Annotated in this window: 445 protein-coding genes, 12 tRNA genes and 6 pseudogenes (2 of these 463 cut by a window edge); 204 read left to right on the plus strand and 259 right to left on the minus strand. The window is 50.2% G+C overall.

Annotation, left to right across the window (positions count from 1 at the left end; genetic code table 11):
- Positions 1–428: the 3' portion of a lipid-binding SYLF domain-containing protein gene (locus G9C99_RS01010; RefSeq protein WP_166415595.1), read on the plus strand. 130 nt of this gene lie to the left of the window's left edge; 428 of the gene's 558 nt are visible here — the last part of the coding sequence; its start codon lies off the left edge, out of view; it ends in the stop codon at positions 426–428.
- 43 nt (positions 429–471) lie between these two features.
- Here G9C99_RS01010 and G9C99_RS01015 read toward each other — a convergent pair whose 3' ends face one another.
- Positions 472–1,347 (minus strand): NAD(P)-dependent oxidoreductase, encoded by an 876-nt coding sequence (locus tag G9C99_RS01015; RefSeq protein WP_166415596.1) that lies wholly within the window; start codon positions 1,345–1,347, stop codon positions 472–474.
- 95 nt (positions 1,348–1,442) lie between these two features.
- Here G9C99_RS01015 and G9C99_RS01020 point away from each other — a divergent pair, with 95 nt between their 5' ends.
- Positions 1,443–3,902: a penicillin acylase family protein gene (locus G9C99_RS01020; protein ID WP_166415597.1), complete on the plus strand. Its 2,460-nt coding sequence runs from the start codon at positions 1,443–1,445 to the stop codon at positions 3,900–3,902.
- Positions 3,903–3,914: 12 nt separating this feature from the next.
- Here G9C99_RS01020 and hflX read toward each other — a convergent pair whose 3' ends face one another.
- The 9 genes from hflX to dusB form a co-directional block, all read right to left on the minus strand.
- The gene (hflX, locus tag G9C99_RS01025; protein WP_331459970.1) at positions 3,915–5,186 is read right to left on the minus strand and encodes a GTPase HflX; all 1,272 of its coding nucleotides are present in this window, start codon (positions 5,184–5,186) and stop codon (positions 3,915–3,917) included.
- A 9-nt stretch (positions 5,187–5,195) separates the two neighbouring features.
- Complete coding sequence (hfq, locus tag G9C99_RS01030; protein ID WP_166415598.1) at positions 5,196–5,429, minus strand: RNA chaperone Hfq; 234 nt, start codon at positions 5,427–5,429, stop codon at positions 5,196–5,198.
- A gap of 160 nt (positions 5,430–5,589) precedes the next feature.
- The gene (locus G9C99_RS01035; protein WP_231703938.1) at positions 5,590–7,047 is read right to left on the minus strand and encodes a TrkH family potassium uptake protein; all 1,458 of its coding nucleotides are present in this window, start codon (positions 7,045–7,047) and stop codon (positions 5,590–5,592) included.
- Between the two features lie 66 nt (positions 7,048–7,113).
- Positions 7,114–8,490, minus strand: coding sequence for a Trk system potassium transporter TrkA (gene trkA, locus G9C99_RS01040; RefSeq protein ID WP_166415600.1), 1,377 nt, complete (start codon positions 8,488–8,490; stop codon positions 7,114–7,116).
- Between the two features lie 57 nt (positions 8,491–8,547).
- The gene (gene ntrX / locus G9C99_RS01045) at positions 8,548–9,954 is read right to left on the minus strand and encodes a nitrogen assimilation response regulator NtrX (protein ID WP_166415601.1); all 1,407 of its coding nucleotides are present in this window, start codon (positions 9,952–9,954) and stop codon (positions 8,548–8,550) included.
- Positions 9,955–9,965: 11 nt separating this feature from the next.
- Positions 9,966–12,167, minus strand: a complete 2,202-nt coding sequence (locus tag G9C99_RS01050; protein WP_166416272.1) for a sensor histidine kinase NtrY-like — start codon at positions 12,165–12,167, stop codon at positions 9,966–9,968.
- 124 nt (positions 12,168–12,291) lie between these two features.
- Complete coding sequence (locus G9C99_RS01055; RefSeq protein ID WP_166415602.1) at positions 12,292–13,668, minus strand: response regulator; 1,377 nt, start codon at positions 13,666–13,668, stop codon at positions 12,292–12,294.
- 9 nt (positions 13,669–13,677) lie between these two features.
- Positions 13,678–14,748 (minus strand): two-component system sensor histidine kinase NtrB, encoded by a 1,071-nt coding sequence (locus G9C99_RS01060; protein ID WP_166415603.1) that lies wholly within the window; start codon positions 14,746–14,748, stop codon positions 13,678–13,680.
- Positions 14,745–15,719 carry a tRNA dihydrouridine synthase DusB gene (gene dusB / locus G9C99_RS01065; protein ID WP_166415604.1) on the minus strand — a complete coding sequence of 325 codons (975 nt, stop codon included), beginning with the start codon at positions 15,717–15,719 and terminating at the stop codon, positions 14,745–14,747. Before dusB ends, G9C99_RS01060 begins: the two co-directional genes overlap by 4 nt.
- A 194-nt stretch (positions 15,720–15,913) precedes the next feature.
- Between dusB and G9C99_RS01070 the strand changes: the two genes are divergently transcribed.
- The 4 genes from G9C99_RS01070 to G9C99_RS01085 all read left to right on the plus strand — a co-directional run bounded on the left by G9C99_RS01070 (position 15,914) and on the right by G9C99_RS01085 (position 19,349).
- Positions 15,914–17,050: a bifunctional 2-C-methyl-D-erythritol 4-phosphate cytidylyltransferase/2-C-methyl-D-erythritol 2,4-cyclodiphosphate synthase gene (locus G9C99_RS01070; protein ID WP_166415605.1), complete on the plus strand. Its 1,137-nt coding sequence runs from the start codon at positions 15,914–15,916 to the stop codon at positions 17,048–17,050.
- The gene (locus tag G9C99_RS01075; protein ID WP_166415606.1) at positions 17,047–17,544 is read left to right on the plus strand and encodes a phosphatidylglycerophosphatase A family protein; all 498 of its coding nucleotides are present in this window, start codon (positions 17,047–17,049) and stop codon (positions 17,542–17,544) included. Before G9C99_RS01070 ends, G9C99_RS01075 begins: the two co-directional genes overlap by 4 nt.
- Complete coding sequence (locus tag G9C99_RS01080; RefSeq protein WP_166415607.1) at positions 17,541–18,008, plus strand: CinA family protein; 468 nt, start codon at positions 17,541–17,543, stop codon at positions 18,006–18,008. The genes G9C99_RS01075 and G9C99_RS01080 overlap by 4 nt, the downstream gene beginning before the upstream one ends.
- A 159-nt stretch (positions 18,009–18,167) precedes the next feature.
- Positions 18,168–19,349 carry an ammonium transporter gene (locus tag G9C99_RS01085; protein WP_166415608.1) on the plus strand — a complete coding sequence of 394 codons (1,182 nt, stop codon included), beginning with the start codon at positions 18,168–18,170 and terminating at the stop codon, positions 19,347–19,349.
- Positions 19,350–19,401: 52 nt separating this feature from the next.
- On the opposite strand, the gene G9C99_RS01090 is transcribed toward G9C99_RS01085, so the two are convergent.
- Complete coding sequence (locus tag G9C99_RS01090) at positions 19,402–19,845, minus strand: type II toxin-antitoxin system RatA family toxin (RefSeq protein WP_166415609.1); 444 nt, start codon at positions 19,843–19,845, stop codon at positions 19,402–19,404.
- A gap of 160 nt (positions 19,846–20,005) precedes the next feature.
- On the opposite strand from G9C99_RS01090, the gene hpt reads away from it, so the two are divergent.
- Entirely contained in the window at positions 20,006–20,542 is a 537-nt protein-coding gene (hpt, locus tag G9C99_RS01095; RefSeq protein WP_166415610.1) for a hypoxanthine phosphoribosyltransferase, read from the plus strand.
- Positions 20,543–20,811: 269 nt separating this feature from the next.
- Here the strand turns inward: hpt and lipA are convergent, their stop codons facing one another.
- The gene (gene lipA, locus G9C99_RS01105) at positions 20,812–21,765 is read right to left on the minus strand and encodes a lipoyl synthase (protein ID WP_166415612.1); all 954 of its coding nucleotides are present in this window, start codon (positions 21,763–21,765) and stop codon (positions 20,812–20,814) included.
- A 200-nt stretch (positions 21,766–21,965) separates the two neighbouring features.
- On the opposite strand from lipA, the gene G9C99_RS01110 reads away from it, so the two are divergent.
- Positions 21,966–22,511, plus strand: coding sequence for a peroxiredoxin (locus G9C99_RS01110; protein ID WP_166415613.1), 546 nt, complete (start codon positions 21,966–21,968; stop codon positions 22,509–22,511).
- A 226-nt stretch (positions 22,512–22,737) separates the two neighbouring features.
- Here the strand turns inward: G9C99_RS01110 and G9C99_RS01115 are convergent, their stop codons facing one another.
- Positions 22,738–23,877: a DUF6456 domain-containing protein gene (locus tag G9C99_RS01115; RefSeq protein WP_166415614.1), complete on the minus strand. Its 1,140-nt coding sequence runs from the start codon at positions 23,875–23,877 to the stop codon at positions 22,738–22,740.
- A 207-nt stretch (positions 23,878–24,084) separates the two neighbouring features.
- On the opposite strand from G9C99_RS01115, the gene G9C99_RS01120 reads away from it, so the two are divergent.
- Positions 24,085–24,378, plus strand: a complete 294-nt coding sequence (locus G9C99_RS01120) for a DUF6477 family protein (RefSeq protein WP_166415615.1) — start codon at positions 24,085–24,087, stop codon at positions 24,376–24,378.
- On the opposite strand, the gene G9C99_RS01125 is transcribed toward G9C99_RS01120, so the two are convergent.
- Entirely contained in the window at positions 24,375–25,916 is a 1,542-nt protein-coding gene (locus G9C99_RS01125) for a trimethylamine methyltransferase family protein (RefSeq protein WP_166415616.1), read from the minus strand. The two genes, G9C99_RS01120 and G9C99_RS01125, sit on opposite strands and share 4 nt — an antisense overlap.
- A 114-nt stretch (positions 25,917–26,030) precedes the next feature.
- On the opposite strand from G9C99_RS01125, the gene G9C99_RS01130 reads away from it, so the two are divergent.
- The 9 genes from G9C99_RS01130 (at position 26,031) to G9C99_RS01170 (ending at position 34,614) form a co-directional block, all read left to right on the plus strand.
- Complete coding sequence (locus tag G9C99_RS01130; RefSeq protein ID WP_166415617.1) at positions 26,031–26,507, plus strand: NUDIX hydrolase; 477 nt, start codon at positions 26,031–26,033, stop codon at positions 26,505–26,507.
- Positions 26,508–26,544: 37 nt separating this feature from the next.
- Positions 26,545–28,107 carry a glutamine-hydrolyzing GMP synthase gene (gene guaA / locus G9C99_RS01135; protein ID WP_166415618.1) on the plus strand — a complete coding sequence of 521 codons (1,563 nt, stop codon included), beginning with the start codon at positions 26,545–26,547 and terminating at the stop codon, positions 28,105–28,107.
- A 66-nt stretch (positions 28,108–28,173) separates the two neighbouring features.
- Entirely contained in the window at positions 28,174–29,058 is an 885-nt protein-coding gene (locus G9C99_RS01140; RefSeq protein WP_166415619.1) for a DMT family transporter, read from the plus strand.
- Positions 29,059–29,181: 123 nt separating this feature from the next.
- On the plus strand, positions 29,182–30,321 hold the full coding sequence (locus G9C99_RS01145) for an OmpP1/FadL family transporter (protein WP_166415620.1): 1,140 nt from the start codon (positions 29,182–29,184) through the stop codon (positions 30,319–30,321).
- A 111-nt stretch (positions 30,322–30,432) separates the two neighbouring features.
- Positions 30,433–31,296, plus strand: coding sequence for an ATPase (locus G9C99_RS01150; protein WP_166415621.1), 864 nt, complete (start codon positions 30,433–30,435; stop codon positions 31,294–31,296).
- A gap of 39 nt (positions 31,297–31,335) precedes the next feature.
- The gene (metA, locus tag G9C99_RS01155) at positions 31,336–32,256 is read left to right on the plus strand and encodes a homoserine O-acetyltransferase MetA (protein WP_166415622.1); all 921 of its coding nucleotides are present in this window, start codon (positions 31,336–31,338) and stop codon (positions 32,254–32,256) included.
- Between the two features lie 55 nt (positions 32,257–32,311).
- The gene (gene ppk2 / locus G9C99_RS01160; protein WP_166415623.1) at positions 32,312–33,181 is read left to right on the plus strand and encodes a polyphosphate kinase 2; all 870 of its coding nucleotides are present in this window, start codon (positions 32,312–32,314) and stop codon (positions 33,179–33,181) included.
- Positions 33,174–33,791 carry a TetR/AcrR family transcriptional regulator gene (locus tag G9C99_RS01165; protein WP_166415624.1) on the plus strand — a complete coding sequence of 206 codons (618 nt, stop codon included), beginning with the start codon at positions 33,174–33,176 and terminating at the stop codon, positions 33,789–33,791. The genes ppk2 and G9C99_RS01165 overlap by 8 nt, the downstream gene beginning before the upstream one ends.
- Before the next feature lie 34 nt (positions 33,792–33,825).
- On the plus strand, positions 33,826–34,614 hold the full coding sequence (locus tag G9C99_RS01170) for an SDR family NAD(P)-dependent oxidoreductase (protein WP_166415625.1): 789 nt from the start codon (positions 33,826–33,828) through the stop codon (positions 34,612–34,614).
- 79 nt (positions 34,615–34,693) lie between these two features.
- On the opposite strand, the gene G9C99_RS01175 is transcribed toward G9C99_RS01170, so the two are convergent.
- The 5 genes from G9C99_RS01175 to G9C99_RS18565 form a co-directional block, all read right to left on the minus strand.
- Complete coding sequence (locus G9C99_RS01175; RefSeq protein WP_166415626.1) at positions 34,694–36,010, minus strand: alginate O-acetyltransferase AlgX-related protein; 1,317 nt, start codon at positions 36,008–36,010, stop codon at positions 34,694–34,696.
- On the minus strand, positions 36,007–37,026 hold the full coding sequence (locus G9C99_RS01180) for an alginate O-acetyltransferase AlgX-related protein (protein WP_166415627.1): 1,020 nt from the start codon (positions 37,024–37,026) through the stop codon (positions 36,007–36,009). The genes G9C99_RS01175 and G9C99_RS01180 overlap by 4 nt, the downstream gene beginning before the upstream one ends.
- Before the next feature lie 11 nt (positions 37,027–37,037).
- Positions 37,038–38,432, minus strand: coding sequence for an MBOAT family O-acyltransferase (locus G9C99_RS01185; RefSeq protein WP_166415628.1), 1,395 nt, complete (start codon positions 38,430–38,432; stop codon positions 37,038–37,040).
- A 6-nt stretch (positions 38,433–38,438) separates the two neighbouring features.
- Complete coding sequence (locus G9C99_RS01190; protein WP_166415629.1) at positions 38,439–39,038, minus strand: hypothetical protein; 600 nt, start codon at positions 39,036–39,038, stop codon at positions 38,439–38,441.
- Between the two features lie 149 nt (positions 39,039–39,187).
- Positions 39,188–40,585, minus strand: coding sequence for an endo alpha-1,4 polygalactosaminidase (locus G9C99_RS18565; protein ID WP_269434808.1), 1,398 nt, complete (start codon positions 40,583–40,585; stop codon positions 39,188–39,190).
- A gap of 167 nt (positions 40,586–40,752) precedes the next feature.
- Here G9C99_RS18565 and G9C99_RS01200 point away from each other — a divergent pair, with 167 nt between their 5' ends.
- The 4 genes from G9C99_RS01200 (at position 40,753) to G9C99_RS01215 (ending at position 44,445) form a co-directional block, all read left to right on the plus strand.
- Positions 40,753–41,700, plus strand: a complete 948-nt coding sequence (locus G9C99_RS01200; RefSeq protein WP_166415630.1) for a DMT family transporter — start codon at positions 40,753–40,755, stop codon at positions 41,698–41,700.
- Positions 41,701–41,810: 110 nt separating this feature from the next.
- Positions 41,811–42,872 carry a DUF418 domain-containing protein gene (locus G9C99_RS01205; RefSeq protein WP_166415631.1) on the plus strand — a complete coding sequence of 354 codons (1,062 nt, stop codon included), beginning with the start codon at positions 41,811–41,813 and terminating at the stop codon, positions 42,870–42,872.
- Between the two features lie 115 nt (positions 42,873–42,987).
- Positions 42,988–43,812, plus strand: a complete 825-nt coding sequence (locus G9C99_RS01210; RefSeq protein WP_331459954.1) for an AraC family transcriptional regulator — start codon at positions 42,988–42,990, stop codon at positions 43,810–43,812.
- Between the two features lie 99 nt (positions 43,813–43,911).
- Positions 43,912–44,445 carry a YbhB/YbcL family Raf kinase inhibitor-like protein gene (locus G9C99_RS01215; RefSeq protein WP_166415632.1) on the plus strand — a complete coding sequence of 178 codons (534 nt, stop codon included), beginning with the start codon at positions 43,912–43,914 and terminating at the stop codon, positions 44,443–44,445.
- A gap of 423 nt (positions 44,446–44,868) precedes the next feature.
- Here G9C99_RS01215 and G9C99_RS01220 read toward each other — a convergent pair whose 3' ends face one another.
- Positions 44,869–45,636 carry a calcium-binding protein gene (locus tag G9C99_RS01220; RefSeq protein WP_166415633.1) on the minus strand — a complete coding sequence of 256 codons (768 nt, stop codon included), beginning with the start codon at positions 45,634–45,636 and terminating at the stop codon, positions 44,869–44,871.
- Positions 45,637–46,249: 613 nt separating this feature from the next.
- On the opposite strand from G9C99_RS01220, the gene G9C99_RS01225 reads away from it, so the two are divergent.
- A complete protein-coding gene (locus G9C99_RS01225; RefSeq protein WP_166415634.1) occupies positions 46,250–49,261 on the plus strand; it encodes an aminotransferase class III-fold pyridoxal phosphate-dependent enzyme in 3,012 nt (1,003 codons plus the stop codon).
- A gap of 58 nt (positions 49,262–49,319) precedes the next feature.
- On the opposite strand, the gene phoB is transcribed toward G9C99_RS01225, so the two are convergent.
- The 7 genes from phoB to G9C99_RS01260 form a co-directional block, all read right to left on the minus strand.
- A complete protein-coding gene (gene phoB / locus G9C99_RS01230; protein ID WP_166415635.1) occupies positions 49,320–50,009 on the minus strand; it encodes a phosphate regulon transcriptional regulator PhoB in 690 nt (229 codons plus the stop codon).
- A complete protein-coding gene (gene phoU, locus G9C99_RS01235) occupies positions 50,009–50,731 on the minus strand; it encodes a phosphate signaling complex protein PhoU (protein WP_166415636.1) in 723 nt (240 codons plus the stop codon). Before phoU ends, phoB begins: the two co-directional genes overlap by 1 nt.
- An 11-nt stretch (positions 50,732–50,742) precedes the next feature.
- Entirely contained in the window at positions 50,743–51,540 is a 798-nt protein-coding gene (gene pstB / locus G9C99_RS01240) for a phosphate ABC transporter ATP-binding protein PstB (RefSeq protein ID WP_166415637.1), read from the minus strand.
- A 13-nt stretch (positions 51,541–51,553) separates the two neighbouring features.
- Positions 51,554–52,888, minus strand: coding sequence for a phosphate ABC transporter permease PstA (gene pstA, locus G9C99_RS01245; protein ID WP_166415638.1), 1,335 nt, complete (start codon positions 52,886–52,888; stop codon positions 51,554–51,556).
- Positions 52,885–54,120 (minus strand): phosphate ABC transporter permease subunit PstC, encoded by a 1,236-nt coding sequence (pstC, locus tag G9C99_RS01250; protein WP_166415639.1) that lies wholly within the window; start codon positions 54,118–54,120, stop codon positions 52,885–52,887. The genes pstA and pstC overlap by 4 nt, the downstream gene beginning before the upstream one ends.
- Positions 54,121–54,180: 60 nt before the next feature.
- On the minus strand, positions 54,181–55,224 hold the full coding sequence (locus G9C99_RS01255; RefSeq protein ID WP_166415640.1) for a substrate-binding domain-containing protein: 1,044 nt from the start codon (positions 55,222–55,224) through the stop codon (positions 54,181–54,183).
- A 132-nt stretch (positions 55,225–55,356) separates the two neighbouring features.
- Positions 55,357–56,376: an ATP-binding protein gene (locus G9C99_RS01260; RefSeq protein WP_166415641.1), complete on the minus strand. Its 1,020-nt coding sequence runs from the start codon at positions 56,374–56,376 to the stop codon at positions 55,357–55,359.
- Between the two features lie 207 nt (positions 56,377–56,583).
- Between G9C99_RS01260 and G9C99_RS01265 the strand changes: the two genes are divergently transcribed.
- Positions 56,584–56,979, plus strand: coding sequence for a hypothetical protein (locus tag G9C99_RS01265; RefSeq protein ID WP_166415642.1), 396 nt, complete (start codon positions 56,584–56,586; stop codon positions 56,977–56,979).
- Here the strand turns inward: G9C99_RS01265 and aroB are convergent.
- Entirely contained in the window at positions 56,976–58,097 is a 1,122-nt protein-coding gene (aroB, locus tag G9C99_RS01270; RefSeq protein WP_166415643.1) for a 3-dehydroquinate synthase, read from the minus strand. The two genes, G9C99_RS01265 and aroB, sit on opposite strands and share 4 nt — an antisense overlap.
- A complete protein-coding gene (locus tag G9C99_RS01275) occupies positions 58,094–58,642 on the minus strand; it encodes a shikimate kinase (protein ID WP_166415644.1) in 549 nt (182 codons plus the stop codon). Before G9C99_RS01275 ends, aroB begins: the two co-directional genes overlap by 4 nt.
- 131 nt (positions 58,643–58,773) lie before the next feature.
- On the opposite strand from G9C99_RS01275, the gene G9C99_RS18570 reads away from it, so the two are divergent.
- From G9C99_RS18570 to G9C99_RS01285, 3 genes are read left to right on the plus strand one after another with little or no spacing between them, the layout of a single operon-like run.
- The gene (locus G9C99_RS18570; RefSeq protein WP_269434809.1) at positions 58,774–58,908 is read left to right on the plus strand and encodes a hypothetical protein; all 135 of its coding nucleotides are present in this window, start codon (positions 58,774–58,776) and stop codon (positions 58,906–58,908) included.
- A complete protein-coding gene (locus tag G9C99_RS01280) occupies positions 58,895–60,421 on the plus strand; it encodes a hypothetical protein (protein ID WP_166415645.1) in 1,527 nt (508 codons plus the stop codon). The genes G9C99_RS18570 and G9C99_RS01280 overlap by 14 nt, the downstream gene beginning before the upstream one ends.
- Position 60,422: 1 nt before the next feature.
- Positions 60,423–61,349, plus strand: coding sequence for a tyrosine recombinase (locus G9C99_RS01285; RefSeq protein ID WP_166415646.1), 927 nt, complete (start codon positions 60,423–60,425; stop codon positions 61,347–61,349).
- On the opposite strand, the gene G9C99_RS01290 is transcribed toward G9C99_RS01285, so the two are convergent.
- The 3 genes from G9C99_RS01290 to cysS form a co-directional block, all read right to left on the minus strand.
- Positions 61,350–62,123: a squalene/phytoene synthase family protein gene (locus G9C99_RS01290; protein ID WP_166415647.1), complete on the minus strand. Its 774-nt coding sequence runs from the start codon at positions 62,121–62,123 to the stop codon at positions 61,350–61,352.
- Positions 62,120–63,739, minus strand: a complete 1,620-nt coding sequence (gene cimA, locus G9C99_RS01295; protein WP_166415648.1) for a citramalate synthase — start codon at positions 63,737–63,739, stop codon at positions 62,120–62,122. Before cimA ends, G9C99_RS01290 begins: the two co-directional genes overlap by 4 nt.
- Positions 63,740–63,838: 99 nt before the next feature.
- On the minus strand, positions 63,839–65,371 hold the full coding sequence (gene cysS / locus G9C99_RS01300; RefSeq protein WP_166415649.1) for a cysteine--tRNA ligase: 1,533 nt from the start codon (positions 65,369–65,371) through the stop codon (positions 63,839–63,841).
- Positions 65,372–65,458: 87 nt separating this feature from the next.
- On the opposite strand from cysS, the gene G9C99_RS01305 reads away from it, so the two are divergent.
- From G9C99_RS01305 to G9C99_RS01325, 5 genes are all read left to right on the plus strand, one after another.
- Positions 65,459–65,920 carry an MmcQ/YjbR family DNA-binding protein gene (locus G9C99_RS01305; protein WP_331459956.1) on the plus strand — a complete coding sequence of 154 codons (462 nt, stop codon included), beginning with the start codon at positions 65,459–65,461 and terminating at the stop codon, positions 65,918–65,920.
- A 101-nt stretch (positions 65,921–66,021) separates the two neighbouring features.
- Positions 66,022–67,194: a pyridoxal phosphate-dependent aminotransferase gene (locus G9C99_RS01310; protein WP_166415650.1), complete on the plus strand. Its 1,173-nt coding sequence runs from the start codon at positions 66,022–66,024 to the stop codon at positions 67,192–67,194.
- Positions 67,195–67,298: 104 nt separating this feature from the next.
- Positions 67,299–68,150: a TPM domain-containing protein gene (locus tag G9C99_RS01315; RefSeq protein WP_166415651.1), complete on the plus strand. Its 852-nt coding sequence runs from the start codon at positions 67,299–67,301 to the stop codon at positions 68,148–68,150.
- 223 nt (positions 68,151–68,373) lie between these two features.
- Positions 68,374–69,912: a trimethylamine methyltransferase family protein gene (locus tag G9C99_RS01320; RefSeq protein ID WP_166415652.1), complete on the plus strand. Its 1,539-nt coding sequence runs from the start codon at positions 68,374–68,376 to the stop codon at positions 69,910–69,912.
- Between the two features lie 95 nt (positions 69,913–70,007).
- On the plus strand, positions 70,008–70,607 hold the full coding sequence (locus G9C99_RS01325) for a nucleotidyltransferase family protein (protein WP_166415653.1): 600 nt from the start codon (positions 70,008–70,010) through the stop codon (positions 70,605–70,607).
- On the opposite strand, the gene G9C99_RS01330 is transcribed toward G9C99_RS01325, so the two are convergent.
- From G9C99_RS01330 to iscR, 15 genes are all read right to left on the minus strand, one after another.
- The gene (locus tag G9C99_RS01330; protein WP_166415654.1) at positions 70,604–71,566 is read right to left on the minus strand and encodes an ATP-binding cassette domain-containing protein; all 963 of its coding nucleotides are present in this window, start codon (positions 71,564–71,566) and stop codon (positions 70,604–70,606) included. The genes G9C99_RS01325 and G9C99_RS01330 overlap by 4 nt on opposite strands.
- Positions 71,563–72,228: a molybdate ABC transporter permease subunit gene (gene modB, locus G9C99_RS01335; protein ID WP_166415655.1), complete on the minus strand. Its 666-nt coding sequence runs from the start codon at positions 72,226–72,228 to the stop codon at positions 71,563–71,565. The genes G9C99_RS01330 and modB overlap by 4 nt, the downstream gene beginning before the upstream one ends.
- A complete protein-coding gene (modA, locus tag G9C99_RS01340; protein ID WP_166415656.1) occupies positions 72,225–72,953 on the minus strand; it encodes a molybdate ABC transporter substrate-binding protein in 729 nt (242 codons plus the stop codon). The genes modB and modA overlap by 4 nt, the downstream gene beginning before the upstream one ends.
- A 155-nt stretch (positions 72,954–73,108) precedes the next feature.
- Positions 73,109–73,185 (minus strand) — tRNA-Arg (locus G9C99_RS01345).
- 87 nt (positions 73,186–73,272) lie between these two features.
- The gene (locus G9C99_RS01350) at positions 73,273–75,009 is read right to left on the minus strand and encodes a cobalamin-dependent protein (protein ID WP_166415657.1); all 1,737 of its coding nucleotides are present in this window, start codon (positions 75,007–75,009) and stop codon (positions 73,273–73,275) included.
- Positions 75,010–75,026: 17 nt separating this feature from the next.
- A complete protein-coding gene (locus G9C99_RS01355) occupies positions 75,027–76,247 on the minus strand; it encodes a cysteine desulfurase (protein WP_166415658.1) in 1,221 nt (406 codons plus the stop codon).
- Positions 76,248–76,249: 2 nt separating this feature from the next.
- A complete protein-coding gene (locus G9C99_RS01360; RefSeq protein ID WP_166415659.1) occupies positions 76,250–76,837 on the minus strand; it encodes a hypothetical protein in 588 nt (195 codons plus the stop codon).
- Between the two features lie 19 nt (positions 76,838–76,856).
- On the minus strand, positions 76,857–77,345 hold the full coding sequence (locus G9C99_RS01365; RefSeq protein WP_166415660.1) for a YIP1 family protein: 489 nt from the start codon (positions 77,343–77,345) through the stop codon (positions 76,857–76,859).
- 1 nt (position 77,346) lies between these two features.
- Positions 77,347–78,636 carry a Fe-S cluster assembly protein SufD gene (sufD, locus tag G9C99_RS01370; RefSeq protein WP_166415661.1) on the minus strand — a complete coding sequence of 430 codons (1,290 nt, stop codon included), beginning with the start codon at positions 78,634–78,636 and terminating at the stop codon, positions 77,347–77,349.
- On the minus strand, positions 78,636–79,388 hold the full coding sequence (gene sufC, locus G9C99_RS01375) for a Fe-S cluster assembly ATPase SufC (protein WP_166415662.1): 753 nt from the start codon (positions 79,386–79,388) through the stop codon (positions 78,636–78,638). Before sufC ends, sufD begins: the two co-directional genes overlap by 1 nt.
- Positions 79,381–79,707, minus strand: coding sequence for a hypothetical protein (locus G9C99_RS01380; protein WP_166415663.1), 327 nt, complete (start codon positions 79,705–79,707; stop codon positions 79,381–79,383). Before G9C99_RS01380 ends, sufC begins: the two co-directional genes overlap by 8 nt.
- A 187-nt stretch (positions 79,708–79,894) precedes the next feature.
- Complete coding sequence (locus G9C99_RS01385; RefSeq protein ID WP_166415664.1) at positions 79,895–80,209, minus strand: heavy metal-binding domain-containing protein; 315 nt, start codon at positions 80,207–80,209, stop codon at positions 79,895–79,897.
- Between the two features lie 10 nt (positions 80,210–80,219).
- Positions 80,220–81,743 (minus strand): Fe-S cluster assembly protein SufB, encoded by a 1,524-nt coding sequence (gene sufB / locus G9C99_RS01390; protein WP_166416276.1) that lies wholly within the window; start codon positions 81,741–81,743, stop codon positions 80,220–80,222.
- A 41-nt stretch (positions 81,744–81,784) separates the two neighbouring features.
- Positions 81,785–82,828: a cysteine desulfurase family protein gene (locus tag G9C99_RS01395; RefSeq protein ID WP_166415665.1), complete on the minus strand. Its 1,044-nt coding sequence runs from the start codon at positions 82,826–82,828 to the stop codon at positions 81,785–81,787.
- Positions 82,825–83,286, minus strand: a complete 462-nt coding sequence (iscR, locus tag G9C99_RS01400) for a Fe-S cluster assembly transcriptional regulator IscR (protein ID WP_166415666.1) — start codon at positions 83,284–83,286, stop codon at positions 82,825–82,827. The genes G9C99_RS01395 and iscR overlap by 4 nt, the downstream gene beginning before the upstream one ends.
- A gap of 147 nt (positions 83,287–83,433) precedes the next feature.
- On the opposite strand from iscR, the gene G9C99_RS01405 reads away from it, so the two are divergent.
- From G9C99_RS01405 to G9C99_RS01415, 3 genes are read left to right on the plus strand one after another with little or no spacing between them, the layout of a single operon-like run.
- Positions 83,434–84,087 carry an alpha/beta hydrolase gene (locus G9C99_RS01405; RefSeq protein ID WP_166415667.1) on the plus strand — a complete coding sequence of 218 codons (654 nt, stop codon included), beginning with the start codon at positions 83,434–83,436 and terminating at the stop codon, positions 84,085–84,087.
- 5 nt (positions 84,088–84,092) lie between these two features.
- A complete protein-coding gene (locus G9C99_RS01410) occupies positions 84,093–84,344 on the plus strand; it encodes a hypothetical protein (protein WP_166415668.1) in 252 nt (83 codons plus the stop codon).
- The gene (locus G9C99_RS01415) at positions 84,341–84,919 is read left to right on the plus strand and encodes an HD domain-containing protein (RefSeq protein WP_166415669.1); all 579 of its coding nucleotides are present in this window, start codon (positions 84,341–84,343) and stop codon (positions 84,917–84,919) included. The genes G9C99_RS01410 and G9C99_RS01415 overlap by 4 nt, the downstream gene beginning before the upstream one ends.
- On the opposite strand, the gene G9C99_RS01420 is transcribed toward G9C99_RS01415, so the two are convergent.
- Positions 84,916–85,236 carry a DUF2834 domain-containing protein gene (locus tag G9C99_RS01420; RefSeq protein WP_166415670.1) on the minus strand — a complete coding sequence of 107 codons (321 nt, stop codon included), beginning with the start codon at positions 85,234–85,236 and terminating at the stop codon, positions 84,916–84,918. The genes G9C99_RS01415 and G9C99_RS01420 overlap by 4 nt on opposite strands.
- 238 nt (positions 85,237–85,474) lie before the next feature.
- On the opposite strand from G9C99_RS01420, the gene G9C99_RS01425 reads away from it, so the two are divergent.
- A complete protein-coding gene (locus G9C99_RS01425; protein WP_166415671.1) occupies positions 85,475–86,689 on the plus strand; it encodes an NADP-dependent isocitrate dehydrogenase in 1,215 nt (404 codons plus the stop codon).
- A gap of 40 nt (positions 86,690–86,729) precedes the next feature.
- On the opposite strand, the gene G9C99_RS01430 is transcribed toward G9C99_RS01425, so the two are convergent.
- Both G9C99_RS01430 and G9C99_RS01435 read right to left on the minus strand, forming a co-directional pair.
- On the minus strand, positions 86,730–87,503 hold the full coding sequence (locus G9C99_RS01430; protein WP_166415672.1) for a class II glutamine amidotransferase: 774 nt from the start codon (positions 87,501–87,503) through the stop codon (positions 86,730–86,732).
- 5 nt (positions 87,504–87,508) lie between these two features.
- Positions 87,509–87,712: a DUF6356 family protein gene (locus tag G9C99_RS01435; RefSeq protein ID WP_166415673.1), complete on the minus strand. Its 204-nt coding sequence runs from the start codon at positions 87,710–87,712 to the stop codon at positions 87,509–87,511.
- A gap of 117 nt (positions 87,713–87,829) precedes the next feature.
- Between G9C99_RS01435 and G9C99_RS01440 the strand changes: the two genes are divergently transcribed.
- The 3 genes from G9C99_RS01440 (at position 87,830) to typA (ending at position 90,603) form a co-directional block, all read left to right on the plus strand.
- Positions 87,830–88,288, plus strand: a complete 459-nt coding sequence (locus G9C99_RS01440; protein WP_166415674.1) for an Lrp/AsnC family transcriptional regulator — start codon at positions 87,830–87,832, stop codon at positions 88,286–88,288.
- 6 nt (positions 88,289–88,294) lie between these two features.
- A complete protein-coding gene (locus G9C99_RS01445) occupies positions 88,295–88,630 on the plus strand; it encodes a DMT family transporter (RefSeq protein ID WP_166415675.1) in 336 nt (111 codons plus the stop codon).
- 152 nt (positions 88,631–88,782) lie between these two features.
- Complete coding sequence (gene typA, locus G9C99_RS01450) at positions 88,783–90,603, plus strand: translational GTPase TypA (RefSeq protein ID WP_166415676.1); 1,821 nt, start codon at positions 88,783–88,785, stop codon at positions 90,601–90,603.
- Between the two features lie 82 nt (positions 90,604–90,685).
- On the opposite strand, the gene G9C99_RS01455 is transcribed toward typA, so the two are convergent.
- The 5 genes from G9C99_RS01455 to recA all read right to left on the minus strand — a co-directional run bounded on the left by G9C99_RS01455 (position 90,686) and on the right by recA (position 95,831).
- Positions 90,686–91,162: an MOSC domain-containing protein gene (locus G9C99_RS01455; protein WP_166415677.1), complete on the minus strand. Its 477-nt coding sequence runs from the start codon at positions 91,160–91,162 to the stop codon at positions 90,686–90,688.
- Entirely contained in the window at positions 91,159–91,446 is a 288-nt protein-coding gene (locus G9C99_RS01460; RefSeq protein ID WP_166415678.1) for a DUF1330 domain-containing protein, read from the minus strand. The genes G9C99_RS01455 and G9C99_RS01460 overlap by 4 nt, the downstream gene beginning before the upstream one ends.
- Positions 91,443–94,109, minus strand: a complete 2,667-nt coding sequence (gene alaS, locus G9C99_RS01465) for an alanine--tRNA ligase (RefSeq protein WP_166415679.1) — start codon at positions 94,107–94,109, stop codon at positions 91,443–91,445. The genes G9C99_RS01460 and alaS overlap by 4 nt, the downstream gene beginning before the upstream one ends.
- A 74-nt stretch (positions 94,110–94,183) precedes the next feature.
- Complete coding sequence (locus tag G9C99_RS01470) at positions 94,184–94,774, minus strand: hypothetical protein (protein ID WP_331459957.1); 591 nt, start codon at positions 94,772–94,774, stop codon at positions 94,184–94,186.
- Positions 94,764–95,831 (minus strand): recombinase RecA, encoded by a 1,068-nt coding sequence (gene recA, locus G9C99_RS01475; protein WP_166415680.1) that lies wholly within the window; start codon positions 95,829–95,831, stop codon positions 94,764–94,766. The genes G9C99_RS01470 and recA overlap by 11 nt, the downstream gene beginning before the upstream one ends.
- A gap of 290 nt (positions 95,832–96,121) precedes the next feature.
- Here recA and G9C99_RS01480 point away from each other — a divergent pair, with 290 nt between their 5' ends.
- From G9C99_RS01480 to G9C99_RS01495, 4 genes are all read left to right on the plus strand, one after another.
- On the plus strand, positions 96,122–96,736 hold the full coding sequence (locus G9C99_RS01480; protein WP_166415681.1) for a gamma-glutamyl kinase: 615 nt from the start codon (positions 96,122–96,124) through the stop codon (positions 96,734–96,736).
- 82 nt (positions 96,737–96,818) lie between these two features.
- Entirely contained in the window at positions 96,819–98,273 is a 1,455-nt protein-coding gene (gene guaB / locus G9C99_RS01485) for an IMP dehydrogenase (protein WP_166415682.1), read from the plus strand.
- Positions 98,274–98,324: 51 nt separating this feature from the next.
- A complete protein-coding gene (locus G9C99_RS01490) occupies positions 98,325–99,494 on the plus strand; it encodes an RsmB/NOP family class I SAM-dependent RNA methyltransferase (RefSeq protein WP_166415683.1) in 1,170 nt (389 codons plus the stop codon).
- Between the two features lie 235 nt (positions 99,495–99,729).
- The gene (locus G9C99_RS01495) at positions 99,730–102,018 is read left to right on the plus strand and encodes a PAS domain-containing hybrid sensor histidine kinase/response regulator (protein WP_231703939.1); all 2,289 of its coding nucleotides are present in this window, start codon (positions 99,730–99,732) and stop codon (positions 102,016–102,018) included.
- Between the two features lie 42 nt (positions 102,019–102,060).
- On the opposite strand, the gene G9C99_RS01500 is transcribed toward G9C99_RS01495, so the two are convergent.
- Both G9C99_RS01500 and G9C99_RS01505 read right to left on the minus strand, forming a co-directional pair.
- Entirely contained in the window at positions 102,061–104,511 is a 2,451-nt protein-coding gene (locus G9C99_RS01500) for a GcvT family protein (RefSeq protein ID WP_166415684.1), read from the minus strand.
- A gap of 34 nt (positions 104,512–104,545) precedes the next feature.
- Positions 104,546–106,066: a trimethylamine methyltransferase family protein gene (locus G9C99_RS01505; RefSeq protein ID WP_166415685.1), complete on the minus strand. Its 1,521-nt coding sequence runs from the start codon at positions 106,064–106,066 to the stop codon at positions 104,546–104,548.
- 93 nt (positions 106,067–106,159) lie between these two features.
- Between G9C99_RS01505 and G9C99_RS01510 the strand changes: the two genes are divergently transcribed.
- Positions 106,160–107,077 (plus strand): LysR substrate-binding domain-containing protein, encoded by a 918-nt coding sequence (locus G9C99_RS01510; protein ID WP_166415686.1) that lies wholly within the window; start codon positions 106,160–106,162, stop codon positions 107,075–107,077.
- Positions 107,078–107,166: 89 nt separating this feature from the next.
- Here G9C99_RS01510 and rpsI read toward each other — a convergent pair whose 3' ends face one another.
- The 3 genes from rpsI to G9C99_RS01525 all read right to left on the minus strand — a co-directional run bounded on the left by rpsI (position 107,167) and on the right by G9C99_RS01525 (position 109,686).
- Positions 107,167–107,655, minus strand: coding sequence for a 30S ribosomal protein S9 (rpsI, locus tag G9C99_RS01515; RefSeq protein WP_166415687.1), 489 nt, complete (start codon positions 107,653–107,655; stop codon positions 107,167–107,169).
- A gap of 2 nt (positions 107,656–107,657) precedes the next feature.
- Positions 107,658–108,119, minus strand: coding sequence for a 50S ribosomal protein L13 (rplM, locus tag G9C99_RS01520; RefSeq protein ID WP_166415688.1), 462 nt, complete (start codon positions 108,117–108,119; stop codon positions 107,658–107,660).
- A gap of 160 nt (positions 108,120–108,279) precedes the next feature.
- The gene (locus G9C99_RS01525) at positions 108,280–109,686 is read right to left on the minus strand and encodes an aminotransferase-like domain-containing protein (RefSeq protein ID WP_166415689.1); all 1,407 of its coding nucleotides are present in this window, start codon (positions 109,684–109,686) and stop codon (positions 108,280–108,282) included.
- Positions 109,687–109,781: 95 nt separating this feature from the next.
- On the opposite strand from G9C99_RS01525, the gene G9C99_RS01530 reads away from it, so the two are divergent.
- Positions 109,782–110,012 carry a DUF1127 domain-containing protein gene (locus G9C99_RS01530; protein WP_166415690.1) on the plus strand — a complete coding sequence of 77 codons (231 nt, stop codon included), beginning with the start codon at positions 109,782–109,784 and terminating at the stop codon, positions 110,010–110,012.
- Here the strand turns inward: G9C99_RS01530 and G9C99_RS01535 are convergent.
- Positions 110,009–110,482: a PaaI family thioesterase gene (locus G9C99_RS01535; RefSeq protein ID WP_166415691.1), complete on the minus strand. Its 474-nt coding sequence runs from the start codon at positions 110,480–110,482 to the stop codon at positions 110,009–110,011. The two genes, G9C99_RS01530 and G9C99_RS01535, sit on opposite strands and share 4 nt — an antisense overlap.
- Positions 110,483–110,539: 57 nt before the next feature.
- On the opposite strand from G9C99_RS01535, the gene G9C99_RS01540 reads away from it, so the two are divergent.
- Positions 110,540–111,328 (plus strand): enoyl-CoA hydratase, encoded by a 789-nt coding sequence (locus tag G9C99_RS01540; RefSeq protein WP_166415692.1) that lies wholly within the window; start codon positions 110,540–110,542, stop codon positions 111,326–111,328.
- A gap of 31 nt (positions 111,329–111,359) precedes the next feature.
- Here G9C99_RS01540 and G9C99_RS01545 read toward each other — a convergent pair whose 3' ends face one another.
- From G9C99_RS01545 to G9C99_RS01555, 3 genes are all read right to left on the minus strand, one after another.
- Entirely contained in the window at positions 111,360–112,838 is a 1,479-nt protein-coding gene (locus tag G9C99_RS01545; protein WP_166415693.1) for a carboxypeptidase M32, read from the minus strand.
- A gap of 3 nt (positions 112,839–112,841) precedes the next feature.
- Positions 112,842–113,984 carry a heme A synthase gene (gene ctaA, locus G9C99_RS01550; protein WP_166415694.1) on the minus strand — a complete coding sequence of 381 codons (1,143 nt, stop codon included), beginning with the start codon at positions 113,982–113,984 and terminating at the stop codon, positions 112,842–112,844.
- A gap of 63 nt (positions 113,985–114,047) precedes the next feature.
- The gene (locus G9C99_RS01555) at positions 114,048–114,809 is read right to left on the minus strand and encodes an RNA methyltransferase (RefSeq protein WP_166415695.1); all 762 of its coding nucleotides are present in this window, start codon (positions 114,807–114,809) and stop codon (positions 114,048–114,050) included.
- Positions 114,810–115,022: 213 nt separating this feature from the next.
- Between G9C99_RS01555 and G9C99_RS01560 the strand changes: the two genes are divergently transcribed.
- On the plus strand, positions 115,023–115,658 hold the full coding sequence (locus G9C99_RS01560) for a thiamine phosphate synthase (RefSeq protein WP_166415696.1): 636 nt from the start codon (positions 115,023–115,025) through the stop codon (positions 115,656–115,658).
- 31 nt (positions 115,659–115,689) lie between these two features.
- Here the strand turns inward: G9C99_RS01560 and G9C99_RS01565 are convergent, their stop codons facing one another.
- From G9C99_RS01565 to G9C99_RS01575, 3 genes are all read right to left on the minus strand, one after another.
- Positions 115,690–116,517 (minus strand): lysophospholipid acyltransferase family protein, encoded by an 828-nt coding sequence (locus G9C99_RS01565; protein WP_166415697.1) that lies wholly within the window; start codon positions 116,515–116,517, stop codon positions 115,690–115,692.
- A complete protein-coding gene (locus G9C99_RS01570) occupies positions 116,514–117,293 on the minus strand; it encodes a GNAT family N-acetyltransferase (RefSeq protein WP_166415698.1) in 780 nt (259 codons plus the stop codon). The genes G9C99_RS01565 and G9C99_RS01570 overlap by 4 nt, the downstream gene beginning before the upstream one ends.
- 136 nt (positions 117,294–117,429) lie before the next feature.
- Positions 117,430–117,609: a DUF3553 domain-containing protein gene (locus G9C99_RS01575; protein WP_166415699.1), complete on the minus strand. Its 180-nt coding sequence runs from the start codon at positions 117,607–117,609 to the stop codon at positions 117,430–117,432.
- Positions 117,610–117,638: 29 nt separating this feature from the next.
- Between G9C99_RS01575 and G9C99_RS01580 the strand changes: the two genes are divergently transcribed.
- The 3 genes from G9C99_RS01580 to G9C99_RS01590 all read left to right on the plus strand — a co-directional run bounded on the left by G9C99_RS01580 (position 117,639) and on the right by G9C99_RS01590 (position 119,793).
- The gene (locus tag G9C99_RS01580) at positions 117,639–118,238 is read left to right on the plus strand and encodes a histidine phosphotransferase family protein (RefSeq protein WP_166415700.1); all 600 of its coding nucleotides are present in this window, start codon (positions 117,639–117,641) and stop codon (positions 118,236–118,238) included.
- 287 nt (positions 118,239–118,525) lie between these two features.
- Positions 118,526–119,029 carry a hypothetical protein gene (locus tag G9C99_RS01585; RefSeq protein ID WP_166415701.1) on the plus strand — a complete coding sequence of 168 codons (504 nt, stop codon included), beginning with the start codon at positions 118,526–118,528 and terminating at the stop codon, positions 119,027–119,029.
- A gap of 377 nt (positions 119,030–119,406) precedes the next feature.
- Positions 119,407–119,793 (plus strand): hypothetical protein, encoded by a 387-nt coding sequence (locus G9C99_RS01590; RefSeq protein WP_166415702.1) that lies wholly within the window; start codon positions 119,407–119,409, stop codon positions 119,791–119,793.
- A gap of 83 nt (positions 119,794–119,876) precedes the next feature.
- Here the strand turns inward: G9C99_RS01590 and G9C99_RS01595 are convergent, their stop codons facing one another.
- The 10 genes from G9C99_RS01595 to G9C99_RS01640 form a co-directional block, all read right to left on the minus strand.
- On the minus strand, positions 119,877–120,224 hold the full coding sequence (locus G9C99_RS01595) for a DUF6010 family protein (RefSeq protein WP_166415703.1): 348 nt from the start codon (positions 120,222–120,224) through the stop codon (positions 119,877–119,879).
- Positions 120,225–120,699: 475 nt separating this feature from the next.
- On the minus strand, positions 120,700–121,038 hold the full coding sequence (locus tag G9C99_RS01600) for a hypothetical protein (RefSeq protein WP_166415704.1): 339 nt from the start codon (positions 121,036–121,038) through the stop codon (positions 120,700–120,702).
- A 38-nt stretch (positions 121,039–121,076) separates the two neighbouring features.
- Complete coding sequence (locus G9C99_RS01605; protein WP_166415705.1) at positions 121,077–122,225, minus strand: hypothetical protein; 1,149 nt, start codon at positions 122,223–122,225, stop codon at positions 121,077–121,079.
- A 125-nt stretch (positions 122,226–122,350) separates the two neighbouring features.
- Complete coding sequence (locus G9C99_RS01610; RefSeq protein WP_166415706.1) at positions 122,351–123,607, minus strand: glutamate-5-semialdehyde dehydrogenase; 1,257 nt, start codon at positions 123,605–123,607, stop codon at positions 122,351–122,353.
- A gap of 33 nt (positions 123,608–123,640) precedes the next feature.
- Positions 123,641–124,747, minus strand: a complete 1,107-nt coding sequence (gene proB / locus G9C99_RS01615; RefSeq protein WP_166415707.1) for a glutamate 5-kinase — start codon at positions 124,745–124,747, stop codon at positions 123,641–123,643.
- Positions 124,735–125,772, minus strand: a complete 1,038-nt coding sequence (gene obgE / locus G9C99_RS01620) for a GTPase ObgE (RefSeq protein ID WP_166415708.1) — start codon at positions 125,770–125,772, stop codon at positions 124,735–124,737. Before obgE ends, proB begins: the two co-directional genes overlap by 13 nt.
- Positions 125,759–126,295, minus strand: coding sequence for a GNAT family N-acetyltransferase (locus G9C99_RS01625; protein WP_166415709.1), 537 nt, complete (start codon positions 126,293–126,295; stop codon positions 125,759–125,761). The genes obgE and G9C99_RS01625 overlap by 14 nt, the downstream gene beginning before the upstream one ends.
- Before the next feature lie 9 nt (positions 126,296–126,304).
- Entirely contained in the window at positions 126,305–126,844 is a 540-nt protein-coding gene (locus G9C99_RS01630; RefSeq protein WP_166415710.1) for a GNAT family N-acetyltransferase, read from the minus strand.
- Between the two features lie 261 nt (positions 126,845–127,105).
- Positions 127,106–127,375 carry a 50S ribosomal protein L27 gene (rpmA, locus tag G9C99_RS01635; protein WP_166415711.1) on the minus strand — a complete coding sequence of 90 codons (270 nt, stop codon included), beginning with the start codon at positions 127,373–127,375 and terminating at the stop codon, positions 127,106–127,108.
- Positions 127,376–127,386: 11 nt separating this feature from the next.
- Positions 127,387–128,013, minus strand: a complete 627-nt coding sequence (locus G9C99_RS01640; RefSeq protein ID WP_166415712.1) for a 50S ribosomal protein L21 — start codon at positions 128,011–128,013, stop codon at positions 127,387–127,389.
- 245 nt (positions 128,014–128,258) lie between these two features.
- Here G9C99_RS01640 and G9C99_RS01645 point away from each other — a divergent pair, with 245 nt between their 5' ends.
- On the plus strand, positions 128,259–130,442 hold the full coding sequence (locus tag G9C99_RS01645) for a tetratricopeptide repeat-containing sulfotransferase family protein (protein WP_205859810.1): 2,184 nt from the start codon (positions 128,259–128,261) through the stop codon (positions 130,440–130,442).
- On the opposite strand, the gene G9C99_RS01650 is transcribed toward G9C99_RS01645, so the two are convergent.
- The 6 genes from G9C99_RS01650 to G9C99_RS01675 all read right to left on the minus strand — a co-directional run bounded on the left by G9C99_RS01650 (position 130,443) and on the right by G9C99_RS01675 (position 134,935).
- On the minus strand, positions 130,443–131,246 hold the full coding sequence (locus tag G9C99_RS01650; RefSeq protein WP_166415714.1) for a substrate-binding domain-containing protein: 804 nt from the start codon (positions 131,244–131,246) through the stop codon (positions 130,443–130,445). It lies immediately after the preceding gene.
- Positions 131,247–131,261: 15 nt separating this feature from the next.
- The gene (locus tag G9C99_RS01655) at positions 131,262–132,020 is read right to left on the minus strand and encodes an ATP-binding cassette domain-containing protein (protein ID WP_166415715.1); all 759 of its coding nucleotides are present in this window, start codon (positions 132,018–132,020) and stop codon (positions 131,262–131,264) included.
- On the minus strand, positions 132,013–132,720 hold the full coding sequence (locus tag G9C99_RS01660) for an ABC transporter permease (protein ID WP_166415716.1): 708 nt from the start codon (positions 132,718–132,720) through the stop codon (positions 132,013–132,015). Before G9C99_RS01660 ends, G9C99_RS01655 begins: the two co-directional genes overlap by 8 nt.
- Positions 132,721–132,890: 170 nt before the next feature.
- Positions 132,891–133,412 (minus strand): gamma carbonic anhydrase family protein, encoded by a 522-nt coding sequence (locus G9C99_RS01665; RefSeq protein ID WP_166415717.1) that lies wholly within the window; start codon positions 133,410–133,412, stop codon positions 132,891–132,893.
- A complete protein-coding gene (gene gmk / locus G9C99_RS01670; RefSeq protein ID WP_166415718.1) occupies positions 133,409–134,053 on the minus strand; it encodes a guanylate kinase in 645 nt (214 codons plus the stop codon). The genes G9C99_RS01665 and gmk overlap by 4 nt, the downstream gene beginning before the upstream one ends.
- Positions 134,054–134,056: 3 nt before the next feature.
- Entirely contained in the window at positions 134,057–134,935 is an 879-nt protein-coding gene (locus G9C99_RS01675; protein WP_231703940.1) for a YicC/YloC family endoribonuclease, read from the minus strand.
- A 153-nt stretch (positions 134,936–135,088) separates the two neighbouring features.
- Here G9C99_RS01675 and G9C99_RS01680 point away from each other — a divergent pair, with 153 nt between their 5' ends.
- Positions 135,089–135,751, plus strand: coding sequence for a PAS domain-containing protein (locus tag G9C99_RS01680; protein WP_166415720.1), 663 nt, complete (start codon positions 135,089–135,091; stop codon positions 135,749–135,751).
- A gap of 1 nt (position 135,752) precedes the next feature.
- Here the strand turns inward: G9C99_RS01680 and G9C99_RS01685 are convergent, their stop codons facing one another.
- The gene (locus G9C99_RS01685) at positions 135,753–137,123 is read right to left on the minus strand and encodes a class II 3-deoxy-7-phosphoheptulonate synthase (RefSeq protein ID WP_166415721.1); all 1,371 of its coding nucleotides are present in this window, start codon (positions 137,121–137,123) and stop codon (positions 135,753–135,755) included.
- 182 nt (positions 137,124–137,305) lie between these two features.
- On the opposite strand from G9C99_RS01685, the gene G9C99_RS01690 reads away from it, so the two are divergent.
- The 7 genes from G9C99_RS01690 to G9C99_RS01720 all read left to right on the plus strand — a co-directional run bounded on the left by G9C99_RS01690 (position 137,306) and on the right by G9C99_RS01720 (position 144,517).
- Complete coding sequence (locus tag G9C99_RS01690; protein ID WP_166415722.1) at positions 137,306–138,310, plus strand: GlxA family transcriptional regulator; 1,005 nt, start codon at positions 137,306–137,308, stop codon at positions 138,308–138,310.
- Between the two features lie 242 nt (positions 138,311–138,552).
- A complete protein-coding gene (locus G9C99_RS01695; RefSeq protein WP_166415723.1) occupies positions 138,553–139,737 on the plus strand; it encodes an ABC transporter substrate-binding protein in 1,185 nt (394 codons plus the stop codon).
- A 97-nt stretch (positions 139,738–139,834) separates the two neighbouring features.
- Complete coding sequence (locus G9C99_RS01700; protein ID WP_166415724.1) at positions 139,835–140,623, plus strand: ABC transporter ATP-binding protein; 789 nt, start codon at positions 139,835–139,837, stop codon at positions 140,621–140,623.
- The gene (locus G9C99_RS01705; RefSeq protein WP_166415725.1) at positions 140,620–141,333 is read left to right on the plus strand and encodes an ABC transporter ATP-binding protein; all 714 of its coding nucleotides are present in this window, start codon (positions 140,620–140,622) and stop codon (positions 141,331–141,333) included. The genes G9C99_RS01700 and G9C99_RS01705 overlap by 4 nt, the downstream gene beginning before the upstream one ends.
- 3 nt (positions 141,334–141,336) lie before the next feature.
- Positions 141,337–142,347, plus strand: coding sequence for a branched-chain amino acid ABC transporter permease (locus G9C99_RS01710; protein WP_166415726.1), 1,011 nt, complete (start codon positions 141,337–141,339; stop codon positions 142,345–142,347).
- Positions 142,344–143,648 (plus strand): branched-chain amino acid ABC transporter permease, encoded by a 1,305-nt coding sequence (locus tag G9C99_RS01715; RefSeq protein ID WP_166415727.1) that lies wholly within the window; start codon positions 142,344–142,346, stop codon positions 143,646–143,648. The genes G9C99_RS01710 and G9C99_RS01715 overlap by 4 nt, the downstream gene beginning before the upstream one ends.
- Before the next feature lie 113 nt (positions 143,649–143,761).
- The gene (locus tag G9C99_RS01720) at positions 143,762–144,517 is read left to right on the plus strand and encodes an SDR family NAD(P)-dependent oxidoreductase (RefSeq protein WP_166415728.1); all 756 of its coding nucleotides are present in this window, start codon (positions 143,762–143,764) and stop codon (positions 144,515–144,517) included.
- A gap of 10 nt (positions 144,518–144,527) precedes the next feature.
- On the opposite strand, the gene G9C99_RS01725 is transcribed toward G9C99_RS01720, so the two are convergent.
- The 3 genes from G9C99_RS01725 to G9C99_RS01735 all read right to left on the minus strand — a co-directional run bounded on the left by G9C99_RS01725 (position 144,528) and on the right by G9C99_RS01735 (position 147,665).
- Entirely contained in the window at positions 144,528–146,339 is a 1,812-nt protein-coding gene (locus G9C99_RS01725) for an ABC-F family ATP-binding cassette domain-containing protein (RefSeq protein ID WP_166415729.1), read from the minus strand.
- A 38-nt stretch (positions 146,340–146,377) separates the two neighbouring features.
- Positions 146,378–147,109, minus strand: coding sequence for a GNAT family N-acetyltransferase (locus tag G9C99_RS01730; RefSeq protein ID WP_166415730.1), 732 nt, complete (start codon positions 147,107–147,109; stop codon positions 146,378–146,380).
- 100 nt (positions 147,110–147,209) lie between these two features.
- Positions 147,210–147,665, minus strand: coding sequence for an outer membrane protein assembly factor BamE (locus tag G9C99_RS01735; RefSeq protein WP_166415731.1), 456 nt, complete (start codon positions 147,663–147,665; stop codon positions 147,210–147,212).
- Positions 147,666–147,752: 87 nt separating this feature from the next.
- Here G9C99_RS01735 and G9C99_RS01740 point away from each other — a divergent pair, with 87 nt between their 5' ends.
- From G9C99_RS01740 to G9C99_RS01775, 8 genes are all read left to right on the plus strand, one after another.
- Complete coding sequence (locus tag G9C99_RS01740; RefSeq protein WP_166415732.1) at positions 147,753–148,310, plus strand: YceD family protein; 558 nt, start codon at positions 147,753–147,755, stop codon at positions 148,308–148,310.
- Between the two features lie 162 nt (positions 148,311–148,472).
- Entirely contained in the window at positions 148,473–148,682 is a 210-nt protein-coding gene (gene rpmF / locus G9C99_RS01745; RefSeq protein WP_166415733.1) for a 50S ribosomal protein L32, read from the plus strand.
- A 23-nt stretch (positions 148,683–148,705) separates the two neighbouring features.
- Positions 148,706–149,815, plus strand: coding sequence for a phosphate acyltransferase PlsX (gene plsX, locus G9C99_RS01750; RefSeq protein WP_166415734.1), 1,110 nt, complete (start codon positions 148,706–148,708; stop codon positions 149,813–149,815).
- The gene (locus tag G9C99_RS01755; RefSeq protein ID WP_166415735.1) at positions 149,812–150,783 is read left to right on the plus strand and encodes a beta-ketoacyl-ACP synthase III; all 972 of its coding nucleotides are present in this window, start codon (positions 149,812–149,814) and stop codon (positions 150,781–150,783) included. Before plsX ends, G9C99_RS01755 begins: the two co-directional genes overlap by 4 nt.
- 90 nt (positions 150,784–150,873) lie before the next feature.
- Positions 150,874–151,176 (plus strand): integration host factor subunit alpha, encoded by a 303-nt coding sequence (gene ihfA / locus G9C99_RS01760; RefSeq protein WP_166415736.1) that lies wholly within the window; start codon positions 150,874–150,876, stop codon positions 151,174–151,176.
- 18 nt (positions 151,177–151,194) lie between these two features.
- The gene (locus G9C99_RS18380; RefSeq protein ID WP_231703941.1) at positions 151,195–152,187 is read left to right on the plus strand and encodes a MerR family transcriptional regulator; all 993 of its coding nucleotides are present in this window, start codon (positions 151,195–151,197) and stop codon (positions 152,185–152,187) included.
- A 62-nt stretch (positions 152,188–152,249) separates the two neighbouring features.
- A tRNA-Pro gene (locus G9C99_RS01770) sits at positions 152,250–152,326 on the plus strand.
- A 79-nt stretch (positions 152,327–152,405) separates the two neighbouring features.
- The gene (locus G9C99_RS01775) at positions 152,406–153,482 is read left to right on the plus strand and encodes a 2'-deoxycytidine 5'-triphosphate deaminase (protein WP_166416279.1); all 1,077 of its coding nucleotides are present in this window, start codon (positions 152,406–152,408) and stop codon (positions 153,480–153,482) included.
- Between the two features lie 3 nt (positions 153,483–153,485).
- Here G9C99_RS01775 and G9C99_RS01780 read toward each other — a convergent pair whose 3' ends face one another.
- Positions 153,486–154,016: an Lrp/AsnC family transcriptional regulator gene (locus G9C99_RS01780; RefSeq protein ID WP_166415737.1), complete on the minus strand. Its 531-nt coding sequence runs from the start codon at positions 154,014–154,016 to the stop codon at positions 153,486–153,488.
- Between the two features lie 70 nt (positions 154,017–154,086).
- Between G9C99_RS01780 and G9C99_RS01785 the strand changes: the two genes are divergently transcribed.
- Complete coding sequence (locus G9C99_RS01785) at positions 154,087–155,241, plus strand: MFS transporter (protein ID WP_166415738.1); 1,155 nt, start codon at positions 154,087–154,089, stop codon at positions 155,239–155,241.
- Here G9C99_RS01785 and G9C99_RS01790 read toward each other — a convergent pair.
- The 7 genes from G9C99_RS01790 to G9C99_RS01820 form a co-directional block, all read right to left on the minus strand.
- On the minus strand, positions 155,238–155,447 hold the full coding sequence (locus tag G9C99_RS01790) for a hypothetical protein (protein ID WP_166415739.1): 210 nt from the start codon (positions 155,445–155,447) through the stop codon (positions 155,238–155,240). The genes G9C99_RS01785 and G9C99_RS01790 overlap by 4 nt on opposite strands.
- Before the next feature lie 12 nt (positions 155,448–155,459).
- The gene (gene scpB, locus G9C99_RS01795; protein ID WP_205859811.1) at positions 155,460–156,122 is read right to left on the minus strand and encodes an SMC-Scp complex subunit ScpB; all 663 of its coding nucleotides are present in this window, start codon (positions 156,120–156,122) and stop codon (positions 155,460–155,462) included.
- Entirely contained in the window at positions 156,115–156,915 is an 801-nt protein-coding gene (locus G9C99_RS01800; protein WP_166415741.1) for a segregation and condensation protein A, read from the minus strand. The genes scpB and G9C99_RS01800 overlap by 8 nt, the downstream gene beginning before the upstream one ends.
- Before the next feature lie 12 nt (positions 156,916–156,927).
- Positions 156,928–157,923 (minus strand): beta-N-acetylhexosaminidase, encoded by a 996-nt coding sequence (gene nagZ / locus G9C99_RS01805; protein WP_166415742.1) that lies wholly within the window; start codon positions 157,921–157,923, stop codon positions 156,928–156,930.
- Positions 157,923–158,870 (minus strand): SPOR domain-containing protein, encoded by a 948-nt coding sequence (locus G9C99_RS01810; RefSeq protein WP_166415743.1) that lies wholly within the window; start codon positions 158,868–158,870, stop codon positions 157,923–157,925. Before G9C99_RS01810 ends, nagZ begins: the two co-directional genes overlap by 1 nt.
- A gap of 77 nt (positions 158,871–158,947) precedes the next feature.
- Complete coding sequence (gene argS / locus G9C99_RS01815) at positions 158,948–160,693, minus strand: arginine--tRNA ligase (protein ID WP_166415744.1); 1,746 nt, start codon at positions 160,691–160,693, stop codon at positions 158,948–158,950.
- Between the two features lie 75 nt (positions 160,694–160,768).
- Entirely contained in the window at positions 160,769–161,923 is a 1,155-nt protein-coding gene (locus G9C99_RS01820) for a deoxyguanosinetriphosphate triphosphohydrolase (protein WP_166415745.1), read from the minus strand.
- An 88-nt stretch (positions 161,924–162,011) separates the two neighbouring features.
- Here G9C99_RS01820 and G9C99_RS01825 point away from each other — a divergent pair, with 88 nt between their 5' ends.
- The gene (locus tag G9C99_RS01825; RefSeq protein WP_166416280.1) at positions 162,012–162,338 is read left to right on the plus strand and encodes a HesB/IscA family protein; all 327 of its coding nucleotides are present in this window, start codon (positions 162,012–162,014) and stop codon (positions 162,336–162,338) included.
- A 153-nt stretch (positions 162,339–162,491) separates the two neighbouring features.
- Here the strand turns inward: G9C99_RS01825 and G9C99_RS01830 are convergent, their stop codons facing one another.
- A complete protein-coding gene (locus G9C99_RS01830; protein WP_166415746.1) occupies positions 162,492–163,415 on the minus strand; it encodes a DMT family transporter in 924 nt (307 codons plus the stop codon).
- Positions 163,416–163,574: 159 nt separating this feature from the next.
- Between G9C99_RS01830 and xth the strand changes: the two genes are divergently transcribed.
- Positions 163,575–164,381, plus strand: a complete 807-nt coding sequence (gene xth, locus G9C99_RS01835) for an exodeoxyribonuclease III (RefSeq protein ID WP_166415747.1) — start codon at positions 163,575–163,577, stop codon at positions 164,379–164,381.
- Here the strand turns inward: xth and G9C99_RS01840 are convergent.
- Positions 164,378–165,571: an FAD-dependent monooxygenase gene (locus tag G9C99_RS01840; RefSeq protein ID WP_231703942.1), complete on the minus strand. Its 1,194-nt coding sequence runs from the start codon at positions 165,569–165,571 to the stop codon at positions 164,378–164,380. The two genes, xth and G9C99_RS01840, sit on opposite strands and share 4 nt — an antisense overlap.
- Before the next feature lie 78 nt (positions 165,572–165,649).
- On the minus strand, positions 165,650–166,075 hold the full coding sequence (gene dksA / locus G9C99_RS01845; protein ID WP_166415748.1) for an RNA polymerase-binding protein DksA: 426 nt from the start codon (positions 166,073–166,075) through the stop codon (positions 165,650–165,652).
- Positions 166,076–166,346: 271 nt separating this feature from the next.
- On the opposite strand from dksA, the gene G9C99_RS01850 reads away from it, so the two are divergent.
- Genes G9C99_RS01850 through G9C99_RS01875 form a run of 6 tightly spaced genes read left to right on the plus strand, consistent with a single transcriptional unit; the run spans position 166,347 to position 171,088 of the window.
- Positions 166,347–167,186, plus strand: a complete 840-nt coding sequence (locus tag G9C99_RS01850; protein ID WP_166415749.1) for an AAA family ATPase — start codon at positions 166,347–166,349, stop codon at positions 167,184–167,186.
- Between the two features lie 12 nt (positions 167,187–167,198).
- Positions 167,199–167,642: a GNAT family N-acetyltransferase gene (locus tag G9C99_RS01855; RefSeq protein WP_166415750.1), complete on the plus strand. Its 444-nt coding sequence runs from the start codon at positions 167,199–167,201 to the stop codon at positions 167,640–167,642.
- Positions 167,639–169,012: a DUF2927 domain-containing protein gene (locus tag G9C99_RS01860; RefSeq protein ID WP_166415751.1), complete on the plus strand. Its 1,374-nt coding sequence runs from the start codon at positions 167,639–167,641 to the stop codon at positions 169,010–169,012. The genes G9C99_RS01855 and G9C99_RS01860 overlap by 4 nt, the downstream gene beginning before the upstream one ends.
- A 1-nt stretch (position 169,013) precedes the next feature.
- On the plus strand, positions 169,014–169,178 hold the full coding sequence (locus G9C99_RS01865) for a hypothetical protein (RefSeq protein ID WP_166415752.1): 165 nt from the start codon (positions 169,014–169,016) through the stop codon (positions 169,176–169,178).
- 2 nt (positions 169,179–169,180) lie between these two features.
- Positions 169,181–170,365: a vWA domain-containing protein gene (locus tag G9C99_RS01870; RefSeq protein WP_166415753.1), complete on the plus strand. Its 1,185-nt coding sequence runs from the start codon at positions 169,181–169,183 to the stop codon at positions 170,363–170,365.
- Positions 170,366–170,404: 39 nt separating this feature from the next.
- Positions 170,405–171,088 (plus strand): M48 family metalloprotease, encoded by a 684-nt coding sequence (locus G9C99_RS01875; protein ID WP_166415754.1) that lies wholly within the window; start codon positions 170,405–170,407, stop codon positions 171,086–171,088.
- Here the strand turns inward: G9C99_RS01875 and G9C99_RS01880 are convergent.
- The 5 genes from G9C99_RS01880 to G9C99_RS01900 form a co-directional block, all read right to left on the minus strand.
- The gene (locus G9C99_RS01880; protein WP_166415755.1) at positions 171,085–171,630 is read right to left on the minus strand and encodes an RSP_2648 family PIN domain-containing protein; all 546 of its coding nucleotides are present in this window, start codon (positions 171,628–171,630) and stop codon (positions 171,085–171,087) included. The two genes, G9C99_RS01875 and G9C99_RS01880, sit on opposite strands and share 4 nt — an antisense overlap.
- Positions 171,630–172,829, minus strand: coding sequence for an RSP_2647 family RNA methyltransferase (locus G9C99_RS01885; protein WP_166415756.1), 1,200 nt, complete (start codon positions 172,827–172,829; stop codon positions 171,630–171,632). The genes G9C99_RS01880 and G9C99_RS01885 overlap by 1 nt, the downstream gene beginning before the upstream one ends.
- Before the next feature lie 46 nt (positions 172,830–172,875).
- Positions 172,876–173,529 carry a DUF6778 family protein gene (locus tag G9C99_RS01890; RefSeq protein WP_166415757.1) on the minus strand — a complete coding sequence of 218 codons (654 nt, stop codon included), beginning with the start codon at positions 173,527–173,529 and terminating at the stop codon, positions 172,876–172,878.
- 289 nt (positions 173,530–173,818) lie between these two features.
- Positions 173,819–174,097, minus strand: coding sequence for a hypothetical protein (locus G9C99_RS01895; protein WP_166415758.1), 279 nt, complete (start codon positions 174,095–174,097; stop codon positions 173,819–173,821).
- Positions 174,075–176,900 carry a [protein-PII] uridylyltransferase family protein gene (locus tag G9C99_RS01900; protein ID WP_166415759.1) on the minus strand — a complete coding sequence of 942 codons (2,826 nt, stop codon included), beginning with the start codon at positions 176,898–176,900 and terminating at the stop codon, positions 174,075–174,077. The genes G9C99_RS01895 and G9C99_RS01900 overlap by 23 nt, the downstream gene beginning before the upstream one ends.
- Before the next feature lie 627 nt (positions 176,901–177,527).
- On the opposite strand from G9C99_RS01900, the gene G9C99_RS01905 reads away from it, so the two are divergent.
- The 4 genes from G9C99_RS01905 (at position 177,528) to G9C99_RS01920 (ending at position 179,773) form a co-directional block, all read left to right on the plus strand.
- Complete coding sequence (locus G9C99_RS01905) at positions 177,528–177,944, plus strand: DUF2852 domain-containing protein (RefSeq protein WP_166415760.1); 417 nt, start codon at positions 177,528–177,530, stop codon at positions 177,942–177,944.
- Positions 177,945–177,996: 52 nt separating this feature from the next.
- On the plus strand, positions 177,997–178,449 hold the full coding sequence (locus G9C99_RS01910) for an RDD family protein (protein ID WP_166415761.1): 453 nt from the start codon (positions 177,997–177,999) through the stop codon (positions 178,447–178,449).
- 93 nt (positions 178,450–178,542) lie between these two features.
- Positions 178,543–179,376 carry an arginyltransferase gene (locus G9C99_RS01915; RefSeq protein WP_166415762.1) on the plus strand — a complete coding sequence of 278 codons (834 nt, stop codon included), beginning with the start codon at positions 178,543–178,545 and terminating at the stop codon, positions 179,374–179,376.
- Between the two features lie 4 nt (positions 179,377–179,380).
- The gene (locus tag G9C99_RS01920) at positions 179,381–179,773 is read left to right on the plus strand and encodes a VOC family protein (protein WP_166415763.1); all 393 of its coding nucleotides are present in this window, start codon (positions 179,381–179,383) and stop codon (positions 179,771–179,773) included.
- 89 nt (positions 179,774–179,862) lie between these two features.
- On the opposite strand, the gene G9C99_RS01925 is transcribed toward G9C99_RS01920, so the two are convergent.
- From G9C99_RS01925 to G9C99_RS01935, 3 genes are all read right to left on the minus strand, one after another.
- Complete coding sequence (locus G9C99_RS01925; RefSeq protein ID WP_166415764.1) at positions 179,863–182,217, minus strand: TRAP transporter large permease; 2,355 nt, start codon at positions 182,215–182,217, stop codon at positions 179,863–179,865.
- A gap of 14 nt (positions 182,218–182,231) precedes the next feature.
- Complete coding sequence (locus G9C99_RS01930; RefSeq protein WP_166415765.1) at positions 182,232–183,122, minus strand: TRAP transporter small permease subunit; 891 nt, start codon at positions 183,120–183,122, stop codon at positions 182,232–182,234.
- 99 nt (positions 183,123–183,221) lie between these two features.
- Positions 183,222–184,304 (minus strand): TRAP transporter substrate-binding protein, encoded by a 1,083-nt coding sequence (locus tag G9C99_RS01935; RefSeq protein ID WP_166415766.1) that lies wholly within the window; start codon positions 184,302–184,304, stop codon positions 183,222–183,224.
- Positions 184,305–184,326: 22 nt separating this feature from the next.
- Between G9C99_RS01935 and G9C99_RS01940 the strand changes: the two genes are divergently transcribed.
- The 5 genes from G9C99_RS01940 to ilvN all read left to right on the plus strand — a co-directional run bounded on the left by G9C99_RS01940 (position 184,327) and on the right by ilvN (position 189,798).
- Entirely contained in the window at positions 184,327–185,952 is a 1,626-nt protein-coding gene (locus G9C99_RS01940) for a cache domain-containing protein (RefSeq protein WP_166415767.1), read from the plus strand.
- Positions 185,949–186,596, plus strand: coding sequence for a response regulator transcription factor (locus tag G9C99_RS01945; protein WP_166415768.1), 648 nt, complete (start codon positions 185,949–185,951; stop codon positions 186,594–186,596). The genes G9C99_RS01940 and G9C99_RS01945 overlap by 4 nt, the downstream gene beginning before the upstream one ends.
- 328 nt (positions 186,597–186,924) lie before the next feature.
- Entirely contained in the window at positions 186,925–188,679 is a 1,755-nt protein-coding gene (locus tag G9C99_RS01950; RefSeq protein WP_166415769.1) for an acetolactate synthase 3 large subunit, read from the plus strand.
- Between the two features lie 8 nt (positions 188,680–188,687).
- Positions 188,688–189,236, plus strand: a complete 549-nt coding sequence (locus G9C99_RS01955; protein WP_166415770.1) for a hypothetical protein — start codon at positions 188,688–188,690, stop codon at positions 189,234–189,236.
- Between the two features lies 1 nt (position 189,237).
- Entirely contained in the window at positions 189,238–189,798 is a 561-nt protein-coding gene (gene ilvN, locus G9C99_RS01960; RefSeq protein ID WP_166415771.1) for an acetolactate synthase small subunit, read from the plus strand.
- A gap of 83 nt (positions 189,799–189,881) precedes the next feature.
- Here the strand turns inward: ilvN and G9C99_RS01965 are convergent, their stop codons facing one another.
- Entirely contained in the window at positions 189,882–190,124 is a 243-nt protein-coding gene (locus tag G9C99_RS01965) for an EF-hand domain-containing protein (protein ID WP_166415772.1), read from the minus strand.
- 332 nt (positions 190,125–190,456) lie between these two features.
- On the opposite strand from G9C99_RS01965, the gene G9C99_RS01970 reads away from it, so the two are divergent.
- The gene (locus G9C99_RS01970) at positions 190,457–191,620 is read left to right on the plus strand and encodes an aromatic ring-hydroxylating oxygenase subunit alpha (protein ID WP_166415773.1); all 1,164 of its coding nucleotides are present in this window, start codon (positions 190,457–190,459) and stop codon (positions 191,618–191,620) included.
- Complete coding sequence (locus G9C99_RS01975) at positions 191,617–191,841, plus strand: hypothetical protein (protein ID WP_166415422.1); 225 nt, start codon at positions 191,617–191,619, stop codon at positions 191,839–191,841. The genes G9C99_RS01970 and G9C99_RS01975 overlap by 4 nt, the downstream gene beginning before the upstream one ends.
- A 45-nt stretch (positions 191,842–191,886) precedes the next feature.
- Here G9C99_RS01975 and G9C99_RS01980 read toward each other — a convergent pair whose 3' ends face one another.
- Complete coding sequence (locus G9C99_RS01980) at positions 191,887–192,489, minus strand: acyl-homoserine-lactone synthase (protein WP_166415774.1); 603 nt, start codon at positions 192,487–192,489, stop codon at positions 191,887–191,889.
- A 112-nt stretch (positions 192,490–192,601) separates the two neighbouring features.
- The gene (locus G9C99_RS01985) at positions 192,602–193,210 is read right to left on the minus strand and encodes a helix-turn-helix transcriptional regulator (RefSeq protein WP_166415775.1); all 609 of its coding nucleotides are present in this window, start codon (positions 193,208–193,210) and stop codon (positions 192,602–192,604) included.
- A gap of 141 nt (positions 193,211–193,351) precedes the next feature.
- Here G9C99_RS01985 and G9C99_RS01990 point away from each other — a divergent pair, with 141 nt between their 5' ends.
- Both G9C99_RS01990 and fosX read left to right on the plus strand, forming a co-directional pair.
- Positions 193,352–193,837, plus strand: coding sequence for an autoinducer binding domain-containing protein (locus tag G9C99_RS01990; protein ID WP_166415776.1), 486 nt, complete (start codon positions 193,352–193,354; stop codon positions 193,835–193,837).
- Positions 193,838–194,236 carry a FosX/FosE/FosI family fosfomycin resistance hydrolase gene (fosX, locus tag G9C99_RS01995; RefSeq protein WP_166415777.1) on the plus strand — a complete coding sequence of 133 codons (399 nt, stop codon included), beginning with the start codon at positions 193,838–193,840 and terminating at the stop codon, positions 194,234–194,236.
- 27 nt (positions 194,237–194,263) lie between these two features.
- Here the strand turns inward: fosX and G9C99_RS02000 are convergent, their stop codons facing one another.
- Both G9C99_RS02000 and G9C99_RS02005 read right to left on the minus strand, forming a co-directional pair.
- Positions 194,264–194,899 carry a DUF7003 family protein gene (locus G9C99_RS02000; RefSeq protein ID WP_166415778.1) on the minus strand — a complete coding sequence of 212 codons (636 nt, stop codon included), beginning with the start codon at positions 194,897–194,899 and terminating at the stop codon, positions 194,264–194,266.
- 364 nt (positions 194,900–195,263) lie between these two features.
- A complete protein-coding gene (locus G9C99_RS02005; RefSeq protein ID WP_166415779.1) occupies positions 195,264–195,722 on the minus strand; it encodes a tRNA (cytidine(34)-2'-O)-methyltransferase in 459 nt (152 codons plus the stop codon).
- A gap of 421 nt (positions 195,723–196,143) precedes the next feature.
- Here G9C99_RS02005 and G9C99_RS02010 point away from each other — a divergent pair, with 421 nt between their 5' ends.
- Together G9C99_RS02010 and G9C99_RS02015 are read left to right on the plus strand one after the other, a co-directional pair.
- Positions 196,144–196,701: a sigma-70 family RNA polymerase sigma factor gene (locus G9C99_RS02010; protein ID WP_331459959.1), complete on the plus strand. Its 558-nt coding sequence runs from the start codon at positions 196,144–196,146 to the stop codon at positions 196,699–196,701.
- A gap of 2 nt (positions 196,702–196,703) precedes the next feature.
- A complete protein-coding gene (locus G9C99_RS02015) occupies positions 196,704–197,339 on the plus strand; it encodes a ChrR family anti-sigma-E factor (RefSeq protein ID WP_166415780.1) in 636 nt (211 codons plus the stop codon).
- On the opposite strand, the gene G9C99_RS02020 is transcribed toward G9C99_RS02015, so the two are convergent.
- Together G9C99_RS02020 and G9C99_RS02025 are read right to left on the minus strand one after the other, a co-directional pair.
- On the minus strand, positions 197,340–198,065 hold the full coding sequence (locus G9C99_RS02020; protein WP_166415781.1) for an SDR family NAD(P)-dependent oxidoreductase: 726 nt from the start codon (positions 198,063–198,065) through the stop codon (positions 197,340–197,342). It abuts the gene before it with no gap.
- Positions 198,062–198,835, minus strand: coding sequence for a DUF1365 domain-containing protein (locus tag G9C99_RS02025; protein ID WP_166415782.1), 774 nt, complete (start codon positions 198,833–198,835; stop codon positions 198,062–198,064). Before G9C99_RS02025 ends, G9C99_RS02020 begins: the two co-directional genes overlap by 4 nt.
- Before the next feature lie 114 nt (positions 198,836–198,949).
- Between G9C99_RS02025 and G9C99_RS02030 the strand changes: the two genes are divergently transcribed.
- The 9 genes from G9C99_RS02030 to G9C99_RS18670 all read left to right on the plus strand — a co-directional run bounded on the left by G9C99_RS02030 (position 198,950) and on the right by G9C99_RS18670 (position 207,383).
- On the plus strand, positions 198,950–200,290 hold the full coding sequence (locus G9C99_RS02030; protein WP_166415783.1) for an NAD(P)/FAD-dependent oxidoreductase: 1,341 nt from the start codon (positions 198,950–198,952) through the stop codon (positions 200,288–200,290).
- Positions 200,229–201,389, plus strand: a complete 1,161-nt coding sequence (locus tag G9C99_RS02035; RefSeq protein ID WP_166415784.1) for an SAM-dependent methyltransferase — start codon at positions 200,229–200,231, stop codon at positions 201,387–201,389. The genes G9C99_RS02030 and G9C99_RS02035 overlap by 62 nt, the downstream gene beginning before the upstream one ends.
- Positions 201,379–201,861 carry a hypothetical protein gene (locus tag G9C99_RS02040; protein WP_166415785.1) on the plus strand — a complete coding sequence of 161 codons (483 nt, stop codon included), beginning with the start codon at positions 201,379–201,381 and terminating at the stop codon, positions 201,859–201,861. The genes G9C99_RS02035 and G9C99_RS02040 overlap by 11 nt, the downstream gene beginning before the upstream one ends.
- Positions 201,861–203,081, plus strand: a complete 1,221-nt coding sequence (locus G9C99_RS02045; protein ID WP_166415786.1) for an MFS transporter — start codon at positions 201,861–201,863, stop codon at positions 203,079–203,081. Before G9C99_RS02040 ends, G9C99_RS02045 begins: the two co-directional genes overlap by 1 nt.
- Positions 203,078–203,635, plus strand: coding sequence for a DUF3833 domain-containing protein (locus G9C99_RS02050; RefSeq protein ID WP_166415787.1), 558 nt, complete (start codon positions 203,078–203,080; stop codon positions 203,633–203,635). Before G9C99_RS02045 ends, G9C99_RS02050 begins: the two co-directional genes overlap by 4 nt.
- Before the next feature lie 203 nt (positions 203,636–203,838).
- Entirely contained in the window at positions 203,839–205,344 is a 1,506-nt protein-coding gene (locus G9C99_RS02055; RefSeq protein WP_166415788.1) for a DUF4153 domain-containing protein, read from the plus strand.
- Positions 205,345–205,365: 21 nt separating this feature from the next.
- On the plus strand, positions 205,366–206,040 hold the full coding sequence (locus tag G9C99_RS02060; protein ID WP_166415789.1) for a response regulator transcription factor: 675 nt from the start codon (positions 205,366–205,368) through the stop codon (positions 206,038–206,040).
- The gene (locus G9C99_RS02065; protein WP_166415790.1) at positions 206,037–206,999 is read left to right on the plus strand and encodes a sensor histidine kinase; all 963 of its coding nucleotides are present in this window, start codon (positions 206,037–206,039) and stop codon (positions 206,997–206,999) included. Before G9C99_RS02060 ends, G9C99_RS02065 begins: the two co-directional genes overlap by 4 nt.
- 240 nt (positions 207,000–207,239) lie before the next feature.
- Entirely contained in the window at positions 207,240–207,383 is a 144-nt protein-coding gene (locus G9C99_RS18670; RefSeq protein ID WP_407925999.1) for a DUF6990 domain-containing protein, read from the plus strand.
- 156 nt (positions 207,384–207,539) lie between these two features.
- On the opposite strand, the pseudogene G9C99_RS18385 reads toward G9C99_RS18670, so the two are convergent.
- The 13 genes and pseudogenes from G9C99_RS18385 to G9C99_RS02135 form a co-directional block, all read right to left on the minus strand.
- Positions 207,540–207,686, minus strand: a pseudogene (locus G9C99_RS18385) (IS3 family transposase); the annotation flags it as partial.
- Between the two features lie 59 nt (positions 207,687–207,745).
- Positions 207,746–208,138 carry a hypothetical protein gene (locus tag G9C99_RS02070; RefSeq protein ID WP_205859812.1) on the minus strand — a complete coding sequence of 131 codons (393 nt, stop codon included), beginning with the start codon at positions 208,136–208,138 and terminating at the stop codon, positions 207,746–207,748.
- A 359-nt stretch (positions 208,139–208,497) separates the two neighbouring features.
- Entirely contained in the window at positions 208,498–208,674 is a 177-nt protein-coding gene (locus G9C99_RS02075) for a hypothetical protein (protein ID WP_166415792.1), read from the minus strand.
- Entirely contained in the window at positions 208,662–209,603 is a 942-nt protein-coding gene (locus G9C99_RS02080) for a site-specific integrase (protein WP_166415793.1), read from the minus strand. Before G9C99_RS02080 ends, G9C99_RS02075 begins: the two co-directional genes overlap by 13 nt.
- A gap of 17 nt (positions 209,604–209,620) precedes the next feature.
- The gene (locus tag G9C99_RS02085; RefSeq protein ID WP_166415794.1) at positions 209,621–210,496 is read right to left on the minus strand and encodes a hypothetical protein; all 876 of its coding nucleotides are present in this window, start codon (positions 210,494–210,496) and stop codon (positions 209,621–209,623) included.
- 136 nt (positions 210,497–210,632) lie between these two features.
- A tRNA-Asn gene (locus tag G9C99_RS02090) sits at positions 210,633–210,707 on the minus strand.
- Positions 210,708–210,959: 252 nt separating this feature from the next.
- Complete coding sequence (queF, locus tag G9C99_RS02095; RefSeq protein WP_166415795.1) at positions 210,960–211,424, minus strand: preQ(1) synthase; 465 nt, start codon at positions 211,422–211,424, stop codon at positions 210,960–210,962.
- Positions 211,425–211,438: 14 nt separating this feature from the next.
- A pseudogene (queE, locus tag G9C99_RS02100) lies at positions 211,439–212,140 on the minus strand (7-carboxy-7-deazaguanine synthase QueE).
- 3 nt (positions 212,141–212,143) lie between these two features.
- Positions 212,144–212,497 (minus strand): 6-carboxytetrahydropterin synthase QueD, encoded by a 354-nt coding sequence (queD, locus tag G9C99_RS02105; protein WP_166415796.1) that lies wholly within the window; start codon positions 212,495–212,497, stop codon positions 212,144–212,146.
- Positions 212,497–213,199, minus strand: a pseudogene (gene queC / locus G9C99_RS02110) (7-cyano-7-deazaguanine synthase QueC). Before queC ends, queD begins: the two are co-directional and overlap by 1 nt.
- 29 nt (positions 213,200–213,228) lie before the next feature.
- A pseudogene (locus tag G9C99_RS18675) lies at positions 213,229–213,796 on the minus strand (DDE-type integrase/transposase/recombinase); the annotation flags it as partial.
- Positions 213,797–214,103: 307 nt separating this feature from the next.
- Complete coding sequence (locus G9C99_RS02130) at positions 214,104–214,445, minus strand: hypothetical protein (protein ID WP_166415798.1); 342 nt, start codon at positions 214,443–214,445, stop codon at positions 214,104–214,106.
- Positions 214,446–214,828: 383 nt separating this feature from the next.
- A complete protein-coding gene (locus G9C99_RS02135) occupies positions 214,829–218,494 on the minus strand; it encodes a vitamin B12-dependent ribonucleotide reductase (RefSeq protein WP_166415799.1) in 3,666 nt (1,221 codons plus the stop codon).
- Positions 218,495–219,201: 707 nt separating this feature from the next.
- Between G9C99_RS02135 and G9C99_RS02140 the strand changes: the two genes are divergently transcribed.
- Complete coding sequence (locus tag G9C99_RS02140; RefSeq protein ID WP_166415800.1) at positions 219,202–220,485, plus strand: HlyC/CorC family transporter; 1,284 nt, start codon at positions 219,202–219,204, stop codon at positions 220,483–220,485.
- On the opposite strand, the gene G9C99_RS02145 is transcribed toward G9C99_RS02140, so the two are convergent.
- Positions 220,482–222,029 (minus strand): helicase HerA-like domain-containing protein, encoded by a 1,548-nt coding sequence (locus G9C99_RS02145; RefSeq protein WP_168713233.1) that lies wholly within the window; start codon positions 222,027–222,029, stop codon positions 220,482–220,484. The genes G9C99_RS02140 and G9C99_RS02145 overlap by 4 nt on opposite strands.
- A gap of 403 nt (positions 222,030–222,432) precedes the next feature.
- On the opposite strand from G9C99_RS02145, the gene G9C99_RS02150 reads away from it, so the two are divergent.
- Positions 222,433–223,056: an invasion associated locus B family protein gene (locus G9C99_RS02150; RefSeq protein ID WP_166415802.1), complete on the plus strand. Its 624-nt coding sequence runs from the start codon at positions 222,433–222,435 to the stop codon at positions 223,054–223,056.
- A 51-nt stretch (positions 223,057–223,107) separates the two neighbouring features.
- On the opposite strand, the gene G9C99_RS02155 is transcribed toward G9C99_RS02150, so the two are convergent.
- Genes G9C99_RS02155 through G9C99_RS02170 form a run of 4 tightly spaced genes read right to left on the minus strand, consistent with a single transcriptional unit; the run spans position 223,108 to position 227,372 of the window.
- Positions 223,108–224,322 carry a beta-ketoacyl-[acyl-carrier-protein] synthase family protein gene (locus G9C99_RS02155; RefSeq protein WP_166416283.1) on the minus strand — a complete coding sequence of 405 codons (1,215 nt, stop codon included), beginning with the start codon at positions 224,320–224,322 and terminating at the stop codon, positions 223,108–223,110.
- Positions 224,322–224,585, minus strand: a complete 264-nt coding sequence (locus tag G9C99_RS02160) for an acyl carrier protein (RefSeq protein ID WP_166415803.1) — start codon at positions 224,583–224,585, stop codon at positions 224,322–224,324. Before G9C99_RS02160 ends, G9C99_RS02155 begins: the two co-directional genes overlap by 1 nt.
- Positions 224,586–224,620: 35 nt before the next feature.
- Positions 224,621–225,706, minus strand: coding sequence for a UDP-3-O-(3-hydroxymyristoyl)glucosamine N-acyltransferase (gene lpxD, locus G9C99_RS02165; protein WP_166415804.1), 1,086 nt, complete (start codon positions 225,704–225,706; stop codon positions 224,621–224,623).
- Positions 225,707–225,752: 46 nt separating this feature from the next.
- Complete coding sequence (locus G9C99_RS02170; RefSeq protein WP_166415805.1) at positions 225,753–227,372, minus strand: L,D-transpeptidase family protein; 1,620 nt, start codon at positions 227,370–227,372, stop codon at positions 225,753–225,755.
- A gap of 314 nt (positions 227,373–227,686) precedes the next feature.
- Between G9C99_RS02170 and G9C99_RS02175 the strand changes: the two genes are divergently transcribed.
- Entirely contained in the window at positions 227,687–228,256 is a 570-nt protein-coding gene (locus G9C99_RS02175; protein WP_166415806.1) for a YcbK family protein, read from the plus strand.
- A gap of 297 nt (positions 228,257–228,553) precedes the next feature.
- Here G9C99_RS02175 and G9C99_RS02180 read toward each other — a convergent pair whose 3' ends face one another.
- The 3 genes from G9C99_RS02180 to pdxH form a co-directional block, all read right to left on the minus strand.
- Positions 228,554–229,033 carry a DUF192 domain-containing protein gene (locus tag G9C99_RS02180; protein ID WP_166415807.1) on the minus strand — a complete coding sequence of 160 codons (480 nt, stop codon included), beginning with the start codon at positions 229,031–229,033 and terminating at the stop codon, positions 228,554–228,556.
- The gene (locus G9C99_RS02185) at positions 229,030–229,566 is read right to left on the minus strand and encodes a cold-shock protein (protein WP_166415808.1); all 537 of its coding nucleotides are present in this window, start codon (positions 229,564–229,566) and stop codon (positions 229,030–229,032) included. The genes G9C99_RS02180 and G9C99_RS02185 overlap by 4 nt, the downstream gene beginning before the upstream one ends.
- Before the next feature lie 128 nt (positions 229,567–229,694).
- Positions 229,695–230,300: a pyridoxamine 5'-phosphate oxidase gene (gene pdxH / locus G9C99_RS02190; protein ID WP_166415809.1), complete on the minus strand. Its 606-nt coding sequence runs from the start codon at positions 230,298–230,300 to the stop codon at positions 229,695–229,697.
- 159 nt (positions 230,301–230,459) lie between these two features.
- Between pdxH and fabI the strand changes: the two genes are divergently transcribed.
- The 5 genes from fabI (at position 230,460) to trpE (ending at position 236,532) form a co-directional block, all read left to right on the plus strand.
- Entirely contained in the window at positions 230,460–231,278 is an 819-nt protein-coding gene (gene fabI / locus G9C99_RS02195) for an enoyl-ACP reductase FabI (protein ID WP_166415810.1), read from the plus strand.
- Between the two features lie 31 nt (positions 231,279–231,309).
- The gene (gpt, locus tag G9C99_RS02200; RefSeq protein WP_166415811.1) at positions 231,310–231,813 is read left to right on the plus strand and encodes a xanthine phosphoribosyltransferase; all 504 of its coding nucleotides are present in this window, start codon (positions 231,310–231,312) and stop codon (positions 231,811–231,813) included.
- A 113-nt stretch (positions 231,814–231,926) separates the two neighbouring features.
- Positions 231,927–233,105 carry an aminotransferase gene (locus G9C99_RS02205; protein WP_166415812.1) on the plus strand — a complete coding sequence of 393 codons (1,179 nt, stop codon included), beginning with the start codon at positions 231,927–231,929 and terminating at the stop codon, positions 233,103–233,105.
- A 59-nt stretch (positions 233,106–233,164) separates the two neighbouring features.
- Positions 233,165–235,009: a peptidylprolyl isomerase gene (locus tag G9C99_RS02210; RefSeq protein WP_166415813.1), complete on the plus strand. Its 1,845-nt coding sequence runs from the start codon at positions 233,165–233,167 to the stop codon at positions 235,007–235,009.
- An 11-nt stretch (positions 235,010–235,020) separates the two neighbouring features.
- Positions 235,021–236,532 carry an anthranilate synthase component I gene (trpE, locus tag G9C99_RS02215; RefSeq protein WP_166415814.1) on the plus strand — a complete coding sequence of 504 codons (1,512 nt, stop codon included), beginning with the start codon at positions 235,021–235,023 and terminating at the stop codon, positions 236,530–236,532.
- A 74-nt stretch (positions 236,533–236,606) separates the two neighbouring features.
- Here trpE and G9C99_RS18630 read toward each other — a convergent pair whose 3' ends face one another.
- Positions 236,607–237,866 carry a divergent polysaccharide deacetylase family protein gene (locus G9C99_RS18630; protein ID WP_166415815.1) on the minus strand — a complete coding sequence of 420 codons (1,260 nt, stop codon included), beginning with the start codon at positions 237,864–237,866 and terminating at the stop codon, positions 236,607–236,609.
- 108 nt (positions 237,867–237,974) lie between these two features.
- Between G9C99_RS18630 and G9C99_RS02225 the strand changes: the two genes are divergently transcribed.
- The 8 genes from G9C99_RS02225 to lexA all read left to right on the plus strand — a co-directional run bounded on the left by G9C99_RS02225 (position 237,975) and on the right by lexA (position 244,345).
- Positions 237,975–238,556 carry an anthranilate synthase component II gene (locus tag G9C99_RS02225; RefSeq protein WP_166415816.1) on the plus strand — a complete coding sequence of 194 codons (582 nt, stop codon included), beginning with the start codon at positions 237,975–237,977 and terminating at the stop codon, positions 238,554–238,556.
- The gene (gene trpD / locus G9C99_RS02230) at positions 238,553–239,572 is read left to right on the plus strand and encodes an anthranilate phosphoribosyltransferase (RefSeq protein WP_166415817.1); all 1,020 of its coding nucleotides are present in this window, start codon (positions 238,553–238,555) and stop codon (positions 239,570–239,572) included. Before G9C99_RS02225 ends, trpD begins: the two co-directional genes overlap by 4 nt.
- Positions 239,572–240,240, plus strand: coding sequence for a uracil-DNA glycosylase (locus tag G9C99_RS02235; RefSeq protein WP_166415818.1), 669 nt, complete (start codon positions 239,572–239,574; stop codon positions 240,238–240,240). The genes trpD and G9C99_RS02235 overlap by 1 nt, the downstream gene beginning before the upstream one ends.
- Positions 240,237–241,058: an indole-3-glycerol phosphate synthase TrpC gene (gene trpC / locus G9C99_RS02240; protein ID WP_166415819.1), complete on the plus strand. Its 822-nt coding sequence runs from the start codon at positions 240,237–240,239 to the stop codon at positions 241,056–241,058. Before G9C99_RS02235 ends, trpC begins: the two co-directional genes overlap by 4 nt.
- Positions 241,058–241,534 carry a cyclic pyranopterin monophosphate synthase MoaC gene (moaC, locus tag G9C99_RS02245; protein ID WP_166415820.1) on the plus strand — a complete coding sequence of 159 codons (477 nt, stop codon included), beginning with the start codon at positions 241,058–241,060 and terminating at the stop codon, positions 241,532–241,534. Before trpC ends, moaC begins: the two co-directional genes overlap by 1 nt.
- Positions 241,535–242,425, plus strand: a complete 891-nt coding sequence (locus tag G9C99_RS02250) for a GIY-YIG nuclease family protein (protein WP_166415821.1) — start codon at positions 241,535–241,537, stop codon at positions 242,423–242,425.
- Entirely contained in the window at positions 242,422–243,594 is a 1,173-nt protein-coding gene (locus G9C99_RS02255; RefSeq protein ID WP_166415822.1) for a molybdopterin molybdotransferase MoeA, read from the plus strand. The genes G9C99_RS02250 and G9C99_RS02255 overlap by 4 nt, the downstream gene beginning before the upstream one ends.
- 85 nt (positions 243,595–243,679) lie before the next feature.
- Entirely contained in the window at positions 243,680–244,345 is a 666-nt protein-coding gene (lexA, locus tag G9C99_RS02260) for a transcriptional repressor LexA (protein ID WP_166415823.1), read from the plus strand.
- Here lexA and G9C99_RS02265 read toward each other — a convergent pair.
- A complete protein-coding gene (locus G9C99_RS02265) occupies positions 244,339–246,399 on the minus strand; it encodes a ComEC/Rec2 family competence protein (protein ID WP_166415824.1) in 2,061 nt (686 codons plus the stop codon). The genes lexA and G9C99_RS02265 overlap by 7 nt on opposite strands.
- Before the next feature lie 50 nt (positions 246,400–246,449).
- Between G9C99_RS02265 and gltX the strand changes: the two genes are divergently transcribed.
- Positions 246,450–247,856 (plus strand): glutamate--tRNA ligase, encoded by a 1,407-nt coding sequence (gene gltX, locus G9C99_RS02270; RefSeq protein ID WP_166415825.1) that lies wholly within the window; start codon positions 246,450–246,452, stop codon positions 247,854–247,856.
- A gap of 71 nt (positions 247,857–247,927) precedes the next feature.
- On the plus strand, positions 247,928–249,223 hold the full coding sequence (locus G9C99_RS02275; RefSeq protein ID WP_166415826.1) for a citrate synthase: 1,296 nt from the start codon (positions 247,928–247,930) through the stop codon (positions 249,221–249,223).
- Positions 249,224–249,314: 91 nt separating this feature from the next.
- Here G9C99_RS02275 and G9C99_RS02280 read toward each other — a convergent pair whose 3' ends face one another.
- From G9C99_RS02280 to G9C99_RS02295, 4 genes are read right to left on the minus strand one after another with little or no spacing between them, the layout of a single operon-like run.
- Complete coding sequence (locus G9C99_RS02280; RefSeq protein ID WP_166415827.1) at positions 249,315–250,376, minus strand: 2Fe-2S iron-sulfur cluster-binding protein; 1,062 nt, start codon at positions 250,374–250,376, stop codon at positions 249,315–249,317.
- Positions 250,377–250,378: 2 nt separating this feature from the next.
- The gene (locus G9C99_RS02285; protein ID WP_231703944.1) at positions 250,379–251,518 is read right to left on the minus strand and encodes an aromatic ring-hydroxylating oxygenase subunit alpha; all 1,140 of its coding nucleotides are present in this window, start codon (positions 251,516–251,518) and stop codon (positions 250,379–250,381) included.
- A 5-nt stretch (positions 251,519–251,523) separates the two neighbouring features.
- Entirely contained in the window at positions 251,524–251,790 is a 267-nt protein-coding gene (locus G9C99_RS02290; RefSeq protein ID WP_166415828.1) for a hypothetical protein, read from the minus strand.
- Between the two features lie 2 nt (positions 251,791–251,792).
- Positions 251,793–252,251: a TetR/AcrR family transcriptional regulator gene (locus G9C99_RS02295; RefSeq protein ID WP_231703945.1), complete on the minus strand. Its 459-nt coding sequence runs from the start codon at positions 252,249–252,251 to the stop codon at positions 251,793–251,795.
- Positions 252,252–252,698: 447 nt separating this feature from the next.
- On the opposite strand from G9C99_RS02295, the gene G9C99_RS02300 reads away from it, so the two are divergent.
- On the plus strand, positions 252,699–254,678 hold the full coding sequence (locus G9C99_RS02300) for a calcium-binding protein (RefSeq protein ID WP_166415830.1): 1,980 nt from the start codon (positions 252,699–252,701) through the stop codon (positions 254,676–254,678).
- Positions 254,679–254,731: 53 nt separating this feature from the next.
- Here G9C99_RS02300 and G9C99_RS02305 read toward each other — a convergent pair whose 3' ends face one another.
- The 9 genes from G9C99_RS02305 to G9C99_RS02345 form a co-directional block, all read right to left on the minus strand.
- Positions 254,732–255,508, minus strand: coding sequence for an enoyl-CoA hydratase-related protein (locus G9C99_RS02305; protein ID WP_166415831.1), 777 nt, complete (start codon positions 255,506–255,508; stop codon positions 254,732–254,734).
- A 68-nt stretch (positions 255,509–255,576) separates the two neighbouring features.
- Positions 255,577–256,023: a cytochrome c-type biogenesis protein gene (locus G9C99_RS02310; protein WP_166415832.1), complete on the minus strand. Its 447-nt coding sequence runs from the start codon at positions 256,021–256,023 to the stop codon at positions 255,577–255,579.
- 3 nt (positions 256,024–256,026) lie between these two features.
- Positions 256,027–258,000 carry a heme lyase CcmF/NrfE family subunit gene (locus G9C99_RS02315; RefSeq protein ID WP_166415833.1) on the minus strand — a complete coding sequence of 658 codons (1,974 nt, stop codon included), beginning with the start codon at positions 257,998–258,000 and terminating at the stop codon, positions 256,027–256,029.
- A gap of 83 nt (positions 258,001–258,083) precedes the next feature.
- Positions 258,084–258,641, minus strand: a complete 558-nt coding sequence (locus G9C99_RS02320) for a holin family protein (protein ID WP_166415834.1) — start codon at positions 258,639–258,641, stop codon at positions 258,084–258,086.
- The gene (locus G9C99_RS02325; protein WP_166415835.1) at positions 258,632–259,243 is read right to left on the minus strand and encodes a holin-associated N-acetylmuramidase; all 612 of its coding nucleotides are present in this window, start codon (positions 259,241–259,243) and stop codon (positions 258,632–258,634) included. The genes G9C99_RS02320 and G9C99_RS02325 overlap by 10 nt, the downstream gene beginning before the upstream one ends.
- A gap of 48 nt (positions 259,244–259,291) precedes the next feature.
- Positions 259,292–259,762 carry a cytochrome c maturation protein CcmE gene (gene ccmE / locus G9C99_RS02330; RefSeq protein WP_166415836.1) on the minus strand — a complete coding sequence of 157 codons (471 nt, stop codon included), beginning with the start codon at positions 259,760–259,762 and terminating at the stop codon, positions 259,292–259,294.
- A gap of 4 nt (positions 259,763–259,766) precedes the next feature.
- Positions 259,767–260,795: an N-acetyl-gamma-glutamyl-phosphate reductase gene (gene argC, locus G9C99_RS02335; protein WP_166415837.1), complete on the minus strand. Its 1,029-nt coding sequence runs from the start codon at positions 260,793–260,795 to the stop codon at positions 259,767–259,769.
- Between the two features lie 82 nt (positions 260,796–260,877).
- A complete protein-coding gene (locus G9C99_RS02340) occupies positions 260,878–261,690 on the minus strand; it encodes a glutamate racemase (RefSeq protein WP_166415838.1) in 813 nt (270 codons plus the stop codon).
- Between the two features lie 115 nt (positions 261,691–261,805).
- Complete coding sequence (locus G9C99_RS02345) at positions 261,806–265,207, minus strand: indolepyruvate ferredoxin oxidoreductase family protein (protein ID WP_166415839.1); 3,402 nt, start codon at positions 265,205–265,207, stop codon at positions 261,806–261,808.
- A gap of 157 nt (positions 265,208–265,364) precedes the next feature.
- Between G9C99_RS02345 and G9C99_RS02350 the strand changes: the two genes are divergently transcribed.
- From G9C99_RS02350 to grxD, 4 genes are all read left to right on the plus strand, one after another.
- Positions 265,365–266,270, plus strand: coding sequence for a LysR family transcriptional regulator (locus G9C99_RS02350; RefSeq protein WP_166415840.1), 906 nt, complete (start codon positions 265,365–265,367; stop codon positions 266,268–266,270).
- Between the two features lie 372 nt (positions 266,271–266,642).
- Positions 266,643–268,808: a phosphoribosylformylglycinamidine synthase subunit PurL gene (gene purL, locus G9C99_RS02355; RefSeq protein ID WP_166415841.1), complete on the plus strand. Its 2,166-nt coding sequence runs from the start codon at positions 266,643–266,645 to the stop codon at positions 268,806–268,808.
- Positions 268,809–269,057: 249 nt separating this feature from the next.
- On the plus strand, positions 269,058–269,294 hold the full coding sequence (locus G9C99_RS02360) for a BolA/IbaG family iron-sulfur metabolism protein (RefSeq protein ID WP_166415842.1): 237 nt from the start codon (positions 269,058–269,060) through the stop codon (positions 269,292–269,294).
- Between the two features lie 33 nt (positions 269,295–269,327).
- Positions 269,328–269,690, plus strand: a complete 363-nt coding sequence (gene grxD / locus G9C99_RS02365; RefSeq protein ID WP_166415843.1) for a Grx4 family monothiol glutaredoxin — start codon at positions 269,328–269,330, stop codon at positions 269,688–269,690.
- Positions 269,691–269,873: 183 nt separating this feature from the next.
- On the opposite strand, the gene G9C99_RS02370 is transcribed toward grxD, so the two are convergent.
- A complete protein-coding gene (locus G9C99_RS02370) occupies positions 269,874–270,281 on the minus strand; it encodes a cell division protein ZapA (RefSeq protein WP_166415844.1) in 408 nt (135 codons plus the stop codon).
- The gene (locus tag G9C99_RS02375) at positions 270,281–270,778 is read right to left on the minus strand and encodes a hypothetical protein (protein WP_166415845.1); all 498 of its coding nucleotides are present in this window, start codon (positions 270,776–270,778) and stop codon (positions 270,281–270,283) included. The genes G9C99_RS02370 and G9C99_RS02375 overlap by 1 nt, the downstream gene beginning before the upstream one ends.
- Before the next feature lie 263 nt (positions 270,779–271,041).
- Here G9C99_RS02375 and tkt point away from each other — a divergent pair, with 263 nt between their 5' ends.
- Complete coding sequence (gene tkt, locus G9C99_RS02380) at positions 271,042–273,057, plus strand: transketolase (RefSeq protein ID WP_166416285.1); 2,016 nt, start codon at positions 271,042–271,044, stop codon at positions 273,055–273,057.
- A 213-nt stretch (positions 273,058–273,270) separates the two neighbouring features.
- The gene (gap, locus tag G9C99_RS02385; protein ID WP_166415846.1) at positions 273,271–274,269 is read left to right on the plus strand and encodes a type I glyceraldehyde-3-phosphate dehydrogenase; all 999 of its coding nucleotides are present in this window, start codon (positions 273,271–273,273) and stop codon (positions 274,267–274,269) included.
- Positions 274,270–274,452: 183 nt separating this feature from the next.
- On the opposite strand, the gene coaD is transcribed toward gap, so the two are convergent.
- The 3 genes from coaD to G9C99_RS02400 all read right to left on the minus strand — a co-directional run bounded on the left by coaD (position 274,453) and on the right by G9C99_RS02400 (position 276,430).
- Complete coding sequence (gene coaD / locus G9C99_RS02390) at positions 274,453–274,953, minus strand: pantetheine-phosphate adenylyltransferase (protein WP_166415847.1); 501 nt, start codon at positions 274,951–274,953, stop codon at positions 274,453–274,455.
- 86 nt (positions 274,954–275,039) lie between these two features.
- A complete protein-coding gene (locus G9C99_RS02395; protein WP_166415848.1) occupies positions 275,040–275,474 on the minus strand; it encodes a CBS domain-containing protein in 435 nt (144 codons plus the stop codon).
- 65 nt (positions 275,475–275,539) lie between these two features.
- The gene (locus G9C99_RS02400) at positions 275,540–276,430 is read right to left on the minus strand and encodes a LysR family transcriptional regulator (RefSeq protein ID WP_166415849.1); all 891 of its coding nucleotides are present in this window, start codon (positions 276,428–276,430) and stop codon (positions 275,540–275,542) included.
- A gap of 98 nt (positions 276,431–276,528) precedes the next feature.
- Here G9C99_RS02400 and G9C99_RS02405 point away from each other — a divergent pair, with 98 nt between their 5' ends.
- Positions 276,529–278,028 carry a CoA-acylating methylmalonate-semialdehyde dehydrogenase gene (locus G9C99_RS02405; RefSeq protein WP_166415850.1) on the plus strand — a complete coding sequence of 500 codons (1,500 nt, stop codon included), beginning with the start codon at positions 276,529–276,531 and terminating at the stop codon, positions 278,026–278,028.
- A gap of 42 nt (positions 278,029–278,070) precedes the next feature.
- Here G9C99_RS02405 and G9C99_RS02410 read toward each other — a convergent pair whose 3' ends face one another.
- Complete coding sequence (locus tag G9C99_RS02410) at positions 278,071–278,934, minus strand: hypothetical protein (RefSeq protein ID WP_166415851.1); 864 nt, start codon at positions 278,932–278,934, stop codon at positions 278,071–278,073.
- A 139-nt stretch (positions 278,935–279,073) separates the two neighbouring features.
- On the opposite strand from G9C99_RS02410, the gene G9C99_RS02415 reads away from it, so the two are divergent.
- Together G9C99_RS02415 and G9C99_RS02420 are read left to right on the plus strand one after the other, a co-directional pair.
- Entirely contained in the window at positions 279,074–280,201 is a 1,128-nt protein-coding gene (locus G9C99_RS02415; protein ID WP_166415852.1) for a carboxylate-amine ligase, read from the plus strand.
- An 87-nt stretch (positions 280,202–280,288) separates the two neighbouring features.
- Positions 280,289–282,538, plus strand: a complete 2,250-nt coding sequence (locus G9C99_RS02420; protein ID WP_166415853.1) for a PAS domain-containing hybrid sensor histidine kinase/response regulator — start codon at positions 280,289–280,291, stop codon at positions 282,536–282,538.
- Here the strand turns inward: G9C99_RS02420 and G9C99_RS02425 are convergent.
- The 5 genes from G9C99_RS02425 to G9C99_RS02445 form a co-directional block, all read right to left on the minus strand.
- Positions 282,505–285,237, minus strand: a complete 2,733-nt coding sequence (locus tag G9C99_RS02425; protein ID WP_166415854.1) for a Hint domain-containing protein — start codon at positions 285,235–285,237, stop codon at positions 282,505–282,507. The genes G9C99_RS02420 and G9C99_RS02425 overlap by 34 nt on opposite strands.
- 158 nt (positions 285,238–285,395) lie before the next feature.
- Positions 285,396–285,472, minus strand: a tRNA-Asp gene (locus G9C99_RS02430).
- Positions 285,473–285,509: 37 nt separating this feature from the next.
- Positions 285,510–285,586 (minus strand) — tRNA-Asp (locus G9C99_RS02435).
- A 163-nt stretch (positions 285,587–285,749) separates the two neighbouring features.
- A complete protein-coding gene (locus tag G9C99_RS02440; protein WP_166415855.1) occupies positions 285,750–286,904 on the minus strand; it encodes an amidohydrolase in 1,155 nt (384 codons plus the stop codon).
- A 263-nt stretch (positions 286,905–287,167) separates the two neighbouring features.
- Positions 287,168–289,429, minus strand: coding sequence for a YobI family P-loop NTPase (locus tag G9C99_RS02445; protein ID WP_166415856.1), 2,262 nt, complete (start codon positions 289,427–289,429; stop codon positions 287,168–287,170).
- A 214-nt stretch (positions 289,430–289,643) separates the two neighbouring features.
- Here G9C99_RS02445 and G9C99_RS02450 point away from each other — a divergent pair, with 214 nt between their 5' ends.
- Positions 289,644–290,273 carry a recombinase family protein gene (locus G9C99_RS02450; protein WP_166415857.1) on the plus strand — a complete coding sequence of 210 codons (630 nt, stop codon included), beginning with the start codon at positions 289,644–289,646 and terminating at the stop codon, positions 290,271–290,273.
- A 26-nt stretch (positions 290,274–290,299) separates the two neighbouring features.
- Here G9C99_RS02450 and G9C99_RS02455 read toward each other — a convergent pair whose 3' ends face one another.
- Positions 290,300–290,566 carry a helix-turn-helix domain-containing protein gene (locus G9C99_RS02455; protein ID WP_166415858.1) on the minus strand — a complete coding sequence of 89 codons (267 nt, stop codon included), beginning with the start codon at positions 290,564–290,566 and terminating at the stop codon, positions 290,300–290,302.
- Positions 290,567–290,706: 140 nt separating this feature from the next.
- Here G9C99_RS02455 and G9C99_RS02460 point away from each other — a divergent pair, with 140 nt between their 5' ends.
- Positions 290,707–291,021 (plus strand): hypothetical protein, encoded by a 315-nt coding sequence (locus tag G9C99_RS02460; protein WP_205859814.1) that lies wholly within the window; start codon positions 290,707–290,709, stop codon positions 291,019–291,021.
- A gap of 12 nt (positions 291,022–291,033) precedes the next feature.
- Positions 291,034–291,315: a hypothetical protein gene (locus tag G9C99_RS02465; RefSeq protein WP_166415860.1), complete on the plus strand. Its 282-nt coding sequence runs from the start codon at positions 291,034–291,036 to the stop codon at positions 291,313–291,315.
- Positions 291,316–291,880: 565 nt separating this feature from the next.
- Here the strand turns inward: G9C99_RS02465 and G9C99_RS02470 are convergent.
- The 4 genes from G9C99_RS02470 to lon all read right to left on the minus strand — a co-directional run bounded on the left by G9C99_RS02470 (position 291,881) and on the right by lon (position 299,236).
- Positions 291,881–295,711: an SIR2 family protein gene (locus G9C99_RS02470; RefSeq protein ID WP_166415861.1), complete on the minus strand. Its 3,831-nt coding sequence runs from the start codon at positions 295,709–295,711 to the stop codon at positions 291,881–291,883.
- 418 nt (positions 295,712–296,129) lie between these two features.
- Positions 296,130–296,205, minus strand: a tRNA-Val gene (locus G9C99_RS02475).
- Positions 296,206–296,223: 18 nt separating this feature from the next.
- Positions 296,224–296,655 (minus strand): HU family DNA-binding protein, encoded by a 432-nt coding sequence (locus G9C99_RS02480; RefSeq protein WP_166415862.1) that lies wholly within the window; start codon positions 296,653–296,655, stop codon positions 296,224–296,226.
- A gap of 172 nt (positions 296,656–296,827) precedes the next feature.
- A complete protein-coding gene (lon, locus tag G9C99_RS02485) occupies positions 296,828–299,236 on the minus strand; it encodes an endopeptidase La (protein ID WP_166415863.1) in 2,409 nt (802 codons plus the stop codon).
- A 321-nt stretch (positions 299,237–299,557) separates the two neighbouring features.
- Between lon and G9C99_RS02490 the strand changes: the two genes are divergently transcribed.
- Positions 299,558–301,162, plus strand: coding sequence for a sulfatase-like hydrolase/transferase (locus G9C99_RS02490; RefSeq protein ID WP_166415864.1), 1,605 nt, complete (start codon positions 299,558–299,560; stop codon positions 301,160–301,162).
- Here G9C99_RS02490 and tgt read toward each other — a convergent pair.
- On the minus strand, positions 301,138–302,265 hold the full coding sequence (gene tgt / locus G9C99_RS02495) for a tRNA guanosine(34) transglycosylase Tgt (protein WP_166415865.1): 1,128 nt from the start codon (positions 302,263–302,265) through the stop codon (positions 301,138–301,140). The two genes, G9C99_RS02490 and tgt, sit on opposite strands and share 25 nt — an antisense overlap.
- 128 nt (positions 302,266–302,393) lie before the next feature.
- Positions 302,394–303,188 carry a hypothetical protein gene (locus G9C99_RS02500; RefSeq protein ID WP_166415866.1) on the minus strand — a complete coding sequence of 265 codons (795 nt, stop codon included), beginning with the start codon at positions 303,186–303,188 and terminating at the stop codon, positions 302,394–302,396.
- A 242-nt stretch (positions 303,189–303,430) separates the two neighbouring features.
- Here G9C99_RS02500 and infC point away from each other — a divergent pair, with 242 nt between their 5' ends.
- Complete coding sequence (infC, locus tag G9C99_RS02505) at positions 303,431–303,925, plus strand: translation initiation factor IF-3 (protein ID WP_331459960.1); 495 nt, start codon at positions 303,431–303,433, stop codon at positions 303,923–303,925.
- Positions 303,926–304,005: 80 nt separating this feature from the next.
- On the opposite strand, the gene G9C99_RS02510 is transcribed toward infC, so the two are convergent.
- The 8 genes from G9C99_RS02510 to G9C99_RS02545 form a co-directional block, all read right to left on the minus strand.
- Positions 304,006–304,398, minus strand: coding sequence for a hypothetical protein (locus G9C99_RS02510; RefSeq protein WP_231703946.1), 393 nt, complete (start codon positions 304,396–304,398; stop codon positions 304,006–304,008).
- Between the two features lie 18 nt (positions 304,399–304,416).
- The gene (locus tag G9C99_RS02515; RefSeq protein ID WP_166415867.1) at positions 304,417–305,202 is read right to left on the minus strand and encodes an FAD binding domain-containing protein; all 786 of its coding nucleotides are present in this window, start codon (positions 305,200–305,202) and stop codon (positions 304,417–304,419) included.
- A 13-nt stretch (positions 305,203–305,215) separates the two neighbouring features.
- A complete protein-coding gene (locus G9C99_RS02520; RefSeq protein ID WP_166415868.1) occupies positions 305,216–307,579 on the minus strand; it encodes a xanthine dehydrogenase family protein molybdopterin-binding subunit in 2,364 nt (787 codons plus the stop codon).
- A 90-nt stretch (positions 307,580–307,669) separates the two neighbouring features.
- Positions 307,670–308,152 carry a (2Fe-2S)-binding protein gene (locus G9C99_RS02525; protein WP_166415869.1) on the minus strand — a complete coding sequence of 161 codons (483 nt, stop codon included), beginning with the start codon at positions 308,150–308,152 and terminating at the stop codon, positions 307,670–307,672.
- Between the two features lie 156 nt (positions 308,153–308,308).
- On the minus strand, positions 308,309–309,304 hold the full coding sequence (locus tag G9C99_RS02530; protein ID WP_166415870.1) for an XdhC family protein: 996 nt from the start codon (positions 309,302–309,304) through the stop codon (positions 308,309–308,311).
- Positions 309,305–309,772, minus strand: a complete 468-nt coding sequence (locus G9C99_RS02535) for a DUF1203 domain-containing protein (protein ID WP_166415871.1) — start codon at positions 309,770–309,772, stop codon at positions 309,305–309,307.
- A 77-nt stretch (positions 309,773–309,849) separates the two neighbouring features.
- On the minus strand, positions 309,850–311,100 hold the full coding sequence (locus G9C99_RS02540; RefSeq protein WP_166416288.1) for a vWA domain-containing protein: 1,251 nt from the start codon (positions 311,098–311,100) through the stop codon (positions 309,850–309,852).
- On the minus strand, positions 311,093–311,995 hold the full coding sequence (locus tag G9C99_RS02545; RefSeq protein ID WP_166415872.1) for an AAA family ATPase: 903 nt from the start codon (positions 311,993–311,995) through the stop codon (positions 311,093–311,095). The genes G9C99_RS02540 and G9C99_RS02545 overlap by 8 nt, the downstream gene beginning before the upstream one ends.
- 287 nt (positions 311,996–312,282) lie before the next feature.
- On the opposite strand from G9C99_RS02545, the gene G9C99_RS02550 reads away from it, so the two are divergent.
- Complete coding sequence (locus G9C99_RS02550; protein ID WP_166415873.1) at positions 312,283–313,218, plus strand: phosphoadenosine phosphosulfate reductase; 936 nt, start codon at positions 312,283–312,285, stop codon at positions 313,216–313,218.
- Positions 313,219–313,286: 68 nt separating this feature from the next.
- Here the strand turns inward: G9C99_RS02550 and G9C99_RS02555 are convergent, their stop codons facing one another.
- On the minus strand, positions 313,287–313,502 hold the full coding sequence (locus tag G9C99_RS02555) for a DUF1127 domain-containing protein (RefSeq protein ID WP_231703947.1): 216 nt from the start codon (positions 313,500–313,502) through the stop codon (positions 313,287–313,289).
- A gap of 222 nt (positions 313,503–313,724) precedes the next feature.
- On the opposite strand from G9C99_RS02555, the gene pyrC reads away from it, so the two are divergent.
- From pyrC to G9C99_RS02585, 6 genes are all read left to right on the plus strand, one after another.
- Complete coding sequence (pyrC, locus tag G9C99_RS02560) at positions 313,725–314,765, plus strand: dihydroorotase (RefSeq protein ID WP_166415875.1); 1,041 nt, start codon at positions 313,725–313,727, stop codon at positions 314,763–314,765.
- Between the two features lie 57 nt (positions 314,766–314,822).
- On the plus strand, positions 314,823–315,503 hold the full coding sequence (locus G9C99_RS02565; protein WP_166415876.1) for an orotate phosphoribosyltransferase: 681 nt from the start codon (positions 314,823–314,825) through the stop codon (positions 315,501–315,503).
- A 181-nt stretch (positions 315,504–315,684) separates the two neighbouring features.
- Complete coding sequence (locus G9C99_RS02570) at positions 315,685–317,178, plus strand: replicative DNA helicase (protein ID WP_166415877.1); 1,494 nt, start codon at positions 315,685–315,687, stop codon at positions 317,176–317,178.
- A 146-nt stretch (positions 317,179–317,324) separates the two neighbouring features.
- Entirely contained in the window at positions 317,325–318,113 is a 789-nt protein-coding gene (gene surE, locus G9C99_RS02575) for a 5'/3'-nucleotidase SurE (RefSeq protein WP_166415878.1), read from the plus strand.
- Positions 318,110–318,748, plus strand: a complete 639-nt coding sequence (locus G9C99_RS02580) for a protein-L-isoaspartate(D-aspartate) O-methyltransferase (protein WP_166415879.1) — start codon at positions 318,110–318,112, stop codon at positions 318,746–318,748. Before surE ends, G9C99_RS02580 begins: the two co-directional genes overlap by 4 nt.
- A 53-nt stretch (positions 318,749–318,801) precedes the next feature.
- The gene (locus tag G9C99_RS02585) at positions 318,802–319,977 is read left to right on the plus strand and encodes a LysM peptidoglycan-binding domain-containing protein (RefSeq protein WP_231703948.1); all 1,176 of its coding nucleotides are present in this window, start codon (positions 318,802–318,804) and stop codon (positions 319,975–319,977) included.
- A 57-nt stretch (positions 319,978–320,034) separates the two neighbouring features.
- Here G9C99_RS02585 and G9C99_RS02590 read toward each other — a convergent pair whose 3' ends face one another.
- The 7 genes from G9C99_RS02590 to G9C99_RS02620 form a co-directional block, all read right to left on the minus strand.
- Entirely contained in the window at positions 320,035–320,877 is an 843-nt protein-coding gene (locus G9C99_RS02590; protein WP_166415880.1) for an ATP-binding protein, read from the minus strand.
- A complete protein-coding gene (gene tatC, locus G9C99_RS02595; RefSeq protein ID WP_166415881.1) occupies positions 320,874–321,725 on the minus strand; it encodes a twin-arginine translocase subunit TatC in 852 nt (283 codons plus the stop codon). Before tatC ends, G9C99_RS02590 begins: the two co-directional genes overlap by 4 nt.
- The gene (gene tatB, locus G9C99_RS02600; RefSeq protein ID WP_166415882.1) at positions 321,722–322,237 is read right to left on the minus strand and encodes a Sec-independent protein translocase protein TatB; all 516 of its coding nucleotides are present in this window, start codon (positions 322,235–322,237) and stop codon (positions 321,722–321,724) included. The genes tatC and tatB overlap by 4 nt, the downstream gene beginning before the upstream one ends.
- Before the next feature lie 21 nt (positions 322,238–322,258).
- The gene (locus G9C99_RS02605) at positions 322,259–322,474 is read right to left on the minus strand and encodes a twin-arginine translocase TatA/TatE family subunit (RefSeq protein WP_166415883.1); all 216 of its coding nucleotides are present in this window, start codon (positions 322,472–322,474) and stop codon (positions 322,259–322,261) included.
- A 163-nt stretch (positions 322,475–322,637) separates the two neighbouring features.
- The gene (locus G9C99_RS02610; RefSeq protein ID WP_166416290.1) at positions 322,638–323,711 is read right to left on the minus strand and encodes an ABC transporter ATP-binding protein; all 1,074 of its coding nucleotides are present in this window, start codon (positions 323,709–323,711) and stop codon (positions 322,638–322,640) included.
- 103 nt (positions 323,712–323,814) lie between these two features.
- Positions 323,815–324,942, minus strand: coding sequence for a DNA alkylation repair protein (locus G9C99_RS02615; RefSeq protein ID WP_166415884.1), 1,128 nt, complete (start codon positions 324,940–324,942; stop codon positions 323,815–323,817).
- Positions 324,942–325,721, minus strand: coding sequence for an SDR family oxidoreductase (locus G9C99_RS02620; RefSeq protein ID WP_166415885.1), 780 nt, complete (start codon positions 325,719–325,721; stop codon positions 324,942–324,944). The genes G9C99_RS02615 and G9C99_RS02620 overlap by 1 nt, the downstream gene beginning before the upstream one ends.
- 254 nt (positions 325,722–325,975) lie before the next feature.
- Between G9C99_RS02620 and G9C99_RS02625 the strand changes: the two genes are divergently transcribed.
- The 3 genes from G9C99_RS02625 (at position 325,976) to G9C99_RS02635 (ending at position 330,435) form a co-directional block, all read left to right on the plus strand.
- A complete protein-coding gene (locus G9C99_RS02625) occupies positions 325,976–327,088 on the plus strand; it encodes a Hint domain-containing protein (RefSeq protein WP_166415886.1) in 1,113 nt (370 codons plus the stop codon).
- Positions 327,089–327,186: 98 nt separating this feature from the next.
- Positions 327,187–328,794, plus strand: coding sequence for a peptide chain release factor 3 (locus tag G9C99_RS02630; RefSeq protein WP_166415887.1), 1,608 nt, complete (start codon positions 327,187–327,189; stop codon positions 328,792–328,794).
- 213 nt (positions 328,795–329,007) lie between these two features.
- The gene (locus tag G9C99_RS02635; RefSeq protein ID WP_166415888.1) at positions 329,008–330,435 is read left to right on the plus strand and encodes a DEAD/DEAH box helicase; all 1,428 of its coding nucleotides are present in this window, start codon (positions 329,008–329,010) and stop codon (positions 330,433–330,435) included.
- Positions 330,436–330,505: 70 nt separating this feature from the next.
- Here G9C99_RS02635 and G9C99_RS02640 read toward each other — a convergent pair whose 3' ends face one another.
- From G9C99_RS02640 to G9C99_RS02790, 31 genes are all read right to left on the minus strand, one after another.
- Positions 330,506–332,173, minus strand: a complete 1,668-nt coding sequence (locus G9C99_RS02640) for a ribonuclease J (RefSeq protein WP_166415889.1) — start codon at positions 332,171–332,173, stop codon at positions 330,506–330,508.
- Complete coding sequence (locus tag G9C99_RS02645; protein ID WP_166415890.1) at positions 332,170–332,949, minus strand: type III pantothenate kinase; 780 nt, start codon at positions 332,947–332,949, stop codon at positions 332,170–332,172. Before G9C99_RS02645 ends, G9C99_RS02640 begins: the two co-directional genes overlap by 4 nt.
- 10 nt (positions 332,950–332,959) lie before the next feature.
- Positions 332,960–333,718: a biotin--[acetyl-CoA-carboxylase] ligase gene (locus G9C99_RS02650; RefSeq protein ID WP_166415891.1), complete on the minus strand. Its 759-nt coding sequence runs from the start codon at positions 333,716–333,718 to the stop codon at positions 332,960–332,962.
- Complete coding sequence (nuoN, locus tag G9C99_RS02655; RefSeq protein ID WP_166415892.1) at positions 333,708–335,147, minus strand: NADH-quinone oxidoreductase subunit NuoN; 1,440 nt, start codon at positions 335,145–335,147, stop codon at positions 333,708–333,710. Before nuoN ends, G9C99_RS02650 begins: the two co-directional genes overlap by 11 nt.
- Positions 335,148–335,157: 10 nt before the next feature.
- Positions 335,158–336,711 carry an NADH-quinone oxidoreductase subunit M gene (locus tag G9C99_RS02660; protein ID WP_166415893.1) on the minus strand — a complete coding sequence of 518 codons (1,554 nt, stop codon included), beginning with the start codon at positions 336,709–336,711 and terminating at the stop codon, positions 335,158–335,160.
- A gap of 1 nt (position 336,712) precedes the next feature.
- Complete coding sequence (gene nuoL, locus G9C99_RS02665; protein ID WP_166415894.1) at positions 336,713–338,860, minus strand: NADH-quinone oxidoreductase subunit L; 2,148 nt, start codon at positions 338,858–338,860, stop codon at positions 336,713–336,715.
- A 6-nt stretch (positions 338,861–338,866) separates the two neighbouring features.
- A complete protein-coding gene (gene nuoK, locus G9C99_RS02670; protein WP_166415895.1) occupies positions 338,867–339,172 on the minus strand; it encodes an NADH-quinone oxidoreductase subunit NuoK in 306 nt (101 codons plus the stop codon).
- A gap of 108 nt (positions 339,173–339,280) precedes the next feature.
- The gene (locus G9C99_RS02675) at positions 339,281–339,895 is read right to left on the minus strand and encodes an NADH-quinone oxidoreductase subunit J (protein ID WP_166415896.1); all 615 of its coding nucleotides are present in this window, start codon (positions 339,893–339,895) and stop codon (positions 339,281–339,283) included.
- On the minus strand, positions 339,892–340,299 hold the full coding sequence (locus G9C99_RS02680) for a carboxymuconolactone decarboxylase family protein (protein ID WP_166415897.1): 408 nt from the start codon (positions 340,297–340,299) through the stop codon (positions 339,892–339,894). Before G9C99_RS02680 ends, G9C99_RS02675 begins: the two co-directional genes overlap by 4 nt.
- Positions 340,296–340,787 carry an NADH-quinone oxidoreductase subunit NuoI gene (gene nuoI, locus G9C99_RS02685; protein WP_168713234.1) on the minus strand — a complete coding sequence of 164 codons (492 nt, stop codon included), beginning with the start codon at positions 340,785–340,787 and terminating at the stop codon, positions 340,296–340,298. Before nuoI ends, G9C99_RS02680 begins: the two co-directional genes overlap by 4 nt.
- 2 nt (positions 340,788–340,789) lie before the next feature.
- On the minus strand, positions 340,790–341,863 hold the full coding sequence (gene nuoH / locus G9C99_RS02690; protein ID WP_166415898.1) for an NADH-quinone oxidoreductase subunit NuoH: 1,074 nt from the start codon (positions 341,861–341,863) through the stop codon (positions 340,790–340,792).
- A 5-nt stretch (positions 341,864–341,868) separates the two neighbouring features.
- The gene (locus G9C99_RS02695; protein WP_168713235.1) at positions 341,869–342,276 is read right to left on the minus strand and encodes a hypothetical protein; all 408 of its coding nucleotides are present in this window, start codon (positions 342,274–342,276) and stop codon (positions 341,869–341,871) included.
- Positions 342,276–344,294, minus strand: coding sequence for an NADH-quinone oxidoreductase subunit NuoG (gene nuoG, locus G9C99_RS02700; protein ID WP_166415899.1), 2,019 nt, complete (start codon positions 344,292–344,294; stop codon positions 342,276–342,278). Before nuoG ends, G9C99_RS02695 begins: the two co-directional genes overlap by 1 nt.
- Before the next feature lie 3 nt (positions 344,295–344,297).
- Positions 344,298–344,702 (minus strand): DUF5333 domain-containing protein, encoded by a 405-nt coding sequence (locus tag G9C99_RS02705; RefSeq protein WP_166415900.1) that lies wholly within the window; start codon positions 344,700–344,702, stop codon positions 344,298–344,300.
- A complete protein-coding gene (gene nuoF, locus G9C99_RS02710) occupies positions 344,699–345,997 on the minus strand; it encodes an NADH-quinone oxidoreductase subunit NuoF (protein ID WP_166415901.1) in 1,299 nt (432 codons plus the stop codon). The genes G9C99_RS02705 and nuoF overlap by 4 nt, the downstream gene beginning before the upstream one ends.
- 41 nt (positions 345,998–346,038) lie before the next feature.
- Entirely contained in the window at positions 346,039–346,263 is a 225-nt protein-coding gene (locus tag G9C99_RS02715; protein ID WP_166415902.1) for a DUF5337 domain-containing protein, read from the minus strand.
- Between the two features lie 186 nt (positions 346,264–346,449).
- Positions 346,450–347,556 (minus strand): NADH-quinone oxidoreductase subunit NuoE, encoded by a 1,107-nt coding sequence (gene nuoE, locus G9C99_RS02720; protein ID WP_166415903.1) that lies wholly within the window; start codon positions 347,554–347,556, stop codon positions 346,450–346,452.
- Complete coding sequence (locus G9C99_RS02725) at positions 347,556–348,767, minus strand: NADH-quinone oxidoreductase subunit D (RefSeq protein WP_166415904.1); 1,212 nt, start codon at positions 348,765–348,767, stop codon at positions 347,556–347,558. The genes nuoE and G9C99_RS02725 overlap by 1 nt, the downstream gene beginning before the upstream one ends.
- A gap of 5 nt (positions 348,768–348,772) precedes the next feature.
- Positions 348,773–349,633: a sulfotransferase gene (locus tag G9C99_RS02730; RefSeq protein WP_166415905.1), complete on the minus strand. Its 861-nt coding sequence runs from the start codon at positions 349,631–349,633 to the stop codon at positions 348,773–348,775.
- Positions 349,634–349,636: 3 nt separating this feature from the next.
- On the minus strand, positions 349,637–350,245 hold the full coding sequence (locus tag G9C99_RS02735) for an NADH-quinone oxidoreductase subunit C (protein WP_166415906.1): 609 nt from the start codon (positions 350,243–350,245) through the stop codon (positions 349,637–349,639).
- A gap of 8 nt (positions 350,246–350,253) precedes the next feature.
- Positions 350,254–350,787 carry a NuoB/complex I 20 kDa subunit family protein gene (locus tag G9C99_RS02740; protein WP_205859815.1) on the minus strand — a complete coding sequence of 178 codons (534 nt, stop codon included), beginning with the start codon at positions 350,785–350,787 and terminating at the stop codon, positions 350,254–350,256.
- Positions 350,778–351,143: an NADH-quinone oxidoreductase subunit A gene (locus G9C99_RS02745; protein ID WP_166415907.1), complete on the minus strand. Its 366-nt coding sequence runs from the start codon at positions 351,141–351,143 to the stop codon at positions 350,778–350,780. The genes G9C99_RS02740 and G9C99_RS02745 overlap by 10 nt, the downstream gene beginning before the upstream one ends.
- Before the next feature lie 252 nt (positions 351,144–351,395).
- The gene (locus tag G9C99_RS02750; protein ID WP_166415908.1) at positions 351,396–352,181 is read right to left on the minus strand and encodes a crotonase/enoyl-CoA hydratase family protein; all 786 of its coding nucleotides are present in this window, start codon (positions 352,179–352,181) and stop codon (positions 351,396–351,398) included.
- 15 nt (positions 352,182–352,196) lie between these two features.
- Positions 352,197–353,051 carry a hydroxymethylglutaryl-CoA lyase gene (locus G9C99_RS02755; RefSeq protein ID WP_166415909.1) on the minus strand — a complete coding sequence of 285 codons (855 nt, stop codon included), beginning with the start codon at positions 353,049–353,051 and terminating at the stop codon, positions 352,197–352,199.
- On the minus strand, positions 353,044–353,706 hold the full coding sequence (locus tag G9C99_RS02760; protein ID WP_166415910.1) for a glutathione S-transferase family protein: 663 nt from the start codon (positions 353,704–353,706) through the stop codon (positions 353,044–353,046). Before G9C99_RS02760 ends, G9C99_RS02755 begins: the two co-directional genes overlap by 8 nt.
- Positions 353,703–355,643 (minus strand): acetyl-CoA carboxylase biotin carboxylase subunit, encoded by a 1,941-nt coding sequence (locus G9C99_RS02765; protein WP_166415911.1) that lies wholly within the window; start codon positions 355,641–355,643, stop codon positions 353,703–353,705. The genes G9C99_RS02760 and G9C99_RS02765 overlap by 4 nt, the downstream gene beginning before the upstream one ends.
- 13 nt (positions 355,644–355,656) lie before the next feature.
- On the minus strand, positions 355,657–356,634 hold the full coding sequence (locus tag G9C99_RS02770; protein ID WP_166415912.1) for an NAD(P)H-dependent flavin oxidoreductase: 978 nt from the start codon (positions 356,632–356,634) through the stop codon (positions 355,657–355,659).
- 177 nt (positions 356,635–356,811) lie between these two features.
- Complete coding sequence (locus G9C99_RS02775) at positions 356,812–358,416, minus strand: carboxyl transferase domain-containing protein (protein ID WP_166415913.1); 1,605 nt, start codon at positions 358,414–358,416, stop codon at positions 356,812–356,814.
- A 64-nt stretch (positions 358,417–358,480) separates the two neighbouring features.
- Entirely contained in the window at positions 358,481–359,644 is a 1,164-nt protein-coding gene (locus G9C99_RS02780; RefSeq protein WP_166415914.1) for an isovaleryl-CoA dehydrogenase, read from the minus strand.
- 151 nt (positions 359,645–359,795) lie between these two features.
- The gene (locus G9C99_RS02785) at positions 359,796–361,001 is read right to left on the minus strand and encodes a DegT/DnrJ/EryC1/StrS family aminotransferase (protein ID WP_166415915.1); all 1,206 of its coding nucleotides are present in this window, start codon (positions 360,999–361,001) and stop codon (positions 359,796–359,798) included.
- 11 nt (positions 361,002–361,012) lie between these two features.
- A complete protein-coding gene (locus G9C99_RS02790; protein ID WP_166415916.1) occupies positions 361,013–361,681 on the minus strand; it encodes an HAD-IA family hydrolase in 669 nt (222 codons plus the stop codon).
- A gap of 123 nt (positions 361,682–361,804) precedes the next feature.
- Here G9C99_RS02790 and glmU point away from each other — a divergent pair, with 123 nt between their 5' ends.
- The 11 genes from glmU to G9C99_RS02845 all read left to right on the plus strand — a co-directional run bounded on the left by glmU (position 361,805) and on the right by G9C99_RS02845 (position 372,193).
- On the plus strand, positions 361,805–363,157 hold the full coding sequence (gene glmU, locus G9C99_RS02795; protein ID WP_166415917.1) for a bifunctional UDP-N-acetylglucosamine diphosphorylase/glucosamine-1-phosphate N-acetyltransferase GlmU: 1,353 nt from the start codon (positions 361,805–361,807) through the stop codon (positions 363,155–363,157).
- A 2-nt stretch (positions 363,158–363,159) separates the two neighbouring features.
- Entirely contained in the window at positions 363,160–364,983 is a 1,824-nt protein-coding gene (gene glmS, locus G9C99_RS02800; protein WP_166415918.1) for a glutamine--fructose-6-phosphate transaminase (isomerizing), read from the plus strand.
- Positions 364,980–365,654 carry a DNA alkylation repair protein gene (locus G9C99_RS02805; protein ID WP_166415919.1) on the plus strand — a complete coding sequence of 225 codons (675 nt, stop codon included), beginning with the start codon at positions 364,980–364,982 and terminating at the stop codon, positions 365,652–365,654. Before glmS ends, G9C99_RS02805 begins: the two co-directional genes overlap by 4 nt.
- A 124-nt stretch (positions 365,655–365,778) precedes the next feature.
- Positions 365,779–367,065, plus strand: a complete 1,287-nt coding sequence (locus G9C99_RS02810; RefSeq protein WP_166415920.1) for a homoserine dehydrogenase — start codon at positions 365,779–365,781, stop codon at positions 367,063–367,065.
- 86 nt (positions 367,066–367,151) lie between these two features.
- A complete protein-coding gene (gene glpX / locus G9C99_RS02815) occupies positions 367,152–368,117 on the plus strand; it encodes a class II fructose-bisphosphatase (RefSeq protein WP_166415921.1) in 966 nt (321 codons plus the stop codon).
- Between the two features lie 9 nt (positions 368,118–368,126).
- A complete protein-coding gene (locus G9C99_RS02820; RefSeq protein WP_166415922.1) occupies positions 368,127–368,696 on the plus strand; it encodes a cysteine hydrolase family protein in 570 nt (189 codons plus the stop codon).
- Positions 368,689–370,437, plus strand: a complete 1,749-nt coding sequence (gene recJ / locus G9C99_RS02825) for a single-stranded-DNA-specific exonuclease RecJ (RefSeq protein ID WP_166415923.1) — start codon at positions 368,689–368,691, stop codon at positions 370,435–370,437. The genes G9C99_RS02820 and recJ overlap by 8 nt, the downstream gene beginning before the upstream one ends.
- Positions 370,438–370,517: 80 nt before the next feature.
- Positions 370,518–370,592: transfer RNA gene (locus G9C99_RS02830), tRNA-Glu, on the plus strand.
- A gap of 158 nt (positions 370,593–370,750) precedes the next feature.
- Positions 370,751–370,825: transfer RNA gene (locus G9C99_RS02835), tRNA-Glu, on the plus strand.
- Positions 370,826–370,832: 7 nt separating this feature from the next.
- Positions 370,833–370,909, plus strand: a tRNA-Met gene (locus tag G9C99_RS02840).
- A gap of 765 nt (positions 370,910–371,674) precedes the next feature.
- A complete protein-coding gene (locus G9C99_RS02845; protein ID WP_166415924.1) occupies positions 371,675–372,193 on the plus strand; it encodes a hypothetical protein in 519 nt (172 codons plus the stop codon).
- A 36-nt stretch (positions 372,194–372,229) separates the two neighbouring features.
- On the opposite strand, the gene G9C99_RS02850 is transcribed toward G9C99_RS02845, so the two are convergent.
- Positions 372,230–373,117, minus strand: a complete 888-nt coding sequence (locus tag G9C99_RS02850; protein ID WP_166415925.1) for a LysR family transcriptional regulator — start codon at positions 373,115–373,117, stop codon at positions 372,230–372,232.
- 108 nt (positions 373,118–373,225) lie between these two features.
- Between G9C99_RS02850 and G9C99_RS02855 the strand changes: the two genes are divergently transcribed.
- The 3 genes from G9C99_RS02855 to G9C99_RS02865 all read left to right on the plus strand — a co-directional run bounded on the left by G9C99_RS02855 (position 373,226) and on the right by G9C99_RS02865 (position 379,225).
- On the plus strand, positions 373,226–374,119 hold the full coding sequence (locus tag G9C99_RS02855) for a phytanoyl-CoA dioxygenase family protein (RefSeq protein WP_166415926.1): 894 nt from the start codon (positions 373,226–373,228) through the stop codon (positions 374,117–374,119).
- Positions 374,116–374,736, plus strand: coding sequence for an HD domain-containing protein (locus G9C99_RS02860; RefSeq protein WP_231703949.1), 621 nt, complete (start codon positions 374,116–374,118; stop codon positions 374,734–374,736). Before G9C99_RS02855 ends, G9C99_RS02860 begins: the two co-directional genes overlap by 4 nt.
- A gap of 406 nt (positions 374,737–375,142) precedes the next feature.
- Positions 375,143–379,225 (plus strand): beta strand repeat-containing protein, encoded by a 4,083-nt coding sequence (locus G9C99_RS02865; RefSeq protein WP_166415927.1) that lies wholly within the window; start codon positions 375,143–375,145, stop codon positions 379,223–379,225.
- A gap of 102 nt (positions 379,226–379,327) precedes the next feature.
- Here the strand turns inward: G9C99_RS02865 and G9C99_RS18315 are convergent, their stop codons facing one another.
- Entirely contained in the window at positions 379,328–379,627 is a 300-nt protein-coding gene (locus G9C99_RS18315; RefSeq protein WP_166415928.1) for a YrhK family protein, read from the minus strand.
- A 299-nt stretch (positions 379,628–379,926) separates the two neighbouring features.
- Here G9C99_RS18315 and G9C99_RS02875 point away from each other — a divergent pair, with 299 nt between their 5' ends.
- The 4 genes from G9C99_RS02875 (at position 379,927) to G9C99_RS02890 (ending at position 383,110) form a co-directional block, all read left to right on the plus strand.
- Positions 379,927–380,349 (plus strand): Fur family transcriptional regulator, encoded by a 423-nt coding sequence (locus G9C99_RS02875; RefSeq protein WP_166415929.1) that lies wholly within the window; start codon positions 379,927–379,929, stop codon positions 380,347–380,349.
- 26 nt (positions 380,350–380,375) lie between these two features.
- Positions 380,376–381,260, plus strand: coding sequence for a DMT family transporter (locus G9C99_RS02880; RefSeq protein ID WP_166415930.1), 885 nt, complete (start codon positions 380,376–380,378; stop codon positions 381,258–381,260).
- A gap of 105 nt (positions 381,261–381,365) precedes the next feature.
- Positions 381,366–382,640, plus strand: a complete 1,275-nt coding sequence (gene eno / locus G9C99_RS02885) for a phosphopyruvate hydratase (RefSeq protein WP_166415931.1) — start codon at positions 381,366–381,368, stop codon at positions 382,638–382,640.
- A 47-nt stretch (positions 382,641–382,687) separates the two neighbouring features.
- Positions 382,688–383,110 carry a cupin domain-containing protein gene (locus tag G9C99_RS02890; RefSeq protein ID WP_166415932.1) on the plus strand — a complete coding sequence of 141 codons (423 nt, stop codon included), beginning with the start codon at positions 382,688–382,690 and terminating at the stop codon, positions 383,108–383,110.
- Here G9C99_RS02890 and G9C99_RS02895 read toward each other — a convergent pair whose 3' ends face one another.
- The 7 genes from G9C99_RS02895 to fabD all read right to left on the minus strand — a co-directional run bounded on the left by G9C99_RS02895 (position 383,111) and on the right by fabD (position 389,593).
- Positions 383,111–383,692 (minus strand): DUF4329 domain-containing protein, encoded by a 582-nt coding sequence (locus G9C99_RS02895; protein ID WP_166415933.1) that lies wholly within the window; start codon positions 383,690–383,692, stop codon positions 383,111–383,113.
- Between the two features lie 94 nt (positions 383,693–383,786).
- Positions 383,787–384,941, minus strand: coding sequence for an endolytic transglycosylase MltG (mltG, locus tag G9C99_RS02900; protein WP_166415934.1), 1,155 nt, complete (start codon positions 384,939–384,941; stop codon positions 383,787–383,789).
- Positions 384,941–386,203, minus strand: a complete 1,263-nt coding sequence (gene fabF, locus G9C99_RS02905) for a beta-ketoacyl-ACP synthase II (protein WP_166415935.1) — start codon at positions 386,201–386,203, stop codon at positions 384,941–384,943. The genes mltG and fabF overlap by 1 nt, the downstream gene beginning before the upstream one ends.
- Positions 386,204–386,492: 289 nt before the next feature.
- A complete protein-coding gene (locus G9C99_RS02910) occupies positions 386,493–387,236 on the minus strand; it encodes a 1-(5-phosphoribosyl)-5-[(5-phosphoribosylamino)methylideneamino]imidazole-4-carboxamide isomerase (protein WP_166415936.1) in 744 nt (247 codons plus the stop codon).
- A gap of 192 nt (positions 387,237–387,428) precedes the next feature.
- On the minus strand, positions 387,429–387,662 hold the full coding sequence (locus G9C99_RS02915) for an acyl carrier protein (protein WP_166415937.1): 234 nt from the start codon (positions 387,660–387,662) through the stop codon (positions 387,429–387,431).
- 200 nt (positions 387,663–387,862) lie between these two features.
- Positions 387,863–388,600 (minus strand): 3-oxoacyl-[acyl-carrier-protein] reductase, encoded by a 738-nt coding sequence (gene fabG / locus G9C99_RS02920; protein ID WP_166415938.1) that lies wholly within the window; start codon positions 388,598–388,600, stop codon positions 387,863–387,865.
- A 54-nt stretch (positions 388,601–388,654) separates the two neighbouring features.
- A complete protein-coding gene (fabD, locus tag G9C99_RS02925; protein WP_166415939.1) occupies positions 388,655–389,593 on the minus strand; it encodes an ACP S-malonyltransferase in 939 nt (312 codons plus the stop codon).
- Positions 389,594–389,765: 172 nt separating this feature from the next.
- On the opposite strand from fabD, the gene G9C99_RS02930 reads away from it, so the two are divergent.
- Both G9C99_RS02930 and G9C99_RS02935 read left to right on the plus strand, forming a co-directional pair.
- Positions 389,766–390,971, plus strand: coding sequence for a cytochrome b/b6 domain-containing protein (locus G9C99_RS02930; protein ID WP_166415940.1), 1,206 nt, complete (start codon positions 389,766–389,768; stop codon positions 390,969–390,971).
- A 98-nt stretch (positions 390,972–391,069) separates the two neighbouring features.
- On the plus strand, positions 391,070–391,288 hold the full coding sequence (locus G9C99_RS02935; protein WP_166415941.1) for a DUF6500 family protein: 219 nt from the start codon (positions 391,070–391,072) through the stop codon (positions 391,286–391,288).
- A 53-nt stretch (positions 391,289–391,341) separates the two neighbouring features.
- On the opposite strand, the gene G9C99_RS02940 is transcribed toward G9C99_RS02935, so the two are convergent.
- Both G9C99_RS02940 and G9C99_RS02945 read right to left on the minus strand, forming a co-directional pair.
- The gene (locus G9C99_RS02940; protein ID WP_205859816.1) at positions 391,342–391,926 is read right to left on the minus strand and encodes a YceI family protein; all 585 of its coding nucleotides are present in this window, start codon (positions 391,924–391,926) and stop codon (positions 391,342–391,344) included.
- A gap of 149 nt (positions 391,927–392,075) precedes the next feature.
- Positions 392,076–392,636 (minus strand): hypothetical protein, encoded by a 561-nt coding sequence (locus G9C99_RS02945; RefSeq protein WP_166415942.1) that lies wholly within the window; start codon positions 392,634–392,636, stop codon positions 392,076–392,078.
- A 226-nt stretch (positions 392,637–392,862) separates the two neighbouring features.
- Between G9C99_RS02945 and rpsF the strand changes: the two genes are divergently transcribed.
- The 4 genes from rpsF to G9C99_RS02965 all read left to right on the plus strand — a co-directional run bounded on the left by rpsF (position 392,863) and on the right by G9C99_RS02965 (position 395,186).
- On the plus strand, positions 392,863–393,216 hold the full coding sequence (gene rpsF, locus G9C99_RS02950; protein WP_166415943.1) for a 30S ribosomal protein S6: 354 nt from the start codon (positions 392,863–392,865) through the stop codon (positions 393,214–393,216).
- A 26-nt stretch (positions 393,217–393,242) separates the two neighbouring features.
- Positions 393,243–393,470 (plus strand): 30S ribosomal protein S18, encoded by a 228-nt coding sequence (rpsR, locus tag G9C99_RS02955; RefSeq protein ID WP_166415944.1) that lies wholly within the window; start codon positions 393,243–393,245, stop codon positions 393,468–393,470.
- Between the two features lie 11 nt (positions 393,471–393,481).
- Positions 393,482–394,084 (plus strand): 50S ribosomal protein L9, encoded by a 603-nt coding sequence (gene rplI / locus G9C99_RS02960; protein WP_166415945.1) that lies wholly within the window; start codon positions 393,482–393,484, stop codon positions 394,082–394,084.
- Positions 394,085–394,241: 157 nt separating this feature from the next.
- The gene (locus tag G9C99_RS02965; RefSeq protein ID WP_166415946.1) at positions 394,242–395,186 is read left to right on the plus strand and encodes an ADP-ribosylglycohydrolase family protein; all 945 of its coding nucleotides are present in this window, start codon (positions 394,242–394,244) and stop codon (positions 395,184–395,186) included.
- A 49-nt stretch (positions 395,187–395,235) separates the two neighbouring features.
- Here G9C99_RS02965 and tig read toward each other — a convergent pair whose 3' ends face one another.
- Positions 395,236–396,567: a trigger factor gene (tig, locus tag G9C99_RS02970; protein WP_166415947.1), complete on the minus strand. Its 1,332-nt coding sequence runs from the start codon at positions 396,565–396,567 to the stop codon at positions 395,236–395,238.
- A gap of 197 nt (positions 396,568–396,764) precedes the next feature.
- Positions 396,765–397,037, minus strand: coding sequence for a twin-arginine translocation signal domain-containing protein (locus G9C99_RS02975; RefSeq protein ID WP_166415948.1), 273 nt, complete (start codon positions 397,035–397,037; stop codon positions 396,765–396,767).
- Positions 397,038–397,517: 480 nt separating this feature from the next.
- Here G9C99_RS02975 and G9C99_RS18680 point away from each other — a divergent pair.
- Positions 397,518–397,895 (plus strand): annotated as a pseudogene (locus tag G9C99_RS18680) (cupin domain-containing protein); the annotation flags it as partial.
- Positions 397,896–398,498: 603 nt separating this feature from the next.
- Here the strand turns inward: G9C99_RS18680 and G9C99_RS02985 are convergent.
- The 4 genes from G9C99_RS02985 to lipB form a co-directional block, all read right to left on the minus strand.
- On the minus strand, positions 398,499–399,020 hold the full coding sequence (locus tag G9C99_RS02985; protein ID WP_166415950.1) for a DUF2244 domain-containing protein: 522 nt from the start codon (positions 399,018–399,020) through the stop codon (positions 398,499–398,501).
- Complete coding sequence (locus G9C99_RS02990) at positions 399,020–400,690, minus strand: cytochrome c oxidase subunit I (protein ID WP_166415951.1); 1,671 nt, start codon at positions 400,688–400,690, stop codon at positions 399,020–399,022. The genes G9C99_RS02985 and G9C99_RS02990 overlap by 1 nt, the downstream gene beginning before the upstream one ends.
- A 140-nt stretch (positions 400,691–400,830) precedes the next feature.
- Positions 400,831–401,292, minus strand: coding sequence for a c-type cytochrome (locus G9C99_RS02995; protein ID WP_205859817.1), 462 nt, complete (start codon positions 401,290–401,292; stop codon positions 400,831–400,833).
- A 118-nt stretch (positions 401,293–401,410) separates the two neighbouring features.
- The gene (lipB, locus tag G9C99_RS03000; protein ID WP_269434814.1) at positions 401,411–402,073 is read right to left on the minus strand and encodes a lipoyl(octanoyl) transferase LipB; all 663 of its coding nucleotides are present in this window, start codon (positions 402,071–402,073) and stop codon (positions 401,411–401,413) included.
- Between the two features lie 239 nt (positions 402,074–402,312).
- Here lipB and G9C99_RS03005 point away from each other — a divergent pair.
- Positions 402,313–402,399, plus strand: a tRNA-Leu gene (locus G9C99_RS03005).
- Between the two features lie 544 nt (positions 402,400–402,943).
- Here G9C99_RS03005 and G9C99_RS18685 read toward each other — a convergent pair.
- Positions 402,944–403,222, minus strand: a pseudogene (locus G9C99_RS18685) (recombinase zinc beta ribbon domain-containing protein); the annotation flags it as partial.
- A 320-nt stretch (positions 403,223–403,542) separates the two neighbouring features.
- Between G9C99_RS18685 and G9C99_RS03015 the strand changes: the two are divergent.
- The 3 genes from G9C99_RS03015 to G9C99_RS03025 all read left to right on the plus strand — a co-directional run bounded on the left by G9C99_RS03015 (position 403,543) and on the right by G9C99_RS03025 (position 407,005).
- On the plus strand, positions 403,543–404,457 hold the full coding sequence (locus G9C99_RS03015; protein ID WP_166415953.1) for a hypothetical protein: 915 nt from the start codon (positions 403,543–403,545) through the stop codon (positions 404,455–404,457).
- A gap of 392 nt (positions 404,458–404,849) precedes the next feature.
- Positions 404,850–406,049 carry a hypothetical protein gene (locus G9C99_RS03020; protein WP_166415954.1) on the plus strand — a complete coding sequence of 400 codons (1,200 nt, stop codon included), beginning with the start codon at positions 404,850–404,852 and terminating at the stop codon, positions 406,047–406,049.
- 2 nt (positions 406,050–406,051) lie between these two features.
- Positions 406,052–407,005 (plus strand): phage exclusion protein Lit family protein, encoded by a 954-nt coding sequence (locus G9C99_RS03025; protein ID WP_166415955.1) that lies wholly within the window; start codon positions 406,052–406,054, stop codon positions 407,003–407,005.
- Between the two features lie 562 nt (positions 407,006–407,567).
- Here the strand turns inward: G9C99_RS03025 and G9C99_RS03030 are convergent.
- Positions 407,568–407,843 (minus strand): hypothetical protein, encoded by a 276-nt coding sequence (locus G9C99_RS03030; protein WP_166415956.1) that lies wholly within the window; start codon positions 407,841–407,843, stop codon positions 407,568–407,570.
- A gap of 192 nt (positions 407,844–408,035) precedes the next feature.
- Here G9C99_RS03030 and G9C99_RS03035 point away from each other — a divergent pair, with 192 nt between their 5' ends.
- Entirely contained in the window at positions 408,036–408,614 is a 579-nt protein-coding gene (locus G9C99_RS03035; protein WP_231703950.1) for a recombinase family protein, read from the plus strand.
- A 133-nt stretch (positions 408,615–408,747) separates the two neighbouring features.
- Positions 408,748–409,260, plus strand: coding sequence for a type IV secretory system conjugative DNA transfer family protein (locus G9C99_RS03040; protein ID WP_166415957.1), 513 nt, complete (start codon positions 408,748–408,750; stop codon positions 409,258–409,260).
- Between the two features lie 171 nt (positions 409,261–409,431).
- On the opposite strand, the gene G9C99_RS03045 is transcribed toward G9C99_RS03040, so the two are convergent.
- Positions 409,432–409,518, minus strand: a tRNA-Leu gene (locus G9C99_RS03045).
- Between the two features lie 180 nt (positions 409,519–409,698).
- Here G9C99_RS03045 and G9C99_RS03050 point away from each other — a divergent pair.
- On the plus strand, positions 409,699–410,679 hold the full coding sequence (locus G9C99_RS03050; RefSeq protein WP_231703951.1) for an isopenicillin N synthase family dioxygenase: 981 nt from the start codon (positions 409,699–409,701) through the stop codon (positions 410,677–410,679).
- Between the two features lie 14 nt (positions 410,680–410,693).
- On the opposite strand, the gene G9C99_RS03055 is transcribed toward G9C99_RS03050, so the two are convergent.
- On the minus strand, positions 410,694–411,233 hold the full coding sequence (locus G9C99_RS03055; protein ID WP_166415959.1) for a tetratricopeptide repeat protein: 540 nt from the start codon (positions 411,231–411,233) through the stop codon (positions 410,694–410,696).
- 147 nt (positions 411,234–411,380) lie between these two features.
- On the opposite strand from G9C99_RS03055, the gene G9C99_RS03060 reads away from it, so the two are divergent.
- Positions 411,381–412,121, plus strand: a complete 741-nt coding sequence (locus G9C99_RS03060) for a rhomboid family intramembrane serine protease (RefSeq protein WP_166415960.1) — start codon at positions 411,381–411,383, stop codon at positions 412,119–412,121.
- 49 nt (positions 412,122–412,170) lie between these two features.
- Here G9C99_RS03060 and G9C99_RS03065 read toward each other — a convergent pair whose 3' ends face one another.
- Entirely contained in the window at positions 412,171–412,959 is a 789-nt protein-coding gene (locus G9C99_RS03065) for an inositol monophosphatase family protein (RefSeq protein ID WP_166415961.1), read from the minus strand.
- Positions 412,960–413,055: 96 nt separating this feature from the next.
- Positions 413,056–413,961 carry a LysR family transcriptional regulator gene (locus G9C99_RS03070; RefSeq protein WP_166415962.1) on the minus strand — a complete coding sequence of 302 codons (906 nt, stop codon included), beginning with the start codon at positions 413,959–413,961 and terminating at the stop codon, positions 413,056–413,058.
- Positions 413,962–414,053: 92 nt separating this feature from the next.
- Here G9C99_RS03070 and metF point away from each other — a divergent pair, with 92 nt between their 5' ends.
- A complete protein-coding gene (metF, locus tag G9C99_RS03075) occupies positions 414,054–414,920 on the plus strand; it encodes a methylenetetrahydrofolate reductase [NAD(P)H] (RefSeq protein ID WP_166415963.1) in 867 nt (288 codons plus the stop codon).
- Positions 414,921–414,984: 64 nt separating this feature from the next.
- Positions 414,985–415,464 carry a PaaI family thioesterase gene (locus G9C99_RS03080; RefSeq protein ID WP_205859825.1) on the plus strand — a complete coding sequence of 160 codons (480 nt, stop codon included), beginning with the start codon at positions 414,985–414,987 and terminating at the stop codon, positions 415,462–415,464.
- A 3-nt stretch (positions 415,465–415,467) separates the two neighbouring features.
- On the opposite strand, the gene G9C99_RS03085 is transcribed toward G9C99_RS03080, so the two are convergent.
- Positions 415,468–416,553, minus strand: coding sequence for a DUF2235 domain-containing protein (locus G9C99_RS03085; protein ID WP_166415965.1), 1,086 nt, complete (start codon positions 416,551–416,553; stop codon positions 415,468–415,470).
- Positions 416,540–418,834: a xanthine dehydrogenase family protein molybdopterin-binding subunit gene (locus G9C99_RS03090; RefSeq protein ID WP_166415966.1), complete on the minus strand. Its 2,295-nt coding sequence runs from the start codon at positions 418,832–418,834 to the stop codon at positions 416,540–416,542. The genes G9C99_RS03085 and G9C99_RS03090 overlap by 14 nt, the downstream gene beginning before the upstream one ends.
- Before the next feature lie 241 nt (positions 418,835–419,075).
- Here G9C99_RS03090 and G9C99_RS03095 point away from each other — a divergent pair, with 241 nt between their 5' ends.
- From G9C99_RS03095 to G9C99_RS03120, 6 genes are all read left to right on the plus strand, one after another.
- Positions 419,076–419,468, plus strand: coding sequence for a COG4315 family predicted lipoprotein (locus G9C99_RS03095; RefSeq protein WP_166415967.1), 393 nt, complete (start codon positions 419,076–419,078; stop codon positions 419,466–419,468).
- A gap of 49 nt (positions 419,469–419,517) precedes the next feature.
- Positions 419,518–420,018 (plus strand): RNA polymerase sigma factor, encoded by a 501-nt coding sequence (locus G9C99_RS03100; RefSeq protein WP_166415968.1) that lies wholly within the window; start codon positions 419,518–419,520, stop codon positions 420,016–420,018.
- On the plus strand, positions 420,015–420,746 hold the full coding sequence (locus tag G9C99_RS03105) for an anti-sigma factor family protein (protein ID WP_166415969.1): 732 nt from the start codon (positions 420,015–420,017) through the stop codon (positions 420,744–420,746). Before G9C99_RS03100 ends, G9C99_RS03105 begins: the two co-directional genes overlap by 4 nt.
- A 640-nt stretch (positions 420,747–421,386) precedes the next feature.
- The gene (locus G9C99_RS03110; RefSeq protein WP_166415970.1) at positions 421,387–424,401 is read left to right on the plus strand and encodes a valine--tRNA ligase; all 3,015 of its coding nucleotides are present in this window, start codon (positions 421,387–421,389) and stop codon (positions 424,399–424,401) included.
- Positions 424,402–424,476: 75 nt separating this feature from the next.
- Complete coding sequence (locus G9C99_RS03115) at positions 424,477–424,788, plus strand: hypothetical protein (RefSeq protein WP_166415971.1); 312 nt, start codon at positions 424,477–424,479, stop codon at positions 424,786–424,788.
- A 54-nt stretch (positions 424,789–424,842) separates the two neighbouring features.
- On the plus strand, positions 424,843–426,030 hold the full coding sequence (locus G9C99_RS03120; protein WP_166415972.1) for an MFS transporter: 1,188 nt from the start codon (positions 424,843–424,845) through the stop codon (positions 426,028–426,030).
- Here G9C99_RS03120 and G9C99_RS03125 read toward each other — a convergent pair.
- Positions 426,027–426,185, minus strand: a complete 159-nt coding sequence (locus G9C99_RS03125) for a Tat pathway signal protein (protein ID WP_166415973.1) — start codon at positions 426,183–426,185, stop codon at positions 426,027–426,029. The genes G9C99_RS03120 and G9C99_RS03125 overlap by 4 nt on opposite strands.
- A 97-nt stretch (positions 426,186–426,282) precedes the next feature.
- Here G9C99_RS03125 and G9C99_RS03130 point away from each other — a divergent pair, with 97 nt between their 5' ends.
- Positions 426,283–427,389, plus strand: a complete 1,107-nt coding sequence (locus G9C99_RS03130; protein ID WP_166415974.1) for a pyridoxal phosphate-dependent aminotransferase — start codon at positions 426,283–426,285, stop codon at positions 427,387–427,389.
- Here G9C99_RS03130 and G9C99_RS03135 read toward each other — a convergent pair.
- Positions 427,293–428,585, minus strand: coding sequence for a pyridoxal-phosphate-dependent aminotransferase family protein (locus G9C99_RS03135; protein ID WP_166415975.1), 1,293 nt, complete (start codon positions 428,583–428,585; stop codon positions 427,293–427,295). The two genes, G9C99_RS03130 and G9C99_RS03135, sit on opposite strands and share 97 nt — an antisense overlap.
- Positions 428,586–428,714: 129 nt before the next feature.
- Between G9C99_RS03135 and G9C99_RS03140 the strand changes: the two genes are divergently transcribed.
- The 4 genes from G9C99_RS03140 (at position 428,715) to G9C99_RS03155 (ending at position 432,473) form a co-directional block, all read left to right on the plus strand.
- The gene (locus G9C99_RS03140) at positions 428,715–430,469 is read left to right on the plus strand and encodes an ABC transporter ATP-binding protein (RefSeq protein WP_331459961.1); all 1,755 of its coding nucleotides are present in this window, start codon (positions 428,715–428,717) and stop codon (positions 430,467–430,469) included.
- 179 nt (positions 430,470–430,648) lie between these two features.
- Positions 430,649–431,128: a GNAT family N-acetyltransferase gene (locus G9C99_RS03145; RefSeq protein ID WP_166415976.1), complete on the plus strand. Its 480-nt coding sequence runs from the start codon at positions 430,649–430,651 to the stop codon at positions 431,126–431,128.
- 37 nt (positions 431,129–431,165) lie between these two features.
- Positions 431,166–431,915 (plus strand): CAF17-like 4Fe-4S cluster assembly/insertion protein YgfZ, encoded by a 750-nt coding sequence (gene ygfZ, locus G9C99_RS03150; RefSeq protein WP_166415977.1) that lies wholly within the window; start codon positions 431,166–431,168, stop codon positions 431,913–431,915.
- A gap of 39 nt (positions 431,916–431,954) precedes the next feature.
- Positions 431,955–432,473: a DUF4329 domain-containing protein gene (locus G9C99_RS03155; protein ID WP_231703952.1), complete on the plus strand. Its 519-nt coding sequence runs from the start codon at positions 431,955–431,957 to the stop codon at positions 432,471–432,473.
- A 46-nt stretch (positions 432,474–432,519) separates the two neighbouring features.
- On the opposite strand, the gene efp is transcribed toward G9C99_RS03155, so the two are convergent.
- The gene (gene efp / locus G9C99_RS03160; protein WP_166415978.1) at positions 432,520–433,083 is read right to left on the minus strand and encodes an elongation factor P; all 564 of its coding nucleotides are present in this window, start codon (positions 433,081–433,083) and stop codon (positions 432,520–432,522) included.
- Positions 433,084–433,296: 213 nt separating this feature from the next.
- Between efp and G9C99_RS03165 the strand changes: the two genes are divergently transcribed.
- Entirely contained in the window at positions 433,297–433,608 is a 312-nt protein-coding gene (locus G9C99_RS03165; protein ID WP_166415979.1) for a DUF6280 family protein, read from the plus strand.
- Between the two features lie 53 nt (positions 433,609–433,661).
- Here G9C99_RS03165 and G9C99_RS03170 read toward each other — a convergent pair whose 3' ends face one another.
- A complete protein-coding gene (locus G9C99_RS03170) occupies positions 433,662–434,246 on the minus strand; it encodes a cobalamin biosynthesis protein CobQ (RefSeq protein WP_166415980.1) in 585 nt (194 codons plus the stop codon).
- 58 nt (positions 434,247–434,304) lie between these two features.
- On the opposite strand from G9C99_RS03170, the gene G9C99_RS03175 reads away from it, so the two are divergent.
- Entirely contained in the window at positions 434,305–435,756 is a 1,452-nt protein-coding gene (locus G9C99_RS03175; RefSeq protein ID WP_166415981.1) for a cobyric acid synthase, read from the plus strand.
- A 14-nt stretch (positions 435,757–435,770) separates the two neighbouring features.
- Here the strand turns inward: G9C99_RS03175 and G9C99_RS18395 are convergent, their stop codons facing one another.
- From G9C99_RS18395 to G9C99_RS03190, 3 genes are all read right to left on the minus strand, one after another.
- Positions 435,771–436,724, minus strand: coding sequence for a hypothetical protein (locus G9C99_RS18395; RefSeq protein ID WP_231703953.1), 954 nt, complete (start codon positions 436,722–436,724; stop codon positions 435,771–435,773).
- A 104-nt stretch (positions 436,725–436,828) separates the two neighbouring features.
- Positions 436,829–438,202, minus strand: coding sequence for a TolC family outer membrane protein (locus G9C99_RS03185; RefSeq protein ID WP_166415982.1), 1,374 nt, complete (start codon positions 438,200–438,202; stop codon positions 436,829–436,831).
- A 51-nt stretch (positions 438,203–438,253) separates the two neighbouring features.
- Positions 438,254–438,907 (minus strand): protein-L-isoaspartate O-methyltransferase family protein, encoded by a 654-nt coding sequence (locus G9C99_RS03190; RefSeq protein WP_166415983.1) that lies wholly within the window; start codon positions 438,905–438,907, stop codon positions 438,254–438,256.
- 350 nt (positions 438,908–439,257) lie between these two features.
- On the opposite strand from G9C99_RS03190, the gene G9C99_RS03195 reads away from it, so the two are divergent.
- Positions 439,258–440,610 carry an MmgE/PrpD family protein gene (locus G9C99_RS03195; protein ID WP_166415984.1) on the plus strand — a complete coding sequence of 451 codons (1,353 nt, stop codon included), beginning with the start codon at positions 439,258–439,260 and terminating at the stop codon, positions 440,608–440,610.
- 25 nt (positions 440,611–440,635) lie between these two features.
- On the opposite strand, the gene G9C99_RS03200 is transcribed toward G9C99_RS03195, so the two are convergent.
- The 6 genes from G9C99_RS03200 to G9C99_RS03225 all read right to left on the minus strand — a co-directional run bounded on the left by G9C99_RS03200 (position 440,636) and on the right by G9C99_RS03225 (position 443,667).
- Positions 440,636–440,965 (minus strand): TIGR01244 family sulfur transferase, encoded by a 330-nt coding sequence (locus G9C99_RS03200; protein ID WP_166415985.1) that lies wholly within the window; start codon positions 440,963–440,965, stop codon positions 440,636–440,638.
- A gap of 8 nt (positions 440,966–440,973) precedes the next feature.
- Positions 440,974–441,858 (minus strand): MBL fold metallo-hydrolase, encoded by an 885-nt coding sequence (locus G9C99_RS03205; RefSeq protein WP_166415986.1) that lies wholly within the window; start codon positions 441,856–441,858, stop codon positions 440,974–440,976.
- A gap of 10 nt (positions 441,859–441,868) precedes the next feature.
- Positions 441,869–442,285, minus strand: a complete 417-nt coding sequence (locus G9C99_RS03210; protein ID WP_166415987.1) for a DUF6691 family protein — start codon at positions 442,283–442,285, stop codon at positions 441,869–441,871.
- Positions 442,285–442,737: a YeeE/YedE family protein gene (locus G9C99_RS03215; protein ID WP_166415988.1), complete on the minus strand. Its 453-nt coding sequence runs from the start codon at positions 442,735–442,737 to the stop codon at positions 442,285–442,287. Before G9C99_RS03215 ends, G9C99_RS03210 begins: the two co-directional genes overlap by 1 nt.
- Positions 442,725–442,922, minus strand: a complete 198-nt coding sequence (locus tag G9C99_RS03220; RefSeq protein ID WP_166415989.1) for a YgaP family membrane protein — start codon at positions 442,920–442,922, stop codon at positions 442,725–442,727. The genes G9C99_RS03215 and G9C99_RS03220 overlap by 13 nt, the downstream gene beginning before the upstream one ends.
- Before the next feature lie 88 nt (positions 442,923–443,010).
- Positions 443,011–443,667 carry a Crp/Fnr family transcriptional regulator gene (locus G9C99_RS03225; protein ID WP_166415990.1) on the minus strand — a complete coding sequence of 219 codons (657 nt, stop codon included), beginning with the start codon at positions 443,665–443,667 and terminating at the stop codon, positions 443,011–443,013.
- Positions 443,668–443,795: 128 nt separating this feature from the next.
- Here G9C99_RS03225 and G9C99_RS03230 point away from each other — a divergent pair, with 128 nt between their 5' ends.
- Positions 443,796–444,278: a flavin reductase family protein gene (locus tag G9C99_RS03230; protein WP_166415991.1), complete on the plus strand. Its 483-nt coding sequence runs from the start codon at positions 443,796–443,798 to the stop codon at positions 444,276–444,278.
- Between the two features lies 1 nt (position 444,279).
- Here the strand turns inward: G9C99_RS03230 and uvrB are convergent, their stop codons facing one another.
- Positions 444,280–446,457, minus strand: a complete 2,178-nt coding sequence (gene uvrB / locus G9C99_RS03235; protein WP_166415992.1) for an excinuclease ABC subunit UvrB — start codon at positions 446,455–446,457, stop codon at positions 444,280–444,282.
- 370 nt (positions 446,458–446,827) lie between these two features.
- Here uvrB and G9C99_RS03240 point away from each other — a divergent pair, with 370 nt between their 5' ends.
- Positions 446,828–447,139 (plus strand): ETC complex I subunit, encoded by a 312-nt coding sequence (locus tag G9C99_RS03240; RefSeq protein WP_166415993.1) that lies wholly within the window; start codon positions 446,828–446,830, stop codon positions 447,137–447,139.
- 61 nt (positions 447,140–447,200) lie between these two features.
- A tRNA-Arg gene (locus tag G9C99_RS03245) sits at positions 447,201–447,277 on the plus strand.
- Positions 447,278–447,482: 205 nt separating this feature from the next.
- On the opposite strand, the gene G9C99_RS03250 is transcribed toward G9C99_RS03245, so the two are convergent.
- Positions 447,483–447,929: a winged helix-turn-helix transcriptional regulator gene (locus G9C99_RS03250; RefSeq protein ID WP_166415994.1), complete on the minus strand. Its 447-nt coding sequence runs from the start codon at positions 447,927–447,929 to the stop codon at positions 447,483–447,485.
- 56 nt (positions 447,930–447,985) lie between these two features.
- On the opposite strand from G9C99_RS03250, the gene G9C99_RS03255 reads away from it, so the two are divergent.
- Positions 447,986–448,870: an SDR family oxidoreductase gene (locus tag G9C99_RS03255; protein ID WP_166415995.1), complete on the plus strand. Its 885-nt coding sequence runs from the start codon at positions 447,986–447,988 to the stop codon at positions 448,868–448,870.
- A gap of 228 nt (positions 448,871–449,098) precedes the next feature.
- Here the strand turns inward: G9C99_RS03255 and G9C99_RS03260 are convergent, their stop codons facing one another.
- The gene (locus G9C99_RS03260; RefSeq protein ID WP_166415996.1) at positions 449,099–449,968 is read right to left on the minus strand and encodes a LysR family transcriptional regulator; all 870 of its coding nucleotides are present in this window, start codon (positions 449,966–449,968) and stop codon (positions 449,099–449,101) included.
- Positions 449,969–450,072: 104 nt separating this feature from the next.
- Between G9C99_RS03260 and G9C99_RS03265 the strand changes: the two genes are divergently transcribed.
- From G9C99_RS03265 to G9C99_RS03275, 3 genes are read left to right on the plus strand one after another with little or no spacing between them, the layout of a single operon-like run.
- Positions 450,073–450,798, plus strand: a complete 726-nt coding sequence (locus G9C99_RS03265; protein ID WP_166415997.1) for a hypothetical protein — start codon at positions 450,073–450,075, stop codon at positions 450,796–450,798.
- Positions 450,799–450,820: 22 nt separating this feature from the next.
- Positions 450,821–451,420, plus strand: coding sequence for a short chain dehydrogenase (locus G9C99_RS03270; protein WP_166415998.1), 600 nt, complete (start codon positions 450,821–450,823; stop codon positions 451,418–451,420).
- Between the two features lie 21 nt (positions 451,421–451,441).
- Positions 451,442–452,002 (plus strand): hypothetical protein, encoded by a 561-nt coding sequence (locus tag G9C99_RS03275; RefSeq protein WP_166415999.1) that lies wholly within the window; start codon positions 451,442–451,444, stop codon positions 452,000–452,002.
- Between the two features lie 43 nt (positions 452,003–452,045).
- Here G9C99_RS03275 and G9C99_RS03280 read toward each other — a convergent pair whose 3' ends face one another.
- From G9C99_RS03280 to G9C99_RS03290, 3 genes are all read right to left on the minus strand, one after another.
- Positions 452,046–452,234 (minus strand): hypothetical protein, encoded by a 189-nt coding sequence (locus G9C99_RS03280; RefSeq protein ID WP_205859818.1) that lies wholly within the window; start codon positions 452,232–452,234, stop codon positions 452,046–452,048.
- Positions 452,235–452,779: 545 nt separating this feature from the next.
- Positions 452,780–454,027 carry a M24 family metallopeptidase gene (locus G9C99_RS03285; RefSeq protein ID WP_166416001.1) on the minus strand — a complete coding sequence of 416 codons (1,248 nt, stop codon included), beginning with the start codon at positions 454,025–454,027 and terminating at the stop codon, positions 452,780–452,782.
- Entirely contained in the window at positions 454,024–454,809 is a 786-nt protein-coding gene (locus G9C99_RS03290) for a HalD/BesD family halogenase (protein WP_166416002.1), read from the minus strand. The genes G9C99_RS03285 and G9C99_RS03290 overlap by 4 nt, the downstream gene beginning before the upstream one ends.
- Positions 454,810–454,914: 105 nt before the next feature.
- Here G9C99_RS03290 and G9C99_RS03295 point away from each other — a divergent pair, with 105 nt between their 5' ends.
- Positions 454,915–455,787, plus strand: coding sequence for a LysR substrate-binding domain-containing protein (locus tag G9C99_RS03295; RefSeq protein WP_166416003.1), 873 nt, complete (start codon positions 454,915–454,917; stop codon positions 455,785–455,787).
- Positions 455,788–456,037: 250 nt separating this feature from the next.
- On the opposite strand, the gene G9C99_RS03300 is transcribed toward G9C99_RS03295, so the two are convergent.
- Positions 456,038–457,522, minus strand: coding sequence for an aminotransferase-like domain-containing protein (locus G9C99_RS03300; RefSeq protein WP_166416004.1), 1,485 nt, complete (start codon positions 457,520–457,522; stop codon positions 456,038–456,040).
- A gap of 600 nt (positions 457,523–458,122) precedes the next feature.
- Here G9C99_RS03300 and G9C99_RS03305 point away from each other — a divergent pair.
- From G9C99_RS03305 to G9C99_RS03320, 4 genes are all read left to right on the plus strand, one after another.
- On the plus strand, positions 458,123–458,644 hold the full coding sequence (locus tag G9C99_RS03305; protein ID WP_231703977.1) for a TRAP transporter small permease subunit: 522 nt from the start codon (positions 458,123–458,125) through the stop codon (positions 458,642–458,644).
- Between the two features lie 67 nt (positions 458,645–458,711).
- Positions 458,712–459,761 (plus strand): TRAP transporter substrate-binding protein, encoded by a 1,050-nt coding sequence (locus G9C99_RS03310; RefSeq protein WP_166416006.1) that lies wholly within the window; start codon positions 458,712–458,714, stop codon positions 459,759–459,761.
- A 153-nt stretch (positions 459,762–459,914) separates the two neighbouring features.
- Positions 459,915–461,222: a TRAP transporter large permease gene (locus tag G9C99_RS03315; protein ID WP_166416007.1), complete on the plus strand. Its 1,308-nt coding sequence runs from the start codon at positions 459,915–459,917 to the stop codon at positions 461,220–461,222.
- A 12-nt stretch (positions 461,223–461,234) separates the two neighbouring features.
- On the plus strand, positions 461,235–461,373 hold the start of the coding sequence (locus tag G9C99_RS03320; protein ID WP_166416008.1) for a universal stress protein. It continues 266 nt past the right edge of the window; only the first 139 of its 405 coding nucleotides appear in the window; its start codon is at positions 461,235–461,237; its stop codon lies off the right edge, out of view.

A 461,373-nucleotide genomic window follows, 5' to 3' on the forward strand; every position in this document is an offset into this window, starting at 1 on the left:
AAATGTATGCCGATTATCCAGGCACGCGCGAACTGCGTGAAAAAGCATCAGGCATGTTGGTTATGCCCTTGGTCACTGAGGCCGGGTTTGGCATTGGTGGATCATATGGTCGTGGGGCCCTGATGATCAATGATGCGGTGGTTGATTACTATTCCGCAGCGGCAGCCAGTTTTGGGCTACAAATCGGTGCGCAGCAATATTCACATGTGTTGTTCTTTATGACACCAGAGGCATTATCTGAATTCCGTCACTCAGATGGTTGGTCTGCTGGTGGGGATGTTGAATACGCAATCAGTGACCAGGGCGGCAACCTCAGTGCGGATACCGTAACTGCACTTGATCCCGTGATCGCTGTAATCTTTGGTCAGGCTGGTCTGCACGTTGGGGCCACCTTAGAAGGCACCAAATACACACGTATTCTTCCATAAACCATGAGCCTGCGGCGCACGATACGCCGCCGCAGGCATAGCTTTATTCCTCGGCGGCGCGCAAACGACGGATAAGGCTACAGGTGTCAAAGCGCCCACCGCCCTGTTTTTGCACATCCTTATAAAACTGATCGACCAAAGCCGTCATGGGCAAAGACGTTCCATTTTTGTCGGCTTCTTCCATACAGATTTTCAGATCCTTGCGCATCCAATCGACCGCAAATCCAAAATCAAAGGCATCGTCTTTCATTGCCTGATGGCGGTTAACCATTTGCCAGCTCCCGGCTGCGCCATGCTGGATAACATCAACCACATCCGAAATATCAAGACCGGATTTTTCTGCAAAATGAAGCGCTTCGGACAGCCCCTGAACAACGCCAGCAATACAAATTTGGTTGACCATCTTGGTCAGCTGTCCCTTACCGCTTTCGCCAAGCCGGCGGCAAATTTTGGAATAAGGCTGCATGATGGGTTCAACACGCGCATAATCGGCCTCATCACCGCCACACATCACCGACAGCAAGCCATTTTCAGCGCCAGCTTGTCCGCCAGAAATCGGCGCGTCCACATAGCCTAGCCCCATGCTTTTCGCTGTTTCATATAGCTCTTTGGTGACAGTTGCAGAAACCGTTGTGTGATCAACAAAAATCGCACCCTTCTGCATTCCGGCAAATGCGCCGTCTTCCCCCAAACATACGCTGCGCAAATCGTCATCATTACCAACGCAAGCAAAGATAACGTCTTTCCCAACCGCTGCTTCGCGGGGTGTTGGAGCTGACGCGCCATTATATTCAGCCACCCAAGCCTGCGCCTTGGCGCTGCTGCGATTGTAGACCGTTACGTCATGCTCCGCCTTAACCAAATAACCGGCCATCGGATATCCCATGACACCCATTCCCAAAAACGCAACTTTTGCCATGTGATTACTCCATCGAATTGCAAAGCCTCAAGCAACACCGTAATGAAGGGGGCAGAGTTGCGCGTCAACAGATGCGATGCACACGAGGGATAAAAATGGTTCTGGTTTTTCGTTGGTCGATGCGTCTGTTTGGGGCCGTTTTGGCCTTGGCCGTTCTTGCGGTTTTGGGAACCTATTATTTGGCCAGTCGGTCGCTCCCGACATATGAGGCGTCCTATGATATACCGGGGGTAAGCGCCCCTGTGGAAATCATTCGCACCAATGCCGCTATTCCACATGTGTTGGCACAAAACGATCAGGATGCTTTTTTCGGACTGGGTTTTGCCCATGCCCAAGATCGCATTTGGCAAATGTCCATTTTGCGCCGCACAGCACAGGGGCGTTTATCTGAGGTCTTTGGCAGTCGCACCGTTACGGTAGACACGCTGATGCGACGGCTGGATTTTTACAATCTGGCCCGCCAATCTGTCGCGGCCCAAGATCCAGAAACCATCGCAATTCTTGAGGCTTATTCAGCCGGGGTCAACGCGTGGATCAACCAGATCAACGAAGGCGCTTTGGGTCGTGGCGCACCAGAGTTTTTCCTATTTTCAAATCCTCTAACCGCGTGGCAGCCCGCCGACTCTATCGCATTGATAAAGCTAATGGCGCTCAGATTGTCCCCGCACCTAGAGGATGAAGTTTTGCGCGCGCGTCTGTCATTGGTTCTATCAAATGATCAGCTACGCGATATTTTACCAAATGCGCCGGGCAGTAGCATTGCTGAACTGCCACCTTATGCGTCGCTTGTGCCGGGGGTATCCCCAACCTATGCCGCGCTTGACACTGATGATTTCCTATCGCCTTTCCCGCGACGCGGTATGGCCGGGGCGTCCAATGCTTGGGCAGCTTTACCATCGCGCTCTGCTGGAGGTGGCACATTGTTAGCCAACGATCCCCATCTTGGGCTGTCGGCCCCTTCCACTTGGTATTTGGCGCGCCTGCAATTGGAACAAGGTGGCGTTATCGGCGCAACCATTCCCGGCATACCCATGGTCCTGTCTGGAAGGTCAGAGCAATTAGGCTGGGGCATCACAGCGTCATATTTGGATGACTTGGATGTCTATATCGAAGAAGTGAACCCGCAAAACCTGAACGAATACCGCACACCAAGCGGGTTCAAACCCTTTATGTCGGAAGATACGATAATTAATGTGCGCGACGGCGATCCGATCACTGTCACATTGCAATGGACAGAGAACGGTCCGGTTTTGCCGCCTTTGCTTTATGATTTAGGAACAATCACCCCCCGTGGCAGCGTCACATCGATTGCATGGACTGCGTTATCCCCCAACGACACGACCATCAGTGCAGCTTTGCAAATGATGCGCGCCGAAACCGTTTCTGAAGCAATGGAAGCCGGGGAACGCTTTATCGCGCCATCACTGAATGTGACATTGGCCGACGGACAAGACATCGCGCTTGTGACTTTTGGTGCGATGCCACGCCGTTCGTCGCGTCACCAAAGCCAAGGCCGTTTTCCAAGCCTTGGAGCATTGCCCGAAAACAGATGGCGGGGGCGGTTTGATTTTGCCACCAATCCTCAGTTTGTGTCGCCTGATGGCGGTCTTCTGGGCAACACCAATAACAAAATCATCGATCGCCCCTTCCCTCGTCACATGTCGTTTACTTGGGGCGATACACAACGGGTGCAGCGCTGGCAGCATCTCATGCAAAGCCGCGACGTTCATACCCGCGATAGTTTCATTGAGGCACAGCGCGACACAGTCAGCCCAACGGCACGTGCACTCCTACCATTGGTCGCCGCGGATTTGTGGTTTACCGGTGACGCCGCTGCTGAAGGCACCCAAGCACGATCTCGCCAACGCGCATTAACTTTGCTTGCCGAATGGAACGGTGAAATGGGCGAACACCTACCGGAACCTTTGATTTATTCCGCTTGGATGCGTGCGCTTCAACACCGGCTTATTCAGGATGAACTGGGGCCATTGGCCGAAGAGTTCACCCATGTTGATCCAATTTTTATTGAACGGGTTTTTCGCAATGTTGGCGGGGCTGCACGGTGGTGTGATGTCATTCAATCTGCGCCAAGCGAAACCTGCACTGTGGTTGCGCAGCAGGCATTGGATGATGCTTTGATCTGGATTAGCGAACGTTACGGCAGCCGGTTGGAATCCTTACGCTGGGGCGACGCCCACGAAGCCCAACAGGACCACGATGTTCTGGGGGATGTTCCAGTTCTAAACTGGTTTGTGAACATCCGCCAATCGACCAGCGGTGGTGATAACACAATGATGCGCGGTGTAACTTCTGGTGAAGGGGTTGATCCTTTCGCCAATGTGCACGCCGCCGGGTATCGCGGTGTTTATGATTTTGCGGATCCTGATAGTTCCGTATTCATCATCTCCACAGGACAATCGGGACACCCGTTATCGCGTTACTATGATGATTTGGGGGAACTATGGCGCCGGGGGGAATATATCCCAATGTCGCTTGACCCGGATCTCGCACGGGCGGCGGCGGCTGGCACAACATGGTTGCAGCCAGCCCCTTAAGGTATCGATGGATTAAACGTCGCGGTAGGCTTTGGCCTGTCGCGCTGTCCACAGAACGGTGATGTCAAAACCGGTTTCTGTTTGGGTTTCGGACTGCACCAATTCCTGCTGAAACAACCAGGCGCGCTTGCGCCCCTCACTAAAGGTCAAAGAAAGCGTCACTTCGGTTTTCGGATCGGTCAGCGCCTCGGACACTGCATCCAGCAGCTCCGCCAAACCTTCGCCGGTCACAGCCGAGAGCGCATGCACGTCATCGCGGCGCTCATCAGCGTTTAGGGCTGCATTGCGGCCTTCTTCATCCAATAGGTCAATCTTATTCCAAGCCTCAAGCCGAACCGCATCTTCGCCCACGCCCAATTCTTCTAGAATGGTATCAACGTCGCGTCCTTGCTGATCGGATTCTGGGTGGCTGATATCGCGTACATGCAGGATCAGATCTGCAGCCAGAACCTCTTCGAGTGTTGCACGGAAGGATGCAACCAGCTGCGTCGGTAGATCCGAAATAAACCCAACGGTATCAGACAGGATGATGTCTTTGCCTGATGGCAAAGTCACAGCACGCATTGTTGGGTCAAGCGTGGCAAACAACATATCCTTGGCAAAAACATCCGCGCCGGTCAGGTGATTGAACAGCGTTGATTTCCCGGCATTGGTATAGCCCACGAACGCAACAATCGGATAAGGCACCTTTGCACGCGCTGAACGATGCAATTCACGTGTTTTTACGACTTTTGCCAATTGGCGTTTCAGACTGTTGATTTGTTCATCAATGGCACGGCGGTCAGCCTCGATCTGGGTTTCACCCGGACCACCAACAAACCCCAAACCGCCCCTTTGACGTTCAAGGTGTGTCCAAGCCCGTACCAGACGCGTGCGCTGATAACTAAGCGCAGCCATATCCACCTGAATAACGCCTTCGCGTGTGCGCGCGCGATCGGAGAAGATTTCAAGGATCAGACCCGTACGGTCTAAAATCTTTACGTGCCATTCTTTTTCGAGATTACGCTGCTGTACGGGCGTCAGCGGACCATCCACAAGAACGAGTTCAACCTCATTATCGTGAAAAATGGTTTTTAGCTCTTCGATCTTACCGGTGCCGAACAGATACCCCGCCCGCATTTTTGGCAGTGGAACAGAGGTTTGGCCAACAATTTCAAGACCAGGCAGAGCTTCGGCCAGCGCAACAGCCTCGTCGAGAGCGTTCTGCGCCCCCCGACGATTGCGGTTGGAATGAATATCGGGGTGCAGCACCCAAGATCGTGTCGGGTGCTCGCCGCGTTCAATAGTCAAAGCTTATTCTTCACCGTCATAAAGGCTGATCGGCTGACCCGGCATTATGGTCGAAATCGCGTGCTTATATACCAATTGCGATTGTCCGTCGCGGCGGAGCAGCACACAAAAGTTATCAAACCAAGTAATAACGCCCTGCAGTTTCACGCCGTTGATCAAAAAGATTGTCACTGGTATTTTTGTTTTGCGTACGTGATTTAAAAACGCATCCTGCAAATTTTGTTTATCGGCAGCCATTGGTCTTTTCGCCTTTTTTCTATTCTGCCCCGCAACCGCAGGTCATAATTTCCCTCATTTAGGGGAGTATGGAACGGGAAAAGAGGATATTCCAGCCAAAAAAGCGTTTTATCACGTTTTCTTTGAATGCTTTGGCTTGCTTAGATATAATTTGTTTACTTTACGAACGCCAGAAACCTGGGTTTAGCAAAGCAATAATCGCCAATGTTTCCAAGCGTCCAAGCACCATTGCTGCCGCGACGATGAATTTAGAAGAGGTGCTGAGACCACTATAAAGGACTTCGCCGTTGGAAACGGCTTCGGCTAAAGGTCCAGTCGTTGAAAGCGACGATATGGTCATCACAAGCGAATCTTCGAAGTTCAACCCAGTCAATGAAAGCGCGACTGCAACAACACAGATCGAAATCGCGAACAGCATGAAAAACACCCAGGCCATCTGCGCGCCCTTTCCACGCAGATGCCGCGCCGCTTCGCCGGCACCACCAACAGACGACGGGTGAATCACCTTTTCGATTTCACGCATCCCGTGTTTATAGAGCGCAAAAACACGCAGCAATTTCACCCCGCCTGCCGTAGTCGCAACGCCCCCGCCTATTAGGGCTACCCCCATCAAAATTAATCCAGGTGTCTGCAACCCTGACCAGCTTCTTGCTTCGGCCCAATGATCAGAGAGAAAACCAGTTGTTGTCAGAAAGGATAAAACGGTAAAGGCGCTCCCCCATAAAACCCGAATAGCTGCAGAAACATTTTCGACTTCGTTTACTTCGATAGCCCCAACCCAGTGACGTAGAAACAAAAGGCATGGCAAACCAATAGCGCAGATTAATCCCATACGAAATTCGGGATCACGCCCCAACCGTTCTAAGGAATCTGATTGCGTTTCTGGGGCAAATGTCAGCCGTGAAATAGCAAAGAATAAAAAGATGAAAATTAGCAATTCAGCAAATATACCGCCACCGGCGTTCTGAATTCCCCCAACAGGTGAAATGCCGCTTGTGGAAATGGTAGACATAGCATGGCAGAGCGCCTCAAACGGGGTTGAACCAGCTAGAATGAGACAGATCCAAAGTACAAAGGTTAATCCAACATAGATGGGCAGTAATCTGGAAAAATGCATCAAAACCCGCTGGCCCGGGGTGATGGTATTCTCGGCATATACGTGATGGGCGCTTGTTGCTGAAATGCGGCGGCGCGCCGTGATTTCAAAGCCCCCAATATTAAGCGGAGCAAAGATGGCGATTGCCGCCACCCACATTAATAAACCACCCATCCACCCGACCGTCGCGCGCCACATATGCACGGTCTGCGACAAACGTTCTGGTTCGTCAAACAACGTGGCGCCCGTCGTTGTGATACTCGACACCATTTCAAAATACGCATTGATAAAAGTGGTATTGCCAATGGCTTCGTAAGTCGGAACAGCAAGCATTACGGGTAAAACAGTGAACGCCCCCAACAACGCAAGCAGGTGACTGCGGATCACGTTTTTATCCATATTTGCAGAGGTCGCGATACCCAAAATTGTAGTCAAAAACAAAAACAATACGCCGCCGTAGAAAAACACTCTTGAGGCATGGTCTTCGTCGGCAAAATAGCCATACAGCGCAGGGATAAACATCGCGCAAGCGCTTAGTCCCATCAAAGACACAAAAAGCGGCAGAGAGAGAAGGCGCGCAAGCATGGGTTAGAAGAATTCGATTGTGACTTGCAGAAGGCTTTCCAATTCTGGAACATCTTTCGCCATTGCAAACAGAACGATTACGTCACCTTCTTCGATCCGGGTTCCACCGCGTGGACGCACCACCTCTGTTCCCTTTTGTATGGCGCCTAACAGCACACCTTCTGGAAAATCGATGTCACGCACGGATTTCCCGGCAATTTTTGAAGTTGAAAGCACTTGTGCTTCGATCACCTCTGCCTCTGCATCACCGATGGAATAAACTTGGCGCACGCGCCCGTGTCGGATATGGCGCAAAATCGAACTAACCGTTGTCGCACGGGGATTAATATAAGCGTCAACATTCAAAGGATGCATCAAAGGCACCATTGTCGGGTCATTGACCAAACAAATCGACATGGCGCATCCTGCGGATTTCGCGCGCGCAGAAGCCAACAAGTTGGTTTTATCGTCGTCGGTCACAGCCAAAATAGCGTCAGCGCGGGCGATGTTGGCCTCGGTTAACACCTCTGAATCCAGACCATCCCCATGCAAAACAATGGTGCGTTCCAACGCGTCAGCCGCCCGTTCGGCGCAAGGGCGATTACGTTCGATGACTTTTGCGCGAATGCGTTCGGCGCGCTTTTCCAGCGCTTGAGCGACCGCAAGCCCAACATTTCCCGCCCCGACAACGACAACGCGTTCTTGTTTTTTGGATGTTTTACCAAAAACCTCTAGCGTGCGGGCTACGTCTTGTACGTTGGTAAAAACATAAACCTCATCCCCGGCGAATAACTGATCCCCCGGTTCTGGTGCGAACAAAGATCCTTCGCGTCGTACACCAACGACAACAGCGCTGAGCGTAGAAAAAAGATCTGTCAATTGGCGCAGCGGCGTATTTAGAACCGGGCAATCATCCTCCAACATAAGCCCCAAAAGTTGCGACTTATCTTCTAAGAACAGCTCCGTTTCAAAAGCCGAAGGTGCGGATAAGCGGCGCAGCGCAGCCTCTGCCACTTCGCGCTCCGGGCTAATCACCACATCAATCGGCATGTGGTCACGACGATAAAGATCCGAATAAATCGCATCCAGATAACTCTGGGATCTGAGGCGCGCAATTTTACGCGGCACGGCAAAAACAGAGTGCGCGATTTGGCACGTTACCATGTTCACTTCGTCAGAGTGGGTCGCAGCAATAATCATATCTGCATCACGCGCACCAGCGCGGGTCAAAATGTCGGGATAAGACGCAAACCCGGAGATCCCTTGAACATCAAGGGATTCCGTAGCGCGTTGTACCAGTTCAGGGTTGCTGTCGACCACCGTGACATCGTTCTTCTCACCCGCCAAGTGACGCGCAATTTGCCAGCCCACCTGCCCAGCACCACAAATGATTACCTTCATCGGGTATCCTTTTTGTCCCTACACCCCTTGAATGGCAGGAAGCTCCGGCCGGGTCAATCAGTCCTGTTCGACCTCATCCACATGCGCAACCCGCCCGCCTGCTTTGGCTGTTGTTACCACATTCAACGATTTTAGCTTCCGGTGCAGTGCTGAACGTTCCATACCAACAAAATGCGCGGTGCGGCTGATATTCCCGCCAAATCGGTTGATTTGGGTCATCAGATATTCACGCTCAAACATTTCACGTGCTTCGCGCAGCGGTAGTGTCGCCAAAGACCCTGACAGTATGACACGTCCTTCGTCTGGTGCTGCTTCGTCTTGTTGAGGCAACTCATTTACCTCAATCGGGCCGCTGTCTTTGCCCAAAATCAAAGCGCGTTCAATTACGTTCTTTAACTGGCGAACATTTCCGGGCCAATGCATAGTTTGCAACAGTGCGTGCGCTTCATCAGACAAAGCACGCAGTGGTAATCCTTGGTCTTTGTTAAAGCTCTCAATGAAGAACTGCGCAATTTCCGGAATATCTTCACGGCGTTCTTCGAGTGACGGAACCGCAATCGGCACAACGTTTAAGCGATGATAAAGCTCTTGGCGGAAATTTCCGGCTTCAATTTCGGCTTCTAAATCTTTGTTTGTACTGGATATCACACGAATATCCACATTAACGAGATCGCCACCACCGACACGTTGGAATTTCTGATCTACCAATACACGCAAGATTTTTGACTGCGTCACCGTTGGCATGTCAGAGATTTCGTCAAAATACAAAACCCCGCCGTCGGCCTGTTCCAACAAGCCCATTTCGACGCCTTTGGCCTCAGATATCCGACCAAACAGGACTTCTTCCATGCGCTCTGGTTCAATAGAGGCGGCGCTTACAGTGATAAAGGGTGCGTTGGCGCGGTTCGAATTGGTGTGAATGTATCGGGCTGCTACGTCTTTCCCGGACCCAGCTGGTCCAGTAAGCATCACACGACCATTGGATTTCGTCACCTTATCAAGGTTAGATTTCATCACCTTAATCGCCGAACTTGATCCAACCATTTCAGTTGGACCGTCTTCTTTGCGGCGCAACGCAGAATTTTCGCGGCGCAAACGCGACGTTTCCATCGCGCGGCGGATCACCACCAAAAGCTGATCAATGTTGAATGGCTTTTCAATGAAATCGTAGGCCCCTTGCTTAATTGCAGCGACAGCAATTTCGATGTTGCCGTGTCCTGAGATGATCACGATCGGAACATCAGGATAATCGCGTTTGACAGTTTTCAGGATATCAATCCCATCCATGTCGCTGTCTTTTAGCCAAATATCCAACACCATGAGCGCAGGCTGTTCAGCTTGCACTTCTTTCATGCAGTCATCGGAATTCCCAGCCAGGCGAGTGGTATAGCCTTCGTCTTGTAAAATATCCGCGACCAGTTCTCGAATGTCACGTTCATCATCCACGATCAAAATATCAGACATACTACCCTCACTTATTCTTTTTCTTCTTGGATTGTAACATTTGGCAGACGGATAATCATCATTGCTCCAACCCTTGCGTTTTCAGTAAATGGCTCTGCGTCTTCCAGCAGGAAGGCGCCACCGTGTTCTTCGACAATTTTTTTCACAATCGGAAGGCCCAAGCCTGTGCCCTCTGAACGTGTTGTGACATAGGGTTCCAGCAGTTTTGCTCGATCCGCGGGCAAACCAATCCCATTGTCACAAATACGGATCTCCGCATCATTTTCGTCCATCTGCAATGAAACCCGTACCTCGGGTTGGTAACCCGCTTCACCTTTCAAGGTTTCAGTCGCTTCGCCCGCGTTTTTGATCAAGTTGGTCAAAGCCTGCGAAATCATCGTCGCATCGACCTCTGCTGAAAAAACGCTATCAGGGATATCGGACGTTAGTATTACATCGCTTTGCCCAACGTCCTGCAATAGGACGACATCACGCAAAAGCTGCGCAAGATCATGGGTCCGGCGTTCAGGCTCAGGCATACGCGCAAATTTTGAAAACTCATCAACGATCCGCCGCAAATCACCAGTTTGGCGCACGATCACATCGGTATACTGTTCCAATACCGCAGCATCGTCGCCAACTTTGGGCGCGAATTTACGCTTAAGGCGCTCTGCGGAGAGTTGAATAGGCGTGAGTGGGTTTTTGATTTCATGCGCAATGCGTTGCGCCACATCCCCCCAAGCAGCCATGCGCTGTGCTGAAACAAGATCTGTCACATCATCAAAAGCCACAACATAACCTTCTAACACGCCATCTTCGTTGCGCCGGGTCGACATACGCACGAGTAGGTTTTCAAGCTTACCCGCCCGCACCAATTTGATTTCTTCTTGGGCGACATTGCGACTGCCTTCGCATAACTTATCAAACAAAGCGCCAAATTCTGGCACGGCTAAGCCAATCTGAAGACGGCGGTTTTCATCAGGTAAGTCGAGCAAACGTTCAGCCGAACGGTTCACGAACGTTACCGTGCCTTCGGCGTCCAAACCGACAACCCCTGCAGTGATTGACGATAACACTGAATCAAACTGACGACGACGTAATTCGATCTGATCCGTGTTTTCCAAAAGTGCATCGCGCTGCCCCTTTAGTTGACGGGTCATCTGATTAAACAGGCGACCTAGCATAGCGATTTCATCGTCACCGTCTTCTTCGACCACCTGAACGTCTAGATCACCAGAGCCAACCATCTGCGCCGCGCCAGCCAAACGTCCAACAGGGCGCGCAAGCCGTTCGGCGAACCAAAGACCTAACCAGATCGCCGCAAGCACCAAAATCACCGCAAACCCGAGATACAGAAGACCAAACTCAAACAACATGCGCCCTCTGTCGCTTTCGAGTTGGTTATAAAGCGCAACAGTTTCCTGCGTATCGTCGAGCAGGTTTAAAATTTCTCCATCCACATCACGGGTCACATAGAGAAAACGATCATTAAAGGTGCTCAGCATAATCAAAGCGCGAAATTCGTTGATAGGCCAATCTTCAATAACAACTGTTTCGCCTTCGATCGCGCGATCAAAACTATCCGCAGAGGGCATTTCAAAATCAAACAGATACGATCGTTCGCCACGGGCGCGTATATTGCCGCTGCCATCAATGATAAAAGCTTCGCGCAGACCACGTTGGACCAAGCCCTGCCCCGTTTCCAAAACTTGTCTTAGCTCACCATCTGGGATGATGAAATTAGCGGACTGCGCAAGGTTAACGTAATCCGCCAAAGCTGCGGCATCTGCTGTCAAAGCAATGGATTGTTCTGTTTTATAGGCTTCAGCGGCAGCAAGTGAAGAACCAACAACCTGACGCACACGGTCAGAAAACCATCCTTCTAGCCCGACATTCACAGTCAGCATCGCAAAGACCGCAACCAGAACCGTTGGGATCAACGCAACAAAGGTAAATACGCCTGTCAATCTCAGGTGAAGCCGCGATCCAGCCGAACGCACGCGCCGTGCCGCAATCATCCGCGCGATACGCTGCAAGACCAACGCCGCAACAAGCAAAACATAAACGAAATCGGCTAAAAGAACGAGCCGCAGCGCATTCGTGTTATTTGCAGGCCGGAAAGGACCGAGGACCATAAATGTGGCAATCGCCAAAATTGGCCCCAAAAGAACCAACCCAAGCGTCGACATATTCTGCAATCGTCTCAGCCGCCGAAGCCGCACGAGCCGATCCATTGTCGTTTTTCCAATCAGGTGCGCCACACACCGATTCCATCAAAATTCAGTCGCATTTTGCGAAATACCGCTTTTTATACTTGTTCCCGGACTGAAACATTCCGGTCACTCTTTTGTTGCGGTTTTACATCAATTTGCGGCGGCGTGTCACCCTAATATCGAGTTCTGTTAGTTTCTTACGCAATGTATTGCGGTTGATCCCCAAAAGATCGGCACATTTAGCCTGATTGCCACCGACGGAATCCATAGCCAATTCGATCAAAGGCAGCTCAACTTCGCGTAAAACCCGTTGATATAGCCCACTTGGCGGTATTTCATCGCCGTGCAAATCAAAATATCGCTTTAAATGACGTTCAACAGATTGCGACAGGCGTTCGTTTTGCGGTGCAAATTGGACGGCCTCGGTTGGCGAAACTATGCCGATAAGGGTTTGCACGTCTTCAGATGTTATCGTGTTTTCTGCACTTGTAACCAGAAGCCGACGCATAACGTTCTCCAGTTGCCGCACATTTCCTGGCCACGCAAATTGCACCAATGCACCTATGGCGTCGTCAGAAAGAGACCGCTCAGCCAATCCTTCTGCTGCCCCGCGTTCTAGGAAATGTTGTGACAAGAGGCTGATATCCTCGACGCGATCCCGTAATGGGGGAATATCGATTACCACGCCAGACAATCGGTAATAGAGATCATCGCGAAACGACCCTTCGGAGAGACAATTGATCAAATTCGCCTGACTGGTCGCTATAATACGGGGGCCATTCGCCGGGATACCATCGATAAACCGAACCAAACGCGCCTGCGCCTCTAGGTTAAATGCGCCAACTTCATCGAACAACAGCGATCCGTTGCCCGCTTTTTCCAACAATCCCTGTCCAGAGACGCTATCGGAAAAATCATCTGGTCCAACACGCGAAAGAGGCGCAGCTCGACGCTCGCTAAACTCATGGATGGCTTGCGCAACCAAAGTTTTGCCCGTCCCGCTTTCGCCCCCAACCAAGACTGGCAGATCAGCGTTCATAATACGCGCAACCAACCTGTAAAGCGCTTGCATCTCTTTGCTGCTGCCTACCAACGGCAAATCCTGTGTTTCAGCCACAAATTCCGAATGCACTGCGGGTGAAGGCGCTTGAAGCGTTTGTTTTTGCTGAAGCCCCTTGCTACATCGAGTCATAAGCTCTGGCAGATCAAAGGGTTTGGGCAGATAATCAAAAGCATCGCCAGCCTCAGCCCTGATTGCGGTTGTAATCGTGTTCTGCGCAGAAATGATAATCACCGGCAAACTTGGCCGTAAGGTTGTGATTTTTGGAAGTGCCTCAAGCCCGTTGCCGTCGGGCATAACAACATCAGAAATAACAAGATCACCGCGGCCCTCTTCGACCCAACGCATCAATGTTGCCATTGATCCTGTTGCGTGCACTTTGGCACCTGCGCGGGTCAATGCTTGGGTCAGAACAGTGCGGATTGTACGATCATCATCCGCAACTAAAACAGTGCCATCCATCGTATTCTCCTACGTTTGCGCCAAAGGAAGCGATACACGAAACACCGTGCGCCCGGGTTTCGTGTCCAGACTCATTAATCCGCCATGATCAGCGATTATTTTACTGACCAGAGCCAAGCCAAGCCCGGTTCCATTTTCCCGCCCGGATACAAACGGATCAAAAATATGATCGCGCATGTCTTCGGGAACGCCGGGACCGTTATCAATAATATCGACCTGCAATGGAACGGACCGGGTTGATCCATCTTTGTTGCGCAATCGAAGCCCGTGGTCATAGCTCGTTCGAATGCAGATTTCCCCATTTTCGCGAACGCCAACGGCCTCAGCCGCGTTTTTGAGAAGATTAAGAAACACCTGCAACATCTGATCAGGATCGACCTGCGCGTCAGGTAAAGATGGATCATAGTCATCCACCAATTTCAGAGAGGCACCAAACCCGACGCTCGCGGAGCGGCGCGCGCGATCAAGAAGATTATGCAAATTGACGGGCTGTTTGTGCGGCGGTAGCAAGTTTCCAAATTGTTCCACTTGCTCAAGCAAAGACACGATACGGCGGCTTTCTTCAACGATCAATTTGGTGAGTTCTTGATCCTCGGCCGACAACCCCATCGACAATAACTGCGCAGCCCCGGTAATCCCCGCAAGCGGATTCTTGATTTCATGTGCAAGCATTTCCGCCATGCCAATCGCACTGCGCGCTGCTTTGTTACTGTTTTGCTGTTGCCCTACACGCCCAACCATATCGTTGGGATGAATCGTCAATAAAAGGGTGTTTTTTGTATCATCCAACACCCCCACTTGAACCTGACAAAGATAAGGCACGCCTGAAACAAGAACATTCATTTCATTCATCAAAACGGGTGCTTGCGATTGGCGACAACGATCAAATGCATCTTTCAATGTATTTGGTGCGTTTTCCAGAATGATTGCCGAATGCGTTGGTTTTCCAATCAACGACTTTCTGGATCGGTTCAGAAAACTTTCAGTCGCTGGATTGATCTCTTTGATCGAATCCAGCTGATCAATCAGCAGCGTCGGCATTGGCAGTGTCCGCCAGAGGGTTTCAGCGTCAATGCTCATCCTGAATGATCCTCAAGCGCATCTTTTAGCAGCACCAACACTTGTTCAGGTGAGCGCTCTGTTAACACGGCTTTGCGAAGCGTTGGTTCAGTTTTGGCGTGATCCATATACCACCCCAAATGTTTACGCGCGGTTTTGGCTCCTAGCTCTGATCCATAAAACTTTAACATCTCTTCGTAGTGATCAGAAACCATTGATACAAATTCATGTGATCGCGGTATGTTCGGTTTAGCGCCGCCATAAAGATCTGCCGCAACTTCGGCCAATTTCCACGGCGCTCCTTGCGCGCCGCGACCGATCATAATGCCGTCTGCACCGGATAGGGTCAAAGCCTCGCGCGCGGTATTGCTATCCACAATATCACCATTGGCCACCACGGGGATTTCAACGGCGTCTTTCACCTGCTGGATCGCAGCCCAATCTGCGCGGCCTTTGTAGAATTGACACCGGGTGCGACCATGAATGGTGATCATCTGAATACCGGCACTCTCAGCCCGTTTTGCTAGAATAGGCGCATTCAACAGCGCATCATCCCATCCCAGACGCGTTTTCAAGGTCACAGGTAAATCAACCGCAGCAACGACGGCCTCAATCAACGTCAAAGCATGATCCAGATCGCGCAACAAAGCAGAACCAGAATACCCGTTCACGACCTTTTTTGCCGGGCACCCCATATTGATATCAATGACGCGTGCGCCGTTGGCTTCGACCTGACGGGCGGCTTCACCCATCCAATAGGCATCACGTCCGGCGATCTGAACAGACGTATTCGCTGCGTCAAACCCCAATTCGGCCTTCGCGCGTACGCCGGGTTTAGATTGCACCATTTCCTGACTGGCCACCATTTCGCTGACCACCAACCCTGCCCCAAAACGCGAGACGAGATTGCGAAAAGGCAAATCTGTAATCCCAGCTAAAGGCGCGAGTAAAACTGGTGGGTTCAACGTGATATCAGAAATCTGTAAGGCCAAACGCCTAATCCTTGTGCAACTTTCTTTGCGTTTTTTAGGTTTAAGGGGGAAATCCCTATGTGGCAAACAGTGATAGCCCAATTTAACGGATGTTTTTTCACTGCTCAATTTTTAGGCATTCATAGCAAAGGCGAGAGTCTATTGTCAGCAAAGTTCAGAGCGTTTAGGAAAAGCACAACAAACCAGAGGTATTCATGACAGTCACAGCAATCATTGTGGCAGCGGGGCGCGGCACACGTGCGGGCGGCGATATTCCAAAGCAATATCAAAAATTGCGTGGGATCCCTGTATTGCAGCGTACCATTTCCCAGTTCCAAACTCACAATGATATTTCCAATATTGTCATTGTCATGAACCCAGACGATCAAGCGCTCTTTGATCTGAATATCTCGGTTGAAAATGTGACGTGTGTTGCGGGTGGTGCCACACGCGGGGCGTCGGTGCTTGCGGGTTTAAACGCTGCGCCATCTAGCACGCAAAAGGTCCTTATTCATGATGGCGCAAGGCCTTTAATTTCACATGCCGTCATTGATCGTGTGTTGGATGCGTTAAATGACGCACCTGGTGCTGCACCTGCCCTCCCGGTTACAGATGCATTATGGCGTGCGTCAGATGGCTTTGTGACGTCTCCACAATCCCGCGACGGGCTATGGCGCGCACAAACGCCACAGGGTTTTGATCTGGCCGCCATTCGCGACGCCCACCTTAAACATGACGGATCAGCCGCCGATGACGTCGAAGTCGCCTTGCAAGCTGGCATGCCTGTCCGCATTGTTGAAGGGGATGACTTAAACCTTAAACTCACCCATGCAGCGGATTTTGCGCGCGCCGAAAAAATGATGGAACACACTATGGATATTCGCCTAGGCAATGGCTTTGATGTACACGCCTTCACCGAGGGGGATCACGTCATTTTATGTGGTGTTGAAATTCCCCACGACAAAGCGTTGCTAGGCCATTCTGATGCCGATGTGGGTATGCATGCGGTGACTGACGCAATTTACGGCGCCTTGGCAGATGGCGATATTGGTCAACATTTCCCCCCGTCTGATCCTCAATGGAAAGGGGCGGCAAGCCATATTTTTCTAACACACGCCTGTCAGCGCGCGCGCGATGCGGGATTTGGTATCAGCAACGTTGACTGCACCCTCATTTGTGAGCAACCAAAGATCGGGCCGCATTCTGAAAAGATGCGTGTAGAAATGGCCCGTTTAATGGGGATGGATTTAGATCGTGTGAGCGTAAAAGCCACCACATCGGAACGGCTTGGCTTTACGGGCCGCAAAGAAGGGATCGCAGCACTTGCCACCGCGACATTGGTGAAACTATGAACCTTCCCCATATCATCGCCACTTTTTTTCATGTGGGACATTTACGCCCTGCGCCCGGCACTTGGGGGTCATTGGCCGCCCTGCCCGCGGCATATATTTTAAACTTGATCGGCGGTTTTAATCTGCTCGCAATCGCAACGGTTGTCGTCTTTTTTGCAGGCTGGTGGGCAACCGTTCAGGACACCAAAGGTAAATCTGACCACGACCCTTCTGAAATCGTCATTGATGAAGTTGTCGGTATGTGGATTGCGCTCTGGCCGGTTGCGATTGGGGCGTCACATGCAGGTGTTGATATGTTGGCATTATATCCTGGCTGGATTGTCGGATTTGCGGCGTTTCGCCTATTTGACATCACAAAACCCGGGCCTGTTGGTTGGGCGGATCGTCAGCACACCGCGCTGGGCGTTATGCTAGATGATGTGATTGCAGGAATTATGGCCGCGTTTGCCGTTGGTCTTGGCGCGTGGTTCTCGCACGGAGTATTGGGCGGATGACCCTTGCGCTCACCTTGCTTAACCTTGCGAAGGAACGCGGTGCAATCATCGCAACCGCCGAAAGCTGCACCGGCGGAATGGTAAGTGCTGCGATCACTGATATCGCAGGATCGTCAGCCATATTTGACCGAGGCTTTGTCACATATACCAATGACGCAAAAATCGAAATGCTCGGCGTTACGCGACACAGCCTAGATGAATTTGGTGCTGTTTCCGAACAAGTCGCTGGTGAAATGGCATCGGGGGCAGTTCAACAATCTCGCGCAACTGTCGCTGTTTCGATCACAGGTATTGCAGGCCCCGGTGGCAGCGATTTTAAACCCGAAGGGCGAGTCTGCTTTGGAATTAGCACTGGAAACCAAGTACGCACGGAAACTAAAGAGTTCGGTCCCTTGGGGCGCGATAATGTTCGCAAAGCCGCGCGCGATTACGCTTTGACTTTATTGATCCAACAGCTTTCCTGAACAGCGTTATTTTCACCCAATGCAGGATTTTACTGCTCAAATTCTACGCAGTTTAATAATCAGGCCCAATAATTCAGCCTATTCCAGCTGAGTTTCTTTCATTTCTCTTCGGTTCGGCATCCTTTGCCCTTGAAACCATCTCAACCGAGGGGAAAAGAAATGGTCGGAGCCGATACCGCGTGGATCATGGTCGCCACAGCACTTGTTCTATTTATGACATTACCGGGCCTTGCGCTGTTTTACGGCGGGTTGGTCCGGTCGCGTAATGTTCTCAGCGTGTTTATGCAATGCTATTCCATTGCCTGTTTAATGAGCATCCTCTGGCTCGCCGTTGGTTATACGATCGCTTTTGGCGGCGGTGACAGCCCCTACTGGGGTGGCTTGGGCAAGGCGTTTCTTTCCGGCATAGACGCCGATAGCCTGTCCGGAACATTGCCCGAAGTCTTGTTCTTTGCGTTTCAAATGACCTTTGCTATCATTACGCCTGCACTGATTGTCGGGGCTTATGTAGAACGGATCAGTTTTGGATTTGTATTAACATTTTCAGGACTTTGGATGCTGTTGTGTTATGCCCCTGTAGTAAACTGGATTTGGGGTGGTGGCTTTTTAGCCGATGGCGGAATTTTTGGTGACACTGGTGTCAAAGATTTTGCCGGCGGAATTGTTGTGCATGAAACGGCCGGCATTGCCGCACTTATGATTGCGATATTCCTTGGTCCGCGTAAAAATCGTACAACCCCGCCGCATTCTCCCGGTTTTGTTATGATCGGCGCTGGAATGCTATGGGTCGGTTGGTTTGGCTTTAATGGTGGCTCGCAACTCGCTGCTGATGGTGGTGCCGCTATGGCCATTACGGTCACGCATATTTCTGCTGCGACAGCGTCGTTAACGTGGGCTTTGTGGGAGAAAATCAAATATGGCAAGGCGTCGTTGGTGGGCCTTGTGACAGGAACCATTGCGGGCCTTGCATCGATTACACCCGCCTCGGGTTTTGTGGACCCCATGCAGGCCATGATGATCGGTGCCGTGGCCGGTATTCTATGTCAGGAAAGCGTAACCTTTATCCGAAATAAACTGAATATTGACGATACGTTAGATGTGTTTGCAGTACATGGCGTTGGAGGGATTTTCGGCACTATCATGATCGCAGTCTTTGGTCTGGGAAGTTGGGCCGCGCAGTTAGGCGGGTTGGCAATTGTTGGGGTATTTACAATTGTCGTGACCTATATCGTGATCCGCGTCACGATGGTGATCACCCCAATTCGGGTCGATCTTGAAAGCGAAGTGAACGGTCTTGATCTCAGTTCGCATGGTGAGCGCGCTTACGATATGACGTCTTAATGAGCGTCTCTTTCGAATAATAACATGTACCCCTGCGCATCAAGCGCGGGGGTTATCCGTAAAGAACCTGCGCGCGTTGTTCAAAAGCTTTAACAATGCGGTTCATGGCCTCATTAAAAACAACGCCAATCAGCTTTTGTAGAATTGCATTTTTGAATTCGAAATCAACGAAGAATTCGACCTCTACGCCGCCGTCTATATCTTTGAATTGCCAATAGGATTTCAAAAACTTAAACGGGCCATCCAAATATTCAGTGTCAATGCGCATCGTCTCAGGATTAAGGACAACACGGCTGCCAAAACGTTCCCGAAACACTTTAAACGAAATAACCAAATCGGCAGTTAAAACGGTCTGCTGATCACGCGGAACAGATGACCTGATACGCGCAGCTGAACACCACGGCAGGAATTCAGGATAACGCGCGACATCGCCCACCAGATCATACATCTGTTGCGCTGAATACGGCAGAACCCGTGTTTCGCCATGTGTCGGCATCGAACAACCCCTCATTCTCTGGGAAGGTCATGTGTGCCAATTCGTACCAAAAATCAAGAGCCGATCCATTCGCTTTTCTGTTATCCCACCGTAATTCGCACTATCAATCACGCGGTGACTTGGCTAATTTGCCAATGGCTTAGCAAGACCGGAGAAAGCAATGCCTAATCGACCACATGTCATTGATCAGATGATTTCAGCAAAATCTATTGCCGCGCGGATTGAAGAATTATCCCATGAAATTGAGGCAGAATTCGCTGATACGGATAAGTTGGTTGTGGTTGGATTGCTGCGCGGATCATTCGTTTTTATCGCTGATCTGGTGCGCGAATTGGACCTACCGGTTGAGGTCGATTTTTTAGAAGCATCCTCGTACGGAGATAGCATGGAAAGCTCTAGAGAAGTCCGTATTATGAAGGACTTACGCGGTGAAATTAATGGTCGCGATGTGCTGCTCGTTGAGGATATTGTAGACACGGGTTTCACCCTTAAACACGTGGTGAAATTGCTGAAATCTCGGGAGCCAAAAAAGATGCGCACGATCGCGTTGTTGGATAAACCGACCCGTCGTGAAGTCGAAGTGAAAGCCGACTGGACAGGTTTCACCATCCCGGATGAATTTGTTGTGGGTTATGGTATTGATTTTGCGCAAAGAAATCGCAATCTACCGTTCATTGGCAAAGTCCGTTTCACATGATTAGTTTTCGCTGGTTATTGCGCGCTAAACAATGGGCCAAGAACCCGCCAAGCGAAGATAAAGTAAAATTTGTCTTCGCAATCATAGGCTTGTGCTTACTTCTTGCGGGGTATGATTACTTCTTTGGTTGGCCAGAGGCACTGACCCCAAATGGGGATGCACGCGGCCGGGTCCGTTTTCCAACCCAGTAAATACGACGTATGATTTATGTGCACAAAGCGTATGACAATCGTATGGCTCCTATGCATACGATTGTCGGATTTTGGATGTTAGCCGCGGGCCAATTTGGCCAAACGCGCATCGCGCAATTGGGCGAAATCATCACCTGCGTGGTAACTGGATCGCGTCAGTGGCGTCGCAGATACCATCAAGAATCCTTTGCCATAGGCGGCGGTTTCATAGGCTTTGAATTCATCCGGCGTAACAAAACGATCAATCGCGTGGTGTTTCACGGTCGGTTGCAAATATTGGCCGATAGTGAGGAAATCAATGTCGGCGGCGCGCATGTCTTCCATCACCTGAAGCACAGATTGGCGGTTTTCGCCAAGCCCAACCATGATCCCGGATTTGGTGAACATCGACGGATCCAACTCTTTGACCCGCTGCAACAGACGCAGGGAATGAAAATAGCGCGCGCCGGGGCGCACTTCGGGATATAGACCCGGAACGGTTTCTAGGTTGTGATTAAACACATCAGGTTTGGCGGCGACGACGACCTCTAGCGCGCTGTCATCACAGCGGATGAAATCGGGCGTCAGAATTTCGATTGTGGTTTTAGGCGATTGGCGGCGCACGGCGCGGATGGTTTGTGCGAAATGTTCAGCACCGCCATCTTTGATGTCGTCGCGATCTACCGATGTGATCACCACATGATTGAGGCCAAGTTTTTTCACCGCATCCGCAACGCGGCCCGGTTCAAAAATATCGAGGTCTTCGGGTGGCTTACCGGTGGCGATGTTGCAGAAGGTACAGGCGCGTGTGCAGACTTCGCCCATGATCATCATTGTGGCGTGGCCCTGCGACCAGCATTCACCGACGTTCGGGCAACCTGCCTCTTCGCAGACGGTGGTTAACTTATTGTCGCGCATGATTTTATGGGTTTCAGCGTAGCCCTCACCACCCGGAGCCTTCACACGAATCCAGCTGGGCTTTTTCAACGGCGCATTGTCTTTGCGGTGGGCTTTCTCTGGGTGACGTTCGGCCGGGATTTTAAGATCACGCATCGCGATTTTCCTTCTCAGTTGATCAAGTTATAACCAAGCCTGTGCAGAGTTACCAGATGCGACCTAACAGCATAAAAATTCGTCTAAGTTAACCCTGCGACAGTGAGGTGATTGATCCGAAATTAGAATCGTTATAAGGCTGCCGCAGGCACCCCTATTTGGGCGAACTCATTTCATACTTTCACCGAAGGATAGACACCATGCAAGCTGGTATCAAACTGCCAACCGTGACGTTCAAAACACGTGTACGCGACGAGTCAATCGAAGGCCCAAACCCATTCCGTTGGGAAGACAAAACAACTGCTGACTACTTTGGCGGCAAACGTGTTGTTCTGTTTTCGCTCCCAGGCGCATTTACACCGACCTGTTCAACATACCAATTGCCAGGTTACGAAAACGGCTTTGCTGATTTCCAAGCTGAAGGCGTTGATGCAATTTACTGCATGTCCGTGAACGACAGCTTTGTCATGAACAAATGGGCCGAAGCACAAGGCGTTTCCAACGTTGATGTGATCCCTGATGGCTCAGGCGAATTCACCCGCAAAGTTGGCATGCTGGTTGCAAAAGACAACCTCGGCTTTGGTGATCGTTCATGGCGTTATGCTGCTGTTGTAAAAGACGGCGTTGTCGAAGCATGGTTCGAAGAGCCAGGCCGCGAAGACAACCACGGCGACGATCCATATGGCGAATCTTCCCCTGAGACTGTTTTGGCATGGCTCAAAGCAAACTCAGAAGCTGCTGCATAAATTTTGTAAGTTAGTCTTATGAAAAGGCCCGCTTTTGGCGGGCCTTTTTCGTTTAGTAGTAGGTTTCATTTGAACGTAATAATAAGCCCGTTTCAAAAAACAACATTATCTTAAGCAGATTGTTTGGGAAATTCCGGGTGAGCTTATTAACCCTACACTTTTTGGTAAATAAGCTATTGAGAAAATGAAAAGGCGCTACGAATATACAGCGCCCTTTTGTGTTTCATTAACCAATCATCGGACCGTATTTTCCGTGGGTTTGTTCATAATGGAGCTTAAGGCGTTGCAGGGCAATACGCAGAACAATTTTACCTGAACGCGCAGACCAGCCCATGCGTTTTTCTGCAGCCTCAATACCCTCAAGGTAACAGCAGCACCGTAGGGCGACGTCGCCCAAACCCGGGCCAAGATCTGCCAGCGCTTTGGAAACACGATCACGGGCGGCTGATGGGCCTTCGCCGATGCGATTATCACCGCTGATGCCACCACGGCCACCGCCACCTGTCAGGAACTTTTCCCAATTCTGAGACACACGTGGACCCATTTGCGCAAGTTCAAAATCTTCGCGCAGACGTTCGCCTGCAGACACCAAATCATCCGTAAGAAACGGCTGACCTGTTTTGTCTTTGCGCCGCGCCAACCCCGCGAGTGGCGACTCAGCGAGGTTATAGCGAATAGTACGCGGGCGTTCAGATTCACCTTCAGTGATGTCACGTGTACCCCATTCGCGGTGCTGATCCCCAAACATCGCCTGAGAATCGTGAAACCCGGATTTTGCAGCTTCTTGTTCGCTAAGCATCCGTTTTAATGCAGCAATTCCAGCTGGAGTGACTTCGTACTGGGTTATTTTTCCTGATTTGGAACATTTGATCCAATCCTGAAGCGCCATTGCTTGGGCAATTTCAGTATCGATAACGGCTGTGCGAGTGCTTTTGCCCCCCGGCAGCTCCCGCAATACAACAGCTTTTTCCATCTCTTTTGCGACGATCAAAACAGCGCCTGTTTCGGTCAGGCGGCGCAGGGCACGTTTGGCTTCACGCTCCATGCGGGCATCGAGTGGCTTAAGGGTGGATTTACGAACATGTGCATTCATTTGTGGCATTTCCTTTTGCGTAGCAGAGCAATTTTTCTGGAAATGTTCACGACCGAGTTGACGCAGCGCCGAATCAACCAAAGGGTCGTCTCGGCGGTTCTCATAACGCCGGATTTGGCGTAGGATAGTTGATGCATGACATCCGACTTTACGCGCGACGGCGCGGATCGACATGCCGCTTTCAGTGTGCAAAAGATAGCGTTCAGCCTCTTCTGGCACCCAGTACGGCAGGCCTTTTGAACTATCGTTCGTATGCCCTGTAGCTTTGTCCATTACTGTGTCCCCTTCACTTAGAAACAGCCACACATTCAGCATCAACCCTGAGTTGCATTGGTTACTCTATCGTTAATATTTCCCGATACTTACATCATTGTTTCTATTTCCTAAACAATACTCAAAGCGCCGTTCGTAGGTTGTTGAAGACTCGCAACACCTCCTAAAGTTGAGTCATGCTGAGCAAAATTCGAAAGGAAACCTGACATGACCGATTTGATGAGCCTGCTTGAAACACTTCGCCGCCCTAGCCTTTTGATCCGTGCTGCGCGCCACGGACTTGATCATTATTGCCGTGATCGCGATTTGTTGCGCATCATGAAATCAGGTGCGATGCCATCCCCTGGTCAGGCTGTCGCGACCCTGATGTCAGAAGAGCGCGGTTATGAGGAAAAACGCAAAACGGGCGACGCCTCATATAGCGTCGCCCGTCATGTGGAAGTTCTGATCGCCCTAATGGCAGAGGCCCGCGTTATGCGTACCCGCCGCTCACAGGCTTAAATGAATGCATCCGGCATAGAAGCTTTTTTCTTGGCAACAAATTCTGCCAATGCTTCTTCGACTGCCGGATCAATGGCCGGTTTCTGATAGTCACCGAGCAATTTCGCAACGCGTTCAGAGGCGAGGGTTTGGGTGTCACGTGCACCTTCTTCTTGCCAAGTCTCAAACGGTTTGTAGTCCAACAGTTCGGTGCGCCAGAAGGCTTCCTTAAAGTTCGCCTGCGTGTGTTCACAACCTAAGAAGTGACCGCCCGGGCCAACTTCGCGTAGCGCACCCATAGCTTGACCGTTTTCGGACATGTCAACGCCAGCAGCCAAACGGTGCAGAACGCCCAATTGGTCCGCATCCATGACGAATTTCTCAAACGAGGACACAAGCCCACCTTCGAGCCAACCACATGAGTGCAACATGAAGTTCACACCACCCAGCAGCGCTGCGTTGTGGGTATGAGCGGTTTCATATGCCGCCTGCGCATCTGGTAGCTTTGAACCACAAAGGCCACCACCGGAACGGAACGGAAGCCCCAAACGACGTGCCAATTGGCCTGCTCCGTTCAGAATTTGCGTGGCTTCTGGTGTACCAAATGTTGGCGCACCTGAGTTCATGTCAATTGAGGTCACAAACGCACCAAAGATTACGGGTGCGCCTTTGCGTACAAGTTGGCTATAGGCGATACCTGCAAGAACTTCAGCCAGAACCTGGGTCAAAGTACCTGCGACAGAAACAGGCGCCATTGCGCCACCGACGATGAACGGCGAAATGATACAACCTTGGTTGTTTTTCGCGTAGACATCCAACGCGCCAACCATGATCGGGTCAAACGTCAACGGAGAGTTGATGTTGATCAGAGAGGTTGTAACGGTGTTTTCCTGAACAAAATCTTTGCCAAACAACACACCACACATATCAACGGTATCTTGGGCGCGGCTTGGTTCGGTCACAGACCCCATGAACGGTTTGTCTGACAACGTCATGTGCGCGTACAACATATCAAGGTGACGTTTGTTCACGGGCACATCAGTTGGTTCGCAAACGGTGCCGCCTGAGTGATGCAACCATTTGGACATATAGCCCAGTTTCACGAATTTATTGAAATCGTCCATTGTTGCGTAACGGCGACCACCATCAGCATCACGCACAAAGGGAGGGCCATAAACAGGCGCACAAACGAGTGACTTGCCGCCGATGACGACGTTTTTCTCAGGATTGCGCGCATGCTGGGTATACTCGCTAGGTGCGGTTTTGATCAGTTCACGGCATAGACCTCGAGGGATACGCACACGTTCACCATCAATGTCTGCACCCGCTTCGCGCCACATCTCTAGGGCCTCTGGGCATTCAACAAAGTTGACGCCGATTTCAGCCAATACGGTTTCAGCGTTCTCTTCAATAATTTGAAGCGCTTCTTCGTTTAGGATTTCGAGGTTTGGAATATTGCGTTCGATATACTTTGCAGTTTCGATATGAACAGCAGTGCGTTGCGCGCGACGGGCAGCACCACCGCCCCCACGTGCACGACGAGATCCAGCTTCAGCCATTGTATTTGTCTCCGTAACTGACTCAATTGAGTTTCGCTGACAAGCATAGCCAAGAAATCCGCCTTTCGTCCGATGATAGCGGCGATTGTGGGGTGAAAACGACATTGGTATACAATGGTACGTCGCATTTTGAGAGATTCTATTGTGGAAATGAACCCAGTTTGGCGCCCAAAGCAGCGCATCCGCCCATTGGTTATCGGCGTTATTCGTCGGGCAACTGCACTTTTAGTGGCTGAGGTCACAAATGACGATGGCACCACAAAGGGATGGCGGCCGTTGGGGGGCGGTGTGGAGTTTGGAGAAACACGCCAAGCCGCATTACGTCGCGAATTTACCGAAGAGCTGAGTAGTGATCTCACTGATATTGAAGAGATTGCGACACTTGATAACATTTTCATGCACAACGGCGCACAGGGGCATGAGATTATTGCTGTTTATGAGGCTAAGCTCACCAAATTAAATTTATACGAGACATCAAAATTTTACGGTAACGAAGCTGGCGCATCATTTTTATGCCGCTGGATTGAAATTGAAGAATTTGCCAATGGAGGTGAAACCTTATTCCCTGAAGGGCTGCTTTTGCATCTCTAGGCTTGCATGATTGCGCACTTCGTTTTATTGCGCGCCTATGACCCAAGCATCCCATGACCGCCTCCTCATCATAGACTTTGGCTCTCAGGTCACGCAGCTGATTGCGCGCCGCCTGCGGGAGCTCTCTGTTTATTGCGAAATTCACCCTTATCAGAATGTGGATGAAGCCTTTTTGGCTGACTTTGCGCCAAAGGCTGTGATCCTATCTGGTGGCCCCGACAGCGTCACTCGCGAAGGATCGCCACGCGCACCACAAAGCCTGTTTGAAATGGGTCTACCTGTTTTAGGCATTTGTTATGGTCAGCAGACCATGATGCAGCAATTGGGTGGCTTGGTTGAAACCGGCCATGGCACTGCTGAATTTGGTCGCGCCTATGTCACGCCAAAAGTCGCGCAGCTGGATATTCTAGACGGTTGGTTCTCTGATGGGGACGAACAAGTCTGGATGAGCCACGGCGACCACGTATCCAAAATAGCACCGGGATTTGAGGTTTACGGCACCTCCCCCAATGCGCCATTTGCGATCACCGCTGATCCGTCGCGCCATTTCTATGCTGTGCAATTTCACCCTGAAGTTCACCACACGCCAAACGGCGCGAAGCTTTATGAAAACTTTGTGCGTCTGGCTGGGTTCACCGGTGATTGGACGATGGATGCTTACCGCGAACAGGCAATCGCGGCGATCCGAGCACAGGTTGGTGATAAACAAGTTATCTGTGGTTTGTCCGGTGGCGTTGACAGCTCTGTTACGGCTGTGTTGTTGCACGAAGCCATCGGCGATCAGCTGACCTGCGTTTTTGTCGATCACGGTCTGCTGCGCAAAGGTGAGGCCGAAGAGGTCGTCACCATGTTCCGCGACAACTACAACATGCAGTTCATTCATGCTGATGAACAAGAGCTGTTCTTGGGTGAGCTTGAGGGACAGTCTGATCCTGAAACCAAGCGCAAGATCATCGGTAAGCTGTTCATCGACGTGTTCCAAAAACACGCCAATTCCATCGATGGTGCTGAGTTCTTGGCGCAGGGCACTTTGTATCCGGATGTTATCGAAAGCGTTAGCTTTTCAGGTGGACCATCTGTGACCATCAAAAGCCACCACAATGTTGGCGGTTTGCCTGAAAAAATGGGCCTGAAACTGGTCGAACCTCTGCGCGAGTTGTTCAAAGACGAAGTGCGCGCGCTGGGCGTTGAGCTGGGTCTTCCGACGTCGTTCATCGGTCGCCATCCGTTCCCTGGACCTGGGCTTGCTATTCGTTGTCCTGGTGAAATTACCCGCGAAAAACTGGATATTCTGCGCGAAGCAGATGCCGTTTATATCGATCAGATCCGTAAACACGGGTTGTACGATGATATTTGGCAGGCGTTTGTCGCGATTTTGCCTGTGCGCACCGTCGGTGTGATGGGTGATGGGCGGACTTATGATTTTGCCTGTGCTTTGCGCGCTGTAACATCCGTTGATGGCATGACTGCGGATTATTATCCGTTTACCCATGAATTCCTCGGTGAAACCGCCACACGGATCATCAACGAAGTCAAAGGCATCAACCGCTGTACATATGACATCACATCCAAACCGCCCGGAACAATCGAGTGGGAATAAAAACCTTCAACGCCGGCTCTTTTGGGTCGGCGTTTTGCATTCTACCTAACCCAAATGAACGCGCACATGACATCTGTTGAGCAATCCCTTCCCCAAACAAATTATATCCTGCGTGCCGCCGCTTGGATGAGCGGTGCAGTATTTTCTTTTACTGCAATGGCAATTGCTGGGCGCGCTCTTTCGGGTGACTATGATACCTTTGAAATTATGACATATCGATCCATTGTAGGGGTGGTATTGGTTGTTTCTTTGGGGTGGTACTCCGGAACACTTAAGTCGATTTCAACCAATCACTTCAAACTGCAATTGATGCGAAATATCGTCCATTTTACCGGACAGAATTTGTGGTTTTTCGCCCTACCCCTAATTCCATTGGCGCAACTGTTTGCACTTGAATTCACAACACCGATTTGGGTCATTGTTATGGCTGTGGTGTTTTTAGGGGAAAGGTTAACCCTGACCCGACTTATGGCAACCACGCTTGGCTTTATCGGTGTGCTCATGGTCGCCAAACCCGGCGTTGCGACAATTGATATTGGATTGATCACAGCCGCGTTGGCTGCAGTCGGTTTTGCTGCAACAGCAATATTCACCAAAATGCTGACGCAACGCACGGATATGATCAATATTTTGTTTTATTTAACGGTAACGCAAGTGGTATTTGGGTTTATCACCGCAGGGTATGACGGCGATATGGCTCCTCCAACATTGGCCGCTCTTCCGTGGTTAACTTTGGTCGGGTGTGCAGGATTGTTTGCACATTTTTGCATGACACGCGCTTTGGCCATAGCGCCCGCGTCGGTTGTTACACCTTTTGATTTTGCACGGCTCCCCATCATCGCCGTCATCGGTATGATGTTTTACAACGAACCTCTTGATCTACTTGCCTTGATCGGCGCTGCTGTTGTATTCGCTGCAAACTATATAAACATCAAAGGTGAAGGCCGATAAACACGTATTTCGTGTATTTGTGATCACACATTCGCTCTGACGTGGCGTCAGGAATTGACGGATGAGCGAACTGTTGCCACCATTCAAGGTATAAAAAGAATAAAGAACTTCAGGGATGAGAAGATGAACAAAGCTTATACAGCCGCCGCTGTACTTGCGTTTACGGGCGGTATCGCCAACGCAGGTGGCGTAGATCGTTCTGGTCAGAGCATCAGCGCATTATTCGAAGATGGGAACTATGTTGAACTTTCGTTTGGCAGCGTTAATCCGACTGTATCCGGTGTCGTAACAGGAACGGCGTTGAGTTCTGGCGACATGGCCGCCAGCTATCAGCAATTTGGCTCAGCTCTGAAATTCCAAATAAATGATCGCTTTAGTTTTGCGGTGATTGCAGACCAACCTTTCGGCGCTGATGTGTCGTATCCGGCCTCGGCTTATCCGCTAGGCGCCGGAACAGGTGCGCAAGCTGCCTTAGAAAGCTTTGCAATAACCGGGGTTGCGCGCTACGCATTGTCAGATCGCATTAGCGTTCATGGTGGTTTACGTTATCAAAACTTATCCGCTGAGGTCGCTATCCCAGCAATCGCGAATTACACCGCAACGGGTGAACGCGACTATGGTGTTGGTTATTTGGTCGGCGCAACCTACGAAATTCCCGATATCGCTTTGCGGGTCTCGCTGACCTACAATTCCTCAATCGAACATAATCTAAGCACGAGAGAAACATCCCTTGCTGCGCCAGGAGGCTTAAGCAGCAATACGCAAATCGATGCCCCTGAATCAGTAAATCTCGATTTTCAGACAGGGATTGCACAAAACACGTTGTTGTTTGGTTCGGTGCGCTGGGTGAACTGGTCAGAATTTGACATTTCACCGGGTCACTATACAGCGATTACGACCAATGCAGGGAATCCAACGGGAAGCCAATTGGTCTCATACGCTGATGATACGATTACTTACACTTTGGGTGTTGGGCGTAAATTCAACGAAAACTGGTCAGGGTCTTTGGCAATTGCATACGAAGACCAAGTTGGTGGGTTTGCTTCGAATTTGGGGCCAACCGATGGTAAGCTAGGCCTGACTTTGGGCGCACGTTACACCTATGAAAACATCACCGTTTCCGCTGGGATAAATTACACCGAAATCGGCGACGCAAATACAGTCCTTGCGCGTCATCCCGGCACGGGTGCCGTGCTTGCCACCTCTGACTTCAGCGACAATTATGCGATTGGTGCTGGGTTCCGTATCGGCTTTCATTTCTAAACCAACCAATGGACAGATTTCAAACGCCCTGCCTTCGTGCGGGGCGTTTTTGGTTTGACCCTGTGCGTGGTGCTGTTTACTCACAGATGAACGCAGGGATCGAGGCAACTGATGTATTACAATAATGCACAAGAGTGGCGGAACGCACCGTCAAAACGGGTCATGTTATTTGCAATGTCTGGACTGGGAAAAACACATGTTTCCAATATCTTGCGTGAAACAGGTGATTGGTTTCACTACTCGGTCGATTACCGTATCGGTACGCGCTATATGGGTGAACACATCGTAGATAATTTCAAACGCGAAGCGATGAAAACCCCGTTTTTGGCAGATTTGCTCCGGTCAGATTCTATTTACATTGCGTCGAACATCACTTTCGACAATCTATCGCCTCTGTCGACGTATCTGGGAAAACCCGGAAATGCCGATATGGGGGGCGTACCATTTGATGAATATATACGCCGTCAGGCCCAACATAAAGTTGCTGAGCTCGCGTCTTTGACGGACACAGGTCATTTTGCCGAACGCGCCCAAGATATTTATGGCTATGACCATTTTGTCTGCGACAGTGGCGGTTCAATCTGCGAAGTTGTCGACCCCGACGATAAAAATGACCCTGTGTTAAAGCATCTATCGGAAAACGTTCTAATGGTGTGGATCGAAGGGTCTGATGCTCATACCCAAGAATTGGTGCGCCGTTTTGATAAAGCGCCCAAGCCAATGTATTATCAACCAGAGTTCCTAATCCCGAAGTGGAAAGAATATCTGTCTGATAACAATCTCGTAGAAGAAAACGTGAATCCGAACGCTTTTGTCAGATGGGCCTATTCGCAGGCGTTGGCGCATCGTCAACCTCGATACAAAGCAATGGCTGACAATTGGGGCATCACCGTCAAAGCCGAAGACGTCGCCAAGGTCAAAACACACGAAGATTTCACTGACTTGATCGCAGTTGCCCTTGAGGCCCGCGCCTAGTCCGCCTATCTATTTCAGTCTGACAAAGGAGTTTCAGACATGCCTATCAAAATCCCATCCAGCCTCCCTGCCTATCAAGTTTTGGCAAATGAGGGCGTGATGGTGATGGGCGAAGGGCGCGCGGCCAATCAGGATATCCGGCCTTTGCAAATTGGGCTTCTCAACTTGATGCCCAAAAAGATACAGACTGAAACCCAATTTGCCCGATTGATTGGCGCTACACCTTTGCAGATCGAATTGACGTTGATCCGCATGTCTGAGCACGAAACAAAAAACACCGCTGCAGCGCATATGGAAACGTTTTATCACGCGTTTCAGGATGTAAAACATCGCAAATTCGATGGTCTGATCATCACGGGTGCCCCAATCGAACATCTCCCGTTCGCCAATGTGACCTATTGGGACGAATTGCGCGAAGTAATGGATTGGACCCAAACCAACGTGCATTCGACCTTTGGCGTTTGCTGGGGTGGTATGGCTATGATCAACCATTTCCACGGTGTTAAAAAGCACATGCTGGATCACAAAGCGTTTGGATGTTTCCGACATCAAAACCTTGTGCCCAATTCCCCGTTCTTACGCGGGTTTTCGGATGAATTTGTTATCCCGGTTAGCCGTTGGACAGAAATGCGTCAAAACGAAATCGACGCGCACCCTGACTTGATCACGCTTTTGGGGTCTGACGAAGTTGGCCCCTGTTTGGTGCAAGATCCAAAGCGGCGTGCGCTTTATATCTTCAATCATTTTGAATATGATTCCGGTACGTTGAAAGAAGAGTACGATCGCGATGTAGCCTCGGGCAATTATATCAATGTGCCCGACAACTATTATCCCAATGATGACCCCACGCAGGCGCCCCAAAATCGCTGGCGCAGCCATGCGCATTTGCTCTATGGGAACTGGATCAATGAAATCTATCAAAGCACACATTTTGATATTTCTCAGATTGGTCAGGCCTAACATTTGCGCCCGCATGGTTTGAGCGTCATAGTCAAAGAACAAGATGGAGGAATTCATGCATCTGCCCTTTGATGGTGCGATAAGTGCCTATTTTGACAATGACGCCCCTGATGATGTGCGCGACGCAATTCAAGCCGGAGGAAAGAAAGATGTTCTTTCCTCCACTTACCCCTATGACACGCAGATGAAGCGCAGCGATTATGACGTTCAAATGGCTGCTTTGCAGATTGAATTGGTAAAATTGCAATCCTGGGTTAAAGAAACAGGTGCGCGCGTTTGCATTGTGTTCGAAGGGCGCGATGCAGCCGGAAAAGGCGGAACAATCAAACGGTTGCGTCAAAACCTTAACCCTCGTGTCGCTAAGATCGTCGCGCTGTCAAAACCCACTGACCGCGAACAAAGCCAATGGTATTTCCAGCGCTATATCGAACATCTTCCTGCTGGTGGTGAAATCACCCTTTTTGATCGCAGCTGGTACAACCGCGGCGTCGTCGAAAAGGTTTTTGGATTTTGCTCAGACACGCAACGTGATCAGTTTTTCAAACAGCTACCGGAGTTCGAAGATATGCTGGTGAATGAAGGCATTCACTTTGTAAAACTTTGGCTGAATGTAGGACGTGCAGAACAATTGCGTCGTTTTTTGTCCCGCGAAAAAGATCCATTGAAACAATGGAAACTCAGCTGGATCGACGTTGAAGGGTTAAAGCGTTGGGACGCATATAGCGATGCCATTCGTGAAACATTAACGCTGTCGCACACGAAAGACGCTGCGTGGACCGTTGTGCGTTCTGACGATAAGCGCCGCGCACGTTTAAGCGCCCTGCGCGCTGTCCTTCAGGGCATTGACTATACTGGTAAAGACGTTTCCGTCACTGGTGCGCCAGATCCGAAAATATGCGGAGGTCCCGATATCTGGGATGCGTAAACGCGGCTATCATCATGGTAATCTTAAACAGGCCTTGATCGAGGCCGCATTGGGTCTGATCGAAGAAAAAGGTCCAACCGGATTTACCTTGTCAGAGGCTGCAAAGCGCGCTGGCGTGACGCCAGCCGCTGTTTACCGCCATTTTGAAGGCCGTGAAGACCTCATCGCTGAGGCCGCGCGCCTTGGCTATGAAATATTTGCCGACGTGATGGAACACGCCTTCGAAAGCGGGCAACCCTCAGCACTTGCATCGTTTGAAGCAACGGGTCGGGCCTACCTTGCGTTTGCACGTAAATTTCCCGGCCATTATGTCGCGATGTTCGAAAGCGGCATTTCCCCCAATCGCACCCCGGAATTGGCGTTAGCCGCGGGGCGTGCAAAGGCTGTGCAAGAACGCGCCGCAGTTGCGCTTTCTCAACATATCCCACCTGAAAAGCGCCCCCCCGCCAGCATGTTCAGCGCCCATATTTGGGCCATGAGCCACGGTGTGGTTGAACTGTTTGCACGAGGTGCACCCGGAACCAAAAGTCCCTTCCCGCCCGAAGATTTACTAGAGACTGGGATCGGAATTTATTTGCGTGGTATGGGACTCATTGAACCCGATAAATAACGTCGGCCACGCATGTTAAGAAAGGTGACACTCCATGAGCAGATTTTTGGGTCAAACGGTGCTTATCACAGGCGGAAACTCTGGTATCGGTTTTGCCATTGCGCAACGTTTTGCTCAGGAAGGTGCCAATCTGATATTGCTCGGGCGTGATACAAAAAAAGGCACAATTGCTACCGAAAAAATCAATGCTCTTGGTTCGGAGTGCCAATTTATCCAATGTGATCTTAGCCAAGAAGACAATATCAAAGAGGTCATAGAACGTATTCCGAGCCTTGATGTGCTTGTTAACAATGCAGGTTTAGGTACCCGCCGGACCGAAGTTGATCATGACAACTCCCCCTCGGAGCGCTGGCACACTTGGCGTGGGGCAAATTTAGATTCGACATACTTGATGTCCGCCTTTTGTTTGCCACTGCTCAAAAAAAATGCTGGAAGCATCGTCAATATTTCGTCCACGGCAGCCATCCATGGAAATTGGGGGCTTTATGGCGTCGCCAAAGCTGGGGTTGAAGCATTAACCCGATCATTTGCATGCGAAGCCTCTCCGGTCCGGGTGAATGGTGTAAGCCCAGGTTGGGTGTTAACCGAAGCAACTGCCCACGCTGCAGGCAAAGATACCGACGCATGGGATATACCTCCATCACTTTTGAACAGGATGGGAACTGGTGCCGAAATTGCGTCCGTAGTTGCATTTCTAGCATCAGCAGATGCGTCCTTTATAACAGGGCAAACATTAGTTGTTGATGGCGGATTAACGATCACAGATTATCCATCGCGCGCTATGTTGGAAAAAGTCGGTTCGAACCTGTTTTCTCAAGACTAGTGTCTGGTTTACGTCATCTAAGCGACATGCAAGATGTTGAGACCAAGGTGTTTCACAGATTGCATTTTCCTTTCGTCGATTAATGTAGATAACGCATAAAATTGATTTCGACGTTGCTTACATCAACGCTCGTATCAAAGCGGAACCTAATTTTTTCTGGCATCCCGTCGTCTACATCATGAATATCAACCCACCAATCCTCAAATTGACCACGGGCCGCCATTGAATTCTTGCGGCGAAGTTGAATGGTATGTTTTTGCCCATCTGGGAAGTATAAGTCGATCTTAAGCCAACGTGCCTCAGGTGTGTTCAATCGAACATGAAGCAAATTACTGTTGGAAACGCTGCTATCCAAAAACAGAGTAAGACTATCCTCAATGACATCTAACCTGTGCTGAGAAAGTAAGGCGCTATCGTTGGCCCGCATAGCCCCAAGGAGTTGGCGCAATGCACTGGCTTGTGGAACTTCGGTATAGGGAAACTCCCAAATGACCAAATCGGGACGCTCTACTTCGAAACCACCAGAGAGAGCGAACGCCTCAAGTGGCCCAATAAGCCCTCCCCCAGAAACAGATTCATTTATCAGCTCGATCCCTAGGGCAGAGGAAAATGCATCGGCAACCTGATATTGATCGCGACGGTAGCGATCACTGAAACTGGTCCCAAAAAGCAGTGCAAATTGGGTGTTACGCGTCGAGCCTAACAAGTTGGAATCGCTTTGCTCCGTCAAAACCGTATAATTGAACTGCGGAGTTGCTTCTGAAACAGCACGATAGCCGCAGGTCGCATCAACAATATCACTCAATGATCCTCGTTCTTGGAACATTTCAGAGCTTGCAATATCAACAAGATCAAAAGTTGCCTGCATCCCCAGAGCATTCGCCAAAGCCAGTGCGCTACGTGCTGCACCTGTATTGGTCCAGTGTGAATCACGTTGAAAATAGAAAGGCGTTGGGGATTCAGCTGTCGCAACGGCCATTAAATCCGGAACCACCGCCCCACCTTGCCGAAGCTGCGTCAGAAAGTCAGAAAATGACTGGCGTGCATCATCGACATTATACTGACCGATTGATCCAAGCGTCAGGTCAACAATGTCTTGGCCAGCAACAACCGCGCGCGGCGGTGCAACCAAGATCGCCAATGGAATATCGCGACGCGCAAACTCACCAATCACGTCCTCCATTAACGCGTCTGCCTCTGCTTTCATTTGAAAATCTTCATCAAGCTGATCAGATGTAAATATCCAACCGGCGCCGGTATGGCTAAAAATCGGTGCCAATCTTTGGTATCGGCGCTCTAATTGACTTTCATGCATTAACGCATCGCAGTAAGGTGTGCTGGCCGCTGGCGAAGCGACCAACGCAGTTGCAACAATCGCTACAGAAAGGCGTTTCATTCCGTTTCCTCCATGTTGATATAACGTTCAGGAATTTCCCAAATCACAAGTTCAGGCCGCGTTTCTACAGTCGGTAGTGAATTCAGAAATTGGCGCATGGGTAGGAAAGGCCCCTCGCCCTCCATCGCATAATTGATCAAATCTAGGTTCAGTTCTTGACGAAGGAACCCAGAAAAATTGAATTCTTCGCGCGCTGAGAAACTTGTTCCCACCAATGCAACTGGCACATTTACATCGCCAAATAGGCTCCCGCCGCCAGTAGTGCTATTCGTAACCGATAAGGTAATGAATTCGGCAAGTGGCCCCGCCAATGAACGTAGTGGTCCTGTGTCAATGAACGCCAAAAGGTCACCATCAAACAGAGTTTCCTCAGCAATTGTCGTTTCAAACCTCTGAGTGCCCGTTAAATCCAAAGCCTCTGAAATTTCTCGCGCTGAAAGCATCGCTCCAAATGGGCTCCAGTGGGTATCAGTGCGCATAAAGGTTTCATCTGTGGCACGACCTAACAGGAGCGTCTGCTCCAAATCGATCCAAACGAAACCATGGCGTTCGAGTAAAAACTGTAATCTTTCGTATCGTGTTTCAAGAGCGGTCATTCTCGGATGAAATATCCTATCCGAATAAATTCTCGCTTTGTCAGGAACAATCACGGGTATCAATCGAATGTTAAAAGCACTTAACGTCCGAGATACTTCGACTAGTTCAGTTTCAAACAAACTGCTATCGGGCGACACAAACTCTTCTGAAGTAAATAACCACCCATCTTGACCCTCAACGACCCGCGCGCCGGTTTGGCCCAAAATACGATATTTAAAGGCATTCCACGCATAAACCGCCCGGTCTCGTAATGGTAGATTATGCAGGAATTCGTTTTCGATATTCCGTTGATATTGCCCGTCCCAGATCGTTTTATTGTATAATCTCAAATCCGTACGCGCCAACCCCATCGCGCCAGCACATACGACCAACACTGCAATCATCACGATGTTTATTATCTGTAATTTACCATGCAACATGATCGTAGCTCCTAAAACTGAAAATATAGAAATGGAGAATACGTTCGCGCCATCAGCACCACCGTACAAAGCCCAAAAAGAACGAAAGAGGCGAAGGTAGGAGCATTGCCCCACACCACAAATTTAGCTTTGGGAATGCAAACCAATAAGATCGAAACCAATAGCATTATGAATTCGAGCGGTTGATTAAAGTGAACAGTTTCAGCACTAAGTGCGATGCCGTTTAGCCCGATCATACCAACATACATGCCAATCGCGTCCGACACCGAAGGCGCCCGAAACATCACCCACCCAAGTAAAACCACAAGCGTTGTAAATGGCCAGCCAATGTAACGTGGCCAAATACGCATCACTTCACCTTGAATGCGTCGTGTCCTCCATCGTTCTATTGCTAGGAAAAAGCCATGCCAACTGCCCCACAGAACAAACGTCCAGTTTGCCCCATGCCACAATCCCCCTAAAACCATCGTTATCAATAAGTTGCGATATGTTTTTAAGGTACCCTTCCTATTTCCTCCTAAAGGCACATAAAGATAATCACGTAACCAGTTGGATAAGCTGATGTGCCAGCGCCGCCAGAACTCTGTAATCGATTGGCTGACATAGGGTGCATTGAAGTTTTCGACAAATCGAAACCCAATCATCAACCCCAATCCAACGGCCATAGCCGAATATCCGGCAAAATCAAAAAACAACTGCATTGAATATGCCAGCGCACCCAGCCAAGCTTCTGTCAGGGTTGGGTGAGATAGCGCAAACATGCGATCTGCCAATGGTGCAATGCTGTCCGCTACCAACAATTTCATGGCCAATCCGGTTACAAAACGATGCAAACCGCTGGAAAACTTCTCAATACTGTGCCTGCGATTAGAAAACTGCGCCGATAGATCTTTATAGCGTAGAACAGGGCCAGCAATCAGTTGTGGGAACAAAGCGGTAAACGCTAAAAAGTCCACCAAATTCCGCGCTGGCGGCGCGTCTTCGCGGGCGACATCGATTATGTAGCTAATTGATTGAAAAGTTAAAAATGAAATGCCAATGGGCAGAATAATCTGCATGGCCGGCGACGAGTATCCGCCAAAAGCGGCAAACGCTGGCGCCAAATTTTCGATCACGAAATAGGTATATTTAAAATATGCTAAGACCGCTAAGTCTAGGCTCACTCCGGCCCATACTGCCCATTTTCGGTGCTTGGTTTCATGACACGCAAGCGACAACCATGCAGCTACATAGCTGATAAGAGATATCCCCACGACCACCAATAGATATCCAAATTTCCACCAACCGTAAAAGGCATAGCTGGCGATCAAAATTAGCAACGATCGATAACGGGCAGGCACGAGATAATAGCTGGTTAGAAACAACGGGAGGAATGCAAACAGAAAAATAGCTGATGAAAATACCATATCTCGTTATTCCAACTCAACGACGGGGCCGAAAGTATTTGGGATCAGATAAACCCCGTCATTTTCCGCAATAAATGTAATGTTTTGCCCTCGTCGTAAGGCAATTTCAAAGTCTTCAGACCTATTATGCGTATGTATCTGCAACGTTGCTGCAACCGGATTGACCGCCCTGATCCCGGCGCTTAACGCCGCTGTGGCGCCGATCACAACTGGCCCTCCTCCTGACACACGCAGTGACGCATCTCCGTTTCCTGCGTTGAGCAAAACAATATAAACTTTTGAAACTCTATCTCTTTGGGGCTCTGCAATAATGCTGATAGAACTGTTGTCTTCGGGGTTTGCCACTATACTGTAGTATCCCCCCGGCTCTACTTCCGCGATGTTTGCAGCTGAGAGCGCGACATAAGCGTACGCTGGTAAATTGCGCTCGCCTAAGAATAGACCCCAGAAGGGCTTGGACCAAGGGGCATCATCACCTATCCAACGCACGAAAACCGCGTCCGAAGGCGGAGGCCTATCGTATAAACCAGTATCATCAGCAATTGCAGAAACTGAGCTAAAACAAAGAGTAAAACTCAAAAGTAACCCTGCTTTTATTGCTTTCATGTCCTCGCTCCTTTGCCAAGAGGATTGCATGAGGAAAGCAAGTTTTAGTACGGCGCTTACGGCTAGGTTTTTGTACAGAAGGATACGTCAGCACATACCTTTTGGTCGATCGAACCGCTGAAGTGGCACAGAACATGACAGTTTTTCGCTTAAAAAATGAAATCCTGCAATGACAGTTCATGTATATCCGTGTTTTCTAATATTATGAGCGGATACTCAGGAATAAGTGAATTTTCACTCGGCACTGCATGAACCTCTACATCTGCACCATTTTGAAAAAATTCAAATGACAAGCTATCAGTTGAAAAGTCCCCGAAACAAGAAATGCGGGTAACTCCCACCCCGTTCAAATCGAAATAAGACAGTCCCGCCAATTCCATAAGTCCGTGAATATCGAGGCGATCAACACCAATTTCAAAATCCGAAATCGTGTTGGAAGCGGATAAATCTGCCAATATAAAAATATCAGCGCCGAGGCCTCCAATCAATTGATTGATGCCCAACCCACCGTTCAGAACATCTGCGCCGGCCCCTCCTGTTAAGGTATCGTTGCCGCCCCCGCCGCTTATAGTGTCATCACCGCCCAAGCCTTCAATTGTATTTGGCCCATCACCACCCGAAATAACGTCGTCACCCACCGTTCCTGTTGGCGGCGCTTCGTGAATAGAGTCATATGCATCATCTGCAGTAATAAGCCCAAAAAATCCATTTTGTTCGACGAATTCATAGAATGCGGATTGCTCAGCGCTGGTGAATGTCCCCCTAGTTTCAACCGCCAAAAAATCGATCTCGGAATCCATGGCAAAATTTGCTAAAGCCTGAAGCCACGCCGTAGATGAATTACTACCCGCATCGAATTGATTTTCCATGAGAAATGCATCAACGTGATTGAGGAACTCAAGGTAATCTTCTGTTTCAATTCCACCCGATGAATCCGAGCCCAAGTAGGCCCCCCCGTTAATTGAAATATAAACATCCGGATTAACGGCTTCTACTGCCGCGGATATTTCATTCACAAAGGCGATCATATCATCCGCAGCCTGGCTAAAGCTGTACTCAGGATCATTCGCCGCGGCCTCATAAAACCGCCCGACATCATCGAGGAAAAGGCCGTTATAACCAAAGCCGCCTTGATCGCTGGGCGTTACCATCTCTAGGGCTTGCTCAATGACGAGACTGCGCCATGCTTCGTCCGTATAGTCAACAATATAACCGAAATCATCTGCGATCCCGTGGTTACCCGTCAGCCAGCTGGGGGGATCGCCATCGATATTAATTGGGCCGATGTCAGCGTTATTCGGGTCAATAGGGTCGACCCAATTGTCGTTCCAATAGGTACGATAATGGTCGGTAACTGCGACGTTTAGATAGGCAACGACCGTACGACCCTGTTGTTGGAATGTAGCAATCTGCGATTTGCTCAGCGAGGATTCGACCGCAATACTGCCGATTCCGGATTCAACAATCAACAAATCAAAGGGAGTCGCAGCAGTGTCCGTGTAATTGACACCCTCTAACTGTAAATGAAAATTGGAAATCTCAGGCATAAAAAACTCATAAATATTAGGTATAACAAAATCATCTAAACCATATGAAATGATCGAATTTAATTCAACACCCGTGCAAACAGGCAAATTGGCCCCAGCCATCCCAATTCTTTCGCCCGTGTCGCATTCAGGATGGACGCGCATTTTCTGATGTATTTATGTGAAGCATGACCAACGTAAGCACCTCTCACCCAGCCATTGATCGTACCCTTGTTGGTGTTGCCCTAATGTTGGGATTTTGTTTGACCGCCCCCTTGTTGGATGTGGCCGCAAAGTTGGCATCGGAAAGCATCCCGGTCGGACAAATTACAACTGCACGCTTTATCGTACAATGCGCTATTATGGCTCCGTTTATCTGGAGTATGGGCCTGTCTTTAAGAGTTGCACGCGTGGAATGGTCTGCCCTTGTGTTTCGCGCAGTACTTTTGCTTATCTCGACCTTTTGTTTCATTGCAGCAATCCGCGTTATGCCGCTTGCTGATGCGTTGGCGATTGTGTTTGTAGCCCCATTCATCGTTCTGCTCGTCGGCAAGTTTTACCTCGGCGAAGATGTGGGTGCCCGCCGTGTCGGGGCGGCGCTCGTCGGGTTTGTAGGTGTCTTATTTGTGATCCAACCAAGCTTTGTTGCCTTTGGCTCAGCGGCGTTGTTCCCTCTGGGTACGGCGGTCGGATTTGCATTCTATATACTTATCACTCGGGGCTTGTCGCGCCGAATGCATCCCGTGACGTTGCAATTTTATACAGGCCTTATTGCGAGTGTGCTTTGCCTGCCTGTCATCCTATTGGCCCAAGGTTCGGGATCTGAACTGTTTGACCCAGTCTGGCCGGTTGGCGTAAACTGGTTGTGGTTGTTGGGCGTAGGTTTCTTCGCCACATTGAGCCATATGATGATGACCTATGCATTGTCGCAGGCCCCGTCTGCCACGTTGGCCCCGTTGCAGTATTTGGAATTGCCGGTGGCGACACTATTCGGGTATCTGGTTTTCCACGATTTTCCCAACTCTCTAGCTTTGACTGGCATAGCCATCATCATCGGAGCGGGCCTTTACATGATACACCGCGAAAGGGTAACGGCCAGACAGCTCGTCACTGAACGGGCGGCTCCTCCCACCTGAGGTGATGGGCGTGTCAGTGCCAAGGACACTCCTATAACGATGCGCTCATAATGCCATTTGCAACAGATTAAGAACTTCACGAATAGATTTCGAGATAGGCGACTTTAATAATGACTGAGACACATGAAACCCCAAAGAGCATTCGCTTAGAGGGTTTAGACGTTGCCCGTTACTTTGCTTTTGTTGGGATGGTGATCGTCAACTTTAAAATCGCAATGGGCGCAGAGAATGGCGGCGGACTACTCAGTTTTCTAACCACAGCGTTAGAGGGGCGCGCTGCTGCTACCTTTGTCGTTCTGGCAGGGATCGGATTGGGATTAGCCGGGCAACGCGGGCTGAATAACACGATTTTCGTAACGATCAAACGCGCGGTATTTGTGTTGGTGGTCGGCTTACTCAATATGACGGTCTTTGACGCAGACATTTTGCATTATTATGCTTTTTATTTTTTGTTTGGGGTGCCTTTGTTGGCAATGAACCGCAAGGGGTTGTTTGGTGTATTAATTGGTCTCAACCTCGCCTTCGTTTTCATGATCCTGACATTAAACTATGATGCGGGTTGGAATTGGGAGAACTACACCTATTCAGATTTCTGGACCCCAGTTGGTTTTATCCGAAACTTGTTTTTCAATGGCTGGCATCCCGTCATCCCCTGGCTCGGCTTCCTAACGTTCGGTATCATACTAAGTCGTGTTTCACTGGGCGAGCGCGCAACTCAGGTCAAATTGATCATTGGTGGTGCAACAATGGTTGCTCTGGCAGAAGGGATAAGCATGTTGCTTAAAGACGCCCTGCTCCCGAATGATCCAGAGCTTATGGCTTTGGTGACAACCGGTCCTGTTCCTCCCATGCCGCTTTACACACTAGCAGGCCTTGGAGTTTCTTGCGTCGTTGTGGGATTTTGTTTGCTGATTTCGCAACACCTCAAACCTAATGGTATTCTGCACATACTGGTTCCTGCTGGACGGCAAACCCTAACCCTCTATATCGCGCACATATTCGTTGGAATGGGCACGCTCGAAGCCCTAGGCATGCTCGGACATCAGACCGTTGGAAAAGCGCTGATGGCGTCTTTGTTGTTTTGTCTGCTCGCAACTGTATATGCGTTGATCTGGGCGCGTTGGTTCAAGCGCGGCCCTATTGAGATGGTCATGCGTAAGCTTGCAGGATAGTCCTATGATCCGTTGATGTTCTCCTCGAACAACTTCCAACGTCGCGAAAAGGTGGGCTAGAACTTATGCCCGGTTCGATTTAGTTTTCAATGCCATTGAGTAAAGAGGAACTAAAGTGCATCCAATTCAGCGCAATATGGGAATGTCACCTCAAGAGGTGGACAGCGTTTCCATTTTTCCGATTTCACAGGCAACAGCAGCGACATTTTCGGATCTCTATTTTCGATTGACGTTTTTCTTCTTCATTCAGAAAGGCAGCAAGCGTGTTCTCACCTCATCTCAGGGTGAAATGACCGGAGAAGAAGGTGATTTAATGATATTTCCCCCTGGCTCGATGGTAACGTTGGAAAACCGACCTGTATTAGACGACAGCTATCGCGCATTGGGTGTCTGCTTCCCTCATGATCTTATCAATGCGGTATATGCAGATTTACCCCCCCCAACGAAGACTGCCTCAGGCATTCAGGTCGTACGCGCAACAACCCAACACCCAGCTAATATTCTAGAATTGATCCAAAACACTTTGGACAATGACACATTGCCTGAAGCGATCCGTCAGCATCGCCTATTAGAGCCACTGATTTGGCTACGTGCGCACGGAATACTCCTTCCTAGATTTGTGCAAGATCACCCCATCAGCAAGGTGCGTGAATTGATTGAAACAGATCTCAGTTACCAGTGGACGGCAGCCGAAGTAGCAGAACAATTTGGGATGAGCGAAGCAACGATGCGCCGTTGGCTGTCTAAGTCAGGCCAAGGGCTGTCCAAAATTTTGTTACACACCCGGTTAGAACATGGGCTAAGCCTGTTACAAACAACGGACGTGCAAATTTCTCAAATCGCCTTGGATTGCGGGTTCAAAACTCCTTCTCATTTTTCGGATTCTTTCAAGAAAAGGTTCGAAATTCGACCAAAAGATATCCGTTCAGCCACAGTTTGATCGTTATTCGACATTTGTTGAGTGGCAGTTGGAAGCAGGCGTGAGTGAAATTGATTAAATGTAAATCACCGTCACAGAGAACCTCGAAAGGTATGAAACATGCTCCGCAGCTCCCTCTTCTCTACTTTGTTATATGCAGGATTAACTGCAACACCCGCGATTGCCGACACATTCCAACTCTCCAGCCCCGACATTATTGAAGGTCAGCAACTTGCCACTCAACACGTTTTCAAAGGCTTTGGTTGCGAAGGAGGCAATATCGCGCCATCGCTTTCATGGACAGGTGCCCCTGAGGGTACAGAAAGCTTTGCGATCACGGTTTACGACCCAGATGCGCCAACTGGATCGGGTTGGTGGCATTGGTTTGCCTTCGATATCCCATCAGATGTCACCGAGTTTCCCTCCGAAGCAATGCTCAGCGACACAGTTGTGGAGTTGAAGAACGATTATGGCACCGTAGGCTTTGGCGGTGCGTGCCCTCCTGCTGGCGAGGTTCACCGGTATGAATTCACCGTGTATGCTCTTGGCTCGACACTCAACATTGACGAAACGGTAAGCAATGCGTTGGCTGGCTTTATGGTCAGAGCCAACAGTCTCGCCTCATCAACAATCACTGCCGTGTATAATCGTTAAAGCACTGCGCCTCAGTCATCGCTGGGGCGTATCATTCTTAATCATAAATCAGAGAATAATCCTGCTAAACATTGCATTACTGCTGCAACGGGCGTTGACAGTGAAACCTCAAACGTCGTTGTTCAATGGCAAGTGGTGTTGTCGGTTTTCCGTTCCAGCCAAACAAACCATCCTCGCACTATTCAAAGACAGGCCAATTGATGACCTGTCTTTTTAGTGTACGCCTAAACTACAGAATGAATTCGTTTAATTCTGCTTGGCTGTCCGCAGTGGTCAACACAAGTGCGGCTTCTTTTTATGTCAAGAGTTTATGAAGTCATCATATGAGTAAACGCTTCCATCTGCGAAAACGAATTCCTCTATGTGTTCGCCCATATATGCGATACGTAGTTCGCCTGATTGAGAACCATTGTCCCATTGCATTCAAAGAGCAACCTGATTACCAAGGTTGGATATCTGGGAATAATCGGCCGTTGCGAAAGTAAAATCATCGACATTTAAATCCGCAAACACAACGCGATCCATTGTTCCGGAATGGAGGGATTCCGTGTGGTGCCCGATATATACCAATCCGTGGTCGGTGGCGTATTGATAGGTATCGTTTCCGCTTTGGCCATTGAGAACTTGTAATCCGTTTGAACTCAATCCAGCATCTAAGACATCGTGACCGCCACCACCATGGATGGTGTCGTTTCCCCCTCCATCTGCGATAGTGTCATCGAAAATCGATCCAAGAAGGGTGTCAGCGCTGTTTGTGCCTGCAAAATCTGTATCAATGGTTACCATCAAGTGTTCGTAGCTATCGAGCGTGAATGTAGTTCCGTTGTTTACTGGACCTAAATTTGATACCTCGAGAAGGGCATCAGGTTCGTTGTAGGGCTGAAAGCCCGTTTCCGAACCAAACTCTCCATTTGTAGACCCTGTTACAACTCCCAACTGCGCAATTTCTACATTTCCAGCCATGCCACCCAAGTTATAGACATAGTTAAGTTTTTCTAAGGTGAGCGACGAAAGAAACACTACAACTGCACCGTCTCCAGCAAAGGTGTGAACGTCAATTTTTGAGTTTGAACCCGAAACATCTAGTTGCTTTTTCCCGATCAGATTATCCTTCATGAGTTCAAAAAAACGGCCTGCAATGGTAAGATTATTTTCGCCACCAGCGTACAATGGGGTTACTTGATATTGCATTGCTCAGATTTGCATTGAATCTGTGCCGAGCTCCAGAAATTCAGAAAATATTTCGAACATCGCCTCAGTTTGCTTTAACCCAAAATAGGCGTCGAAATTATGCTCGACATTCCATTCACTGATTTGCAGATCCAGAGAGCGGTCTGAAGTAGCGTCGTTCCACACATCATAAAGGTCGCCCGTAAGCGAGGTGAGGGAGGCAATATCAGAATAGTCTAATGTTTCAGGGGTTTGGCCCTACGTCCCAAAATAGAAATGGCCAACAACCGTATCAACTGCGTCGAGCCCACCGTTCAGAACGAATTCATTAAGAACAGCATGGTTTCACCTCTTAACAACGACTCTCCTTTTTGGAGAGTATAAATAAATAATTAACCATAAAATTGTGAAAATGCATCTTAAATTCGTGCTGCAAAGGAGCCATTTTTTCATTGGATCTATGCGTTCTCAAAGATCACCATTGGCGCGGCATGATGACGAGATTGCTCCGCGCCAGAACGTCTCCGTAAATTACTTTTCAGAACAACCCCAAAACAATTATCACAGGAAACCGAGTCGACATAAATTCTGGGCGCTGTAAGTTTGCAGCAAACCACGAAGGGGACAATCTGCGATGACAACACATTGGAAAAAGATGCTTCAAACACACTGGGGTATTTCCGCGGATTTATCGCAACTCGATGGTGAATATGATTTAAATATTCTCGCCCAAAGCGCGGACCAAGCTTACATTCTTAAGGTGATGCGCCCCGATTGCGATGCGAGCTTTATCGATCTGCAAATTCAGGCCTTTGACCATATAGAAAATACCGGCCAACAAATTGCGATGCCCGCGGTTATTCCTGCCCTCAACGGTGAACGGATGTGCGAAGTCAAGGATGAGGCCGGCGCAACACGCCTTCTCTGGGTGCTGGAAAAATGTCCGGGGAAAACCTACGCCCATTTCGCCCCAAAATCCAATGCACTGATCCACGACCTAGGGCAGCAACTTGGTAAAATGGACGCGGCGCTTTGTTCTTTTGATCACCCATCATTGGAACGTGATTTTAAATGGAACCTTACTCAGGCCAATTGGATCGACGGGCATATTGAGGCGGTTCAAGATGCACATCGTCAAACACTGATTTCTGAAATATCGGCCGAGTTTGCACATATCCGCCCGACCCTTTGTGAACTGCCAACGCAAGCCCTTCACAATGATGTGAATGATTACAATATTCTCGCAACGGGTGGACCCAATACGCCGGAAAAAATCAGCGGGCTAATTGATCTTGGGGATATGTGTAAAGCCCCCCGAATTTGCGATCTCGCCATCGCGGCGGCATATATCGTCTTAGATCACCCACAGCCAGAACAGGCGTTGGCTGCTTTGGTCAGCGGGTATCACGACACCAACCCACTGAGCCCCTTAGAAATTGATTTATTGTGGCCTTTGCTGCGCGCACGCCTTGCTGTGAGTGTCGTGAATTCGACATTGATGGCGATTGAAAACCCGAATGACCCTTACATTGTGATTTCCCAAGGCCCTGCTTGGCGGTTCTTGGAAAACACTCAGATTCACCCAGGTCTTTTGAAAGCCAGACTGCGCGCGGTGTGCGGATTGCCCGTTACAGATGAAGCCCCCGAAATCATGGCGTTTTTAGAAGAAAATCGCGGTCATTTTGCAAATATCATGTTCGAAGATGTTCGAAATGCACCTATGGGGTCGCTCTCGGTCGAAAATTCGACTTGGCCACAAAACCCATTTCATATGCCACTCAAAGAAGCGGCCCGCGTCGGCGCAGAGTTTGAAGACAATGGGAAAATTTGGCTCGGCTATTATAGCGAGCCCCGTTTGATTTATGCGGAACCCGCCTTTCGCAAAGGCCCTTGGCTGGCTTCGGATCGACGAACGGTGCATCTCGCGATTGATGCATTTGCCCCGGCAGGCCGACCGCTTTATGCACCAATGGATGCAACGGTTCATGTGGTTGAAAACCGTCGTGGGCACCTTGATTACGGTGGTGTGGTCATCCTGAGCCATGAAACACCACAGGGTCATACATTTTACACGCTCTACGGACATTTGAACCCCGAAGTTTGTAAAACACTTACGCCAGGTCAAAGCATTAAAAAAGGCGACGCATTTTGCAGATTAGGCGATCCAACACAAAACGGTGGTTGGGCACCGCATGTTCATTTCCAACTCGCCCTTACCACAGACGGCATGGGCGAAGATTGGCCCGGTGTCTCTGACCCTGATGAAATGTATCTCTGGGGGGCGATTTGCCCGAACCCGGCCGCTTTGATGAACTTGCCTGACGAAAAGGCGCATTACCATCCAACGGATAAAGAACAGATCCTTGAGAGACGTCAAAAACATTTCTCTAAGAACCTCAAACTGACTTACGATGACCCGGTTATGTTTGTTCGTGGTTGGAAACATCATCTCTTTGATGAATGGGGTCGGCCATATTTAGACGCATATAACAATGTACCGCATGTCGGTCACGCCCATCCTAGAATTCAGGCTGTTGCCGCGGATCAGCTCAAACGTATGAACTCAAACACGCGCTATCTTCATAAAGCGCAAACCGAGTTTGCAGAGAAAATCCTGTCCAAGCTCCCTGCCCCGTTTGAAGTCTGTTTCTTTGTAAATTCCGGCACTGAAGCAAACGAACTCGCGCTGCGTTTGGCCCGTGCGCATACTGGGGCCAAGGCGATGATCACACCGAACCACGGCTATCATGGCAACACAACCGGCGCGATTGACATCTCTGCCTATAAATTCAATGCGCCGGGCGGTGTTGGACAGCCGGATTGGGTCAAATTGGTCGAGGTCGCAGATGAATACAGAGGCTCATTTAAGCGCTCCGATCCTGATCGCGCGGAAAAATATGCGGACCTTGTAGATGCGGCCATCGTGAAGATTCACAGCAAAAACGAAAAGCTTGCAGGCTTTATTGCCGAAACCTTCCCCTCCGTTGGTGGGCAAATCATTCCGCCTCAGGGGTATTTAGCATCTGTATATGAAAAAATACGCGAGGCTGGCGGCATCTGTATAGCGGATGAGGTGCAAACAGGTTTAGGCCGTTTGGGGGACTACTATTTTGCGTTTGAGCATCAGAATGCTATCCCTGATATTGTTGTTTTAGGAAAACCAATAGGCAACGGGCATCCTCTCGGCGTGCTGGTGACCAGCCGTGAAATTGCCGACAGTTTTGCGCAGGGACCCGAGTATTTTTCAACCTTCGGAGGCTCGACCCTATCGTGCCGCATCGGGAAAGAAGTTCTAGATATTGTTGATGATGAAGGCCTGCAGAAAAATTCAAAAATAATGGGCGACCGACTACTGAGCGGTTTACGGGCTTTGCAGAAAAAACATGCCTGCATTGGTGACGTACGCGGAATGGGGTTGTTTGTCGGTGTCGAATTGATTTCAAATTCAAAGACTCAAAACGAAGGCACCGAAATTGCAAGCTATGTGAAAAACCGTATGCGCGAAAACCGGATACTGATGGGCACCGAAGGCCCAAAGGACAATATCCTAAAAATTCGCCCACCGCTCACAATAGCCGCCGATGATGTCGATATGATTTTGGCAATTATGGATCAAACGCTTTCGGAGATCGAAATAGATCAGTAAAAGCAAAAAACCGCCCCGATATACTCAAAATATCGGGGCGGTTTATGTCTTAGTGATATTAACCTAACGCATATCCGGCGCCCCGCACGGTTCTAAGTGGGTCTGTCCCACCAACCGTTGCCAGCGCTTTGCGCAAGCGCCCGATGTGAACATCGACTGTGCGGGTATCAACGTATATATCACGTCCCCACACCCGATCCAGAAGTTGCTCTCGTGACCAGACACGACCGGGTTTTTCCATAAACGTCGCTAGCAGGCGAAATTCAGTTGGGCCCAACTTCAATGGTTGTTTATCGCGGAACACTTTGTGGGTTTCTGAATCCAAAGTTATATCTTCGTATTCCAGAATTTGCCCAATCGTCGAAGGCCGTACCCGTCGTAACTGTGTTTTCACCCGCGCCATAAGTTCAGCAACCGAATAGGGTTTTATCACGTAATCGTCTGCACCAGTTTCGAGCCCACGCACACGATCTATTTCTTCAGATCGAGCCGAAAGCATAATCACGGGAACATTACGGGTTTCAACTTTGGTTTTCAGGCGGCGGCAAACCTCAATCCCCGAAACATTTGGCAACATCCAATCCAGCATGATGACGTCAGGCATTTCTTCTTCAACGAGAAGCAAGCCTTCTTCACCATTTTCTGCCTTTAAAACGCGGTACCCCTCAGCTTGGAGGTTATAAGCAAGTACTTCACGTTGTGCGAGCTCGTCTTCAACAACTAGAACAACGGGCTGTTCCAAAGACATTACTCATCCCCTTCCAAAATTGGGTTTTTTAAATAATCACCGGTCGCCTTAGGTCGGCTATCCTCGGGCAATTCACCCGTCACCAAATAAATGACCTGCTCGGCAATCGCAGTGACATGATCGCCCATGCGTTCGATATTTTTGGCGATGAAATGCAGGTGCATACAACTGGTGATGTTGCGCGGGTCTTCCATCATAAAGGTCAGGAATTCGCGGAACAGTGCGTTGTACATTTGATCAATATCTTGATCGCGTTGGCGCACATCTTCGGCCAGCTCAACGTTGCGCTGAATATAGGCATCCAACACATCCTTGAGCATAAGTTCGACTTCTTTTGCCATGCGACGGATCGCGCTTGGCGTGCCTTCAACAACAGGCATTTGCACCAAAACCGAGGTCCGTTTGGCAAGGTTTTTAGAATAATCGCCAATGCGTTCAAGATTACCAGAGATTTTAATAACGGTTAAAACAGTCCGCAGATCGGCGCCCATTGGTGCGCGCAATGCCAACAGACGCGCGGCTTCTTGGTTCACGTCTTCTTCTAGAGCATCAATTTGTTTGTCCCGTGCACGGACATCTTCAGCGAGTTCAAGGTCACGCGTTTCTAGGGATTTTGCGCTGTCCAGAATGGCCGCTTCGACCATCCCACCCATTTTCATGATAAGAGCTTGAATTCCTTCAAGGTCGCGATCAAAGGCAGAAGCAATATGTTGGTCTTGCATGATATCCTCGTTCAGCCGATCCGGCCAGTAATATAGCTTTCGGTACGCGGGTCTTGTGGGTTTGTGAAAATTTGTCCGGTTTCACCGTTTTCCACCAAATTCCCTAGGTGGAAAAAGGCTGTCTTTTGGCTGACACGCGCAGCTTGCTGCATAGAGTGCGTCACGATCACAACCGAATAATTCTTACGCAATTCGTCAATCAGTTCTTCGACTTGGGCCGTTGCAATCGGATCCAACGCAGAGCAAGGCTCATCCATCAAGAGAACTTCAGGCGCCGTCGCAATGGCACGTGCAATGCACAAACGCTGTTGCTGTCCACCAGACAATCCAGTTCCGGGGGCGTGCAAGCGGTCTTTGACTTCATTCCAAATCGCACCACGACGCAGCGATTTTTCGACGATTTCATCGAGCTCAGCTTTGTTGCGGGCCAATCCGTGAATACGTGGACCGTAAGCCACATTGTCATAGATCGACTTTGGAAATGGGTTCGGTTTTTGGAACACCATCCCCACTTTGGCACGCAACTGTACCGGGTCAACTTTGGTGTTATAAATATCTTCGCCATCCAAAAGAATATCACCAGAAACACGGCATACATCGATGGTGTCGTTCATCCGGTTGAGACATCTCAAGAAGGTCGACTTACCACACCCTGAAGGTCCAATAAATGCAGTGACGGTTTTGTCTTTTATCTCGACATTAACGTCTTTGATCGCATGCGTATCACCGTAATGAACTTGCACATTCTTAGCGGAAATCTTGATGTCTAGCGTATCCACGCTTCTCTCCATCACTCTCATATCATTCATTTTATCACCTTTCTTACCAGCGGCGCTCGAAACGACGACGCAGATAGATTGCGATACCGTTCATTATGACTAGGAAAACCAACAACACAATAATCGCACCTGAGGCCCGTTCAACGAAAGCCGGATCAGAGCGCTGTGTCCAATTAAACACCTGAACAGGCAGGGCCGTCGCGGGTTCACCAAACAACCCGCTTTCGGGTGTAAAGGCTGCCGGATATTCTTTGACAAAGGCCACCATGCCGATCAACAGCAAAGGCGCTGTTTCGCCCAATGCTTGTGCTAGACCGATAATTGTGCCCGTCAAAATCCCGGGCGCGGCCAAAGGCAGAACATGGTGGAACACTGCTTGCATTTTAGAGGCCCCGACCCCCAATGCAGCATCGCGAATTGAGGGTGGCACCGCCTTCAGCGCCGCCCGTGTGGAAATAATGATTGTCGGCAATGTCATAAGCGTCAGAACCAAACCACCAACAATAGGTGCTGATTGCGGCAAACCTGCAAAATTGATGAAGATCGCGAGGCCAAGAATACCAAACACAATAGATGGCACGGCCGCAAGGTTCGAGATATTAACTTCGATAACGTCGGTCCAACGGTTCTTGGGTGCGAACTCTTCTAAGTAGATAGAGGCCGCAACACCGATCGGTAGTGCGAGGCACAGCACCACAATCATCATGTAAAGAGAGCCAAGCATCGCCACACCCAGACCAGCGGATTCAGGTCGTTGCCCTGAGGCATCAGGTTCGGTCAAGAACCCAAAGTTAAATCGCGTTTCCAGAATACCATCCTCAAGGAAGGCATCCGCGAGCTGCAATTGTTCTGGGCTTACATTTCCATCAAGTTCGGCGATTTCAGCAGTTATGCGTCCCTTATAATACCCATCAATCCGGCCATTCACGAGAAATTCCATCGTGACAGTTCCGTCGACGCTATCAGGATTAGCCAGAACATAATCGCGCAAAGCGGCTGGGGCCGATTTTGAAATAATACCGCCCATGTCTTTTGCGCTTAGATCAACGTCAAAACCAATCGCTTCAGCATGTGCAACAACTGCATTGCGGATCAAAGGCGCATAACCAAAGGTCGAAACGGATGCCATTTCTTCTGGGTCGCGATTACCTTCTTTATCAAGCTTATCTGCCGGCAACGCAATTTCCAGCGTGATAAACGTCTGGCGAAAAGAGCCCGCACCATTGCCAACGATGGACACCACCAAAGCAATAAGCGCCAGAATGCCTACAGAAATTGCGAGAATACCATAGAGCTTAAACCGTTTTTCCGCACCGTTACGACGGCGTGTGTGTGCATCGGTTTTGTAGAGGGAGGATTTGTTCAAAGTATCGGTCATTCGTATTGTTCCCGGTATTTACGCACCACATAAAGCGCAAGCACATTGAGGCCGAGTGTGAAGACAAAAAGCGTAAGACCAAGTGCAAAAGCAACAAGCGTCTCTGGCGCAGAAAAGTCGGTATCGCCGGTAAGCTGGCTGACAATTTTTACTGTGACAGTCGTCATGGCCTCGAACGGGTTGATAACTTCACCAACCCCTGAACCGAGCTGCGCAGCAGATGCCCCCGCCCCTAATACTACAATCATAGTTTCGCCAATGGCCCGTGAGGCTGCCAGCAAGATCGCGCCAACGATCCCAGGTAACGCAGCTGGAACCACAACTTGACGAATGGTTTCGGATTTAGTTGCGCCCAGGCCATAAGATCCATCGCGCATCGCCTGCGGCACAGCGTTGATGATGTCATCAGACAGCGACGACACAAATGGGATCAGCATAATCCCCATAACAAGCCCTGCGGTCATAACAGACGACCCACTATCGCCAAGCCCGGACGGTTGCGCGATCCAGTCTCGCAGCAATGGGCCGACGGTGACCAAGGCAAATAAACCATAAACGATTGTTGGAATGCCCGCCAAAATTTCGATCAAAGGCTTCGCAATAGAACGTGTCTTTGGTCCCGCATATTCAGACATGTATATAGCGGCAAACAAGCCGATCGGCACAGCCACCACCAATGCGACAAAACTGATATACAGCGTGCCCCAAAGCAGCGGTAAAATGCCCAGATCAGACCCACCTCTGAAATCAGGTGACCAGACAATATTAAAAAAGAAATCTTTCAATGCGTACTGATCAAAGAAGTTCAGAGTTTCCAACAGCATGGACATCACGATGCCAACCGTTGTCAAAATCGCAATAGAAGCGGCCGCAATCAGCAATACCATGACCCAACGCTCAGTCAAATTACGCGCACGTACATCGGGTTGCGCTTTGGATACGGCCCAAAGGCCACCAATAACGCCAATTATCAGCATGCCGTAGCCAATGAAATCTGGCGCAATCAGCGCGCTTTCTGGATTTTCGGCAAAGCGCTGTATCAGCAACCCAAAAAGCATGAATGCCGTTGCGGGAACAAAAACGCTAAATGCGGCGTTCCAGCCATAAAATCCAGGAAGAGAATGCATATTGCGCGAGTCATTGCCCGCCGCGCGCATCACGCGTTTTTGCGACACCCAAAAACCGAGGGCTGCAATCGCGATCAAAGTCACCAGAGAAAAGAAAAGTGTCATTTGTCGGCCTAGACTATTCCAAGGAAAGCTGGGGTGCCCAAAAGCGCCCCAGCAATTGGTTTACATGTTGTCGCCGTTTGCGACTGCGTCTTGGGTCTCTGCAAGCTCTGGATCGGACACGAGGCCATATTCAGCCAACGGGCCATCTGGGCCTGCGATTTCGTCAGATACGAAGAACGAAGCGTATTCCTGAAGACCTGGGATCACGCCAATGTGGTCCGCTTTGATGTAGAAGAACAAAGGACGTGATACTGGGTATTCACCCGTTGCAATGCTTTCAGTTGACGGAACAACATCAGACATTGATGCAACCTGAAGGCGGCTTGTGTTATTTTCGTAGAATGCGAGACCAAACACGCCGATGCCTGCTGGGTTGCTTTCGATACGCGCGAGCGTTTCCGTGTAATCACCATCGATATCTACGGTACGGCCGTCTGTGCGCAATGCGATACACGCGCGTTCAGCTGCTTTTTTGCGATCTTTCGCGGTTTCGCCTTCAGCATGTTCTAAGAAGTAGTCAAAGTCACCGACAGCTTCGCAGCCAGCAAGGATAACATTGTCTTCGAAAACTTCGCGTGTGCCGTGCTTTGTACCCGGGATGAACGCTTGGATATCTTGATCTGGTAGATCAGCATTCACTTCGTTCCAGTTTGACACGGTGTTCTCAACAACTGCGCCGTCGATAACACGCGTGTCGGACAGCGCCATGTACCAGTCAGCTGGTGTAAATTCAAAAGCGTTGCCGTTGATGTCGGATGCAAAAACGATCCCATCATAACCGATGCGAACCTCAATAATGTTGTCCACACCGTTTTCAGCGCATGTTTCGCGTTCGCTGTCTTTGATCGGACGCGAAGCGTTTGCAATATCGATGGTGCCTTCGCCAACACCTTCACAAAAGTTTTTAAGGCCAGCAGAAGAGCCGCCCGATTCAACAACCGGAGTTGGGAAATCAAAGTTTTCGCCAAAGGCTTCTGCTACGATAGAAGCATAAGGAAGAACGGTTGATGATCCAGCGACCTGAATTTGGTCACGGGCGTTTGCAGCGGTTGCTGTTACGGCTGCAACAGCGAGAGTTGATACGGTCAATTTCACAAAAGACATTTTTTGCTCCTAATTGGATCGCGGCCTATCTGTTAGGCCTCGGCGCCGTGCTAATGCGCTTTGACAATGCTTTTGTGACAGGTGTGTAACGCTTTTATGACAAGCAGTTATTTTTAACGAATTGTTAGAAAATTAACTGGATGGCAAAAGAACTGAAAATGTACTTCCGACCCCTAACTCACTGTTAATTTTCAAAAAACCACGATGCCGGCTGACGATGTGCTTTACAATCGCCAAACCTAAACCGGTTCCGCCCATTTCGCGAGACCGATGACTATCTACACGATAAAAGCGTTCCGTTAGCCGAGGTAGATGCGCACGATCAATACCAGCGCCCTGATCTATTACATCAACACGCACCCCGCGATCACGAAGTTTTGCATGTCGCGAGACATCTGAGATCATGACTCTAACCGTCTTGTCGCGCCCACCATATTTTACTGCATTTTCTATGAGGTTGGTGAAGACTTGCTGTAATTGATCTCTATCCGCTTTGACCATCGGAGAGGAACATTGAACCCCCATTTCGATCTGCACATTTCGGCTATCCGACATAGGACGCAGAGCCTCAATCGCAGAACGCGTAAGATTCTCGATATTCACATCCTCGGTGGGTCGCATACGCTCTTCACCTTCGACGCGCGAAAGCGAAAGAAGATCCTGAACCAAACGATTCATGCGCAGCGCTTCTTTCTCCATAATCTCGAGGAAACGGTCACGCGCAGTCGAATCGTTCTTAGCCGCCCCACGCAATGTTTCGACAAAACCCAACAATGCGGTAAGCGGAGTTCTGAGTTCATGACTGACGTTTGCAACAAAATCTTTGCGCATTTGCCCTGCCGTTTCCAGTGAAGAAATGTCTTCAATACTGACAACCAACCCGCTTTCAGCACTCGGCGTAGCTGTCACTTTATAACTGGTTTCATCCGCTTGAAAGTGGCTATTTTCGCAGGTTCTGTTGCTAATTGCCTTTTCAACGGTCTTAAGCAATGCAGGTTGACGCATCGCTGAAACATAGTTGCGGCCTCTTAACCGCTGCCCCAACAGTTCTTCGGCTGCAGGGTTGATTTCAATAACAATTCCATTTTGATCGATGACGATAATAGGGCTTGGAATGGCAAGTAAGACGTCAGACAGTACCGGAGAAGACATTAGGGGTTCTCTTTGTGTTGCTCTCCTGCGATGATTTTTTTTGGCATGTTGACAAAAAGCTTTCAATCGAAGGTAGAATTCCTATAATTACGTCAGGTTGTAGCGTTCGAGTTTCACAAGTTTGTGTCACGTAAAAGTTTCATTGGAAAGAGCGATGCGCCAAAGCGACGAAAACACCATTATCTCCCGCAGACGAGGCCCCGCTAAATGAATTCAATTGGGGAATGCCAAAATGTACTGTCTCGGCGCATTATCGTCGTAGGTGATTTAGACAGTTGGAGAGCACAGGGTCGCGATCTTCCACAAGCCGATGAAATGAGATTCGCAGAATTTTCTGATATCAGTTCGTTTTTTCTAGCCCGCCATAAACCAGATGTCATTCTGGCGCCGCTATGCGCCAGAGGGTTTGACGCGCTTGAACTTACCAACCGATTGGCGAGTGAAGGATATCAAGGCGGGCTTAGATTCCTGGCGCCAGATATACCCGTGCCAGAAATTATATTAATGGAACTATCGCGTCTTGCACCTGATATCGAAATTAAACTGATCGAAATATCAAAGCTTCAGTCAATCGTTACCGAAACTGAGATGCAGACCACTTAGCAAACTCGTTTTTCTTTCAAACCATCCGTCAACACATCGCGAACGACCTGAAGGTCAACATCAGAAGTCACAAATGCGTCACCGATGGCACGGGCCATAATGAAGTTTAACTTTCCGTTCACAACCTTTTTGTCTTGCCCCATTAGTTCAATAAGAGCATCGGCATCAGGCAATGCACCTTCGATATCTTTGATATCTGTTTTCATACCCATGTCTTTGAGGTGCGCACGTACGCGGCTCGGGCTTTCCTGACTGCACAACCCCAGACGGGAGGAAACTTCAAACGCCAGCGCACAGCCGATGGCGACCCCTTCACCATGCAATAATCGGTCTGAGTACCCTGTGACAGCTTCCAACGCGTGGCAAAACGTATGCCCTAAATTCAAAAGCGCGCGATCACCCTGCTCTGTTTCATCGCGTGCAACAATATCGGCCTTCATCTGACAGGAACGGCGCACGGCTTCGATCCGTGTTTCGGCATCTCCGGACGCCAACTTCGGCCCGTTTTTTTCGAGCCACTCAAAAAAAGACACATCCCCAAGCATGCCGTATTTTACGACCTCGCCATAACCCGCCAAGAAATCACGCTGCGTGAGGGTCCCCAACAAAGAAATATCAGCGAGAACCAAAGTTGGCTGATGAAAAGCCCCAATAAGGTTTTTCCCTTGGGGGGCGTTGATCCCCGTTTTGCCACCAACTGAGCTATCGACTTGCGCCAGAAGCGATGTGGGGATTTGAATAAATCTTACACCGCGCCGCAAAACAGCGGCCGCAAACCCCGTGATGTCACCAATCACTCCGCCACCAAAGGCAATGACGACATCATTACGCTCGACTTGAGATTCAAGGAGCCATTCAACAGTCTTACTAAATTGAGGCCAAGATTTGGTGGCCTCCCCTGCAGGTAGAACCAGCGACACCATTTCGATACCGGCCTGGGCCAATCCGTCGCGCAACGTATTTAGGTGTATTGCCGCGACGTTTTCATCGGTCACAACCGCAACCTTTGGCCGTTTCAAAAAAGGTGCGATCTCCGCACCAGCTTGTTCAATCAACCCTGAACCAATGCGAATATCATAGGAACGTTCACCGAGCGCTACGCGTAGTGTTTCTGTCATATGGTTGTCTCCAACACCTCTGGTTTGGCCTGAAGCGCGGCAATCACCGCATCCGCCATATCTTCGATTGAGTATTCAGGTTTTGCATCTACAACAAGTGCGGCATTTTCGTAAATTGGAACACGTTGATTGTATATATCTGTCAATGTTTGCAGGGGATTATCGGTTTGCAACAAGGGTCGTGTGTTCTTATGGCGTACACGTTGCCACAGTAGATCCAAGTCCACGCGCAACCACAAAGCCATACCCTTTTCCTCAATAATCTCTCGATTTTTGTCGGACATGAACGCACCGCCTCCGGTCGATAGAATACCGCGTTCCTCTTCCAAAAGTCGCGTAATAACCTGACGCTCCTTTTCACGGAAAAACGGTTCACCATCGCGTTCAAATATCTCAGGAATATTCATGTTAGCAGCACGAACAATTTCTTCATCAGAATCTAGAAAAGGCACATCAAGTTTCGCAGCGACAGCTTTTCCAACAGCGGTTTTTCCCGCGCCCATCATCCCAACGAGCACTACAGTTTTTTTCAATAGCAAAGCCATACCGGCACAGTCCCGCGCATTTCTCAGTTTTCTTCACCTCAATGGCGTGAACTTAAGCAAAAGGCTATATATATAATTTAAAAGGCGGTAGAAACCGCATGGCAGGCAGGCAATGATAGGGGAACAAACCGATGGGGCGAATTATAAAAGCCGTTATTTTTCTGGTTGTTATCGGATTTCTTGGTGTAACCACTTATGCGTATCTTGGGGATATGTCCCCTGAACAAGTTGAAGTACGCGAAAGTGTGACCCTTGATTTTAACTAAAAGCTACATTTCCGGGCCGGTGTTGGCCGCCATTATGTCTAGTGCTGCTTTTGCTCAGGACCCAATGAGCGCAATCAATTGGTTGTCGCAATCCGTCGCATCTGAAGCAGAACGACCTCTCGAACAAGATATTGCCAACAATGCCACTGTAGAAACCATCACATCCCAGCCACTTGATGCCCCGGATTTAGATTCTATCGGACTCTTGTCGACTTCTGTAACGGGCCTTCCGGGCAGTTTATGGGTCAACAGCGAACCAGAAGAGATTGCGCGCCTTATTCGCACGTTTCCTCAGCAGGCCCTTCCCGCGTTAACCGAACAACTTAGAACGTTATTGCTGGCACAAACAGATCCTGTGCCAAATGGCCAAGGACAATTGTTGCTTGCTAGAATTGACGCGCTTTTGGCTTTGGGCGCGCTCGAAGATGCTTTGGCATTATTAGAGCACGCAAATCCAACCACGAACACCGCGCTTTTTCGCCGCTGGTTTGACGTAACTCTTCTGCTTGGCCTTGAGGATCGATCATGCCAAGCCCTACGGGAAAACGGTGACATTGCACCATCGTTTCAAGCACGAATTTTTTGCTTGGCTCGAAACGGAGATTGGGATGCAGCCGCGCTTACTTTGAATTCCGCTGATGCCTTGGGTTATGTCGAAGACGCAGATGCCGAACTGATTTCTCGGTTTCTTGATCCTGAAGGCTTTGAAGGCGCACCAGTTCTTACTCCTCCTCAACATCCGACACCGCTTGTTTATCGTATGTTCGAGGCCATCGGCGAGCCAATTCCCACACAGAACCTACCGCTTGCGTTCTCACACGCTGCGTTGCGTCCGAATATTGGCTGGAAGCCTCGTGTAGAAGCCGCAGAACGTTTGGTGCGCGTAGGCTCTATTCCCGCCAATCAAATTTTGGGCATATACTCTGAACGTAGCCCGGCGGCCTCTGGTTCGATTTGGTCTCGGGTTTCTGCCATTCAACGCTTTGATGCCGCTTTACAATCAGACGATCGCGCCGAAATTTCGCGTACCCTTCCTCTCGTTTGGCGTGAAATGAGCCGCGTCAACCTTCAGCGACCGTTTGCTGAGCTATATCAGGAGCAACTCGAAGGTCGTGACCTAAGTGCGCCTGCTACAGCGGCCTATATTCATCTTGCTCTCTACTCCAACAACTATGAATTGGTCGCGAAGACACAAACGCCACTCCATGGTGATGACGCGTTCCTTATGCAAATCGCGCAGGGGAATTTTGAAACAGCCAACGCCCAAACATCTGTGGAACGCGCGATAGTAGATGGGTTTTCAAATCAAGATTTCTCAGACCCCGACTTTGATATCCTGCTGTCTGAGAACCGAATTGGTGAGGCAATTCTAATCAGCCTGACCAATTTTGCTGCCGGCTCCGAAGGTGATTTAGAACGCCTTTCCACAGGAATAAACGGTTTAATGCGGCTTGGTTTGGAAGATACAGCGCGCCAGGCGTCGTTGCAGTTTTTACTTGTTCAGGATTTGTGACATGCCCAAACATTGGATATCTGCATTTCTTGAAGCTGCCGCGGCTGAACTGAACGCATCTGCCAATACTCAAGAAGCCTATGGGCGGGACCTGCTTAATTTCCATGATTGGTTGGCTGAGAAAAACGTCACATTCTCAGCGGCATCAACCACAGATATCGAAGCTTACCTTGTTTCGTGTGATGCGGAGGGATTGGCGCAATCAACCCGTGCGCGGCGGCTTTCGTCAATAAAACAATTGTATCGCTTTGCCTATGAAGAAGGGTTTCGCACAGATAACCCTGCCCTCAAAATTCGCGGTCCAGGAAAGGTTAAATCGCTTCCTCAAACGCTAAGTGAACAGGAAGTAGATGATCTACTGAGCGCAGCTGCAGAAATCGGGCGCGACAAAATAATGCGTTCGCGTAACACCTGCTTGATGGAGCTGTTATACGCTACTGGCCTACGTGTGAGCGAGCTGGTTTCACTCCCTGTTGCTGCCGTTCGCGGAAATCCGGATATGATTTTGGTACAGGGTAAAGGCGGCAAAGAACGCATGGTTCCGTTGAACCCTTCGGCAAAGTCCGCTCTGGTAAACTGGGTGCATGAACGTGATAGGATTGAGGAAGAGAAAACCGCAAATGGCGCGATCGCCTCACCATTTTTATTCCCATCCCGTGGAAAACTAGGTCATATCACCCGACAAAGCTTTTTTCTTTTGGTCAAAGAGTTTGCGCTTCATGCAGGAATTCCAAACGCGAAGGTCACACCGCACACTCTGCGCCACGCCTTTGCGACACATCTATTGGCCAGAGGTGCGGATCTGCGTTCTATTCAAACGCTACTTGGCCACGCAGATTTATCAACGACAGAAATATACACCCACGTGTTAGAAGAACGCCTACGTGAACTGGTTCTAAAACACCATCCTTTGACGAAAAACGAATAATTACAAATACTTGCCACGCAAGGTAAGTTGCATCAAACGAAACTTTTGCGCGAACTCAGACTGACCCAAACTGCCCTGCGATACACGATCTGGTTCTTTCAAAACTTGTTTCAATATAGCAGGCGCACACCAACCTGAACGCAACACCGCTGCTACATCTGCGCTAAACCGGCGCTTGGAGCCATGTGAAAGCCGATTCAATGCATCGCGCGCTAGGTCTTGAACACCTTCGGGACGACCATCCAATAGCGGGATGCGTTTGCGGGCAACTAAATCAGGAATAGCCACCAACCAATTTGCAACGCCACTCGCATATGCAACCGCACGAATGGCAACTTCATCAGTATCATGTGCACCAAGCGCTTTTGCTGCTGTCCACATCAAATGCCCGCTGGTTTGATCAATATGCTGGTCGAACGCCGCTTGGTCATTAAAAGGATCTTTGTATATATTCCAACGTCTTGCGAGAATCATTTCATCTAGGACATCAGCATTTATATCGTATTGGTTAATGACTTTAGCCAGCGGCGCGGCCACCTCATGTGCCCGAGGAGGCTTTCCCGCACAGATTTCTTCGACGGTGTCCCGCCAGAATTGCAAGCGCATCTCAGCTATCATCGCCTCTTCGGACATCCAAGGTGCCCGTGCAATTTCACAATTAAAGGCATAGAGCGGGAACAGAACTTCTCGCGCCACGATGCTTCCTGTCATGGCTGAAGCAAATCGGAGCGGATCTGAAGATGCCACCAATTCCGCGCAGGCTTGTAGTGTCATTGGTTGGCCCGATCGCGAATAAGTTTCCAGTTGATCGCATCAAGCAGTGCATCAAATGACGCATCAACGATATTGGCGGAAACACCTACCGTTGACCATCTTTGTCCATTGCCGTCTTCGCTATCGACAATAACCCGTGTCACAGCATCTGTACCGCCATTGGTGATCCGTACCTTAAAATCAACCAATTTCATGTCATCAATGTAGTGCTGATATGGGCCTAAATCTTTCGAAAGCGCCTTGGACAGAGCATTCACAGGACCGCTGTCAGTGCCGAATTCATCAACACTGTCTGAAACGGACATGACTTTTTCGCCGCCAACTTTTACAACGACCACGGCCTCTGACAGGCTAACCATTTCATTTTTCTTGTTTTTTCGACGTTCAATCGTGACACGGTATCGTTTCACTTCAAAGAAATCTGGCAACTGCCCCAATTCTTTGCGCGCGAGCAATTCAAAGGACGCCTGCGCCGTATCATAAGAATAACCCTGTCCTTCGCGTTCTTTGATCTTTTCCAGAATACGCGCGAGTGCCGGATCGCCTTTTTCCACCGTTAACCCAGCATCGGTTAGACGCGAAATAAGGTTTGAGCTTCCGGCCTGATTTGACATCGGAATTTGGCGCGCATTTCCAACGACTTCGGGATCGATATGTTCGTAGGTGCGCGGGTCTTTCAAAATTGCAGAAGCGTGCAGCCCAGATTTATGAACGAAAGCCGACGATCCGACATAGGGCGCGGATTTATCCGGCACCCGATTTAAAATATCGTCGAGCTTACGAGACGCGCGGGTAATCAATTTCAACGCATCATCGGAAACCCCAATTTCCAAAGTATCTTTGTAAGGAGACTTCAAAAGAAACGTAGGAATAAGCGTGATAAGATCTGCATTGCCGCATCGTTCACCCAGACCATTGAGCGTGCCTTGCACCTGACGCGCACCTGCATCCACCGCTGCCAGCGTATTGGCGACGGCATTGCCCGTATCATTGTGGGTATGAATACCGAGATGACTGCCGGGAATTCCGCTGTCGATCACGGCTTTGGTTATGTCTGACACTTCCGCCGGAAGCGCGCCGCCGTTGGTGTCACATAGAACAATCCAACGCGCACCCGCATCATATGCGGCGTGCAAACATTGCAGCGCGTAGTCTGGGTTTTCTTTATAGCCATCGAAAAAATGTTCAGCATCCAGAAGGGCTTCGCGGCCCTTGTTCACCAATAGGGTGATTGAATCGCGGATGCTCTCAAGGTTATCTTCTAACGAAATGCCAAGTGCGGTTGTGACGTGAAAATCATGGGTTTTACCCACCAGACACACCGCAGGCGTCCCAGCATTAACCACTCCCGCAAGGACATCATCATTTTCAGCAGACCGCCCGGCCCGCTTTGTCATGCCAAAGGCGGTAAACGTGGCATTGGTTTTCGGTGCTGTCGCAAAAAAAGCGGTATCCGTTGGATTGGCACCGGGCCATCCGCCCTCGATGTAATCAAGCCCTAAGTCGTCCAAAGTACGGGCGATGGTGACTTTATCCTCAAAGGAAAATTGCACCCCTTGGGTTTGTTGGCCGTCCCGAAGGGTGGTGTCAAAGAGGTATAGGCGTTCTTTGGTCATGTTATTTGCTCGCTCTTTGCAGCTGGCAGGTCTGGCCGAAAGCTTGATAGCGTCCGACGCTTTCCGTGGGTAGGAGCCGTTTCTTAAAAACGTCAGCACTCACAGGAGAGGTTCCAATTTTTCCATAGAAACAGGTTTGGGAGCTTTTACTTGCGCCCCATTTTTGGTGGCTTCAAGCATCAAACCAAGTGACAAAATTTCATCTCGAAGTTCGTCGGCCAGATTATATTGACCTTGCGTTCTAAGTTCCCACCATTTCCTTCCAACGCGAAAAAGCACACCCTTCTCGATCTCGGATATTCCGACCCAACCAAAAACTCCGATATTGGGACCAGTTTCATTCGTCCCCAGTAGATCCTTTTCATCTGTTTCAATGAAAAACCATAAAGCTTCGCTCTTGGCAGGATTAAAGCCCAGTAAAACCAAAGCTCCATGTAGCCGTTCCAACAGCGGCTTTACTTTCTCTGGAAAGTTTCTTTTTGAACGCGCTTCTTTTGCAAGATCATGTAAGTGATGTAGAGCCAAGGAGCCATTTATATCGTCGGCCAATGCCGAAACAAATTCATCTGCAACGATACCTGACCGAGTTTCATCCTCCCAATAGGTACGTCCCAAATCGGCCAAAAGGCGATAATAATTACTTAAGTGTTTGGTTGCTTGATCCGCCTTGAGTTCTGTCCAATTCATTGGCTTACGATAGTGCGTTTGTAAAAACACGTATCGAATAACCTCACCCGTAGTTCCTTGATCCAACAAGTCGCGCACGGTGAAGAAATTGCCGAGTGATTTCGACATTTTCTTTCCTTCGACCTGTAGCATTTCATTGTGCAGCCAGTATTGAGCAAAGGTATCTTCGCCGTGGGCACAGCAGCTTTGGGCGATTTCGTTTTCGTGGTGTGGGAACTGTAGATCGTTACCACCTCCATGAATATCAAAGGTTTCGCCAAGCAATTCAAAGGCCATTGCAGAACATTCGATGTGCCAGCCTGGACGCCCCTTACCCCATGGGCTATCCCAACCGGGGGTATTTTCATCTGACGGTTTCCACAGGACAAAATCCATCGGGTTGCGTTTGTAGGGGGCCACTTCGACCCGTGCACCGGCGATCATATCATCCACGGAACGCCCCGAAAGTGCGCCGTATTTTTTATAGCTGTCCACCGCAAACAAAACATGCCCTTCGGCGGCGTATGCGTGGCCTTTGTCGATCAAATCCTGGGACATGGCGATCATCTGTTCAATATACTGGGTCGCGCGGGGCATATGGTCGGGTTCGCGTGCACCAAGCTCTTCCATATCTTCGAGATACCATTTGATGGTTTCGTCTGAACGCGCGGCGATCAACTCTTCCATTGTGCCTTCTGCGCCGGCGTCTTTGCGGGCTTTGGCCGTTGCGTTGATTTTATCGTCAACATCCGTGAAATTGCGAACATAGGTGACGTGATCTTCGCCATAGACATGACGCAAAAGCCTATTCAACACGTCAAAAACCACCACCGGGCGGGCATTGCCAAGGTGTGCACGATCATAAACCGTAGGGCCACAGACATACATCCGCACATTGTCTGAGTTAATCGGAGTAAAGACCTCTTTTTTACGGGTCTTTGAATTGTGTAGCTTGATCTCGACCATGGCTTCCTCGCGCGCGTAATCCCGCGGCGGGCTTATCAAGTTACATCATGAAATGAAACACAAAGAACGGCCCGCCTGACAATGTCAGTGGGTAATACAGCAAATAATAATGGTGTGCGTTACGTTCATGGCGCGACTATAGCCCATTTTTTGACGTTGCCAAGACTTGAAATCAAATCTGCCCCGCGTAAACCTACATCCATGAGTAGAGATTTTGTAAACCAAATTTGTGCGACCTTCCCCAACGCTGAGGTAAACGACCCATGGGGTGGTGGGCATGATGCATGGAAAATAGGCGAAAAGATGTTTGCCTGCATCGGTTCAGTGGGCAACGGCGTTTCTGTGAAATGCGCAGATGTTGAAACGGCGCAAATGCTAATTGAATGTGGTCAAGCGGTCCGCGCGCCCTATTTTCACAAAAGCTGGATTCGGATTCCGTTTGAGACGTTAGATGATGACTTTTTAAAACAGCGGCTAGAAATTTCCTATTCTCTTGTCCGTGCAGGCTTAACCAAGAAACTTCAAGCCACTTTAGGGGTTTGGCCTTAAACAGCTTCTTTTGGTTTTCACCAAGCAGACGATTGACAAAGCTATCCCGCCGTGGTCGCGTGCGCTTCAAACAAGCGGTGCGAACTAGAGGAGATAGCAGCGTGAAGGTATCAAACAGGATTCAAGGTCTGACAGGTGGTGGCGACGACGGGTGGGGCGTTTTTTACAAAGCGCGCGCGTTAAAGGCCGCCGGCGAACCTATTCTAGAACTGACCATCGGCGAACATGATATTCGCACAGACGCAACGATTTTAGCCGCGATGAATGATGCTGCCGCAGGAGGTCATACAGGCTATGCTATGGTTCCGGGCGTACAAAAACTACGGGAAACTGTTGCAAAGCGGGTCCAGACCCAATCTGGCGTTAAAACCGGTCCTGAAAATGTAATGATCACCCCAGGGGGGCAATCCGCCCTATTTGCATCCCATCACGCGGTATGTGACGAAGGCGATAAAGCGCTTTATATTGATCCTTATTATGCCACCTACCCCGGCACGTTACGTGGAATTGGCGCAATCCCCGTCGCCGTTCAGGCACATGCCGAAGATTCCTTTCAACCCAAAGCCGAAGAAATTGCAAAGCTGGCAAAGGGTGCAAAATCCTTACTGATCAACTCCCCCAATAATCCCACAGGCGTTGTCTATAGCCGTGAGACCCTTCAGGGCATTGCCGATACATGCATCGCAAATGATCTATGGTTGATATCGGATGAGGTCTACGACACCCAAGTTTGGGAGGGCGAACATATTTCGCCGCGTAGCTTACCAGATTTGGCCGAACGCACACTTGTTGTCGGATCTATGTCCAAATCACATGCGATGACAGGCAGTCGCGTTGGTTGGGTTGTTGGCCCTAAAGAAGTGATTTCTCATCTCATTACGCTTGCCACCCACACAACATACGGCGTTCCAGGTTTCATTCAGGATGCCGCAGTGTTTGCTCTTACTTCTGGTTCCGAACTCGAAGAAAATATTGCAGCCCCTTTTGCAAGACGTCGCGAGATATCAAAAGACCTGATCGCAAAGCAGAACGTTCTAAAACTTATCCCCGCACAGGGTGCTATGTACGTGATGCTAGACGTACGGGCAACGGGCCTAAGCGGCATTGAGTTTGCCGAGAAACTGCTTGAAGAGCAAAAAATCGCGGTCATGCCCGGCGAAAGCTTTGGAAAAGCCGCAGGTGGACACATTCGCATTGCGATGACCATTGCCGACGATGATTTTGCAACTGCGTTTAAACGCATCATTGATTTTGCATCGCTACACTCACAGTAACCACACTGCTTAAACAAAGGCGCTCAATATATTTGAGCGCCTTTCAACTTTCTGATAATACCCTTAAAGCACTATAGTTTTTGGTCTGAGGTAAAGGGTGCCAAATGATACGTATGTTGATTTTTGTAGGGCTTCTGTTGTTCGCACCTATTTCCGGGTTTTCTCAGACTTTTCCAGAATACGATGATGTATATGTAAACGATTATGCGAACCTGATTTCAGCAGAAGACGAAGAGGTTCTCCAACGTACGCTGCAGATACTGAAAGCCGATAACGACATTGAGATGACCGTTTTAACAGTTCCCAGCTGGCGGGACTATCGCGGTGGGTATCCAACATTGGACCGTTTCGCGACTGCACTCTTCAATCATTGGGGCATAGGTCACAACGAACGTAATGACGGAATTTTGGTGCTTGTTGCCCAAAGCGAGCGCGAAATTCGCATTGAGCTTGGTGCTGGATATCCAGAATCCTATGACAGACGCGCTGAACAGATCATCGAGCAAAGCTTTCTGCCTGCATTTCGTGCGGATGCCTATAGTCGAGGAATACGCCAAGGCGTTTCGTCGTTGGTAATTGACCTTGCTAAACCTTTCGCAGAAGGTGCCACAACTCCACGGGGCGGGCATAACGGCAGCAATGGAAGAAACCCTGTTACCTTCTTGATTCCATTTGCGATTTTTGCAGCTTTTATTGGAGCAAAGAAGTTCCTTCCAAACTATCTGCGCCGCTGCCCCGCCTGTAAAAGCCGCGCAACGTTGCATCGCGAAAGCCGGACAATCCAAGAGGCGACTTCAACGATGGAGGGCACCCGCGAAATCCATGAACACTGTAGCCAATGTGGGTACGAAAGCGATTATTCAGAGAACATCCCGCTTCGTACGCACAAAAGGACCGGGCGTTCGTCTTTCGGTGGCGGATCATCAAGTGGCGGCGGTGCATCAGGACGCTGGTAACTCCCAAAAGCGACATGATGACGGAAACAGAACAGAAACGACGATTATAGGCTTTTATGATTCCCCTTAGATAAGGGAGAAACGATGACCCGAATGGATTGGATCATTGCACTGGTTGTGCGCACCATTGGTGCCGAACGCGGTCGCGCTGCGCGTGGACGCCCCATGGTTGGCATTTAAGCTTAACCCAACCATACTTCTTATATTATCTGAGATATAATCCATGTCTGAAAATACGTCCCGTCGCTCCGGCGGCCGCTCCGCTCGTCGTGCAATGCGCGCTGCTCCTCTTGCTGAACATATGCGTCCTGTACGCGCTGGTATGGAAGGCGGCACATTTGCACCCCTTTCCCCAGCAGGTGTTCAACGCATTCATGAAGCAGCACTCGATGCACTAGAACACATCGGCCTGTCCCAAGCCCCACAATCTGGTGTTGATGCCATGGTGGCCGCTGGTGCGATCCAAGGCGACGATGGGCGCCTTCGCTTTCCACGTGCTTTGGTCGAGGATATGCTCAGCAAAGCCGCCAAAGAAATCACCCTTTTCGGTCGCGACCCAAAACACGACCTGCATCTTTCTGGCAATCGTGTTCACTACGGAACTGCTGGTGCTGCTGTTCATATGGTTGACGTCGAAGGCCGCAATTATCGCGAATGCACGGTTCAAGATTTACATGATGCCGCGCGTATTTGCGACACCTTGGACAATATCAACTTTGTTCAGCGTCCTATGGTTTGTCGCGATATCACAGACAACTTTGAAATGGATATGAACACCATTTACGCATGTACATCCGGTACAACTAAACACGTAGGCACGAGCTTTACTGAGCCAGACTACGTTGATGGCGGCCTGGAAATGTTGCATATGATTGCTGGTGGCGAAGACAAATGGCGCGAACGCCCATTCGTTTCTAATTCCAACTGCTTTGTTGTTCCTCCAATGAAATTCGCAACTGAATCTTGCGAAGTAATGGAAAAACTCATTCGCGGTGGCATGCCTGTACTACTGTTGTCAGCAGGCCAAGCGGGGGCCACGGCCCCTGCCCCAATCGCTGGTGCAATCACACAAGCCGTCGCTGAATGCCTTGCGGGCATCGTCTATGTAAACTCAATCGCACCGGGTCACCCTGCGATCTTTGGGACATGGCCGTTTGTATCAGATTTGCGCACGGGCGCGATGTCAGGCGGTTCTGGCGAACAGGCCCTTTTGACGGCTGGTTGTGCACAAATGCATAAATTCTACGGCCTACCTGGTGGCGCTGCTGCGGGCATTGCAGACGCGAAACTGCCGGATATGCAAGCCGGTTGGGAACAAGCTATGTCCAACGTCATGGCAGGTTTATCAGGGCTGAATATGGTTTATGAATCCGCAGGGATGCATGCATCATTACTAGGATATTGCCTTGAAACGTTGATCCTGGGTGATGATTTGTTGGGTCAGGCAATGCGCTGCGTCCGCGGTATCGAAGTCGATGAAGACAGCGTAAGCCTCGAAACAATTCGCTCTGTATGTCTTGAAGGACCGGGTCACTACCTCGGCCATGAACAAACACTAGGTGTGATGCAGACAGAGTATATTTATCCGGCTCTTTCTGATCGTTCGTCTCCAAAGGAATGGGTCGAGCTCGGCAAACCTGATCTCATCAAAAATGCAATCGCGCGCAAAGAGGCTATCCTTGGGGAAGTTTCAAAGGCGCGCTTCAATCCTGAACTCGATGCCGAAATTCGCAGACAGTTCAAAATTCACCTTCCAGTGTGATTTGAACATCTGAATTCGACAACACTTGTCGGGTAAATCAAGGCCTGTGCAGTATAGCTATTGCGCAGGCTCTTTTCGTTTGGTTTTCTGCGCATATGAACACACCAATTTTGATCCTCGCGGCTGGTGCTTCTAGCCGCATGCAAGGTCGCGATAAATTACTCGAACCCGTTGCGAACATGCCGCTGCTACGCCATGTGGTGCTGCGCGCTTTGCAAAGCGGTGCACCGGTTTATGTTGTCTTGGACCCCAACCACCCCGAACGAAACGCCTGTATCGATGGCCTCGCGTTTCAAGCGGTTTGGGTCTCCCATCCGGAAACAGGAATGTCTCAATCTTTAACAGCCGGAATTCGCGCACTTCCCAAAGATACCCGTGCCGTTATCGTCGCTCTGGCAGATATGCCGGAAATTGATACCGTTGATTACACGAAACTGATCAGTGCTCATCAGGCCGATTTGATGAAAAACATCCTCCGCTGCACAACACCGAGTGGAAAAACAGGGCATCCTGTTTTGATGCCAGATTGGGTTTTTGAAGAAATTTTGCAGCTTTCTGGCGATGAAGGTGCGCGTTCAATTTTGAAACGCCATACAAACAAAGTTTCGCATGTACCGCTTATTGACAGAAGGGCGACTATTGACCTCGACACCCCTGAAGATTGGAACAATTGGCGTTCAAGACGGCAACACTAATAACAGAATTCAAGACCAAGCGCTGTCAGCCATAGACGTGTGCCAAGCTGATAAGACGCGTCTATTTCAACATTGAATTCATCGTTGGCGCCAACGACTTTTAAAAACCTGCATCCCTCGATCGTTTCACAAACTTCGACCTCTAATGTGAAGGCCGCGTTTAAACTGTCAGGCTTATTCGACGTTAATAGGATTTTATCGTGCGAAACACGAAAGGATTGCTCGGAGCCAGAAATAGAGCGTGGGATTTCAAAGGAAACCCCGTTGAACATTCCGGTGTTTGGCCCTGTGATCTGAAACTTATACTTTGGCAACTGACGCCCAGCCTTTGCCAATTCAGTGTCTCGAATACAGTACTGTGTGTCTGCAATCTGCATCAATTCCGTTTGATCGTGGCTGACATATAGAGCAGGACATTCCATTGCCTTCAGAGCTTTGGCAAAAAATGGGATCAACCTCGCCCGACGTTCAATGTCTAACCCATTCATCGGCTCATCAAGAAGCATGAGTTGAGGATTGACCGCCAAAGCGCGCGCCAACGCGACGCGGCGTTGCTCTCCACCTGATAACGCAGTCACCTGACGTTTCAACAGATCCCCTATTTCCAGAGCTTCGATCAAATCTGCATTGATTGTTTTATGTGAATGGAACCGCAGCCCAAATTGGATATTCTCGATGACGTTCAAATGTGGGAACAGGCGTGCCTCTTGAAATACAACCCCAATTCCACGCTTATGGGGCGGAACAAATTCCGAAGTCGTTTGCCACGGTTCGTTATCCAGAAAAACAGTGCCTTTTGCAGATTTCTGTAGTCCCGCGATAGCATTCAACAATGAGGTTTTACCGCTTCCACTGGGTCCAGATAATCCGACGACGCCCGACATCGGAATTTTCTCATTGGCTGTCAGGTGAAAATTCCCGAAAGTCAGTTCTAAATCGAGCGACAATAACTTTGTCATGGAAGTACTCGTTTTTGCAGTGAAAATACGATCACAAGGACAAGAACCGATGTGAGAAGCAAACCACCAGAAAGCCAATGCGCATTGCTGTAATCAAGCGTTTCCACTCGATTAAATATCTCAATCGAGATCACACGCGTTTGCCCCGGAATGTTACCACCAACCATCAGAACAACGCCAAATTCACCCAAAGTATGCGCAAAACTTAATACAAATGCTGACAGATACCCTTTGCGCGCCAAAGGAAAAGCGACGTAAAAAAACTGCTGAACCGGATTTGCGCCAAGTGTTGATGCGGCTTCCAATGGCGCGCGCCCAACATCCTGAAACGCGCTTCGCAGCGGTTGCACAGCAAATGGCAGGGAATAAATCAAAGATGCAAACACTAGGCCTGAAAAAGAAAACGCCAATGTTTCACCCGTTACCCTTAGCCAAGCCTGTCCGATAGGGTTTTGAGGGCTAAACAGCACTAACAGATAGAACCCCAATACGGTTGGTGGCAAAACCAAAGGCAACGCAGTGATCGCTTCGATCAATGGTCTCATCTTGCTCGCACTGCGTGACAACCACCAAGCCAAAGGCGTGGCGATAATAAGCAACGTCGTTGATGTTATCAGGGCCAAGCTTATGCTCAACCAAACTGCGGGCCAGACTGACGTCATTCGTACACCCGATATCCATGATCTCTGATAATCTCATGCGCTTCGGGCGTAGACAGGAACGCGTAGAAATCCAGCGCAGCAGGTGACGTCGAGATCAGTGCAGCGTCTTGCCGGATGTCGCTATGTCGATCAGACATCGGCACGTACCTAAACATTTGATCATCTATTCCCTGAATTTCCAAAGACCGGGCAACGAAACCAACTTGAATATTTCCACTAGAAAGAAAGCTCGCAACCTGCGTGATGCTTTCCCCTAACACCAAGTTAAGCTCATCTGGGTGTAGGTTAAACGAGGCCAAGACCTCTAGTGCGGCGGCTCCGTAAGGGGCGACAGATGCATCGGCGATGCCGATACGTTCTTGTTGCAATAAATCAGCTATGTCCGGCGTTTCTACGGGGTTTGAAACCGCCAATACCACTTCGCCCACCGCGTAGGTTTTGACCTGTGATGCGTATCCTTCGGATAACAACAGGCTTGGGCGTAATTGATCTGCTGATAGAAATACATCAAATGGCGCGCCATGTGTAATCTGTGCATACAAGCGCCCTGACGACCCTGGAATAAGCGAAACATTATGATCGCTTTGTTGTTCAAATTGATGGATCAATGCCTGCGCTGTGACCTGAAAATTGGATGCTACGGCAACGCGCGCTTCTTCGGCCTTGCAGTTAGAAGACGCCACGATAGCACAAATCGAAAGAGAGATGCGAAGGATCGTGCTCATGAAGTCTCCGTTGTTTTCAGGTGAATTGACCTGTTTCGAGGCAATATTGCAAGCACCCTTTTCTTTGCCCATCCCAGTTGTTGAGAGTTCACAATGATTTCATCGCGTAACGTATTACGGCGCAAAATGTAAGATAAAGGAGATATGAGTATAAATGGTGATCCCGACACGATTCGAACGTGTGGCCTCTACCTTCGGAGGGTAGCGCTCTATCCAGCTGAGCTACGGGACCATTAAACATCACGCTATATCACGTATGTTTAGGCCGATATATTGGAAAGATGTTGATGCTGCAATCGGAAAATACCTGCATATTTTATTATGTGCGTCCAAACCACTTTTGTATTTCTGAGGCAAATTCAGACACATCTTTGCAGGTCAAAATGCCTTTCGCTCTTAGGTCAGGTTCGACATCAACCGGAAGGCTCGAATTGCTGTCTTCGGGAACTTGGTTCAAACGCCCACCAAAGAAAACGGGCACGGAAATACCTTTTTCAGCCAAAGCATTGCTGAGACGATTTGCAAACGTCAGCGCAACACCATTGTACGTCGAAATAGCAATTGCATCCACTTCGACCGCAAGCTTCGCAAGGTCATCAGGTTCTGCCGATACACCACCATCAACGCAGGTAATTCCAGCCCCGTCAAAAACCATACGCAACAGTTCTTTGCCGTGCTCGTGAACGTCGCTAGCCGCCAACAATACGCATAACCCCTTTTTGCCAAAGGATCGCAGTATTTGCCCTTCAGGTGCATTCAGAATCTTGTCGGCATGCTCTTGCAGGTGAATAAAAGTTGTAGCCGGCACTTTTTGACTTACCTGAGCGACACCAAAGCTTTGTTCTAACCTGCGTCCTCCTATTCGACGCATCGCCAGAAGAACCTCAAAAGGGTCATCAATGTTGATCCCCATCTCCTGAAAACCACACCACAACGCCTCTGCGAACTGATGTCCACCTTTATACAGTTTTTGCGCTGTTTCATCAACCAATTCGGTGTTCAAAATAGGGACATAACCCGGAGCGAGCTCACTCATGCGATGCAAGAATAATTGTGCGTCGATAATTTCGTCGATATCAGGAATGCGTTTATTCTCAGTCACGGGTACCGGGTTTACCGCATGACCAGTCGGCCCGGTGATTTGCCCTACAACGTCCGACAACAGATATGAGCTAAGGCTCGCATAATTTTCTGCGGCCTCTCCGCGGTACAAAACAGTGGCTCCGTAAACCTGAGACCCCGGAGTACCTTTGTTGACCTCACCAATCGCCCGTTGGAATGCCATTCTGGTAACAGGCTCCGTAAAGTGATGCCCATAACAAACAGCATAAGGCGCACCAATCAAATCAACAATGATACGCCTTTCCACAATCGCACAGCCAATTGCGCTTGTTAAATCGTGAAAAACCGCTGCAAACCCATCATCCAAATTGGAATGTACCAAAACTGGAACTTTTTGCGCAGCGATCAATCCAAGGGCACGAACCGTTTCCTGAGTTGCCCTGATATCATCGCTATCCCCAGGCAACCGAAAGGTGAAATATTGACCTAGGTTGCCGATAGTTGTCGCGCCTGCGGCAAGCGCATATTTTGTGTTTTCAAATGCGCCGGGAAACCCCAACATAAAGTCACCAAAATGCAAAGCAATTGGCGCGGCTTCCGTAAGTAGGGAAAAATCCTCGGCGCGGTTCAATAAGACCCCGGTGCCGCGCATTCCCTTTTCCCGCTCGCCTTGCGGATAACCCATTGACCAATCTAGGCACAGCCCGATGCGATCAACACGAGCCCCCTTTTGAGAGCAAGTCGTATGGATGGATTTGATCGCGTCCAAAGTACGTTCAAGCGAACGATAACCTAAATGCGCATGTTGCATCACACGCCCTTCGGACATCATTGCGGTCTTATAGTCGATTTCATTCTGAACAGAATAAGCACGCTGAAACGCGCCCTGCCCGACAACCCAATCAGATGCGGCAAACGCCCCATCAACAAGTAAATCATGCCCTGTCGGAAGATCCTTTTCAGGGAAAATTTCGTCTCGCGATAAACCAACCATGTTCCATTCCCTTTGCCCTAGGCAAATAGGTCATGGCATAGTTCTAGCGCATCGATCAACGCATCGACTTCTTCGTTTGTGTTATAAAGGCCGAAAGACGCACGGGCCGTTGCTGCAACGCCAAGATGTTCCATCAATGGCTGGGCACAGTGGTGACCAGCACGAACAGCGACGCCTTTTTTGTCCAGCACCGTTGAAATATCATGAGCGTGGGCTGCCCCCTCCATCGTAAACGAAAAGATCGCCCCTTTCGTTGCGCTATTGCCTTGGACATTCACCCAATTCAACCCATCAAGCCGAGACCGCGCATAGTCGCGCAACTGCCGTTCATGGGCGGCGATATTCTCCATGCCCAATTCCATCATATATTCTAGTGCGACACCGAAACCGATAGTCTGCACAATACCCGGCGTGCCTGCCTCAAACTTCATAGGCGGATCGTTGTAACACACCGCGTCTTTGGTAACTTCTTTAATCATGTCACCGCCACCAATGAAGGGGCGCATCTCAGCCATGCGTGCTTGGGAAATATAGATCGCACCAGAGCCAGACGGACCATAAAGCTTATGACCCGTAATTGCGTAAAAATCACACCCAATGTCGGCAACATCAACATGCATGTGAACGGTGGCTTGTGATCCGTCAACCAGAACAGGCACACCTTTTTCATGAGCGGCCTTGGTGATGGCTTTGACGTCTACAACCGTGCCCAATACATTGGACATATGCGTGACGGCAATTAACTTTGTCTTTGGGCCAATCGCATCAATGACGCGTTGTGGGTCCAGATCACCATTGGCATCAACATCCACCCACTTAATCACAATACCTTGGCGTTCCCGTAGAAAATGCCATGGAACAATGTTGGCGTGGTGTTCCATCACAGATAGGATGATTTCATCCCCAGCCTGTAACTGCGGCATCGCCCAACCATAGGCCACCGTATTGATGCCTTCGGTGGTTCCAGAGTTTAATACGATTTCACGCTCATCCGCCACATTTAAGAACTTGGCGATTGTTCCGCGCACACTTTCGTATTTGTCCGTCGCAAGATTAGAAAGGTAGTGTAAGCCTCTGTGAACATTTGAATATTCATCTGAGTAGGCCCGCGTAACCGCGTCAATAACCACTTGGGGTTTCTGCGCAGATGCCCCATTGTCCAAATACACCAACGGCTTTCCGTTCACCTGGCGTGACAAAATTGGAAAATCTCGGCGGATTTCATTCACATCGTACATCTTCAGCCTCCAAGCGGCGGGGCCCATCCCAATAGGGACAGAAAATAGAAAAAGGGAAGAGCCGCAGCCAATCCCCCAACAAAGATCGAAAGAAACGCCATCCCCAAAGACAGTGTTTCATGTGTTTCAGCAACGAAATTCACCAACAACCAAAAGAGGTACACATATCCAGCAATCAGAAGGATCTGAATAAGCCCCGATCCCAACAGAACTGATAACATATCCAAAAACATTAACCCGATCGCAAAGATCCGCAACCAGCTGTCCGCGAGCAACAATTCGATAAACTGGCCTTTTCCACCAAAGAACCGACCAACCACCGCAATAGCGAACGACATTGTAACGGACAAATAAGCAGTCGACAGCAGCAGTACAAAGGGGGAAGGCAATAAAATGATGTTGCCATTCCCGTCATAGGCTGGAGGTGATACGAATTCCTGTACAAAGCCCAAAACCGTGGTTGCCACGATCACTGCTGCAGCGAACAGCCAAACCGTTTGGTCATTTAGACCTAAGTTCAAAAGCCGCCGCATCCCGTTTTTGGGGTCGCGCACGGACTCTGTAGCAAGAGGAAGCAGCAGGTTCAGCATAACAAAGTTCCGGTATACATTATTGCGAAGCTTCGGCAGCCCGCATTGAGTTGAACCACAGGTAACCAAAGAGAACCGCCGTCGCAATATTAACCAGCGACAAGGCCGGACTTTGTCCGGTAAAGGCCTCAGTTAAACCGCGCAAAAGCATCATCGGCGTAATTGCAAGCAGGGACCAAAACAAAGCTAAACGTGACCTAAGCCATGTGCCGTTGCCTGAAAAAACCATTGCAACCAAACGACTAACCGCCGCTATGCCGTAGAACATCAAAGGGGCCATAATCGTTGCCCCTAACAATGCCCCACCCGCAAGTGCCGCGAAACCACCCTCATTTGGATCAAGATGGTTTTGACGTGCCAAAGCAGGCAAAGACGCGACGAAAAAGACAAAGCAAGCAATCATGACATAAGCCAATGCGCGCTCTTCTCCGATACCGGATTGAAGCTGACGGGCCATCACCGCCCTAGGGCGGCGATAACTTTCGACAATGTCCGTCGTGACGGCCACGTCAGTCGCGATGGCGTTTCAGCCATCCCTCTAAACGATCACGAATATCATCTGCGATTTCACTGTCATCGATTTCTTCAATCGCTTCAGCCAAAAAGGCAAGCACAAGTAGACCTTGGGCTTCGTTCGCCGGAACGCCCCGCGATTGCAGATAAAACAACGACTCTTCGTCTATGGCACCTGTTGTTGAGCCGTGAGAACAGGCGACATCATCAGCGTAGATTTCCAGCTCAGGTTTTGCGAGGAACTGACTGTCATCATCCAACAAAAGCGCCTGACTGATCTGATAGCCATCTGTTTTCTGGGCGTCTGGCTTGACCAGAATTTTGCCCTGGAAAACGCCAGTTGCGCCGTTCCGTAGAACCTTTTTAAAGACCTGACGGCTTTCGCAATTTACGGCATCATGAGTGATAAAGACCGTGTCATCATGGTGAAAATCGCCGTCGCCCATCGCGGCACCCGCGACATGCGCTTGCGCGTCATCGCCGGTCAGTTCCAGAACAACTTCATTCCGGGTCAGGACACCGTTGGCGGTCAACGTAAAGCTCTTAAAAACGCTTTCAGTCCCAAGGCGGCCAAATAAATGGGTCGCCGCCCGACGTTCGTGATCGCGGCCTTGTGCTCGAATATGATGGAAAGACGCGTTATCGGCGACTTCTACTTCCATAACTTTATTGAACCGCGCTGCGGCCGGTCCATTTTCTAGAACTGTCAGCTCTGCGCCACTTTCAACCTTAATGACATGATGTAGTGTAGCATCCGAAGTTGTTGATTTATGAAGGTAAATCAACGATACGGGTTTTTCGACCTTTGCGGTTGCCCGGATCACGATTCCGTCTTCGGCATAAGCGGTATTAAGCGCGGCCAACGGGCGTTCAACCGGAACCTGACCGTTGGTTTCTAACACGCCATAGATGTCTTTTGCCCAGTGGATGTCTGTCTGCCCTGCATCAGCAAGACGTTCAATCGAGACACCCGCCAGCGTCAAATCATCTGAGGCATCCGCATCAAACACTCCATCCACAAACACGATTTTCAACCGATCAATCGCGTCAAAAACTGGTGCCTCATCCGTCACATCAAACACAGCGGCCTGTGGCGTATCGGTTTGAACCAATGTGTCTGGCCGAGTGAATTTCCAATATTCATCGCGACGCCCCGGCATGCCCATAGCGCGTAGGCGCGTTTGTGCATCCGCGCGGCTGGCTGAAATCCAACCACCGTCTTCAGGCAACGTCAACCCAGACAACCGGGCTTCTGTCGCATCCATTTTTGCTTGTGATAGCGCCATTACGCAATCTCCGCCAGAATATCGGCGTAACCGTTGTGTTCAACTTCAAGCGCCAATTCAGGGCCACCAGATTTAATGATACGGCCATTCGCCATGATATGAACAACGTCAGGTTTGATGTGGTCCAATAGGCGTTGGTAGTGTGTGATCACGAGGAAGGAACGACCTTCATCGCGCAGTGCATTTACACCCTCAGACACCAATTTCATCGCATCGACATCTAGGCCAGAGTCGGTTTCATCTAGGATGCACATTTTTGGCTCAAGCATCGCCATTTGCAAAATCTCGTTGCGCTTTTTCTCACCGCCGGAAAAGCCAACATTCACAGGGCGTTTCAGCATATCAGCGTCGATTTTTAGCGTTTTCGCTTTTGCGCGCACAACTTTCAAAAACTCACCGGCAGACATTTCGTCTTCGCCACGCGCTTTGCGTTGGGCGTTTACCGCAGTCCGCAAGAACGTCATGTTGCCAACGCCAGGGATTTCAACTGGGTACTGAAACGCGAGGAAAAGACCAGCTGCTGCACGTTCTTCAGGATCCATATCGAGCAGATCAACACCGTTCAATTCGGCAGAACCTTCGGTAACTTCGTAACCATCACGGCCAGAAAGCACATAAGAAGTCGTTGATTTACCTGACCCATTTGGCCCCATAATTGCGTGGACTTCGCCAGCACCAATAGACAGATTAACGCCTTTTAGGATTTGCTTGTCTTCTTCAAGTTTGACGTGTAAGTTTTTGATCTCAAGCATTTTCGTTCGCCTTCATCCGCGCCAATTGACGCTCAGTTTCCTCAATACGAAGTGCGCGTTCCTCAAACAGTCGCGCTTGCTCCGCCTTCATTCTCTTTTCCGTCATGCGTCGATAAATCGACGCGCTCACCGGAACGCCAACAAGCAATCCGGCGAGAATTTTTGGCAACCACCCCAATGGCGGAATAAACACGCCCAGAGCAATATATACGATAAGCCCAAGAACCACGCCTGCAGGTACTGCAACCCGCCCCACATCCAGATGGCTGGGGTTTTTTAGTTGCAGCATGACGCCTTCTTCTAGGGAGTTACCGCTCATTCTTAACCACGCCTCCGCAGCACGAATTGTGCAAAAAGGCTTCCTAAAAAGCCGGACGTCCCCGCCCCAGCCAAAAGGAATGTTATGCTCATCTCCGGCAGGATTTTGTTTAGAAAAATCGCAAAGACCGCACAAAACGACCCAGTCAGCACTGCCGACAAAACTGATATGCGCGACTTAACTGACATTACTGAACCGTGACCGCAGTGCCTGATGCAGACACCATCAACATAGATTGCCCGACAACTTCGTAATCAAGATCAACCCCAACAACCGCATTAGCACCCATGGCAACAGCACGCTCTTCGAGCTCACGAAGCGCCGTATCACGTGCATCTTGTAGTTTGCTTTCATATGCGCCGGAACGTCCACCAACGATATCAGTTATGGAAGCAAACACATCACGCACAACATTCGCGCCCATAATGGCCTCACCCACGGCGATACCATGGTATGTTTTGATCGATTTTCCTTCGATGGAAGGTGTTGTTGTAATGATCATATTTAACCTCTTATCCCACTGAACCTTCGAGGGAAATCGCCACAAGCGCTTGCGCTTCCAACGCAAATTCCATCGGCAGCGCTTGAAGCACATCTTTCACGAAACCATTGACAACGAGCGCCACAGCCTCTTCTTCGCCCATGCCACGTTGACGGCAATAGAACAGCTGTTCATCGTCAACCTTGGATGTGGTTGCCTCGTGTTCAACGCGTGATGAGTTATTCTTCACCTCGATATAGGGCACCGTGTGCGCGCCGCATTTATCCCCGATCAAAAGGCTATCACACTGGGTGTAATTGCGGCTTTCTTTGGCTTTGGGATGCATGGACACAAGACCACGGTAGGTGTTTTGCGCTTTACCCGCGCTGATCCCTTTGGACACGATACGTGATTTGGTTTTCTTACCCAAATGCACCATCTTTGTACCAGTATCGGCCTGCTGCATATTGTTGGCAATCGCGATTGAGTAAAATTCACCTTGGCTTTCGTCACCGCGCAGGATGCAAGACGGGTATTTCCATGTCACTGCAGAACCGGTTTCCACCTGTGTCCACATGATTTTGGCGCGATCCCCACGGCAATCTGCACGTTTGGTCACAAAGTTATAAATCCCACCAACGCCGTTTTCATCACCGGGATACCAGTTCTGAACGGTTGAATATTTCACCTCAGCGTCTTCTTCGATGATGATCTCAACCACAGCAGCGTGCAACTGCGCGACATCGCGTTGCGGCGCGGTACAGCCCTCAAGGTAGCTTACGTAGGAACCTTTGTCGGCGATGATCAGGGTGCGCTCAAACTGGCCAGTGTTTTCGGCATTGATACGGAAATAGGTCGACAGCTCCATCGGGCAACGCACGCCGGGTGGCACATACACAAATGAACCATCTGAAAACACGGCAGAGTTCAATGTTGCATAATAGTTATCCGAAACCGGAACCACGGTGCCAAGGTATTTTTTGACAAGATCAGGGTATTCGCGGATCGCCTCTGAAATCGAACAGAAAATGACGCCGGCCTTTTTCAATTCTTCCTGAAACGTGGTGCCCACTGAAACGGAGTCAAAGACAGCGTCGACCGCAACTTTGCGCCCTTCAGCAGGAACATCTTCAGCGCCTTCAACACCAGCCAAAATTAGCTGTTCTTTCAGCGGGATACCCAATTTTTCGTAGGTTGCCAGCAATTTTGGATCGACTTCATCCAAAGACTTTGGCTTTTCTTCCATGCTTTTTGGACGTGCGTAGTAGTAGATATCTTGGAAATCGATCTTTGGGTATGTCACCATCGCCCATGTCGGTTCTTCGATTTGGGTCCAGCGTTCAAATGCCGCCAAGCGCCATTCTGTCATCCATTTAGGTTCGTCATTTTTGCCGGAAATCAAACGAACGATATCTGGATTTACACCTTTTGGGGCATATTCCATTTCGATCTCTGTTTCCCAACCGTATTTGTATTTGCCTGCCATAGCCTGCACAGCATCGACCGTTTCCTGATCAACACCTTCTTTTACGTCTACATCGTCAAAAGCGGCCATTTCATTTCCATTCTTATTATCAACACCATAGATGGCGTTGCTCACGCATTACGCGCTTTAAATTTGTTGTACTGCTTGCCCCAAGCTTCGGCAAATCGCAGAACGTCGTCTTCTGTTGTATCAAGCCCTAGAGAAACGCGGATCGCACTGCTGGCGACATCGTCATTGTATCCCATGGCCTTTAGAACGCGGCTGGCTTTCACCTTGCCCGACGAACAAGCTGATCCAGCAGAAACTGCAAAACCAGCGAGGTCCATCTGCATCACCTGCGTTTCACCCTTCCATCCCGGAACAGCAAAACATGAGGTATTAGGCAATCGCACCGCATCTTTCCCGACAAAAATAGTATCTTTTGCAGATTCTTCCAGCGCTTTTTCTAGAATGTTTCTAAGTTTCTCAACTTCGACCCATTTTCCATCCGCTAAATCCCGCTCTGCAGCCGCAGCCGCGCCGCCAAAACCGGCGATCCCAATGGTATTTTCAGTTCCAGACCGGCGGCCCATTTCTTGCCCCCCGCCTTTGATCTGCGCAGCGACATCTAAACCGCGCCGCAAAACCAATGCACCGATCCCTTTAGGGCCGCCAAGTTTATGTGCGGAAATAAGCGCCATATCTGCTCCACACCAGTTAAAGGCAAACGGGACTTTGCCAAAACTTTGTGTAGCGTCAACGACGGCCAATCCATCGGGTAGCCTTTGAATAATACCAGTTTCGCTGTTTGCGCTTTGCAACACGGTTTCAGAAGGGGTTTCGACCGAAACCGCGCCATTGCCATCAACATTCAAACAAGCGTCAATCCAAGCCACGATTGCGTCGTGCTCTACATCTGCCCCAACAAAGTTGCGTCCAGACAGCGCAAGCGCCGCACCCTCTGTCGATCCTGATACAAAAACGATATCAGCACCATCTGCACCAAAAGCTGCTGAAATTTGCGAACGCGCCTTTTCGATCAGCGACTTGGCTGCCCGGCCTTCTGAATGAACACTGGACGGGTTTCCGCAAACGTCCATTGCAGACATCATCGCCACACGGGCTTCGTCCCGCAAAGGTGCGGTTGCATTCCAATCCAAATAGCTTCGCTTCATCCTTCATCGACCACTTCGAAAATAGAAGGGATCGCCGGACAAGGCGTGAGTTCGTTTTTAACGACATCAGACAGTCGGGTCTGGTGCAAAAACACATAAACCTGCGCTGACAACCCTTCCCACAATCTATTGGTCAACGATTGCGCACGCGAACCAGAAATAGCACCCGAGGCCCCTGCCCCTGTATGCATTGCAGAAACAGTTTCATCGACCGCCCCCAACACATCCACGACACGAATTTCAGACGCAGAACGCGCCAAACGATATCCACCACCGGGGCCGCGCACCGATTCGACCAGTTCCGCCCGACGCAATTTGACGAACAATTGCTCTAGGTATGGCAATGAAATATCCTGGCGTTTTGAAATTTCCGAAAGCGAAATCAGGTTTTCTTTGGGCTGTAAGGCTAAATCCGCAAGCGCCACCATCGCATAGCGGCCTTTTGTCGACAGTTTCATCGCTTAATCCTTGAAATGGTTGACGGGGACGCAGTAGACACTTACTTCCCTTTTACCTGCACGGCAATCGCCGTATTTAGAATTATTCTAATAAGCTTGAGTGAATTCGTCAACAAATTCACCGCTGACACAAGAATGGGACACAGAATGCCCGAAGTTATCTTCCCGGGACCGGAAGGCCGTCTTGAAGGACGCTACCACCCACAAAAACAAAAAGATGCGCCAATCGCGATCATCTTGCACCCCCATCCACAGTTTGGTGGAACAATGAACAACCGTGTAGTTTACAACCTACACTATAAGTTCTTTGACATGGGCTTTACCGTGCTTCGGTTCAATTTCCGCGGTGTTGGACGTTCACAAGGTGAATATGACCAAGGTGTCGGTGAATTGTCGGATGCAGCTTCTGCGCTGGATTATCTGCAATCAATGAATCCCAACGCGAAACATTGCTGGGTTGCTGGCTTTAGTTTCGGTGCGTGGATCGGGATGCAACTGCTGATGCGTCGCCCTGAAATCACAGGTTTCGTGAGCGTTTCCCCCCCGGCGAATATGTATGACTTTAGCTTCTTGGCGCCATGCCCCAGCTCTGGTCTTATCATCAACGGAACCAATGACCGTGTCGCGCCGCCGGCTGATACTGTCACCTTGGTTGATAAATTGCATGAACAAAAGGGTATTACGATCACCCACCAACAAGTCGAAGGTGCGGGTCACTTCTTTGAAGATCCACATATGGACACTTTGTTGGGCAGTACAGATGAATACGTGCGTCGCCGTTTGACTGAAACATCTCGGTAAACCCGATGAGTGCATTAGAAGACCTTGCTGATGCCCTTGCGAAAGACGTTCTAGAAGCTGAGCGCAAGCTCAAGATAGATCGTCTTTCGGAAGACATCGCTAAAATCATTGCAGAAAGCTCTACCACTTTGGAAGAGAACTTTATGACCTATGTACGTGTTCGGCGGGCAGAAGTGCGCGGGCGGAAATTTCTGGCAGAACGTGTAAAATCCGCCATTGAAGAACACAAAGCTGCGCAACAAAAGGCAGATAAATGACCGAAAATCTTGAACAGCAATTTGCCTTCCTTCAAGAAATCGACAAACTAAAACAGATTACGCGGGCTACCGAAATTACAGGCGGGTCGCGTAAAGAAAACTCAGGCGAACACAGTTGGCATATTGCAATGTATGCCCTGATTTTGGCAGAGCACGCTGCCCCTGACGTTGACATAAATCGCGTCATCAAAATGCTTTTGATCCACGACCTTGTTGAGATTGACGCAGGCGATGTGCCGATACACCAGCAAATCGACGTTGAAGCGCATGAAGCCAAGGAACGCGCCGCGGCTAAACGTATTTTTGGCATGCTCCCGCAGGATCAGGCAGAAGCCCTACATGATCTTTGGACCGAATTTGAAGCCAGCGTAACACCCGACGCCATTTTCGCGAAGTCCATAGATCGCGTACAACCTGTCCTTTTAAACATCGCCAATGGCGGCGGGTCGTGGACAGATTACAACGTTACTTTAGAACAACTGGAACACCGCGTGGGACAAAAGGTCGCCAGAGGATCGAGATCCATCTGGCAGTTTGTTCGACAGAAAGCTGTGCAGTTTTTCGAAACTGTTTAGATTTCGTGATTTTGCGGCCATTCGTGATTAACACGCAAATCCCGCATCAGCAGATATGCGGCAAACCCCATTCCGGGCCCGCAAACCAAACTCGATAGTGCAATCTGCCCCCAATATTGGATATTGCGGCGCCGTGCATCCATAAAGCTCCACGCTAAAAACAATAGCTCCAAAAAAGCCGTATTAACAATTAGATAGATAAGCCCAGTTGCCAGAATTGTTTCTCTAGAATTTACCTGCGCTCCGATTAATACGTATATGGCGATCAACCACGCAACAAAAAAAACTGCACCAAGTGCAATGTATAAAGCCCGCATAAAAAAAGTCCCAAAACAGTAGAAGTAAGTAATAAATTGAGTTTGGCAAAAAGTTGGACTCTATTCAAGTTGACCAAATAGGCAATTGACCACGTTGATTGGTGTTCCAAATCCTAATTTTTCACGGGCAGTTTTGATAAAATGACTTCGTATACATTTGCATACTTTCTTTTCATTCCTGCATTTCTACGTTAGAACACTCGAGAAAATTGATTCACTTTTGCAAAAAGGACGCCCTATGACCAAGATTAAGGTGGACAACCCCGTTGTCGAACTCGACGGCGATGAGATGACCCGCATCATTTGGGACTTTATCAAAAAGAAGCTCATCCTACCGTATCTCGACATCGATCTGAAATACTACGATCTTGGTATTCAAGCGCGTGATGAAACAAACGACCAAATCACCATAGATTCCGCTGAAGCCATCAAGAAATACGGCGTTGGCGTTAAATGCGCGACCATTACACCTGATGAGGCGCGCGTAGAAGAATTTGGCTTAAAGCAAATGTGGCGTTCGCCAAATGGGACAATCCGCAATATCCTTGGTGGTGTTGTGTTCCGTCAGCCCATCATCTGCTCTAACGTTCCGCGTTTGGTGCCGGGTTGGACACAGCCAATCGTGATTGGGCGTCACGCCTTTGGTGATCAATACAAAGCGACTGATTTCCTTTTCCCAGGAAAAGGCAAACTGACGATGAAATTCGTCGGCGAAGACGGCACAACTATCGAGAAAGACGTTTATGACGCCCCTGCTGCTGGTGTTGCTATGGGCATGTACAACCTTGATCAATCAATCATTGATTTTGCGCGTGCGTCCATGAACTACGGCCTGAAACTTGGCTGGCCTGTATATCTGTCCACCAAAAATACCATCCTCAAGGCCTATGATGGGCGCTTTATGGATCTGTTTCAGAAGGTCTATGAAGAAGAATTCGAAGCTGAATTTAAGAAGGCCGGCATTCATTATGAACACCGCCTGATCGACGATATGGTGGCTTGTGCCATGAAATGGAACGGTGGTTTCGTTTGGGCATGTAAAAACTACGACGGCGACGTGCAGTCAGATACAGTTGCGCAGGGCTTTGGTTCACTTGGTCTGATGACATCTCAACTGATGACCCCAGATGGGAAAATCGTCGAAGCCGAAGCTGCACATGGTACTGTGACACGTCACTACCGCCAGCACCAAAAAGGCGAAGCAACCTCCACCAACTCAATCGCGTCTATCTTTGCTTGGACTGGTGGCCTGAAGCACCGCGCGAAACTTGACGACAACACACAGCTGATGCGCTTTGCGGATACGTTGGAAAAAGTGATCGTTGATACCGTCGAAAGTGGCTTCATGACCAAAGATTTGGCTTTGCTTGTTGGACCAGATCAAAAATGGCTGACAACCGAAGGGTTCCTCGAAAAAATCGATGAGAACCTAAGCGCCGCATTGGTCGGATAAACTGCTAAAATGATTAAGCCGCCCAATTTGGCGGCTTTTTCTATGGGGCGAAGGAAAACTGCTGCGCACCCGCTTTATTCAGAACGAGTATGTTTCCCGGTGGAAGTGCCTCCCACCCTTCTTCGTCGTGTTCAAGGGGCTCTGACACAACAGCCCACCCCCCGTGTGTTTCACTGAAACGGTAATACACAGAGGGTGTAATGTGATCCGACGAATACCGAATAGCATAAAGCGTTTCCCCGTCTGAAAATGCCGCTGAAACCCGCATATGCGGTTTCACCCCATGTTTGCGCGACAATGCCTCTAGCTGACCGATTGCAGACTGCATTGCTGCAACAGGATCTGTTTCCAAGCCTGCGCCTAACGCCAGTAAAAACATAACTTCACTGTCTGTTGCGCCCTTTCGGTATTTATACAGATCATCAGGAATGAGCATATCTGCATGCTTGCGAAAGCTCTCAAAACCACCAACTTGCCCGTTATGCATAAAGCTCCAACGCCCAACAGCAAAGGGATGGCAATTATTGCGACTGGTTGCAGACCCAGTAGATGCCCGTACGTGGGCAAGGAACATCCCAGACTTGACCTGTCGTGCCACTGAACGCAAATTTGGATCAGACCAAGCAGGATGAACATCCCTATATAGTCCGGGTTCAGTCCGCGCATCATACCATGCCACGCCAAACCCATCGGCATTCGTCGTCGTTTTACATTCTTCGGCCTCAATACTTTGATCAATCAATGAATGCCCCGGACGGGAAATAACGTTTTCAAGAAAGATCGGAGTACCTGTGTAAGCGGCCCAACGGCACATAGTGGTTATCCTCGATTATGCGTTTTTGCATACATATCAGCGATTAATTTACTGGCTGTTTTTTCAAACAAACAGGGAATAACCGCGTGGATGGCTGCAGCGAATGCGGCGGCAAAAAGCTTCAGCGAAAACTTTGATGCGAAAACCGCATGTTCAAGATAGGTTTCATCAACGCTTTGCGGATGCTCTAAGAATACTTTGTTGATCATGATACGCCCCTTTTCATGTCTGTTTGGTAAATCTAACAAACCCTACGCATGAAAGGTTCCCATTTTTCATACGTTTCCATTTGTTTGGTGTGATTTTTTCCACTACAATTCATATCTATGGAGAAATTTGACAACCTAGACCGCAAAATACTGAAATACCTGCAACAAGATTCTGATCTCAGCCTAGAAACGCTTGGTGAAAAGGTTGGGTTATCGCGTAACGCATGTTGGCGCAGAATTAAAACGCTCGAAGAAACTGGCGTCATTAAGAAGCGGGTTGCATTGCTGGCCCCGAATGCGTTGGGTCTGGGGCTAACCGTATTCATCCAAATTCGAACTCAAAGCCATGACACCGCTTGGCTGGAGAAGTTTTCTCAAGCCACACAGTCTATGCCTGAAATCTTAGGGGCGTACCGTATGACCGGTGACTTAGATTACCTCATCCGCGCACGCGTGAGCGACGTTGAAGATTACGATCGACTTTACCGACGTTTGATAAAACGAGTTGAAATGTCAGATGTTTCTGCCAGTTTCGTTATGGAAGAAATCAAAGAAACAACCGAACTCCCCCTGTGAGGTCTTATGCCGAAGCACTACCTGTTTTTACTCATAGCAGTTATCACTGAAACAATCGGAACTTCTGCTCTTGAAGCAAGCCAGCAAATGACGCGCGTGGTCCCGGCGGTCATCGTGGTTGTTGCCTATGTGCTTTCCTTTTACTTTATGGCGCTCACTTTAAAATACATGCCCGTTGGGATCGTGTACGCATTATGGTCTGGGTTAGGTATCGTTTCGATTGCAATCATTGGCTATTTGGTCTTTGGGCAATCGCTGGATTGGCCCGCTGTTGCGGGGCTTGCCATGATCATGAGTGGCATTTTAGTTATCCATTTATTCTCAAATAGCGCGGCCCATTAAAATCAGTGCTTCCTGCCATAAAGTGCGACGACCGGCCTGAAAGTGGCGGTTCCATTAACGAAAAGGGCAAATTTGTTATTTAAGGCTGGCTTTTTCTGCGCTTGCACGATAGGGCCGCAGCAACACATGACATGGCAGGACGGACCCAATCGATGGATCTTCGAAATATCGCAATTATCGCTCACGTGGACCATGGGAAAACCACCCTGGTGGATGAGCTACTGAAACAATCCGGCGTTTTCCGGGACAATCAGGCCGTTGCAGAACGCGCCATGGACAGCAATGATCTGGAACGCGAACGCGGCATCACGATTTTTGCGAAGCCAACATCGGTTGAGTGGAAAAACACGCGGATTAACATCGTTGATACGCCTGGCCACGCCGATTTCGGTGGTGAAGTTGAACGTATCCTATCCATGGTTGACGGTGTTGTTCTGTTGGTGGACGCCGCTGAAGGTCCAATGCCGCAGACGAAATTTGTGACCTCCAAAGCGCTTGCTCTTGGATTGCGTCCAATCGTTGTTGTGAACAAAGTTGACAAACCTGACGGCGAACCAGACCGTGCGTTGGACGAATGCTTCGACCTTTTTGCAAGCCTTGACGCAACCGACGAACAGCTCGACTTCCCGACCATGTACGCATCTGGCCGCAACGGCTGGGCTGACATGGAATTGGACGGCCCGCGCAAAGATCTAACGGCGATGTTCGATTTGATCCTAGAGCACGTTCCTGCCCCTGCACAGATTTCTCGCAAAGGCGAGCCTTTCCAAATGCTGGCGACCACTTTGGGGTCCGACCCATTCTTGGGCCGTATGCTAACAGGCCGCGTTGAAGCGGGTACATTGAAAGCGGGCGAAAACATCAAAGCGCTGTCACGTGACGGCACATTGATCGAGAACTTCCGCGCAACCAAGATCATGGCGTTCCGTGGCTTGGCTCAGCAGGAAATCGAAGTGGCCGAAGCTGGTGATATTGTTTCCGTGGCTGGTATGACTAAATCCACCGTTGCGGATTCTCTGCTTGCCCCGTCCGTAAATGAACCTCTGCCTGCGCAACCAATCGATCCGCCCACCATTACTGTGACATTCGGTATCAACGACAGCCCTCTCGCTGGTCGTGACGGCAAAAAAGTTCAGTCTCGCGTGATCCGTGATCGCCTGATGAAAGAAGCAGAAGGCAACGTTGCGATCAAGATCAGCGATACTCCTGGCGGCGAAGCCTTTGAGGTTGCCGGTCGTGGCGAACTTCAGATGGGTGTTTTGATCGAAAACATGCGTCGCGAAGGTTTTGAACTTTCAATTTCTCGCCCGCAAGTGTTGTTCCAAGAAATCGACGGTGTACGCCACGAGCCAGTGGAAGAAGTTACCATTGACGTGGATGACGAATATTCCGGCGTTGTTATCGAAAAACTGACCAGCACCCGTAAAGGTGAACTGGCTGAGATGCGTCCCGCCGGTGCAGGCAAAACCCGCATCATCGCCCACGTTCCATCACGCGGTTTGATCGGTTATCATGGCGAATTCCTGACTGACACACGCGGCACAGGTGTTTTGAACCGTGTTTTCCATGACTGGGCACCGCACAAAGGCTCAATTCCAGGCCGCCGTGCTGGTGTTTTGATCTCCATGGAAAATGGCACATCTGTTGCCTACGCTCTTTGGAATCTCGAAGACCGCGGTAAAATGATGATCGGCGCGCAAGCTGACGTTTACCAAGGTATGATCATCGGTGAGCACAGTCGTGAAAATGATCTTGAGGTAAATCCGCTGAAAGGTAAGAAACTGACCAATGTTCGGGCCTCGGGTACTGATGATGCGGTTCGTTTGACCACACCAATCACCCTGTCGTTGGAAGAAGCTATTGCCTACATCGACAACGATGAATTGGTAGAAGTTACGCCGAACTCAATTCGTATGCGTAAGCGTCACCTCGACCCGCATGAGCGTAAGCGCAAAGCGCGCGAAGCACAGTAAAATAATAAAGGTGGCGCAGATAACTTTCTGCGCCACCTTTATTTTGTGAATATATTAGGCTGGCAAATATTGCCGGCCTTTTTTATTGCGAAACTGGTGCTACGGCATCACCACGCGTAACATGCCCCGGAGTAACGACTTCGGCGCACCATCCCCCGTGACCACGCATAGCGTTATATCCGCCGTGCCCCAGAATACTTTCCATCCGAGAGCAAGGCGCGCAGGGGCCCGCAATCAATAAAACTGCGTTCCCAACCGTGATCTCATGGTGCCTAAGCGCCGAAAGGTTGATCCCAGAAACAACCAAATTTCGGCGTAAAAGATCAGGGGTCACATCTTCAAGCTGAGAGAGCGCTGCAATCACGGGAAAATGTTCGGCCTGAATAAGCGTCACGGCGCGTTTCCCTGGGCTGGGATGGCGATCACCGATGAGACCCGCTTCGTTTATTTCAGCCGATTGAACAACCTGCATTGTTTCTTTACGTGCAGGACGCAGGCCGATCCAATCTAGTGTTCCGGCCTGCGCGTGATTTTTCATGAGGTCCTTAAGGGACTTCATTCAACTTCTTCAACAATCACCAAATCGCGCTCGGAGGCATGGCGCGCGTGGCTTAATGCCTCTTGATAAGCATCTGAGTGGTAACAGTTATGTGCCGCTTCCAAGCTTGGGAACCGCGCAACAACGTTACGTGCCCGGTCGCGCCCTTCAAGTTGTTCATATTGTCCAGCCCGCGCGAGAAAATACCCGCCATGGGCCGCAATTGCAGGACCGGCGAGCGCCGCATATTTACCGTAGGCCTCTTCATCAGTTACATGCACATTTGCAATCCAAAGAGCTGTCATTTTGATGTCTCCACAATGGCTTCGGCAGCTTTGATTGCTGCATCAGCATTGGCAGCGTCTTTGCCACCACCTTGTGCCATGTCAGCGCGTCCGCCACCGCCTTTGCCGCCAAGTTCAGCAACCGCTGCTTTGACGAGATCAACAGCAGACACACGCGCCGTCAAATCAGCAGTTACACCTGCCGCAACAGCAGCTTTACCACCCGTATCAGCAATCAATAGAACCGCACCGGACCCCATGTTTACCTTATGCTCATCAATCAGCGCAGGAAGGTCTTTGCCGGTAACACCCTGAAGTGCCTGAGCAATGAACGATACCCCATTGATATCTTTTGCTTTTGCGGCGTCCGACTGTCCACCACCAGACATCGCAACTTCGCGGCGCAATTGTGCGACTTCGTTTTGCAACGCTTTACGCTCATCTAACAACGCTTTGACACGGTCTGGAACTTCAGCAGCTTGGGCTTTTAACAATCCAGCCATATCCATCATGCGATCATCTTGCGCAGAAAGGTGATCAAGCGCAGCTGCACCCGTCAAAGCCTCGATCCGGCGTACACCAGATGAAGATGCGCTATCGCCAAGTGCAACAAACAGACCAATATCACCCGTCTGGCGCACATGCGTTCCGCCGCAAAGCTCAAGCGAATAGGTTTCCCCATCGTTTCCTTTGCCAGAATCAGGCTTCTGCCCCATAGAAACCACACGCACTTCGTCGCCGTATTTTTCACCAAACAAGGCCTGCGCCCCTAAGTCGCGCGCATCGTCTGGTGTCATAATACGCGTTTCAACAGGGCTATTTTGTCGGATGTAGGTGTTCACATCCTGTTCAACTTGTTTTAGCTCAGCCGCGCTCAGCGCCTTTGTGTGGCTAAAGTCAAACCGGAGGCGATCAGCCGCGTTTAAGGAACCGCGCTGTGCAACATGTTCGCCCAGTGCTTCGCGCAACGCTTCGTGTAGCAAGTGCGTTGCGGAGTGATTGGCGCGGATAGAGGTCCGACGTCCATGATCAACGATCAGTTCCGCACCCTGCCCTTTGCTGATCTCACCCTCGGTAATTTCCGCAATATGAATATAAACACCCGCGGTTTTACGCGTGTCGGTAATTTTAGCGATGCCTGTGTCGGTTTTCAGAATACCCGTATCGCCAACTTGACCGCCAGATTCTGCATAGAACGGCGTTTGGTTAAGCGCTATTTGCACATTATCGCCGGTTTTTGCCACATCTGACAACGTATTCTCAGCCACGATTGCAACAATCTGACCTTCCGCGACCTCAGTATCATACCCTAAAAAGTCAGTCGTCCCAGCCTCATCAGCGACGCTAAACCAAACGGTTGCATCCGCTGCTTCGCCAGAACCGGACCACGCCGCGCGCGCTTTGGCTTTTTGTTCAGCCATGGCGGTATCAAAGCCGTCTGTATCGACCTCTAAACCCTTTTCACGCAACGCATCCTGAGTAAGATCAAGCGGGAACCCATAAGTATCATACAGCTTAAACGCTGTTTCGCCCGGCAGCGCGCCGCCATCAGACAAATGAGAAACTTCGTCGTCCAACAGCTTCAGACCGCGATCAAGCGTTTGCTTAAACCGCGTTTCCTCAAGTAAAAGTGTCTCTTCGATCAGGGATTGCGCTTGCCCAAGTTCTTGATACGCGTTGCCCATCAGGCTGACGAGGCTTGGAACCAAACGGTGCATAACCGGGTCTTTTGCACCCAATAGGTGCGCATGACGCATGGCGCGACGCATGATCCGGCGCAGCACATAACCACGGCCGTCGTTGGATGGCATCACACCATCTGCGATCAAAAACGAAGTAGAGCGCAAATGGTCAGCAATCACACGGTGATGCACGTTCTGATCCCCATAAGGATCAACGCCAGTCGCATGTGCAGATGCTTCAATCAGCGTTTTGAACAGGTCGGTGTCATAGTTATCGTGGCTGCCCTGCATCAACGCGCCGATACGTTCCAATCCCATCCCAGTATCGATGGATTGCATATCAAGCGGCGTCATGGATCCATCAGCAAACTGTTCGTTTTGCATGAAAACAACGTTCCAGATTTCGATAAACCGGTCACCGTCTTCCTCTGGGCTACCGGGAGGACCACCCCAAATGTGATCACCGTGGTCATAGAAAATTTCGGTGCACGGGCCACATGGGCCAGTTGGCCCCATCATCCAAAAGTTATCGTTGGTTGCGATACGAATGATACGCTCGTCTGGCAATCCGGCGTATTTCTTCCAGAAATTCGCGGCTTCGTCGTCGGTGTGATAGACAGTCACCAGAAGGCGGTCTTTATCAATGCCAAATTCTTTGGTGATCAAATCCCACGCAAAGGCAATCGCTTCTTCTTTGAAGTAGTTCCCGAAAGAAAAGTTGCCAAGCATTTCGAAAAATGTGTGATGGCGTGCTGTGTAACCCACATTATCAAGATCATTATGCTTACCGCCGGCGCGCACACATTTCTGCGCTGTTGTGGCGCGTTTATAGTCGCGGTTTTCGACGCCTGTGAACAGGTTCTTAAACTGAACCATACCTGAGTTAACAAACATCAAGGTTGGGTCATTGCGCGGCACAAGCGGTGAACTGGGGACGATTTCGTGGCCATTTTGACCAAAAAAATCTAGGAAGGTCGAACGGATGTCGTTCAATGTCGGCATCTGGCTGCTCTTTCTCGGAAATACTGGTCTTTTGGGTGTATCCCCAAGCCCGCCAGCTGTCCACAGTCAGTTGATCAGAGATGCCCTGCTGGCGCGATTTTTGTAACGATATCCCCATTGCGCACAATGCCACCGCCAGCAATTTCACACAGAACACCCCGCGGACGAAGGTCGCGAAGATGCGGAGCATTGATCCACTCTTTCGCCGTTTTACCGTATCGAGCTTGCCATTTGACGCAAGCATCGTTGAACACGTCAGAAACACGTAAAACAGCCGTGCCAACTTGCAGCAATTGCCCCACGGGCAGATTTGCTTCTGATAGATTCATATCCAGCACAAACGTATCACCCGGATGTGTTGAGATTTCTCGGCTCTTCCAAACCGCGTTCAGGACTTGTTTACTTAGAATACAGACCTGAATTCGGGGATCCGGCTGACCATCAGGCAATTTTAACCACGGCGCTTTTGTCCAACGTTCGCCGATGATGCCACGATCACGACTCAGTTCTAGCGCATCGACAAAGGCGCGTTGTCCGTAACCTTCGCGAAAACACAGATATTTAACAACAGCAGAATCTGTTTGCGCTGCCGCCATATCCGGCAGCAGCGCATTTAATTCATCCAGAGACGAATGAATTGGTTCTGTTTTTGGTTTAGTCCTCAAGGAGCGCATCATCCCCAGCAGGCATATCGAATTCCAATCCGTGCGCAGCGCGAATTTTATCCTCAATATCAAGCGCGGTGCGGGTATTTTCCTTCAGGTAATTTTTAGCATTCTCACGGCCTTGGCCAATGCGTTCATCCCCATAAGAGAACCACGAACCGGATTTATCTACGACGCCAGCTTTGACGCCCAAATCCAAAAGTTCGCCCATCTTAGAAATGCCTTCGCCATACATGATGTCGAATTCGACTTGCTTAAAGGGCGGCGCAACTTTGTTTTTGACAACTTTAACACGCGTTGCATTACCTACAACTTCGTCACGATCTTTGATCTGGCCAATGCGACGAATATCAAGACGAACAGAACTATAGAATTTCAGGGCGTTACCGCCTGTTGTTGTCTCAGGTGAGCCAAACATAACGCCGATTTTCATCCGAATTTGGTTGATAAACACAACCATACAGTTGCTGCGTGCAATAGACCCTGTCAGCTTCCGCATCGCTTGGCTCATCAAACGCGCATGCACACCAACGCTGCTATCGCCCATGTCACCCTCAAGCTCAGACTTTGGGGTAAGGGCGGCAACAGAATCGACAACAACCATATTCACCGCGCCAGAACGCACCAAGGTATCAACGATTTCAAGAGCTTGTTCACCGGTGTCAGGTTGCGAAATCAGCAATTCATCAAGATCAACGCCAAGCTTTCTAGCATAAAGCGGATCAAGCGCGTGTTCCGCGTCAACAAAGGCGCAAACGCCACCTTTTTTCTGCTCTTCGGCAACGCAATGCAGCGTCAGCGTGGTTTTACCAGAGGACTCCGGGCCGTAAATTTCAACGATACGCCCTTTTGGCAATCCGCCAATTCCAAGCGCAATATCCAACCCCAAAGATCCGGTTGAAGTTGCTTCAATCTCTTGGATGGCATTTTCGCCGCCCAATTTCATGATGGAGCCTTTGCCAAATTGCCGTTCGATCTGCGCCAATGCTGAGTCGAGTGCTTTTTGTTTATCGGTGCTTTTTTTATCTGCCATGGTAAGTAAATCTGCCGTCGCCATTGTTTACCTCTTATTCCACACCCGGACCCGGGCGGCAATCTCTGCGTTTGTTCACGAGTTGTTCCCACTCTTATGAGATCAAAAAGTGAACATTTCAACCAAATTCGTTAACTAGATTAGATTTAGTAGTGTTTTATGCAGTGTAGATTTCGAAATTGTTCCGCCTTTTGGTTAACATTTTCTGAATTCAGACGGGATCAAACCAACCGCATTAACGAACAACAGTTGTCTTTCCATACCGCAGGCGTATTAATTCCAGCAATTCGATACACTATAGGGCGCGTTTGAATATGATGATTTTTTGGAAAGCGCGGCTCGCTTTTTTGGCGGTACCTAAAACAGGAACCACGGCTTATGAAAGCGCTCTAGGGGATCGCGCAGATATTCTCATGCGCAATCCTCCGGGCATAAAACATATGAATCCGCGGTTTTTCAAGAACCGGTTGCTGCCAAACCTAGAACGCGGTGACACAAAAGACATTGAAACATTAGCCGTGATGCGCAACCCTCTGGAATGGTTGGGAAGTTGGTATAGATACCGCCAAAGGTCACATCTAAATGGCAAGCCAAACAGCACTGCAAATGTAACGTTTGATCAGTTCGTGCTAGATTACCTTTCCGAAACGCAGCCCTCCCATGCACGCGTCGGGCGCCAATATCGTTTTTTAACAGCGAATGACGGAACGGTTTCAGTCGATCATTTATTTGATTACGCCCATCTAGATCACTTAACGCGGTTCTTAGAGGATCGGCTTGAATTTCGGTTTTCTCTTGCACGTAAAAACGTATCACCCACAAAAAAACATGCACTTTCAGCAGAAATCGAAGCAAAACTCCGAACACAATGTAGCGAAGATTTCGCACTCTATGATGCGCTTCACGCGCGTTTTTCTGCATTAGATTAATAGAATCGGTTCTTTTTCCTTTTCAAGCCTCCCGGTCCATGTAATAGGGACGCGTCAAACGAAGCATCCAAGGAGATACCCCATGGAGATTCGCGAGGCACTTACCTTCGACGATGTTCTACTGGTCCCGGCCGCATCCAATGTGATGCCGTCAACTGCAGACACTTCCACTTTTGTGACGAAAAGCATACGGATGAATATTCCGCTTTTGTCGTCAGCCATGGACACTGTGACAGAGTCACGGATGGCAATTGCGATGGCACAAGCCGGTGGCATCGGGGTTATTCACAAAAACCTCGATACGGACGCTCAGGCGAAAGAAGTTCGCAGGGTAAAGCGTTTTGTTTCGGGCACCGTTTACAACCCAATTACGTTGACCCCTGATCAAACCTTGGCAGATGCCAAAGCCTTGATGGAACGTTACCGCGTCACGGGTTTCCCGGTGGTGAGTGAAAATGGATTGGTTGTAGGTATCGTGACAAACCGCGACATGCGCTTTGCCCAAGATGACGCAACACCCGTTAAGGTCATGATGACCACAGATAATCTTGCGATGTTGACCGAGCCCGCAAATCTGGATGAGGCACGGTCGTTGATGCAAGCGCGCCGTATCGAGAAATTGCTCATCACTGATGGCGACGGGAAACTCACCGGGCTTCTCACATTAAAAGATAGTGAACAAGCCGTCTTGAACCCGCAAGCCTGCAAAGACGACCTTGGCCGTTTGCGTGTTGCCGCGGCGTCTGGCGTTGGAGACTCTGGCTTTGAACGGACGCAGGCGCTTATCGACTCTGGTGTTGATATGGTGGTGATCGACACGGCACATGGGCATTCAAGTGGTGTACTCGAAGCTGTTGAACGTGTGCGCAAGCTTTCTGATGACATTCAAATTGTTGCTGGTAACGTCGCAACTGAATCAGCCACACGTGCCCTAATCAGTGCTGGTGCAAATGCCATCAAAACGGGTATTGGCCCTGGATCAATTTGCACAACGCGAATGGTTGCTGGCGTTGGTGTTCCCCAGCTCACAGCCATTATGGATTGCGCGCGCGGGGCGGCTGATACGAAAACCCCTGTCATTGCAGACGGTGGTATTAAATTCTCAGGCGATTTCGCTAAGGCAATTGCAGCAGGTGCATCCTGTGCGATGGTTGGTTCGATGATCGCTGGTACGGATGAAAGCCCCGGCGAAGTTATCCTGTATCAAGGGCGTTCATTCAAAAGCTATCGCGGTATGGGCAGCCTCGGCGCAATGGCGCGCGGTTCTGCTGATCGGTATTTCCAAAAAGATGCAGCCAGCGACAAACTGGTTCCTGAAGGTATCGAAGGTCAAGTGCCTTACAAAGGTCCGGCAGGTACCGTGGTTCACCAATTGGTTGGCGGTTTGCGCGCGGCAATGGGGTACACCGGTAATGCAACGGTCGATGAAATGCGCAAAAATTGTAACTTTGTGCGGATCACCGGCGCGGGTCTGAAAGAAAGCCATGTGCATGACGTTCAGATCACACGCGAAAGCCCAAACTACAGAGTAATGTAGTTTCAATGTGTTGCGACGCAACGTGAATGTAAAATATAAAAGGAGTCAGACATGACCCCAGCAGCACGTTGCGCCGCAGCTATTGAAATTATTGACCAAATTCTAACTGGTGATGCTGCAGAACGCGCCCTAACAAACTGGGCGCGCCGCAGCCGATTTGCCGGTTCAAAAGACCGCGCAGCTATTCGCGATCACGTGTTTGACGCGTTACGCAACAAACTCTCTTATGCAGCACTTGGCGGCGCAAATACGGGGCGTGGTATCTTGTTGGGTGCATTGCGCGCGCATGACACCTCCGTTGAAGATATCTTTAACGGCGTTGGACATGCACCTGCGCCCTTAACGACTACTGAGGTCGAATTTACGCCTGCAGAACTTCCGGATTTTGTGCGCCTTGACTTCCCTGAATGGCTCGAGCCCAATTTGCGTAACAGTTTAGGCGATAAATTCGAAGCTGTCTTATCTCTGCTCAAACAACGCGCGCCGGTTTATCTTCGGGTTAACACTCGAAAATCTAACGTTGAAAATGCGATCATGCGTTTAGAAGCAGAAGGGATTTCAACACGGCCAGTTACGCTAACGCCTTCGGCACTCAAAGTCATAGAAAACCCTCGAAAAGTTGCGAATTCAGCAGCCTACCAAGAAGGGATCGTTGAGCTGCAAGATGCAGCATCACAGTTTATTGCAAACGAACTCGAAATCGCTCCGGGTGCGCAGGTGCTTGATTATTGCGCGGGTGGTGGCGGCAAATCACTTGCTTTCGCAGCAAAAGCCGATGCAACTTTTTTCGCCTACGATATTGATGAAAAACGAATGTCTGACATTCCTGAACGCGCAAAACGCGCGGGTGTGCGCATCAAATGTTTAAATGATGAGCAACTTGCCTCAGAGGCAAATTTTGACGTTGTGTTTGTCGATGCCCCGTGTTCCGGAAGTGGATCCTGGCGCCGGTCGCCAGATGCAAAATGGAATTTCACCCCCGAACGCCTTCAGCAGTTGAAGAGCATTCAACAAGATATTCTAAACAAAGCGAAATCCAAAACAGCGCCCTCAGGAATACTCGCTTATGCGACCTGTTCTATTTTGTCAGAAGAAAACGAACACCAGATCAGAGATTTTCTCACTGAAAACAAAGACTGGGTTCTGCTGAGACAGAAACAACTCACTCCCGTTGACGGTGGGGATGGATTTTACTTCGCTGAGCTGAAGCGAAACGCTTAACAACGCCAGTCTTTTCCGGCGAGTGATACATTTTTTTGTTTTTCGCATCCTCAATCTAAGCGGTGCAATTTTTCTATTTCGCTCCAAAATACACTTTTAAGTAGAATGATCCCAAAATTTAGTGCAGCATCTGGTTAGGTTAATCAGTGCTTAATGGTTTGTGTTCGAAATTATAACGGTCCGAATCAAATGGGAAAAATCGCCTGTGCATTGCTTGGCGGCTTCACTAACATCAATGTCTGAGCAAATTTCAAACCTCCCGCCTAAGATGAAAAGTATTGGTGTTTTATCTGCCTTGCTTTTTGCACTTTCTGCCGTCGCCCCGTCTGAGCTGTTAAAGCTTGGATTTTTAGCAGCGGGGGCGTCTTCTTTGATCGTCCTACTAAGCACCCTATTGCTTTCACGTGGCAAAGAGCAAAAAGGCAAAGCGGCCGTTCAACAATATGAAAATTTGGTCATGGATGACCTTTCCAAATGCCTGATCACCGACGGCGACGGGGAGGTGTTGTTCAAAAACACTCGGGCGAAGGGCCAAAACACCCCGACCTCCCTTCCGCAATCTATGGCGTCATACTTATCGTTTTCAGTTGCAGGTGCTTTTGAACTCGCCCCGCGTCTTTTGGAACGCGCGAAATCCGTCGGCAATGCCCAAGAACACCTACAGCTAAGGCGCGTGCCAGCAAGAATTAGCGTTCACAAGATCGAAAAAAATCGTTTCTTATGGCGGCTGGAAGAAGAACTTGATCACAAAGAAATCAACCGGAATTCCGACGGGATCAGTTTGCCGATGCTTACGGCTTCCGCAAACGGTTCCATCCTATTTATGAACGATGCCATGCGACGCCTTATTGGCAGTCGCGAAAGAACGTTGGATCGTGTTTTCCCAGATTTACCGATAAAGACTGGGCAAAAAAACCGCGTGTCTGGTGCTGACGGAGTATTAAATTCTGTTGTATCTGTCATCGAAGGCGCCGCAGGTCGGCAGGAAATCTACCTCGTTCCGAATATTGCGCTAACTGACTCACAACATAGTTCACCTTCTGTTTTTGAAAAACTGCCTGTCGCCTTGATGGAAATTGCGCCAAATGGAATAGTCCAAAAGGCAAACCAACGCGCGCGTGATCTTCTGGGTGAATTTGAAGGAGATACAGCAGCACTGTCTGAATTGGTCGAAGGCTTAGGGCGTTCAATTCGGGATTGGGTCGATGACGCCTTTCAAGGGCGTGGATCCCAACATTCCGAAGTCATCAAAGCACGCCGTGAAGACGCCGAAGTCTTTGTTCAAATAACGTTAGCCCGAGTGATCGACGATGAAAAAACCCGTTTATATGCCGTTTTAACAGACGCGACAGAGTTAAAAAGCATCGAAGCTCAATTCGTCCAAAGCCAGAAAATGCAAGCAATTGGCCAGCTGGCCGGTGGAGTAGCACATGATTTCAACAATCTCCTGACCGCTATAACTGGCCACTGTGATCTCTTGTTGATGCGTCATGATCAAGGCGATCCTGATTTTTCCGACCTTACCCAAATCAATGAAAATGCGAACCGCGCAGCGAGCCTCGTTGGCCAACTTCTCGCTTTTTCTCGGAAACAAACGCTACAGCCAGAAGTCGTAGACATTCGCGAAACGCTGTCTGACCTAACCCACCTATTGAACCGCCTGGTGGGTGAGAAAGTTACGCTGGCCTTGAACCACTCACGGGATTTGCCGAATGTGAAAGCCGACAAAGGTCAGCTGGAGCAAATTATCATGAATTTGGTCGTCAATGCGCGTGATGCTATGCCTGAGGGTGGAGAAATCGACATTGAGACGACGCATGAACATTTAAATCGTCCCTTATTCCGTGATCGTGTTGAAGTGCCGGTTGGTGACTATACATGCATTCGCGTCAAGGATCAGGGGCATGGAATTCCCGAAGACAAACGCGCAATCATATTCGAGCCATTTTATACAACCAAACGCGCCGGCGAAGGCACTGGTCTGGGTTTGTCGATGGTTTATGGGATTATCAAACAAAGTGGTGCGTTTATATTTGTAGACAGCGCAATAGGAACAGGAACTGTATTTACGCTTTATTTCCCGTCATGCTCTGAAGAAGCAACAGCAGCGCCAAAACCACGTCTTGAGAAACCTATTGAACGCAATGACGCTGCGTCGGGTGTGGTTATGCTGGTAGAGGATGAAGCCCCCGTCAGAGCCTTCGCATCCCGCGCGCTGCGTATGCGCGGATATACGGTTCTAGAGGCGGATTGTGCGGAAGCAGCACTTGAAACTCTGGAAGATTCAGACCTTCAAGTTGATCTGTTTTTAACGGACGTCATTATGCCCGGAATGGATGGCCCGAGTTGGGTCAAGCAAGCGCTTCAACAAAGACCCGAAACAAAGGTCATATTTGTTTCGGGTTATGCAGAAGATGTATTTAACGAAGAAGGCATGCTACCAAATGCGGTATTCCTCCCCAAACCGTTTTCTCTCAAAGAGCTGACAAAAACGGTCCAGACCCAAATAACGCGGCCAAACTAAAAGATATCTGACCGCTGAAAACAGCGGTCAGACCGTAGATAGTTACATCCGCATATTCGCGCCATTTGCATCATACAGGGGCGCCCCTAGTACTTCCGCATCGTAAAGCTCACCTAAAATTTCAATCTGAAGCTTTGTGCCTGACGCCGCATTTTCTGACGAAACATACCCCATTGCCATCGATTTTTGTACATGATGGCCATAGCCACCTGAGCTGATATATCCAACCGCTTCGCCATCTTTAAGAATGGCTTCGTCATTTGAAACATCAATTCCGTCGACATCAATCGTCAATATCACAAGGCGCTGCTTTGGCCCAGCATCACGCGCGGCAATGGTTGCATCTTTGCCGATAAACTCCTTTTTCCAATTGATGAAGGCGTCCATACCACTTTCGACGGCATCAAAATCGGGGCGGAAATCAAGTGTCCAAACACCCCACCCTTTTTCCAACCGCATCGACATCAACGCGCGCGCTCCATACCAACGGTAACCGATATCTGCACCAGCCTCTTCGATGGCTTCTGCCAATCTCAGCAAATACTGGGGTTTGCAATAAATCTCATAACCGAGTTCTCCAGAGAAACTGATCCGATTAAGGATCACTGGTACGCCACCAACGTATGTCTGACGCAGATCGCGGAACTTAAAGGCTTCGGCGGACACGTCATCCCGAGTTATTCGCTCAAGCAGCGCGCGGGATTTCGGCCCCGACAGAGCGATGCCGTGCCAATCATCAGAGACATTACTATAGGTCACACCATTTGGCAGGTCTTTTTCAAACCAGCGGCGGTGTGCTTCTTGCATCGCACCTGATCCGAACAAAATGAAATGTTCATCGCTCAGACACGCGACGGTTAAATCGCCATATAGTTTACCTTTTGGCGTCAACATCGGCGTCAAAGTTAAACGACCAGGTTTCGGAACATATCCCGCAAGCGTGCGATCCAGATAGGCACGCGCGCCCGCCCCTTTGAATTCGTGCTTGGCGAAATTGGCGATTTCAATACCGCCGACGGCCTCGCGCACTGCTTTTACTTCGCGGGCCACATACTCATGGGAACGATTGCGTTCAAAGGTTGGTTCCTCATGGGCGTCAGCTGGTCCATCCGCGAACCAAAGCGCATTCTCAAGCCCAAAGCCCTGCCCCATGCGCGCACCTTTGGCCACCAAACGATCATAAAGAGCTGTGGTTTTCTGCATCCGACCTTTCGGCAATGTTTCATTTGGGAAAGTCATGACAAAGCGACGTTCATAGTTTTCCGTGGATTTCACGGTACCCCAATCGGGTGTTGCGAAATCACCGAAGCGTGCAACATCCATCGCCCAAACATCAATCGACGGTTCGCCGTCAATCATCCATTCCGCCATGGTCAATCCAACGCCGCCCCCCTGACAGAACCCTGCCATAACGCCGACCGCACACCAGTAATTTTTCATGCCCGGAACAGGGCCAATCATTGGGTTGCCATCAGGACCAAAGGTAAATGGGCCATTAATCATGTCTTTGATCCCTGCACGACCGATGGCCGGTATCCGTTCAAATGACATTTCAAGCCGATCCGCAATGCGATCTAGATCTGGCTGTAAAAGTTCATGACCAAAGTCCCAAGGGGTCCCCCCAACCTTCCATGGCGTGCCTTTGGGTTCATAGGTTCCCAGTAGCATCCCCTGGCGTTCCTGACGGAAGTAAATGTTAGCCTCATAGTCGATACCAGCAGGCAGACGGGTTGGGTGATTGGCAACTTCGTCAATTTTATCTGTGATCAGATAATGGTGTTCCATTGGCTGCACAGGCAAATTCAAACCCTGCATATGCCCCACTTCTCGCGCCCAAAGGCCGCCGCAATTAACGATGTGTTCTGCATTGATCACACCATTTGGTGTCGTCACATCCCAGCTGCCATCAGCACGCTGAGTTGTCGCTGTAGCGGGTGTGTGGGTGAAATACTGCGCTCCATGTACTTTGGCCGCTTTGGCAAACGCATATGTCGCCCCAGATGGGTCGAGATCACCATCCTGATCATCCCAAAGTGCTGCGTAGTAGTGACTTGGGTCGATCAATGGATGACGCTCGGCAACTTCTTTCGGGCTAATAAACTCTTGGTTTAGCCCCATATAGCGCGCTTTGGAGCGTTCGCGTTTTAGGTAATCGTACCACGTTTTATTTGACGCGAGATAAAATCCACCGGTGATATGCAGACCAACTGAATGCCCTGACAGCTCTTCAATTTCTTTATAAAGATCAATTGTATAACTCTGAAGGCGTGAAATATTCGGGTCAGAGCTAATGGTGTGGATTTGACCTGCTGCGTGCCACGATGACCCAGACGTCAGTTCATCGCGTTCCAACAGAACAACATCTTTCCAACCAAATTTCGCGAGGTGGAACAGGATGGAACACCCCACAACACCACCGCCAATGATGACAACTTTGGCGTGGGACGGAAGTGTTTTACCGCCGGTGGATTCGTCTTTTTGAATTTCAGGCATTTGCGTATCTCTTTAAACTTAAATGAGGGGGGACTTAGTACCAAGCGTCGGGAATTTCTTCTTTGCGTTTGGCAACATAAGTCGTGAGCTCTTCTTTGACGGCGCTGTCTATAGGCGGTGGTTCATATTGATTTAACATCAAATTCCAACGGTCGTAGGCGCGTTCACGCATGTCCTTTGCACCGCCTTCTTCCCAACTTTCGACATTTTCACTGTCGCTGAGGGCGGGTTCATAAAACGCGTTCTGATAGTTGCGCATGGTATGTGCAGACCCTAAGAAATGGCCGCCCGGCTCTACTTCTTGGTAGGCATCACGTGCGAAGGCTTCGTCGCTGACATCTAACCCTTCTGAGAGAACCTTTTGATAAGATCCCAACCGATCAGCATCCATAATCAGTTTCTCAAACCCAACACAAAGCCCGCCTTCCATCCAGCCAGCCGCATGCAATACAAAATTCGCACCAGCCAACATCGTTGAATGCATGGAATCCGCGCTTTCGTAGGCGGCTTGGGCGTCTTCGATTTTTGATGCGGTTAATGATCCACCACACCGAAGCGGCAACCCCGCACGACGTGCCAACTGGCCAATTGCGTAATTTGAAACAACTGGTTCCGGCATACCAAACGTAGGTGCGCCAGATTTCAGAGACATTGAGCTGAGAAAATTGCCCAACACAAAGGGAGCGCCAGGACGGACAAGTTGCGAAAACGCGCAGACCATCATGGCCTCTGCCATGGCTTGTGCAATTGATGCAGCTGTCGAAACAGGGCCCATTGCGCCAGATAGGATGAACGGGACTACAACAATCCCCTGCCCGCGCGCAGAATAAGTTCGAATAGCTTCTGTGACCACACGGTCGACAAGCAGCGGAGAATTGGTATTCACATTCCCCATGATGACGCAATTGTTGTCCATGACTTCTTTGCCAAAGACGATCTCCGCCATATCAACGCTGTCTTGGGCACGCGACATTTCCGTGATGGCCCCAAGATGCGGTTTATCGCTTAGCGTCATATGCGCGTACAGCATGTCAAAATGGCGTTTACTCACGGGGACATCACAAGGTTCGCAAATGACCAACCCACCGTGATGTAAGTTCGGATGCATGTAACTAAGCTTAACCAGCTTTTCAAAGCTATCCATATCACCGTAACGCCGACCACCTTTAAGGTCGCGCACAAATGGCGCCCCGTATATCGGTGCAAAAACTTGATTGTTTCCACCAATTTTCACGGAACGCGCTGGATTTCTGGCGAGCTGTGTAAATTCCTTTGGCGCTTTTGAACATTGCGCGCGCACCCATTGCGCATCAGCACGAACAATATCACCATCAAGCTTGATTCCAGCATCTTTCCAGATTTTCAAAGCGTCTTCATCATCGCGAAATGCGACTCCGATCTCTTCCAAGATCCAATCAACCTGGCTTTCAAGTTTAACAATCTGTTCCTCATCCAATGGATCAAAAAATGGAAATTTTCTTTGTATCCATGGAGATGCAGCAATTTCTTTATGTGCATCTAGCCTATCGCGTGATGCGCGGGTTCGTCTTGCCATTCAATGACTCCAAAATTGAGGTTGCCTGACAATAACCTGCTCTCGCGCACCTGTGACGCTTGAAAATTTTTATGAATTGGATAAATGTGAGTTATGCAAAATCTTTGGTCACTCCTAACAAGCCCAAGACATCTTATTGTTTTTGAGGCAGCTGCCCGCCTTGGATCATTTACAAAGGCGGCAGCTGAACTGAATATTCAGCAACCTGCGGTGAGCATGGCCATCAAGCAAATGGAAACATCCCTTGGTGTTTTACTCTTTCAGCGAAGCCATAGAAAAATTGAACTAACAAAAGCCGGAGAACGATTTTTCGTCGACGTCACCATCGGATTAGACCACATTCATAGCTCTGCGCGTGCCATTCACCAGCGCGGGCAAAATGATCACGTCACCCTTTCTGTATCGACAGCATTTGCCTATTACTGGATGGTGCCACGGCTAGAGGCCCTCCATGAAGACCACCCCGGCGTTGACCTGAGATTGCAAACCAGTGATCAGGAGCCCGATATTGAATCTGAGGGGATTAGCCTTGCCATTCGACGCGGGAACGGTACATGGCCACGCGTACATTCCGCGCTGATCGCCCCAGAGATCATCTATCCAATTGCAAGCCCGCAGGTCATGCAATCCGCTATCAATTTGAAAACCGCCGCGAATTTGCTCCACGAGCGGCTCATTCATTTAGAAGAGCCCGTTCGCGAACGCCCTACATGGACACAATGGTTCGCACATTTTGATGTCAAAGATGCAACTCCGAAAGCAGGCCTTAGATTAAATGATTACGCATTGGTTTTACAGGCCGCGCAGGCAGGTGAAGGATTTGCATTTGGGTGGAAACACGTCACGGAAAACCTCATAGCAAAGGGGCTTCTGGCCGCAAAAACAGAATGGAGCTGGCACACAGGCAGCGGATTTTACTTAGTGTGGTCGAAAGAAGTACCGCTCATCCCGCAAGCCGAACGCGTGCGGGACTGGATGATCGCCACAGCGCAAACCGCAATGAGCCGTTAAATCGGCTATGGCTTTCAATACGCCATAAAACAAAAAAAGGCTCGCAAATTGCGAACCCTTTGAATTGCAAGCAACGAGTGCTTTGACAATTAACGCTTTGAGAACTGGAAAGAACGACGCGCTTTGCGCTTACCGTATTTCTTACGTTCAACAACACGGCTATCGCGTGTCAAGAAGCCAGCAGCTTTCAACGCGCCACGCAAGGAGGGTTCATAAAGCTGAAGCGCTTTAGAAACACCGTGCTTAACAGCACCCGCTTGGCCAGAAAGACCGCCACCTTTTACAGTTGCGTAAACGTCGAATTCGCCTTCAACGCCAGCAACAGTAAAGGGTTGACGCAAGATCATGCGCAGCACTGGGCGCGCGAAATATTCGTCTTGGTCTTTGCCGTTTACGATAACTTTGCCAGAACCTGGTTTGATCCAAACACGTGCAACAGCATCTTTACGTTTGCCGGTTGCATATGAACGACCCAACTCATCGCGAACAGGTTCGCGTGGTGCGGCAACTTCGAGAACTGCTTCAATGCCGGAAACGGCAGTGTTCAGTTCGTCCAATGATTTGATTTCGTCAGACATGATTAGCTCCGCGTATTCTTGGAGTTCATGGATTTAACATCCAGAACTTCGGGCTGTTGTGCTTCATGCCCGTGCTCAGCACCTGCATATACGCGCAAGTTGGTCATCACTTGGCGAGAAAGTTTGTTACCAGGCAACATACGTTTCACCGCTTGGGTTACAACGCGCTCTGGATGTGCCCCTTCGATGATCTGGCGTGCCGTGCGGGATTTAATCCCACCTGGGTGGCCAGTGTGCCAGTAATATGTTTTGTCATCACGTTTTTTGCCGGTCAGCTGAATCTTGTCAGCGTTGATTACAATAACGTTGTCGCCCATATCCATGTGAGGAGTAAAAGACGCTTTATGCTTGCCGCGAAGGCGCATGGCGATGATTGAAGCAAGACGGCCCAACACAACGCCGTCAGCGTCGATGATGATCCATTTTTTTTCAATATCCGCCGGAGTAGCGGTGAAGGTTTTCATGTTCATAACCCTTAGGTTTTCGAGTCTGTATAGACATTGGTCCATACGCGAATTTGATGACCGGGTTTTATAGGGTTTACAGCGACAGTCAAGCGCATGAAATTCTAATTTATTACTATAATTCAAATACTTACAAAATAGGTATTAAAATACCCCAAAATTACACCTCTATTTCATCGGGCGGATTCGACAAAAGCCGTCTTAATTTAGAAAGAGCATCCTCAAAGCACGCTAGCGACACCTGCGCATTGACCGAAATACGAACAGCATTTGGCGCACGCCCATCAAGCAGGGCAAAATCATCAGCAGAACGCAACAACACCCCCTCCGCCTCGGCTGCACGGCAAAAGTTCCCGCCGCGCCACCCACGGGGCAATTGTACCCAGAAAAATGCGGCGTTCTCGCGCCAACTCAAATCAAAACCGCCCAGTATGTTCACGGCAGATCTAACATATTCAGACATGACGCGATTAATTTCATGCAAAAGATCACGGGTCTTAGGGTTTGAATACAACGTTTCGATGACATCACAGAGCGGCTTTGCCAAACCAAAATGACTATAATGGGAAACACGTCGCAATTCAGAAGCGCGCGCCTTAGGGGAAATAACGTAACCAATACGTAATGAGGGCGTAAAGGATTTGGACATAGATGAAAGATACCACCCGGTTTCGGGCAGCAATGCGCGGTATGTAGCTACAGAAGATCGCTTTGTACCGTAACAATCATCTTCGATCACCTGCAGGTTACCCCGACGCGCAACATCAGCGATTTGCTGTCGACGCCATAAAGGCGTGTGGGTCGCTGTAGGATTGTGCACATCAGGCGACGTACACAGCACCTGACCGCGATAGGTTTTTATCGCCTCTTCCAACGCCTCAGGCAAAATTCCATTTTCATCGCATTTTATCCCAACAACATCTGCGCGCAAAAGCTGAGCTGCATGGCGAAAGCCAGGATATGACAATTCTTCAACAAAAATGACCGGCCGCGCACCACGTAAAATCGATTGCAGGCAAAGAATTAGCCCATTTTGACTGCCATAGGTTAACGTCATGTCATCCGCGCTAAAATTTCCCAGCACAGGATCAAGCAACCAATCCGAAATCCAAGAGCACAGAACCTCACGCGCCTTTCTATCGTTGTGGCCCGATGGATAGCGCATTGTCCAACTATCCTCGCTTTCAGACATCTTTTGGTAGGTATGACGAATTGCATCTGTTTGCCCAACATCAGGGAGTCGCGGACTTTTTAGACTCACCGTTTCTGGCCAATCATTTACCAAAACAGGGCTATGTATCGATACAATTTCGGATGATTTTGGAGAAGCAACAAATGTACCGCGCCCCACGACAGCCTCTAATACCCCCTCAGAAACAAGCAACGAATACGCCCTTGCAACGGTTCCTGGTGTTACCTTAATTTCCCATGCTAAGTCTCTGACAGTAGGTACTTTTTCCCCGACTGATAAGTGAGCTTTTTCAATAGAATTTCGAATAAAATCCGCAAGCGTTTGGTATTTAGAACCCGTTCCGGCGGTTATATCAGGAGTCCAAATTGTACCCATAACAATCTTTCATTAGACCTAAGGAATTTTGCTTTGTATCAATATATCACTATCACATCCGCCGTTTTGTATCAATACAAAGTAAGGAAAATACCATGACGACACATATCACATCCCTCGAAGCCCAAAATGTATTGGCACAATCACAGCCTCTTACAGTGTTTTCACAAATGGCTGTTAATGTTGCGATGACTGTGGTCAAATGGGAAACCCGTGCACGAACCCGACGTGCACTTAGCAAATTAGATGCCGCCCAGTTGGAAGACTGCGGCCTGTCACGCGATGTTGCTTATACGGAGGCACATCGTCCGTTCCGGAAAGACTAATCCCCGTCGACCAGAACCTCTTCCTGGGCCGGGCTTGTCCCGGCCCCTTTTTGGAGAGGCGGAATTGAATAGGTAAGACTTGCGCGCGCCACAGGTTTTTCCATTCCCTGCGAGTATATTAAGACATCCCCAACCACCAACGCGCGCCCAAGTTTGTGGATCACAGCCCTTGCGATCAAATCGGTATTGGCTTCAGGTTTGCGCATAAAATCGATCGAACAATTCGTCGTAACTGCTAATGCTTCGCGCCCAATTCGTGCCAAAATCGCAAAATACATGGCGACATCAGCCAGTGCAAACATGGATGGGCCGGACACTGTGCCACCTGGGCGAAGGTGTTTTTCCCCCACCACCAACCGTATTGCAGTTTCTGAATCCGATAGATTTTCAATAATAAAATCATCACCAACTTGTGGGAAAATTCCGCGAATATACGCTGCCAATTCTTCGCGCGACATTTTCAAAGTCATACTTTCCCTCCTGAAACCCTGCACCTATGCTGGCAACAAATCACGGCGGAGAGCAAGATGAACAATTTAGTGTTACGTAACGACACGGGCGCGGTTGCACGGCTGACGATGAACAGCCCAAAGAATTACAACGCTCTATCAGACGCAATGATTGAATCTTTGACGTCAGAACTTCGCTCTATCGCGGATGATCCGAAAATCCGCGTCGTTATTCTTGCCGCCTTAGGAAAGGCATTTTGTGCAGGGCACGATCTAAAGGAAATGACCGCAAAGCGTGATGCCCCAGATAAGGGCGCAACAGCGTTAAAAGCCTTGTTCGATAACTGCTCGGCCTTGATGCAGCTGATTCCAACCCTACCACAGCCTGTCATTGCGGAAGTTCACGGTGTGGCTGCAGCAGCCGGCTGCCAATTGGTGGCCTCATGCGATTTGGCAATTGCGTCCGAAAACGTGACCTTCGGGGTGAATGGCGTCAATATTGGCCTGTTTTGCTCAACGCCCATGGTCGCCCTGAGCCGCAATATAAACCGCAAAGCCGCTTTTGAGATGCTGACGACCGGTTCTTTCATATCGGCGCAACGCGCTGTTGAACTAGGATTAATAAATCAATCCACCGCGCCAGAAGACCTAGAGGCTGAGACATTAAAGATGGCGCAAGTTATTGCATCAAAACTAAGCGCGGCGGTGAAGGTCGGGAAACAAGCTTTTTACGAACAACTTCAGATGCCCCTAGATCAGGCCTACGCTTACACCAGCGAAGTGATTGTTGAGAACATGCTTTTTCGAGACACTGAAGAAGGTATCAAAGCATTTCTAGAAAAGCGTACCCCTGATTGGGCAGATTAAAAAAAGGCGCCGATTTAGGCACCTTTTTCCTTTATAGCTTATAGATCGCGCTAAACTTTTCTTCGAGATAATTCAAAAGCGGTGCTTCGGTCGGGGCAAATCCACAGGCTTTTTCGATTACATCACGCGGCTCATACAGACCGCCATGTTGTTGCAGGTTTTCACGCAACCAACCAGTCGCCGGAGATGTATCACCTTTCACAAGCGACGCATCCAAATCTGGCAACGCCTGACGCATCGCTTGGTTCAAACATCCCGCATAGACATTGCCAAGGCTGTAGGTCGGGAAATAGCCAAAATAGCCAACCGACCAATGCACATCCTGCAAACACCCATTTGATGGCTTATCCACTGCAAAGCCAAAGTCACGCTCAAACCGTTCGTTCCAAGCTGTCGGCAAATCTTCGACCGCCAATTCGCCCGACAGTAGCTTTTGCTCCAGGTCGAAACGCAATAAGACGTGTAAATTGTACTGAAGCTCATCTGCTTCGGTCCGAATATAGCCTTCGCCAACGCGATTGACGGAACCGTAAAATGCCTCTGCGTCAGCAACAGATAAATCACCAAACTCCTGGCGCATAAGATCAAAAAGATAGCTGGTAAACGCCTCGGAACGGCCGATTTGGTTTTCGTAAATCCGGCTTTGGCTCTCGTGAACACCCATCGACACACCGCACCCAAGCGGGGTCAAATGATAAGCGGCATCGACACCAAGTTCATAGCACGCATGACCAGCCTCGTGAATGGTCGAGTAAAAGCAATTAAACGGATCGCTTTCAACTGTGCGCGTTGTGATGCGAACATCCTGCCCGGATCCGTTTGAAAAAGGATGTACAGCCTTGTCCAAACGCCCCATGTCGAAGTTAAACCCGAAATTGGCCGCCAGCGTATGCGCAATCTTCATCTGTTTGTCGGCTGTGAATGTACCGCTTAGTTTCTCAGGCTGATGCGACGCGCCCAATATCTTTTCGCGCAGCGCGACCAAACGCGGCCGCAAGGCCCCAAACATTGACGACAACTCAGCGGCCGTAACGCCGGGTTCGTATTCCTGCAAAAGCGCATCATAACGATCACCACCATCGGCTAAGGCGTCTGCCTCTTCTTGGCGTAGTTTGATCAAATCTTTGAGTGCAGGCGCAAAAGCTACAAAATCCTCGTTTGCACGGGCTTCTGCCCAGATACCCTGCCCCAAGCTTGTCGCGCGCGCGAGTTCAGCCGCAAGGCGCGCTGGAACTTTGGCAGTACGTTCATATTTGCGGCGGATCAGGCGCAGATTTGCGCGTTCCACAACCGATAATGCGCTTTCGTCGGTTTGCTCCAACCACTGCGCTATTTTTGGATCTGTACGACGTGCATGAAGCACGCCTTCCATCGCGGCGCCCTCTTCTGCGCGTTGATTAGAAGACCCACGCGCCATCATCGTTTCCTGATCCCAGCCCAAACGGCCTGCAATCTGACCCAATGCCTCAGTTTCACGTTGAAACGCCATCAATTCTGAATAGGCTTGCATATCTTAATCTCTCACACTTTGAACAGTTGGATATTGGGCTGCAAATCGCGCCCGCAGGATAAGAACCCACAGAACAATTGCGCCAAATTGATGCAAGATCGCCAAGCCAAGCGGCGCAGCTTGCATCACAGTTACGATTCCTAAAACGATTTGCAAAAGCAACATAACCGCCAAGGCATCGAAGCACCCTTTGGTGGTTTTGTTTCCGCTTTGACGGCTTTTACGCCAAAGGACAAACGCAAAGACAGCGATCAAATACCCAGCACCCCGGTGTATAAATTGAACAAGCGCTGAATTTTCGAAGAAGTTACTCCAGACCGGGCTGAGACTAAACATACCATCCGGAATGACTTGGCCATTCATGAGCGGCCAATCAATGTATCCTCGCCCTGCATCGATCCCCGCGACCAACGCCCCAAGCAGAATTTGCAAAAAAGCGAAATGCATAAGCCCCGTAGACATCGAAAACAATTTAGCTTCGCGACCACGGCGCGCCTTGATCAGGTCGGCCTCAGAACGTCCCAGCAGCATCACATACCAAGCGATAAATCCAAAGATTACGAAAGCCAGTCCGAGGTGGATTGCCAGCCGATAAGACGCAACATCAACAACACGGCCGGTCAGGCCAGAACTGACCATCCACCAGCCAACGGCGCCCTGTAACCCACCAAGAGCGCCAAGCCCTAGCAACCGTCCGCTCCAGCCTGTAGGAATACGTTTGGTTGCCCAAAAGAACACAAAACCAGCGGCCCAAACCAAACCTATAACGCGCCCAAGTTGACGATGCCCCCATTCCCACCAGAAGATGGTTTTGAATTCTTCCAGCGTCATCGCAGCGTTTTGAATCAAAAACTCAGGGCTATCTTGGTATTTTGCAAACTCAGCTAACCAATCCGCCTCTGACAAAGGCGGGATCGCACCTGTTACGGGTTTCCATTCAGTTATCGATAACCCAGAATCCGTCAGACGTGTTAATCCGCCCACAAGGATCATAATTGCAACCAAGAAAAAGATGGTCATCAACCAAACGCGAATAGGCCCACGCGCCCCACGGTGCGCCGTGTCGATCACCCCCGGTGTAAGGTTGGCGCGTTCGACTTTAGCGTCAGTGCCAACCTCTTCGAAAATACTGCGTTTTTGGCTCATGGCGTGTTCTTTCGCTCGTGTCGCTTAGGTGGAACATTAGGTTCGAGAGCTCGAAGCTTCAAGTCAATCGTTACGTGTTTTCCAACGCACCATTTGACGCATGATCCCGTGGAAAACCTGAATATCAGCTTTGGTCATCGGCATACGCGACCAAAGGTTTCTGAGATTGGTTTTCATGTTTTCAGCTTTTGCCTCAGGAAAGAAAAATCCCGCATCATCCAAACGCTGTTCAAAGTGATCACCCAATTTTTGCACTTCGATTGCTTCAGCAAATTCGGTTTTGGCCATTTCCACCGCTTGAGGCACGATCTCCGCCGTTTGGCGACGCCATTCATACGAAGTCAGCAAAACGCATTGCGCCAAATTCAATGAGGCAAATTCAGGGTTCACAGGAACCGAAATAATCGCATTTGCGCGCGCCACATCTTCGTTTTCCAGACCTGAACGCTCAGGGCCAAACATCACACCAACTTTTTTACCTTCAGCAATGAGTGCGCGCGCATGTTCCATTGCGCGCTCAGGTGTCATCACTTGTTTTGTCAGGCCCCGATGCCGCGCCGTGGTTGCAAAAACAAAGTTACAATCCGCCAATGCATCTTCTGTTGTGTCATACAGTCCCGCCTCGTCCAGCAGCCGACCCGCACCCGAAGCCATGACCACGGCCTTTTCGTTTGGCCAACCATCACGCGGTGCGACAATGCGCATACGATCCAAACCAAAGTTCCACATCGCACGCGCGGCGCCGCCGATGTTTTCCCCCATTTGTGGGCGGATCAAAATCATGGCTGGCTGTGGTCCAACCCAAGTTGTCGCGGTGTCAGTCATGAGAACCCTACAATGTTAATATCGTGCCCAAAAGGCGTGGAGCCTGATACGCTGAGTTATCAGCAGAGGCAAGGGATTGCCCCACTTCAGACATTGTATAGAGAACAAATTTATTGAATTTGCCACTCTTTCAGGACTTGCTTACGCGAGTGGCGTAGCCAAGCGTGAAAAACCGCGTTATAGCAGCGCCAACACTGACCAAAGGAACCTGCAATGACTGACTCCACAGTTTCTGAATTCGAGCGTCCGCAAATCTATCTTATCACGCCGCCCGAAATAGAACTTTCACAGTTTCCTGACGCATTGAACCGCGTATTGGATGTGACTGATATCGCATGTGTTCGTTTGGCTTTGGCGACCAAAGACGAAGATCGCATAGCCAAAGCGGCTGATATCTGTCGCGAGGTCTGCCACGCCCGCGATATCGCATTGGTTATCGACAATCACGTAATGCTGGTTGAACGGCTTGGCTTGGACGGTGTTCATTTGACTGATGGGTCGCGTTCGGTGCGTAAAACCCGCAAGGAACTTGGCGCAGATGCCATCATCGGTAGCCATTGCGGTGCATCCTCCCACGATGGCATGAGCGCGGGTGAAGGCGGTGCAGATTACATTTCCTTTGGTCCTGTGGGATCAACGCCACTTGGCGACGGAACCCGCGCGGAACAGGACCTGTTTCAGTGGTGGTCCGAAGTTATTGAAATACCATGTGTTGCCGAAGGCGCGCTTGATCTGGATATGATCCGCACGCTCGCGCCGTTAACTGACTTTTTCGGAATTGGCGAAGAAATCTGGAACACTGAAAGCCCAGAAGATAAACTTCGCGAATTTCTGTCTGCAATGTCTTGATTTAAAATAGAACCCGCTATCTCGGCGGGTTTTATTTTCCTACACGCAATCCCGAACGCACCGCCTGTTCGCAATGGGCTGCAAGCTTTTTTCGATCAGAAAAATCGGAAACATTCACCGCGTCATGGTAGATCACTTCGATTTTGCCTTGTTTCCAAACTGATAGAGTTTTTAGTAGATGCGGCGCAAAATCCATATCGCCCCACCATCCATAAAACTGAATATCTTGCCCTTCAGGTGCAAAGTAGTTCACCGTCACAGGTTGAATCTTCAAATCACGTCTAATGTTACCTGCGAAGAACGCCGCAAAAAGCGTTGATTTAAAGGGAAGAACACGCAATCCGTCAGTCGATGTTCCTTCTGGAAAAAACATCAGATTGTGCCCCATCGTCAACCGTTCTTCAAAGACAGTTTTTTGTACTTTCGCATCCCGCGCTGCGCGGCGAATGAAGACAGTACCCGTAGCGCGCGCCAACCAGCCGATTCCGGGCCATTTTGCGACTTCGGATTTTGATACGAAATAAACTCTCTTTCTCGCGTTTAACGAAAAAATATCCAGCCACGATGCATGATTGGCGACCGCAGCCCCTGGGCCCTTCATTGGTGTCCCTATGGAGGAAAATCTAATGCCCAAAATGATGAACGCCATCCGGCAAACGAACTGGGTGATATAGGGCGACACTGGGCGTTGTGCCCCAAATATTGGGCGTTCAATACACCGTACTAATAACAATAGGATCAAACAACCAAACGTCACCCCCCCCAGAACTGTCCCCCGCAACAGGACCAACATCCAGCCGACGGGGGTAATTTTATAGGGTGCGCCTTCATCTTGGGAATGCCACGTCGGGAGTGTCATGTGTTGCGCACTTCGGTATATATATGTCTGCGTTTTTGGTTCATCCGTTCAGTGTCCATCACCAAACAGATATCGGTTGTATTGAAGTCATGATCGACAAATGCCCCATCCCCGACAAATCCACCAAGACGTAAATAGGCTTTGATCAAAGCCGGAGTTTGCGCCATTGCGTTTTTTCGGTCCAATGCATCTGGTGGAATGATGTTCATACTTTGATAAGCGTCATTCACAACGCGAACACGCAAATCCTCAGGTGCTAAGTGAGAATGATATAAATAACTTAACGGTTCACGAAGAGCATTCAAATCGGTGCCATGGAAGCTGGCAACCCCAAACAGAATTTCAATCTCGTGCTGTAAGACATATTCAGCCAAACCATTCCAAATTTGGTACATAGCCGTTCCGCCACGAAAATCGACATGCAGGCATGATCGCCCCAACTCAAGCAACTTGCGGCCCGAAGCTTTTAGGGCTGTAAGGTCATATTCATCTTCGCAATAAAACCGGCCGTTTTCCGGCAAGTTTTCTGAGCGTAAAAACCTGTAAACCCCAACGACGTGGTCTAAATTTAATGCCGAACGTGTAGGATCAACCAAAATAAGATGATCGTAATATGGGTCAAATGCATCTGTCTCAAAACGGTTTTCATGATCCACCAGCGCACCATCTCCCCCAAGCTCTTCGATAAATACTTGGTAGCGGAGACGTTGAGCACCCAACAAATCCTGTTCGTTTGTCGCCAGACGTAATTCAAGTTTAGGGAGGTCTCGCGCCATTAGAAGTCCGCATCTCTCTGATTAGATGGGAGCCTTCTAGGGGGTTCAGTTTCACATTGCAACAAAACCTGCCGATGATGCCCGCCAATACAACGAATGATTGAATTTCAAACGCCAAAATGATGTATAGTTATTTTTATAAAGGAACCCACTGCAATTCAACGCGTGTCCCATCAATAACGACTTTACCTTGCTCTTCGAAATTAACGGTTATTTTACCATTAATGTTGGATTGTATTTGTCCAAGACCCCAGGCTGGTTGTTGCGGGTGACGCACAAACATTCCCGGCTCCAATATAGAATTAAGGTTGTCCATTTCGACCTTTCCTCAGGATATTTAGTAATATGAGCACCAAAGAACTTGATCTTGCAGCCCTGCTTGGTTCGCGCATTTGCCACGATCTTATCAGTCCTTTAGGGGCCATCGGCAATGGTCTTGAACTGTTGGAAATGACTCAAAGTGCAAATGGGCCCGAATTAGATCTCGTTTCAGACAGTGTCGCCAGCGCAAATGCCCGGATTAAGTTTTTCCGCGTTGCATTTGGTCACGCCCGTGGAGACCAGCAAATCGCGGATCGAGAAGTGCGCTCTATTCTAGCTGAACATGCCAAAAACAGTCGCCAAACGATTGATTGGCAAATTAGCCAGGATCCGCTGCGAAATTTGGTCAAAATCGCATTTTTATTGATAAACTGCATGGAGTCCGCAACGCCTTTTGGCGGCAACGTCACCGTAAGCGAAGACAACGGGCGCTGGCAAATTACAGCGACCGCTGAGCGGCTGATCATCAACAGCCCCTTGTGGGAAGTGCTTTCAAATCCGAACGCCACTCATGAACTGAAACCAGCAGAGGTGCAGTTCGCACTTGTTCCGCTGGAAATTCAACGTAGCGGCAGACGCCTAACTGTCGAAATCGAAGAAAGCGGTATCTCGGTCCGCTTTTAGGCGCCCCCACCAACACGATGATTTCACAAACAATTTCAATGATTGGGTGTCCTGCAAGGCAAAAAATTAAACTCAAACGAAATCAATAGGTGAGCGCACATATGTCCCGAATTTTTTCACCTTAGGCACCTCACTCCCCCGCTCAGCCGCCGCTTTTACCCCCCATGAAAGCGTGATGCCAACATCTCTACCGCCGCATTGGTTGCAGCGCGGTTTCGCGATGAACGGGTTAAGGCAGTAATCTTCATCATGCTGCTCAATTAAATCCGCCTTTAGCACCGCTAACCTTGGACGGAAGAAGAATTGATGCTGCATGGGAAACAAACCTCAGGGAATACATCAAAACAACCCTCAAAGATTCTAATGGGCAGATAGCAACGTTTGAACTCGGGAACGAATACCAAAGCCACATGACTGCAAAGGAATATGGCCGCATTGCAAGTAAATCGGCAGAAATCATTCAAGAAGAATTGAATAGCTATTTAGACAATCATGCTGGTTGGGAAGAACCCGATATCGCGGTGCAAATTTGGAACCAGAGTATTGGACAGCAAGATTCGAGCGGGACAACGACCAATACAGGCCTTACAGATCAGGAATCACAGCCAGAAATGCGGCCGTTATGGAAGAGTTCAGCACCGAAGGACGGGTTGCGATTGATACGCTTGTCGGTCATTTTTATTTTGGAACTAGTGGCGATAGATACGCCAAAAAATGTACTCGATTATTCCGACATCGAAGATCTGACAACGTTAACTGATGCAACTTGTGGCGATGCGATATCAACCTAAAGCAGTATCCGCAATTGACACCGACAAACTCACCATAGCGGGTGAGTTTGTCAAATTGGTGAAGGAAATCTTGTCGGCAAAAAACAAATAGATGTTTCGACGACAGATACAAATATTGACATTCATGCGTTTTCCGAAACAGGCCAAGTTGTGGTGTTCCTGTCGTCTTTGACTGAAGATCAACTCAGTTACGTCTATAACTTGAGTAGCACTGGCACAAACGTTTCGGTGTCCAAGCTAGGGAGTGATATTATTAGCGTTGATGGGAAGTTAAGAGATTCAGATCCTGCAAATAACTACGACATATGGGAAGAAGCCGTATTTGGGCGAGAAAGGATGGGAAAGTGGAAGGTCCGCACACTTATTTGGAGGCACCAATGGACTCATGGAACTCGCCCTATAGCGAAGTATTATGCTGGGGTCGGACAGATAACCCACTTCCCGATCAAGATTGGGATTTGGCCTTGATTAATACCCTCAGCATTGATGAATTTGACCAAATGATCGCAGATACGTCCATTAAGGAAGACGCGCGCCATTTTTTTATTGGGTGTCTCTATACACTGGTCGGTGACGCCGTTCGTACAAATGATCAAGAAGCGATCAATGCGGTTTTGGCATTTTGCAAAAAGACGGCGCCCCTAAATATGTACTTGGGATTGTGGAGTATTAGAACACTGAACTTGATTGAGAATCCCGCTGACTATGAATACGCGTACTGGGGGGATAATCCCTTCCGGTTCGCTCAAGAAGGCGGGCTTTGAAATACCGGTTGGCATTATTGCTATGACGCAAATACCTGAAACCCGCCATTCGTTGAGTATTAAGCAAAGTCGGTTTCTCCTCCCTAAGACAGAAAGCTCCAAATTGGGGTCAGACTTGCAGCCATGACCCAATCGCAAATGACACAGAAGGGAATAAACCAAAGCGGGACGTCTGTTTTGATCAAGTTATGATGTAATAAATCCCACAATCCATGTGCTGCGAGCGCGCCCACGATCACGTATGGATATCCGTTCAGTCCGACCCAAGCCGCGGCGGCAAATGCAAGCGCGATAGAGAATTCCAAAAACACCGTTCTGGGGCGGCCATCCTTAAAGGCATATCCAATGTAAATGCCTGCGATCAAGACGAGCGTAATGGCAGCAAGTTTGGACCGGAAGGAATAAGTGTATTGGTAGTGGCAATACCCCAAGCAGAAACCCAGACGTCAACGGTACTCGCGCAAAAATATGCTCTTGTCTGTTCATAGTTTCCTGATCTAGCTATGAGGCGCTGCGGTCAATGCGACAAATTCGCGTTTGAAGAGGCCTGGGTGATCTCAGGGCAGACCTTTATCAGTGAACCTGCAACCGCAGCAAAGTCATCAATGCCGAAACTCGAGCATATTGCGAGCAATGACTGCATCCAGCCATAAGCGATCGTTGGATTTTGACGCCTGTAGACCTCCTTGCCTAAAAATTTGGGGCAAAGCGTCTACAAATCTTCGGGCAACTCACATTTAACACTCAAGCACTTGCAAACAAACATAGTGCCGCTTTTCGAAAAAGGGCACCATGGGGCTAAAAACTTAAACAAGCGACGGTACCAGTTTAAACATAGGTACTAAACTCGAGATGTTGATTGATGAGTAATTTGAGAGATCTGGCGCTTGTAAATGCTGAATAGGGTTACGCATCGCTCTCACCTTGGGCGTTTTTGCCGTCGATAAAGCGCTCGATGATCGTGACCGCCATCAGCCCCACCAGAAACGCCGCCGCGCAGAGCGTGCCAAGTGCGCCTTGCAGATCCTCAGGCATCTCACCCAGCCACGGACGCAGCAAAAACGGCGCAAGTGAGCCGACGCCGAATGACGTGGCCGCGCCGATAAACATCACGCGCAGCCCCTCTTTCCATGTGGTTTTTAAAGTCGCGGAGCGCACGGCCCCGCCCAAAGCCCCAAAGAACGCCAGAAGCGCCGTGCGATCATTAAACATCTGACCCAGCACGCCAAAATCACCGTTAAACATACCAATCCCTTTCGGTTTTATCGTGAATTCAAACGCCCTTAGGCCACCTGTACCGCATTGTTTCGGATGGCTTTGAGCAGGCCTTGGGGGCCGTCGGTTATGACCGCGCCGGGGGTGCCGGGGGCGATGCTGAAGGTGGTGCCAAAGGTGACCGGCAGCGCATCAGCGCGCGTTATGTCGGTCAGCGGCAGGTAGCCTTTTGTTTTGACGCGGCCTTTGTCATTGCTGGCGATATCTTCCCATGCCACCCCGGCAAACAGGCTGGCCGCATCAGCGTTGGTCATCAGGCGCACCCGGTCAAACGTCCCGTCATACGCCAGCACCGCGCCCATGCGTATCCCCGTGCCTGAGGTGTTTTTCAGGGCCTGTTCTTCGTCGGCAAACATCGGGCGTTTGCGCGCGCCGGGCTTAAAGATCGACGCCACCCCAGCCGATCCAAGCGCGCCGTTGATGATCGCCAAAACCGCCGCGTTGTCCTGATCCGTGTGGTTTTGGTCGAAGGTCACGGTGATCGGCGCACCGCCATCGATGGTCCCGCTGAGAGCTTTTCTGCTCGATGTGCAATCGCCAAGCCGCTTGCCGAGCGTTTTGATGACCACATCTTTATTCAACCCAACGCCTTGCGCTGAGACATCGCCCCAGCCCCAAGCCGCCGCGCCAAATCCGGGCGAACCAACCCGTTCATAAAACCGATCCGTGAGACCATCACCAAAGATATCCGCCACCGCAGCAGTGCCCGCAATCGCCACGCTGCTGGACGCGTCTTGGGTCGCGCTTTTGATCCGCAGCGCCTCGCCAAAATCCTCATTCAGGAACACCGCCGGGGAATTGCCATGGCCGGTGATCGTGATCTCATTATGATCCGCCGGTTGCTTGGCCAAATCGGTTTGAAGCCACGGATCAATCTTTACCGCAATGTCCCCGCCAAACACGCAGCCCTGCGCAAAACACACTTCAGGCTGGAATGAAGCGCGCGGCTTTAATTCAAAGGAGTTCGTCCCATCTTGGCGTGCGACAAAGCGCGAACGGATCAATTCAACCCGCGTTGGGGTGTCAAAATCAACGTTGGTGTGATAGCTAAATCCACCCCGACGCCGCGAGATAAACGTGCTGTCCTGCAAACGCACCACCTGCCCCGACGACAGACCCGATCCAACCGCATATTGCGCGCCCCAATAGTTCCCCACGCTGCTGTCATTGCCCAGGTGTTCAACATGGCAATTGACGATCTCCTGAACCCGGTTTGAATAATTACCATCGCTTTCCAGATGGATCGCATAACGCGCATTTTTCGCGGTGATCCTCAGCCCTTCTAGGCACGCACCGTACCGTTACCCGTCACAATGTATTTGAAACTGGTCAGTTGCTCCGCTCCAACGGGGCCTCTCGCGTGCATCTTGCCGGTTGCGATCCCGATTTCAGCCCCCATACCAAATTCGCCGCCATCAGCAAATTGGGTAGACGCATTGCGCATCAAAATAGCACTATCTAGGCGCGTAAAGAAATGTTCGGCGCAGACATCATCTTCGGTTAAAATACAATCTGTATGGTTAGAACCATAAGTGCGAATGTGGGAAATTGCGTCATCAGCAGACTCTACAATTTTTGCCGCGATGATCATGTCGAGGAACTCAGTTCCCCAGTCATTCTCCGACGCAACTGTCGTCCCTGTCAAACCATCCCCAGCGTGAACATCCACCCCTTTTTCAATCAGCGCATCCACAACAGCCTGCCCAAGGTCCGCCGCGATGTCTTTGTGAATAAGCAAACATTCTACTGAACCACAAATGCCAGGTCGACGCGTTTTAGCATTTATGACCACATCCAGTGTTTTCTGCGGATCAGCCGCTTTATCAATGTAGATGTGAACGATACCTTCAAGATGAGCAAACACCGGCACACGCGCTTCGCGTTGAACAAGCCCGACCAAACCTTTACCACCGCGCGGAACAATGACGTCAATATAATCTGTCATGGTTAGCATTTCAGACACAGCCGCCCGGTCACGGGTTGGCACCAACTGAATGGAATCCTCTGGTAAACCTGCTGCGTTCAGTCCCTCTTGCAAACAGGAATGAATCGCGCTGGCACTGTGAAAACTTTCTGAACCGCCGCGCAAGATAACAGCATTTCCGGCCTTTAGGCACAAGGCACCTGCATCCGCTGTCACGTTTGGGCGACTTTCGTATATAACGCCGATCACGCCTAACGGCGTGCGCACACGTTTTATGTGCAGACCTGTTGGACGGTCCCATTCGGACAACACCGCACCGACAGGGTCATCCTGCCCAGCAACGGCACGCAAACCATTTACGATCCCTTCGATACGAGATTCATCCAGCATCAAACGATCCATCATCGCAGGTGATAGGCCTTTGGCCCGCCCAAAATCCAAATCTTTAGCATTTTCGTTGATGATATCTGCACGGCGCGCCCAAACGGCATCTGCCGCAGCGTTCAGTGCTTGTTCTTTACGTGCCGGTGGTACAAACGCAAGCTCCGCTGCTGCCGCGCGGGCGCGGGCACCAATATCAGCCATAAGGGCGGGGATATTTTGCGTATCACTCATTGTTTGTACCTTTGTTTGTCGTTCGACGCCCGATCAGAGCGCCATATCATCACGATGGATAAGGGCCGCACGGCCCGGGTATCCGAGTATTGCTTCTATTTCTTGGGATTTATGGCCTTTGATCGCCTCGGCTTCTTGCGCGGTATAGCGCATCAAGCCCTTTCCAAGCGTTTCGCCAGAGGGGCCAAGAATATCAACCGGGTCACCTCGGCCAAACTCACCTGAAACACTGATCACACCCGCCGGAAGAAGTGATTTCCCCTGCCCCAGCGCGCGTGCAGCCCCAGCATCCAACTTAACATTTCCTTGGGGTTTCATCGTCCCGATCCAAAGTTTACGCGCGGCTTGCGGGTCGCTTTCTGCTAAGAACCATGTGCAAGATGCACCCTCCATCAATGCCTTAAGCGGACGCAGGGCCGACCCCTCGGAAATCACCATAGCGCATCCAGCCCCAACAGCCGTTTTGGCCGCCATGACCTTTGTCTTCATCCCACCCTTTGACAGGCCAGACGTCGGATCACCCGCCATCGCTTCGATCTCAGGTGTTATGTGTTCAATCACCGAAAGCCGTTTTGCCGTAGGATCGATCTGCGGATTTGCAGTGTAAAGGCCATCAACGTCAGACAGCAGAACCAGTTTATCCGCCCCAACGGTCACGGCAACTTGCGCAGCTAAACGATCGTTATCCCCAAACCGAATTTCGTCTGTCGCCACAGTATCGTTTTCATTGACGATGGGAACGGCGCCAAGCCCCAGCAATTGCTCAAGCGTCGCGCGCGTATTAAGATACCGACGACGGTTTGCGCTATCCTCAAGCGTCAGCAATACTTGCGCAGTTGTTATGCCGTGGAGCTGCAACGCCTCTTCGTAGGCGCGGGCCAAACGGATTTGCCCAACAGCGGCTGCGGCCTGAGATTGCTCAAGCGACAGCGCACCATCGGACAACCCTAAAACCTGCCGACCAAGCGCAATTGAGCCAGACGATACCAAAACAACATCAACGCCACGCGATTTGGCCTCTGCCACGTCCTCTGCAAGGCAATGAAGCCAAGCAGCCTTTAGCCGACCAGAATTGCGGTCAACCAAAAGTGCTGAACCGATCTTAATAACCAAACGTTTTGCGGAACTTAAGGACGCCACGTCTGGGGCTCCTCCTTAGAGGATTTTAGACGAATGCGATCATCTTCGATTTGTCCACGCACTGCGCGCAATACAGGTGTTAAGCCTTCTTTGCTAACACCAGACATCATCAGAACCTTACCGCCAACAGCCTCTTCGAGGGCAGCGCGTTTTTCTTCGCGTTCTTCAGGTTCCAACGCATCGATTTTATTCAATGCAGTCACGCGTGGCTTATGGGCCAGTTCACCGCCATAAGCTTCGAGTTCATTGATGATTGTGGTGTAGTCCTGAACGACATCCTCTGCCGTGCCATCGATTAAATGGAGCAAAACAGAACAGCGTTCGACATGCCCCAAAAACCGGTCCCCGATACCGCGGCCTTCGTGTGCGCCTTCGATCAGGCCGGGAATATCCGCCATGACAAATTCCGCGTTATCAACCCCCACAACCCCAAGGTTTGGGTGCAAAGTTGTAAACGGATAGCCCGCGATTTTTGGACGCGCGTTTGAGCTCGCGGCTAAGAATGTTGATTTACCGGCATTGGGCAGCCCAAGCAAACCCGCATCAGCAATCAGTTTCAAACGCAGCCAAATGGTACGGTTAATGACTTCTTGTCCGGGGTTGGCGCGGCGCGGTGCCTGGTTTGTTGCACTTTTAAAATGCAAATTCCCAAATCCACCGTTACCGCCTTTGGCCAAGACGATGCGTTGATCGACTTCGGTGATATCCGCAATTACTGTTTCCTGATCTTCATCAAGAATTTCCGTCCCAACGGGCACGCGCAAGACAATATCTGCCCCGTCGTGGCCTGTGCGTTGGTTGCCTTTGCCCGGCTCACCGTTTCCAGCGAAAAAGTGCTGCTGATAGCGAAAATCAATAAGCGTGTTCAATCCTTCGACGGATTGAATGACCACATCGCCGCCACGACCACCGTCGCCCCCATCAGGGCCGCCGTATTCTTTGTGCTTCTCACGCAGAAACGACACGCAGCCGTTCCCTCCGGCACCGGAACGAACATAGACTTTGGCGAGATCAAGAAATTTCATCGGTTGCGGCCTTAAATTGCTGTTGTGTCAGGCGATAGAGTACTATGGGCGCGGCCTCAAGTCTTGCTGCAGATTCTCCGGTACTATCACCCATTTTTTCGAACCCCAAACGCTTCAAAACACAGCCTGAGGCAGGATTGTCGGCAAAATGGTCTGCGACAACCTCTTTCATGTCAAATCGATCAAAACACTCTGACAACAAAAGATGCATCGCTTCGCTGGCAATGCCTGTATTCCAAAGCAAAGGATCAACAAAATATGCACAACTCACTGGGTTTCCACCAATTCCGACCGTTCCAATGACTTTGGTGTCATCCGTGGCGAAACAAATACCAAGCCGAAACCCAAGCTCCTTGCGCCACTTAGACTGTTCGATCCAGTTTAATACCTTATCCGTTGGCCAAGGCGACGTCACCGAAAATAACATCGGTGCAACATCGTCATTGCCCGCAATGCGCTGTAAATCAGGTGCGTCCTGCGCCCTTAGGGGCCGCAGGATCAATCTTTCAGATTGCAAAAGCATATCACATGCCTAGATCAGTTTTTTCAGGTAGGTCCATGTCGGAACATTGGCATTGCGAGAAACACAATGTGTTTCGGCATCTCCAAGATATTCAAATCCGGATTTCGTCAAAACCCGAGCAGAGGCCGGATTATCCTGAAAAACAGATGCAAAAATCGTTTCCGCGCCGTGCGGATTATCCTGCAGCAATGCATTCACGCTGGCTGACGCGTAGCCCATGCCCCAAAACGCCGGCGCAGTCCAATACCCAATTTCAGATTGCTTTCGATCCATCGCAGTTAGCGAAATAACACCAATCACTTCGGAACCACCGCTTTTGCTTGCATCGATAACCCAGACATCTTCGTTCCGGTTTTGATCTGTCGCACGCGTAATAAAAGCGGACGTTGCGCCCGGCGGCAAAGGATGAGGAATAGACGACGTTGTTTCAGCGACACGTTTGTCAGACGTATACATGCGCAACAGTCCCGCATCGGACTGCTGTACAGGACGCAAAATAAAGGTTTCCGCCTGAACAACAGGCTGGGTATTAATTGTCTCAAGTCTCATGCGTTTCCTCCTCCGAAAGGCATAAGGAATGCGGCTAAAATTCTGCTCTAGGCGCATTGTGTAACAATGGGGCGACGGGGGTGACATTTAAAGACACCACAGATCAAATTTTTGAAACCAAACGTGACCTGCGGTATGCCTGACTTCGATGTATAAAAAACAACACTAAAACGCGTGCTGTTTAATATTTAGTTGCCCCAAAACGAAAAAGGGACCGGCAATGCCGATCCCCCTGTTTTTATAACCTTTAACGGGTTCGGCTTACTCAGCGGCCTCCGCCACCGGGAGAACCGAAATAAAGGTGCGGCCCTTAAGGCCTTTGTGGAATTTTACAGCGCCGTCAACAGTCGCAAAGAGTGTGTGATCTTTGCCTTCGCCAACGCCTTCACCTGGCCACCATTTGTTACCGCGCTGACGCACGATGATGTTGCCCGGGATCACGGCTTCGCCGCCATATTTCTTCACGCCAAGGCGGCGACCTGCGGAGTCGCGACCGTTACGGGATGAACCACCAGCTTTTTTATGTGCCATTGTGTCTCTCCTTAACCTTTGACGATTTCTTGAGCCTGAGCGATCCAGCCTTCACGCTCGATCCGGCCTTTGAAGGACAATTTTTCGTCCATCTCAGCAACGTCAGCTTCTGACCAACCTGCGATTTGTGCAAAGGTTGTTACGCCAGCTGCATGCAGTTTTTTCTCAAGTGCCGGGCCAACGCCTGACAATGTCTTAAGATCATCTGCACCTGCTGCCGGAGCAGCCGCTGCTTTTGCTTTCTTTGGTGCCACTTTAGGCGCAGCTGCAGCAACAGCCGCACCAGATACAGAACCTGCACCGATCGCTGCTTTAACACCAGACGCATCTGCACCTTTTTCAAGGATGTCAGTTACGCGAACCAATGTCAGTTGCTGACGGTGGCCTTTGGTGCGCTTTGAGCTGTGCTTACGACGACGCTTTACAAAGTTGATTACTTTTTCGCCTTTGATCTGGTCGATCACGTCGGCTTGAACCGCAGCACCTTCAACGGTTGGTGCGCCAACAGTCGCCCCTACCATCAGAATCTCATTGAATTGTACTTTTTCGCCAGCATCTGCAGCCAGTTTTTCAACGCGCAGAACGTCGCCGCTCTGAACTTTGTACTGCTTGCCGCCGGTTTTTAGAACCGCAAACATTTGCATTTCCTTACGTTTCCGCGTTCTATGGCCCCCAGATCGCCCTGGGCATTTACGCTAATGTAGCGCCTCGAACTGCGCGCCCCTTCGGACGGATTGCAATTAACCGTGTAAGTGAACCCTACACAGATGCGCGCTTATGTGGGGGAACTGCATTTTTGTCAAGCAATATGTCACCTTGTATCAGATCACTGCCAAGACTTCCAAACCCTGATCAGACTGTATAGGACAGTCAAGACAGCAGAATGGAATACCCTATGTTACCGATCAATCCGACCCAGATCCCCGCGCTTTACAAACAGGCACTTGGTTTGCAGCAAAAAGGCAAATCCAACGAGGCCGTCAAGATATACGACACCATTCTGACAACCAACCCAAAAATCGCTGAAGCGCATTTTCAAAAGGGACAGATATTTCTGCACGCGTTGCAGTTTGAATCCGCGACAAAATCATTTTCAAACGCGGTCAAACTAAAGCCCAAAGAACCAGCAATATGGCAAGCCTACTGCGAAGCCTTGATCCGATTTGCTAACCCACAAGCCACCAGCGCTGCATTGAAGATCCTGACATCCTCAGGGCTTCCTACTCAGACGCAAAAGGCAATTGCTGACCGTTTAAAATCCCCGCGCACAAAAACCAAAGTTGACGCGGGTTCTGCCCGGCCAGCCGATCTAAACGCGATTGTCTCCTTCCTTAATGCAGGGAAGTTTTCTGAGGCAGAAAAGAAAACCCAGTCCTTACTGCGCACCAATGGAACATCGCCTGTCTTGTGGAATATGCTCGCTGCCGCCCAAGAGGGGCTTGGCAAAGCAAATGACACGAAGGCCAGCTATAAAAAGGCAATACAACTTAAGCCCGATTATGCGGAGGCCCACCTGAATTACGGGCGTTTCTTACTGGCTATTGGCGATATTTCCAACGCTTTGACATCACTGGAGCAAGCCCGTTCCCTTACCCCGAATGCGCCAGCGGTCTTACTTCAATTGGCAAAAGCTTATCATCGCCGGGAAAAACTGGACGAAGCACATAACCTTATTACACGTGCCGCTACACTTGATGCGAAAAACGCTGACATTTTCCTCACAAGCGCCCAAATCGAAACTCAGCGCCATGATCATGATTTAGCGCTGAAAAGCCTAGAACGTGCTGAAACTCTGGGTGATGTAAGCCAAACCTTGTTTGTGCTGCGCGCCAAAGCCCAAAGCGCGCTTGGCCGCGAAAGCGATGCCTTGGAAAGCATAGAACAGGCCATTCAAATCGCACCGCAAAACATCGCAGCACTGGCAGCGAAAGCGTCGATCTTGCAATCGCATGGCGATTTTGATGCCGCAACACAGGTGTTTGAATACATGTTTGACCTTGCACCTTTGGCCGGGGAACATTTCAGAACCTACAGTGCCTCGCATAAGTTTACGGCCGATGATCCCGTTCTAACACGTATGGAGGCCGCCTACGCTGACCCTGCCCTTACGGATGCGCAACGCATGCAGTTTTGTTTTGCGCTTTCCAAAGCGATGGAAGATCTGAAAGACTATGACCGCGCCTTTCCATATCTTTCTGAAGCCAACACGTTGATGCGGGCAAGCCACCCCTACGATATTGAAACCCGGCGCGTCGAAATCGATATGTTTAAAAAAGCATTTTCTGACTTTGATACAAATACGCCAGCAGATGATAACGCGTCAAACTATGCGCCGATCTTTGTCACCGGTATGCCGCGTTCGGGTACGACACTGATTGAACAAATTTTAGCAAGCCATAGCACGGTTGAAGGTGCGGGTGAAGTTGGTTGGCTGCCACGCAAGGGATATGAAACCTTAATTCCACGGGATGGCAGCACCAGATTGCTCTCGGATATTGCGGATTCTGACCTACGGAAGATCGCGGTCGAATACGAACAGGTTATGAAAACACTACTGCCGGGATCGCAAAAAGCGACCGACAAATCCATTCAAACCTATTTAATGATGGCCTTGGTTTGGCGCGCGCTGCCCAATGCAAAGATCATTGTGGTGCGGCGCGATCCTCGGGATAATTTGCTGTCAATTTATCGCAACCTTTTCCCAGAAGGCACACACCTCTATAGCTACGACCTGCACGACCTCGGCCAATATTATCGAATGTTCGACGAAATGATCAATTTCTGGCGTGAAATTGCGCCCGATCGTTTTTACGAAGTGTGGTATGATGATTTAATCGCCAACCCTGAGGAAGAGTCACGTAAACTCGTTGCCGCAGCGGGATTAACTTGGGAAGATAACTGTCTGAATTTTCATCAAAACAAACGCCGCGTTGATACGTTATCTGTTTATCAAGTACGTCAGCCGATCTACAAATCATCGCTTAAAGCGTGGCAGCGTTATGAAAACGAACTGAAACCATTGTTTGAGAGCCTTGGCGATCTGTGTGAACCGCCAAAGCGGGATTAATTAATCCGCATTCGGAAAGAACAACTGTTCGCCATCACGGGTATATGCACCGATGGCGGACTGACCTGCATCCGACAACATCCAATCAACAAAGACCTGTGCCTGTTCTGATCTCACGTTTGGACATACTTCAGGATTGACCGCTATTATTCCGTATTGATTGAATAAAACAGGATCCCCTTCAAACAGGATTTCATGTGTATTTCTATTACCAAACGCCAACCACGTTGCGCGATCCGTCATTGTGTAGGCGCCCATTGCGACGGCAGCGTTTAATGTTGCCCCCATTCCGGAACCCGTTTCACGGTACCAGTCACCATTATTTTCTTCGGTATCGATACCCGCTACTTCCCACAACGCCCGTTCTTTTTGATGTGTTCCACTTTCATCCCCGCGCGACACAAAGGTTTCGCCTGTTGCCGATATAGAGCTCAACGCAACACTGGCGTTTTCGGCATCGTTCAGATGCGCCGGATCAACCCCAGGTCCTACGATGATAAAATCATTATACATCACATCAAAGCGTTCGGTTCCGTAACCTTCCGCAACGAATTGTTCTTCGGCGGATTTTGCATGAACCAGTAGAACATCGCCATCGCAGTTACGCGCATTGTTCAAGGCTTGTCCTGTTCCCACAGCAACAACACGCGCTTCAATTCCAGATTCTGCTTCGAATTGCGGCAATATCGCGTCATAAAGCCCTGAATTTGCGGTCGAAGTTGTTGACTGGACAACAATGAATGGACCGCAACACGCCATGGTCGCTGTCAAAGAAAAAGCAACGGAAAGTGCGATAGTCCGCATTTCACAAAATCCTAATTAAGGTTGAAGAATAAGTTCACTCGAAAGATAAGCACGCGCGCCATCTGACTTTGGATCTGCAAAGAAAGTTTCAGCGGCGCTATGCTCTGTGACTTGCCCCCGAGATAAGAACGCAACATCGTCAGCCAGACGCCGCGCCTGCGCGCAGTTATGGGTGACCAATATAACTTTCACCCCGGCATGAGCCGTGCGTTTGGTCAATTCCTCGATCGCACTGGTGGCTGCGGGATCAAGGCTTGCGGTGGGCTCATCCAATAACAACAACTGCGGTTTCGCCGCCAGGGCCCGTACCATAGCAAGTCGTTGCTGTTCGCCGCCAGACAGTGCCCGTGCTGGCGCTTCGGATTGCCGTGTTAGATCAGCCAGTACCAATAATTCAGCCAGACGCCCCGGGCGTAATTTGCGCGGCACTTTCGCAAGCTTAAGCGCATGCAATAAATTAGAGCGAACCGACCGCCGCAACAGCACCGGTTTTTGAAACACCAGCGCGGGAAATCTCTGCGTTTCAGGCAAATCGATAGATCCGCCATCCGGTTGCAAAATCCCGGCGATACACTTTAACAAAAGGCTTTTGCCCGCGCCATTAGGACCAATTAACGCCGTTACCCCTGTCGCGTTAAGGCCAAGGTTCACCCCCCTCAGCAAAGGTTGACCATCGCGTTCCAGATAGAGGTTCTGCACCTTAATCCCGTCAGACGTAACGGTTTTGCCCTGGGTATCGTGATCAGGAAACGGAATGATCCTTGGTTCAGCCATAGGCGCGTGCCCTTTGCGTTCCGCGCACGCCCATCAGCGCCGCATTGATCCCAAACGAAAGGATCAACAAAATGATCCCTAACCCCATCGCCATCGCCAATTCCCCCTTGGAGGTTTCTAATGCGATACTGGTCGTCATAACCCGCGTGACGTGATTTATGTTGCCTCCAACGATCATCACAGCGCCCACTTCTGCAAATGCGCGGCCAAGCCCAGCGAGTGTTGCGGTCAACAAACCTGGTCGTGCCTCCCACAGAAGGGTTGCGATGGTTTGGGCGCGGGTCGCACGTAAAGCGCGCAGCGTTTCGCCGTATTCCAACGACAAATCAGACAACACCTGCCGGCTAATGGCAGCGATGATGGGCGTCACAATGATAAACTGCGCCAAAATCATCGCCATTGGCGTGTAGAGCAATTCAAAGACCGCAAACGGCCCAGACTGGCTGAGCGCCATATACAGCCCCAGACCAACAACAACAGGCGGCAGCCCCATGAGCGCACTAACCACGACCGAAAGAATACCCCGCCCCGGAAACCGTCCAATGGCCAAAATAGCACCCAACGGACCGCCAACAAGGACCGCCATCGCGACGGCAGAAAACGTAACCTGCAAGGATAGACCCACGACTTCGTACAGGATCGGATCGCCAGTTACGATCAATCCAAATGCCGTTGAAAATGAATCCGCAAAGGTTTGCACGTCAGAATTACCCGTTTTATGTGCCTTGTATATTCAGGGCTACGGCGTCTCATAGCTATCTGTCAATGCCACGAAACCGCCGGCCTCAGATTTGAGTCGCTTCTCAAAATTAGAGTGTCGTTTATTGCTTTGGTTTGAAGAATTAGTTTTTCGACCAGTCATCGACAGCGTTAAACCGCACTTAATCCCTGTTTAAATCTCAACGCATTGTTTTGGTAGTTTTCGGCCGAAGCCAACAACCCGGCTATGGCCGTTTCATCTAAAGAGCGAACAACTTTACCCGGTGCGCCCACAACAAGAGAACCATCTGGGATTTCCTTGCCTTCCGTGATCAGCGCCCCTGCCCCGATCAAGCAATTTTTGCCAATAACGGCGCCGTTTAAAACAGTGGCCCCCATCCCAATCAAACTACCATTACCTATGGTACATCCATGCAACATCGCTTTGTGACCGATCGTGCAATTCGATCCAATCACCAATGGATAGCCCATGTCAGTATGCAAAACACAGTTCTCTTGTACGTTTGAACCAAGCCCAACAATGATACGTTCGTTATCACCCCGTAAAGTCGCCCCGAACCAAACCGAGGCGCCGGCCAGAACGGAAATCTTACCAATAACATTCGCATCAGGCGCAACCCATGCAGTGTCATCAACATCAGGCGAAAAATCATCCAAACCATATAGTGTCATGGCCGTTCATCAAACTCTTTGTTCAAGGTTCTTACAGTTTCAACCAAATTTGGCTGTTGCGAAATGCGCATACGCTCTGAGGTTACGATGGTTTTCAGTTTTGCCTCAGTTGCGTCCAGATCATCGTTGACCAAAACATAATCATATTCGGGCCAGTGACTGATTTCATCTCGGCTTTTGCGCATCCGATCCTCAATGACCTCAATGCTGTCTTGGCCACGTGAAACCAACCGACGCTCGAGTTCTACAATTGACGGCGGCAGGATGAAAATCGACAGAACGTGCTTGCCAAGTGCTGAATTGCGCACCTGTTGGCCGCCCTGCCAATCCACATCGAACAATACATCGCGTCCGCTGTTTATCGCGTCTTCCACAGGGGCTTTGGGGGAGCCATAGAAATTCCCGAACACTTCGGCATGTTCCAACATGTCTCCATCAGCAACCATCGCTTCAAAAGCGTCACGGGAGCGGAAGAAGTATTCGCGCCCTTCTTCTTCACCTTCACGTGGTGCGCGCGTGGTCGCGGAAACCGAAAACCTAAGCGTATCATCCCACGCCATAAGACGTTTGGCCAAAGTTGATTTACCCGCACCGGACGGGGAACTGAGAATTATTAAGAGGCCGCGCCGCGCTGCTGTCATGATCTATTCCACATTCTGAACTTGTTCGCGCATCTGATCTATCAGCACCTTAAGGTCAAGCCCAAGTGTCGTCAGAGATTTATTCTGAGATTTTGAACAAAGTGTGTTCACTTCACGGTTAAATTCCTGCATCAGAAAATCGAATTTCCGTCCCACAGGACCAGACTTCGCCAGTAAATCACGCGCGGCAACGACGTGCGCTTCTAGACGGTCAAGCTCTTCCGTTATATCAGCCTTAACAACAATCAATGCCAATTCTTGGGCAAGGCGCCCCTCGTCAACGGCATCTGTATTGTCCAAAACACCTGCGAGATTAGCGCGCAGATTTTGCGCCATTTCGTCTTTTCGCTCGACTGCAATTTCATATGCTTTTGCAATCTTGATAGCAACGTTATCAACCTGCGCTGACAGGATTGAATTCAATGCGGCCCCTTCTTGTGCACGCATTTGACAGAAGTCCGCCAACACAGATTCAAAGTCAAAAGTCAGCAATGACAATAGCCCATTTGTGTCGGCATCATCCGACGCCAACTCAAGAACACCGCGTTGAGACAAGACATCAGATGCCGTTGTTTTAGCTAAAGAAAAGCCGTTTTTCGACGCTGCCTCTTCAACTTGAGACAAAATAGCCAAAGTGCGCTCAAGTGCCTGTTCGTTCAAACGGTGTGTTTCTGGTTGTGCCTCACGAGAAAGACGGAGATTCAACGTGACGCTCCCACGACCCAACTGTGCTGTCATGGCCTTGCGCAATGATTGCTCTAATCCCTCAACCCAGTCAGGAACTCGAAGCCTAAGATCCAATCCTTTGGCATTGACGGAACGAATTTCCCAACTCCAATCAAACCCCAATCCATCGCCACGCCCACTTGCGAAGCCGGTCATCGAATTAACCATTTGTGAACTTTTGCCCCCATTTATGCGCAAAGCATGTCATATTAACACTCAGTTAAGGCTTATGGACATAGGGTTAACAAACCACTGCCCTAGGAACAACAGCCATAGATGGGAACGGCTCTCGAAGGGCGGAGAAAACAGATGACGCATTACGGACATAACATCATTTCAATGGTAGACTACCAAGATCTTAATCGCTTTCCTGCTTTGAAGCAGATTGAGGCGTATTGGGAAGGTCTGCGCAATGGTAATGATATTCCAAGCCGCTCTGAAATTGATCCGCGCGGCATTCAACAGCTGCTGGAACACACATTTGTACTCGAGCGCATCGCACCGGGTCTTGCACGGTTTCGTATCGCTGGTATGCATCTCGTTGACTTGATGGGCATGGAAGTTCGTGGAATGCCGCTGTCTGCATTTTTCACACCAGATGCCCGTGCGATTGTTTCAGACGTTCTAGAGCGCGCATTCAGCGGCCCCGAAATCGTTGAGCTGACTCTTTACGCTGAAAAAGGGATCGGCAAACCACCGATGGACGGCAAAATGATCTTTTTGCCATTGAAAAATGACATGGGTGAAGTGAACCGTATATTGGGGGCATTTGTCACCGAAGGCCCAATTGGCCGCGCAGGTCGTCGTTTCCATATTGAAACAACAAAGGCCCGCCACGTTCACGTTGACAGCCACAACGCCGAAGATGTGCCGCAATCCGTAATCGGGTTTGCCGAAGATCACGTAGCATTTGAAGAGAAAAAGCCGGACACAACGCGCCCGGCTCTTCGTTTGGTGAAATCAGACGACTGATTTATCCTGCTTTGGCCTGCATTTCTTTGCGGGCTGAAGACAACTCTTCCGCGATCAAGAAAGCGAGTTCCAGAGATTGGCTCGCGTTGAGGCGCGGATCACACGCAGTGTGGTAACGATCGGATAGGTCTTCTTCGGTCACAGCGCGGACACCACCGGTGCATTCCGTCACATCCTGGCCGGTCATCTCGAAATGAACGCCACCTGGGATCGTGCCTTCAGCTTTGTGAATGCCAAAGAATTCCTGAACTTCGCGCAGAACCGAATCAAATGGGCGGGTTTTATAGCCTGTCGCCGATTTGATGGTGTTGCCATGCATCGGATCACAAGACCAAAGCACATTTGCGCCCTCTTCTTGAACGGTTTTGATCAAGCGCGGTAGGTGATCGCCTACAGAGCCTGCACCAAAACGTGCAATTAGGGTCAAACGCCCAGCTTCGTTTTCTGGATTCAACTTTGCCATCAGAACTTTCAGGTCTTCGGCCGTTGTTGTTGGTCCACATTTCAAACCAATCGGATTTTGAACCCCACTCAGGTATTCAACATGTGCGCCATCAGGCTGACGGGTACGGTCCCCAATCCACAACAGATGGCCAGACCCCGCAACCGGGCGACCTGAAGTCGAATCAATCCGGCAAAGCGCCTCTTCGTATTCCAGCAAAAGTGATTCATGGCTGGTGTAGAAATCAACGGTCTGCAAAGTGTGCGCACGATCGCTATCAACACCGGCCGCTTTCATAAAGTCGAGCGCGTCAGAAATACGGTCCGCCATATCGCGGTATTTCGCAGCATTATCGCCTTTGGTGAATCCCATGGTCCAGCTGTGAACTTGATGAACATCTGCATACCCACCAGTGGAAAATGCACGCAAAAGGTTCAAAGTCGCCGCAGATTGCGTATAAGCTTGCAACATTTTTGCAGGATCAGGGCTGCGCGCACCTTCGGTGAAATCGAGTTCATTGATGATGTCGCCGCGGTAGCTTGGCAGTTCGATTCCATCTTTAGTTTCTGTCGGTGCAGAACGTGGTTTTGCAAATTGTCCGGCCATACGGCCAACTTTGACCACTGGCACTTTGGCGCCATAGGTCAAAACCATCGCCATTTGCAGCATCACTTTGAACGTATCGCGAATCGCATCAGCTGAAAAATCGCTGAAACTTTCGGCACAATCGCCGCCTTGCAATAGGAACGCTTCGCCGCGAGAAGCCGCAGCCAATTGCGCCTTAAGTGTCCGTGTTTCCCCCGCAAAAACGAGCGGAGGATACTTTGCAAGCTGTGCCTCTACAGCATTCAGTGCTACCTCGTCCGTATAGACGGGCATCTGAATCCTAGGCTTGTTGCGCCAGTCAGATTTGTTCCAGACCCGTGTCATCGTCTTTGCTCCAATAAGAATAATTTAGAGTTTGCCTTATATCGACGTTTTTAGGGGCTTGCCAACAGAAGAAATCCAGCGCAAATGCGCGCAGCGATATATGATATGATAATCAGCACGAACTTCTTGATCTGAGTCTTCAAACCTGCTTCGCTCTTTTCAGCCACCGAAAGGTCATGCCAATGCAACAAAATCGCAAACTCGTGGATATCGATCCTCCTGAAGGCAAGCCGCACCGGTTTGTGTTTCTGTTGTTGCACAATTTCACGATGCTTTCCTTTGCGAGCGCAATTGAGCCTCTGCGTCTGGCCAACCAAGCTGCCGATCAAACACTCTATGAATGGGTGCTTGCAGGTGAAGGCGGCGAAGAAGTCCTATGTTCGAACAACGCGACCTTCAAACTTCATTTAGGTTTAGAAGAAGTCCGGCGTGATGATATCATATTGGTGTGTGGTGGCATCGAAATCCAACAGGCCTCTACGCCTGCTGTTCTCAATTGGCTGCGCAAGCAATCCCGACACGGCGTTGTCATCGGTGGATTGTGCACGGCCGCCTACACACTGGCACGCGCGGGTTTACTCGATTCAAAACGCGCAACAATCCACTGGGAAAACCAAGACAGTTTTGCGGAAGAATTCGATGAAGTTAACCTGACCAAATCGGTGTTCGTCATGGATGGAAAACGCTACACAACAGCCGGTGGCACTTCTTCTATTGATTTGATGCTCAAGCTAATTGCCGATCATCACAACGAAGATTTGGCCAATGCCGTCGCTGATCAGTTGATTTATTCGTCTATTCGTACAGATCAGGATACCCAAAGACTGTCTGTTCCGTCGCGTATCGGCGTGCGCCATCCAAAGTTGTCGACAGTCATCCAACTTATGGAACAAAATATCGAAGAACCTATTTCGCCATCCACCTTGGCGAAAGACGTAGGTATGTCGACGCGACAACTTGAACGCCTGTTCCGTCGCTATCTCAACCGTAGTCCAAAACGTTATTATATGGAGCTAAGGCTGCAAAAGGCGCGCAATCTTTTGATGCAAACGGATATGAGCGTTATCAACGTCGCTTTGGCCTGTGGTTTTGCGTCGCCGTCGCATTTTTCCAAATGCTACCGGTCACATTATAACACCACCCCGTACCGGGAACGCGGTTCACAATCTACACGGCTGTCAATCTAAAGAACCTGTGGTGTACTTACGTACACTACAGTAATTCAATTCGTCGAATTCGGGATAAAAAAATCGGCTAGAATCGGTATTTCACATTCTTTAAATCACCATCCTATTGGAACAAAATTTCAAAAATCCCCCATATTACAATGCGATAAAGAACATCGTTGGCGATTCTATCTTTCCCGGTTTCCCTTTTTGCGAATCGTCATTAAGGTGAGCGCAGAAAAACCAATATGGGAGAGAAAATAATGAAAAAAATGCTCATGGCGACCGCAGCAACCGCACTATTGGCGGGAACAGCTTCTGCAGACGACGTCAAACTCGGCATCCTCATCGGCTTCACCGGTCCAATTGAATCACTTGCAACCCACATGGGCGCAGGCGCAGAGCTTGCGATCTCTGAAGTAAACGCTGCTGGTGGTATTTTAGACGGTACAAACGTTGCTGGCGTACGCGCTGATACAGGTTGTATCGACAACGGCTTATCCACATCAAACGCTGAACGTCTGATTTCTGCTGAAGGCGTTTCTGGCCTGATCGGTGGCGACTGTTCTGGTGTGACTGGTGCGATTTTGCAAAACGTCGCAATTCCAAACGGCATGGTTATGATTTCACCGTCAGCAACTTCGCCCGCTCTATCAACCGTAGAAGACCAAGGCCTTTTCTTCCGCACAGCACCATCTGATGCGCGTGAAGGTCAGGTTATGGCTGAAATCCTAATGGATCGCGGTTTCCAATCTGTTGCATTGACCTACACAAACAACGACTACGGCAAAGGTTTGGCTGACGCATTCCAAGCTGCTTACGAAGCGGCTGGCGGTTCTGTCACCATCAATGCTGCACACGAAGATGGCAAAGCAGACTATTCAGCTGAGGTTGGCGCGCTTGCATCTGCAGGCGGCGATATTCTTGTTGTTGCTGGTTACCTTGACCAAGGTGGTCTTGGCATCATCAATGCTTCGCTTGACTCTGGCGCGTTCGAACAATTTGTTCTGCCGGGTGGCATGATCGGTGACTCTCTGCCAGAAAATGTTGGCCCAGACCTTAATGGTTCATTTGGTCAAATCGCTGGCGCACCTGGTCGCGGTTCTGAAACTATGGCTGCTTTCGGCGAAGAGCATGGTTTTGAAGGCACCTCACCTTACGCACCAGAAAGCTATGACGCAGCAGCATTGTTCATGCTTGCAATGGAAGCATCAGGTTCATCTGATCCAGCTGATTACGTTGGTGAAATCCTGAACGTTGCAAACGCACCAGGCGAAGAAATCTACCCAGGTGAACTCGCAAAAGCATTGGACATCCTGCGTGCCGGTGGTGAAATCGATTACGTTGGTGGTTCTGCTGTTGAATTGATCGGTGGCGGCGAAAGCGCTGGTTCTTACCGTGAAATCGAAGTGCAAGACGGCGCAAACACAACCGTACGTTTCCGCTAAGTTCTGAAACACAAACGCAAGCAGCCCGGGCAGGTTCCCGGGCTGTTTTCATAAGAAGGGTCAAAAAAATGATCCACCAAACAAGGGGAAGTGGGACATGATCGTCGTTGACGGATTGGTCAAAAAGTTTGGCGGCTTCCACGCTGTTGATGGGGCATCGCTCTCTATCGAAAAAGGTACGATTACGGGGCTTATTGGCCCGAATGGCGCCGGGAAAACCACATTATTCAACGTGATTGCCGGGGTTCATAGCCCAACGGCAGGACGTGTAACCATGCAAGGCGAAGACATTACCGGTCTGCCGCCGCATGAACTATTTCATAAGGGCCTCCTGCGAACATTTCAGATCGCGCATGAATTTAGCTCAATGACATGCCGTGAAAATCTAATGATGGTTCCAGGCGGTCAATCCGGCGAAACGCTGTGGAATACATGGTTTGGACGCAAACGCATCGCTGAAGAAGAACGGGCGTTGCGCGCGAAAGCGGACGAAGTACTTGAGTTTTTGACAATCGAACATTTGTCAGAACAACGCGCGGGTGAAATCTCAGGCGGTCAGAAAAAGCTGCTCGAACTAGGGCGTACCATGATGGTCGACGCCAAGATCGTATTCTTGGATGAGGTTGGCGCAGGTGTGAACCGCACATTGCTAAACACTATTGGCGACGCGATTGTACGCCTCAACAAAGAACGTGATTACACCTTTGTTGTGATTGAACATGACATGGATTTCATCGGCCGCATTTGCGATCCCGTTATCTGTATGGCAGAGGGCAAGGTCCTGGCCGAAGGCACGCTGGATGAAATCAAAGCCAACGAACAGGTCATCGAAGCCTATCTGGGCACTGGCCTCAAAAACAAAGTGAAAGAGGAGACAGGCGCATGAGCGAACCTTTCCTCATCGGGGATAAAATGACCGGGGGCTACGGTAAGGGCCCTGATATTCTCCATGATTGTACACTTGCTGTAAACAAAGGCGAAATCGCTGTGATTGTCGGGCCAAATGGCGCTGGAAAATCCACAGCGATGAAGGCCGTTTTCGGTATGTTAAACGTCCATACAGGCGCTGTGCGTTTGAATGGCGAAGACATAACAAAGCTTTCGCCTCAGGCACGCGTTGCCAAAGGCATGGGGTTTGTGCCGCAAACCTCTAACATTTTCACATCAATGACCGTTGAAGAAAACCTAGAGATGGGTGCCTTCCTACGCGAAGACGGCATGGAAGAAACCATGCAACAGGTTTATGATCTGTTTCCTATTCTAAAGGAAAAACGCCTTCAGGCCGCGGGTGAGCTTTCGGGTGGCCAGCGTCAACAGGTTGCGGTTGGTCGCGCTTTGATGACCAAACCAACGGTGCTGATGCTAGATGAACCCACAGCAGGCGTTTCACCTATTGTGATGGATGAACTTTTTGATCGTATTATAGAAGTGGCCCGTACTGGGATCTCAATTTTGATGGTCGAACAAAACGCAAGGCAAGCACTTGAAATCGCGGATAAAGGTTATGTTCTCGTGCAAGGTGCCAATCGCTTCACCGACACCGGACAGGCCCTACTGGCCGACCCCGAAGTCCGCAAATCTTTCTTGGGGGGTTAAGAGATGGATCTTTTAAACGCATTTATCGCGCTATCAAACTTCGTTCTCATCCCCGGCATTGCATATGGCAGCCAACTCGCGCTTGGTGCGCTTGGGGTTACGTTAATCTACGGCATCTTGCGCTTTTCCAACTTTGCGCACGGCGACACGATGGCCTTTGGCGCAATGGCAACAATCATGGTCACATGGTTGCTTCAGTCTTGGGGTATTTCACTTGGGCCACTTCCAACAGCACTGCTCGCCCTGCCCTTTGGTATCGCGTTTACTGCGCTGTTATTGTTGGGGACAGACCGGGTAATTTATCGGTTTTACCGCACCCAAAAATCTCCGCCAGTGATTTTCTTAATCGTGTCATTGGGCGTCATGTTCATCATGAACGGCCTTGTGCGCTTCATCATTGGGCCTGGTGATCAACGTTTTGCAGATGGCGAACGCTTCATCATCAGAGCTCGTGAATTCAAAGCGTGGACCGGATTGTCCGAAGGTCTGGCCTTTAAAACATCGCAAGGCATCACCGTCATCACCGCAGTGATCGTGGTTGCATGGTTGTTTTGGTTCCTGAACAAAACACGCACCGGTAAATCTATGCGCGCGTTTTCTGACAACGAAGATCTGGCGTTGCTGTCCGGGATTAATCCCGAACGTGTCGTGACCATTACGTGGATCTTGGTGGCGGCTTTGGCGACAATCGCGGGTGTACTGTATGGTCTGGACAAAGGGTTTAAACCTTTCACCTACTTCCAACTCTTGCTGCCCATCTTTGCGGCGGCCATTGTTGGCGGATTGGGGAATCCGCTTGGTGCGATCACCGGCGGGTTTGTCATCGCGTTTTCCGAAGTCACAATCACTTATGCCTTTAAAAAGGTGCTGACTTACATCCTACCGGACAGTTTGGATCCAACTGGGCTCGTGCAGCTTTTATCCACCGATTACAAATTCGCGGTGTCATTTGTTATTCTGATCATCGTGTTGCTGTTTAAACCAACCGGCCTGTTCAAAGGAAAAGCGCTATGACTGTAAACATGAAAAATATCTCTTTGTTTGCGCTTGTTGGTGTTTTGATCATCGGCGCAGGCATTATCCAAGGGGCAAACACTGCTCTGCTCATCCTTAACTTTGGTCTCATTTCCGCAATCATGTCCTTAGGGGTGAACCTGCAATGGGGCCTCGCTGGGCTGTTGAATGTCGGAGTTATGGGGTTCGTTGCCTTGGGCGGTTTGGCCGCTGTATTGGTTTCGATGCCGACAACTTACGATGCATGGTCTGCGGGCGGTGGACGTATGATCGTGGCCTTATTGGTTGGGCTCGGTGCAATTATTGCCACTGTTTTTGCCTATAAAAAGCTACCCGCTGGTAAAACCCGCACACTTGCGATCCTTGTTCTATTGATTGCTGGGTTTTTCTTATTCCGTAGTTTATTTGACGCGGCCGTCACAGAAATTGAACGCGTCAATCCGGCGGGAACGGGATATCTAGGTGGTTTGGGCTTGCCTGTGATTATCTCATGGCCTGTTGGTGGTTTGCTTGCCGCTGGTGCTGCGTGGGTTATTGGTAAAGTCGCGCTTGGGCTTCGGTCTGATTATCTGGCGATTGCAACGCTTGGCATTGCAGAAATCATTATCTCTTTGCTGAAAAACGAAGATTGGCTAAGCCGTGGCGTTAAAAACGTCGTGGGTATTCCACGCCCGGTCCCTTACGAAGTTGACCTTCAAGCATCGCAAGCATTCATCGACACTGCAGCCAGCATTGGGTTTGAACCTGTTCTAGCCTCTACCCTGTTTGTTAAACTGTGTTATGCGGCATTGTTTACGACAGTTCTGTTGATCTTACTTTGGTTGTCTCAAATGGCGCTCAACTCCCCTTGGGGGCGCATGATGCGTGCTATTCGTGATAATGAAGTGTCTTCTCAAGCGATGGGTAAAAACATCACGGCACGTCACCTGCAGATTTTTATTCTCGGTTCCGCCATTTGCGGTATTGCTGGCGCCATGATGACGACACTTGATAGTCAGCTCACCCCGACAGCGTACCAGCCATTGCGTTTCACCTTTCTCGTTTGGGTGATGGTCATTGTCGGTGGGTCAGGTAACAACTGGGGTTCGGTTCTCGGCGGGTTCCTCATTTGGTTCCTTTGGGTCGAAGTAGAACCCATGGGCGCTGCACTGATGAATTTGATCACTGCACCAATGGCTGATGGTTACTGGCTAAAGGATCATTTGCTTGAATCAGTTGCCCATATGCGACTTTTGACTATGGGGATTATTTTAATCGTGGTCCTCAGGTTTAGTCCCAAAGGCCTGATCCCAGAAAAATAACTTCAAAACCCCCGCCTTTTTGGTGGGGGTTTTTCGTTGAGACACAGCGTCACGCTTTACAGAGCCTATAGACATTCGTTATCTGAACATGCGTTCAATTAAAGGGCTATGTGATGCAAATACAAACGACCAAAGCAATTATCACCGGTGGTGCCTCTGGTTTAGGCGAGGCCACAGCGCGTGTTCTTCGCGCTGCTGGGGCCGAAATCACGCTATTGGATCGCGACGCCACGCGTGGGCCTCTGGTCGCCTCAGAAATAGGTGGGCATTTTGTTGAAACAGATGTCACAGACGAACAATCCGTAGCGACCGCGATAGAAAAAGCTTCTGGCGCAATGAGCGGATTAAATGCCTGTATCAATTGCGCAGGTATCGCGACAGGTGAAAAAACCGTCGGGCGCAACGGTGCGCACGCATTGGATAGTTTTCAACGCACTATAAATATCAATTTGGTCGGTAGTTTTAACGTCTTACGACTTGCTGCGGCGCAGATGGCCAACAACACCCCCAACGAGGACGGCGAACGCGGCGTGATCGTCAACACAGCGTCTATTGCTGCTTTTGACGGGCAAAAAGGTCAGGCCGCCTATGGTGCCTCTAAGGCAGGCATAGCGGGCCTAACACTTCCGGTTGCTCGTGACCTAAGTTCAATTGGAGTGCGGATCATGGCCATCGCGCCGGGAATTTTCCTAACCCCCATGTTAGAAGGTTTGGGGCAGGACATTATAGACGGCCTGTCAGCGGATGTGACCTTTCCAAAACGGTTGGGTAAACCATCTGAATTTGCACGCTTGGCCCAGTTCATCATCGAAAGCCCCTACCTCAACGGCGAAGTCATTCGCATTGATGGCGCACTTAGAATGCAATGAAAAGCGGGACTTAGGCCCCTGCTTTCTCTTCGAGCATCATCCACTCTTCCTCAGCGTCCGACAGAGCCGCATGGCGTTCTACCAATGCATCAGAGCCTTTTTGAAACTTCACCGGTTCTTTGGTGAACATATCAGGGTCGGATAAGAACACCTCAAGCTTGGCAATCTCAGCCTCTAGGCGTTCGATCACGGCTGGCAGTTCTTCCAATCGATGTTTTTCGGTAAACGATAACCCTGTCTCAACAGGCCTTTCAGCTTTTAGCATATCTGATTTTTTTGCTTTGGGTTTCGCTTTTTCTTCGGCTTTCTCAACGACACCGCGTTGGATCTGATAATCACTCCAGCCCCCGGCATAGGTCGTCGCAATTCCATTGCCTTCCATCGCGATGGTTTTTTCCGCGACCCGATCTAAGAAGTCCCGATCGTGGCTGACCAATAGAACTGTACCGTCATATTCGCCCAATATGTCTTGCAACAAATCCAATGTTTCCACATCGAGATCGTTGGTCGGCTCATCCAAGATCAAAACATTTGATGGTTTAGCCATCAGTTTTGAAAGTAAAAGCCGGGCTTTTTCACCACCAGACAAAGATCGAACCGGCGCACGCGCCTGTGCTTCGTCAAATAGGAACTCTTTTAGATAGCCAACCACATGGCGGGGCATACCGCGCACCATGATTTGGTCGGCTTTACCTGAAACGCCCAGCTCTGGGTCGCTCGCTAAGCTGTCCCAAAGGGTCATATCCGGATCAAGCTGCGCGCGATTCTGATCAAACACAGCCAATTCAAGGTTGGTGCCCAGTTGAATAGAACCACTGTCAGGCGTTTCTTGGCCGATCAGCATTTTCAGCAATGTGGTTTTGCCAGCACCATTGGGGCCAACAAATGCGATACGATCCCCGCGTAACACGCGCAGAGAAAACGGATTTAGGATCGTTTTATCGCCGTAGGACTTTGAAATATCCACCGCTTCGATCACACGCTTGCCTGATTTGCTTCCACTTTCCATCGCCATTGCGGCCGTGCCTTGGCGTTTAATTTGTGCGGCGCGGTCGGCCTTCATTTCATGCAATGCACGCAAGCGGCCTTGGTTACGTTTCCGACGTGCTGAAATGCCCTCAACAGCCCACCGTGCCTCGGCTTTGATCTTGCGGTTTAGCTTGTGACGTTGTTCGTCTTCTTCTTCCCAGGTCTTATCACGCCAAGCCTCAAAAGCGGCGAAGCCTTTCTCCTGACGCTTTACAGAACCTCTATCAATCCAAAGGGTTGCACGCGTAAGTTCATTTAAGAATGCCCTATCGTGACTGATCAACACATAGGCCGCGCGCGTTTCTTTAAGCTCGCGTTCGAGCCAACCAATGGCTTCGATATCTAAGTGGTTGGTCGGTTCGTCTAACAGCATCAGTTCAGGCGCTTCGGCCAAGAGTTTCGCCAATGCCGCGCGGCGGCGTTCCCCACCTGAGGCCGTATCGACCGGCGTATCTGGATTAAACTTCAGCCCTTCGGCCACCATCGCCACCTTATAAGACTCAGATGCGTCAAGCCCGCTCGCTGCGAAATCGCCAAGGGTTGCAAAGGCCGATAAATCTGGATCTTGATCCATATAACCAACGCTAATTCCGGGTGGCACAACACGTTGCCCGCTGTCAGCTTCGACCAGCGCGGCCATCACCTTCATCAAGGTGGATTTTCCTGACCCGTTACGTCCAACCAAAGCGACACGGTCGCCCTGTTGCACCACGAGATCTAGGTTTGCAAAAATCGGATCACCCCCAAAGGTGAGCGCGATATCGGAGAGTTGAAGTAAAGGTATACGTGCCATGGCCTCGGGCTATCTGCCCCATCGACGAAGGTCAATCCTTAACCCGAAATCACGCGTAATAGACGTTTACGGCCTTCTGAAATTCCAGCCACCTCTAGACCCGTAAAAACATGTAACGTGTTCAAATCACGATCAATAACAGCGTGATCGCTCACCCACCCCCCCATCATCAGATAGGTGCGCAACAATTGCGGCAATTCTAACAAAGCCTTTTTAGGATCGTAAGAGGTGTTTGAAACCTTTGAAAACTCATAAATTTCTTTGGCTCTTACGGTGGGTTGTTTCATTTCGGGTGCAAGGTGCTTTCGCGTAAGCAAACCAAAAGCATTTTGATAGACAACCGGATCTGTGCCTGTGAACGAAGTGCATCCAAACATGAATTTGATATCGTGTTCATCCACAATGCTAGTCAATGTGGCCCATGCCATGCGCAGCACATCAGGATCAGACACACTTGGATCGATGCAAAACCGGCCAAGCTCAAGCATTGGAGCATTAAAGTCAGATGAACGAGGCAAACCGTAGAACTGGGCACAGTATCCCCTGTTCAATTCAGTTTCGGTTTTCACAATCTGAATTCGAAAACACCCGACTAACTCAGCAGAATAACTGTCTTCGATCAGAACGTGTTTGAAAATAACGTCGAAATCATCCGCATCGGTGGCATAATTAGAATCATAAAAAACGCGCGCGCGCAAACGCTGCGCTTTTAACAAGTCTTCATCATTTTGCGCATAGCGACTTACATATCGGCCAGCCAAAATTGACACATCTTTGCCTTTTGTAATTGATGCCCGCCCAAACAGGCACCCAGTTTACAATGCGTAATATACGCCAATCCGCGCCAAAAACACAGTAGCAGTTCTATTTTTAATTTAAGAACTGGCTCGCATCCAGCACACCAAAGTTCCCAAGGAGCTGCTGCAAGAATGAAACGCCTTCGATGTTGCTATCGGTGACACGTCTGGAAAGCACCACAACATTTCCGTCTTCTAATCCGAAGCGCTCGATATTCTGAACGACTCCATCGGAATCAAACGAAACGGCAAGAACTTCGCGTTCAATTTCAACAGGCGCGCGCCAAGCAAGATGTTGCCAACGGCTTTGCACATAATACCAACCGCTTCCGGCAAGAATACCTGCAGCAGTGGGGCGGCCAATCGATTCAGCTACGCTATCTTGGGTATCAACGCCAATAATTACGTTATCCAAATCCTCATCAAGAGGCACGTAACCGTGATTGCGATAGGTCGATGTACAAGACGCAAGCGCCAATACAGCAGCCAATACGACGCCTTTTTTCCAATGGTTACGACCTACTATCATATCTCGACCTCTTGCCATGCCTTGCATTGCCTCGTATCCGACTTACAGAATGAATGAGCTCTATTCAAGAAAGGAAGCGCACGCATCATGTCCAAAGCACCTGCACCCGCTATGACTCACCCTTTGCGTGTGGCGGATCTTCCGACACGCAAACCCACACGTTTTTCGCTGACACCCTCATCTGCTGAACTGAAAATGATCGCAGCACAGCTTGGATTGCTTGATCTGCGCAAATTGCGTTTTGAGGGCACGTTAGCAGCCAAAGGTAAATCAGATTGGCAATTGAACGCCGCACTCGGGGCAACGGTTGTGCAGTCTTGTAGTGTAACGCTAGATCCGGTCACCACGCGTATTGATGAAGATACCGTTCGCAACTACGCAACATCTTTGCCCGAGTATGAAGAAGCCAGCGAAACTGAAATGCCAGATGATGACAACCTCGATCTTTTGCCCGCAACAATTGATCTAGCGGAAGTCATGTTGGAAGCGCTGTCAATTGCGCTCCCGCTTTATCCCAGATCAGAAAATGCCGCTCTGGGAGAGGCCGTTTTTACCGAAGAAGGCACCGCCCCCATGCGTGACGAAGATACCCGTCCTTTTGCAGGTCTCGCGGCCCTACGTGACAAACTACAAAAAGACGATTAGGAAGAGTAAAGAAAGCACTTGCGTTGGTTGGGAATTGCACTATGTTCCCGGCCTCATTGAGATCACTGGGATTGCAGAGTCGTATCATACCGATACCTAGGCAAAACCCAAAGAAAACTGGGGCTTAGCTAAAACAGCCCCCTTGAATACTGAGGTTGTGACATGGCTGTCCCACAGAATAAAATCACGAAGTCGCGCCGCAACATGCGCCGTTCACACGATGCTTTGGTTGCGGGTAACCCTGCTGAATGCCCAAGCTGCGGCGAGTTGAAGCGCCCTCACCACGTTTGTGGTGCATGTGGCCACTACGCTGATCGCGAAGTTGTTGCGATGGCAAATGAGGTTGATTTGGACGACGAAGACGCGGCATAAGCCTGCGTCTCGTTGCGCCCGGCATGACGACGGCGAATACCCCTCAGAACGGCTCGGGTGCAGCGCGCACCATCATCTCAGTTGATGCGATGGGATCAGATCGTGGACCGGCGGCAGTAGTCGCCGGTATTGCCTTGTCTGCGGATAAAAACCCAGACATCGGGTTTATCGTTCACGGCGATAAAAATGTATTGCTTCCCCTCATTCGCAAACGCAAAGGCCTAGAGGCTGTTTGCGAAATCCGTCACACCGAAGACGTTGTGACCATGGACGCAAAACCCAGTCACGTTATGCGTCACGGTAAAGCCACATCTATGTGGTCAACCATCGATGCTGTGCGCAACGGCGAGGCCACTGTCGCGGTGTCCTGCGGAAACACCGGTGCCCTTATGGCCGTTTCCATGATTCGCCTGCGAAAACTCGAAGGTATCAATCGCCCTGCCATCGCCTGCCTATGGCCATCGCGTAATCCTGGTGGCTTTAATGTCATGTTGGATGTGGGTGCAGATATTCGAGCTGATGAAGAAGATTTACTGCAATACGCGCTGATGGGGGCGTCTTATGCCCGCAACGGTCTCGGCCTTGAGCGTCCTCGCATTGGATTGCTGAATGTCGGAACCGAAGAACATAAAGGACGCGCAGAGCTGAAAGTCGCCAGCGATATGATCGCTGAAATGGCCGACACAGCGCAGTTCGAATATGTCGGCTTTGTCGAAGGCGGAGACATCCCAAGTGATCGCGTCGATGTCATCGTAACCGATGGCTTCACCGGCAACATCGCCCTTAAAACCGCCGAAGGAATTGCTGGACTTATCAGTCAGTTCCTGCGCGAAGCTTTTAAACATACTTTCTTGTCGCGTATCGCCGCTGTGCTTGCTCTGACATCTCTAAAGCGACTGCAAAAACGCACCGACCCTCGCAGGGTCAATGGTGGCGTGTTTCTCGGGTTGAACGGGACCGTTGTGAAATCACATGGCTCTGCTGATGCAACCGGTGTTTCAGCCGCGATCAAACTGGCTTACACTTTGGCGCAAAAAGGTTTTTCAGAGAAACTGGCCGCGCGGGTTGCATCTGCGCACAGCGCACGACAAGATGGCACAATCACAGACCAAAAGGACGGATCTTCCGTATGACACTTCGCGCCGTCGTCAAGGGCGTTGGGCATTATTTGCCTGAACGTATCGTTCCGAATTCAGAATTCGAAGCGACAATAGACACCAGCGATGCATGGATTCGCTCCCGTTCAGGTATTGAACGTCGCCATTTTGCCGCCGAAGGTGAAACAACTTCGATGCTGGCCACCAATGCCGCCCAAGCTGCATTGAAGGACGCCGGTCTGGTTGCAGATGATATCGACGCAATAGTTGTAGCGACATCAACCGCAGATCTGACGTTCCCCTCAGCAGCGACAATGGTTCAAGGTGCACTTGGCATGACCAAAGGCTTTGCCTTTGACGTTCAGGCTGTGTGCGCAGGGTTTGTCTTTGCGCTTACAAATGCGAACGCATTGATCGTGTCAGGCCAAGCAAAACGCGCGCTGGTTATCGGTGCGGAAACGTTTAGCCGCATTATGGATTGGGAAGATCGCACAACCTCCGTTTTGTTTGGGGACGGCGCCGGTGCACTCGTGTTGGAAGCTGTTGAAAGCGATGGCACAACAGACGACCGCGGCGTGTTGTCAACTGACCTCAATTCAGACGGTCGTTACAAAGATTTGCTTTATGTGGATGGTGGAGTTTCGACCCATACAACCGGTCATTTACGTATGCAAGGCAAAGAGGTTTTCCGCCACGCCGTTGAAAAATTGGCAAAAACAGCCAACACCGCGCTGGAAAAGGTTGGACTAACCAGCGAAGATGTCGATTGGATTGTTCCACATCAAGCAAATATCCGGATCATCGCAGGCACCGCGAAGAAAATGGGCTTACCGATGGACCGTGTCGTTGTCACGGTTCAAGATCACGGCAACACTTCTGCAGCATCGATTCCTCTGGCGTTGTCCGTTGGAAAAGCAAATGGGCAGATCAAAGAGGGTGATTTGGTCGTGACCGAAGCCATTGGTGGCGGTTTAGCATGGGGTTCGGTGGTTATTCGCTGGTAAAAGGCGTTTTAACGACGGGTTCCAAGCTGTTGATATTGACTCGGAAAAACCTCTCCGACTATTCTGTTCTGCAAAACCGGAGGGACCAGCATGACCAATAAGACCCTAACACGCATGGATCTGAGCGAAGCCGTGTTCCGAGAAGTCGGATTGTCACGTAATGAATCTGCGGAACTTGTTGAGAGCGTCCTGCTGCATGTTTCAGATGCTCTGGTTTCAGGGGAATCCGTTAAAATTTCATCTTTTGGTACCTTCAGTGTTCGTGACAAAGCGGCCCGCGTTGGCCGCAACCCAAAAACCGGTGAGGAAGTTCCGATCACACCGCGTCGGGTCATGACGTTCCGCCCGTCACATCTGATGAAAGACCGCGTTGCCGACGGCAACAAAGGTTAATTCAGGGCATTTCAAAACATGGGAAGTAAATCCGCTGACGCGTTTCGTACAATCCGCGAGGTTGCTGAGTGGATCGATACACCAGCGCATGTTCTACGGTTTTGGGAAAGCAAATTTACCCAAATTAAACCGGTAAAACGCGCAGGAGGACGGCGTTACTATCGCCCAGCCGATATGCTACTTATTGGTGGTATTAAAAAGCTGCTGCACGACGATGGCATGACCATCAAAGGCGTACAAAAAATCTTACAATCCGAGGGGCCAAAAGGCGTTGCCGCGCATTCTCAACCCTTGGAGGGTAACTTTGATGGTGCTGAAATAGAATCTATTGATGTAGCACCAATGCCAGAAGCAACAACACCCGCCCCAACCGCACATCCTGAAGTCTTAGAAACCGCTGATACTGCTGAGGATGTGACACCAGATGTCGAAACGGCGGCACCGGAACCGATCATTGAAGCGGAACCAATAGAAGAATCCGTGACCGATGCAGAGGTTGAAGTGGAAATCGACGCTCCGCCTACGCTGAAAACCGAACCCGTTTCTGAACCCGAGACCTCCTTACATTCAGAAGAACAGTCGCTTGAAGAGGTTCTACCCGAGCCTTCACCTAACAATGCGCCAGAAATCGCGGATTTAGCAGAACCGGCAGAGGTAGAAGCCCAAAATCCTGAACCTACTGAGCCCGTTCAGGTGGAACTCTTTGAGGAAGCCGTTGAAACAACTTCGACAGAAACCGACGTTATCGATGCTTCGCTTCCAGAAGGTATAGATGAACCAGAAACGCATGATGTCACTGTATCGGACGACACAGCCCCGAAGGTTATAATCGCGGCATCAGTACCCAACGACCCTGCCGATGATGCTTTACTTCCTGACGCCACAAGTTTGATAACACAGATGAATTCTGCAAAATCCGAACTTAATGCTTCGCAGATTGAGAAATTGCAGTCTGTTCATAAAGTGTTGGCTTCGCTCAAAACGCGCATGGCAGAGAACGCACAAAAATGAACGGCAAAAACAACGTTTTCAGGCTTGCGCCCCGACATAAAACCAGTATGAAGGTCGCAGTTCGGGCTATGGCGCAGCCTGGTAGCGCGTCCGTCTGGGGGACGGAAGGTCGCAGGTTCGAGTCCTGCTAGCCCGACCAAATACAACAACCGCCCATGCCTTTTGGTATCGGGCGGTTTTGTTTAACCGAAGAACGAACAGCTAAGGATACATTGGATATGCATGGGGTTCTACCGAATCAAACGCTGGCTGATATGATCCAATCTGGGGTTATCGGGGCTACACCCGCTATTACTCCAGAACAAATTCAACCCGCTAGTCTCGACCTTAGATTAGGCAAAGTAGCCTATCGCGTTCGTGCCTCGTTTTTGACGGGCGCAGGTGTGAGCGTTGCTGATCGGTTAAACGAATTTGAAATGCACCGGATAGATTTGACCGAAGGTGCGGTTCTCGAAAAGGGCGCGGTATATGTCGTGCCATTGATGGAACACCTCAATCTACCTGACGGAATACAAGCCGTCGCCAATGCCAAAAGCTCGACCGGACGGCTCGACCTTCTGACCCGCACCATAACGGATGGTGGTGTTGAATTTGATCGCATCTCTTCCGGGTATAGCGGTCCTTTGTATGCGGAAATTTGCCCCCGCTCCTTTTCTGTGCTTGTACGCCCTGGTATGCGGCTGAATCAAATTCGGTTTCGTCAAGGTCAGGCTGTTCTAACAGATGACGAATTGCGCCAGCGTCACGCCTCTGTCGGTTTGGTTTCCGGCGATGCGCATATTGACGAAGGTTTGGGATTCTCTGTTGATCTTCGCCCGACACAAGGCGACCTTGTCGGCTTTCGTGCGAAGCCTCACACCGGGGTCATCGATCTGGATCTCATCAACCACTACGACCCCGACGAATATTGGGAGCCCATCCATACGACACAAGGGCAGATCATCTTAGATCCCGGTGCATTCTACATTTTGGTCAGCCGGGAAGCCGTTCACATCCCGCCGGATTGTGCAGCAGAAATGGCGCCTTATCTAGCCATGGTTGGAGAATTCCGCGTGCATTATGCTGGCTTCTTTGATCCCGGCTTTGGACATGATCCGGCAGGCGGCGCTGGTTCGCGCGGTGTGCTGGAGGTGCGCTGCCACGAAGCCCCCTTTGTACTGGAACACGGACAGGTCGTCGGGCGTTTAATTTACGAACGGATGGCCGAGGACCCAACCCAGCTATATGGTGCTGGCATTGCGTCAAATTACCAAGGTCAAGGGTTGAAATTATCAAAACATTTCAAGTCACTATAAACTCTATTTGATGTTACCACCTTCTGCCAGAGAATGGGTGATTTCCGGTTGAACGCCCCGTTCAAGGTACGTGGACAATGCGACGTATGTCTTGGTGCTGCGGACACCTTCGATATCGTACAATCGCCAAAGAAACCCCTCCAATGCTACAGAGTTCTCTGTGCGCACCTTGAGAATTAAGCCGGTATCTCCCGTCGCTGAGTGTATTTCTTCGACTTCAGGCAATTGACCAAGCGCAACCAATTCAGTGGTTTTGCCCCAGCCACGCGCCTCTACATGGATGAATGCCAAGAATGATTTTCCCATCGCTTTGCCATCCAAAGCAACAACAGTCGCTTTGATAGCTTCCGCCTTGCGCATTCGTTTGACTCGCTCATGGACCGCAGGCGCCGATAGGCCAACCATCGCGCCCAGTTCAGCATAACTTGTAGTCGCATCTTTGGTTAGAACACTTAATATTCTTCGGTCAATCGTATCAATGGACCGCTGGGTTTTAGTATTTTTCTGAATCTGATCTGTATTTTTTGGTTCCATATGCTCTTCTCTTTCCGAATTTAATTCGGAGTTATATTAATATAACTGAATACTGTTCGGAAAACCAAAAATGCGAAACAAATCTATTTTTCTGCTCACAGCAGCCGTCGGCATTATCGGAGCTAATTCTCTGGTATTATCGCCAATCGCAGCAGAAGTTGCACGCGGTTTGGGGGTAGAGAATGCTGCAACCGTTATGATCGCATCTGCGATCTACGGGCTGGGGGTTGCTGCATCAGCTTTAACGCTGGCCCCGCGTGCTGATCGTATAGGTGCGGACAAAGCGCTTGGGTGGGCATTGTTGGTTTTATGCGTATCCCTATTCGCGAGCGCTTTTTCTCCGAACATTTTGGTATTGGCCACGACACAGGGGATCGCTGGCATTGGGGCTGGCATGGCCCTACCGGCCACCTATTCCCTCGCGGCGCAAATCGCACCCCCGGGAAAAGAATCCCAGACAATGGGAACCGTATTGACCGGATGGACGTTGTCGCTCGTCGGTGGCGTGACGGCTTCTGCTTATATTGCCGATTTCGCTGGATGGCGCTCGGTTTATTTGATCCTCGCGGCAGGGATGGCGCTGATTGCTATCGCAATATCCCGAAGCCAATTTGAAGGCATCAGCGCGACCGGACGCAGTACCTCCCCTATAACAGCGCTTAAGCTGCCCGGCGTTATTCCCGGCCTCTTTGCTGTGGCGTGCTTGGGGACTGGTTTTTATGGGTTCTACAACTACTTAGGCGCCCATCTAGAGCGGGAACTCTTATTACCAATTTCTGCAGCGGGTCCGCTAACACTTAGCTATGGTTTGGGCTTTGCTTTATCGATCATTTTTGATCGCCACCTTAATAAAATTGGGCCTCGGCGGGGGCTCGCTGTTACCTTTAGCGTTTTGACGGTACTCTACTTAATCATGGCGGCATGGGCGATGAACTACAAAATCCTCGTAGGCTTAATGTTCGTTTGGGGAATGGTTCAACACGTAGGGTTAAACCTAACTGTAGGAAGGTTAGCCGCGATTGATCCGACGCAGAGGGGGGCAATCATGGGATTAAACTCAACCATGATGTATCTTGCTGTGTTTGCCGCCACGGTTGTGTTTAAACCATTGTTTGAACACTTTGGCATCGTCGGATGCGCCATCGCTGCATCCGTAATCGTGACGTTCGGCGCTGGCGAAGCGCTGTTCGCCAGATTAGCTGCCACTCGAAAAAATGCCGTTTAGAAACGTGTAAAGCGGCGCATCGTTCGGATCATTTTACGTCCGTTTTGCCCCATTTCGCGGCCTGCATTAGCCTGTTGGCGTTCGGCATCTGTCATGTCTTCCGGGGCTTTCCCGCGACGAGATGCAATATCGATACCTTTGTTGATACCTGCGTTCACCGCACGATTGGTGATCTGGCGGATAATCATATTGATAATCTGATTCATGGCTGAGCCTCCTTAGCCCTCAAACATATCGTCTTGCCCGTGTTCCTCACGGTTGTCATCGTTGTCTTCTTCATCCGTAATGCCCGGCATCATACCCGGTTGCGGACGACTCTCGAGCAACCCTGCTGCTCTTAAATCCTTCAAACCGGGCAAATCTCGGGCACTCTCAAGGCCAAAATGGTCCAAAAACACTTGAGTTACAACAAATGTTACGGGTCTTCCTGGTGTCATGCGTCGTCGTCCAAACCGGATCCACTCCAATTCAAGCAATTGATCCAGTGTACCACGACTAACCGAAACGCCGCGAATTTCTTCGATTTCGGCACGTGTAACTGGTTGATGATAGGCAATAATAGCCAAAGTTTCAGTTGCAGCCCGACTAAGTTTTCGTGTTTCAACAGACTCAGCCTGCATCAAAAAACCCAAATCTGCAGCGGTACGCATGGCCCAGCCATCACCAACTTTTGATAATTTGACTCCTCGCCCTTCATATCGCTTTTCAAGCGAAATCAAAGCCTGTGCCGCATCACACCCATGGGGCAATCGCGTGTTTAACTCTTTGATTGAGATCGGTTCAGCTGTTGCAAAGAGGATCGCTTCGGCCATCCGCTCTTGTTCGGCCATTGGTGGAGCCTCGAACAGGCTCTCGTTTATGTCTGGTGATGTATCATCCATCAATATCATCCCTTTTTCGGATGTGAATGGGAGAAAAGGTAGCGTCTTGGCGGATTTCAACGGTTCCAGCCTTGGCCAATTCCAGAGCCGCCGCAAAATGTGCTGCTGTTGCGCTGCGACGTTTAATCGGGTCATCTTCCCAACCATCAGGCAAATAACTGATCAAATCAGTCCATTGCCCGGCATACCCAATCAATCCGCGCAGCCGATCTAAGGCTTGTTCCATTGTAAAAACAGCGTCGCGATCCATGACATAGGGTCGAAAGTCGTCTTTGGTACGAATGCGCGCATAGGCCTGCATCAGATCCAGAAGATTGGCCTCATAAGTCGTACTACGCAAACGTCTTACGGTTTCGGTTTGACCACGTACAAAACGTTCGCGCCCCAATAGGTCACGCGCCATCAGTTTTGCAGCAGCTTCGCGCATGGCCGAGAGACGCTCTAGTTGAAATGCCAGATGCGCGGCCAATTCTTCACCTGACGGGCCTTCTTCGGACGGATCAGGTGGCAACAACAGACGACTTTTTAGAAACGCAAGCCACGCTGCCATGACCAGATAATCCGCGGCCAATTCGATCCTCAGCGCCTTGGCTTGCTCGATAAAGGCTAGGTATTGCTTTGCGAGGTCCAAAATCGAAATGCGCCGCAGATCCACTTTTTGCGTTCGCGAAAGCGTCAACAATAGATCAAGCGGTCCTTCGTAACCATCAACGTCAACGATCAATGCTTCTGCGGCAAGCCGCGCATCAATTCGTTCCTTTGTTTCATCATCGAAGATATCGCGTTCGGTCATTCCATCCTGATCTTACTGCTTCATAAGAGCATTAAGTTCGGACTCAATCTGTTGAATGTCAACTGCATCAGGAGATTTGCGCATTGCCAGCGCCTTCTCAGCCCGGTTTTGGGCCTTTGCTGTCAATGGGCCTGCCTCTGATACTACAGCCTCCATTTGATCGCGCTCACCATTACAGTGCAAAATCAAATCGTTGCCAGCACTCAGTGAAGCACGGGTGCGTTCTGAAACACTCCCGGCCAGCGCGTTCATCGATAGATCATCGGTCATCAGCAAACCATCAAATCCAATTTCAGTGCGTATGAGGTCAATCATCGCTTTCGATGTTGTAGCTGGCCCAGTTTCACCAAAGGCCGAGTACACAATATGCGCGGACATCCCCATTGGTAAATCTGCCAGCGCTGCAAATGCAGCAAAATCGGTTTCGTGCAGGGTTTCAGCACTCGCGTCAACGACAGGCAATTCAAGGTGACTGTCCATATTCGCACGCCCATGACCAGGAATGTGCTTCATCACCGGCAGAACCCCCATCGCTAAATGCGCATCTGCTACAGTGCGCGCGATTTCGACAACAGTATTAACATCTGTACCGTAGCACCTATTGCGCAAAACGGCATGGGTATCAGGCGTTGCGATATCAACATTAGGGGCGCAATTGCAATCAATCCCAAGGGCGATCAATTCAGATGCGATCAACTGATACCTTAGATGCATACTGCGCACAGCTACGCTGGGATCGCGTTCAACGTGATCCAATGCTGGCAACCATTCCCGCCATTCAGGGGCGCGTAACCTTTGGACACGGCCCCCCTCTTGGTCAATCAAAATGGGTGCATTACGCCCAACGCTATCGCGTAAATCTTGTGTTAAGGCACGTATCTGATCCGGCGTTTCTAGATTTCGAGCAAAAAGGATAAACCCCCAGGGATCAGCTTCCTTAAAAAAGTGGCGCTCATCCAAAGACAAAGCGCCGCTTTCACACCCAAAAATATAAGCCCCCGTTGTCATTACCGGACAACAACCGGAATACAGGCTGTTTCACGCGCAAGAAGCACGGAACAAAAGCGCCGCGTATCGGAAAGACCATCAAACCCAAGGACTCGAAGACGGAAGAAACTGCGACCGCCACTGGTTGCCTCTTGAATAACGCGAGACTTGCCCTCGAAATAGTCTTCAAACTGCCCAGCAATGCGGGCCCATTCTTGGCGGGCGAGGTCGGCGCTATCATATGCCCCCAATTGCACCAGCCGTGTTCCAGCTGCGATACTGCTTGCTGCGACTTCGTCGGTATTTTGGGTGCTAGGCTCGCTTAGACTTACGCTTTGTGCAGTTGCCAATGCTTGCGCAATCACATCGCTTGACGGACGTGGCTGAGGACGCAACGACACAGCAACTCCGGGAACCGTAGCCGCAACACGCAAAGGCGATTGAGTCGCATCATCAATCTCGGTCAACTCACCAAGTGGGGCTGTACCATCAATTAATTGATCGACCAAATTGCTAAGCCCCCCACCTTCAGGGATAACGGTTTCAGCAGAGACAAGCACCGGGCTGTCTGTTGCTTCGCCAATATTTATAGGTGCAGAAACGACGGGACGTTCTTCTGTGATCGGTTGATCAGATGGCAAAATACCGACGGGTTCAGGGGCTAAAACCAACCTATCTGCGGCTGGTGCAGCTTCGCCGGCTGCTTGAACCTGGTTTACTGAAAGCCCTTGATGGCGTGCTTGTTCGCCCCCCGGCTCAACGGGCTGAATTCGCATCGGGCCTTCTATTGCACGGACAACGGGCACGCCCGTCACATCACGAACAGCCAAACGGTAAGTCCATGTCCCGAGCCCTGCAATCAACGCAAGAGACATCAAAGCCCCGGCAATCACCGGAACAGAAGAGCCGTTCTTATTTTTATCAGTCGGGTCATACCCATAGGAATCGTCGAATTCAACGTCTGCCATATCTGCCTCTCGTCCACCGTTTCTTATGTATAAAACGGTTGGTCTTGCCTGCTCAGCCCCGGACGAGACGCGATTTTTTAGCGCATTTCTTCGACCGGAGTCACACCTAAGATACCAAGACCTGCAGAAATAACAACCGCTACGGCGCGCGCGAGCGCAATTTTTGCTTGCGATGTCGTAGCATCGCTTTCCTGCAACGCTCTGAGCTCAGGCGTATTTTTGCCCAAATGGTAGAGACTATGAAAATCAGACGCCAATTCATAAAGATAGAATGCAACGCGGTGTGGCTCATTTGTACGGGCTGCAATTTCAACCAGACGTGGCCATTCTGCCAACTTCTTTGCGACACCCAGCTCAGCCTCATGAGACAGGAGTTGCAAATCTGCTCCCACCAACGATGCATCGTCCACGGCAACGCCCGCTTCTGCAGCTTTGCGCAAAATGGAATTCACACGGGCATGCGCATATTGGACATAAAACACAGGATTGTCTTTGGATTGCTCAAGAACCTTGGAAAAATCAAAATCAAGCGGCGCGTCATTCTTCCGCGTCAACATGACAAACCGGGTCACATCCGGTCCGACTTGTTCAACAACATCGCGCAAGGTAACAAACGTCCCTGCACGCTTTGACATCTTAAAGGGTTCGCCGTTTTTAAACAGCTTCACCAACTGGCAAAGCTTTATGTCGATAGAAACCTTCCCATCAGAAAGCGCGGAGACGGCCGCTTTCATCCGTTTTACATAGCCACCGTGATCTGCACCAAAAACATCGATCAGGTGATCAAAACCACGATCCACTTTATCATAGTGATACGCGATATCCGGGGCAAAATAGGTCCATGATCCATCCGATTTTTTCACCGGACGGTCCACATCATCGCCGTGATCTGTGGACTTGAACAAGGTTTGTTCGCGTGCTTCCCAATCTTCGGGTAATTTGCCTTTCGGCGGCTCAAGCGTACCTTCGTAAATCAGACCTTTGGCGTCGAGTTCGCCAATAGCAGCCTCAATCCGGCCCGTTCCATAAAGGGATTTTTCCGAATAAAACACATCCATCGTGACGTTCAACGCCTTAAGGTCAGCACGGATCAAATCCATCATCGCCTCTGTGGCAAACTCGCGAATATCCTGAAGCCAAACGTCTTCGGCTTTACCAACATAGGCGTCGCCAACCTTTTTCTTTAAGGCCTGTCCAACGTCGATCAGATAATCCCCAGGGTATGTTCCGTCGGGGAATGCAACTTCTTGGCCGTGTGCCTCAAGGTAACGCAAATACACTGACCGTGCGAGCACATCTACCTGCGCGCCACCATCATTGATGTAGTATTCACGCGTAACATCATAACCCGCATAATCAAGCAAACCTGCCAAGGCATCCCCGAACACGGCCCCACGTGTGTGACCCACATGCAGTGGTCCTGTCGGGTTAGCTGACACATATTCGACATTGACCTTTGTGCCCTGCCCCATGGCTGAGCGACCAAAAGCAGTGCCTTTGTTCAAGGTCTCAATCACTACACCACGCCAAAGCGCGCTGGACAGGCGTAAATTCAAAAAACCCGGACCTGCAACTTCGGCTAATTCAACACGGTCATCCGCAACCAATTTTTGCGCCAATGCGTCTGCGATATCGCGTGGTTTCATTTTAGCGGGTTTTGCAAGAACCATAGCTGCATTGGTTGCCATATCACCGTGCGCCGCATCGCGCGGCGGCTCAACCGCGACATTTCGAAAATCCAAACCCTCAGGCAACAGCCCTTCAGAGGTCATTGCCTCAAGGCTTACGATCACAAGCGCGCGGATATCGGTAAAAAGGTTCATGTCTGGCTTTCCATTCGTTCAAGGCGCGGTTTATCACGCTCTGCTGTCTCGTCAACGGGGAAGCGGGGAATTGCCCTATTCGCTCGTGTCAATTCCACCAATTAAACGTTCATGTTCCTGAATGGCGAAGCGATCTGTCATACCTGCGATGTAATCCGCAACAATGCGTGCCAGCATGGTTTCGCCCTGCGCCTCGGCCACATCTTTGCGCCATTGTTTTGGCAACAATTCAGGCTGTTCCATGAACAAAGGAAACAGATCGTGAACCATTTTGGTGACTTTTTTCCGCATAACGACCACAGACGGTGCGCGGTACATGCGATGGAATAAAAATTCTCTGATCACTTTCAAATCCTGAAACACGGGATCGGAAAATTGGATAACTGCGTGGCCCGCGTGACGAATATCATGCACGCTTTTAGGATTGATAAGCGCAATACGCCGTTGTGCGTCATTGATCACATCTTCGACCAAAACGCCGAAGAACCGGCGCAGTGCCTCATGTCGGCGACGGTAATAATTCAGACCGGGATACAATTCATCCACCCGAGCAAAGCACCCATCTAACAGCGGCAGTTCCGCGAGTTCATCAGTTGAAAACAACTCCGCCCGCAACCCATCGTGTAAATCGTGATTGTTATAAGCAACATCATCTGCGATCGCCGCAACTTGGGCTTCGGCGCTGGCGTAGGTGTGCAGTTCTAAATCGTGTATTTCATTGTAATCAGCAAGCGCATAAGGCAACTCACCTGTCACCGGACCGTTATGTTTCGCAATGCCTTCAAGCGTTTCCCAGGTTAAGTTCAACCCATCCCACTCAGCGTAATGCCGTTCTAGGGACGTGACAATTCGGATCGCCTGAGCATTGTGGTCGAAACCTCCGTACGGTTCCATCAACACTTCCATAGCGTCCTCGCCCGTGTGACCGAAAGGGGTATGCCCCAAATCATGGGCCAATGCGATTGCTTCGGTCAGTTCCTGATTTAACCCCAAAGATCCCGCAATTGTGCGTGCGACTTGGGCCACTTCGATGGAATGAGTCAGGCGTGTGCGGAAATAATCCCCTTCATGTTCGATAAAAACTTGGGTCTTATGTTTCAGTCTGCGAAAGGCCGAAGCATGAATAATACGGTCGCGATCCCTTTGAAAACATGACCGAAATGCGCTTTCTTCCTCAGGATAAAGCCGCCCACTGGCCAATGCCGGGTCGGATGCGAATGGTGCATTCATGTTCACTGCCTGTTGTCGCCTCTTGTTCCCTTCCTTATATTCAGAAATAGGTAAAAATGAAATGAAAACGGATTATGTTCCTATGGACTTGATGTTGCCACCAAAAGTCACAGATCGCGCCTTTGATCGGTTGGCTGAAATCAACGAAGGCGCCAGTGATGAAAAAGCGCTGCGTATCGCTGTCGATGGCGGCGGATGTTCAGGGTTTCAATATGAAATCACCTTGGGCGAAGCCACCGAGGATGACCTCGTTCTAGAAGGCAAAGGTCAAAAGGTTGTGGTTGATTCCGTTTCGCTCCCCTTTTTGACCAACGCTGAGATTGATTTCACAGAAGAACTGATTGGCGCACGGTTTATAATCAACAATCCAAACGCGACCAGTTCATGTGGCTGCGGCACCAGTTTTTCCATGTAAGTGAAAACGCAGCCTCAGAAAACACACTCTGAGGCTGCGCTGCGCCTAAACATGACTAACCAATCCATACAAAATCGACCTTCGGCGCTTATTTAGGCCGCCACTAAAGACAGCTAAACATCCAAATGTTTCAAAACCATAAAGTCAGGCCGTTTATTTAGAAGCCTTTTTCGTTGTCCTACGAAATGCCCAGCGGATCGGCTTTTGCCGACGGCGTCCCGGCAGCTGAGCAATGATAATTCCACATAGCATCAACCCTGCCCCCACCAACATGCGCTGTGTCAAAACCTCACCCAACAACAACCAACCGCCAATCGCACCAAAGACGGTCTCCATGCTCATGATCATAGCGGCCTGAACACTGGGCACCCAAGCTTGCGCCAACACCTGAAAGGTAATTGCAATGCCTGTGGCTGCGATGCCCGCAAAGAGCAAACCGGTGATCGCACCATCAATCCCATCAATATTGAACCCCTCGTAATAAAAGGCGAGCGGTGCGCTTAGCACTGACACAGTTGCGAATTGTAGAAATGCGAATGTAGGGCCATGCACTTTGGGCGAAAAAATTCCAACCAGAACAACCTGACCGCCCCAGAACAGAACGCTTGCGAATACCAATCCATCACCGGGTGCCAATCGAAATCCGTCTGTAACTGATAGGAAATACAACCCAACGACGGCCAAAACGCCCGCGAACCACACCTTTGCTCCGATCTTTTGGCCTAGGAATATCCCCATGATGGGAACAGCTAAGATGTAAAGCCCCGTGATAAACGCTGCTTTGCCTGCGGTGGTTTCGATCATGCCGACCTGCTGGAGATTAATCCCGACAAACAGAACAGCGCCGGTAACAATCCCTGCACCGATCACGGTTTTTGGTGATCCTTCCGCTGTTTTTTTACGTGGAAAAATCCAAATCACCGGCAGGACCGACAGCGCACCAATGAAGAACCGGATCGTGTTAAACGTATAAGGGCCAATAAATTCCATGCCTTCGCGCTGAAACGCAAAGGTAAAGCCCCAAATCACCGCAATTGAAAACAGCATTCCAATGCCAAGTAGATACCGAAAATTCATGGCAAAGCCCCCATATTGACCTATTCCCCTTAGAGCTGGAAATAGAGTTTAGCAAATGAAATCGGTTCGTTAGAGAATTCCCATTGTGAAACCCCGACCTATCTCTTGTGCTTGCACCATCCGCCCCGTTACTAAGGGATAAACCATCGGGAGCACGTCATGAAAATTGCGACTTTTAACATCAACGGCGTTAAGGCCCGGATCAATGCGCTCAGTGATTGGTTGAAAGAAGCATCCCCCGATGTAGCGCTCCTTCAGGAAATCAAATCCGTTGACGAGGCATTCCCACGAGACGTGTTCGAAGATCTTGGTTACAATGTCTACACCCATGGGCAAAAAGGGTTTAATGGCGTTGCGATTTTTTCAAAACTGCCGCTCGAAGATGTGACACACGGCCTTCCGGGTGACGACAGTGACGAGCAAGCCCGCTGGATCGAGGCCACCGTTGTCGGAGAAAAGGCAATTCGCGTCTGTGGATTATATCTTCCCAATGGTAATCCCGTTGAACTGACCGAAGATGGGCAACCTGTCGAAGGTGGCAAATACGCCTATAAACTTGCTTGGATGGAACGCCTTTATAAACGCGCGCAAGAACTATTAGCTTCAGAAGAACCTGCGTTGATGGCGGGTGATTATAACATCATCCCCCAAGCCGAAGACGCCGCCAAACCAGACGGTTGGCGCGAGGACGCACTGTTTCGACCAGAAAGCCGCGCAGCGTGGCGCAAAATACAGAATTTAGGATTTACCGAAGCTTTCCGTTCCCGCAATCAAAACCCTGAACAATATAGTTTTTGGGACTATCAGGCTGGCGCATGGAACAAAAACAATGGAATACGGATCGACCATTTTCTTATGACACCACAATGTGCAGATTTGATGGAAGATTGCCAAATTGATAAAGATATCAGAGGCCGTGAAAAACCATCTGATCACGTCCCGGTTTGGGTCAAACTTAACGCCTAGATTTCTTTGGTGATATCGTAGCCATAGAGCCAGTCGAATTTTTTCAATGCCATCTCAGGCGCAACTCGCGTTGCGATACGCAGTGCCGTGTGCGCTGCAAAACGTAGCGGTGGGAAACTTAGATGGTAATTACGGGCATTGTTACTGGATGCATTGATCACTCGACGCACACGCCCGATGCGTATGTCCTGATAGGCAGCGAATGCCTTTGCAACGTCATCATGTGTATCCAAGGATTGTGCCAAGGCCCAAGCATCCTCAATCGCCATTGATGCGCCTTGTGCCATAAACGGTAAGGTTGGATGCGCTGCATCTCCCAAAACCGCCATACGTCCTTTGGACCAGTTATTTGCAACAGGATGCCGAAACAAACCCCAAAGATGCACCTCTTCAACGCGATCCAGCAGAGCGCGCACATCGGGGCAAAACTTTGCAAAGGCTTCGCGTACATTTTGCGGGTCATCTTTGCGGTTCCAACCTTCTTCAACCCAATTGGTGCGCTCTTCGACGGCAACTATATTCACAAATTTCCCGCCACGAATGGGATAGGATACGATATGTCGCCCCGGCCCCATATGCACAGTTACCTGCGCAGCCATCTCTCCGAGCGCAGGCACAACAGCCCGCCACGCTACTTGGCGTGTGAAAAACGGCCGGGATGGTCCACAAACAGCTGGGCGCACAACCGATTTCACACCATCAGCCCCAATAAGCAGCCCAGCCGGGACTCGCGCCCCTTGGGCCGTTGTTAAGCACGGCTTACCATCGGCGCAAAGCTCAACCTGCTTCACGTGCTGTAAAAACCGTATCTTAACACCGGCAGCACGTGCTGCGCCGGCCAACAAATTAATCAAATCTGCACGGTGAACAAAAAGGTAAGGACGGTGCAATGACTGCGCCAATTCTAAGGAAAACACCGGTTTTCCTGCCGCATAATCACGCAATTGAACGGCGGAGGCTTCGACGGCGAGACTACGCACTGCGCTACCTAACCCTAATCGATCAAGGACTTTGAAACCGTTGGGCGAAATTTGAAGCCCTGCCCCAACTTCACGAATTGCTTCTGCTTGTTCCAGCACTTGCACTTTCGCGCCATGCTGTGCACAGGCCAAAGCTGCCGTAAGCCCGCCAATGCCTGCACCCAAAATAGTGATTTTCTCGTTGGAGCACATATCAAACTGCCGGGTCATCACGACGCATTCGCCTTCCAATGGAAAGGGCGCCGAACGATCTGGTTCAGCGCCCCTCCCGTTTCCTAAACTTGTCTTTTATCGCTCGTCGCGATGAACGCGCTCTTTACGTTCGTGGCGCTCTTGGGCCTCAAGGCTCATGGTTGCGATAGGCCGTGCATCCAAGCGCTTGAGCGAAATAGGATCACCTGTGGTTTCACAGTAGCCAAATTCGCCCTCTTCGACACGACGCAAAGCCGCATCAATTTTAGAAACCAATTTGCGCTGACGGTCCTGCGTGCGCAATTCAATCGCACGATCCGTTTCTTCAGACGCGCGATCAGCAACATCAGGGATGTTACGCGTGTTGTCTTGAAGACCTTCGATTGTGTCTCTTGTACCAGCCATAAGATCGGCCTTCCAAGCGACTAACTTCCGACGAAAATATTCCAACTGACGATCATTCATAAATGGTTCATCTTCAGCCGGGCGGTAGTCGTCTGGTAAGAAAACTTCAGCTTTCATACCTGCTCCCTTTATTTGGCCGGTGACAAACCTAGTGAGTCTGCCAATCGGCTCCCTCTCTCTGGCGTTGCCATTAATCCCTTTCTAAGAGCTTGTCACTAGGGGAACGCAACTTTTGCATAATTTGATTGTGATTCCATACAACTTAGAACCGACCCATGCCTAATTTTGCGCCTAAAGGTTGGGTTGAGGCAGAAAACACTTGGCCTCGCGAAAAACCCGCAATACTCCGGTACGGCAAACATCCACATAAAACAGGTTCCCACGTCTAATGAAATTTGCCGGTACAGAATCATATGTCGCAACCGAAGACCTCACAGTCGCTGTAAATGCCGCGGTCGCGTTAGAACGCCCACTGTTGGTCAAAGGGGAACCGGGAACAGGTAAAACCGAACTCGCGCTCCAAGTCAGTAAAGCTCTTGGCCTGCCGATGATGGAATGGCACATCAAGTCTACCACAAAGGCGCAACAGGGCTTATATGAGTATGATGCTGTAAGCCGATTGCGTGACAGTCAGCTGGGCGACCCAAAGGTCAATGATGTCAAAAACTACATCAAACAGGGTAAGCTTTGGCAAGCCTTTGACGCCGATGGACGGGTGGTTTTGCTGATAGATGAAATCGACAAAGCAGACATCGAATTTCCAAACGATCTCTTGCAAGAACTCGATAAAATGGAATTCCACGTTTACGAAACAGGTCAAACCATTCGCGCAAAGCAGCGCCCAATTGTTATCATCACTTCAAACAACGAAAAAGAGCTGCCTGATGCGTTCCTGCGCCGCTGTTTTTTCCATTACATCCGTTTCCCAGACATGGACACTATGCGCAAGATTGTCGAAGTCCATCATCCCGGAATAAAAGACTCCCTGCTGACCAGCGCTCTTACGCAATTTTACGAAATTCGCGAAACGGCTGGCCTTAAGAAAAAACCGTCGACCTCTGAGGTTTTGGATTGGCTTAAGCTTCTTTTAGCCGAAGACCTATCCGCAGAAGACCTTGCACGTGATGCAGGAAATTCGCTTCCTAAATTGCATGGTGCTTTGTTAAAAAACGAACAGGACGTGCACCTCTTTGAACGCCTAGCCTTTTTGGCACGTGGCCAACGTTAAGTAAGGTTAAATATGACAGTCAATATCCGCCCTATCACCGCGAATGACGAACAACAATGGCGCACGCTTTGGTGTGGATATCTGGCGTATTACGAAACCGAATTGGGCGAAGAGATATATCAAAGCAGCTTTGCCCGTCTCCTAGGGGACGATCCCCAGGATTTTAGCGGGTTTGTCGCCGAAGAAGACGGTAAGCTCCTTGGTCTGGTGCATTATCTTTTTCATCGTCATGGATGGAAAATTGAAAACACCTGCTACCTCCAGGATCTGTACACTGTTCCCGAAGCACGTGGAAAAGGGGTCGGGCGCAGCCTGATAGAAGCCGTATACACCGAAGCAGACCGCCAAAACGCGCCTTCTGTCTATTGGATGACACAAGATTTCAACAAAAAAGCCAGAATTCTATATGATACTGTGGGTGTACTTAGCCCATTTATTAAATATACGAGACCATGAAACGTATTTTACCCCTGATTTCATTAGTGTTTATCACGGCATGCACCAGCAATGCGCCCCCTGAAAGGCGGGCCCATCAATTGCCTGATTTAACCCCTCTTCCCAGTATGCGGGCCTTTTCCACCGCACCAAATCTTCCGTCAACACGCCCAAACTCACAAATCGCGCAAGATTTTCTTGATCTTTCTTTTGAAATGGAAAGTGGTCGTCAGATTGAACGCTTCACCCGATTTGAAGGCCCGATCACCCTGCACACCGTAGGACGTGTTTCTGGTGTTTTTCAAAACGATCTACGCGCATTGCTAAGCCGGCTGCAAAACGAAGCAGGTATTACAATTACCCAAGTCTCCGCAGAAACCGACGCGTCAATCAACATTGAACTCATTCCTCGCACGCAACTGCAAAGCTTAGTTCCTCAGGCCGCCTGCTTCGTTGTCCCCCGCGTGACCAGTTGGAACCAATACCGTCGGGCGCGCAATTCTTCGACAACGGACTGGACGACCCTTACGCAACGCGAAACAGTTGCCATTTTCATCCCCAACGATGTCAGCCCCCAAGAAATGCGCGATTGCCTTCACGAAGAGCTGGCCCAAGCATTGGGGCCCCTGAATGATCTTTATCGCCTGCCTGACTCTGTTTTTAATGATGACAACTTTCATACCGTATTGACCGGGTTTGACATGTTGATGCTTCGGGCGACTTACGACTCCGAACTTTCAAACGGCATGACCCGCTCAGAGGTCGCAGCCCGAATTTCAAACATATTAGCACGCCTTAATCCCAATGGCGTCGTTAACACCGTGGACACGCGTGCAGATACACCACGAGCATGGAAAACCGAAATAGAAGCCGCACTTTCGCCGGGAACCGGAGCCTTGAGGCGTGTGAACGCTGCGCGGCGTGCCATTGATATCGCACGTGCGCAAAATTGGAACAACACCCGCCTGGCCTTCAGTCTGTTTGCATATGCCCGTATCATTGCCCCTACTGATAGCAACGCTGCGTTGGCTGCGCTGATCGAAGCCCGCGAAATTTACAACACAGAGCCCGCAACCGATACGCAAAGCGCGCATGTGCTAAACCACCTCGCCCTTTACGCCCTGTCTGCTGGTGACGATACTTTGGCCATTCAACTCAGCGATGCCGCAATCCCCATCGCCCGGCGACATCAACAAGCAGCACTATTGGCGACACTTTTATTGATAAAATCAGAAGCGCTCCAACAGATGGGTCAAAACGCATCAGCCCGTGCGATCCAACTCGACAGTCTGGCATGGGCACGATATGGGTTCGGCACCGAAGCAGAGATCAACGCGCGCCTTGGCGCGATCAGTTCTCTGCGCCTAGAACCTATTCCTGCCGGAGGCTAGCATGTTTGTAATCGTCGGAATCCTTATTGGGGCGTTTTGGGGGGCTTCCAAAGCGAAAAAGCGTGGCGGCAATCGTCTGGATATCATTCAATACGCCGCGATCCACGCGATCCTGCTGGCGATCCTAGGGTTGTTTGTCACCATCGTAATTGAACGGATGCTCTGACGATGTTCTTACCCTTTTTTGAAAACCTCAGATCCGTTGGCATCCCCGTGAGTTTGCGCGAATATCTGAGTTTTCTGGAGGGCATGAAGGCGGGATTGGTGACCTATGATATTGACGGGTTTTATTATCTTGCCCGCACAGTCATGGTCAAAGATGAGCGCAATCTCGATAAGTTTGATCAAGCCTTTGCCAAGTCCTTTGAGGGCCTTGCAAATATCAAACTTGACGATGTGTTAGACGCAGTGGATATCCCAGCCGACTGGTTGGAAAAGCTTGCTGAAAAACACCTAAGCGCTGAAGAAAAAGCCGAAATCGAAGCCTTAGGCGGCTTCGATAAGCTTATGGAAACACTAAAAGAACGCCTTAAGGAACAAGAAGGCCGCCATCAAGGTGGTAATAAATGGGTCGGCACGGCGGGAACCTCCCCCTTTGGGGCCTATGGCTACAATCCCGAAGGTGTACGCATCGGCCAAGACAAAAGCCGCCATCAGCGCGCGGTAAAAGTCTGGGATAAACGTGAATTCAAGAACTTAGACGACAGTGTTGAACTTGGGACGCGCAATATCAAAGTGGCGCTCAAACGCTTGCGACGATGGGCGCGAGATGGCGCCGCAGAAGAGTTTGACCTGAACGGCACTATTCGCGCAACGGCGGAGAACGGGTATTTAGATGTTAAAACCCGCCCAGAACGCCGCAATGCCGTAAAAGTCCTGCTATTTTTAGACGTGGGCGGATCAATGGATCCCTACATCCGCGTGGTTGAGGAGCTGTTCTCTGCGGCACGCACCGAATTTAAGCATCTTGAACATTTCTATTTCCACAATTGCCTCTACGAAGGTGTGTGGCGCGACAACAAACGCCGCTGGAATGCGCAAATCTCGACCGACGAAATCTTCCGCACATATGGCTCTGACTATAAATGCATTTTTGTCGGTGATGCCTCAATGTCTCCTTATGAAATTGCCTATCGCGGTGGCGCCAATGAGCATTGGAATGAAGAACCTGGTCAGGTCTGGTTAGAGCGCGCCCGGTCGCAATGGCCTTCCAATTTGTGGATCAACCCCATGCCTGAGGCGCAATGGCGCTATACGCATTCGATAAAGATGATACAAGAAATCTTTGAAAATCAAATGGTTCCAATGACTCTTTCAGGTATTGATCGCGGAATGCGTGACCTTAGCAGATAACATGCTTTCAATTTTCCTGAACGCCCCCATATTAAACCTATGCTAAGATTTACCCCAATTCTGTTGGCCGTTCTTTACGGCCTAGTAATGTACAGATTTTCGGTGGCACGGACACATCGTCAGTTAAACGCGCAATCGACTGAACTTGCTGATGCTGAACTCAAGCAGATGACAGATAAAATGGCCCGCGCGTTGGATCTGCCCCGCATACGCGTTTTCCTATACGAAATTGAGCCGGTCAATGGATTGGCCGCGCCAGATGGGCGCATTTTTATCACCCGCGGCTTTTACAATAAATTCAAATCAGGCGAAGTCACAGCCGATGAAATGGCCAGTGTAATCGCGCATGAATTAGGCCATGTTGCATTGGGGCACGCCCGTCGTCGCATGATCGATTTTTCAGGACAAAATGCACTACGCACAGCCTTGGCCATGGTCCTGTCGCGGTTTTTACCCGGATTTGGCGCCTATATCGCTGGCGCACTGACCTCTGTTTTGGCGGCCCGTTTGTCACGCAGCGATGAATACGAGGCGGACGCATATGCCGCTGCATTGCTCGTTAAATCTGGTATCGGGACATCGGCACAAAAGTCACTCTTTCACAAACTCGAAGCCCTAACAGGTGCGAATGGTGGGACGGTTCCCGCGTGGCTTATGACGCATCCGAAAACGACGCAGCGGATTGCTAAGATCGAAGAGTTGGAGCAGAATTGGGCGCGTTAAGTCACAGAAATCGCTTTAGAAAACCTGTGTAACTTTGCCTTTTTAAACAGTTTTCTTATATCCAACTCTTGCCCTGATAAACGTTCGGCTTCTGCGTGAACAGCATGTGCAACGTCCTCCATGACTTCTGAATGATCCAACCAAAGATCATATAGAAACCCGTCTGGATCAATACGCCGTACGCCTTCATCCTGTAAAATCTGGCGTGGGAAATCTTTGGCGTTCATTGTGACAATAGTGTCTGCAGAACCGGCAATCGCCGCTGCCAATACATGAATATCATTTTCATCAGGCAACCAAAGCCGCGCGAGATCACCTGCTTTGGGGTTTACATTCGCGGCTGGCCACTGGCCGCGCATAATCGCAATATCACCACGCGCTATGGCTTCGGCTTCGGGGCCCAAGCGTCGTGTCGCACGGGCCCACTCTTCGAGAATACGATCTGACCACAGCGGGCGATACAGTCCAGCTTTTGCTGCGCCCAATAACACTTCGCGCATCACCGTCGGGTAAATAACGCAAGCATCGAGTAGAGCGCGCATCAGCCGTTTAACCGGAAAAACAACGATTTCAGATAACCGCTTTCGGCAAGCTGTGGCAGCAATGGATGATCAGGCCCAGCAGATCCTGTGTAGATCAATTGGCCGCGGCGTCCACCACGTCCGATACCGCGCGCTGATGCATTTCTAAACCGGGTCAAATCCGCGGCGTGAGAGCAGGAACACAGCCCCAGATAGCCACCCGGTGCAACCAATGGCGCAGCTAGGCGCGCAACGCGCTCATAGGCCCGCAATCCGGCTTCCATCGCCTTTTTAGACGGTGCAAATGCAGGTGGATCACAAATCACAACGTCAAAGACCTCTCCAGATGCACCAAGCTCTTCTAGCACCTTAAAGGCATCGCCCTTCATGACCGAATAGCGATCTTCTTTGCCCATGGCTTTTGCACCCTCAACGGCGAGGTCAAGTGCATTCTGCGAACCATCGACAGCGATAGCGCCCTCAGCGCCAGCAGCCAGCGCCGCCAATGAAAACCCACCAACGTGCGAAAACACATCTAAAACACGCGCATTTTTAGACAAACGCTGTGCAAATGCATGATTGGGGCGCTGATCGTAAAACAAACCTGTTTTTTGACCACCCAACAAATCAGCCATATAGGTCGCCCCATTCATCTGAACAGGAACTGCACCATCAACCGAGCCACGTACAACTTCGGTTTCTTCTGGCAGCCCTTCTAGCGCACGTGCGCGCCCCGTTCCATTTTTCACAATGTTTGCAACACCGGTCACCGCGACAATCGCGTTTACCAGAGCGTCAAACATCACATCGGCCCATGCCGCATTGGGCTGCACAACAATCGTATCGCCAAATCGGTCCATAATCACGCCCGGCAATCCGTCAGATTCCGCATGGATCAACCGGTAGAAAGGTGCGTCATACAGCATTTCACGGTGTTTAAGTGCCCGCGTCAGAACACCCTCAAGCCAAGCCTGATCAATCACTGCATCAGGGTTTTGGTCCAACATCCGGCAAAAAATCTTTGACGTAGGATTAACCGCAGCCACCCCCATCAACACACCGTTTGTGTCTGCCACGTGGGCAATGGCGCCTGGCTTTATCGCCTTTGTGCGGCGATCAGTGACAACTTCATTTGAATAAATCCAAGGAAACCCGTGGCGAATAGCCCGGGCTTCGGATTTTGGATTAAGGCGTACAACGGGCAAAGGAGATGACATCATGCCATCCCCTTAGTCTGTTTCATCAAAAACGAAAAGTCTTTTTGACTTAGATCGCGCCGACTTGTTCCAAAATGCTGTAGCGTTCAGCCTCAGCCAAGGTTTCGTTTGCCTCTGGTACCGGCTGACGCGCCAATTCCTGACCTATCACCTGAACCAAGTGGCGGGAAATCCGTACTTTCTGTGTTTCTCCGCGGCTTTCAGCAACGATTGCCGCCTGTCCACCGTATGCCTCAAGATCTGTCACGACCAAACGTGGACCATCTAGCACAACACCTGTGTTTGCATCACGCAAAGTGTAGTTAAACTTGATCGAATGGCTACCGCCAAAGGTATAGCGTGTACGTTCGGTCAAGGAATGGAACCGTTCGATTTCGACTTGAACAGTTACATCACGGCCACTTGAGAAATGCGGGATTACACGACCAATGCTATCTTCAAAGATGGCTTCGATCTGTTCTAGGCGGTTACCATAAGCGTCACCGCGCCATACGACATCAGCCATAGGATAATAGCTATTGGCTTCGCTCACACGCAAAGATTCAGGCGCATCCACACTAAAGCCAACCACGGAATAGGCCGGTGTTGCGGGGGCGATCATTTGCGGTTCAATCACGGTGTTCCGAGAAACCGGGACAGAAGTCGAACAGGCGCTTGCGCCTAGGGCGATTACGAGAAATGCGAGTGCTTTTTTAAGTGCCATTTTTTGTCCCTCCGGACGTCTGCTCATTTGATTGGCACTGTTGTCGCTTCGAAATGGGGCAACAATTTGATTAAACTTGTACAATTCTGGACACAAAAGAAACTGTAGGAAATTTAAAGTTATTTTTCAGATAGTTACCAATGACATAAATATTAACAAAATGGAAACTTTTACACTTTTTGACTAACGCCAATCAAAAGCACCCGCTAATTTGGCTACTAAAAACCAAAAATGCCCACCAAAGGTGAGCATTTCATTCATCTGGTATACAATAGATATGGATTACATTCTATTGTTGCGCGGGAACTCTCGTTGCGCGTCCACCACGGCGTTTCGGAGCGGAGGGCTTTTCTAAACCTTCGCGTAAAACCTTTGTCATTGGGTGATCTGGATCTTTTGGCCCATAGTGATCTAAAACAAACGCAACCCATTCTTGGGGGTTTTGGTTTTGTGGTAGGCCGATTGCCCAATCCAAAAAGATCGACCGACATTCGCCTTCGGTGATCCCTTCGATGATATAGCTGTCAGCAAAAAGCCCGCGCTTATCAATTGTTTTTAGATCTGTCATTTTCTCTCTCCAAAGATGGAATACGCGCCATTGCCGTATCCACCACCTGACCGGCTGCTTCTGCCTGATTATTCAAACGCAGCGCAAGCCCATTTGCGCCTCCACCGTCTGTTTCACCCAATTCCCGCAACAAAAATTCAACCCCGCCACTTCCGACCTCCCCCAGTTCCAAAGGTTTCTCAGTCAGTAGCTTTGTGCAAAGCTGAAGACGCTGAAAGGAAGTGTAAGATGACATAAGTGTGGATTTTTCTTCACGTGTTAGCCATCCAAGGCGAACGCCTGCAGACAACTGCCCATTCACCGACCTCTGAATGCTTCCACTCATCAAAGCGGCGGCTTCAGCGCAAAGTTCAATATCTTGCATACGTCCCGGCCCCAGCTTTGCCTCCCATTCATGTGTTGCAGGCTTGGCCTCAGCCAAACGTTCCCGCATCTCAATCACATCCTGAAGCACCGTTTCAGGCGCGCCTTTCTCCGACACAATTGTCGTACGCAACGACTCGACTTGCGCCATGACCTCTGGCTCACCTGCAATGGCGCGCGCGCGAGTCAACGCAAGATGTTCCCATGTCCAGGCTTCATCACGTTGATAGTTTTCAAAAGATGCAACCGATGTTGCGACTGGCCCTTGCCGCCCAGAAGGGCGTAATCGCATATCAACCTCGTACAATCGCCCCTCCGCCATCTGCGCCGATACCGCGGCAACCAATGCCTGCGTCAGCCGCGCATAATAAGGTCGCGTCGCCAAAGGCCGCCGTCCATCAGAACTATCAACCCCATCTGCATCGTAAATCACAATCAAATCGAGATCAGATTGCGCGGATAGACGCCCTGCCCCCAACGATCCCATTCCCAATACCATCGCCCCTTTGCCAGGCGCAGCGCCGTGTTTCCGGGCGAACTCGCAGCTCACGGGCCCCCATAACGCGGCGACAGCAGCTTCGGCTAAGTCGGCATATTGCTTTGCCGCTTCTTGCGCATCAATGAGGCCACGCAGGTGATGCACACCGATACGAAAATGCCACTCCTTCGCCCAGCGTCGCGCACCATCAAGTTGCCGTTCGTAATCATCATAATTCTCTAATTGTTCATTCAGATCTTCGCGCAGCTGTGACATTCCCGGCCATGGGGCAAAAAAGCTGCCGCCAAGAACCGCATCCAAGACTGAAGAATTTTTTGATAAATGCTGCGCTAAAGCCGGTGAGGTCGTGCAAATATCAGCCAACAGATCAATAAGCTGAGGATTGGCCTCAAAGAGCGAAAACAATTGCACGCCTGCCGGTAAATTTGCCAAGAACCCATCAAACTGAGTCAAAACCTCGTCTGGTTTTGTCCCTTGATACAATCGTTTTAACAACTCAGGTTTTAGGCGCCTAAAAATCGTCACCGCCCGGTCAGAACGCAGCGCGGGGTATGTTGACCACCTTGATACAATCGTTTCGGCAGTTTCGGACAGTTCTGGCATATCTTCACCCGCTTCATCTGGCGCAAAGAATCCTTCGGTCAAGTCGTGCACTTCGTCCAGCTCGGCACGTAACCGCGACTTGAGTAGTGCTACGTCAGCTTCGCCCATAAACGCAGCGAGCCGTTCAAAACCCTCATCGCTGGTTGGCAAACTATGAGTCTGGGCATCATTCACCATCTGAAGTCGGTGTTCAATTTCGCGGTGGGTGCGATAGCGGGTCGTCAACGTGTCAGCCACATCTTTTGGAACCCAACCTTTTTGCGCCAATGCTGCTAACCCATCGACCGTTCCACGACATCGCAAATCGACATCACGTCCACCAGAAATCAATTGCCGTGTCTGTGTGAAAAACTCAATTTCACGAATGCCCCCGCGCCCCAGTTTCATGTTGTGGCCGGATAGCTTTATCGCCCCACCTAATCCTTTATGATCCCGAATGCGTAATCGCATATCATGTGCGTCCTGAATGGCCGCGAAATCCAAATGTTTACGCCACACAAAGGGACGCAGTCGGTCTAGATAACACCAACCTGCCTCGACATCACCGGCACATGGGCGCGCTTTGATATGGGCGGCACGTTCCCAAGTGCGCCCAAGGCTTTCGTAATACCGCTCAGCGGTTTCCATCGACAGACAGACCGGAGTCGACAACGGATCAGGGCGCAAACGTAAATCTGTCCGAAAGACATAACCTTCGCCAGTGGGGTCGTTCAACATCGCGGCCATTTTGCGCGTTGCCCGGATAAAGCTTGCGCGCGCGTCGTGATAATCCTCCGGCGCAAACCGGCTTTCGTCAAATAGGCAAATCAAATCAATGTCGGAGGAATAGTTTAACTCCCCCGCGCCCATTTTTCCCATAGCGAGCGCAACCATTCCCCCCGCCGTTGCGATGTCATCTTCGCCCATGCCGGGTAATTTTTTGCGCTTGATTTCATGTGCGACGCAGGCCTTCATCGCGAGATCTACCGCCAAATCGGCAAAATCTGATAACGTACCTGTCACGTGTTCCAGTGCCCAAACACCGCCAACATCCGCAAGCCCGGTGAACAATGCAATCCGCCGTTTGGCCTGACGCAATGCCACAGCAATTTGATCAAAGGGCGTCTCCCGTAACTGTTCAAACACTCCAGCGACAACAGTTTCTGGGGATTGCTCCAATGCCGCGCGCAGCCAAGTGTTTTCACGCAACATCAATGTTGAAAAATACGGGCTGCATCCCGCTGCTCCAAGAATAAGCGCGCGCGCCTCGTGGATTGTGTCAACGGCTAATAATGCCTCTTCGGCACGATCAATATCAAAAGGAATCGGCGTGCGGGAAATACGGGATGCAAAGGTCATACGCATTTGTGCGTTGCGACGCTTTGGTGGTCAACGTCCTTCGTGACGCTAAGGTTTTGACAGCCATGTAGGAGGCACTTAACCTCGTAGTATGACTCACCCATTCCAATCAACAGCGGTTGAAAACGCCTTTACTGCATTTCCGTCCCCACAACGTGCGCACCTTATGTCTCTACGTGACCTCATTTTCAATGTTGCCGCAAAAACGGAGCATGTCGGAGCGATCAAAGAAACTTTAAAATGGGGGCAGCCCTCTTTTGTTGCGAAAACTGGCACACCGATACGTGTAGGTCTAAGCAAAATAGGCGAATACGCCATCTACACCCATTGTCAAACATCCGTTATCTCTGATTTTCAGAAAATGTTTCCGCACGATTTCAGATATGACGGGAACCGTGCTATTCTTTTTGGCCCGGCTGAACCTTTTCCTGCAGCCACCCTCAGCATCTTTATCCATAGCGCACTAACGTATCACAAAAACTCCTTTTCAGATTAAGCATCTGAATTAAAACAATAAATTAAAATAATGTAAATTTCATTCACATATTCACTTGAAACTTCATCACAAATCCCCAAATCTGGTATGTGAAAGGCATTCACATTAATAAAACCAAATAGGAGATTTAAATGAGCACCGTTGCCACCTGGCCCACCCAAGCTGAAACATGGCTCGACGAACGCGGCAAAGGCGCCTGGATCGCAGCAATGGTCCTTGGCTTTATTTTCGTTTGGCCTGTGGGCCTCGCTCTTCTTGCTTACATGATCTGGAGTAAACGCATGTTTTCTGGCAAATGCGGCCATCGCCGCCGTAAATCTGATGCTTATAACACCATGAAGTCACATGGCTTTAAATCCAGCGGCAACACAGCCTTTGATGCTTACAAAGCAGATACGTTACGTCGTCTCGAAGATGAACAAGATAGCTTTGAGGCCTTTCTGGAGCGTTTGCGCGATGCCAAAGATAAATCAGAATTCGACGCGTTCATGGATGATCGTGCCAAAAAAGCAAACGAGAGCATCGACGACAAACCAATCGACGCTTAACAACAGGGGCGGCCTGTACGGGCCGCATCCTCATCACTAAATAGGATTTCCAATGCCTGATGCAGCCCTATGGGGCCTTCCCGACCCGGAGCGCGAAGCAGATTTTTACGCCGATATCCCGACAAAACGGTTCTTTGCCTGGATCATCGATACGGTTCTTACGACTGTTATAACGATCATCATCGTTCCCTTCACAGCGTTTACAGCAGTATTTTTTCTGCCGTTCTTATTTCTCGTTGTGAACTTTCTGTATCGTTGGGCAACCCTATCCAATCGCTCAGCCACATGGGGTATGCGTTTGGTTTCAATCGAATTCAGATCACGCGACGGTCAGACCTTTGATGGATCTCTTGCGTTGTTGCACACACTCGGCTCGACAATCCAATGGTCCATGATCCTACCTCAGCTTGCTTCGATCTTTACCATTGTCACAACCTCGCGTTCTCAGAGCTTAACAGACATGGTTTTAGGCACCGCTGCGATTAACCATCGTGCACGTTCTTAGCCTTTCTGGCGTACAATTTTAAATTGACGGCTTGGCGCTTCCCCGAACTCTTGTTAGATTTCTGTAAACAGAACTAAGGTATTAGAGTCCCTGATGCGCCATAGCCTTCCTCTTGCTCCACAGTTTTATGTGACAGCTCCGCAATCTTGCCCCTATTTGGAGGGTCGGCAAGAACGCAAGCTTTTTACCGCATTACAAGGGGATACAGCACAAACTTTAAACGACTCTTTATCTAAACAAGGCTTCCGTCGATCGCAAAATGTTTTGTATCGACCTTCTTGTGCAGATTGCTCTTCCTGCCTTTCTGCACGGATACGAGTAGCGGATTTTAAACCAAGCAAAACTCAAAAACGCATAATGAAACGCAACAGTGACTTGTCTCGTTATGCAAGAAGCCCCTGGGCAACCGAAGAACAGTATAGCCTTTTCCGAGAATATTTGGATTCTCGCCACGCCGAAGGCGGCATGGCAGACATGGATGTCTTTGAATTCGCGGCTATGATCGAAGAGACCCCAATTCGCAGCCGCGTCATTGAATACCTCAGCAATAAAGACGAGGAAGAACTTGCCGCCGTTTGCCTAACCGACATTTTGGATGATGGCGTTTCAATGGTCTATTCGTTCTACGCCCCGTCCCGTATGCGCGACAGTCTGGGCACTTATGTTATTTTGGATCATATCAAAATCGCCCAAGACGCAGGCCTGCCTTATGTTTACCTCGGGTATTGGGTCCCGGGCAGTGCTAAGATGGGATATAAATCGGCCTTTAGCGCACTTGAGGTGTTTAATGGAACAGCTTGGGCCCCTTTAGACAATCCAGATACATTCACAGCCGAGCCTCACCCGCTCTCGAATGATCCTATTGCTGTACAGGTCGCCAATATTTCTCTGCCTGACTCAATGACCCCCTCTAAACATCGAAAGTAATCCCTTGTCGCAATCCCTTTTTGCAGTTGCACTGCTGGTGTCAGATTATGATGCCGGCCTTAAGTTTTATGTGGACACCCTAGGTTTCGATTTGATCGAAGACACCCCTATGGGCCCAGAAAAACGATGGGTGATGATTGCACCGCCCGGCTCGACTGGCACTCGGTTACTGCTTGCACGCGCTGCATCTGAACAACAAACCCAAGCTATTGGCAATCAAACCGGCGGACGCGTAGGTTTCTTTCTCACCACAGATCAATTCCAAAAAGATTATGACCGTATGAAATCCGCAGGTGTTCATTTTGAAGAAGATCCACGGCACGAACCATATGGTTGGGTGGTGGTTTTCCAGGATCCTTGGGGCAATCGTTGGGATCTTTTGGAACGCAACAGCTGAACGTAACACCCGCCGGAGGGCCAAAGGCCCGACACATACAGCAAAGCCGCCCCGAAGGGCGGCTTTTCATTTTAGTAGGCAATACCTGCTTAATGTCCAATGAGGTTTGGAACGATCGTCACGACGGATGGGAACATCCATAACAACAGCAAGCCAAATACCTGAATGAAGACAAACGGAATGATCCCACGGTAGATATGACCCGTTGTCACCTCTTTTGGGGCTACTCCGCGCAGATAAAACAGAGCAAATCCAAACGGAGGCGTTAAGAACGATGTTTGCAAATTCACCGCAATCATGATCGTGACCCATTTTGGGTCCATGGTTCCACCATAGATAACCGGCCCTACGATTGGGATTACTATGTAAATGATTTCAAGGAAATCAAGCACAAACCCCAGTACGAACAGAACCAGCATCACAATCAGGAAAACCTGAATTTCACTGTCAAAGCTCCGCAGGAATTGTTGAATATAGTGTTCCCCACCAAAGGAAATCACCACCAAGTTCAACAACTGAGATCCGATCAAAATCGTGAATACCATCGATGTGACCTTGGCCGTTTCCCGAACGATGGGCGTAAGCACCATTCCACGGAACAACACCCAGCACGCGAACAGAATGCCAAAGATTGAAAACAGGTAGGCACATTGCGCAACGATAAACGCAATCCAGTCTTCGACAGGCACATCATTCCGAGACACGCGTAAATCAAAGTTCACCCCGATCAGGATCATGATGACAATCGCAAAAGATGTCATAATCACCATCTTACCGGATTTTTCCTCATCACGCAGTCGACGGAATGCCGCGAGCATTATCGCCCCACCTGCCCCAAGCGCCGCTGCTGGCGTCGGGTTGGTGATACCACCCAAGATCGATCCCAACACAGCAATGATCAGGATGAGTGGAGGAAAGACAACTCTTAGCAACTGGTTCTGTCCCAAAAGGAACGTGGCGTATTTACAGCCATAGAACGTCAGAACCAATGGTACCGCGAGCAGCAATATTGTAACGCCTGGCGTCGTCAAAGGGCTGATCAGGAACACATCCACCAACAACCCCAAGGCAACCCCAGACAATCCCACCCAGAGCTTACGTGGATCAGCCGAAGGCTTAACTCCACGTGCCGTCGTCAAAACCAATGCCAGCAGAATAAATGCAACGCCTACACCGGTTCCAATGACCGGAGCAGTCGCAATATTCTGGGACAACTGTTCAGCTTGCTCATCTTCTGTCAACGCGCGGCTTTCTTGAACGCCACCGGCGTCATCGATGGACTGCTGCTGAGAAACCGCAATATCCCATTTTTCCTGACCATGAAGGTCAATCATGGACGCCTGACATTGCGCTGAAACATTGGTTCGTAGGACAGCGCTTTCGCTCCGCTGAGAGTAACTGCCCACGCTCACATCTTGTGATCCAACAAATCCAAGCGTCCCCGCCAAGATCAAACCACCGATCAATGCAACCGGGGCGCCAAGGAACCATGACAGTGCTTCATTGCGGGTAATCACCTCTCCACCGTTATCATCCAGAATAAGCGGCGGCGCTTTATGTGGCTTTAGCAATGCGTAAACAAAAGCATAGGTCGCATAGAGAACAGCCAGCATAATTCCAGGCAGCAATGCCGCTTGGAACAACGTCCCAACAGACACAACCGCAGATTCACCCAGATAGGTTAAGGCATTAGAACATCCCGCTTCTTGGGCGCGTTGTTCTTGGGCTGCAGAATACAGATCCCCTGCCAAAGTGCCCAACAAAACGATCACAATCGATGGCGGAATAATCTGCCCTAAGGTTCCGGATGCCGCAATGACGCCCGTTGCCAATTCAGGTGAATAGTTGTTGCGCAACATTGTCGGCAGCGACAGCAGACCCATGGTAACAACAGTTGCCCCAACGATCCCGGTCGACGCCGCTAGAAACGCCCCAACGACAACAACAGACACGGCAAGCCCACCCGGAAGCGGACCAAATACCTTAGCCATTGTGGTAAGTAGATCATTGGCGATTTTTGAACGTTCAAGGGTAATCCCCATCAGAACAAACATCAAAACGGCCAAAAGCGTTTCAATAGATTGCCCAGCAAAGACACGTTCGTTCATTCGGTTGACGATAAACGCAATGTTACGATCCAGTGCAATTTCCCAGCCGCGATCAAAGAGAGGCCCAGCGTATGTCGGAAGATCAGGGTATCTGAAACTCGACACGGTATCTGGGTGAACCCCGCTATCAATCAGCGCCCGATACGCATCAGTCCCACGGTCAATTGCATTGTGTTGCAACACCCCTGCGCTATCCAGCCCAGCAATAATTGCAAAAGATATGACTGCCGCGCCACCAATGGCAAACGCCACCGGAAAGCCTGACAGGATGCCTCCAAAGAGGCAAAGGAAGACGATGATCAGGCCGATCTCGACGCCATCAAGTCCAAAAAGCATGTGTTCTGCCCCTATTAATGAGTGCCTTCATAGGCTTCTTCACCTTCGCCCAGAGAATCTCTGTCGAGGTATTTGCCGATGCTTCCTTCGCCCTCTTTCCATTCAAGGAACGAGCGATAGAAAAACGCAATGGCATGCAAGAAAACCAAACCTGCATAGGCCAACAGCAGGATTTTAAATAAGAAATACGCATTAAACCCATTCGGTGAAAACCCGATGGTTTCAACGTTCCAACGCAACGCCCGCGATTTGTTGAGCAAGCGCTCTAAACTATCAGAAGCAGATGGATTAGGGACAACCAGATGTCGCCACATGAAAAACCACCCGTATAACCAAACTAATACAGCCACTGGCATCATGAAAAACAGCGAACCAAACATGTCGATTACGCGCTTTGTACGATGGCTCACGATAGAGTAAACCAGATCAACACGCACATGACCGCCTTGAACGAAAGTGTAAGTCACGCACATGGCAACAATCAGCGCATTGTATAGTTTTAGTTCCTCGGCCCACCAACTTACGTCTTGGGTGAAAAGTGATCCAAATCCGATCCCAATTTCTGGTGTTGCAAAGATACGTTGCACAAACACGATCACGATTTGCTGCAAAACCATCAGCAAACCAGCCCACGCAAAGAACCGCCCTATTGCATTTGCAAACCCTTCAAGCCCGCGCACACAGCCCCACATGAATTCATTGCGCCACAGGCCAATCCCGGTCACAATTAAAAAAGTGGTCATAATAACGAAGAACAGTTCAGCGGAACCGCCATAGTAAATGAAGCGCATGATCGCTTCTTTGTTTGACCAGTCGAGCCACAGGCTTGGGTGCGTTATAGCATAGCCAAGGTTGTAGAATGACATGGCAAGGTTTTGAATAAACCACCAAATGCCAGATAGCATCCTCACCTCCTATATATTTTAGGAATTCTGCTCTTTGTCCCGAAGCAGCAAGGAAAAGGCCCCTCAGAAATATCCTGAGAGGCCTTAGAGTCAGAACGATTAGCCCAGTACGCGGTCGCGCTGCTGGCGGTACTGACCTTCAGAACGTGTCAACCAACCAGAAGACGCCTGCATAGAAGCCTTCATGCTGTCGTGAATTTCTGCGTACAGATCATCGCTGCGATACTGATTTAATGTTTCGCTTGCAGCCGCGCCCATTGCATCCCAAACGCTATCTGGGAATTCAAGAACCTGAACACCGCCAGCTTGCAAACGCTGCAGTGCTGCGCCGTTGTTGTTCAAGAATTGAGCCAAGTTCCACTGGTGACATTCAGCAGCAGCGGTTTCGATGATTTTCTGGTGCGCCGGAGACAGCTCTTCGAATACATCGCGGTTTGTAGCAAGCGATAGACCTGCGCCTGGCTCGTGGAAACCAGCAGTGTAATAGTACTGAGTGATCTCTTGGAAACCGGCTTTTTCGTCAGCCCATGGACCGATCCATTCGGTGCCATCGATCGCACCAGAAGCGAGCGCTTGGTATACTTCTGAACCCGGAAGATTTTGAACAGAGGCGCCCATGCGACCCAACGCTTCACCACCAAGACCTGGCATACGGAACTTCAAACCTTGGAAGTCTTCTGGACCATTGATCTCATTACGGAACCAACCACCAGCTTGTGCGCCAGTGTTGCCAGCCAAGAATGATTTCAAACCAAAGATTTCACCAAGCTGATCGTGGTAACCAGCGCCGCCGCCGTGATAATACCAGTTTGCCAATTCTTGAGCTGTCATGCCAAACGGAACAGCCGTAAAGAATGCATAACCTGGGTGCTGACCAACAAAATAGTAGTCTGCGCCATGATACATATCTGCTTGACCAGAAGTTACAGCATCGAAAACTTCGAACGCACCAACGAGTTCACCAGCCGCTTTGACTTCGACAGTCAAAGAACCGTCAGACATTGTTGTAATGGTATCTGCAGCACGTTGGGCCGCATCAAAAACACCTGCAAGGCCACGGCCCCAAGTTGTAACCATAGTCAATGTGCGGCGCCCTTGAGCATAAGCCGGCGCAGCTAGAGTTGACGCAGCAGCAGCTGAGCCACCCAGCGCAGATGTCTTCAAAAACGAACGACGATCCATTAAAATTTCTCCCTTAGAGTTAATGTCCGCTAATTTGATAGCGGTTCATTCCAGTACACGCACACTAAGGCGTGAGCGCAATATCGAAAATACCGACAACTACGTAGATAAGCCAAAATTGTTAGATTTCCGAACCAATTTGCTGGAAATTCGCGGAAAATTCCTAGAAATTAGGTCGACTCATAAGGACGTTCCCGCAGTGGGCCAGGAAGAATCACATATTTCGGCAGCAAAAACAGGTAAAACACGCCGTTTTTCGTTAAACTATGGGCAGAAAATATTCCTGCTTGCGACTTTGCCGCTAATCTTTGCTGTGACTGCAATCGCGTTCCTGGTGGCAGCCCAAGCCCGCCTATTGGCAGAACGTGAAATTGCATCTCTTCAGACTCAACTTATTGATGCAAAGAAAGCAGAGCTGCAAAACTATATGTCTATCGCGCGAACTGCATTCATCAATATTTACGGGCGTGCAGCACCTGACGACGAAGAAGCGATGCTTGAGGTGACACAAATTTTGTCTTCCATGATTTATGGAAGAGACGGTTATTTCTTTGTCTATGATTATGATGGCAATAATCTGGTCAGTCCCAGAAGAACGGAAATGATTGGGCGCAACTGGTCTGGGTTGCGAGACAGCGAAGGCACGTCCGTCATCGACGAACAAATACGCATCGCGCGATCAGGTGGCGGATACTTTAGCTATCTCTGGCCCAAACCCTCAACAGGTGAAGATGCGCGTATCGTTACTTTTGTGATTGGGCTTCAAGATTGGCGTTGGGTCGTGGGAACGGGTGTTTTTATCGATGACGTTCTTGAAACTGTCGCGACCGCCCGCGCCGAAGTTGAAAACCGTATCCGAAAGACCTTTTTATACATTGGCGCGATTACACTGGCCGCGCTGCTTCTTGTTTTCCTATCCGGTCTCTTTATCAATATCAGAGAACGCCGTCTTGCTGACGCAAAGCTCAAGAAACTCACGCAGCGTATTATTGACACCCAAGAAGAAGAGCGCGGCAGGGTTGCGCGTGAATTACATGATGGGATCAGTCAGATCCTTGTCGGGGTTCGATATGCGCTTGAACTGGCGCGGCGCCGTTTATTGAAAGGTGACCCGAAAACCGGGAATTCGCTTGATACTGGGATTTCGAACCTCAACGGAGCCATTCAAGAGGTACGCCGTATCAGTCGTGATTTACGTCCGGGTGTCTTGGATGATCTTGGGCTTGGCCCTGCCCTAAAATCGCTCACGACGGAATTTTCAAACCGGACGGGTATCGAAATGGATTTCCAAACCGTGGTGTTTCGCAACAGATTGGATGGCGAAGCCAAGATCGCCCTTTATCGCGTTGCGCAAGAAGCCCTCACCAATATCGAACGCCACGCTGATGCGACCTCCGTTTCCGTACATTTGTTTGGGCATCGCAAAGGTGCAACAATGCAAATCACTGATAACGGCCAAGGGATCGTTCAGGTGCAGCAAACAACGCGCAGCAACTCTGGTTTGGGGCTACGGAATATGCAAGAACGTATGGAACAATTAAACGGTAGCCTCGACATCAACAGCACAAAGACTGGAACGTCGATCATAGCCCAAGTGCCATTGTCACGATTGCTTCCGCCCAAACCGTTAGGAAAAATGATCCCATGACTCCAGAAGCAACACGCGTTTTGATTGTTGATGATCACCCGATGGTCGCAGAAGGCATTCAGTCCATTTTAGAAACTTACGACGACCTATCTGTCGTTGGAACGCTTTCGAACGGGCAAGAGGCAATCGATCAAGTCTGTGCTTTGAACCCCGATGTTATTCTGCTTGATCTCAATATGCCTGGCGTCACCGGACTCGCTGCAACAGAACTGATTTTGGAAAAAAAGCCAAACATCCGTATTCTGATTTTATCGATGCATGATAGCCCTGAGTATATTTCAATTGCACTTAGTCATGGTGCCAAAGGCTACCTGCTGAAGGATGTGCCAACCGACGAAATCAAAATCGCCATAGATAAAGTCATGCAGGGTGATCAATACCTCTGTACGGGTGCAACGCAATCATTGTCTCCTAAAACGCAAGACGGGCGTGAACCTCTGACATGTCGCGAGCAAACTATTTTGCTGGAACTAGCCCAGGGAAAGTCAAACCGCCACGTTGCTGAAGATTTGAATATTTCGGTACGCACCGTTGAAACGCACCGTAAAAACATCAAACGCAAACTTGGCATCAGTTCAACCGCTGGTTTGACCAGATATGCGCTTGAGCATGGGGTGCTTCAAGGAACAGGTGGCGGCGTTTAGCCTTCCTATTTGTGAATCACTCTGCGCTTCCTCCTGAGATTTCCAAAAATATGCTGGATTTGCAAAATTACGCAACTTTCGAAAAGAAAAACAGCACTTCACGACAGAAAAATCCCAAATTCCCTGTTGACGCCCCTCTATTGGACTCATAAGTTCCCCAGACAAGCAAAGGACCTCTGATATGACAAACCTCGTCGTCATTCTAAATCGAAAGCGCATGGGCCGGTAACGGAAATCCAAAATAATCCCCATGCGCCCCCGACTAAGAACCGGGGGTTTTTTATTGCTTAAAAATACGCCCAAATGGGCACGGTAAACGGAGAGTAAAATGACACGGCAGATGACCGGCGCAAATATGATCGTCCAAGCTTTGAAAGACCAAGGCGTGGACACAGTCTTTGGCTACCCCGGCGGCGCTGTGCTACCGATTTACGATGCGATTTTCCAACAGAATGACATCCGCCACATTCTGGTTCGTCATGAACAAGGCGCTGTTCACGCTGCCGAAGGCTATGCGCGCTCTACCGGTAAACCCGGTGTTGTTTTGGTAACATCTGGCCCCGGAGCAACGAACGCAGTAACCGGTTTGACGGACGCGCTTTTGGACTCCATTCCATTGGTTGTTTTGACGGGTCAGGTTCCGACATTCATGATAGGCACTGATGGCTTCCAAGAGGCTGATACCGTTGGCATCACCCGCCCCTGCACCAAACACAATTGGCTGGTTAAAGATACGGACAAACTGTCTGGTGTTATCCATGAGGCATTCCATGTTGCGACCTCTGGCCGTCCGGGCCCGGTTTTGATCGACATTCCCAAAGATGTTCAATTTGCAAACGGCACCTACACCCCTAAGGGCAAAGTTGCGACAGGCCACTACAAACCAACTGTAAAGGGCGATATCGCGGCGATCACTGAATTGGCTGAAATGATTGAAAAGGCCGAACGCCCTATCATTTACTCAGGTGGCGGCGTCATCAACTCTGGCAAAGGTGCAAGCCAACTGCTGCGCGAATTGTCCAACGAAACTAATTTTCCAATCACATCCACATTGATGGGATTGGGCGCCTATCCTGCCTCTGGCGACAATTGGGTTGGCATGTTGGGCATGCATGGTCTTTACGAAGCAAACATGGCGATGCACGACTGCGACTTGATGATCAATATCGGTGCACGTTTTGACGACCGGATCACAGGTCGTTTGGACGCCTTTAGCCCGAATTCAAAGAAGGTTCACGTTGATATTGACCCCTCTTCGATCAACAAAGTTGTTCATGTTGATTTGCCGATCATTGGCGACGTAGGCCATGTGCTTGAGGATCTGCTGAAAGTTTGGAAATCACGTGGTCGCAAAACCAACAAAGGTGCTTTGCAGCAGTGGTGGTCTCAGATCAACGAATGGCGTGCAAAGAAATGCCTAAGCTACACGCCGTCCGAAACCATCATCAAACCACAATACGCATTGGAACGCCTCGAAGCGCTGACCAAAGGCATGGATCGCTACATCACAACTGAGGTGGGTCAGCACCAAATGTGGGCCGCGCAGTATTTGGGTTTTGAAGATCCAAACCGCTGGATGACGTCAGGCGGATTGGGCACCATGGGTTACGGCCTGCCTGCATCTGTTGGTGTTCAAATCGCGCACCCTGATGCACTGGTTGTGAACGTTGCTGGCGAAGCGTCATGGTTGATGAACATGCAAGAAATGGGCACAGCCATTCAGTACCGCGCCCCGATCAAACAGTTGATCCTGAACAATGAACGCTTGGGTATGGTGCGCCAGTGGCAAGAATTGCTGCACGGTGAACGCTATTCCCACAGCTGGTCTGAATCTTTGCCTGATTTTGTTAAGTTGGCCGAAGCTTTTGGTTGCAAAGGTATTCGCGTTTCTGACCCGTCTGAACTGGATGCCGCTATTCAGGAAATGTTGGACTACGATGGTCCTGTGATTATGGATTGCCTCGTGGAAAAACACGAAAACTGTTTCCCAATGATCCCATCGGGCGCTCCTCACAACGAAATGCTTATGGGCGACGCGTCAACCCAAGACGCCATCGGTTCCACCGGCGCGGTTTTGGTTTAAGGTGACAAATGAGAAACTTATTTGCAGCTTTTAGCGTAATTTCAGTCCTATCAGGCTGCGGTTTCGTTGAGAAAGAAAATTTTTTTCCATTGGGCAGCGAAGCTAGGACTATTGCTGCATCCGCAGAACTATCACAACGCTTCTTTTCGAATTCCACACGAGTTTCGCACAACAACTTTCGCCACGGTACACAATATGAATACCACGCTCCTGATGGAACGACTTATCTTTGGTACCCCGGAAACAGAAGTATTGTGATGGGCCAATGGAAGGTGGAAAGAACGAGAGATGGCGACAACACTCTTTGCTATCTTTACGGGTCTAGCAGCTTCAACCCTGTTACGAGACAGTACGGAGGAAATTGGGAGTGCCGCAAAATTACAAGCCTCGATGTAGCGGGTGATGAGACGATCAAAGGCGACCCATTTTCACTTGAAACCGGAAATATACCCTTTGTCATGGAAGGTACATCCTATTACTCCCCTTCGGAAGTAATGGAATTCCTTGGGAAATCAATAAGTGAAATTGACTACATTACCAACATCGAGGAGTTATAAAATGTCTGCACTTCGACTTAAAAAAGGCGCCTCAAAGAAATCGGCGTATGATCTCAAAGACCCAAATGCTGATGTCATCGAAACCCATACGTTGGCGTGTATCGTTGACAATGAGGCTGGCGTTCTAGCCCGTGTCATCGGCCTGTTTTCTGGACGTGGATACAATATAGATAGCCTCACTGTCGCTGAGATCGATAAAGAAGGTCACATGTCTCGTGTGACCATCGTGACCACAGGCACCCCTGCAGTGATCGAACAGATCAAAGCGCAGCTGGGTCGTATTGTTCCGGTTCATGAGGTTCACGATCTCACCGTTGAAGGTGACTCTGTGGAACGTGAGCTCGCGCTGTTCCGTGTACACGGCACAGGTGATCACCGGGTTGAGGCTCTGCGTCTTGCGGATATCTTCCGTGCGAATGTCGTAGATTCCACATTGGAAAGCTTCGTGTTTGAACTGACCGGAACACCGGACAAAATTGACGCCTTTGCCGATCTCATGCGGCCATTGGGCCTTGGCCGTATTGCGCGCACTGGTGTTGCGGCGCTATCGCGCGGCAAATAAATAATAGACCTGCCGCCGTGCTGCAAGCGGCAGGTCCAGCCCCTTTCATTAAGAAGAGTGGCGACCGAAAGGGGCTAACTCACTTAACTTTCAAAGGGCGGAATGATCCCGGTATCGACCGCGTTCAACATTTCCTGTTCGCTTAGTAGACCATTATTGTCTGTGTCTGCTTGGATAAACACCTCTTCAGTCAAATCTGGCAAAACGGCCTGAAGCTCTGAAAAGGTAATTACCTCATCGCCATTTGTATCCGCAACATGCCCGGCAAACGCGGGAAGAGTTGCAAAAAATGTGATCGCGGTAGCGTGAGTGATGATCTGTTTCATTTGGTGTCCTTTCCTTATGTTCCACGATTTATTCGCGTGAACATGGGCCACCATCCAAGTTTCGACCGATTGGTCTAGCAGAACGCACAACACCCCCGAAACAAGGCATAGCCGTGCCGCTTTGGGTTGAACCACTGTGCGACTGCACGCCCATGCAAATGCTAAAACCCGCCGATGGCGATAACTCGCGCGCGCGAAACGGGCAAAATCGCAAAAATCTGCTTAAATACACAATTCCTGTCGTCTTTTGACATTCAAAGTCGCTGTTTGAATACCCAATCTCAAAACTAAACACTAGTGTCGGGTTTAAATCGCAACTTTGGAGATTCTACATGGCCACTGATCTAAGTGTTGTAAGGCAGCCCATCGAAACCGCGAACGGGCTTTCAAATGATCATTACATCGACCCCGTCGTTTTTGAAGAAGAACGCCAGGCGGTGCTGTTTAATTCTTGGTCGGGCCTCGCTACAGCCGCAGAAGTTCCCGAACTCGGCGATGCAAAACCAGTTGAGTTTTTAGGCGTCCCACTTTTGTTGATGCGTGGCAAAGACAACGTCGTCCGTGTTTTTCAAAACACCTGCCGTCACCGCGGCATGATCCTAGTCAGTGAACCAAAAAAAATCGAAGGCGCGATCCGGTGCCCCTATCATAGCTGGTGTTACAGCCACAAAGGCGCGTTGGTTTCGACACCTCATGTTGGTGGTGCAGGTCATAACACTCACGAAAACATTGACCGCGACACGCTCGGGCTTACTGAAATTCCGAGTTATATCTGGCGTGATATTGTTTTCGTCAACATATCCGGTGACGCTGATCCCTTTGAAGTTGTACATGCTGAACTTCTTGAACGCTGGAAAGAATTTGACAGCCCCCATTATCATGGCGGCGCAGACAGTACCTTCACACTTCCGGTTAAAACCAATTGGAAACTTGCGGTCGAAAACTACTGCGAAAGTTATCACCTTCCATGGATTCATCCGGGTCTAAACAGTTATTCCCGGCTCGAAGATCATTATAACATCAACCAATATGGACGGTTTTCCGGCCAAGGCACCTATGTCTACCGCCAGTTGACCAATGACGCTGGGGATGTATTTCCTGATTTTCCCGGCCTGTCGGAAAAATGGAATACCGGTGCTGAATACATCACGGTTTATCCCAATGTTCTTCTGGGCGCCCAGCGTGATCATGGGTTTGCGATTATCCTTGAACCTACAGCTTTGGACGAAACCAAAGAGCACGTTCACCTGTACTACGCCAGCCAAGACACCGATGACGAACTCCGTGCAAAAAACACGGTTCAATGGCGCGAAGTCTTTGAGGAAGATGTATTCGTCGTTGAGGGTATGCAAAAAGGCCGTCATGCCCCGCATTTCGACGGTGGGCGTTTTTCACCAGCAATGGATGCTCCAACACATTGCTTCCATGATTGGGTTGCCAGCCGCATTCAAATCCACCGCGAACAACAACAGGCAAAATCACAGGCCGCCGAGTGAGCCGAGATTTAGAAGATCAAATCTTAGAAGCCCATGCTCAACACGATCAAATGTCTCTGGTCACTTTGTATCAGAAGGCCGGGCGAATTGCTGAACAAGATGGTGATATAGATGCTGCTTGTTTCTTTTGGACGCATGCCTATGTGTTCGCATTGGAACAAGCGCATCCGGCGCGCGACGACCTACATGCGCGATTGGTCACATATGGGCGCGAAACCTAGGGTGACTGCCGGCGAACCGGCAGCACTCCTCCCCTCTCATAACATTTAGGCGGCTACGAGTTCCGCCATACGTTCTGTTGGCATACTCAAAACAGCGTATCGACGTCCGTCACCGTCATTGTGGTAAGGTTCGCCGATGCGGCTCGCATCATACCCAAGCTGACGCAATGAACGCACCAACGATGGACGGGTCAGTGCAATCAGTTCGCTAGCTCCGCGTTTGCGGGCCGTTTTGGCAAGGCCGTCAACGATCAAGGACAGGCATTCCGCGCGCTCACCCCCGCGCAACCTGTCAGACACAACAAGCCGCGTACATTCCCAAACACGTTTGGTCGCAACTTCGCCTTCCATTACCCCCTCGGGTATTGTTCCGAGTTTACCTGATACAGCATCCCGAAGCATGTATGTGTATTCCCCCCAAGAAGAGGTCGTTGGCATCGCACGCGCGCCACCTACCACATACCCATTTTTCAATACCAACGAATAATGCGCGAGTGGATTATCGTATTGATCCATCTCAACCGTATCATTGTGTGGGATATCCCAGCCTAGCGTGTCGACGAAAAAGTACTTTCTGAGGGCTAGGTAATCAAAAAAAGCTGTTCCAAATTGATGCATATTCGACAAGTCAAAGGTGATATTTTCCATTGTTCACTCTCCTATATGGAGATTGAATTAGAAACCGATCACAATTTTTTGTTAACGATAATATTCACGCATAACGGGAAAAAAGATTTGATTATATTCTTTTTGGTTAACTTTATATTAACCCATGCTCCACCGCGAGCGCGATGGCCTGACTGCTTGTTTTGGCTCTCAACTTTTGTTTTGCGTTCTTCAAACGTTGCTTTACGGCCCCTAAAGATACCCCTAACTCATCCGCAACCTGTTTCATCAGCAGGCCGTCCCGCACCATTCTAAGCGCCTCCAGTTCCGCGTTCGTAAGATTGGTTGGAGGGGCGTGCGACTGATGTAAATCTTCAAGCGACGCGGCCAATTGAGAAATTTCCAAATCGGTAAATTCGCGATCATTTCGCAGAAAGGATCCAAAGCTGCGAAGCCCACGATCCCCTTCTTCCTGCCAACTGATCGTTACGCCAAATTGCATTCCATACTCTTTGGCGGCGTCTAAAATACCCCGTGGATCGGCCTCTTCGATTTCGCTCCAACGCACCGCTCCGGTGTTGCTATAAACCCACCGCAACACTGGATCAGACAGCATGAAGCCCTGCACCGTATAAAGGTCCACCCAGCTTTTTGGGAGCGCGTTTAACTCAGCTACGGGATAGGCATATCCCAACCGCAATGCGATATAGAATCCAGCTGAAGCTAAACCCTCAAAGTTGTATGAAGCAATTGCATCGTTCATCGTCGTTATTTATCTTAATTGTATACTATTTGCAAAATACGAGATGAACTTTCCTTTAGGTTTCAGATGTGTCATCTTAATGGCGAAGATAGTGCAGGTTTTTGTATAAGTACAACCTTAATGCGAATTGATGGATAAACTATGGATCAAAAATTGAGTATCAGCCCTCTTCTTGCCGATCTAGAACAGAGTTGTCCTTCCGGCTACGCGCTTGCGATGCACATCAAATACACAACCCCAAATTTTCTGTTTCAAACCTACCCGATGAAATGGATCGAATATTACTCAATGGCCGGCCTCGTATTGCACGATCCGATCGTGCGTTGGGGGTTTGAAAATACCGGCGCTACGACTTGGGGGGCCTTAGGGGCCGACGATCCCAAAGGGGTTGTATCGCTCGCCGCCGAACACGGCATGAAGTTTGGAACTGTTATTTCGCTCGTAGAAGACAATTCACGCACAATTGGCGGCTTTGCGCGCCCTGATCGGGACCATACTCCTGAAGAAGTCGCCGATTTGTCCCGCATTCTGCACGAAGTCCATCATCAAACCAGAGACACGGTAGACCTCCCTGCCGAAGAGCGTGCAGCGCTTAAACGACTCTCCATAACCCTTACGCATAGTTAAATGGTTGAAGGTCTAAGTCATATGACCTTCATCGTTGAAGATTTGGATGCGATGGAGCAAATCCTCACGACTGTGCTATCTGCCCGTAAAATATACGATAGTGGCGAAAATAGCTTTTCCCTCTCAAAAGAGAGGTTTTTCGATATTGCGGGCCTTTGGGTCGCGATTATGGAGGGTCCGTCACTTCCTGAACGGAGCTACAATCACATCGCGTTTAAAATACCGGATGAGAATTACGACGCCGCACTCAGAGCAATAAAACTGCTAAACCTGGAAATAAGAGAAAGCCGCCCACGCGTAGACGGTGAAGGTCGGTCAATTTACTTCTATGATCGCGACAATCATTTGTTCGAACTCCATACTGGGACATTGTCCGAACGGCTCGCACGTTATCAATGATGTGAATATCCGTTTGCCGCCTCTTTGCTAAAGAGTTCCGCCTTCGGGCCAATTTTTCCAGTGATTGTTCACGGGTTCGTCCGTAGAGAAAAGCTTGGGCTCATTTTGTTCAAGAACGCTTGCAATCCGTTGAAAGGTCTCGGTCTGACTTGGGGCTTTCCCATTTGCCAGATCAGGATGGTGCCACTCGTCCAAGAGCAAAATTTGTTTCATTTCCGGAAGAATACTAACGCGACGCTCAGTTTCACTCGCAAACACCGCTTCGCGGTGATCATGCGCAAGGTATCGGCAAAGCTCGAAAACCCCAGGCTTTGGGGCATTCGAAAATCGTTGCCCACACAGAAACCTACGGTACTGTCTCGGATAGAACACTAATGTTGGCTCTCGCCGATCGGGGCGCTGAAAGTCATAGTAGCGTGCACCTATGCAGCCTGGAAAATGATCGTGACGAAGCAGCACTCCACCCGGAGTATTTAACTTTGGTTCTGAGATACAAAGCTGATCGTCCAGTAAAGTTGCCTCGAAGTCTGAGAAATCAAGCGGATGATCAAAGAAAAACCGGACGTTGAAGGTTGGGCCGTACTTCCAATTGGCGCTGTCTAACTGAAATGCCAATTCAGACGCTGAAAGCCCTGTATAGTCTCGCGTATTATTGTCGTTCATGATGATATTTTGGGCGGGTCATCCCGCATTTAAAAACAGATATAGCAAAGTGTAAAATCACGTTACCAAGTGTTAAAGTTGTCACCCCCTCGTTTATCTCTTCGCGGAATGGCGCGTCATCTGCTGCTTTGATTGGTTAAGCTCTAGGTACCAATATTGTATCAAAACTCTTTGAAGCGTCGCAAAATTGCTATTTCCTAGACCGTGACACTCCAAAGCGGCTTATCATTGTTTAAGCCTTTTGAGAAAGCCTATTAGGTCGTTTACGAAGGTTTTGGTCGAACGACCCGCAAGCTTTGCAAATTTCTCCAACGCAATGCACAGTTTAACAATAATTCTCAACGCTGTTGGAAGGTTGCCAATTTCAACCGCCTAACTGACTCCGCATCGCTTGATAGACTACGGCTGTCGCGACATTTGCCAAATTTAGCGATCGCACACGTGTATCGAGCATGGGCAGACTGAAAGTTCGATCCTCCATCCCCTCTAGTATCTTGGCAGATAGACCTTTTGATTCACACCCAAATACCAAATATCCGTCCTGTTGATAGTCCGGATCGTACATCGTCTGAGAACCATGTTCTTCGAAGAAGCAAAGACTGTCGAGAGCCGGTTTTCGTGCATCCAGAAAACATTGCCAGCTATCATATTCAGTCAGATTTACATATTTCCAATAATCTGTTCCTGCACGTCGCACGGCTTTCTCATCTAAAGAGAACCCATAAGGCTTGATTAATATCAACTCCAAATTCAACGCAACACACGTCCGTCCAATCGCGCCAGTATTGTACGGAATTTCAGGGGTTACCAACACAATTTTCATGCACGAATCTGCCATGGGATATGCGAACTTTCTCTGATGAGGGCCTCGCGCTAGCCATACGCCGCTTTATCAATTTGGTAAATTAAATTCGGGAATCCAGTGGGAAGGTTGAACCGTCTTTTATCGACAGAGGCCAAGAAGTAAGAAACCCGGGTTATTGAAAAGGACCAGTGTAGAAACAGGCATTCACACATCGCCCAATCTGTTTCGCTGATGCGATCAACAGATCTATGTCAACGCAGATATCACAGCTTGGGTCTTGTCGTTTTTGATTGTTCCGAAAGTTTTAGCGAGAAAAAGTGATCCACCTTTCTTTCTCGTGCGTATTATGGCCATGATAGCGCAAGTTTTGATATCTCCCCTTCGGCACAACAAGACAGGTGGGTCGACCGTTGGGCAAGCACAATATGGCGGGCGTTCTGTGTCTGAAGATGACAGTAAAATTTCAGATCAAACAAAGCAGCTTTTGGCGGTCCGCGATCAAAGGGACAAGGTGGCCTTTGCTGCGCTCTTTGATTATTTTGCGCCGCGCCTCAAAGGGGTTATGATGCGCAGCGGATGTTCTAGTGCGCAGGCCGAAGAGGTTGTGCAAGACGTAATGTTAACTGTTTGGCGCAAAGCGTCTCAGTTTGACCCGCATCGTGCGCAAGCCTCCGCATGGATTTATCAGATCGGACGCAATCGTCATATCGATATGCTGCGCAAAACCAATCGGCCGCAACCGGAAGAGCTCGAGAGCATGTTTGAGGTGGAACCGGACGCCACACAAATACTCGCACTTCAGCAAGAAGCGGGGCAACTGAAGGCCGCCATTCAAACTCTAAGCCACGATCAACGCGACGTGATTGAACGTGCCTACCTGGGCGAACTTAGCCATCAGGAAATAAGCACACAAACTGGCTTACCTCTGGGTACAATTAAATCTCGCATTCGTTTGGGCCTTGAACGGTTGCGTCACGAATTGAAAGGTCTGCGATGAACATGTCCGCGATCAAACATCATATCCCTGACCATTTGCTTGCGGCCTATTCTGCAGGCAACTTATCCGACGCCTTTGCCCTGGTGGTGGCGACGCATATATCTATGTGTTCTGATTGCCGTGCAAGCCTGGAAGCCCACCATATGACCGGAGGAATTTTCCTGGAAGACGCTCCGGCACAAGATATCTCAGCCGGATTAAAAGGGGATATTCTTGCGCAACTCGACAATCCGTTTCGCCCGGAACCCGTACATGAACGCCGCGGCATTTATCCCGGCCCGCTCAATGCTGCCTTAAAGGCGCAAGACCCTATTTGGAAAAAATTAGGTATGGGGGTTCATCAAAGCATCCTGTCGGCAGACTCTGAAGGGTCCGTCAGGTTACTGTGGATACCTGCCGGGCAAAAAGTGCCCGATCACGGGCATAATGGGTTGGAATTGACACTGGTATTGCAGGGCAGTTTTTCCGATGAAACCGGGTTTTATGGCACAGGGGACCTTGAAATCGGGGACGAAGATTTGGAACACACTCCCACCGCCGGGCCGGACATGCCTTGTATCTGCTTGGCCGCTACGGATGCACCTTTGCGATTCAAGGATTTTATGCCTCGCCTGTTGCAGCCTTTGTTTCGGATTTGATCACTTCCCGCGCCAGATTATCCAGTCGGGCAAGATGCCAATCGCGCGGATAACCCAAGAAAACGGCACGGGAAAATCTGTGCGAAACCGTCGCCGTTTGATGGCACGCATCACATGCTGGGCAGCTTGTGCAGGCTCCATAAGCATCGGCATCCTAAAGCGGTTCTTTGCGGTCAAGCGGGTTTTGATAAAGCCGGGATTGACCAGTTTCACCCATACGCCTGTGCCACGCAGGTCATAGCGTAGAGTTTCCGCCATACTACGCAGCGCGGCTTTGCCCGGACCATACCCAAGTGCTGCGGGCAAGCCGCGATATCCAGCAAGCGATCCAATCAAGATAATCTCACCCTGACCACGTGCCAGAAAGTCAGGGATCACCGCCCCCACCACGTGCACAGCCCCGTTATAATTCACCTCGGACATCTTTAAAATCGCATCCGTGTTCCAGTCCTGTGCCGCCATCGGATCATAAGCCCCCGCGTTATAGATCACCATATCGATGTGCCCAGTTTGTTTGCTGGCATCTATAACAGCTTTGCAATCCGTCACATCCATGGGCAAAGGAGTTGCATCTCGAATCTGATCGCGTAATTCTTCCAAACGCGCCGTGTTGCGGGCCGATAAGATCAGGCGTACGCCCTGTTCCGACAGCGCCAGAGCCAATTCCCGGCCCAGCCCTTCGCTTGCTCCGATCAACCAACAAGTTTTATCGCGAAGGTCCTTCATGGCTGCCCCTCACGCCATTTTTTTCCATCAGAAATCAAATCCTCTGGCGGGGGTGGTTTACGTAGAAACGGGGCCTTTTTACGCCACAACCTGAACGCCTGCCAATAGATCAGCATCAAGACACGCAGCCCACCCATTGGCCGGGCAACAGCTGCCTGAATCAGCGTACCGTTGGTTGCCGTCTGGCGTTTTCCGGCAAGAGTGGCAAGCACACCCTCATCACCGTTCCGATATGAAATCAAAATATTCACTGCGTCATCTGTCAGACCAAAATTAAAGCTATATTCCCCTTCAACCTTTTGAAACGGAGATACATGCATCAGTTTTTTAGCCTGCATTGGCATGTCATAGGTGATCGGGCGGAAATCATCCCAGGCGCAAAAGTAACAGTGCCGGTGGCCAAATGTATTGTTCACTTCGGCTACAAAGGCGCGCGGGCTGCCGTTGATCAAAGCGATCCAAAAACTGACTGGATTAAACTGAAACCAAAGAAATTTAGGCTGGGCCAACAATAGGATCTCAGCACGATCCAGTGGAAAGCCATGATGTCGCAACACCTCTTTGAACCAGTTTTCGCCCTGCCCGTTTCCACGTTCCCCACCATGGTTCTGGTCATGCAGCGACCAGAGGTTAAAACGGTTTTGCGTCAACAAGGCTGGGCTTTGCATTGGTAGCGGGGTCAACACATAATCCACCCGATAGCGAAAAGCATTTTTAAGACGCCCACGCCGCGCGTGTGTTGTCAGGGCCTGAATATATTCTGTTTTCATACCCTTTTATACGCGCCAACCCTCAAGCCAGATCAAAAATTATAAAAATAAATGATCCGATCGTACTGGGCCTGCGTAATCAGTTTATTCGCATTCAGGACAAGGCAGTTGAATATGCTTGATCAAAGCACTGGCTCACGCAAAAAAATCGCAATTGTTGGCGGTGGTGTTTCCGGGCTTTCGGCAGCTTATTATCTATCAGCACATCACGACATAACGCTTTTTGAAGCCGGAACACGTTTGGGCGGTCATGCACGCACTGTTCTTGCGGGCCGAAACGGTGATCAGCCCGTGGATACAGGCTTCATCGTGTTTAACTATGCGACCTACCCTCATCTGACGCGTTTGTTTCAAGATCTGGATGTTCCGGTCCAAAAAAGCGACATGAGCTTTTGTGCTAGCATCGACGATGGTTCATTTGAATATGGGCTAAACTCTCTTCACTCCCTGCTCGCGCAGAAATCCAACTTGTTTCACCCGCAGTTTTACCGGATGATCCGCGATACCCTTTATTTCGGAAAGCATGCCAAGCAAGCCGCAGACAGTGATGACATCACGATTGGTGAGTTGGTCCAAAAGCTGGGTCTTAGCACGGCTTTCAGGGATTTGTATCTGCTGCCAATGTGCGGCGCGATCTGGTCAACACCGATCGCGGACATCGATAGCTTCCCCGCAAAATCACTTGTACGGTTTTTCCAAAATCACGCGCTTTTGGCCGGTTCAGAAAAACGCCAATGGTGGACCGTCAAAGGGGGCAGCATCGAATATGTCAAAAGGCTGGAAACCGCTTTGCGTGCTCGGGGATGTAATATTCAACTAGGCGCCCCTGTTGATCACGCGCAACGCAGCGATTTAGGAGTAACAGTCACCTCAAAAGGCACGCAACACACCTTTGACGAAATCATTCTAGCCTGTCATTCAGATCAGGCCCTTGCCATTTTGGGCGATGGTGCCAGCCCCGACGAAAAACAAGCATTGTCCACCGTGCGTTATCAAACCAACACTGCGGTGTTACACGCTGACCCAGCCCAGATGCCTAAACGGCGGGCCTGTTGGTCTAGCTGGGCGTATCAGTCCCAGACCGGGAATATTGGCGTCACATATTGGATGAACAAACTGCAAAACATTGACGAAGCAGATCCGCTGTTTCTGACGTTAAATCCTGCTCGCCCCATCAAAGATGAGCTGATTTATGATACAGTAGAATACGCCCATCCCGTGTTTGATCGCAAAGCACTGATTGCACAGGAAATCATCCGCGAATTGCAAGGCAATAACCGCACTTGGTTTGCGGGTGCCTGGAACCGCCATGGATTTCACGAAGACGGTATCGCCAGCGCCATGCGGATTGTACGGGCCATGAACACCGCTACTTATACAGAGGGAAAACAACATGCGACCAGCAAGCAAAGCTTTGAAAAATCAGTTTCTTTCAACTTGCGAGCGTCTGCATGAAGGCCGCTTAACCCTGCGCACACCGGAAGGCGAACGGTATAATTTTGGCACTTCGGGCCCTGACGCGGATATGACCATTCGCGATTGGTCCGCTGTGTCCGCTATTGCCGCCCACGGTCAGGTCGGATTTGGCGAGGCTTACGTGCAGGGTCTTTGGGATACATCCTCCATCGAAAGCCTGATGAAGATGGCGCTTAAGAACCGCGAACATCTGCAAACATATGATACCGCCGGGCCTTTGGCCGGGTTAAAGTTTCGTATTGTTGATACTCTTTTGCGCGCCAATTCCCCCAAGGGATCGCGCCGCAATATCCGCAGCCATTACGACGTCGGGAACGAATTTTACCAACTTTGGCTGGATGACGGCATGACCTATTCTTCGGGTCTTTTCCAAGAGGGTGACAGTGATTTGGCCCGCGCCCAAAGGCGTAAAAACGCGCGCGCCTTATCGCGCCTGAATGATCGGGATAGCGTTCTTGAAATCGGCTGTGGGTGGGGTGGTTTTGCCGAACATGCCGCCGAAGAAGGACGCAATGTCACCGGCGTAACCATTTCACCCAGCCAACACGCCTGGGCCGATAGCCGCCTTGACGGGCGCGCAGACATCCAGATGTGCGACTACCGCGATATCAATGGACGCTATGACAACATTGTTTCTATCGAGATGATCGAAGCTGTGGGGCAGCGATATTGGCCCCAATATTTCGCTACTCTTAAACGCAACTTGGCGGAAGGCGGGCGCATTCTTGTGCAGGCGATCACGGTGCGGGATGATTTCTTTGAAACCTATCGCACGTCATCAGACTACATCAGACAATATGTGTTTCCCGGTGGCATGTTGCTCAGCGATACGATGATTGCGCAACAGGCACAACAGGCGGGCTTGCGCATCAATGACAGCTTTCACTTTGGTCAAGATTACGCGCGCACCTGCCGAATTTGGGCCAGCCGTTTGGTGGCACGCAAAGCCAAAATACATGAACAAGGCTTTGACGAGGCATTTTTCCGCAACTGGCAATACTATCTCGAAATTTGTGCCGCGGCCTTTGCAGTTGGACAAACCAATGTAACGCAAGTGGAGATGGCACATGTTGCGTAGCTTTTTACTGTTGGTCTTCATATTACTCGGCTATTCCGTTTCATGGGCCAGCCCTAACAACTTCCAGCAACGCGGAGAGGCCACGTTTCGTTGGTTTGGGATCCCTGTCTATGATGCGCGTCTGTTCACGCCGGGTGGCGCCGCCCTAAACTGGCAACAAGATCTGACTCTTGAATTGACCTACAGACGGGCTCTGGCACGTCAAAGCCTGATAGATAGCACGCAGTCTGAAATGCAGCGTCTAGGGTATACCCGCCCACAAGACGCGGACCTTCAATCCTGTTTTAGGAATGTCAGACCTGGGGATACTTTTCGGGCCCAGACCGAAGGCGCAGATCAGCTACGGCTTTACCTAAATGGTGCAGAAGTTTGTAGGTTAGCACAGCCCGACATTCGACGCGGTTTCATGTCCATTTTTCTGTCAGACAACAGCCGCGCCCCCAACGTCAGCCGTCATCTGAGAAACGAGTGATGCATTACCCTCGGGTCAGTCTTTACGCCTTGATGTTAGCAACCGCCGGAATGCCACTTTACATTCATCTGCCGCGTTTTGCTGCAGTGGAACTGGGCATAAGTCTGACGGCCTTGGGCAGCCTCTTGTTAATCTTGCGGATGGTTGATGTATTCCAGGACCCAGTATTGGGAGTGTTGATAGATCGTTTTCCCGCTGCGCAACCTGCCTTTGCAAATGCGGCCGCCTTATCTATGGCCCTTGGGTTTCCTCTCTTATTTTCGCTGCAGGCAGGTATGAACTGGGCTTTCGTGGCTCTACTTATCATCCTGTTCACGGGCTATAGTCTGGGCAGCATATTGATTTACGGGCGCAGCGCCTCGCTTGCCCGTTCTGCACAACCGAATGACCTACTGCGCCTCGCCAGCTGGCGAGAAGGCGGGCAACTTGTTGGGGTTATTCTTGCCGCCGCCCTGCCTTCTTTTCTGCTCGTGTTTGGAGCGGGGCCTGATATCTGGTTTTATTTTGGATTATGTTTGGGCGGCATTGCTTGCCTTGCCGCTTGGTTCAGCAGAACCATTTGGCGCGGCCCTGTTGAGGTGGGAAAAAATCTGTCGTTGCAAGGCCTAAAGCAAGCCGGAGCAATGAAGCTACTGCTCCTGATGCTTCTAAATTCTCTCCCGGTTGCGCTGACCTCGACATTATTTCTGTTCTTTGCAGAGGATCACCTAGGCCTCAGCGGACAGGCCGGCCTGTTTTTGTTGGCATTCTTTCTGTCAGCCGGACTGTCTATTCCATTCTGGTCTCAAATCAGTACGAAATTTGGCAACCGAAATACCCTTGTTTTAGCCATGGGCCTTGCGATCATCAGTTTTTTCGGGGCGGCTTTTTTGATGCCAGGGGATCGCAGTACCTTTTTATTGATCTGTGTCGCATCAGGCTTTGCGATGGGCGCGGACATTTTGATACTGCCCCTTATGTTTTCAAAGGCGTTGATTGCTGCGGGGCTGAAAGCCGCGTCCGCCTTTGGATATTGGAGCTTTGCCGGTAAGCTCGCCTTGGCTCTGGCTGCTGCTATCGCTTTGCCTTTGCTCGACTTCTTCAACTTCACCCCGGGTGCCACCTTGAATGACAACGCCCGCAACACGCTCGTTTTTGCATATGCCATATTACCCTGCGCGCTAAAACTGATTGCTCTTTGCTTCACCCTGACCTTGCCGCAAAAGGATCCTCTGACATGAAACTTCTGACCCTTGCTCTGTTCGCCATTCTTTTGCTTGTCGCAGCGCGTGGCGTGTTTTTTAGCTTTGGGGCACAAAAACCCACCGATTACGCCGAAAACGGACCGGCCTTCACTCTGAAAGAACACCTTTCCGGCCCTATCCTGTCCGAAGGGGTGATCTATGGTCCCACCGGACGTGTCACCAACAGTTTCACTGCTCATATGCAAGGCAATTGGGAAGGTGACACGGGCACCCTGACAGAAAGTTTTACATACTCAAACGGTCAGACCCAAGAACGTGAATGGACCCTGACAGCCGGAGCAGACAACACTTTCACCGCGACCGCCGAAGATATCATAGGCGCAGCGCAAGGCGTTGTGTCTGGCTCCACAATTATGATGACGTATGAAATCGTTTTGCCTGAACGCGCCGGCGGGCATGTTCTATCGGTGACAGATTGGTTGTATTTGACCGAAAGCGGCGTAATCATAAACCGCTCTGAAATGCGCAAGTTTGGCATAATGGTTGCGGAATTGGTCGCCACCATGCGTCCTGCAACCACTTCTCCTTAAGTGCCGCAGTAACTGAGATCTCGAGCGCCAGCCAACCATATTGTTCAATGTCTACTTTGGGCATTGGTGACTTTTGTGCTCTTTTCACATGGTTCGAAAACCTGAATCTGTTTCCGCATCGGTCTGCACAATTACTGCACATCTCCTAAGCACGTTCTGCGGATGAAACTGCAAAGATAGCTCCGACATTGACGGAGAAAATAATGCAAAATCAATTTAGAGTTAGAGGCGTTCCCAAATCGCTTGCTATGGACGGGTGGTGGCTGGGCTGCTCTGAGGGAATAGAAAACACCACGACGGACAACAAAACTGTGCCAAAACGAATTTCGCGCAGTTCTTATTCTAAACGCCCTATATTAGGAGTGCTAACCTTGGTGCTCGGGGCTGATTTTTTATTTTGGCAGCAAAGCCTAGGCATCTCATTGGCGTTATACTCAATCGCAATTTATTGCGTCGGAACGTATCAGCTTTCGCTGAGGTCCCGTATTCGGCCTTTGATTTTGTTGGTGTTTGGTGTGATGCCAACCATCGAATACGTACAATTTCTTTCGCTTATGTTTTTATGCACATCTTTGGTTGTCTCATTGATCTGGGCACATCAACCTAAACTAGATACCGATAGATACCCAACAGCAGCCTTTCGGCTTTTGGCCGCCATTCCTGTGTCTGGTATTCTTACTCTTCTCAGCATTATTCGCTCACTTCGGGCTGACACGGGGGGTACGGGTACTGAAACGGTTAAACGCATCCTCCGGAATTGGGCCTTTCCGGTTGGTGGGACACTGATATTTTTCACACTATTGGTTGATGCAAATCCTGTGTTCGCTCAGTTCCTGTCGATAGACATCGACATTTTAGCCTTGAGCAATCGCATTTGTTTCTGGTTGGGTGTGGGATTGTTGATTTGGCCCATGACTGATGGGTTCATTTTCGACGACGGTGCATTCCCCAAACTGACCAAACCAAAGTGCTTCCTGAGTTTAGGCCTCAATACAGACTCCGTCTTGCGCGCGCTTGTTATGTTTAATCTATTAATTGGCGTTCAAACTGTGCTTGATCTGTCAATCTTTGTTGGGGGGAGTGAACTTCCGGATGGAATGAGTTATGCGAGTTATGCTCAAAGAGGTGCGTATCCTCTGGTCATCACAGCATTGCTTGCTGGCATTTTCGCTATTTTGGCGCGCCCCTTTCTGCTGAGCCACCCGTTTCTAAAGCCCCTGATTATGCTGTGGCTTGTTCAAAACGTCGCTCTTTGTATTTCGGCCGGATTGCGTTTAGATTTGTATATCGAAGTTTACGGGCTGACATATCTACGTGTGCGGGCATTGATTTGGATGGGGATGGTTGCCCTAGGTTTATCCTTGACCGCGTGGCAAATTTTATTTGCACATTCAAACCGTTGGTTGATTTTACGCTATGCAGCTTTAGGCGCGGCAACATTGTACGCATGTTGTTTCGTCAACTTTGCTGCAATTATCGCTACAACGAACATCCCGTACCAAAGATCCAGTATGCATATTTGCAACCTTGGACCGACTGCGCATCAGGCTATTACGAATGGGATTCTTGAAGCTCGGAATAGCTCACAAGATCGACCATTTATAGACAACCTTGAGCGGTGCCTGCCGGATGCGCCAACCATTGACGGATGGCGAGATTGGGGGCTACGCAAGTGGCGCATTGCTGTGTGGCCGGTATCACGCAGTTGATTGGTAGATAGGAATTGTGACATGAAAATTCTGCTCGTTGATGATGACCCTCGATTGCGTGATTTGGTTGGGCTGTCGCTTGAACGGGCGGGATATCAGGTTTTGAACGTGGCGGATGGCAATCAAGCACTTGTATCAATCTTGCGAGACTCCCCTGATTTGATTGTGCTTGATGTAGGCTTGCCTGAAATGGATGGCTTTGAGGTGTGCAGGCGCATCCGCGCGCACTCCGAGATACCTATTGTATTCCTGACCGCCCGCGATGACGAAATTGATCGGGTGATAGGTCTTGAATTGGGCGCGGATGATTATGTTGTGAAACCGTTTAGTCCCCGTGAATTAGTAGCACGCATCAAAGCTATTTTAAAACGAAGCCGCCCTACCCCCGGGTTCAATATTTTACGTCATGGCCTGTTAGAACTGGATTGTTTAGCCCATGTGTGCCGATTGAAAGGGGTGAGCATTGCCCTTACAGCAACAGAATTTCGCGTCCTTGAACATCTGTTACAGAACCCCCAAAACATCCGAACACGATCCCAGCTTATCGAAGCCGTATGGGGTAGACACAGCCAGGTTTCAGACCGCACCTTGGATAGCCATATGCGCAATCTCCGTCAGAAACTGGCCGAAAATGGCGACCCAAATGCCATTGAAACAGTGCATGGTGTGGGCATCCGCATGAAGGAAGTTATATGATGCGGTCGTGGCGTCCTTCACTTATTCTTGTTCTAGCTGGTGGGCTTGCCGGTACTTTGGCCCTATCGCTCGCTGGAATTGTTGCTTTACGATATCTTGGTCCTGAAATTGGATTCCGAAATGCGGCAATTGTATTGGGTTTGATTATTACTGCGGCCACATCATTGCTTGGATGGCTTTTACTTCGCCTACTTTTGCGTCCGATTCTTGCCTTGCAACGCTATGCGGCAGCAGTCAGTTTTGACAGCACATCAGATGCTGAAGTTCCGGCACATTTTGGAACCCACGAATTGCACCAAACTTCGCAAAACATCATCGAAATGGCAGAGACTTTACGCGATAGAGAAATGACAATCCGTAGTTTTACCGACCACGTCACCCATGAGATAAAGACCCCAGTGGCCGCGATCAAAGCTGCAGTTGAGCTTCTAGAAGATGGCGGCAAATTGAGTGCAGAAGATTTACGGATCGCGCGCGAAATTGATGGGGCGCAAAACCAAATCCAATCTCAACTCAACGCTTTACGCGCGGTCGCCCAAGCCCGCGAGACGCGGTATATTGGCATCTGCTCTTTGGCCGACTTACCCAGAGATATCGGTGGAACCGTGTCTCTATCGCTCGACGGCGCGCATATAAAAATTCCTCTCTCTTGCGATGGGCTGAACATAGTCTTACGACAACTCATCCAAAACGCTGCAGAACATGGAGCGTCTCAAATACTGCTGCGTGCCGAAGAATTAACTGATGAAATTCGTGTGTGTATCATCGACAATGGATATGGTGTTTCACATGGGAATGCAGATCGAATTTTCGACCCATTCTTCACGACGAAACGCGAAGACGGCGGCACCGGTATGGGCCTTTCAATCGCGCGCAACATCATTGCGGCTCACCATGGTAAAATCTTCAACATCCCCTATTCAGATGGCGCATATTTTACGATCAAATTCAAAAGGTAAATCCATATAACGACTACATTGCTTTTACGGGTAAGAACGCTTTGGGCAGGTAGCGACCTTTGCGAAGCCGTGTTTGCCAAAAATCCGATAGCTTTGATGGCAGCGGATAACGACAAAACATTGGAAATATCCCCTTTTCGTTATTTGGTAAGAATTGACTCTCCAATGCAAAAGGCAATACTCAGGCCCTCCTTTTGAATATCAAATACAATTGTTTCAAAACCCTGTCGTCGTGAGCTTATTGGATCCAATAGTTTTGAAACAGGTAATCGTCTTGGGTGCGTGAGCTACTTGACCAAGGATTACATTGATCGAGCGTTGATTTTGGCCCAGCGATTATCCTCTGATCCTCTTCTTCATAGACGTGGACTTTTCGCGGTTTAGTTCCTATTTCTCTCAAGCAATGTTTGCTATGAAGCAGAAAGGCTACGGGACTGAGACGGCCCGATGCTAAGCGACATTACGAATTGTTCGTAGTCATATAAAGTTGGACATCGGAGTGCTTGAGTATCGTAGGCTCTGGTTCGTTTGTGTGATTGATTATGTGGCTTGTTTTTGATGTTGCAAGCGGCGTTGTCGGATTGCCTGCGTTTTGATCTTTTCCTGTTCTCTTAGAATTTCTTTGTTTCGCCCGAAGTACACGTCTGCAGGTGTGACGTTGTTCAGGCTTTCGTGGTAGCGCTGGTTAGCCGCCAGTTTCCAATGCGCTGTTCGCGGCCTGCACCAGTTTATGCAGAGTGCGTGAGCTATCCTGTGCCCGAACGGTAGACGTCCATGTCTGCCATCACATCGAAAAAGTTGTCCGAAAACCGCCACGTCAGATAACGACCATTTGGCGCAATTTCGAGATGGTCGAAGATCCCGGGAATGGCGACCAGCTCGGCAACAGGTTTACGCAGAAAGCGGCTTGATCCGGTTTTGGATGGAAACCCCAGCTCGCGGAGTTCTGCAACCAAGACAAAGTGGTCCTGTGGCCCTTCGTCGCCTTCGAACACGGGCCAGCCTTCTTCGGTTTGATCTTGCAAGAAGATCAATGCGAGGAAAAGCTTGGCTGTGGCGGCTGAGAACCCTGCCATTTTGATGAACTCAGCCACATAGGCAGAGATACGAAATTTGGTGTGATTGTAGTGCATTTTCATGTTCCTTTCTTGGTAGGCGGAACATGGGAACGCGGCCTTTCGGGCAAAAAGATTCCGGTAAAGATTTTCTGCGCATATGCAGGTGCGGTCGCCGTCTCTGCGAAAACACCTGCAAAAGTGATGTCGTAAGTCGCCAGATCCTACGCAAAGCCTGCATGCGTGACAATTTTGAACCATTAAGAGACTGATTGCGCGAAGAAATACCCACGCGGAAATGGCGAAACATAGAAATCCAGAAATCGGGAAATGACAGTGCCTTGATGTGATTAAGGCAAACAGGTTGCCCCGTCTGCCCAAACTCACCACCTGTTTTCAAGTGGCTACCGCTCAAATTTCCTGTGCAAAGGAAGGTTAGCAGATCACACCACACGCAAGCCTTTTCTCGTTGCCTCCAAGTCAGACACTTTCGCCTTCTTGCCATGGGCAAAGGCGCTTTGGATCATCGAAATGTCGATGTCCACGCGCTGCACAATCTCGTGCAGATATTCGAGATCATGGCCATCGCCTCCGTAGTGCTTGAGGTTCACCGTCTCCATCTCGTGCCCCATGAGAATATGGCGCAACTCACTATCGGTGCGGGCCTTGATCTGTTCGACATTGAACTGCGTGCGGAAACTGTGGAAGTCGATGCGCTTTTCATAGACATCGTTGGTCTTGCGGAAGCGTGTGAAATCTTTGGTGAAGTTCTCAGACAGGGTTTTTCGGTTTTACCACGCGTCAGGTGCGGAAATAGCCGATCCTCACCTTCGCGCCGCCGCATAGCCACCAGATCAAGGAAACCAAGGGCAATCAGACTGGTATGGAGAGATAAACGACGCGTCGCGGCTTTGGATTTCAAACGCTGCCAGCGTGCGCCGACTTTAATGTCAAAATAGTCGATGCCGTTTTCCACCCGAATATCATCAAGGCTAAGTTGCAGCACCTCTTCTTCGCGCAGCCCGTGCAACACAGCAATGATCGGTGCCCAGAACATGGGATCGCCGACGTCAGCAATCTGTCCTTGGAAAACCGGAGTTCGGAACAGCTTCGGCAGCTCATCCCCCCAGATCTTACGGCTATTGTCTTCTTGAAGGATCTCGAGACGTTCCAGTTCTCGCTTGGACCACATCACATTTTCCATGAAATTTTCAGAGAGGTAGCCAAGGGTCTCCATGTAGCGCAGCACACGCTGGGTGTCCTGCATATGTCGATAGACCGTGTTCACGCGCAGCCGTGCAATATTTTCCTGATGCTCAGCCACTTCGATATTGCCCTGACTTGCGCCAGCCTTCTTCAACTGCGCATGAACACGTGCCTTGTTTTTCTGCTCGTCAAAGTCCGTCGCGTCAACGATTTCACGGATTGTTCTCTTTTCCTTGGAGGATTTGCCGTGGTTCGCTGAAACCCTTTGGATGATCGAAAACGCGCCGATGAAATCTACCTTCGTCAGATCGCATAGCTGTTTGTCGCCAATGACGTCGATCATCAACTTCGCATTGGCTTTCAGATTTGAAAACGAGTTCCGTTCCCTAGACTCGCCCTTGGCTTTGACTGCAAGCTCTTCCGTCGCTTGCCCTCTTTACCCGCCAAACGTGCCTCACAGTATTTTTCATATGCTTCCGACAGCTTGACTGACGCCTTTTTCGTTGCCTTCGGGGGCGAAGATTGGATCGGTTCAGACGCGTTCAGTGGCGCGTTGACAGGCACAGAAGTGGTTGCGGTCGCAGGCTCAATAACCAACTGAGCAACGGGCGCTGCGTGAACCGCAATAGCCGCAGGTTCTGCACGATAGGTAGGCTTTGAGGGCGCAGCGTCAGCCTTCATTGCCGCCTCAAAGAAACGGCTGGGTGCAGAGAAAACACCCTGATCGCGCTGTGACCGCTCAACACTCAGGTCCAGCAAAACACGTGTCGCCTCATAAGCAATAACCATCCAATTTTCCTCATTTTCATTGATGTTTACACCGAGACGCGCCGCGGCAGCGTGCACAGGCGCTCGTGCCACCTCACGGTTGCGCAAAAGCAGTGCTTCACGCAGCGTGTCTTGCAAGACCAGCTCTCGCTCGGCAGCCATCTGCGCTTCTTCACGGGTGCGTTCAGGTGCAATGGCGCGTGCGTGGTCCGATGCTGCGATTTCAAATCGCAGCAGTTCGGTCAAAACCCGCTCCATCAGACCTGTTTCCATGTTCGCAACGCCTCTCGAATAGTCGAAGGCAAGGGAGCTGAGCCACGTCAAACGGCGGGCCAGCACCTCGGCCTCACGAACCACATCGGTCTTCAAGGAAAATACGAAAAACCGGTTTGAGGCGTTTTTGAAAAAATTTCTGGGACGCGCCGCCGCCAGTAAAACGACGATGGTCTGCGCTCCAGATGCAGGCATGGTGTTGGTCTTCTCAATGCTCCGACTCCCGCATGGGGTTTGTGTAATCGGATGTGACAGAGAATGTGCCCAGAACGACAAAAGCGCCCCAAGATGGAGCACTTTGTCATTTATTTCCAACTCCTTAGATGGAAATTGGCTCCGGCGGTAGGGATCGAACCTACGACCAATTGATTAACAGTCAACTGCTCTACCGCTGAGCTACGCCGGAATACTGCGCGTGGTATAGCCACAGTGAATTGGAACGGCAAGCGGATTTTTCGTGGAAATGAAAAAATTCGAATACGAATTACATCATCAATGTATTTGAAGTTTTGCCCGCACAATCGTGCTTAATTTGGAAAAAAGAAACGCCCCGATAAAAGGATTACTATGCGGCTCTCCGGGATGCCTTGAAAATAGCCTGAAGGCCTTTGGACGGATGTTGAACAAATCGCCCGCACACCATTACGGAAGAGTTATCTTAGCCGCGCCCGCGGTAAGGTGGGACACCTTGATCAGGAATCCATACATCCTCAGGCATTTGGCCAGATTGCCAAAATACATCGATTGGAATGCCTCCGCGTGGGTACCAGTATCCGCCGATGCGCAACCATTGGGGATCTAAAAATTCAACAAGCCGGCGAGCAATGGAAACTGTACAATCTTCGTGAAATGCACCGTGATTGCGGAAAGATCCCAGAAACAACTTTAGAGATTTGCTTTCGATCAACCATGCACCCGGTACATAATCAATGACGATATGCGCAAAATCCGGCTGCCCTGTCATAGGGCAGAGCGACGTAAATTCTGGTGCAGTGAACCTAACATTATAAGCGGTATCAGATTGCGGGTTGGAAACGCGTTCGAGTTCTGCCTTCTCAGGGCTTTCGGGCATAACGGTCGCGCCGCCCAATTGTTTGAGATCACTGTAAATACTGTCAGTCATGACTGAACTCCTAACTAAACGCCACGTTTATTGCCCCAAACCAACACATGCAGTTGGGGCAAAACGCGGGGGGTGAACCATCTGTCGCCTGTCACCTTTTCAATAAGCCAAAGTAGGCGATTGGTGTTTGTGTCCAGATCAACGGGAATGTCGGGGTCTACTTCGGGGTTTCCCGGCTGTAGATAAAGTTGCAGTTCTGGGTGACGCTTTGCAGCTGTTTTGGCCCATTGATAATCAATATCGTCAAAAATCACGATTTTCATCACGGTCTGGGTTTTAGAGCCAGCCGAGACAACGCATTTTGCAAAGATGGACCAATCCACGGCTTCACCACTTGACGGAGGCTTAGGACTCAGGACAAGCGTATCGAGCGCGCTAAACCAATCTTTGGAAACTGATCCTTGAGTTTCGCAGGCAAAACGATACCCTTTGCCCTGCCCTAGCTGAATGACATTGGTAAAATCCTGAATGGCGGGATTCCCACCTGATATGGAAACCGTTATGGGGTGCCCACCAGAAAGAGTTTCAACCTCTGCAAACACCTCTTCGGCGGTCATTTTGGCCCAACTATGACGGTTTGCGCTATCGACGGCGTGCAAACTATCACACTACGAACACCGATAGTCACATCCGCCGGAGCGAACAAACACAGTTGGTTCCCCAATCAAAGCGCCCTCACCCTGAATAGTGGGGCCAAAAATTTCGGCGATGCGCAAAAGTCATGGACGGTATTCTGCCCAAGTTTTTGGGGTTTCCGAAATCTTCACTGAAGTTGTTTCAGGCCATCGTGCCGCACACCATTCGTAAAAATGACGAGCCATGTTTTCAGCCGTCGAAGGGCCGTCCAGCACGTCATTCAGATGACGGTGATCAAAGCTGTCATCGATATAAGATTTAGGCGGAGCAAGTTCGTGATAATCCCGTACGAACCCATCATCATTTAAAGTATTAGATGCAAGTTCAACAACAACAATATAATTGTGGCCATGCATGCGCGCGCATTGATGATCCGCTGGAAGATGTACCAATTGATGTGATGCAGAAAAGTGAAATTCCTTGGAAATACGGTACATTACGTAATTTCCTTTGTGTCGGTTGCTACACGCCAAAAATCTGGATCTTCGTATATTGTAGGATCATTAACTCCAGCCAAATAAAAGGCTTCACGCCGCTCTACACAAGTACCGCAGCGGCCACATTGATGAACGCCACCTTTATAACATGACCAAGTTTGTTCAAACGGTGTGTTCGCGTCGGCACCTGCAATGACAATGTCAGCTTTGGATTTATGCACAAAAGGTGTCACCAAACTTACATTGGCGTATCCATCAAGAGCCTCACGCTGCATCTTGTCGAATGTGTCGGTAAAGCTGGGACGGCAATCTGGATAGATAAAATGGTCGCCACCATGGACCGCCGTTGCGACGGCGTCATCTCCATTGGCTGCGGCCACACCATAGGCAATCGTAAGCATAATGGCATTGCGATTGGGAACCACCGTTACCTTCATCGTTTCCTCGGCATAGTGGCCATCGGGAACGTCGATATCATCGGTCAAAGCTGAACCTGACAATTCCGCTCCGATAGGACGCATATCGATGATATGATGGGGAACGTTCAGACGTGTCGCACAGGCTGCGGCATAGTCCAATTCTTTGCGATGACGCTGGCCATAGTCAAACGACACAAGCCGGGGAAAGGTCACCCTGATCTGCCAGTAAATGGGCAAGTGACACAGAATCTAATCCGCCGGAGCAGACAACTACAGTTTTCATATTTAAACCCTTGTTTTGTTGACCGGGCATTCGTCTCGCAATTTGCCATTGAAGCTTTCAATGAAACTGTTCTGCTGGGGCTTTCCAGGCGCGATGTAATGCCAATCGATGCCGTTTTCCTGAACCCATTTGAGGATCGCCATGCTGGTGAACTCAGTGCCGTTGTTGATACTATCGCCTTTGGCATGCCGCGGTCAGCGATGACCAGGTTCAGTTCGCGTGCAACGCGGTGGCCAGACAGCGACGTATCAGCCATCTGAACCAAGTTCTCACGACTGAAGTCATCAATGACTGCCACGATGCGAAATCTGCGACAGTCGGTCAGTGCGTCGGACACGAAGTCCAAACTTCCCGTTGACCGACAGGTGATGCTTGCGCACCGAGAGGGGGCGCTGATTTGGGCCGTCTGGCGATACCATCGGCTTCCTTGTGCCCAATGCGCGTTTCCTGCCGCCCCTGCTGCGCACCTGAAGCTTCTCTTTCGTATAAATCCGCCTGACCTTCTTGTGCCCTCTCATGCATGTAAACATGCACTGCCGGGTGACAGTTCTCGGCAAATCCCTCCCGCGCAATCATCACGTGGACACGACGGTAACCAAGCCGCTTCCGTTCCCTCGAAACGCATTTGATAGCATTTCTTAAATCAGCATCATCGCCACATCGCGATAGATATCGCACTGATGACCGATCAACTTGCAACACATCGCACGCCCGCCCCCTCTCGGCAGAATGCCTTGCATTCGCCTGCCAGCAACGGCTGGCTGACCTGATGTTGCTCCATCAGATGCGCCACTGCTTTCCGCTTGCCAACAGGCGTCACCACTTTTTTGAATTGATGTCTCGCAGCATCGCGTTGTCCAACATCTGCTCGGCCAATAGCTTCTTCAGCTTGCCATTCTCATCTTCAAGCGATCGCAGCCCCGCCATTACTTAGTACCATTGCGTCGGATGTTAACTGTGACCGGGTGTCCTGACGAAAGCAAGCCGAACAAATTCGGCTTTCTCCCCGCGGAAGATGTTGTTGGCCTATTCTGGGGCCAAAGGTTTCATAAACATGCGGCTCTACCAGCATAAAGGCCTGCTGCATCAGATCATCAGCCGCTACACCGGAAATCCTTTCCAACGCCTCAAATGCCTTGCACTCTCCCTTTAGGAATTGCGCCATCGTTACTTCTGCGTCCAACACCAGATCTGCAACAATTGGAACACCATTGACGAAGGCAAAACTCGAAGCAAATGACGCCATTGTCTCTTCTGAATGTAAAGAAACTGTGTTCTTCAATCTCATGTCTTCGAGGGTGGCAAAAAAAGAGGGGCGCCACAAGGGCACCCCGAGGTTTCAATGACTGAACTCATTTGTTTACCGCTCATTTGTTTTATGCCTGCGGCTCAGTCATTGTCATGGAGCAAGCGCACCTGCTCCGTGTTGATCGAAATTGAAGAGGATTGAGAGCAGCTCAAGTCCCCACCTTCACAAAAAAACACTCTTAGTTATTGTTTTCGCTACACTTTAACTAAAACACCTCTGGTCCATACATTAGAATTTCATCATTTATTTTTCGACGAATTTCGAAATTTCGTAAAAAATTACGATTTCCGACAGCGGGTAGATACTCTTAGCAAACTCCCTCAAGAACAGCCTGAGGTCCCCCCACAGGTGTTACATTTCATACAGGTTCCATTGCGTACGAGCGTGTAGTTCCCGCAATCTCCACATGGGTCGCCTTCATACCCCTGAAGCTTTGCTTTTGCCCGATGATCAAATGCAACAATCCCAGTGGCGGGTTCACTGGTGACAGCAACAGCCACTTCCGGAACCAAAGTTTGCAGTGCAGCAACGGGATCATCACCGCCCACAGGAACGCCTCCCTGTAGCACAACCAAATCCTGTGGAACGCGTTTGCGAAGATATCCGGTCGAGCTAATTTGTTTCAGTACTTCCAAAGATTTAGAAGTCGACTCTGCGCTAAGCTCTCGAATGTTGGATAGGCCTTCATCCTGCCCTTTGCCGAGATCATCAAAGCTCGCGCCTTCGGGTTTCACATGGGCGAGGTCGGTGCGATCCAGATAACTCACTGCCAACTCACGGAAGATGTAATCAAGGATCGACGTCGCATTTTTAATGCTGTCGTTGCCTTGAACCATGCCGGCAGGTTCGAATTTTGTGAATGTGAACGCATCAACAAATTCTTCGAGCGGAACGCCGTATTGAAGCCCAACTGAAACCGCGATCGCAAAGTTGTTCATCATTGCGCGAAAGCCGGCGCCCTCTTTGTGCATATCAATGAAGATTTCACCTAGCTTACCATCGACATATTCGCCCGTGCGCAGATACACCTTGTGTCCCCCGACGACAGCTTTTTGCGTGTAGCCTTTGCGCCGTTCCGGCATTTTTTCACGGTGGGATTTCATGACCTCTTTGATCACGATCTTCTCAACGATTTTCTCTGCCAGAACCTGCGCTTTTTCGTGGTTTGATCCTTCGGCCAATACCTCTTCGGCCTCTTCGTCATCTTCTACCAAAGCGGAGGCCAGCGGTTGACTCAGTTTTGATCCATCGCGGTAAAGTGCATTTGCCTTTGTCCCCAACGACCAACTGAGCTCATAGGCCCGTTGGCATTCCTCAATGGATGCATCATTTGGCATATTAATGGTTTTGGAAATCGCACCAGAAATGAAACTCTGCGCAGCGGCCATCATATGAATGTGGCTATCAACGGACAGATAGCGTTTGCCCTTTTTACCGCAGCTGTTGGCGCAGTCAAAAACGCTATAATGTTCTTCCTTCAGATGCGGGGCATCTTCTAATGTCATCGTTCCACAAACGTGATCATTGGCCGCTTCGATATCTGCGCGGGTAAACCCAAGATGACGCAGTAAATCAAAGCTCGGGTCATTTAGTTTCTCGGACGGGATACCTAGTACATTGGTGCAGAATTCGCTTCCCAGCGTCCATTGATTAAACACAAATCGGATGTCAAAGGCTGACGGCAGTGCTGCCTCGATCTTTTCGATCTCATTGGTTCCAAAGCCATGGCCAATCAATGATGTGTGATTGATCCCCGGCGCGTTACCGATGGTCCCATGGCCCACTGCATAGCTAATGATCTCTTCGATCTGCGCTGGACCGTACCCCAAAGTTTCCAGCGCAGCAGGCACAGACCGATTGATGATCTTGAAATACCCACCACCCGCAAGTTTTTTGAATTTCACGAGCGCAAAATCAGGCTCAATCCCTGTGGTATCACAGTCCATCACCAGACCAATTGTACCCGTTGGTGCAATTACTGTGGTTTGCGCATTTCTAAACCCGTTTTGCTCACCCAATGCTATCGCTTCGTCCCAAGAAGACTGTGCAATCGCGATCAGGCGCTCATCCGGGCAATTTCGCAAATCAAGCGGGACAGGTTTAACGCTAAGGCCTTCATAACCATCGCTCCGGCCATAGGCCGCATTGCGGTGGTTACGCATCACGCGCAGCATGTCGGCAGAATTGCGTTCGTACCCCGAAAATGCACCCAGTTCCCCCGCCATTTCAGCAGATGTCGCATAGGCAACCCCGGTCATAACTGCCGTAAGTGCGCCGCACATTGCGCGCCCATCGGCACTGTCGTATCCCATGCCCATATTCATCAGCAATCCGCCGATATTGGCATAACCTAAACCAAGCGTGCGATAATCATAGGAGCGTTGCGCAATTTCCTTTGATGGGAACTGTGCCATCGTCACTGAAATTTCCAGCGTCACAGTCCACAAACGAACAGTGTGCATGAAGTCTTCGACTTGGAACTCTTCATTCTTATAGAAGTTCAGCAAGTTTATCGACGCGAGATTACACGCTGTATCATCCAAGAACATGTATTCTGAACACGGATTTGAGCCGCGAATTTCACCATCCTGCGGACATGTATGCCACGCATTAACAGTATCATGGAACTGAATGCCCGGATCAGCACACGCCCAAGCGGCATGTCCGATCTGTTCCCATAGATCACGCGCTTTAATGGTTTTTGACACCTTGCCATCGGTACGACGGATCAACGCCCAATCAGCATCATCTTTGACAGCTTGTAAAAACGCATCCGTCACACGAATAGAGTTATTGGAGTTCTGCCCAGACACCGACGAATACGCCTCGGAATCCCAATCCGTATCATATGATGGGAATTCAATAGAGGTGTAGCCTTGGCGTGCGTACTGCAAAACACGGTTAATGTAGGTCTCTGGTATCTTAACTTTTTTCGCTGACCGGATCGCTGTCTTCAATCCATCGTTGGTTTTGGGGTCGGTTGCAGCCTCTTCCGCCCCGTCCCAGCTTCGGATCGCTGCAAAAATTTCGTTTAGCTTTTCTTCATGCATCTTAGAGCCTGCAACGATGCTCGCTACTTTTTGCTCTTCGACGACCTTCCAATTGATGAATTCTTCGACATCCGGGTGATCCACATCGCAAATCACCATCTTTGCGGCCCGGCGGGTTGTACCGCCAGATTTAATCGCACCTGCGGCACGGTCTCCGATCTTCAGGAACCCCATAAGACCAGATGATTTACCACCACCGGACAGCGCCTCATCCGCCGCACGCAGGCTGGAAAAGTTCGTACCGGTACCAGATCCATATTTAAAGAGACGTGCCTCGCGCACCCACAGATCCATAATGCCACCATCAGACACCAAATCATCTGACACCGATTGGATAAAACAGGCATGTGGTTGAGGATGTTCATACGCTGACTTTGATCGGGTCAATTTGCCCGATTTATAATCAACATAATAATGACCCTGCCCTGGTCCATCTATCCCATAAGCCCAATGCAACCCCGTGTTAAACCACTGCGGTGAATTCGGTGCTGTGCGTTGCGTGGCAAGCATAAAGCGCAACTCATCAAAGTAAGTACGCGCATCGTCTTCTAAACTGAAATAGCCGCCCTTCCAGCCCCAGTAAGCCCAAGCACCTGCAAGACGATCAAAAACCTGTTTGGCGGAAGTTTCACCAGAATAACGTTCCTCTTCCGGTAATTTAGCTAATAGTTTTTCATCAGCGACGGAACGCCACAAAAACTCAGGAACGCCTTCTTCTTTCACTTTCTTCAACCGGGCCGGAACGCCAGCTTTACGGAAGTATTTCTGTGCAATAACATCTGATGCAACCTGACTCCAGCTTTCTGGAACTTCTAGATCATCAAGGCGGAACACAATCGTACCGTCAGGGTTTCGGATTTCAGAGGTGGTTTTGGTGAACCCCAGCTCTGCATAAACATCGCGACCCGTTTCCGTAAATTTGCGTTCTATTTTCATCCGTGCCTGCCTTGATCCACATGTGTTGTCATCAAAAAGGTACAATTCGGCACACTTTACCCGTTCACGTAAATACACGTGTCAAAGCGTTCTCGCTTGGAGAAGTGTTAAGCTAACTGTCCCTGCATCGGCTACTTTACCACTATATTTTGTGGCATTCGACCTAGCCCCTACAAAGTGGCGTAGCACCCCCTAATGGGTCAATGGATTTCTTTAACTTATCCACGATAGATTTTGTTCACATCGCCGGAATTACATTTTCTTTCTGATCTGACAGCCACTCAGTTAGAGGAGCCAAAACCCAGATTATTGTTTTTATTGGCAAGCTTATCAAAATTAGCTGAGGTGATGCTTCAGCATTAATTAAATTATAGTTAACCTCTTTCCACAAAAGTTATCCACAAACAATTTTAACGTGCATTACCAAAACCCAAATTTCCTTTTGCGATACACTTCGAATCCGCCCCCCAAAACTGGCAAAAATCAGCCACGAGATTCGTTTCCTAGTGAATGGGACTGTTTTGCTCCTAGATCTTGTAGATCCGGCGTCATCCTGCGACCAAATTCGCAAACATTAAGGTTAACGTACTCAATATCCAATGCAGTGATCGTTTTACCCTACATTTTTCCAACTCGTATTTCAGCCAATACTTGAAAGCGACCCGTCTCCCGCCCATAACAGGGACATTCCTAAACCTGAGGTTCACATGGACACCGCTCTCTGGATTGTTGCTGGCGCAATCGCTGCTTTGCTAATGCTCTCTGCCTTTTTTTCGGGCTCCGAAACCGCCCTTACCGCTGCATCACGTGGAAAACTGCGAGCTCAAGCCGATAAAGGGTCCGCAGGTGCGCAACAAGCTTTGGATGTCACTGAGGACAGTGAACGCCTTATCGGGGCTGTCTTGCTTGGGAATAACCTCGTAAATATCTTGGCGGCCTCACTGGCCACGGCCTTATTCACTGACCTATTCGGCGAAAGCGGCGTTGTCTTTGCGACGTTGGTCATGACATTTCTGGTATTGGTCTTCGCCGAGGTTCTACCGAAAACATATGCAATCATCGATCCTGAAACTGCGGCAGCGCGTGTTTCGCCCATTATTCGATGGCTCATTCTTGTTTTATCTCCGATTGTTCAGGCGATCCGATTGTTTGTCCGCATGGTTCTAAGCCTCTTTGGGGTAAAGACCGATCCAGACAGCCCAATATTAGCGATGCGCGAAGAGATCGCTGGCGCAATTACCCTCGGCCATTCAGAAGGCATCGTTGAGAAAGAAGACCGCGATCGTATTTTAGGCGCGCTGGATCTTGGTGATCGTGCGGTCGAAGAAATCATGCTGCACAGATCAAAAATTGAAATGATCGATGCAGACGACGCACCCGAAGACGTTCTGGCACAATGCTTAGCAAGCCAGCACACCCGCCTTCCTGTTTATCGGGATGATCCTGAAAACATCATTGGTGTAATCCACGCCAAAGATCTACTGCGCGCTATGAACACCCAAATTCGGATCGAAGGTGCATCTGTAGATAACTTTCAAATAACCGATGTCGCCAAAGACCCCTATTTTGTGCCCGAAACCACAACGCTTGATGACCAGTTGCGTAATTTTCTACGAGCGCACAGTCACTTTGCATTGGTTGTCGATGAATATGGATCACTGCAAGGATTGTTAACGCTCGAAGATATTCTCGAGGAAATTGTTGGCGAGATCACCGATGAATTCGATGATAAAGGTGAATTTCAAGTCACTCGAAATGACGACGGTTCCGTTGAAATTGATGGCGCGATGACCATCCGCGACCTTAATCGTGAAATGGATTGGAACTTACCCGATGACGAGGCAAACACCATTGCCGGACTGGTTCTACACGAGGCTCAGATGATCCCCAGCGCCGGACAAATGTTTAGTTTTCACGGCTTTCGTTTCGACGTCATCGAACGGCAGGACAATCGCATTACTGCCCTACGCATTCGTCCACTCTTACACTAACGACCACGAAACAGGCTGCCAAAGATACCGCGTACGATACGGCGGCCTGTTGTTCCCTTAAGTTCTTTGATCACAACATTTCCGATCGCTTCGCCCCAACTTTCGGTTTTTCGGGTGCGGCGGGACGTCGAACGTCCGACTCGTGATCCGGAGTATCGACGGCCAGCACGATATTCCCGTTCAGCGGTATCAGCCTCTTCTTCGCGTTTTTCAGCTTTCTCAGCTTCCTGTGCCGCGACGTCAGCGCGTTTCTGCAAGATTTCATATGCAGATTCTCGATCAACCTCTGCCTCATATTTCCCAGCCAGCGGCGAAGCGGCAATCACCTCTTTACGCTTTGTAGTGTCGAGGGGGCCCAATTGCGATGACGGCGGACGTATGAGGGTGCGTTCAACAACACCCGGCGCACCTTTACGTTCTAAAAAGGACGTAACAGCCTCGCCAACGCCGACCTCACGAATGGCTTCTTCGGTATCAAAACGCGGATTGTCACGGTAGGTCTCGGCTGCCATGCGCAACATTCTACGATCTTTCGCCGTAAAGGCGCGCAAGGCATGTTGAATACGATTGCCCAACTGCCCAAGAATATCGTCCGGTACATCCGCCGGGTTCTGGGTGATAAAATAGACACCCACACCTTTAGACCGGATCAGCCGCGCCACTTGCTCGACCTTATCGACAAGCACTTTGGGTGCATCGTCAAACAACAAATGAGCCTCATCAAAAAAGAACACCATTTTTGGCTTATCAGAGTCACCAACTTCGGGGAGTTCTTCGAACAGCTCAGACAGCAACCAAAGTAGAAATGTCGCATACAAACGTGGGGCGCCCATCAGTTTGTCTGCTGCTAGGATATTAATCCGCCCACGCCCATCAGCATCATGCAACATCATATCCGAAAGCGCGAGGGCTGGCTCACCGAACAACATCGCGCCACCCTGGTTTTCCAGGACAAGCAATCGACGTTGGATCGCGCCTATAGACTGCGGTGACACCAAGCCGTATCGCATCGAAAGGTCTTTTGCATTTTGGCCCACCCAGACCAAAAGTGCGCGCAGATCCTTAAGATCCAGCAATGGTAAGGATTGTTCGTCGGCGACCCTAAAGGCAATGTTTAAAACACCTTCTTGCGCATCAGACAGCTCTAGCAAACGCGACACCAACAGTGGTCCCATTTCGGTAATAGTCGTGCGCACCGGATGCCCCTGTTCGCCGAACAAATCCCAAAATGTCACCGGAAAGGCATCATAAGTGTAATCAGAAAATCCGATCGTTTGGGCCCGGCTCATAAAGGCATCATGAAGTTTAAAACCATCATGCCCAGCAGCGGCCAAGCCAGATAAGTCACCTTTCACATCGGACAAAAACACCGGGACACCCTGAGACGAAAAGCTCTCAGCGAGGATTTGTAAGGTGACAGTTTTTCCCGTGCCAGTTGCCCCAGCAATAAGCCCGTGGCGGTTAGCATACTTCAGCAGCAGCTCCTGTGCCGACGCATAATCTTGCCCGCCGCCTCCTACAAAAATTTGCTCACTCACAGGCATGATTCCCTTATTATTGTTTAAACTTTGATCTCAAAATACAATTTTAACTCTTATATGCCACCATAACCTTATTCGGCGTGCGTTTGGTTTGCGTCGAATAACTTCCTCCCTGTTAGACTGGCCGCACCTTTAGGTGCGGTTTTTTTTGGCCTGGTCTCAGAAAATTCATGTTTTTCACTGTTGACCGTCGTGTGCAAAGAACGTAGCTTTTGTTCAATAATTAAGTCGGCCAGTCCGACGGGGAGAAAAATAAAAAGGATCGCACTTGCTGCGGTCCTTTTTATTTATGCTAGGCTTCATCGGCGGCTCTTGGCTTGGTAGCATTTTTCAAATCGATTTTCGGGACTGACATAGGGATTTTCCCGTGCTAAATCATCTTCAAACTATGGAATGATGGATAAAAATGACGAATTTCATTAAAAATGCCGCCTTATTGGGGTTTCTCGTTGCTGCAACTCAAGGTCTGGCGCAGGACGACACAACAACAGAAGAGACCACAACTGTTGTTCCTTCTGCTGAAGCATTTGACCTTGGCGAAGCGGAAGTTCCTGAAATTGAAGTTGGGCAGCTGTATCTCCGTGAAGTTCATGGCGACTGGCAAGTGCGCTGTGTAAAGACGGAAGATAGCACAAATGAGCCGTGCCAGATTTACCAAACACTGATGACACCTGCGCCAGAAGGCAGCGAAGGCGAAGCGGTTCCAATTGCGGAAGTTAACATTTTGCGCTTACCTGATGGCACCCAAGTGGTCGCAGGCGCAACCATCGCGGTTCCGTTACTTACACTTCTGACCGAACAATTGCGCGTTTCCATTGATGGTGGCCAAGCACGTTTGTACGATTTCACCACATGCGATACCGAAGGATGCTACGCGCGCATCGGGTTTACTGCGGATGATATTGCAGCATTCAAACGCGGCAATGGCGCGGTCGTGACAATCGTACCTGCTTTGGCTCCTGAGGACCGTGTTAATATTACCATGTCTCTTACAGGGTTTACTGCAGGCTTTGACACCCTCGCGAACTAAATCAAATCACTTGGTTTTCTGAAATGCCGCCTTATAGGCGGCATTTTTTGTTTATACTTTCCGCAAGGCCAGCACTGCATTCAGCCCACCAAATGCAAAGGCATTAGATAGCGCAATGTTGACGTCAGCATCCCGGGCTTCATTTGGAACAACATCCAACGCGCATTCGGGATCTGCTTCTGTGTACCCAATCGTTGGTGCGACGACACCTTGGGTGAGCGCCAAAGTACATGCCAAAAGTTCCACTGCACCAGTGCCGCCTATCAGATGGCCATGCATTGATTTTGTGCTCGACATCATCAAATCGTTAGCGTGATGACCAAAAACATCCGCAACAGCAGCACACTCTGTTTTATCATTGGCTGTGGTTCCTGTTCCGTGGGCATTGATATAACAGACATCTTCGGGATTAATTTGGGCATCGGTCATCGCGCCTGCGATTGCACGGGCGGCGCCCTGCTTTGATGGCATCACAATGTCTGCTGCGTCGGATGTCATTGCAAAGCCAATGATCTCAGCTATAATTTCGGCACCACGTGCTCGGGCATGTTCGTATTCTTCAAAAACAAAAACACCAGCCCCCTCGCCTTGTACCATGCCATTGCGATCGGCCGAAAAGGGACGACAGGCCGATTTTGACATCACACGCAGACCTTCCCACGCCTTAATCCCACCAAAACACAACATCGACTCTGAACCACCGGTGATCATCACATCGGACATACCGCTGCGCACCATTTGAAACGCTTGCCCCATTGCGTGGTTGGACGATGCACACGCCGTCGCAACAGTAAAGCTCGGTCCCTTTAGGTTATTTTCCATCGATACATGGCTAGCCGCCGCATTATTCATCAGCTTTGGGACAACAAATGGGTGAACCCGGTTTTTTCCTTCTTCGTAAACCGTGCGGTAGTTATCATCGAGCGTGGTCATCCCGCCGCCAGATGTCCCCAAAACAACGCCTGCACGCTGTGATAATGCACCATGGAAAACCAACCCTGATTGGGCAATGGCTTCGCGAGACGCCAACAAAGTAAACTGCGTATAGCGGTCGTACAATGCAATCTGTTGTCGATTAAAATGCGCTTCCGCTGAGTAATCTTTGATCTGGCCGCCAATCCGTATGCTGAGGCGGTCAACATCTTGAAACTCTAATGGACCAATTCCGCATTTACCTTCGCGCATCGCGTCATAGGTTTGGGCAACAGATTGCCCAAGCGGGTTAATCGTCCCCTGCCCCGTGATTACAACGCGGCGCTGCTCCATCATTTTTCCTGGCCCGCGATAAGAGCCTTGATCGCAGCGGTAATGCTGGCGACTGACGATATGTCAAAGTCGCTTTCCGTTGGAGCATTTGCATTAAAAGGCACCTGAATATCGAAAGTTTCTTCGATTGCAAAAATGCTCTCGACCAAACCAAGACTGTCAATACCAAGGCTTTCGAGCGTGCTGTCTGGGTTCACATCCTCCACCGCGAGAACAGCCTGTTCTGCGATGATTTCCCTGACTTTTAACTCTATATCTTGCATAGTAGCTCTTTCATACAGTCGAAACTCTCGTCTGTTTATTGCTTCGACTTTGCAACAATTTTTTGAAGCTCTGCGACTTTTCCAATGAGACGTGGCAAACGACGTAGCGCTTTTTGCATTTCGACGTGACTTTCCATCTTAACAGCAGGCGATCCCAACAAAACGCGGCCAGCAGGTGCATTGGTAAAGATTTTGGTCGCGCCACCAGCAACAACGTCATCACCCACATTTATGTTGTCAGACACACCGCATTGTCCGCCCATCACAACCCGATTGCCGATTTTAGTCGTACCCGCGATACCCACCTGTCCGCACAAGAGGCAATCATTTCCGATTTGAACATTGTGGCCAATATGGACTTGATTATCGAGTTTCGTTCCATCCCCGATCGAGGTTGCGCGGATGGTACCACGATCAACAGTAACATTGGCCCCAGTTTCAACATTGTCGCCAATGATAACATTTCCAAGCGAATGGATGCGTGTCCAGCTTTGAGCAGAAATTTCACCTTGATCTCCAAGGCTTTCACGGGCGCGTTCCACTCCAGATTTTTCTGGAGTAACAAAGGAAAAGCCATCTGATCCGATCACACCGCCAGACTGTGCGATAAAACCTTCTCCAATCTTCACATTGGCCCCAATGCGCACACCTGCATGTAACAAAGCATTCGCACCAATAGAGCTGCCTTCAGCAATGCTGACATGCGATGCGATGCGAGCGCCAGCACCGATACAAACGTCTCGGCCAATCACAACAAAAGGGCCAATGGCTGCACCTTCGCCTAACTCCGCACTTGGATCAATTATCGCCGTGGCGTGAACACCGGACGAGATGTCAGGCCCTGGGTCCATTAACTTCGTCAAACCAGACATTGCATATCGAGGGCGAGGCACAAAAATAGCAGCCTCTAGTCCAAGATCCTCCCAATCAGCGCCATCCCACAGAATGGCCGCCTTGGCGCTTCCCTGTGCCAAATCATCCCCGTAACGCGGGTCCATCGCGAGCGCCAAAGCAGTCTCAGACGCTGTGTGAGGTTCGCTTGCATGGGTGATCAAAAGATCAACAGCGCCAACGGCTTTCGCCCCTAGCGCTGTTGCAATTGTTTGTATCGTATAAGCCATGATCAATTCCCAGTTCGCGTCGTTCAAGACGCTTCTTGGGTTTGGTTTAGCTCCGAATAGAACGAATGACCACCCCGGCATCACGTAGGGCATTCCAGACACGTGCGTCACGCCCATAAGCATCGCGACGGAAATTGATCCGACCACGCGCCTGCGTGAATGCGGTCCGGTAAATCAAATGTACCGGAACCTGCGTTTCCAACGGCACAAATGTTTCGCGGTTGCTATCTAGGCTTCTATGAAAGAAGCCACGTGGATCAGATTCCTGAGCAGCCAAAAGCGCATAAGCGAAATCATAGGGATCATCTAGACGAACACATCCATGCGAAAACGTACGCACCTCGCGCGAGAACAGGTTCTGCGCTGGAGTATCATGAAGATAGATATTGTACTGGTTGGGGAAAATAAACTTTACCCGACCCAACGCATTGCGCGGCGATGGAGGCTGACGCATCGCATAAGGAAATGTGCGCGCGGTATATTGGGAAAAGTCCACATTGGCACGGTTCACCACACGTCCACGGCTATCAATCAGCTGCAAATGGCCAGCAGCATTTGGGTTGCGCTGCATTTGTGGGAGATATTCATTTGTCGTGATCGAGCGCGGAACATTCCACGTTGGATTGATCACAATATGCTCCATGACGTCAGAAAACTCTGGTGTACGACGATCAGAGTCATTTGCACCGACAACCGAACGTGTTTGGAAAGTCACCTCTCCGTTATCGATAATCCGGGCTGTAAAATCAGTGATGTTTACCAAAATATGACGAGAACCACGATCGCGATTCAACCAACGCTCGCGCTCCATTGCGACGATAACGGATTGGAGACGATCTTCGACACTCCGGTTGATTTCGGTAATTGTTCCACGACCAGCAACGCCGTCAGATGTTAGCCCGTGATCAACCTGAAAGGCTTGAACGGCTGTTTGAATTGCACCGTCGTAAGTTTGTGTTGCATCGCGACGGAGATACCCCATTGCAATCAGCCGATTGCGCAAAGACACAACCCCAGCCCCAGATTGCCCAGGCTCCAACGCGTTTGAGGAAACTTCAGGCCCCCAACCGCCCTGACCCAAAAGGCGTTCCATGCGGACCTTTTCAGCCATTAAGCGCGTATACTCAGGTGTCCGCGGCGCAAGTGCACGAAAGACCCCATTCGGGGAACGGGTTGCAATGGTTTCTAACAACTCCACTCGGTCACGACGCGGAATTTGACGTACAATTCCACTATCAATGCGTCTTGGGTTTTCGATAATTCCAGTTTGTAGATCACGTGAGAACTGTAAATACTGGCGGGACAGCTCGACTTCCAGTGCCCCACGCTCCCTAGCGTTATCCGCATCACGCAAGTCTGCGCGAATTTCATCTGGGCTATAACGCCCCATCGGCAGACCGTGGTCACCCGAGTTTTCCAATGCCCTCAGAAACGCGCGCAAGCGCTGGCGGCTTTGGCCATTTCCGTTGGTCCAAATGGGTTCAAAATCACGGGCACGGTAAAACGACGCCAGTGCGTCATCTCCAGAAATAGCTTCGGCAACTGCTTGTTTAAAAGCGGTGACCTGCGCAACGACAGGAGTGTGCGAAAATATCAAAGACGTTGCTAAAGCAACTGCTTTGAGGGTGAAAAAAGAACGGGTCGGTACGACCTTTGCTATACGCATTCCATACCTCAAATGAGATTTCTGTTTAGTTGGACGCAGAATCGGAAATCTGAACTCAGTTGTCTACTCACATTCATGAGATCGCTATACGAAACATTTAAAGTGTCGATTAATTGCAGCGTCGTCGGCAGAAAATGTGGAATTAAACAACTTTCAGCAAATTTCTGCCTAAATTGGGTTGTATCTCGGGTTCAACCCAAATCTGCACTTGGTTCGTGATTCGAGATGTGTCATAAAATTCGTGCATCTGAGGGGATGAATTGAGGCAAAGCCGCTGAAACAAGCGGCGATAGCGATGGAACAGGCGCAATATCATGACGGTTGATAAGACACCTCTGCTTACGCGGCGTGGAATACTTGGGGCATTTGCAGCGACGGCGCTTGTATCAGCGCCGGTTTATGCAAACGCGACAGGATTTTTACGCGGTGGTGGTGATATTCGACGTATTCGCATGTTCTCAGGTCGTACCGGCGAACGTATTGACATGATCTACTGGATCGAAGGTGAATATATTCCCGATGCTTTAACTGAAGTTAATCATTTCATGCGCGATTGGCGCCGTGATGAGGCAACCAATATTGACGCCCGCAACATTGATATTATGGCTGCCGCGCACAATCTATTGGACGTTGATGAACCTTACATGCTGCTGTCTGGCTACCGTTCACCTCAAACAAATGCGATGTTGCGTCGGCGTTCTAGCGGTGTGGCACGTAATTCGTTGCATATGCAGGGCAAAGCTGCGGATCTACGGTTGCAGTCTCGCTCTGTTGGACAAATGGCGCGTGCGGCGATTTCCTGTAATGCTGGCGGTGTTGGTCGTTATTCGCGATCTAATTTCGTACATATGGATTGCGGGCAAATCCGCAACTGGGGCAGCTAAGCCTTCCTCTCCTTATCTATCTCTATGGTAGTCGTTTTTTCGCGGTATTTTTACTGCGGAGTACCTACAGTTATGGTGCTTCAAAAAAATTTATCAATATCGTTAAAACTTTCAAAACCTCTAATTTATTTGAAAGCCATTGCGTCGAAATACACAGTGAAAGCCTATTCAGCTCACTCTTTCGCACTCATAACCCTATGATTCGCCGTTAAAATTATAAAAGCACAAGAATCGAAGTACTGTCTTCGGTTTAGTGATCAAAGAAATCCATAGCAGAAACGATAGAAATAGCGCGTTTCACTCCGCGAAGCAGGGCCAAACGACGTCTCCGGTGATACTTGGATGCTGGACCTGAGCCCCTTCAGAGATACCATAAGCATCGACCAGCCCTGCATTGATCTCTAAAACGTATTGGACGTTTTCGCCGCCGTCTATTGGCGTGCGGTCCAATGGCACTGCATCTTGGGCAATACGTGAAACAACACCAGTCACATCAATAAAGAGCATATCAAGTGAAATAAGGGTGTTTTCCATCCAAAAGGATGCGCGATGGGGGCCGTCGTATACAAACAGCATTCCGCTGCTCATAGCCATTGTTTCGCGATGCATTAAACCTAGCGCGCGTTCCTGCGGGTCATCGGCGATTTCAACATTGAAAACCGCCTGCCCCCAGTCACCGCGTAAAGAAATTCTATCTTGCACACATTCAGCAAAAACACTTTGCGGTACACATAAAAAAGCACCACATGCTAAAGCGGTGCGCAAGATATTACTCATTCAGGCTCTCCACGAGACGCCATTTCCCATGACCCTACAAAGGTTGCCATGGCTCCGCGTTCACCGTCTATAACTCTAAGGCACGCCGCCTCGCCCGGCAGCAAATCGGACAAACCAGATCTGCGCAGCACTTCGATATGAATAAACACATCGTCTGAGCTGCCAAAGACATTGGCAAAACCAAAACCTTTGCTTTTGTCGAACCATTTGACACGTGCTGCGACCAGTGGAAGTGATTTATCATCCGCCAAATCAAACACTTCGCCTTCGGAGTAGTCTCCAGCCAAGCCAAGATCGGGCGGTTCAATAGCCAAAATTCGAGTTGCTTGCACACCTCGCTGGGTTTCTTGAACGATAATCGTCACGGTCGCCCCATCGGTTACAGAGCTTTGACCAAAGTTCCTTAATACATTTGCATGCAAAAGAATATCGGGGCCGCCCTCGTTAGCGACGACAAAACCGAATCCTTTAGTCGGATCGAACCACTTCACGGTTCCGCGGACTTCCTGTCCATCTGTACTGTTCTCAGTCATCCCCATTACTTCTCACACTGTGTATTCCCCAATACACGAGTTCCCCAGACTTAGGTTGTGCTACATACATGCATGTTGCAAGGAAAACCTTACAAATTCTCTGCATTACCAACGCCATAAACGAACCTTTACGGGTTCAAGCGCGTTACTGACCATGGTTCACTGATACTCTCACGACGCCATACAAAGCGATCGTGAAGCCTAAACGCACCATCCGCCCAAAACTCGATTTCAGAAGGAGTGATCCTGAAACCGCCCCAGAAAGGTGGACGCTTTGGGTGAAGGCCCTTACTGGCCGTCACTTTTGCAACTTCTGCCACAAGCTCTGCTCTAGATGCAAGCGGATGCGATTGTTTTGATGCCCATGCGCCCAATTTGCTCTTTAAAGAGCGCGAATCATAGTAAGAATCCGCCGATGGACCGTTTTCTTGCTCAACAGTCCCCCGCACGCGAATTTGACGCCGCAAAGATTTCCAATGCATGACGAATGACGCTTTTTGCGTCGCAATGAGCTCGCGCCCCTTCGCGCTGTCATAATTAGTATAGAAGACAAAGGCGTTTGCCTCAATCTCTTTCAGAAGAACCATACGTGCATTTGGCAATCCACTCTCATCTACTGTAGCCAAAGCTATAGCATTTGGGTCATTTGGTTCGCTTTTCTCAGCTTCGGAAAGCCAAGAGCGAGCCAATACAAACGGATCGTCGCCTGCAAAAATACCTGTTCTATCGGACATTGTCTGTCTCCTTTGTGAAAGCGGGTACCTTCTCTTTTGATCAGGCGCAACCTGTCCAAACGGTTAGTGTCAGACTTGTAGAGCCTGTTGCAATCTCATAAACGTCATAAAGAGACTGATTACGTATCAATATTTAATAAACACCAAGAGGGGCAGCAAATGCCAACAAATCTGATGGAAGGTAAGCGCGGCCTGATCATGGGGCTCGCTAACGACAAGTCTATTGCATGGGGCATCGCCAAAGCCTGTGCTGAGCACGGAGCAGAACTTGCATTTTCATACATGGGTGATGCATTTAAGAAACGCGTTGTACCGCTGGCCGATCAATTGGGTGTCACCCAACTGATTGATTGCGACGTTTCTGATCCCGCTTCTATTGATGCAGCTTTTGCACAAATTGAAAAAGAATGGGGCAAACTCGACTTCATCGTTCACGCGATTGGGTTCTCTGATAAAAATGAGCTGCGCGGTCGTTATGTTGACACCAGCCCAGAAAATTTCCGCATGACGATGGATATTTCCGTTTATTCTTTCACTGCCGTTGCGCAACGCGCCGAAAAGCTGATGAAAGACGGCGGCTCCATGCTCACCCTGACCTACTACGGCGCTGAGCAAGTGATGCCACATTACAACGTCATGGGCGTCGCCAAGGCCGCGCTTGAGGCGTCGGTTAAATATTTGGCTGAAGATCTGGGCAAAGACGGTATTCGCGTTAATGCGATTTCTGCGGGTCCGATCAAAACACTTGCGGCGTCAGGTATTGGCGATTTCCGCTATATCCTCAAATGGAACGAATATAATTCACCGCTCCGCCGCACGGTTACAATTGATGACGTCGGAAATTCCGCAGTTTATCTGCTGTCTGACCTTAGCTCAGGCGTTACTGGCGAAAACCTGCACGTTGATTCCGGGTACCACGTCGTCGGCATGAAAGCTGTCGATGCACCGGACATTGACGCGGCTTCAGGTAAAAAATAAGAAACAGCCTTGGCTGAGAGGATTGAGAGACATGACAGACCGTTTGCCCCACGAAAAAGGCTTCCACATCAGTTGGGACCAAATCCATCGCGATGCGCGTGCTTTGGCTTGGCGTTTGGATGGGCACGGCCCTGACGATGGTGCATGGAAAGCTGTGGTCGCTATTACACGCGGCGGTATGGCACCTGCGATGATCATTTCGCGCGAGTTAGATATTCGCACAGTTGATACCATTTCAGTGAAATCTTATGATCATCAATCTCAATCCTCTGCCAAGGTGCTAAAGGCACCTGATGCCGAATTGATGGGCGATGGTACTGGAATTTTGGTAATCGACGATTTGGTTGATTCTGGGAAAACATTGGAATTGGTACGCGATCTGTATCCAAATGCCCATTTCGCGACTGTCTATGCGAAACCCAAAGGCCGCCCAATGGTGGATACCTTTATCACCGAGGTCAGTCAGGACACCTGGATTTTCTTTCCTTGGGACATGGCGCTTCAATACGTCGAACCTTACCGCGGCAAAGACTAAACAAAACGCCCTTCGGGGCGTTTTTCTTTTGCTGTGTACGTTTTGGCCTTGTTCTTCGGTTGCTCGGCTTCCTATGGTTCAGCCAACAAAAAACGTTTCAGCAGGAATTTTAGATGTGCGCGCAGCTTAACCCCCGTTTTGCCCAAACCTTTGCTCCTCCAGTGATGGAAGCGCGCAGATGGCTTGATGGGGTGGATTTTCCCGCGGATCGCCCGCTATTGAACGTCAGCCAAGCTGCGCCAATAGATCCCCCGCCCGAAGGCCTGCGGCGCGCCATCGCCGATAGCGCGATGAACAATGTTGATGCGCACCTCTATGGCCCCGTGCTGGGCATGCCAGAGTTGCGCGTCGAGGTCGCCAGTCAATGGTCAGAGGCCTATGGTGGGACAATAAACGAAAGCCAAGTCGCGATCACGTCAGGCTGCAATCAAGCCTTCGCAGCCACGCTGGCTACACTTGCCGGTGAAGGCGATGAAGTCATTCTGCCCACGCCTTGGTATTTCAATCATAAAATGTGGCTGGATATGATGGGGGTTGGTTCGATCCCACTCAAAACGGGTGCTGGGCTTTTGCCTGACCCGGGTCATGCACGTGCTTTGATCACCGACAAAACCCGCGCCATTGCTTTGGTTTCGCCCAACAACCCGGGCGGTGTTGAATATCCCGCGTCCCTCATTCGGGCATTTTTAGAATTGTGCCGCGAAAAGGGTATCGCACTAATACTTGATGAAACGTACCGTGATTTCGACAGTCGCGATGGTGCGCCACATGATTTGTTCCATGATCCTGATTGGCACGACACCTTGATCCACCTTTATAGCTTTTCCAAAGCCTATAGATTGACCGGTCATCGGGTCGGCGCCTTTATTGCTTCTGAAGATCGTCTATTTCAGGCCGAAAAATTTCTCGACACCGTTGCAATTTGTCCAAATCAACTAGGCCAGCACGCCGCACTTTGGGGTATGCAAAACCTTGGTGATTGGGTCAAAGGCGAACGGCTGGAAATTTTAGATCGCCGCGCTGCAATCGCGGAAAACATGCCAAAACTTGAGAGATGGAAGCTACTCGGCCTTGGCGCTTATTTTGCTTATGTCCAACATCCGTTTGATTTGCGCTCTGATGTGCTGGCGCAGAAACTCGTACGTGATGCGGGGGTTCTTATGTTACCGGGCACCATGTTTATGCCAGATAACGACCCTGCCGGCGGACAACAAATGCGAGTCGCGTTTGCCAATATCGACCGCACCGACATTGGTATCCTCTTTGATCGTCTGGCAGCCTTTTCAACCTGAGACTTGCCCTGTCTTCTAGAACCCCATAAGAAACCGCTAAACGAAGTGAGGAGACGCCAATGTCCGGCCGTACAAACAAAGCATCACAGGCAGCTGTCTGGGTTATTATTTTACTGCTGATCGTAGGGCTAGGTGGCTTTGGCGTTACAAACTTCGGCGGCACGATCCGCTCTGTTGGTGCGGTGGGCGATAAAGAAATATCCGTCGATGCCTACGCGCGCGCGCTGCAACAAGAATTACGGGTTATGGAATCTCAGTTCGGCCAATCTCTGACCATGGAACAGGCGCGTCTGTTTGGTTTAGATCAGATTGTACTTGAGCGCCTATTTAGCACTGCGGCTTTGGACAATGAAACAGCACGCATCGGCCTCTCTGTTGGCGATAACCAAGTGCGCACGCAAGTGACGACAAACAGTTCCTTCCAAGGCGCTACAGGTGGATTTGACCGCGAAGCTTATCGTTTTGCGTTGCGTCAGATCGGCTATACCGAAGCGGAATACGAAGATATTGTACGCGAAGAAACGGCCCGCACATTGCTACAATCTTCTATCATCAGCGGCATTGGCTCTGCTGATACGCTTACGAATAGTTTGCTTGATTATCAACTGGAACGTCGCAGCTTTGATTACATTCGGTTGGATGAGACCAATTTGGCGGATCCGCTCCCTGCCCCGACTGAAGAACAACTTACCACATATTATCAAGGCAACACGCCTGATTTCACCGATCCTGAAAAGAAGAGCATCACCTATATTTGGCTTACACCGGAAATGCTCGTTGATACCGTAACCATCGATGAAGAAGGTCTTCGCACTATTTATGATGCTCGCATCGAAGAGTACGAACGCCCTGAACGCCGTCTTGTTGAACGTTTGATTTTCTCTTCTCAGGAAGAAGCCGAAGCCGCATCTGCCGCGCTTATCGCTGGTGAAACCACCTATTCTGATTTGGTTGCAGACGCTGGCTTTTCTTTAGGCGACGTTGATATGGGCGATGTAATGGCGTCCGATCTTGGCGATGCCGCCGACGGTGTTTTTGCCTTGACTGAGCCGGGAACCACAGGCGTTCTTCAGAGCGAATTTGGCCCCGCCATTTTTCGTATGAACGGTATCCTTGCAGCCCAGAGCACCTCTTTTGAAGATGCTCGCGCTGAATTGCTCCCAGAGTATGCCTCTGATCGTGCACGCCGCGTGATCGAAGATATGCTAACTGATATTGACGATTTGCTTGCGGGTGGTGCCACATTGGAAGAGATTGCCAATGAAACAGATATGCAACTTGGTCAGATCGACTGGTGGGATGGTCTGGGCGAAGGCATCGCAGCCTATAACCCCTTCCGCGAAGCTGCAGGCACTGTGTCTATGGGTGATTTTGCAGAACTCGCAGAACTGGATGACGGCGGAATTTTCGCGCTGCGCTTAGATGAAGTTATCGAGCCAGCCTTGTTGCCTCTGGATGACGTACGCAACAACGTGATCGATGGCTGGGAAGCCCAGGAAAACGACCTGCGCGTACAAGCCTATGCGCTAGATATCATGGCACAATTAATTGAAACAACTACAGCTGACGCATTGGGCCTGACCGTGCAAACGCAAACTGATTTGCTGCGCACAGGTTACCTAGATGGCACGCCCGAAGGTTTGATCAACGAAGTGTTTGAAATGGCCGATGGCGAAACACGCGTCATCGCGGGCTTTGGCTCATCCTATATCGTTACGCTGAATTCTATTCAGCCCCCTGCCGACGACGAAGCAACAGCCGAGCGCCGCGCACGTTTATCAGAAAGCATCACCCAAGGCATCGCGCAGGACGTATTCGAAATCTACGCACGCGCATTGCAAGATGATGCAGGCATCTCAATCAATCAGACTGCGATCAGCGCTGTCCAAGCCCAGCTTCCTTAAGAGGTAATATCGTGGCATTGACCCCTTCCTTTGAAGCCTTTGAAAAGGGCTACTCCGCTGGCGAAAACCAAATCGTTTATACGAGGCTTGCCGCTGATTTAGACACGCCCGTTTCTTTAATGCTGAAACTCGCCGGTGCGCGCAAAGACAGCTTTATGCTGGAATCCGTGACCGGCGGTGAAGTCCGCGGACGGTATTCCATCGTAGGTCTGAAGCCGGATCTGATTTGGGAAACACGCGGAACACAGGTGCGGATCAACCGCCAAGCGCGCTTTGACGGCGATGCCTTTGAACCCGCTGGTGACGATCCTCTTAACAGTTTGCGCGCATTGATCGACGAAAGCCAGATCGAAATGCCCGATGATCTGCCCGCTTCTGCGGCGGGTTTGTTTGGCTATCTTGGCTACGACATGATCCGCCTTGTTGAACATCTGCCAAATGTGAACCCCGATCCACTGGGTGTACCAGACGCGATGCTTATGCGTCCTTCTGTGGTCGCAGTGTTGGACGGTGTCAAAGGGGATGTTACCGTGGTGTCTCCCGCTTGGGTTGCCTCAGGAATGAGTGCAAAAGCAGCCTATGCACAGGCCGCTGAGCGCGTCATGGATGCCGTGCGAGATCTTGAACGTGCAGCAAGCAGCGAGAGCCGCGATCTGGGCCATGAGGCTGACCTCGGTCCTCTTACATCAAATTTCACACATGAAGGCTACAAAGCCGCTGTTGAAAAGGCTAAGGATTACATCCGCGCAGGCGATATCTTTCAATGTGTTCCTAGCCAACGCTGGACCCAAGATTTCCCGCTACCGCCTTTTGCACTCTACCGCAGCCTACGACGCACCAACCCGTCGCCCTTTATGTTTTTCTTTAATTTCGGCGGCTTTCAAGTCGTTGGCGCAAGCCCTGAAATTCTCGTCCGAGTGTTTGACAACGAAGTCACCATTCGCCCCATCGCCGGCACCCGCCCACGCGGGGCCACCCCGGAAGAAGATCGCGCACTCGAAGCCGACCTGATGGCCGACAAAAAAGAGCTGGCAGAGCACCTTATGTTGCTCGATTTGGGCCGCAACGATGCGGGTCGCGTGTCCAAGATTGGTACAGTGCGCCCCACAGAAGAATTCATCGTCGAACATTACAGCCACGTCATGCATATCGTATCAAACGTCGTTGGCGAACTGGATGAGGGTCAAGACGCCCTTTCGGCCTTTTTTGCGGGAATGCCTGCAGGCACCGTATCCGGCGCACCCAAAGTGCGTGCTATGGAAATCATTGATGAACTAGAGCCTGAAAAGCGCGGCATCTACGGCGGCGGTGTTGGGTACTTTGCGGCCAACGGCGATATGGATATGTGCATTGCGCTACGCACAGCGGTTCTTAAAGATGAAAAGCTTTACATCCAAGCTGGCGGCGGCGTCGTTTACGATAGCGATCCCGAAGCAGAATATATGGAAACGGTCAATAAATCCAAAGCCATCCGCAAGGCAGCAGAGGACGCCGGGCGTTTTTCCAACACCTCTGGCAATTGATCCCCACCCGAGCATTTGCAAAGCAAATGAGAGACAAACAGCGGCGCGCCTTGGCGCGCCACATTTTTGTGAGATCAGCGCTGCGCTTTGAGTAGTGCTGAAATTGGGGCGACTGCGACGCTCGCAGCGCGATCTTGCAATCCCCAGGTCACGAGACCTTCAAGCGTGTCGCTTCGCAAATGCCCAACCATGACAACCTGCCCTTCTTGCGCTGCGCGAAAAGCAGCACGATCAAGATAGCGGCGGATAATATGTGCGCGCTCATTGCCTGCATCCAGCTCCCGGAACACCGTTACCGCAGGCACACCTTCGCTTGTCGCAACCTGTTGCGCAGCATTCAGTCCCAAAGGATATGTCACAAGACCATGACCACTTTCCGCCAGTATTCCCGCAACTTGTTCAGCGGTTTGGCGTGTTCCACCAATGCCACCGCTTTGAGGTCCAATAACCGCAACCGCATCTGGCACGGCCGCAAGGCTTGCTTGATAGATTTGTTCAATATCAGATGGCTGCGCATTTTCGGGTAAATCAACCATCACCAAAACCTCTAGCCCTGCTGCGCGATACTCAGCAGCACGCGCGCCTGCAGTAGGTTCCGCCGCATCAACAATAAAACTGACGGGGAACGGTAGATTTTGCGCAACGTCCGGCGCAACAGCTTCACTCCCATCATCAATCAATAAAATCGAAAAATACGGCTGATCATTCGCATTCTCATAGGCTTCGGCATTCGCATCCAAAGCGAACATCATTGCCACTTCGCCTTCTTCAGCAGGCACGGTCTCTTCTGTTACGTTTTCTTCCGGCTCATCACCAACGCGTGGTAGGCGGCTGGTTGGGATTTCAGGTGCCAGTTCTGGCAACGCATCAACCGGTTGTATCATTGAGCTTTGCTCCGGCACCCCCGGTTCTTCTGGCGCTTCGGTTTCCGCCTGCGTTGATTCTTCTGTCGCAGGTTCCGTTTCCTCAGTCATCACTTCAGGCGTCGCGGCCTCGGCGTCTGGTTCCATCACCTCGGGTGCAGGCATCTCTTCCACTGGTTCCTCAACGCCATCTTCAGGCGCGACAACCTCCTCGTCAGCCATCTCAGTTTCAACTGAATTGGACATGGTGTCGTCACTAGATTGGGCGTCGGCCATAGCTTCAGCATCAGGTTCCATTGGTGTTTCGGCCAATACGGCGGGTTCTTCCATCACTTGTGGCGCAGGTTCTACGGAACTGGTTTGTCCAACAGGCCCCGCCAACAAAGATGCAAGGCTCGCACTCAGGCCACCAATAATACCGCCCCAAAGAATTCCTGAAATCAAACCACGCGCCAAAGGTCTCTCCGTCACTTTCTGCCTCAAAATCACGCGCCTTGGCCTTGACCATAGCCGCGCTTCCTGAGCATGTATAACCGGACTAAGGACTGGGATCACCCCTATTTGACGAAGGTTGAACAAATGCTGCTGCTCATCGATAATTACGACAGTTTCACCTATAACCTTGTGCATTACTTGGGAGAGCTGGGAACTGAGGTCGTTGTAAAACGCAACGATGCCATTGATGTGCAAGAAGCAATGGGCATGGGCGCGGATGCAATTTTGCTATCCCCCGGCCCCTGTGACCCGGCCCAAGCTGGTATTTGCTTAGCCCTAACAGAAGCCGCCGCTGAAACACGCACGCCTCTGATGGGTGTCTGTCTGGGTCATCAAACGATTGGCGAGGCCTTTGGCGGCAAAGTTGTGCGCTGTCATGAAATCGTGCATGGTAAAATGGGCACGATGCACCACGATGCCACAGGCGTTTTTTCAGACCTCCCGTCCCCATTTGAGGCAACGCGCTATCATTCTTTGACAGTCGAACGTGAAACACTGCCAGATTGTCTCGAAGTGAACGCATGGCTTGAAGATGGTACAATTATGGGATTGCGCCATAAAGCACTGCCAATTCATGGCGTACAGTTTCACCCTGAATCTATTGCATCTGAGCATGGGCATAAATTGCTTCAGAATTTCTTGGACACAGTAAAGGTTCCCGCATGAGCGATCACCTCAAACCGCTAATCGGAGCTGCCGCGGATGGTCCTTTAACGCCTGACCAAGCGCGCGAAGCTTTTCAGATTTTGTTCGAGGGCGAAGCCACACCAAGCCAAATCGGTGGACTTCTGATGGCTTTGCGCACCCGTGGCGAGACGGTTGAAGAATATACCGCTGCAGCAGCCGTTATGCGCGCTAAGTGTAACCCAGTACATGCCCCCAAAGGGGCGATGGATATCGTCGGCACCGGTGGCGATGGCAAACATACGTTGAACATTTCCACTGCGACAGCCTTTGTTGTCGCCGGTGCAGGTGTTGTTGTTGCCAAACACGGTAATCGCAATCTGAGTTCCAAATCAGGCACGGCTGATGTTCAAGGCAAAATGGGTATCAACGTGATGGTTGGCCCCAAAGTGGTCGAACGTGCGATAAATGAAGCCGGGATCGGTTTCATGATGGCCCCCATGCACCACCCCGCCGTGGCACATGTCATGCCAACGCGGGCTGAATTGGGAACGCGGACCATGTTTAACATTCTCGGCCCGCTTACGAATCCCGCCGGCGTTACAAGACAGTTAACCGGAGCGTTTTCCCGCGATCTGATCCGTCCGATGGCAGAAACACTGCAAGCCCTAGGATCTGAAAAGGCATGGCTGGTTCATGGCGGCGATGGCACAGACGAACTGTCGATTGCGGGTATCAGCTGGGTCTCAGCTCTTGAGAATGGTGAAGTGACGGATCGTGAACTCCATCCCGAAGACGCCGGACTACCCGTTCATCCGTTTGAAGCGATTATTGGCGGAACACCGGAAGAAAATGCCGGGGCCTTTCGCGCGCTTCTTGAAGGGCAATTGGGTGCGTATCGCGATGCGGTTTTGTTAAACGCTGCTGCGGCATTGGTTGTGGCGGACAAAGCCCAATCTCTCACCGAAGGTGTAGAACAAGCGGTCCAAGCCATTGACTCTGGGGCGGCAAAAGCCAAGTTGGAAGCCTTAGCGCGCATTACAACTGAGGAGGCTTAATGCCACTGGATAGCGGAAAACTTGACGGGTGGAATATGCTGCCTTTTTTCCGCGAAGAATTGCCTCGGATCGCGCAAGTACTGGAAAATGAAAAACGGGTTATCTTACCACCCAAAGATCAAATTTTCACAGCGCTTCGATTGACACCGTTGGAAAAGACACTCGTTGTGATTTTAGGCCAGGATCCCTATCCGACCCCTGGACACGCCCATGGATTGGCCTTTTCAGTGGAACCTGATGTACGGCCACTCCCACGGTCTTTGGGTAATATTTTCAAAGAGATGCAGACCGATTTGGGGGGGATTCCTGCAACCGGTGATTTGCGCCATTGGGCACGCCAAGGTGTTTTGATGATCAACACCGCCTTAACAGTACCTGCTGGGGAAGCCGACGGTCATAAGAAACTGGGTTGGTCAAAGTTAACCCACGAAATTCTGACCGAGGTGTCGAAAAAACCGACGGCCTTTGTTTTATGGGGTAAAACCGCACAATCGCTCGGCAAACACATTCAACCCGGTGATCATCTAAAAATAGAAACGGCGCACCCGTCGCCGTTATCGGCGCGGCGCGGCTTTTTTGACTCGCGCCCGTTTTCTCGTATTAACGCATGGCTTATCGAACGCGGTGAGTCCCCTATCAACTGGATTACGGATCAGGAGGCCCCATGACAGAGACAGGCACCATCCTCGACAAAATTAAAGCCTACAAACTCGAAGACGTCGCGGCACGAAAAGAAGCGCGCCCTTTGTCAGAAGTTGAAGCCGACGCCAAAGCCGCAAGCCCAACACGCGGTTTTGCAGATCGTCTTAAAATGGCAAGCACATCAGGGTATGGCCTGATTGCCGAGGTCAAAAAAGCCAGCCCATCCAAAGGGCTTATTCGTGCTGATTTCAACCCGCCCGTGTTGGCCAAAGCTTATGAAGATGGCGGTGCAACCTGTTTGTCTGTTCTCACTGATACCCCATCGTTTCAGGGTGCCGATGAATTTCTGGTCGCTGCACGCAACGCAACCAACCTTCCGGCTCTGCGCAAAGATTTCATGTATGACACTTATCAAATCGCTGAGGCCCGCGCGCTGCACGCTGATTGTATTTTGATCATCATGGCCTCTGTATCAGATGCACAGGCGCAGGAACTCGAAGATGCGGCATTTGGTTGGGGCATGGATGTTTTGATCGAAGTCCACAATGAGGCCGAGCTTGAACGTGCAACTGCGCTGAAATCCCCTTTGATGGGTATCAACAACCGCAACTTGAACACGTTTGAAACCACGCTGGAAACCACCCGTCATCTATCACGTATGGTACCAACGGATCGCTTGATCGTCGCTGAAAGCGGGCTAAACACCTCTGAGGATCTGGCCGATCTCGCGCGCTATGGTGCGCGGACCTTCCTGATTGGCGAAAGCCTAATGCGCCAAGACGACGTAACTGCTGCAACGCGTTCATTGCTGTCGAACCCTCTTACGCCAAACGGTGCAATGTAATGTCTGGCCTTACTCACTTTGATGGCAAAGGCGACGCACATATGGTCGATGTGTCAGAAAAAGCCGTTACATCACGCGTCGCAACAGCCCGTGGGCACATTAAAATGCAGCGCGAAACCTTTGATATGATTACCGAAGGTCGTGCAAAAAAGGGTGACGTCTTAGGCGTGGCGCGTCTGGCGGGGATCATGGGGGCGAAAAAAACCTCAGACCTTATTCCGCTGTGTCACCCGCTGCCGATTACTAAAGTGTCTGTAGAACTGACACCAAACGCAGGCCTTCCCGGTATCGAGATCGAAGCGACAGTAAAAACAACCGGTCAAACCGGCGTTGAAATGGAAGCATTGACTGCCGTATCGACCACCGCGCTCACGCTGTATGATATGGTCAAGGCCGTTGATAAAGGCATGGAGATCAGCGCGATCCGCGTTTCTCTGAAAGATGGTGGAAAATCAGGTCGTTACGAGGCACAGTAAATGGTTTCTGCACGCTCGCTTGAGTTGTTTTTTATTGATGGTCGCCCCGACGGAATGCTCACCGCTGAGGTGTTTAATTGGACTGGCCATGTTCTTAAAACGCCCCGCACCCAAATCAAACAGGCGCTATCGCGCCCTGAATCTGGATTTACAGGTGTGTATATTCTTCTGGGCGAAGACAACGGCGAACCGCGCGCATATATCGGTGAAAGCGAAGATATTGGGAACAGGTTACGCGATCACGTGATCAAAAAGGATTGGTGGAATGAGGCTGTTCTCATAACGTCAGCCGCAGACAATCTTCACAAAGCCCATGTAAAATACCTCGAAAGCCGTCTTGTCGAACTTGCGCGCATTGCGGGCGTTACACCACTGGAAAACGGAAACACCCCACCGCGCAGCAGCCTATCAGAAGCCGCCCGCGCGAATATGGAAAGTTTTCTGGAAACGCTGATGATTGTATTGCCAGCTATCCGTGTTGATATGTTCGTCAGCAAAGCAAGGGAAAGATCCGTTCAAAAAAACCAACCGCTGTCTGACATAGGGATAGAGTTTCGCCTCTCAGTACCAAAATATGGTGCCGTAGGATCTTGTTATGTAGAAAGCGGGGAGATTATTGTTCAATCTGGATCCATAGCCAATGCTTACTGGGTTCATCCTCAGCGTCCAAACTATGGGAAAATTCATAAAAGCCTAGTCGAACGAGGCATACTGCTAGTGGACGGGCAAAATGCTGTGTTTACCCAAGATTTTGCATTCTCCAGCTTAAGCGCCGCCGCATCTGTATTAATTGGCCGAGAGACCGGAGGGCGGACAGCTTGGAAACTCAAATCTGATGGACGCACCTACGCCCAGTGGGAAAAAGACCAACTAAAGGACCCCTCCGCATGATCTCTGTTTCCGAAGCGCTGGATCAAGTTTTTGCGCTCGTCAGTCCACTCGCCACCGAAACCGTTCCGCTAACCTCCGCGAACGGCCGTACATTATCGAAGGATGTGTTTGCAAAACGCGACCAGCCCCCTTTTGCGGCCTCAGCGATGGACGGCTATGCGATCAAAAGTGTTGAGGCTGATCCGCAAGCGATGTTCAAAGTTGTCGGCGAAAGCGCTGCGGGCCACGGTTTCGCGGGTATCTTAAAGGCCGGTCAAGCTGTTCGCATCTTTACAGGCGCGCCACTTCCTGAGGGCGCGGACCGCGTCATCATCCAAGAAGATGTCGATCGCAAAGGCAACCTAATCACCCTGCACAACGAGGTAGACAGCGCGCACTATATTCGCCCTGCTGGGGCCGATTTCAAATGTGGCGACAAAATCAGCGCACCGCGTATTCTGACCCCAAACGATATTGCCCTACTCGCATCGATGAATATTGCAGACGTGCCTGTAACCCGTCGTCCTGTTGTTGCTTTGATTGCGACAGGTGATGAGCTTGTGATGCCTGGCGAAACACCGGGGCCTGATCAAATCATCGCTTCAAACAATTTCGGATTAAAGGCGCTTTTCGAAGATCACGGAGCCGAGGCACGATTGATCCCGATTGCACGCGATAACGTCCCTTCGCTTCAAACTGCGTTTTCGTTGTGTGAGGATGTCGACCTCATTGTCACCATTGGTGGTGCTTCCGTCGGTGATCATGATCTTGTCGCACAAGTTGCCGCCGAAATGGGGCTCGAACAGTCCTTTTACAAAGTGGCAATGCGGCCGGGTAAACCCTTAATGGCGGGTCATCTTAACGGGACGCCCATGATCGGCTTGCCCGGAAACCCGGTTTCCTCAATGGTATGCGGGCATGTTTTCATCATCCCCGCCCTTCGGCACCTGCTTGGCTTTAAGGCCGAGCCCCGGCACCAGAGGCGCGCATTCTTAACGACAGATCTACCGAAAAACGGTGGGCGCGAACATTACATGCGCTCACGTGTTGAGCACGATAAAATCACTCCATTTCAACGACAAGACAGCGCTTTGCTGACTGTTTTAGCGGATGCAAACGCGCTTCTCATTCAGGAGATCGACCAAAGCGAACAAGCAGCCGGCACCGAGGTCTCTTATATTCCGCTCTAAAAATCGTTTGACACAAAAAGGGAACATGGATAGAACAATAGCGGAACAAAAATATTTCCATCAGTGATGTTTCGGGGGACTATCCATGCTGACGAAAAAGCAACTTGAGCTGCTTAACTTCATCAACAAGCGCCTGAATGCTGATGGTGTTCCGCCCTCTTTTGATGAAATGAAAGACGCGCTGGATTTACGATCAAAGTCTGGCATTCATAGATTGATCACCGCGTTAGAAGAACGTGGTTTCATTCGCCGGTTGGCACATCGTGCACGCGCTATTGAAATCGTAAGACTACCCGAATCTATTGACGCATCAGCATCTTCCACAGCGAGCTTAAACGGTGCGATTGCAGCCTCAACAGCAGTTCAAGCTATGGCATTGCCGCTCATGGGGCGTATTGCGGCGGGCGTGCCGATCGAAGCCATTTCGGATGCAGCAACAAATGTGGCTGTTCCTGGACAGATGCTGACCAGTGGCGATCCACATTATGCACTTGAGGTTAAAGGTGAATCAATGATCGACGCGGGTATCAACGATGGCGATGTCGTTATTATCCGTGAAACTCAAACCGCTGAAAACGGCGATATTGTTGTTGCCCAAGTCAACGGGTATGAAGCGACGCTGAAACGATTTAGACGCAAAGGGGCGATGATCGCTCTTGAAGCAGCTAATCCTGCTTTCGAAACCCGCGTTTTGCCTGAAGATCAGGTTGAAATTCAGGGGCGCCTCGTTGGACTGATCCGAAATTACTGATGATGCGGGAATGGACTCCAAAGTCTGTTCCCTGACATTTCTGTGGAAGAAACTTCAGTTAATCCATTTTCGGTTTCAAAAAACGCGAGGCTTCCGCTTCGATCCAGTGTTTCTGGGGTGATTTGCAAACAATCTCCGTCCATTTCGACGCCTCTATATGCGTATATCCAAATTCCAACACGACACGTATCAGCCACATCGGTTTCAGATCGAACATGCGTAATAGATGTTGAACCGACATCAAATATTATCAATCTTTCATCTAGTTCAGGGTCGAATGCTACGGCCTGAATGGGCTCCACCCCGTCATTCTCTAACCAACTACGGGCGACAAAACCTTGCCCTCTTTCTTTGTTTAAAACCCGACCGTTTTCTCTAAGCACCCCAATTAAATCTGCAGTGTCAGAAATCAGCAAAACCGGCCGCTGTGTTTGTACCCACAATATTGCGGAGCACATCAAAATCGGTGCGCCAACCCAACGGCCTTTCCCCTGCCAAAGTGCAATGAACAACCCGCCAATAGCAAAAAGAGGTAAAGCCCACTGTTGTGGCGTCACAACATAACGCACAGACCCATCTAACGCAGCAATCGTCTGAGCAACCCATAAAATCCAATCGATCCCCAGCTCCATAAAGAACACTCCGATCAAAGAGAGTCCAAACGGAGCGAGCAAAAAGGTTATCACTGCGGCGGGCATCACAATGGCGCCCATAATCGGAACAGAAAGAATGTTCGCGATCAGTCCGAATTGGGAAAACTGATTGAAATGCGCCGCAGCAACGGGTGCAGTGGCAATCCCCGCCACCGCGGATGACAACACAACAGCCCCCATAGGTTTAACGATCTTGGGCAAACCGAACCAGTCCCAATTCCGCAACGCCCCAAACACTGAGACAAGCGCAATCGTCGCCGAAAAAGACATCTGAAAGCCCGGAGATACGAGACTGTTTGGTTGAAGAACCAACACAATGAGTGCAGCAACGGCGACGGCTTGTAACGTAATCGCACGTCGATCTAAGCATATAGCGATCAACATTACCGCAACCATTATGAACGCCCGCTGCGTTGCAACATTTCCACCAGATAAAAATAGATAGATCGTTGCCGCCATCAATGCCCCGACGGCCGCTATTTTTTTAATCGGTAGATACAATGCCGTCAGCGGGATGGCAGCAAGAAGAAACCGGAGTGCACCAAACACAAAACCCGTCAATAACCCCATGTGAAGCCCGGAAATCGCCAAGAGGTGGGCAAGGTTTGTCGCGCGCAGGTCTTCTAAAATTTCGCTGGGGATCGCACTTCTGTCACCTGTCGTAATTGCCGTTGCAAAAGCACCGTTCCCACCGGGCATCCAAGATTGCACTGTTTGAGACAAGCCGTATCTGGTGCTGCGTAACCAGGCAGCCGGCGAATCCTGATGTTCTGGCTCCAGTAACATCACGGGCGTTCGCGTGTACCCAACGGCCCCAAGTTGTTGAAACCATGCAAAACGACGAAAATCAAAACCACCGGGTTCGGCTGGGCGCGGAGGCGGTGAAAGATGAGCTGTTAGCAAAACATTCTGACCAGGCACACGCATCGGAGTAATTTGCGCACCATGTACTGAAATGCGAACCCTTTCGGGAGTATCGTCAGGGGCTACTCGTGCTAAGACAACTTGATCCAGAGTATATCTGGTCCGATTGCTATGAGACCGATCAATCCGAACAATACGCCCTTCGACCGGCCCATAGTATCGAAAATCAAGCACCGGAGCCGCCACCCAATTCGCCTGTAATACGGCTGCAAAAAAACCCGCTATTACGAGCGAAAACGCGCAAAAGACAGGTGATAAGAGTTCACCAAATTTTAGGGATAGAAGGCTACATACAACACCAGAACATATTAGCCATATACATTCAAAAACAAATGGTTCCCTCGGCATATTGAAGTAGAGAACAATCCCCACGGCAAAAAACACCGGAACCCAAACAAACAAGTGTCCGCGCTGTGTTTCGATCAAGGCCAATGGATTTGGCAACCTAGGCACCTTGTCCTCACTGCTTGGCGTCATTAGAACGGGGTTAACGATATCTCCATCACAGTTTCCAAAAGGTTAACACCATGTCCGACCGCCCCGTAGTCACACGTTTTGCCCCATCTCCGACCGGATACCTGCACATTGGCGGCGCGCGAACCGCATTGTTTAACTGGCTATATGCACGGGGCAACGGGGGAAAGTTCTTACTACGGGTTGAGGACACCGACCGGGAACGCTCAACACCAGAAGCGACAGCCGCCATTTTGCGTGGAATGGAATGGCTAGGACTTGATTACGACGGCGAAGCCATCAGCCAATTTGAACGGGCCGATCGCCATGCAGAGGTTGCACATGCAATGCTTGACTCAGGACACGCATATAAGTGCTTTGCAACCCAAGACGAAATTCAAGCCTTTCGCGAAACGGCCAAAGCAGAAGGAAAATCGACCCTTTTCAGATCGCCTTGGCGCGATGCGTCGTCGGACACACACGCTGACGCACCCTATGTTATTCGGGTTAAGGCACCACGCGATGGGGAGACCGTTGTAGAGGATCAAGTCCAAGGACGAGTCGCGTGGAAAAATGAAACACTGGATGATATGATTTGTTTACGTTCCGATGGTACGCCGACATACATGTTAGCTGTCGTTGTAGATGATCACGATATGGGGGTTACACACGTTATTCGGGGGGACGATCACCTCTCGAATGCGGCGCGGCAATCGTTGGTATATAATGCAATGGATTGGGAGATCCCGGTTTGGGCACATATCCCCCTTATTCACGGCGCTGATGGTAAAAAACTGTCAAAACGTCATGGGGCTTTGGGTGTCGAAGAATATCAGGCAATGGGTTATCCTGCATCTGGCATGCGCAACTATTTAGCACGCCTCGGCTGGAGCCATGGGGATGACGAATTCTTTACAGATTCGCAGGCAAAGGAATGGTTTGGATTTGGCGGCATAGGAAAATCCCCTGCCCGTTTCGACTTCAAAAAACTAGAAAACCTATCAGGTCAACACATCGCGCAGTCAGATGATGCTGCACTGCTGCATGAAATCGAAGGGTTTCTAAGCGCGAATAATGAAGACCCTTTGAGTGAGACACAACGTCACGATCTGTTGAAGGCAATGTATTGTCTTAAAGAAAAATCTAAGATGTTTGGAAACCTCCTTGAAAAATCACGATTTATTCTCACTTCCCGGCCTATTGAACGCGACGAAAAGTCAGAAAAATCACTTGATGATGTATCCCGTAGTATACTGAGCTCATTGACGCCGCACCTGCAAAATGCTACTTGGTCACGAGAGGATCTTGAGGCTGCGGTTTCTGAGGTCGCTGAAACACAGGGTCTAAAACTTGGTAAGCTGGTTGCACCAATACGTGCAGCGCTCGCTGGCCGCACGACAACCCCCAGTGTCTTTGATATGATGCTCGTCCTTGGACGTGACGAAACGCTCGCACGGATTAACGATGTGACGCGTGAATAAACTCGGGGGAATCCCCAAAACGCAGGGTCATCGTTGAAATGCAGCGGTGACAAGATGGAGAGGTAATACACATGGCTGACAATAAGAAAACCGCAACGCTCGAATTTGGCGATACGCGTGTTGACTTGCCTATGTACTCACCCACGGCTGGGCCGGACGTGATCGACATAAGCAAGCTCTACGCTCAGGCAGGTGTATTCACCTATGACCCCGGCTTTACCTCTACGGCATCTTGCGATTCAACGATTACTTATATTGATGGTATCAAAGGCGAATTGCTGCACCGTGGTTACCCCATTGATCAGCTTGCCGAAAAATCTCACTACCTAGAAGTTTGTTATTTGCTTTTGTACGGTGAACTACCTTCTGCGGCACAGCTTGAAGCGTTTGAAAACCGGGTCACGCGCCATACAATGGTGCATGAGCAAATGCATAACTTCTTCCGTGGGTTCCGCCGTGATGCGCACCCAATGGCAACAATGGTTGGTGTTGTTGGTGCAATGTCAGCATTCTATCATGACTCGCTAGACATCAACGACCCAGACCAACGCGAAGTTGCGTCAGTTCGAATGATTGCAAAGCTGCCGACAATTGCGGCGATGGCCTATAAATACTCCATCGGTCAGCCATTCATTTATCCGCGCAATGACTTGGACTATTCTGCAAACTTCTTGCAGATGTGTTTTGCTGTTCCTGCTGAGGACTACGAAGTAAACCCTATTCTAAGCCGCGCAATGGATCGTATTCTTACGCTTCACGCTGACCACGAACAAAATGCGTCAACATCGACTGTACGCCTTGCGGGTTCTTCTGGGGCCAACCCTTTTGCTTGTATTGCTGCGGGAATTGCCTGCCTTTGGGGTCCATCCCATGGCGGTGCAAACCAAGCTTGCCTCGAAATGCTGAAAGAGATCGGTACACCTGATCGTATTCCAGAATTTATTGCACGCGCAAAAGACAAGGAAGACCCTTTCCGTCTCATGGGCTTTGGGCACCGGGTTTATAAAAACTTTGACCCGCGCGCTAAGGTGATGAAGCAATCTGCCGACGAGGTTCTCGATCTATTGGGCGTTGAGGACAATCCTGTTCTGCAGGTTGCCAAAGAACTCGAAGCTGCAGCGCTCGCAGATCCATATTTCGCGGACAAAAAACTGTTCCCGAATGTGGACTTCTACTCGGGTATTATTCTTGAAGCGATGGGTTTTCCAACCTCTATGTTCACTCCGATCTTTGCGCTTAGCCGCACAGTTGGCTGGATTTCGCAGTGGAAAGAAATGCTGGGCGATCCAGGTCAAAAAATCGGCCGTCCACGTCAATTGTATCTCGGTGAAACGATGCGCAACTATGTTGACGTCGAAGATCGCTAAATTGCACTCAAAAACGCGCCAAAATTTGGCGCGTTTTTTTCCATCCACCTTGGGTACCATTGCGCAGCCTTTGGCAGAAAGTTTTGCCTACTCAATCAAAGCTTATGGTAACTTCATTCGACATCGGCAAAGATTGACAAGTTAAGATATCACCGTTTTCGATATCCACATCGTCCAGTGCCATCCGCGCACGCATATGTACCGTGCCTTTGCTTATCTTTGCCCTGCATGCGCCACACACCCCTGACTGACAGGAAAACGGCGGCGCCAATCCGGCCTTTCGCGCAGCATCCAACACTGTTTGGCCAGCCTTTACTGAGAGAGAGCGTAGCGTGCCATCTAAGTGAATTTTCACTTCGGCATTAACGCCTAAAATCCCATCATCCAGCGTTGCTATCTGACCGTAACTCTCTGAATGAATTCTGCTTTTTGGTACATCCAAAGCCCCTAAGATCGCTTGTACATCCACATTCATTTTACCCGGACCACACACATAATATTGCGTATCCTGAGCGTAAGGAGGATGTTCGTCGATCAAAGCCTTTACAGCATCGGCATCAACCTTTCCCTTACGCCAGTATTCAAACCCCGACCACATCGAGGGCGCAGATAAAATATGCCTGACTATCAATCGACCGTCGTACATCTCCAGCAATTCATCCAACGCATCGCCAAATAGAATATCACTCGCGGCCCTATTCCCATAGGCAAGGTAGGCAACTGAGTGAGGCTCATTGCACAACACCGAATGCAGCATGGAAAAAAGTGGCGTGATCCCCGAACCTGCGCCAAAGAAATAATGGCTACGGCGCAAATTTGGGGCAGTGTCTAAAACGAACCTACCATGCGGTGGCATTACGTCGATGGTATCGCCTACTGCGATGCTATCGTTAATATGATTGCTGACACAGCCGTATTTTACACGTTTGACCGTTATTTGCAGGCGCGCGCCTGACACAGGCGACGACGAAATAGAGTAACTTCGCCGCTCCTCTTGACCGTTTAATCGAAACCTAAGCGAAAGGTGTTGCCCCGCGCGCCACCTAAAAACATCTGCCAAACGATCAGCTACATCAAACGCAATCGTTTTGGCCTGCCCTTCGATTTCATCTCTGACATCGCTTACAGTTAAAGCGTAGAAATTTTGGCTCATCTTTACTCTTCCAACCATTTCAAAATAATCTTCTGATGTTCCAAAACGGGGGCTTCCCCTTTTGCAGCTGGACCGACTTCGTAATGTGGTGAAGACAGAGACTTTTGTTGCTGTTCACAAGCGTAAATATCCTCTGCAGTAAAGTCTCCGCTGGCCATCGGGTCGTCTTCCGAAGTGGCGTCATCTTTCTTATATTTGCCCTCTAATCCAAAATTCGCCCAAAACCCGCTGGATCGCATTGCTTGTTTTGAAAACTCCCAAGCGCTGGCATTCGCGACTCTGCTTCGATTAACGACACGAGTTAGATCAGGCGCTAGTGGTTCAATGATAAATATATTCCAACCATCTTCGGCTGCACCTATCCCAATTCCAGGGAAAAGCATAGGCACCCACGCCCCGACCTGGTCTTCGGGAATAACACGTGGCGCAGGCAACTTTTGACTTTGGTTTTCCGCGTATTCTGCCACTGGGGGTTCCCAAAACAGATAATGCGGCCCCACGAACCCGTATTCGGCCTTTGCATGATCATACATCTGTAGAGTTCCAGAATGGAGATGGGCCAAATGATAAACATCTATATAGTTTTCAACCACGATTTTCCAATTGGCTTTGATTTCGTAGGAACTTTGCCCTTCTTCGTATTCTGGCAAATCTTCGGGTATATGTGGGCCGATCTGGTCATCTATTTCCCCGAACCAATCCATGATCGAACCTACATCAGGATCGGGGTGCACAAACAACATGCTCTTCCAAATATCCACGCTGGCGGGCTTCAATCCCAAACATGATTTATCAATCCCGTTGAATTCCCTATCTTCCTCTGGAACCGAAATCAGATTGCCTTCCAGATCATAGGTCCAATCGTGATAAGGGCATGTCAAAGCTTTCTGCGTCTTTCCCACTGCCCGGATCAACTGCGTTCCCCGATGTCGGCAAATGTTGTGAAACGCTCTTATTCGCCTATCTCGCCCCATCACGATGAAAATGCTATTCAAACCAGCCTGAACGCTCATGTACTGGCCTGGTTCACTGATGTCTTCCATCAGGCCCGCATACCGCCAAGTGGTTGAAAAAATCTGACGTTGCTCGCGATCAAACCAATCTTGAGAAGTGTATGCCTCAACAGGCAAATAGTGCAGCATTCGGGTCACCATGATGCTCCTAGGAAATTGGGAAAGAAATCAAAAACGATCAACGAAAGCCCAAGAACACACCATGCGCCTTGCACGGACCAAAACAAAACGGGGTCTTCATCACGTCTTACGTCGGACACGAGAAATGCGTGACCAGAATAAAAATTGGGCACAGTCCAATACAGAAACAATACTCCCCAAAGAAACTGATATCCCAACGCCGTCGACACCATCAGCGCAACGAAGGTACTGTAATTTAACACACGCATATTCATTTGCACTTTTACTCTTTTCTTAAGGAGCCAATAAGGATGTTAACGGCATTTCGGGCGTTTTCGGTCGCCTGCATCAGGGGTTCAAGAGAAATGCTATTAAAGTAAATCGCCATGATGCCATGGGCGACGGCATTTGCTGTCACGTCTGGCACATTAGAAAACTCCGCATAGATTTCTTTTCTCAACAAAGTTTCAAACTGAGTAATGGTAGCGGCTAAACGCGTTGCAAGAACGCTATTTGAAACACTTTTCATCGTGAGATCCGCAAACACAAAAATAAGCTGAGGACCGGGATCTTCGGGTTGGCCAAACAAGTAATCGATCAGGACTTCCAGCCGTCTAGATGAAGGCAACGCATCCGCAATTGATTGGGTTTGTTTTTCGAGTTCAGCAACAACATGAGTAACAAGCAGGTCAAACATATCATCTTTGTTTCCGAGGTGATGGCGCACCAAGGGACGCGTCATACTGGCCTCCTTTGCGATGACATCTAATGTCGCTCCTGAAACCCCATATCTTGATGCTGCACTAAGGTATGCAGCCAACACCTGTTCACGACGTTTCTCCTTATTAGATGGGCGAGGCATATCCACTCCAAAAATCAAACCTTCGAAATCAAACTACTCCAAGAACAATAAACTGTCAATTATGACAGTTTATAGAGAACTCCTATTTTGCAGCTTTCATCGATACCCAGCCCACTCAAACAAGACATGTGTACGACATCCAGAGAACACCTTTGTGGCGACAAATTGAGTCATTTTACTTCAAAAACAAGGACTTACCATCTGTGGCGAATTTTGATCCAATACTAAAATTTGAGAGGGAATGTTCTCATTTTAAATACAAATAAAGACAAAATTTGACTCGAGCTCACACGCGTAATACGTCTTTCACAACAAGAGGCGTTACTAATGATTGAGTTAATTTTAGCGGCTATTGGCCTTATCGGCGTTGGATTTATTGTAGATTCAAATAGTGACGACGACGAAACAAACGAACCTTCCCCGAGAGATCCTTCCACACCATCCACCCAAGCGGATAATGTGACTGGAACCGCAGAGAACGACTTAATCAACCTTTTTGCAGGTGACGACGTTGCGACTGGCGGTACGGGTAATGACGTAATCAACGGCATGGCAGGTTCTGACAATCTTAATGGCGGCGACGGTGACGACACCCTGCGCGGCGGCGGCGATAATGACACCCTCATTGGTGGGGCAGGAAATGATCGCTTAACAGATTCCGATTCCTCCAGCCGCGATGATATCTCTGGTGGTACTGGGGATGACTACATTGCAGGTGGCGGTGGCCATGACACCATATCCGGTGGTTTTGGCAACGACACTATTTTCGCTGGCTTTGGGGATGATCAGGTCACTGGCGGCGAAGGGAATGATTCAATTCTCGGCGGCGTCGGCCAAGACGAAATTTCCGGCGGTCATGGCGACGATACCGTATTTGGCGGCACCCGTGACGACACCGTTGGTGGTGGCGACGGCAATGACATGCTCTTTGGCGGCGATAACAACGATCTCGTGAACGGAAACGTAAATGATGACACCATTGTCGGCGGTCGCGGTCTTGATACGCTTAACGGTGGTTCAGGCAACGATATCCTTGTAGGGGCTGAAGAGCTATCTCATGATATGGGCATTGACGAATTAGATGGCGTTTCTGCCGATAGCTTCATCAGTCAAATCGCAACCAATGGCACGCAAATCGGGTCTGCTGGTGATGAGGGTGTTGCCGATGTGCTGAATGGTGGCGACGGTGATGATCTGCTTGTGGCCAGTTCTTCAGATACGCTTATCGGAGGCGATGGCCGTGACACGTTCCTTGTGGGCGACTGGGCCTCGGGGACAGAACCGGTTGTGATCAATGACTACGCAGCAGGCGAAGACTCTATTGTTCTGTCAACCGCTGCAACCAGCCCAACAGTGACCATTACCGATGATGGTAACGGGAATGCGCAGGTTTCATTGGATGGTGAAACGGTGACAACCGTAAACGGAGCCTTCGGCACACTAACAGTGGCTGATATTCAGATTGAACAGCAACCAGAAAGCCTAACGCCTGATACAACTCCAACGGAGCCAACAACTCCGACGGAACCAACAACACCGCCAGAGCCGACAACACCACCGGAGCCGACAGACCCGACGCCGGGGGGGCGCGAACCTATAGCTACTGGTGGGGTTGCGACAACCAGTGGTGATAACTTCTTCGGAGCGAATGATGGCGTCACATTCAATGGACTAGGTGGTGCGGATGTGATTGCTGGCGGAACCGGAAATGACGTTCTTTCCGGTGGCGCGAACGACGATCATGTTATTGGCCGCGCTGGAAATGATCTGTTAAGCGGCGGAAATGGCGACGACACACTTTGGGATGACTTGGGGGCAGACACCATAAATGCCGGTAATGGGGATGACACAGTTTTTTCAGCTGGCTTTTTCGATATGGATGAGTTTTTAGCTGATCTTCAAAATGTCAATTTCCCATTTCAAGCCGATGCTTTGGTTAGGAACACTGTTTTCGACTATTCAAATGATACTGACACCGTAGGAGACGAAATAAATCTTGGTGCCGGCGATGATGTGGTACACACAGGACATAGCGACACTATCACAAGCGGTGAAGGCTCTGACCGGATTATCCTCGGAGACTGGATCGGCGATGGAAATCCAATCGTAGTTACCGATTTCGATGTTTCCCAAGATGTTCTAGTCTTTAACTCAGCGACACTTCTTCCGAGTTCAGCAATTGAAATCGAAACAACCCCAGGATCAGGTGCAAATGTAAGCATCAATGGGCAGCTTGTTGCAATTGTACAGAACCCTGGCCCAACATTTAATACGTCACATGTTCAATTGGTGACCCGTACGGCCTAACGTCACACAAAACGAAAAAAGGCGCGGAGTAATCTCCGCGCCTTTTTTTCCGCTTAACGCCCTTCGTATTTAGCGGGCCTTTTCTCTAGAAACGCAACCACCCCTTCTTGGAAATCTCGGGTTTCACCGCAAGCCCCTTGCAGGCGTGCCTCTAGCTGTAATTGTTCCTCAAGCGGATTATCAAAGCTCTGACGTAATGCAGATTTGACATGTTGATACGCCATAGTCGGACCTGAAGCGAGTTTCGCAGCCCGTGCAGCCCAATGCGTTTCAAAAACGTCATCGGGTACGGCTTCCCAAATCATACCCCAGTCTGACGCCTGCTTGGCACCAATTGGTTCTGCAAACAGAGCAGCCCCCATCGCCTTGGCAAAGCCCATTTGGCGTGGCAACCAATACGTCCCACCCGCGTCCGGGATCAGCCCAATACGGGTAAAGGCCTGTAGGAACACCGCACTTTCAGCGGCGATAACAACATCACATGCCAACGCAAGATTTGCCCCAGCCCCGGCCGCGGCCCCATTCACAGCGGCAATCGTTGGAATGGTACATTCAAAAATAGCCCGTAACATCGGTTCGTATTCGTCACGCAACGTGCGTTCCAAATCCATCGCAGCCGGGTTCACCCCATCACCCAAATCCTGCCCTGAACAAAATGCGCGCCCTGCCCCAGTCATCACCAATACGCGCGCTTGGGTTTGCGCAGTGCGCACTGCATGGGTAATCTCAGCGCGCATTTGGGTACTAAGCGCGTTCATAACGTCTGGTCGATTGAGTGTCAGTTTCGCAATATTATCTGAAATATCTAGGCGAATGGTTTCATAGATCATCTGCGTATCCTTTGGGATTTTGATGCAGTGAACCCCAAAGACGAAGGCCCCGCAAGCCAAACCCGACGTCAGTCGTCAAGCAGTGATTTCAGTCGCTTTTCTTCATCAGTAGAAAGAGCCTCTGGTTGAATTTCTTGGCTGCGGCGACGTACATAAAACCACGCGCCAAACGCACCAAACAACAGCATGATTGGCCCGGCATACCACAAAAGTAGATTTACCCCTGCTCGGCGCGGACGCATCAAGGCAACATCGCCATAGCGCTCTGCAAAAAACTCAAGCACCTCTTCGTCGCTTTGACCTTCAATCAAAAGAGATCGCACCATTATCCGCGCGTCTTTGGCCCAATCCGCATTTGAGGATGCAATCGTTTCGGAAACGCACTGCACGCATCTGATTTCTTCATCCAAATCTTGTGCACGTGCCTCAAGCGCTGGATCAGCCAACAGTTCGTCTGGTTCAACCGCCCAGATTGGGGTGGCAAACAACATCAGAGCCAAAATGATATTTTTCATAGCTCACTCCGCCGCCGTTGCATTGGTGACAGGTTTTCGCGCACCGGCGGCAACACGATACCGCCGATCCGTCAAACTGATACCCCCGCCGATTGCCATGATGATGGAACCAGCCCATATCCAATTGGCCAACGGTTTAATATAGACGCGCACCGCGTAACCGCCGTTTTCCTGAACGTCACCAATCACAACATAAACGTCACGCAAGAACCCATTATCGATTGCGGCCTCGGTGGTTGGCATTGCTTGCACCGGGTAGATACGTTTTTCAGGGTACAAAACAGATTCAACACGTGATCCACGCATCACCGTCATTTGGGCAATCAGGGAACGATAGTTAGGCCCCGGTTCTTCAGAGACCTGATCTAACGTGATTTCGTACTGTCCAACGGTAAAGGTTTCTCCAATGGCTGCGATACGAATATCTTCATGTTCCCATGCGGTAAGACCTGCGACCCCAAAGATCGTAATACCAAGCCCGCCGTGCGCTAGCGCCTTACCCCAATCGGACCGCGGCAAGCGCGTCATGCGTTTCAAACGGTCAGCTATCCCGTAGCGGCCACTGCGCAGCCACAGGTCGGCGAAAGCCCCAAAAACAAGCCAAGACCCTAGAAACAGCCCAATCGGTCCAAGCAGAGAACGACCTGTTTGAAGCGACCAGACCAACCCAGCCAATGCGACAGACACCACAAAATACGGTATGAGCCCACGCGCCACCCTGCCAAGCTTTGCCCGCTTCCAAGGCAACATTGCCCCAATAGGCAGAACTGCGCCCAGCAAAACCATAAAGGGTGTAAACGCGACGTTAAAGAACGGCGGTCCTACTGATAATGTGCGTCCTGTCGCAAGTTCAGACACCAATGGCCAGATCGTGCCCACAAAAACCACCAATGACGATACCGCCAGCAATACGTTGTTCAGTACCAGCGCACTTTCACGGCTAACCATTGCAAAGGCGCCTTTCGCCTGCATGACATGGGAACGTGCTGCAAACAGCGTCAAAGCGCCGCCCATAAACACACCCAGAATGATCAGAATAAAAACACCTCTTTCAGGGTCATTGGCGAACGCATGTACAGAGGTGATTACACCAGAACGCACTAAAAACGTCCCGATCAAGGAAAACCCAAACGCCAGTATCGCAAGCAAGATCGTCCAGCTTTTTAAGGATTCACGTTTTTCAACGACGACAGCCGAATGCAACAGCGCCGCCGCAAACAGCCACGGCATAAATGATGCGTTTTCAACAGGATCCCAGAACCAAAAACCACCCCAGCCCAATTCATAATAAGCCCACCATGATCCAAGCGCGATACCAGCTGTCAGAAAGACCCACGCAGCCAAAGTCCATGGACGTACCCAACGAGCCCAGGCGGCATCGACCCGCCCCTCTAACAACGCTGCGACAGCAAAGCTGAAGCTCATCGAAAGCCCAACATATCCGAGATATAAAAGCGGCGGATGAAACGCGAGCCCAACATCCTGCAGCAATGGATTCAAATCTTGACCATTGAATGGAGGTTGTTCAATGCGCAAAAAGGGGTTCGAGGTGAACAAAATGAACGCCAAAAACGCCACTGAGATTGAAGACTGCACAGCCAGCACCCGTGCACGCAATCGATCAGGCAAATTACCCCCAAACCAAGCCGCACATGCACCAAACAGTGCTAAGATCAACACCCACAAAAGCATCGATCCTTCGTGATTGCCCCATACACCCGCAAATTTATAAAGTAGTGGCTTATCAGTATGGGAATTCGCAACAACCAATTGCAGCGAAAAATCCGACGTCACGAACGCATATGTCAGCGCAATAAAGCTATAAAATAGCAGCATGAACTGGGCCGTTGCCGCAGGTTCAGCAACAGCCATCCAGCCATGCCAGCCCTTATGGGCCCCGATCAGAGGAATAATTGCCTGTACGATAGATACCGTAAAAGCCAAGATGAGGGCGAAGTGACCAAGCTCTGTAAACATGGCCTGAACATAAGCTTCTTTTTCAGGGCGTCCAGTGGAAAGGCACGTCCATATTGACGCGCCTTATCACAATCCAAACAGTATCAATTCCGTGCATCGCGCCATGCGACAAGTGCCGGATTTTGGCTCGGCATTGCTGGCTCTGTTGGTGCCGACGGCGCGTCTGGCGGTGTTTCACGTAAATTTTGCAGACTTTCCGTATTGGCGACGACTTGTGGAACACGCGCCATCGTTTGAGCAATAGAACGCTGAAAATCCTGACCATATGCCTGATGACGTGCCCCGAAATAGAACGATACAATCGCCCCCATTAACCACCAAAGCGGATCAGGCACCAACGCTAACCCCTGCATACGTTGGGCAAACCAAACCGGGTCTTTCATGGCCATCACAAACAGGCCGATTACACCAATCACCATCAAAGGACGCGGCAATCGGTTCAGGCCGTCCATGAACCGATCAAACCCGCCGCGGCGCTCAAACGCAAATTCCTGGGCGAACTGTCGTAAGGTTTCCCCCTGTAATTCAAATGCACGTTGACCAGACGCCTCGGAATTTTCGCGAAAAACCTCAGCCGTTTCGCGGATGACATTGCGGCCACCACCAAACAAAAGATTAAACAGCCCTGATATCATCCCCATGATGCGATCCTCGCCGCGTGTTCTTCTTGGCTCAGATGATAACGCTGACTGATAAATTCTTCGGCACGTCTGATCCACCCGCCCTTACCACCGTCTCTGCGGCGCGCATATTTTCGGCTGTTGGGGCGTTGATCTGCCAATCCGTAATAATAATTGCGGCGTGCAATTCCATAGGCATCGACAAAGTGATCTGGCGAAACGGCAAATGCAGCGGCGGCAGCCGAAATCGTTTGCGGGCCAATCGCCCCATCAATTTCGATCTCCAGCCCCATATCCCGCAACAACCGTTGCAGAATTTTGACCGCGTTGTCGCCCGAATTGACATACATATCAAACACAGAGGCCTGCACGCCATCAGGCAAAGCCGCGATATTTGGGCGTTCAAAATAATGTTCGATAAAAATCTCAACCGCCTGTTGCCGCGTCAAAAGGCGCACGTCCTGGGCATCAATTTTTCCGTCTCGGGTAAGGTCCATACCCAGTCGGCGCATTGTTCCAACGGTCACGCCAAATTTCGTCGCGCCACCCGGATCATCCGGGTCATTCACATATCCGCCTTCGCGGTTGACGATATCTTGGGCAATTGATCCAACAGTGCGCATGGGCAACCTCCGGTGTGTTTTTCCACACCCAAGGCTGCCGTACAGTTGTTAATTTGTGGCTGCACCACCGCCCGCAGCATCCGTCGGATTGCGGTAAACACCTTGTGCTTCAAGCGCTTCGATCACCTCGCGCGGAACGTAGGTTTCATCATGTTTTGCAAGTATTTCAGACGCTTGAAACACACCATTAATGTAGCGACCCGTGCCAATCATCCCCTGATTTTCCTCAAAGAGATCAGGCAACACCCCGGTGTATTCAACAGGAACAGTTGCGCCCCCATCCGTTACGCTAAAGGTAATCGTTTCGCCTTGGCCCCGTACCAATGATCCCTCAGAGACCAACCCACCTAGGCGAAACACCTCAGTTTCAGGTGGGGCTTCGGCAGTGATTTCACTAGGTGAGCGAAAGAAGTTAATCCCATCTTGCAGAGCATATCCGATCAACGCGGTCGAAACAGCCAAAGCAACAGCCGCCACCGCGATGACCTGAATACGTCTGGTTTTCTTAAGTGACTTCATGGCATCACGGAAAACATGGAGCGAGCATAAGACCCGCGGTTTCATCTTCACCCAACATCAAGTTGGCATTCTGGAGCGCCTGCCCGGAAGAACCTTTGGTCAGGTTATCCAAAGCAGCAACAACAATAGCACGGCCATCAATCCGATCACCAGTCACACCAATATGGCAGAAATTCGACCCCCGAACGTGGCGCGTGCTCGGAGATTGACCAAACGGCAACATTTCAACAAACGGTTCATCTACATAAGCCGCAGCCAACGTGTCATGGATCGTTTGCGCATTCCCTTTGACATAAACAGTCGCCAAAATACCCCGATTGGCCGGGATCAAATGCGGTGTAAACTGAACTTTGACAGGGCGTCCCGCAATCGCGCTAAATTCTTGGTCAAATTCACCCAAGTGCCGATGCGTACCGCCAACAGCGTAGGCGTGGTAGCCTTCTGACAGCTCGGCATGCAGCAGGTTTTCTTTTAGCGACCGTCCAGCACCAGAAACCGCACATTTCAAATCCAGAATGATGTCATCAAGGTCAATCACCCCCGCTTCGATCAAAGGCCGCAATGCAAATTGCCCCGTCGCCGCGTTACACCCCGTACCCGCAACGAGCCGCGCATTGCGGATTTCTTCGCGGTAGAATTCTGTTAACCCATAAACAGCCTCTGCTTGACATTCGAGCGCATCATGCGCCCCGCCATACCATTTGACGTATTCCTCAGGGTCACGCAGTCTGAAATCAGCGGATAAATCAACAACCTTGACTGATTTTGGCAAGGCCTTAATCACCCTTTGAGACGTCGCATGCGGGAGCGCACAGAAACACAAATCCACGTCAGCGAAGTCAATTTCTTCGATCTTGCACAGCGTTGGCAATGTCAGATGGCGCAGGTGTGGAAATACCTCTTTCATGTCCATTCCGGCTTTTCGATCCGCGGACAATGCTGTTATTTCCATAGATGGATGAGTGGCAATCAGCCGAACAAGTTCAGCGCCAGTATAGCCCGAAGCGCCCAAAATAGCGATTTTATGTGTCATATCAGTCGTCCTGCGTTACGCAGTCTTACCTATGTAAAACTGCGGTTGTCTTGGAAATAGTGAAAAATCATGCCGCCTGCAATCACGCAGGTTGAAAATGGATTTTTCGTCGCAGGATTTGGGTGGCTTTATCAGAAACGCGCGCGGCATTTCCGGTTGTCAAAAACAGGTTTTCGGTGCCTTCACCAGTCATATTAGGGTGCCGCTGCAAATAATCAGCTAGACTGTCCCCAACAAGATTGGCCTGACTAAAGACTTTTACATCCTCACCAAGCGCCTTTTGGAAAACCTTATCCATAAGCGGATAATGCGTGCAGCCTAAAATCGCGGCCTCGGGCTTTGGCATTCTGCGCATCAATGCCTCAACATGTGAACGCACCAAAGCTTCTGCCAGCAATTCATCCCCATCTTCGAGCGCATCAACCAAACCGCCGCAAGGCTGCGCCTCAACATCTACTCCAATGGCCCGAAACGCGAGCTCCCGCTGGAACGCCCGGCTTGATACGGTCGCGGGCGTCGCAAACAGTGCCACGTGTTTCACATTCACTTCGCGTGGTGGTGAATTGTCGCCCCAGTTGCGTTCTGTCAGCGCTTCGATCAATGGCACAAATACGCCGAGTACCCGTTTGCCTTCGGGCAGGCCGGCCTCTTGCATACGCCGCAACGCCGCCGCTGAGGCCGTGTTGCACGCCAAAATGACCAAATCACACCCCGCCTCCCAAAGCCGCTCAACTGCTTTGCAGGTCAGTTCATAGATATCATCAGAGTCCCGCACCCCATAAGGCGCATTGGCATTGTCACCAAGATATACCAACGGCAGATCAGGCATCTTTTTGGCCACCGCATCCAGAACGGTCAAACCACCAAGTCCTGAATCGAAAATACCAACTGCCATTGCGCTCACTCCGTTGCTGTCGAATGCGTTGCCCCGAACTCAACCGATAATTAAACGAAACACAAGCGGTTTTGGCCACACATGGCGCTTCACCCCGCTTGTGCATCTCAATTTCTCATTCGGCGGCCTGCTGCATATTGGGACCACCGCTTTTGAAACTCGCTAATAAAGCTTCACGTTGTTTTGCGGCGTTAGCCTCATTGGCCTGTTTTACCGGGCCGTACCCACGGATGTCCAAGGGCAATCGCGCCAGCGCAATGGCAACATCTTCGGTTTCGGGTGTGACATTGGCCAATACATCTTTCATGTCGCGTTCATATTGTTTGATCAGGGCCCGTTCCATTTTGCGCTCTGCCGTATAGCCAAACACATCAAAAGGCGTTCCGCGCAAGCGTTTAAACTTCGCAAGCAACTTAAACGCTCGCACCATGCCGGGGCCGAATTTCCGTTTTTTCGGACGCCCATTGGCGTCTTTCCCACCTAAGATAGGCGGTGCGAGATGAAAAATAGGTTTGAAATCACCATCAAACGCTTCTTTCGCCTTGGCTTTTGTGGTCAACAAAATCCGGGCAACTTCGTACTCGTCTTTATACGACAGAAGCTTGTGATACCCTTCAGCCACCGCAGCTTTCAAAGCGTCATTGTCAGCAAGCGCCACCAGATTTTCAAACCGTTTTGCCAGGCATTTGGATTGATAAGCCGTCAGATGATCAGAGCGAAACGCAATTTTTTGCGCCAGCGTCTTAGGCAGTTCAACCACCTCTGGCTGCCCAAGCGCGACAACATCCGCAACCGCATGACCCGCCCAACGTCCAAGTTCAAAGGCACGCAAGTTCCCCTCAACCGCAGCACCATTCATTTTGATCGCTTCACGGATCGCATCCCCAGACAAGGGCACAAGCCCCCGCTGCCATGCCGCGCCAAGCATCATCATGTTGGAAAAAATAGAATCCCCCAGCAGGTTCTTTGCGATTTCAGACGCATCAAACATCTGCAATTGATCCTTTAGTCGTGCCTCAAGCGCGAGGGAAAGCCGATCCATCGGAAGCTTAAATTCCGTATCTTTGGTGAAATCACCCGTGATGATTTCATGGCTGTTCACCACCGCGCCCGTGCGCCCAGTCTTCATCAACCCCAGCGTTTTGGCACCAGCAGTTGTCACCAGATCACCACCAATCACCGCGTCCGCTTCGCCAGTGGCGACACGTATGGCGCTGATATCTTCTGGTGCGTTGGCCAAACGACAATGAATGTGCACCGCGCCCCCTTTTTGGGCGAGCCCGGCCATTTCCATCATGCCAGCACCTTTGCCATCAATATGCGCAGCCTGCGCCATGATCGCCCCAATGGTCACAACCCCTGTACCGCCAACGCCTGTGATAATCACGTTATGCGTTCCGTTGATCATCGGCAGATCCGGATCGGGTAAGGCCGGCACCTCAAACTGCGCGGCTTTTTTCTTTTTGGGCGTTGCCCCCTCAAGCGTAACAAAAGACGGACAAAACCCATTCACACAGGAAAAATCTTTGTTGCAAGACGATTGGTCAATGGCCCGTTTGCGGCCCAATTCAGTTTCAACAGGCACAATAGAAACGCAATTGGATTGCACACCGCAATCGCCGCACCCCTCACATACATCGGGGTTGATAAAAACACGTTGATCAGGATCAGGAAACAAACCCCGTTTGCGGCGGCGGCGCTTTTCAGCGGCACAGGTCTGTACATAAAGAATGACAGACACACCTTTGATTTTACTAAACTCTTCCTGAACCTTAGGCATCGCATCGCGCGTGTGTACATCAATACCAGACGGGAAGTCCTTTAGGTTCACATCCTCTTTTTCATCATAAACAAGTGCGAGTTTCTCAACTCCCATAGCCATGACTTCGCGTGCGATACGTGGTGCGGTCAGGTCACCTTCGTTGGTTTGCCCCCCGGTCATGGCAACAGCGTCATTGTAGAGAATTTTATAAGTAATCGTCGTCCCCGCTGCCAAAGCAGACCGAATGGACAACGACCCAGAATGGTTATAAGTTCCGTCGCCTAGGTTTTGGAAAACATGGTCACGATTGGAAAACGGCGCTTCGCCTACCCAATTAGCCCCTTCGCCCCCCATTTGGGTAAACCCTACGGTTTCGCGGTCCATCCACTGCACCATATAGTGGCACCCGATCCCAGCATATGCGCGGCTGCCATCTGGGACTTTGGTTGACGAATTATGCGGACATCCAGAACAGAAATACGGCAAGCGCGCAGCAATATCTTCGGCGTTATCAGCCAATTGCGCCTGATTAAGCAGATCAAGCCCTGCCAGAACGCTTTCCGACCCCCGGCCTTCCTCAACCAAGATATTGCCGACATTTTGCGCAATCATAATCGGATCCAACGCCATGCGCGTCGGGAAAAGCTCCTCTCCGTCTTTATACCAGCCATAAACGCGCCGACCTTTACGGTCATCAAAGATTGCTTCTTTCACCTGCACTTCGATCAGTTTACGTTTTTCTTCGACCACAACAATCAGATCAAGCCCTTCGGCCCAGTCGTGAAACCCATCCATATCGAGCGGCCACACCTGACCGATTTTATACGTGGTGATCCCCAGACGTTCAGCCTCGTCCGCATCCAACCCAAGCAATTGCAAAGCATGCGTGAGATCCAGCCAGTTTTTCCCAGCCGCTACAAAACCAATCTTAGCGCCGCGACTGCCCCAGACACGTTTGTTAATTTTGTTAGCCTTAGCAAAGGCTTCTGCGGCAAACCTCTTGTGATCAATCATCCGTGCCTCTTGGGCTTGTGGGGTATCCACAACGCGGATATTCAGCCCACCCTCAGGCATCTCGAACTCAGGCTCAACAATTTGCATTCGGAACGGATCACCATCAACAACAGCAGTCGCCTCGATCGTGTCTTTCATGGTTTTCAAACCAACCCAGACCCCCGCAAAACGGCTCAGTGCCCAGGCGTAATGACCATAATCTAAGATCTCCTGCACCCCTGCCGGGGACACTATCGGCATATAAGCGTCCAACATCGCCCAGTCGGATTGATGCAGCGTGGTGGAACTTTCGCCAGTGTGATCATCGCCCATTGCCATAACAACGCCGCCATGTGTGGATGTCCCAGCCATATTGGCATGCCGCATCACATCACCCGACCGATCAACACCCGGGCCCTTACCATACCAAAGCCCGAACACACCGTCGTATTTGCCTTCTCCGCGCAACTCGGCTTGCTGTGAACCCCAAATCGCAGTCGCCGCCAAATCTTCGTTCAAACCCGGCTGGAACGTCACTTGGGCTGATGACAACAACTGTGAGGCCCGCGACATCTGCAAATCAACTGCCCCCAACGGGGAACCACGATACCCGGTTACATATCCTGCCGTATTTAGCCCCGCCTGCGCATCGCGCGCCCGCTGCGCCAACACCAACCGCACCAATGCTTGTGTTCCGTTCATCAACACAGGCGATTTTTCTAGGTCAAATCGGTCATTTAGGCTAACTGTTTGGCGGGTCATTTGCGCTCCTCCACATGCGACTGGCTTAGCCACATGATAGGTCACAATTATTGACCTACAAAGCAAAAAGATTGTGACGCGACGTCTTTAGCGCTACAAAGGCGGCTTCGGTAATTCTGGCAAAGACCAGATGGCATAAACGACAGGGTAAAACAAAATGGACTGGGATAAATTACGAATATTTCACGCGGTCGCAGACGCAGGTAGCCTAACACATGCCGGCGAAACGCTCCATCTATCACAATCTGCGGTCAGTCGACAGATTCGTGCACTCGAGGAAAGCCTTACCGCCACCTTGTTTCATCGTCATGCCCGTGGGTTGATTCTAACCGAGCAAGGCGAGCTATTGTTCGATGCCACCAGTGCGATGTCCAAACGTCTTGATGCGGCGTCAGCGCGGATCAAAGACAGCGAAGAAGAAGTCTTTGGTGAACTGCGCGTTACCACCACCACTGGTTTTGGGCTTTTGTGGCTATCTCCGCGCTTGCCCCATTTTTACGACAAATATCCTGAACTCAAAATTGACCTCATGCTCGAAGAGCGCGTTCTTGACCTACCCATGCGCGAAGCCGACGTCGCCATTCGCATGAAAGAGCCAAGCCAAGCTGACCTGATCCGCAAACGTCTTATGTCCGTCAATATGCGGCTCTATGCTTCAAAGGAGTATGTGGAAAAGCATGGCGCTCCTGAAACTATGGCAGACCTGAACAAGCATCGCCTCTTGTGCCAAAGCATCAACAGCGCGCAAGTCTCTGCCGGGGCAAGCTTTGTGCAAAACCTGCTCACATGCGATATTCCCTCGTTGTTGACCGTCAATAACTACTTCGGCGTACTTCAGGGGGTTCGCCACCACCTCGGAATTGGTGTTTTGCCAAATTACGTTACCGAAGATTTCCCTGAGCTGGTGCATGTCCTGCCTGACGTGTCTTCAAACGAGGTGCCAGTTTACCTCGCCTATCCGTCTGAACTGCGCCAATCCAAGCGCATCGCAGCGTTTCGTGATTTCGTACAAGAAGAGATCATTCTCTATCGCAAACATCAACGTGAGGCAGGCCAGGAATAACCATCAATTTCCATGCCTTAAAAAGCTATGCAAAAACCGCATAGCGGACATGCTTAAATTTAGATGTTTTTTCCTTGATCCACAGGGGCACCATCCCTAAATCAAGCCTCGAAGGTGATGATCGAAGAAATTCTTATCATCTTCACCTCCCTGTTGGACTTCGGCCGAGCTTAGTGCTCGGCCTTTTTTTTGGGGGGGGGGCGGACGCTTTTACCGCACACGAGCCACCCGCTTGCTGCAATCACCACACCGCGTCGCGCTTCATTTCCCCACAAATACGACTAAAACGCCACATCTGGCCCATTCAGTCTTCCCCACGGCGCAAACTTCGCATAAGAGGGCGCCAATCTATGCTTTAGGGGACGCTACCACATGCAAGAGCCTGCCATCACCGAAGACCTGATCGCTGCCCACGGCCTTTCGCCTTCCGAATATGACCGCATACTCGAAATCATTGGCCGCGAGCCCACCTTCACTGAACTCGGCATCTTTTCTGCCATGTGGAACGAACACTGTTCCTACAAATCCTCCAAAAAATGGCTGCGCACTTTGCCAACCGAAGGCCCACAGGTTATTTGCGGCCCGGGCGAAAACGCAGGCATCGTTGATATTGGCGATGGTCAATGTGTCGTTTTCAAAATGGAAAGCCACAACCACCCCTCCTACATTGAACCCTACCAAGGTGCAGCCACAGGTGTTGGCGGCATTTTGCGTGACGTGTTCACCATGGGCGCGCGCCCTATCGCGGCGATGAATTCACTTAGCTTTGGCGCCCCTGATCATCACAAAACCAAACAGCTGGTCAACGGCGTTGTTGAGGGTGTTGGCGGGTATGGCAACTGCTTTGGCGTTCCGACTGTTGGCGGCGAAGTCCGCTTTCACCCCGCCTACAATGGCAACTGCCTTGTAAACGCTTTTGCCGCTGGTCTCGCGGATAGCGACAAAATCTTTTACTCAGCAGCCTCTGGCGTTGGGATGCCTGTTGTGTATCTCGGTGCAAAAACTGGTCGCGACGGTGTTGGCGGCGCGACAATGGCCTCCGCTGAGTTTGACGACACGATTGAAGAAAAGCGCCCAACCGTTCAGGTTGGCGACCCCTTCACTGAAAAACGCCTGATGGAAGCCACGCTCGAACTGATGGCCACGGGCGCTGTGATTTCAATCCAAGACATGGGTGCGGCTGGCCTGACCTGTTCGGCTGTTGAAATGGGCGACAAAGGCGGTCTCGGCGTAAAACTGAACCTCGAAGACGTCCCACAACGCGAAGAGAATATGACAGCCTATGAAATGATGCTGTCAGAATCCCAAGAACGCATGTTGATGGTCCTAAACCCAGAACTTGAAGCCGAAGCCCGCGCCGTGTTCGTGAAATGGGATCTCGACTTTGCCATCGTTGGGGAAACCATCGCTGAGGACCGCTTCCTTATCTTGCACAACGGTGACGTCAAAGCCGACCTGCCCTTGGCAACACTTTCCGGGTCTGCCCCAGAATATGACCGCCCATGGGTAGAAACCCCTGCGGCTGAGCCCCTGACAGATGCCGATGTACCACAGATCGACCCAATTGATGGACTCAAAGCCCTGATCAACACTGCAAACTACGGTGCAAAACAATGGGTCTATGAACAATACGACACCACCGTTATGGCCGACAGCATGCAGACACCCGGCATGGGCTCTGGTGTGATCCGCGTTCATGGCACCGAAAAGGCGCTGGCGTTTACCTCTGACGTGACCCCGCGCTACGTCAAAGCCAACCCAGTTGAAGGCGGCAAACAAGCCGTCGCCGAAGCCTACCGCAACCTGATTTCTGTCGGTGCGGTTCCATTGGCCACCACCGATAACATGAACTTCGGCAATCCAGAAAAACCCGAAATCATGGGTCAATTCGTTGGCGCGATCAAAGGCATCGGCGAAGCCGTTTCTGCCCTCGACATGCCCATCGTGTCCGGCAATGTTTCTCTCTACAATGAAACCGACGGTAAGGGCATTTTGCCGACACCAACCATCGGCGCCGTTGGCCTGATCAAAAATGCAGACGACGCCATTTTAGGCGAAGCCCGCGAAGGCCACGTTGCCCTCTTGATCGGTGAGACAGCCGGCCACCTCGGACAGTCTGCACTCTTGGCCGAAGTCTTCAACCGCGAAGACGGCGATGCACCTGCCGTCGATCTGGCTGAGGAAAAACGCAACGGTGACTTTATTAGCGCCAACCGCGAAATGATCAAAGCCTGCTCAGACCTTTCTGACGGCGGCCTAGCGCTCGCGGCGTTTGAAATGGCTGAAAACGCTGGCGTTGGTGTTTCCCTTGATACCGCAGACACCCAACAACTGTTTGGCGAAGATCAGGCGCGCTACCTTGTCGCTTGTAACTTTGATCAGGCCGAAGCCTTGATGATTGCAGCTGGTCAGGCGGGCGTAACGCTTAGCTCTGTCGGTACATTTGGCGGCGATAGCGTGACCATGGGCGGCTCAACTGCACCTCTCGCTGATCTGTCGGACATTTTCCGCGGCTCGTTTGAAGCATCCGTCGCTTAAACAGCCCTAAACCTTACTTTAGCGCGCGCAGCCTTAACCCGGCCTGCGCGCGTTTTCGTATGCATAGTTGCTGCATAAAAAGCATACGTTTGTCATACAGTTTGTGCATAGCCCATTTTCATAAAAATAAGGGCGTTAACCCGATTCTGGCGGTTTTTATGATAAAACCATAAAGTGACGCAGACTTGCTCTCTTGCGTATGGCCCCCAAGCGCCCTAAATCTTAATCAACAAACCAAAGGAATAGACTATGGCCATGCTTGCCTCTGACATCGAAACGCTGATCCGCGAAAGCTTCCCAAATGCCCAGATCACTGTGCAAGGTGATGACGGCGTGCATTTCGCGGCTGAAGTCATCGACGAAAGCTTTGCAGGCAAAAACCGCGTTCAACAACAACGCGCAGTCATGGCCGCCCTCAAAGGCAAAATGGACGGCCCCAACGGCGAAATCCACGCGATGGCCCTCACCACCAAAGCGCCTGAATAATCCGCGTTCCCGGCATTCTACGAAAGAAATCAAATGACTGATGCACAAACACAAATCAAAGAAACCGTAACTGAAAACGATGTTGTCCTCTTTATGAAGGGCACATCTTCCATGCCACAATGCGGCTTCTCTTCCCGCGTTGCAGGTGTGTTGAATTTCATGGGCGTCGACTACAAAGACGTCAACGTTCTCGCAGACGAAGCGATCCGCCAAGGCGTCAAAGATTATTCAGATTGGCCAACCGTTCCACAGCTTTACATCAAAGGCGAATTCGTCGGTGGTTGTGACATCATCACCGAAATGACCCTGTCCGGTGAACTCGACACAATGTTTGAACAAAACGGCGTCACCTACAACAAAGAAGCCGCTGACAAAATTCGCGAAGCCAACGCGTAAAACGTCAATCACTAAAGCGCCTCGCCTTAAACCTGAACCACCAATACCCTACCACGCCTTTGGCGTTCTCGGGACATTGGTGGCGCAAGTTGATTTTTGGTAAAGGCGAGACGCTGAAAACAGCAAAAGCCCACCATTCGGTGGGCTTTTTCATTTTAATAACAGTATCTTTCAACCCAAAGCTCAACTCGTAGGCGCTGCAGCTTCTGGTTCTTCAAACTGACTGGCAAGACTTTCAGCACGCGCCGCAATTTCCGCCATGGTGTCCGTCACAACAGCAGGAATTACGGGCACCTCAACCCGAACAGGTTCTGGTGCTGGTGCGTTTTTTAGCGCCTCTAATTCCGCTTGAACCACCGTCATTTGAGCCTTGGCCTGGCTAAGCTTTTCCTCAAGCCCTGCGGTTTTATCCGCAAGCATCAAACCCGCCATCAACAGCATACGTGGCTCAGGCAATCGTCCGATCTGACCCGCCAGAGTTTGTGCTTCAGTGTCCAAAAGCGCCGCAGCGGAATGTAGGTAATGTTCTTCGCCATCTTGGCAAGCGACTTCAAATTCGCGACCACCGATTGTGATGTGGACTTCAGCCATTACTCGGTCTCCTCAGTCACAAGAACCGGCGCAATTGACGCCAGAATGCCATCTAATTCCGCCCGATCCCCAGATTGCGCAGCACGCAATGCTTCTAGTTCGGCCATCATCGCCATATTGATCAAATGTGGTTCTGCAACCCCGGCTTCGTTCGCTTTGCGCAGCGCATCATTTGACTCGCGCAATTGTTGGTTTGCCGCCTGAATTCGCTTCAGCGCGACTTCCATCGTTGCGATTTCCGCGGCCTTTGCTTCCAATTCAGATTTCAGCTCATTCGCGGCTCGGTCCCGTTTGCGTTTCACAATACGCAAACGATCTAACAGTTGCGCATTTGCTGTGCGCTCATCTTCGAGTTCTGAAGTCACCTGCGCCAAATCCTCAGCGCTTGCGGTGTCTTGCGCAGGTGTCGCCTCCGCTTGGCGTTGACGCTCCATCCCCTGCCCGATCTGTTCAAGCGCGCGTGTGATACGCCGTTCTAGATCTGCAATTTCGGTCATATTTTGCCCCTTGGCTACGTTTTTAGGACCAGAGTCGCAGCATGCCCAGTCCTGGGACAAAGCGCAACGCCAATCGTCTCATTCTGTCGAATCGCGATCAGCATAGGTCTTTGGTTGAATTTAACCTGTCATTTCGCAAAATTCTCCCCCAAAGCGCATACAATCGACGCAAATGGCTTCGCTTTGCTTGATCTTCCTTGCTGGGCTGATAGAAGACTTGCGAAATCGCTCTAGCCCAAAGGAAGCGCCCCGTGGACACCACAGTGGATATCACCGCCCTGCGCGAAGCCAACCCAACTCATTGGAACAAAGCCGCTGCTATTCGTACGCTGACGCTTGACGCCATTGCTGCGGCAAACTCCGGTCACTCCGGTATGCCCATGGGGATGGCCGACGTAGCCACCGTTCTGTTTGAAAACCACCTGAAGTTTGACGCTGCAAACCCGCAGTGGCCAGATCGGGATCGGTTTATTCTCTCTGCCGGTCACGGATCTATGTTGATCTATTCTTTGCTCTATCTTGTAGGCGATAAGCAGGTCACTTTGGACCAAATCAAAAACTTCCGCCAAATGGGTGCGCTGACTGCAGGCCATCCTGAAAACTTCCTTTTGGATGCTGTTGAAACAACCACAGGCCCACTGGGCCAAGGTATTTCCAACGCTGTTGGCTTTGCCATGGCCGAAGAAATTCAACGTGGTCGTTTTGGTAAGAAAATCGTCGATCACCACACCTACGTTATTGCAGGCGATGGGTGTTTGATGGAAGGCGTTTCCCAAGAGGCCATCGGTCTTGCGGGTCGTCATGAACTGTCAAAGCTGATCGTTCTCTGGGACAATAACAACATCACCATCGACGGTCGTGTTGATCTTTCAGATCGCACCGATCAGTTGAAACGTTTTTCAGCTTCTGGCTGGTCAACACATGAATGTGACGGCCATGACCCTGCAGATATTGATCGCGCGATCAATGAAGCTAAGAAAACAGGTAAGCCCGCGCTAATTTCCTGCAAAACACATATTGCCTTGGGCCACGCTGCTCAGGACACATCAAAGGGCCACGGCGCACTAACCGACGCGGATCAAATGGCAGCAGCGAAAGCAGGCTACGGCTGGACCGCCGCACCGTTTGAAATCCCCGCGGATATCAAATCCCAATGGGAAGCGATCGGTAGCCGCGGCGCTGAGGCACGTCTCGCTTGGGAAGAACGTTTCGCGTCTGTTTCATCAAACAAACAAGGTGAATTTAACCGCGCCTACGCTCTTGAAGCACCAAAGAAACTGTCCGCAGCTATCAAAGCGTTCAAAAAATCTATTTCTGAAACAGCGCCAAAAGTTGCTACGCGCAAGTCATCAGAAATGGCTTTGGGTGTAATTAACCCATTGATGAATGAAACTGTCGGCGGCTCTGCGGATTTGACAGGATCAAACAATACAAAAACTGGCGATTTGGGCGTATTTGATCCAGAAAACCGCGAAGGCCGCTATATCTATTTCGGTATTCGTGAACATGGTATGGCCGCCGCCATGAACGGTATGGCCCTTCACGGTGGTATTCGCCCTTATGGCGGTACTTTCATGTGCTTCACCGACTATGCACGTCCCTCCATGCGCTTGGCAGCCCTGTGTAAAATTCCAACTGTTTTCGTGATGACCCACGATTCAATTGGCTTGGGTGAAGACGGTCCAACACACCAACCTGTGGAACACTTGGCAATTTCACGTGCGACACCGAATACATATGTGTTCCGTCCTGCAGATACTGTTGAAACAGCCGAAGCCTGGGAAATCGCGGTTACAGCAAAAGAAACCCCATCTGTTTTGGCGCTGTCACGTCAAAACCTGCCAACTATTCGTACAGAGCACAAAACAAAGAACCTGACCGCTCAGGGTGCTTATGTTTTGGCCGACGCAACCGATAAGCGTCAGGCAATCATCATGGCGACTGGTTCAGAAGTGGAAATCGCGCTTGCAGCACGTGATCTGCTCGAGGCTGAAGGCATCGGCACACGCGTTGTTTCCATGCCCTGTATGGAGCTTTTTGAGGAACAAGAAGAAAGCTATCGCAAGCGTGTTCTTCCGGGTGGTCCTGTCCGTGTCGCAGTTGAGGCTGGCGTTCAAATGGGTTGGGACAAATGGCTTACTGGTGAACGTGGCAAATCCACGAAAGCAGGCTTTGTCGGCATGGATCGCTTTGGTGCCTCCGCCCCTGCGGATGAACTGTATGCCAAATTTGGCATCTCTGCAGAAGCAGTCGCAGAAAAAGTAAAATCCTTGCTTTAATTTCGAAAGACAATCCAAGAAAAAGCCGCCTTTCTCAGGCGGCTTTTTTGTTTCGGTGGTCATAGCTGCAATTTGAATTACGACACTTCCTCATTTGTTAGCGCCACCACGTCAAGTTTGCGCTAACACGATGAAAAACGGGCGCTTTTCATCTTTCCGCCTCATGAAACAGGGTCTATATCCCAGCCAAACCCTTTTTTCAGGAGTCGTTCGATGACCGTTACCGTAGGTATCAATGGATTTGGCCGTATTGGCCGCTGCACCCTTTCTCATATCGCTGCAACCGCACGCGACGACGTAAAAGTGGTAAAGGTCAATGCAACAGGCCCTCTGGAAACAGCGGCACACCTCATCAAATATGACTCTGTTCATGGACGTTTCCCAAATGAAGTAAAGATCGGCGACGGCACACTTGATCTTGGTCATGGTGAAATGGAAATGTTCTCAACCTACAACATGGACGAGTTGGACTGGTCTGGCGTTGATGTTGTGATGGAATGCACAGGTAACTTCAACGATGGCGAAAAAGCCAAAAAGCACCTAGAGCGTGGCGCGAAAAAAGTTCTGCTGTCCGCACCTGGTAAAAATGTTGATAAAACCATCGTATTTGGCGTGAATGATGAACTGTTGACCGCTGACGACCGCATGGTTTCAAATGGATCCTGCACAACCAACTGTCTTGCACCGCTTGCAAAAGTGCTGCACGAAACTGTTGGAATTGAACATGGGTTAATGACCACGATCCACAGCTACACTGGTGACCAACCGACACTCGATCGTCGCCACAAAGATCTGTACCGTGCGCGCGCAGCTGCGATGTCCATGATCCCGACGTCCACAGGTGCAGCCAAAGCACTTGGCGAAGTTCTACCAGCGCTCAAAGGTAAACTGGACGGCACAGCAATGCGTGTTCCAACACCAAATGTTTCTGCAGTGGACCTGACATTCACAGCGTCAAAAGACGTCACCGCGGAAGACATCAATGAAATCATGCGCGAAGCAGCCGAAGGCCGGATGAAACGTGTACTTGGTTATGATGAAGAGATGAAAGTTTCGGTAGATTTCAACCAAACCGAAGAATCTTCTATATTTGCCCCGGATCAAACCAAAGTTGTTGGTGGTCGTCTGGTGCGCGTTCTGGCATGGTACGATAACGAATGGGCGTTCTCAGTGCGTATGGCAGATGTCGCAAATGCAATGGGACGCCTCTAATCTAGAGGATCGGGGGGCCTAGCCCCCCAATACATGCCAATGACGAACTTACTCGCTTTAATCTTTGGAGCCGTTATAATTTCGGTCTTTGCATTTGATTGGTTTTTTCTAAGCGGTGAGCTTCCCGCATTTTTGATGCAAAAACTCACCAAACTTATCGATTACCTAGCGGTTTGGCGCTAATTACAGCGCCTTACCGAACTTTTCGAGCAACGCAATGTGCACATCTTTAGTGACAAACTTAGATACGTCACCGTTTAGACGGCAAATCTCTTTGACCAGTTTTGATGCGATCGCCTGATGACGCGCCTCGGCCATCAAGAAAACGGTTTCAACAGAGGAATCAAGCGCTCGATTCATGCCAACCATCTGGTATTCGTATTCAAAGTCAGCAACAGCGCGTAACCCACGCACAATCACCTGTGCGCCAACATCGCGCGCGCAATCAATCAGAAGATTTTCAAAAGGATGGGCAACAATTTCGGTACCCGTTTTTTTGCTGAGCGCGCTGCACTCAGCTTCGATCATCGCAACCCGTTCTTCCAAAGAAAACAACGGCCCCTTGTCGCGATTAATTGCAACACCGATGACCAAGCGATCAACAAGTTGAGCTGCTCGTTCAATTATATCCAAATGCCCGAGTGTCACCGGATCAAACGTTCCGGGATAAAGACCAATGCGCATGACACCTTCCTCCTATAGTTCGGGCACGCAACAATATTGCGTTCCCGATTGCAAGGATTTTCTGCAATGCAGAATAGATGCGCGACCTAGTGCCCCATGATCATTCCCTGAAGCGCATCTTTTTCCATCGCGAGTTCCGACAATTGCGCCTTCACAACATCACCAAGAGAAATCAGGCCGACTAACGCTCCCTCGTCAATGACAGGCATGTGGCGAAAGCGCCCTTCGGTCATTTTCTGCATAACATCACCCGTTTGATCACCCGGCGCGCAGGTTACGAGCTTCGTGGTCATCAGATCGTCAACACTATCAGACATACAACCAACACCACGTTTTCCCAGCTCCCGAACGATGTCGCGTTCTGACAGAATCCCGTTTGCAGCTTTGCCGTCCTTAGAAATGACCACCGTCCCGATCCGTTTTTCCGATAATATCTTTGCTGCATCAGACACGCTTGATCCTGGCGCTATAGTCACAACAGAGTCTTCGGATTTGGATTTAAGGATTTGATGGACGAGCATATGGATCTCCTGAAATTGCAATACCCCAGCGTTGCCCCTAGGCAGCGATCTGTCAAGCACGAGGTTTAAGCGAGTCCTTCGAGGCGGGTGACTTCGGCCTTAATCCCCTGCCCTAATAAATTCGCAAATCGGTTCAAACGTTCAACACGACGATCATCTGCGTGCCGAACCAAATAGAAGCTCCGCGTCAGTGAAATATCATCCATCAAGATTCGCTTTACCCCTGTGGTCGACGGAATTGCAAAATCATGGACGATGGCAACGCCTGCCCCTTGTCGCACATAATTAAATTGCACCGAAAATGAATTTGACGATAGCTGCACTTTATCGACTTTCATCGCCGCTAGGTAATCAAGCTCTTTGTCAAAAATCATGTCGGGGATGTAGCCGATCAAGCGATGATCTTTGAGGTCACTCACCGAATGTATCTGCGGGTTCTCTGATAGATACTGCTCCGAAGCTGCCAGATGAAGATGGTAATCAGAAACCTTTTGCACCAGCAGGCGCCCTGCTTCGGGTGGGGAAACGGTGACTGCCATATCAGCTTCGCGTTTTGAAAGATTAAAAACGCGCGGCAATGCGACTATTTGCACTTCGAGACCCGGGTTTTCATCACAGATTTTTGCACAAACCTGCGGCAATAGATAGTTTGCACTGCCGTCCGGGGCACCAATACGAATTGCTCCGGTAAGATGACCGGCCTCTCCGCGCATATCCTCCATCGCGAGCGTAAAGTTTTGTTCAGCACGTGTGGCATGGATCAACAAACGTTCCCCCTCGCCCGTCAATGCATACCCCTGCGGGGACTTAACGAATAAAGCCGCGCCTAGGTCTTCCTCCAGCCGCGAAATACGTCGCCCTACGGTGGCCGGATCAATCTTTAATACCTTCCCAGCGCGCGAAAGACTGTCACTTCGTGCAACCCCCAGAAATATTCTCAAGTCATCCCAATGCATTACCATACCTATAAAAATGCAAAACCCTTTTGGAAAACTGCGCCTTTTCAATGCAAGAATGCAAGTCTAAATTTGCAGGGAAATTTGGGAGATTCACCATGAAAAAAATTGGTCACTTTATCAATGGCGCAGAAGTCGATGGCACGACAGGCCGTTATTCCGACGTTTTCAACCCTGCAACGGGCGAAGTTCAGGCGCATTTGGCTGTTGCTTCTGCAGATGAAGTAAATGACGCAGTCGCAAAGGCAGCTGCGGCGCAAGAAGCTTGGGGCGCAACAAACCCGCAAAAGCGCGGACGCGTTATGATGGCTATGGTTCAGCTCATGAACCGCGACATGGACAAGCTCGCTGAAGCGCTTTCCCGTGAGCACGGCAAGACCATCCCCGACGCCAAAGGCGATCTGCAGCGTGGCCTAGAAGTGATCGAATACTGCATCGGCGCACCACAAATGTTGAAAGGCGACTACACCGACAACGCGGGCCCGGGTATCGATATGTACTCAATGCGTCAGCCTTTGGGTGTTGTAGCCTCCATCATGCCCTTCAACTTCCCTGCGATGATGCCGCTGTGGCATGTCGGCCCGGCGTTGGCATGTGGTAACTCTGTGGTTCTGAAACCGTCTGAGCGTGATCCATCCGTTCCAATGATGCTTGCAGAGTTGTTTGTTGAGGCTGGCCTGCCCGAAGGGTGTTTCCAGGTTGTAAATGGCGATAAAGAAGCCGTTGACACACTGCTTGATAACGAAACCATCATGGGCGTGTCATTTGTTGGTTCCACCCCGATCGCGCAATACATCTATGCCCGCGCTACTGCGAACGGCAAGCGCGCACAGTGCTTTGGCGGCGCGAAAAACCACATGATCATCATGCCGGACGCTGATATTGATCAGGCGGCTGACGCGCTGATTGGTGCTGGTTTTGGCGCGGCTGGCGAACGTTGCATGGCGATCTCTGTTGCGGTGCCAGTCGGTGAAGAAACTGCAGACCGTCTGATCGACGCATTGGTTCCACGTGTCGAAAAACTACGCGTTGCCCCCTACACCGACGGCAATGATGTAGATTACGGCCCGGTTGTTACCGGAGAAGCAAAGCAGCGTATTCTTGGTTTGATCAACTCAGGTGTTGAACAAGGCGCAAAACTTGTGGTCGACAACCGTGACTTCAGCCTTCAAGGGTATGAAAACGGTTTCTTCGTTGGCCCACATCTGTTTGATAACGTAACAACAGATATGGACATCTACACCCAAGAAATCTTTGGGCCTGTTTTGTCAGTTGTACGTGCAAAAACATATGAGGAAGCCATCGGCATGGCGATGGATCATGAGTACGGCAACGGCACCGCAATCTATACACGCGACGGCGATACAGCCCGTGATTTTGCACACCGCATCAACATCGGTATGGTCGGCATCAACGTGCCAATCCCAGTGCCGTTAGCCTACCACACCTTTGGCGGTTGGAAAAAATCCATGTTTGGTGATTTGAACCAACACGGCCCAGATAGCTTTAAGTTCTACACACGCACGAAAACAGTAACCTCTCGTTGGCCATCAGGCATCAAAGAAGGTGGCGAGTTCAACTTCAAAGCCATGGATTAATCTTAGCTCAAAATCGAAAAAGCCCCGTTCGTCGGGGCTTTTTTATGAGGTTTCCCCAATTTCCAGTCCTTTGTGTAGAAAAGCGGCAACCTGTTTATGGAACCCTCGATCCCCCCAATACCCAACATGCGACATCGGATTCCAAAATTGGGAAAAGTTGCCCACGTTAACCCAATGATCCTCTAGCGCACCTTCGTATATCAGCTGTTCATATTTTGGGCTGACCGGCCCTAAGGGCATCCCCAACGCATCATCTTTGTCATTGTAGTTTAACCACCATGGTGCCAAGCGCCGAGATGGTAAAATCCCGAAACCCGGATAGGAAATTGGGGTTCTGTCTTCATACGGATAAGCGAAAGTAAAAATCGGAATATTACATCCAAATGTTACGAAGCCCGCCATCGTTTCCATCCGCTGAAAGGGTGTGTTTGCCGGAATGATCGAATTTTGTTTCTGAAGGTCATAAATATAATTCGACATCACATGCCCACCCAGAGAATGCGCAAGAACAATCAATGGAACACTGGGGCCCACTTTGCGTTCAAGGTTTTCAATACCTTCCGCAACACGTTGATGGATTTGCTGATACACAGTGCTTGTTCCGTCTGAATATCGATACGCGGCAGCATCCGTCAAACTGTGCATGACAAATTCGCGTGCACGCAGCCAACGCGAAGATTTTTTCAACCCTCGCGAAACATAGTCACTCTGAGGTTTTTGTAAAATATCCGCCCAGAATATTTCCTGCCACGTAATGTTGGTATCAAACACCTCAACACCTAATTGACGTTTTATTCCATCATGGAGACGTTTTGAAAAGCTCAGCGCGTTTATATCTGGCCTTTCGTCACCTTGGCTTCCCATTCCATGAATTACCGCAACGGCCACTTGATTGAAATTTGACATCTAAAATCCACTGATCTGAAATATTATAATTGATCATGCCACAGTTAAGAATATGGGCAAGCCCACATCACGAAATTACGATGCAACATATTGCGACATTCCTAGGTTCCTGCTTTTCTAGCGTAAAAGGGAGAAAGCTATGGCGCCCAGTGCCCCGACGTTCACCATAGGAATCGAAGAAGAGTATCTACTCGTTGATCAAGACAACTTAGCCCTTCGGGATGCACCAGATGCCTTGATGAAAGAATGCGTTGATGAATTGCAAGGCCAAGTCAGCCCGGAGTTTTTAAATTGCCAAATCGAAATCGGGACCTGTGTTTGCAATACTGTTGGGGCCGCGCGCGACGACCTCAAACGACTACGATCAACCGTATCTCGTGTCGCTGACCGTTATGGGTTGGTCCCGATTGCAGCATCCTGCCACCCCTTTGCTGATTGGAAAGACCAACGCCACACTGATAAGGACCGCTACAATACGCTCAGTAAAGACTTAGCTGGGGTTGTGCGCCGCATGCTGATTTGTGGAATGCATGTGCATGTCGGAATCGAAAACCCTGACCAGCGCATAGACCTTATGAATCAGCTAAAATATTTCCTACCGCATTTGCTAGCGTTATCGTGCTCTTCCCCTTTTTGGCAGGGTCAAGACACAGGGTTAAGTTCCTACCGTCTTACGGTGTTTGACAATCTTCCTAGGACGGGTCTACCGCCCAGACTCGACAGTTGGGGCGCATATCAACGCTCTGTCGATGCTTTGGTCGATCTAAATTTAATCGAAGACAGTAGCAAAATTTGGTGGGACCTGCGCCCTTCAGCACGCTTTCCAACACTGGAAAGCAGAATATGCGACGTCCAACCGCGTCTGGAACACACTTTAGCCTTAGCCGCCCTCACACAGTGTCTAACCAGAATGCTCTGGCGACTATCGCGCCATAATCAACGCTGGAGAATATACGACAATTTTCTTCTGGCGGAAAACAGATGGCGCGCACAGCGGTACGGTGTCACCGACGGGCTGGTTGATTTCGGAGCGCGAGAAATCGTTCCAATGCAAGCTCTTACCGAGGAGTTGATCTCGCTCATTGAAGAAGATGCAGAAGTTTTGGGATGTGTTAAAGAAATTCACACTTTACGCGATATCATCTGTTCCGGTTCTTCGGCTGACCGCCAAAGGGCGGTGTATACAGAAGCGGTTCGTAACAATAACCCTAATGCGCTAAAGACTGTTGTTTCTCATCTGATCAAAGAATTTCATCAGGATATTTAATGTTAAAAACCAATACTTAGTTTTTATTAGGACCTCAGTTCTAAGCTGAAGCGACGAGTAATCTTTACAGGGCGCGCGCTGAAGCTCATGCAGCAAGATTTAAACGACTTTGAAAACGCCGTTAGCCCAAAGGGGCTTTTTCTAAGGTACTGCCGGGGCCGCAATCGATTTATGTTGTCGCGGCAAATTGTGACCTTGGCTGGATCCGCCATCGTTAGCTACATTATCGCGCCCTGGTATGGTTTGCTGACACTTATTATCGGGGTGATAGGTGAAACGATCGACTATGCATACTTGAGCTATGCAATCCGTAAGATTGCTCCACAAACCGATATCGCCAAATACCAAAAATATGCAACCGTTACCGCTGCGATCCAAGCTCTCAGCATTAGCTTTTGTGTTGCTCTGGTATGGCTTCTCGGTGGGGCATCCATGCACTTCTTTGCTCTGACCTTTTTAGCTGGCGCAACAATGGACGCAGGTACCACAGGGCATTTCTTCCCTGCGGCTACCCGCGCTAAATTTGCAGTGTTTCTGACATCATTCGTAGCCATGTTTTTTCTAGAAATACGCGAACCCCACATGGGGAAACACGAGCTTTTGGTCGACTTCGTCGCCTCAGCGATGTTCATTTTCCTACTGATGCATCTCTTAAAGTTTCTATATAGCTTTCAAAGACGTAGCATTGACGATGCTCGAGAGATTTTTACAAAAAACATGGAGATGGAGCGATCAAACTTTGCGTTAAAAGAACAAGAAGCTCAGGCGCGCAATCTTGCGTTGGTTGCTGAAAATGCAAACGACAGCGTCGTAATTTGCGACCCAAATGGCAGAATTACCTGGGTCAACGCAACCTTTACAAAGGTCACCGGCTACACCCCCGAAGACGCCATCGGAAGCGATGTTGGTGAATTGCTTAACGCTCCAGAAACATCACAAGAAACAATCGAAAAGATTATTAATGCCTCAATGAATTCCGAAGCGATCAGAGTTGAAGTTCTAAATAAAACAAAATCAGGCGCACGAATTTGGATCGAGGCCAACATAACTCCTGTTTTTGATGATAACGGTCATCACATTATGAATGTAAGCGTTGAGCGGGACATTTCAGAAGCCAAGAAACGTGAACAGGAGTTGGCAGAGGCAAAACAAGAAACAGAGCGCGTTGCTGGCGTAAAGGCGGAGTTTCTGGCGACAATGAGCCACGAAATCCGCACGCCGATGAACGGGATTATTGGAATGGCTGATTTGCTTAGCCAAACCGAGCTGAATACTGAACAAATGAGCTTTGTCAAAACAATCACTGAATCTGGTGAATCTCTTTTGACAATAATTAACGATATCTTGGACATTTCGCGTCTCGACGCCGGAAAAATGCAATTTGAAATGTCCGTCTTTGAACCAAAATCTGTCATCCTATCGTCGGTGAACTTGCTAGAACCAATCGCCACAAAGAAAGGGTTGGAGCTCATTGCTAAATTCGATGACGAACAAATTCCTCATCTAATAGGAGACAGAGGGCGTTTACGCCAAATTTTGATCAACTTGATCGGAAATGCTATTAAATTCACTGAGCAAGGACATGTTTCCGTTAACATATCCGGCACGGACAAAGGTTCAGAGTATTCTCTGAATATCGCAATTACGGATACCGGAATTGGCATAGATGACAATAAGCAAGCTAAGATATTTGAAATGTTTTCACAGGCCAATGGCGAAACGACACGTCGCTTCGGTGGAACAGGCCTAGGTTTAAGCATCAGCCGTTTACTTGCCCGGCAAATGAACGGAGATATTACCCTAAAATCAAAAACCGGCATTGGATCCACCTTTAGCTTTGAAATATCGATGGAAAAGGCAAAAGAAATTAGTTCGCCTCGCGGTTCAGACCAGGAGACAATGAGGGAGTTACCCAACGACCTTCATATCATTGTAGCAGAAGACAACAAAACAAACCGCTTTTTGTTGCGGAAAATCTTGGCTCCACTTGGTGGCGACATACAATTTGCAGATAATGGCCAAATAGCAGTTGATATGTTCCAGACGCGCTTGCCTGATCTCGTCTTAATGGATGTTTCTATGCCCGTTATGAACGGCATCGAAGCCTGTAAAGAGATCCGCGCTTATGAAGATGCACTAGGGCTCAACACCATTCCAATCGTTGCTTTGACGGCAAATGCATTTGAAGAGGACCGGGAAAAGTGTCTGTCAGCCGGAATGTCGGGTTTTTTAACAAAACCGATACGCAAACCCATCTTAATCAACGAGATTGCGCGCCAACTACAAATGTTCGAGGAACAGCATCAGGGGCGTTCAAACAATACCGCTGCTTCATAGGCCTTCAATGACATTCGTGCAGTCGGGAATACCGAACCTACAGTGGTTGAAAGCTCTGGAAAAATCTCGAACAATTCGTTTCGTTGTTCCAAGTCAAGAGCACCCAAACTCATATCTCCCGGTTGGAAGCTTTCGCTCCAGACACCATCGCCAAGCACGATCTCGTGCCTGTCAAAAACAAAATGGACATATGTGACATCATCAACAGCACTAACCTCAATGTTATCCAGATCAGTTAGATGTTGCGCAGCCACCAATACTTCGTCGTCACCAAACCACAACTCTGCGGCTTGGCTTTCAATCAGAACTCGGTGCTGTGGCGATAGCAGCGTGTCACAACATGGTTTCCCTTCGCCCAAAGATGATTGGAGTAATAAAATAGGACGTAATGCCGGATTTCCCTGCATTTTTGCCTTTGATATATGTTTCGTACCAACCCAGCGGATCGTCTGATATCCATTGTCCCGCGTAAGAACGGTATCCCCGACTGAAAGTGACCCTGCAGGAACATCACCAAGACGTGTGCGAATTTTAGTGTCAGTGGTAAAACACGGAATAACATCTACATTTTCGATATCTGTAAAACTGAGCGTAGACCCATCATTCCATGTTGCAGTTCCGTTTTCTGAGTTATCCGGATCGTATGCGATGCTCACAGGTCCATGAAGCACAAGGGTATCGTTATCATCCCCCCCTGAGCCACCGTCAACCGTGTCACCGGCGGCACCATGGATAACATCGGCGTCATCCCCGCCCAACAGCAAATCTGCACCAGCGCCACCATCCAAGGTATCAGCGCCGCTCTGTCCCTTCAGGACATCATCATCATCACCTCCGGACAAGGAATCGTTCCCAGCCCCGCCGATGAGCGTGTCCGCGCCAATTTCACCTAGTAGTTCGTCATTGCCTGCTGCACCGTCGATTAGGTCATCACCAATCCCGCCAAAAACAGTATCGTCATCTATACCCGCGTCCACGTCGTCGTTCCCGGCGCCTGCAAAAATCAGATCGTTTCCAGCACCTGCCTCGATGATATCGTCATTACCCGTTTCTCCCGGAAGCAACGCATCTTCGTTGTCAACGAAATCTCCATCAGGATCGCCCGTGTACCCGGTAAAGATGGTATCATCGCCACCGGTTCCGGAGACAATCCCATCCGGTCCAAGAGGAATGCCAATGGCAACCAGGGCTTCTGGTGTTGACAGTTCTGCAGGCGTCACACCAACCAAGGTAAGGGCCTCACCCCCAGGGAACGTTAGTATCGCGTGACCGTCCCCACTGGCGGATACGACGACATCATTGGTTGTAACAAGTGTATCGCCATCATCACGCGTTAGGGTCGTTACATCGAGCATGTCGATGCCAGTATACGTTCCGTCAGCATTTAACGTCGGAGCACTAAACCCCTGTACAACGTCAGTGCCCGATCCGTCAGACAAAACCAAAGTGTCCTGCCCTGATGACAAAACAATATGTTCTATTTCACCAAAAGTGGCTGTGCTGTCTCCGTCGGAAAAACTACCAGTTCCCGGAGTTGCCGAGGTAAGATCGATCCGAAGATCATCCGTGACGGCAGATAGATCAAGTGTATCGCCAAGCGTTTCATCTTGGTTTTCGGCAGTGATGGTATCATTGCCAAAGTCATTTTCGATGTGAAACGTATCATCACCAAAACCACCCCAAAGGTAATCGTCCCCGACACCGCCATGAATTTCGTCGTTCCCAAAACTACCGCGTAGGAAATCATCGCCTTCGCCACCGAATAACGTATCATTTCCGTAGTCACCGTTGACCCGGTCATCACCGATCCCGCCGTGGAATTCATCGTTGCCAGTTCCCGCTTCGGCGGTATCGTTTCCCGCACCACCAATCAGGACATCATGGCCAGAGTCACCGTATAGCCAATCAGCGCCTTCGCCACCGTCGAGTGTATCGTTACCGATGTCACCTCTCAGCGTATCCTCGCCTTCGCCCCCAAGGACGCTATCGTTTCCAGCACCCCCAATGACAGAGTCGTTCCCGGCGCCTGCATGAATAATATCATCGTTTGACCCATCTTCGGCGTCAGAATGATCAACACGGTCGCCCTCTAAGTCACCGACATAGTCAATATCTATGACATCCGCACCGGATGTGCCTTCGACAATAAAATCGGGAGGCGTGGCATCAAGTGTTATGTCACTGATCCCGAAGTTCCCACTGGATGTATGGCTTTCTCCAGCATCAAAAACGAATTCAAGCCGTACAATCGGCCCAGGGATTGCAACACTAACAGAATCATCTGCTCCTACAGTTTCCACTCCGGTGCTCGCATTACCGTGGGTATTCAGCACCTCACCATCAACGGTATGCAGGCCGTCCAAATCGGAATAGTTGATCGTAACCAACTCGCCCAGTTCATTGTAAGCGCGGATAGTTATACGATCATCCCAAGACCCTGCCCGTTGGTCGAGATCAAATACTTCAAAATTGAGATTAGAAACCTCTGCGTCGAATCCGATGACGGTTGTTGTCTCAGACGTCAGCCCAGAAACCCACAGCGCCTCTTGCGCAGGCGAGCCCGAGGTTTGTACCTGAGCAACCTTACCATCTGTAGCCGCAGTTGAGGTTACCTCAAAGCCAATCGCTTCACTGCCTGTACCAAGCGTAAAGTTACCGTTTGCGCCAGATGCGCTCCAATCCAACGTGTGGTCAGGCATAAGATAATCCCAAATCAAATATGACATCGCATAAATTGCAAGTCATCGTGGCACAAATGTGGTTCAATTTGGTCGATGTAGCGGTATTACTTAATTGTATGTTATATAAGACTATTTCGTGATAAATCTAATATATAATACGTTTTTATTAAGTAAAGTGGCGCGGTTGACGGGGCTCGAACCCGCGACCCCCGGCGTGACAGGCCGGTACTCTAACCAGCTGAGCTACAACCGCGCATCTATCACGCTGAGGACTTCTTAAGTGAGACAAGTGGCGCGGTTGACGGGGCTCGAACCCGCGACCCCCGGCGTGACAGGCCGGTACTCTAACCATCTGAGCTACAACCGCTCTCTTGTCCACTTGAGGAATTCCTCAGCGTGTGGGCGGGTTTTAGGCTTGCCTGCCCGTCGCGTCAAGCGCGGTTTTGCGCTTTTTTAGAATTCTTTTTCTCACATGACATATCCAACCATTTTCACCCCTTAAAAACAGGGGAATTCAGTCAAATTAATAATTAAAAATTTTCCAGCACATTATTGATAGCATTCACAAAAATCGAAACCCCAACCGGAATCAACTCCTCTGGAAAATCAAAATCAGGATTGTGTAATTGCGGCTGTTTCAAACCCGAACCAAGGAACAGCATCGCTGCCTTCGCTCCTGATTGACCAAAAAGCCCAAAATCTTCGGACCAACGCATCGGTTGATCGGTCAAAGTCAAATTAACCTCCGCCTGATGCGTGGCTTCCTTTAATATTGAAACGGCTTCGGGGTGGTTGGTGCAATTGTGAAACATGTCATCGTAACCAATCTCGACGCCTAGGTTTTCGCGTTTAGCAATATCGGAGACCAGAGTTTCAGCTTCTGAAACAAGTGCCATCATGGTCTGGTCTGTAACGGTCCGAAGTGTTGCCCAAACCTCCCCCGCCCCAGGCGAAATTCCATACGCGGCGGCCCCCATCTGGCAATGCGTAATTGTCACAAGCCGAAACGCAGAATCTAAAGCGCCGCCCTTTCCCAATTTCGACAATGCAGGCATGAGCTCAGCCATTGCCTGCATCGGAGAAATTCCATTTTCAGGATTGGAGGCATGCGATGTTTTTCCACTCAACGCTATGCGCATGCCACGAGAAGCACAATTTGCATTGTCGCCGGCCAACAGGACTTCACCGATTTGAAGTCCGGGGACATTATGCAAGGAAAATGCGTAATCTGGACTTATGCTTGAAAACTTGGGATCTTCCAAAACAGAAGCAGCCCCTTTGCCAGTTTCTTCTGCGGGCTGAAACAAAAGAACGACCCGGCCCGCTTTCAATTTCGTGCGGGATAGGACACGCCCAACCCCGATCGTAATGGCCATATGCCCATCATGCCCACATAGATGTGCAACCCCATCAACTTTAGATATATAATCAACATTATTAATTTCATGTATGGGTAAAGCGTCCAACTCACAGCGGATCATAATGGTTGGACCATCAGCACCGCTTTCGAACACTGCCGCGACTCCTGCCCCACCCAAACCTGTGATGATCTGGTCAGGCCCACTTGAATTTAGCGCGTCCACTATGCGGTCCGCTGTGTTGGTCTCTTTGCCTGAAACTTCGGGGTATTGATGAAGCACGCGACGCAGATCAATCAATTCAGAGATTTCAGTATTGCTAAGCATCGCACGACTCCTAATTATTTTTAGGAACCTAATCAAAAAAGGCGACAAATGTCGCCCTCTTCTTCAGTAAATTTTCCGAGCCCGTCTCATAACAAAGTCAAAAAAATAAATTCAAATTGCGGCGCAAATTGCCAAATCGAAACCAATCAACAAAAACTTGGAGAAAGCACACCACTTAGCGTGCCTGCTCCAATTGTAACCATCACAGGACCTTCCAAACGTCCATACGCTACCAAATTGTCATTGTGGACGCCGCCTAATTGTTATCCAAGATGCACGGTATCCAAATCTCTGGCAGCTTCTCGCATGATTTGCTCCAAAGGGTAGGCGACTATCCTCGCGACATGCGCGGTGCTATGCGCACTCTCTGTTGCTACCGCGCCAAAGCCGGGCCACAGGGAAACCAATGAGGACACCAAAGCCGGAACTTGCGCTCCCCTTTCGTAGTAGCTTGAGAAAAATGGATCGCAGTTTTTGAAGTTGGAGGAAATGTAATCTATCGCTTTGGAGATACGTGATTTGTGTTTTATCGAATCTTTTAGGAGATAATCCATCAAGTGCCGATTGAGCACATAGCTTTGACCAAAATCTTCATCACGCATCGCGGCAACTACTTCTGCCGGACTGTCGATCTGGAAGTCAGGATCTGGGCTATTAAAACTGCGGATTTGAATTAGGAACTTATTATCGTTCGGGGAAAGTCTCCCTGAGTGGAAAAGGGATGTATATTGGTAATAGGTGTCGTCAAGAAATCCCTCAAATACCAAGAATTTCATCAATTCCGCCCTATCTCCTAGGCCTTCAAAGCACGCTTCGGTTTGCGCCGAGTTGGCTCGCACCACTTCGCTAAATTTTTGAGTCCGAAGAGCATTAATTTTCGACTTTAACTCACGAATTTCTAGCCCCGATTGAGCAATGAACTTGGCTGATTTTCTTTCATTTTCTTCCTTTCGGGCCGCAAAGCTGTTGTGCTGATCCACCACCGTCTCGGTGATCGGAAGTCGGGTTTGGTACCAGCCCCCATTTGAATGGGGCGAGCTATTGACTTGGTCAGCAGCAATGATTTTTTCGAACTCTTTGTGTCCCGGAAGTTGGCCAACTGGAAAGCTACTGTTGGAAAATCGAATGTAATGATGATCTGGCGGCAAGTTTTGAATGAGCGCCATCGCGTATATTTTTCGCAGTTCATCAACATCTCGGGGCAACTGCTTTTGCGCTGATGCGATTTCACCTTCGATTTCAGAGATTTTAGATTTGTAGTTCGCTTCCGAACTGGCAATCATGTCATCGTATTGGGATAGTAAGCTAGCAAGAACACCCTTCTGCTGGTGTAGCTCTTCAAAATCAGACGGGAGAACGTTCTTGTAAATCAAAATTGCCAGAAGCTTGTTTGCATCTAGGATATTTTCTTCATCTTGTTCAAGGTTCGCGACGTAAATTGCGTATTCGTTAAAGATATTTCGGATCAAACGAAGGTCATTTAGGTACCTGGAAACATCCCGCAAAAACTGCTTATCAAGCCGCTTGTCTAGCGAAAGCCGTTGCCCCTGTTCCAGAACCTTATCAATTGAGTTTGAGTGACTAATAATGGGAACGACTGGAACAATAAACTCAAAGAACTTTGTTCGATCTGTGTTGGCAAACATGTCGTCGCGAAGTGCGTACAGGAAGCGAACTTGTTGTCTCACACCGGCATTGGCATTTATTAGGCCGTTGATCTCACGCAATGTCACAAAGATATCGGGATTTTCAAACCGATCTAAGTCTTCGACAACCACAAGGTCATATGACGTGGACTGAAAGAAATAGATGATTTCGTCCAGATGCCTATTCAGGATCGACTCTTCCTCAGCCGCTTCTGGTGCGATCTCGACGTCCTTGAGGGAAACACCCTTGAGCGACATGCCAAAGCTTTTAAGGTAAATGTGGTGCAAGGAACGCCACAGGAACACGAACCCGAACGCGAACACTCCCAGATTGAACCAATTTGAACGATCAAACGGGGTGAAAAATTCACCTGAAACTAGGTCTGCTCTGCTCTGGAAGAGATACCAAAGTGCAATGCCGCCAAGGACGATCAACAATGAGACGCCTCCGGCCCACCATTTTGGCGATTGAATTCTTTTGAATCTGGAAAGAGGAAGATTGTTGGCGTCAGCGCCATACAGCATCTGTTGGAGAATGCTTCTTTCGATTTCTTGCTTGCTTATCTTGCCATTTGATCCACCCATTCCATCCGCTTCAGGGAGGAATGCAGCCAGCGAGATTTGGAGTGCGTTTCCCCTGTAAGTACGAAGGAAGGACTTGATTACACTACTTTTCCCTGAACCGTACGGGCCTGTCAGAGCGATGTTCGAAACGTCGGGGTTGGTGGTAGCGAATTCGAGCGCCTCTGCGTAGATGCCTTCTTCGTCGGCTTTGCTAGTAGGCGCAAGGTCAACAAACTTTGCCCGCGCTTCTGTTGAGCCACCCATTCCAAACAGGCGTTTAAAGGATATCCCGCGAAGCCATCTAAAAAAATTCACTGCGATCTCGTCTCGTACAATTTGGTGTGTTCAAGGATTTCAATCAACTCTGACAGGTATCCCAGAGAGCCACAACGAATTTTGGGGTTCGGGCGAGCAGTTCTCTCGTCTCAATAGGGATGTCCTCAAACATACACCCCGTTACACGCTGAAATAGTATCAAAATGTCTAGCGAATCAACCTATTGATACTATATCACTACCTCTAGAGGCACATGAGACACGAGGTAGTCGTTATGGAAACTTGGGGTTATATCCGCGTATCGGTGGATAAGGAAACACAGGCCGCAGGGTGGCAGGAACAGATCAAGACTCTGAAAGCTCTTGGCGTGTCCGACCAGAACATGCACATGGAAGAGGCAAGCACTCGCGGAACGCGCCCTGTCTTCGAAAAGCTTGTGGCCAATGCCAATCAAACCGCTACGCCCGAACACCGGATTTGCATCTGTGCCTCAAAAATGGATCGGGCATTTCGTGATCTAGCGGCTGCCGATTCCGCCATCACCTCCCCCCAAAATCCAAATGTGATCTGGTTGCTACCTGACCTCTCCCCTAATCCGCTTGACCCCAAAGACCCCGCACAGATGCTCTTGGTTCGAATGATGGGGGCTGTGGCCCAGTTTGAGAGAGATCGGCTTGCTGAACGCCGAGCCTACGGGATTGCGAAGGCAAAAAGAGAAGGAAAGTACAAAGGCAGGAAACCTACTGCCCGCGCCAAGACGCCAGAAGTTCTCAAACTCAAGGAACGCGGCTTTAGGCCAGATGAAATAGCGAAACAGCTTGAGATAGGACGTGCATCGGTCTTTCGTATCTTGCGCGATCACCGAGAAAACCAAACAGCCTAGCTTGACAAGAATCAATCGACGCAGTGTTAGCCAATAAGCTCGTCATCAGGCGTGGCATCTGCAACTTGCTTTAAGATGCTATGTGGGTCGGCACCCATAGCGCGGCAGTAAATTACAAGTTCACGCAGGTCGATCCGGCGACCGCCACTTTCAGTTCTTGCGATGAACGACTGCTGTAGCCGCAACCGGTCTGCCAACTCTTGCTGGCTTAGCCCAGCGTCCTTACGCGCAGCTTTCAGCGCGGCGACCAGAACCTGTTGTCCTTGGGAGACTATAGTTTTTGCTTTTTTCATCCCGACTCCCGCGCATTGCAGGAGAAGGAAATAATGCGAGAAATAAATTATCTGAAAACAGCATATTTTAATTGCCTAACTCGAGTCGCGAGGCTACTGTTGGGAGATAGAAAATAACAATTCGCAACAACTTTTGAGACATGAAATTGAACGACTTCAACAAATTAAATACCCGCAAGCTGACAGCCGCCGCCATATTGGCAACTGGTTTCCTATCACTCGGAGAGCCAGCTTTCGCAAGAGACCCGGCTTGCGCCAATGGTGATCAGGGCGTGTGCGACATGTTGGGTTCGATGATCCTTGCAAAGGGCCGAGGATGCCACCGAATGATGTCTGTCACGCCACTTGGGAACAACGCTTGGCGGATCAATTGCGTTGTGAGTTCCACAAGTGATGCGAGGGCAACCTATACCCTTCGCTTTAACGCAGATCGAACCAGCTACACACTGAATTAATTGGAGCACTCCATGTTTGCCTTGAGGTTTGCAGGATTTATCATCAAAGCGGCGCTGGCCATCGGTTTCATTGTCATTCTGATTGCATCAGGTTTATTCGAAGTCGCTTTTTTTCGGGCGGTGTTTGCAGCGTTCACAGCATTAATGAGCATATTTTTGGTCTTTGCGGTTTGGGCCGCAGAAAGCGTACCGTCACATGATCGCAATGACGACAGCGAGTTCATGCGCAAAGCTGCATGGTGGAGCTTGATCGTCTTTGGTGTTGGAACACTCTCGCTCTGGATGAGCTTGTAGGCCTTGCTTACTGATTGACGCTCTGCACCCAATGCACGCATTTTTGCGCCTCAAGCTAACTCAGAGCAGCCGAGGGAACGCGCTGGACGCGCGTGAGTAACTGTTAAGCCAAAGACGCGAGGCATGACGCCCGCGTTTTGCAGAGATTTGGTGTTTAGTCACCCCTATCTTCCGCTCAAGTATGGCTCAAAAGTTTTTTTTCTTAGTCTAACCATGTTATCAACTTTTTCTATTTCATGCGGCATCGCGAAGTTGATGACATGCCCATCCAGAAAATTTTTCATTTTGAGCCATAAGAGACGGGCCGTTTGAGGGTGCGAAACGCGAAGTTGTACACGGGTTGATCTCGAAAGGTGTAGCGAAGTAGTGTTACGTAACCCCCCTCATTAGATCTAGTATGGCTCAAGACATTTTATTTTTCCCCTTAACCCATTCCCAAGTTTTCTTTCTGTGGCGAACTTCGCAAAGTTGGGAAAAGGTCGTGGCACAAAAAAAATCGTTTTGAGCCATAGCGGACGCTCTGAATAGCCTTACAAAATGCGCATCAGGCCACCTTCGCAGTCGGTTACCTTGAGTTCCAGCGTCTTGTAAGCTCAACCCACCTTGGGTCCGTGCGAAGCGACGGGTCTGCAACAGTGATACGCTCCAATGTAGCGTCTATTTCGTAGGGCCAACTGTTCGCGTTTTCGGGAAGTGCCAAGTAAAGAATTTCGAGCACCCGTTCGGGGTATTTGTCAACGATGTTACCTTCGCCACGTCGGATGGAAGGCAGCATGATGTGGTCACGCTCAATTGGGCTGAGAAGAGGAAGGATCGCTTCTGAAATGGCCCAAAATGTTCCTTCATTTGAGAAAGCGAGTTCGATCAGGCGCGCCGAGTTTTGTGGCGTGCGCGCTGCCTTCTGCACCGGCCACACATGTCGCAGGAACCGTTCCTGAAGCGCCTTCCAGTGTTCGCCGTCGTCTCCTTCCCCTTTTCCCCGGCGTTCCAGAATCCACAGCGTGCGCGCCCTGAAGCCATCACCGGCGTCTAGCAATAGCTGGCGCAGCTCGTCGTCTGTGATGCGCACTGCCCCTGTGTCAGATTCGGGGTAGGCCCAGCTTGCAAGAACCAAGTCCGCTAGGCTGTCGCGATTGTCTCTTTCGCTTTTGGTTTGGCTTGCTGCCTTGGCCAACAAATGTGGTTTCAGCTTTTCGAAAAGGTCCATCGGGGGAAGCGTTTTTACTCCCCACAGGTAGCCCGTCCACCATGCTTCGAGCGTGTCTTCTTCGCCGGAATCCAACACGGACACGAGGTTATCGCTAGTCCAAGCAGGATCGACGTAGTGGAACCAGTTCGACAAGTGGCTAACAAAGACCAAGGCGAAGCGGCCATTGTCGGCGGGTAAAGAAAGGGCACTTTCGACGAGGGCTTTCCACTCTGCTGGAAGTCCTTGGTTTTTCTCAAGGTCATTGCGGCGCGGATCGTGATACAATGCTTGGGCGATTTTCCCGGCAGGTGAGTTTAGCGCTTCTGTCGCCCAATCCGGGTCGCGACTTCCACGCACGATTCCGGAGCCACCAGAATCGGGGGTTTCGTTCAAAAACGACAACAGCCGCACGACAAGGCGTTCGAAAGTCTCAACGCATTCATTTGGCAAGTCGTCAGTCGTGGACAACAACCACTCGGAGACAGGGTAAATTATGCCCCCCAACGCTTCGTCGCCTGCCCCAATGACAAGTTTGGCAATGAAGTTCTTGAGACGTCCATTGTCTTCTTTTCGTTGGTCCGAGTTCAAGTAGCGCCGCCAAGCCCATTCCGGGTACTCGCCACGCGAGGCTTCCAACCGTAGGGCAGAAATTGCCATAACCGGATGGCTGGCAGACAATCCCTTAAACGGATCATGTTCAACGAGCGCTAGCCCGGTTCGCCCACCGATTTCTTGGGCTTTCGCCAAAACGTTGGAAAGGGGTTCTGACAACAAAAGGCTATGTTCAGTATCGGTGCGTACCCATCCGCCCCGGCTTTCCCATGAGCGATCCGCGTTTTCGGCACGTTCAGGTGCCCAATCTGGGGCTGCGTTTTGCAGCCGAGTAATTTCCTCGTCGTAGCTGACGTTTAGGTTGCAGCCTTTGGCGTTGAGCCAGTGCAGGCGTTCTGCAATATCCCACGCTCGACGCTGTACAAACTCATGCTCCGCTTCATTTTCCCAGCGTTCACGGCCCTCAAGGATGCGTTCCTCGATCCGTCTAGTTGCAAGCATTGGGAGCCTTGCCCAGCGCTCTTGCAGCGTCAACAACAGGTCACGTTGGTGCCGGACTTTCCAGAATGCACTACGACTAACCTCGTCGAAGAACTCGGTGAAATCTTCGTTGGGAACAAGCGTATCAAACCGGCTAGCCCATATCCGCAGCCGAGCAAAAACGTTGTCGTCGTCTGTGGGCCAAGTTGCGCCTTCCTGTTGCGCCTTCTCGACGTCAAAGTTTAGAAGCCTTTCAAACAGGGCCGCGTAGGACAGAACAGCGCCGGAAAGCCCTTCATTACGCGAGTGCTCGCTAATGTCCGGGTCGTCCGAAGAAATGATCGGCGGTATATCCATCCAACTGTAATGGCCACGCTCAGTCTCAAGCTGTATCCCAATATCCAGATTGCGTTTGAGGGCGGAAACAACGTCGGCCAACCATTCATCTGGTATTGAAATGTCTGGGCCGTTTTCATTGTACGCAAGTTCGAGCCTTATCAAGTCTTGCAGTCTAGTCTCTTGGTCGGCTTGTGGTGGAACTGTGTCTCGAAAATAATTGTTGTGCGCAGTAAGACGAGGGCGCGAAAGCTTTTCGTACTTTCGAATAGCCGTCTTGCTCCAGCCAACAACCTTGAGTTCATCGGCGAAGCGATACCAATCAAGACCGTCTTCTACGTGTCCCGCGCGCCAATGTTCGAACAGGTAATGCCAAGCTTGAAGAATGTAGGGTGCACATTCGACGTCACTACGTTCAAGACGCCAACGGATTTGTCCCTGAATACCCTCGTGCAACCCTAGCTGTCTTGCTCCCCACCAAATCGCCGCGTTCTGATTGGAGACTTTCCCAATCCATATGCCCAAATGATTTATCCGGTCGGGCAACTGCCCCGCTACAAGTGAAGCACCACCCCGCATGGGCGTAATGTGGTCGTCTCGCAACTCCAACCTGTCCCGGCGGTTAAGCGAAAATGCGTCCCACGCCGTCGATGGTGTTTCGCGTTTAGCATAGTGATCGTCGGGGGAGATGGGCGCGGGCACTATGTCACTTGCCAACCCATAGAGCGCAAAGGGGTTTACCTCATATCCGTTTTCGTCTTGCTCCGGCTTTGAGTAACGAATTGAAGGGTCAAAAACACATAACCAAGTCGCTGGCGTAGGCGGGTCGCTTTCAAGGAATCTGCGTGCGCCTTCCTTGGTGGATACCAAGTGCGTGACTTGTTCGCGTTCGAAGGGCGATAAGGCTTCGGGGCCGCGCCGGGCCATCGTGATTGTTTTTGCCTGCCAGCCTTCTGGGTCGTTTGCGCGTTCAGCCCATTCCTTGAGGGTTTCCCACAGGGCTGCGTGACCGTCGTTGCTGTCGTAAGGTATTGCCGTTACGCCCTTGTGCGCCCAGCGAGAAGTCGCGTCGTCAGCGTCACCGGATTGAAAAGCGTAGACCTCATCTAGCCGACCGTTCGACTTGTTGAGTGCTTCAAGCAGGTATTGTACCGGTGGATCGTCCGCGTTGTAGCCGACGAACACCACGGAATAGCGGTCGATCACGTCTTTGAAAAAGCGGGTTGCCCAACCTTCTGCGAGATAGGCGCGCCCGAATTCTGCGCTCGACAAAACGAACCCATCGCCCTCAGACCCATCGTAGCCTTCTGTCGCACGGCCATGCAGATAGACGATCCCGTGCAAGTCTCCCGGTCTTGCCGGGTCGGGTAGTCTTGGGGGTTGCCACGCCTCCAATCCTCGCCCGCAATCATCAAACAATCGGTCAAAGTTGGTCGTTACAAGCTTCGTGACCCCTTCCTTGGTGGTGGCAAGGTCTAACAGAAGCTCATGTGCCCACAGGTCAACATCCTTTTTGGGGGCCAGCGCTTGGGCTACCGTGCGCTCAATGTCGCGTTCGAGAAAGTCACGTTCAAGGAGGCCAAAAACACGGTCGGCTGAAATCAAACCCGGTACGCCCGTTCGTGCCTCTATCTCGCGGGCTTCGGCCAGAATCTTAACCGCTGGCGAGTCGTCGGGAACGCCAAGTGTCGTTAGAACTTGATCCGCTAGGCCGAAGAAATCCGGTAAACTCGCTTTCGCACGCGAGACCCCAGCACCGCAGAAGAAGACAACCCGGCCTTCGTCTAACGCCAGCAATAGTTCATCTGGAATATCAGGACCGTTTTCAATGAATTGCACTGCTAATAAAACCCGTCAGCCTACACCTATAAGTAGTTTATCAATGTGGCAGTGTTCGCTCAACTGGAACTTGTGATGCAGCGCCATTCAAACAGACGGCATCACAGATAGACGCAAGGCCTCTTTCCTATACCCCTACAATAGCGCTTCTCCGCCCAATGTTAACCATGTTAAGGTTTAAGGACTTTGCATGCGCCTCATCAACAGCCACCACAGCGCCGATATCGGGATCCCCCATACCCCTCATTGGGTCCCCCAGAATCATTTTGGAACGACCTATACCAACGCGCTCTGCGTGCAAAAATGCTGTGGTTCTCGGGAATTGTCGTTGCGAAAAGTACAATACAATTCGCTATGCCGTACAATACAATCGACGGCATCAAAACGGCCAACATATTGGTATTTAAGGGGAACGGAATGGTGGGTCGTGAGAGGCTCGAACTCCCGACATCTTCGGTGTAAACGAAGCGCTCTACCAACTGAGCTAACGACCCGCTGCCCTGCTCTTAACGTTACTCGGCAGCTTCTGCAATAGGTGCTATATCATCATCGAGAGATTTTTTTGTTCTTCTAATTTTGCAGAACAGAACATGCCCGTTATCGTCGTGTTTTTCGCGCGTGACCACCAGTTTGCCTAAAGGAGCCAGCGGGACAGAATAGCCTTCATCCAAGGTTTCACCCAAAACCTCTAACAATGCTTCAAGGATTGGACGGGCGTCTTTGGGTTTGCATTCCGCGCGGGCGCAAATTTTTTCCAAAAGCTCTTTCTTCTTGATCGATTTAACAGCTGGCTTCGTGCTGATTTCATCAGCCACATCCACAACGGCACTGATTGCTGCATCGATCGGCGTCTCTTCGATCAACGGCGTTGGGGTCTGTGATGTTGTTTTACGCGCCGGTGCACTTACACCTGCAACACTGCTCTTGCGTGCTTTTTTGGTCATGCCTGAATTTCCTCAATTATGATTTATTTTTTTGTCATCATACAACAATATTAACGAATTGGCTACTACCTGTTGTGACGTCTAACCTTTTCCACACAAGAAAAGGCGTCATTATAAAAATGAAAAGGCCCCGCAACATGCGAGGCCCCTCTTCTTTTAAGCGATGTAGTCGTTAGTGCGCCCGGGCACTTGCACCACCATCAGCAGCCAAAGCTGCTTTCGCTGCGGCAGCTTCTTCCGCTGCTTCGTCCCATTCAATTGGCTCTGGAGCCTCAACCAACGCTAGTTTAAGAACTTCAGACACGTGACTGACCGGAATGATTTCCAAGCCTTCTTTCACATTGTCGGGAATCTCAGGCAAATCTTTCGCGTTTTCTGCGGGGATAAGAACCGTTTTAATCCCACCACGCAAAGCAGCCAGCAATTTCTCTTTCAATCCGCCAATAGCAAGCGCATTTCCGCGGAGCGTCACCTCGCCCGTCATGGCGATATCTTTACGCACCGGAATACCAGTCAACACTGACACGATTGAGGTCACCATAGCCAAGCCAGCAGATGGGCCATCCTTTGGCGTTGCACCTTCTGGCACGTGAACGTGGATATCAACCTTTTCAAAGCGCGGCGGTTTCACCCCGATTGCAGGGCTGATCGAACGTACATAGCTTGCTGCGGCTTCAATAGACTCTTTCATCACATCGCCAAGCTTGCCAGTCGTTTTCATCCGACCTTTGCCTGGCAATTTCAGAGCCTCAATTGACAACAAATCACCGCCGACCGAGGTCCAAGCCAAACCAGTAACGACTCCGACCTGATCCTCTTGCTCAGCCAATCCATAGCGGAACCGCTTCACGCCGAGAAAGTCTTCAATGTTATCGCCGGAAACGACAACTTTCTCTTCTTCCTTTTTGACGATTTTTGTCACTGCTTTACGGGCAAGTTTCGCGATCTCACGTTCGAGGTTACGCACCCCTGCTTCGCGTGTGTAACGGCGGATCATGGATTGCAAAGCATCTTCGGTAATTTCGAATTCGCCTTTCTTCAAGCCATGGTTTTTCACCTGTTTGTCGATCAAATGCTGTTTGGCAATCTCAGCTTTTTCATCCTCGGTGTACCCAGCGAGCGAAATAATTTCCATCCGGTCCAAAAGTGGGCCCGGCATATTGTAGGAGTTAGACGTCGTCAGGAACATCACATTGGACAGGTCGTATTCGACCTCCATGTAGTGATCGACAAATGTTGCGTTCTGTTCAGGATCAAGAACTTCAAGCATGGCAGACGCAGGGTCACCACGGAAATCCTGGCCCATCTTGTCAATTTCGTCTAGCAAAATCAGAGGATTGGTTGTTTTTGCCTTTTTCAACGCTTGAATAATTTTACCCGGCATAGATCCGATATAAGTCCGACGGTGACCACGAATTTCGCTTTCGTCGCGTACCCCACCTAGGGAAATGCGGATAAATTCGCGTCCTGTCGCCTTAGCCACAGACTTACCAAGCGACGTTTTACCAACGCCGGGAGGACCAACGAGACACAGGATCGGACCTTTGAGTTTCTGCGAACGCTGCTGCACCGCAAGGTATTCAACGATCCGCTCTTTGACTTTCTCAAGCCCATAGTGATCATCATCAAGCACTTTCTGTGCGCGATTAAGGTCTTTCTTAACCCGCGATTTCACACCCCATGGGATCGCCAAAACCCAATCAAGGTAATTGCGCACAACTGTTGCTTCGGCAGACATTGGACTCATATTTTTGAGTTTTTTAACTTCGGCGTCTACTTTTTCACGGGCTTCTTTTGACAGCTTAATGTCTGCAATTTTTGCCTCAAGCTCAGCGATCTCGTTAGAGCCCTCTTCACCGTCGCCCAGTTCTTTCTGAATGGCTTTCATTTGCTCATTCAAATAGTATTCGCGTTGGGTGCGTTCCATTTGCGATTTAACGCGGGTTTTTATTTTCTTCTCAACCTTCAGAACGCTCATTTCGCCTTGCATCAGACCATAAACTTTTTCCAAACGCTCAGCAACGTTAAGCGTTTCCAGAAGCTCCTGCTTTTGGTCTACTTCAACACCCAAATGCCCAGCAACCAAATCGGCAAGTTTGTCACTTTCACGCGTTTCAGCGACGGCGGCCAGTGCTTCTTCTGGAATGTTTTTCTTAATCTTAGCGTAACGTTCAAATTCATCGCCAACGGACCGTAGCATCGCCTCAACGATTTGTGCATCGCCTGGTATTTCTTCGAGCAGCTCGGCAGATGCCTCAAAGAAATCTTCGTTTTCGACAAAATCCGTGATCCGCACGCGTGACCGCCCTTCGACCAGAACTTTAACGGTTCCATCGGGCAGTTTTAGAAGTTGCAGAACATTCGCCAAGACGCCTGTGCGATAGATGCCTTCTTCGGAAGGTTCATCAATGCTTGGGTCAATTTGCGAAGACAGCAGAATTTGTTTGTCGTCCTGCATCACCTCTTCGAGGGCGCGGACAGATTTCTCACGTCCAACAAACAGCGGCACAATCATATGTGGGAAAACCACAATATCGCGCAGCGGTAGGACAGGGTAAGATTGGCTGAGTTGCTCGTGCATGCTCTTTCCTTTTATGCAAGGAAACTCTGGCCCCTATATAGGCAGCGCTTGGTTTCCTCCGGTTCGGCTTTAGTACGTGGGGCTTCAGTGCCCTTCTTTCAAGCCAGACTCATGTCGTTCGTCGGGCAGTTTGCACATTGTCTATTCAAGGAGCAAGAGACCAAGCGCCTAAAACCCATCGAATTTTTCATTCAAATTGCTTTGCTGGTAGGTGCAAAAAAATATTTGTCTGAATTGCCTAAAATACAGGCAAAAACATAAGCGTGACTTTCATTTGGTTTCTTTCAGGTTATCATAAAGAAACAGCGCCTTAGGACGAAAATGACCAAACAGCCCAATATCGTAGTGATCATCGCTGACCACGTTGCCTTTGAAGGTCATTATGGTCAGGACCGGTTTGAATATCGCTGGCCGAATCTTGAAAAAATTGCCGGCAAAGGTTGCTGGTTTGACAAAGCTTATGCCATCACGCCGATCTGCACCCCCTCTAGGGCGAGCTTCCTAACTGGGAAACGCCCTGACAAGCATGGGCTACGCTGGAACAGCGAATATCCGATCCCACATAATCGTCGGGATTTTCGTGCTGATGAACGTCTTTATTGCGACGCACTAAACGATGCGGGATATGACAATTACTACTACGGAAAATGGCACTGTGGTGTAAATAAAACCGCGCAAGATTACGGTCTAACCGGCTGGAGCCTCCCGGAATACGGAAATCTATATGCCTCGACAGCTTATAAAGCCTATCTCGCACGTATAGGCGAAGAACAGCCCCGTTGCCGGATTGACTATCATTTGCTGCGCCCAGAACTAAACGGTTCTGAGGTTTTAATGGACCCGGATGAACCGTGGGATTTTATGGATGGTGCTGGTGTTTTGCTGGGGTCTCCTGAGGTTCAAGAACAGTTTTTTGTTGCCAATATGGCCATTGATCAGCTGAACGAAATCGCACGGGCACCACGCGAAGAACCTTTTTCTATGGTGATCAGCCTATGGGGGCCACATCACCCCTACTATCCCTCTCAGGATTACGTTGATCAAATTGATCATGCTGCCATCCCCCCTTATCCGAGCTTTGATGAGGATCTGAATGACAAACCATGGCGCTACCGGGTTCAGCGCGATCTCAGATGCCAGCACCGCGCGTTTGAACGCTGGCCAAGTTGGGACATTTGGCAAAAGGTCATGGGCCACTGTTATGCTGCTGGGTTGCAAACCGATGCTGCAATTGGACGGATTGCCGATTGTTTAGCTGATACTGGTTTGGATCAAGACACGTTATTCATCATTACCGCAGACCACGGTGATGGCATTGCCGCCCACGGTGCGGGGTGGGATAAATATTCAAGCTTCACCGAAGAAATCGGACGCATTCCGCTTGTTATGACATGGCCAAGTCACATTCCAGAGGGCAGCAAGGTCAAAGCGCCTGTTAACCTTCTTGATGTGACGGCAACCTTTTTATCTGCTGGGCAGGCCCGTGTTGAACACCCCCTGCCCTTAGATGGCGATGACCTGCTTCCGCTTATCAAAGGGGAAACACATCGACAGTCAATGATTTGCGATCACTTTGGACATTCCGGTGATATCAGTTTTCAGAAGATACTGTATCGCGATGGTTGGAAATATACAGCCTGCTGGGGCGACGATGATGAATTATACGATCTAAATACTGATCCGTTTGAACTCAACAATCTGCGCTCGGATACCACGACCACCCAGCGTCAATACGAAATGCGGGCAGAGATCATCGAACATCTCGAAGCGCGCCGCACCGAACGACGCGCATGGAAACCTGCCGAGTTTTGGGAAGATGGGATCGTGTTTTCCTCACCCGAATGGCCGCGCGAAGAAACCTTGCTTTTGTATAAATTGACGGAGCTGCAAAAAGCGGCGGATCAAAGTGGCTCAATGTCACCCTGAGCACGCGTTTCGTGGAAGGTCTTTTGAAACTGCTCAAATGCCCCCGCCGCAATTGCGTCGCGCATGCCCTGCATCAATTCCTGATAATAATGCAAATTATGCCATGTCAAAAGCATACCAGAAATCATTTCTTTGGCTTTAAACACATGGTGTAAATAGGCGCGTGAATAATTTGAACAGGCCGGGCATGTGCAGGCCTCATCCAAGGGGCGCGGATCATCTTGATGGCGGGCATTCTTGATGTTTACAACACCGTTGCGGGTAAACGCCTGACCTGTACGACCTGACCGACTGGGCAGCACGCAGTCAAACATATCAATGCCGCGCGCAACACCGCCCACCAAATCATCGGGTTTGCCAACCCCCATCAGATACCGCGGCTTATCTGTTGGCAACATGTCCGGTGCGTAATCAAGCACGTCAAACATCATCCCTTGGCCTTCGCCAACGGCCAAACCACCAACGGCGTAGCCCTCAAATCCGATCTCCTGAAGTTTTTCCGCGCTTTCAGCGCGCATATCGCGAAAGGTTGAACCCTGCTGAATACCGAACAATGCATATCCGGGGCGATCACCAAAGGCTTCGCGTGAACGCCCTGCCCACCGCATTGACAGTTGCATCGATTCAAACGCTTGCTTTTCCGTTGCGGGATAAGGCGTGCATTCGTCAAAACACATAACAATGTCGGACCCCAAAAGGCGTTGGATCTCCATCGAACGTTCAGGGGTAATTTCGTGCTTGGACCCATCCACATGGGATTTGAACGTCACACCACGTTCGGTCAGTTTACGCAAACTGGCCAGCGACATCACCTGAAACCCACCGCTGTCGGTCAAAATTGGTTTGTCCCAATTCATAAATTTATGAAGCCCACCCAAATTCGCAATCCGCTCGGCCGTTGGGCGCAGCATCAAATGATAGGTATTCCCGAGCAAAATATCAGCACCCGTTGCCGCAACGCTTTCGGGCATCATCGCCTTTACGGTTGCAGCTGTTCCCACCGGCATGAATGCAGGTGTGCGAATATCGCCCTTTGGGGTGTGAATAACACCTGTGCGGGCTTTTTGGTCGGTGGCGTGTAGGTCAAAACGAAACTGTGTCATGCGCGCGCAATACGACAAACAGATAAAGAATGCAAAGGGGACCACGAAAGGATCATTTGAATAAACCAGCGACAAAAAAATGCGCCACACATTACATGCAGCGCATTTCAATTCAGGTTTCGTTTTACTTACAGACCCAAAGCAGAGCGAATAGCAGTGATCGCAGTTTGTACCAATGCAGGGTTTTCAGCAGCTTGGGTAACCATTGCTTTCAACGCTGTGGTTTGACCCGCATCAAGACCTGAGCTGTCAATCAACGCATTAACTTGCTCAGCATTGAAGTTTTCTGGTGTCAGTAGGTTCGCAGCAGTCGACATCAACGAAGGTGTTTCAGTGGCTTCTGGTGTTACGGCTTCAACTGCGTCGGACGCTGCTTCAGTCGTTGCTTCGGCTGCATCACTTGCAACATCTGTTGCTGCTTCCATTGTGTCGCTGGCGGCGTCAGTTGTTGCCTCTACCGCCTCGCCAGCAGTTTCGGTTGTTGCTTCCATCGCATCGCCTGCCGCTTCAGTCGCAGCATCTGCTGTTTCACTAACGGTTTCGGTAACAGCATCGACGGCACCCGCAGTCGCATCAGTTGCCGCATCGGCAAGCCCTGTTGCACCTTCGACAGCTTCATTGACTGTTTCGGTAACAGCCTCAGTAACATTATCTACAACTTCGTTTGCTTGTTCTTCTACGGCTTCAACCGCCTCGTTCACAGCATTTGTCGCTTCTTCACCAACAGATTCGACGGCCTCAGTAACCTGTTCAGTTAGGCCGGTTGTTGTTTCGGTTGCGGTATCAACAACTGTTTCAGTTGCTTCGCTGACTGCATCCATTGTGCCTGTTGCGGCTTCTTCCACAGCAGCGCGATTCACATAAGCGTAACCGCCAATACCAGCTGCCAACAAAAGGGCGACAATAATCCAAGTCTTATTCATTTTCTGTCCTTTCAACTTCGCAAATCTCAACGCGAATGTTTATAAAACCGCAAATGCCCCTTAAACATGACGTGCAGCAAGGGGAAACTCTGCTAAGTTCGCTCAAATTGGTGGATATCCGCTTGAAAGAGCTGCAAGAGATGTCTATTTTCACCAAGCACAAATACAGTAACAGCCGAAGGAACAAGGCCATAGCCCGCAGACCCCATAATGCCCCGCCACAACGTGAAACGGGACCCCGCGTGAATGAACGTATTCGCGCCACCGAAATCCGCCTCATCGGGGCCGAAGGCGAAAACGTCGGTGTGATTCACCCGGCAAAAGCGATGGTAATGGCCGAAGAAGCCGGGCTTGATTTGGTTGAAATTTCTCCAAACGCAACCCCGCCTGTTTGCAAAATCATGGATTTTGGCAAGTTCAAATACGAACAGCAAAAACGGGAATCCGAGGCGCGTAAAAAGCAAAAGATTATCGAAATCAAAGAGATAAAGTTCCGTCCCAATACGGATACTAATGATTACGAAGTCAAAATGCGCAACGTTTTCAAGTTCCTTGAGAACGGCGATAAGGTTAAGATCTCTTTGCGGTTCCGCGGTCGCGAAATGGCGCACCAGAACTTGGGTCGTGAACTTTTGGAACGCGTTGCGGAAGACACTAAAGGTATCGGTAAAGTGGAAAACTTCCCGAAAATGGAAGGCCGCCAGATGATTATGCTCATTGGCCCGCTTCCAAAATAAACGCACACAAAGCGTTCATTTATCAAAAACCCGGCCATGTGCCGGGTTTTTTTGTCACTTTTTTCTCTATAGCGATTCGGCTAAGCGATACTGCGATCCCCCCTCAGCCACTTGCGAAAATCGACAACGTCAAATCCCAGAGAGAGAAGATCGACCATCAGAAGCAAATAGAGGAATTTCAAATATTTCGGCTCTGCATTTGGCATCGTAAAAAGAATAACGAAGATTAACGGTCCCCACACAACCAAATGCGGAAGTGACATAAGTTTGGATAAGCCCCGTTCCCAAGCCATAATCCCAACATTGGGCAGCATTCCCCCAACCGCAAGCAGCGCAATAGCAGCGCCTCCTGGCTGCTCAAAGTAGGTGAGGCTCCAAAGGTTTACAGGAACCAAGATCACAACAATCCAAATCTGCACCCAAATGGGAATGCGCCTGAAACTTTGCCAGACGTCATTCACCATGGGTTTCATCTTTCTATCCATACATATTTAACATGCGCCCACAGAGCGTTTTGTCATGACTTTGACCAGATGCGCGCGATATGCAGCGCTGCCATGCATATCCTCAATCATTCCCTCTTCGGAACACTTTAGATTCTCGAGTGCGTCCACCGAAAAATCAGCATTGAGCGCTTGCTCTGCGTCGGTCCATCGAAACACCCCATCCTCAGAGGCCCCGGTCACTGCCACACGAACCCCATCAGCATACTTCGCAACAAATACGGCCACGAGTGCGAACCGAGACGCGGGTTGAACAAACTTTTGATAGTTTGCGCATTCAGGAACAGGGAAACGAACCTCAGTAATAATTTCTCCTTCGTCCAAAGCAGTGCTGAACATACCTTCGAAATAATCATCAGCAGCGATTTCACGTGTATTCGTGACAATCAAAGCACCCGAACCTAACGCAGCTGCAGGATAACACGCAGATGGGTCATTATTTGCTAACGATCCCCCAATTGTCCCACGATTTCGTACTGCAGGATCGCCAATATGTGACGCCAATTCTGCCAGCGCCGGATATGCAGACGCGCCTTCGGCAACTTCACCATGAGTGGTCGCCCCGCCAATGCAAACAGAACCACCTGCCCCTTCACAAATTCCCTTCATATCGGAGATACCAGTGAGACTGATAAGCTTTTCAGGTGCGGCCAACCTTTGTTTCAAGGTCGGTATCAGGGTTTGCCCACCCGACAGCGCCTGTGCCTCTTCATTTTTCAGGGCCTCAACAGCCTCGGAAACGGATGAGGGCCGTTCTATATCAAATGCATACATATTCTGTCCCTCCTCAGGAATTCATTGCCGACCAAACTTTGGACGGGCTAAGCGGCATATCAATATGGGTAATGTCATGGCCAGCGCGTTGCAGCGCATCGACAACGGCATTCACTACTGCAGGGGGCGATCCGATTGCGCCTGCTTCGCCACACCCTTTGACGCCAAGTGGATTGTGAGTACAAGGCGTCTGACAAGAATGATCCACCGTGTAATACGGAACGTCATCCGCCCTTGGCATCGCATAGTCCATATATGACCCGGATAACAATTGCCCATCGCTGTCATATACCGCCTGCTCAAGCAAAGCTTGGCCAATTCCCTGACCAATCCCGCCATGAACCTGACCATCAACAATCATCGGGTTAACGATATTGCCAAAGTCATCTGCCGCTGCAAAACTTTTGATGTCGACTTTGCCGGTATCGGGGTCAACTTCGACTTCGCAGGCATAAGCCCCCGAAGGATACGTGAAATTTGCAGGATCATAAAACGCTGTCTCTTCCAACCCCGGTTCAATATCCTCTAGCGGATAATTATGGGGCACATAAGCCGCAAGCGTCACATCCCCCCAAGCGACCGATTTATCTGTGCCAGCCACGGAAAACTGCCCATCCTTAAGCTCAATATCGCTGTCTGCAGCTTCCATCAAATGGGCCGCTATTTTCTTAGCCTTGTTGATAATTTTTTCGGTTGCCTTAAACATCGCAGATCCGCCAACCGCGAGCGAACGTGACCCGTAGGTGCCCATACCCATCGGCACTTTTGCAGTATCGCCATGCACGATTTCCACCATGCTTGCATCGATACCAATCATATCCGCTATCACTTGAGGAAAGGCCGTTTCGTGACCTTGCCCGTGGCTGTGGCTACCAGTCATGACAACCAAACCACCCGTCGCATTGACCCGCACTGTCGCGCTTTCGTAAAGACCTGCGCGTGCCCCCAGTTGCCCAACAAGGTTAGAAGGCGCAATGCCACAGGCTTCGATATAACAATTCACCCCAAGGCCGCGCAATTTGCCATTGGAAGCACTTTGCGCCCGACGCGCCTCAAACCCAGATAGATCTGCGATCTCCGAAAGCTTATCCATCGTCGCATGGTAGTCACCCGTATCGTATTCCACGGCAACAGGCGTTGCGTATGGAAACTCAGTGATGAAATTTTTGCGCCGCAGTTCAATCGGGTCAATCCCCATTTCACGGGCCGCTTTGTCAATCACGCGCTCTAGCTGGAAAGTGGCCTCTGGTCGCCCGGCCCCGCGATAGGCATCAACAGGCACCGTATTGGTAAACACCGCTTTGACATTTACATAGATCAGCGGCGTTTTATAGTTCCCCGCCATTAATGTCCCATGCAACCATGTTGGCACGGATGGCGCAAAAGTCGACAGATAGGCCCCCATGTTTGCATATGTTTCGGTACGCAATGCCTGAAACATACCCTCCGCGTCCATGGCGAGTTCAATTTTGGTAACGTGATCACGCCCATGGGCGTCAGACATAAAGGCTTCGGAACGTGAAGATGTCCATTTAACCGGACGACCGCACGCTTTGGCCGCAAAAGTACAAAAGGCTTCTTCGGCGTAGTGGAAAATTTTCGTTCCGAATCCACCACCCACATCAGGGGACACAACACGCAGTTTGTGTTCTGGTATCCCCAAAACAAACGCCCCCATCAAAAGCCTGATCACATGTGGATTTTGCGAGGTTGTATAAAGCGTATGATCATCGGTCGCGCTATTATAGTCGCCAACTGCAACACGGGGCTCCATCGGGTTTGCAATGAGCCGGTTATTCACCAACTCAAGCGTTGTCACATGATGTGCACCTTTAATTGCGGCATCAACCGCATCTCGGTTTTCTTCAACAAACCCCCAATCATAACAAAGGTTTGAGATCAGGTCTTCATGCACCTTCACATCAGAATTTGCGACAGCTGCCTTCATATCAATCACGGCGGGCAGTTCAGAAATGTCGATTTCTATTGCCTCGGCTGCATCGCGCGCCTGTTCATATGTTTCAGCAACGACAGCGGCTATCGGATCTCCAACATGACGCACTTTGCCTTGCGCAAGAACGGGGTGTGCTGGTTCTTGCATCACCTCGCCAAACCGATCGGTGATTTGCCAACCACAGGGAATGCCACCGACACTTTCGAAATCTGCGCCCGTGAAGATACGCACCACGCCTTCCATTGCGCTGGCGGCCCCGGTGTCTATTGAATTGATGTGACCATGGGCCAGTTCAGAGCGCACAAAATGTACGTAGGCCTGACCCCGTACATTGATATCATCTGTGTAATTGCCTTTACCGGTTAGAAACCGGACATCTTCGCGCCGTTTTGGGCTGGCGCCAATGCCTCCATCTGCTGGCATGAAATCTCTCCCTTAAAACTCGGCGGGCGATCCCGCCTGCAGCCGATGGGCCCTCCCCGGTCCAATGGCTTTTTCATCAATGCAACGCTTCTACTCGGCTGCTATTGTTACGTCCTGACCACTGGCCGCCATAATTGCTTTGACGATGTTGTGGTAACCGGTGCAGCGACAAATATTGCCCTCTAGATAAGCACGGACTTCTGTTTCAGTTGGCTTGGGGTTGTTTTTCAACAGATCAGCGGCAGACATCACCATGCCCGGCGTGCAAAACCCACACTGAAGCCCGTGATGATCTTGGAAAGCTTGTTGAATCATCCCGAGTGATCCATCCGTGTTTGCCATACCTTCAATGGTCATCACATCCGCGCCTTCGGCTTCTGCTGCAAACATGGTGCAGGATTTAACCGCTTTGCCATCCACATGTACAACACATGCACCGCATTGACTGGTGTCACATCCGATATGGGTTCCAGTCAGGTTCAACTCTTCACGCAAAAACTGACTGAGGAGAGTCCGACCTTCGGTCTCACCAGAAACAGCGCGACCGTTGACCGACATTGATACCTTGGTCATTTTAATCCTCCCTGGGTAATGCCGGAAGTTAAACACGCAGAGCGCGACTTGAGAAGAATTTTCTTGACCAAGCGGTTCACAATTGATTGGCATAAGCTGATTACGGCAATGAAATCGGGCATTACACAAGCTCAAAAGACAAGCATCTGTGCTGAATTACGCGCCCCTTAATCGTTCGGTCAGTTGGGCCATAATCGAAATTGCAATCTCAGCCGGGGATTTCGCCCCGATGTTCAAACCTACCGGCCCGTGAATGCGATTTAGGTCTTTATTATCAAAGCCAAGCGTACTTAAGCGTTCCAATCGTTTGGCATGCGTACGCTTTGACCCTAAGCATCCTAAATAGAAAACCTTGGATCGCAAAGCAGCTATAATCGCTGGGTCATCCAGTTTGGGATCGTGGGTCAAAGTCACAACAGCGGTGCGTTCATCTAAACCATGTAGTTTCAAAGCCTCGTCAGGCCATTCATCTATAATGGTTTCATTTGGGAAACGCGCTGCAGATCCAAAAACAGGCCGCGGGTCAATTAAAACCGCATCATACCCAGCCAAGCGCGCCATTTGCATCAAAGGTTGCGCGATGTGAACCGCGCCGACAACCGCCAAACGCAATGGGGGATTATGAAGCCCGATAAAAAACCGCCCCTCAAACCCCGATTTATCGCTGCGAAACCGATCACTCAACGCTAAACCAAAATGTGCATCGATCGGGGGTTCCGTTGACGAAACAATCTTTCTTTCTTCGGCATCGGGATCAACGACATAAGCAACAGGCTGCCGTGTTTTACGCGCCTCAACCAACGCGCTTAGCAGGCCCTCAGGCAATACGCTGCCAATCGGTTCCAGCAGTATTCGGATCGTGCCCCCACAGGCCAATCCGACTTTAAATGCGTTTTCGTCCGAGACACCAAACGTCAGGATGCGATGCTTTTGGTCGAGGATCGCCTCTTGAGCCTCAACAATAACGGCTCCTTCGACACATCCACCCGAGACGGAGCCCACAATATCTCCGTCAGCGCTGATGGCCAACTGACTTCCCACAGGGCGCGGCGCAGACCCCCAAGTTTCAATAACAGTCGCAAGCACAGCACCGCGGCCTTCACGAAACCACGCAAGCGCGGTTTCTGGGATGTCATCATGAGAAAAGTCCATCTACTGCCGCTTTATCCTAAGCTGGAAACAATTATTGCGCGATGATCGCACATCTACAAATGCAACATTGGGATTTTCAAACAACGTTATGCAAGTGCTTTCGATTTCTTCACAGGGCACAATCTGACCTGTTCCATATAATATGCGATTATTTTCAGTATATCCCTTAAGCAGGTAGTCCGACCCTGCATTCAAAATATCAGGGAAACGCGTGGCATCATGTGGCGTACACGCATCCGCACACAAGAAAATCGGCCCAAGTTCAGCATAGGGCTGCAATTCAGAGAACGGTCGTGCGCCAAGGATCAGCATTTTGGCATCTTTCAGTATCTCTTTTAGGCAAGAGCGGCACGGATTTCCATGGCCATCAGACACATCGCATTCCGCGACTTGCCCGTTGTCATCAAAACCACCAGTGCGGACTTGATCAACAAATGCCTGATTGTAGGGGTGATATGCGAGATTCATTTAAGGTTCCTGATATTAGACATCCCTCGAATATCAAATATACAGGGCAATAAACGACCCGTTTCATGCGCAAGCGGCTACGACAACAGCTGCATCATGCGGTTATGTTCCCCAATATCATCTGGGGCCGATAGAGATTGCGCCAATTCTTCGACAGATGCGATATTATGGCCTGCGCGAAAGCTATCGACATGAGGCAGCATTCTAGCGATGCCCCCCGCCTTTGGCGCAAATTGATCCCAGCGTAGTAGCGGATTAAGCCAAATCAGTTTTTTAGCTGAAAGCTGTAAGCGCCTCGTTTCTTGCGCGAGCAGCTCTGGTTCGCCCCGATCCAATCCGTCCGTCATCAAAATGACCAAAGCGCCTTGCCCGAGCACCCGGCGGGACCATTCCTTGTTAAACTGACGTAAACAGGCCCCAATGCGTGTACCACCGTCCCAATCTGACGCCTCTTTCCCCGCACATGCCAAGGCTTCGTCAACGTCGCGTCCTCGAAGGTGTCGCGTGATATTGGTAAGCTGCGTTCCGAAGGTAAACCCATGCACCTTCGCCCACCCTTGGCCTTTGGTATTCGCGACCGCATGTAGGAAATGCAGTATCGCGCGGCTGTATTGGGTCATCGACCCCGATATATCACAAATGATCACGAGGTTCGGCCAACGTTCAGTACGTTTCTTTTGCATAAGAGAATTGATTTCGCCACCTGTGCGCAAACTCGTTCGCATCGTTGAACGCCAATCTGGCACTTGTCCACGCTGATCCAACCGCATGCGCCTAGATTTCAACGGTCGTATCGGCAATTTAATCCGTGCAAGCATGCGCTTGGCCTCGTCCATTTCATCGACCGACATTTGTTCAAAATCCAGAGTCCGCAGCTTCTCTTCCCGTGACATTGTCAGAGATGCATTGACCTCAATCTCCTGCCCTTCATGGCTCTTCTCTGCGGGGGCACCTCGGTTCGCCCCATTCAGCAAAGCTTCGGCCGCCCGTTTTTCAGCAGGTTTAGCGATGTTTTCTTCCTGCACCCCGCGAATTGCTGGCAACATCATTGCCATCATATGTTCAAGGAATTGTGGATCACGCCAATAAAGCCGGAATATTTGATCAAACACCAACCGTTCTGCTGGTTTGCTCACAAAACAGGATTGCAACGTCCAATAAAAATCCGATTTTTTATCAAACCCAACGGCCGCCACAGCCTCAATTGCATAGAGCGTTCTTGTCGGTCCGGCTTTCAGGCCTGCTTTGCGCAACGCTTGGGCAAAATGGGTGATGTTATCGACGATCTTTCCATCGTCGGGGATATCGAGCGGCACATGCTCAACCATTGGGCTTGATTTCGTCCAGAATGCGCTTTGCCTCTGATCCTTGCAGACGCTGAATGTCATCTTGATACTTCAAAATCGCGCCCAAAGTATCGGCAATCAGATCGGGCGTTAGATCAATTGCATCAAGCGCAAGCAGGCATTTTGCCCAATCAATTGTTTCCGCAACCCCCGGTTTTTTGAACAAATCCTCAGTTCTGAGGCGTTGAACGAAAGAAACAATTTCACGCGATAACTTTTCAGATGCTTCCGGTGCTTTAGCCCGAACGATTCCCAATTCACGTTCAAAATCAGGATACTCAACCCAATGGTACAAACAACGCCGCTTTAACGCATCGTGAACCTCTCGGGTTCTATTTGACGTCAGAATTACAATAGGCGGCTCAGCTGCGGCAATGGTGCCCAGTTCAGGAATTGTCACCTGAAAATCACTCAGCGTTTCCATCAGGAATGCCTCAAAAGGCTCATCCGTACGATCAAGTTCATCAATCAGCAAAACCGGGGGACCCGCATCATGCGGCTGCATCGCCTCGAGCAAAGGCCGCGCACTAAGGTAGGTTTCGCTAAACAGTTCGGACTGCAACGCACTACGATCCAGCGCTCCGGTTGCTTCAGCGGTGCGAATTGCAATCATTTGTGCCGCGAAATTCCATTCATATACAGCCGTCGCAGCATCTAACCCTTCGTAACACTGCAATCTAATCAAACGTCGCCCCAAGGCCAGCGCCAGCGCTTTGGCGATTTCGGTTTTGCCAACACCGGCTTCGCCTTCTAGGAAAAGCGGGCGTCCAAGCTTAAGCGATAAAAAAACAACGGTGGATAACGCACGATTGGAAATATACCCCTGCTGCCCCAACAATGCTTCGACATCAGAAATACTTGTAATCGGGTTTGTCATATACAGCTCCACCGCGTCATTCGTGATCAATGCTGCACGCCAATTTATTGAGGTCAAGGAATCATTAGCCAACTTCGTTGGTTGATCTGGCTCAGATCTGCGTCAAAGTTATCAATTCATTAACCTTTGGTTCAAAATTTGAAAACAGTTTACCGTACTCACACGCACTGTTTCCTCATGGTGCTATATTTACAATTTTCCCACATATGCATCTTAATTCTGCCCCAATGGACCGCCAGATCACGCTCAGATATAGTGAACATATTTATTACGAAGGACCGCACAACATGACTGATGAAACCGCTCCAGTTTCCCTAAAAGGCCTATCTGACGAAGACTGGCTTCTGGCGTTGGATGACATCGGCGAAGAACGCGGGCATTTTGAACCGATTGGTCCCAATCACTCTGCCATTTTTACGGATCGTGATCCGGTGTTACTGGTGACATTCGAAACACGAAACTCTATTCGTAGTGACACAGAAGATCAATTACCCGTCGGCTTCCAATGGACCGAAGGCACAACGCATTCCCACCTATGCATACTGGCCGATTCAGAAAGCTGGTTTCGAGACAAATACGTATTTGGATATTTTGATCGCCTCGTGGACGACGGATTTTTCGACGACTTTGACAAGGTGGTATTCTATGGCGTTGGTATGTGCGGCTATGCTGCAGCTGCGTTTTCTGTCGTCGCCCCCGGCGCAACGGTTATCGCCGTAGATCCCGTCGCCACGCTTGATCCGAGTATTGCAGGTTGGGATACGCGCCATAAACACATGCGGCGCACTTCATTCACAGATAGATACGGCTACGCACCTGACATGCTTGAGGCGGCGTCAGACGTTTATATCATGTTTGATCCCGCTGAAACGTTGAATGCGATGCACGCGGCATTGTTTACAAGTGCCAATGTGACAACTCTTCCTTGCCGCAGAATGGGCCCACGTCTTGAACATGCATTGAATAAAGTCGGCATTATTGAGCATGTCGTTCGCGCCGCATGTGATAGCAACATGGCAACGCAGGAATTTTGGTCTGCATACCGCAACAGACGAAACTTGTTTTCTTATGAACGCACGATGTTGTCAGCAGCCTTAGAAACTGAGCGCCCCAAATTGGCTGCTATGGTTTGCCGGAGCGTCACAAATCGACGCCGCGCACCACATTTTGCCAAAACACTAAGAGATCTAGAAGAAATCATTGGCGCAGTCGAAACCGCATAAAAAAGGCCGCGCATCACTGCGCAGCCTGCACCTCATTCCGAGGGAGCGTTCCTTTGGTGTTAGAAAAATTATGAATAGTAAAGGCTGGAAAACACGTGACGCACGATGTCTTCGCGCTTCATTCCAATATCAGCAAGTTCTTGATCTGATTTCGCCTGAAGGTGGCGAATAGCACGCATGCGATCATTGTTTTCCATAGTCGCCACGGCGATCATGTTAAAGAAGGATCCGATGCGGCGAAAAATGTTCTTTGGAGCTGTTTGAGTTGTTGCTGCAAGTGCCATGGTCATATCCAATCTAAGTCTGTTCGCGTCTGTTGAGGCAAACATAAACCTTTAAAACACTGGGACAACAGACAGCTCTGCATTCCCGTGTTGCGTCTGGCACATAGCCATCCATTATGGATCTGGGTCGTACACCTCCTGATCTGAGACAATGCCAAATTCCTACGGTTTCGGGTAAAAACCCCATGGCTCTCATGTTGAGTTTTATGTTAGGGCCAAACTATGACGCATACATTGACTCTCCGCCGCCCTGACGACTGGCACCTTCATCTGCGCGATGGCCAGATGCTGGCCGCTGTGTTGCCCGAAACCACCCGTCATTTTGACCGCGCAATCATTATGCCCAATCTGGTTCCGCCGGCTGTTCGCTCTTCAGATGCTGCAGCTTACCGTGATCGGATTATGGCTGCATTGCCAGAAGGCTCGGGTTTCAAACCGCTAATGACATTGTATCTAACCGAAGATACCAACCCAGCAGATGTAGCCCAAGCACATGCAAATGGGCTTATTCATGCGGTGAAGCTCTATCCCGCTGGCGCGACGACGAATTCAGCATCGGGCGTGCAAAATTTTGACAATGTACGCGGTGTCTTGGAAAAAATGGCTGAGATTAGTTTGCCACTTTGTGTCCACGGCGAAGTCACTGACCCAGCCGTCGATATCTTTGACCGCGAAGCCGTCTTTATCGACCGCATTCTTGATCCTGTACGGCGTGCAACGCCGGGCCTACGGGTGATCATGGAACATATTACGACGTCAGATGGTGTCGAATATGTCAAAGCAAATGACAAAGATTTGGGCGCGACCATCACCACCCACCACTTGGTGATCAATCGCAATCATATTTTGGTCGGCGGCATCAAACCACATTACTACTGCCTGCCGGTTGCCAAACGCGAAGAACACCGTCTTGCCCTACGCGCTGCAGCTACATCGGGTGACGCTCGCTTTTTCCTCGGAACAGACAGTGCGCCACACACTGACCCAAATAAAGAAAGCGCATGCGGCTGTGCTGGGTGCTTTACGGCCACCAATACAATGTCCATTCTTGCGCATGTCTTTGAAGAAGAAAATGCGCTTGATCGCCTCGAAGCGTTTTGCTCGTTGAACGGCCCTGCCTACTACGGCCTTCCCGCAAACACAGGCACGATGACCCTGAAAAAGGGTGACCCCGTAGCATACCCTGAAAAAATTATAACTGGCGAAGGTCCAGTTACTGTTTTTGATCCTGGTTTTCCTCTGCATTGGCATGTTGAAACCTAATTTCGCCCCCTCTTTGCAACGGGGTTCGCCCCAAGTTCCACCTCTGAAAGACCTGCCATGATCCCTACCAGCTATCCAGATCAAAAAACCATCGCGCAACTGACAGCTAAAATGTTGCTCGATATCAAAGCAGTACATTTCAACGCAACTGAACCATTTACGCTTGCGTCGGGTCTCCCTTCTCCGACGTATATCGATTGCCGTAAGTTGATCAGCTACCCACGCATTCGTTCAACATTGATGGATTTCCTGACCTGCACAGTTATGCGTGACGCAGGGCTTGAAGCCTTTGACAATATCGCAGGTGGTGAAACAGCAGGCATTCCCTTTGCGGCATTGGTGGCGGAACGCATGGCATTGCCCATGACCTACGTGCGCAAAAAACCCAAAGGTTACGGTCGCAACGCCCGTATAGAAGGCGCAATGACCGAAGGCGAACGTGTGCTTCTGGTCGAAGACCTGACAACCGATGGCGGTTCAAAGCTGTCGTTTGTGGATGCGATCCGAGACACTGGTGCAACCTGTGACCGTACCGCTGTGATTTTCTATTACGGTATTTTCCCCGAAACAGAAAAAACACTTGGCGATCATGGAGTTGGCCTGTCGTACCTCTGCACTTGGTGGGATGTTTTGGCAGAAGCACGTCGTAGCAATAGCTTTGACACGGCGACCATGGATGAGGTTGAAAAATTCCTAAATGCCCCGCGTGAATGGCAAGAGGCCCGCCAAAAAGGTTAAACCCTTTTAGAAAAATTACGCCTATTGCGCCCCGCGTTTCCACAATATCTGGACCAAAACGCGGGGGGTCTGCTATATAAGGGGTATCACAACCCCAATCGGACTTATCCACAGAGTTATACAGTTTGCGCCACCGCACTGCTTTATGGCAAAGGTTACGTCCTAAAGACTGAGGGATAAAATGAACGAGATCGCACCAATCGGAAACACGCTGCCCGCCGCTGAAGGTATGCAAGATACCATGCCTCACAACATTGAGGCCGAACAGCAATTGCTGGGTGCGATCCTAACCAATAACGATATTTATGACCGTGTGGCGTCGATCATCAACGCGGGCCATTTCTTTGATCCGGTTCACAGTAAAATTTATGAAACCGCCGAAGCGCGTATTCGTAAAAACACCATTGCATCCCCCGTAACCCTTAAGGCGTTTTTGGAAGACGATCCGGGTCTTCAGGAGCTCGGTGGTCCGTCTTATTTGGTCAAATTGGCAGGGGCGTCCATTTCATCTTTCGCTGCGCGCGACTACGCCCAATTGATTTATGATCTGGCAATCCGGCGAGAACTGATTGGTTTGGGGCGCGACATCGCGGATAAAGCCACGAGTGTAGAAGTTTTATCAGAGCCCAAAGAACAGATCGTTGAGGCAGAACAGGCGCTGTACGCCCTAGGCGAGCAAGGCCAAGCCGACAGCGGTTTTCAATCGTTCCTATCAGCGGTTACCGAAGCAGTGAACGTTGCCAACGCGGCCTATCAACGTGACGGCGGGCTTGCTGGTGTATCAACGGGGCTTGCCGATATGGATAAAATGTTGGGCGGCCTTCATAAATCCGACCTTTTGATCCTTGCTGGTCGTCCTTCAATGGGGAAAACATCGCTCGCCACTAATATCGCGTTTAACGTCGCTAAAGCCTATAAAAAGGGCATCCGTCATGACGGCACTGAAGGCGCAATTAACGGCGGTGTCGTGGGGTTTTATTCACTCGAAATGTCTGCAGACCAGTTGGCTTCCCGGATTTTGTCTGAGGCTTCGCGCGTGCCATCCCACCAAATCCGTCGTGGCGATATGAACGAAGAAGAATTCCGACGTTTTGTGGATGCAGCGAAGTCGCTCGAAGCCTGTCCCTTGTTCATTGATGACACGCCTGCCCTGCCGATTTCTCAGCTGGCAGCCCGTGCGCGCCGCCTGAAGCGGACCCACGGGCTTGACCTTTTGGTGATCGACTATTTGCAACTGTGCCGCGGCACCAAAGCCGGCGACAATCGCGTGAACGAAATTTCAGAGGTCACAATGGGCATGAAGGCGATCGCAAAGGAATTAAACATTCCGGTAATCGCGCTATCACAGCTCTCGCGTCAGGTTGAAAATCGCGACGACAAACGCCCGCAGCTGTCTGATCTCCGGGAATCAGGCTCAATCGAGCAAGATGCCGATGTCGTGATGTTTGTGTACCGCGGCGAATATTACAAGGAACGCGAGCAACCAGCTGATCACGAGCTGGATAAAATGGCGGCTTGGCAGGAAGAGATGGAGCAGCTCCATGGTAAAGCCGAAGTCATTTTTGGCAAACAACGCCACGGCCCAATTGGAAGCATCGATTTGGCCTTTGAAGGCGAATTTACTCTCTTCAGCGACCTTGCGAAACCTTGGCAGCAAGAACAAAGCGGATACTAAAGTATCGACTTTTACCACCGATGCAGCGATTTACACCGCATCTTTGCACATTTAGAAAATTCACACGGGGGCGAGGCGCGTTCTGATTTACACATGCGCCCCTGAACGCTATTGAACCTTAAGGTCATAGTAAAAAAGCAGGTCACATGCGTATTCTTATCACGAACGACGACGGCATTAATGCACCCGGTCTGGAAATCATCAAAGCCATTGCAGAAGAAATAGCCGGACCTGATGGCGAAGTTTGGACCGTTGCGCCAGCCTTTGAACAATCGGGGGTTGGTCACTGCATTAGCTATACGCACCCGACGATGATCGCAAAGCTATCAGATCGGCGATATGCCGCCGAAGGCTCACCAGCGGATTGTGTGATTGCTGGCCTCTATGACGTCATGGCCGATAACCGCCCTGACCTTGTCCTTTCAGGTGTAAATCGTGGCAATAACTCCGCTGAAAACACACTGTATTCGGGAACGATCGGCGCCGCAATGGAAGCCGCGCTTCAGGGCATTCCAGCGATTGCTTTGTCGCAATTTTACGGCCCAGACAATCGCGATACAGAAAATCCGTTTGAGGCCGCTGCGGTGCATGGGGCAAAAGTTGTTCGATCTATCCTAAGTTCTGATTTGCCGGAGCGCGAAGACTACCGCCTGTTTTACAACGTGAACTTCCCCCCAGTTGTTGCTTCAGATGTGAAGGGTGTCAAAGTTGTCGCCCAAGGCTTCCGCCACGATGTAAAGTTTTCGGCGGAGCCACATCATTCGCCATCTGGGCGCAAATTCTTATGGATCAAAGGCGGACCCCAACATATGCCAACGGCTGAGGGAACGGATGCTTGGGCCAACGTAGATGGCTATATTTCCGTGACCCCGATGCGCGCTGATTTGACGGCACATGATCTTCTTAGCACCTTGAAAAGTCACGTTGAATCATGATTGACGCTGAGCGCAAAATGCAGTTCCTTTTTGCTTTGCGCTCAAAAGGCGTGACCGATGCCCGCGTGCTGGGTGCCATGGAAAAGATCGACCGTGGGGCCTTTGTAAAAGGGTTGTTTGCCGAACGCGCGTATGAGGATATGCCGCTTCCGATTTCTTGCGGGCAAACCATCAGCCAACCTTCTGTCGTTGGCTTAATGACCCAAGCCTTGAATGTCTCACCCAGAGATAAGGTTTTAGAAGTTGGTACAGGTTCCGGGTACCAGGCCGCCGTTCTCAGCCAACTGGCCCGCCGCGTTTATACTGTTGAACGCCACCGCCGCCTTATTCAAGACGCGATGGAAATCTTCACAGCACTTGATCTGACCAACGTCACAGCAATCACAGCAGATGGATCTCGGGGTTTGCCAGAGCAAGCGCCTTTTGATCGCATTCTTGTCACTGCCGCCGCCGAGGACCCGCCCGGGCCGCTGATGGCACAGTTGCGCGAAGGTGGGGTGATGGTGGTCCCCGTTGGGCAATCTGACACGATCCAAACCCTGATTAAGGTCACGAAAACCCCAGACGGCTTCGATTACGAAGAGATGCGCCCAGTGCGTTTTGTTCCGCTGCTGGAAGGTTTGGGAAAAGAATAGTATATTTACCAAATGAGAAGGCCATCAATCGGCCCTGACTTGAGGATAGAGCATTGGCATACACACCAACAGCCCCCCGTTTGACCCCACGCTTGTTTTTGGCAAGTGTTTCGCTCGTGGCCCTATCGGCCTGTAGTGGCGATTTTGATTTTGATCTGCGTGACAATTTTGGTCGTGGAAATACCAATTCGTCTGCTGTGCGCCAAGACACAGCTCCGCGACCAGAACCAGACAATCGCGGCGTAATTTCCTATCCGAATTATCAGGTTGCCGTTGCGCGTCGGGGCGACACTGTTACGGACGTCGCCAACCGCGTTGGATTGCCCGTAGACGAAATTGCACGTCACAACGGCCTGGATGCAAATGCCACCCTGAACAACGATGCGATTGTGTTGCTTCCACGTCGTGTAGCGGAGCCATCAGCAGCGACAGGTTCCGAAACAGCGGGCCCAATTTTGCCTCCAGGCACTATTGATGTTGAATCACTTGCAAGTTCTGCAATTGATCGCGCGCCAAGCTCTGATGTTTCAGATGAGCCTAGACAAACCGGGCTAGAGCCAATCCGCCACCGGGTCGAACGTGGCGAAACCGCCTACTCCGTCGCGCGGTTGTATAATGTTTCGGTGAATGCCCTTGCCGAGTGGAATGGGCTTTCATCCAGCTTTGCGATCCGTGAAGGGCAAACATTATTGATTCCGGTTGTTCAAAGCGACACAACACAGCCCCCAGCAGCCTCGGTAACTGTACCCGGCGAAGGCACGCCAACCCCAACGCCGCCAAGCGCTGTAACGCCATTACCAGACGAAACTATTCCAACCGCCACTGAGGTTGAAGAAGCCGCACCAGAATCGCCAAACCTGTCAGAGACGCGCAGCAGCAGTGCACAGTTTGCCTTCCCTGTGGATGGCAACATCATTCGACCGTTTGAAAGCGGATCAAACGGTGGGATTGATATCGCGGCGTCTGCGGGGTCATCGGTCGTCGCTGCAGATGGCGGTACAGTGGCCGCGATTACCTCAAACACGGACGACGTGCCCGTACTGGTTCTACGCCACAGTGGTGGACTTCTGACCGTTTATGCGAACATCGACGACATCTCAGTCGCGCGCGGTGATAGCGTTTCGCGCGGCCAACAAATCGCAACTGTTCGAGCTGGTTCGCCTGCATTTATCCGCTTTGAGGTACGCCGAGGATTTGACAGCGTCGATCCTATGGACTTCTTAAACTGATCTCAAAGTATGGTTATGAAAAAGGGCCTATGCAGAAATGCGTAGGCCCTTTTTCATTTAAGAAACTTGGATACCTTTACGACCAGCTAGATCGATAAAATATTGCCATGCAACGCGCCCTGATCGGCTACCACGGGTGGCTTGCCATTCGATGGCTTCGGCCCGCAAATCGTCGTCTGAAATAACGACGCCATAAGTATCGCAATATCCGCGTATCATAGAAAGATATTCATCTTGATCACACGGATGGAAACCTAGCCAAAGTCCAAAGCGGTCGGATAAAGACACTTTTTCTTCTGTAGCCTCTGAGGGGCTGATGGCAGAACCACGTTCATTTTCGATCATGTCACGCGGCATCAAATGCCGGCGGTTGGACGTCGCATAGAACACAACGTTTTCTGGGCGCCCTTCGATTCCGCCATCCAACACAGCTTTGAGTGATTTGTAATGTTGGTCGTCATGGCTAAAGGAAAGATCGTCACAATACAGTAAAAACCGATGATCAGAATCACGCAAAATACCTAGTAGCCGGGCTATTGACGGTAAATCTTCGCGCTGAACTTCTACGATCTTCAGGCTATGACCTTGCCGTAAAACTTCGGCGTGCACAGCTTTGACAAGCGAAGACTTCCCCATACCACGCGCACCCCACAAAAGAGCGTTATTTGCAGGGAGCCCACGGGCAAACTGCAGCGTGTTTTCAAGCAAAGTATCGCGTGAGCGACGTATCCCCACCAGCAGATCAATCGCAATTCGATTAACCTGCATCACCGGAGCCAGCCGATCTGGCTCCACATGCCATACGAAGGCATCTGCGGTATCTAAATCAGGCGTATCACCGGCCGGTGGACTCATGCGCTCCAGCGCGGCTGCGATACGTTTCAGCGCAGATTTGCTCATGCTTTGGGCTCATCATCATCTAGATCGTCTTCGTCCCACAAGCCTTCGGCCCGTAGTTTTTCTTCGCGTTTCTTTTCAACACGGCCAACGAGTAGAATTGAGATTTCATAAAGGCCATAGACCACCACAAACAAGATCACCTGCGTGATCACATCAGGGGGGGTCACCAACGCCGCTAGAACCAAAATCCCGACCACGGCATACTTACGAACTTCACCCAATCCTTGCGCGCTTACGAGCCCGGCTTTGCCCATCAATGTCAGTAGAACCGGAAGCTGGAAGCAAAGACCAAATGCCACGATGAATTTCACCGTTAGGCCTAGATATTCTTCAGCGGAGCCTTGGAAGACAACACTAGGTGCCCCGCTTGCTGCAGAATCCGCCAGATCACCTTCTGCCCCGAATTGTTGGAACCCCAAGAAGAAGTCAAAGGCCAGTGGTGTCACAACGTAAAAGGCAAATGCCGCGCCCAGAAAAAACATAAACGGTGATGCGACCAAGAAAGGCAAAAACGCATTTTTTTCTGTTTTATAAAGCCCCGGTGCAACGAACCGCCAAAGCTGCCAACCGATAAACGGGAAAGATACAGCAAAACCGCCCAGCATTGCGATTTTGATCGCAACAAAGAAACCTTCTTGCGCCTTGATGAAAATCAACGCGCAATCATCCCCACGTTCGGTTTGCACAGCGCACAAAGGTTCGGTGAGAAAATTGAAAATTGGTTCCCAAACTGTAAAGCAAAGCATCATCGCCACAACAAACGCCAACAGCGCTTTCATGATCCGAGTGCGCAATTCCGTTAGGTGTTCAATTAGCGGCGCTGCGCTGTCCTTTAACGTGTCGGTCATACGCTCTTTTCTTCGGTAGAGGGGGAAGTCGTATCTGCGGGTGCAACCTCAGCTGGGGTCGTTTCTGCTGTTTGCGTAGCGGCTTCAGAATCCGCATTTTCTTGGGCTTCGGCCGCCGCAGTTTGACGCGCAAGCGCAGCTTCTGCTGTACGCTGGCGAATTTTCTCTGCCGCAATTCTACGCTCTTCAGCGAGTTTTGCAGTCTCAGTCCCCGGGGCTGCATTTGGGGACTCTTTCAGATGTGGGGCAACCCAATCTTTTGTCGCGTCTTTTACAGCATCAATTCCCATAGATTTTGGGTTCATGATTTTGCGTAAATCCGTGTTCATATCTTTCATGCCAGTATCATCAGCGGCATCGCTCATGGCACGTTGAAAATCACGAGCCATCGCTTTGGCTTTGCCTGTCATGCGGCCAACCGTACGAAACATGCCCGGCAGGTCTTTTGGACCTACGACAATCAGCGCAACAACGCCAATAACAAGAAGCTCTAAACCGCCAATGTCAAACATTCTATGAACCTACGGCCAAGCTTACGCCTGATCTTTTTCTTTTTCAGGTGTCACATCAACCGCAGCTTCAGATGCAGCTTCGTCCAGCTCTTTCTGGCCTTCACTCACACCACGTTTAAAGGAACTGATACCTTTGCCAACTTCGCCCATCAAGTTTGACACTTTTCCACGTCCAAATAGAACCAGCACAACGATAGCGATTAGCAAAAAGCCCCATGGGCCAATATTATTCAGCATTTTTTATCTCCCAACCGGATACAATTACGGGCATCCGTTAATGTTTCAGAACATATGTATTGATTAGATCACAAAGTTCAAAGCCCCAATTGGTCACATCTGCAAATTTTCACGTCAAAGCATGACTTTGAACCAGTGAATTTATTTGAGAAGCAGGCAAAAACTACTCAACCGGGAAAACAAAGCACTTAGCACGCGGTGCAGTAAGCCATAGCCGTGTCCCGGGCTTTGGTAAGAAAACAGCAGGCACTGTCGCTTTCATCCTAACACCATCTTGCTCTGTTTTAAATTCAACGAGGCTTTCACTGCCCAAAAAACGCGCACGTTCAACAATTGCTGCTGCGGCGACCCCATCTGTTTCTGTCGGAGTTGGGCCACGCCCCGCTCGATCAAAGTCGATTTTAATATGCTGCGGCCTTACGACGATTTCAACTTCGGTTCCATCAGCAACACCCGGAACCAAGAATTGACCAAATGGTGTTTCCGTCAGTGCGCCTGTCACGGTTGCCTTTAACACATTAACGTCTGAGAAAAACGCAGCCGCAGCGCGATCTTTCGGTGCGTTAAAGATGTTATAAGGCGCGCCCTGCTGCACGATTTCACCATCCCGCATAAGCGCGATTTCATCAGCCATACGCATTGCTTCAGCGGGTTCATGGGTTACCAAAAGAACCGCAGTCCCCTCCTCCTTCAACAACGCTAAAGTTTCATCGCGGATATCATCCCGAAGACGATCATCAAGTCCCGAAAACGGTTCATCCATCAACATGATTGACGGTTTGGGGGCCAAGGCCCGCGCCAATGCGACGCGCTGTTGTTCCCCACCAGAAAGCTGATGCGGATAGCTATCTTTGAAATGTGCCATGCCGACACGTTGCAGCAACTCATCAACACGAGCATTGCGATCAGCCTTTGATCCAGAAAGCCCAAAGGCAACATTTTGCGCCACACTCAGATGTGGGAAAAGCGCGAAATCCTGAAACATCAAACCAATGGAGCGCCCCTCTGGCGGAATACGAAATACGGTATCACAAATCAGTTCTCCGTCTGCAAACAGCTCTCCGCTGTCTTGCATATCGACACCTGCAATGATGCGAAGGGTCGTCGATTTGCCGCATCCAGATGGTCCAAGCAAACATGTGACCTGCCCAGGCATAACCGTAAGCGAAACATCATCGACAACGCGGCGCCCTTCATAGGTACGCACAACGTTTTTGATCTCTAAGCGCGGTATCATCTGTTTCACGATTGCCCCATATGTCCCAGTAAATCACTCGGATTTTTTTAGCGAGTTAACAGAGCACATATAAAACAGCAAGAGAACCAACGCCGCACTCCGATTATGTTGGGCGCGCGCAAAGTTCAAATTCAACCGGTTCAACTTGTGTGCCATTCACCTGAACAATCAAACGATGTGTCCCCGGGAAAAGTTTAAATGTCGTCGCCGTATCTTTCAATTTATGCGCCTTCGTCAGCGTAATTTGTTCGCCCTTTTTTAGTTTCAACTGTTTGAGCTTGAACACTTTGGGAGCACGCGTTCCGTTAGATTTGACAAAATCAATCGCATAATCGACCAACAACGGTTCATCCGAATGGGCCACAATTTTAACTGAAATTCCCAGCGCCTCCCCCATAACAACACTCGGTGCAATCTTTGATGTTACCGAGATATCTGGGTTTTGCCGATATCCGAGCAATTCCAATGCGCCTGCGTGCCCTTGTTTAACCAATGTGCGCAAGGCGTGTCGCGTCATCCAAAGCAATTCGGCCTTAGTTTGCTTTCCATCCTCGCGCCATTTTTTCAAAGTTGAAACCACCAAATCAGGGTCAAACTTTGATATATCATTCAGATGGTTAGAAACTGATCTTGTCACATATCGCGTTTTATCCGCATGTAAAACATCCAACAACGGAAGCGTCTGTTTCGTTGTTAATGTGACCTTACTGGCCCATGGTAACTTTGGTCGCGTTCCCTCCGAAACCAAACGCCTCACGTGATAGTTTTCATCAACCGCCCACGATTGCATGACACTTAGCGTTTCTTCGGTCCACGTGTTAAGAAATGCCCTGATATAGAACTCCATTGAAAACCGCTTGGTAACGGTTTTCAACGATTGCAACGCTCGGCCTTTGTTTGTGCTCAAACCTCGCCGCTCGATATATTCCCCTAACGGGGCGAAGATAAAATCTCCGAAATCATCATCGGTTAAAGTTGGATCTAGTGGTGGAGGTAACGCACGTTCAATCACCGTAACCGCATCTTCGAACCGGTCTGGTAACATGTCTTCTAAGACCGTCGCGATCCAATTAATCCGTTCTTTTAACTCAAGTTCCAAAAGGCGGGACATAACCCGCTCACAAAACTCATCTGCATCAAAATCAGGAGATGCAGATTTGAAAAGATCCGACAAATACCGAACCTTTTCAACATTAAACAGAGCATCCTTTAGGCTAAAACGCTCTTCCATTACAGCGTCGCGTTTACGCCGCCACCATCAAGCAAAATGTTTTGCCCAATGATAAAGCCAGCTTTTGTCGAGCATAAAAACGCACAGGTTGCGCCAAACTCCTCAGCGGTTCCATAACGACCGGCTGGAATGGTGGCACAGCGCTGCTTTTTCGCATCCTCCATTGAAATGCCTTGCGCAGCAGAAACGCCCGAATCCAGCGAAACAGCACGATCCGTTGCGTGAATACCCGGAAGTAGATTGTTAATGGTAACACCTGCGCCAGCCACCTGACGAGAGGTCCCAGCGACATATCCAGTCAGACCGGCCCGTGCGGAATTGGACAAGCCCAACACCGCGATAGGAGCCTTGACCGATTGGCTTGTGATGTTAACCACACGCCCCCAGCCACGATCCATCATTCCGGGAACCAAAGCTTTGATCAGCGCGATGGGTGACAACATATTAGCGTCAATTGCAGATATAAAATCATCTCGATCCCAGTCAGTCCACATACCCGGCGGCGGGCCACCGGCATTATTGACCAGAATATCAACTTCGCCAGCGACTTTCAGAACCCTATTACGTCCCTCTTCCGTTGTAATGTCTGCGGCCACGGCTTCTACTGTAACGCCATATTTATCAGACAGATCTTTTGCTGTTTCGATCAAAGGCCCTTCTGTACGTGCATTAATAACGAGGTTGACGCCTGCCTCTGCCAATGCCTCTGCGCATCCTCGACCAAGTCCCTTTGACGCTGCACAAACCAGTGCGCGCTTTCCCTTAATTCCCAGATCCACAGCATTTCCTCCATAATATTTTGCAGCACTAAGAACCAACCCGTCCGATTCGAAAAGCAATACGCTTAAAAATAGAACATCTTTTACGGACACAATTTATGATTGTTAAATTTTACGTTCTTAAACCCAATTGTAGAAACAACGGAGACACACACATCGTCAAATCGCCTTATTGTCGCCCAACAACGAACAAACGGCAAAGAAATGATCAGCTTAGGTCAAACGCTTTGACCATCCGTTTTTTGAGAACTAGTATGAGTAAAAAAGATAAATTGAGGCAATATATTTCACAGGCAGAAGATCCGTCAGCGCAAACTGGGGATACTGATGCGATGAACTGCCACTTCGTTCGCGACACAACACACGCTGTAAAGGCGCTCCAAACCCTTGCGGTTTACAAGTCTGACTCAATTTTTGTCAGCGATGGGGCTAATTTAGGCGACATTTTAGGCGACGCGAGTGAACTCGTGTTGGATGACATTTACCAATTACGTAAGCACGCCTCTTGCGAACACCTGAGTATTTCACGCACGACATCAGTTGGCGATTATGAAATTTCTCTCTCATCCGAGGTTGGACGCCCTGGTGCTCCGCTTTTCTTGGACTGCGCAGCAACGTTTATGTCGCCAGACGGCACCACATTAAACACCGTGATTTTGGTTGAGCTACACGCTGATCAAACCATCGCAGCAACCTACTTGTTGCCTCTTGCGCCTTTGACAGTCAAAACGGACTATTGTCTCGTTGGGGTTGACCAGGATGATGTACATGATCGTTTTGCGCAACTTTCTTCCGTGAGTTTTACAGGCAATACACACATCACGATGGCAAATGGTGAGCAAAAGCCAGTTCACGAGCTATGTGAAGGCGACCGGGTTCTAACGCGCGATAATGGCCCGCAAAAAATTCGCTGGGTTGGTCAAACGACCCTACGGGCGCATGGCGATCTTGCCCCAGTGGTTATTGAAAAAGGAACGCTCAATAACGAAAACGATCTCACCGTCAGCGCAAATCACCGTTTGTTTATTTACCAACGCGGGGATGCACTGGGCGCAGGGCGCTCAGAAATTGCTGTTCAGGCGCGTAATCTCGTAAATGGGTCGACCGTGTACCGTGCGGAAGGTGGCTTTGTTGAATATTTTCAACTGCTATTTGACGCCCACGAAATCATTTATGCCGAAGGTATCGCAACCGAGAGCATGATGTTAGACACCCGCACGCGCGCAGCAGTTCCTAAGCAAATCGGCGAAATTCTGTCAAAAACAAAACGGACCCGCAGCACAACGACAACATGGGCTGAGCTCGATACCAAAATCCTTCCCGCTGCAAATGCAGTGGATATGCTGCGTAATTCAAGCGCGCGGTAACCTCACTCTCCCCTTTTAACTGTTAGAAGCCCCATCCGGGGCTTTTATTTTGCCCATCGTTTCTTGCTCTTTGACCTGGTCCAACCTATAGAAACTGCATGTTAGATACCGCTTCAAATCGCCCCGCACTCCCTGTTGAAATTGCTCGTCGTCGGACGTTTGCGATTATCTCACACCCGGACGCCGGGAAAACCACATTGACCGAAAAGTTTTTGCTGTTTGGTGGTGCGATTCAAATGGCCGGGCAAGTGCGTGCCAAAGGCGAAGCACGGCGCACACGGTCTGACTTTATGCAAATGGAGAAAGACCGCGGCATTTCCGTTTCCGCCTCTGCCATGTCTTTTGACTTTAAAGAATTTCGTTTTAACCTCGTTGACACTCCCGGCCACTCAGATTTCTCTGAGGATACCTATCGAACGCTCACCGCTGTTGACGCGGCAGTAATGGTAATCGATGGCGCAAAAGGTGTGGAAAGCCAGACACAAAAGCTATTTGAAGTCTGCCGTCTACGTGACCTACCGATCTTAACGTTTTGTAACAAAATGGACCGCGAAAGCCGCGATACATTTGAGATCATCGACGAAATCCAGGAAAACCTCGCCATTGACGTAACCCCTGCGAGTTGGCCCATTGGCGTCGGCCGCGATTTCATGGGTTGCTATGATCTTTTACGCGATCGGTTGGAACTGATGGATCGGGCCGACCGTAATAAAGTCGCGGAAACCATTGAAATAAAAGGGCTTGATGATCCAGCTCTTGCCGAACATGTTCCTGAACATCTATTGGAACAATTCCTTGAAGAGATCGAAATGGCAAAAGAACTGTTGCCGACGCTAGATCCCCAAGCCGTTCTCGAAGGTCACATGACTCCCATTTGGTTTGGATCTGCGATCAATTCATTTGGTGTAAAAGAATTGATGGAAGGTATCGCTAGTTACGGTCCTGAACCACAGCCACAGGCCGCCTCCCCTCGTTCAATTGCCCCGGAGGAAAAAAAGGTCGCAGGGTTTGTCTTCAAAGTTCAGGCCAATATGGATCCAAAACATCGCGACCGCGTTGCATTTGTGCGCCTCGCATCGGGTCACTTCAAACGCGGCATGAAATTGACACACGTGCGAACAAAAAAACCAATGGCGATTTCTAACCCGGTCCTTTTTCTCGCCTCAGATCGCGAACTGGCGGAAGAAGCTTGGGCGGGTGATATCATTGGTATTCCGAACCATGGCCAATTGCGCATCGGTGATACGTTGACCGAAGGCGAAGCCATTCGCGCTACAGGCATCCCATCGTTTGCCCCGGAACTGCTGCAGGGTGTACGCGCGGGCGATCCGATGAAGGCCAAACATTTGGAAAAAGCACTTATGCAATTTGCCGAGGAAGGTGCCGCGAAGGTCTTTAAGCCTATGATCGGCTCTGGGTTTATTGTTGGTGTAGTTGGTGCCCTTCAATTCGAAGTTTTGGCCAGTCGCATTGAAATGGAATATGGCCTTCCGGTGCGCTTTGAAGCATCACAGTTCACCTCTGCGCGTTGGGTGCACGGAGACAAAACTGCGGTTGAAAAATTTGCCGACGCAAATAAACAACATATCGCAACAGACAACGATGGCGACGTTGTTTTTCTAACGCGACTTCAATGGGATATAGACCGGGTTGAGCGCGACTATTCCGACCTTACACTGTCATCCACAAAAGAAATGATGACATAACGCTACAATACAACTCAAGAATAACAATTATCATCAAAATGGAAACAATACGGAAAGCAGCTCATTCAGGGCTGTTTTCTAAGTTAGATTGACCTTTGGCTCAGAATTGAGTAAGGGTACCCCATCGCGCGCACGCGCCTTAATCTAGGCGCAGCCGGGGCATGAGCCCAACTCGTTAATACGGCGCTGATTGCCCGTAAAGCAAAGAAAAGCATGACAAAATTTTCAGACCTGAAGCTTGATCCAAAAGTATTGAAAGCCGTCGAAGCGGCTGGCTACGAATCCCCTACTCCGATTCAGGCGGGTGCAATTCCACCTGCGCTCGAGGGTCAAGATGTTTTGGGCATTGCCCAAACAGGTACAGGTAAAACCGCTAGTTTTACCCTGCCAATGATCACGATGCTGAGCAAAGGCCGCGCACGTGCTCGTATGCCGCGTTCGCTTGTCTTATGCCCGACACGGGAACTCGCTGCACAAGTCGCTGAAAATTTCGACGTCTATGCCAAAAATACCAAGCTGACCAAAGCGCTTCTCATTGGAGGCGTAAGTTTCAAAGAACAAGACGCTCTGATCGATCGTGGTGTTGATGTTCTGATTGCTACACCTGGTCGGTTATTGGATCATTTTGAGCGTGGCAAACTGTTGCTAACAGGCGTTCAAATTATGGTTGTTGACGAAGCAGACCGTATGCTCGACATGGGTTTTATCCCCGATATTGAACGTATTTTTGGACTCACCCCATTTACGCGACAGACCTTATTTTTCTCGGCAACCATGGCGCCGGAAATCGAACGTATCACCAACACGTTCCTTTCTGCCCCAGCTAAGATTGAAGTCGCACGTGCGGCAACCACCTCTGAGAATATCCAGCAGGGTGTTGTCATGTTCAAACCAAGCCGCAAAGACCGCGCGTCTAGTGAAAAACGCAAATTGCTGCGTGCATTGATTGAACAAGAAGGCGAAGGTTGTTCAAACGCTATCATCTTCTGCAATCGTAAAACCGATGTAGATATTTGCGCAAAATCGTTGAACAAATATGGTTACAACGCGTCCCCTATTCACGGCGACCTTGATCAATCTCATCGTATGAAAACGCTGGATGGTTTTCGCGACGGATCTATTCGTTTTCTATGCGCCTCTGATGTGGCTGCGCGCGGGCTTGATATCCCGAACGTAACCCACGTGTTTAACTTTGATGTGCCATCCAATGCCGAGGATTACGTGCACCGCATTGGCCGTACGGGTCGCGCTGGCCGCAAAGGCAAAGCTTTGATGATCTGCGCACCAAATGACGATAAAAACTTCGCCGATGTTGAGCGTTTGGTTCAAATCGAAATTCCACGTATTGAAAACCCAATCAAAGTGGAAAAGCCAGCAAAGACTGAAAAGCCTGCGACAGACGTAAGTGCTGAAAAACCAAAGCGCACACGTACCCGTAAGAAGCCCGAGGCCAAAGCGGATTCGACACCTGCTGTTGTGGAAACTGAAGTGAAACCAGAAACCGCACCTGTGGTCGAAGATACAAAACCTCAGCGCAATGCCAAACAGAACAACAATCGTCGTGATAACGTCGTTGTTGGGATGGGTGATCATCTACCATCCTTCATTGCGATGAGCTTCGAAGAACGTCGCGCCAGCTAAACTGGAGCTACAAGACAACAAAAAAGCGCGCTGAGAATTCAGCGCGCTTTTTTGTTGTTATAAAGAAAACTTAAGATAGTCGGCTGACGATAACCGTGACTTCGGGTTTACGGCCCAATTCATCGCTTGCCGATTTACGTGCCGTGCGGCGCAGTGCATCTTCCAATTTTTCATCATCACGTAGAGTTTTCGCGTTCATGCGATTCACAACTTGGCTTAGATCTTCCTCTAGCACATCGACCAGTGCAGCACCGGAACGTCCCATCTCTGTCAGACCTTTGATTTCGACCCAAGGATCGCCAAGCGGCTCAGGTTCGTCGTCAACAATCAACGTGACAACGATATGCCCGTTCAACGCCATACGAATACGATCACGAACGACGCCATCTAGCGCACCAATTTTTACTGAGCCATCCAAATAGGTGCGTCCAGTTTCAATGTAATCCGCAACCTTTGGCTTTGATCCAGTCAGATCAAGCATTGTCCCATTTACCGCCACGATAGATGCTCGGCCTTTGGCTTCAGCCACTTTGGCGTGCTGACGCAAATGACGATGTTCACCGTGCATCGGGATCACCATTTCAGGATTAAAGATATCATGCGCACGCTCCAACTCTGGGCGGTTTGCATGCCCCGAAACGTGATAGCGACCTGAACTATCATCGACCACATCAACGCCCATTTCTGAATAAGCATTAATAATACTGATCACACCGCGTTCGTTACCGGGGATAGTTTTTGAGCTAAAGAGGAATGTATCGCCCTCTTTCATGCTCAGCCCCAGATATTTACCACGCGCCAATTGGGCAGAGGCTGCACGACGTTCGCCTTGCGACCCTGTCACGATCAGCATGAGGTTTTCGCGCGGCACTTCGCGCGCATCTTCAACTGAAATGGTTGTTGGGAAATCGGGAATAATCCCAACCTTGACCGATGCCTCGATCATGCGGCGCATCGCGCGCCCTAACAAACACACAGAACGACCCGCAGCGCGTCCCGCTTGGGCCAAAGATTGTACGCGCGCAACGTTCGAAGCAAACGTTGTTGCCACGACCATACCCGAGGAGTCCTGGATCAACCCTTTTAGCTCAGGGCCAACGGTAGATTCTGAACGACCCTCGTTTAAAGAAAACACGTTTGTTGAATCGCAAACCAGGGCTTTGACACCCGGTTCAGCAATTTTAGCCCAAAGTTCGGGATCAAACGCCTCACCAACCACGGGGGTTTCATCCAGTTTGAAATCCCCAGTGTGCACAACCCGCCCCGCAGGGCTATCAATCACCAATCCGCCGCTTTCGGGAATAGAATGGCTGACCGGCAAGAATGAAACATCAAACGGACCAGCTTTGACCACCTCGGGGTAAGCAGATACCGTGTGGATCTCATCCTCTGGTGCACCGTGGTCATTCATTTTATGACGTGCGTGATACGCCGTGAAGGCCCGCGCATAAACCGGGGCCTTCAACTTATTCCACAAATGCCCAACCCCACCAACGTGGTCTTCATGAGCATGGGTAATAAAGATCGCCTCAAGCCGATCCGCATTTTCCTCAAGCCAACGCATATCAGGGAAAATCAGATCAACACCAGGTGTTGAATCCATATCAGGGAATGTCACGCCAATATCAACAAGGATCAGGCGCTCTTTGCCTTTGGGGCCATAGCCATACACATAGGCATTCATGCCAATTTCGCCGGCTCCGCCAAGTGGCAGGTAAATTAATCGCGCAGTGCTCATAGTGTGCCCTGGTCCTTATTGTATTTATGGATGACGGTCAGCCCGTGCATCGTCAGGTCATCTTCGAAATGGTCAAACAGCGCATGCCCCTGTTGGAACAACGGCGCAAGACCGCCTGTAGAAATCACTTTCATTGGGCGGCCGTGTTCGGCTTTGATTTGTTGCGTTACACCATTAATCAATCCGACATAACCCCAGAACACACCGGATTGCATGCAAGCCACAGTATTCGTGCCGATCACCTTTTCTGGTTTGGTAATATCAACATGCGGAAGCGCTGCCGCAGCTTGGTGCAACGCCTCGAGGCTAAGGTTCACACCCGGGGAAATAACCCCACCGATATACGCGCCATCGAAATCAGCGACATCAAATGTGGTCGCAGTCCCAAAATCAACAAGGATCAAATCACCACCATATAGGTCGTGCCCTGCAACAGTGTTCACAAGCCGATCAGGCCCCACAGCTGTTCCCTCATCAACGCGGACATCGACAGGCAATAGGCATTCCGGTTTACCCACGACCAGCGGTCGACAATCAAAATACCGATTGCACAGCACCCGCAAATTAAACACCACACGAGGCACGGTTGAAGAAATGATAACTTCGTCGATTTCCACATCAATCTTTTGATGGGTCATCAAAGTGGTCAGCCACACATAATACTGATCAGCAGTGCGTTGCCATTCGGTGGCCGTACGCCAAGTCGCCAAAAATTGTTCCCCATCCCAGATAGAAAACACGGTGTTCGTGTTGCCGCAATCAATCGCAAGTAACATGGGCTTTCCCCTAGAAAAACACTTCCGCGGCCGCGATGCTCTGGCGGCCTGCAGTCGTTTTCAAAACAAGGTTTCCGGCATCATCAATAGTTTCAAATGTACCGACTGTTTCATCTCTCATTGTCCGAGCTGTAATAACGTCGCCCAAACGGGCTGCACGCGCAAGCCAGGCCTCGCGAATAGGGCCAAAGCCATAGGTGACAAATTGATGCTCCCACTGGGCATATGCCGGGGCAAGTAAATCCAAAAAATCCTCTGGTGAAATCCGTGCCCCAGTTTCAGACCCTAAATCGACAGGCCCCACCGCACCTGCCTCGACCTGATCCCGTTTGGGGGCAACTGCGAGGTTCACGCCTATTCCGATACAGAAATAGCTAAGTCCAGATGCATTGCCAGCACTTTCCAGCAAAATTCCGGCAACTTTTCCACCATTAAGCAAAACATCGTTAGGCCATTTTAGCGCAAAGGGTTCGGTTCGTCCCGTAGCCGCAACAAATGCATCCCATAGTGCGAGAGAGGCAACAAAAGATCGCAATGCAACTTGATCAGGTGCCCCAGTTGGGCGCATCACAAGCGTTGCAGTAAAGTTTCCGACGGGGTTGAACCACCCTCTGCCCCGACGTCCACGCCCCTGAGTTTGGACATGGGCCAGAATCCATTCTGGCCCCGCGAGCGTGGGGGCCAGACGTTGGGCTTCGGCGTTGGTGCTATCGACTTCGTTTAGAATGCGACGACCAACGCCCTCAGGCCAGGTAAGATCAGCGAACAAGAGCTTCCGCCGCTTGAACAGCTAGGGCTTCGATTCCAAAGAGGTTAAATGCCCCAAGCACAACAACAGCTGCAGATCCCATCAAGAACACCCAAAGAATTGGGGCTGATGGTTTATCAAGAGCGTCGCCTTCTTCGCCAAAGTACATGAAGTAAACGAGGCGCAAGTAATAGAACGCACCAATAACAGATGCGATCACACCCGCGATTGCCAACCATGTCATGTCTGCTGAAACCGCTGCATTCAAAACATAGAGTTTACCAAAGAAGCCGATAAACGGTGGGACACCCGCAAGGCTGAACAATAAGATGAGCATCGCCAAGGCGCGTTTTGGCTCTGCTTTTGCATATTGGTGTAACGCTGCAATATCAGAGACCGGCTGCCCATCCTTTTCAAGAGACAGGATAAACGCAAATGTTCCGATATTCATGGTCACGTAAATCGCCATGTATACCAACATCGCCTGAACACCGTATTCTGTACCAGCAGCAAGCCCCATCAATGCAAAACCCATGTGGGCAATCGATGAATACGCCATAAGACGTTTGATGTCTTTCTGGCCGATCGCAGCGATGGCGCCCCAGAACATAGAGGCAACTGATAGCAGCGCGATGATCTGCGTCCAATCAGCGGTGCCTGCCCCAAACGCATCATGCAAAACCCGTGCAAACAGGCCCATCGCCGCAACCTTTGGAGCCGTTGCGAAAAACGCGGTAACTGGTGTTGGTGAACCTTCATAAACATCGGGTGTCCACATATGGAACGGTACAGCAGACACTTTGAACGCCAAACCTGTCACAATGAAGACCAAGCCGAACAACAGGCCAATAGACATGTGCCCATGTTCGATTGTTGAGATAATGCCGGAAAATACAGTTGTTCCTGCAAAACCATATGTCAACGACGCACCATACAACAGCAAACCAGATGAAAGCGCACCAAGTACGAAATACTTCAGGCCAGCCTCTGTAGATTTCACGCTATCGCGGCGCAAAGACGCAACAACATATAGCGAAAGCGACTGTAGCTCTAGCCCAACATAAAGCGCCATCAGATCGCCAGCGGATACCATCATCATCATCCCGATAACCGCGAGGGTAATCAAAACAGGATATTCAAAGTGCATCAGTCCGCGTTTTGTCATGTAATCTTGGCTCATCAGCAAGATCGCTGCTGCTGACAAAAGGATTATGACCTTCGCATAACGTGAAAAGGCATCGTCGATAAACGCACCGCCAAAGGCGACATTTGCGTCCCCTCCCGCAGCGCCGATCCAAACCGCGACGCCGACAAACGCTGCCGCCGTAGCCCAAAGCACCGTCGGTGCCAACGCGTCCTTGCGTGTGTAGACCGCAAAGATAAGTGCCCCCATCGCAAAGACCGCAAGCACGATCTCGGGAAGAACTGTGGAGATATCAGAAGAGATCATCGGACCACCTTTAATGTGAGGCTGCTTCGGCTACAGTTTCCATCATAGGAAGTGCAGCCTGATAGTTATGAATAAGCGCTTCGACAGATGGGCCGATCAAATCGGTTACCAACACAGGGTAAACCCCAAGTAGAAGCGTCATGATGATAAGCGGCGCAAAAATCGCTTTTTCGCGTGCGTTCATTTCGGTGATTGACGCAAGCGCCTCTTTTACCAAATCGCCCATTACCACGCGACGATAGAGCCACAGCGCATAGGCCGCGGACAGGATCACGCCGGTCGTTGCGAACATTGCGACCCAAGTATTGACTTGGAAAACACCCATAAGCACAAGGAATTCACCGATAAAGCCCGAAGTCCCCGGCAAACCAACATTCGCCATCGTGAAAAACATGAACACAAGCGCATAGGCCGGCATCCGGTTCACCAATCCACCGTAAGCGTCGATTTCGCGTGTGTGCATCCGGTCATAGATGACCCCAACACATAGGAACAATGCACCAGAGATAAAGCCGTGGCTAATCATCTGGAATATCGCACCATCAATACCCTGTTGGTTCGCAGCAAAAATCCCCATCGTCACATACCCCATGTGGGCAACAGAGGAATAAGCGATCAGTTTTTTCATGTCCGTTTGAACAAGTGCAACCAAAGAGGTGTAGATGATCGCAATCGCAGACATCCAGAACACCAGCGGTGCAAATAGATCAGATGCGACCGGGAACATTGGCAATGAGAAGCGCAGGAAACCATAGCCCCCCATTTTCAACAAAACAGCCGCCAGAATGACCGAACCCGCAGTTGGCGCCTGAACGTGTGCGTCTGGCAACCAGGTGTGTACCGGCCACATCGGCATTTTGACCGCGAAGGAGGCAAAGAAAGCCAGCCAGAGCAGCGACTGCAAACCACCGACAATCTGATACCCCATCAAAGACATAGTTTCAGATCCGAATTGATGTGACAGCAGGCTAATGTCGCAACCACCAATACAGCTTGTTCCGGCGTCGAGATACATCGTCACCATCGCAACAAGCATCAAAACAGAACCGATGAAAGTATAGAGGAAGAATTTGAATGCAGCGTAGATGCGGTTTTGCCCGCCCCAAATCCCGATAATCAGGAACATGGGGATCAGGCCTGCCTCAAAGAACAGATAGAACAACACAAGATCAAGAGCGCAGAACACACCGATCATTAAGGTTTCCAAAACCAACAATGCGATCATGTATTCTTTGACGCGCGTCTCAATCTTCCAGCAAGACAAGATAACCAACGGCATTAAGAACGTGGTCAGCATCACAAACAAAACGCTGATCCCATCAACGCCCATGCGGTAACTTAACCCCATAATCCAGTCGCGTTCCTCAACAAATTGGAACCCGGTGTTTTCAGGATCAAATCCAGACAGGATAAACAGGGACATCAAAAACGTCGCTGTGGTCGCCAACAGTGCTACCCACTTCGCGTTGTTCTGATCAGATTTTTCGTTCCCGCGAAGGAAAACAGCAAGAATAGACGCCGCAACGAGCGGAATAAAAGTGACGATGGAAAGAAGGATATCCATGCTATTCAGCCCCTCCGCTGAGTGACATCCATGTGATAAGGACAACAATCCCGATCACCATGGCAAATGCATAGTGGAATAAATAGCCAGACTGCGCCCGACCCGCGAGGCGTGTAAAAAACGGGATAATCCCCATTGCTACGCCATTGATAGAACCGTCGATAATAGCTGTATCGCCTTTTTTCCATAAGAAGCGGCCCAACGCTTTGGCTCCGCGTACAAAGACAAAGTCATAAAGTTCGTCAAAGTACCATTTGTTGTAGATGAAGTTATAGGCAGGTGCCTGAGATTTGGCCAAACGCCCCGGCAGAGATGGGTTCACGATATAGAACCAATATGCCGTGATGAAACCAATCAGCATCGCAACGAACGGAGAAACCTTTACCCAATTTGGCGCGTGGTGCGCATTATCAAGAGTATGGTTGTCCGGGTGCATGAAGATAGCGCCAACTGGCGCACCTTCATGCCCATCGCCGTGACCTGCATCGGCCACAACCGCTTCGCCATGGGCATCCGTCGCGTCGTCGCCATGTCCAGTTTCCGCTTCGCCGTGGCCCGTGTCGTCACCGTGTCCGGTATCTTCGCCATGTCCAGCATCCGCAGCAACTTCGTGTTGTGGAATACCAAAGAAGTCGTTGACCTGTTCGTGCGTTCCAAAGAATGAGCTAAACCAAAGCATACCTGAGAACACCGCACCGAGCGAAAGAACACCAAGTGGGATTAGCATAACCATCGGGCTTTCGTGTGCATGATCATGGGTATGTGCATCACCGCGGGCTTTGCCGTAGAAAGTCATGAACATCAAACGCCAGCTGTAGAAAGACGTCATCAGAGCCGCAATAACCAGCATCCAGAAGGCGTAGTTTCCTACTGCAGAATGTGCACCCCACGCGCTTTCGATGATTGCGTCCTTAGACAAGAACCCAGCAAAACCAATCGTCGTCAGCGGAATACCGACACCGGTAATCGCCAATGTACCAATCATCATCATTGCAAAGGTGAATGGGATTTTCTTCCGCAGACCACCGTAATTCCGCATATCTTGTTCGTGGTGCATTGCGTGAATGACAGACCCCGCCCCCAAGAACAACATCGCCTTAAAGAACGCGTGTGTCAGAAGATGGAACATCGCGGCGGAATAAACGCCAACACCCGCAGCAACGAACATATAGCCAAGCTGCGAACAGGTTGAATAAGCAATCACGCGCTTGATGTCGTTTTGCACCAAGCCAACAGTCGCCGCGAAAAACGCAGTGGTCGCGCCAACAACAACGATAAACGCGGTTGCGCCCGGTGCGTATTCCATCAACGGTGACATACGACACACAAGGAAAACGCCTGCGGTAACCATGGTCGCCGCGTGGATCAATGCCGAAACTGGTGTCGGGCCCTCCATCGCGTCTGGCAACCAAGTGTGCAGGAACAACTGCGCTGATTTACCCATTGCGCCGATGAACAAAAGGAAAGCCAGCAAGTTCGCCGCGTTCCATTCAGTCCAGAGGAAGCTGATGTTGCTTTCGGCCAAATGAGGTGCCGCAGCAAACACTTGTTCGAAATTGATGCTGTCGGTCATGTAGAACAGACCAAAGATACCAAGCGCAAAACCAAAGTCACCAACACGGTTCACAACGAACGCTTTCATCGCGGCAGCATTGGCGGTTGGTTTACGGTAATAAAAACCGATCAACAGATAAGACGCGATACCCACACCTTCCCAGCCAAAGAACATCTGAACAAGGTTATCAGAAGTCACCAGCATCAGCATAGTAAAGGTAAAGAATGACAGATACGCGAAAAAGCGTGGCTTGTAGCTTTCGCCTTCTTTCCACTGCGGGTCTTTATCCATGTAGCCAAAGGAATAAAGGTGCACGAGGCTCGATACCGTGGTGACAACAATCAACATGGTTGCAGTCAGACGGTCTAAACGAATAGCCCAACTGGTGTCGAGGCTCCCGGATTGGATCCAGGTCGCGATTTCGATAATGCGGGTTTCCCCGTCAAATCCTAGAAACACGATCCAGCTGAGGGCAGCGGCCAAAAACAAAAGCGCGGTCGTCAAAACCATCGCCCCCGTTTCGCCGATCACCCGCCAGCCAAACCCGGCCAGGAGCGCACCAACAAGCGGTGCAAAGAGAATAGTGGTTTCCATGCTCGCTTACCCTTTCATCACGTTGACATCTTCAACCGCGATAGTGCCGCGGTTACGGAAGAAGCAAACGAGGATTGCTAGCCCGATGGCGGCTTCTGCGGCCGCTACGGTAAGTACAAATAATGTGAAGACTTGCCCAACGAGATCGCCCAAGAAGCTTGAAAAAGCCACAAGGTTGATATTGACGCTCAACAGCATCAACTCGATCGACATCAATATGACAATCACGTTTTTGCGGTTCAGGAAGAGCCCGAAAATCCCGATGACGAACAGCGCCGCTGCCACCGTCAGGTAATGTTCCAATCCGATCATTTCTCTCTCAGTCCTTGTCTCTCGTCTCGTCTTTTTCGTTCTTTTTCCGGTAGTATCTGGCCGCGAGGCCAAAACCGATCATCGCCATTCCGATGATCAGCCAGGCGTTCAAAGGCCCTGTCCCGGTTTTACGTCGATAATTTCCATAGCCTTGGCGGGGTCACGATGCATCTGAGCAACCACGTTTTGGCGTTTTACATCTGGGCGATGGCGCAACGTTAGAACAATCGCACCAATCATCGCCACCAACAGGATCAGACCTGAGGCTTGGAACAAATAGATGTAATCGTCATAAATCAAATTGCCGAGCGCGCGCGTGTTTTGCACGTCCTCAATAGCCGGTGCGACAGCCGCACGTAGGTCAGTCGCCCCATCTGCAAATTCCCAAACGCCCAAAACCATTGTCAGCTGCATCAACAATACGACACCGATCAATCCAGCAATAGGCACGTACTTTGCCATCTCACCTTTGAGTTCGGCAAAATCAACATCCAGCATCATCACCACAAAGAGGAACAACACCGCAACCGCGCCGACATAGACGATCACCAGCAGCATTGCCACAAATTCAGCCCCCAGCAGCACGAACAAACCTGCCGAGCTTAGGAAAGATAGGATCAACCACAGCACGGAATGCACTGGGTTTTTGGACACGACCACAAACAGGCCGGATGTCACCACCGTAATGGCAAATACGTAAAACGCGAAAGCAGCAACTGTCATTCGCTCTTCTCCTCATGGTCCTCAAAAACGCCTTCTGCGATATCCAGCGCTTTTGTTGCGGCGGGTAGACCGCCAAACATCGTCATTTGGTGGATCACTTCGGCGATCTCACGCTTGGTCGCACCCGCCTCTAGCGCGTGCTTTATGCTTAGTTTCATCTGGCTTTCCACCACCGAACCGGTGACGGTTAAACCAGCGATAATCACCAAGAGCCGGGTTTTACTGTCCAGCCCTTCGCGATTGAAGGTATTTCCAAACGCCATATCCAAGAAATTCTTAGACATCGTTGGCATAAGATCCTCAAAACCCTTTGGCTGGAATTTCTCCAACTCAGGCGCGAAGGTCCGGGCCATATCTTGGCCCTGTTCCATCATCGTCTGAAAGAGTTTTGAAAAATCCGTCATCTGTACGGCGCATCCAACTCAAGATTGCGGGCAATTTCTGCTTCCCAACGGGCACCATTATCCAAGAGCTTTTCTTTATCGTAGAATAGCTCTTCGCGGGTTTCGGTGGCAAATTCGAAATTCGGACCCTCAACAACCGCATCCACCGGGCAGGCTTCTTGGCAGAAACCACAGTAAATGCATTTGGTCATGTCGATATCGTAACGCGTCGTGCGGCGTGATCCATCTTCGCGAGGTTCCGCATCAATGGTGATCGCCTGTGCAGGGCAAATCGCTTCGCACAGCTTGCATGCGATGCAACGTTCTTCGCCATTTGGATAGCGCCGCAACGCATGTTCTCCACGAAAACGGGGGCTTAGCGGGCCTTTTTCATGTGGGTAGTTTAACGTGGCCTTTGGCGCAAAGAAATAACGCAGCCCCAGTTGAAACCCTTTGGCAAAATCAGCCAGAAAAAAGTACTTGATCGAACGTGTATAATCAAAAGCCATGATTAACCCTCCACTTCTTCTGACATTTGCTGTGAAATTTCACCGCGGAAATATGCACCACCAAAGGCGTCTGTTTCTTTATCGTAAAACGCTAGGAACGAAACGATCACAACCCAAAGCAGTGACAATGGCAGGAAGACTTTCCAACCGATACGCATCAATTGGTCATAGCGGTAGCGCGGTGTAATCGCCTTCACCATTGCAAAGATGAAGAAGAAGAACGCCATTTTACCGACCATCCACAGAACGCCGTCAGGCAACCCCGGAATAGGTGACAACCAACCGCCAAAGAACAGCAAAGTGGTCAAAGCGCACATGAGGAAGATCGCGATGTATTCCCCAGCCATAAACAACAGGAATGGCGTTGATGAATATTCAACTTGATAACCAGCAACCAGTTCAGATTCTGCTTCAGGCAAATCGAACGGTGGGCGGTTTGTTTCCGCCAGAGCAGAAATAAAGAACAAGAACACCATTGGGAAATGCGGCAACCAATACCAGCTAAAGAAGCCGTAATCGCCATCTTGCGCGCGAACGATATCGCCAAAATTCAGTGATCCAGTTGAAATGATAATCCCGATGATGATCAATCCGATGGAGACCTCATAAGAAATCATCTGTGCCGCGGAACGCAAAGACCCCAGGAACGGGTATTTTGAGTTCGACGCCCAACCGCCCATGATCACGCCGTAAACTTCCAAGGAAGACACAGCAAAAACATAAAGGATTGCAACGTTGATATCTGATAGAACCCAACCGTCGTTAAATGGGATCACCGCCCAAGCGATCATCGCCAGAACAAAAGACGTAATCGGCGCAAGGAAAAATACCGGTTTATCGGCCCCTGCGGGCACGACGACCTCTTTCACAACGTATTTCAAAGCGTCCGCCACCGATTGCAGCAGGCCAAAGACCCCCACAACGTTCGGACCACGACGCATTTGGACAGCTGCCCAGATTTTACGGTCGCCATATACAAGGAACAACAACGAGATCATAACAAAGGCAACAACCGCGAGGCTTTGCGCTACGATCAGGATAAATGTCCCGAGGGGGGTGGAAAGAAATTCTGCCATAGGTCCTACACCGTCGGTATTCTTGTTTCCACGCAATGTGCAACAATGACTTCAGCGTCAATTGTAGCAGATCCACGTGGTAGCGCCGACGAGATGGTATAAACAGCATCCCCCCGCCAAACGCCAGCCTCTATTCCTACATTCGTACGCACATGACGCGCAAATCCGTAACCACGGATCAACGTGTACTGTGCTGCCGCACAAGCGGCATAATCCACGACATCTTGATTGTCGCGGGCGCCTTTCATAGCGACCTGAAATCCAACCAGATCACCTTGCAAAAGCTGCGTTTCGATCCCCAAATATTCCGGGGAAAACGCGGATTGTTCCGCCCGATCAACGGGCTCACATGCTGACAACCCGCCCAAAAGGACGATCCCGGCTGTGATTTTATGGAACAGGTTCAATTTCATTATTCAGCCGCCATCGGCGCAGATGCGCGCGCCTTTGCATTTGCAGAAAGTTCCGCCATCAGCTGAGACGCCCGCGTGATTGGGTTGGTCAGATAGAAATCAGCGACCGCATTGCGGAAATCAGCTTTGCCCAAATCGCGAAGTCCCACAGGAACCCACTCATTTTCAGCAACCTGATCGACGCCCGCCAATTGAGGAGCTGCTTCAATCAAAGCCGTACGCAACTGAGCCAATGAATCATATGGCAATGTTGCATCAAGTTCCGCAGACAGCGCCCGCAAAATCGCCCAGTTTTCTTTGGCTTCGCCCGGTGCAAATGCCGCACGCATGGCCAATTGTGGGCGGCCCTCGGTGTTTACAAACAGGCCTTGCTCTTCGGTATAGGCCGCGCCCGGCAGGATCACATCCGCACGATGCGCGCCGCGATCGCCGTGAGACCCTTGATAGATCACAAAAGCACCAGCCGCGATTTCAACTTCGTCAGCACCTAGATTGTAGACAACTTCAGCACTGTCCAACGCTGCGGTCAAACCGCCCTCAGTCGTTGCATTGATGTCCATCGCGCCAACACGGCTCGCTGCGGTATGGAGAACCAAGAATTTAGATTCTGTTGCCTCAGCAAACTTCATTGCGTGGGCCAATACAGCCTCGCCGTCAGCTTCGTTCAGCGCACCTTGGCCAACGATCACAATAGTGTCTTTGCCGATTGCGTCTGCGCCGGGGTTATCCGCGATCTTTTTCAGATCATCGCGGCCCGTGCCTAAGTGGAAATATTCATAGGTTAGATCAGCGGCTTCACCCACAACACCAACTTTGGCACCCGCGAGCCAGGCTTTGCGGATACGTGCATTCAGTACAGGTGCCTCAACACGTGGATTGGTACCGATCAACATAATCGCTTGGGCGGTATCAATATCCTCAATGGATGCAGTGCCTACGTAACCGGATCGGTTTCCAGCTGGAAGTTTACTGTTATCCGTGCGGCATTCAACAGAACCGCCAAGCCCCTCAACCAAACCTTTCAAAGCAAACGCAGCCTCAACCGGGGCAAGATCCCCGATCAATCCGGTTACTTTTTTGCCTTTCATTGCATTTGCAGCAACGCCAAGCGCTTCGCCCCAATTAGATGGGCGCAACTTGCCGTTTTCACGCACATACGGGCGATCAAGACGTTGACGACGCAGACCATCCCAAACAAAACGGGTTTTGTCTGAAATCCATTCTTCGTTCACGCCGTCATTGTTACGTGGCATGATGCGTTTTACTTCACGGCCTTTGGTATCCACCCGGATGTTTGACCCAAGCGCATCCATCACGTCGATGGTTTCCGTTTTGGTCAATTCCCAAGGGCGCGCTGTAAACGCATAAGGTTTAGAGGTCAGCGCACCAACGGGACACAAATCAATGATGTTCCCCTGAAGGTTGCTATCCAATGTTTCGTTCAGATAGCTCGCGATTTCTGCATCTTCACCGCGGCCCGTTTGACCCATCTGGGTGATACCAGCGATTTCCGTTGTGAAACGTACACAACGCGTACAGGAAATACAGCGTGTCATCGTTGTTGAGACAAGCGGTCCTAAATCGAGATCGTCCACCGCACGCTTTGGCTCTTTGAAGCGGGTATCAGAAATACCATAGGCCATCGCCTGATCCTGAAGATCACATTCGCCACCTTGGTCACAAATCGGGCAATCCAGCGGGTGATTGATGAGCATAAACTCCATCACACCTTCGCGGGCCTTTTTCACCATTGGCGAATTAGTCTTAACAACTGGCGGCTGACCTTCTGGACCCGGGCGCAAATCTTTGACCTGCATCGCACAAGATGCGGCGGGCTTTGGCGGGCCGCCTACAACTTCAACCAGACACATGCGGCAGTTGCCAGCGATGGTCAGGCGTTCATGGTAACAAAAACGTGGGATTTCCACACCGGCCTCTTCGCAGGCCTGAATGAGGGTCATCGCCGGATCGACTTCGACCTCTTGGTCGTCAATGATGATTTTGCGTAGATCACTCATGTTTCATTCCGCTCTCAGTAAAACGCCAATTTGGGTGGCACGCGCAATATGATCGCGGCCAACGGCGCAGTAGCTTTCTTCATCGCCTGTCACTGCTCCTTCGGAAGCAAGCCAAGCATCCGCCCGCGCACGCAGCCGGGCTTCTTCATCTTCGTCGTCGACGTAGGCTTCGATTTCAGCGTGTTCAAAACCAGCATTCGATGCCATGTTGTAAAGCGACCGCAAATATAACAATCCGCGAATTTTGCGCACGCTGATTGTCGTACAAGTATCGTCAATGGTTTCGACGATGCCAGCGGTGATCAACCCATTGGTGACACCGTCCACATCGGCGATCCCTTCACCCCATGCTTGGGATGATAAACAGGTCGCTGCAACCATAGATATGATGCGAGTTCTCATCATCATTCAGCCGCCAGCGCCGCAGAAACGCGGCCCGTCTTTTTAGCCTTAATCCGATCTTCGATCTCTTCACGGAAGTGACGCACAAGCCCTTGAATTGGCCAAGCAGCCGCATCACCAAGCGCACAAATGGTGTGGCCTTCGACCTGTTTGGTCACAGACAACAGCATATCGATTTCTTCGATTTCAGCGTCACCGGTAACCAGACGATCCATCACGCGCATCATCCAGCCTGTGCCTTCACGACACGGCGTACACTGACCACAGCTTTCGTGTTTATAGAACTTTGAAAGACGCCAGATCGCTTTGATCACATCGGTGGACTGATCCATGACAATCACCGCAGCAGTCCCTAAACCAGAACGCTGTTCGCGCAGCCAATCAAAATCCATGATCGCATCTTCGCAGATATCTTTGGGCAGCATCGGCACTGATGACCCGCCAGGAATAACCGCTTTCAGATTGTCCCAACCGCCGCGAATACCACCACAATGGCGGTCCAGCAGTTCCCGCAGTGGAATAGACATCTCTTCTTCAACAACACATGGGTTGTTCACGTGGCCGGAAATCCCGAACAGTTTCGTACCCGCGTTATTCGGGCGACCGAACGAACTGAACCAATCAGGACCGCGACGCAAAATCGTTGGCACAACCGCAATCGATTCAACATTGTTCACAGTCGTTGGGCAGCCATAAAGGCCAGCACCTGCCGGGAATGGTGGCTTCATCCGCGGCATGCCTTTTTTACCTTCAAGGCTTTCGAGCAATGCAGTTTCTTCACCGCAAATATAGGCCCCTGCCCCGTGGTGCAGATATAGGTCAAAATCCCAACCAGATTTGCAGGCGTTTTTGCCCAACAGACCCGCGTCATAACATTCATCAATCGCCGCTTGCAGCGCTTCGCGTTCGCGAATGAATTCGCCGCGAATATAGATGTAGCACGCATGCGCACCCATCGCGAAGGAGGCGAGCAGAGCCCCTTCGATCAAGGTATGCGGGTCGTGTCGCATAATTTCGCGGTCTTTGCATGTACCCGGTTCGGATTCATCTGCATTGATCACGAGATAGGCAGGACGCCCATCGGTTTCTTTTGGCATAAAGGACCATTTCAGCCCGGTCGGGAAACCCGCGCCGCCACGGCCCCGAAGACCAGAGGCTTTGGCTTGATCCACAATCCAGTCGCGGCCGTTCTTAATGAACTCGGCTGTTCTGTCCCAATGTCCACGTTTGCGCGCACCCGCAAGGCTACGATCGTGCATACCGTAGAGATTGGTAAAGATCCGGTCTTGATCCTTCAGCATCTCGTCTTCCTTCATTCACCCGGCCAAGGCCCGGTCTTCTCTTAACTGTCCCGGCGCTTGCGCCAGATTTGATACGTAACAACCAAGGCCCAGAAAAATCCGGCAATGGCTGCGAGATCCGCGAGAAACACATATTTGGGATCAAGCCCCAGTTTCCCGCCAACCCATTGTGCGCCCATCCAGAACAGCATCGTTCCGGCGATGACAAAAGACACCAACCGCGCCTGCCGCGCGAGAGCCTTTTCGTCATCTGGGCTGCGTGTCATTTAAACCTCTTGGTTTGGTTCAGAAAACACGCCCTATTTTCGTCGTCACGTTCCACACGAACACGAATAGGCGTTGATTGAGGCCCTGCGAGAGAACTCGCAATGTTTGACGCTGCCTCTTTCAAAGTATTCAGAAGGTCTTGCAGTGTTGCGTTCATCATTCCAAACATCCTATTGCTACCGCGTTTAATAAACGCCGCCTTTATCTACTTTTTTCGAAAACGCTGTCTCGCCGCCTTCGGCCAATTGTTTGGCCTGTTCGACCCAACCATCACGTTCGATCCGACCTTTGAAAGACAGACGTGCATCAACCCAAGCAATTTCTGCAGGGCCCCATGCCGCAACTTGATCAAAGTGGAAGAAGCCAAGTTCGTTCAGCACGCCCTCAAGTTTAGGACCAACGCCTTTGAGCTTTTTCAAATCATCTGCGCCACCATCACGCGCGGCGGTGAGTGTCTCTGGTGCAGCTTCGGCAACATCTCCTGCATCCTCTGTAGGCTCTGCCTTTGGCGCAGAAGCAGCAGCTTTCTTAGGTGCTGCTTTCTTTGCAGCAGGCTTTTTCGTTGCCTTAGGTTCTTCGGATTTTGCGGTCAACCATGGTGTCAACAAAGGCACTTCGGTTCCGTCAATACGTTTCACAGTATCGCCCAAATCCACAGCAAGCTGCGCAGATGCGTTGTATTGCGCACGGCCGCTTTCGAATTCGGTCAATGACGTTAGACCGGATAGAGGTTCCGCCGCATAACGACCATTCTGAGGACCCGGAACAGGAACTTGGCCCGCTGCCAATTCGTCAATGATTTCGGAAAAACGCTCAGCCGTCAGATCTTCATAGAAATCTTTGCCGATCTGCGCCATCGGGGCATTTGTACACGCGCCTAGGCATTCAACTTCTTCCCAGCTGAATTTACCGTCTTCTGACAACATATGTGGCTTAGGCGCGATTTTTTCTTTGCAAACTGCGACCAAATCTTCGGCACCGCAAATCATGCAGGACGTCGTGCCGCAAATCTGAAAGTTTGCCACAGACCCAACAGGCTGCATCTGGAACATGAAATAAAACGACGTTACCTCTAGCACGCGAATTTGCGCCATGTCGAGCATTTTTGCGATCACTTCAATCGCAGCGCGGGAAATCCAGCCTTCTTGTTCCTGCGCACGCCACAATAGCGGAATCACAGCAGAAGCCTGACGTCCCTCAGGATACTTAGAAATCTGACCTTCAGCCCAAGCAAGATTTGCAGGGGTGAATTCAAAACTTTCGGGTTGGGTATGGTGCAAACGGCGCAACATTAGCGGTCAATCTCCCCAAAGACGACATCCATCGTCCCGATAATCGCGGCCACATCGGCCAATTGGTGTCCAGTCGCGACAAAATCCATCGCTTGCAGGTGCAAAAAGCCCGGCGCGCGAATTTTGCTGCGGTACGGTTTATTCGTGCCATCCGCCACAAGGTAGACGCCAAATTCTCCCTTAGGAGCCTCAACTGCAGCGTAAATTTCGCCAGCAGGCACGTGGAAACCTTCGGTATAAAGTTTAAAGTGGTGGATCAGGCTTTCCATTGAGGTCTTCATATCACCGCGTTTTGGCGGGGTAATCTTACCTCGGGACATAACGTCACCTGTTGCTTCACGAAGTTTAACAATGGCTTGGCGGATGATCTTCAGGCTTTCACTCATTTCCTGCATCCGGCACAAATAGCGATCATAGCAATCACCGTTTTTGCCCACAGGAATTTGAAAATCAAATTCATCGTAGCATTCATAAGGTTGGCTGCGGCGCAAATCCCACGCCATGCCGGACCCGCGTACCATCACGCCTGAGAAACCCCAGTCCAAAGCATCCTGTTCGGTGATGATGCCAATATCAACGTTACGCTGCTTGAAAATCCGGTTCTCGGTCAACAACTCATCGATGTCTTTCAACATCTTCGGGAAATCGATAGCCCATTCTTCGATGTCATCGATCAACTCATCCGGCAGGTCCTGATGCACCCCACCCGGACGGAAATAGTTGGCGTGTAGGCGTGCACCGCAGGCACGTTCATAAAACACCATCAGCTTTTCACGTTCCTCAAAGCCCCACAGCGGCGGCGTCAGCGCGCCAACGTCCATCGCCTGTGTGGTGACGTTCAGGATGTGATTCAAGATACGGCCAATTTCGCAAAACAATACCCGGATCAGCGATGCGCGACGCGGAACAACAGTTCCGGTCAGCTTTTCAATCGCCAAGCACCAAGCATGTTCTTGGTTCATCGGGGCCACGTAATCCAACCGGTCAAAATACGGCAGGTTTTGCAGATAAGTGCGGCTTTCCATCAATTTTTCGGTACCGCGGTGTAAAAGCCCAATGTGAGGATCACACCGTTCTACGATCTCGCCGTCCAGCTCAAGCACCAAACGCAACACGCCGTGCGCAGCCGGGTGCTGAGGTCCGAAGTTGATGTTAAAGTTCCTGATTTTCTGCTCACCCGTTTGGGCGTCATCAAATTTGGTGCCATCCATCAGTTCTACACCCTTACCATATTCTGTTTCCATGCATCGGGTAGATCACCAAAGCGATCTTCCACAAACGCGTATTGCGGGGCCAGCAGGCGCTGAAAAGCACCGCGAGTTTCATCGTCTATCTTCTGTGGTGCACCTGAATGCACCTTATTTTTGTAATCGCCGGAAAAATGGGAAATCCCCAGAAATGCGCAAAGCTTTGCTATGCTTTCATCCGAGAAAAGGTTTTCAAAAAAACCAACCCAAAGCTTATCCCGACCAATCCCGGCATCAAGCCGGGAAAATGTGTCTGCGTAACCTGAGCGCAACAACGGTTCTGTTTTTTCGCCAGACAAAATCCGTGCAACCAACTTTGCAGGCAGTCCGTGCGCCGTGCGTCCAGCATCCATTTTGACGTTCGACCACAACCGTTCAACCGGATCACGCAACAGGTACACAAAACGCGTCATAGGCGTTAAATTTGCCATCAAACGCAACACGGCTGGCGGTAGCAGCGCATAAGACGGGCTGATATCCGCAGTGAGCGCACGGTTTTCGCCGACGTGTTCCATGAACCGCGTATATTTCATCGGATCATTACCAGCATCGTTGATCACGGTTTCCCATTCGTTCAGCAAACGCTCACGCCGCACAAAATGCCACTTACGATCGGCACCATGCACAGCTTTGCGTTCTGCTAACCGCAAACGTGCTGCATTCAAACGGTCTGCAGCACCAGAAAAGTTTTGCGCATTCAGCATGTGAAAATAATGCAATTCTTTCAGGGCCGGCAAACGGCACTCAGGATGTGACGCAAGATAACGGTAGAGCCAACTGGTCCCCGCTTTCGTTGCGCCTATTCCATACATGAGCGTCGTTTGCTCCATGAATTACCCTTTAGCCTCAGACTTTTCATCACCCGGAAGAATGTATTCGGCACCCTCCCATGGGCTCATGAAATCAAACTGACGATATTCCTGCACCAAGCTTACGGGTTCATACACAACACGCTTTTGCGCTTCGTCATAACGAACCTCGGTATAACCTGTTGTTGGAAAATCTTTGCGAAGCGGATGGCCACGAAACCCATAGTCCGTCAGAATACGACGGAGATCAGGGTGACCTTTGAACATGATACCAAACATGTCGAAAACTTCGCGTTCAAACCAGTTCGAAGCTGGATAAACATCAACGATCGACGGCACCATTTCATCATCACGCACACCAGCCCGTACGCGAATACGATGGTTTTGGTACATAGATAGAAAATGATAAACAACATCGTAGCGTTTTTCACGAGTTGGATAATCAACCGCGGTCAAGTCAACCATTGTTGAAAACCGACAGGTCGCATCAACCTTCAAAAACTCAACAAAGGACACCAAAGCCGTTGGCGTCACTTCGACGGTTAATTCACCATTCGCCACGGACGTGGACAAAACAGCGTCGGATTGCTTCGCCTCGATATAGGCGCCCAGTTCTTGCAATGCGTCAGACATGGTCTTCCTTACCTTGCGATGGTGCCAGTACGGCGGATTTTGCGTTGCAGCTGCAACAGGCCATAAAGCAGTGCTTCAGCAGATGGAGGACACCCAGGAACGTAAACATCCACAGGAACAATCCGGTCACATCCGCGCACCACAGAATAACTGTAGTGATAATACCCACCACCGTTCGCACAGGACCCCATCGACAGAACATAGCGCGGTTCTGGCATCTGGTCGTAAACTTTGCGCAGCGCTGGGGCCATTTTATTGGTCAGCGTGCCCGCAACGATCATCAAATCTGACTGACGGGGGGATGCACGTGGCGCAGTACCAAACCGCTCCATGTCGTAGCGTGGCATCGCGGTATGCATCATTTCAACCGCGCAGCATGCCAGACCAAAGGTCATCCAATGCAACGATCCAGTCCGGGCCCAGTTGATCATATCTTCGGTAGAAGTCAGCAGAAAACCTTTATCCTGCAACTCTTGGTTCAAGGCCTGGGTCGCGACTTCTTTGTCGCCGCCAGCTGTATTTGCGCCGGTCATCACTCCCATTCGAGTGCCCCTTTCTTCCATTCGTAGGCAAAGCCAATGGTCAGAACAGCGAGGAACACCATCATGGACCAGAACCCAACGAGGTTCAGATCACCAAAGGCCACAGCCCAAGGGAACAAAAATGCAATCTCAAGATCGAAGATGATGAAAAGGATCGCTACCAGATAGAATCGGGAATCAAATTTCATCCGTGCGTCATCGAATGCATTGAAACCGCATTCATAGGCACTTACTTTCTCAGGATCGGGATTACGAACTGCGAGGACAACAGCCGCAAGGATCAATACGATCCCTAATGCAACAGCGATGCCCAGAAAAATGAGGATCGGGAGATACTCTCTCAAAAGGTCTTCCACGTGTGGCTCCTTGGGGTGGCGTTCTATGCGCTTGCCTTAGCTTAGATCGGTTTAAACCCGCCGCTCGCCGGGGTCAACCAAATGGGCGGGGATAAAATGCGTCAGACACAGTGGAAATCGACAATGTGGTACATCAGGCACAAGAAAAAACTCCGGTTACAGCAATAACCCTGTGCTAATTGCGAAAGGTTTCAGAATCAAAAAGGCGCAAATCTTTTTGCGCCTTTTTTTCAATGCCGTTAACCAACTAAATCAGTCAACTTTCCAATCCGGTTTTCGTTTGTCAAAAAACGCGCTGATGCCTTCGGCTGATTCCGAGTTATCCCAACAGGCTGCCAGTTCCGCGACAGTGTGATCAATCATCTGATCGTCTATTCGCGGCCCCAACGCCCGCGCTAAAGCTTTCGCCCGCCCGACAGCCTCCGGTGCCACGGAAAGATACGGAAGAACTTCGGCCTCAATAGCGGCATCCAGATCATCCACTGCGACCACTTTAGAGAGCAAATCCAACGACACGGCCTCATCCGCATCAAATATCCGCGCAGACATAAAGACTCGGCGCGCTTTGGCCTCACCCATTCGGGCGATCACATACGGCCCGATCGTCGCAGGAATCAAACCAAGCCGCGTTTCCGTAAGGCCAAATTTCGCCCCCTGCACGCATATGGCCACGTCACAGACAGACATCAAGCCAACACCACCGCCAAAGGCCTGCCCCTGCACGCGCCCAATCAGTGGCTTTGGCATCGTATTCATCGCCTGTAACATCTCAGCCAATTTGCGCGCCTTTTTCATGCGTTCTTCGGGATTTGCCTCAACCTGATCTAGCATCCACTTCAGATCGCCACCCGCGCAGAAACTTTTCCCAGCCCCGGTCAACACCACAACCCGCACGGTTTTATCGCTCCCTAACACTTGGGCAGCATCGGTTAACTCGATCAGCATTTCTTCTGAAAGCGCGTTGTGCTTTTCAGGTCTTGATAAAGTCAGCGTCACCACCCCGCGCGCGTCGCGGTCCAACTTAAGTGTGTTATACATCAGATGTCCTTTGCCTTAGGCGCTGCGCATTCCGCGCGCCATTTCCGCTGCGCGGTTCACAACGGTCATATCTAATCCGGTGCTATAACCAAGCCGCTCAACATGCGCTGCGACCTCTTCCGTGGCGACATTTCCCGCCGCACCCGGTGCATAGGGGCAGCCCCCTAGACCACCAACAGCGGCATCAAAGACTCTAAGCCCTAACGCCAAAGACGCATCAATATTATCAAGCGCACGCCCCGCCGTATCATGATAATGCCCAGCCAAGCGATGCGCCGGGATTTCTTTCAGAACTGCAATCAACATCTTTGAAATGCTGTCAGGGGTACCCTGCCCCAACGTGTCCCCCAACGACACCTCGTAACAGCCCATCGCAAAAAGCTCTGCTGCGATCTCGGCCACCTTGTCTGGGGATGTCGGCCCATCAAACGGGCAATCGGTGACACAGGACACATATCCGCGCACTGGCATATCAATATGACGCGCCTTTTCCATAATAGGCGCGAATTTCTCAAGGCTCTCAGCGATGCTCATATTTAGGTTCGCTTTGGAAAACCCTTCGGATGCAGAGCCAAAGATAGCAATTTCGCTGGCATCGGCTTCAACAGCGCGCACATATCCCTTTAGGTTTGGTGTCAATGCACCATAGCTGATATTAGGTCTACGCGTTATCCCGCTAAACACCTCATCGCTGTCCGCCATCTGCGGCACCCATTTTGGTGAAACAAATGACCCTACCTCGATCCGTCGAAATCCCGCGTCAGACAATAAATCCACCAGTGCAACCTTTTGCGCTGTGGAAATGTTGCCTTTTTCGTTCTGTAGCCCATCGCGTGGACCCATTTCAAAGATTTCAACAGTTTCAGTCATTCGGCACCTCATAAAAATCTTGTTTGTAAATTACCTCTGCCCCCACAGGAGGCAAAGCCGCCCCAAACGAAGAACGCGCCTGGAACCGTTCCCAGTAGGCGCTGGTCAAGGGCAATGCGTCAAGCTTTACAAAATGTGTCCCGGCATAAATCCCATAGGCAACTGCACAATCCACTGCGCTAAAACCGCTTTTCAGCAGCCAGTCCCGCCCGTCGGACAGTTGGGCCTCAATCCGCTTTAGCGTATTGGCAAGCCGCGCCGCCTCCAGCTTCATGACTGTTGGGGAGCGCATCCAAGCCTCATATAACATAATGTGACTCTGGGTCAGGTTGGCGCAATGCTGCCCAATGGTTTCGGCGTAATGCAACCAATCAAGCCATTCGATACGTTCAGCATCACCGAAACTCCGCCCCAATCCCGCGTTGGGAAAGCGTTCGCACAGCACTTCAACCATCGCCCCACTTTCAACCAATGAGATCCCGTCGATCTCTAACGCTGGCACGCGCCCAGCCGGTGAAAGACCGCGAAACGCCTCTGTGCGCATCGACTTATCAAAAAAGTTGTGACTGATCAGCTCATAGGCAACACCGAGTTCCTCAAGCAGCCAAATGATCCGCATAGACCGCGCATCCGGTGCGTGGTGCAGCCTGATCATGCGTCCTCCTCCAATTGGATAAGTGCGGCACCTGCCTCTACCTGCGCGCCTTCGCTGGTCAAAACTTCGGCGACAACCCCATCGCGTGCCGCTAATAAAGAGTGTTCCATCTTCATCGCCTCAAGAACCGCAAGCCGATCACCCTCTTTCACGCTTTGACCCACCTCAGCAAACACCGCTTTGACCAAACCCGGCATCGGCGCCTCAATCAAATTACTATTACCACCTTTAGACGATTGCTGGTCCAGCGGATCATAACCTTCGAAATGGTAGGAGTTGCCGAAAAAGACGCTTACGTTTCCAGCCAAACACACAACTTTTGCCCGCGTCTTTGCGCCATCGACAAACCATACAGATCCTGTGCGTTCCAACGCATGGACCGTTTCGCCGATTTCCACGGTAAACGATGTCGGTGATTGCGCCACGATCCGCGCCTCTAACATGTCCCCCCTATATACATAGGAAGCTGTCTGCGGCGGGCTCCCCCAAAGGGAAAATCCGGTATCGGGGGCATTTTCGCCCGATAACCGGGCAAAGCCTAACGCCGCCAAAGCCCGCGTTTTGCTGCACGCAATCGGATCGACCGCCAAAACGTCTAAATCGCGATCAATCAGCCCCGTATCCATATCACCCGCTGCAAACACCTCATGACGGGTCAGCGCCTTCAAAAACGCGAGATTGGTCACAGACCCCGCAACTTCCGTTGCACTTAGCGCGTTTTCCAGTTTGCTCAGTGCTTCGCGGCGTGTCGCGCCATGGACAATCACCTTTGCAATCATCGGATCATAGAACGGAGAAATTGTATCACCTGCTCGAACGCCGCTGTCTGCGCGTGCATCATCTGGAAACGCGAGATGAGTCAAAGTTCCCGTCGCTGGCAAAAACCCCTTTGGCACATCTTCCGCATACAACCGCGCCTCAAACGCATGACCGTTGATGCTGAGATCCTTCTGCTCCAATGGCAACGGCCCACCAGAAGCCACACGCAATTGCCACTCAACCAGATCAACGCCAGTGATCGCCTCAGTCACCGGATGTTCGACCTGTAATCGTGTGTTCATTTCCATGAACCAAAATCCATCTGCGCGCAGTCCCCCAGAACCATCCACAATGAATTCAACCGTACCCGCCCCAGCATAGCCAATCGCCTCTGCCGCTTTGACGCCAGCCTGCCCCATGGCATCGCGCACGGCATCCGTCATGCCCGGCGCCGGGGCCTCTTCGATCACCTTTTGGTGGCGACGCTGCAAAGAACAATCACGCTCAAACAAATGAACGGCCTGCGTGCCATCCCCAAAAACCTGCACCTCAATATGACGCGGAGATGTAATGAATTTCTCGATCAGGCAATCCGCATTGCCAAAGGCTGTCTGCGCTTCGCCCTGCGCGCTGATCAATGCTGTCGCGAAATCCTCAGCACGTTCGACAAGGCGCATACCTTTGCCGCCACCACCTGCGACCGCTTTGATCAACACAGGGTAGCCAATTTTATCCGCCTCGGCGGCTAAAAATGCAGGGTCCTGATTACGACCATGATATCCCGGCACAACGGGAACGCCTGCCTTTATCATCAATGCCTTAGCCGCGTCTTTTAAACCCATTGCACGAATGGCGGTGGCGGACGGCCCGATAAAGATCAGCCCCGCTGCTGCAACACTTTCAACAAAGTCAGGATTTTCAGACAAGAACCCATAGCCCGGATGTATCCCCTCGGCCCCAGTCTCCAGCGCCGCCTGAATAATCACATCCCCACGCAGGTAACTTTCCGCTGGGGCCGAACCACCGATATGCACGGCTTCATCCGCCATTTCGACATGTTTCGCACCTGCATCAGCGTCCGAATATACGGCCACAGTGCGCACCCCCAATCGCCGCGCTGTTTCCATCACACGACAGGCAATTTCACCGCGATTTGCAATCAGGATTTTACGAAACATTCTCTGTCACCTTCTATTCGAACCGCCAACTGGCGTTTTGGCCGCGCAGCAATGCTTCGCCATCGCGTGCCATTTCTGTTAATATCTCAGCAGCGGGGGGCCGATTATTGATCAGCCCTGCGGCCTCACCCACAAAGGTATTGGCGACATGCACGTCCCCTGCCTCCCAAGCCTCGCGCCAACGCACGGCTTCGACCTCAGAATGCGCAATCAAGCCATCTAAATTTCCGTGCCATTGATCGGTAAATGCGTTTTTCAGCACCCGCGCTGTATAGCGTTCCGGCCACTTCAATTTACGGGCAACATCCATCACGGATGAGCGGATCGTGTCATCACCCGTTGCCGCAATCGCGGCTTCAACCATGTTCGGGTGCACTAAAGATTCCTCTGACGCCCAAAAACGTGACCCAACCAACACACCGTCAGCCCCAAGCATCAAAGCCGCCGCCAAACCGCGTCCATCCGCGACGCCCCCTGCGGCAACCAGCAATACATCGGGCGCATTATTGGCCAACCAATTGCCAATTTCCGGTACCAACGTAAACGTTGCGCGGTCCTCGCCATGACCGCCCGCTTCGGCACCTTGGGCGACAATCACATCGGCCCCTGCCTCAACCGCGATGCGCGCATCCTGAATGGTTTGGACCTGCGCAATCACCGGAATGCCAGCGGCATGGATCACCTCGACATAAGGCGCGACGGACCCAAATGACAAAAAGATTGCTTGTGGTGCCCGCGCGATCACCTGATCCAGCACTTCGGGATGTTCGCGTAGTTTCCATGTGATAAAACCGCAGCCAACAGCCGCATTGCCCGCCTCAGCAAATTCGGCGTCGATCCAGCTTGCATCACCGTATCCACCACCGATCAAACCCAAGCCACCAGCGCGCCCCACCGCAGAGGCCAACCGCCCCCCCGCCGCAAGCGCCATAGGTGCCGAAATAATCGGTGCCTTTAGGTTAAACTTATCCGTCAATCGCGTCTTGATCATCTACAGCATCCCAATTTGCACATGCCGCACAGCGCGACACATGTTATTGTGTAGATCATAACTGGTTTTCCCATACTCGGGTCCAATCGCAATCTCGTGACCGTCACACACCAAAGGTTGCCATATGTTAAGCACCTCGGGGGTACATATAAATTTCAGCGTTTTCAGCATCCTAATTCACATCCGAAACACGCCAAATTTCGTCTCTTCAATCGGAGCGCAAAGCGCCGCAGACAAAGACAAAGCCAGCACATCACGGCTTTTGCGTGGATCAATAATCCCGTCATCCCAAAGTCGCGCAGAGGCGTAGAGCGGATGACTTTGCTCTTCGAACATATCGATCGTTGGTTGTTTAAACGCCGCTTCTTCCTCAGCGCTCCATGTGCCACCCTGACGTTCGATCCCGTCCCGTTTCACCGTTGCCAAGACCCCTGCGGCCTGCTCACCGCCCATCACAGAAATACGCGAATTCGGCCAAGACCACATGAACCTTGGCTGATATGCCCTTCCAGACATTCCATAATTTCCAGCCCCAAAAGAGCCGCCAACAACCATGGTGATCTTGGGAACATTCGTAGTCGCAACCGCTGTGACCATCTTAGCGCCGTGACGAGCAATGCCTTCGTTTTCATATTTACGGCCAACCATAAACCCGGTGATATTCTGTAAAAACACCAAAGGAATATTACGCTGGCTGCACAGTTCAACAAAGTGCGCGCCCTTTTGTGCGGCCTCAGAAAACAACACCCCATTATTGGCAACAATGCCAATTGGGCAGCCCTTTAGATGGGCAAAACCACATACAAGTGTCTCCCCAAACCTTTGTTTAAATTCATCAAAGCGTGATCCATCAACAACCCGCGCAATCACTTCGCGGATATCATATGGCGTGCGCAAATCAGTTGGTACCACACCCAAAATTTCCTCAGGGTCATACAGGGGTTCTTCGGGGGTAGCCCAATTTACGGTCGTCGGTTTCGTGCGATTAAAGCTTTGCACCGCGCGTCGAGCCAAAGCGAGCGCATGCGTGTCATCTTCAGCCAAGTAATCCGCAACGCCGGACAAACGCGTATGCACATCCCCGCCACCCAAATCTTCGGACGTTACAACCTCACCCGTCGCAGCCTTCACCAATGGCGGACCCGCGAGGAAAATTGTGCCTTGCTCTTTCACGATAATTGTCACATCCGACATCGCGGGCACATACGCGCCCCCGGCAGTGCATGACCCCATCACAACAGCAATTTGCGGAATGCCTTTGGCGCTCATGCGGGCTTGGTTATAGAAAATCCGGCCAAAGTGATCCCGATCTGGAAACACTTCGTCTTGATTGGGTAAATTCGCCCCACCACTATCAACGAGGTAAATGCACGGTAGATGATTTTCCTCAGCGATCTCTTGGGCGCGCAGATGTTTTTTAACCGTCATCGGGTAATAGGTACCCCCTTTGACCGTTGCATCGTTGCAAACAACCATAACCTCTTGATTATGAACGCGACCAATGCCTGCAATGACGCCTGCGCACGGGGCGGCACCGCCATACAAACCATGCGCTGCTGTTGCACCAACTTCCAAAAACGGGGAACCCGGATCAAGCAAATTTGCAACCCGTTCACGCGGCAACATTTTCCCGCGTGACAGATGCCGATCGCGCGATCTAACGCCGCCACCTGCCGCCGCCAAAGCCGCAGCCTCCGCTGCTGTCGCAATCATTTCCTGATGCAGCGTAACATTCTCTTTAAACGTCTCAGATGATGGCAGAGCCTTTGATGTTAACTTCATGATTTTGCCTCGATGAAAATACGCTGAAGATGCAAACTAAGATAGAAAGCTCTTTTCAATCCAATCACTCCATCGCCCCCATCAATTCGCGTCCAATCAACATGCGGCGGATTTCAGAGGTGCCCGCACCAATTTCCATCAATTTGGCATCGCGCATCAAACGGCTCACGGCGCTGTCATTCATATAACCCGCCCCGCCCATCGCTTGCACAGCTTGGTGGGCTTGAACCATGGCCTGCTCAGATGCATAAAGTACACAAGCCGCCGCATCTTGGCGGGTGACTTGGCCACGATCACAGGCCTTTGCCACTTCGTAAACATATGCACGCGCTGAATTCATTCCGGTGTACATATCTGCGATCTTTCCCTGCATCAGCTGAAACGATCCGATCGGTTTACCGAACTGTTTTCGCTCAACCATGTAGGGCATGATTTCATCCATGCAGGCCGCCATGATCCCCGTGCCAATGCCTGACAACACAACACGTTCGTAATCAAGGCCAGACATCAAAACGCGCACGCCTTTGCCCTCTTCCCCGAGAACATTCTCGAAAGGAACTTCGACGTTGTCAAAGACAAGCTCAGCCGTGTTTGACCCCCGCATCCCCATTTTATCGAAATGCTTTGATGTGGAAAAACCAACCATCTCTTTTTCAATAATAAAGGCCGTCATACCTTTTGACCCAGCCTCGGGGTCGGTCTTTGCGTAGACGATCAACGTATCTGCATCCGGACCATTGGTGATCCAATATTTGGTGCCGTTGAGCGTGTAGTACCCGTTTTTCTTTTCGGCGCGCAGCTTCATACCAACGACATCGGATCCTGCCCCCGCCTCAGACATGGCCAAGGCACCCACATGTTCACCAGAAACGAGTTTGGTCAGATATTTTTGCTTTTGCGCCTCAGAGCCGTTTAACTTCATTTGATTGACGCACAGATTTGAATGCGCTCCATAGGATAAAGAAACGGAGGCAGACGCCCGCGCGATTTCTTCAACAGCGATGACATGGGCCAAATACCCCATTCCAGCTCCGCCGTACTCCTCGCTGACGGTAATACCAAGTAATCCGAGTTCACCCATCTCCCGCCAAAGTTCGGCAGGAAACTCATTCTGCGCATCGATCTCAGCAGCCATAGGTTTTATACGATCTTGCGCCCAGCGATGCACCATATCGCGCAACGCATTTACGTCTTCTCCAAGATCAAAAGTCATTGACGCGGCAAACATGAGCGCACTCCCGGTGAATTTATTGAACACTTGTTCATTTAATATCTCAAAACTTCGATTCGGTTCAAGCCCCGTTCCCCAGATATAGAAATGACGTGGGGTTCAACGCACCTCGACCACTTAGCTCTGTGGGTGAGATGCATTGAGAGTTTTAGTCGGATTGCGCCCGAAAAACAGCACTGACTTCGTCTCGGATGATACTGCCAATCAATGCGTAATCTTCCAAACTGAATGTCAAAGGCAATCGCATATCGATCACGCCCTTCAGCACCCGGTCCGATTTTGGCATGGGTTCAGACGGGGCATAGCGCCAGCTATCGTAGCGCGATGTGAAGGCAACAGGCTCTGCACCACCGAACCATTTCAATTCCACACCGCGTGCGGCGCAGCGTGAAATTACATCGTCAATTGCCTCCTCGGACCAATCCAACAACAAGAACTGAAAAGACGATGCTACATAGGCTTCAGCCTCGGGTCGTTCAATCAATGTCATTCCGGGCGTAGACGCCAAGACTTCTTCGACCGCACGGTAGCGTTCGTTCCACGCATTGCAGGCCTTATCCAATTCTCGCACTTGAGGACGTAAGATTGCAGCGCGCAGATTATCCATGCGCCCCGAAATATTCGGCGTGACGTACCGAATATCCTTGAACGCATCGACCGGCGGGGCCGCTTTGTGGCGCGCATATAACATATAGCTGCCCGACATAATCGTGGATCGGGCCATTAAATCAGCGTCGTCCGAAATTAGAAAACCACCTTCGCCAGAATTCACATGCTTATAGGTTTGTGTCGAATAGCAGGCCATAGCCCCATGACGCCCTGATAGAACGCCATTCCAACACGCGCCCATAGTGTGGGCGCAATCCTCAATAACAATAACGTTTGCAGCATTACAAATGCCCATCAAGGCGTCCATATCACAAATATGGCCACGCATATGCGACAACAGTAGAACCTTTGCCCCGGTCTGTGCGATTTTCGCTTCCAAATCCTCTAGGTCAATCACCAACCCTTCGGTCACGCCTACAAATGTTGGCACGCCACCGACGGAGGCAATTGCGCCGGGAACGGGTGCCAGCGTAAACGCATTGGTCAAAACCTTATCACCAGGGGCGACACCAACAGCGCGCAGCGCCGTCGCAATCGCATATCCACCAGACGCCACGGCTAAACAGTACTTAACACCCATGTACTCAGCAAATTCTTGCTCTAGCAGCGCCGTTTCGCCATCTTCGCCTTCTAATACGTTGTAGCGATGAATACGGCCATTGCGCAGAATTTTTACTGCAGCTTCGATGCCTTCCTCTGAAATCGGTTCTTGTTGTGTAAAACTTCCCGAAAATGCACTCGACATTGCTACTTCCTCTATCCGATTAACTGCTGAACTGCCGCGTCAAGATCATCAAAATGATCCAAAAATGCCTCAGGGGCCAAATCACACACCGCATCCAACCCTTGTGGGCCAAACGTTACCAAGAGTGATGGAACGTTTGCTGCGCGCGCTGTGTCTCGGTCCGTTTTTGTATCACCAACCAAAAGCGACGCATGGCCTTCACCGCCTGCAGCTTTGACAGCCGCGAAATATGGATCAGGCGAAGGTTTTCGCGTTGGCAGCGTATCCGCGCCAATCAATGCTCCAAAAAGATCCCGCACGCCGAGGCGAGTCATAAGCTCCTGCGCCAAACCTTCGGGTTTATTCGTACATATGGCTGTTTTATATCCAGCAGCGAGCAAACGCTCAACAGCTGCTACAGCCCCCGGATACATAACGGTATGCCGATCGATATCTTTGGCATACGCCTTGAGCAACAAAGGATACTGAGCGTCGATCTTAGTCGGATCAGCCACACCTTCTGCACGTTCGAACCCGAGGGTCAACATTGCACGCCCACCACGCAACGCGGTTCCTTGATCTTTAGCAGGGTCCAGCAAGTCCCCCATACCCAGATCTCTAAAACAGGTATTTGCAGCGGCTATTAGATCGCCACTCGTGTCTGCAAGCGTCCCATCCAAATCAAAAACGACAGTCTTCATACGGCCCTCAGCGGATTGTCGCCAAATTATTGCAATATGGCGTAAATTGTTTTGAAGGGACTTCCCCTTGCGAAACTTACAAACTCCGATAAAACGGCGCCCGACAGAATGAAAGAGATTTCTATGACCACTTCTTTAATTATCCTTGCGGCGGGCAAAGGCACACGCATGAATTCAGAGCTTCCCAAAGTGCTCCATCCATTAGGTGGCGCTCCCTTGGTTGCGCACGCCATCCAATCGGGCGCGTCGGTTTCACCTGAACGTATTGTTGTTGTTGCAGGGCATGGTGCCGAGGCCGTTGAAAAGGCCGCACAAGACTACCACCCCGATTTAACTATGGTTCGCCAAATAGAACAACTGGGCACAGGGCACGCCGTATTGCAGGCAAAAGACGCTCTCTCTGATTTTGACGGAGACGCCATTGTTTTGTTTGGGGACACGCCCTTTATCAGTCCTGACACCATCGAAGAGATGATCGCAGCACGTGCTAAACACGCGGTTGTCGTTCTCGGGTTCGAAGCAGCTGATCCTAAACGTTATGGCCGTTTGGTCATGTCTGGCGACAGCCTAGACCGCATTGTTGAATTTAAAGACGCCAGCGAAGCTGAGCGCGCAATCACTTTGTGCAATGGCGGCGTTGTTGCGGCCAAGGCTTCTGTCTTGTTTGATTTGCTGTCTCAGGTCACCAACGATAATGCCAGCGAAGAATACTACCTGACCGACATCGTTTCGATCGCACGTGATCAAGGGCTTTCAGCGACGGCAGTAATTTGCGCCGAAAGTGAAACTCAAGGGATCAACACCCGTGCTGACCTTGCGAAGGCGGAACTGACGCTACAAACGCAAAAACGGTCTGAAGCGCTGGAAAACGGCGTGACATTGATCGCACCAGAAACCGTGTTCTTTTCTTATGACACAGTCATTGGCCGCGATACCGTTGTTGAACCCAACGTCGTTTTTGGCCCGGATGTCACTGTTGAATCCAACGTTACCTTGCGCGCCTTCAGCCATCTTGAAGGCTGTCACGTGTCTCAGCGTTCGATTGTCGGCCCCTATGCGCGTTTACGTCCGGGGTCTGAACTGTCAGAAGACAGTAAAATTGGTAACTTTGTCGAGCTTAAGAATGCCACACTGGGCGAAGGGGCCAAGGTAAACCATCTGTCCTATGTCGGTGATGCAACTATCGGGGCAAATGCCAACATTGGTGCAGGTACTGTGACCTGCAATTATGATGGCGTAATGAAACATAAAACTGTTATCGGTGAACGTGCCTTTATCGGATCAAGTACAATGCTGGTCGCACCGGTCACTGTGGGACGCGACGCCATGACGGCAAGTGGGTCTGTTATTACCAACGACGTGCCCGCCGAAGCCCTGGCCATCGGCCGCGCGCGCCAAGAAAACAAAGCCGGGCTAGCCGCTAAACTATTTGATCGACTAATTAGCATTAAAGCAAAACGCAAAAAGGATATTTAAGTATGTGTGGAATTGTAGGGGTCTTAGGCACCCATGAAGTTTCTCCAATCATTCTTGAGGCACTAAAGCGCCTTGAGTATCGCGGCTATGATAGCGCGGGTATTGCAACCGTTGACCAAGGAAATCTAGACCGCCGTCGTGCCGTTGGTAAGTTGATCAATCTGTCGGATTTTTTAGTCCACAACCCGCTTCCTGGTCATTCAGGCATCGGACACACACGTTGGGCCACGCATGGCGAACCAAGTGTTGTAAACGCTCATCCACATCAGGCGGGCACGGTGGCTGTGGTCCATAACGGGATCATCGAAAACTTCAAAGCACTGCGCGAAGAACTGGCGCAGCATGGGATCGGGTTTGAAACCGAAACCGACACTGAGACAGTTGCATTGTTGACCAAACATTATTTGGACGATGGCATGTCTCCGCGTGACGCAGCCGAGAAAACCATCAGCCGCCTCGAAGGCGCATTTGCGCTTTGTTTCCTTTTTGATGGCGAAGAGGATCTGCTCATCGCTGCGCGCAAAGGCTCTCCTCTTGCGATTGGTCACGGCGACGGCGAAATGTTTGTTGGCTCCGACGCGATCGCACTTGCTCCCATGACAAACAAAGTCACTTATCTGGACGAAGGTGACTGGGCGGTTGTGACACGCGCTGGGGCTGAAATCATTGACAAAAACGGCAATCGCGCAAACCGCGACATGAAAGAGATCAACATTGAGGCCACCCAGGTCGAAAAAGGTGGTCACAAGCACTTCATGTCCAAAGAGATCGCAGAACAGCCAACTGTTCTGGGCCAAGCGATCAACCACTACTTAAACACCGAAGGCACGGCGATTACGCTACCTGAGGGAACGCCTGATTTTGCGAAGATCGAGCGCATAACTATGGTCGCCTGCGGAACGGCCTATTTGGCCTGCCTCACGGCGAAATATTGGTTTGAACAGGTCGCACGCATCCCGGTTGAAGTGGATATCGCATCAGAATTTCGCTACCGTGAGCCTCCGATCCCAGCAAACACATTGGCAATTTTTGTAAGCCAATCAGGCGAAACAGCTGATACTCTAGCAGCCCTGCGCTACGTGACAGAACAAGGCGCGCAAACCGCGGCTGTCGTCAATGTTCCGGAAAGTTCAATTGCCCGCGAAAGCGATCTCACGCTTCCAATTTTAGCGGGTGCTGAAATCGGTGTAGCCTCAACCAAAGCGTTCACCTGTCAGCTGCATGTTCTTGCCCTGATGGCCCTAAAAGCAGCACGTGATCGTCAAATCATCGACAACAGCGAACTGCATCGCAATTTGGTAAACCTGCGCAATCTGCCCGGATTGTTGAATGTCGCGATTGGGCGTGGTGACGCCGTTAAAAAGATCGCAAAGAAGCTTTCTGAATCTCAGGACGTGTTGTTTCTGGGTCGTGGACCGATGTTTGCGCTTGCGCTTGAGGGCGCTCTAAAGCTTAAAGAAATCAGCTATATACACGCTGAAGGTTATGCATCTGGTGAATTGAAGCACGGCCCAATTGCGTTAATCGACAAACACATGCCTGTTGTTGTGTTTGCGCCTTCTGACAGCTTGTTTGATAAAACAGTTTCTAACATGCAAGAAGTCATGGCACGCGGCGGAAAGATCATTCTGATCACCGATGCAGCCGGCGCAAAAGAAGCAGGTGAAGACGTGTGGCAGACAATCGTTATGCCTGAGGTCGATGATTTTCTTGCACCTATCTTATATGCGGTACCGGCCCAACAGTTGGCCTATTTCACCGCTATTGCAAAGGGAACAGACGTGGATCAGCCCCGCAATCTAGCTAAGTCAGTGACCGTTGAATGACCCCAGAATTGGCCCTAGCGGCACTGCATGAACGCGCAGTGCCCAAAAAGGCGGAAGAAATGGCCGCCTACCACAAAGCCAAACGCGTCTACCTCGGGGTGTCGAACCCTGAGATTGACGCGCTGCAAAAAGAATGGCGCAAAGAGTTAGATGTCGAGGGGCGCGTTGAGTTAGCCCGCGATCTATGGGCAAGCGACATACACGAAGCCCGCGTTCTTGCCGCCAAACTGATCACTCAGGCGCGGTTACGTCCGGATGATGGTGCATGGGAACTGATCCAATCATGGGTTGGTGACTTTGATGGCTGGGCCATTGCAGATCACGCCTGCAAAGCTGGTGAAAAGCGCCTTCAATCTGATGTTTCACGCATTGAAACGGTTGAGGCCTGGACAACATCAGATCACATGTGGACGCGCCGCGCCGCATTGGTGATCACCCTCCCTTGGACCAAACAAAATCACCCAAAACCCGAAGAACTAGAGATACGAGATCGTGTTTTGGGCTGGGCTGCGGGCTATGTTCCGGACCGCCAATGGTTCATTCAAAAGGCAATTGCTTGGTGGCTCCGAGAGCTGTCAAAACATGACAAGCCAAGAGTCGAAGCATTCCTTGATGAACACGGTGAACAGATGAAGCCGTTCGCCAGAAAAGAAGCCGCAAAGTATCTCTGAGCTTAGCGGTTGCGTCACACGCGCCTCAAATTGCGGCATTCCCTTAACAAACACAGGCTATTGATTGCAAGGCCTTGGGAATCCCGCTAACAGAGGCGCGAATATGACACAAACGGAGCCTCACATGTCAGAACCCCTTCGCCTTGGTATTGCAGGTTTGGGCACCGTTGGTGTCGGCGTTGTTAAAATTGTACGTCAAAAGGCAAATGTCCTTGCAGCGCGCACAGGCCGTCCCGTTGTTATCACAGCTGTTTCTGCGCGTTCACGCGATAAAGATCGCGGTGTAAACCTATCAGATTACGCGTGGGAAGATGATCCTGTTGCTTTGGCCAAACGCGATGATGTCGATGTTTTTGTAGAGTTGATGGGCGGCCACGAAGGCCCTGCAAAAGAAGCAACCGAAGCCGCGATCGCGGCGGGTAAAGACGTCGTAACCGCAAACAAAGCATTGTTGGCCCACCACGGTCAGGCTTTGTCTGAAACGGCTGAGGCTGCTGGCCAGGTGATCCGGTTTGAAGCCGCTGTCGCAGGCGGTATCCCCGTCATCAAAGCGTTGACCGAAGGGCTGGCTGGCAACGACATTACCCGCGTCATGGGCGTTATGAATGGCACATGCAACTATATCCTGACCCGGATGCAAAGCGCGGGCCTCCCCTATGATGAGGTTTTTGAAGAAGCCAATCAATTGGGGTATCTTGAGGCCGATCCAACACTAGACGTTGGCGGCATTGATGCGGGTCACAAACTTGCCTTGCTGGCCTCTATCGCCTTTGGAACGCGCGTTGATTTTGACGCTGTTGAACTCGAAGGTATTCAGCGCATCACCATTGAGGACATCCATCAAGCCGCTGATATGGGCTACCGGATTAAACTATTAGGTGTCTCCCAAATGACCGGGCGTGGGCTTGAGCAGCGCATGTCACCTTGCTTGGTTCCTGATGACAGCCCCTTGGGTCAACTCGAAGGGGGCACGAATATGGTCGTTCTTGAAGGCGATGCCGTGGGCCAAATCGTGTTGCGTGGCGCTGGCGCTGGCGAAGGTCCAACAGCAAGCGCTGTAATGGGCGATGTCATGGACATTGCACGCGGCCTGCGGATCGCAACTTTTGGTCAGCCATCCCACACACTTGAGCAGGCGAAGCCAGCCAAATCCGCCACAGCCGCGCCTTACTATTTGCGGATGGAACTGCTCGACAAACCCGGCGCCCTAGCAAAGATCGCTGCCGTCATGGGCGAAGCAGGTATTTCAATCGACCGTATGCGCCAATACAGCCATGCTGATGAAACTGCTCCAGTTCTATTTGTGACTCATAAAACCACCCGTGATGCGCTTGATCATGCGCTAAAAGGTTTCGACGCTACCGGCGTTTTGGCCAGCCCGCCCGTTTCGATCCGTATCGAAGCTGTCTAATCCCGTATCGGGGCAGCACGCTTGAATGAAAGAGCGCGCCCCGTTACACACACTGCTAACGCATTTTATCACTCAAGGATCACTTCATGTCCAACGCTGCCGAATTTCAGGATCGTATGCTTTCCCTTGGCTTGGCTCGGGTTTCCGAAGCCGCCGCAATTGCTTCTGCTACGCTTGTAGGGCGTGGTGACGAAAAAGCCGCTGATCAGGCTGCTGTAAACGCCATGCGCGAACAGCTAAACATGCTGGACATCGCCGGTGTTGTCGTCATTGGCGAAGGTGAACGCGACGAGGCGCCGATGCTATACATTGGTGAAGAAGTCGGCACAGGCACAGGTCCCGGCGTTGATATCGCACTTGACCCACTCGAAGGCACCACACTGACAGCGAAAGACATGCCAAACGCGCTGACTGTTATAGCAATGGGTCCTCGCGGCTCAATGTTGCACGCACCAGACGTATATATGGACAAATTGGCAGTTGGTCCGGGCTATCCCGAAGGCGTTGTATCGCTAGATATGTCCCCCGCAGAGCGTGTCAAAGCATTGGCAGCAGCGAAAGGCTGTGCTTGTGAGGACATCACAGTTTGCATTCTGGAACGCCCGCGTCATGAAGATATGATTGCTGAAGTGCGCTCTACTGGTGCGGCAATCCGCCTCATCACCGATGGCGACGTTGCAGGTGTTATGCACTGTGCTGAATCCGAAACCACAGGCATCGACATGTACATGGGTTCGGGTGGCGCTCCTGAGGGTGTATTAGCAGCCGCAGCACTGAAATGCATGGGCGGCCAGATGTTTGGACGTCTCTTGTTCCGCAACGATGACGAACGCGGTCGCGCGAGCAAAGCCGGCATCACTGATTTTGATAAAATCTACACACGTGACGAATTGGTGACCCAAGATGTTATCTTTGCCGCAACAGGTGTGACAGATGGTTCGCTTCTATCCGGTATCAAGCGCGAAGTTGGTTATTTGACCACTGAAACCATTTTAATGCGGTCCAAAACGGGTTCCGTGCGTCGCATGATTTACCGCAACCCTGTTTCTTAAGGAAACCCCATGATTGAAGCGCTGATCCTCATTGATATTCAACAAGGTTTTGATGACCCTTTCTGGGGTCAGCGCAATAATCCTGAGGCCGAAGAAAACGCGGCGATGCTGTTGGAAAACTGGCGCGCCCGCAGGGCCCCTATCCTTCATGTACGCCACATGAGCGACACCCCCACCAGTCCGCTGTTTCCCGGTCAACCGGGCAATAACTTCAAAGATATTGTCGCCCCAATTGCTGGCGAACAAATCATTGAGAAATCTGTAAATTCTGCGTTTATCGGCACTGACCTTCTGTCGCGGCTACGAGACGCCAAAATTACTGATTTGGTGATTTGCGGAATTTCTACGCCGCATTGTGTTTCGACGACTTCGCGTATGGCTGCTAACTTGGGGTTTAACGTTCGGTTAGCCGAAGACGCTTGCGCTGCGTTTACATCCGGTGGCGACATGAGCTGGAAAGAAGGCGCAACAACGCCCGACCCGCAAATCATCCATGATATGGCAGTATCAAACCTACATGGTGAATTTTTGACCGCTCAACAGACCCAAACCGTATTATCATCCCGTGCAAATGGCTGATTTTTTAGGCGTAGATCGATCAGTCACCGGGCGCAGATGGCTTGGCCCCGATACGGAATCCGAACGCCAAGCTGAAGCCATGCAGCAGCAAACAATGCTCCCGCCTGCGGTATGTCGTGTTTTAGTACAACGCGGCGTTCCTCCGATGGACACCGAAGCTTTTTTAAATCCTCAGCTGCGCGATCTCCTACCTGATCCGCACACGTTGAAAGATATGGAAAAGGCGGCAAGTCGTTTCCTCAAGGCTGCACGTAATGGTGAACGTATTGCAGTGTTTGCAGATTACGATGTCGATGGCGGCACCTCTGCTGCGCTCTTGCTCAGCTGGCTGCATCAAATGGGGCGCGATGCGACCCTCTATGTCCCCGATCGCATCGACGAAGGATACGGACCCAACGTTCCCGCTATGACCAAGCTGGCAAATGACCACGATCTTATTGTTTGTGTGGATTGCGGTACGCTAAGTTTTGAAGCCTTGGAAGCTGTAGAAAATGCCGAAGTTGTGGTTCTGGATCACCACCTTGGCGGTGAACATCTTCCCAAAGCGCATGCGGTGGTTAATCCCAATCGACAAGATGAATCCGGGGATCTTGCGCATTTATGCGCCGCGGCGGTTGTATTTCTGATGTTGGTCGAAGTGAACCGGCAAATGCGCGAAACCAATGACAAAGGCCCTGATTTAATGGCCATGCTGGATTTGGTGGCGTTGGGGACCGTGGCTGATGTTGCGTCCCTTGTCGGCGTGAACCGTGCGTTTGTACGACAAGGCCTAAAAGTATTGGCACGCAGGGCACGCCCTGGCCTCGTTGCACTGGCCGATGTCGCGCGCATGGACAGCACCCCAAATGCCTATCACCTTGGCTTTTTGTTGGGGCCACGCATCAACGCTGGTGGCCGCATTGGCCAAGCTGACCTTGGCGCACGATTGTTGGCCAGTAATAACCCCGTCGAAGCGCAGGCCATGGCCTCTAGACTGGATGAGTTAAATACGGAACGGCGCGATATTGAAAATCAAGTGCGCGCAGCAGCATTAGCACAAGCTGAGGAACGCGGCCATGACGCCCCGCTCGTTTGGGCCTCTGGCGAAGGGTGGCACCCCGGTGTTGTTGGTATTGTTGCCTCTCGTCTCAAAGAAGCCACCAATCGCCCTGCCATTGTAATCGGCTTTGACGGTGACGATGGCAAAGGGTCGGGCCGATCCATCAACGGTGTTGATCTCGGAGCATCAATCCAAAGATTGGCTTCAGAAGGTCTATTGGTCAAAGGCGGCGGCCACAAAATGGCGGCAGGCCTATCCGTCACGCGTGAAAAACTTGAACCCGCGATGGAGCGTTTGTCTGAGCTTTTGGCTGCACAAGGCGCTGGTGATGCCGGTCCTGCAGATTTAAAAATCGCAGCTCTGTTAATGCCGTCGGCAGCAACACCCGAATTGGTAAACCAGATCGAATCCGCAGGCCCCTTTGGCGCAGGTGCAGCCGCCCCCAGATTTGCCTTTGCTGATCAACAAATTCAGTTTGCGAAAAAAGTTGGTGAATCGCATCTAAAGATCCGATTTGGTGATGGTCTTGGGGCGTCGCTTGATGCGATCAGTTTTGGTGCATTTGATACGGATCTCGGAGAAACGCTTTCAAATCACCGCGGCATGCGGTTCCATTTGGTAGGTCGACTTGAGCTGAATCAATGGGCTGGGCGCACCTCTGTACAACTTAGACTTGAAGACGCTGCGGCAACCCAAAAATAATTCAAATCAAAACGTAATTTTTTGATTTTCCCTCTTGCCCCGGACAAACACAGCCGCTAAATACCGCCTCACCGAACGGTGCTCCCTTCGTCTATCGGTTAGGACGTCAGGTTTTCAACCTGAAAAGAGGGGTTCGATTCCCCTAGGGAGTACCACGGTTTTCTCTTATAATTCAAAAAGATGCCGCCAAAATTTGGGCGGCTTTTTTTGTATTCTATGCAAAATCAATCTCTAGAAATAATTTTCAATCAGGGTAATTTTTCCTCTTGCCCCGGTCAGATACAGTCGCTAAATACCGCCTCACGAGAACGGTGCTCCCTTCGTCTATCGGTTAGGACGTCAGGTTTTCAACCTGAAAAGAGGGGTTCGATTCCCCTAGGGAGTACCACTCGTACGGCGGTATAGCTCAGTTGGTTAGAGCAGCGGAATCATAATCCGCGTGTCCGGGGTTCAAGTCCCTGTACCGCCACCACTCATTTCCATTATCGATGAACCCAAAATTAGATTATTGAGTGGTATAAAAAATCGAGTTGGTTAGAATCCGATTTCCCTACATTTTTGATAGATAACCCTTCACTCATGCATCCATCTATCGGGAAACCTTCATCATTATGTGGTCGCCTCAATAATCTCTGTTTATAAAAGTTAGAGATGTAAGCGACGTATATTCAACTGATCAAACTTCACGTCATAAATTAGCCCAAAAGCATCTGTACCTGTCTCTTGATTGTTATTTGTTAAGAGTAGTTTGATGAATTTTACCATAAAGTGTTTTTTACTCGCCATTCGGGCATTTCCCCATCTTTTAGTTTCGAAATTCTTTTACGAAATGAAGTGGGGAATTGTTTGCGGCGGGATCGCAATAGTTTCGATTTTTGCGGTGTTCACTTCTCCTGTTTTCATCATTTTCCTTCCCATTTCGCTCGCGGCTGCGCAATCAGCTACATCTCTGCGAACATTACATTCGATGTTGTCTTTTGTTGGCCTGTCTAAGGGCTACAACACGGAGTATCTCGTATCAGAAATAATCAAGACAAGCTTTGTGCGTGGCATGGGTTACATAATTGTTTTTGCGATAGTTTGTTGCGTTTTACTTCTATCGTACGGTTACAGCTATCTTGCGGTGGCGCTTCAAGATTTCCAATCTTTCTTACTGGTTGAGGAATGGAGATTGTACAATGGGCACGTCCCCGCTTTGGCATTTGCTTGCATCTTGTTCTGTTTTTTCACACTTGCAATGGAAGCGTTTTTAGCTGTTCCCATGGCCGCAGCGGCCTATGGCATCGGACCAAGTGATCGAGACTTCAACGGGTTTTGGGGCATAGGGTTTCAATGGCAGAAAATCTTGCTGACTTGGATAACCGCCGCGTTAAGCATTTTGGTTTTTGCAATTGTTAGCTTGGATTTGCTGACTGAAGAATTTCATGCGTCTTCTGTGGTTCATCTAATTGTTAGTTATACAATGGGCCAAGCGCCTGACTTTGTTGCTCACCCTATAAACCCCCCAGTTTTTGACACTGCTGGCGCTCAGGCCATCGGTGTTATTCTGATGTTTTTCTGTGTTTATTTGCCGTCTCCGTTTTGGGTGGCAACCTGTGTGGTTGCCTTCCGAGAGGCACTGGCCGTGGAAGAGAAAGAACGTATTCGTAACTTACCCACAAAGGCGGAACTCTTGGAGCAACAGAGGGCCAAATCTAAAAAAGCAGAAACTCTGTGGAAGCAACGGATGCCAGGCGCACTAAAACCGCCCCAATAAAATCAAAGCGAATGCGGGAGATTTCTTAGGATAGCATCACCGCGTTACAAGCCAATCTTTAAACTCAACCACGTGACGGGGAAGCACGCCTTTTTCCGGCTCAATGATGTGATATCGTTGCAGGCCCTTAATGTTTTGGTTTTCAAAACAATATTCTAAATTTAAGGCCCGAACCATTTCATCGCTTGCTGGAGAGCGGGCCAGCGCGACCCCCTGCCCCTGTGACGCCAACATCAACGCCAATGGTGTAGAATCCACCATGCGGAAATCCATATCTCTCAATTCAATCCCTGCAAGACCAGACAGCATCTGATGCCACCCCGAATGATGCGCAGCGACCTCCAGCAGAACCGTTGTGCCCAGATCACTTGGTTCTTTTAACCCTCGCGCAATTTCGGGTGTCGCGACACAACACAAGGTTTCACGCAAAAACGGAACCGCAGTGGCCCCAAAATCAGTGACTGACCCGAACGCAATTTGAAGGTCTGGCTCACGTCCCGGCAAAATCGTACGAAAATCGGTCAACGTTTCCCCTGTGATAACATTTACCCGTGTTCCCGGATACAACCGTTCAAATTCTGCAATGTGCCTAGGAAGCCAGCTCATGGCCAACAGAGTGACCGCTTGCAACGTTATGATCTTTTGCTCCGCGCCACCAAAGAGAGCCGCAGCCGTCGTTTCAACAGATGCCAGCGATTGTTGCACGATAGGTAAAAACGCGGTGCCAGCAGGTGTCAAAAGAACCTTTTGAGGAGCGCGCTCAAATAATTGCCGACCAAGGTGATCTTCGAGCGCGCGTATTTGCTGACTTACCGCTGGCGCGCTCATGTTAAGAATTTCAGCCGCACGTGCAAAGCTTTGCGCTGAGGCGGCAGCCTCAAACACACGTAACCAATTCAGTGAGGGAATACGTTTACGGATCATAACACAGGATAAGTAAAACTTACCCTAAGGCGCAAGAACTCTTTCTGGCCAAAAATCTATACACGGGCATAGTCAGCTGGATAACAATTAAGCAAATCTGAGATGCCCATGCCCAAAGATATAACCCCAGAGCCTGCCGGGCTGTCCAATGAACAGGTGGCCAACTACAACCGCGACGGATATGTAAGCGGCATTAGCGTCTTCAGTTCAGAACAAGTTGCACACATTCGTTCAAGCATTGAAGCTTTAGAACAAGATCACCCTGAGGGGGCAAACGGCCATGATCTGAACCAGTATTTTCGGGTCAATGGCCATGTTGTTATCCCTGACCTGTCAGACCTTGCCCGCACCCCGGCTATTCTCAACGCTGTCGAAGATGTGCTCGGTCCGAATTTATTAGTTTGGTCCGTGGAGCTGTTCATCAAAGAAGCGCACAGCGAAAAAACCGTATCGTGGCATCAGGATATTACCTATTGGGGAATGGGAGAAACAAACGACGAAGTGACAGCATGGGTCGCGCTCAGTGATGTGAGCATCAAAGCTGGATGCATGCGCTTCATTCCTGGCAGCCACACCAACGGCATTGTTCCCCATACTGATACTTTTAGCGAAGCAAACCTTCTGTCGCGTGGACAACAGATTGGTGGAATCGAAGAATCTGATGCGCGGCACGGTCCGCTGCACCCGGGGGAAATGTCATTACATCACGGACGGTGCTTTCACGCCTCTGGCCCCAATCGCTCCGATGATCGAAGGATCGGTCTCGCAATTCGATATGTGACACCAGAAGTGCGCGATGGACTGGCGGGCCGCGATTATGCCATGCTCGTCCGAGGCGTAGATCTGGCACAGGGTTGGACGCACATCGCCCGCCCCCGCGCATTATTTCATCCGAAGGACCTTGCCTTATATGACGCGATTTTGGATGATCAATCCTCCACATTAGCCAAAGGGGCCGAAAACACGACCGGCCTCTACACTCCGAAAGAAAGCCAATCATGACAACTCAGGCACCCGAAAAACACTCTGAGCAAAAGGTTTCCTTCACTCAGATGAAAGACGGCACCAAAGAAGAATATTTGATGCTGCATGAACTGGAAAAACCTTACCATGCGATGACCGCGGATCGCATTTTGGATGAGCTTCGCCGCCAAGGAGAAGCGACATTAGAGGGCTACCAGATTACGAGACTGGACCACGGGCTTCAATCAGCGACCCGTGCCGAAGCTGATGGGGTTGATGTTGATTGGATCATTGGCGCTCTCCTCCATGATATTGGCGATGGTCTCGCACCGCAAAACCACGACCGCTTCTCAGCCGAAGTCATCCGCCCTTTTGTACGCTGGGAGGTTTCATGGACGATTGAGCATCACGGGATTTTCCAAATGCTCTATTATGCGCGTCACTACAATTGGGACGAAAACGCACGGGATCAATTCAAAGATCATCCATGCTTCGATACATGTGCAACATTCTGCGAACGTTGGGACCAAAGCTCTTTTGACCCCCAATACCCAACAAAACCTTTGGAGTATTTCGAACCAATGGTACGGGAAGTCTTTGGCAGGAAAGCCTACGATCCCGACGTGATCAAAGAAGGCCTGTCTTTAGGGTTGTAAACACGATTTCGTGCGGCTCCGTGTAGATCGCACTCTCATGCAACACAGCTCGACTCATCCATAAATTGTGTCGAGCTGAACAAATAAAAAAATATCCCGATATCATACTATCGGAAACGATAGTTTTGGTCGCGAATGAACTGACAATTATTACGACCACTCAACCAAGAAAACCTTCAATTGTTTTCAAGCAGAAACCCTTGGATGGTCGCTTTCTCAACAATTACAATTAGTAAGGCCGTTTAAACATTTTCCACTTACCAACCGCGACGAGTAAATCCACTTTAAGGCGAATAAAAATCTGCATAAAACGAGCGTTCAATTTCTTTTTGACAGAGTTACAAAACGCTGAATATAGTCACAACAGACGCATTTTAACAATTTATTCATGTAAGAAGGATTTCTCATGACAACCATGACGGTGGGCGCCCTAGCCGTAAATTATTCATTCGATCCAGTTACAGGAATTGATACTGTATCATCGTTGGAAACAGGCCAATTTGCTGTTGTCTTTGCCGACGGCGATTCAAGCATCAACTACACGATTACGGATACCACCCCTGAAGGTGTTCCCAGCGTAGATATACAAGGAAGTGACCCTTACAATCTCCGCTTTAACGGTGTGAATTTCACGGCTGAAGGTTCAGACGATATTATCATGCAGGTGACGACATCCTCCGGATCTCACATTGTTATGGTATTGTATGACCAAACCACGAACACTGATTATTTTATTCCACTTGGCGGCGACCCTCTCCCCGCAATTAACTCTGCTGCGGACTTTGAAGCATTTGAACAATCTGTAACGGGTTTTGGCCCAGCAACGGGTATATTTGCGCCAGGTGTTAATATACCCTTTAGCAGCTTTAGTGGGGCGACCATTACCGAAAATGATGTCATTCATGGCGGCTTTGGCGATGACACACTGCTGGGTGGGGCTGGATACGATAATTTGCATGGTCATGACGGCAATGACAGCCTCGTTGGCGGCACAGGTGATAATGAATTTTTTGGCGGCGCGGGTGATGACACCATGGTTGGCAACTCCAACCCTGATAACTTCAACTATGTTGGGTATTACGGTGGCGCAACCGGCGTGAATGTCAATTTGACCACAGGCGTTGCAACCGATGGTTTGGGTGGAACAGATACACTAATTGATATTAACGAAGTTGGCGGCACTGAATTTGATGATACTCTGATCGGAACCAGTGGCGACAACTATTTCAATGGCTACGGCGGCGACGATATTATCGACGGCGGCGCAGGCACGTTTGATCAGGTAAATTATCGCAGCGCATCCTCTGGTATCAACGTAAACCTAGCAACGGGTGTCGCCCAAGATGGCGACGGTGGAACAGATACTTTGACGGGTATTGAGGTTGTTCGCGGGTCTCACTTTGACGACACAATTACAGGTGACTCCGCACGCAATGTCTTTAGAGGCATCGAAGGCGACGACACCATGGACGGTGCAGGCGGCAACGACGAAGTGCGCTATGATCGTGATGATCGCTATGGCGGCACCTCAGGCGTTACTGTCAATCTGGCCACCGGTACAGCAACCGACGGGTTTGGTGACACAGATACGCTCATCAACATCGAAGACGTTCGTGGTTCGCGTCACGCTGACATGATCACCGGCGACGGCAATGACAACAGATTGCGCGGCGATGACGGCGATGACACGCTCATTGGTGGCGGTGGCGACGACGATCTAGAAGGCGGCGCAGGAAACGACAGTCTCGTTGGTGGCGAAGGTTACAATTATTTCCAAGGCGGCGCAGGTGACGATACCATCGTTGGTGGGACCGAAGATTACCAGCAGGCAAGCTATGCCTATGCCTCTTCTGCGATCAACGCCAATCTAACAACCGGAACAGTGCAAGACGGTGACGGCGGTACTGATACCCTAGTTGATATCACAGTTATAAGAGGTTCTGCGCACGATGACGTCGTTACAGGCAATGACCAACAAAACTGGTTTTATGGTCTAGCAGGCGACGACACCATCGATGGCGGCTCTAGCGGTTCTGATGAAGCCCGCTACGACAGAGATGAACGTTATGGCGGGAGCGCCGGAGTCACCGTGAATTTAACCACAGGCACTGCAACCGATGGCTTTGGCGACACAGATACTTTGATCGGCATCGAACGGGTTCGCGGCACAGCTCAAGCAGACCACATTACCGGAAACGCCAGCGACAACCGGCTCGAAGGTAACGGTGGAAATGACACAATTGATGGTGCTGGCGGTAATAACACCGTGCGCATTCGCGCCAATTCAACCGATGCGACAATCACGACAATCAACGGCACAACAACAGTTGTAATCGGTGGCGACACATTGACACTAACCAATATTGCAGACATTGACTTTGACGACATGACCGTAGATCTAGCTGTTACGACACCCTCGAACACTCCCCCTGTTGCGACACTTGAAGATGTGACTCTCGCTGCAGGCACATGGAGCAATATCGGTGCCGAAATTTCGACTTCTGACGTGGATTCTGGTGACACGGTTGCAACCTATCGTTTGGTTGACGCAACGGGTGCGAACAATCTTTGGCTTGGTGGCGTGGGTTATATCGATGCCTCTTCAGGCTATATCATCACCGCAGATCAAATCTCTGAATTGTGGCTACAAGGTGATACAACTTCCGGTACTCAGACACTTGAGATCAGTGCAGCCAATGATGACGGTGTGTACGGACCAACAGACAACTTTGTTCTAACAAGCTTCACACCTAATACCGCACCGACTGTTACCACAGAAGATCTGCGCGTTATGCCAAGCCAATCTGCAACCTTTGCCGATGCTGTGACGTTTGCTGATGCAGATTCTGACGCAGCAACCATGTATGAGATTTGGGACGATAACGGGTCGAACAGCTTTGTTCTTGATGGTCAGACCATTGACGCAACCACTGGCGCGCAACTGACAGCGGCAGAGTTTGCACGTTTACAGGTCACGGGCGACGCCTCAGACGGCACACAAACACTCTGGGTTCGTGCAAGTGACGGAACAGACTGGAGCGGTTGGGCAAGCCTCACCCTCGAAACGACAGCTAACACCAATACCGCACCGACCTTAGCGGTGGATGATGTGGCCGTTGCAGCAAATGCGAGCACTGGCCTTGCTGCTCTCTTGCAATACGCAGATGCAAACTCTGACGCGGCAACCCAATATGAAATCTGGGATGATCAGGGCGGCAACAGCTTCCACCTCAACGGAACCGCTGTTAATGCAACCAGTGGCTACACTTTGAGTGCCGCTGATCTAGCGAACCTGACGATCGTAGGTGACAGCACCAATGGCGTTCAAACCCTCTGGGTTCGTGCCTCAGATGGAACAGATTGGAGCAGTTGGGCCAACTTTAGCTTTACCACAGGTGCGTCAAACACTGCACCAGTAGTAACGACAATTGATGATGTAACCGTAGGCTTGAGCGTTGATAATTTGCTAAGCTCAGCACCCGTCCTAGTTACTGTTTCTGACGCGGAATCCGACGATATCGTGGAATATGAAATATGGGACGATCAGGGCGAAAACAGTTTTGCCCTTAATGGAACCCTCATAGACGCAACTTCAGGTTACGTTATTTCGAGTGCGCAGTTGGTGGATTTGTCACTCGTAGGGGATCATACTCATAGTGTGCAGTCTCTTTGGATACGCGCAAGCGACGGAGATGCGTGGAGCGACTGGGTTTCCTTTAGCCTTACCTCCGGCGTTGTAAATGCAATTCCTATCGCAACTATTGATGATCAAGCGATCGCACTGAACGGTTCTGTCGCGGTTGGCAGCATTCTATCCTACTCCGATGCAGATTCTGATGCGGCAACCCAGTATGAAATCTGGGATGATCAGGGCAGTAACAGCTTCCTACTTAACGGCACAGCAGTTGATGCATCATCGGGTTACACTCTCAGCGCTGCTGATTTGGCAAACCTCACTCTTGTTGGGGATGCAGCTGATGGCACTCAAACGCTCTGGATCCGTGCCTCTGATGGAACCGATTGGAGCACATGGGACAGCTTTGATCTATCTTCAGGAACAGTCAATGCAGCACCAACGGTCAACGCACAACACATCACAGTCGAAATGGGAAACCAAGTCTCCAATTTCGTATCTGAACTACAAATCACAGACCCAGAGAACGACACTATCACGCAGATTGAAGTTTGGGATGATGTAGGTGAGGATAATTTCATCCTCAACGGTTCTGCAGTAGATGCGGAAACTGGTTACGTCATTGATTTAAATGGAACAAATACACTTTCACTTAATGCGGATGGCACCACTGGATTTCAGACGCTTTGGGTTCGCGTGAGCGATGGAGTAAACTGGAGTGATTGGGAGAGCTTTGCTCTTGAGACAACTACTTCAACCACGGGAGGGACGACTGGTGTTGGCGACGTAACTACTGGCGGCGCAGGGACCAGCTTCGCAACAAGCGAATTTACAGAAGACCTGTTCCTGTTCTAATCAGAATAAGCCCCTACTATTCGGTAGGGGCTTTTTAATACTCCATCGCGCGACATTCATTAGGCTGCATACGGCTATCAAATTTGCTTTGACACACTCACCCTAAAATGCGTCTTCAGCCCTCTTGGCCAACTCTGCTTTGTTTCCCATTCTCCAAAAATGAACTTCGCGAATGAGGCGTAAAGTCGGCTTAAAGCCAAATAGCCCAGATCCAACTATAAACATCCAGATTGCAGGATCAGTGGTCGATTTGTAAAAAAACAAATAGCTTCCGACCAAGAACAACGCAGCAGCCGAAAAATCCACGATTGTATAAATTATTTCGTAAATAGCATATATCTTAGCATGCTGTTCTGATCGACGCGCGTTATCCGGGTGAAAGCAATAAAAAGGCGTTTTCACTTCGCTTTCCTTTCATTGATATGTTGGTTTTTTCTTCGATAAACACTCGCCTTCGTTCCTATACAAGCGAAGATATTGCAAGTTAAACTTAGTTCACGGCTCCTAAGGATCATCAACCTCACTTGGCCTTTTTAGCTGATACGATCCAACGTGTTCGCCACCGTAATACGCAATAGCGCCAATTCCGTTTCCCACAACACCGCAAAAAATGAGAGCGTCTTTATAAAAATGTTTTCAGTACGGCTTTAAATAATCCATTCTGTAGCCTAGACACGCCAAAAACAAATAAAGGGGCGATCATGCCAGACACCATCATCAGACGCTGCGAAGCAAAAGGGCTTCGAATGACCGAACAGCGCCGGGTGATTGCAACGGTGTTGCAAGAAGCGGATGATCATCCGGATGTAGAAGAACTTTATGCACGGGCATCCGCACGGGACCCCAAGATATCAATCGCAACGGTTTATCGTACTGTAAAACTATTCGAAGAGTCTGATATTCTTGAAAAATATGAATTTGGCGATGGTCGCGCGCGTTACGAAGACGCTGAACGTGAACATCATGATCATCTCTTGGATATCAACACGGGCGAGGTCATTGAATTTATCGATGAAGAAATCGAAAAGCTTCAGGACCGCATCGCAGAAAAACTAGGATATCGTTTGATTGGTCATCGACTAGAACTATACGGCGTGCCACTGTCGGCCAAAGACGAGTCGTAATTCGTCCCCCCTTCTACTGGTGATCTATGCAAAACCTGCGCGGAATCTTTCTCGTCGTTGTGTCCATGTTGGCGTTTTCGCTCGAGGATATGTTTATCAAACTCGCTGCGGACTATCTTCCTACAGGTCAAATTTTGATCCTATTGGGAATGGGTGGCGCATCGGTTTTTGCAATTGTAGCGCTCAAGACCGGTGAACGTCTATTTGCGCCTGATGTATTCAAACCCATCGTATTATTGCGTAACTTTAGTGAACTTTCCGCCGCATTGTTTTATGTTACTTCGCTGTCGCTTATTCCGATATCAACAGCGACTGCGATTCTACAGGCAACACCCTTGTTTGTGACCTGCGGTGCTGCGCTCTTTTTAGGGGAAACAGTAGGTTGGCGTCGGTGGAGTGCAGTTGCAGTTGGATTAATTGGTGTGTTGCTCATCGTTAAACCCGGTATGGCGGCGTTCCAACCCGAAGCCCTATTTGCAGTTGCAGGCGCAATAGCCCTTGCGGCCCGCGATTTGGCCACTCGTCGCCTCCCTTCAAGTGTTTCCTCTGGCGTGATTTCATTTTTCGGCTTTATCTCTGTCATCCCGGCCGGTTTGGTATTGCTTTCATTCGGCCAAACTCCCGTCATGCCAAATCAAACCACAACCCTGATATTGCTCGCAGCGGTTTGTTGCGGCGTCATTGGCTATCAAATGATCGTAAGTGCCATGCGCATGGGTGAGGCATCCGCCCTCACCCCGTTTCGTTACATACGGATGATTTATGCGCTTTTGATTGGCGTTATTGTTTTTCACGAACAACCGGATCAACTCACTCTCATTGGCGCTGCTTTGATTTTGGCTACTGGCCTTTACGCCTTCGCGCGCGAAAGAGCCCTCAGCAAAGCCGCTTTGGCCACTCAATCTGCATAATTTTCCAACTGAGAGCGCTAAACCTCCTTGAGGGTGCTTAAGTTTCACATTTATCGGTGATATAGGCCCGGTAACGCAATGAAACTCAAGAGGGACACCCTTACCATGAGCATTATCATCGACATTATTGGTCGCGAAATTCTAGACAGCCGTGGCAACCCCACAGTCGAAGTCGATGTAATCCTAGAAGATGGTACAATGGGCCGCGCGGCTGTTCCTTCTGGTGCGTCTACTGGCGCGTATGAAGCTGTTGAAAAGCGGGACGGTGATGCGTCTCGCTATATGGGCAAAGGTGTTCTTGAGGCTGTTGAGTGCGTAAATGGCGAAATCGCAGATACGCTCGTTGGATTTGACGTCACTGAACAAACTGCGATTGATGCAGCGATGTTGGCGCTTGATGGCACCGACAATAAATCCCGTCTGGGTGCGAATGCAATTTTGGGCGTGTCTATGGCCGTTGCCAAAGCTGCTGCAGATTTCACAATGCAGCCTTTGTTCCGCTACATCGGTGGCACATCCGCACGCACCCTACCCGTTCCGATGATGAACATCATTAATGGTGGCGAACATGCAGACAACCCGATCGACATCCAAGAGTTCATGATCATGCCGGTTTCGGCAAAATCTATCCGTGACGCTGTTCGCATGGGTTCAGAAGTGTTCCACACCCTTAAAAAAGAACTCACCGCGGCGGGCCTATCAACTGGTATTGGTGATGAAGGTGGCTTTGCGCCCAACATTGCATCAACACGCGAAGCTTTAGATTTCGTTCTGAAATCAATCGAAAAAGCGGGCTACGTTCCCGGTAAAGATATCTATCTAGCATTGGATTGCGCCGCGACTGAATACTTCAAGGACGGTAAATACGAACTCAAAGGCGAAGGTAAATCCCTAACACCCGCAGAAAACGTCGCCTACCTCGAAGCGCTCGTCAAAGACTATCCAATCATTTCTATCGAAGATGGCTGTGATGAAGACGATTGGGACGGCTGGAAAGCCCTGACAGACGCTTTGGGTGACAAAGTACAGTTGGTGGGTGATGATCTATTCGTAACCAACCCTGCGCGCCTATCCATGGGGATCGAAAAAGGTTGCGCGAACTCTTTGCTCGTCAAGGTCAACCAGATCGGCACTTTGACCGAAACCCTTGAGGCTGTTGATATGGCCCACCGTAACCGCATGACCTGCGTAATGAGCCACCGTTCCGGCGAAACCGAAGACGCAACCATCGCAGATCTCGCTGTCGCAACCAATTGTGGACAAATCAAAACGGGTTCTTTGGCCCGCTCTGATCGGCTCGCTAAATATAACCAGCTGATCCGCATCGAAGAAATGCTTGGTGATACAGCAGTATATGCAGGGCAATCCATCCTGAAGTAAGTTAAAAACGGCGGCCTTCGGGCCGCCTTTTTTTGTATAGGCCATCTATGACCCCAGCAGACATCATCGCCCACCTTAATCTACAGCCACATCCAGAGGGTGGATATTACCGCCAGACTTGGATCGGCGATGACGGTGAGCGGCCGAGCGGAACTTCTATTTACTTTTTACTCACGAATGGTAACGCGAGCCATTGGCACAATGTCGATGCCACGGAAATCTGGCATTACTATTCCGGTGCGCCATTGATATTGTCGATCTCAGCAACAGACGCCGGACCGGCAGAGGACCACATGCTTTGCCCGGACCTGTTAGCAGGGCAGTCCCCCCAAATCATCGTACCTCAACATTATTGGCAAGCGGCCCGCACGACCGGGGAATACACGCTGGTCGGATGCACGGTTTCCCCTGCATTTCAGTTCGAAGGCTTCACCTTGGCGCCAGATGGCTTTGATATTCCAAGAGGCTGATTATTGGCCAAAAACTTCGCGTAACTGCGGCAGCGTAACGCTTTGCATTGGGCGATCACTCGGGGCTTCGCGATAGCGACGATCCGCAGGTAAACAATGGTACCCACATAGCTGCCGCGCTATGCGTTTGCGGTAATCAACAAACCACAAACGTCCACCGGGTGTTGCGATATATCCGTTATTGTCAGATGCAAAATCCCCCTCCATATCGATGGTAGAAGGGTATTCATTCAGATAATTTGGATCGAACGCCGCATGCGTGTGATAGGATGCAAAAATCCGCGAAGCATCATTCGGGTAATCATGCGTACAACTATCTGTCGTCCCTTTTTGTGGTGGGCTGGCGCGCAAATTACCATCCAAGTCATAGTAGATAAAACCGCAAAACTCCCGGTTCGCTTGAATAGACTGAACATTTAAGTCGATGAATATATCTGCTGCAAATGCATGTTGTTCTGCAAACACCTCATATCCCTGCCCTAAGCGTTGTGAAATCCGTTGTTGAGCAGACGCAGCAGTCGCAGAACCCACTGCAACTGCACTACACAGAATAATAATGGTTTTAATGAAATTCGAACGCATAAGGTTTCTCCGCAAACTCGGTGTAACCAGACTATCCGCGCAATACCTTCGTCGTAAAGGTCGAAAAAAACGGCACCCGAAGGCGCCGTTTTGATTAGTTTTCGTTTTGCTCTGCCTCGATCTGCCGCCAGCGGGCGACATTTCGATTATGCTCTGCCAAAGTTTGGGCAAATGCGTGCCCCCCGGTTCCATCAGCCACAAAGAAGATAAAATCCGTCTCAGCAGGATTAAGCGTCGCCTCAATCGCAGCCCGACCCGGATTGGCAATTGGGGTCGGTGGCAGGCCATTGATGACATAGGTGTTCCACGGGGTTTCTCCGCGCAATTCGCTTTGGCGCAAACCACGCCCGAGAACACCCTGTCCACGTGTGATACCGTAAATTACCGTCGGATCCGTCTGCAGGCGGATCCCTTGGTTCAGGCGATTTACAAAGACAGAAGCCACTTGAGGACGTTCCTCAGCCACACCGGTTTCTTTCTCAACGATAGATGCGAGAATGAGGGCTTCTTCCATGCTTTCCAACGGCAAACCCTCTTCGCGGTTCTGCCAAGCATTCGATAGAATTGCGGCTTGAGCCTCTTCCATTTGCGCGATCAACGTTTCACGATCAGAACCAGCGGACACCTCATAACTGTCAGGCGCTAAGCTACCTTCCGCAGGTTGCTCCGCAATTTCGCCTGATAGAAACTCAGCTGCGCGCAAAGCTTCGACCACTTGCCAGCTTGTGACACCTTCCGCCAAAGTAATGCGGTAGCGTAAATCACTGTCGTCTCGCAGGACTGAATATTCCTCGGGGGCTTCTTCCGCCAATGGATCAAAGGACATGCGTTCAACATAGCGATTTGTTGCCGGGTCAAGCTCTGACGCAACCAGCGCTGTGCGTGTTACACCAATTCGAAAATTGATTTCCGACCCACACGTAGAACGACCAGATCCCGTTATGATACTGGTGATCTCTTCCATAGAAATCCCTTGGCTCAGTAGAAAACTACCCGCCTTCAGGTTTTGCATTTGCCCAGAATATTCAACCGCAATTTTAAAAATTGCGGGGCTGGTTATCGCGCCATCATCGGACAATTGCCCGGCGACTTGACGCATTTTTGAACCAGGTTCGACCCGCAAACAGATAGCCTCGGCCAATGGCCCCGGCGCGCTGTATTGCGCTTTGGCCCAGGCAATTACGCCACCCAGAACAAATATAAACACAACCAACAGAGTCAGCGCGTTAGAGGCAACATGACGCCACATCAGTCCGTTACCTTACCCAAAACGATTGACGCGTTTGTTCCGCCAAACCCAAAAGAATTTGACAGCGCAATGTTCACATTACGTTTCACGGCCTGTTGTGGCGCAAGATCCAGAGATGTTTCAACAGCCGGGTTTTCAAGGTTCAGTGTAGGTGGCGCAATTTGGTCACGGATCGCTAAGACACAAAAAATTGCCTCAACCGCACCGGCTGCCCCTAAAAGATGCCCAATTGCAGATTTGGTGGACGACATCGTAGCATTACCAGCCCCATCCCCCATCAAACGTTCGACAGCACCAAGTTCGATGGTATCCGCCATCGTAGATGTACCATGTGCGTTAATATAGTCGATATCGGCTGCATTAACGCCCGCACGTTCTAATGCTGCAGACATAGACCGGAACCCACCGTCACCATCGGACGAAGGAGCCGTGATATGATAGGCGTCGCCGGATAATCCGTACCCTAAAACTTCGGCATAAATCTTAGCGCCACGTGCTTTTGCATGTTCATATTCTTCTAAAACAACAACACCAGCGCCCTCACCCATGACGAATCCATCACGATCACCATCGTACGGGCGGCTCGCTGCTTTGGGATCGTCTGCACGTTTTGTGGATAGCGCTTTGCACGCATTAAATCCTGCAATTCCAATTTCGGAAATTGGGCTTTCCGCTCCACCAGCAAGCATAACATCAGCGTCGCCCCACTGGATCAGACGTGCAGCATCTCCAATTGCATGTGCCCCAGTTGAACAGGCAGTCACAACCGCATGGTTCGGGCCTTTGAAGCCATAGCGAATGGAAACCTGACCCGAAATTAAGTTAATCAAAGCCCCCGGAATAAAGAATGGAGACACGCGCCGCGGACCCTTTTCTTTGAGCGTAATCGCTGTATCTGCGATCGAGCTCAGACCACCGATACCGGAACCAATCATTACGCCTGTGCGTAGACGGTCTTCTTCGCTTTCGGGTGTCCAACCTGCATCTTCAACAGCTTGTTGCGCCGCCGCCATACCATAAAGGATGAAATCATCAACTTTGCGGCGTTCCTTTGGTTCCATATATGTTTCTGGGTTGAACGTGCCGTTCGTTCCATCACCCATCGGAATTTCACACGCATATTTGGTCGCAACACGTTCAGCATCAAACCGTTCAATCGGGCCAGCGCCAGATTCACCCGCGATCAAGCGTTCCCATGTGGGTTCAACACCATCTGCCAACGGTGTTACCATTCCTAAACCTGTCACGACGACTCGACGCATTCCTCAATCCTTCTATGTTTCAATTGAAACTTTGCAGCTCTGATACCCTGCCAATCCGCATTGGGGCAAGCTGTTCCAGCAACTGCGGTATGATTGGGCGGCGTTTTTCGCCATTTTTCGCAAAAACATAGGAAATAGAATGCCTACGTTATAAGAGGACCTTTGGTTTCTACGTCCTTATTCTCTAAACACCCGCTATATGCGCGATCTCAATAGAAAAGGCACCAACCATCCGCGCGATAAAACCTACGGATGGTTGATGCCCAATTGAATTCGCCAAAAATCTCTATTAGATAAATTCGGCCACTTTATCTGCGGAAGGTTGTGCAACCTCTAGCGCTTCAGCAAGGTCAATCGTCTTACGGAACAATGAGCGGCTCACCAATGCGCCGCCAACGTTGCTCACATATTTCAAACGTGCAATGTCGTCTGTTGTACGCACGATACCACTGGCAACAATAGGAGTCCGAGAAGCTGCAGCCAACGTCGTGACAAGGCTTAGGGATGCATCGTTGTCTTCCACATCAGCATCAATATCCGTAACGAGAATGCCTGCGAACGGTACACCATCAAACTCCTGAATAAAGGCTTCAGGTTCAAAAGCGCTGCTGCTTTTCCAACCTTCACTCATGACCTGTCCTTGCCAAACATCCACTGCAAGAACAATTTGATCTGGGTAGAACTTTGCGAGGCTCTTGACCGTCTGCGGATCACGAGTGGCCATTGTTCCGATGACCACACGCCCTGCCCCTTTGTTCAGCCATTCTTCGGCATGCTCGCGTGTGCGGATACCGCCAGCAACTTGAACAGGAATACCTGCACCACGAATAATATCTTCTACAGTTGCGCTGCTTGTCTCTTCGCCAACGATAGCGTCGAAATCAGTGACCTGCATCCATTGCGCCCCTGCCGCAGCAAAGCCACGCGCCGTTTCGACTGGATCAACGTGCCAAACAGACGGTTCATCCAAACGTCCGCGATTAAGGCTAACGCAACGACCATTCTGCAATTCGATTGTTGGATATAAGATCATAGGGTTCTCCCTGCGCCAAAGCGCGTCTTTTGCCGTGGTCATCGTATAGGCCGGACCAATCGGCGTTTCTTTATTGTAATGATCTCATCATGGCATCGGTTAACAAACTGTCAATAAAAGGCGCGACTATTATAAAAACGAAAACGGCGTCCCAAATTGGGACGCCGTTCGCAACTTAATATGGCAAAAAGCTTAGGAAGCTTCGGTGATGAACTTCACCGCGTCGCCAAAAGTCTGAATGGTTTCAGCAGCATCATCAGGGATTTCGATGCCGAATTCTTCTTCGAAAGCCATTACCAATTCAACAGTATCAAGGCTGTCTGCGCCCAAATCGTCGATGAAAGAAGCGTTTTCAGCAACTTTAGATTCTTCCACGCTCAGGTGCTCAACAACGATCTTTTTAACGCGGTCTGCGATGTCGCTCATGTTCATTCCTTACTTAGTGCAGGGCACAATGCCCCGTTTATGTCCAGATGGCCCGGCGGGCCAATGCGCCCCATAACGGAGCAACCGAATAGCCCGTCAGTCAATTAGGGGCCGCCAGTAAAACTGCGTGGCCTATATCACAGAGTCGGATAAAGGCAAACGCTTTCGAACGCTTTGACGGGACGAATCCCTTCTCGCGCTTACAACATGGCCATGCCACCGTTTACATGCAAGGTCGCACCGGTCACATAACCTGCTTCTTGGCTAGCCAAATAGAGTACAGCCGCCGCGATTTCCTCCGGATTACCCATACGGGCTGCCGGAATTTGCACGTTTATCTTTTCTTTTTGGTCATCAGTCAGCTTGTCTGTCATCGCTGTTGCAATGAAACCAGGTGCAACTGCGTTAACGGTAATGCCACGGTTCGCAATTTCATAGGCCAAAGATTTAGACATACCGACCATGCCAGCCTTGGACGCCGCATAATTTGCCTGCCCGGGGTTACCCGTCGCACCAACAATCGAAGAAATGTTAATGATACGACCCCAACGCGCCTTCATCATACCGCGAAGAACACCGCGACACAGACGCATTGTCGATGTCAGATTAACATTCAATACGCTATCCCATTCATCGTCTTTCATTCGCATGAAAAGATTGTCGCGGGTGATGCCTGCGTTGTTGACCAAAATATCAACAGAGCCCATTGCCTCGATCGCTGCTTTTGGCAAAGCCTCAACCGAGTCTGCGTCTGACAGATTGCACGTCAGAACATGCGCACGATCCCCAAGTTCAGCCGCAAGTGCTTCGAGGGGTTCAAGACGTGTGCCAGACAAAACAACAGTTGCACCTGCGCCGTGCAAAGTTTTGGCGATCTCGCCACCAATTCCGCCCGACGCTCCGGTAATCAGTGCATTTTTACCTGTTAGATCAAACATATTCTTCTCCTAAACGGTGTTACCGTTTTTCGTTTTTAGTTGAGTGCCTGGAGGTTATCCCGCTGGGTGCGCCGCTGCCTTGACATCCTCAGGTGTACCAACGGCTTTGCAAGCAATTGAACGGTCAATACGACGGATCATGCCAGACAATGCTTTTCCTGCGCCAATTTCCCAAACTTCATCGACGCCTTCGGACGCCATGAAAGAAACAGATTCACGCCAGCGCACTGATCCGGTGACCTGCTCAACCAACAGGTTGCGAATGGTCGCAGCGTCGGACAACCCTGTTGCGCGCACGTTTGCAACGACAGGCACAGCAGGACGCTGAATATCAACTTCGGCCAAGGCGCGCGCCATAACCTCTGCAGCAGGTTGCATTAACGCACAATGGAAAGGCGCAGATACCGGAAGAAGAACAGCCCGTTTAGCACCTTTGCCCTTTGCAATTTCTAGCGCGCGTTCAACAGCCTCTTTATGGCCGGAAACGACGACCTGTCCGGGGTCGTTATCATTTGCCGCTTGGCAAACCTGATCATGTGCAGCTTCTGCAGCAACTTCTGTGGCGGTTTCAAAATCAAGCCCCAGCAAAGCGGCCATTGCTCCAACACCGACAGGAACAGCCTGCTGCATTGCCTGACCACGTGTTCGCAGCAATCGTGCTGTATCAGCAACAGAGATTGAACCTGCGGCAGCCAAGGCCGAATATTCCCCTAATGAATGACCCGCAACAAAGGCAGCATCCGTAATGGACACGCCTTCTGACTCAAGTGCACGCATCGCAGCGAGAGAGGTCGCCATCAAGGCAGGTTGGGCATTTTGTGTCAGGGTGAGCGTATCTTGCTCCCCTTCCCAGATCAGCTTGCTTAGTTTTTCACCAAGCGCGTCATCAACCTCATCAAAGATAGCTTTGGCAGCCGGATAGGCGTCTGCCAATGCCTTGCCCATTCCAATGGTTTGTGCCCCTTGGCCCGGAAATACGAATGCGCGGGTCATGTCCCCTCCGTTTATCTGTTTTCTCGCTGATACAATGTGCAGCGCATGAGTGCAATCAAAGCTATGTTTTTATATGCAAGCGCCTTCCCGCGCACAGTGAGTCTGCACAACAGAAGATTGCATCAAAGCGATCGTAAACTGTAAGCTGCATAAAACCCTGTCGGAGCAAATAATGTCACTGTCCAATTCCAAATCGCGTTACGGCGTAGTCACTAAGAGTTTTCACTGGGTGACAGCCCTCTTGATTATCACGCTTATTCCGCTGGGAATTATTGCCCACAATGCGCCCTTCGCAACAAGCGAAGAACTAAACTTCAAAGCGACGCTGTTTCAAATCCACAAAACCTTGGGCGTGTTGGTGTTTTTTGTCGCCCTTGCACGTATTATGTGGGCCCTTAGTCAGCCAAAACCGGGTTTGCTCAATGCTGAAAACCGCCTTGAGGCATTTGCAGCTGAAACTGTGCATTGGCTATTATACTCCGCCTTGGTTTTGGTGCCTCTCACAGGATGGATACACCACGCAGCGACAACAGGATTTGCACCTATCTGGTGGCCCTTCAGCCAAAATTTACCCTTTGTGCCCAAAGACGAGGGTGTCGCACATTTGTTTTCTGCGCTTCACTTTACCTTTGAACGTGTTTTGGCCTTTTCGCTGGTTCTTCACATTCTTGGCGCGATCAAACATCATGTCATAGACAAGGATGCAACGTTACGGCGCATGTTACCCGGCACGCCTAAATTACCCGAAATTCCCGAACAACATCACAGCAAAGCCCCTATTTTTGCCGCTTTAACCGCGTATCTTTGCGCATTGGTCGCTGGTGCTTTCCTTTGGTATCTCCCCGGCTTGGAGCATGAAGCACCTGTGCAAGTGACCTTGGAAGAAGGGGCGCAAGGCAATTGGCAAGTTGAAGAGGGAACAATTTCAATCACAGTACGCCAATTTGGAAGCGATGTGACGGGTTCATTCGCCGATTGGACTGCTACTATTCAGTTTGATGAGACGGTCGGGCTAGACCCTGCCGGTGAAGTTGAGGTTCAAATCGCTATTCCAACTCTCACACTTGGCTCTGTAACCGATCAAGCAATGGGTGCAGATTTCTTCAACGTCGCCGAATTTCCAACCGCTGAATTTGCTGCGACACTACATGCCGTTCCTGACGGATACGAGGCGCGCGGCACGTTATCAATCAAAGGAACCGCTCTGCCAATTACCCTACCCTTTGGATTACGCATTGATGGTGATCGCGCTGAAATGAATGGCAACACCACCTTGCAACGGCTCGATTTCAACGTTGGAACAAATATGCCTGACGAAAGCAGCCTTGGTTTTACCGTTGATGTTTCAATCGATCTAACAGCACTGCGCCGCCAATAAGGCTACGACGATAAATTTAGATTGGAGCACCTCAGTTATTGGGGTGCTCTTTTTGTATCAGTAGGTTAAGGGTCTGGTTTCTCATAAAAGGTTAAATTATGCGCGATTCATTAAGAACGAAAATCATCACTGTTTGCGAACAAAAGATTGCTGCAAAGGGCCCAACCGTAGGGCTGTCATTTTACGCATTTTTCGCGAATAAAAACACGGACCCCAGCCTTTTGATGGAAGCCGCAGAATGGTGGATTATGACCCATAAACTGGATCACTTTGAGAAGGCCATAAAGATCAAACAGATGATTGAGAATAATCAATAAAAAAAGGCTACAGAATTAATCTGTAGCCTTCGTTTTTTTCACACCAAACAGGCTTATTCAGCTTTGCCTGCTTCGATTGAAATCATCACTTCGACTTCGTCGCTTACCGCTGGCGCAAATGCACCAAGGCCGTAATCGCTGCGCAACAATGTTGTTGTTGCGTCGAAACCTGCCCACTCAACATTGGACATTGGGTTAACCATGGCTTGGTTCAACACTGCATCTAGGGCAACCGACTTCGTCACACCGTTCAATGTCAGATCGCCAGTAATAACAGCTGTGCTATCGCCGGTCACTTCAATACCGGTCGACGTAAATGAAACCATTTCATCTTCAGTCGCGGCAAAGAAATCATCGCTCATGAAATGCCCAAACCGTTGCTCCCAACCAGTCAACATCGACATCACTGGGAAAGAAACATTCACGGATGAATTCGCTGGCGCTTCTTGGTCAAACATGATCTCGCCTTCAAAGCCAGAAAACATGCCATACGTGGTTGAGAAACCGATATGGGTATAAGTGAACACAATCTGGCTGTGGCTAGGGTCAAGCGTGTAACGCTCGGCTTCTGCCATGGCGGGTGCTGACAAAACGGCAAGGCTCGTTGCGAGAGCTGCGGTTTTCAGAATGGATTTCATAGGGTATTTCCTTTGATCAAAGTCACAAGCTTAGCTTGCATGTCAAAACCCAGCATCGCAATCCGGCAGAATTCAACACTTTGTGTTCATAAATGCAAAAATAGCCCCGTATGGGGCTATGAGGCGCGGTTTCTTGCTGATTGAGTTATTTATAAGCGGAGATCTTCCAACAACATTTCCCGAAGGCTGTTCATTTTTTGTGCTGAACCGCGCATCAACTCAAGGTTCAGACATCCCTCGCGACGTTGCATCATAAGGCGCGCCTCTTCGCGCGGGTCGTGCTGCATATCCACCCAGATTGACACGATATCTTTGAACTTAGCATGACTCACCAAATGTGGCTCACCTTTTGCATCACGTAATACACCCCGCAATTCGCTGCGCTTTAAGTCTACATGCAGTTCATAAGCATCTTGAGGCTCAGAAGCCCGGATAAAGCTATGGCCAAGCAAAATGATCAACAAACTGAACGCCAATTTAATGCCAATGACTTCTTCGGCGATAATGGCACCGGGCATTAACCAAAGACCGATTGCCAATACCATCAAAGCGTAGCCAGCCGCGCGTTTAAGCACCTGATCTTCTAACCACTTACTGTTCACTTCGCTTTTATCTTTCACGGCATACCCGCCAAAGGTTTGCTCCAAAAACGGCGTTGCTTTGGGGCATGCTACGGCTTCTGCTCGCTCGAACTCTGTTATCGCGTTCATGTTCTTCATCCCATCTAATCGTTAACGCATCTTTAACGCGCATTGCGGCAGAAGTTTGGTAACCATTTGGGCAATTTCAAGGCAGGCTTGCATAGATCAAAAGACGGTCCTATAAGGCGACGTCCTTCTGTATTTATATGGAACTGTGCAACCTCTCGTGGGTGGGTCTCAGAAGGATTTAGACCCCCGCCCTTTGAAGTGCACTTATAACATGATTGGAGCACACATGCCGCTATATGAGCATGTCTTCATCTCGCGCCAGGACCTTTCCACCGCGCAAGCTGAAAGCCTCGTCGAACATTTCAGCACAGTCCTCGCGGACAACGGCGGTTCCGTCGTAGATAGCGAATACTGGGGCGTTAAGACGATGGCCTATAAGATCAACAAAAACCGCAAAGGCCACTACGCTTTCTTGAAAACAGATGCTCCGTCTTCTGCTATTCAAGAAATGGAACGCCTGATGCGTTTGCATGACGACGTTATGCGCATTCTGACCATCAAAGTTGACGGTCACTCAGAAGGCCCATCCGTTCAAATGCAGAAACGTGACGAACGCGACGCCCGTCGTGAACGCCGCTGATCCAGTTTAAGGAAAGGACCTAAACTATGGCCGCAAAACCATTTTTCCGCCGTCGGAAAGTCTGCCCGTTCTCTGGTGATAACGCACCTGCGATCGACTACAAAGACACCCGCACTCTGCAACGCTACATCTCTGAGCGTGGCAAAATCGTTCCATCACGCATCACGGCCGTTTCTGCAAAGAAACAACGTGAACTGGCCCGTGCAATCAAACGCGCCCGTTTTCTCGCCCTGCTGCCATACGCTGTTAAGTAAGGAGAACCGCAATGCAAGTTATCCTTCTTGAACGTGTCGCAAAGCTTGGCCAAATGGGCGACGTTGTTGACGTCAAAGCTGGTTACGCTCGGAACTTCCTGTTGCCACAGAACAAAGCACTGACTGCTTCTAAAGCAAACATTGCTAACTTCGAAGCGCAGAAAGCTCAGCTTGAAGCAAACAACCTCGAAACCAAAGCAGAAGCCGAAGCTATGGCTGCGAAATTGGATGGACAGCAGTTCATCGTGATTCGCTCCGCATCTGACGCTGGCGCGCTTTATGGCTCTGTCACCACACGTGACGCAGCAGAAGCCGCAACCGAAGCTGGTTTCACCGTTGACCGCAAACAGGTTATCCTGACAGCACCAATCAAATACCTTGGTGTTCATGATGTAACTGTTCGCCTTCACCCAGAAGTTTCAGCAACCATCGAGTTGAACGTTGCACGTTCGACTGAAGAAGCTGAACTTCAGGCAACTGGCAAATCCATTCAGGAATTGGCAGCTGAAGCTGAAGCGGAAGCAGAATTCGAAATCGCTGAGCTCTTCGACGATATCGGTTCCGCAGCATCTGATGATGACGACGGTCTTGTTGAGACTCCAGAAGGCAACTAAGCCCTCTGGACTTCAAAACACATTAAGCCGCGCCCAACAGCGCGGCTTTTTCTTTTTCTATGTGCGATAGTGCACCAATTCTATCGCCATTTGGGCTGGGAAAGATCGCCAAAATCTGTTTCGCTGGGGCATCCTTATCCCCAACCCGAGGCACAACATGACCAATTCCCCCTCCTCCGCTTGCCTTCTGGGCGCACTCGTCGCTGATGCGGCTTCACTTGGCTTACATTGGATTTATGACGTTGACCGCATCAAAACAGTTGCACAGCATCATGGCGATAGCGCTGCCTTCGTCCCCCTAAACGCCGACAACTTCGCCTATGTCCCTGCATTCTTTGCTCATGGGGCCCGTTCCGACGGAATGTTGACCCAGTATGGCGAAAGCCTACTATTGGCGATTCAATCGATGAATGCTTCAAATGGCCTCTTTGATCGCGAAGCGTATCAATCCGACTTCAAGTCGTTTTTTGGCCCAGGCGGCCAATATCAAGGCTACATTGATCGTCCAACCCAAGGCACACTCGACAACCTTGCAGCAGGGCAGAATGCGCCTTCTGGCATTGATGACGATCAATTGCCCGCTGTCGCGCGTGTACCCGCCATCATTGCTGCATTAGGTGCTTCAAATTCAGACGCACTCAAGACGGCTGTAGAGATCACCAATGTCAACAAAGATGCGACCGCCTACGCTGCTGTTTTCGCCGATCTGCTCGGTCGTGTTATTGCTGGGGACCCTTTGCATTCTGCTTTGGAGGAATCAGCCAATTTGGCCGCAGATCCGATTCAATCCCTGTTGCGTGATGCAATCAATAGCTCGAATAACGATTCCATCGTTTATGGAGAGCAAACAGAACGTGCCTGCCATCTGCCAATGGGTATGCCTCTCGCGTACCACATCATGGCGCACACTCAATCCTACGCTGAAGCGGTTGACGTAAATATCAAAGCTGGCGGCGATAGCGCCGGACGTTCTATTGTGATTGGCGCTGTATTAGGGGCTGCTCATGGGATCAACACCCCCAAAGGTATTCCATTGGCATGGGTTTTAAAAATCCAAAACGCAGCAGAACTTTGGGATGCATGTCAAACACTTGCCAAATAACAAAAAGGCCGCCTCAATGGGCGGCCTTTTCGCTTAACTTAGGTAAAGATTACTCTTCGTCGAGTGCTTCAACAGCTTTTTGAAGCTCATCTTTAGAGATTTCTTTTTCGGTCACAGCAGCCTGCGCAACGATGTGATCAACAACTTTATCTTCAAACAACGGTGCGCGTAGCTGTTGCTGCATTTGCGCGTTCTGTTGAATGAATTCAAAGAACTGACGCTCTTGGCCAGGGTACTGACGTGCCTGCTGCATGATCGCTTGGGTCATTTCAGCATCAGAAACAGAAACTTCTGCTTTTTGACCGATTTCAGCCAACAACAGACCAAGACGAACGCGGCGCTCGGCCAGGCCAGTGTGCTCTTCTGTTGTTTCGATTTCTGGGTGATCATGACCTTCAACTTCTGGGTTGTCGTCATGCCACAGCTGATGCGCGATTTGTTTTGCTTCTGCTTCAACCAATGAAGGAGGAAGTTCAAAAGAAACCTTGCCTGCCAATGCGTCAAGCAATGCACGTTTTTGAACCGCACGAGCGGCACCAGTGTATTCTGCTTCAAGACGCTCTGCGATTTGACCTTTCAGGCCAGCAAGGTCTTCGGCGCCAAATTTTGTTGCCAACTCATCGTTGATTTCAGCGGCAACTGGCTTTTTCACTGCTTTAACAGTGCATTTGAACAATGCTTCTTTACCAGCGAGATGCTCTGCGCCGTACTCTTCTGGGAAGGATACGTTTACGTCTTTCGCTTCGTCAGCTTTTGCACCAACCAGCTGCTCTTCAAAGCCTGGAATGAAGGAGTTTGAACCCAATACAAGCGGGTAATCTTCGCCTGCGCCGCCTTCGAATTCTTCGCCGTCAACAGAGCCAACAAAATCGATGGTCACTTGGTCGCCGTCTTCAGCAGCTTCGCCTGCATCACGGTCCGCGAAGTCTTGAGCAGTTTCGGCAAGGTTTGCCAAAGCTTCTTCAACACCAGCGTCGTCAGCTTTTACAATGAGTTTTTCCAAGGTCACATCAGAGAAATCAACCTCTGGAATGACTGGGAGAGCTTCGTAAGACATAGCGACTTCAACGTCGTCGCCTTCTTTCCAGTCGTCATTGGTCATTTTGACTTCTGGTTGCATCGCAGGGCGATCGCCAGATTGTTCAAAATGTTCGTTCATTGCGCCGTCTACAGTTTCCTGCATCGCTTCGCCCAAAACACGTGGACCGAATTGCTTTTTAAGCAAAGCCATAGGCACTTTGCCTTTACGGAAACCTTTCATTTCAACTTCTGGCTGGGCTTCTTTCAGCTTTTCGTTGACTTTAGATTCCAGCTCAGCTGCGGAAACAGTAATGTTGTAGGCGCGTTTCAGGCCTTCGTTCAGGGTCTCGGTGACTTGCATCGTCGTCCTCGTAGATTGGCATAAGACCGCGCGCGCGCGGTATGTTAAATTCAGTCGCCCTTCTATTGTGCGCCCCGCTTTTGCGCAAGTGTTGAATCTGTTTCGGCGCGTGTTATTAGCCGTGACCTGCCGATCTCAACAAAACAAAGCCTCGGAACAACCGAGGCTTTGCAGTATTTCAATTCGTAACGTGCCTATCAGCAGTAAGGTGCACCGCGCCCGTAACCGCCCTGATCCGCCTGATTACCGCTATCTGCGTCGGTGTAACCTGTATAAACGCCGCCATATCCACGCGGACAAGATCCTGCGTCGACCCAAGCGCCATTGTCAGCATCTGCCGCTTGCGCTGCAGTGGGAACAAGCGCGGCTGCGCCAACGGCTGCTAGACCTAAAAATGCACGGCGTTCTGGTCGCGACACCGAAATATCCGCATCTGTTAAAGTCTTAAGTTCACTCTTTTTCTTAACCATAATTTCGGCTCCTCCCGACCCAAATCACATTCAATGTTCTGAAGATAACCCTGACTTTGGCAATCTGTCAATTTTTCCGTGTTTTTCACGCTAACTCAGCCGTTTCAAAAGGATTGTTGCTGTTTTCATTTCTTTGCGTGTAGCCTGTTCTTAATCCGCGTACCCAGATGCACCCAGAGGGAGGGATAAATGCAAAAAGATTTCGATTGGACCATTGCACCTGTTACCAAAGAAGAATTCTTTAGAGACTATTTTGAAAAGAAACACCTTGTCATAAAACGAGGTCAAGCCGACTATTATTCTGATCTGCTATCTACAGCAGAAATTGACACAGCGGTTTCCACATTTGGCCTGAGTGCCCCCGAAGTAAATGTGGTCCAAGCGGACAAAGAGATAAACGCATCGCATTTCAGCTATGAAAATGGATTTATCGACAGCATTGCCGTAAATCAGCTGTTTGCAGATGGTGCGACCATTATCATGAGTGGTCTACAGGAACGTATTCCTAAGCTCGCTAATTTCTGTCGATCGCTAGAAAGCGCCTTTAGCGCCCGCGTTCAAACAAATACCTACCTTACCCCCGCCAATAGCCAAGGCTTCAAAGCCCATTATGATGGGCATGATGTTCTGGTCCTACAGGTCGAAGGTACAAAAGAATGGCGCATCTACGACACGCCAGTTGAGCTGCCTTTGCAATCACAAGGGTTTAACCCACACGACATTCCAATAGGTGAAGAAACAGACCGCTTTGTATTAGAACCCGGCGATATGGCCTATGTTCCACGCGGGCTGACCCATGACGCGGTTGCAACGGATCAGACATCTTTGCACATTACAACGGGATTGATGGTGCGTAGCTGGGCCGACTTAATGGTCGAAGCTGTGACCATGCTGTCCCATCATGATGTCGATTTTCGCGAGGCATTACCGCCGGGCTTTGCAAATAATGAATTTGATAACGCTACAATGCAGGAAAAATTTGCACGCCTTCTAGGTAAAGTGAACCGCGCAGCATTGGATCCTGTGCTGAACCATTTCCGAGAGGATTTCATCAGCACACGCGTTCCCCGTGCGCATAGTCAAATGGCGCAAATTGCGCGTCTTGATACTCTGAATGGGACCAGCAATTTAGCTGCGCGCCCCAATCTGATTTATCGTTTGAACGATATCCCGTCCAAATCGGGAGGAGAGGATCAAGTGGCCGTGTCGTGTCAGGGATTGATTTTCAACATGCCCGCCTTTGTCAAAGAACCATTAGGGTATGCCCTATCATCACCGCATTTTACGCTCGCTGATCTTCCCGGAGAATTAGACGATAGCGGACGTGAAACATTGATACGGCGGTTGGTGCGGGAAGGCATGGTGATGTTTCTCGACGATTAAAACGCTCGAAGAGCTATGCGCGGAAGTGAGTGTAGCTCTTCGCACCCGAAACGACAAAGAGCGCGGTGAGCGAAAGCCTCAAAGGTCGCGTAAGTGATGTTCGATCTCGGCCTTCAAAATCAGACGCTCTTCTTCACTTAGGAACGCTCCAATTTCCACTTCGCGGTTGTTTCCACGTAGCGTCAGGTAATTCGCAACAGGACCACCATTGGGCAACAGCCGCACATCAACCCAATATGGATTTGCATTCCAACGTTTTGCCTCCTGCCCTGCCGTCAGATGAACCAATGTGATCTCTTCGCTGAAGAATACCAGTTCTTCCAGCACTTCACCCTGTTTGTAACTTTTGTCGATAGCATACCAGATGCATCCAACTGTCAGCAAAACAAAGGGCAGTAATATCCAGAGCGCAAAAGACCCAACAAGCCCCAACAGTGGCAAGCACATCATAACAGCCGTACCAGCGATAAACCCAACAAAACCCTTTTTTCGCAAAGAACGATAGGGCCACATGCTTAGTTTAGCGATGGGTTTCCCATACAAAGAGGCCCCGGAAATATCCGAGGCCTCTGAAAAGTTATGTTGCCATTCATAAGGCATTAGTGGCTATGCGCTTTGTCCCATTCTTCCTGCTTAGGAAGTGTTTCAAAGGTGTGCTCTGGTGGAGGAGATGGAAGTGTCCATTCCAGAGTATCTGCATATTCGTTCCAGTAGTTGTTTTCTGTAACCCGTTTGCCAGCGAACAAGGTGTAGAACACGATGCCGATGAAGAACAGGAACGAAGCGAACGACAGGTAAGCGCCATATGAAGAGACACTATTCCAGTATGCAAAGGCTTCTGGGTAGTCGATGTAACGACGTGGCATACCCTGACGACCCAAGAAGTGCTGCGGGAAGAAGGTCATGTTTGCGCCGATAAACATCATCCAGAAGTGTAGCTTGCCAGCCCATTCAGGGTACTGACGGCCAGACATTTTGCCGATGTAGAAATAGATACCTGCAAAGATACAGAAGATCGCACCAAGGCTCATCACGTAGTGGAAGTGTGCAACCACATAGTATGTGTCATGGTAGTAGCGGTCTACGCCTGCTTGGGACAGAACCACACCTGTCACACCACCAACGGTGAACAAGAAGAGGAAACCAAACGCCCAAAGCATCGGTGTTTTGAATTCAAGCGATCCGCCCCACATTGTTGCGATCCAAGAGAACACTTTCACACCCGTCGGAACCGCAATCACCATCGTCGCCAGCATGAAGTAGCTTTGCTGTGTCAATGACATACCCACGGTGTACATGTGGTGTGCCCAAACAACGAAGCCCAACACACCAATCGCGATCAACGCCCAAACCATCGGCAGATAGCCAAAGATCGGTTTACGAGAGAACGTACCAATAACGTGTGAAATCAAACCAAAGCCTGGCAAGATGATGATGTAAACTTCAGGGTGACCAAAGAACCAAAGGATGTGCTGGTAAAGGATCGGGTCCCCGCCACCTGATGGATCAAAGAAGGTTGTGCCAAAGTTACGATCTGTCAGCAACATGGTGATCGCGCCAGCCAAAACTGGCAAAGACAAAAGGATCAACCATGAGGTCACAAAAATAGACCAAGCGAACAAAGGTACCTTAAACATTGTCATGCCCGGTGCGCGCATGTTCAACATTGTTGTGATCATGTTGATCGCACCAAGGATCGAAGAGGCACCAGAAACGTGGACCGCGAAAATCGCGAGATCCATGGAATAGCCGCCTTCATTGGTGGAAAGTGGCGGATAAAGCACCCAACCCACACCAGAACCAAGTTGATCATTACCACCTGGCGCAAACAACGAAGCAACACCAAGAGCAACACCAGCAACAAACATCCAGTAACTCAGATTGTTCATCCGCGGGAATGCCATATCAGGCGCGCCAATTTGCAGTGGCATGAAATAGTTGCCGAATCCACCGAACAAAGCGGGAATCACAACAAAGAACATCATTAACACACCGTGATAGGTGATCATAACATTCCAAAGATGGCCGTTTGGCGTACAGACAGCATCTGTCGCAAAAAAGCGCGCGCCCTCTAGGCACATATATTGCACGCCGGGCTCATGGAGCTCCATGCGCATATAAACCGTAAAAATAACGGAAATCAGGCCCACAGCGGCTGCTGTGAACAGATATAGAATCCCGATATCTTTGTGGTTTGTCGACATGAACCAGCGGGTAAAGAAACTCCGCTCATCATGATGTCCGTGGGTGTCAATGGCTGCGTCGACCATTAATGCCTCTCCCAAATATTTAATACATTTATGCTGTGTATAGGCATTCCCAACACAGCGCGTCCCGGGCTGACATTAAAGAAGTGCGACCCCGCGAGCAATGGACATAGCAGCGCAGGGTCGAATTTATTTTTGACTGCTTATTCAGACACAGTTGTTTCGCCGTCTTCGGCGGGCATTTCTACGGGTACAGGGCCAACAGATGCTAAATAGGCCGCTACGTCCTCACCACCATTGCGCAAGCGGAAAGACATCGCCGTACGAGCGGAGCCGTCATCTAAATAGGTTCTTAGAAAGGCGCGCGGATCCGTTGCATACTCAGCCAAGTTTTCTTCGGTCCAGATCAAACCTGCTGCACCAGCTGCGGCTAAATCATCACTATAGTTAAATCCATCAACCGTACCGGCTGCACGTCCAATCACTCCATAGAGGTTTGGGCCAGTACGCCCGCCACGCACGATGACATCATCACCGTTTTCGATAGCATGGCAGGATTTGCAACGCCGAAAAAGCCCCTCGCCTGCTTCAGGATCGCCATTGGCAAAGCTCGGTGTTGCGGCTGTGATAGCTGCCAATGCAGCAGACATAGCTAAATGTTTCATTCAAACCCCTTTTTTGGTTTTCACGCGCGTCACTATGCAGTGCACACTTCTTTCGCTCTGAACGAAAGGCGCAGCATTGTCGCATCTAAATTTGAGCCAATTTTTGCTGGCAGACAGATCAACCAAACGTTTCGGCAAATGTCTTTTTCAAAGCGACATCCAGATCATCCATGGTAACGGGCAAACCCAGATCAACCAAGCTTGTTACACCGTGTTCGCGAATCCCACAGGGAACAATCCCCTCGAAATGGCTCAAATCTGGTTCAACATTAATCGATAAGCCATGGAAACTAACCCATTTCCGAAGCCGGACGCCAATCGCCGCGATTTTGTCCTCAGGTGGAATGCCCGCCGCCGTGAGCGGTTTATCGTGGCGCACAACCCAAACACCCACACGGCCGTCGCGACGTTCGCCTTTCACGTTGAACTCCGCAAGTGTGGCAATAACCCAATCTTCCATTTGCTGAACAAACTTGCGCACATCACGCCCACGATCCCCAACATTTAGCATAACATAAGCCACGCGCTGCCCGGGACCATGATAGGTATACTGGCCGCCACGTTTACTTTCATAAACGGGAAATAGATCAGGATCCGTAAGGTCTGCAACTTGCGCAGAAGTCCCCGCCGTATAGAGCGGTGGATGCTCAACCAACCAAATCGCTTCGTCCTTGGTGCCCTGCGCAATGCCAGCAACGCGAGCTTCCATTTCCGCAACACTGGCTTCGTAATCTGTCTGGCCGACAGATGTAATCCATTCTGGCATAGTATGCCCCTTCAGTGTCTTCGTCTCAATGGCATTTATATGGGTTCACAACCCGCTATCAAGCCTCAACATCCTGATACTGCACTCGATAGCGCGAACATCGTCTAACATAAAAAAGCAGTGTCTAACGTGAGGAAACGACTCCTGACTTTGCCTTATCGTAGAGGCGAAAAAAGAAAATCCACTTTTTGCCTTTTTGCTCTTCCCTTCCCAAATCGGAGCCGCTAATAAGCGCGCAGACTACCTGATCACGTGCGGTCGTGGCGGAATTGGTAGACGCGCAGCGTTGAGGTCGCTGTGGGGTAACACCCGTGGAAGTTCGAGTCTTCTCGACCGCACCATTTCACATTTTGATGTGATTTTCTCAAAAAAATCAAATATTACAGATACTTGCGGAGTTCGATAGCCGTTTTTACGGTCGTACGTCAATGGGGCTGAAAATGCCGTTTTCTGGATGGTTTTGCGCACTTCGAGTGATCCATTTTCGTAGACATTCCAAGGGTTTGCGAGGTAATTCTGCAATAGTTCGATAATTTCGCTCAGTGTGCTCTTTGGTTTGGTGTTTTGTGACAATTTATCGGTCAGCAAAAGTTTCTCATCATCCAGCTTAGCAATCTTGTTTTCCAACGCCGTCATGACCTTTGGATTCGAAGTTTCAACCATGCGCTCAACAAGGGCATCCTGCTGCTTATCCAGCTCATTGTGCTGGCGTTTGATTTCAGCTTTCGCCTGCTTGGCCTGATCCCCTCGTTGATCCCATGCGTCTTTCAGCATCGACGTTGCGATATCGAGAATTTGTTTGCTTGGCTTGAGTGAACGCAGGATTGCTTCGAACCCCGCGTCGATCTTTTCGGCGCGGATACTTTTGCGATACTCGGAACAATCACGAGTCTGACAGTTGAAATACGGATAGCGTTTGCCCGTTGCACTCCGTGCAAAGCACGCAGTCATTGGCTTGTCACAGCAAGCACAGACAATCGCCCCACGCAGCGGGAAATCTTCACTGATATCAGGGCGCTTGGCGGCAACGCCTTTGCTGTTCCGACGGGTTTGAATGGTCTCGTATGTTTCCAGCGAGATCAGTGGTTCATGGTGGCCCTTGCGGCGTGTGATGCCCCAAGGTTCATGTTCCATGTACCCCGCATAGATCACACGGTTCAGCATATCCGTCACCTTTTGCTGGCGGATTTGTCCGTTGGGTAGTTCCTTGGGAAACTCAGGCTGTCTTTCCAAGAAACGTTTCACGTCTGCCTGCCCAGAGAACCGACCAGAAGCATATCCTTCTATGTGAGGGGTGCGTCACAGCAATTGAGAGTTTTTTAGCAACTGCGTTTTCAAACAAAGTTTGGCCAAAAACAGAAAAACTCAGAATTTGTATTGAAATTGACGACGATATTGAAAAACCTGAACTGGCCTTCGAACCTAAAACCATGGCACTCAGTTTTAGATGGCCAAAGCGGCTATCTTTGTTGGACGCGCACGCGATGTCCAGCATTGGGGAGTTCTTGCTGGAATTTTGTGCAAATACCTTGGGGGCAATTGCAGCCCTACCAGAGCCTGAAGGTACTTTGGAGCATATGGTAACGCAGGAAAATTTATTTGAGAGGACAATTTCCTTCAGCTTTGCGCACTTTGCCCAAAGTCGTGTTTTAGGAAAGTATTTGTCATCTTTGGACGATCTGTCGCACTTGGTCGTAAAATCATACCCACCGCTGGAACCAATACCTAAAATCGTTCCACAAAACTTGGGCGAGTCTGAAAAACCTCAAGAGAAAAAGGACGTTGAAAGCGACATACCCGATATATTTTCGCCGCCCAGAAAACATAGCGAGCTCTCTGTAAGCAGCGTTATTAATACCCATCTGTGGGATCAAGCTGGATGGGGAGGTGTGTTGTACGCCCACTCGGGCCCAATGGACACTCAGCCTCCCTTGCTTGGATTGTCCTTTGAAAGCAAAGAGATGGCATCGTCAATCTTTAAGGAATGGAACGAGAAATTTGGACGTAAAGACGTTGAGGATCGGATAAGGATTTCGATCATTCGGGGAATCGATGCTGATAACAGGCATCACTATCGTGCCCATGTGACACAATCGATTGATCCCGAGCGCAATGTAGCGGAAGAGCGTAAGATGGTAGTAAGTGTATCGCGGCTCAATACAATGGAGCCCGATAGCTCTACGAATTTGGATGGCTTTCTGGAACAGTTTGAAAAGTTCGGAATGTTCTTTTTGGTACCTGCGGTCATATCTGCGAGTGGGCGCGAACCTGAGCTGTTGCTTAGTCAGTCAATATTGAGGCGAAATTTACACATACGTCAGGCGTGGGAAATTGAGGAAAACGATCCAGATTTCGTAGCTATCAGAAATAGCGACAACATGGTTACTCCGTCGGGGTGAAGCGGCATCACTTGCGAAAACTCTTTGCCAAACATTGAACTCTTTTGATAATTTGAAGAACAAAGCAAAAATCATACAATTGTATGGTGATATGTGTAAGCCTAATTCTACCCTTGATAGATATCGCGACAGTGGCCGTATGCAGGCATAGAGCCTTTAACGGCCAATCAAACAGATCGTTGTTTGATCCCTCGCGTGCATCATACTGACGGTAGGCCGTTGAGAGACTCCATATCCAAAAAAGTAAATATGGTTATCACCGCTAGAATTGTAACAATAGAGCGCGCTGAGGGTCAGGAAAATGTGTGGCCTCAATCTACCGCAAGTTGATTATAATATCTATCTAATCCACAATCGTTGTATAGTGAGGTCAAACTAACTTTAGGGATGGTATGGTAGATAAAACATCAATTGAGCGTATAGCACAGCTTACGAAATTTTCCGAAGATCCGCTGGAAAAGCTCAAAGCTCGGGCAAATAATTTTGACAAAACTATAGGTATGCAGTCCTCGACTGAAAGATTAATGAGAGAATTGCAAAGCAATGACACTTTGATTCGTTTAGAAAATGCCCTTAGTATAGCCAACCAGCATTCTGTGTTGTTTGATGCTGCTAAAAAGTTAATGGAAATGCCCTTATATGTTAATCAGCTAACAAAAATTGCTGAACGCACCGGCCACTACTCGCGCCTGTTTGATCAAGCTGTTCTTCCTGATCACTCTCACCTTGCTGAAATTGCCCAAAAAATGGCGGACAGAATCACCTCATTTGAAGTTGTTCTCGCTAATGAACAGAGTTGGGCTGCCAGATTAGCTGTACAAATGGATTCTGTTAGGCATCCTTGGGTTTTTCCGGAACACGCTGCGCTATCTTTCGAAGGGTTTGCTGTTGTTTCCCGTCTAAATGATGTTGTGAGGTATGCAGAACCATTTGGTGAATTCACACGTGAAATTATCAATGATGATCTCGGTGCACCGATTGATGTAAACGATGGCGCTGAGGCAGATGAACGGGATGCAGCCCACGTGGATGCAGGAATAAATCCCGGCATTTTAGCAATTCCTGAAACAGCAATGGGAGATGTTTTGATACAAACAGGGTTTGTATTTAGAGCCGAATACACTCCTGTTCCACCTACCACAGATGGAAGTAATCACGGGCATATCTATCATCCCGGCCATGCCGCATTAATTACGGCTGTCGAACAGAACTTAAGAAATCTCATTGTGGCCAAGATGGTTGAATTTTACGGCATTAACTGGATGCACTCCCGAATGAGTGGCGCCATTGTTGCTGGCTGGCAAGAACGCCATGATGAAGCAGTAGCTGCAGGCGAAGCCTCTCTTGATTTGATCCAGTATTCCAATTTTATGGAGCTTAAGGACATCATTATTGGTCGCCAACACTGGAAGGAAATATTTTCCACTACATTTAGTAAAAAGGAACACTTCGCGACCTCAATGGAGAGGTTGCACCCAATTCGTTTACCGTTGGCGCATAGCCGTCCGATTGGCGTTGGACAGCAAATCCATCTTATTTCGGAGTCGGGGCTTCTACTGCGTGCACTTGGAATTGATATTTTCAGAAAGTGACAATGATAGACAAATCCTACGCAACACCTACCGATATTGCGAAACATCTTATTATTGGTAGCGCACCTGAACGGTGTGAAGAACTTGAAGATTTTTGGTCACAGTACGAAATTTATTTCGAAGAGATCAATGATCGTTCGGGTATTATTCTCAACGCCAACAAAGATCGGGTCCAGTATACAAGAAAAGACCTTCAAGTGGTGTGGCTACTGGGATTTTCACTTTGGAAATCTATCGAATTATTTAGCCCCGCGATTATCTTGCCGAAAATAGTTGGAAGTACATCAGAAAAAATTCTGCGGGACGATCCCGATCTTGATGGGTTCGAGCGGGATTATTCGGAACGCTTGAATATGATTAGGCAGTTCATTGAAAGTGATGAAATTGATCCAAAAATATGGCCTACAGATATCCCTGAACCACGCGCTTGCCGAGAGGATTTTGATAATCCAGAAGACATGGCAGTCTTCGACCTTGTAATGATGACCACAAGCGTATTGTTCTTACACGAGCTCAGGCATGTAAAATTCGCACGAGATCACTCCACTGGAACGCCGCGCCCCGTCGATAAAGCGGAAGAAGAAATGATCTGCGATACGTGGGCGAGAAGTTGGTTTATGGACAAACTCGATGTTTATGCAGAAGACAACAATTGTAGTCGTCAAATAATTTGTTCAAAACGCGCTATGGCATTGGCCCTAGCATCTGAATATCTCCGATTTGCCAGCGGCCACTTTGGTCAATTTGGAAGTGCTGATTACCCTCCACTACCTCTACGCATATCGACCTTGTCCGCAAATATTCATCTTCCAGATGATGATGATTTCTGGATTTTATCCGCGAGTATATTGTTAGGCGAAACTCGGCGAAAACTTGGTAGAACCGCGTCAGTTCCTCAAGGGACTCCTAAAGCAATCGTTAAAGTTCACACCAACTCCTGTCAAAATCAGCTTTAGCGATCCCCACGATCTAGCTGGTACTACCAATTTTCGAAGTTAAGGCGAACCGCGAGATGTGGGTCTCTGACCCGTTTCCGTTGCGATCCCTTCAGCCATCTCACAGCACTAAGCGTGCTGCGAGATGTGTGTCAGATGACACCATGCGCTGCGATCCCTGCGGACAACTTCCATCATAAGAGATGATGCGAGATGTGGGTCGTTGACCCGTTTGCGCTGCGACCCTTCGGACAATTTCCAGCATTAAGAAATGCTGCAAGTTGTGTGTGGTAGTACCACACGACTTGACAAGGGGGCTGCTGCGCTCCCCCGTTGTATCCCCCAAAGCTGATGGTCACGATTGGCGTTGAGCCAGTCACGACCATGCAAACATATCGCTGTTTGATCACTCGTTAGGGAGAAGCCATCTCTCCCCAACACCCCATAGGTCAACCCTGCGCGGATTGAATGCCGTCAGCGTATCGACGCTGAACCCGACCAAAGGGCGTATCGTCGCCCCTTAGTAACCCACTCGCAGGATTTGGAGAATTGACCTCTCCACCTGCACCAGACCATGTCAAACTTAATCATCCAACTGAAGCAGTTGCCGTCCTTGTTCCACAAATCTTAGAGCGCTCATGTGATATTCTGAGCAGCTACCCTCAATGCTGGTTCTCACCCCAGCCTTATATACTTGTTCAACAAGTGGTGCATTCATTGCAAAGCTTTGAGACGTGTCGCGTAATGCGTGAACAATGTTGGGCGCGTTACACATCGATTTTCCTTTTACGTACCCAAGCCCAAATGTGGCGGGAACACTAGAAATGGCAGTTACGATCAAAATGTATTTGAGTTTCATAGTATTGAGCGCCTTCCTGTACTGACGTGATCGCTGCACCGAAAGGGTTCCCTTTTGTTAGGGATGCCATAAATCACTCAACTTGTCATTGCCCCCTTGTTTTCCACAGCTTTTTTCGAGGGGTCGAAGGCTTCAAACCGTTGCTCAACGCTGTCTGCAAAAGGGAACCCTTTTGGCAACGGAGAAACAGCCATGAAGCCTGATTGTGAGAAAAAAATCGCCTGCTACGATAATCGTATGAATGACAACAACAGTAAGAAAACGGGTCGTAAAATTGGCTATGTCCGTGTGTCCCACAAAGATCAGACAGAGAACCTTCAAATTGATGCGCTTAAAGCGACGGGATGCGATTTTATTTACGGTGATCACGGCGTTTCTGGTGCGGTGACAAAGCGTTGTGGCTTAGATGAAATGCTAGCCAGTCTTAAGAGTGGCGATACATTGGTTGTTTGGAAATTGGATCGACTGGGACGCTCAACAATCCATTTGTTGCAGCTTCTGAGTGATCTCAGGGACAGAGGCGTTGATTTCAAAGCCATCACACAAGGCATTGATACAACCACCGCCGTTGGCCGCATGCCCTATGGTCAGTTGGCTGTTTTTGCTGAGTATGAACGGTCTTTGATCTCAGAACGTACCAAAGCAGGGATGGCCGCAGCCAAAGCCAGAGGTGTGCATGTTGGTACACCTAAATTATCAAAAACTATGAATAAAGCACTGGAAAATTTGGAGAAATTTACCTTGATAGACACAGGCGCAGAAAACACATAATTATTTTTGCCTCATGTGGCTATCTGACATGAACTCGCCTCTTGCGTGAAACTGATTTTTGACGACTATCCAAAGCACAACGTTTCTCAACGAATTTTAAAATTCAAGTCACTTGATAACGAAAGTCAGATGAATGCATTTCAACGATCTGCCGCGCGGCGTTCCCAATACGACCGCATACTCCGACCAAGCCCCACGCGCGCTATGGGTTGATCCGGACGAAGTGGCCTCTCACAGCAACTGGCAATACGATGCTGGCAAGATATTTCTGGGGAAATCAGGTGAACAAACCATCGGAATTAAAGATGATCGTCATCTTCTGACTATCGCGGGGTCACGGGCAGGCAAAGGCACATCAGCCATTGTACCCAATCTTTTGCTCTACACAGGCTCAGTCGTGGTTATTGACCCCAAGGGTGAAAACGCCCGCCTGACAGCAGAACGCCGTGGATATGGGCGCGGCATCGCGGATGGTGGACTAAAACAGGATGTTTTTGTTATTGATCCTTTTGGCGTGTCGAACGTAGATGATCAGTATTTGGCTGGATTTAATCCACTAGCTGACCTCAATCCTGTAGGTGATGATTTCATAGATGAATGCGATGCCATCGCCGACGCCTTGGTTGTGCAAGAGGGTAAACCGTGAAGAGATTCGCCTCTACAAGTACGGCACAGCCTCTCTGCTGAAGATTTCAGAGATAGAAGCCGTTTTGGAAAGTGGAAGTTTATAGCAATCCCCCCTTGGGGGACTGGCTGGGGGGCCAAAGTGAAAAACCACCCAACAACACACACATTTTAAGGAATATTCGGGAAAAAGTGGTGCGAGCGGGGGGACTTGAACCCCCACGTCCATACGGACAACAGATTTTAAGTCTGGCGTGTCTACCGATTCCACCACGCTCGCATTAAGCGCGTCTATATATAAAGTGAAATGAATCGCCAAGGCATTTTTTCAATTCAACCCGTTGAAATAACACCCAAACGCGGCCCGGTTTTTGCATCGTTTTTAACAAGTTATCTTGCTTTAAAAAATGACCTTTGGCACAGTTCCAGAACGTTAGAAATCGAAATCGAGGAATATAACTTGGCCCCTGTAACGCGTGTTCCAACCATTGATATCTCCGCCCTATTCAACGACGATCTTAAAAGCTGGGAAGAGACTGCAGATAAAATTGGGAAAGCCGTCAAAGACATTGGTTTTTTATCGATAACAGGCACAGGGGTAAGTGCCGACTGCGCTGCCGATCTAAGAAACGCAGTCCAAGCATGCTTTGCGATCCCAGAGGCAAGTAAACACGAGCAGGCGGTTACGCGCGACAACTACCGTGGCTACATCCCGTTTGGCTTTTTCACTCCAAATGACGGCTCTGGGAAAGCTGACAATTATGAGGGTTTTAAGCTCCACGTTGAAATTGACAAAGATGCCCCAGTGCGTCGGGATTGCAGCCTTTACGGTCCCAACCTTTGGCCCCGTGAAACTCCGGAACTAAAATCGGCAACTTTAGCATATTGGGCTGAAATGGACCGGCTAACGCACGCACTTCTTCGGGCTTTTTGCCACGTGCTCGAATTGCCTCTAGATCGATTTGAAGCCGCGTTTTATCAACCCCTTACCAACATGACGTTACTTCATTATCCACCCCAAGCCGCGAACGACACCGGTTTTGGGATTCATGCTCACAAAGACACAGATGCCCTAACGATCATTTCTCCCGATCCAGTGGGTGGTCTAGAAGTACGCATGCCGGATCAGACCTGGCACCAAGTCGAATGCCCCGAAGGTGGTTTCATCGTAAACATAGGTGATATGCTAGAACTTTGGAGCGGAGGACGCTTTGTGTCGACCCCGCACCGCGTCGTGAACAAGTCCGGAAAAGAACGGTATTCTTTCCCCTATTTTGCGGTTCCCCGCCATGATATCACCGTAGCTCCCGTTGTCTCACCAATTGACGGATTTTCAAGACCTTCTGTCCATTGCGGTCATTGGTCGGCAGAAACATGGCGAACGAACTGGCCCGACGAGAAAGCCGACGGCGACACGCCTGAATTAGGCACAATCCACTAACCTTGGCAGGTGTTTTAGATTTCTTCTTCGACGGGATCGGTCATATACTGCCGCTCTGGCAGCCAAGGGTTTAACGCTAGAGCGCGGCGCAACGCAGTTTGCGCAGCCTCCGTGCGACCAAGCTGGCGCAAGGTCAAACCTTGCCCCGCAATCGCCGCTATGTGATCAGGCGCTAGTTCTATTGCACGCTCTAGATCTTGGAGCGCGGATACATAATCAGACTGTATAAACGACACAAATGCGCGCTGATTATATCCTTCTGCAAAATGGGGACAGTATTCAATTAATGCGCTGAAGCTTTCGGTTGCTCCGTCAAAATCAAATTGCGCGCGACGTGTCATTCCCAGGTCAAGCAACTCCTGCGCCTGAACATCTGGTGCCACTGCCCAAAATTCCCACAATTCATTTCCAAGAAGTCTGGCTTCGGCCTCGTTTTCGACGGTCTGCAATTCTTGATAAATCTCGCCATATCGATCTGGGCGTTCGCCCACATTCGGGCAAGCATGGGCAACAACAGGAGCGACGATAAGGGCAAAAGATGTAAATATACGCATACCTCATGATCGCGCTGGAACCACGTTAAGGTCAAATCACATTCTTGAGACCCTCATCTTACGTCTGTATTGCAACATTATCAGGCAAAGTTAAGAGCCAGCGTTCACGTCATATCTTCTGGACAGCTTCAACGCTATGATCCCGTCATGATACCTATTCGCGACCATAATCCTTCACAACGCACCCCTTATATTACCTGGGGGTTGATGGCATTAAACATTGTCATTTTCTTCAGCTATTGGAGCTTCTTAGACGAGCCAAGAAGGCTGTATTTCTTCTATCAGGATTGGGCTTTAGTGCCTCAAACGGTATTAAACGGTCAGTACCTACATACTCTGATCACATATATGTTTTTGCATGGTGGTTTTATGCACCTAGCCGGCAACATGCTGTTTCTATGGATATTTGGGGACAACCTAGAAGATGAATTAGGTCATCTAAAGTTTTTGCTGTTCTATATCTTGGCTGGCATTGGTGCAGCCGTGGTTCAGATCGCGGCGGATCCCTCTTCGAACATACCTATTGTTGGCGCATCAGGCGCGATTGCTGGTGTCATGGGCGGGTATCTGCTTTTGTTTCCGAAGGCAAAGATCGACATACTGTTCATCTTCATCGTCTTTTTTAAGATTTTCCCAATTCCAGCGTGGATCACACTCGGAATTTGGTTTGGTCTTCAGCTCCTGAACGGGATTATCTCCGACGCAAACTCAGGTGTGGCTTACTGGGCGCATGCCGGCGGGTTTATCGTTGGGGCATTGGTGATGCTGCCAGCATGGATAAACCGTGGTGGGCGCGATTTTTGGGAAAAGACCCATGGTCACCCCGATCATCCAGAAACCCGATATAGCAGAAGCACTATTCCGATTATATCACGGCGCAAAAAATAACCCGGCAGGCTTATGCCAACCGGGTGATCTCAGTCCAAATGTCGCAAAATTATGCGCTGCGGATAATTTTGGTAAACTGAGAAAAGATTTGTTCATTTGAACAAATGACTTCACCATCGTTCAGAATATGACCGTCTGCGTGCAGCGGTTCAATCAAACCGCCAGCCTCTTTCACGATAACGATACCAGCGGCAACATCCCATGCATTCAGGCGACGTTCCCAGTAACCATCATAACGACCAGCAGCGACATAGGCCATATCAAGCGCCGCAGAGCCCCAGCGACGGATACCAGCACAAGCCGGTGCCAAACGCGCGATGTCTTGCAATGTTTCAGGTAAATCGGCACGGCCACCAAATGGCACGCCAGTCGCATAAATGGTTTCGATCATCGAGCGGCGCCCAGAAACTCGCAAACGGCTTTCGTTCATCCAAGCACCGGAACCTTTTTCCGCAACGAACATTTCGTCTTTCGCCGGATCAAAGATCACACCAGAAACGATTTCGCCTTTGTGTTCAAGCGCGATAGAAACGGCCCAATGTGGCAAACCATGCAAAAAGTTTGTTGTACCATCCAAAGGATCTACAATCCAACGGCGTGTTGGATCGGTTCCCTCGATTTCGCCACCCTCTTCGGCAATCCAACCATACGTCGGACGCGCGCCAAGCAATTCTTCTTTCAGGATTTTTTCTGCCGCGAGATCTGCTTTGCTGACAAAATCACCCGCGCCTTTCATAGACACCTGTAGATTTTCAACTTCGCGAAAGTCCTTCACGAGAGAGCGGCCAGCAGCACGGGCAGCTTTGATCATGATATTTAGATTTGCAGTGCCTTGCATCGGGGCGCTCCTTTGGTCAAGCCGCGCATATACGCGCGTTTTATGGTTTTGCCAAGAGCGCGTTCACAGCATCATAGGTGTTATGCATTCTATTTCTTACTTTCTCTGCAATTTCAAAGGCAGCGTACGCGCCAAATGCAAAAAATGCGCCATGTAAGGCTTTGACGCTTCGACATCACGCACCGCCGCATACAATCGTTTTGTTAAACCGTTCTCGGTCACTGGACGTGTAACATAATCGGAATGAAACCGTACATCGCGCACGACCCAATCGGGCAATACGGCCACCCCACGATTTGACGCTACCAACAAAAGGATCACCGCAGTGAGTTCAACTTGGCGTACAGACTTGGGTTCAATTTTTGCAGGACCTAACAGTTCGGTAAACACATCCAACCGCATACGTTCCACGGGATAGGTGATCAATGTTTGGTCCCTAAAATCCTCGGCCTCTACAAATGGTTTTTGGGCCAATGGATGCTGTGCCGCTGCGACAAAAACGGGCTCATAGTCAAAAAGCGGCTTAAAACTGACATCGCTTATTTCTTCGGGATCAGACGAAACAACAAGATCGACCTCTTCTTTAGCCAACGCCGGCAAGGCATCAAAGGCGAGACCGGGTCGAATATCTACGTCAACGTCCGGCCATGCTTTTCGAAACGCTTCCAAAACAGGAAACAGCCATTCAAAACAGGCATGGCATTCTATAGCAATATGCAACCGCCCTATCTTCCCATCTTGAAGCGCGCGAAACTCTTCTTCTGTTTTTTCGATTTCCGGCAGTATTTTTTCGGCCAGCGCTAACAATCGCAATCCAGCTGCAGAAAGGCGCAATGGTTTTGAGCGTCGCGTAAACAGCTCAACCCCAGCCTGATCTTCCAGCCCTTTGATTTGATGGGATAGCGCTGATTGCGTTATATAAAGCTGCTCTGCTGCACGGGCTAATCCGCCTGCTTCATGTATGGCCTTAATCGTTCGCAGATGACGAAACTCAATATGCATATTAGTCAGCCTCATATTTATCTTGAATATTATGAATTTGCCTCACATTACTCAATGTGAGACACCTTAGGCAACCCAATGAGGACCAGAATATGACCACGCCTAACGTCTCTTTTGAATTTTTTCCGCCGCAGTCTCTCAATGCATCCTTTCGACTTTGGGAGACTGTGCAATCGCTTGCGCCACTCGCCCCTGAATTCGTGTCAGTCACCTACGGCGCTGGGGGAACAACCCGTAAACTGACCCACGACGCCGTAAAAACAATAAGTGATAATACTGATTTAAAAGTTGCCGCTCACCTAACTTGCGTCGACGCAACGCGGGCGGAAACGCTTAGCATTGCGCGAGATTACGCAAACATTGGTATAAAGCACATTGTTGCCTTGCGCGGTGACGCCCCCAAAGAATCAAAACGGTTTGTCCCTCACCCGGATGGATTTGCAGATTGCTGCGCCTTGATCGAAGGACTGTCCAGTGTTGCTGATTTCAACATCAAAGTCGGCGCATATCCTGAATCACATCCGGATGCAGAAAACAGCCGTCAAAATGTGGAATGGCTCAAGCGGAAAATCGACGCTGGGGCCTCAACCGCAATTACCCAGTTCTTCTTTGATCCCGAGGTCTTTTTCCGTTTTCGCGACGATTGTGCCAAAGCTGGGATAAACGCTCCTATTATTCCGGGTATTCTTCCAATTGAAAATTGGGCGGGGGTGCAAAAATTCGCGGCAAGATGCGGTGCAACTTTACCCTCTTGGCTCATTGATGCGTTCACTAAAGCCACCCGAGATGGTCACGAAGATCTATTGGCAACGGCCATTGCCGCCGAGCTTTGCTCCGATTTGATGGATGGGGGCGTAGAAGATTTGCATTTTTACACGTTAAATCGCCCGACCTTGACGCGTGACGTCTGCCGCGCCATCGGAGTAGAACCCAACGTCACAATTGAAATGGTTGCTTAAAGACTTGCTCGCCCTCTTCACCCCAGCCATTTTGACTTTAGGTTAAGGGGGCACAATGTCTGAAATGTTTACCGCAAAATCGCCGAATGATATTCCATCGCAAGAGCAGCTATTGTCGATGTCTGGACTAGAGTTCATGCAAGGCATAATGGCGGGCACCATTCCGCGCCCACCGATTTCAGATGGGCTCAACTACACCCTACATTCTGTTGAAGACGGGTCTGTTGTGTTTCGCGGCATCCCGGAATTTGAGCATTGTAATCCAATGGGATCAGTTCATGGGGGGTGGTACGGCACGTTGCTTGACAGCTGTATGGCCTGCGCCGTGATGACAAAAGTTCCGCGCGGGTCAGTTTACACGACCTTAGAATACAAAATTAACATCAACCGCCCTATTCCACTTGGCACTGAAATCGAAGCTATTGGAAAAATCCAGCACGCCGGCCGATCAACCGGGATCGCGAATGGTGAAATCAGAGGCGTCGAGGATGGCCGCCTTTATGCCACGGGCTCCACAACATGTATCATCATGAAGCTTAAGTAGATCCTATAACAGACTGCCGGATGGCGGCACTTGTGGCGTTTGTTTTTGCTGTATGCGAGCACGGGTTTTATGCCCTTGTGCAGAAGGATGTATTTGCTCTGACGGATCACGCCCAATCAGGCGCCGTCTGCGGAACAGAAACAGTTTCCCCCAATTCTTCAATGTGCCTACGGATGGGGCCTTTGCATCTGTTGGAAACTGCGCGCGCCAGTTTTCAGGGAGCTGAAGCCCCAACTGCTCAGCGCGGCCAAGCATCCAGACCAACGGAATATTGGACAATGGCCGGCTTTCTTTGTGACTGCCGACTTGTCCGCCAACATCACCATGTGCGCCGCGAAACCACATCTGCACCATATCGCCGCGCCACTTCCCTGGGCAATCCCACAACACGGGCTGAAAGGCCAGGCGCGTTTCATCCATAGCAAGCGCATGGTAGCCATGGCGAATATTGTTCCCTAAATGGTGGTTATGAAACGCATGACGGTTCCCAGTAAACAACCATAGAAACGGTAACCTTATACCAAGCGCCTTTACAGTATCCCACACGCCGACCATTTCAATCTCAACGTGATCGTGGCAGTGCAATTTGCGAAATGCAGTAGCAGCTTTGCTATCGGGGGCACATTCATAATGCCGATAAGCCTGCGTGATATTGCGCTCGGTCGCGTGGGATTGCTTCAATAACCCAACACGGTCAATAACCCCGGCCAGAGAACGTACGGCATATGCTCCACGCGAATACCCAATCAGAAAGATACGATCCCCCGGTTGATAACGCGAGGCAATAAACCCATAGGCCCGTCGTATTTGCCGATTGATACCAACGCCACGCACCACGTCCATCGTATGACGCCAATGTTGCCATTGAATGCCGGCCTCATACATCAACGATAAATCAGATGCAGGCGCACGTTCCGATAACAACTTATACGCAAGGCCAGCGTTGGTTTCGCACCCTTCATTCAACGACGATAATGTACCATCCAGAATGACCACGTGGTCCACAGGCCCGCGACGCACCCCAGCAACAGGTTGCACCGCCCCCCGAGAAAGGCCCAGCCATTTTCCTATGCGTTTAAGAGTGCGCACGCGCCTCCTCCATTAATTCCCAAATCCGGTGCGGCGTATAAGGCATTTCGGCCTCACGAATGCCCAGTTCAGCCAATGCATCATGAACAGCATTTGCCAAAGCGGCCATCGCACCAACTGTGCCAGCCTCCCCGCATCCTTTCATCCCCAGCGCATTGGCGGTGGACGGAACAGGTTCAACATCAAAACCAATCATAGGCAGATCATCGGCCCTTGGCATCGCATAGTCCATAAACGTTGCCGTGAGCAATTGCCCATCCGGGTCGTGAACAACACGCTCCATCATGGCCTGACCAACACCCTGTGCGATACCGCCGTGAACCTGTCCTGCAACCAGCATTGGGTTGATCATATTGCCAAAATCGTCAACAACAGTATAACGATCAAGGTTCATTTGCCCAGTTTCACGATCAATCACAATTTCCGCAACATGCGCCCCGTTTGGATAGGATCGCGCCGGTAAAGTTGCGCGTGCCTCATGCCTAAGCAGATCATCCAAGCCCATATCACGTGCCCAGTCTGCCACATCTAATAAAGTCGGCGTTTGGTTCGAAAGGTCAGAGCGAAACACCTGATGGTCAAAATGCACGCTTTCAGGCGGAACATCCAAGACCTCTGCCACAAAGGGAACCATCGACGTCACCATGACATCCACCGTTGCCAAAATTGCATTATTCTGGACAGTAACCGATCGCGAACCTCCTGTTCCGCCGCCTTGAGCGATTTTATCACTGTCGCCCTGCACCACATGGATCAGCTCAGGCGGGATACCTGATTGATCAGACAAAAACTGAGCATAAACAGTTTCGTGTCCTTGCCCACCAGACTGGGTTCCCACTAAAATAGAGGCGGTCCCATCACCGTTAAACTCAACCTTTGCACTTTCGCTGGGGTCACCCAAGATGCTTTCGATATAGTAACACAGCCCAAGTCCACGCAGCTTCCCGGCTGCAATGTCCCGCTTTTTACGGTCCGCGAACCCAGCAATATCCGCATCCCTTATCACATGGTCTAAAACGCGTTCAAAATCACCAACATCGTAAATTTCACCCGTAGTTGTTCTGTAGGGAAACTGTTCGGGTTTTATGAAGTTTTTGCGGCGCAGTTCCCATGGATCAACTCCCAATTCGCGCGCGGCGTGGTCCATGGTACGCTCTAACGCGAATATTGCCTCTGGGCGCCCTGCCCCTCGATAGGCATCAACGGGCGTTGTACTCGTGTACACACCTGTCACCTCAAGCCAAGACAATTGAACATCATAAGTTCCCATCAAAACCTTAGAAAACAGGTCTGTCTGAATGGGTTGGCCAAATTGCGAATTATATGCTCCAAGGTTACACGTTGTATTCACCCGATACGCCGTGATCTTATGATTTTCATCAAACGCCAATTCACAAAGAGACGTCAAATCACGCCCGTGATTATCCGTTAGCATCGCCTCGGTGCGTTCGGACACCCAGCGTACGGGATGTTTCAAAATCTTAGCAGCAGCGGCGACAGCGACATATTCGGGGTATCGCATCGCTTTCATTCCAAACCCACCGCCTATGTCTGGATTGGTTACGCGCACGTTATCCTCAGACAATCCAAAGGCTTTGATCAAATCGGCCTTAAGCCCCCATACGCCCTGCCCTGTAAATGCCAGATGCAGCCGCGTGCCGTCCCATTCTGAATAGCATCCACGTGGCTCCATCGAATTAACGATGACACGACTATCCATCACCTGCAAAGAAACACGGTGTACCGCTGTGTCAAAAGCAGCTTGCGTGGCGTCTTGTTGCCCCATCCCCCAGTGAAACGCCCGATTTTCTGGAGCTTCTTCATGCAGAACTTCGCCACCAGTGTTCAAATCGACATGCGCAGGAAGATCTTCATATTCAAATTCGATAACTTCGGCAGCATCCCGCGCCTGATCTAGCGTCTCAGCCACAATAACTGCGATGGCCTCTCCAACGAACCGAACACGCCCTTCGGCCAGTGACGGCCGCCGAGGCCCAGCGCCAAGACTACCATCTAAATTCTTCACCTGAGAGCCAGCCAATCCAATATCCACACCACTTGCAGTCAGATCATCGGCTGAAGCCACCAAATGCACCCCCGGCATGTCCCGCGCATCCGACAAATCCAGCAGAGAAATATGAGCGTGTCCAACGGGAGAGCGGAAAAAATAAGCATATAGCGCCGTATCAGGAGCAACATCATCAATATACCCGCCGGTTCCACGTAAAAACCGCTGATCTTCAACCCGTTTGACTGGCTGGCTTTTCCCGAATTTTTCCAAAATTATCTCCGCTCGCATTTTACGGCAGATTAACAACCTACACGCAACTGTCCAGCAATGAACGAGCGTCAAAATTCAAGAAAATGATGCGACTGAAAAGCGATATACGAAAATAATACAAAATTTAACTTATTATATTTCAACGTCTTAAAATAAAATGAAAATTCGCAAGGATTAAAACACACTCTCGAACCGTTTCTTTACCATCGCATACATAACTGCGACCAACAGGAGATAAACGATGACATTTTTCAAATTTACCCCTCTCGCGTTAAGCTTAGCTCTAAGTGCAAGTGCGGCGTTAGCTGCAGGTCACATGGTTGGCGGCGTCAAAGAGATGAATACCCCTGCAGGGACCGTGCTCGCGAACGCGGATGGCATGACACTTTATACATTTGACAATGACACTACAGGACAATCCAACTGCAACGGGGGCTGTGCTACAAACTGGCCGCCATTGATGGCCGAAGATGGGGCACATGATCACGAAGCCTTCACAGTTATCACGCGCGACGACGGTACACACCAATGGGCCTACAATGGCGAAGCCTTATACCTGTGGGTCGGTGACACAAACCCTGGCGATATCAGCGGAGACGGTGTCAACGGCGTATGGCATATTGCCCAACCATAAGTTTTAAGGCAACCTGCGCCGGGATTATCCCGGCGCAAATGGATTTTTTATGGACCCCTATCAGCAAGAGCTACAGGATTGCCTGCCAGATCTCTGGCGCTATGCCTGTGCGCTGTGCCGTGATCCCGATATCGCTGATGATCTTGTTCAGGATTGCGCCGAGCGCGCGCTTAATAAAAGAGCGCTCTGGCGACCGACCGGTCCTTTGAAGCCGTGGTTGATAAAGATGCTTCTCAATTTACACCGATCAGAACGCAGAACCTATATTCGCCGCAGCAAACTAGTTCCCGTCGTTCAGGTACCTGATGATGCTCCAGACATTGACAGATTAAGCCCAGCGCTGGACCTTAATGATACAGCGCGTGCGATGTCATTGCTCCCGTCAGAACAACGCGAGGCATTGCTGACGGTTGTGGTTGGCGGCTTATCTTATAAAGATGCCGCAAAAGCGTTGAACATACCCATTGGTACGCTCATGTCACGCCTAGGCCGCGCACGTGCGTCCCTCCGCACCTCATTAGAACACTCCGCAAAGGAAGACACCGCATGAATATCACCGACGATATATTGCACGCCTTCGTGGATGGGCAACTTAACCCTAAGGAGAGTGAGCAAGTAGAGGCATACCTGAACGCCAACCCAGACAAAGCGCAAGAGATTGCAGATTGGCAGTTACAAAACGAAGCAATTAACGCGCTTTACCCAGCGCCCGAAGCGATTGCCCCGCTTCCTTTAGCAGCCAATCGTAACCGCGCGCCCTTTGGTGCGATTGCGGCATCCGTTGCCGCGTTGGCAGTTGGGTTAGGTATTGGATGGTTCAGTCGCGGCTCCTTAGAACGCGATAACACGATCACAGCAGAACTCATCGGAGACGCAATAACAGCACATGCTGTTTACGCAGCTGACCCGCACCGCCCCGTTGAAATCGGTGCAAGTGAAGAAGAGCTCCTGTTACGTTGGTTATCTAATCGTGTTGGCCGCCCCTTGACCGCGCCTAACCTCAGTGACCAAGGATACCAACTGGTCGGAGGACGGCTCTTATCTGTTTCAGAAGGGCCAGCCGCTCAGTTTATGTATGAAAACGATGACGGTGTGCGCGTCACACTCTTTGCAATACGCGCTGAGACAAGCACCCTAGCCTCATTCACCTACCAAGAGACCGATGAGGGCAACGGCTTTTATTGGGAGGATGAAACACTACGCTATGCAATCGTTGGTGACATTTCTCGTGATACGCTTAACGCACTTGCTGTTCAGGTCTATGATCAACTGTCCTAATTAGCTGCACTCTTACTAACCAGCCCAGCACGTAAAGCTCCTAGCAATGCGGAACGTGAAAGTGGTTCTCGCACACACGCATCACTAATCGAATTTGGACGGGCCTCAAAACTCCGGCAAAAGAAATGCTGTGACGATAAAACCACCGCTAAACCAGGAGCCATTGATCGGATACTGATACAAGTCTCCACCAAATTGGTCCCAGCGGGAAGAACATCAAGATTGATAACAACTCCCCCCCAATGGTCCGGTTGATCCATAACCATGTTTTGAACATCATTCAGGGTATCAACTTGCTTAAAGTCTGTTGTGCATTCCGATAACCAAGATATCTGCCGTTCAAACACCCCACTCTGCGGCGTAACGCTTATTAGGCCCCGTCCCTTCAACAGTTCCCAAATCTCAGCAGCGCTAACCTCAATCGTCTTATACCGTTCAGTGCGTATCGCATTCATCCCCGAGACCCCTTACTTAATACCCATAAGGGTACTGTACGCCTTCATCGCTGATGGCGCGAAAGGGCATCAGGTCAGGCGCACTATCCTTTGGTATAGGATCAACCCGCCACGCCCCCGTTGCCCTTTGCCCCTACATTCGCTAAGGCAGGCAGCAACCCTATTTCAAAGACGGACGAGACCCGATGGCGATGGAAAAAACATTTGACGCAGGCGCAGCTGAATCCCGCATTTATGCAAAATGGGAAGACGCAGGTGCCTTTAAGGCTGGCGCGAACGCGAAAGACGGCAAAGACACCTTTTCCATCATGATCCCACCGCCCAACGTCACGGGCGTTTTGCATGTCGGCCATGCCTTTAACAACACCATTCAGGACATTCTGATCCGTTGGAAGCGTATGCAGGGCTTTGACACCCTATGGCAGCCAGGCCAAGACCACGCGGGGATTGCCACGCAGCTGGTTGTGGAACGCAAACTGGCCGAAACCGGTCAGCCTACGCGCGCGGAAATGGGCCGTGAAAAGTTCCTAGAAAAAGTCATGGAATGGAAAGAAGAAAGCGGCGGCACGATCATTCAGCAGCTAAAACGCCTTGGCGCGTCCTGTGACTGGTCCCGCAATGCTTTTACCATGGATGAGAACTTCCATGATGCCGTGATTAAGGTCTTTGTCGATATGTACGACAAAGGGCTCATCTATCGCGGCAAACGTTTGGTCAACTGGGACCCGCATTTCGAAACCGCGATTTCTGACCTTGAAGTCGAAAGCACCGAAGTTGACGGCCACATGTGGCACTTCAAATACCCGCTCGCGGGGGGTGCTACCTACGAGTACGTTGAAAAAGACGAAGACGGCAACATCACCCTACGCGAAACCCGCGATTACATCTCGATCGCCACCACACGCCCGGAAACCATGTTGGGCGATGGCGCAGTTGCGGTGCACCCAAGCGACGAACGCTACGCCCCTATCGTTGGCAAACTTTGCGAAATTCCTGTGGGCCCAAAGGCGCAGCGCCGTTTGATCCCGATCATCACGGATGAATACCCAGACAAAGATTTTGGCTCTGGTGCTGTGAAAATCACCGGTGCGCATGATTTCAACGACTACGGCGTCGCCAAACGCAACAACATCCCGCTTTATGCGTTGATGGACAGCACCGCAAAAATGCGCGCCGATGGCCTACCCTACGCCGAGGCCGCAGCGCTTGCGCAGTCCATCGCCAACGGCGAGGCCGCCCCAGCAGATACAACACCTATCAACCTAGTCCCCGAAGAATACCGTGGGTTAGATCGTTTTGATGCACGTGCCAAAGTCATCGCTGAAATCTCAGCCGAAGGGCTGGCAGTGATGTGTGACGTAACCAAAACCGACGAAGACGGTGCAGAGACCACGGTTTCTGTTCCTTACGTCGAAAACAAAAAGATCATGCAGCCGTTTGGTGACCGTTCAAAAGTGGTGATTGAACCAATGCTGACCGATCAATGGTTTGTGGACACCGATAAAATCGTTGGCCCCGCATTGGATGCCGTACGCGATGGCCGCACCAAAATCATGCCAGAGAGCGGCGAAAAAGTGTACTACCACTGGCTCGACAATATCGAACCTTGGTGTATTTCGCGTCAGCTGTGGTGGGGACACCAAATCCCAGTTTGGTATGGACCACATATTGACGAAGACGGAAGTCTATTCAATCAAATCAAATCAAATCCTAGCGGGCGCGATACGACAAACGATATTGCTTTCTGCGCTCACTCAGCGGAAGCCGCCGCTGAAAAAGCTCGTAAGTACTACGGTAGTAGCCACACCGTTACAGCAACCGATAATACCTCAGCAAAAATTGGCTTTAATAAAACTGGTGGGTTTGAGATCGGCCTCTACCGCGACCCTGACGTACTCGACACTTGGTTCTCTTCCGGCCTTTGGCCCATCGGCACTTTGGGCTGGCCAAATGAAACGCCTGAACTCGCGAAATACTTCCCGACGGATGTACTTGTTACCGGGCAGGATATTTTGTTCTTCTGGGTTGCGCGCATGATGATGATGCAGCAGGCCGTCGTTGAACAGGACCCGTTCCACACCGTGTACCTGCACCAGCTTGTACGCGATGAAAAAGGGGAAAAGATGTCAAAGACACGGGGCAATGTGATTGACCCGTTGGAAATCGTTGACGTCTACGGTGCCGACGCGCTGCGCTTTACCATGACCCAGATGGCGGCGATGGGCGGTGTGTTGAAACTGTCTGAGGATCGGATCAAAGGCTACCGCAACTTTGGCACTAAAATCTGGAACGCCTCACGCTTTGCTGAAATGAATGGCGTGTTTGAGGTAGAGCGCATCACAGATGTTGCCGATCTAAACGTTACCCAAACCGTGAACCGCTGGATCATCGGCGAAACTGCTAAGGTCCGCGAAGAAATCGACGCCGCCCTAGAGGCATACCGCTTTAACGACGCTGCCAATGCGCTTTATGCCTTTGTCTGGGGTAAGGTCTGCGATTGGTATGTTGAGCTGTCAAAGCCGCTGTTCTTTAGCGAAGATGACCTTCTGATCGGTGAAACCCGTCAGGTGATGGGTTGGGTGCTGGATCAATGTTATACCTTACTCCACCCGATCATGCCCTTCATCACCGAAGAGCTGTGGGAAAATTCGGCCAAGCGCGACACGATGTTGATCCACACCGATTGGCCGACCTACGCTGCCGCTGATCTGTTAGACGCTGACGCTGACCGCGAAATGAACTGGGTCATCGCCCTGATCGAAAATGTACGGTCCGCCCGTCAGCAAATGCACGTCCCTGCCGGTCTGAAAATCCCGGTGATTTTGCAAGACCTCGACGACAAGGGCCGCGTTGCGTTGGAAAACAACATGGCGTTGATCCAGAAAATGGCACGCATTGACAGCATCACTGAAATGGCAGAATTGCCCAAAGGATGTGTCACTGTTGCCGTCGATGGCGGTACTTTTGCACTGCCACTGGCTGAGATCATCGACATTGATGCGGAAAAAGCCCGGCTTGACAAAAACCTCGGCAAACTTGCTAAGGAGCTCGGCGGTTTGCGTGGGCGCCTGAACAACCCAAAATTCGTGGCCTCCGCCCCGGATGAGGTTGTCGAAGAGGCCCGCCAGAACCTCGCTGCGCGCGAAGAAGAGGAAGACAAACTCAAACTCGCGCTCGCCCGCTTGGCCGAGATTGGCTAAGAATAAGGGGCTCAAACCTTAGGGTTTGGGCCTTTCTTTTTAACAGTAATCACCTGACGATCAAAAGGACAGACAATGGGAGAATACTTCATTTTTATCGTCGCCGTTGTGATCGCCACCTTTTGGATCGCCCTGTCGTTAGGTTTGCGGTATTCCCAAGCAAGCCTGTTGTTTGGCATCGTGGCGCTGGCTCTCGCCCCGATTGCAATGCACAGAATTTCCAGCCAAAATTGGGCCATCGGAACGATTTGCGGGTTGGGGATTTTTGCAAGCTTTCCCATGAAAAGGCTGTTTCAGCTGGATGGTCCACTTCAGGAAGTTCCGGTGAGTCTACTTTACATCGCTATCCTCTGGGTCATCTCCATGCCTTGGAAGAAAGCAACATAACCCACTGATAGGCCACTTTTTCACCCCATCATCCCCCGAATACGCGGAGATACTATGTCCTTTAAGATCGACCGTACCGATACCATTCTTTTCCTAGGTGGCATCACTGCCCTCGCTGCAATTTCGATTGATATCATCCTGCCAGCAACAGGGGTGATTGCCCGTGACTTTGGGCTTGCGGATCAATTCGGTGCCTCGTTGGTCGGGTTTTACTTCCTATCCTATGCGATTGGACAGTTGTTTTGGGGTTTGTTTTCCGATGCTTATGGGCGGAAGTTTGCACTTGGCCTTAGCCTGCTGGGTTTTTCTGGTGCCTCTATTGCCTGCGCTGTGGCGACTGATTTCAACGCCCTTCTGGGGTTCCGGTTTTTACAAGGGCTGATGTGCGGCGCGCCGGTTGTGGCGCGGGCGATTGTGCGTGACACCAGTTCCGGTAAAGAAGCCGCGCAAACCATGGCATCGCTCAGTGCAATCCTAACCGTTGCCACGTTAATCGCCCCAGTCATCGGGTCCGGGTTATTGGTGTTGACCAACTGGCGCGCGATTTTTGCGATACTGGTTGTGCTCAGTCTCGTTTTCTTGGTTTACATCTTGCTTCGGCTTCCGGAAACGGCGGGCATTCGTCGCCCTGAGCGTTTCCGTCTGAAATTTGTGTTATCCGCTGGGCGCAATCTGTTGGGCCTCCGAGAGTTTGTCAGCCCGATGCTGGTCAGCGCGTTTACCTTTGGTGGATATGCCGCAATCTTGTCTGTTGGGGCTATCGTTGCAGAAACCCGCTATGAGGTATCCCCCGGCGCATTTGGGTCGATTTTTGCCTTGGCCGCGCTCACCAATACCGCTGGGATTCTGCTTGCAAAGAAATTGCTGAAAAAGCGTAGCCTGAAAACCGTCTCAAATATCGCAATGGCGGCATTGGTTGGGGCTGGCATCGTTCAGTTCATTATTTCTTTTATGTCCCCGTCGCTGTTGGTGTTTTGGGGATCGGTCTGTTTGTATGTTTTGGCGTTTGGCCTGACCTACCCCGTTGCGTCGGCCTCCGCGATGGAACCTGCAGGTGACAGCCCGGGGTTTGCCTCATCTTTGTTGGGGTCCTGTGGTGTGGCCATGGGGACGTTTGGCACTTTGGTTGCTACGGCTTTGTTTGATGGCACACACACCGCAGTGTCCATCACCATGGCTTTGTTTGCAGGGTTCGCCTGCGCCGCCTTTATATGGGGGCGCAGACGCCCGGATGCGCCCTAGGGCACCAGACGTTCCACAGCGCGCATCATTCCTAGGGATTTATCGTAGACCAACGTCAAAATGCGTCGGCCGCTGGTTGTGCTCAACCTCGGAGCCAGTCTCACGGCACCCGCAGCAAAGCCAGTTGCGATAAATCCTCGTCGCGATAGTTGCATTTGCGCAATCCTCTTTTTTGCGATTGATTCTCATGTAGTCACGATTACCGATAAATCAACCCTTGCGCCTATGTCGTCATTTGGCTTAGCTCGCGCTATGACTGATCCTCGCTTAACGCCCCTCGCCGCCCGTTTACCTGCAACAGTTCCCTTTGTGGGTCCCGAAGCCCAAGAGCGCAGCACAGGTGCCACCTTCGCTGCGAGGCTCGGTGCCAATGAGAACGCATTTGGCCCATCTCCAAAAGCAATTGCAGCGATGGAAGGTGCGTCATCTGACATTTGGATGTATGCAGACCCCGAAAGCCATGATCTACGTCATGCACTCGCCGCGCATCACAATATCCCTGCGGACTGCATCATGGTAGGCGAAGGGATCGACGGGTTGCTCGGCTACCTTGTCCGGCTATTTGTTGGCGAAGGGGACCGCGTTGTCACCTCTGACGGAGCCTATCCAACCTTTAATTATCATGTGGCGGGCTTTGGTGGTGTGGTCGAAAAGGTTCCTTATCGTGACGACCATGAAGACCCCATCGCGCTTATGCAGCGGGCAAACGAAGTGGACGCAAAACTCGTCTACCTTGCTAATCCCGACAATCCTATGGGCACATGGCACAGTGCAGACATGATCAACAACGCCATCACGCAAACCCCTAAAAATGCTTTGCTGATCTTAGACGAAGCTTATGTTGAATTTGCGCCCGAAGGCACAGCCCCTGCCATTGACCCGACTGATAACCGTGTCATTCGGATGCGCACCTTTTCCAAAGCCTATGGCATGGCTGGCGGGCGTGTCGGTTATGCCATCAGTACACCAGAAATCATCATGGCCTTTAATAAGGTACGCAACCATTTCGGAATGAATCGCGCGGCGCAGATTGGCAGCCTTGAGGCTTTAAAAGATCAGGCACATCTCTTTTCGACGTTAGAAAACGTCACAGAGGCCCGCCAGCGCATTCGATCCATCGCACAAGACAACGGATTAACCTGCGTCCCTTCCGCTACGAATTTTGTCGCCATAGATTGTGGTGGTGACGGCGCATTTGCCAAACGTGTTTTAACTGAATTGGTGGCACGCGGCATTTTTGTCCGCATGCCCTTTGTGGCCCCTCAGGACCGCTGCATTCGTGCTTCTGCCGGATCAGAGCAACAGCTTTCTGCGTTTGAAGCCGCACTCCCCGAAGCGCTAAACGCAGCACGATCCTGAACACCTGCACATACGGCGGCAGCAGCAGACAAGCCACCCGCCGTATGTTCGATATTCAGAGCACATAACCCCGTTTCAATGGCCCCCAATGTACCAAGAACCATATGCGCGTTCACATGCCCCATATGGCCAACCCGGAAATAGCTATGCCATTCTGGCGTGCCTGACGGCGCCATACCCAGTCCAATCCCCAGCGTCACGCCAAGTTGTTCTGTTAGATAATCGCGTAACGCAGTGCCATTTGGCCCATCTAAACGCGCGGCGGTTACGGCATGGCTCCGTTTTTTGAGATCATCGATCATCATCCAACTCTCGCCGCCCTGAGACCACGCATCAAAAGCAGCCCAAACTGCACGCGCCAAAGTTTCGTGACGCGCCCATGCATTTTCCACGCCTTCCTCAAGGACCAACATATCCAAGGCTTCCCGCAGCCCAAACAGATGATGCGTCGGCGCGGTGCCATCAAAGTATTGATAAAACGCCTGCGGTGTCGCCCGAGGCACCCAATCCCAATAAGGCGAAATCGTACCAAGCTTCGCGCGCGCCTCGGCGGCCTTTTCATTGAAAAACAAAAACGCCAAACCGGGTGGCACCATCAACCCCTTTTGGCTGGAGGCCAACGCAACATCGATGCCCCAGTCATCCATTTCAAAGCGATCGCATCCCATAGAGGCAATACAATCTGCCATTAGCAAAGCGGGATGTCCTAAATCATCCAAAATCTTGCGAACAGCATATAGATCATTTTTGACAGAACTCGATGTATCGACATGAGTTGTCAGCAAAGCCTTTATTTCATGACTTTTATCTGCCGAAAGCACTTCTGCAATTTTGGCTAGGTCGAATGTAGACGACAAATCAGAGTTCAGAACTTCGACCTGTAAACCAACGGCTTGCGCAACTTTTGACCAGCCTTCACCGAAATGTCCGGTCACCAACGATAGAACCTTGTCACCAGCCCGCACAGTATTGGCAAGCGCGGCTTCCCACATGCCATGCCCGTTGGAAATATAAATTGTTGCACTGTGTCGTGTACGTGCGACGGCCTTCAAATCCTCGACGATGCTTGCCACCGTATCCAACAATGGCCCCCCATAAATGTTGGGAGCAGGTTTGTGCATCGCGCGCAACACACGATCAGGCGTAACAGATGGCCCCGGAATTGCGAGATAATGACGGCCATTGGCAAGGTTCATGTGACAGTTCTCCTCAGAATACCAAAGACCTAATCCGCCCACCTGCTTGGGTCAATAAGCGCGACTGGTTGCGCGCCTCTGAAGTTCAGGTTAGACCAAAAAGAACCTTAAAAAACGCAGGTCAGACCATTGGACACCCTTGAACAAGACGGCTCAGGCAACACCAAAGGCCTGTTCAAACGGCTCTGGCGCGGATATTTATACCAACACCGCTATTGGATGGCCTTTTCGGTTTTTCTGATGATGCTCGAAGGCAGTACGCTGGCGATTCTTTCCAAAATGATGGAACCTATCTTTGATCGGGTTTTGATTGGCGGCGATTTAGGGGCTGTTTGGTGGGTCGGTGGGATCATCTTTGGCCTATTTGCGATCCGTGGAACAACTGATTTGATCAAAAAGGTCATATTGGCCCGCATTTCCCAGCGTTCCTCGACTGAAATGCAGGCGGACCTGCTGCGTCACATGATGACGCTCGACAGCACCTTTTTCTTTAAAAACCCGCCCGGCGCATTAATGGAACGTATTCAAGGGGATACTGTTGCAGTTCAGGGCGTGTGGTCCGTCATTATTCAAGGATTGGGCCGTGATATATTTTCACTTTTCTGGTTACTCGTACTTGCCCTGTCTATTGATTGGGTTTGGACCGTCGTTGCGATTATTGCCGTACCAGTATTGATTTTCCCGATTGCGGGTCTTCAGCAATATATTCGGCGTAAAACCCGTCAAATGCGCGAAGAAGCGACTAATCGTTCGACCCGGCTTGATGAAATATTCCACGGCATTCAGGCAGCCAAGCTTTACCAAATGGAAGATTATCAGGCCGGTCGCTTTGAAAGCATTGTGGACCGGATTGTTCGCGCTGAACTCAAGATTGCCGCCGGACGTGCCATGATCCCGTCTCTCGTGGATTTTGCCACCGGCCTTGGCTTTCTCGGGGTCATTTATGTCGGGGCCCAAGACATCATCGAAGGTGAAAAAACAGCCGGGCAATTCATGGCGTTTTTCACTGCGATGTCCCTCACCTTCCAACCTTTGCGCCGCCTCGGAAGCACCGCTGGTACATGGCAGGTTGCTGTGACCAGCCTCGCACGTTTGTTTTGGTTGTTTGATCAAAAGCCCTCAATTGCAGCGCCAAAAACCCCGGCCAACGTCCCGGAAGACCTGCGCATTGATCTTAGTAATGTCACGCTGTCCTATGGCGAAAACCCTGTGTTGCGGGGTATTGATTTAACCATTGAAGAAGGCCAAACCGTTGCTCTTGTCGGCGCATCAGGCGCTGGTAAAAGCTCTATTTTCAACACCTTAACGCGCCTTGTTGATCCTCAGGAAGGAACAATAACTGTTGGCGGTCAAGACATCCGGCACTTCAATCTCACAGAATTGCGTGCTTTGTTTTCTGTTGTGTCGCAAGAAACGCTTTTGTTTGACGAAACCATTCGCAACAATATCTTACTGGGTCACCATGACATTGAGCCAGCGGCCTTGGCCCAAGCATTGGACGCCGCACATGTCAGCGATTTCATAACCACCCTTCCTGACGGATTGGACACAGAGGCAGGCCCCCGTGGCGCGAACCTTTCGGGTGGCCAGCGTCAACGCGTTTCGATTGCACGCGCATTACTGCGCAACGCCCCAATCTTGCTGTTGGATGAAGCGACCTCGGCCCTGGACACAAAATCCGAAGCATTGGTCCAAACAGCGTTAGACAGTCTGCGCGCGGGACGCACAACGCTTGTGATTGCGCACCGGCTTTCGACCATTCAAAACGCGGATAAGATCATCGTTATGGATCATGGAAAAATCGTTGAAACAGGCACACACGCCGAATTGTTGAAAACCAAAGGTGTCTACGCCCAACTTCATGCCATGCAATCTGATACTTAATTTTGTTCTACCTTGAATTTTGAGCGCAGTTCAGAAATACCAGTGCCTATGAACACCTTACGTCTTTCTTTTGTGACCTATCAAACGCCTTAAATAAGGCGGGTGTTATCATGTAATATGAAATGAAACCGCCGCTCAGGCGGTTTTGTTTTTCTTGGGCGGCACATCAGGAGCCAATTATGCCCAACACAATCGTTACGCGCCCCGCGCAAAGGGAAGACCTCCCCCAAATCAGCGCAATGATCGAACAGCTTGCCAACCATCATGACGACACCGCTGTCGTTGATATTGAAGTGCTCAGTGATTTAATCTTCGAACAGCATCCATGGGTTTTCGCTTCAGTTGCAACGCTGCGCCAAAAACCAATTGGTTATGTTGTCACCTGCCCGTTAATTCAACTGCAATGGTCACAAAAAGGCGTGGATATACACCACCTGTTCGTCGATGCCGCCCACCGAGGACAAGGGGTAGGTAAACAATTGGTACGAACCGCCATAGAGGATGCAAAAACGCGTGGGTGTACCTATGTCACCATCGGGACGGCCCATGACAACACAGCGGCGCAGGCGGCATATCAGGCAATGGGTTTCACACAATTGGCGGCACCAGGCCCCCGATTTCGCATTCGTGTGGACGGCCCCCTTTCCAACGGAAATTAAGCGTATATATCTAAGCGGCGCGAACGAAGGACATCCCATGACTGACACACCCACCCGGCCCCGCCATATCTTTGAAGTTTCCGGCGATGATCGCTTTGACTTTTTGCAAGGGCTGGTCACCAATGACGTTCAAAAATGCAAATCCAGTTTGGTCTATGCAGCATTGCTGACCGCTCAGGGGAAATACATCGCAGATTTCTTTTTGTTAGAACGCGGCGATGCAATTTTGCTCGATGTTGATACGTCTTTGGCCCAAGATCTCGGGCGGCGTTTGATGATGTATAAGCTCCGTGCGAATGTCACAATCGCCAGCAGCACCCTTTCTGTATCCCGCGGCGTCGACGACATGCCAACCGACGCAGTGGCTGATCCACGTCACCCCGCGCTCGGCTGGCGACTGTATTCTGACGAAACTCTTGTGGACGACGTTGATTGGGATGCCCTCCGCGTTGCCCACACCATCCCCGAAAGCGGAGCTGAACTCACGCCTGACACCTACATCCTTGAGGCCGGGTTTGAACGTCTGAATGGTGTTGATTTTCGCAAAGGCTGTTATGTTGGCCAAGAAATCGTAGCCCGCATGAAGCACAAAACAACTCTGCGCAAAGGCTTAGTTCAGGTTGCCATTTCGGGGCAGGCTCCTATCGGCAGTGAAATTCTTGCGGAAGGGAAAACAGCAGGCACGTTATTCACCCAATCAGGTGATAAAGCGATTGCTTATTTGCGTTTTGATCGGGCCAAAGGGGTGTTGCATGCAGGGGACGCAGAACTCAAAATGGGTGAATAAGGGCTTGGCCAAAATTACATTTTTATGGTTCAGTTAAGTATGAAACGACTATATCTTACCATCTTGATGGCAGCGCTGCCTTTAACCGCCAACGCACAATCCACCCGAGAAGCGCAATTCGCGCAATCGGTCTTGAATAACCTGCAACAGCAGTCTTTTCAGAGAAACCGAGAATTTTGCGGTTATATTGGCTTTGATAACGCTGGGCAATTAATTGCGACGCCTGCCACCATGGGGCGCCCAGATTCCTGTGAGCCACCCGAGCCTTACAATATGCTTGTTGTGGCGTCTTATCACACGCACGGAGCTTTTGACCCTGATGCCTTGGCAGAGTTTCCATCTGCCGATGATATGGAAGCCGACGAAGCTGAGGGGATCGACGGGTATGTTGCGACCCCCGGCGGCCGTCTTTGGTATATAGACAGCACAGATATGGAAGCCAGTCAGCTGTGCGGCATCGGATGCTTGGCCAAAGACCCCAACTTTATTGCTGGATTAGATGGTCATATTCAGCAATCTTATCGCTACTCAGATTTGGTCCGCATATTAAACCAATAAAAAAGCCGCCCAAAAATGGGCGGCTTTTGATTGAAATTATCGGCACTTAAGCGCGCTCTGAATATTCCATTGTTTCGGTGTTCACCACGATATCCTCGTCGACGCCAACGAATGGCGGTACCATCACTTTGACACCATTTTCAAGAACGGCAGGCTTGAAAGAATTCGCTGCCGTCTGCCCTTTGACGACCGGTTCTGTTTCCACGATCTTGCAAACCACTTTTTGCGGAAGCCGTGCATTCAGGGCCTCGCTTTCGTGAAATTCGACAACAATTGTCATGCCGTCTTGCAAGAACGGGCGCGCATCGCCCAGCAATTCTGCTGACAATTCAATCTGATCGTAGGTTTCCACATCCATGAACACCAACATTCCATCGGTTTCATAAAGGAACTGCTGATCTTTTTGCTCTAGACGGGCACGTTCGACTTTGTCGGCGCTGCGGAAGCGTTCGTTCAGTTTTGAACCATTACGCAGATTGCGCATTTCGACCTGCGCGAATGCACCACCCTTGCCCGGTTTGACGTGATCCACCTTCACAGCGGCCCACAGACCTCCGTTATGTTCCAGCACGTTGCCGGGACGAATTTCGTTTCCATTGATTTTTGGCATCGTTAAGACCCTGACAATACTTGTTCTGAGATAGTCCGCACCTATATATGGGAGGTTCGACGCTGGCAAGATGATGAAATTCTGTCTACGAAATTCCGGTATGCACTGGGCGCATGGCACCCATTCCAAAATTGGTATACCGAATCGTTACGAATTCGTCATATTGAGCGTCACGCCAGAAATTGCAAGAGCAAGAATAAAGAAGGACGACGAATGCTAGATTTCGTTGACGGCACAGCTTTCAACCACGAGCAGGGCAACCGAGCTAAGAAGCTCTTTGCGGCTGTTGTGTTGGCTGCACTTGATGATGCCATTGCAGATGATAAAAAATACGGTAACGGTCCTGAACAGATCGCTCGCTGGGCACGTTCGCGTGACGGTCGCGAAGTTCTGTCCTGCGCAGGGATCGACCCCAACGAACGTGTTGTGGGTGGATTGATGGAATTCGTTGAAAAAGGTGTCCGCACCTCAGTTGCGCTTTCACGCGAAGAAAGCGAACGTAGAAACCAAGCTGAAGCAGCTTAATCTGCTTTAGCCAGACTGAAAACGCGCCTCCTGTTTGGGGGCGCATTTTCATTTCACGCACCTGATGTTGCGAAAACAAATCCCCAAATAATGCCCGGCGCGATTTGCGTGACTATCGCAATAGATATCAAAACCTTTGCCAACATACTCGGATGCCGCTTCCACATAACGACACATGCGATCAAAGCCACAATAATCTCGATTGGCGCAAAGATATTCCCATAGCGACTAGGATCCCAATAACTCACCGGGCTACGAAACACCCAATCGCTGAGCGGCCAAAATTGCATGCGCGCATCTTCGTGATGCAATAAAAAATCAGTAAACAAATGCAAGAGCGCTGCCGCCGTAAAGGCGATTAAAACAGCTGAGCGTCGCCACAGCCCAATCACAAGCGCAATCCCCCACAGGATAAAACTGTTATCGATTGCAAAAACCTGCTGCCAGGCATCTGAAAAATACCATTCGTCAAAAACAATCGCAGGCGAGATCTGCATCACCAACAATGACCACCCGGCCATCAAGTACAGCGAAAGGTCAGGTGCCAATCCCCCCAACACCGCTGCTGTCGTGATGGCGACCTGTTCTCGCTTCCCGAAGAATGCGGCACCTAAAATCAAATGCGCTGGTGTGTTCATCCGCTCTTTCCCTGTTTCCTAATCAACGGTATGGAATCATGAAACCTCGGAGGGAACAATGGCCAAAGCGATCATGATTCAGGGCGCAGGCTCGAATGTTGGGAAATCTATGGTCGTTGCTGGCCTTGCGCGCGCTTTTAAGCGCCGTGGGCTGACCGTGCGTCCCTTTAAACCACAGAACATGTCCAACAACGCGGCGGTGACCTCAGATGGCGGCGAGATCGGTCGTGCACAGGCCTTGCAGGCGCTCGCGTCAGGGGTTGCACCCCACACCGACATGAACCCCGTTCTGCTAAAACCCGAAAGCGACGTCGGCGCGCAGGTTATTGTTCAGGGCGAACGACTCACCACGGTCAAGGCCCGGGACTATGCAAAACTAAAACCACAGCTTCTCACGGCAACGCTTGAGAGCTTTCATCGTCTTGCGCAGGATGTTGACCTTGTCGTTATCGAAGGTGCCGGAAGCCCGGCAGAAATCAACCTGCGCAAGGGCGATATCGCCAATATGGGGTTTGCCGAGGCCGCCAATATCCCGGTCATTTTGGTGGGTGATATTGATCGCGGTGGCGTCATCGCCCAAATCGTCGGCACCCAAGCCATTTTACCTGACGGCGACAATGCCCTCATCGCAGGGTTTGCCATCAACAAATTTCGCGGCGACCCTACTCTGTTTGATGCAGGGCTAAAGGAAATTGTTGATCGCACAGGTTGGCCATCGCTTGGTGTCTTACCTTGGTTTTCGGATGCTTGGAAACTCCCGGCTGAAGACGTGATGGATATCGCGTCCTCCAAGAAGGGTGATTTCAAAATTGTTGTGCCGCGACTGTCACGCATCGCCAACTTTGATGACCTTGATCCGCTGGTTATGGAACCCGGCGTTAGCGTTGATATTGTCGAACAGGGCCGCGCCCTACCAGGGGATGCTGATCTGGTTCTTATCCCCGGTTCAAAATCAACCATCGCGGATCTCGCATTTTTCCGTGAACAAGGATGGGATATTGACCTGCAGGCCCACGTTCGACGTGGCGGGCATGTATTGGGCATCTGTGGCGGGTATCAGATGCTCGGGCAGGAGATTATCGACCTCGACGGCATCGAAGGCAAACCGGGCCGCACACAGGGCCTTGGGTTGCTTGATGTTGTGACCGAAATGAAACCGGAAAAGCGACTCGCGTTGACGCAGGCAACCCATTTAGCAACCGGCACCGCTGTCGAAGCCTATGAAATTCATATCGGCCGCACCTATGGGCCAGATTGCGAACATGCATGGCTCGACCTTGGCGGACGAACCGAAGGCGCCGCGTCAAAAGATGGAAAAATCTTAGGCTGCTATCTGCATGGTTTGTTTTCTGCAGATGAATTTCGCACAGCATTTTTGGGCAACCTAGGTGCCCAAACAGCAAACACAGATTACAATCAATCCGTCGAAGAAACGTTGGACGCTTTAGCCGAACACCTCGAACAACACATGGATTTAGATTTACTGATCAGTCTCGCGCGCCCAGTCTAGGCGCGCGGCTATTATCAATCAAATTCGCGCGCAGCTAAGGCGCGATGAATTTCGCGACGCACCAACTTACGTACATTCCGAGTAATACGTTCACCAAGCGTGCCTTGCAATTCTTGGCGAACGATTTCGCTCACGAGGTCACGTAGGGTATCCTCGTCCAAAAACTCATCGTCTTCGCGCCCAATTGCCCCTTCTGATTCAGAAGTTTCACTTGCAAACGGCACCTCTTCAAACGGCTCATCATCGGCCTCTGAAGAAAATCCCACAACTTCAGCTGCTTGGCGATGAGGGACTTCCTCCGGTGTGTGAACATCCGGTTCAGACCCATCAGGTTCCCACTCATCTTCTTGATTGCCGATTGCAGCCTCAAGCCCAGCGATGGTCGCAGTCAAAGACGCCGCCTCCGCACTTTCGACGTGTTCAGCATCATAAACTTCTTCATGGGCATCCACCCATTCTTCTGCTTCTGCTTCTGCTTCTGCTTCTGCTTCTGCTTCTGCTTCTGCTTCTGCTTCTGCTTCTGCTTCTGCTTCTGCTTCTGAATATTGTTCTATCGCGTCATCGACCGACAGCTCAGATTCTTCCACTTTATTCCACGTCTCGTGCCCACTGTGGGTTTCTTCAGAAATCGCGTGTTCCATCATAGGTTCTTCTAAATGCAACACATCTTCGACAGCGTTTTCAGGCTCCTGACCGTCCGTTTCTTCCGATGTGACGTTTTCGGCAGCCTCAAGCTTGGCCTGCTCGCCCGCATCAGAGGATTCTTCGACATCAAGATCAGTTGCTTGCACTTCTTCCGTCTCTGGCAGCACCCGGAATGCAGGGGTCAATACAAACCGTTCTGGCTCAGCAATCTGCTGCGCGCTCGCCTCTTCTTCACTGCGTTTTGGCGCAATATCCTCGGACACGAGTCTACGGATAGAAGACAGCACATCTTCGATTTCGGCATTGGTAACGGGTTCTGACATCTTTATTCCTGCGGTCGCCTCAAGAGCAGGGTATCCGCAACAGCGATTCCCCACAACAGATAGTGACAATGTTAATGACTACCGTGGTTTAGCGATAGGACCAATTATCGACCGAGGCGTTCCAGCACAGAATCCAAACGCTGCCCCTGCTCACTGATTTGCCCATGCGGCGCAAGGCGTACAGCATTATAATAATCAGATGGGTCGTATTCTTGAATGCCCAACCCCAAATGAGACGCCGTCAACAGCCCCATAGAAGACAGCACAGCATAAGCTGCAATTTGGGCATCACTTTGCGCTGAGAGCAAGTTAGCCTCCGCATCCAGAAGTTCTTGTTCCGCGTTCAAAACATCCAAAGTTGTCCGCGCGCCAAGCGTTGCCTCTTCGCGAAAACCCTCAAATGCAGTGCGCGCAGCCCGAATTTGACGGCGCGATGCTTCAATTTGTGCACGTGCAACTGCCAAGTCAGCCCAAGCAGTACCGATACTACGTGTCACATTCTGCCCTACCACATAGAGGTTAGCACGCGCGGCATCGCGATTTGCTACGGCTTGACGTTCTGCCGACGCAATTTGCCCACCTTGGTAGATTGGTCCACTCAGAGTCACCGTCGCAGAACGAGTATCCGTACCACGGTGATTAATACCAGCCTGAGCTGACAAGTTTAATGTCGGACGACGAGACGCCTGCGCCTGCTGATAACCAAGCTCACGCACGGTTACAGCGCGTTGAGCCTGCAAAATATCTGGATGTGTCCGCAGTGCGATTTCGCGGGCTTCTTCCACAGACGACGCCAGTGCAGGTGCAACTGGTGGCTGCGCCAAATTGGATGGATAATGCCCTACCGCTGCCAAATAGGCTTCGCGGGATGCAGCGAGCGCGCCTTGGCTTGCGGCCAAACGTGCGCGGGACAATGCCAAACGCGCCTCGGCAGCAGACACATCAGTACGTGTTACATCGCCAACATTAAAACGGTCACGGCTCGCACGCAGTTCTTGGGTAATGAGACGCACGTTATTCTGGCGCAGTGCTACAAATTCTCGATCGCGTTGTACTGACATATATGCGGATACAACAGACAATAGAACTTGTTGCTCAACTCCGACCAATGCATCGCGAGTCATCAACACGGTTTCCATTGCTATAAGCTGCCGTAGATCGCTTCGCCCAAAATCATATAGCAGCCAATCCAAGGAAACGCGCAGATCCGCCGTTGATGTATCTCCAAATGAATTCAGTGCATTCGGGCTGCGTGACGCTGTCGCAATGTAGCTGAGTGTTGGGCGCAAGGATGCAACAGCAAGAGCAACATCTTCGTCAGCAGCACGCAAAACCGCACGGTTCTGTGCGAGAAGCCCACTATTTTCATATCCAGATATCAACGCATCCGCGAGCGTTTCTGAAATTGCCGGAGTTGATAAGCCCAAAAAAGCCGAACCGACAATTGCAAAAAACCGTTTTGATACTGAATACTTCATCGCGTGCTTCTCCTGACGTTCTGTAGCTATATCGCACCTGAACCGATCAGTTTAAAGTGCAAAGGCACGATTTTCTTCAAAACCCACTAAGATAGGTGCTGTGGCGTTAAAAGACATGCGCCAATGGACAGTACCATTTACCTTATGACCCACACGAACAACGCCCAATGCGCCTTCCATAAAGATAGCTGCGATTCTGCCGCCGTCTTTCAATTGGTCGATAATCGCTTGCGGGATAACCTCAACGGCGCCCTGAAGCGTGATAACATCGTAAGGGCCAAACTTGGCCGCGCCTTCAGCAAGCGGAGCCTCGATAACAGCAACATTATCAGCGCCATTGCTGGAGAGGATTGTTTGCGCTTCAGCTGCCAAATCTGCATCCGCTTCCACCGCAACGACAGCCTCAGCCATTCTTGCAATAACCGCAGAAGAATAACCAAGCCCACACCCCAAATCTAAAACGAGTTCATCGTTCTGAATATCGAGTGCATCCAGCATCTTTGCGAAACTACGTGGCTCAAGAACAACACGTTCAGCATTCAAAGACAGATTACTGTCAGCATATGCGGCTTCGCGCAGATTATCTGCGACATAGTTCTCGCGCTCCACGGTCAACATGGCTTCGATAATAGGGAATTTGGTTACATCTGACGGGCGCACTTGCGTATCAACCATCATTGTGCGTCGGGTAGAAAATTTTGTCATGCCTAAACACTTTGGTCCAGTTTCAGTTATACTTTTCTTGCCACATCCAAGGTCAGTCAGCAACCAAGCAGCGCCAGTTTTCCGCATTACAGGACCAAGATGTTGCCAAAACCTTTCTTTCGCTTATTTTTCATTGCTGTCCATGCGACCAACGGCACTGTTTGCCGCAAGCTCGTTGTCGTCAATCGCGCTCTCTTCAGTGTTTCGCAGCCACGGTTTCGATTCTGTTCCCCACTCGAACCACTCGCAAAGAATATAATGCGACATTTTATGTCGGTTTCCACCTTGACCCACGTAAGAAGACAATCAACCTTTGACCAATCGCGTCCTTAGTCTTGGAAAGAAATCCGATGCCCCTCCCCTTTGATCAATTTGCTGCCGACCTAACGCACGAAAACCTGCCAACTGGCGTTTTAGAAATTTTGCGGCGCAGCTTCACCGACACAATCGGTGTCGCGGCTGTTGGATCGACCACCCCCATGTCAGATATTGCACGCAAAGGCGCCATCGCATTGTTTGGGCAAGGCTCTGTGGGTGGCGCGCGGATGTTAATGGACGGACGAACCGTAAGCCCAGCGGGCGCAGCAATGGCGGGGGGGTTTACTGTGGACAGCATCGACGCCCACGATGGCACCACACCGTGCAAGGGACATGCGGGATCTGCAATCTTTCCAGCGCTCATCGCAATGGCACAGGCCGAAGCCTCCGAAGGGCGCGCATTAAACGGGCAGCAGTTCGCGACATTGCTCGCTGTGGCGTATGAGGTATCCTACCGCGCAGGGCTCGCCCAACACGCGACCTGTGCTGATTACCACACCTCTGGCGCTTGGACTGCAGTCGGCGTCGCCGCAGCTGGCGCAAAACTTCTCGGCGGCAACAGTATGCAAATCCGTCACGCTGCCGGCATCGGGGAATATCACGGCCCGCGTAGCCAAATGATGCGGTGCATCGATTTCCCAACGATGGTGCGGGACGGCGTTGGCTGGGGTGCCCCATCAGGAGTGACGGCAGCTTATCTTGCATTGTCCGGCTTTACCGGGGCCCCTGCTCTCACCTGCGAAGGGGATGATGCATCCAGTTTCTGGGAAGATTTAGGGCAAGGTTGGCGTGTCGTTGACCACACCCATTACAAAGCCTACCCGTGCTGCCGCTGGTCCCACCCCTCAGTTGATGCGGTTCATGATATGATGCAAGAACACGCGCTCAGCCACGAAATGATCGAAAGCGTCGAAATCCGCACCTTCCATTACGCGACACGCTTGGCCGGGCATGAGCCCAAAACGCAAGACGAATTCGCATATGCAATTGCCTTTCCCGTCGCTGCAATGATTGTGCGTGGGCAGGTTGGCGTTGACGAACTCAGTGAAGAGGCATTGCTGGACGAAGATATTTTGAGAGTCAGCCGCGCGACCAAACTGATTGATGACGATGAAATGACCCGGATCAGCACTGATCAACGCTGGGCAGACGTGACCTTAATCCTAAAAGATGGTCGCAAAATCACAGATCGTCCGCGCACCCCCCGTGGTGACGCGGATCAACCTCTGTCAGACGCTGAGATTTCGGAAAAGTTCCATCGCCTCGCCACACCGGTTATTGGGGCAAACCGCGCAAGACAGATCGAAGAGCTATCCAGCCAATTTGATACGTTGAACGCGGCAGAGCTCAGTACGTTGTTTGAGCTCTGCACAGACCCAACCTGAGGGTCATAACATAGAGGCTGCGGTATTATTCCGCAGCCATAGAATAGCACATCGCTGAGCGCGCACCTGACCTGCAATAGGCCAATATTGGCGTTGGCAGGTTCGCAAGTGCCTCTTGAAACGCCCCCACATTTTCGGCGGTCAGCCCCATATGTGAAATTGGAACATAGTTGATCGGAAGCCCGGCTGCATCTGCAGCTTTAGCGACGGTTTCAAACGTGGCTTGCCCAGCCTCTTCGCCGTCGGGGCGATTGCAGATGATGGAGCGAAATCCAAGCCCAACAATCGTTTCAATATCGTTTGGGCAAATTTGTCCCGTAACTGACACTGTGTCAGTGATGTGTTTGATGTCCATTTTCGCCCCTAGATCGCGTTTACCGGCACTTTAAGAAAGACATTTCCGTCATCGTCAGACGGCGGCATATCCCCTGCGCGCATATTAACCTGAAGCGACGGAATGATCAATTTCGGCATGTCCAAAGTTGCGTCACGCGCCAGGCGCATTTCCACGAATTGTTCACGTGTCGCCCCTGGACCAACATGAATATTGTTGGCCTTTTCATCAGCAACAGTCGTTTCCCATGCGATGTCGCGACCATTAGGACCGTAATCATGGCAGATAAACAGGCGCATCTCATCAGGCAGCGACAACACTTTTTGAATTGAATCATAGAGCTGCCCGGCGTCACCGCCCGGAAAATCTGCACGGGCCGATCCGCCATCCGGCATAAAAATCGTATCCCCCACAAAAGCGCAATTTCCGATCACATGCACCATACACGCAGGCGTATGGCCCGGTGTATGCAATGCAACACCCGTCATCGTACCGATGTTATAGGTATCGCCATCTTTGAATAGACGATCAAATTGGCTGCCATCCCGTTGAAATTCAGTGCCTTCATTAAACACTTTTCCAAAGGTTTCCTGAATAACTGTGATTTGCTCACCAACGGTGATCAAACCACCAAGCGCCTCTTGAATATAAGGCGCTGCAGAGAGGTGATCGGCGTGCACATGCGTTTCAATTTGAAGCGCAAGTTCAAGTTCGTTCTCTTTGATGAAAGCGACAATTTGATCGGCGCTCTGCGGGGTAATTCGCCCTGCAGCATAATCCAAATCCATAACAGAATCGACGACTGCGCACGCATTGGATTGCTGATCAGCAACCACATAGGAAATGGTATTTGTTGCCGGATCAAAAAACGGCGTTACGTCAGGTTTGATATCCATATTAATGGGGTAGTTCATATTTACTCTCCTACGTCGCCTTTGCCTGAAGCCTACGCGCAATAGCGATACCAACCAACAGGCTACCTACAAAAATCGCAACATCAAGATTACCGGTTCCCAAGGCTGGCAAGGCAGCACCAGGGCAAAATCCGGCAATTCCCCACCCTATTCCAAACACGGCACTGCCTCCGATCAGTTTCCGGTCAATGCCATGCTGGCTAGGTAACGTGAATTCATCCGCCAGTATGGGGCGTTTTTTCTTAAAAACGACCCCGTACCCAAAGAACGTCACCAACAATGCGCCCCCCATAACAAAGGCCAAGCTCGGATCCCAGTTTCCAGCAATATCAAAGAAGTTTATCACCTTGGCAGGGTTGGCCATGCCAGACACTGAAATACCAATGCCAAAGATCAGCCCAACGGCGAAAAATGTCAGAATACGCATTATGCTTCTCCTGAAATAACGTGACGGATCACATAAACGGTTATCCCGGTGGTCAGCATAAATGTCAGTGTCGCTGCAAGCGAACGCGGCGATAGTCGCGCATTGCCGCAGACCCCATGCCCAGATGTACACCCCGAACCATATGTAACACCGAGACCAACGATAACCCCGCCAAGGATCAGGGCCCAACGTGACGAAGGAGCGTCAATTGCGGGAAAGCCTCCGGTGAGGCCTAAATAAATCACAGGCCCACATAACATACCCGCCACAACGGCCACCCGCCAAACCCATTCAGACGAACTGATCGGGAAAAAGACACCAGACAATATTCCAGTCGCGCCCATCACCCGCCCGTGCAACAGCATTAATCCAACCGCCGCCAAACCGATAAGCGCACCACCAAGCAGCGATGCAATAGGCGTAAATTCCGTCAAAATCATTACATCTTGCATGTCTTAATACCTAAGAGAGAATAGATGGGGCAGGATTTGCTCAGCGCGACAAACAGCATGACCGCCCCTACCAGCAAAGCGCCCCACTTCAGCCACCCGACCAGATAGAAGACCGCCAGCACAATTAACACCACCCCTAAAAGGGCACGAAGTATACGATCGAACTGACCAACATTTTGTTTCATATTCATTTCCGATTCTAGATTTCACCCTTTTCTAAGGGGCACGAAATCCTGTGTCGGTGATCTTATCACATAACGCGGTACATTCTGCTCAACTGCTTTGGGCCAATGTTGTCAAAGCCTGCAAATCCGTCACATGCAATGACCCTCTATTCAACTTAACCAAGCCGCGTTTTTGGAAATCTTGCAATTGGCGTGAAATGACCTCTCGCGCAGACCCCAGCTCGGTGGCGAAATCCTGATGCGTCCCTTTTACATCGCCCATTGAATTCACGAGATGCAGCAATCTTTGTGCGAGCCGAATATCAATACGGCCAAAGGCAACCTCTTCGACAACATACATCAGATCGGTAATGCGCCGCGAATAGGCCGCAAAAACAAATTCGCGAAACTCAGATGACTCCGCAACCAGACGATCAAAAACGGATTTAGGAATTGCGGCTGCCGTGACGTCGCTTTCGGTAATGCCTTCGGCACCATTTTCTTCAAAGGTAAAAAGACAGGCGTTTGTCATCACACAACTTTCGCCAGCATGAACACGATACAGAACAATCTCGCGTCCGTTTTCGGTGGTTTGGCTCACGCGCACCGTACCTTTGATCAGCAGCAAAAGATCCAGCGGCGTTTTTGCTGGCCCGAAGACAACGGTACCAGTTGGCAAATCGACGATTTTACTCTGCCTAAGCAATATGTCTCTGATGCCACCTGACAAACGAGACAATCCGTAAAACTGATCAATCCAATTCATTTTGGCCCCTCCATCAGGTGTCCTGACATTATTGTCCTCAAAACTCGGCGGCAAGGGCTGGCTTTTTCATTTCGTTTCTGGTTTGTGCGATGGAAGGACACGCCTTGCACCGCGTACAGGAGACGACAATGAAAAGCTTTGTTCCCGGACCAGATTCGGAACGAGACTTGCGAACAGCCTTTGGCGCGTTTGCAACCGGTGTTACCGTTGTGACCACACACAGTGAAATTGGCCCTCTAGGTATTGTGGCCAATAGTTTTTCATCCGTCTCTCTGGACCCAGCTTTGGTTTTGTGGTGCGTAGCAAAATCATCGCGACGCTATGGGGCTTTTGCCAATGCCAAACATTTTGCGATCCATGTGATCGCAGCGGATCAAAAAGCATTGGTTGATCGTTTTGCGCGTTCTGGCCATGACTTTGAAGGTGTCGATTGGAGCCTTGGCCAAAACGACACGCCCCTGCTGAACACCTGCGCCGCGCGGTTTGAATGTGATACCTACGCTATTCACGAAGCAGGTGATCACGATATCATCCTCGGGAAAATTACCAGCGCCGCCTGTGTGGACTGTGACGGTTTAGTTTTCTCCCGAGGCGCTTTTCAAACGCCCTAGCTTATCCGCCCTTTTTCCAGACCTTCCCGCGACTGACACGCGTGCCAGCCTTACCGGCGGTGCTGCGTCCACGGGTTGCTGTTGCGGCCTCGGCTGCGGCATCAACTGCGGATTGACGCGCCAAGGGGTCATCAGAAACGGCCAATTCAACGGCTTCCAATCGTTTAACTTCGTCGCGCAAACGGGCGGCCTCTTCGAACTCTAGGTTTTCCGCGGCTTTCAACATATCTGCGCGCAAACCATCCAGATGCGCCTTTAGGTTGGCCCCATACATCGGCTTATCGATGGTCGCGGTCACACGGTTCATATCCACGTCACCTTCATAAAGGCCAGATAGAACATCTTCGACGTTCTTTTTCACCGTCTGCGGGGTAATACCGTGCAGTTCATTATAGGCGATCTGACGATCCCGGCGACGATCTGTCTCCGCCAAGGCCCGTTCCATCGAACCGGTAATTTTATCCGCATACATTATCACCCGCCCGTCCGCGTTACGCGCCGCACGACCGATGGTCTGAATCAAGGATGTTTCCGAACGTAAAAAGCCCTCTTTATCAGCATCCAGAATGGCAACCAAACCACATTCAGGAATATCCAAACCTTCGCGCAGCAGGTTGATACCAATCAAAACATCAAACGCCCCAAGCCGTAAATCTCGCAAAATTTCAATGCGTTCCAAAGTATCGATATCCGAGTGCATATACCGCACCTTAATGCCCTGTTCATGCAGATATTCGGTTAAATCCTCCGACATGCGTTTGGTCAGCGTGGTCACCAATGTCCGGTAACCTTGGGCCGTCACCTTGCGAATTTCGTCAAGGACGTCATCCACTTGCATCTCAACTGGACGAATTTCGACTTCTGGATCCAAAAGCCCCGTTGGACGAATGACCTGTTCGGTAAAGACACCGCCCGTCTGGCCCATTTCCCATTTAGACGGCGTCGCAGAAACAAAGACAGACTGCGCCCGCATGGCGTCCCATTCTTCGAATTTCAATGGTCGGTTATCCAGACAGGACGGTAAACGGAACCCATGTTCAGACAGCGTAAATTTACGACGATAATCGCCTTTATACATACCGCCGATCTGGGGCACGGAAACGTGGCTTTCGTCAGCGAAAACAATTGCGTTGTCTGGGATATATTCAAAAAGCGTTGGGGGTGGCTCCCCCGGAGCGCGGCCCGTAAGGTAACGAGAATAGTTTTCAATGCCATTGCAAAACCCAGAAGCCTCAAGCATTTCCAAATCAAACTTTGTGCGCTGTTCAAGGCGCTGCGCCTCTAGCAATTTACCATCAGCATCGAATTGTTTAAGACGCACAGCCAGCTCTTCTTTGATGTTCTTAATGGCCTGCACCAGCGTCGGACGTGGTGTCACATAGTGAGAGTTCGCATAGACGCGTACCTTTTCCATGGTGTCTGTACGACTGCCCGTCAACGTATCAAACTCTGTTATACCTTCGAGTTCTTCGCCAAAGAAGGATAGGCGCCAACCGCGATCCTCTAAGTGACTTGGCCAAATCTCTAAGCTATCGCCCCGCACGCGAAACGTACCACGCGCAAAGGCATTATCAGCACGACGATATTGCTGCGCGACCAACCCCGCCATCAGTTCCCGTTGATCATATTCTTCACCAGCAACGAGATCTTGCGTCATGGCAGTATAAGTTTCAGGAGAGCCAATACCGTAGATACACGACACCGACGCGATGATAATCACATCATCCCGTTCCAGCAGCGCCCGTGTGGCAGAGTGGCGCATTCGGTCGATCTGTTCGTTAATTTGGCTTTCTTTTTCAATAAATGTATCAGATCGCGCCACATAGGCCTCTGGCTGATAGTAATCATAAAAGCTAACAAAATATTCGACTGAATTTTCAGGAAAAAAACCTTTAAACTCCCCGTACAACTGGGCAGCAAGCGTTTTATTGGGCGCGAGAATGATTGCCGGGCGTTGGGTTTCTTCGATCACCTTTGCCATCGTGTAGGTTTTACCGGTCCCTGTCGCACCAAGCAAAACCTGGTCTCGTTCTCCATCCAGAATGCCCGCGCTTAACTCTTTAATCGCGGTGGGCTGATCCCCGGCAGGGTTAAATTGCGTATGCATAACAAAGCGTTTCCCACCCTCTAACTTAGGGCGCGGCGCGGTTGATTGAAGCAATGCTGGAGTATCTGTCATATGCGAATCCTTCTTGGCTCCAATGTGGTCACTTTTTGTTCTCACGCAAGGGCTGCGCATATCTCTGCTGACATCTTCTCAAAGGTTAACAAACCTTTACCCGTTTACCGATAAATTTAACAAATAAAATGCAACCTTAAGTAATTTAAATCTTGCTCTATTAACCACGCCAGCGTAGCTTGATCTCACAAGCAGCACAAAAGGTTGTCAGTCAGGGCGCACCACCCACCCACCCCTCACTCCTCGCCTAGACTGGCAACCGCTGCTTAAATACCGAAGACCCCAGTTTCGGAACACAGATCGCGTGATTGCCCCCTTGCAGTCACGCGATTTTTTTCTGATAAAAGGCTAAGTGAATTAGGAGAGTCCCATGCGCGCGCGTATTTACAAGCCAGCCAAGAACGCAATGCAATCAGGCACGGCCAAAACGAACAACTGGATTCTGGAATTTGCTCCGAATTCTGCACGCGACATTGACCCACTTATGGGCTGGACCAGCTCTGATGACACTCAGAGCCAAGTAAAGCTCAGCTTTGATAGCAAAGAAGCTGCGCTGGATTACGCCAAAGATCACAATATCGAAGCGACAGTAACAGAGCCAAAAACACGCAAACCTGTTATCCGTCCTGGCGGCTATGGCGAAAACTTTGCCACCAACCGTCGCGGCGTCTGGACACATTGATCCTAAACCTGTGCGCTTCTCTCTTGCACAGGTTTTGATTTCACGGCAAAACACCACCAACGGTCCCATAGCTCAACTGGATAGAGCATCTGCCTTCTAAGCAGAGGGTTTCAGGTTCGAGTCCTGATGGGATCGCCAACCACCACTTTAGTGACCGTCAAAAAAGTAGATGTTTGCGCAAAACTGCTTTCTACCCGCTATGCGAGGAAACCAGTCATTGATGAGCCAAGCAACGAGATTTCAGGTTGGACTTCGGCACTGTGGACAAAGCTGCCTTTCAAAGAAGTAGTGAGCGTGTAGCAAACCTAGGAAACAAATTACCCAACATTTATGGGTTGTTTGACTATGTGTTAGCGTCGTAACGTGACTTTGCCAGCTCAACTGTGGTTGCATTCTCTAGGGCCCAGTCAGTGAGGCTAGAAATATGGCCCAGCAGCGAAACACCCAATGGTGTCAGGCTATAGACCACTGAAGGTGGGCGGGTGTCGAAAACCTCCCGATGCACCAAGCCATCACGCTCCAAACCGCGCAGCGTCACAGTCAACATACGCTGCGATATACCCTCAATGGCACGCAAAAGCGCACGAAAACGTTCATCCTGCTGCCCAAGGCGTAAGATGATCAAAACACTCCATTTATCACCGATCCGGTCGAGCAGATCGCGAACCGGGCAAGCCCCGCTGAAGTCGTTCTCAACCCAAGCATCTATGCCTTGGTTTAACTCGGCTATATTCGTGTTGGTTACCTGAGGGTGCCCATCGAAGGAATTAGTGCCTCCTTTCGCGTTCATATTGGGTCTCCTATGTATGGTTCCGATTAGTAACCACACTACCACGGAGAAATACAATGAACCACACCGTTGCAATTTTCGGCGCGACCGGCGCACAGGGCGCGCCCGTCGTGCAAGAAGCCCTTGCCAAAGGAATGACCGTACGCGCCGTCGCCCGCGATGAGGCGAAGATCAAATCTATGCATCCTCAAGCTCAGGCATATCCGGCAGTTATGGACGACGAAGAGGCGCTGACGCAGGTGTTTACCGGCGTCGATGCTGCTTTTGTTCACCTACCAGCACCAGAAACGCCCGATGACGCAGCGGTTTGGCTGAAAGCGATCATTGGAGCCGCTCACCGGGCTAAGCTGGCTTTGATGGTTTTCACCACGAGTGGATCTTCGGGATCAAGATACCCCGCATCCGCGATCATCGACGGCGGCACCGCTGCGATGAACGCCGTATTGTCGAGCGGGCTTCCTTCCATCGTGCTGCAACCGACCATATATCTCGAAAACCTGCAAATCAGAGCATTTCACCCAAAGCTCCGCGACGAGGGTGTGTTGGACTATCCCCCGCTTTCGACGGAGACAAAGGTGACATGGACCTCGCATCTTGATCAGGCGCGCATTGCCGTCGCAGCTTTGACGCGCCCTGATCTTGCCGGACGTGCTTTTGAAATCGGGACACCTAATGCTATGACCGGGGAAGAGCTCGCCACATATGTGGGGCGGTGGATTGGCGAAGAGGTTCGGTATCAACCAACCACGCCCGAGCAGTTTGGCCAACGTGTCGGTGAGGCCTTTCAAAATCCGGGCATGGCCTTTGCAATGACCGACCTCTACGGAGCGATGAAAACAATGGGCACTGAGGATTTGGTCGTGGATACCAACGAAATTCAGAAAATATTTAATGTTCAGCTAACACAAGTGGCAGAACATATTCAAAGCTGGCAGGTCTAATTAGGCAAATGTTGACTGAACCCAAAGCGGCCAGACATAGATGGAATGATGGGCGCTTTGGGTTCAAACTGGATTTTCTATGGGACGCGAGTGATTTTCGTGCCAGCCCCATCATCGCTCGTCGAGTACACTCAAAGAGATGACTGCTCTCAGGCAAAGGAAATTATTTCTGCGCTAATCGGTACCAGGGGTAGGCAAGGGCAAACAATCGAGTACTTACTTACCTAATTACTGCAAATCCTGTGGACTTCTCCAGATACTTCTTCCGGCGGGACCTAGGGGATGATTTGCGCGTTTCACAAGATAAAGCGGTAGGGTGAAATCTCCCAAAAGAGGGAGGCGCAGCAATTGACCTCGATTGATTTCCTGTTCGACCATGTGGGCGGGCAACCGTCCCCACCCAAGCCCTTCTAGGATGAGTTCTTTTTTTGCTGTCATATCCGTGACATACCACTTTTGTGCTTCATCCATTAAGCCCGTGTCCGGTGCCTTTTCGTCGCTTGATTTTACGACAACCTGAGGGAAACGCGCGAGGTCGGGCTTGGTCAATGCTCCGGGCCATTCGCTTTCTGCACCCAATAAACTTGGGGCGGCGACCAGTGGAAATTCCATCTGGCCAATTTGCTGATAATCCAAAAAGGGACTTTGCGATGGTGCTGCGAAAATCGCGATATCGACGTTTCCTGCCATCACCTGCCGTTCTCCCGAAGCCGTTTCGATGTTCAGATGGACGGTCGTTATTGGGAAATCCTGCTTCAGGCCTTTTAGCAGGCCTGTCAGGCGTCGGATTGGGAAATTGCTACTGACTCCCAAACGCAGGTCAATTTCGCCTTCCCCTTTTAAGTCTTGCACAAATTCGTCGAACTGCCCGGCACGCGACAGCAGCAGGCGGATTTGGGGCAACAGGGCTTTGCCATCTGGGGTCAGGGTTGGACGGTATGTTGAGCGGTCAAATATTTGAATTTGAAACCGTTCCTCAACCTGTTTCACGGAATAGGACACCGCCGAACGCGCCTTGTTCAGCTTTTCACTGGCGAGTTGAAAACTGCCGGTATCACAGATGGTGGCGATGGCATTCAGATGCGTCAAATCAATCATGGTCAAATTTTACGACCATGACGTTCAAAAAGATATTCTTTTTTCTGACGGTGAAGCGGGGTACCCAACATCAACTGAAACATCACCGCATTCGGGAGCGCCCCATGTCCTATGTCTTTCCAGCCGCCACAGCCCATACACAAATCGCCGAGGTTTTCCCTGATATTTTCCATGTTGTAGGCAGTGTCGAGATGATGCCCGGCATGCAGATCAGCCGCTCCATGACGGTGTTGCGCAGGGAGGGTGCCCTGACATTGATCAGCCCTATTCGCCTGAGCGATGAAGGGCTTTCGCAGTTGGAACAGCTGGGGCGTATTGAGAATATTGTAAAGCTGGGTGGGTATCACTTGGGGGCGCAAAACGGTCTGGACGATCCATTCTATATAGATCGATATGGCGCGAAACTTTGGGCGCTTGAAGGCATGGAGCACAAAGGCGGCCTAGTTGCTGATCATATATTGCGGGTGGGTGGGGAAATGCCATCCGATGAGCTTACGCTTTTCACTTATGACAGCTCAAAACTGCCCGAAGCGATGTTCTTGTTGGCGCGAGAAGGCGGTATTTTGATCACCGCAGACAGCCTTCAGAACTGGACTGCGCCCGATCAGTTCTTCAGTGACATAGCCGCAGAACGTATGGGGCAAGCCGGTTTTTTCAAACCAGCCAACATCGGCCCTGAATGGTTTCGGGTTTGCGAACCGAACCGCACCGATTTTGACCGCGTGGCAGCGCTGGAATTCAGCCACCTTTTACCATCTCATGGAACACCACTTTTGCATGATGCAAAGCAACAGCTGATGGCGACCTTCACCCAAACATTCGGACAATAACCCCTTCAATCGGAGATAGATAATGAAGATACTACTCATCGGCGCGACCGGTATCATTGGGCGTGCCATCAAAGACGCTTTGCCCACAGATATCGAGCTTATCACCGCCGCACGCACATCAGGCGATGTGCGCCTTGATATGTCTGACACCAACGCGTTGCGTCGCGCATTTGCAGAAATCGGCCCGCTTGATGGGATCATTTGCGCCGCAGGCGATGGGGCAATGGTTCCTCTGGCGACAATGACCGATGCAGAGTTCAACCAAACTTTGGATATTCAGATGAAGGGGCAAATGAATGTGCTGCGCCTGGGGATCCATGCGGTAAAAACCGGAGGGTCAATCACATTGACTTCAGGGGTTGCGGCGCAAAGCACACTGCCGGCCACCAGCACAATCGCCGCGTCCTGTGCCGCGATTGAAGCCTTTGTTCGTGTTGCTGCCGCAGAAACCGACGCAATTCGCATCAATGCAGTTTCACCGATTTTCGTAAAAGAAAGCATGGCTCTATTCGGCATGCCAACCGATGGCGGGCTGTCCGCCGCGGACACTGCCCGCGCCTATCTTGCCGCCCTTCACGGCGACATGCGTGGGCAGATCCTGAACACCCCCGAATTTGCCTGACCCAAAAAAAGGAAAACCCAGATGAAACGTACAATTCTAAAATCGCTTGCCACCGTTATTGCACTGTTTAACGCCAGCATGAGCTACGCTGAGGATGCCCCTGTGACCGCAGCGACGGCCCTGCCGGGCACCTGGTTTGTGGAGGTGACCGGCGTGCTGCCGGATGGCGGAGCCTATCAAAACATTATGAATATTTCGTCGGATGGCACCGCAGATATTGTTGGCGGCTGGATGTTTGGTGCGGCGGGCGTGAAATTCACGGATAGCCCGGCCAGTGTCACCTATCTCGAAGGGGACAGCTTTGAGATTCAGATGTTTGCCTTTCTCGCGGATGCCGTGACCGGCGCGCCCAAAGGTATCAACATCACCGTCTATCGAGGGCAGATGACGGGGACGAACGACAGCTTCAATGCCGAAGCTGATCTGTACTACCTTCCCTGCGATGTCTCATTCTGCCCAGCACCCGATATGAGTAGCCTTGGCGAACCAGCGACGGTGGCTCAAATCACAGCTACGCGCCTTGCTGCACCGGCCACATTGCTCGCAATATGCTCGAATTGCAGCATGTGGGACGAAGTGTAAATTCGCTGCGGCTGTGCCGATGACCGCTTTGCGCGGGCCGGGGTTAAAGTTTTTCGAGTATCTCATACTTGATGTAATCGGCTTCAGCGGGGTCAGCGTAAAGATTGATAAGCGTTTCAAATACCTCAGCAGCTTTCGCAGGATTACTTGGTGCTATAGCCATAATAAAGATACGTCCGAACACTGCGTTGCTATCAATCGGCATTTCATAGCACGCACCATCTTCAATCATTCGGTCATACGCAGTTTCCAGCGGTTCAGTATCAGCGAGACTTCATTCTACAGAAAAGTATATTTCGCGGACTGGAATTTGTCTCCGAAATCATTTGATCGACAAAGTCTAACGAGGCCATCCACACCGTCAAGAAGTTGGGTTTGGACAAAGTAACGTACAGACTTTTGATCTCAGCAGATTTGCTCACGGTTTTTACTTTCATGTAACTAAAGCGAAACTCTGCCATTTTTGAGCCCGTGCGGCAACGCAGTCAATCGCGTGTTACCCCCTCCACAGCGGACATCCATGCATTGCGCAGCATCGGTCACTACGGGCTGTTCCTGCCATTCGCCCCGCTTAAGATCAACGATCTGCTTAGGGCTGTATAGCTAACTTTGCAAAGTCACGGTTATTTCGATGCACGTCTTGTATTTTGTCTTCAAATGCCGCGCCGCAGCTTTCTAAAAGCTGGCCGTAAGCATGTAACACAGCATTTTTCTGCAGATATCGGCTCGGTGGGCAGAGCAAGGTTTCGCGTGGTGCGCTTCTAACTCTGCCTTTGTTTAGAGCGGGAAACTGTCGAGGCGTTCATATCCAGTCGCTGTCACCAGCACCTGCGTTTCCAATTTGATGCTTTCCGAATGTTCTTTGGCAATTAGGCTTTCGATGCAGACAACCATACCTTGCTCAAAACGACCGGACATCGCGCCAGGCCCCCAATCAACATGCAAAGGGACAACGGGCCATTCGTCAGCCATACCAACCCCGTGTACTGCAAGAGAATAGCGGTAAGGAACATTTGCGTCTGGGATGCGCCAGCTTTTGGCATTGAATTCATCAAAGCTCAATCCGGGTTTGACCAACTCAAGATTGTGGTGAATTTGAGCCAGGGCGGTATCGTAATTCTCCTGCTGAGTGGCGTTCATCGCCGTAAATCCGCACGTCCATGATCGCGAAAGATCAGCACAATAGCCATAAGGTCCAATCATATCCGTATCAAAGGAGATCATCTCTCCTGCCTGACAAACTCTGTCGGAGCATTCTTGATACCATGGGTTCGTTCGAGGACCGCAGGTGAGCAATTTGGTCTCGAGCCAATCTCCACCGGAACGGGCATTTTCAAAGTGAAGATGCGCCCAGAGCTCCCGCTCCGTGACACCTGGTACGGAGTGATCATAAATGCGCGCCATGCCTGCTTCGCAAACACGAATTGTCCAGCGCATCAGCTCGATCTCGTCAGCCGATTTGATAGAGCGGGCAATCTCCGTGAACTGCGCACCTTCAACATATTTCAATCCGCGCGCTTCTAATGCATGAACGCCGCTTCCATCTAGCGTGTCGCAGGCAATACGCGTGTTGCCACCGCCATATTGGGCAATGAGATCAGCAATTTCATTTGCCCAGTCCGACGTTGCAGCCTCAACTTTATCGCCCGAAGCCATAAACATCCAAGTCTTGGCCATGCGCAACTCATCGATGCCGGGCAACCCTTCGCTTTGATGCAAGCAGCCCTTGAACTCAAACATGATGGCGGGGCCACCCGCCACGATCAGCGCATAGCGCATTGGGTTATGTAGCGTCCAAACTTGCATGTTGGAGCAATCAAACGCGTAGCGAATGTTGCAAGGATCATAGAGCAAAAGCGCCGCACAGTCTGAACGATCCAACTGCTCTCGTAATCGCCCAAGGCGATAACTACGTGCACGCTCCACCACCTCATTTAAAACAGGGCTTTTGAGCGGTTTATCTGCGCCTTCAGCGTTCAGATAGGTCAGCTTACGATCATCCTTAAACACCGAGCCATCAGTCATGACGTACGCCCGTAAAAGCCGACCCGTTCTTGCTCGCTGAACACCACACCAGGCCTATCAAAATAGGAAAAAACGGCGATAATACGGTCAATTTCGCCTTCTATAGGGGTCACTCGATGGGCCGTATTTTTGCCTCTGAATATGTTTAGGGTACCAGGGGTTAGATGCATAAGAGTTGACGACCTGCGTCCTTCCAATAGATCAGCAACGCCTTCATAGTTGGGGTCATGATCCGTGCGCAGATCCTTGTCATACTCAAAATCCCCCCCCGCTTCGGGTGCTTGCAACAACAAGGTTGTAGTGAATTCGGACCGATCAAAATGCCAGTTAAGTGCTTGCCCTTCAGAATATCCCATCACATTTACACGAGCGAGTGGATCGGCCATCGGGAACAAATTCGGCCTCTCCATAACCGCGGCCAGAAAAGTCGCGAACGGCGGCCACTCATAGAGCTGGATTACAGCTGCCTGCCCCATCTGATCTGCACAGATCGTTCTGTTAGAGGTTTCAAACTCTTGAAGTGCAGGATGCGTGTCCGGAAGGTTCTCGATTGATTTGTTAAAGTAAATGTTGTGGCGGCGCGCATGGACAAAAGCGTTTTCAGCTAGAATTGGTGTCAACGCATTCACCGCATCAGGAATTGCAGCCTTTCGGACAAAGCCGGGCAAGTTGAACAACCCGTCAGCGTCAAGCCTAGCCTTGCAATCTTCAACCAGTTTCAGCCAAGCCGGACTATCCGGTTGGTCCAGCGGGTAGTGTTCGAGATCTATTAGGTCACGCATGATTCCATCCTTGTCATTTCGTGAAAAATTACGCGATTGACGGTACAGCGGAAATGGGTATTCTAATTATGGTCCATTAGAATTTCTTTTGAAAGAATGATTGTAATGCCCCACCTTCCCTTAAATGCCCTACGCGCTTTTGAGGCAGCGGCCCGGACCGGCTCTTTTTCACACGCCGCCCGCGAGATGGGCGTCAGCTCCGCAGCGATCAGTCAACAAGTCAAATTATTAGAGGAATTCTGGGGCAAAACTCTCTTTGTCAGGCAGGGAAACCGCATAGCTCTAACTGAAGCAGGCCAAAGTGCTTATCCCCAACTCGGGCAATCCTTTGAGCAACTTGGCAAGCTGTCAGATAAAATGCGGCGCGTGGATCAAAAAAAACGGCTTGTTCTGAGCGCCCCGGAATCTGTTGTTGAAACGTGGCTAGCGCCCAAACTCTCAGCCATCCGCACAACTGAACTTTCGAACTCTCTTGAAATCAGAGTAGAAAACGATCCGGTTGATTTTGCCCGCGACAAAGTAGATTTGCGTATTTTCTACGGCCACGATCTTTATACTGATCACACGATTATCCCATTATTTTCTGACCATCTGATTGCGGTCGCATCCGTCGCGTTTGTAACAGAGCACGGTTGCGAGATTGATCAAATCAAGGATGAACATCTAATCCACACCGATTGGGGACGCGATTTTGCGACGTCCCCCAACTGGAATGACGCGTTTGCCATGAAACGGGTCATTAACCGCAATGCTGGTTTACGAGTGCAGGCCAGCAGTATCGCCCGAAGTTTTGCTGAGCAAGGCTTCGGTGTTGCTTTGATCCCGGAACGTATGGTGTTGGAAAGCTTGCATGCCAAACATCTTGTTAAACTACCGATGCCAGCAATCCCAATGAAACATGACTATTTGGTCGCTCACCCCAAAAGACTAGAGGCAAGTCAAACCGCGCAGGTGATCATCCAAGCGCTGAAAGCTTAGCTCATCTAGTTATTAAACGGTCTTGTTGATTTTTCTCGTTTTGGGCTGAATCCGCTCAAGCGGGCCGTTGTTCACCACACCGCGACCTCAGGAGTGTTTTTCACCCTGACAAACCTGGGGTAATTCTCCTTGGAGAGGTCGTAATCTCTATGAAATACACATTATTAATGTTTTCGCTGCCCAGCTTCGGTGGCAATTGGTGACATTATGCAGTTGGTTGGGTGAATACCCTCTGAATCCGCACAAAATTTCAAATGGCCCGATCTTGTTGCAATTCTTTAATGGTGCCACACAACCTATCGATACCACTTTCAATCAGTTCGCGATTTATTGAGGAAACGCCAAGCCGGAAATACTTTGAGCCATCACGTGCGCTCGAAAAACAAGGTAAAATAGGTTCTACTATGACATCTCGTTTCAGCGCAGCTTTGGCAATCAGCACAGCATCCAACCCAGTCTCATGATCTGCCAAAATAAAATTTGTTCCACCAAATTCCCCGTTTTTCACAAATGATGGCAACCTATCTCGAAGTATTGCATTCGCTTGGTGCCAGCGCTGTTCATAATCCAAGCGTACTCTGCGCAACAAACCATCATAATATCCCAACCTGATAAATGTAGCGGCAGTATGCTGAAGAATCATCGGTGGATGTCGAAACATCATGCCTCGACAGTCTCTGGCCGCTTCAATGAATTCAGGTGGTGCCGTTAAGTAGCCCAGCCGCAAGCCGGGTGATAGTCCTTTAGACAAGCTACCCAAGTAGATAAGTCGATCTGTTTTGTCTAAACTATGGAGAGGTAGCGGGGTTGAAGGTCGATAATCCACATCACATTCGTAATCATCTTCAACGATGTAAAAATCATATTCTTCAGCTGCTTGTAAAAGTGCATGACGTCGGCTCTCCGACATCGTGACTGTTGTTGGGAACTGGCGATTTGGCGTAATAAATACTAAATCAACGCCGCGGAGACGCTCATCTACAATCATCCCATCTTTGTCTACGGGCTGAAACCGTACACTGCCAAAATTACTCCTAAGAATTTTGCGGGCGTCTGGATATCCAGGATCTTCCATAGCTGCGATGCGATCGCGCCCACCGAACAAAAGGCTTGTGATGAACAACCCATTTTGAGTTCCAAGTGTGATTAGAATTGAATCGGTGGGTTCAAAGATGCCTCGGCGCGGAAGAATACGTTGCGCAACTTGTTCGATCAGTTCGGCGCAATCTGCATAAAGCCCATCTGCGGACCAGATTTTAAGATCCTTACGGTTCATCGCCAATCGGGTACATTCGCGCCACTCCGCGACCGGAAAGCTGCTTTCATCAATCTGATTGCACACAAACGGAAATTCATACGAATACCAATCGTTCGGGCGAAAAATAGTCTCGATGTCTTCTGCCCGGCGCAGTTTATTGAGCTTGTCGCCAATCGACGCCCGCGGCTTTATCTTAGCAGGCTCAGGCATTCCAATATCCGCGCGCATCCCTCGCTCTGACGAAACAAAATATCCAGAACGGGGTCGAGCTTCAATGAGTTGCTCTTCTTCGAGTTTTCGATAGGCAGATATGACAGTATTGATCGACACATCCAGTTCACGGGCCAATTCCCGACAAGACGAAAGCTTTAAACCCGTTGGCATTAGACCTTCGAAAATTAGCCGCGAAATTTGCGAAACGATTTGGTCGCGCAGGCCACTAGGCTGTGATCTATCGATGTTCAATTTTTGTGCCATATCGGGTTGAATCCACGCTCCAAGATCATGTCAGCTATTGAAAGGTTTAGGCAGTGTAGATTGCTCGGTTCAAAAACCTATATCCAAATCTCCAACAATTCATTTCCAAAACTCGATTATGAAGAACGATCTTGGATCGTTGTTAGCCGAGTCAAATAGATTGCATTTTCTCAAATGCGCAATCACACCGAAACAAGCTTCACGATCAGAGTTCTGACATTGTTTACCTGAGAGCAACGTACACCAACATTCAATCTGTATCCATTCTCTCCAAATTCTGTACCTTTCTCAACTGCCATTCTTGTCGTCTCCTAAGAGCACCTGAAAAGGACCGTCGCCTGACGCAGTCTCTATCAGACTTTGAATGTGGTTAACGGAGAGTAGCGACTTGCATAAAATTGGATTTTCGCAAGATTTTTCGATCTTCCGAAATAGGCACAGATCAAACGCGATCGTTTGCGATCCAATCCTCTTTTCAACCCATTCTTCTCACGCCTTCTGCATGTCTACGCAAGCGCTCAAAGCGGGTGCCCAACTGAATGCACGGGTTGCTATATTCTTTAAGGAGAACAAGTTCATGAAGAACAAACCGTGTGTAACATGTTGATGCGCCAGCTTGAGCGAGTGACAGGCGCGATTTCCGAAGTGACTGGCCGCATTGGTTGGTTCTTAATCTTATACTGCATGACACTTGGTGTCTCAGATGTTTTCATGCGCTACGTATTGAACGCACCGTCCCAATGGATTGGCACAACTTTGCAGGCAGCGATGGTTCTACTTGCCTGTGTTGGCGGTATTTATGCATTGCAACACGATAGTTTTGTGAAGCTTGATCTTTTTTATGCCAACGCCAGCACCCGTTCAAAGGCGCTTCTAGACGTGATCACCGCACCTTTTGCCGTCCTCTTTTTAGGCGCGTTGATTTTGAAAGGGTACGAAGCTGCGTCTTTGTCGCTCATGCTGAACCAACATACGCCGACGTCTGTTCCTATTCCGATTTACCCAATCAAATATGCCATTCCGGTAAGCGGAGCATTCGTTCTGCTGATCGTTATCAAGCATTTCATTCGGGATCTGAGAACCATTTGGGGGCTCGAGACGGCGACCGAAGACGAAGTTTAACCGAAACTCATCCCACCTAATGGGACGAGCATTAAAAAACAAAAATATCCAACAAGGAGAATACCAAATGAAAGAAACTAGGTTCTTTGCCACTACAATTATGGCAGGTGCAGTTGCCGTGGTAGCCGGCGGGGCATTCGCACAGGATGGCCCCCCAAGCGAAATCACCGAATGGGTCTTCCAACCCGCTTTTGATCAGACAGACGCAGGCTGGGCCAACGGACTTATCCCGTGGGTTGAAGCAGTCGAAGCTGCTACACAAGGCACAGTGGTAATCCGCGTTGAGCCAGCCGGCGCATTGGTAAGCGGATCTGAAGCCTTTGGCGCTGCTGCTGCAGGTCTCACAGACGGTTATGCAGGTTGGGGTTCCGTCTACGGAGGCGACATGCCCGAAGGCATGCTGGCCTTTGGTATGGCCATGGGTGCCAATGACACCGATGAAGCTTGGGAAGTTATGTGGGGCAACCCTGACTACCGCGTTGGCGATATCATCCAAGACGCCGCACATGCCCGTAACTTGCATTGGGCAGGTTGGACTAATCAGGGACCGAACGCGATGTTCACGACGTTCCGAGTGGACAGCATCGAGGATTTAGAAGGTCACAAAATGCGCGCTGGTGGCCCTCAAGCGATCTTCCACGCGACCATGGGCGGTGCTCCTGTTTCCATGAACGGCGGTGAAATTTACACCGCGATAAAACTGGGAACAATCGAGGGTACTTACTGGGATACAGGTGGTATCGACGACATGTCTTTCCACGAAGTGATCGACTACGCAATCATGCCTGGCTGGAACCCAGCACAACACCAAGAGATCTTCATCAACTTGCAATCTTGGAACGCTCTGACAGACTGGCAGCGTACGCAAATCGATGGAATTTTCGAAGAAACTTACTTTGAAACCAGCCGTTTGCATGCTGAAGGTGTAGAAGAAGCGTTACAGATTTTACGCGACGCTGGCGGTGAAGTGATCCACCTAAGTGATGAAGAAGTTGCGCGCATGCGTGAACGCTCTATCGAAGAAGTTTGGCCACAGGTTGCAGCTGCTTCAGAGGGCAATGCCCGTGGCGTCGCTATCTACGAACAGTTCCTAGCAGACCAAGAAAGCGCAGAATAACCTGCCTTTCACTCGGTTTTCAAAAACTTAAGACCCACTGGCCCGTGGTCGGGCCAGTGGAATGCCATCTACCAGAAAATGACCCGAGCAGAACCAAAATGCCGGTTTACAAGTGGCGCCACGAACAGCCCTTAAACAAGGAAACCAACGATCATGAGCCTCGAACTCATCACAGCATTATATTTTATTGTCTTGTTTGTGATCCTTTTTATGGGTCTTCCCGTGGCGTTTGGCCTAGGCGGAACAGCAGTCTTATTTGCACTCATTTTTGAACCTCGGGCGCTTTTGTCTGTACCAAGCGCGTTTTACTCAACCCCTTGGAATTCGGTTCTTGTCACAGTGCCATTGTTCTTGTTTATGGGGTCTCTCATACGGTTTTCCGGGATAGCCGAAGCGGCCTATGATGCTGTTTACAAGTTGATCGGCCACATCCACGGCGGTTTGGCAATGGGCACAGTTCAAGTTTGCACTGTCTTTGCGGCAATTACTGGCATCACTCCCCCAGCAACCACCACCATGGGTCAGATCGCGTATCCGTCAATGGTGCGCTACAAATACGATCGGAGGATCGCCATTGGGTCGATTGCAGCAGGTGGAGCATTGGGTGCCTTGATCCCGCCCAGCGTTCCGTTCATCTTTTATGGTTTGCTCGCAAAGGTCTCGATCGGTGACTTATTCATGGCAGGCTTGCTGCCTGGGCTTATGCTCGCGACTCTCTATACAATTTACATCGGCGTTCGTTGCAGAATGCAGCCGGAATTGGGCCCTGCGCTGCCCGCCGATCAGAAATTCACCCGCAAAGAAAAACTAACTGCAGTCCTAAGCATCTGGCCATTTGCCTTGCTCATCGTCATCGTCCTGGGCGTTATTTGGGGCGGTATTGCCACCCCAGCCGAAGCAGCAGCCTTTGGCGCAGCTGGCGCATTCATCATCAACCTAATTTACGGAAAATTGACCAAGGACGTATTGGTAGATTCCCTCGTTTCCACGTTAAAACTCAGCGGCATGGGTCTATGGATTTTGATTGGTGCGACGGTTTATCTCAACGTATTCAACACGCTGGGAAGCCAGGATCTTCTGACCGATTTGGTTCTATCCATGCCAGGCGGTAGCACCGGTATTCTTCTGATGATGATGTTGATTATTCTGGTCCTCGGCATGGTGATGGACGATTGGGCGATTATCATGCTCTGCACGCCTTTGTTTATTCCAATTGTTGAAGAATTGGGAATTGATAAACTGTGGTTTGGCGCTTTGTTCATCGTCAACATTCAAATTGCATATCTCACACCACCTTTCGGCTTTGTTCTCTTCTGGATCAAAGGGGTATTACCCAAGGATGTCAGCATGGGGGATGTTTATAACTCCGTGGGCCCATTTGTTGTACTGCAATTTGTTGGACTAACACTCATCTTTATCTTCCCACAGATTGCCACATGGCTTCCTAATATACTGAAGTAATTGGAGATTACGATGTACAAGCATATCCTTGTTCCTGTTGCACCAGATCACGTTAACGACTGTGATGCGCAATTGGATGTGGCGCGTCGCCTGCTAGACGAAGGAGGGAAGATTTCTGTTCTATCAGTACTAGAAGAGCTCCCCTCTTACA

It is taken from the genome of Cochlodiniinecator piscidefendens, from assembly GCF_011326755.1.
Classification (GTDB): Bacteria; Pseudomonadota; Alphaproteobacteria; order Rhodobacterales; family Rhodobacteraceae; genus Cochlodiniinecator; species Cochlodiniinecator piscidefendens.

Excerpts from the sequence above, each read along its gene's own strand:
- G9C99_RS01015 (WP_166415596.1), bottom strand. The coding sequence starts at position 1,347 with ATGGCAAAAGTTGCGTTTTTGGGAATGGGTGTCATGGGATATCCGATG.
- G9C99_RS01020 (WP_166415597.1), top strand. The coding sequence starts at position 1,443 with ATGGTTCTGGTTTTTCGTTGGTCGATGCGTCTGTTTGGGGCCGTTTTG.
- hfq (WP_166415598.1), bottom strand. The coding sequence starts at position 5,429 with ATGGCTGCCGATAAACAAAATTTGCAGGATGCGTTTTTAAATCACGTA.
- G9C99_RS01035 (WP_231703938.1), bottom strand. The coding sequence starts at position 7,047 with ATGTTTATCCCTGCGCTGTATGGCTATTTTGCCGACGAAGACCATGCC.
- trkA (WP_166415600.1), bottom strand. The coding sequence starts at position 8,490 with ATGAAGGTAATCATTTGTGGTGCTGGGCAGGTGGGCTGGCAAATTGCG.
- ntrX (WP_166415601.1), bottom strand. The coding sequence starts at position 9,954 with ATGTCTGATATTTTGATCGTGGATGATGAACGTGACATTCGAGAACTG.
- G9C99_RS01050 (WP_166416272.1), bottom strand. The coding sequence starts at position 12,167 with ATGGATCGGCTCGTGCGGCTTCGGCGGCTGAGACGATTGCAGAATATG.
- G9C99_RS01055 (WP_166415602.1), bottom strand. The coding sequence starts at position 13,668 with ATGGATGGCACTGTTTTAGTTGCGGATGATGATCGTACAATCCGCACT.
- G9C99_RS01060 (WP_166415603.1), bottom strand. The coding sequence starts at position 14,748 with ATGAGCATTGACGCTGAAACCCTCTGGCGGACACTGCCAATGCCGACG.
- G9C99_RS01070 (WP_166415605.1), top strand. The coding sequence starts at position 15,914 with ATGACAGTCACAGCAATCATTGTGGCAGCGGGGCGCGGCACACGTGCG.
- G9C99_RS01075 (WP_166415606.1), top strand. The coding sequence starts at position 17,047 with ATGAACCTTCCCCATATCATCGCCACTTTTTTTCATGTGGGACATTTA.
- G9C99_RS01080 (WP_166415607.1), top strand. The coding sequence starts at position 17,541 with ATGACCCTTGCGCTCACCTTGCTTAACCTTGCGAAGGAACGCGGTGCA.
- G9C99_RS01085 (WP_166415608.1), top strand. The coding sequence starts at position 18,168 with ATGGTCGGAGCCGATACCGCGTGGATCATGGTCGCCACAGCACTTGTT.
- G9C99_RS01090 (WP_166415609.1), bottom strand. The coding sequence starts at position 19,845 with ATGCCGACACATGGCGAAACACGGGTTCTGCCGTATTCAGCGCAACAG.
- hpt (WP_166415610.1), top strand. The coding sequence starts at position 20,006 with ATGCCTAATCGACCACATGTCATTGATCAGATGATTTCAGCAAAATCT.
- lipA (WP_166415612.1), bottom strand. The coding sequence starts at position 21,765 with ATGCGTGATCTTAAAATCCCGGCCGAACGTCACCCAGAGAAAGCCCAC.
- G9C99_RS01110 (WP_166415613.1), top strand. The coding sequence starts at position 21,966 with ATGCAAGCTGGTATCAAACTGCCAACCGTGACGTTCAAAACACGTGTA.
- G9C99_RS01115 (WP_166415614.1), bottom strand. The coding sequence starts at position 23,877 with ATGGACAAAGCTACAGGGCATACGAACGATAGTTCAAAAGGCCTGCCG.
- G9C99_RS01120 (WP_166415615.1), top strand. The coding sequence starts at position 24,085 with ATGACCGATTTGATGAGCCTGCTTGAAACACTTCGCCGCCCTAGCCTT.
- G9C99_RS01125 (WP_166415616.1), bottom strand. The coding sequence starts at position 25,916 with ATGGCTGAAGCTGGATCTCGTCGTGCACGTGGGGGCGGTGGTGCTGCC.
- G9C99_RS01130 (WP_166415617.1), top strand. The coding sequence starts at position 26,031 with ATGGTACGTCGCATTTTGAGAGATTCTATTGTGGAAATGAACCCAGTT.
- guaA (WP_166415618.1), top strand. The coding sequence starts at position 26,545 with ATGACCCAAGCATCCCATGACCGCCTCCTCATCATAGACTTTGGCTCT.
- G9C99_RS01140 (WP_166415619.1), top strand. The coding sequence starts at position 28,174 with ATGACATCTGTTGAGCAATCCCTTCCCCAAACAAATTATATCCTGCGT.
- G9C99_RS01145 (WP_166415620.1), top strand. The coding sequence starts at position 29,182 with ATGAACAAAGCTTATACAGCCGCCGCTGTACTTGCGTTTACGGGCGGT.
- G9C99_RS01150 (WP_166415621.1), top strand. The coding sequence starts at position 30,433 with ATGTATTACAATAATGCACAAGAGTGGCGGAACGCACCGTCAAAACGG.
- metA (WP_166415622.1), top strand. The coding sequence starts at position 31,336 with ATGCCTATCAAAATCCCATCCAGCCTCCCTGCCTATCAAGTTTTGGCA.
- ppk2 (WP_166415623.1), top strand. The coding sequence starts at position 32,312 with ATGCATCTGCCCTTTGATGGTGCGATAAGTGCCTATTTTGACAATGAC.
- G9C99_RS01165 (WP_166415624.1), top strand. The coding sequence starts at position 33,174 with ATGCGTAAACGCGGCTATCATCATGGTAATCTTAAACAGGCCTTGATC.
- G9C99_RS01170 (WP_166415625.1), top strand. The coding sequence starts at position 33,826 with ATGAGCAGATTTTTGGGTCAAACGGTGCTTATCACAGGCGGAAACTCT.
- G9C99_RS01175 (WP_166415626.1), bottom strand. The coding sequence starts at position 36,010 with ATGAAACGCCTTTCTGTAGCGATTGTTGCAACTGCGTTGGTCGCTTCG.
- G9C99_RS01180 (WP_166415627.1), bottom strand. The coding sequence starts at position 37,026 with ATGTTGCATGGTAAATTACAGATAATAAACATCGTGATGATTGCAGTG.
- G9C99_RS01185 (WP_166415628.1), bottom strand. The coding sequence starts at position 38,432 with ATGGTATTTTCATCAGCTATTTTTCTGTTTGCATTCCTCCCGTTGTTT.
- G9C99_RS01190 (WP_166415629.1), bottom strand. The coding sequence starts at position 39,038 with ATGAAAGCAATAAAAGCAGGGTTACTTTTGAGTTTTACTCTTTGTTTT.
- G9C99_RS18565 (WP_269434808.1), bottom strand. The coding sequence starts at position 40,585 with ATGCCTGAGATTTCCAATTTTCATTTACAGTTAGAGGGTGTCAATTAC.
- G9C99_RS01200 (WP_166415630.1), top strand. The coding sequence starts at position 40,753 with ATGACCAACGTAAGCACCTCTCACCCAGCCATTGATCGTACCCTTGTT.
- G9C99_RS01205 (WP_166415631.1), top strand. The coding sequence starts at position 41,811 with ATGACTGAGACACATGAAACCCCAAAGAGCATTCGCTTAGAGGGTTTA.
- G9C99_RS01215 (WP_166415632.1), top strand. The coding sequence starts at position 43,912 with ATGCTCCGCAGCTCCCTCTTCTCTACTTTGTTATATGCAGGATTAACT.
- G9C99_RS01220 (WP_166415633.1), bottom strand. The coding sequence starts at position 45,636 with ATGCAATATCAAGTAACCCCATTGTACGCTGGTGGCGAAAATAATCTT.
- G9C99_RS01225 (WP_166415634.1), top strand. The coding sequence starts at position 46,250 with ATGACAACACATTGGAAAAAGATGCTTCAAACACACTGGGGTATTTCC.
- phoB (WP_166415635.1), bottom strand. The coding sequence starts at position 50,009 with ATGTCTTTGGAACAGCCCGTTGTTCTAGTTGTTGAAGACGAGCTCGCA.
- phoU (WP_166415636.1), bottom strand. The coding sequence starts at position 50,731 with ATGCAAGACCAACATATTGCTTCTGCCTTTGATCGCGACCTTGAAGGA.
- pstB (WP_166415637.1), bottom strand. The coding sequence starts at position 51,540 with ATGAATGATATGAGAGTGATGGAGAGAAGCGTGGATACGCTAGACATC.
- pstA (WP_166415638.1), bottom strand. The coding sequence starts at position 52,888 with ATGACCGATACTTTGAACAAATCCTCCCTCTACAAAACCGATGCACAC.
- pstC (WP_166415639.1), bottom strand. The coding sequence starts at position 54,120 with ATGACACTTTTCTTTTCTCTGGTGACTTTGATCGCGATTGCAGCCCTC.
- G9C99_RS01255 (WP_166415640.1), bottom strand. The coding sequence starts at position 55,224 with ATGTCTTTTGTGAAATTGACCGTATCAACTCTCGCTGTTGCAGCCGTA.
- G9C99_RS01260 (WP_166415641.1), bottom strand. The coding sequence starts at position 56,376 with ATGTCTTCTCCGGTACTGTCTGACGTCTTACTTGCCATTCCAAGCCCT.
- G9C99_RS01265 (WP_166415642.1), top strand. The coding sequence starts at position 56,584 with ATGAATTCAATTGGGGAATGCCAAAATGTACTGTCTCGGCGCATTATC.
- aroB (WP_166415643.1), bottom strand. The coding sequence starts at position 58,097 with ATGACAGAAACACTACGCGTAGCGCTCGGTGAACGTTCCTATGATATT.
- G9C99_RS01275 (WP_166415644.1), bottom strand. The coding sequence starts at position 58,642 with ATGGCTTTGCTATTGAAAAAAACTGTAGTGCTCGTTGGGATGATGGGC.
- G9C99_RS18570 (WP_269434809.1), top strand. The coding sequence starts at position 58,774 with ATGGGGCGAATTATAAAAGCCGTTATTTTTCTGGTTGTTATCGGATTT.
- G9C99_RS01285 (WP_166415646.1), top strand. The coding sequence starts at position 60,423 with ATGCCCAAACATTGGATATCTGCATTTCTTGAAGCTGCCGCGGCTGAA.
- G9C99_RS01290 (WP_166415647.1), bottom strand. The coding sequence starts at position 62,123 with ATGACACTACAAGCCTGCGCGGAATTGGTGGCATCTTCAGATCCGCTC.
- cimA (WP_166415648.1), bottom strand. The coding sequence starts at position 63,739 with ATGACCAAAGAACGCCTATACCTCTTTGACACCACCCTTCGGGACGGC.
- cysS (WP_166415649.1), bottom strand. The coding sequence starts at position 65,371 with ATGGTCGAGATCAAGCTACACAATTCAAAGACCCGTAAAAAAGAGGTC.
- G9C99_RS01315 (WP_166415651.1), top strand. The coding sequence starts at position 67,299 with ATGATACGTATGTTGATTTTTGTAGGGCTTCTGTTGTTCGCACCTATT.
- G9C99_RS01320 (WP_166415652.1), top strand. The coding sequence starts at position 68,374 with ATGTCTGAAAATACGTCCCGTCGCTCCGGCGGCCGCTCCGCTCGTCGT.
- G9C99_RS01325 (WP_166415653.1), top strand. The coding sequence starts at position 70,008 with ATGAACACACCAATTTTGATCCTCGCGGCTGGTGCTTCTAGCCGCATG.
- G9C99_RS01330 (WP_166415654.1), bottom strand. The coding sequence starts at position 71,566 with ATGACAAAGTTATTGTCGCTCGATTTAGAACTGACTTTCGGGAATTTT.
- modB (WP_166415655.1), bottom strand. The coding sequence starts at position 72,228 with ATGACGTCAGTCTGGCCCGCAGTTTGGTTGAGCATAAGCTTGGCCCTG.
- modA (WP_166415656.1), bottom strand. The coding sequence starts at position 72,953 with ATGAGCACGATCCTTCGCATCTCTCTTTCGATTTGTGCTATCGTGGCG.
- G9C99_RS01350 (WP_166415657.1), bottom strand. The coding sequence starts at position 75,009 with ATGGTTGGTTTATCGCGAGACGAAATTTTCCCTGAAAAGGATCTTCCG.
- G9C99_RS01355 (WP_166415658.1), bottom strand. The coding sequence starts at position 76,247 with ATGTACGATGTGAATGAAATCCGCCGAGATTTTCCAATTTTGTCACGC.
- G9C99_RS01360 (WP_166415659.1), bottom strand. The coding sequence starts at position 76,837 with ATGCTGAACCTGCTGCTTCCTCTTGCTACAGAGTCCGTGCGCGACCCC.
- sufD (WP_166415661.1), bottom strand. The coding sequence starts at position 78,636 with ATGGCGCTATCACAAGCAAAAATGGATGCGACAGAAGCCCGGTTGTCT.
- sufC (WP_166415662.1), bottom strand. The coding sequence starts at position 79,388 with ATGCTTGAGATCAAAAACTTACACGTCAAACTTGAAGAAGACAAGCAA.
- G9C99_RS01380 (WP_166415663.1), bottom strand. The coding sequence starts at position 79,707 with ATGAGCGGTAACTCCCTAGAAGAAGGCGTCATGCTGCAACTAAAAAAC.
- G9C99_RS01385 (WP_166415664.1), bottom strand. The coding sequence starts at position 80,209 with ATGATCATTACAACAACACCTTCCATCGAAGGAAAATCGATCAAAACA.
- sufB (WP_166416276.1), bottom strand. The coding sequence starts at position 81,743 with ATGGCCGCTTTTGACGATGTAGACGTAAAAGAAGGTGTTGATCAGGAA.
- G9C99_RS01395 (WP_166415665.1), bottom strand. The coding sequence starts at position 82,828 with ATGAAGCGAAGCTATTTGGATTGGAATGCAACCGCACCTTTGCGGGAC.
- iscR (WP_166415666.1), bottom strand. The coding sequence starts at position 83,286 with ATGAAACTGTCGACAAAAGGCCGCTATGCGATGGTGGCGCTTGCGGAT.
- G9C99_RS01405 (WP_166415667.1), top strand. The coding sequence starts at position 83,434 with ATGCCCGAAGTTATCTTCCCGGGACCGGAAGGCCGTCTTGAAGGACGC.
- G9C99_RS01410 (WP_166415668.1), top strand. The coding sequence starts at position 84,093 with ATGAGTGCATTAGAAGACCTTGCTGATGCCCTTGCGAAAGACGTTCTA.
- G9C99_RS01415 (WP_166415669.1), top strand. The coding sequence starts at position 84,341 with ATGACCGAAAATCTTGAACAGCAATTTGCCTTCCTTCAAGAAATCGAC.
- G9C99_RS01420 (WP_166415670.1), bottom strand. The coding sequence starts at position 85,236 with ATGCGGGCTTTATACATTGCACTTGGTGCAGTTTTTTTTGTTGCGTGG.
- G9C99_RS01425 (WP_166415671.1), top strand. The coding sequence starts at position 85,475 with ATGACCAAGATTAAGGTGGACAACCCCGTTGTCGAACTCGACGGCGAT.
- G9C99_RS01430 (WP_166415672.1), bottom strand. The coding sequence starts at position 87,503 with ATGTGCCGTTGGGCCGCTTACACAGGTACTCCGATCTTTCTTGAAAAC.
- G9C99_RS01435 (WP_166415673.1), bottom strand. The coding sequence starts at position 87,712 with ATGATCAACAAAGTATTCTTAGAGCATCCGCAAAGCGTTGATGAAACC.
- G9C99_RS01440 (WP_166415674.1), top strand. The coding sequence starts at position 87,830 with ATGGAGAAATTTGACAACCTAGACCGCAAAATACTGAAATACCTGCAA.
- G9C99_RS01445 (WP_166415675.1), top strand. The coding sequence starts at position 88,295 with ATGCCGAAGCACTACCTGTTTTTACTCATAGCAGTTATCACTGAAACA.
- typA (WP_166415676.1), top strand. The coding sequence starts at position 88,783 with ATGGATCTTCGAAATATCGCAATTATCGCTCACGTGGACCATGGGAAA.
- G9C99_RS01455 (WP_166415677.1), bottom strand. The coding sequence starts at position 91,162 with ATGAAGTCCCTTAAGGACCTCATGAAAAATCACGCGCAGGCCGGAACA.
- G9C99_RS01460 (WP_166415678.1), bottom strand. The coding sequence starts at position 91,446 with ATGACAGCTCTTTGGATTGCAAATGTGCATGTAACTGATGAAGAGGCC.
- alaS (WP_166415679.1), bottom strand. The coding sequence starts at position 94,109 with ATGCCGACATTGAACGACATCCGTTCGACCTTCCTAGATTTTTTTGGT.
- recA (WP_166415680.1), bottom strand. The coding sequence starts at position 95,831 with ATGGCGACGGCAGATTTACTTACCATGGCAGATAAAAAAAGCACCGAT.
- G9C99_RS01480 (WP_166415681.1), top strand. The coding sequence starts at position 96,122 with ATGATGATTTTTTGGAAAGCGCGGCTCGCTTTTTTGGCGGTACCTAAA.
- guaB (WP_166415682.1), top strand. The coding sequence starts at position 96,819 with ATGGAGATTCGCGAGGCACTTACCTTCGACGATGTTCTACTGGTCCCG.
- G9C99_RS01490 (WP_166415683.1), top strand. The coding sequence starts at position 98,325 with ATGACCCCAGCAGCACGTTGCGCCGCAGCTATTGAAATTATTGACCAA.
- G9C99_RS01495 (WP_231703939.1), top strand. The coding sequence starts at position 99,730 with ATGTCTGAGCAAATTTCAAACCTCCCGCCTAAGATGAAAAGTATTGGT.
- G9C99_RS01500 (WP_166415684.1), bottom strand. The coding sequence starts at position 104,511 with ATGCCTGAAATTCAAAAAGACGAATCCACCGGCGGTAAAACACTTCCG.
- G9C99_RS01505 (WP_166415685.1), bottom strand. The coding sequence starts at position 106,066 with ATGGCAAGACGAACCCGCGCATCACGCGATAGGCTAGATGCACATAAA.
- G9C99_RS01510 (WP_166415686.1), top strand. The coding sequence starts at position 106,160 with ATGCAAAATCTTTGGTCACTCCTAACAAGCCCAAGACATCTTATTGTT.
- rpsI (WP_166415687.1), bottom strand. The coding sequence starts at position 107,655 with ATGTCTGACGAAATCAAATCATTGGACGAACTGAACACTGCCGTTTCC.
- rplM (WP_166415688.1), bottom strand. The coding sequence starts at position 108,119 with ATGAAAACCTTCACCGCTACTCCGGCGGATATTGAAAAAAAATGGATC.
- G9C99_RS01525 (WP_166415689.1), bottom strand. The coding sequence starts at position 109,686 with ATGGGTACAATTTGGACTCCTGATATAACCGCCGGAACGGGTTCTAAA.
- G9C99_RS01530 (WP_166415690.1), top strand. The coding sequence starts at position 109,782 with ATGACGACACATATCACATCCCTCGAAGCCCAAAATGTATTGGCACAA.
- G9C99_RS01535 (WP_166415691.1), bottom strand. The coding sequence starts at position 110,482 with ATGACTTTGAAAATGTCGCGCGAAGAATTGGCAGCGTATATTCGCGGA.
- G9C99_RS01540 (WP_166415692.1), top strand. The coding sequence starts at position 110,540 with ATGAACAATTTAGTGTTACGTAACGACACGGGCGCGGTTGCACGGCTG.
- G9C99_RS01545 (WP_166415693.1), bottom strand. The coding sequence starts at position 112,838 with ATGCAAGCCTATTCAGAATTGATGGCGTTTCAACGTGAAACTGAGGCA.
- ctaA (WP_166415694.1), bottom strand. The coding sequence starts at position 113,984 with ATGAGCCAAAAACGCAGTATTTTCGAAGAGGTTGGCACTGACGCTAAA.
- G9C99_RS01555 (WP_166415695.1), bottom strand. The coding sequence starts at position 114,809 with ATGACTGACACCGCGACAACTTGGGTTGGACCACAGCCAGCCATGATT.
- G9C99_RS01560 (WP_166415696.1), top strand. The coding sequence starts at position 115,023 with ATGACTGACTCCACAGTTTCTGAATTCGAGCGTCCGCAAATCTATCTT.
- G9C99_RS01565 (WP_166415697.1), bottom strand. The coding sequence starts at position 116,517 with ATGACACTCCCGACGTGGCATTCCCAAGATGAAGGCGCACCCTATAAA.
- G9C99_RS01570 (WP_166415698.1), bottom strand. The coding sequence starts at position 117,293 with ATGGCGCGAGACCTCCCTAAACTTGAATTACGTCTGGCGACAAACGAA.
- G9C99_RS01575 (WP_166415699.1), bottom strand. The coding sequence starts at position 117,609 with ATGGACAACCTTAATTCTATATTGGAGCCGGGAATGTTTGTGCGTCAC.
- G9C99_RS01580 (WP_166415700.1), top strand. The coding sequence starts at position 117,639 with ATGAGCACCAAAGAACTTGATCTTGCAGCCCTGCTTGGTTCGCGCATT.
- G9C99_RS01590 (WP_166415702.1), top strand. The coding sequence starts at position 119,407 with ATGGACTCATGGAACTCGCCCTATAGCGAAGTATTATGCTGGGGTCGG.
- G9C99_RS01600 (WP_166415704.1), bottom strand. The coding sequence starts at position 121,038 with ATGTTTAACGGTGATTTTGGCGTGCTGGGTCAGATGTTTAATGATCGC.
- G9C99_RS01610 (WP_166415706.1), bottom strand. The coding sequence starts at position 123,607 with ATGAGTGATACGCAAAATATCCCCGCCCTTATGGCTGATATTGGTGCC.
- obgE (WP_166415708.1), bottom strand. The coding sequence starts at position 125,772 with ATGAAATTTCTTGATCTCGCCAAAGTCTATGTTCGTTCCGGTGCCGGA.
- G9C99_RS01625 (WP_166415709.1), bottom strand. The coding sequence starts at position 126,295 with ATGCTTTTGCAATCTGAAAGATTGATCCTGCGGCCCCTAAGGGCGCAG.
- G9C99_RS01630 (WP_166415710.1), bottom strand. The coding sequence starts at position 126,844 with ATGAGACTTGAGACAATTAATACCCAGCCTGTTGTTCAGGCGGAAACC.
- rpmA (WP_166415711.1), bottom strand. The coding sequence starts at position 127,375 with ATGGCACATAAAAAAGCTGGTGGTTCATCCCGTAACGGTCGCGACTCC.
- G9C99_RS01640 (WP_166415712.1), bottom strand. The coding sequence starts at position 128,013 with ATGTTTGCGGTTCTAAAAACCGGCGGCAAGCAGTACAAAGTTCAGAGC.
- G9C99_RS01645 (WP_205859810.1), top strand. The coding sequence starts at position 128,259 with ATGGAATACCCTATGTTACCGATCAATCCGACCCAGATCCCCGCGCTT.
- G9C99_RS01650 (WP_166415714.1), bottom strand. The coding sequence starts at position 131,246 with ATGCGGACTATCGCACTTTCCGTTGCTTTTTCTTTGACAGCGACCATG.
- G9C99_RS01655 (WP_166415715.1), bottom strand. The coding sequence starts at position 132,020 with ATGGCTGAACCAAGGATCATTCCGTTTCCTGATCACGATACCCAGGGC.
- G9C99_RS01665 (WP_166415717.1), bottom strand. The coding sequence starts at position 133,412 with ATGACACTATATGGTTTGGATGATTTTTCGCCTGATGTTGATGACACT.
- gmk (WP_166415718.1), bottom strand. The coding sequence starts at position 134,053 with ATGACAGCAGCGCGGCGCGGCCTCTTAATAATTCTCAGTTCCCCGTCC.
- G9C99_RS01675 (WP_231703940.1), bottom strand. The coding sequence starts at position 134,935 with ATGACCGGCTTCGCAAGTGGGCGTGGCGATGGATTGGGGTTTGATTGG.
- G9C99_RS01680 (WP_166415720.1), top strand. The coding sequence starts at position 135,089 with ATGACGCATTACGGACATAACATCATTTCAATGGTAGACTACCAAGAT.
- G9C99_RS01685 (WP_166415721.1), bottom strand. The coding sequence starts at position 137,123 with ATGACACGGGTCTGGAACAAATCTGACTGGCGCAACAAGCCTAGGATT.
- G9C99_RS01690 (WP_166415722.1), top strand. The coding sequence starts at position 137,306 with ATGCAACAAAATCGCAAACTCGTGGATATCGATCCTCCTGAAGGCAAG.
- G9C99_RS01695 (WP_166415723.1), top strand. The coding sequence starts at position 138,553 with ATGAAAAAAATGCTCATGGCGACCGCAGCAACCGCACTATTGGCGGGA.
- G9C99_RS01700 (WP_166415724.1), top strand. The coding sequence starts at position 139,835 with ATGATCGTCGTTGACGGATTGGTCAAAAAGTTTGGCGGCTTCCACGCT.
- G9C99_RS01705 (WP_166415725.1), top strand. The coding sequence starts at position 140,620 with ATGAGCGAACCTTTCCTCATCGGGGATAAAATGACCGGGGGCTACGGT.
- G9C99_RS01710 (WP_166415726.1), top strand. The coding sequence starts at position 141,337 with ATGGATCTTTTAAACGCATTTATCGCGCTATCAAACTTCGTTCTCATC.
- G9C99_RS01715 (WP_166415727.1), top strand. The coding sequence starts at position 142,344 with ATGACTGTAAACATGAAAAATATCTCTTTGTTTGCGCTTGTTGGTGTT.
- G9C99_RS01720 (WP_166415728.1), top strand. The coding sequence starts at position 143,762 with ATGCAAATACAAACGACCAAAGCAATTATCACCGGTGGTGCCTCTGGT.
- G9C99_RS01725 (WP_166415729.1), bottom strand. The coding sequence starts at position 146,339 with ATGGCACGTATACCTTTACTTCAACTCTCCGATATCGCGCTCACCTTT.
- G9C99_RS01735 (WP_166415731.1), bottom strand. The coding sequence starts at position 147,665 with ATGATAGTAGGTCGTAACCATTGGAAAAAAGGCGTCGTATTGGCTGCT.
- G9C99_RS01740 (WP_166415732.1), top strand. The coding sequence starts at position 147,753 with ATGTCCAAAGCACCTGCACCCGCTATGACTCACCCTTTGCGTGTGGCG.
- rpmF (WP_166415733.1), top strand. The coding sequence starts at position 148,473 with ATGGCTGTCCCACAGAATAAAATCACGAAGTCGCGCCGCAACATGCGC.
- plsX (WP_166415734.1), top strand. The coding sequence starts at position 148,706 with ATGACGACGGCGAATACCCCTCAGAACGGCTCGGGTGCAGCGCGCACC.
- G9C99_RS01755 (WP_166415735.1), top strand. The coding sequence starts at position 149,812 with ATGACACTTCGCGCCGTCGTCAAGGGCGTTGGGCATTATTTGCCTGAA.
- ihfA (WP_166415736.1), top strand. The coding sequence starts at position 150,874 with ATGACCAATAAGACCCTAACACGCATGGATCTGAGCGAAGCCGTGTTC.
- G9C99_RS18380 (WP_231703941.1), top strand. The coding sequence starts at position 151,195 with ATGGGAAGTAAATCCGCTGACGCGTTTCGTACAATCCGCGAGGTTGCT.
- G9C99_RS01775 (WP_166416279.1), top strand. The coding sequence starts at position 152,406 with ATGCATGGGGTTCTACCGAATCAAACGCTGGCTGATATGATCCAATCT.
- G9C99_RS01780 (WP_166415737.1), bottom strand. The coding sequence starts at position 154,016 with ATGGAACCAAAAAATACAGATCAGATTCAGAAAAATACTAAAACCCAG.
- G9C99_RS01785 (WP_166415738.1), top strand. The coding sequence starts at position 154,087 with ATGCGAAACAAATCTATTTTTCTGCTCACAGCAGCCGTCGGCATTATC.
- G9C99_RS01790 (WP_166415739.1), bottom strand. The coding sequence starts at position 155,447 with ATGAATCAGATTATCAATATGATTATCCGCCAGATCACCAATCGTGCG.
- scpB (WP_205859811.1), bottom strand. The coding sequence starts at position 156,122 with ATGGATGATACATCACCAGACATAAACGAGAGCCTGTTCGAGGCTCCA.
- G9C99_RS01800 (WP_166415741.1), bottom strand. The coding sequence starts at position 156,915 with ATGACCGAACGCGATATCTTCGATGATGAAACAAAGGAACGAATTGAT.
- nagZ (WP_166415742.1), bottom strand. The coding sequence starts at position 157,923 with ATGACAACGGGGGCTTATATTTTTGGGTGTGAAAGCGGCGCTTTGTCT.
- G9C99_RS01810 (WP_166415743.1), bottom strand. The coding sequence starts at position 158,870 with ATGGCAGACGTTGAATTCGACGATTCCTATGGGTATGACCCGACTGAT.
- argS (WP_166415744.1), bottom strand. The coding sequence starts at position 160,693 with ATGAACCTTTTTACCGATATCCGCGCGCTTGTGATCGTAAGCCTTGAG.
- G9C99_RS01820 (WP_166415745.1), bottom strand. The coding sequence starts at position 161,923 with ATGAATGCACCATTCGCATCCGACCCGGCATTGGCCAGTGGGCGGCTT.
- G9C99_RS01830 (WP_166415746.1), bottom strand. The coding sequence starts at position 163,415 with ATGAATTTTCGGTATCTACTTGGCATTGGAATGCTGTTTTCAATTGCG.
- xth (WP_166415747.1), top strand. The coding sequence starts at position 163,575 with ATGAAAATTGCGACTTTTAACATCAACGGCGTTAAGGCCCGGATCAAT.
- G9C99_RS01840 (WP_231703942.1), bottom strand. The coding sequence starts at position 165,571 with ATGACCCGGCAGTTTGATATGTGCTCCAACGAGAAAATCACTATTTTG.
- dksA (WP_166415748.1), bottom strand. The coding sequence starts at position 166,075 with ATGAAAGCTGAAGTTTTCTTACCAGACGACTACCGCCCGGCTGAAGAT.
- G9C99_RS01850 (WP_166415749.1), top strand. The coding sequence starts at position 166,347 with ATGAAATTTGCCGGTACAGAATCATATGTCGCAACCGAAGACCTCACA.
- G9C99_RS01855 (WP_166415750.1), top strand. The coding sequence starts at position 167,199 with ATGACAGTCAATATCCGCCCTATCACCGCGAATGACGAACAACAATGG.
- G9C99_RS01860 (WP_166415751.1), top strand. The coding sequence starts at position 167,639 with ATGAAACGTATTTTACCCCTGATTTCATTAGTGTTTATCACGGCATGC.
- G9C99_RS01865 (WP_166415752.1), top strand. The coding sequence starts at position 169,014 with ATGTTTGTAATCGTCGGAATCCTTATTGGGGCGTTTTGGGGGGCTTCC.
- G9C99_RS01870 (WP_166415753.1), top strand. The coding sequence starts at position 169,181 with ATGTTCTTACCCTTTTTTGAAAACCTCAGATCCGTTGGCATCCCCGTG.
- G9C99_RS01875 (WP_166415754.1), top strand. The coding sequence starts at position 170,405 with ATGCTAAGATTTACCCCAATTCTGTTGGCCGTTCTTTACGGCCTAGTA.
- G9C99_RS01880 (WP_166415755.1), bottom strand. The coding sequence starts at position 171,630 with ATGCGCGCTCTACTCGATGCTTGCGTTATTTACCCGACGGTGATGCGC.
- G9C99_RS01885 (WP_166415756.1), bottom strand. The coding sequence starts at position 172,829 with ATGATGTCATCTCCTTTGCCCGTTGTACGCCTTAATCCAAAATCCGAA.
- G9C99_RS01890 (WP_166415757.1), bottom strand. The coding sequence starts at position 173,529 with ATGGCACTTAAAAAAGCACTCGCATTTCTCGTAATCGCCCTAGGCGCA.
- G9C99_RS01895 (WP_166415758.1), bottom strand. The coding sequence starts at position 174,097 with ATGACAGATCTAAAAACAATTGATAAGCGCGGGCTTTTTGCTGACAGC.
- G9C99_RS01900 (WP_166415759.1), bottom strand. The coding sequence starts at position 176,900 with ATGACCTTTGCATCCCGTATTTCCCGCACGCCGATTCCTTTTGATATT.
- G9C99_RS01905 (WP_166415760.1), top strand. The coding sequence starts at position 177,528 with ATGAGCACCGTTGCCACCTGGCCCACCCAAGCTGAAACATGGCTCGAC.
- G9C99_RS01910 (WP_166415761.1), top strand. The coding sequence starts at position 177,997 with ATGCCTGATGCAGCCCTATGGGGCCTTCCCGACCCGGAGCGCGAAGCA.
- G9C99_RS01915 (WP_166415762.1), top strand. The coding sequence starts at position 178,543 with ATGCGCCATAGCCTTCCTCTTGCTCCACAGTTTTATGTGACAGCTCCG.
- G9C99_RS01925 (WP_166415764.1), bottom strand. The coding sequence starts at position 182,217 with ATGCTTTTTGGACTTGATGGCGTCGAGATCGGCCTGATCATCGTCTTC.
- G9C99_RS01930 (WP_166415765.1), bottom strand. The coding sequence starts at position 183,122 with ATGCTATCTGGCATTTGGTGGTTTATTCAAAACCTTGCCATGTCATTC.
- G9C99_RS01935 (WP_166415766.1), bottom strand. The coding sequence starts at position 184,304 with ATGGATCGTCGTTCGTTTTTGAAGACATCTGCGCTGGGTGGCTCAGCT.
- G9C99_RS01940 (WP_166415767.1), top strand. The coding sequence starts at position 184,327 with ATGTCCGCTAATTTGATAGCGGTTCATTCCAGTACACGCACACTAAGG.
- G9C99_RS01945 (WP_166415768.1), top strand. The coding sequence starts at position 185,949 with ATGACTCCAGAAGCAACACGCGTTTTGATTGTTGATGATCACCCGATG.
- G9C99_RS01950 (WP_166415769.1), top strand. The coding sequence starts at position 186,925 with ATGACACGGCAGATGACCGGCGCAAATATGATCGTCCAAGCTTTGAAA.
- G9C99_RS01955 (WP_166415770.1), top strand. The coding sequence starts at position 188,688 with ATGAGAAACTTATTTGCAGCTTTTAGCGTAATTTCAGTCCTATCAGGC.
- ilvN (WP_166415771.1), top strand. The coding sequence starts at position 189,238 with ATGTCTGCACTTCGACTTAAAAAAGGCGCCTCAAAGAAATCGGCGTAT.
- G9C99_RS01965 (WP_166415772.1), bottom strand. The coding sequence starts at position 190,124 with ATGAAACAGATCATCACTCACGCTACCGCGATCACATTTTTTGCAACT.
- G9C99_RS01970 (WP_166415773.1), top strand. The coding sequence starts at position 190,457 with ATGGCCACTGATCTAAGTGTTGTAAGGCAGCCCATCGAAACCGCGAAC.
- G9C99_RS01980 (WP_166415774.1), bottom strand. The coding sequence starts at position 192,489 with ATGGAAAATATCACCTTTGACTTGTCGAATATGCATCAATTTGGAACA.
- G9C99_RS01985 (WP_166415775.1), bottom strand. The coding sequence starts at position 193,210 with ATGAACGATGCAATTGCTTCATACAACTTTGAGGGTTTAGCTTCAGCT.
- G9C99_RS01990 (WP_166415776.1), top strand. The coding sequence starts at position 193,352 with ATGGATCAAAAATTGAGTATCAGCCCTCTTCTTGCCGATCTAGAACAG.
- fosX (WP_166415777.1), top strand. The coding sequence starts at position 193,838 with ATGGTTGAAGGTCTAAGTCATATGACCTTCATCGTTGAAGATTTGGAT.
- G9C99_RS02000 (WP_166415778.1), bottom strand. The coding sequence starts at position 194,899 with ATGAACGACAATAATACGCGAGACTATACAGGGCTTTCAGCGTCTGAA.
- G9C99_RS02005 (WP_166415779.1), bottom strand. The coding sequence starts at position 195,722 with ATGAAAATTGTGTTGGTAACCCCTGAAATTCCGTACAATACTGGCGCG.
- G9C99_RS02015 (WP_166415780.1), top strand. The coding sequence starts at position 196,704 with ATGTCCGCGATCAAACATCATATCCCTGACCATTTGCTTGCGGCCTAT.
- G9C99_RS02020 (WP_166415781.1), bottom strand. The coding sequence starts at position 198,065 with ATGAAGGACCTTCGCGATAAAACTTGTTGGTTGATCGGAGCAAGCGAA.
- G9C99_RS02025 (WP_166415782.1), bottom strand. The coding sequence starts at position 198,835 with ATGAAAACAGAATATATTCAGGCCCTGACAACACACGCGCGGCGTGGG.
- G9C99_RS02030 (WP_166415783.1), top strand. The coding sequence starts at position 198,950 with ATGCTTGATCAAAGCACTGGCTCACGCAAAAAAATCGCAATTGTTGGC.
- G9C99_RS02035 (WP_166415784.1), top strand. The coding sequence starts at position 200,229 with ATGCGACCAGCAAGCAAAGCTTTGAAAAATCAGTTTCTTTCAACTTGC.
- G9C99_RS02040 (WP_166415785.1), top strand. The coding sequence starts at position 201,379 with ATGTTGCGTAGCTTTTTACTGTTGGTCTTCATATTACTCGGCTATTCC.
- G9C99_RS02045 (WP_166415786.1), top strand. The coding sequence starts at position 201,861 with ATGCATTACCCTCGGGTCAGTCTTTACGCCTTGATGTTAGCAACCGCC.
- G9C99_RS02050 (WP_166415787.1), top strand. The coding sequence starts at position 203,078 with ATGAAACTTCTGACCCTTGCTCTGTTCGCCATTCTTTTGCTTGTCGCA.
- G9C99_RS02055 (WP_166415788.1), top strand. The coding sequence starts at position 203,839 with ATGCAAAATCAATTTAGAGTTAGAGGCGTTCCCAAATCGCTTGCTATG.
- G9C99_RS02060 (WP_166415789.1), top strand. The coding sequence starts at position 205,366 with ATGAAAATTCTGCTCGTTGATGATGACCCTCGATTGCGTGATTTGGTT.
- G9C99_RS02065 (WP_166415790.1), top strand. The coding sequence starts at position 206,037 with ATGATGCGGTCGTGGCGTCCTTCACTTATTCTTGTTCTAGCTGGTGGG.
- G9C99_RS02070 (WP_205859812.1), bottom strand. The coding sequence starts at position 208,138 with ATGAAAATGCACTACAATCACACCAAATTTCGTATCTCTGCCTATGTG.
- G9C99_RS02075 (WP_166415792.1), bottom strand. The coding sequence starts at position 208,674 with ATGGAGACGGTGAACCTCAAGCACTACGGAGGCGATGGCCATGATCTC.
- G9C99_RS02080 (WP_166415793.1), bottom strand. The coding sequence starts at position 209,603 with ATGATCGACGTCATTGGCGACAAACAGCTATGCGATCTGACGAAGGTA.
- G9C99_RS02085 (WP_166415794.1), bottom strand. The coding sequence starts at position 210,496 with ATGCCTGCATCTGGAGCGCAGACCATCGTCGTTTTACTGGCGGCGGCG.
- queF (WP_166415795.1), bottom strand. The coding sequence starts at position 211,424 with ATGACTGACAGTATTTACAGTGATCTCAAACAATTGGGCGGCGCGACC.
- queD (WP_166415796.1), bottom strand. The coding sequence starts at position 212,497 with ATGTACCGTATTTCCAAGGAATTTCACTTTTCTGCATCACATCAATTG.
- G9C99_RS02130 (WP_166415798.1), bottom strand. The coding sequence starts at position 214,445 with ATGGCGTCATTTGCTTCGAGTTTTGCCTTCGTCAATGGTGTTCCAATT.
- G9C99_RS02135 (WP_166415799.1), bottom strand. The coding sequence starts at position 218,494 with ATGAAAATAGAACGCAAATTTACGGAAACGGGTCGCGATGTTTATGCA.
- G9C99_RS02140 (WP_166415800.1), top strand. The coding sequence starts at position 219,202 with ATGGACACCGCTCTCTGGATTGTTGCTGGCGCAATCGCTGCTTTGCTA.
- G9C99_RS02145 (WP_168713233.1), bottom strand. The coding sequence starts at position 222,029 with ATGCCTGTGAGTGAGCAAATTTTTGTAGGAGGCGGCGGGCAAGATTAT.
- G9C99_RS02150 (WP_166415802.1), top strand. The coding sequence starts at position 222,433 with ATGACGAATTTCATTAAAAATGCCGCCTTATTGGGGTTTCTCGTTGCT.
- G9C99_RS02155 (WP_166416283.1), bottom strand. The coding sequence starts at position 224,322 with ATGGAGCAGCGCCGCGTTGTAATCACGGGGCAGGGGACGATTAACCCG.
- G9C99_RS02160 (WP_166415803.1), bottom strand. The coding sequence starts at position 224,585 with ATGCAAGATATAGAGTTAAAAGTCAGGGAAATCATCGCAGAACAGGCT.
- lpxD (WP_166415804.1), bottom strand. The coding sequence starts at position 225,706 with ATGGCTTATACGATACAAACAATTGCAACAGCGCTAGGGGCGAAAGCC.
- G9C99_RS02170 (WP_166415805.1), bottom strand. The coding sequence starts at position 227,372 with ATGCGTATAGCAAAGGTCGTACCGACCCGTTCTTTTTTCACCCTCAAA.
- G9C99_RS02175 (WP_166415806.1), top strand. The coding sequence starts at position 227,687 with ATGACGGTTGATAAGACACCTCTGCTTACGCGGCGTGGAATACTTGGG.
- G9C99_RS02180 (WP_166415807.1), bottom strand. The coding sequence starts at position 229,033 with ATGAGTAATATCTTGCGCACCGCTTTAGCATGTGGTGCTTTTTTATGT.
- G9C99_RS02185 (WP_166415808.1), bottom strand. The coding sequence starts at position 229,566 with ATGACTGAGAACAGTACAGATGGACAGGAAGTCCGCGGAACCGTGAAG.
- pdxH (WP_166415809.1), bottom strand. The coding sequence starts at position 230,300 with ATGTCCGATAGAACAGGTATTTTTGCAGGCGACGATCCGTTTGTATTG.
- fabI (WP_166415810.1), top strand. The coding sequence starts at position 230,460 with ATGCCAACAAATCTGATGGAAGGTAAGCGCGGCCTGATCATGGGGCTC.
- gpt (WP_166415811.1), top strand. The coding sequence starts at position 231,310 with ATGACAGACCGTTTGCCCCACGAAAAAGGCTTCCACATCAGTTGGGAC.
- G9C99_RS02205 (WP_166415812.1), top strand. The coding sequence starts at position 231,927 with ATGTGCGCGCAGCTTAACCCCCGTTTTGCCCAAACCTTTGCTCCTCCA.
- G9C99_RS02210 (WP_166415813.1), top strand. The coding sequence starts at position 233,165 with ATGTCCGGCCGTACAAACAAAGCATCACAGGCAGCTGTCTGGGTTATT.
- G9C99_RS02225 (WP_166415816.1), top strand. The coding sequence starts at position 237,975 with ATGCTGCTGCTCATCGATAATTACGACAGTTTCACCTATAACCTTGTG.
- trpD (WP_166415817.1), top strand. The coding sequence starts at position 238,553 with ATGAGCGATCACCTCAAACCGCTAATCGGAGCTGCCGCGGATGGTCCT.
- G9C99_RS02235 (WP_166415818.1), top strand. The coding sequence starts at position 239,572 with ATGCCACTGGATAGCGGAAAACTTGACGGGTGGAATATGCTGCCTTTT.
- trpC (WP_166415819.1), top strand. The coding sequence starts at position 240,237 with ATGACAGAGACAGGCACCATCCTCGACAAAATTAAAGCCTACAAACTC.
- moaC (WP_166415820.1), top strand. The coding sequence starts at position 241,058 with ATGTCTGGCCTTACTCACTTTGATGGCAAAGGCGACGCACATATGGTC.
- G9C99_RS02250 (WP_166415821.1), top strand. The coding sequence starts at position 241,535 with ATGGTTTCTGCACGCTCGCTTGAGTTGTTTTTTATTGATGGTCGCCCC.
- G9C99_RS02255 (WP_166415822.1), top strand. The coding sequence starts at position 242,422 with ATGATCTCTGTTTCCGAAGCGCTGGATCAAGTTTTTGCGCTCGTCAGT.
- lexA (WP_166415823.1), top strand. The coding sequence starts at position 243,680 with ATGCTGACGAAAAAGCAACTTGAGCTGCTTAACTTCATCAACAAGCGC.
- G9C99_RS02265 (WP_166415824.1), bottom strand. The coding sequence starts at position 246,399 with ATGACGCCAAGCAGTGAGGACAAGGTGCCTAGGTTGCCAAATCCATTG.
- gltX (WP_166415825.1), top strand. The coding sequence starts at position 246,450 with ATGTCCGACCGCCCCGTAGTCACACGTTTTGCCCCATCTCCGACCGGA.
- G9C99_RS02275 (WP_166415826.1), top strand. The coding sequence starts at position 247,928 with ATGGCTGACAATAAGAAAACCGCAACGCTCGAATTTGGCGATACGCGT.
- G9C99_RS02280 (WP_166415827.1), bottom strand. The coding sequence starts at position 250,376 with ATGAGCCAAAATTTCTACGCTTTAACTGTAAGCGATGTCAGAGATGAA.
- G9C99_RS02285 (WP_231703944.1), bottom strand. The coding sequence starts at position 251,518 with ATGCTGCACTATTTGCCTGTTGAGGCATACACTTCTCAAGATTGGTTT.
- G9C99_RS02295 (WP_231703945.1), bottom strand. The coding sequence starts at position 252,251 with ATGACGCGTCCCTTGGTGCGCCATCACCTCGGAAACAAAGATGATATG.
- G9C99_RS02300 (WP_166415830.1), top strand. The coding sequence starts at position 252,699 with ATGATTGAGTTAATTTTAGCGGCTATTGGCCTTATCGGCGTTGGATTT.
- G9C99_RS02305 (WP_166415831.1), bottom strand. The coding sequence starts at position 255,508 with ATGATCTATGAAACCATTCGCCTAGATATTTCAGATAATATTGCGAAA.
- G9C99_RS02310 (WP_166415832.1), bottom strand. The coding sequence starts at position 256,023 with ATGAAAAATATCATTTTGGCTCTGATGTTGTTTGCCACCCCAATCTGG.
- G9C99_RS02315 (WP_166415833.1), bottom strand. The coding sequence starts at position 258,000 with ATGTTTACAGAGCTTGGTCACTTCGCCCTCATCTTGGCTTTTACGGTA.
- G9C99_RS02320 (WP_166415834.1), bottom strand. The coding sequence starts at position 258,641 with ATGGGGATGATATCAGGGCTGTTTAATCTTTTGTTTGGTGGTGGCCGC.
- G9C99_RS02325 (WP_166415835.1), bottom strand. The coding sequence starts at position 259,243 with ATGCGCACTGTTGGATCAATTGCCCAAGATATCGTCAACCGCGAAGGC.
- ccmE (WP_166415836.1), bottom strand. The coding sequence starts at position 259,762 with ATGAAGTCACTTAAGAAAACCAGACGTATTCAGGTCATCGCGGTGGCG.
- argC (WP_166415837.1), bottom strand. The coding sequence starts at position 260,795 with ATGACACATAAAATCGCTATTTTGGGCGCTTCGGGCTATACTGGCGCT.
- G9C99_RS02340 (WP_166415838.1), bottom strand. The coding sequence starts at position 261,690 with ATGGCAGTTGGTATTTTCGATTCAGGACTTGGTGGTTTGACCGTTCTG.
- G9C99_RS02345 (WP_166415839.1), bottom strand. The coding sequence starts at position 265,207 with ATGACCCGCCAAACAGTTAGCCTAAATGACCGATTTGACCTAGAAAAA.
- G9C99_RS02350 (WP_166415840.1), top strand. The coding sequence starts at position 265,365 with ATGGACTGGGATAAATTACGAATATTTCACGCGGTCGCAGACGCAGGT.
- purL (WP_166415841.1), top strand. The coding sequence starts at position 266,643 with ATGCAAGAGCCTGCCATCACCGAAGACCTGATCGCTGCCCACGGCCTT.
- G9C99_RS02360 (WP_166415842.1), top strand. The coding sequence starts at position 269,058 with ATGGCCATGCTTGCCTCTGACATCGAAACGCTGATCCGCGAAAGCTTC.
- grxD (WP_166415843.1), top strand. The coding sequence starts at position 269,328 with ATGACTGATGCACAAACACAAATCAAAGAAACCGTAACTGAAAACGAT.
- G9C99_RS02370 (WP_166415844.1), bottom strand. The coding sequence starts at position 270,281 with ATGGCTGAAGTCCACATCACAATCGGTGGTCGCGAATTTGAAGTCGCT.
- G9C99_RS02375 (WP_166415845.1), bottom strand. The coding sequence starts at position 270,778 with ATGACCGAAATTGCAGATCTAGAACGGCGTATCACACGCGCGCTTGAA.
- gap (WP_166415846.1), top strand. The coding sequence starts at position 273,271 with ATGACCGTTACCGTAGGTATCAATGGATTTGGCCGTATTGGCCGCTGC.
- coaD (WP_166415847.1), bottom strand. The coding sequence starts at position 274,953 with ATGCGCATTGGTCTTTATCCCGGAACGTTTGATCCGGTGACACTCGGG.
- G9C99_RS02395 (WP_166415848.1), bottom strand. The coding sequence starts at position 275,474 with ATGCTCGTCCATCAAATCCTTAAATCCAAATCCGAAGACTCTGTTGTG.
- G9C99_RS02400 (WP_166415849.1), bottom strand. The coding sequence starts at position 276,430 with ATGCATTGGGATGACTTGAGAATATTTCTGGGGGTTGCACGAAGTGAC.
- G9C99_RS02405 (WP_166415850.1), top strand. The coding sequence starts at position 276,529 with ATGAAAAAAATTGGTCACTTTATCAATGGCGCAGAAGTCGATGGCACG.
- G9C99_RS02410 (WP_166415851.1), bottom strand. The coding sequence starts at position 278,934 with ATGTCAAATTTCAATCAAGTGGCCGTTGCGGTAATTCATGGAATGGGA.
- G9C99_RS02415 (WP_166415852.1), top strand. The coding sequence starts at position 279,074 with ATGGCGCCCAGTGCCCCGACGTTCACCATAGGAATCGAAGAAGAGTAT.
- G9C99_RS02420 (WP_166415853.1), top strand. The coding sequence starts at position 280,289 with ATGCAGCAAGATTTAAACGACTTTGAAAACGCCGTTAGCCCAAAGGGG.
- G9C99_RS02425 (WP_166415854.1), bottom strand. The coding sequence starts at position 285,237 with ATGCCTGACCACACGTTGGATTGGAGCGCATCTGGCGCAAACGGTAAC.
- G9C99_RS02440 (WP_166415855.1), bottom strand. The coding sequence starts at position 286,904 with ATGCTTAGCAATACTGAAATCTCTGAATTGATTGATCTGCGTCGCGTG.
- G9C99_RS02450 (WP_166415857.1), top strand. The coding sequence starts at position 289,644 with ATGAGACACGAGGTAGTCGTTATGGAAACTTGGGGTTATATCCGCGTA.
- G9C99_RS02455 (WP_166415858.1), bottom strand. The coding sequence starts at position 290,566 with ATGAAAAAAGCAAAAACTATAGTCTCCCAAGGACAACAGGTTCTGGTC.
- G9C99_RS02460 (WP_205859814.1), top strand. The coding sequence starts at position 290,707 with ATGAAATTGAACGACTTCAACAAATTAAATACCCGCAAGCTGACAGCC.
- G9C99_RS02465 (WP_166415860.1), top strand. The coding sequence starts at position 291,034 with ATGTTTGCCTTGAGGTTTGCAGGATTTATCATCAAAGCGGCGCTGGCC.
- G9C99_RS02480 (WP_166415862.1), bottom strand. The coding sequence starts at position 296,655 with ATGACCAAAAAAGCACGCAAGAGCAGTGTTGCAGGTGTAAGTGCACCG.
- lon (WP_166415863.1), bottom strand. The coding sequence starts at position 299,236 with ATGCACGAGCAACTCAGCCAATCTTACCCTGTCCTACCGCTGCGCGAT.
- G9C99_RS02490 (WP_166415864.1), top strand. The coding sequence starts at position 299,558 with ATGACCAAACAGCCCAATATCGTAGTGATCATCGCTGACCACGTTGCC.
- tgt (WP_166415865.1), bottom strand. The coding sequence starts at position 302,265 with ATGACACAGTTTCGTTTTGACCTACACGCCACCGACCAAAAAGCCCGC.
- G9C99_RS02500 (WP_166415866.1), bottom strand. The coding sequence starts at position 303,188 with ATGAATAAGACTTGGATTATTGTCGCCCTTTTGTTGGCAGCTGGTATT.
- G9C99_RS02510 (WP_231703946.1), bottom strand. The coding sequence starts at position 304,398 with ATGAAACCCATGGTGAATGACGTCTGGCAAAGTTTCAGGCGCATTCCC.
- G9C99_RS02515 (WP_166415867.1), bottom strand. The coding sequence starts at position 305,202 with ATGTATGCATTTGATATAGAACGGCCCTCATCCGTTTCCGAGGCTGTT.
- G9C99_RS02520 (WP_166415868.1), bottom strand. The coding sequence starts at position 307,579 with ATGCCAGCAGATGGAGGCATTGGCGCCAGCCCAAAACGGCGCGAAGAT.
- G9C99_RS02525 (WP_166415869.1), bottom strand. The coding sequence starts at position 308,152 with ATGACCAAGGTATCAATGTCGGTCAACGGTCGCGCTGTTTCTGGTGAG.
- G9C99_RS02530 (WP_166415870.1), bottom strand. The coding sequence starts at position 309,304 with ATGGACTTTTCTCATGATGACATCCCAGAAACCGCGCTTGCGTGGTTT.
- G9C99_RS02535 (WP_166415871.1), bottom strand. The coding sequence starts at position 309,772 with ATGAATCTCGCATATCACCCCTACAATCAGGCATTTGTTGATCAAGTC.
- G9C99_RS02540 (WP_166416288.1), bottom strand. The coding sequence starts at position 311,100 with ATGGTTGAGCATGTGCCGCTCGATATCCCCGACGATGGAAAGATCGTC.
- G9C99_RS02545 (WP_166415872.1), bottom strand. The coding sequence starts at position 311,995 with ATGACAAACCCGATTACAAGTATTTCTGATGTCGAAGCATTGTTGGGG.
- G9C99_RS02550 (WP_166415873.1), top strand. The coding sequence starts at position 312,283 with ATGACTGATGAAACCGCTCCAGTTTCCCTAAAAGGCCTATCTGACGAA.
- G9C99_RS02555 (WP_231703947.1), bottom strand. The coding sequence starts at position 313,502 with ATGGCACTTGCAGCAACAACTCAAACAGCTCCAAAGAACATTTTTCGC.
- pyrC (WP_166415875.1), top strand. The coding sequence starts at position 313,725 with ATGACGCATACATTGACTCTCCGCCGCCCTGACGACTGGCACCTTCAT.
- G9C99_RS02565 (WP_166415876.1), top strand. The coding sequence starts at position 314,823 with ATGATCCCTACCAGCTATCCAGATCAAAAAACCATCGCGCAACTGACA.
- G9C99_RS02570 (WP_166415877.1), top strand. The coding sequence starts at position 315,685 with ATGAACGAGATCGCACCAATCGGAAACACGCTGCCCGCCGCTGAAGGT.
- surE (WP_166415878.1), top strand. The coding sequence starts at position 317,325 with ATGCGTATTCTTATCACGAACGACGACGGCATTAATGCACCCGGTCTG.
- G9C99_RS02580 (WP_166415879.1), top strand. The coding sequence starts at position 318,110 with ATGATTGACGCTGAGCGCAAAATGCAGTTCCTTTTTGCTTTGCGCTCA.
- G9C99_RS02590 (WP_166415880.1), bottom strand. The coding sequence starts at position 320,877 with ATGAGCAAATCTGCGCTGAAACGTATCGCAGCCGCGCTGGAGCGCATG.
- tatC (WP_166415881.1), bottom strand. The coding sequence starts at position 321,725 with ATGACCGACACGTTAAAGGACAGCGCAGCGCCGCTAATTGAACACCTA.
- tatB (WP_166415882.1), bottom strand. The coding sequence starts at position 322,237 with ATGTTTGACATTGGCGGTTTAGAGCTTCTTGTTATTGGCGTTGTTGCG.
- G9C99_RS02605 (WP_166415883.1), bottom strand. The coding sequence starts at position 322,474 with ATGCTGAATAATATTGGCCCATGGGGCTTTTTGCTAATCGCTATCGTT.
- G9C99_RS02610 (WP_166416290.1), bottom strand. The coding sequence starts at position 323,711 with ATGATACCGCGCTTAGAGATCAAAAACGTTGTGCGTACCTATGAAGGG.
- G9C99_RS02615 (WP_166415884.1), bottom strand. The coding sequence starts at position 324,942 with ATGGAAGAGCGTTTTAGCCTAAAGGATGCTCTGTTTAATGTTGAAAAG.
- G9C99_RS02625 (WP_166415886.1), top strand. The coding sequence starts at position 325,976 with ATGAGTAAAAAAGATAAATTGAGGCAATATATTTCACAGGCAGAAGAT.
- G9C99_RS02630 (WP_166415887.1), top strand. The coding sequence starts at position 327,187 with ATGTTAGATACCGCTTCAAATCGCCCCGCACTCCCTGTTGAAATTGCT.
- G9C99_RS02635 (WP_166415888.1), top strand. The coding sequence starts at position 329,008 with ATGACAAAATTTTCAGACCTGAAGCTTGATCCAAAAGTATTGAAAGCC.
- G9C99_RS02640 (WP_166415889.1), bottom strand. The coding sequence starts at position 332,173 with ATGAGCACTGCGCGATTAATTTACCTGCCACTTGGCGGAGCCGGCGAA.
- G9C99_RS02645 (WP_166415890.1), bottom strand. The coding sequence starts at position 332,949 with ATGTTACTTGCGATTGATTGCGGCAACACGAACACCGTGTTTTCTATC.
- nuoN (WP_166415892.1), bottom strand. The coding sequence starts at position 335,147 with ATGATCTCTTCTGATATCTCCACAGTTCTTCCCGAGATCGTGCTTGCG.
- G9C99_RS02660 (WP_166415893.1), bottom strand. The coding sequence starts at position 336,711 with ATGGATATCCTTCTTTCCATCGTCACTTTTATTCCGCTCGTTGCGGCG.
- nuoL (WP_166415894.1), bottom strand. The coding sequence starts at position 338,860 with ATGGAAACCACTATTCTCTTTGCACCGCTTGTTGGTGCGCTCCTGGCC.
- nuoK (WP_166415895.1), bottom strand. The coding sequence starts at position 339,172 with ATGATCGGATTGGAACATTACCTGACGGTGGCAGCGGCGCTGTTCGTC.
- G9C99_RS02675 (WP_166415896.1), bottom strand. The coding sequence starts at position 339,895 with ATGACAGTTGCTGCTTTCGCGTTTTACGTATTTGCCATTACGGTGGTG.
- G9C99_RS02680 (WP_166415897.1), bottom strand. The coding sequence starts at position 340,299 with ATGACGGATTTTTCAAAACTCTTTCAGACGATGATGGAACAGGGCCAA.
- nuoI (WP_168713234.1), bottom strand. The coding sequence starts at position 340,787 with ATGGCTTTTGATTATACACGTTCGATCAAGTACTTTTTTCTGGCTGAT.
- nuoH (WP_166415898.1), bottom strand. The coding sequence starts at position 341,863 with ATGGCAGAATTTCTTTCCACCCCCCTCGGGACATTTATCCTGATCGTA.
- G9C99_RS02695 (WP_168713235.1), bottom strand. The coding sequence starts at position 342,276 with ATGAAATTGAACCTGTTCCATAAAATCACAGCCGGGATCGTCCTTTTG.
- nuoG (WP_166415899.1), bottom strand. The coding sequence starts at position 344,294 with ATGAGTGATCTACGCAAAATCATCATTGACGACCAAGAGGTCGAAGTC.
- G9C99_RS02705 (WP_166415900.1), bottom strand. The coding sequence starts at position 344,702 with ATGATGATGAGAACTCGCATCATATCTATGGTTGCAGCGACCTGTTTA.
- nuoF (WP_166415901.1), bottom strand. The coding sequence starts at position 345,997 with ATGCTGAAGGATCAAGACCGGATCTTTACCAATCTCTACGGTATGCAC.
- G9C99_RS02715 (WP_166415902.1), bottom strand. The coding sequence starts at position 346,263 with ATGACACGCAGCCCAGATGACGAAAAGGCTCTCGCGCGGCAGGCGCGG.
- nuoE (WP_166415903.1), bottom strand. The coding sequence starts at position 347,556 with ATGTTGCGCCGTTTGCACCATACCCAACCCGAAAGTTTTGAATTCACC.
- G9C99_RS02725 (WP_166415904.1), bottom strand. The coding sequence starts at position 348,767 with ATGGATGGCACCAAATTTGATGACGCCCAAACGGGTGAGCAGAAAATC.
- G9C99_RS02730 (WP_166415905.1), bottom strand. The coding sequence starts at position 349,633 with ATGGAGCAAACGACGCTCATGTATGGAATAGGCGCAACGAAAGCGGGG.
- G9C99_RS02735 (WP_166415906.1), bottom strand. The coding sequence starts at position 350,245 with ATGTCTGACGCATTGCAAGAACTGGGCGCCTATATCGAGGCGAAGCAA.
- G9C99_RS02740 (WP_205859815.1), bottom strand. The coding sequence starts at position 350,787 with ATGGGAGTGATGACCGGCGCAAATACAGCTGGCGGCGACAAAGAAGTC.
- G9C99_RS02750 (WP_166415908.1), bottom strand. The coding sequence starts at position 352,181 with ATGTATAACACACTTAAGTTGGACCGCGACGCGCGCGGGGTGGTGACG.
- G9C99_RS02755 (WP_166415909.1), bottom strand. The coding sequence starts at position 353,051 with ATGACTGAAACTGTTGAAATCTTTGAAATGGGTCCACGCGATGGGCTA.
- G9C99_RS02760 (WP_166415910.1), bottom strand. The coding sequence starts at position 353,706 with ATGATCAGGCTGCACCACGCACCGGATGCGCGGTCTATGCGGATCATT.
- G9C99_RS02765 (WP_166415911.1), bottom strand. The coding sequence starts at position 355,643 with ATGTTTCGTAAAATCCTGATTGCAAATCGCGGTGAAATTGCCTGTCGT.
- G9C99_RS02770 (WP_166415912.1), bottom strand. The coding sequence starts at position 356,634 with ATGATCAAGACGCGATTGACGGATAAGTTTAACCTAAAGGCACCGATT.
- G9C99_RS02775 (WP_166415913.1), bottom strand. The coding sequence starts at position 358,416 with ATGAAGTTAACATCAAAGGCTCTGCCATCATCTGAGACGTTTAAAGAG.
- G9C99_RS02780 (WP_166415914.1), bottom strand. The coding sequence starts at position 359,644 with ATGTTTGCCGCGTCAATGACTTTTGATCTTGGAGAAGACGTAAATGCG.
- G9C99_RS02785 (WP_166415915.1), bottom strand. The coding sequence starts at position 361,001 with ATGTCGAGTGCATTTTCGGGAAGTTTTACACAACAAGAACCGATTTCA.
- G9C99_RS02790 (WP_166415916.1), bottom strand. The coding sequence starts at position 361,681 with ATGAAGACTGTCGTTTTTGATTTGGATGGGACGCTTGCAGACACGAGT.
- glmU (WP_166415917.1), top strand. The coding sequence starts at position 361,805 with ATGACCACTTCTTTAATTATCCTTGCGGCGGGCAAAGGCACACGCATG.
- glmS (WP_166415918.1), top strand. The coding sequence starts at position 363,160 with ATGTGTGGAATTGTAGGGGTCTTAGGCACCCATGAAGTTTCTCCAATC.
- G9C99_RS02805 (WP_166415919.1), top strand. The coding sequence starts at position 364,980 with ATGACCCCAGAATTGGCCCTAGCGGCACTGCATGAACGCGCAGTGCCC.
- G9C99_RS02810 (WP_166415920.1), top strand. The coding sequence starts at position 365,779 with ATGTCAGAACCCCTTCGCCTTGGTATTGCAGGTTTGGGCACCGTTGGT.
- glpX (WP_166415921.1), top strand. The coding sequence starts at position 367,152 with ATGTCCAACGCTGCCGAATTTCAGGATCGTATGCTTTCCCTTGGCTTG.
- G9C99_RS02820 (WP_166415922.1), top strand. The coding sequence starts at position 368,127 with ATGATTGAAGCGCTGATCCTCATTGATATTCAACAAGGTTTTGATGAC.
- recJ (WP_166415923.1), top strand. The coding sequence starts at position 368,689 with ATGGCTGATTTTTTAGGCGTAGATCGATCAGTCACCGGGCGCAGATGG.
- G9C99_RS02845 (WP_166415924.1), top strand. The coding sequence starts at position 371,675 with ATGGAAGCGTTTTTAGCTGTTCCCATGGCCGCAGCGGCCTATGGCATC.
- G9C99_RS02850 (WP_166415925.1), bottom strand. The coding sequence starts at position 373,117 with ATGATCCGTAAACGTATTCCCTCACTGAATTGGTTACGTGTGTTTGAG.
- G9C99_RS02855 (WP_166415926.1), top strand. The coding sequence starts at position 373,226 with ATGCCCAAAGATATAACCCCAGAGCCTGCCGGGCTGTCCAATGAACAG.
- G9C99_RS02860 (WP_231703949.1), top strand. The coding sequence starts at position 374,116 with ATGACAACTCAGGCACCCGAAAAACACTCTGAGCAAAAGGTTTCCTTC.
- G9C99_RS02865 (WP_166415927.1), top strand. The coding sequence starts at position 375,143 with ATGACAACCATGACGGTGGGCGCCCTAGCCGTAAATTATTCATTCGAT.
- G9C99_RS02875 (WP_166415929.1), top strand. The coding sequence starts at position 379,927 with ATGCCAGACACCATCATCAGACGCTGCGAAGCAAAAGGGCTTCGAATG.
- G9C99_RS02880 (WP_166415930.1), top strand. The coding sequence starts at position 380,376 with ATGCAAAACCTGCGCGGAATCTTTCTCGTCGTTGTGTCCATGTTGGCG.
- eno (WP_166415931.1), top strand. The coding sequence starts at position 381,366 with ATGAGCATTATCATCGACATTATTGGTCGCGAAATTCTAGACAGCCGT.
- G9C99_RS02890 (WP_166415932.1), top strand. The coding sequence starts at position 382,688 with ATGACCCCAGCAGACATCATCGCCCACCTTAATCTACAGCCACATCCA.
- G9C99_RS02895 (WP_166415933.1), bottom strand. The coding sequence starts at position 383,692 with ATGCGTTCGAATTTCATTAAAACCATTATTATTCTGTGTAGTGCAGTT.
- mltG (WP_166415934.1), bottom strand. The coding sequence starts at position 384,941 with ATGTGGCGTCATGTTGCCTCTAACGCGCTGACTCTGTTGGTTGTGTTT.
- fabF (WP_166415935.1), bottom strand. The coding sequence starts at position 386,203 with ATGCGTCGAGTCGTCGTGACAGGTTTAGGAATGGTAACACCGTTGGCA.
- G9C99_RS02910 (WP_166415936.1), bottom strand. The coding sequence starts at position 387,236 with ATGATCTTATATCCAACAATCGAATTGCAGAATGGTCGTTGCGTTAGC.
- G9C99_RS02915 (WP_166415937.1), bottom strand. The coding sequence starts at position 387,662 with ATGAGCGACATCGCAGACCGCGTTAAAAAGATCGTTGTTGAGCACCTG.
- fabG (WP_166415938.1), bottom strand. The coding sequence starts at position 388,600 with ATGTTTGATCTAACAGGTAAAAATGCACTGATTACCGGAGCGTCGGGC.
- fabD (WP_166415939.1), bottom strand. The coding sequence starts at position 389,593 with ATGACCCGCGCATTCGTATTTCCGGGCCAAGGGGCACAAACCATTGGA.
- G9C99_RS02930 (WP_166415940.1), top strand. The coding sequence starts at position 389,766 with ATGTCACTGTCCAATTCCAAATCGCGTTACGGCGTAGTCACTAAGAGT.
- G9C99_RS02935 (WP_166415941.1), top strand. The coding sequence starts at position 391,070 with ATGCGCGATTCATTAAGAACGAAAATCATCACTGTTTGCGAACAAAAG.
- G9C99_RS02940 (WP_205859816.1), bottom strand. The coding sequence starts at position 391,926 with ATGAAATCCATTCTGAAAACCGCAGCTCTCGCAACGAGCCTTGCCGTT.
- G9C99_RS02945 (WP_166415942.1), bottom strand. The coding sequence starts at position 392,636 with ATGAACGCGATAACAGAGTTCGAGCGAGCAGAAGCCGTAGCATGCCCC.
- rpsF (WP_166415943.1), top strand. The coding sequence starts at position 392,863 with ATGCCGCTATATGAGCATGTCTTCATCTCGCGCCAGGACCTTTCCACC.
- rpsR (WP_166415944.1), top strand. The coding sequence starts at position 393,243 with ATGGCCGCAAAACCATTTTTCCGCCGTCGGAAAGTCTGCCCGTTCTCT.
- rplI (WP_166415945.1), top strand. The coding sequence starts at position 393,482 with ATGCAAGTTATCCTTCTTGAACGTGTCGCAAAGCTTGGCCAAATGGGC.
- G9C99_RS02965 (WP_166415946.1), top strand. The coding sequence starts at position 394,242 with ATGACCAATTCCCCCTCCTCCGCTTGCCTTCTGGGCGCACTCGTCGCT.
- tig (WP_166415947.1), bottom strand. The coding sequence starts at position 396,567 with ATGCAAGTCACCGAGACCCTGAACGAAGGCCTGAAACGCGCCTACAAC.
- G9C99_RS02975 (WP_166415948.1), bottom strand. The coding sequence starts at position 397,037 with ATGGTTAAGAAAAAGAGTGAACTTAAGACTTTAACAGATGCGGATATT.
- G9C99_RS02985 (WP_166415950.1), bottom strand. The coding sequence starts at position 399,020 with ATGCCTTATGAATGGCAACATAACTTTTCAGAGGCCTCGGATATTTCC.
- G9C99_RS02990 (WP_166415951.1), bottom strand. The coding sequence starts at position 400,690 with ATGGTCGACGCAGCCATTGACACCCACGGACATCATGATGAGCGGAGT.
- G9C99_RS02995 (WP_205859817.1), bottom strand. The coding sequence starts at position 401,292 with ATGAAACATTTAGCTATGTCTGCTGCATTGGCAGCTATCACAGCCGCA.
- G9C99_RS03015 (WP_166415953.1), top strand. The coding sequence starts at position 403,543 with ATGTCCAGCATTGGGGAGTTCTTGCTGGAATTTTGTGCAAATACCTTG.
- G9C99_RS03020 (WP_166415954.1), top strand. The coding sequence starts at position 404,850 with ATGGTAGATAAAACATCAATTGAGCGTATAGCACAGCTTACGAAATTT.
- G9C99_RS03025 (WP_166415955.1), top strand. The coding sequence starts at position 406,052 with ATGATAGACAAATCCTACGCAACACCTACCGATATTGCGAAACATCTT.
- G9C99_RS03030 (WP_166415956.1), bottom strand. The coding sequence starts at position 407,843 with ATGAAACTCAAATACATTTTGATCGTAACTGCCATTTCTAGTGTTCCC.
- G9C99_RS03035 (WP_231703950.1), top strand. The coding sequence starts at position 408,036 with ATGAAGCCTGATTGTGAGAAAAAAATCGCCTGCTACGATAATCGTATG.
- G9C99_RS03040 (WP_166415957.1), top strand. The coding sequence starts at position 408,748 with ATGCATTTCAACGATCTGCCGCGCGGCGTTCCCAATACGACCGCATAC.
- G9C99_RS03055 (WP_166415959.1), bottom strand. The coding sequence starts at position 411,233 with ATGCGTATATTTACATCTTTTGCCCTTATCGTCGCTCCTGTTGTTGCC.
- G9C99_RS03060 (WP_166415960.1), top strand. The coding sequence starts at position 411,381 with ATGATACCTATTCGCGACCATAATCCTTCACAACGCACCCCTTATATT.
- G9C99_RS03065 (WP_166415961.1), bottom strand. The coding sequence starts at position 412,959 with ATGCAAGGCACTGCAAATCTAAATATCATGATCAAAGCTGCCCGTGCT.
- G9C99_RS03070 (WP_166415962.1), bottom strand. The coding sequence starts at position 413,961 with ATGCATATTGAGTTTCGTCATCTGCGAACGATTAAGGCCATACATGAA.
- metF (WP_166415963.1), top strand. The coding sequence starts at position 414,054 with ATGACCACGCCTAACGTCTCTTTTGAATTTTTTCCGCCGCAGTCTCTC.
- G9C99_RS03080 (WP_205859825.1), top strand. The coding sequence starts at position 414,985 with ATGTTTACCGCAAAATCGCCGAATGATATTCCATCGCAAGAGCAGCTA.
- G9C99_RS03095 (WP_166415967.1), top strand. The coding sequence starts at position 419,076 with ATGACATTTTTCAAATTTACCCCTCTCGCGTTAAGCTTAGCTCTAAGT.
- G9C99_RS03100 (WP_166415968.1), top strand. The coding sequence starts at position 419,518 with ATGGACCCCTATCAGCAAGAGCTACAGGATTGCCTGCCAGATCTCTGG.
- G9C99_RS03105 (WP_166415969.1), top strand. The coding sequence starts at position 420,015 with ATGAATATCACCGACGATATATTGCACGCCTTCGTGGATGGGCAACTT.
- G9C99_RS03110 (WP_166415970.1), top strand. The coding sequence starts at position 421,387 with ATGGCGATGGAAAAAACATTTGACGCAGGCGCAGCTGAATCCCGCATT.
- G9C99_RS03115 (WP_166415971.1), top strand. The coding sequence starts at position 424,477 with ATGGGAGAATACTTCATTTTTATCGTCGCCGTTGTGATCGCCACCTTT.
- G9C99_RS03120 (WP_166415972.1), top strand. The coding sequence starts at position 424,843 with ATGTCCTTTAAGATCGACCGTACCGATACCATTCTTTTCCTAGGTGGC.
- G9C99_RS03125 (WP_166415973.1), bottom strand. The coding sequence starts at position 426,185 with ATGCAACTATCGCGACGAGGATTTATCGCAACTGGCTTTGCTGCGGGT.
- G9C99_RS03130 (WP_166415974.1), top strand. The coding sequence starts at position 426,283 with ATGACTGATCCTCGCTTAACGCCCCTCGCCGCCCGTTTACCTGCAACA.
- G9C99_RS03135 (WP_166415975.1), bottom strand. The coding sequence starts at position 428,585 with ATGAACCTTGCCAATGGCCGTCATTATCTCGCAATTCCGGGGCCATCT.
- G9C99_RS03145 (WP_166415976.1), top strand. The coding sequence starts at position 430,649 with ATGCCCAACACAATCGTTACGCGCCCCGCGCAAAGGGAAGACCTCCCC.
- ygfZ (WP_166415977.1), top strand. The coding sequence starts at position 431,166 with ATGACTGACACACCCACCCGGCCCCGCCATATCTTTGAAGTTTCCGGC.
- G9C99_RS03155 (WP_231703952.1), top strand. The coding sequence starts at position 431,955 with ATGAAACGACTATATCTTACCATCTTGATGGCAGCGCTGCCTTTAACC.
- efp (WP_166415978.1), bottom strand. The coding sequence starts at position 433,083 with ATGCCAAAAATCAATGGAAACGAAATTCGTCCCGGCAACGTGCTGGAA.
- G9C99_RS03165 (WP_166415979.1), top strand. The coding sequence starts at position 433,297 with ATGCTAGATTTCGTTGACGGCACAGCTTTCAACCACGAGCAGGGCAAC.
- G9C99_RS03170 (WP_166415980.1), bottom strand. The coding sequence starts at position 434,246 with ATGAACACACCAGCGCATTTGATTTTAGGTGCCGCATTCTTCGGGAAG.
- G9C99_RS03175 (WP_166415981.1), top strand. The coding sequence starts at position 434,305 with ATGGCCAAAGCGATCATGATTCAGGGCGCAGGCTCGAATGTTGGGAAA.
- G9C99_RS18395 (WP_231703953.1), bottom strand. The coding sequence starts at position 436,724 with ATGTCAGAACCCGTTACCAATGCCGAAATCGAAGATGTGCTGTCTTCT.
- G9C99_RS03185 (WP_166415982.1), bottom strand. The coding sequence starts at position 438,202 with ATGAAGTATTCAGTATCAAAACGGTTTTTTGCAATTGTCGGTTCGGCT.
- G9C99_RS03190 (WP_166415983.1), bottom strand. The coding sequence starts at position 438,907 with ATGACAAAATTTTCTACCCGACGCACAATGATGGTTGATACGCAAGTG.
- G9C99_RS03195 (WP_166415984.1), top strand. The coding sequence starts at position 439,258 with ATGCCCCTCCCCTTTGATCAATTTGCTGCCGACCTAACGCACGAAAAC.
- G9C99_RS03200 (WP_166415985.1), bottom strand. The coding sequence starts at position 440,965 with ATGGACATCAAACACATCACTGACACAGTGTCAGTTACGGGACAAATT.
- G9C99_RS03205 (WP_166415986.1), bottom strand. The coding sequence starts at position 441,858 with ATGAACTACCCCATTAATATGGATATCAAACCTGACGTAACGCCGTTT.
- G9C99_RS03210 (WP_166415987.1), bottom strand. The coding sequence starts at position 442,285 with ATGCGTATTCTGACATTTTTCGCCGTTGGGCTGATCTTTGGCATTGGT.
- G9C99_RS03215 (WP_166415988.1), bottom strand. The coding sequence starts at position 442,737 with ATGCAAGATGTAATGATTTTGACGGAATTTACGCCTATTGCATCGCTG.
- G9C99_RS03220 (WP_166415989.1), bottom strand. The coding sequence starts at position 442,922 with ATGAAACAAAATGTTGGTCAGTTCGATCGTATACTTCGTGCCCTTTTA.
- G9C99_RS03225 (WP_166415990.1), bottom strand. The coding sequence starts at position 443,667 with ATGAATTGGATTGATCAGTTTTACGGATTGTCTCGTTTGTCAGGTGGC.
- G9C99_RS03230 (WP_166415991.1), top strand. The coding sequence starts at position 443,796 with ATGAAAAGCTTTGTTCCCGGACCAGATTCGGAACGAGACTTGCGAACA.
- uvrB (WP_166415992.1), bottom strand. The coding sequence starts at position 446,457 with ATGACAGATACTCCAGCATTGCTTCAATCAACCGCGCCGCGCCCTAAG.
- G9C99_RS03240 (WP_166415993.1), top strand. The coding sequence starts at position 446,828 with ATGCGCGCGCGTATTTACAAGCCAGCCAAGAACGCAATGCAATCAGGC.
- G9C99_RS03250 (WP_166415994.1), bottom strand. The coding sequence starts at position 447,929 with ATGAACGCGAAAGGAGGCACTAATTCCTTCGATGGGCACCCTCAGGTA.
- G9C99_RS03255 (WP_166415995.1), top strand. The coding sequence starts at position 447,986 with ATGAACCACACCGTTGCAATTTTCGGCGCGACCGGCGCACAGGGCGCG.
- G9C99_RS03260 (WP_166415996.1), bottom strand. The coding sequence starts at position 449,968 with ATGATTGATTTGACGCATCTGAATGCCATCGCCACCATCTGTGATACC.
- G9C99_RS03265 (WP_166415997.1), top strand. The coding sequence starts at position 450,073 with ATGTCCTATGTCTTTCCAGCCGCCACAGCCCATACACAAATCGCCGAG.
- G9C99_RS03270 (WP_166415998.1), top strand. The coding sequence starts at position 450,821 with ATGAAGATACTACTCATCGGCGCGACCGGTATCATTGGGCGTGCCATC.
- G9C99_RS03275 (WP_166415999.1), top strand. The coding sequence starts at position 451,442 with ATGAAACGTACAATTCTAAAATCGCTTGCCACCGTTATTGCACTGTTT.
- G9C99_RS03280 (WP_205859818.1), bottom strand. The coding sequence starts at position 452,234 with ATGATTGAAGATGGTGCGTGCTATGAAATGCCGATTGATAGCAACGCA.
- G9C99_RS03285 (WP_166416001.1), bottom strand. The coding sequence starts at position 454,027 with ATGACTGATGGCTCGGTGTTTAAGGATGATCGTAAGCTGACCTATCTG.
- G9C99_RS03290 (WP_166416002.1), bottom strand. The coding sequence starts at position 454,809 with ATGCGTGACCTAATAGATCTCGAACACTACCCGCTGGACCAACCGGAT.
- G9C99_RS03295 (WP_166416003.1), top strand. The coding sequence starts at position 454,915 with ATGCCCCACCTTCCCTTAAATGCCCTACGCGCTTTTGAGGCAGCGGCC.
- G9C99_RS03300 (WP_166416004.1), bottom strand. The coding sequence starts at position 457,522 with ATGGCACAAAAATTGAACATCGATAGATCACAGCCTAGTGGCCTGCGC.
- G9C99_RS03305 (WP_231703977.1), top strand. The coding sequence starts at position 458,123 with ATGTTGATGCGCCAGCTTGAGCGAGTGACAGGCGCGATTTCCGAAGTG.
- G9C99_RS03310 (WP_166416006.1), top strand. The coding sequence starts at position 458,712 with ATGAAAGAAACTAGGTTCTTTGCCACTACAATTATGGCAGGTGCAGTT.
- G9C99_RS03315 (WP_166416007.1), top strand. The coding sequence starts at position 459,915 with ATGAGCCTCGAACTCATCACAGCATTATATTTTATTGTCTTGTTTGTG.